This window comes from Streptomyces sp. NBC_00239 (genome assembly GCF_036194065.1).
Lineage (GTDB): Bacteria > Actinomycetota > Actinomycetes > Streptomycetales > Streptomycetaceae > Streptomyces.
Genome location: NZ_CP108095.1, coordinates 740,342 through 1,201,714, shown reverse-complemented (window position 1 = coordinate 1,201,714; position 461,373 = coordinate 740,342). Strand labels below are relative to the sequence as shown.

Here is a 461,373-nt window from a genome sequence, read left to right as displayed (position 1 = left end):
GGGCTGGGGCTCGCCCGCGCCCTGCGCGCCGCCGGACACCGGATCGACGTGATCGCGGTGACCTCGGCCCGCGACCTCGCCGTGGTCCGCGAGAGCGTCTCGCTCGGCGTCGTGCAGTACGTGCTGAAGCCCTTCGCCTTCCCGACCCTGCGCGACCGGCTCCAGCGGTACGCGGAGTACCGCACCGCCGCGGCCGGCGAGGCGGGCGGCCAGGACGACGTGGACCGGGCCCTCGCCGCCCTGCGCACCCCCCGGCCGGCCGCCCTGCCCAAGGGCCTGAGCGCCCCGACCCTCGACCGGGTGGCCGGGATCCTGCGCGGGGCGGCGGACGGGGGCGTCACCGCGGCCGCGGCCGCCGAGGCGGCCGGCATCTCGAGGATCACCGCCCGGCGCTACCTGGAGCACCTGGTGGACACCGACCGCGCCGTGCGCGCCCCGCGCTACGGCCAGGTGGGCCGCCCGGAGCTCTGCTACCGCTGGGTCGAAGGACCCTGAGGGACCGTCAGCCGGCCGCGGTGTCGAACGTGTAGAACTTCGTGTGGTCGAGCATGTCGGCCGGGGTCACGTCGTTCCACGGACGCATGGTGTCACCCAGATCGACGACGTTCGGCGTGCCGGCGGCGGGCAGGTAGCCGGACTGCGGGTGCAGCTTCTGCCAGTCCGCCCACAGCTTGTCGATGAAGGCGTGGTGCAGCCAGAACACCGGGTCGTTGGGGGAGACGCCGGTGGCCATCTGGCCGCCGACCCACACGTGCACCCGGTTGTGCAGGTTGACCCCGCGCCAGCCCTCCAGGTGGTTGCGGAAACCGGACGCGGAGGCGCTGTTCCACGGGGCGGTGTCGTACACGGACATGGCGAGGACGCCGTCCACCTCGGCGCGCGTCGGCAGCTGCGCGACCGAGGTGCCGAGCGCGCGCCGCAGGTAGGAGCGGCCGTCGACGCGGACGTTGATGTCCCACTTGCCCTGGGCGTACGCGAACGGGCCGTCGATCACCTGCCCGTCGCGGGCCCGGCCGGTACCGCCGAGGAAGTCCGGCGCCCACAGCGAGGAGCGGGAGGTGCGGTCGGCCGTCCAGTCCCAGTAGGGCAGCGCGACCGAGGCGTCCACGGCCTGGAGGGCCTGCTCGAATTCGAGCAGGAAGCGCCGGTGCCAGGGCAGGAAGGAGGGGGAGCGGTGGCCGACCCGGTCCGAGGAGTCGGTGTCGCTCATGATGAAGCCGTTGTGCGTGGTGACGAAGGTGTCGTACGCGCCGGTGCGCTTGAGTTCGAGCACGGCGTTGACGAAGCTGCGCTTCTCGTCCGCGGTCAGGGTGGCCTGGTTCTTGCGTATGGTCATCGGATCGGTCCCTGTGTTCAGACGGTCTGGAGCGGTACGAGAACCGCGCCCTGGAGCTCGGTGACGGCGGCGCGGGCCAGGGCCCGGGGCGTCTTGAAGGTCTCGTAGTGGTTGACCACGCTGATCCAGGTGCCGTCCGCGTTGCGCATGACGTGCAGCTCCCGGCCGTCGACCTGGACGGAGTAGCCCACTCCGTGGTGGCCCCCGTGCCCGGCGTGCGGGTCGGGCGCGCCCTGGATGCGACGGCCCTGGAACACCTCGTCGAAGGCGGCGGGCTGCGCGGCGGTGCCGTGGCCGGAGTGGTCGGCGGGGGCGCCGGCGGCGGGTGCGGGGGCCGGGGGCTGGGCCGCACCGGCGCGGGCGGCGGCCACGGTTCCGAGGGCGGCGAGGGTGCCGGCGCCGGCCAGCAGGGCGCGGCGGCGCGTGAGTTGAGACATGACGGTCCTTGTTCGGTCGAATGGTGCGACCGATGACTATCAGTGAGGTTCTGGCCACGAGAAACGGCGCGGGAGCGGCGGGCCGCGATCCGGACATCCGCCGATATGTTGCGTGGAAAACGACTTTGCTGATCTTGTCGCGCCCGCGGGGAGCCGGTGAGCGGAGGGTGGAATTCCTCCCGTCAAAATGGCAATCCACAGGAAAATCTCGCGTCTACGCGCGTCGAAGTGGCTCCCCTCACAGGGGAAACCTGGCGCGATGGGGTAGCCATGCCGCTCTGGCGGAAATGCCCGGAAAGTGAATGTATCTAGTGGTTCACTCGGATGATGGCACTGCACATGACACGCACACCGCGAACCGAAGACGCGACCGTCGACGTCTTCGCCTCCGTACTCAGCGAGCACGTCCTGCCCAAGTACCGGATGCCGGACGGGCACACGCCCGCCCCGGCCGTCTACTCGATGATCCACAACGAGCTGCTGCTCGACGGCAACGCGGCCCAGAACCTGGCCACGTTCTGCACCACCTGGTCCGAGGACGAGGTGCACCGGCTCATGAACGAGTGCATCGACAAGAACATGATCGACAAGGACGAGTACCCGCAGACCGCCGAGATCGAGTCGCGGTGCGTGAACATCCTGGCCGACCTGTGGCACGCCCCGCGCGCCGTCGGCGCGGAGGCCGCGGCGACCGGCTGCTCCACCACCGGCTCCAGCGAGGCCGCGATGCTGGGCGGCCTCGCCCTCAAGTGGCGCTGGCGCGAGGCCCGTCGGGCCGCCGGCCAGTCCGCCGACCGTCCGAACCTGCTCTGCGGCCCGGTCCAGGTCTGCTGGGAGAAGTTCGCCCGCTACTTCGACGTCGAACTGCGCCAGATCCCGCTCGAACCCGGCGCCACGGGACTGAGGGCCCATCAGATCGCCATGTACGCCGACGAGAACACCATCGGCGTCGTCGCCATCCTCGGCGTCACCTACACCTGCGACTACGAGCCCGTGGCGGAGATCGCCGAGGCCCTCGACCGGATCCAGGCCGAGCACGGCTGGGACATCCCCATCCACGTCGACGCGGCCAGCGGCGGACTCGTCGCACCCTTCCTGCACCCCGAGGTGGTCTGGGACTTCCGGCTCGACCGGGTCGTCTCCGTCAACACGTCCGGGCACAAGTACGGGCTGGCCCCGCTGGGCGTCGGCTGGGTGGTCTGGCGCAGCGCCGACCGGCTCCCCGAGGACCTCGTCTTCAAGGTCAGCTACCTCGGCGGCGACATGCCGACCTTCGCCCTGAACTTCTCCCGCCCGGGCGGCGAGATCATCGCCCAGTACTACCTGTTCCTGCGGCTCGGCCGGGAGGGCTACCGCCGCGTCCACCAGGCCTGCGCCGACACCGCCCGCCACCTGGCCGGACAGATCGCCGCCATGGGCCCCTTCACCCTGCTCTACGACGGACAGGGCGCCCTGCCCGCGGTCTCGTACACGCTCACCGACCCGGAGGGCGCGGGCTTCAGCCTGTACGACCTCTCCGACCAGCTGCGGATGCGGGGCTGGCAGGTGCCCTCGTACCCGCTGCCCGCCGACCGCGAGACGACCGTCATCCAGCGGATCCTGATCCGGCACGGCATCAGCCGCGACCAGACCGCCCTGCTGGCCGCCGACATGCGCCGCGCCCTGGCCCACCTCACGGCCGGGTCCCCCGCCGCGGCCGCGGAACGTACCGCCTTCCACCACTGACCGGCCGGGTACGGGCGAGGGCCGGGCCCGGCGCGACGCACCGGACCCGGCCCTGCGGGATGCAGCCTTGCGAACTCGGCCGCTGGGATTCAGCCGTGCGGGGCTCAGCCCTGGCAGACGCCCCGCTCGTAGTCGAAGGTGGCGGCGTGCTTCGAGTGCTGCCACTGCGGGGCGATCAGGTCGGCGTCCAGCCGCGCGGCCGCGGCCGGGCTCTCCACCACGTACCCGAAGTCCTGCAGCCACGCCGGGTAGAGGTTCTTCGAGCCGATGTAGAAGGCGGCGCCGTCCACCGAGATCAGCTTGTGGTGCTGCGCGTACGGGCTGCCGTCCGCCCAGGTGTCGGTGCCCGCGGCGGCCCGGAACGGGGCGAGCTGGAGGTTCGAGCACATCGCGGCGCGGGCGGTGTCCTGGCTGCCGGTGATCCGGGCGAGCCGGCCCCGGAGCGTGTCGCTGACCTCGGACAGGGACTTGATCTGCGAATAGCCGCCGGCGCTGCCCACCCCGCCGCGGTTGGCAGGGTCGCTGACGACGATGCGGACCTTCACGCCGGCGGCGAGTTTGGCGGCGAGCGTGTCGTACACCCGGATGTCGTAGCGCGGCAGCGGCGGGCAGCTGCCGTTGAGGTCCTGCTGGGAGATCTCGATGTGGTCGGTCGCGCTCGCCAGCAGCGCGCGCAGGGCGCTCTCCTCCGGGTTGACGGTGTCGTAGTCGCGGTCCCCGTTGGTCTTGTCGGGGAGCGCGACGATGCCGCACTTGGTGTCGGAGGCGCTCGGCAGCGAGGGGCGGAACTGCGAGGTGGTGTCGACGCTCTTGATGCCCACGCCGAGGCCGCCGACGGCGATCACCTCGGTGTCGCCGCCGGCCGGGGCCGGCAGGCCGGCCGTGTCCCGCTCCAGCGAGGGCATGCAGTCGGCCCCGCCGGAGGCCGCGAACCAGACGCTGGCGAAGTTGTTCTTGTTGCCGCAGGTCCAGCCCCACAGCGTGTCCAGGTACCGGCCGGCGGAGTTGGCGGCCGGCCCGGTCAGCGCCATGTCGACGTCCGCCACCGGGTGGGCGGTGTCGAGGTAGTCGGCCTTCCAGCTGTTGACGCCGCCGGTCACGGCGTACTGGTTGTCGACCACCAGCAGCTTGGAGTGGTTCCACGAGAGGGAGGTCTTCGACGTGGTCATGGTGGCCACGTTGACGGTGACGTTCCCGGCGGCGTCGCCCAGCTTCGCGAGGAGCTCGTCGCGGTACGCCGAGGGCACCACCTTCATGTGGTACAGCGGCGCCGCGCCGGCCAGGATCCGCACCTTGAGGTGGTTGCCCGAGGCGGCGGAGGCCTTGAGGCCGGCCACCAGGGCATCCTGGAACGCGCCGTCGGGGAACGGCGCGAGAGTCGATATGTCGACCGTACGCTTCGCCTTGGAGACGTTCTCGGTCAGTTTCGCGAGCAGCTTCCGGGTGCCGGGACGGTCCGCGCACGCGGGGTCGCCCCAGCAACCGGGGGTCTGGAGGAGCCAGCCGGACGGGTCGGCGGACGTGCCGTCGAGACGGTTGCCCGCGGTGCGCTGCCACACCGTCCCCTCGAGCCCGGGGGAGACCTGACGGAGGGCCTGCTCCACCGAGTCGAGGTGCGGGGCCGGGGCGCCGGGGTCGGCGGCGGTGGCCGGCGCGGCCGGCAGGAGGGTGAGCGCGAGGGCGGGCGCGAGCGCCGGGAGGAACGAGCGGCGGAGCCGGTGGCGGTGCAATGTGCTTCCTTGCCTGAGAGGTCGAACAGGTGGAACGGATGGAACGGCCGGTGCGGGTGCTGCGCGCACGCGTGCGGGCGCGCGCGGCCGGGCGGGCCCTCCGGTAGGGGTGCCCGACATGATCAACTCGCGGAAGTTACCAGCCCGTAGCCCCCGCCTCGTATACGGACGTACGCGAACTGGCCACGCGGCACTCAACTCGCCCGGTTTCTGCTACAACCGGCCGTCATGGAACCCACGAAGAAGTTCGAGATCACCTCCGCCAGCCGCCGGGACATGGGCCTGCTGCGGGCCTGGGCCGACGACGAGGGCTGGAACCCCGGGGACGGCGACGGCACCGCGTTCTCCGTCGCCGACCCGGCCGGCTTCCTCGTCGGACGGCTCGACGGGAAGCCCGTCGCCTGCATCTCGGCGGTCCGCTACGGCGCCGGCTTCGGCTTCATCGGCTTCTACATCGCCCGCCCCGAGGTACGCGGCCAGGGCTTCGGCATCCAGCTGTGGCGCGCCGCCATGACCCGGCTCGAAGGCCGGTTGATCGGCCTGGACGGGGTGGTCGAGCAGCAGGACAACTACCGGCGCTCCGGCTTCCGTCCGGCCTGGAACAACCACCGCTTCGAAGGCGCGGTCCCCGCGGAGGCGCCCCCGCTGGCCGACGGCCTGGCAATCGTCGACGCCGCCACCCTGCCCTTCGACCGGCTCGCCGCCTACGACCGCCGCTTCTTCCCCGAGCCCCGCGACGCCTTCCTCGCCGCCTGGTCGGGCCTGCCCGGACGTACGGCCGTCGCCGCGGTCCGCGACGGGCGGATCGAGGGCCTCGGCGTGATCCGGCCGGCCGCCGGACCCGCCCGCGTCGGCCCGCTCTACGCCCACGACCCCGGGACCGCCGCCGCCCTCCTGCACCGGCTCGCCGGCAGCGCGCCCGGACGCGCCGTGTCGCTGGACGCGCCCGACGCCAACCCGGCCGCCACCGCACTGCTGACCGGACTCGGCCTGCGGCCGGCCTTCGAGACCGCCCGGATGTACACCGGCGACGCACCGGAACTGGACCTGGCCGGACTGTACGGCGTCACCAGCCTCGAACTCGGCTGACCTGCACGGAGATTCGCCCCGCGGCAGGTCTCGACCCGGCCGGATATCGGCGTACGGTGGAAGACGAGACGGAGGTCACCATGAGTGCGCAGCCACCCGGCACACCCGCCCGCCCGTACGCCGATCCCTACCGGATCCAGGCCGACGAAGGACCCCAGACGATCGCGGAGCTACGCGCCGCACTCGCCCGGGTCTCACCGCTGGACCTGGCCGTCTTCAACGCCCGGCTGGACGCCGCCCGGCTCGCCGCGGTCCCCACCGTGCTCACCGAATACCGGCAGGTCCTGGCCCTGCGCACCAGCCCCGAGGTCGGCGCTGCGATCGCCGGCGCACTCGACGGCACCGAGAAGACGATGGGCATGGACGACTTCTTCGCCTCGCTCGACGCCGCGCACGACGGGTCCGCGTACGACGGATCCGGCCGCGAGGGCCGGCCCGACGAGGGGGGCCGTTGAGCGATTGGAACGTTCTGCTGCCCGAGCGGCTCAACCGCGAGGTCGCCGAACTCACCCCGGGTGAACGCAAATCCCTCTACATCGCGCTCAAGCAGCTTGCCGTCGACCCGCGGGTGGCCAGTTCCGCCGAGCCCGTCAGCGGCGCCGAGCTGCGCCGGGTCCTCACCGCGCCCGCGGCGGACACCGGCGGTGTGGTCACCGTCCTCTACCGCGTCATCCCCGACACCCGCACGGTCGCCGTCATCTGGATCGTCGCCGGACCCTGACGCCTTCGCGCCCGGCGGCGGATGCCGCCGGGCCCGTTCCCCCGCGGCCCCGGTGTCGTTGACCCGGGCATGATGGATGTGTTGCCCGAAGCGGCGGCGCCGGGCGTCGGGGACCGTGCCGCGCAGGCCGCGGAAGCCGCCTGTCACCTGCACGACGCCGTCGGCCCGGGGCGCTGGAGCAGGGAGGCGGCGGAGGACGCCCTGGAGGTCATCGAGACCACCGCGCAGGCCCTGGCCACCGCCCACCCGGACGCTCCCGGGGCCCTCGCCCCGGTGTACGCGGCCCTCGCCGGGCTCCGCCGCAGCCTCGGGCTGCCGCCGCCCGATCCGAGCCTGCCCGGCGCCGGACTGCCGCTGCCCGCACGGGTGCTCGGGAACCCGCGCCGGTCACGGCTGGTCGGCCCGGTGGCCGTACCCCGGCCGGCCCCGGAACCGTACGCCGCCGTCAACGCCTGACCGGCGGCCGGCAGCCGGCGGCGGTCCGCGACCCCGGCAAGGCAGCGGTCCGCCAGCCCGGCAGGACGCGGGATCGCCGCTGCGGGACGGCGGGAGTCGCCCCGGCAGGACGGCCGTAGGCGGCCCCACCGGTCCTGGACGCGTCCTCGACCGCGACCCGGCCGGGCCACCGTCCACCCGTGCGAAGCTGGGCCCGTACGGATCTTCGATCACCGGGCACCGACAACGAACGGGAGCCGTCCCACCATGCGTTACGTACCCCTCGGCAGCTCCGGGCTGCGTGTTTCCGCCGTAGGCCTCGGCTGCAACAACTTCGGCTGGCTCCTCGACGCCCGCGCCACCCAGGAGGTCGTCGACGCGGCGATCGACGCGGGCGTCACCTTCTTCGACGGCGCCGACATCTACGGCACCCCGCGCGGACGCTCCGAGGAACACCTCGGCCAGGCCCTCAAGGGCCGCCGCGACGAGGTCGTGCTCGCCACCAAGTTCGGCTACGACTCGGCCGACATGGGATACGGCCCGGCCGCGGGCGCGCTGGGCGGCCGCGCGTACATACGCCGCGCCGTCGAGGCCTCGCTGCGCCGACTGGACACCGACCGCATCGACCTCCTCCAGCTGCACAGCTACGACCCGGCCACCCCGCTGTCCGAGACCCTGGCGGCCCTGTCCGAGCTGGTCGCCGAGGGCAAGGTCCGCTACATCGGCCACTCCAACTTCACCGGCTGGCAGCTCGCCGAGGCCGCCCACACGGCCCGCGAGACCGGCTCGGTGCCCTTCGTCTCCTCGCAGAACGAGTGGTCGCTGCTGGACCGCGGCGCCGAGGCCGAAGTCCTGCCCGCCGCCCGCAACTACGGCGTCGGCGTGCTGCCCTACTACCCGCTCGCCAACGGCCTGCTGACCGGCAAGGTGCGCCGCGGCGCCCCGGTGCCGGCCACCTCGCGCCTCGCGGACGAGCAGGACTACATCGCGGAGCGCATCGACCGCGTCGAGGCGCTGGCCGGCGTCGCGGAGAAGAGCGGGCGCTCCATGCTCGAACTCGCCATCGGCTGGCTGACCGCACAGCCGGGCTGCTCCTCGGTGATCTCCGGCGCCACCTCGCCGGAGCAGGTCCGCGCCAACGCGGCCGTCGGGGACCTCGTCCTCGACGCGGAGCTGCTCGACGAGATCGAGGCGGCCTGCCCGCGCTGACCCGGCGTACGGGGTAACGGGGTACGGGCTCCGGTGCCGGGCGCGTCGCCACGGCGCCGGAGCCCGCGTCCCTCCGTGTCGGCCCCGGGGGTCAGCAGGCGAGGTTGGCGCCCGGGTCCACGCCGAGGACCTGGGTGTAGCGCCGGTAGCTGTCGATGCGGCTCTGCACCTGGGCGGGGTTGCCGCCGTTGCACTCCAGGGCGCCGTTGATGGAGCGGATCGTCTCGCCGAAGCCGGATCCGTTGGTCATGGCCGCGTGGGCGGTCATCGTGCCGGGTCCGTTCTGCGTGTTCCAGTACCAGAGCGCGGTCTTCCAGGCGACGGCCGCGTCCCGCTCCACGAGGTAGGGGTCGGCGAGCAGGTTGATGCCGAGGGCGTCGCCCGCCGCCTTGTAGTTGAAGTTCCAGCTGAGCTGGATGGGGCCGCGGCCGTAGTACGCCGACCGGCCGGCGGGGCAGCCGTAGGGCTGCGTCGCGTCGCAGTAGTGCGGGTAGTTGGCGGTGTTCTGCTCGACGACGTGCACCAGCCCGCCGGTCTCGTGCGCGACGTTGGCGAGGAAGGCGGCGGCTTCCCGGCGCTTGACGGTGTCGCTGCCGGTGCGGGCGAAACCGGGGTACGCGGACAGTGCGGCGGTCAGCCCGTTGTACGTGTAGAAGGAGCTGCGGTTCGGGAACATCTGCTGGAACTGGGCCTCGGTGACCACGAATCCGGACGGCTGCCCGGGGTCCGGGTCGGGCGTGGTGCCGCCGCAGCCGCCCTGGTCGGCCCAGACGCCCCACTGTCCGGTGGTGCCGGGGGTCTCGCCCTGGGTCCACCACTTCGCCTGCCAGTTGTGGCCGGCGTGCGAGACGGTCGCGCCGCCCGTGTAGACGGATCCGGTGGCCCACGGGCTCGCGCAGTTCGCCGCGGCCGCGGGGGAGGCGGGGAGGGCGAGGGCGAGCGCGCCCGCGGTGGCGGCGGTGGTCAACAGGGCCAGGGTGCGGCGGCGTAGCGCACGTATCACGGAACTGCTCCTTGGGTGGGGGGAGTTGCCGTCGGAGCCGACGGGCGTACCGCCACTGAACCCAAATGGTCTGGACCTGTCAAGGTCTAGACCAAGCATGTGTGCGGGCCGGCCGGGTGCGCGCACCCGGCCGGCCCGTCCCCTCCTCCGGTGGACTCGGTCAGAAGTCGAAGACCGTCCCGCTCCCGTTGTCCCGCGTGCACGGGTTCCCGAACGTGTGCGCGTAGCTGAACCGCAGGCCCTGCCACACCCCGTCGGCCGTCACCGTCACCGGGTCCCACTCGCGGGTACAGGGACCCGCTGCGCCGCCTTCCGTGACCGTGTCCAACCGGGCGCCGGTCGCCAGGAGTTCGGCGCAGGCGCCGGCCGGGTCGGGATGCGTGCCGGCGGCCGTGGGGGCGCAGGTGAGCGTCACCGCCCGCAACACCGCACCGCCGTCCTCCGGTGTCCCCTCGGACACGGTGAGGACCAGCGCGGAGGGTGCGTAGAGGCTCGCCGGTCCGGTGGGTGCGGCGCCCGCCGTGCCGCTGACCGCGGTGAGGGCGAGGGTGGTTGCCGCAATGCCGAGACTCCGTGCGATGAACCGCATGTCGAACACTCCCGAGGGTGGATTTCGGTTATCGGACGGCAGTCTTGCCCACCCGGAGGTGCGCCGCACGCGCCGCACGCCAATTCGCGTCACTCATGGTGACCCCATAGGTGCAGATCGTGGCACCGGGGAGGCTCTGACCTGTGCTGCGATCCGGAAGCGAATCGTCCGAAGAGCGCCCCGCCCGACGCGTCCGGCCCGATCCCGCCCGGCTCAACGGCCGTCCGTCCCCTGGTGGTTACCCGGTGGTACTGCAAGGATCGGCGGCACGCACCGGGCGAGGGAGAGGGCTGGCACGCATGGCCGAGCTGCACGATCTGACGGCACTGGAACAAGGCGACGCGATCCGCACGGGCACGCTGTCGCCCACGGAACTGGCCGAGCACTACCTGCACCGCATCGACCGGCACGACGCCACCCTCGGCGCGTTCGTGACCGTCACCCCCGAACTGGCCCTCGCGCAGGCCGCGCAGGCCGGCGAGGACGTCCTGGCGGCCCGCCGGGAAGGCCGCGAGACCGGCCCGCTGCACGGGGTGCCGGTCCCCGTGAAGGACCTCAACTTCGTGGCGGGGGTGCGCTGCACGCTCGGCTCCCAGGCGTACGCCGACCACGTCCCGGACCGCGACGACCACACCGTCACCCGGCTGCGCGCGGCCGGCACCGTGATGCTGGGCAAGACCAACACCCCCGAGTTCGGCCTGCCCTGCTACACCGAGAACAACCTCGCGCCGCCCGCACGCACGCCCTGGGACCTCGGCCGGTCGGCCGGCGGCTCCTCGGGCGGCGCGGCCGCCGCGGTCGCCGGCGGTCTCGCGCCGCTCGCCCACGCCTCCGACGGCGGCGGCTCGATCCGCATCCCCGCCTCGGTCTGCGGGCTGTTCGGGATCAAGCCGAGCCGCGGCCGGGTGGCCGCCGGGCCGGTGCTCCACGACGTCACCGGCCTGTCCACGCAGGGCCCGCTGGCCCGGACCGTCGCCGACGCCGCGGCGCTGCTGGACGTGCTGGCCGGACCCGCCGGCGCCGCCGGCCCGTACGGCGCCCCCTCACTGCCGCCGGGGGAGAGCTTCCTGGCGGCCGCCCGGCGCGCGCCGGGGCCGCTGCGGGTCGTGGCGCTCCCCGAGCCGCCGGTGCCCGGGATCGCGCTGCACCCCGAGTGCCGGGCCGCCTTCGACGGTGCCGTGGCGCTCCTGCGCGGACTCGGACACCAGGTGGACGAACTGGAACTGCCCGCCGACGAGCAGCTCCTCGACTCCTTCACCCGGGTCTGGGAGGTCATGGCCACCACCCTGCCCGTCGCCCCCGAGGACGAGAAGCTGCTGATGCCGCTCACCCGGCACCTGCGCGAGGAGGGCGGCAAGATCGGGGCCACCGCGTTCGCCGGCGCCCTGTACGCCTTCCGGGCCCTGGGCGAGATGATCTCCGACGCGCTGCTCGGCACGTACGACGTCATCCTGACCCCGACGCTGGCCCAGCTGCCGGCGCTGGTGGGCGGGCTGCGCAACGACGAGGACCCGGGAGCCGAGTTCGCGGGCCTGGCCGCCTTCACCCCCTACACCCCGCTCTACAACGCCACCGGCCAGCCGGCCGTCAGCGTGCCGCTGCACTGGACGGACGAGGGGCTGCCGGTCGGGATCATGCTGGGCGGCCGGTACGGCGACGACGCCACGCTGATCTCGCTGTCCGCCCAGCTGGAGGCGGCGCAGCCCTGGGCGGCCCGGCGGCCCGCGCTCTGGTGAGGGGGTCGGCCGGACCGGGGTGCCCGGCCGGGCGGGTGCGGCCCGTACGGCCGGAGCGCGCTGTCAGCCCGCGCGGCCGAGGTGCGGGGCGTAGAGATCGAGCAGCCGGGTCCTGGTCTGATGGAGGCGCTGGGCCAGGACCCGGCCCACCCAGTGCCCGAACGCCGAGCCGAAGGCGGGGTCCGCGTCCATCATCACCCGCACGCTCGTCGCGTCGAATTCGTAGGCCCGCACCGGGGTCATCGCCTCGGCGCTCAACTGCCAGACGTACGGCGGGAACAGCCAGGACCAGCCGACCAGTTCGCCGGGTCCCAGGCTCTCGATCACGGTGGGGCGGCTGCCGGCCACGGGTATCTCCAGGGTGACCGTCCCCGAGCGGACGATCCAGAAGGCTTCGGCGCGGGCGCCCTCGGAGAAGATGCGGTCGCCGTCCTGGAAGGCGACCTCGCGGGCGATCGCCATCAGGCGCCCGCGGTGGTCGGCGGACAGGACTGCGGCGATGCGGGTCGGGGACGGTGTGCTCACGGCGGCCTCCGCTCTCGTACCCCCCTGCCCTCAGTGTGGCCGAGGGGAGCCCGATGCGGCCATGCCCGGCCGGAACCTCTTGCGATCGGGCCTTCGGCGGGCTCGGGCCGGGCGGGGTCAGGACACGCCGCGGGTCCGGAACTGGACGCTGATCCGCGGCCCCACGGCGCGCGCCGATTTCGGTACGGCGTGCTCCCAGGTGCGCTGGCACGACCCGCCCATCACCACCAGGTCCCCGTGCCCCAGCGGCAGCCGCACGGTCGCGGCGCCGCCGCCGCGCGGGCGCAGGGCCAGGTCGCGGGGGTCGCCCACGGACAGGATCGCGACCATGGTGTCCTCGCGCGCGGAGCGGCCGTTGCGGTCTCCGTGCCAGGCCACGCTGTCGCGCCCGTCGCGGTAGAAGCAGAGGCCGGCGGTCGTGAACGGCTCGCCGAGCTCCCGGGCGTAGTGCCGCGACAGGTCGTCGCGGGCCCGCGCGAGCGCGGGGTGCGGCAGCGGGTCGCCGTCCCCGTAGAAGGCCAGCAGCCGGGGTACGTCGACCTCGCGCTCGTACATCCGCCGGCGCTCGGCCCGCCAGGGCACGCCGGCGGCCAGCTCCTCGTACAGCGCGTCGGCGCCGCTCAGCCAGCCGGGCAGCAGGTCGAACCAGGCTCCGTCGCCCAGCTCGGTGCGCCGCAGACCGGCCAGCGGGACGAGTCGGATCTCGTCGGCCTGGTCGAAGAGGGAGCCCTGGAGCGATGCGTGCATGGCCCCATTCTAACGAAGGATTCGAATGTGTGCTCGAATCGCGGAGTGGGCGGGGTGAGGGGGGAGGGGCGTGGAGTCGGGGGTGTGTGTGGGGGTGTTTCCTCAGGGGGATGCGGGATTTGCCTCAGAGGCAAGGGAGCTTGCCGGGTAGGCAAGGCTCTGGCTCAATCGGAGGCATGAACCCCGACGCCCCGTCGCAGCAGGAGCCGGAACCGGAGTCGCAGCCCGAGTCCGGCCCGGACGAGCTTCCCGCCGTGGCCCCGCAGCTGCGGGACCTGCGCCGGCGCACCGGCCTGACCCTGGAGGCCGCGGCCGCCCGGGCCCGGCTCTCCCCGGCGCACCTGTCGCGCCTGGAGACCGGTCGCCGCCAGCCGTCGCTGCCGATGCTCCTGGGCCTCGCCCGCGCCTACGGTACGACGGTATCCGAGCTGCTCGGCGAAACACCGCCGGCCGCGGATCCCATCGTACGGGCGGGCGGGACGGGCGCCCGGGAGGCGGACGGCTGGACGTACTGGCAGGCCGGCGGCTCCGGGCGCGGCATGCAGGCGCTGCGGGTCCACGTGCCGTACGGCCGCAGCCAGGGCGAGCTGGTCCGGGTCCATCCGGGCGAGGAGTGGCTCTACGTGCTGGCCGGCGGGCTGCGGCTGCACCTGGGTGACACCGAGTACCGGCTGGAGCCCGGGGACAGCGCCCACTTCGACTCGCTCACCCCGCACCGGATCGCCGCCGTGGCGGCCGGCGGGGCAGAGCTCCTCTTCGTCCACACCCTGTTGCAGAGCACGATCGCCGGGCTGTGCCTCGGCGGCGGCGCCCCGCGGCGCTGACACCGCTCCGCCACCGCACCCACATCGAGGGGATCCGCCATGCCCGAAGACCAGACGCAGACGCACGTGCAGGAACAGGAGCAGGCGCAAGCCCCGTCCCAAGCTCAGGCGCACGCCCCGAAGCGAGCGCAGGGGGCGCAGGCGCAGCCGCCGGGCGTGCGGGCGCGCATCGAGGCGAAGTTCCCGAGGGGGCTGGTGATCCGCCTGTTCGCGTACCTCTTCGCGGGCCACCTCTTCGCGTTCTTCCTCTACCTGCTCTTCGCCCTGGGCGGCGAGGGCCGGTGACGGCGCGGAGGCGGGCCGGTCACCGGCGGTCCGCTTCCCGCGGTGGGGTCACGCCGTGGTGGCGCGCAGCCTGCGGGTCACCTCGCCGAGACCGTCGGCGATCGCGGTCAGCTGCTCCGGCGTGAGCACGTCGATGAGCAGTTCGCGGACCGTGCCGACATGGCCCGGGGCGGCCCGCTCGAGCAGCTCCCGGCCCGCCTCGGTGAGGACCGCGTAGACGCCCCGTACGTCGGAGGGGCAGCTGCGGCGGCGCACCAGGCCCCCCTTCTCCAGCTGGCCGACCTGGTAGGTCAGGCCGCTCTTCGAGTTGATCAGCGCATCGGCGAGCTCGGTCATGCGCAGCTCCCCGTCGGGGACCGCGGAGAGCCGGACCAGGATCTCGTACTGGGCGTGCGAGAGGCCCGAGTCTTCGCGGAGCTGCTGGTCGAGGCGCCGGTTCAGCAGGGCCCCGGCCGCCAGGAACGCCTTCCAGGCCCGCATCTCGCTCTCGTCGAGCCATCTCGTGTCTCCCATGGGACCCACCCTACGGTAGTTGTTCAAATTCGAATCACGGCGTAGGGTCGGAATCGCCGGTTCGAATTTGAACCACACCTGTCGGATCGGGATCCCGTCCGGATGCCCGCCCGTCCTCGGCGCGCCCACACTGGGAGAGAGCACGATGACCACCGCGACCCCCGGGCGGATGCCCGCCCTCTACCTCAGCCACGGCGCGCCCCCGCTGGCCGACGACCCCCTGTGGCCCGGCCAGCTCGCCGCCTGGTCCGCCGGGCTGCCCGGGCCCCGGGCGATCCTGATGGTCTCCGCCCACTGGGAGGAGGCCCCGCTGGCCCTCGGAGCCACCGAGCCGGTCCCGCTCGTCTACGACTTCTGGGGCTTCCCCGAGCACTACTACCGAGTGCGGTACGAGGCCCCCGGCGCGCCGGAGCTCGCGGAGAGCGTGCGCAAGCTGCTGCGCGCACCCGGCACGCCCGTGCAGGACATCCCCGACCGCGGCCTCGACCACGGCGCGTACGTCCCGCTCGTCGAGATGTTCCCCGAAGCCGACATCCCGGTGCTCCAGGTGTCCATGCCCACCCTGGACCCGCGCCGGCTCATGGACATCGGGCGCAGGCTCGCGCCGCTGCGCGACGAGGGCGTGCTCATCGTCGGAAGCGGCTTCTTCACCCACAACCTGGCCGCGCTGCGCCACCCCGGGCCGGGCGTGCCCGGCTGGTCCACCGAGTTCGACGACTGGGGGCGCCGCGCCCTCGAAACCGGTGACGTCGACGCGCTGCTCGACTTCGAACACAAGGCGCCCGCAGGGCAGTTGGCCCACCCGCGCACCGAGCACTTCGCCCCGCTGTTCGTGACGCTCGGCGCCGCCCACGAGGAACTCGACTCCGGCCGCACGGCCGTCGACGGCTTCTGGATGGGGCTGTCCAAGCGCTCCCTCCAGTTCGGCTGACCGTCCGCCGCCGTCGCCCTGCCCGTACCCGTACCCGCGGAAGCGTCGGCACCAGCACCGGCACCGGCGCCCGTATCCGCATCCGCATCCGCACCCGCATCCCCGTCCCCGTGCGCGTCCGTATCCCCGCGCGCACCCGTACCGCCGCCGCCGTTCCCGGCGCGCGTCCGACACAGAGAGAGAACCGCCCCTCCATGAGCGCGACTTCCGCCACCACCCCCCGCACCGACGCCGTCCCCGACGCCGGCGGCGCCCCGCACCCGTCGACCCTGCACGGCTACGACCTCGGTCTGCTGCTGCTCCGCCTCGTGGTCGGTCTGACGGTGGCCGGGCACGGTGTCCAGAAGCTGTTCGGCTGGTTCGGCGGCGGCGGCATCGACGGCACCGGCGCCTTCTTCAGCTCCAGCGGCTACCCGGCCGGCGACGCGATGGCCGTCGTCGCCGGGCTCACCGAGACCCTCGGCGGCCTCGGCCTGGCCCTCGGCCTGCTCGCCCCGCTCGCCGCCGCGGCCGTCGCCGGCACCATGGTCAACGCGCTGGCCGTCGCCTGGAGCGGCAGCTTCTTCGTCGCCGCCGGCGGCGTCGAGTACGAGGTGCTGCTGGTGGCGGTCTCCGCCGCGCTGGCGCTGACCGGTCCCGGCCGGTACGCCCTCGACCGCTTCGTGCCCGTCGTGCGCAGCCACCGTCTCCAGTACGGCGCCGCGGCGCTCGGCCTCGCCGCGGTCCTCGCGGCGGCCACCCTGCTCGCGCGCTCGTAACCCGGTAGGCGCAGGCAGGACACGGGACCAGGGGTCCGACGGCAGCTCCGCTGCCGTCGGACCCCTGTGCGTTGCGGCCTCCGCACGGCCGCCGACACCTGATGCTTGAAGATGATTGATAATCGCCAGTTTCAAGCAACTTCTTTCAAACGGAACGGTCTTCGCGCTATGTTGCCGGGCGCATGCCAAACAACTCGCGTGTCGCGAGGGTGGCTTCCGCGCGCCCTCGGACCGCATGACGAGCTGCTGGAGCTGCCCATGAGACTCGGCCTGCTACGCCGTTCGCGCCCGGCCCCGGCCCGGGACGCGCACCCGCACCCGCATCGACCACGACCGCGCAGGAGCCGGGGGCGCGGGCGCGCCCTGGGCACCGTCCTCGCCACCGCACTCGCCGCGGCGGGTCTGGCCGCCATCGCCCCCGCCGGCCCCGCGGCCGCCGCCTCGGCGGGTTCGGTCACCGGATTCAGCCAGTCCGGCAACACCTTCACCGTCACGGCGTCCACCGGCGCCAAGGCCCGGGTGGTCGTGGCCCGTTCCGACATCTTCCGGATCTGGCTGTCGCCCGACGGTGCGTTCACCAACGACCCGGCCGGCTCGGACCTCGCCACCACGACCGACTTCGGCGCGGTCAGCCCCGCGTACTCCGACGCGGGAAGCTACTACCGGATCACCACCGGGGCGCTGTCCATCCGCGTGAACAAGTCCCCGCTGCAGTTCTCGGTGTACCGCGCCGACAACACCACGCCCGTGTGGCAGGAGACCCAGCCCACCAGCTGGACCGGCACGCAGACCACCCAGTACCTGGCGCGCGGCGCCGACGAGCAGTTCTACGGCACCGGGCTGCGGCTGGGCGAATGGGCCCTGCGCGGCAAGACCGTCCCGGTGGCCGTCGACAACAAATGGCGCGAGAACAACAACGCCAGCCCCGCGCCCTTCTACATGTCCACCAACGGCTACGGCGTGATGCGCAACACCTGGGCGCCCGGCTCGTACGGATTCAACGCGCCCGGCACCTTCACCCACGACGAGAAGCGCTTCGACGCCTGGTACTTCACCGGGAACTCCCTCAAGGAGGTGCTCGACGCCTACACCGATGTGAGCGGCAAGCCCTTCATGGCGCCGATGTGGGGCCTCGAACTCGGCAACGCCGACTGCTTCAACGCCTCCAACCCGGACTACCAGGGCGACCACAACCGGGCGCGCCACCAGACCACCCCGGACGTGGTCGGCTACGCCACCGACGCCCGCGCCGCCGACATGCCCTCCGGCTGGTTCCTGCCCAACGACGGCTACGGCTGCGGCTACACCGCACCCCTGAAGTCGACCGTGGACGCGCTGCGCGCCAAGGGCTTCCAGACCGGCCTGTGGACCTCGACCGGCCTGTCCGGCATCGGTGACGAGGTGGGCACGGCCGGCACCCGGGGCGTGAAGACCGACGTCGCCTGGATCGGCAGCGGCTACAAGTACGCCTTCGACGGGGTGAAGCAGGCCGTCGAAGGCATCGAGAAGAACTCCGACGCGCGGCGCTACGTGTGGACCGTCGACGGCTGGGCGGGAACCCAGCGCAACGCGGTCGTGTGGACCGGGGACACCCACGGCACCTGGGACGACATGCGCTGGCACGTGCCCGCCATCGCCGGGGCCGGCCTGTCCGGCTTCAACTACGCCTCCGGCGACGTCGACGGCATCTTCGGCGGCAGCCCCAAGACGTACGTGCGCGACCTGCAGTGGAAGGCGTTCACACCGGCCTTCATGACCATGTCCGGCTGGGGCGCCACCAACCCGGCGGCCGGCTACCAGGACAAGCAGCCCTGGCGGTTCGCCGAGCCCTACCTGTCCGTCAACCGCAAGTACCTCAAGCTCAAGATGCGGCTGATGCCCTACCTGTACACCATGAGCCGCATCGCCCACGAGAGCGGTGTCCCGAGCACCCGCGCCCTGGTCCTCGAATACCCCGAAGACCCGGTCGCCCGCGGCAATCTGACCAGCGGTCAGTTCATGGCGGGAGACTCCTTCCTGGTCGCGCCGGTCGTCTCCGACACCACCGTCCGCGACGGGATCTACCTCCCGGCCGGCACCTGGACCGACTACTGGACCGGCAAGACGTACGCCGGACCGGGCTGGCTCAACGGCTATGCGGCGCCGCTCGACACCCTGCCGCTGTTCGTCAAGGGCGGCTCCATCGTGCCGATGTGGCCGCAGATGAACCACACCGGCGAGAAGCCCGTGTCCACCCTCACCTACGACATCCACCCGCGCGGCAGCTCCTCCTTCACGCTGTACGAGGACGACGGCCTGACCCGGGCCCACCAGAACGGCGCCTACGCGCGCCAGCGCGTCGACGTCACCGCGCCGGCCACCGGAACCGGTGACGTCACGGTCTCCGTGGGAGCGGCCAACGGCAGCTACGCCGGCAAACCCGCGTCCCGCGGCTACGAGTTCAGCCTGCACGTCGCCGGCGCGCCCGGCACGGTCACCGCCGACGGCGCGGCGCTGCCCGCCCTCGCCTCGAAGACCGCCTACGACGCGGCCGCCACCGGCTGGTACTTCGACCCGGCCGACCGGGCGGGCATCCTGTGGGTCAAGACGGGCAGCAAGTCCGCCGCCTTCACGCTCACCGCGACCGGCATCCGGCTGCCCGCCGCCGACCCGATCCCCGCCGGTACCGCCATCCCGCAGGCCGGCTGGAGCCTCGCCTACGTCGACAGCCAGGAGACGGCCGCGGAGAACGGCGCCGCGACGAACGCCTTCGACGGGAACCCGGCCACCAAGTGGCACACCGCCTGGTCCTCGGGCCGGCCCGCCGCGCTGCCCCACGAGATCCAGATCGACCTCGGGGCCCGCTACGCCCTCGACGGGCTGGGCTACCTGCCCCGCCAGGACGGCGGCTCCAACGGGCGGATCGGCGGCTACGAGGTGTACGTCTCGGACACCACCGCGGCCTGGGGCTCCCCGGCCGCGACCGGTACCTTCGCCGACACCGCCGCCGGGAAGACCGTACCGCTCGCCGGGCGGACCGGCCGCTACCTGCGGCTGAAGGCCCTCACCGAGGCCGGCGGGCGCGGGCCGTGGACCAGCGCGGCCGAGATCACGGCTACGGGCCGGGCGGCGCCGCTGCCCGGAGACGCGACGCTCGTCAACGCCGCGTCCAGCAGCTGTATCGACCTGCCGTTCAGCGCCACCACCCCCGGCACCGAGCCGACCCTGTACTCCTGCCACGGCGGCCCCAACCAGCGCTGGACCCTCCAGCCGGACGGCAGGCTGACCGGGCTCGCGGGGGTCTGCCTCGACGGGACGGCCGCCACCATGGTGACCATCCAGCCCTGTGCCGGAACACCCGGCCAGACCTGGACGGCCGGGCCGCAGAGCACCCTGCGCAACGGCGACCGGTGTCTGGCGCCGGCGGGCTCCGCCACCGCCAACGGCACCAAGCTCACCCGGGCGGCCTGCGACAACAGTGCCGCCCAGCGCTGGACCTTCACCCCGTGACGGCCGGCGTCTGACCCGTGTCCCCTGCCAGGCTCCCGCCGCCCTCTTGTGCCATCGGCCCGGGGCGCGGGAGCCTGGCGTGCGCCGCCGTACCCGGCGTCCCGCACGGCGTTCCACCGCACGACCGCACTCCGGCCAGACCCCCACACCCGGTCGATGAAAGGTCAAGGTGCCACGGGAATGAGTGAGTTACGCACGCTCCGGATCCGCCGGCCGCTCTCGCTGCTGCTGCCCGCCGCCCTCCTCGCCGCCGGCCTCCAGCTCGGCGCCGGGCCCGCCTCGCAGGCGGCGCCCGCTCCGCCCGCCCTACCGGCCGTGTCCGCCGCCGCGGACTGGATCGTGGTACTGAAGGAACCCGGCGCCGGGCCGGCCGCCACGGCGTCCGCCGCCTCCGCACACGCCTCCGCAACCTCTTCCGCCGCCGCCGCCGCCGTCGCCGTCGGGCCGGCCGCGTCGGTGCGGGACACCGCCCGGACGCTGCTCGCGCGGGCGGACGGGGCCCGGCTCGGCCGCGTGTACCACTCCGCGCTGCGGGGATTCTCGGCGCGGATGACTGCGCCGCAGGCGGCCCGGCTCGCCGCCGACCCGAGGGTCGCCCTGGTCGAACGGGACCGCACGCTGGCCGTCGGAGCCGTCGGAGCCGTCGGAGCCGTCGGGCCCGCCGCCGCGGCGTCCGCCGCGGTCCTCGCACCGGCGGCGGGCGGCACGCAGCCCGGCGCGCCCTGGGGGCTGGACCGGATCGACCAACGCCGGCTGCCGCTGTCCACCACCTACTCGTACTCGACCACCGCGCCCGAGGTCCACGTGTACGTGATCGACACCGGGCTGCGGCTGACGCACGCGGAGTTCGGCGGGCGCGCGTCCGTCGGCACCGACACCGTCGGGGACGGGCAGAACGGCAACGACTGCAACGGGCACGGCACCCATGTCGCGGGCATCGCGGCAGGCCGGACCTTCGGAGTGTCCAAGGAGGCCCGACCCGTGGCCGTACGCGTCCTCAACTGCCAGGGATCCGCCAGCACTTCGGGGGTCATCGCGGGCATCGACTGGGTCACCGCGCACGCCGTGCGCCCGGCCGTCGCCACCATGGGCCTCGGCGGGGCCGCCAGCGCGGCCCTGGACGCGGCGGTCCGCAACTCGATCGACTCGGGGATCACCTACGCCGCTTCGGCCGGCAGCTCCGCACGCCCCGACGGAGCGTGCGGAATCTCGCCCGCACGGCTGCCCGAGATCATCAGCGTCGCCGCGAGCGACCGCACCGACCGCCGGGCCTCGTCCTCCAACTACGGGAACTGCGTCTCGCTGTTCGCGCCCGGGGTGGGCATCACTTCTGCATGGAAGGACGGCGACACCGCCACCGCGACGCTCAGCGGGACCTCGATGGCCACCGCCCACGCGGCCGGCGCCGCCGCCCTCCACCTCTCCCACCACCCCGTGGACACCCCGGCCCGGGTCAAACAGGCGCTCGTGGCGAACGCCACCACCGGGGTGCTGCAGGGCAGCCCGCCGGTCTCACCCGACCGGCTGCTCTACACCCGCTACCTGCCCTGAGGAGCGGATCCGCCGAAGCGGGTGACGGAATGTCAGAGACTGACCTTCCAGCGGATCTTCGCCTTCAGGGTGGAGGCGATCTGCGGGTCCCGCACGGACGGCGTGCGGTCCTCGACGGCCACCCCCAGCTTGTGGGTGCGGCCGTCGGCCAGCTTGCGGGACAGATCGGCCACCGCCACCTTGGTGCGGCCCTTCAGGGACGTCAGTTCCTTCCCGTCCAGGTACCAGCGGATGACGAACTGGCGGTTGCCGGCCAGCTTGGGCACGGAGATCTTCACCGTCTTGCCCGGGCGCAGCGTCCGGTTGGTCGGGGTGAGCGCCGTGACCGGGTTCGCGTGCCGGTGGAACCCGGCGATCATCGACTCGACGCCCGGCAGGTTGAACGGCTTGCCGAGGATCCGCATCAGGGAGTTGTCGGTGGGCCGGTACAGGCCCTTGACGAAGTAGCCGCCGCCCTCGTAGGCGCCGACCTTGCCGCCGTCGGGGGAGGTGGCGCCGAGCCAGCGGTGCCACTTGGCCCGCCGCGAGGCGAGGTCGGCGGCCGTCAGCGTGCTGATGTTGGAGTCGGCCGGCTCGGCGCCCGTGTACTGCTCGTAGCCGGGGTAGCCGGGGTAGAAGTACTCGTCGGCGAGCTTGCCCAGCGAGTGGCCGGTCTCGTGGATGGCGACCTGGCCGGACTTCTCGTTGCCCGCGGACGCGGTGGATATGCCCTCGTAGCCCAGCGTCTTGCTGGGCTCGTTGTAGCCGGCGCCGCCGTACTTGGTGCTGTTGGACAGCACCAGCACCAGGTCGGCCTCCGGGGCCTTCGCCACGTACCGGTCCACCTTGGCCTGGTCGACGCAGAGCAGCCGCTCGATGCCGTCGCACCAGAAGTACGAGCCGAGCGCGGTGTCGCGGACCGTGCCCGCCTCCGGGTCGCCGGACACGCCGGACTGGTTCGAGACCGCGTCGACCGTCCACACGTTGAACAGGTTGCGGTAGGTGGCGTACGGCTCGACCGCCGCCAGCTCCTCCCACTTGGCCTTGGCGTCGGCGCGGAACCGGCCCAGCTGGGCGGCGGTGTAGCCGTCGCCGACCACGACGATGTCCAGCCGGTCGGCGGTGCGGCCGTCGCCCGCCAGCCGGGCGACCTCGCCGTCCGCCGCCGCCTCGGCGGACGTCAGCGCGCCCGACGGCCGGGCCCGGCCGTCCGCCGGCACCTCGGTGTGGCCGGAGCCGGCGACCGTGCCGCTCTCCGGCCCCGGGATCTCCACCGTGACCCCGCCCCGCCCGGCCAGCGGGGGAGCGGCGACGGCGCCCCCGGGCGCGGTGGCCAGTACGGCGGCGACGGTCGTGGCCACACCGGCCACGACAACAGCTCTGCGCAATGCGGATCGCATGAAACCCTCTCCCCGACGGGACAGTTAACCAATGAAGTAAGTACGATGAACGAGTTGCTTAACTTAGAGGCGTGCACGGGCCGTACGCAATGACCCGACCCCCTGAAACCGGGCGGGCCGGAGCAGACAAGGGGGTCAGCCATGGATGAACCGGCCGAGATCGGACGCCGTGTGCAGCAGTTGCGCGCACAGAAAGGCCTGACGCAGCGCCAGCTCGCGGAACCCGCCTACACGCCCGCGTACATCTCGACCCTGGAGTCCGGCAAGGTCCGGCCCTCCGAGACCGCCCTGCGCTTCCTCGCGCAGCGGCTCGGCACGACCTACGAGGAACTGGCCACCGGCCGCCCCGCCCGCCTCGCCACCGAGCTGCGGCTCGGGCTCACCGATGCGCAGCGGCAGCTCGCGACCGGATCGGCCGACGAGGCCGCGGTCGCCTACCGGCGGCTGCTCACCGACGCAGAGCACCTGGACCTGGTCCCCGAACAGGCCGAAGCCCTCCTCGGACTCGGCGACTGCGCCCTGGAGACCGGCGAGCTCGACGACGCCCGGCGCCACTTCGAAACGGCCGAGCAGCTGCTCGGCGCGGAACCGCTGCCCCGGCGGGCCCGCGCGATCCGCGGCCGCGCCATCGCCCACCTGCTCGCCGGCGAGCTGCGCTACGCCTGCTACCTCCTCGAATCGACCATCGACGAACTCGCCACCGGCGGCATGGCCGACCCCGACGCCCTGCTGCTCCTGTACGCGGCGATCATCGGCCCGTACATCGACATGGGCGCGCACGCCCGGGCCGCGCACGCCGCCGAGCTCGCCCTCGCCCTCGCGCCGCAGGTCGCCGACCCCGCCCTCGTGGCGGGGATGCACCGGCAGGTGGCCCGTACTTTCCTCGCCGAGGGGCGGACCGCCGACGCCGACGCCTCGCTCGCCAAGGCGCAGGCCGTCTACCGGCAGCTGAGCCTGCACACCGACCTCGCGCACTGCCACTGGATGCGCGGCTACGTCCTCGCGCAGAACGGTGAACTCAACGGCGCCGAACGGGAATTGCGTACGGCCCGCACCATGCTGGCGGCCAGGCGGGCCGCGCTCTACACCGCCCAGGTGGAGGTGGAGCTCGCCGACGTGCTGCGCCGCCTGGGCCGTCGCGGCGAGGCCGCCGACCTGCTGGCGGCGCTGCTGGAGCTCGACGACCGGCACGGCGCCGTGCACGCGGCCGGCGCGCACCGGCTGCTCGGCATGATCGCCGAGGAGCAGGACGAGAGCGAACGCGCCGAGGAGCACTACGTCCAGGCCCTGGCGCTGCTGGAGCGCAGCGGCGCCAGCGGCGACCTGGCCGACCTGTGCCGGCTCCTCGGTGACCTGCTGCGCCGGACCGGACGCACCGAGGCGGCGCTGGACGTCTACCGGACCGGCCTCGGGCACCGCGCGACCCCGGGGACCACCACGCTGGGTCCCGCCCCGGGCGCGCCCCGGCTTCCGCTGCCCTGAGAGCCGCGGCGCCCCCCCTCCTCGACTTCCTGTACAGTTGTCCAGAAAGTGGAGGAGTCCTCATGCATGTCACCGCTCAGATCCTGACCGGCGCCGTCGCGGCGCTGCACGCCTACTTCCTGGTCCTGGAGATGTTCCTGTGGCAGCGGCCGCCGGGCCGCAAGCTGTCCGGATTCGACGCCGAAACCGCACGGACGACCGCCACGCTCGCCGCCAACCAGGGCCTGTACAACGGCTTCCTGGCCGCCGGGCTGGTCTGGTCCCTGATCACCGGGGACCTCGGCACCCAGGTGTTCTTCCTCGTCTGCGTGATCGTCGCCGGTGTCTACGGGGCCGCGACCGCCAACCGGCGCATCCTCGTCGCCCAGGCGCTCCCCGCGGCGCTCGCCCTGGGCGCGGCGCTGCTCGCCGCGTGAGCGCGGCAGGCGGCGGGGACCCGCGTACGGCCCGGACCAGGGCACGGCTGCGGGAGGCGCTGCTCGACGAGTGCGCCGGGCGGCCGCTCGCCGAGGTCAGCGTGTCGGCGGTGGTCCGCCGGGCCGGAGTCGGGCGGGCCACGTTCTACCTGCACTACGAGGACCTGACCGGGCTCGCCGTCGACGCGTGCGCGGACGTCGTGCACGAGGCGGTCGACGCCCTGCACGCCTGGCAGACGGGGGCGGGCGCGGTGGCGCCGGCACGGGCGCCGGGGGCGCTCGCCGAGTTCCTCGCCGCCACGGCCCGCCACGGGGACCTGCACCGGGCGCTGCTGTTCCCCGGCGGGTCCGGGCCGCTGGGCGACCGGCTGCACGAGGAACTGCGGGCACGGGCCCTCGCGGAGCGGGAGCGGGCAGGCGCCCCGCACTCCGAACTCATCGCCTCCGCCGTGGCGGGAGCCTTCACCGCCGTACTGGCCGACTGGCTCCACGGCCTGGTCCCGTCCGCCCCGGAACAACTGGCCGACCACATCTGGCGCCTCCTCCTCTCCCTCCACCGCTCGGCGGGCTGACCGGGCGGGACGCGCCCGGGCGCGTGGCCGACCGCCGCGCCCGGGGTGCCGCATGGGGCCCCTAGGGAGCGCCGTCAAAGTAGCGCCGGCCGCCCGGAGGGCGGGGCAGACCCCGCCGGCCGGGCGGGGCTTTGACGACACGACCTAGTGCTGTGGCCGGGACGGGTGGGGGTCGAGTCCAGGGGCGATCGTGAAGTGGCCGGGGGCGGTCTCCACCGAGTGCGACCGGACGAGCCCCGCCCGGTCGGCGGGCCAGCGGGTGCCCGCGGTCCACTGCACACCGACCAGCGGGACCCCGTCGAGCCGGGCCGGGCTCACGTCGGCGTCGCGGGCGTCGCCGTGGACCTCCTCGATCCGGTCGATCCCGGCGCACAACTGCTCGTTGAAGGCGCGGTGGCGCGCCAGGTCCCGGCCCGCGTCCGTGCCCGGCAGCTCCGGCTGCAGGAGGTCGTACGCCAGGTCGGCCTCCAGGAAATCCAGTTCGTCCGACATGTTGCGGGCCCGCAGCAGGTCGTGCGTGACGGCTTCCATCAGCCGCCCCTGTGACGCCCGTTGGGGCCGAACGGCCCGCAGCGTCGCGTCCAGCGCGCGGGCCCGCAGCAGCGCCACCGCCTTCGCGAGGCCGAGGGCGGCCTCGGCGACGTCCAGCGGGTCGGGGTCCTCTTCGCTCAGCGCCTCGACGAGTGCGCCGGCCGCCCGCGAGGCGTCGGCGCCGGGACCGCCGGGGAACCGGTCGGCCACGGCCCGCACGTCGCGTGCCAGCGCGACCGCGAACGTACGCGCGTCCTCCGCGGGCGCCGTGAGCCCGGGCATCCGCAGCTCGGACCGGAGCCGGTCGGTGTGCAGCGCCAGCAGCGTGGCGAGCCGGACCGCCGCGAGCTCGGCCCGCGGCTGCCGGCCCCGCTCCTGGATCTCGTACCAGACCGGCACCGCGCCGGTCCGGGGGCCGGCGTGCGCGTGCAGCGCGGAGGCGTGCGCAGGTGAGGGCCCGCCCCCGGACGCGGTCGCGGTCTCCGTCGCGGGGACCGGCTGTCGTACGCGAGGCGTCGGCACGGCGTGCGGGCGCAGGGCGAAATCGGCGTCGAAGCCGAAGACGTGCGGCAGGGCGCGCACCAGGCCGGGACACGTCTCCGGCCCGCCGAGCACGGCCAAGGCGGACTCCAGGTCGAGCACGGGATCGAGCGCGGCGACCAGCGTGCCGAGCAGGTCCCGGAAGACCTCCCTCAGCGGGTCCCCCGAGACGTCCGGCCCGGCCCCGCCGGAATGACCCGCGGGGCCCCGCCCGGCCGTAGGCGCGTCCAGTGCCGTCGCCGCCTCCCGCAACAGGAGCCGGACGTCGGGCGCGGGCACCCCCAGTTCGTACGCGATGCGCCCGGGGGACCAGCCCAGCATGGCGGCGGCGGTCACCCGGCGCTGCTCCTCGCCCAGCGGGGCGAGCCGGGCCAGGACCTCCCGGCCGGGCTCCCGGGCGGCCGGCCCGGCCCCGACCGCCAGGAGCGCCGGACCCGGCCGGCCGCCCGTGGCGCCGGCACCGTCCGCACCGCGCGGGTCCCCCGTACCGCCGGGCTCGTCCGGGCCGGGTATCGCGGGCCGGCGGTCCCATGCGGCCGTGGTGACGCGGTAGGTCCAGGTCGCGAGGTCGGGGACGCGGTCGGAGCAGTAGCGGGCCGCGGCCAGGGTGTCCTGGACGAGGTGTGCGGCGGTGTCCGGGGCGGCCCCCCGTACGAGGAGCACGGCGATCAGCCGCGCGGCGTGTTCCCGGCAGAACGCGGCGAGGACGCCGTCGATCGCCGCGGTCGGCGTGCCCGCCCCGACGCATCCGGACTCGGTCATCATCAACCCCCCTTGCAGGTGCGCCTCGTCGCGCGCCAGAGCCAGGGTGCCGGACCGTTTGCCGCCCGTGCAGCGGATTGCGAGAGTCCGCCGGAGCGGGGCAGCACGGAAGGCGGCCGTCCGACGGTCGTTCTCATGCCCACGCAATCATTCGCGCAAGACCAGTGAAATCGAGCAAGATTCCACCCTGCTGAAACATTCCTGTACCAGGATTAGCGATCCGATTGCGCGGAATGGCTTCTATCATTGCGTGCGTACGTCCGGGATTGCCCGGGATTCCACGCGCGGCGCCGCTCCCCGGAGCGGCCGCGCGGTGTCGAACGAAAGCGAAAGGTGGCCATCGTGGGACGGGTCGTCGTCATCAGCACCGGCGGGACCATAGCCAGCCGCTGGCAGGGCACGGGCTTCGCCGCCGACGCGCGCGGCCGGGAGGTCATGGCGACCGCATCGGTCCCCGAGGGCGTCACCGTCGAGATCGTCGATCTGTTCAGCGTGAACAGCCCCCGGCTGACCACCGCCCACCAGCTCACCCTGCTCCGCACGGTCCACGAGGTGCTCGCCGACCCCGACGTGACCGGCATCGTCGTCACCCACGGCACCGACACCCTGGAGGAGTCGGCCTTCCTGGTCGACCTCCACCACGACGACCCGCGCCCCGTCGTCTTCACCGGCGCCCAGCGCCCGCTCGACGCCCCGGACGGCGACGGCCCCGCCAACCTGTACGACGCCCTGCTGACCGCGTCGACCGCGCGCGGCCTCGGCGTCCTCGTCACCTTCGACGGGCGGGTGCACGCCGCCCGCGGCACCGTCAAGACGCAGACCCTCGCCACCGACGCGTTCGCCGACCCGTCCGGCGCGCCGCTGGGCAGCATCGGCTTCGGCCGGGTCTCCGTCCCCGTACGGCCCCGCCGACCGGCCGCCCTGGCCCTGCCGCCGGTGCCGGACCTGCTGCCGCGCGTCGACATGGTGATGCACCACAGCGACGGCGACCCGGTGCTGCTCAACGCGGCCGTGGCCGCCGGCGCCCAGGGCGTCGTCCTCGTGGCCACCGGCGCGGGCAACGCCACCCCCGAGATCGTCGCGGCCGTCGCCGACGCCACCGCCCGCGGTGTGCTCGTCGCCCTCACCACCAGGGTCGCGGCCGGACCGGTCTCCGAGATCTACACCGGCGGCGGCGCCGTCGACCTGGTCGCCGCGGGCGCGGTGCCCACGGGCACCCTGCGGGCCGGCCAGGCCCGGATCGCCGTCCTCAGCGCGCTGCTCACCGGCACCGACCCGCAGGAGCGGGACCGCGCCCTGCGCCACGCCCTCGACGAGCCCGCGACCGCCGACCCCGCCGTCGAACTCGCCCCCGCGTAGGCGGCACGGGCCGCCCGCCGGCGCCGCGGGTCCGTCACGCGGGTCCGGCGGGCGCTTCGAGGGCGGCCTTGAGGTTGCGCAGGGTGACGCGTATGTTCCGGCGCTGGAAGTCGGCGAAGGTGTGCCCCCTCGTCGCCACCCGGTCGAAGGCGTTCGCCAACGGGTCGGGCCACGAGCGCCGGTCGTCGGTCCACGTCTCCGTCACCCGGGTGCCCTCCGGGACGGGCTCGAACCGGTACTCCCAGGTGGCGATGGGGCCGGGCAGCCGCGGCCGGCGGAGGCCGATGGCGTGCACCCGGAACCGGAAGAGCCGGTCCTCGTCCGCCGCGGTCACCGTGCAGCGGGTGGTCCAGCGGAAGATCCCGCGCTTGTTGTGGCCGTCGAAGACCATGCCGACGTGCGCGGTGTCCCGGCCGGCGTCGCGCAGGGTCGCACCCAGGTTCTCCGGGCTCCAGCCGCCCATCAGGACGGGGTTGGAGACGTGCCGGTAGACGGTGGCGGGGTCGGTGCCGACGCAGATGCTGTCGGACACGGTGAACGTACGAGGCATGACACTCCGATCTGTCACGCCGCACGCTACCCGCGGAACGCGACCTGGGCTACCGTCCGGTAACACCAGGCCGCGTGGGGGTGTGGCGGTCCCGCGGCAGGCCGTCGGCGGGCCTGCGGCGCAAGCGTCAGCCGCTCTTCGGGGTGGTCGGCTTGTGGCCGGGGTACACGTGGCCGGGGCTCACGATCCGGGTGACCGCCTCGCCGAACAGCGTGCTCGGCTCCTGGCCCTTGTACAGGACGTCGGTGTTGAGGACGATGACCATGGTCGCCTGCGCCTCGGGCAGGTACACGGTCAGGGTCTCGTACCCGGGGAGCGAGCCGTTGTGGCCGATCCAGCCCTGGACGTCGAAGATCCCCAGCCCGTACCCGTCGCCGGGAATGTCCATCGGGAACGTCTTCAGGCGCTCGGCCTGCGTCTCGGGCGTCAGCAGGGTGCCGGTGGCGAGCGTGCGCGCCCAACTGCGCAGGTCTTGCAGGTCGGAGATCATCGCGCCGGCCGCCCAGGCCCACGAAGGGTTCCAGTCCGTCGCGTTGAGGATCGCTCCGGTGTCGGGATTCGCCGTGTAGCCCTGCGGGTGCGGCTCGGGGAACTCGGTCCCGGTCGGGAAGAGCGTGCGGCGCAGCCCGGCGGGCTCCAGGACGTCCTTGGCGATGACCTCGTGGAGCGGCCGGCCGGTGATCTTCTCGACCACCAGGCCGAGGAGGATCAGGTTGGTGTTGGAGTAGTCGAACTTCGCGCCCGGCTCGAAGAGTACGGGGTGCTTGAACGAGTACCCGAGCAACTGCCGGGGCGTGAACGGGCGGTCGGGGTGCTCGAAGAGCGCCTTGGCGAAGCCGTCGTCAAGGCTGTAGTTGAACAGTCCGCTGCGCATGCCCGCGAGTTGGCGCAGCGTGATGCGGTCGCCGCTCGGAACGCCGTCGACGTACTTGCCGATCGGGTCGTCCAGGCCGATCTTCTTCTGGTCGACCAGTTGGAGGAGGGCGGTGACCGTGAACGTCTTGGTCTCGCTGCCGATGCGCACCCGCATGCCGGGTGCCATGGACGCGCCGGTTTCCTTGTCCGCGACCCCGAAGGACTTCACGTAACTGCCTTTGCCCGGCGCCCACACCCCGACGCTCACGCCGGGCACCTTCGCGTCGCGCATGACCTGGCGGATCGCCGTGTCGAGTTGTGCCGCGACGGCCGGTGTGAGTGCGGTGAAGTCCGTATCGCCGTCCGGGGAAGGGGTGGCGGGTGCGGCGGGGGCTGGGGCGGGCGCTCCGTACGCGGAACCCGCGACGGGCGGGGCGATCAGAACACCGGCGGCCGCGACGGCCACGCAGGCCCGACGCAGTCGAATGCGGGTTGGCCTCACGGCACGGCCTCCTGTCGTACGGCGACCAAGGCGACCTCACCAGCCTAGGGGGTGTCGGGTGGATCTGCGCGGCGTCGCGACGTCACACCGCGGCTACGGCGCCGTCCACTCGTGGGGCTGTTCGACGTCCCAGGCCACCCAGTCCGGGTCGTCGAGGACGGCCTCCCCGTCCGGAAGCCCGGCGCGCCGGAGGAACTCCAGCAGGTCGCCGTCGCTGTAGGCGATCCCCAGCAGCTGCTCGTGCCCCTGCTCGTCGCGCACGGCGACCCGTCGGCCGCCCTGATCGGTGAGCCGGTGCACGCGAATCGGCGCAGAACCCATGCCCCCAGCCTGACCCCACCTGCCCGCCCCCGCACTCCCGGTTGCGCTGCCCGGGAACCCGCCCGGGCGCCGGGGGAGTTGGCCGCCGACGCCGACGCCGACGCCGACGCCGACGCCGACGCCGACGCCGACGCCGACGCCGACGCGCCTGAGCGGGCCCCGTCCCCCGGGGCTCGCTCAGGCGCGGTGTGCAGCCGGCCGGCTGCGCGGGTGTGTACGGATCAGGCGGTGGCGTCCGCCTTCTCCGGCGCGGCGGCGTCGACGGCCGAAGCCGAAGCCGAAGCCGGTGCCGTGGTCGCGCCGGTGGCGGTGCCGGGGGCCGGGTGCGCGGCGAGCGGGCGGGTCTGCCCCCGCAGGCCGAGCCAGCCGATCACCGCGACCAGGCCGAAGGCCACGGCCCCGATGGCGAAGGTGAGCGTGAAGCCCGATTCCGCCGGCAGGGCCGGGACGCCCGGCGGCAGGTGCTCGATGGTCTGGGACGCGAGGATCGTCGTGACGATGGCACTGCCGATCGCGCTGCCGGTGGAGCGGGAGATCGAGTTGATGCCGTTGGCGATGCCGCTCTGGTGGTGCGGGACGCTCGCCATGATCACGGCGGGCATGGCCGCGTAGCCGAAGCTGACGGCCGCGCCGACGATCAGGCCGGCGCCGATCACCGAGAAGGTGTGGCCGTGGTCCAGGGCCAGCCACCCGAAGCCCACGGCGCCGAGCGCCGCAGCCAGGCCCAGCGCGGTGCGCGGACCCCGGTGGCGGACGATCTGGCCTCCGATCGGCGAGGCGAGGAGCGAGACGATCGCGCCGGGCAGCAGGAACTGGACGGACGCGCGCAGGATCGACGCGTCGAAGCCGTACCCGGTGATCGCCTCGGGCATCTGGACCAGGTAGGAGACGCCGAGGAAGTTCGCGAACATGCCGAACCCGACGAGGACGCCGGCCAGGTTGGCCATGAGGACCGGCCGGTGGACGAACATGCGCATGTCGACCAGCGGCTCGCTGACCTTGCGCTCGACGAGGACCCAGACGGCGGTCATGACGGCGGCGCCGGCGAAGCTGCCCAGCGTACGACCGGAGGCCCAGCCCCACTCGTGGCCCTGGGAGATCGGCAGCAGGAGCAGCAGCAGGGCGATGCCGAGGGTCAAGGCGCCCAGGAAGTCGGTGCGGCCGCCCGTCTTGTGCCGGGTGGCGGGGACGAGCGCGACGACGGCGATCAGGGCGACGGCGGCGAAGCCGGTCGCCATCCAGAACGCGTTGCGGTAGTCGGCGCCCGAGCCGGAGGTGAGCAGGCCGGTGGCGACCAGCGCCAGGCCGCTGCCGAACGCGAGCGTGCCGCTGACCAGCGCCATCGCTCCCGGAAGCTTCTGCGGCCGGACCTCTTCGCGCAGCACGGACAGGGCCAGCGGGAAGATCGCGGTCGCGGCGCCCTGGAGCACCCGGCCCAGGATCAGCAGCGGCAGCGAGGTGGCGAGCGCCGCGACGACCGAACCCACGACCATGACGCCGAGGACGGCGACCAGGGTCGGCTTCTTGCCGTGCTGGTCGCCGAAGCGGCCGAGCAGCGGGGTGAAGACGGCCGCCGACAGCAGGGTGGCGGTGGTCACCCAGCTGACGTTGGCCGTCGTGGTGCCGAGGTCGTTGCGGATCAGGCCGAGGATCGGGACGGGCAGCGTCTGCATCATCGACACGACCATGGCGGCGAGGCTCAGGGCGAAGACGATGACCGTCTCGTTCCTGTGCCCGGCGGCCGGGGCGGCGGGGGACTGGGTGCTCATGGGTGGCGGGACCTTCTCGGTTGCTTCAGATCGCAGATGTTTTATGTCATCAAGTAACTCGACTGACGGTAGACGTCGATAGTTAAGGTGGTCAAGTAAACAATTGATAATGTCAATGTTCGTGGGTACGCTCCAGACATGAGCACCACCGCCGCGCACGCCGCCCCCACCAAGCTCCAGCTGCTGGAACTGCTCGCCGCGATCGGCACCGCCCAGTGGCGTGACTTCGCGGCCGCCGCCGCCCACTACGGGCTCACCTCGACCCAGGCCCGCGTGCTGGCCCAGCTCAACGGGCCGCTCCCGATGCGCGGGCTCGCCGCCCTGCTGGTGTGTGACGCGTCCAACGTCACCGGGATCGTGGACCGGCTCGAAGCCCGTGACCTGGTACGCCGCGAGGCGGACCCCGCCGACCGCCGCGTCAAGAACGTCGTCGCGACGGACGCCGGCCGCGAGATCATCCGCCGGGTGCGCGAGGAGATGCAGGCCACCCACAGCGCGCTCGACACCCTCGACGCGACCGAGAGTGCCACCCTCTACGGCCTGCTGGAACGCCTGCGCCCCACGATGGAACGCCAGGCCTGACCGGCGGTGCGCGAGGGGGAGGGGAGCCCGGCGATGACCGGCACGGACACGTACGCCGGCGGAGGCGCGCCGCACGGGCTGCGCGTGCTGCGGGCGGCCGATCGCGTCGCCGCGGTCTGGAAGAACGGCGGCGGCGTGACCCGCGAGATCGCCGCCCGGCCCGAGGGCGCGGGGATGAGCGACTTCGCGTGGCGGGTCAGCCTGGCCGAGGTGGCCGCCGACGGCCCGTTCTCGGCCTTCCCGGACATCGACCGCACCCTCACGCTCGCCGAGGGCGCCGGCATGGACCTCACGATCGGCGGCCTTCGGCACCTCGTCGACGAGCGCTACGCACCCCGCGACTTCCCCGGCGATCAGCCGACCGACTGCCGCCTGCTGGACGGGCCCGTCGTCAACTTCAACGTCATGTACCGGCGGGGGACGGCCCATGCCCGGACCGCCGTCGTGCGCGGCCGGCTGACGCTCGCCGCCGAACCCGGCGAGACCCTCCTGGTGGTCGCCCTCGGCGGCCCCGCCCGCCTCGCACCCCGACCCGCCGGTCCGGCCGTCACCCTGGCCCCGTACGACGCGGCCCTCACGACCGGCCCGGCCGCGTACCACCTCCACACCGAGGGGCGCGCGGCCGTCGTCACCCTGGGCGCTCCGGTCCCCTAGGGCAGTGCCACGGAAGGTCTGGTGCTGTGGCCACAGCACTAGGTGGCGGGCTTGCGGCCCCAGACGACGACGGTGTCGCCGAGGGCGGTGGTGTTCCACAGCCGTTCGGCGTCGCCGAGCCGCATGTTGATGCAGCCGGCCGAGCCGCCGCCGTTGAACAGGTCGCCCAGGACCCCGTGGAAGGCCTGCCCGCCCGAGAAGTACTGCGCGTAGGGCATCGGTGCGTCGTCGTACAGCTGCGAGGTCTCGTCGATGATCCGCTCGGTGATCTCGTGCCAGCCGTCCCGGGTCTCCTGCCCCCACCGGCCGGTCCGCACGGGCACGGCCTGGTAGATCGGCCGGCCGTCGCGCTGGACCCACAGCAGCTGGCGGGTGAGGTCCACGCAGACGACGCGGTGGCTGCGGGCCGGGCACTTGCCGTCCCGGTTGGGACTCCGGCGCTCCTCGATGACCAGGCTCGTGCGGTAGGTGGCCAGGCTCGCGTACCCGTCGGCCGGGGTGATCCGCTCGCGTTCCTGGAACGTGCGGATGGCGGCGCAGTCCTCGGCGGACTGGCGACCGTCGGCGGGCAGCTTCAGGTACTCCTCCAACTCCCACTGGTACGGGCCGGTGTCCGTGTTGCACGGCGCCGGCGCGGCGGCCGCCCGTGCGGGTCTGGCGGCCGCGGTGGCGGCCGGGGCCGGCAGCACGGCGACGACGGCGGCCGACAGCACCGCCGCCGCCACGGACAGGACGGGACCGCGGCCGCGGGGGCCGCCACGACGTCCGGCTGCGGGCTCGCAGCCGCCCTCCGGGCCGTGCTCGTACCTGTGCTGACGGGTCGTTCGGCCCATGTGTTCCGCCCTTCGGTGCGCGCTCGCGCGGGCCGGCCGCAGGCCGTCCCCGCTGCGGGGCGCCTCTGCACGGCGCCCCCTGTGTGGCATTCGAGCACGGCCCGCCGTGTTGGGTCCGAACTGGACGGCCATTCGGGCGCCGGGATGATGTGCTGCCCGGGTGTGGGTGACGAGACGACGATTCCTGGCCGCGGGCGCGGGCGCGACGGCGGCACTGACCGGGGCGACGGCCCTGACCGGATGCGGCACGGGTGACGGGCCGCGACCCGTCACCCCCGAAGAGGCCCAGCAGCTCGCGCTGGTACGGCTGTCGGCCTACGAGCACAGCCCGGCCGCCCTGCGGGTACGCATCCCCGGCCCGGCCGGAACCACCACCGTGGACGGGGTCCTCGACTACCGGACCCGCCGCGCCTCGGGAACGTACGCCGTGCCGGGCGGCGCCGGCAGCCCCGGCGCCCGCGGCGAGCTGGCCTGGGACGACCGCACGGTCTCCGTCAACCCGGCGGGCGGCAGCCCCCGCTGGTCCGGCCGCGCCTACACCCGCGCCCCCCTGGACAGGGCGCTGCTGCTCACCCTCCAACTGGGCCACGACCGGCCCGAGAACGCGCAACTGCTGGCGCAGAACGGCGCCGTGCGCCTGGGCCGCCGGCAGCTGGACGGAGTCGACTGCACCGTCTTCGGCGGCCCGCGGCCACCGCGCCGGGACCGGGCCGCCGCCCCCGCCTCACCGCTGTCGTACTGGGTCGACGCCGGGGGCGGGTTGCGCCGGGTGGAGGCCCGGCTGGACCCACAGGGGCCGCCGGTCACGGTGGACTTCCGGGGCCGCGCCCCCGCTGCGGGCGGCGGGGTGGCCGCCGGAGCCGGCCACCCCGCGCCGGCGGTCGGGCCTCAGCGGCCGGCCGGCAGCCGGTAGCGGGCGGGCTCGGCGGGCGGCATCGCCCGGGCCGCCCGGGCCGGCCGGGCCGGCGCGGTGGCCGCGGCGGGCATGCCCGGTTGCGGGGGCGGCGCGGTCACCAGACGGAAGGAGCGGCCGGGAGGGGCGGCCGCCACCGGAGCGCGCCCGGCGACCGGCGGCGCCGTCGCCTCGCAGTCCCCGCCGGGCGCACCCTCCGGGTCGGCCGGGGCGGCCTGCGGGCGGGGGTGTTCGCCGTTGCCGGTGAAGCAGTTTCCTGATGCCCGGCCCGGGGCGGACAGCACCAGATCGGCGCCGTTGCCCGTGACCCGGTTGCCTCGGACCCGGTTGCCCGAGACGGGGTAGCCGACGACGTCGGTGAGCAGGATCCCGGCCCGCCGGTTGCCGGCGACCAGGTTCCGCTCCAGGACGTTGCCCTGCCCGCCGCCGACGCCGATGCCGATCCCGAAACCGCCGTCGGCCTGCTCGGGGCTGTCCGCGTCGTTGTTGTCGGTGATCGTGTTGCCCGCGAACAGCGCCCGGTGCTGCGGTGCGAGGGATTCCAGGTCGTCCGAGTTCACGGCCGCGCCGACCCGGTTGCGGCGGGCCCGGTTGCCCAGGAAGTACAGCTCCTCGGAGGCGTTGGTGACCTCCAGGCCGACCGCGTTGTGCTCGACGGTGTTCTCCCGCACGACCGTCCGGCACGGCCGGCACTGGCCGACGTAGATGCCGGAGTCCGCGTGCCCGGACGCGTACGCGTGCTCGATGAGCCCGTCACGGGCGTCGAACGCGTAGATCCCGTACAGGGCGTTGTTGTGGGCGGTGACGTACGCGGCGCGGAAGCCCTTCAGGGGCGGGTGGCGGCGGGTGTCGAGGCGCTCGTACTCGGTGCCGCCGCCCGCGCCGGACTGCCGGGCGGTGTCGGTGACCCCGGTGAACAGCAGGCCGTTCGCCAGGTGGTTGCGCACGGTCAGGTTCTCCACCGCGGAACCGCCGCCGGTGACGGTGATCCCGTTGGCCCGCCGGAACTCCCCGTCGATGACGGTCCGGTTGCGGTCCGCGCCGCGCAGGACGACGCCGCCGGTGGCGACCCTCACGCTCTCCCGGTACACGCCCGGCCCGACGAGGACGAGATCGCCGGGGCGCGCCCGGTCCACGGCCTGCTGGATCGTCGGGAAGGCCGCCGGGACGCGCAGCACCGCGGGCGGGCCGGGCGGCGGGCGGCCGTCTCCCGCGTCGTCGGCGGGGCCGGCACAGGAGGCGAGCAGGAGGACCGCCGCGACGAGCGCGGGGCATCGAGGAATGCGCATGCGGCCAGGTGTATCGTCCCGACTGCCGAAAACGCCAAATCCCGTAAAAATTATGACTATTGGAGGCGGGGCCTTCGTGCCGCCCACGCCCACCCCCAGGCCGGAGCCGCTGCCCGCATCCGTGCCCGCGCCCACCCCCGGCAGCGCGCCCCCGCCCGCGCCCGCGCCGGCGTCTGCTCCCGGACCCGTGCCGGAGCCCGCGCCCACCCGTCGCGCGGCCGCGCGCGCCCTCGCCGGTACGGCCGTCGGCGCCGCGGCGGGTGTCGCGCTCACGGTCGGCGGCTGCGGGAGGCCGGCCCCGGAACCCTCGCCGGCGCGGCCGTCGCCGCCCCCGGCCCCCACCGCCGACGGCCGTCGCCAGCGCGGTGTCGCGGACCCGCAGCCCCGGCACGTCCTGCTCCTCGCGTACGACCTGGACCCGCGCCCACCCGGCGCCGCGGCCCGGGACCGGCTCGCCGCCGTGCTCCGGCAGTGGCGGACCCTCCTGGCCGGCAGCGGTGTCAACACCGGCCCGCACCTCACCGCGACGATCGCCTTCGGGACGAGCCTGCCGGGACGGGTCGGCGCGGCGCGGCCGGACCTGCTGCGCGAGCCGCCCGCCTTCCCCGGCGACCGGCTGCGGCCCGAGGCGGGCGGCGGCGACCTGCTGGTCCAGATCTGCGGCCCCGGCACCGGCGCGTGCACGCGCGTCGCCGCCCTCCTCGACCGGGCGGCCGGCCCGGTGCTGCGCGCCCGCTGGCGCCAGGCCGGCTTCCTGCCCGCCACCCCCGCGGGCGAGACGCCGCGCAACCTCCTCGGCTTCAAGGACGGCACCGCCAACCCCGGCCCCGCCGGGGCCGCGCGCTGGGTGTGGATCGGCAGCGGACCGCACACCGGCGGCACGTACCTGGTGGTGCGGCGGGTGCGCCTGCGCACGGCCGCCTTCGGGGACCTGCCGTACGGGCGCCAGGAGCGGATCATCGGACGGCGTCGGGCCGACGGCGCCCCGCTGCACGGCGGCCCCGAGCACACGGACGTCGACCTGTTCGCGAAGACCCCCGAGGGGCGGTACGTACTGCCCGCGGACGCGCACGCGAGGCTCGCGCACTCGCGGTTCGACGGGGGTGCGCGGATGCTGCGCCGCGGCTACTCGTACGACAACGGGGGCGCGGACCGGGGGCTGTTGTTCGTCGCCTTCATGAACGATCCGGGCCTGTTCACGCGCGTGCAGCGGCGCCTGGCCGCCGCGGACGCGCTGAATCCGTTCGTCGAGCACGTCGGATCCGGCGTCTACCTCGTCCCGCCGGCGCCGGAGGCGGGCGGAACCGGGGAAGGCCCCCTCCCGCGCGATGCGGAAGGGGGCCTCCTCGGCTGACCTGAACGGGTCAGACGGGTCGGACCGGTCGGACGGGTCGGACGGGTCGGACGGGTGAGCGGAGCGGGTCAGTCCCGGCCCCTGCCCTCACCTCCCTTGCCCTTTCCGCCCTTGCCCTTGCCTTTGCCCTTGCCCTTGTCGTGTTCGCCGCGCCTGTTGTCGAGGACGATCTCGATGCCGTGGCCGGCATTGTCCTCGGTCACCTCGTACGGTCCGGTGACCGGCCGGCGGGGGAGCCGGTAGCCCTCGGGCACGGCCGTCTCGCGCAGGTAGTACGAGCCGAGCGGCAGCCCCGTGAAGGAGCACAGCCCCCGGGCGCTGGTGGCGCAGGCGGCGCCCTGCCTGGTGTCCGGGGTGTCCCCGGAGACCTGCAGCCCGGTCCGCCCGTTGGTCTCCCGCCACAGCTCGAACACGGCGCCGCGCAGCGGACGGCCCGTCGTCGCGTCCTTCTTGTGGAGGGTGATCTCGCCGAGGACGGGGTCGTTGTCGGCGGTGATGCCGACTCCCCGGTCCGCGTTGGCCTCGGTGAGGACCAGCGGCCCGAAGACGGCCGGGTCGGGGAGCGTGTAGCCGTTGGGCGCGGCGGTCTCCTGCCAGTAGTACGTGCCGAGCGGCAGGTTGGTGGCGCTGCAGATGCCGTTGGCGCCGGTGGTGCAGGGCGCGCCGACCTTGGTGTCGTCGGCTTGCAGGCCGGGCCGGTTGTTGGTCTCGCGCCACAGTTGGAAGACGGCTCCGGCGAGCACGTAGCCGGTGGCGCGGTCGCGCTTGACGACCCGGACGGTGCCGAGGACGGGATGGTTGTCCGCGGTGATGCGGACCCCGCGTTCGGCGTTCTCGGCGGTCAGCACCAGCGGTCCGAAGACGGCCGGGCTGGGGAGTTCGTAGCCGTCCGGGGCTTCGGTCTCCTGCCAGTAATACGTGCCGAGCGGCAGATCGGCGGCCCTGCAGATGCCGTTGGCGCCGGTGGTGCAGGGGTCGCCGACCTTGGTGTCGTCGGCCTGGAGGCCGGGCCGGTCGTTCGTCTCGCGCCAGAGCTGGAAGACGGCTCCCGCGAGCGGCCGGTCGGTGTTGGCCTCCTGCTTGAGGATGCTGACGTCGCCGGTGGCCTGGCGGATGAAGTAGCCCGCGTCGTGCGTGTGGTCGTTGTCGCCCGCGCCGCCCGTGGTCAGGGTCTCCGTCTGGGTCGCCGGGTCGGGGTTGGAGTCCACCGAGCGGTTCGTGCCCTGTTCCTTCGCCGTCGGGAGCAGGTCCGCGGCGGCCGGCCTCTCGGGCAGGCCGCTGGTGTCGGCCGTGGTCGCGTCGAAGGTGATCTGGTAGTCCGTACGCGGGTCGACCTGGAAGTAGTACTCGCCGCGCCGGTTCGTCGTCGTGGTCTGGAGTACGGCGCCGGCCTTGTCCTTGAGGGTGACCGTCGCGCCCGGCAGCGGCTCCTCCGAGGCGCCCTGGATGCCGTCGCGGTCACGGTCGAACCAGACCCGGTTGCCGATCTGGACCGGCGCCTCGTCGCACAGCAGCTCCAGGTCGCCGAGGCCGTTGGCCTTGCCGAAGGAGCCCGTGCCGCCGTCGACCTGGTAGTCGTCCGAGCCGGCGCCCGTCGCGTTGTCGAACTTCCGCACGCCGCCCGAGAAGATGTTCAGAGGGTCGACGATCGTGGAGACGGTCTTGGTGAAGCGCGGTGCGAACGCCAGCCCGCCCTGGAGCGACTCCGCGAGCTGACCGAGCGTGGAGTCGGCGTAGTAGTACTCCTTGACCGTGTCCTGCTGTGGCGGAGCACTGCCCGGCACGAAGTGGTTCGGGCAGGCCGGGGACTCGCTGTCCCACACCCACCCGGCCGCCGTCTTGCAGACCCGCGTGATGTCGCCCATCGCGGGGAAGAGCGAGCGCTGCGCGGTATCCGTGCTGCCCTCGGGGGCCAGGGCCTCGTAGCCCGCCTGGTCGCCGAGCCGGTCCCGGAAGCCGAGGATCATGGATCCGTCGCGGTCGAAGACGATGTCGGACAGCAGCGGCTGCGGGAAGTTGGCCTGCCGGAACCAGGCGAACGGGTCCCAGGTCTTCAGCCAGTGCCGCCAGTGCGTGTCGCCCAGGGTCGCCGAGTACCCCATGCCGCGCTCGAACGCGAGGTCGTGCTCGATCACCTTCTCGAAGGCGGTGCCCGACAGCTTCAGCACGTACGCGCGCAGGTCCTCGTCCCTCTCCGAGGATTCCGCGCTACAGGTGCCGCCCACGTACACGGCGCCGTCGTGCATGCCGAGGCCGAACGGCCGCCAGTCCGCCGCCCCGCTCGGGCAGCCGGGGTCGGTGATCGGGATGACCTGCTTCGGCGTCGCGGCCGGCTTGCCGGGCCCCGCGCCGTCCGTGTCGTACACGTACAGGCTCTTGGCCTTCAGGCCCACCGCGTACAGCGTGCGCCCGTCGTCCGCCAGGTCGAGGTCGCCCAGGGCCTCCTTGCCGACCGCGTTGTTGATCTCCATCGTGTCGCGGGTGAGGTCCGTGGAGTGCGCGGCGTCGCCCGCGTCCGGGACCGTGGCGAACACGGAGGTCGTGTCGGTGGCACGGTCGACCACGTAGATGCCGCCGGCGCCGGCCGGCCCGTACGGCATCAGGCGCTTGGTCAGCGCGCCCACGAACAGCTGGTCCGTGTCGCGCCGGTGCGCCAGGCCGTACGTCGCGCCGATCGCCTCGTACGTCGTCTCGTTCGCGGGGGGCGGAGTGAGACCGGTCCGGTCGTACGGCCACGAGACCAGGGCCTTCGTCCCCACCTGGCCCGGCGCGCTCTGGGTGTAGCACGGGGTGGCGAGGTCGGGGTTGGCCTGGCAGTAGTCGGCGGGGTTGTGGACCGCCGTGAGCACCTGGGCGTCGGCAGTGGTGACGTCGACGAACTCGACCAGCGAGGACAGGGACGGCGCGGGGCCACCCGCCTGGGCCGGCCGCAGGAAGGACTTGGCGGCGGGGATCTTGGCCTCGACGCGGTAGCGGCCGCCGGCCAGACCCAGGGCGGCGGGGGTGAGGACGACCCGGCCGTCGGCGCCCGTGACGCCCTCGCCGGTCTTGCCCGAGGCATCGGTGAGCGTCACCGGGATGCCTTCCTCGCCGACTTCGAGGGCCTCGGTCCAGCTGCCGTCCGAATCGACGTCGCGCACGACCGTGACCGTGACCGTGCCTTCCGCCCGTGCCGCGGGGGCGGCGAACGCGGGCGGCAGGCCCGCCAGGGAGGGCAGCGCGAGCAGCGCCGCCAGACCCCCCAGCCATCTCGGACTCCCGCTGCCGGGAGTCAGGGGAACACTCATAGCCCTCGTTCCATGATCAGCTGACACGTCGTCCCAGCATCTCCACGGGACCGGTGTTCGCTCGATCTGACGTGCAGGAGGTGCCACCCTCTCGCGCTAAAGGAACAACCCGGATGCCGCGTCGCGGCGGCTCGCGGGCGGTACGGGCGGGAGGAGGCAGCCGAGGGGCGCGGGCGGGCAGCATCGCGGGCGGAGGGGTGCAGGGCGGGACGAGGGTGTCAGCGCGCGGAGCCGGCGTGTGCCGCGAGCGGCGAGCCGCGGGGCTCTCTCGGTGGACGGCAGCACTCCCCGACCAGGGCTCCCTGGGCGAGGATTGACGCTCCCCTGATGGCGTTGCCGGGGGCGGCGGGTGCGGCCGCGGCGGCCGGCGGGTCGGTGTCGCTGTTCCGCGCGACGGTGACGGGGTCCGGTCGCGGTGTTTTCCGAGCGTGGGGGGTCCGCTCCTGACGCGGCCTCGCCGCCCGCTCTCGTACTCGTACTTGCCGGCGGGCCGGTCGGCGTTCGGGCCGGATATTTCTGCGCGTCAGTAATCGGTGGCATGCGGGCCGTAATCGACGGTTGAATCTCCTACTGAATTCACGTCAACAACCCCACCCCCACTATCTCGATTCGATAACGGCATCCTTAAATAGGACTGGACCACTCGACGGCTACGCGCGTAACTGGCCTTCTCTGTATGGCAATTGACGGTTCATCAAATCAGACCGTCAGGTAACAGGATGGATTCTCGGACCCGCCTCCCGTTTGTCCGAATTCTCCACCGGAAGGGTCTGGCAGGCTTCCCGGCACCCAGTCTTCTGACCCAAGAATTGAGGTGTGTATGTCCAAGCATCGAAAGCTGAAACAGAGTCAGCGAAAGCCTCGCGGACGTTTCATAGGCATCACCGCCGCCATGGCCGTGGCGGCGGTGGTCTCGGCAGGCATCGCGTACGAGGCGGGGCGCGGTGACGCGCAGAGCACGCAGTCGGCCCAGGCGGGGGCGCAACCGGACACCGCCGTCATCGTCCCCGCCGCCGCACCGGCACGGGACGCGGAACCGGACCCGCTGGCCGCCAGGCCCGGCAACGAGCCGGCCCGCGGCATGGTCTACGACGGCCTGAAGGTCGCGCCCAAGGGCGACCGCTGCGCCGGCGTCTACAGCACCGCCACCGGCCACTGCACCCACGGCCCCGACGCCCCGCCCAAGGGCGTCGACATCAAGAAGGACACCCCGCCCGCGGTCAAGTCCGTGGCACCGGCGGCCGATCCGGCCAAGCCCGCCGCCGGCGACCCGGCCCCCGAGCGCAACGGCGGGCGTCCTCAGGACGCGCCCGCCGTCGACGCCCGGGCCGCCGGCAACGCCGCGGCCGCACCGGGGCCCGGCGCCTCCGCCACCCCCGGGGGGACCGGGAAGGCGGCAGGGAAGACGGCAGGGAAAGCCGCCGCGGCGGGCCCCGCCGGGCAGACCGTGCCCTGCGACGGGGACGGGAGCACCGGCAACCGGGTGCAGGTCGTCTACGTCCACCCGCCCGGCAAGGACCGCTACTCCGAGTACCTGGCCTCGTTCCGCAAGTGGGCCGCCGACGCCGACGTCATCTACTCGGTCAGCGCCGAAGAGACCGGCGGCGTACGGCACATCCGCTACGTGACCGCCGCCGACTGTACGCCCACGGTCCTCAACATCGAGCTCTCCGACTCCGCCCTCGCCGAGTTCAGCGCCACCAACCGCGCGCTCGCCGCCAAGGGGCTGGACCGGCGGGACCGCAAGTACATGATCTTCTCGGACGCGCAGGTCTACTGCGGCATCGGGACGTTCAGCGGCGACGAGCGGGCCGCGCAGAGCAACCTCAGCAACTTCGGCCCCTCTTACGGGCGTACCGACTCCGGCTGCTGGGGCGGACACACCGCCGCCCACGAACTGGGCCACAACCTGGGAGCGGTCAACAACAGCGCCCCCAACACGAGTCGCGGCGCGCACTGCACGGACGAGTGGGACGTCATGTGCTACTCGGACAGCCCCTACTACCCGCAGATGCGCAACGTCTGCACCAACCGGGCCGCCGAGAACGTCCTCGACTGCAACCACGACGACTACTTCCACACCAACCCGCGCCCGGGCAGCTACCTGGCCACGCACTGGAACATCGCGGACAACCAGTTCCTGATGCGCACCAAGGGCGGCGGCACGGACCCGGGCCCCGGGCCCAGTCCCAGCCCGACCCGCAAGCCCACCCCGACGCCCTCGCCGACCACCCCCGAGCCGGGCCGCGGACCGGCCGTGACGGTCGGTCAGATCCAGGCGGACTCCGTCGTCGTGAGCTGGCCGCAGGTCAACGGAGCCGCCTGGTACCAGGTGTTCCTGAACGGCCGTCAGCTGACCTGGGTGCAGGGCACCGTCCTGCGCATCTACCGCCTACAGCCCGGCACTTCGTACACCGTGTCGGTGTCGGTACGCGACACCGCGGGCCGTGACAGCGGGCCCGGCGAGGCCAAGCGGTTCACCACCAAGGGCGCCGGCGGCGGCACGACCACGCCGAGCCGCCCCTACGTCCTCGGGAACGGCAGCACCGGCATGAACGCCGAGCTGTGGGGCGGCCGTTCGGCCGACGGAACGGTCCTCGTGGGCTCCGCCGCCAACGGCTACAAGCAGCAGCAGTGGTACTTCGACGACGCGGGCGGCGGATTCGTCCGCATGCGGTCCGCGTCCTCGGGCAAGTGCCTCCAGCCCGGGGCGGCCCCGGCCGCCGGCATGTGGATCGCGCAGCAGCCCTGCGGCAGCGCCACGGCCCAGCGCTGGAAGGTGACCGTGCGGGGCGCGGCCGTGACGGTCACCGACCGCAGCGGCGACTACGCGCTGACCGTGAGCAACCGCCCGTACTACGGTGCCTGGCTGCTCGACCTCCAGCGGGCCGACGGGCGTGCGGCGCAGGTCTGGACGCTCCAGAAGACCGGCTGACCGGGGTCTCGCCCCCGGCAGTCACCCCGCCGGGCAGGCGGGCCGTCACGGGGGGCGGCCCGCCTGCCCGCCGTACCGCCGCGCGTGCCGCCGGTAGGTCACCCGCCTGCCGGTCGTACGGCTCGCGCGTACCTGATGCACCTCCTGCTCGTCCTGCCGCGCGTACGGCGGTACCGCGGTACCGCGTACCGCGCCGTACCGCCGTACCGCCGTACCGCCGTACCGCTCGTACGGCGCCGTACCGCTCGTGCCGCGCACCCGTCCCTCCGTCCCTTCGTCCCTCGGAGCACCGCCATGAACCGTAGGAACACCGCCCTGGCCCTGACCGTCCTGTCCGGCGCCGTGCTGCTCGCCGCACCCGGCACCGCGGGCGCCCACGGCGACACCCTCAAGGTGACCGTCACCGGACATCGGCAGGGGCACGTCACCACCGAGGTCGTCTGGGAGAACGACGGGGACCCGGTGACCGAGCGGGTCGCCGCCACGGTCAACGCGGTCAGTGGCGACGGCGCCCGGACGGCGGGCCCGTGGCGGCTCGTCCGCGTACCGGGCACCCCGTCCGGCTGGACCACCGCCGAGACGCTGCCGGCCGGACGGTGGCGGGTCACCGTCGAGGCGGGATTCCCCGGGCTGGGACGCGGCGAGCGCGTCCTGGACGTGACGGCGCCGGTGCCGGTGCCGGCGAGCGCGGCCGGGGAGTCTGGCGAGCCGGTTCGGGGTGCGAAGTCCGGTGGGCCGGGGCCGGGGGCGGGCGCGGGGCGGGGCGGCGCCGTCGCCAAGCCCGGCGTGTCGGGCGGTGCCGGGGCTTCGCCCGCGGCGGCCGCGACGGCGATCGCGGCCGGGGTCGCCGCGCGGCCGGCCACTCCCTCGCCCACGGCAACCGGATCTTCCGGGTCGGGGTCCGGAGCGGCCTGGTTCACCACGCTGGGTGTGGCGGGCGCCGCCGTCGTCGGTGCCGCGGGTGGGCTGCTCCTGCGCCGCTCCCGTACCCGCAAGCGGGGGTGACCGGCCCGGGGCGACCCCGCGCACCCTCAGCCCCTCCGGCGTTTGAGGAGCGGGTCCGGGCGGAGCCCGGTGCCCGGCGCCAGCCGGGTTGCAGTCTTGGGGCTCCGCCCCAAACCCCGCGCCTCAAACGCCGGCGAGGCTGGATGTGGCGCCACATTGTGTCGGCGCAGCCGGTTGCAGCCGGGGCCCGCCTCAAACGCCGGCGAGGCTGGATTTCCGCACGCAGCGCCGACAAGGCTGGACCTTGCCGCCGAGGCAGCCGACAAGGCTGCGGGTTGCCCGGAGGGCGTCGGCGCGGCTCCGGGATGGCGGCAAGGTTGCACGGTGGCCGGTACGGTCAGGAAGGGGGCCGGTTCCGTGGCGGGGCAGGAGGGCGGAGGGCGGTAGGGCCGGCGGCACTGGGGCGAGGCCGGGAGTGGAGGTGGCCGCATCCGGAGGCGCTGTTTCGTACGAAGGGGAGGCAGGGGCGGCCGCAGCGCCGCCCGGAGCGGAGCGAACCATGACCCAACCCGGCACCCCACCCGCCCGTGGCGACGCGCTGACGTGCCTGGTCACTGGCGCGACCGGGTACATCGGCGGCCGCCTCGTGCCCGAGCTGCTGGCCGCCGGGCACCGGGTCCGCTGCCTGGCCCGTTCACCCGAACGGCTGCGCGACCACCCCTGGGCCGGGCAGGCCGAGGTCGTACCGGGCGACGCCCGCGACCCGGCCGCCCTCGCCACCGCCCTGCACGGCGTCGACGTCGCCTACTACCTCGTGCACGCGCTCACCGGCGGCCCCGGCTTCGAGGAACGCGACCGCGAGACCGCCCGCCTCTTCGCCGAACAGGCCCGCCGGGCCGGCGTGCGCCGCATCGTCTACCTCGGCGGCCTCGTCCCGGCCGGCACGGACCCCCGCACCCTCTCCCCGCACCTGCGCTCCCGGGCGGAGGTCGGCGAGATCCTCCTCGCCGCGGACGTGCCCGCGACCGTGCTGCGCGCCGCCGTCGTCATCGGATCCGGCTCGGCCTCCTTCGAGATGCTGCGCTACCTCACCGAACGCCTGCCCGTCATGGTGACCCCCAGCTGGGTCGGCACCCGGATCCAGCCCATCGCCGTCCGCGACGTACTGCGCTACCTCGTGGGCAGCGCCCGGATGCCCGCCGACGTGAACCGGGCCTTCGACATCGGCGGGCCGGACGTGCTCACCTACGAGCAGATGATGCACCGGTACGCCGCCGTGGCCGGACTGCCGCACCGCTTCATCCTGCGCGTCCCCATGCTCACCCCGCGGCTGTCCAGCCACTGGATCGGCCTGGTCACCCCGGTGCCCAGGGCCCTCGCCCGCCCCCTCACGGAATCGCTGCGCCACGAGGTCGTCTGCGACGAGCACGACATCGCCCGGTACGTACCCGATCCGCCCGGCGCGCCCCTCGGCTTCGACCGGGCGCTCTCCCTCGCCCTCCAGCGGGTCCGGGAAGCCAAGGTGACCACCCGCTGGTCCTCCGCCGGCCTGCCGGGCGCGCCCAGCGACCCGCTGCCCACCGACCCGGACTGGGCGGGCGGCAGCCTGTACACCGACGAGCGCGAGCGCACCGCCGAGGCCTCACCGCAAGCCCTGTGGGAGGTCATCGAGGGCATCGGCGGGGAGCACGGCTGGTACTCCTTCCCGCTCGCCTGGGCGGCGCGGGGCAGCCTGGACCGGCTGATGGGCGGGGTCGGCATCCGCCGCGGCCGCCGCGACGCCGCCCGGCTGCGGGTCGGGGACTCCCTCGACTTCTGGCGCGTCGAGGAGATCGAACCGGGACGGCTGCTGCGCCTGCGCGCCGAGATGCGGCTGCCCGGCCTGGCCTGGCTGGAGATGTACGTCGAGCCCGTCCCGGCGGCCGACGGCGCCCCGGCGGCCGCCGGTCCGGCAGCGTCCGCCGCCCCCGCGCCGACCGGCCCCGCCGCCCCCGGCGGCCCCGTTCCCGCCGCCCCCGCCACCACGGCGCGCTACCGGCAGCGGGCGCTCTTTCACCCGCGGGGGCTGCTGGGGCACCTGTACTGGTGGAGCGTGTCGCCCTTCCACGCGGCCGTGTTCGGGAGCATGGCCCGCAACATCACGCTCAGCGCCACCCGGCTCCAGGAGAGCCGCGACGGATCCGAACCGGCCCCGCCGGCCGAAGGACAGGACGAGAGCAGCGCCCACCGAGCGTCCGAGCCCCGATCCTGAAACCCGACCCGTCCCGGAGCCGTCCCATGAACGTCGCGGTCGTCCTGTACACCTCCGACCTGCGCCTGCACGACCATCCGCCGCTGCGCGCCGCGCTGTCCGCCGCACGGCAGGTGGTGCCCCTCTTCGTCCGCGACCGGGCGATCACCGCCGCCGGCTTCGCCGCGCCCAACCGCACCGCCTTCCTCGCCGACTGCCTCGCCGACCTCGACCGGGCGCTGCGCGAGCGTGGCGGCCGGCTCGTCATCAGGTCCGGGGACCCGGTGGCAGAGGTGTGCGCGCTCGTCCAGGAGGCCGACGCCGACGAGGTGCACATGGCCGCCGGGGTGAGCGCTTACGCCCAGGCGCGCGAGGAGCGGCTGCGCAGCGCGCTGGAGAGCGAGGGGCGCCGGCTCTACGTCCACGACGCGGTGGTGACCGCGGCCGCGCCCGGCGCCGTACTGCCGACCAGCGGCGCCGACCACTTCGCGCTGTTCACCCCCTACCTGCGCCGCTGGTCCGCCCTGGCGCCCCGCCCGCAGGCGGCCGCGCCGCGCGCGCTGGAGGTGCCCGAGGGCCTCGGTTCGGAACCCCTGCCGGACCGCGGCGCGGTGTCCGGGGTGTCGCCCGGGCTGGCCCGCGGCGGCGAACGCGAGGGCCGCCGGCTCCTGACGGACTGGCTGCGCGACGGCGTCCACGCGTACCAGGACACCCACGACGACCTCGCCGCGGACGCCACCTCCCGGCTCTCCCCGCACCTGCACTTCGGGACCGTCTCGGCCGCCGAGGCCGTGCGGCGCGCCCGGGCCGCGGGCAGCCCGGGCGCCGAGGCCTTCGTACGGCAGCTGTGCTGGCGGGACTTCCACCACCAGCTGCTGGCCGCCCGGCCGGCCGCCGCCGGACACGACTACCGCGACCGGCACGACCGCTGGCGCACCGGGCGCGACGCGGAGGAGGACCTCGGGGCCTGGGCGGACGGGCGCACCGGGTACCCCGTGGTCGACGCGGCGATGCGCCAACTGCGCCACGAGGGGTGGATGCACAACCGCGGGCGCCTGCTGGCCGCGAGCTTCCTGACCAAGACCCTGTACGTGGACTGGCGGGCGGGCGCACGCCACTTCCTCGACCTGCTCGTCGACGGGGACGTCGCCAACAACCAGCTGAACTGGCAGTGGGTGGCCGGCACCGGCACCGACACCCGCCCGAACCGGGTGCTCAACCCCGTACGCCAGGCCCTTCGTTACGACCCGGACGGCCGCTACGTACACCGCTGGGTACCCGAACTGGCCGGACTCGCCGCCCCCTTGGTCCACGAGCCGTGGCGGCTGACCGCCGCGGAGCGGGCCCGCTACGCCTACCCGGAGCCGATCGTGGACCTCACGGAGGCCCTCCACCGGTTCCGGCAGGCACGCGGCACCGAGTGACGGCGTACGGGCCCGGGGAGCGGCCCGGGAGAGTGGCCCGGACGAGCGGCGCGGGAGAGCCGGGCGGGCGGCGCCGTCCGCCGTATCGTGGGCATGTGGAGCGCCCGGACCGCGAAGGCCCCGACAGCCCGGCCGCCGCGGCCCCGGCGGCCGCGCTGAGCACCGGCGCGGTCGCGCGGCGGCTCGGCGTCTCGCCCACCACGCTGCGGTCGTGGGAACGCCGTTACGCGATCGGCCCGGCCCGCCGCGAGGACGGCCGGCACCGGCGCTGGACCCCGCAGGACATCGCCCGGCTGGAGGCGATGTGCGCCCTGACCGCACAGGGCGTACCACCGGCCGAGGCGGCCCGGGTGGCGCTGGCCGGACCGCCGGCGGGCCGGGGCCGGGGCCCGGGCGCGGAGTCCGGGGAGAGCGTCGCCCCGCCCTTGCCTGCGTCCCGCCCGCCGGGCGGGCGGCACGCGCTGCCGCTGGGCGAGGTGCGCCAGGAGTGCCGCGGGCTGGCCCGGGCGGCCGTCCGGCTGGACGCCACCGCGGTGCAGGACCTGCTGGACGAGGCCGTGGACACGCACGGGCTCGTCACGGCCTGGGAGGAGGTGATCGTGCCGACGCTGCACGCGGTGGGCCGCAAGTGGGCCTCCGCGGGGGAGCGTTACGTGGAGGTCGAGCACCTGCTGTCCTGGCACGTGTCCGGCACCCTGCACCGGGCCCGTCCCGCCCCGGCGCGGCCGTCCGGCCCGGCCGGAGGATCCGCCCCGCCCGTGGTGCTGGCCTGCACTCCCGGGGAGCAGCACAGCCTGCCGATGGAGGCGCTGACCGCCGCCCTCGTCGAACGCGGCCTGCCGGTACGGATGTTCGGCGCGGCGCTGCCCTCCGCCGCGCTGCACGACGCGGTCCGGCGGACCGGCCCGCGGGCGGTGGTGCTGTGGGCGCAGAGCCGGACCACGGCCGACCGCGCCCTCGCCCGAGCGGTCGCGGGCATCGAATGGGGGCCGGCGGGGGCGCGCAGCCGACCGGTGCTGCTGCCGGCCGGGCCGGGGTGGGGACCGGGCGGCACGACAGCGGCGTACGGGCCCCGGCTGCACGGGCTGCGCTCGGGGCTGGCCGTCATCGAGGAGCTGATGCGGCGGGCTCCGCCGGAGCCAGGGCGTCGCGGAGCACCAGCAGGGCGCGGCGCATCCGGCTCTTGACCGTGCCCAGCGGCAGACCGGTGCGGGCGGCGATCTCGCTCTGGGAGAGATCGGCGTAGAAGGCGAGCCGCAGCACCTGCTGCTGGGCCGACGGCAGCCGGGCCAGCTCGCCCAGCAGTACCAGGCGGGACAAGGTCCGCTCGGGCCCCGGCAGGCCGGCCGGGGCCGGCGCCGTCACGGCGAGCCGGGCGGCCTCGGCCGCTGCCAGGCGCTGCTGCCGGGCGCGCGCGGCCAGCACGTCCGCGACCTTGTGGCGGGTGATCCCGGTCAGCCACGCGCCGAGCCCGCCGGGGCCGGGCCGGTACCGGTGGCGGTGGGACCAGGCGGCCAGGAACACCAGCTGCACCACGTCCTCGGCGTCGCGGTCGTCACCGAGCGCCCGCCGGGCGAGCGCCTGCACGAACGGCCCCCAGCGCCGGTACACCTCGGCCGTGCAGGCGGCCTCCCCGGCGACGAACCCGGCGGCGACACGCTCCTGCGGCAGGCCCCGGGCGTCGATCTGTTCCATGACCCGAGCGTCGCGACCACGGGGGAGAGGAACAACTTGCAGCGTTTCCGCACCGTTTTCGGCCGCAGCCGGGCAGCCGGGCAGCCGGGCAGCCGGGCAGCCGCGCAGCCGCGCAGCCGCGCAGCCGGACAAGGGGGGCGAGGCGGGACAGGCGGGACGGGCGGGACGGGCGGCGATGCAGGCGGCGTGGCCCGGGAGTGTTCAGTCGAGGCTTCGGCGGACGCGGCAGACGCGGCGGGCGCCCGCGCCGCCACCCGGCGGCGAAACATCTTGCGGACCTGCCGTGATGCCGCCATCGTGAGGCGGTGATGATCATACGAACGCGTCCGGTGGCGTCCGGGCCGTGCCGGTGAGCGCCCCTCGGGCGGTCGCCGCTCCCACCCCGGACCAGGGCCTCGGCACCCGCACGGTCCTGCTCCTCGCCATCGCCTGCGGCGTGGCCGTCGGCAACCTCTACTTCCCGCAGGCCCTCAGCCCGCTGATCGCCACCGGGTTCGACGTGGCACCCGGCACGGCCGCCCTGGTCGTCACCGCCGCCCAGTTCGGCTACGCCACCGGGATCTACCTGCTCGTACCCCTCGGCGACCGGATTCCGCACCGGCCGCTGATCGTCACCCTGCTGTGCCTCACCGCGGCCGGACTGCTCGCCGCGAGCGCCGCGCCCGCGCTGCCGCCGCTCCTCGCCGCCGGTGTCCTCATCGGCGTCACCACCGTCATCGCCCCCATCGCCGGCCCGATGGCCGCCGGCATGGTCTCCGAAGACCGCCGCGGCGCCGTCACCGGCACCCTCCTCAGCGGATCGATCGGCGGCATGCTGCTCTCCCGCGCGCTGGGCGGCAGCGCCGCCGGGTGGCTGGGCTGGCGGGCCCCCTACCTGGGCGCCGCGGCAGCCGCCCTGATCATGGCCGTGGTGCTGGCCCGCGCCCTGCCCCGGACCACCCCGCCCTCCCGCGAGCGCTACCGCGAACTCCTCGCCGCGCCCCTGCGCCTGCTGCGCACCGAACCCGAGCTGCGCCGGTCGTCCTTCTACCAGACGGCGGTCTTCGGCTCGTTCTGCGCGCTGTGGACCGGCGTCGCGCTGCTGCTGACCAGCCGTACGTACGGGCTCGGCGCGGCCGCCGTAGGGGTGCTCGCGCTGGTCAACGCCGGGACCATGCTGTGCACTCCGGCCACCGGCCGGCTCGTCGACCGGTACGGCCCCGACCGCGTCAACCTGGTCTGCATGCTCACGGTCCTCGCCGCCGCCGGCGTCCTGAGCCTCGGCACGCTGGGCGGCCCGGCCGGCCTGACCGCGCTGGCCGTGGGCTCGCTTCTGCTCGACGTGGCGATGCAGTCCGGCATGATCGCCAACCAGGTACGGATCTTCGCGCTGCGCCCCGAGGCCCGCAGCCGCTGCAACACGGCCTACATGGTCTGCGCGTTCCTCGGTGGCGCCGCGGGTTCCTGGTGCGGGGTGCAGGCGTACGGGGCCTTCGGCTGGCCCGGCGTGTGCGCACTGATCGCGACGCTCGGCGGCCTGGCACTGGCCCGGCACCTCGTGTTCACCGGACGGCGCCGCCCCGCCGCCGTCGGCAGCTGAGGCGGGCGGGCAGGGGGTGAGGCAGGGGGGACAGCCCCACCCCGGGCCGACCGGGCCGCCGGATGGGGAGCCGAAGGACCGTCAACAAAGCTGTGTACATGACGACTTACCAGCGTGCCGCTCTCGCCGCCGCCACCGTGGCCACCATCCTCGCCGGCACCACCGCGGCCACTGCGGCCTCGGCTGCCCCCGCCCCGCAGCTCCCCACCTCCGCCCCGCAGCTCGACTGGCAGCCGTGCGCCAAGCCGGGCGGGCCGGCCGCGCAGGAGTGCGCAGGCCTCCCCGTACCCCTCGACTACGCGCACCCCGACGGTCCGCAGATCCGCATCGCCGTGTCCCGGATCAAGGCCGACGCGACGGCCGGCTCCCGGGCCCGGCGCGGCACGCTCATCGTGATCCCCGGCGGCCCCGGCGGGTCGGGAGTGCAGCGGCTCACGCAGAAGGGCGCCCTCCTCGCCAAGGAAATGGACGGCGCCTACGACATCGTGGCGATGGACCCGCGCGGCGTCGGCGGCAGCACCACCGCCACCTGCGGACTCGCCCCCGAGGACCGGTACCTGACCACCCTGCGCTCCTGGCCGGGCCCGAACGGCGAGATCTCCGCGAACCTCGCCCGTTCCCGCCGCACCGCCGAGGCCTGCGCCCGCAACGGCGGCCCCGTCCTGCGCAGCCTCACCACCGCCAACCAGGTCCGCGACATGGACCGGTTCCGCGCGGCCCTCGGCGAGGAGAAGCTCTCGGCGTGGGGCGTCTCGTACGGCGCGTACGTGGGAGCCACGTACGCGCAGCGGTTCCCGGACCGCACCGACCGGTGGGTGCTCGACAGCAGCGGCGACCCCGACCCCCGCCGGGTGGCCCGCGGCTGGCTGGCGAACATGGCGCAGGGCGCCGACGACCGCTTCCCCGACTTCGCGGCCTGGGCGGCCCACCCCGACCGGGACCGGGACGGCCTGCGGCTCGCCGACCGGCCCGAGGAGGTCCGGCCGCTGATCCTCGCCCTCGCCGCCGAACTGGACCGCACGCCGAAGGAGTCCACGACCCCCGGCGTCCCCCTGACCGGCACCGGACTGCGCCAGAGCCTGCAGAACGCGCTGTACGGTGACGCCGCCTTCGGTGGTTTCGCCCGGCTCGTCGAGGCGGCCCGGAACCCGGCCGCTCCGGTGGCGCTGCCGCCCGAGCTCGCCCAGCCGATGCGCGACGAGGACGCGTCCCTCGCGGTCGCCGTCATCTGCAACGACGTGTCCTGGCCGAAGACCTCCCCGGCCGCCTTCCGGCGAGCGGTCGACGCCGACCGGGCCGCGCACCCGCTGACCGAGGGCATGCCGGTCAACGTCGTGCCCTGCACCTTCTGGAAGAACGAGCCCGCGGACAAGCCGGTCCGCATCACCTCGGACGGCCCGTCCAACATCCTGATGATCCAGAGCCGCCGCGACCCGGCGACCCCGCTCGTCGGAGCCCTGAAGATGCGCGCAGCCTTCGGCGACCGGGCCCGGATGGTCACGGTGGAGCAGGGCGGGCACGGCAGCTACCTCGGGAACGGCAACGCGTGCGGGAACCGTACGGTCACCGCGTTCCTCACCACCGGAAGCCGGCCGGAGCAGGACACCCACTGCACCGACTGACGGCCCGCACCCGCGCGGCCCGCCGGAATCAGGCGCAGGCGGGCTGCGGGGCCGCGGATCCGTCCGGGGACTCGCCCGGGGTCGGGGCAGGGGTCGAGGTCGAAGCCGGGGCAGAAGCCGAGGCGGGGGCCGAGGCCGAGGCCGCGGGCGCTTCCGGTGCCTCGGGCAGGGCGAAGAAGCGGAGGAAGAACTGGGCGAGCGGGCCGATCGCCACCGCGTAGACGAGCGTGGCGATGCCCACCGTGCCGCCCAGCAGGAACCCGGCCGCGAGGACGGTCAGCTCGATGCCGGTACGCACCAGCCGGACCGACCGGCCCGTCCTGCGGTGCAGGCCGGTCATCAGCCCGTCGCGGGGGCCCGGCCCGAACCGGGCGGAGATGTACAGACCGGTCGCGACACCGTTCAGGACCACGCCCGCGGCGAGCAGCAGCACCTGCGCGGTCAGGCCGTGGACGCGCGGCACCACGGCGAGCGTGGCGTCCATGGACAGCCCGACGGCGAAGACGTTCGAGACGGTGCCGAGCCCCGGGCGCTGCCGCAGCGGCACCCAGAGCAGCAGCACCAGCGCGCCGACCGCCACGGACACCGTGCCGATGCTCCAGCCGAGGCGCTCGGCCAGGCCCTGGTGGAAGACGTCCCACGGGTCGAGCCCGAGCCCCGCCTGGACCAGCAGGGCGGAGCTGGCGCCGTACAGGGCGAGACCCAGGTACAGCTGGACCAGACGGCGGGGAAGCCGGCGGCCGGTACCGCGGGCGGGGGTGGCGGCGGGGGCTGTGGGGCCGGTGGGGTGGGGCGAGCGGGAGGACACCGGGGGAGCCTTTCCAGAGATCCAATGGCTGATGTCCCCCACACTCCGGCACATCTGGAACCTGCAACCAGGGCCAATTTCACCTAAGTGGCCTTGTTTCAGTCGGCCCTCGTGGCCACGAAGGAGTCCAGTACCGCGTCGAAGTGGCTCCTTGCCTCCGGGAGGCGGCCGACGGGGGCGGACACCCACACGTCGTAGAGCCGCCCGTCCTCCTCCCAACAGACGTCGATGGTGTGGCGGGCGCCCTCGGCCCGGCTGAAACCGTCCCAGGTGAACTCCCACACGGCGGCCGGCAGCGCGTTGTGCGTGGTCGCCACCACCTCGGCGTCCCGGTAGCCGGGGTTGGTGCCGGGGCCGCTCCTGTCGGACTGCCGCATGACCGAGAGCGGCCCGCCGGGCACCGGCATCCGCACCCGGATCCCGATCCGCAGGGCCTGGTCGGCGGAGACGTAGAAGACCCGCTGGCCGTCGGTCGAGCGCAGGAAACCGTCGGGCACGGCCACCGCGAAGCCCGCCGGATCGGGTGTGAACCGGTATCCCGGCGGCACGGTACGGGCGGAACCGGCGGGGGAGCGCGGCACGGCGACGCCCGTGGAACCGGTGGATCCCGTGGTTCCGGCCGCCCCCGCGGTGCCCGGGGCGCCCGACGGCTTCGCCGATCCCGCGCCGGAGCGCGGCGTGCCGAGCGCGCCGGCCGTGGTCCCCTCCGAGGCGCCCGGTGCCGTCCTGTCCAGCAGGGCCGCCCCGGTCACGACGGCCCCGGCGGCGGCGCCCGCGACGAGCACCGCGAGCAGCCCGGTCCGCAGCCCGCGCCCGCCCCTCCGCGCCGTCGCCGTCGTCGTGGCCGTTGCGACGAGCGGCGCCGGCACCCGGTCCGCCGGGGAGCAGACGACCACCGCCCCACCCTCCGCCGCGACACCCGCCCCCGCCACCGCCGCCGGATCCGCCCCGGTGGACCGTACGGTCAGCGGCGCGGTGCCGGTCGGGGCGCCGGCCGTGCCGCCGGCCGGGACGCAGGCCGCCAGCAGCCGCGCGGCCTCCGCCGCCCCCAGCCGGCGCGCCGGATCGCGCTCCAGCAGACCCCGTACGACGGGAAGCAGCGGGCCCAGCCGGGCCGGCGGCCGGATCTCGTCGAACACGACCGCGTGCAGCACGCCGCCGATCGAATCGCGGTGGAACGGGGACTCGCCGGTCACCGCCGCGCACAGCAGCGCGCCGAGCGACCACAGGTCGGACGCGGGGCCCGCCTCGCCGCCCCGCATCCGCTCCGGCGCCGTGTACTCGGGCGAGCCGACGAACGCCCCGCTCTCGCTGATGGTCGTGGCCCCGGCCAGCCGGGCGATCCCGAAGTCGGTCAGCACCACCCGGCCGGTACCCGCCTCCATCAGCACGTTGGCGGGCTTCACATCGCGGTGCAGCACCCCGCCCGCGTGCGCCGCGCCCAGCGCGCCGAGCAGCGCCACTCCGAGCCGGGCGGCCTCGCCGGGCGGCAGCGGCCCGCCGCCGGCGAGCCGGTCCGCCAGCGAACCGCCCTCGACCAGCTCCATGACGATGTACGGATGGCCCTCGTGATCGACCACGTCGTGGACCACGACCACGTGCGGATGCCGCAGCTGCGCGACGACCCGCGCCTCCCGCAGGGCGCCGGTGGCCTTCGTGCCGTCGTCGACGTGGAGCTCCTTGACGGCGACCTTCCGGGCGAGGAGTTCGTCGGTGGCCTGCCAGACCGTGCCCATGCCGCCCCGGCCCAGCTGCCTCTCCAGGCGGTAACGCTCGCCGATCACCAGGCTGTTGCGCGGAACGCCCTGCGACACGCTGTTCTCTCCCCTCCACCGGATGCAGCCATGATGCCGCACGCGCGCGTACCGGCCGGTTTCGCGTCAGCCTGGCGCTCCGCCCGCCGCGGCGACCTCGTACGGCTCGTGAAGAATCTACGTATTCGTACGGCGTGTTGGTGCGGAATCATCGCTTCATCACGCCATTCACCCGACGCTGCCGGGAAGATCGCCGACGAGCCGCGGCGCGCAACTCGAACCGTGCGCGTCCGGATACCGGCAACGGCTTAGCCAGGTCCTTTGTCCGTCCCCGGCCCGCTGGTAGTCCTTCGGATCGGATCATCCGACCGATGAAGGACTGCCATGCCACCTCAACTCACGCGCCGCCGCGCCCTGATGGCCGGGGCGGGCGCCCTCGCCACCGCGTCTCTCGTCGGGGTGACCCGCGCCCTGGCCGTCGCCGACCCGGCCGCGGCGCCCGCCGTCGGAACCGTCGGGCAGGCTCCCGGCGACACCGCCGCCCGGGGTGCCGGCGAGGGCTTCGACGAGGTGTTCCGGGGTCGCCGGATCCAGGGCGAGCCGCCCGCCGCCGCACCGGCCTCCCGCGACGGCCACGACACGGGCCGCGCATCGGGCGACTCCCGTCCGTCCGACCACTCCGGTCACGGGTCCGGCGGCTGGACGGTCCGCATAGACGGCCGGGACCTGCACGTCATGGAGAACGCGGACGGCAGCTGGGTCAGCCTCGTCAACCACTACGAGACCTTCGCCAGCCCCCTGGAAGCGGCCCGCGCCGCGGTCATCGACCTCAAGGGCGCGCAGTTGCTGGTCGTCCCGGCGGGAGGCGCGCGGTGAACGTACGGAAGAACCAGGCGAGACTCTCCCGGGCCGAGAAGCGCCGGTTCGTGAACGCCCTGCTCACCCTCAAGCGGACCGGCGTCTACGACACCTTCGTCACGATGCACAACACGTTCCAGCGCAGCGACACCGACACCACCGACCGGGTGGCGCACCGCTCGCCGTCGTTCCTCCCGTGGCACCGGTACTTCCTGATCGAGTTCGAGCGGGCGCTCCAGTCGGTCGACCGCCGGGTGACCCTCCCGTACTGGGACTGGACCCGGGACCGTACGGCCGCCTCCTCGCTGTGGGCCCCCGACTTCCTCGGCGGCACCGGGCGCGACCTGGACGGCCAGGTCATGGACGGCCCCTTCGCGCAGAGCGCGGGGAACTGGGACCTCACCGTGCGGATCGACGAGAACACCTACCTGCGGCGGGCGCTCGGCAAGTCCGAGCGTGCCCCGGAGCTCCCGTCCCGGGACGACGTCGAAGCGGTGCTGGCGCTGGCCGAGTACGACGCGGAGCCGTACAACAGCACCTGTACCAGCGGATTCCGCAACCACCTCGAGGGCTGGCGCGGCGCCAACATCCACAACCGGGTGCACCTGTGGGTCGGCGGCCAGATGGCCACCGGCGTGTCGCCCAACGACCCCGCGTTCTGGCTGCACCACGCCTTCGTCGACAAGCTGTGGGCGCAGTGGCAGCGCCGCCACCCGCGCTCGGGCTACGTGCCGACGGCGGAGACGCCCAACATCGTCGAACTCCACGGCTTCATGCGCCCGTGGAACGACGTGAAGCCGGCCGACATGCTCGACCACCGGCGCCACTACCGCTTCGACACCGAATTCGGCTTCCCCTTCCCCTACGACGGGGCCGCGGGGCGGTAGCGGCCGAGGCCCGCGGTCCGGGTGCCGGGTGCCCAGTGGCCGGGCCGGCGCTGACACGCCGCCGGCCCGTGCCCCACCGCCCGGAGGGCGGGGACACGGGCCGGCGGCGTCAGCGCGTCGATCCGTCCGCGGCTGAGTGGCTGAGTGGCTCAGCGGCTCAGCGGCTCAGTGGCTCACTGCGCGGGCGCCGGCGGGATGACCTCGGCCGGGGCGTTGGTCGGCGCGAACCGCTGCGGGGCCACGGCGGTCGGCACCAGATCCTTGTGGATGACCTTCGCGACGGCCTGGATGGTGGCCACGCCGTACTCCATGGAGCTGTTGTCCTGCGTCAGCACGGACATGTAGTAGTCCTTGCCGCCGCCCTGGAACGCGCCGACGCTGTGGACGCGCCAGCCGTGCGTGGCGCGCGGCAGCCAGCCGTTCTTGACGTGGATCTTGACGGTGGACGGCGCGCCCGCCGGGGTGCCCCAGCGCTGCGAGGCGACGACCTGGTTCATGAGCTTCAGGGTGTAGGCGCGAGAGTTGTCGCTCAGCACCGTGTTCTTCGCGGTGAGGAGCGAGAGCAGCCGCTGCTCGTCCTGCACGGTGATCTGGGTGAGTCCCCAGTAGCCGTTGGCGCCGGGCACGGTGTGCGTCATGCCGGCCGCGGCGAGGAAGCCCTTGATCTTGGTCATGCCGAGCTGGCGCCACAGCGAGGTCGTCGCGTTGTTGTCCGACTTCGTGATCATCGCGGTGGCGAGGTCGACCTCGCGCTGCGTGAGGTAGCGGTTCGTCTTCTTCGCGTCCCACAGCAGGGCGGCGAGCACGGTCACCTTGACGACGCTCGCCGAGTCGTACGCCGACGTCGAGCGGAAGGTGCAGGTGGTCTTCGTGGTGCGGTCGTACAGGCCGATCGCGATGGCGCCCTTGCGACCCCGCATCGCCGCCGTGATGTCCTGCTTGAGCTTCGTGGCGAGCCCGGCCTTGGCGGACGTACAGGCGACCGTCGGCGTGGCGGCGGCCGCGGGAGAGGCTGCCGCGGCGAGCGGTACGAGCACCCCGACCGCCAGGCCTGCGGACAGCATGCGGGCGCGCCGGGATATTCGGTGAGTCATTGGAGGCTTCCCATCCCCTTGGTACGTGCGGGTACGCCCCCGCGCACCCGCACGTCATGACTCGTGGGGCCAGGGAATGGTTGCACTGAAAACGAAAAAATGTTCAGTCGGACATCAGTCTGAAGCTGTCGGCGCCGGGAGCGTCCGGACCGCGGGGAGTACGGGGAGCAGGGCGGGGCGCTTGGCCGTGCGGCCGGTGCCCGAGGAGCGGCCCAGGAGGCGCCGGCCCAGCCACGGGCCGAGGAACGCGCCGGCCCACCGCAGCTCGCCGGCCGCGGCGCGCACCCCGGTCGGGAACGGGGTCGCGGGCGGCGGCAGCGGCCGGGTCCAGGCGTCGCCGCTGCCGGGCAGGCCGAGGGCCTGGGCGACGGCCTCGGCGATGCGCTGGTGCCCGATCGGGCCGTCGTGCAGCCGGTCCGGGCTCCACAGTCGCGGGTCCGTGACCACCGGGTACCCGTGCGTGTCGGCGACCACGACCCGGTGGCGGCCGGCCGCCGCGCGGATCCGCTCGTTGAGGGCGGTGACCCGGGAGCCGAGCGGGCGGGCGAGGGCGGTGATGTACCCGGGGTCGGGGAAGGTGACCGTCGCCACCCGGACGCCCCGGTCCGTCAGTGCCGCGAACATCGCCTCCAGGTGACCGGCCACCTCGTCGGCGTCGAACCGCGGCCGCATCAGGTCGTTCATCCCCGCGACCACCGTCGCCAGGTCGGGGCGCAGGGCGAGGGCCGGGGCGAGCTGTTCGGCGCGGACCTGGCCGGCCAGCCGCCCGCGCACCGCCAGGTTCGCGTACGTCAGGCCCGGATGGTGTCCGGCGAGGTCTTCGGCGAGGCGGTCCGCCCAGCCCCGCAGGCCGGTGGCGTCGTCGCCGTCGCCGAGCCCCTCGGTCTGGCTGTCGCCGAGGGCCACGTAGCGCTGGAGGCGCGGTTCAGAGCTGGTCACGGGCGGGCTCTCGCTCCTTGAGGACGGCGATCGTACGGGTGCACCAGTCGCGGTTGCCCCGCTCGAAGGCGAGACCGCGCAGGCAGGTCAGATAGGGGCCGATGCGCGCGCCGTGGCGCAGGAACTCCTCTTCGGAGGCCGCACCCCGCATCGTCCGCAGCAGGTGCTCGAACAGGTCGGCCTTGGCCTGCGCGATGCCGGCGCGCTCGGCGAGCTGCGCGATCAGCGTGTCGGTGTCGATGTGGTCGGCGGCCTGGACCTTGACGGCCAGGTCGTCGCGCAGGAAGGAGGGTTTGGAGGTGGCGGCGGCGAACCGGTCCAGCTCGGCGAGGCCGGCCTCGGTGACGGTGAACACGCGCTTGTTGGGCCGGGTGTCCTGCACCACCTCGCGGCCCGCGATCAGGCCGTCCTGCTCCAGCCGGCCCAGTTCCGTGTACAGCTGCTGGGGCAGCGCGTGCCAGAAGTTCGCGACACCCACGCTGAAGGCCTTGGCGAGCTGGTAGCCGCTGAGCTCCTCGTCGAGCAGCGCCGCCAGCACCGCATGGCGCAGGGCCATCGCGTCTCCCTCCGGTCCGGGTGGTCCCGGTCTTGGGTGCGCCCTTGTCCCCGGGCGCGCCGCCCAGCATACTCAAAAATAGGACTAGTCACATTCATGACTGTGCAGGGGGAGACGCCATGACCACAGCGACCGCCGCGGACCGCTTCCGGGCCGCCGTCGAGAACCGCGACCTCACCGCGCTGGACGACCTGTTCACCGACGACATCCGCCTCTACAGCCCGGTGAAGTTCACGCCCTTCGAAGGCAAGCCGATGGTGCTGGGCCTCTTCGGAGTCCTGTTGCGGATCTTCGAGGACTTCCGCTACGTCGGGCACTACGACGGCGCCGCCGAGACCAGCGCCGACGGCAAAGAGGCGCCCTCGGAGGTGCTGCTCTTCCGCGCGGCGGTCAACGGCAGGCAGATCCACGGCATCGACCTGCTGCACTTCGACGACGACGGCCGGATCAAGGAGTTCACCGTGATGGTGCGCCCGCAGTCCGCCGTGCACGCCCTCGGCGAGGCGGTCCTGGAGGGCCTGGCCGCCGCGGGTCTTGTCCCGGCGCCGGGGCCGCACGGGTAGGGCATGATCGGGGGATGTCTGATCGCATCATTGCCGCCTGCGACGGGGCGGCCAAGGGGAACCCCGGTCCCGCCGGATGGGCGTGGGTCATCGCGGACGCCGAGGGCCGCCCCGAGCGCTGGGAGGCCGGCCCGCTGGGCCACGCCACCAACAACATCGGCGAACTCACCGCACTCCAGCGCCTGTTGGAGTCGGTGGCGGCCGGGACCGCCCTCGAAGTGCGGATGGACTCCCAGTACGCCATGAAGGCGGTCACCCAGTGGCTGCCGAACTGGAAGCGCAACGGCTGGAAGACGGCGGCCGGCAAGCCGGTCGCCAACCGGGAGCTCGTCGAGCGCATCGACGAGCTGCTGGCCGACCGCGACGTCGAGTTCCGGTACGTACCGGCCCACCGCGAGGACGGCGACCACCTCAACGCCATCGCCGACCAGGCAGCCAGCGACGCGGCCGTCAGCCAGCAGGCCGCCGGCACCGCGCACGGCACCGCCGGCATCCCGGTGCCCGACCCCGGCCGCAGCGCCCCGGCGCCGCGGAAGTCCGGCGCCCCCGCGCGCAAGGGCCCCGCGGCCGGCGCGGCCTCGGGCTCGGGTTCCGCTTCCGGGTCGGGCTCCGGTTCCGCTTCCGGATCGCGGACGATCAAGGCGAAGTTCCGCGGCACCTGCCCCTGCGGGAAGCCGTACGCGGTCGGCGAGCTGATCGCCAAGCTCGGCACCCGCTGGGGACACCCGGAGTGCCGCACCACCGCCCCCGGCGCCGCCCCCGCCTGAGTACGCGCGCCCGGCAAGCGCGCGGGGGAGGCGCGTGCGCGGGAAGGCGCCTGCACGGGGAGGCGCGTGCGTACGCGGACGCGCCCCCCGACCGTCCGTCAGGCCCCGGCCCCCGGCCCCGGCGTCGCCTGTCAGTGGCGTACGCCAGGATGAACGCATGATCGAGAACGACGGCACGGGCGAGTGGATCGCGGCCGAGTGGAACACGCAGGGATGGGGCGACCGGGGCTTCGCGGTCACCGCGGCGCTGCAGGGCCTGATCGGCGGCCAAGGGGTCTGGTACCACGACGCGCTGCGCGGCATCGAGCGCACCGGCCGCTACCTCGCGGGCACATGGGAGCCGGCCGCCGGCGAGGACGGGCCGCGGCCGGCCGGCGAGGGCTCCTGGACGGGGTTCATCGGAAGGACCGGCCTGCTCGCCCTGCGCGCCGCCGCCCCCTCGACCCGCCCGCCCCGCCGCGACGTACTGCTCAACCTGCTGGAGATGTGGGCGGAAAGCCCCTTCGCGGACCCCGCCTACCGGTTCCGCACCGGCGTCGTCGCGCAGCCCGAACTGCCCTGGGGCGTACGGGACGCGCGCGGCACGACCGTGGCCACGTACTGGCCGATCGACGGCACCCGCCGCTACCTGCAGGCATGGACGGGCGAGGAGCCCCCGCCGCGGCCGGGCGAGGAGGCCGTGCCGCGGCCGGGACACGAGGCGGCGCGCGTCGCCCCGGGCGTCTGGGGCACCCCGCACCAGCTGAGGCGGCTGGTGGCGCTGGTCCGCGAGCGCGGGCCGCTGCCCTGGGACCCGGCCGCCGTCGAGGACCTCGCCGGTGCCACCGGCATGAGCCGCGGAGCAGCCGCCCTCACCCTGTCCGGAAACCCCGGCACCGGCAGCTACGTCATCCCCTACCTCGACCCCGACGAGCGGGCGGCCCTCGGACTCAAGACGGCCGAGGTCGAGGACGCCCGCCGGGAACTCGGCCCGCTGCAGGGCCAGGACCGGCTCGCCCTGCTCGCGGACGTGCTCCCCGACGACCCGGCCGACCTGTGGGAACCCGGCGGGCTGCGCCGCGTCGCGGCCCGCACCGCCGACGCCTGGCACGCCCAGCGCGGTGGACGCGTACCGGCGCCCCGCGCGACCCACGAGGCGGCCCTGGCCCTGGAGGCCCCGTACCCGGCGGCCGACGTGTGCAGCCTGTTCCTCCAGCCGGCCTCGGCCCCGCTGCCCGGCTGCGCCGACCTGAACCTGTGGCCCCGCCCCACGCGTGACACCCGGCTCTTCACCGTCTGGGACGTGAAGACCGAACACGACGCCGAGCGGCTCCTCGACACCCTCGTCACCGCCGTCCCGTGGGCGTACGCGGACCTGCCCGCGGGCGACCCGGTGCGCGCAGGCGTCCCCGAGGCCCTACGGGTGCTGCGGGCGACGGTGCGGCGGCGGGATTCACCGGCCCGGCTGCTGTCCGGCGCGCTCGCCCACGGCCCGTACCGGTCCCGGGCCGACGCCCGCGGCGACTGGCTCGACGGCCCGGCGTGCGCGCGCATGACGGCCCGGATCGAGGCCGACGCACTGCCGCCCGGGCGGTACGAGTCCGACCCGCGCGCCTGCGTGCCGGAGCTGGTCCGCGAGGCGGCGGAGCGGCTCGGCCTCGCCGAGGACCCGGCGACGCTCTACCTGCAGCTGCTGGCCCTCGCGACCCCCTCGGACCGCAACGTCCGCCGCTGGAACGGCTGGCCGCCCGCCCGCCACCGGGCCGCGGTCGCGGCGCTGCTGGAGCGCGGCCTGGTCGTCGAGGACAAGCGGCCACGGGCCGGCCGCGGTGTCTTCCTGCCGGGGCCCTGGGCGCGGGCGGCCAAGCCGCTGCCGCCGATGGAGTGCTGGAAGGCCGAGCTGCACGGCGCCCGGCTGACCGCCGACGGCACCGAGGTCACCGGGATGCCGCTGCCGGTCGCCACCCTCCCCGAGCTGTTCGCGGCCGCCTGGCACCGCGTCGAGTCCAAGGACGCCCCCGCCTCCTGACGGCTCACCCGGCGCGCCTCGTCAGGCGGAGGCGCGCCGGACCAGGACGGTGGGCGTGATCACCGGGGTGGGGGGCGGGGCCGGGGCGTCGGTCGGGGCGTCGGTCGGGCGGAGGGTCCGCAGGAGCAGGCGGGCCATCAGGCGGCCCATGCCCTCGACGTCCTGGCGCACGGTCGTCAGCGGCGGATCGGCGGCCTCCGCCACGGCCTGGGCGTCGTCGAAACCCACCACCGCCACGTCGTCGGGGACGGTCCGGCCGCGCTCCCGGAGCACCCGCAGCGCACCCGTCGCCATCAGGTCGTTCGCGGCGAACACCGCGTCGAGTCGGGGGCGCCGGTCCAGCAGCTCCGCCATCGCGCGGGCCCCGCCCGCCGCGGTGAAATCGCCCTCTGCGACCAACTCGGGCTCATGGTCCGGCAGTTCGTCACGGTAGCCGGCGAGCCGGTCGACCGCCGAAGTCTGGTCGAGCGGGCCGGCGATGTGCGCGATCCGCTGCCGCCCCCGCTCCAGCAGGTGCCGCACGGCCTCCCGGGCGCCGCCCCGGTTGTCGGCGTCGACGTACGCGACGACGTCGTGCGGCCCGGTGCCGGTGCCGGTGCCTGTGCTGTTGCCCGCGCCTTCGCCGCTGCCGGCGTCGGTTGTCCAGCCGGGCCGGCCGCCGTAGACGGTGGGCAGGCCGATGCGGCGGGTGATCGCGGGCAGCGGGTCGTCGGTGTGCAGGGAGAAGGCGAGGGCGCCGTCGACATGGCCGCCGGCCAGGTAGCGCTCGATCCGTTCGTAGTCTCCCCGGTCCTCCACCAGCAGCAGCACCAACTGGGTGTCGTGCGCGGTGAGTTCCTTGCTGATGCCGCGTATCTGGCGGGAGAAGAACGGATCGGAGAAGATCCGCGTCTCAGGCTCGGCGATGATCACCGCGATGGCGTCGGTGCGTCGCGTGACGAGGGTGCGGGCGGCGTGGTTGGGGACGTAGCCGAGTTCGCGGATGGCGTCGCGGACCTTGTCCACGAGGGGGGCGCGGACGCCCTCGCCGCCGTTGACCACGCGGGAGGCGGTGGCCCGGGACACGCCTGCGCGTGCCGCGACGGCCTCCAGGGTCGGGCGGCTCCCGGTGAGCTGTTCGGGCACGGGCGCTCCTCACGCGAGTTCCGCGGACGGCCACTCGGCCCCCGTCAGCGTAACCCCCCGACAAACCGCCCCCCATCCCACCGCCACCCGGGCGCGCGCCCCGAGCCCCTCCGGTGCCGTGGGGTGCAACTCCCGGGCCTTGCCGGTGTCCTGGGGTGCAACTCCCGGGCCTTGCCGGTGTCCCGGGGTGCAATCCCCAGCCCCGCCGATGCCGTGGGCGCAACCTCCAGCCTTGCCGGTGCCCGGGGGCAACTTCCAGCCTTGCCGGTGCCCTGGGGCGCAACTTCCAGCCTCGCCGGCGTTTGAGGCGCGGGGTTTGGGGCGGAGCCCCAACGAGCAACCCGGCTGGCGCCGGGCACCGGGCTCCGCCCGGACCCGCTCCTCAAACGCCGGAGGGGCTGGGATTGCCCGCGAGGGCGTCGGCGGGGCTGGGCCGGAGGGGCTGGGATTGCCCGCGAGGGCGTCGGCGGGGCTGGGCCGGAGGGGCTGGGATTGCCCGCGAGGGCGTCGGCGGGGCTGGGCCGGAGGGGCTGGAGGGTGCGCGGGGTCAGTCGGCCGTCGGGGGGTTGCGGTATTCGAGGGTCAGGGTGGGTGGGGTGTCGCGGTTGGTGAAGACGTAGGCAGTCGCGGTCTGGGCGGCGGCGAAGCGCAGGCGGAACTGGGTGACGCCTGACCGGTTGAGCGCCGCGAGGCCCGCCGCCGACAGGTCGCCCGACGCGGCCGTGCCCGAGAAGAACGCCGGGATCTCTGCGGTGCCCGCCGCCGTGGCCGCCGCCGCCCAGTCGCCCGGTTCCGGCGCGCAGCCGCCGAAGCAGCCCGTCCGGGCGTCCACGAGCAGCCGGTTGCCGGCGGGCGAGGACCACGGGTCCCCGTACCCGCTGCTCCGGGCGACCGTCACGTAGGCGCGGGTGATCTCCTTGCCCGCCGGTACCCCGGACGTGTCGAAGGACAGCACGGTCCGGTTGAACCCGCCGTCGCTGCCGCGGCCGACGGCCAGCCCGTACGCGTCCTCCAAGGTGCCGACGGCCGCCCCGGAGCCGTCCGCCGCGGCCTTGACGTAGCCGTCCTCCGCGTCGCGGCTCGGCAGGACCAGCCGGCCCGTCCCGGGCGGCGGAGCGCCGCCGCCCAGCGCCCGTACCATCGCCATGACCGACTCGATCTGCCGGCCGCCGTGCCGGGCGTAGGCCGAGTCGCCGAGGTAACCCCACCAGTTCCAGCAGCCGTTGGGGTTGTCCAGCGTCGCCGTCGGTGCGGCCTGCGGGTAGAGCACGATCAGCCGGTTGGTGTCGGCGTACTCGTCGAGGTACGCCTGGTCGACGAAGCGGGTGCCGAACCCCTGGTACGCGTACCCCTGCTTGCAGCCGTGCAGGGCCACGACGAGCCGGCAGGCGCCGCCGCCCCCGGACGCGCAGCCCGACGGCACGTACAGGAAGCCCTTGTCGCCCATGGACACGGCCGCCGCCGAACCGCCGGGGACGTACGGGTTCTGGTCGAAGGAGATCAGCGAGCCGCCGGGGGTGCCGCTCGGGGCGCTGACCGGACCCAACAGGTGGCCCAGCAGGTCGCGTTCGGCGTCGATGCCGCAGTTGTTGATGTAGGGGCTCTGCGTGACGGTGCAGGCGTTCGGGCCGAGCGGGCTGATCCAGGCGTGCCCCGCGGCCGTGGTGTTGTCGTAGCGCACGCGCGCGCCGAAGCGGGTGTAGAAGCCGGCCAGCGCGTCCGCGACCGGGCGCCGCACCGTCGCGTCGCCGGATCCGCTGAAGACGTACACGGGATCGCCGGCGAGGTTGGCCACCGGGTCGACCAGGCCCTGCGCCGACCACTGCCGGGTCTGCTGCTCCAGCCGGTCGAGCCGGAGGTCCTGGACGGTGTCCATGCAGGCGTTGAGCGCGGTCCCCAGGCTGTTCTGCGCGCAGTCGTACGGGCCGGAGGCGAAGGCGGCCGAGCCGCCGAACACGCCCGAGTACGCGACGTGCAGCTGGGTGGCCATGTACCCGCCGGAGGAGATCCCGGCGCTGTACACGCCACTGATGTCGTACGGCCGCAGGGTGCCCGGCACCGGCGCGGGCGGTGCCTGAGCCGCTGCCGCGGCGCCGGTCGCGGGCAGCAGCACGGCCGAGCAGACCAGCAGCAGGGCGGCTGCCAGTCGGCGCAACGGGCCGGTGGTCGACGGTCTCATGGTTCCTCCGCGGGGGCTGAGAGGGGGCTCGGCGGTCGGGCGGTCACGTGTCACCGACACGGGAAGTTGCCGGGAGGCTAGGGCCGCGGCCGACCGCTGCCCATGGCGGCCGCAGCCACAATCACCGGCCGCCGGCATGGAGTCCGCCGCCACCCGGGTCTGGATTGAAGCAGTGAATCAGTGCTTCAATCCTTCCCATGCCCTACCGACGCCCCCCGGCCGTGCAGGCCCGCCTCGACGCCCGCCGCGACCACGTACTGGAAGCCGCCGTGCGCCTGCTCTCCCGCGAGGGGTACGCCGGCTGCTCGGTCGCCGCGATCGCCGCCGAAGCGGGCATCTCCACCGGCAGCGTCTACCAGACGTTCTCCGGCAAGTCCGAGCTGGCCGCCGCCCTCTTCCGCACCCTGGTGGCCCGGGAACTCGAAGCGGTGGCCGCCTCCGCGGAGCGCCCCGGCACCGCCGCCCAGCGGGTCGCCGCCGCCGTGGAGATCTTCGCCGGCCGCGCGCTCCAGGCGCCCCGACGCGCCTTCGCGCTGCTCGCCGAACCCGCGGACCCCGCCGTCGACACCGAACGCCTCGTCTTCCGGCGGGCGTTCCGCGACGTGTACGCCCGGCAGATCGCGGCGGGCGTCGCCGCCGGCGAACTGCCCCCGCAGTCCCCCGACCTGACCGCCGCCGCACTCGTCGGCGCGATCGCCGAGGCGCTCGTCGGACCGCTCGCCGACGGCGACGCGGCCCCCGCCGAAGTCATCCCCGGCCTGATCACCTTCACCCTGCGTGCCCTTGGAGGACACGATGCCGCAGACGCATGAGGTCACCAACCAGGTGCCCCCGCACCACGGTTACGACGTCGCCGCCGACCCCGCCCTGCTGGAGGCCGTCTCCCGCGAGGGCGCCGGCTGGGCGCTGCCCGAGCTCCACGAACTCGGCACCCTCGCGGGCTCCGAACAGGCCGCCGACTGGGGCCGCGTGGTCAACGAGAACCCGCCGGTGCTGCGCACCCACGACCGGTACGGCCACCGCATCGACGAGGTCGAGTTCCACCCGTACTGGCACGAACTCATGCGCACGGCCGTGTCCCACGGTCTGCACGCCGCGCCCTGGGCGGACGACCGCCCCGGCGCGCACGTCGCGCGCGCCGCGAAGTTCCTGGTCTGGGGTCAGGTCGAGGCCGGCCACTCCTGCCCGGTCTCCATGACGTACGCGGCCGTCCCGGCGCTGCGCGCCACCCCGGAGCTCGCCGCCCGGCTGGAGCCGCTCCTCGCCTCCCGCACCTACGACTTCGGCCTGCGCCGGCCCGACACCAAGCAGGGCCTGATCGCCGGCATGTCGATGACCGAGAAGCAGGGCGGCTCCGACGTACGCGCCAACACCACCACGGCGATCCCGGCCGCGGACGGCAGCTACCGGCTGACCGGCCACAAGTGGTTCACCTCCGCACCCATGTCGGACGTCTTCCTCACCCTGGCCCAGGCACCCGGCGGACTGTCCTGCTTCCTGCTGCCGCGCGTCCTGCCCGACGGCAGCCGCAACCGCCTGCACCTCCAGCGCCTCAAGGACAAGCTCGGCAACCGCTCCAACGCCTCCGCCGAGATCGAGTACGACGAGGCCTACGGCCTCCTGGTGGGGGAGGAGGGGCGCGGCGTCGCCACCATCATCGAGATGGTCAACATGACCCGTCTCGACTGCGTGCTCGGCGGGGCCTCCGGCCTGCGCCTCGGCGCCGTCCGCGCCGTCCACCACGCCACCCACCGGCACGCCTTCGGCAAGGCCCTCGTCGACCAGCCGCTGATGCGCAACGTGCTGGCCGACCTCGTACTCGAATCCGAGGCCGCCACGGCCGTCGCGCTGCGCCTGGCCGGAGCCACGGACCGGGTCGTCCGCGGCGACCAGGGCGAGGCGCTGCTGCGCCGGATCGGACTGGCGGTGACGAAGTACTGGGTGTGCAAGCGCGCCCCCGGGCACGCCGCCGAAGCGCTCGAATGCCTGGGCGGCAACGGCTACATCGAGGACTCCGGCATGCCCCGGCTGTACCGGGAGGCCCCGCTGTCCTCGATCTGGGAGGGCTCCGGCAACGTCGCCGCGCTCGACGCGCTGCGCGCCATGGCCAGGCAGCCGGAGACCGTCGAGGCGTTCTTCGCGGAGGCCGCGTCGGCGGCGGGCGCCGACCGGCACCTGGACGCGGCCGTGGCCGGGCTGCACAAGCAGCTCGCCGACCCCGCCGAGGCGGAGTACCGGGCGCGGCAGATCACCGAGACGATGGCCCTGGTGCTCCAGGGATCGCTGCTCCAGCGGCATGCGCCTGCGGCGGTCGCCGACGCGTTCTGCGCTTCGCGGCTCGGGGGTGAGCATGGCGGGGCGTACGGCACGCTGCCGGTGGGCGTGGACACCGAGGCAATCCTCGACCGCGCCCGCCCGTCCACCGAGCCCAGCCCCGCCGCCTGACCCCGCGCCCCAGGCCCCGCCGGCTGACCCCGCGCTCCCAGCCTTGCCGGCTGACCGTGGCGCCCCTTTGGCTTCGCTGATGCCCGGGGCAAAGCCGGCCTCGGCGGTGCCCGAGGGGCATCTCCGAGCCTCGGCGGCAACTCCCAGCCTCGCCGGCGTTTGAGGCGCGGGTCCGGGCGGAGCCCGGTGCCCGGCGGAGCCGGGTTGTGCGTTGGGGCTCCGCCCCAAACCCCGCGCCTCAAACGCCGGCGAGGCTGGGGAATGCCGCACGCAGCACCGGCGAGGGTGGACGTGCCGCACGCAGCGCCGGCGAGGGTGGGGTGTGGGGGGTGGGAGGGGCCTGGGGGTGCGGTGGGGGCGCCCCGTAGGCTGGCCCCTGCGTCGGGCGCGGCGCGGTGCGCCGACTCCGCGGCGCCGTGATGGCCCGCGCCGACGGCCCGTTCCCTGCGGAGCCCTCGCAGCCGTCGGCGGCTCCCGGAGGCCGCCACCCGAAAGGACCATGTGATGAGTGAGAAGGCCCGCAAGCTGTTCGACGCGCTCGACCTCAACCACGACGGCGCCCTCACCCGCGTCGAGGTGATCAGCGCCCTGCGCAGCAAGGGCCCGACCCTGGCCGCACAGGGGGACCTGCCGTTCTGGGGCCTGGGTGACGGCGACTCCTCCTCCGCGCTCTTCGACGCCGCCAACGCGGACGGCGACGACGTGCTGACCTTCGAGGAGTTCGAGCGGGAGGTCGACCGCCGCTTCGGCTGGTGACCGCCCGGCCGCCCCTTCGCGGCGGTCCGCGGCGGGACGGTGCGCGAACGAGCGGCCCTCGTCGACGCGTTCACCCCGTACCCGGCCGCCACCACCGCCGCCGCGACCGGGAAGCCGGCGGTGACGGGGAGGGCGCACAGGAGCGGGGGGACTGGCTCGCGGTCGCCCGGCACATGGCGCGGACGCCTGCTGCGACTCCCGTACGACGTCCGGTAAGCGCGCGGGGCTGAGGATCCGCTGCCGGGGCGAGCCGCCGGGGACGGAGGGAGGATGGAAGGTGTGGGCCGCCGCGCGCGGTCGGCCGGACATCGGGGGTCAGGGAAGGAAGACCGTCATGTTGGCAGGTAGCAAGGCGTTCAGCGGGTTCTCGGTCGACAGTGTCGAACGCGCGAAGGAGTTCTACGGGAAAACCCTCGGACTGAAGGTTTCCGAGGAGAACGGCATGCTGTTCCTGCACCTCGACGGGGGCGGGCAGGTCCTGATCTACCCCAAGGACAACCACGAGCCCGCGAGCTTCACCGTCCTGAACTTCCCCGTGGGCGACATCGGGGAATCCGTCGACGCCCTCGTGGCGAGCGGAGTGTCCCTGGAGCGCTATGAGGGCTTCGAGCACGACGAGAAGGGCATCGTCCGTGACACCGGGGACGGTCCGGAGATGGCCATCGCCTGGTTCAAGGACCCGGCGGGCAACGTGCTGTCCGTGATCGAGGGCATGTGACCGGCGACGCAGGGACCGGCTCGCGCCTCAGGCCCGGGGGCAGATGAAGGTGCGCACGGCGCCGTTGATCGCGATCGCCTCGGCCCGTGTGACCTCGTGGGAGCCGGTGCCGAACCGCTGCTGCGCCGCGCCGTCGGGGTCGTCGCCCGACAGTGACGCGCACTGGTTCCTGCCCCGGTCCAGCGCCTTCTCCTCGTCGGCGGCGAGTGACGGGTCGATGACCCTGAGTGCGGCCAGGTAGTTGGCCCGGTCGCTCCCCGAGGCCATGTCGGGCAGGCTGCCGCCGGAGCTCTGGCCGCCGGTGCCCTGGCCGCCGTTCGTGCCGCCCGTACCACCCGTGGTCGCGCCGTTCGGCGGGGCGCTGACGGATGGCTTCGGGTCCTCGGAAGACGTACCGGAAGAGCATCCCGTGATGCAGGCGAGCGCCGCGGCGAGGGCGAGGGCGGCGGCAGCGGTTCGTGTGGTCATGCCTGCATGCTGGCAGTCGGGCTCGGCCCGGGCGGGCGGAAGCCGGCAATCGGAAGTGTGCACTTTCAGCCGTTCTGTGAAGCCGGTCCGGGCGGGATGCCGAGGCGCGGCGGGTTGCGGATGTGGATCAAGTGCGTCGGCTATCGGACGGCTCTGCGGACTGGCCCTCCGGCGCCCGCCCCGCCTGGAACACTCTTGCGGACGCTTCGACGTCCAAGAGGCGAGCAAGAGCACTCAGGGGGACTCCGATGACGCAACCGCCCGACCCGCACCGGCCGCCACCGCCCTCGCAGCCGTCCCGGCCCGCGCAGCCCTGGTACGACGCACCGCGCGCGCCGGGCTCGGTGCCCTGGAACCCGTACGCCCAGGCCGCCCCGTCCGCCCCGCCCGCGCAGCCCGGCCCGCCCGCGCAGCCGCCGGGGTTTCCGGGGCCGGCGCCGGCCGTCCGGCCCGGCCCGCCACCGCCGCCACCGCCGCGCCGGCCGTGGTGGCGGCGGCCGGTGGCGGTGACCGGGGCGGCCGCGCTCGCGCTGTTACTGGTGGCCGCGGGCGGGTACGCGGTGTGGGACGCGGGATACTCCGGCAAACCGGCCAAACCGGCCAAACCGGTCGCCCAGCGCCCGAGCCGCACCCCCGGCCCCGCGCAGTCCGGCCCGTCGCCGCAGGGTTCCCCCGACGGCAAGGGCGGTTCGGGAGCCGGGCGCGGCAGCGGAGAGCCGGTCGATCTCGGTGCCGGCCGCAAGCCGGGCGAGGCGGCCGGCTGGATGTTCGTGAACGACATGGACCTGCCGGCCAAGCCCACCCTCCTCAACGACCTCTGGATCGTGGGCGACACCGTCGTGCAGGCCGGGTACAAGGAGGTGACCGCCTACCGGCTGGCCGGCGGCACGAAGGCGTGGACCCTGCCGCTGCCGCACCCGGTGTGCGACACGCCGGTCAACCCGACCCCGGACGGCAAAGTCGTCATCGCCTACCAGAGCGGCGAGGGCGAGTCGTACGGCAGCAAGTGCAACAACCTGCTGATGGTCGACCTGCGGACCGGAGCCAAGGGCTGGCACAGGCAACTGGTGCGCAAGGGCAGCATGGACGACACCACGATCGTGCACCTGGCCATCACGGGCGACACGGTCGCGGTCGCCCGGAACCTCTCCGCCGTGGCGTACCGCGTCGGCGACGGCAAGGAGTTGTTCACGATCCCGGCCGAACGCATGGGCGGCTGCTATCCCACCGACGTGGCCGGAGGACGCAGGCTCCTGGTCGTGGACACGTGTGCGCTGGGCGGTTCCCACCCCTACAACCAGGTCAGGGAACTCGACCCCGAGTCAGGCCGGATGAAGTGGCGTTACGCCCACAGGAAGCAGGACTGGGCGATCTACAAGGTGCTGGCCGCGGACCCGGTCGTGCTGCTCGTGCAGAACCGCTCGGAGCACGACGACTGGACCTACGTGGCGCTCCGCAACGACGGCAAGCCGCGCCCGTCGCCCGACATCCGCACGTACAAACTCCAGCCGTGCAACGACCGGGGCGACGCCGGCGAGGGCGTCCAGAACTGTCAGGGCTCGGTCACCGACGGCAGGTTCCTCTACATCGGCAGTGAGAACAAGCTGGCGGCCTTCAACCTCGCGACCGGGAAGTTCGCCTGGGGAGCGAAGGGGGGCCCGCGGCGCAACCTGGTGCCGCTGCGGACGGACGGCGCCGCCGTGATCGCGTACACGCCGCCCAGCGGCGGCGAGCCGGGGGCGACGGTACGGATCAAGCCAGGTGGGTCCGCGGCCGAGCGCCTGCTGGTGCACGCCTCGGCGGGCCGGGCGGCGGAGTTGTCGATGTTCGCGGGCCGGGTCGTCTATCACGACGGCCGCATCGTGGTCACCCCGAGCATGCTCTCCGGGAGCGACAAGAAGGAGGAGGCCCGGATGGTCTCCTACGGCCGGTAGCCGGTAGCCGGTAGCCGGTAGCCGGTAGCCGGTAGCGGTAGCGGTAGCGGTAGCGGTAGCGGTAGCCGGTAAGCCGGAGCCGCGAGGGCCGGCGGCGCGTCGCGCGCCGGCCCGGCGGGCGTCAGGAAGTGCGCTTGATCGTCCACGTGTTGGGGTTCAGGCTCGGCACGGCGGAGTAGCGGCAGCTGCTGTTGTAGTAGCTGCTGACGATCGTCCAGCCGGCCGGCGGGTAGGTGGAGGCGCAGGCGTTCACCTGGGTGCCGACCGGGTATCCGATGAGGTTCTTCATCTGCTTGGCGTTGGGCGAGAACGTGGGGCCGCAGCTCGCGGTGTTCCACCACGAGACGTCCACCCAGCCGGTCGGCGTCAGCGTGCTGGCGCACACGTTCTGCGTGTCGCCGGGCGCGGCGCCGGCCGGCGTGGTGGCGATCGCGAGGGCCGTGACGGCCATGGTGGCGAGGGCGGCAATGCGGGTGCGGATCACGGGGGTTCTCCTTGTGGTCGTGCGGGGGGCCACTGCCGACGGTCGTCGGGCCGGACGCTGTGCCGATGCGCTGTGCCGATCTGCGCCACCGCGTCGTGCCCTCACTATCTGGGGGCGTGAATGGCGCGGACAGTCACCTTTTGGGCATAGCTGTGGGGCGATTTGAGGCCGCCCGCACGCTGCACGCCCCGAGCGCCGACCGGAACGTGTCGCCGTCGCTGCGGAGTTGACCGGTTTGTGCGATCGCGGTTCGCCGGCCCCGCCGCTCGGGCATGGTCGGATGGCGGGCAGGTGCCCGCGGCCGGCCGTCGTGTCCGTGCGGGCCGGGTGACCGAGGAGGCGGGATGTGGCGGAGCGAGGAATTCGGGTCGTCGCACGACGGCAGGGCGGCGGCCGTGCTGGCCGACGGGAGCGAGCCCGGGCCGCGGTACTTCGACCAGGGGAGCGGAACGAACTTCCACAAGACCAGCGACTGGTGGGTGTACGACGGAACCCACGGCGCGCCGCTGGCCACTGACCTGCGGGCGGCCTGCGCGTGCGGGTGGCGCGGCTCGGCCCGTTACCCGCTGGACTGGACCCTGATCGCCGACGACGACCCGGAGGACTACGACACCTCCGGGCCCGAGACCGAGTGGGAACGCCACCTCGACGAAGTCGAGGCCCGGTCCGTCCCGTTGCCGGCCGGCTTCCAGGAGCTGCTCGACAGCGTCAAACGGCAGCTGGACAGCCTCGCCGTCGACGCGCCGCTGGCCGCGCTGAAGGCGGTGGCGGCCATGGAGCGCCACGCCAAGCGCGTCGCCCGGCAGGCCGCCTACGCGGTCGAGGCGGACGAGGTCCCGTGGGCCCGGGTCGGCACCGCCCTCGGCCTGACCGAGGAAGGCGCCCGCTCCCGCCTGACCCACTACGCCATCCGCCACTGAAGTCCCCCGCGGCGGGCAGGCCCGGCCCGGCTTCGCCCGCCGCCCGCGGAGCGACGGGCCGGCGTCAGGCCCGCGGATCCGGGCGGAGCCAGTGCGGCCGGGTGGTCCAGCCGAGGAAGCGCCGGCCGTCGCCCGCGTCCGCCGTACCGCCGGCCGCGGCCTGCCGCAGCCCGGCCAGGGCCGGCGCGAGCCGGGCCCTGACATGGCCGGGATGGCGGGCCGCCTCCGCCGGCAGGGCGTCGATCACCCGGGCCTGCGCCGCGGGATCGCACAGCGAGAGGTGGAAGACCATCTGCCGCCACGCGTACGCCGCGTCCTTGATCGTGGACAGCGGCCGCGGGTTCGCGTGCACCCGGACCGTCAGCCGGCACACCGTGGCGAAGCAGCGCAGCGCGAGGTCGTCCCAGCCCGGCTCCGGCCGGATGCCGACCCGGCCGACCAGGGTGGCCAGGTTGTGCGTGGTGAGGATCTGGGCCTGCTCGACGACCATGCCGTTGCCCGCCACCGACCACCCGCCGGACCCCTGCGGGTGTCCGCCCGCGCTTGCTCCCGCATCGTGGTCCGCGGCGGCCTCGGCGGCCCGCCGCGCGCACAGCTGCGCGAAACCGGGCGAGGTGGCCGTACGGGGCGGGCGCGCCGGGGAACCGTCCCGCCCGCTGCCCTCGCCCGCCTCGGCGGCCGCCAGTGCGCGCAGCGCCGGGTAGTCGATGCCGTAGTACCGCTCGTACAGCGTGCCGTCGAGCAGGTCCGCGGCGACCAGCGCCGCCGAGAGGAACTTCGAGGTGAACGCGCCCTCGAAGATGTCCGCCGCCAGCTCATCGACGAACGGCGCTCCGGTCTCGGCCTGCCGCGCCAGCACGCCGAGTTCCCGCACCAGCGGATTGGGCAGCAGGGTGCCCGGAAACGCCTGGACGGCGAGTTCGCCGAGCTCGCGCAGCGCGGTGAGCGCCGGGCCCCGGCCCTCCTCGTCGGCGCGGTACCCGGACACCGCCCGCACCCACGGCAGCTCCTCGATCCGTACCTGGCCCGCGAGTCGGAGCAGCAGCAGCGAGCGGCGGTTGCGGAAGGCACGGTAGTTCGCGGCGGCCAGCGTGCGCAGCGCCGCGTCCCGGTAGGCGTCGGCGCCCGCCGCGGCGACCAGCTGCGGCACCAGCTCGGCCAGGACCTCGGCCGACGGCACCACCCCGCGTTCGACGAGCGTGCCGATCGGGGCGCTGAGCGCGCCCGCCACGACCTGCCGGACCGCGGCCGGGACCGGTGCCCCCGCGGGCAGTCCGGTCCGCCGTGCCTCGTCCGCCGTCACGTCCGCGACCAGCGGCGCGACATCGGCCGTGCCCGTCGTCTGCTCCAGCCCGGACAGCCGGCGCAGCACCAGCTGGGCCAGCGCGTGGTGGGAGGGCCGGCGCGCCTGCGCCGCCTGCCGGCCGCGCAGGTCCGTGTGCCGGACGGAGCCCGGCAGGCCGCGCCGGCGCACCATCGACTCCACCGCGTGCCGCAGCAGCCCGAGCCGGCGCGGGTCCAGCGCCCGCCCGGCGACGGCCTCCTCCAGGGCGCCGCGCAGGATGCCCAGGTTCTCCTTCGGGCTGCGGTGCTTGGAGCAGTGCGGATGGGCGGCGGCGAGCTCCCGGTACCGGTCCAGCAGGACACCGCCGCGCGCGTGCCAGGCGCGGTCGGGGGCGGTGTCGCCCACCCGGCCGTCCACGGCGGTCTCCAGCCAGTGCGCGAGGAGTTCGTCGCCGAACGGCTGCCAGACGGCGAGTGCCTCGCGCTGCGTCTCGATCGCGGCGTTGGGGCGGCGGTGGGCCAGGGACGCGGCCGCTTCGCCGACCGTGCGCCGGTGCACGGCCGCCGCGGACGGCGCGGGCAGGGCGGCGGGCCGGGGGGTGAAGCGCAGCCGTCCGGCGAACGGCTCCAGTACGTCGACGAGTCGGACGGCTCCGGCCGTGTCGCCGGCCCGCACCAGCCACGCCACCGTCAGCAGCGCCGCCTCCTCGGGCAGCGCGACCTCGTAGCGCCCGCCGTCCAGCAGCTCGTAGAGCCGGCGCAGGCCGGGCTCGGTCAGGAAGTAGGCGAAGAGCGCGCGGCGTTCGGCGGGCACCCCGGCGAGGCGGGCGGCCTCCTGCTCGTACGGCAGCAGCGGGCCCTCGGCGCTCGCGGCGGAGGTGGCGAACCCGCCCCGCACGACCTCGGGGGTCACCCAGGCGGGCAGGTCGGCCACCGGGGTGCGGGAGCCGACGGAGATGCGGCCGTCGGCCATCCCGGCGAGCACGGCGCGCCAGCGGTCGACGCGGTCCGCGGCCCGGCGCCGGGTGACGGCGTCGCCGTGGGTGAGCGAGGTGAGCAAGGCCCGGGCCAGCATGCCCTGCGGGTATCCCGCGGACCCGCTGGAAACGGCGGGAAGCTGCTGATCAGCGTGATCGTTCATAAGCCGGCGTGGCAGGTCCTGCCCCTGCGCCCTCCGGGTCCGGAGCCCGGTGCTCTGCTGCTGAGCTACACGCCGTCGAAACGTGACACTAGGCGGCCCCGGAAAGCGCCGCAAAGGAGATTCCGCCCGCCAGGCCATAGCGAAGGACCCGGCGTACCACGCGGCCTCGGTCGAACGCGGGCCCACGGCGGCGTGAACGCCGGGCATCACCCGGGATGACCTTGGAAGATGCCGCGCAATCCGGGAGATGGACGCACAACCGCGACACAGAACACACTTTCGATCACAGAGGGTCTCGGTGGCCGAGACCCAGCGGCACAGGAGGAATGATCCGTGACGCACAAACCCGAGCGGCCCGGTGCTCCCGCTGTCCCCCGACAGCGGCCCCGGGCCGCGTCAGAACGACCCCCCGCAGACGCCACGGCACGCAGGAGACGCCTCGGCGGCCATGCCGCGATGGTCCTCATGGCGCTCGCCACCATCGCCTTCCTGGCGTACCAACTGCCCCCGTACCTGGGCTTCCACACCGACCGGCCGCGCATCCCGCTGCGCTTCCCCCTCCACTACGCGGTGCTCGCCGGACACGTGGGCTTCGGCACGGTGGCGATGGTGACCATGTGCCTGCAGATGTGGCCCTGGCTGCGCCGCGAACACCCCGTCGCCCACCGCCGGATCGGCCGCGTCTACCTCTTCGCCGGGGCGCTCCCGTCCGCCGCGCTGGCGCTGATCATGTTCCCGGTCACCTTCAAGTCCGGCAGCATCGGCGTGCTGATGTCGGCGGTGCTGTGGTCGGTGACCGGCGTCATGGGCTTCGTACGGGCCCGGCAGCGGCGCTGGCGAGACCACCGCCGCTACATGCTCTACAGCTTCGCGATCATGTGGGGCCAGGTGGTCTGGGGCTTCGTGATCGGCATGTCGTGGATCTGGTACTCGCCGTGGCTCGAAGAGGTGGACATCGGCTACGTGATCGAGGCGTCCCGTTGGGTCGGCTGGGTGGGCAACCTGGTCGTCGTCCAGTGGTGGCTGGACCGGACGCCGAAGCGCCCGGCCCGCACGACCCCCGCCGCCGGCAGGCCCGGCGTGACCCCTGCGCCTCCCGTCCCGGCGAAGGCGCGAACCTGACGGCACCGTCCCGGCCGCAGGCTACTGCGGGCCCAGCCGGCCGCTGAGCCAGGCCAGGGAGGGCGGGATCTCGCGCAGCCACGTGCGGAAGTTGTGGCCGCCGTGGTCCAGGGTGATCGACGAGACCCGCGCGGGATGCCGCACCCGCCGGACGAACTCTTGCGTCGCCCCGCGGTTCGGCTCGCCCTGCCGGGAGGTCGTGACGAGGAACGAGGAGCGCGGCTGCGGCCGGTGGTTCAGGTACCACAACAGATCGGACCGCTTCTCCTCGGCCTTGTTCCCGTGGAAGAGATCGCCGGAGTCCTTGTCGATGTCCGGCTTGTAGTTCGCCGACAGGCCGACCCCGGCCGCGTACGTCTCCGGGTGCTGCAACGCCATCTTCAGCGCGCAGTAGCCGCCGGTCGAGTCGCCGATGATGCCCCAGCTCCGGGGCGAGGCGCCGACCCGGTACGTGCTCGCCACCGCCCGGGTGACGTCCGTGCCGAAGAACGTCTCGCTCCGCGGGCCGCCGGGGACGTCGACGCACTGCGTGTTGGCCACCGAGACGGTGGGCCGCATCATCACCAGGATCATCGGGCGCATCTTCCGCTGCTTGACCTGCTCGAGCGCCGTCCGCGGGTACCGGAGCCCCTTGAACAGGTTCTCCGCCGCGCCCGGGTAGCCGGTCAGGACGACCGTGGCCGGGAACCGGCGCCGCTCGTTGCCCGGCCGGAAGTACTCCGGCGGCAGGTACACGTACGCCTGCGCGGCCGTCCGGGACCGCTCGCCGTGGACCGTCACCTCCTCGATCACCCCGGCCCTGAGCGGATTCCCACCACCGGGCACCTCGGGGGCCCGCCGCCCGAGCACCTCTACGGCGGACCCGCCCGGCGCCGCCACCTGCGGGCGCTTCGTGCCCGCGAGGTCCGCCCACGAGTCGTAGAGCAGGAAGCTCCGGTTGGCCGTCAGGCCGACCGACGCGAGCACCAGGACCTGAACGACTGCCAGCAGGCCGATCCGGCCCAGCACCGGCCGGCAGCCGCGCCGGGCCAGCCGCGGCCACAGCCACACCGTGACCGTGAACACCAGCGCCGTGCACAGCAGGGCGCACGCCAGCAGCGCGCCACTTGTCAGACCCATGTGTGAGCGATTCCTTCTGCACCATGCGAGTTCCCGGCCCGGACGTACCGGGCCAGAGCGCTGCCAACCGGAGCGCACCGGACTAGATGGCCATAAGAGCGGAAGCGTTCCCTCCGCGTGCTCGGGGCCCGGCCGTTGCTTTCCTGCCCGTGATCTTGCGTAGGCTCGGGGCGATCGGTCCGCGCGATGCGGGCCGTGCCCTTTCCCCTTGCCCTGAGGAGCCCCGTTGCGCCTGTCTCTCGACCGTCGACTCACCGTCGGTGCCGCCCTGTTCGCCGTGGTCGCGGCCGCCGCCCCGGCGACCGCCGCCCACGCCGCGCCCGCCACCCCGTCCGCCGCCCGGACCGCCGCACCCGTGTCGGCGGTCGCGCCCGACCTCGACGGCATCACGCAGGTGCTGCAGAACACCCTCGCGGCCGGAGCGCCGGGCGCGGTCGCCCGTTTCACCGGCCCCGACGGCGTCCGGACCCGCGCCGAGGGCGTCCAGGACCGGACCACGGGCGCGGCGATGGACCCGCGGTCCCGCTTCCGGATCGGCAGCGTCACCAAGACGTTCTCGACCGTCGTGCTGCTCCAGCTGGTGTCCGAGGGCAAGCTGGCCCTGGACGCGCCGGTCAACCAGTACCTGACCGGCCTGCTGCCCGACGACCGGATCACGGTCCGTCACCTGCTGACCCACCGCAGCGGCCTGTCGGACTACACGAACGCGATGTTCGACAAGACCGTCCCCGGCTTCGAGGCCGTGCGCAACAGGGTCTTCAGCTACCAGGAGCTCGTCGACCTGTCGCTGAAGGAGCCGCGCACCACCGAGCCGGGCGTCTCGTACAAGTACTCCAACACCAACTTCGTCGTCGTCGGCATGCTCATCGAGAAGCTGACCAAGCACGGCGTGGCCACCGAGTACAAGCGCCGCATCATCAAGCCCCTGGGCCTGACGAACACGTCGTACGTGCACCCCGACACGGCCATCAAGGGGCGCCACGCGCACGGCTACCTGCACCCCGACGAGGCCGGCGCGCCGCTGGTCGACTCCACCGAGCAGACGGTCTCCTGGGCGCAGTCCGCGGGCGCGATGATCTCGAACGAGAAGGACCTCAGCACCTTCATGTCCGCCCTGCTCGGCGGCCGGCTGCTGAAGTCGGACATGCTCGACGCCATGATCACCATGACGCCGACGGACGCCACCAACACCCGTTTCTACGGGCTGGGCCTGCGCCGCTACGACCTGTCGTGCGGCACCTCGGTGTACGGCCACACCGGCACCGTGCAGGGCTTCTACACGTACATCTTCACCACGCGTGACGGCAGCCGCAGCCTCGCGGCGATGGCCAACACCTCGAACCGCGGCCAGGCCAACACCGCTCTGGGCGGCACGCTGGAGCCGGCGTTCTGCGGCAAGAAGACGCCGGCGGCCACCGGGCTGCGCAGCGCCTCCAAGGCCCGCACCGCCACCGCGACCACGGCCCCGGCCGAGGTCGACCTGCCGGAGCGCCACGCCCGCTGAAACCGGCCGGTGACCGCACCGACCCGGTCACCGGCCGGCGCGCCGGTACCGGCGACCCGCTGACCCCGGGTCACCGGTACCGGCGCGTGGTGGTCCGGCCCCTGGCCGGGGCCGGACCACCGTTCCGGGAGCGCGGCGCGCTAGCTGAACACGTACAGCTTGGTGACGCGGGACCAGCCCAGACCGTCGATCTTGGAGAACAGGTTCTTGATGTTGTTCGGGTTGAGCTTGATGCACCCGTTGGAGTAGTAGTCGTTCGGGTTGCTGTTGGTCCACTTCTCGGACTCGATGCTGCCCTGGGTTCCGTTGGGCCGCATCTCGCTGTGGATGAACAGCTCGGTCCGCTTGGTGCCGTTGTGGCACTTGTGGTCGGAGATCTTGATGACGTAGCCGTTGATGATGCCGTCGAAGTTCTTCCGGTGGAACTCGATGTTGTAGGTGCCGTTCGGCAGCCAACCCCGGTTGAGTATGCAGGCGTTGGTGCTCTGGCCGGAGCCGGCCTTGTAGCTCGCGAGCACCTTGTCGGGTCCCGCGACGCTCTTCATCAGGTAGAGCTTCGAGTTGGTCACCGAGCTCTTGTCGAACTTGAGGTAGTACGCCGGGACAGCCGCGGGAGCGGCTGCCTGCCCGGCTGCCGGCTCGGCCTGCGCCGGTACGACGGCGGCGGACAGCAGACCGGCCGCGAGCGTCGTCGCGACGGCCACGGGCAGGACTCGGAGTCGATTGCGCACGACAGCACTCCTGGTGATCAGGTGAGGGTGACGGTGACGGCGTCCGGCGGGTGACCACCGGGCCGCCGCCGAGTCTTGCCGCGGGAGGCACCGGGCACAACGGCCGTCCGGTGTCCCGGACAGCACCGCCCCCGTCCGGGCCGGTCAGGCGGGTGTGAAGGCCTCCGCGCACCCTCTTGTCCGACGCTCCGGACGCGCCGGCCTGTCCCTCAACCTTCGTCAGTCTCACCGGTGTTGCCCCAGCGTGGGCGGTCCGTGCGCGAGATGTGAACGTGCGGTGACCGATGTTGCGCACGACGCGGCGGACTCGCTGTCGGCGAAGCCATGACGCAGCATCAACTCGCACTGGGAGGCGGCTACTTCTTCGATCCCCCGCCCGGAGGCGCCTGGCCGTCCTCCCTCGGCCGGCCGGCCCGCACACGTGAAGCCGACCGTGGCCGTGCCAGTGGCCGTGCCTGTGGCCGTGGCGGTAGCGGGCGCACCGGCGCCCGTGACTAAAAGTCGTACGGCTTCGCGGTGTTCCAGTGCGTGACGTCGGCCGAGGCCCACGTGAACTTCGTGGGGACGTCCTTGGCGTCGAAGGCGTCCTGCTCGGTGGCCGGGCCCGAGTCGCCGGTCTGGTCGCGCAGCGCCAGGCTCAGACCGCCTGCGGTCCGGTTCCCGGAGCCGTCGGCGAACAGGTTCACGGCCGCGTACACCGTGGCCCCCGGCCGGACGGTGATGCGGGCGCTGCCGCCCGGCGCGTCCTTCGCGGAGTGCGCCAGCACGGAGGTGGAGTCTCCCAGCATGACGGAGGGGTACGAGGTCACCCAGCACGGCTTGGAATCGGCGTTCTTCGCGCTGATGAGGAGGTGCTCGCCCGGCTGCTTCGGGAAGCGGTGCACCACGTGGTACGACATCTCGTCGCCCGTGCACGCGGTGGTGGCTTCGCTCCCGGCGGCGGAACCCTTGCCGGCATGCGCCTTGGCGGCGCGCGCTTCGGCGGTGGTGCCCGAGCCGCCGCCCGCGGCCTCGGCCGGCGCGTCCGCCTTCACCGCGTCCCGGGGCGCGTCCCCGCCCGTGCCGGGCCGGGCGTCGGCGGCCTTCCCGCTGTCGGCCTTCCCGGCCTTGCCGTTGCCGCTGTCCGAGCCGCCGCACGCGGTCAGGGCGAGCGCGAGACCGGCGGTGGTGGCGGCCAGGGCGACGGCGCGGAGGCGGTGGGCGGTGCGGGTGGTACGCATGTGGAACTCCCCGGGTGGGTGCTGCGGTGTGGTCGCATCGCGGCAGGTCTTCCGCGATGTGTCCACCCTGACGGGGTCGGCTGGCGTTGCGTTCACGCGCCGCTGACGTTCCGCTGACGTCCACCGGTCCGGACGTCCTCCCAGGTCGCAGGGGGTGGCCCCGCGGGCCGGGCGGGGCGCTCAGGCGCGGGCCGCGAGCCGCGCCACGGCCGCGTCGTACCGCACCCGGTACCCGGCGTCCGCCGACACGCGGACCAGCGCGCCCAGCGCGCGCGCCGCGCCGTCGTCGTAACCGGAGGACTCCGCCTCGTACGCCGCCTCCTCCAGGCACCGCACGCCCTCGGTCTCGTCGCCGAGCCCGAGCAGCGCCTCGCCGGCCGCGGCGAGCAGCAGTGCCCGGGGCGCCGACGGCGCGTCCGGGAGCCGGATCGAGCCCGCGGCCGTCGCGGTGTCGAGGGCCTCCTGCCACTGGCCGGAGTCGAGCCGGTGCCGGGACAGGTGGTACAGCGCGAGCCGCTCCGTCTGCGCCAGACCGGCCTGGCGCGCCAGCTTCGCCGCCCGCAGACAGCCCTGCGCCGCCTCGTCGAGGTCACCGAGCGCGGCCTGGGCGAGCGAGAGGTTGACGAGGGCGGTGGCTTCGCCGCCGCGGTCGCCGGCCCGCGCGGCGAGCGGCGGGGCGGCCTCCAGGTGCGGCAGCGCCTCGGCGGTGCGGCCCTCCTCGGTGAGGACCCAGCCGAGCAGGGCGAGTACCCGCGACTCGGCGTTGGGATCGCCGTCCGCGCGAGCCGCCGACAGGGCCGTGTACAGCAGCGGCGCCCAGCCGTCGAGGACCCGCCACACCATCAGCGGCCACAGCACCAGCACCAGCCGCCAGGTCCTGCTGTGCAGGGCGGCGACCTGCGCCGCGCCCGCCGCGAGGACCACGTCCTCGCGTTCGGCCGCGTACCAGGCCATGGCGGCCTCCCGGTCGGGGAACCGCCGTACCTCAGGCGGCGTACGGAAGTCCGTCGGCAGCGCGAAGCACGGCTCGCCGTCCTGTTCGGCGGCCTGGGCGGCCGCGAGGCCGGTGGCGATGTAGTGGTCGAGCACCCGCTCCAGCGCGTCGGGCCCGGCGTCGAGTCCGCGCGCGTACAGCCGCACGAGGTCGTGCAGGGTCCAGCGGCCCGGCGCGCTCGACGTCACCAGATGCGCGGCGGAAAGCTGTTCGAGGGCCGCCTCGGCCGTGGCAGGGTCGGTACCCGCCAGGGCCGCCGCCGTCCCCCGGTCGACGTGCGTGCCGGGATGCCGGCCCAGGTGCGCGAACTGGTGCGCGGCGTCCGGCGGCAGCAGCCGCACCGACAGCTGGAGGGCCGCGCGCACCCCGGTGTCCTCGGCGTCGAGCAGGCTGAGCCTGCGGGTGGCGTCCGACAGCTCGTCCGCCATCGCGGCGAGCGTCCACTGCGGCTGGTCGGCGAGCCGGGCGGCGGCCACCCGCAGCGCCAGCGGCAGCCCGTCGCACAGCCGCGCCAGGCGCCGGGCGGCCACCGGCTCGGCGTGCACCCGCCCGCTGCCCAGCACCGCGGCCAGTAGCTCCGTACTGTCGTCCGGCCCCAGGACGCCCAGCGGAACGGGCCGGGCGGCGTCCGAGGCGATCAGCCCGCGCAGCCGGTGCCGGCTGGTGACCACGGTGACGCAGCCGGTGCCGCCCGGCAGCAGCGGCCGCGCCTGCTGCGACGCCCGTACGTTGTCCAGGACGACCAGCAGCCGGCGCTCGGCGGTCAGCGACCGGTACAGGGCGGCCGCGCTGATCACAGACTCCGGCACCCGGCGCGGCGGCACGCCCAGGGCCAGCAGGAACTCCCGCAGCACGTCCATCAGCGGGGGCTCGCCCGTCTCGCTGAAACCGCGCAGGTCGACATGGAGGCGGCCGTCGGGGAACCGTGCCTCGGCGCGGTGCGCCCAGTGCACCACGAGGGCGCTCTTGCCGACGCCCGCGGGCCCGGTGACCAGGCACACGGGCGCCTCCCCGGTGGCGGCCACCGACAGCGCGGCCAGCTCGGCGTGCCGCCCGTGGAAGCCGCGGGGCGCCCGCGGCAGCAGATCCACCACGCCGCTGCCCGGGAAGGCAGCGGGGGCCGGGGCGGGTGTGCGCGCCGGGGCGGTCGGGGCAGCGCCGGCGGCCGGGTCCGCGGCCCCGCCCGCCGCCGGGGCGAACGCCGCGGGCGTCTCGGCGGCCCGGTCCTCCTCGTGGTCGCCCTGGCCCCGCAGCGCCAGCGCGTAGGCGTTGGCGAGCTCGCGTCCCGGATCGACGCCCAGCTCGTCGGCGAGCAGCCGCCGCGTGCGGTGGAACCAGTCGAGCGCCTCCGAGCGCCGCCCGGCCCGCCGCAGAGCGGTCACCAGCGCCGCCGACAGCGATTCGCGCAGCGGGTGGGCGCTCGCCTCGGCGCGCAGCACGGCCGCCGCCCGCGAGTGCTCGCCGAGGCGGCCGTACCCGGCGGCCAGCTGCTCGACCGCGGAGAGCCGGAGCTCCTCCAGGGCGTGCGCGGCGGCCTGCAGCGGCGGGCTGGGGTGGACGCCGGTCAGCGCCGGGCCCTGCCACAGCGCGAGGGCCTCCCGGTACATGGCCACCGTGTCGGCCGCCGAGCGCTGCTCCCGGGCGAGCGTGACCAGCTCCTCGAAGCGGTGCGCATCGAGGAGCGTCTCGGGCATCCGCAGGGTGTAGGCCGCGCCCTGGGTGGTCAGTTCCACGCCGTACATCTCGGCGTCGGCGGAATCCAGCAGGGTTCGCAGGCGCGACACGTGCCCCTGGATGACGCTGCGGGCGCGGGCCGGCGGCTCCTCGTCCCACAGGGAGGTGGTGAGCTGGTCGACGGAGACGGGATGGTTGGGCCGCAGCAACAGGGCGGCGAGCAGGCTGCGCCGCTTGGCCGGGCCGAGCAGAAGGTCCCCCGACTCGGTGGCCACGGCCACCGATCCGAGCAGCCGGAACTCCACCAACTTTGCACCTCCAGAAGCAAAGGTTGACAGCCTATCCCCACCTCCCGGCCCTCCTGCAGCGTGCCTCCGCCGGTGCCCGCGCATACCGGCCACGCCGCTCCGGATGCCCGTCGCACCCTCGCGACCCGGGCCCCGACCCCGGGCTTTGACCCCAGCCCTTGACCCGGCCTTGACCACGGACCTTGACCTCAAGGTCGGTTGAGGTTCTAGCGTCGTCGGCATGGACATGGAAGTCACCGCGTGGACCTCGCTGCACAGCGCCGTCAACGCGCAGGCGGACCGCCGCCCGTTCTCCCGGGCCACCCTCGGCCGGATCGCCGCCTTCGCCCGCCCGCACCGGCGCGGCCTGCTGCTGTTCCTGCTCCTCAGCGTCGTCACCGCACTCCTGGCGGTGGCCACGCCGGTGCTCGCCGCCCGGGTCGTCGACGCCATCGTCGACGGCCGGGACGGCTCCGACGTCACGCGGCTGGCCCTGCTGATCGCCGTGATCGCGGTCGCGGAGGCAGGACTGGGGCTGCTCGCGCGCAAACGCTCCGCGACCCTCGGCGAGGGCCTCATCCTGGACCTGCGGACCACGGTCTTCGACCACGTGCAGCGCATGCCGGTGGCGTTCTTCACCCGAACCCGCACCGGCGCGCTCGTCAGCCGCCTCAACAACGACGTGATCGGCGCCCAGCGCGCGTTCAGCAACACCCTGTCCGGAGTGGTCGGCAACACGGTGACCCTGCTGCTGACCCTCGCCGTCATGCTGAGCATCTCCTGGCAGATCACACTGCTGGCGCTCGTCCTGCTCCCGGTGTTCGTCCTGCCGGCCCGCCGGATGGGCGCCCGGATGGCACGGATGCAGCGGGAGGCGGCGCAGCTGAACGCGGCGATGGGCACCCAGATGACCGAACGCTTCTCGGCGCCCGGCGCGACCCTGGTGAAACTGTTCGGCCGGCCCGACGACGAGTCCGCGGAGTTCGCCGCCCGCGCCGCCCGGGTGCGCGACATCGGGATCCGTACCGCCATGGCCCAGTCGGTGTTCATCACCGCGCTCACCCTCGTCTCGGCGCTGGCGCTGGCCCTCGTCTACGGCCTCGGCGGCCACTACGCCCTGCGCGGCACCCTCGACGCCGGATCCGTGGTCGCCCTCTCGCTGCTGCTGACCCGGCTGTACGCCCCGCTCACCGCGCTGGCCGGGGCCCGGGTGGAGGTCATGAGCGCACTCGTCAGCTTCGAGCGGGTCTTCGAGATCCTCGACCTGAAACCGCTGATCGCGCAGCGGCCGGACGCCCGCCGGGTGCCGGACGGCCCGGTGTCCGTGGAGTTCGACTCGGTGTCCTTCGGCTACCCGTCCGCGGACAAGGTGTCCCTGGCCTCCCTGGAGGAGGTCGCGACGCTGGACGGCCGCGGCGGCACGCAGGTCCTGCACGGGGTGTCGTTCCGCGCCGAACCCGGACAGATGATCGCCCTGGTCGGGTCCTCCGGCGCCGGCAAGTCCACCATCGCCCAGCTCCTGCCCCGCCTCTACGACGCCGACGCCGGCGCGGTCCGCCTGGGTGGCATCGACGTACGCGACCTGACCGCCGACTCGATCCGCGAGACCCTCGGCATGGTCACCCAGGACGGGCACCTCTTCCACGAGTCGGTACGGTCCAACCTGCTGCTCGCCCGGCCGGAAGCCACCGAGGACGAGCTCTGGGCCGCACTGCGCCGGGCCCGGCTGGACGACCTGGTCGCCTCGCTCCCCGACGGCCTGGACACCGTGGTCGGCGAACGCGGCTACCGGCTGTCCGGCGGCGAACGGCAGCGGCTGACCATCGCCCGGCTGCTGCTGGCCCGGCAGCGCGTCGTCATCCTCGACGAGGCCACCGCGCACCTCGACTCCACCTCCGAGGCGGCCGTCCAGGAGGCCCTCGGCGAGGCGCTCGCCGGACGGACCGCGGTCGTGATCGCCCACCGCCTCTCGACCGTGCAGGCCGCCGACCAGATCCTGGTGGTCGAGGACGGCCGGATCGTGGAGCGGGGCACCCACCGGGAGCTGTTGGCGGCCGGCGGCCGGTACGAGGAGCTGTACCGCACCCAGTTCGACCCGGCCGGAGCGGGAGCGGGCGAGCCGCTGCCGTCCGGCGGATGATGCTCGAAGACCGCGGAACATAGTGAGGAGCAGATGATGGACATCAAGCTGGAACTGATCGGCGTCCCCGTGACCGACATCGACCGCGCGAAGGCCTTCTACGAGCAGGTGGGCTTCCACACGGACCACGACGTGACCGTCAGCGAGGAGATCCGCTTCGTCCAGCTCACCCCGCCCGGGTCGGCCTGCTCGATCGCGATGGGCAAGGGCATCACCGAGATGACCCCGGGCTCGCTGGACAACATGCAGGTCGTGGTGGCGGACATCGAGGCGGCGCACGCGGACCTGGTGAAGCGGGGCGTGGAGGTCACCGACATCGACGACCAGCCCTGGGGCTCCTTCGTCTACTTCGCGGACCCCGACGGCAACCGCTGGGCCGTCCAGCAGATCGTCCCGCGCAACGCGCCCCAGGGCTCGTAGCCCGGCACCCGCCTGACGGCCGCCCCGCCCGCCCCGGGTCACTCTCGCCGGAGCACTCCAGCCGCTTCCGGCAGACCGATGGTGTCCAGCCGCCACAGCCGTACGGTCCGGTCGTCGGAGGCGGAGGCCAGCGTCAGCCCGTCGGGGCTGAACGCGAGGTCGTTGATCGAGCCGGTGTGACCGGCCATGGGCGGGCCGACGGGGCGGCCGTCCGCGGTGTTCCACAGCCGGACCTCCTGCTGACGCGGTCCCGACGTCGTGGCGAGCATGCTCCCGTCCGGGCTGAAGCGAGCCACGGTCGGGTCCAGCGAGCTGTTCGCCCGCCAGGCCGGCCTCGTGCCGGCCAGCCGTTCGCCGATCCGTTCGCCGGTGGCCGTGCGCCACAGCTGGATGTCCGTGCCGTCGATGTCCATGACGGCAATGCGGCCGTCCGGACTCAACAGGGCGCGGTTCAGCCCGGACGGGTGTCGCGGGAGGGCGCTCAGCGCTTTCCCGTCGTCGGTGCGCAGGATCCGCATGCGTTCCTTGTTCTTCGTGAAGATGCCCACCACGGTGGCGTCGTCGCTGAAGGTGATGTCCCAGGGGAAGCCCTCCCCGTTGGCCGGCGCGCCGAGCGCGTGGCCGTCGGCAACCCGCCACAGCTGCACCCGGTCGTCGTACCGTCCGGTGACGACAAAGCGCCCGTCAGGGCTGAATTCGGCCGAGATCACGCCTTCAGCCTGCGGCCCGGCCAGCCGACTGACGCTGCGGCCGTCGAGCGGGTTGCGCAGCACGACGCCGTCGGCGGAGATGTGGGCGGTGATTGCCTCGATCGTGCCGTCCGTGCTCAGCCCGAGGTGGTAGGACGCTCCCGTGGTGGCGGTCGGCGGGCCCAGCGCGGTGCCGGCGCCGACGTCCCACCGCCGGACTTCGCGGGGCTCGGAGGACCCCGCCGACACCGTGGCCACCAGCGTGCGGCTGTCCGCTGTGAAGAGCATGTCGGAGACCCTGCCGGGCCAGTCCGGCTGTGTGATCCGATGGCCGTCGGCGAGGCTCCACACCTGTGTGCGTGACGTCGTGCGGGCCTCCAGGACGCTCAGGATGCTGCCGCTGTCCACGGTGGCCAGGCTCCGGCCGTCGGGGCTGAAGACCACGGACCGCACTCCGTGGCGGAAACCGCTCAGCGTGACGGCGGACGCGTCCGTCGGTCGGCCGGCGAACGGAGCGGCCAGCGCCACGGCCGTCAGCCCGGCACCGGCCAGCACCGCCACCCGGCCCCGACTCCCGGCCCAGGCGCGCCCCGCACCCGCGCTCGCGCCCGTGGCCACCGGACCGCCCAGGTCAGCCGAGCGTGCCACCAGATGCTCCTGAAGCCGCACATGGCGGAACTGGTACGCGGCTCCCGACTGCCGCAGCAACCCCCGGTTGCGGGCATCGCGCAGGAACGCCATGAACCGCACCGGCAGTCGGCCCCGCAGCACCAGGTACGCCAGGGTGATCAGGAACCGAGGGTACGCCCGGGTCAGCAGCACGCACAGCATGAAGACGAAGCCCAGCGAGGCCGACGCCGTCACCGCGAAGCCCAGCAGCATGCCGGGGTCGTCGTATCCGACGTACGCGTAGGTCAGTTCCCGCCACAGGGCGCGCCCGGCGGCCGCCGGGTCGTAGTGGCCGGGCCATCCGGGCCATCCGGTGAGGGCCTGGCCCGCGAGCCGTCCGGCCATCACGCCGAGGAAGGTCAGGGGGCAGGCCAGCAGGGCCACCAGGAGTCCCGCGCTCGCGGCACCGACGACCGACGACCTCAGGTCTTCCGCGAGGAACAGGTCAGGAGTCGCCTGGGCCGACGAACGGGGCGGGGAGTCCAGCCAGTTGTGCGCGGCCAGGGCGGTTCCGACCGCGGCCGCGAAGGCGGCGCAGCCCGCGATCGCCTCGGTGTACACGAGGTACATGCCGATCACCCGGTCGCCCGTGGCCAGCACCAGGGCGACGGTGACGAGGAGCGGTACCGCCAAGGCCGCGGTCAGCAGGGCGCCGGTCGCGAACCCGCTGCGCAGCCGCCGCAGGGAGCCGTCGAGTACGAACGACGGCCGCCCGGGCTGCCGTTCGGGGACCGCGAACCACACGACGACCACCAGCGCCGCGCCGATGCCTCCCAGCAGGCCGGCGGAGCCCAGCTCCGATATCAGGTCGGGGTCCGCGGACGGGCCGGATCCGATCGCCGTCATGGCCATCAGGAGCATGCCGACGACGATGGCGCAGGCCGGCACCGCCCACGCCGGGAGCAGCCGGCCCGACATCCGCCACCAGGCCAGGTCGCGTTCGCCGTGGCGGTGCAGGTAGTGGGCGAGGTAGGTCAGCCGGCGCCGGGCGGTTTCGGCGTCCCACGCGGGCTCGGTGGTGTTCGCGCCGCCCGCCGGATCGGCAGCGCCTCGCGGACCAGGACCCGGACCCGCTGCCGCACCCCCGACACTTCCCGATTCGACCACCGGCCGGTCCGGCGCGTAAGCGGCGTCGATCACCCGGTCGGAGAGGAAGTCCTCGATGGCGTGTCGGCAGTCGAACCGGGCGGTGTCGAGGAGTTCGGCCGGGTCGCCGCCCAGCCGCGCGTACACCATCCGCGCCAGCGAGATCATCAGCGGCGTCAGCAGGGCCTCGTGCAGCGGGCTGCCGGACTCCGTCCGCAGGTGGTGGGCGACCCGGTCCCAGGACGTGCCGTCCGGCCAGTCCACGTTCTCCAGGTAGGACACGGTGTCCTCGACCGCGACCGGCTGCACTTCGACCACCGGCGCGCGCCGCAGCACCGGAGCCCCGCCCGCTACCACGTCTTCGTACTCCGCGGACCGGCAGGTCACCACCACCGGCCGGTCCTGCCCGACGAATCGGTTGACGGCGCGCACTGCGCTGCGCCGCGCCGACTCGGGGATCTCGTCGAGACCGTCGAGCACCGGCAGCAGCAGGTCCTGTTTCAGCAGCCGGCCCGGGATCTCGCTCCGCCCCACGTAGTACGTGTCGGCCAGCGTGCGGACCACCCAGGCGTCCAGGGACTCGCGCACCGGATCCCAGGCGCCCGCGGACAGCAGGACCGGCACCGGAGCGTCGGGCTCCCTAGCCTTGAGCAGGCCGAGGGTCAGGAGCATGGCGAGCACCGTCTTGCCGGCGCCCGGCTCGCCGAGCACCACCAGGCGCCCGCTGGCGATGCGCCCGTACTCCTCGCCGAGGGCGGCAACCGCCGCATCGAAGCCGCCGTCGTCCAGTCGCCCGTCGAGCATGAGCCGCGCGATCCGCCCGGCCCCGCCGGACCGGAGCACCGCCTCCGGGCGGTCGGTGACGTCGCGTCCGGTGGCGGACCAGCTCAGCGGCAGCACGCGGGGGTCCCGGAGGCTGCGGGCCCTGGCCTCCTCCAGCCACTGCGCCTCGACGGTACGGGCCAAGTCAGCGGCTTCATCGGTTGGTTCGGGGGGCGGCGTGGGATCGGGGTACAGCAACCGCTCGACCAGCGGCAGGATGAGCGCCGCACCGCCGAGGAACCACGCCCCGATCGTGGCGAACTCGGAGCTGGGGCCGCTCCCGGCCGCCACCATCCACACCGCCGAGGCCGCCATGAGCGCGGCCAGCGACCACAGCACCCCTCGCGCAAAACCCTGTCCCCGCCGCACCGGCGCCCCCGCCCCGCATGTTCGGCCCGTCCCGCCGGCCACGCCGGCAGGAACCGGATTCTCTCCGACAGCCTGACCTGCCGAGGGTGGTGTTACCGACCTGATACCACGACGCCGGCCGAGAGGGAGGGCAGCCTGTGCCCCGGGGCAACCCCCAGCCTTGTCGGCGCTGCGTGCCGCAATTCCCAGCCTCGCCGGCGTTTGAGGCGCGGGGTTTGGGGCGGAGCCCCAAGCAACCCGGCTCCGCCGGGTACCGGGCTCCGCCCGGACCCGCGCCTCAAACGCCGGCGAGGCTGGAGATGGCCGCGCAAGGGGGTCGAGCCCGCCAGCCGGCGAGGCTGGAAGGTGTGCCTCAGGCAGCCGGCGAGGCCGGGTAGCGCCACCGAGGCAGGGAGTTGCCGCTCGGGCGGTCGCCGAGGCTGGGGATTGCCGCAGGCAGGGAGTTTGCCGCTCGGGCGGTCGGCGAGGCCGACGGGTGGGCCCCGTCAGCCGGTTGGGGGCGGGAGGGGTGCCGGGTCGGGCGGCGGGGGCGGGGTGGTGGAGACGCGTTCCAGGTCGGTGAGGAGGGCGTCCAGCCACAGGACCGCCGCGTAGTAGGCCCGCGGCGCCCCACCCGGCTCCGCCCCGAACCCGTCGAACGCGGGATCCCGCAACCGCACCGGCGCCGCCGGCGTGTCCCCGCCCGGGTCGAGGGCCGCCGACACCAGCAGCATCCGCCCCGCCACCCGGTCTCCGAGCCGGACCAGCTCGGCGGCCGCCTCCCACCCCAGCGGCGGCACCCGCACCGGCACCGTCGGCACCAGCAGCCGGTCCGACCCCCACAGCGTGTGGTGGCCGGCCATCAGGGTCGCCTGCCAGTCGGGCTGCAACGGCCCGTCCCGCCCGGCCCCGGCCGTCAGGTCGACCGGCACGAAACCCTTCGGTTCGCTCTGGAACTGCGCGAACGCCGACTCCGCCAGCGTCAGGGCGTGTTGCAACGACCGGTGGCCCGGCGCCGTCGGCAGCGGCCGGCGCTCCCCGCCGGCCGCCACCGACGCGGCCGTCGCCACCACGATCTCCGCCGCGCACCGCATCAGCACGGCCGCCGAGCGCCGCAACTCGTCATGGGCCCCCCGCGGCCACGCCAGCAACCCGCACACCGCGCCGATCGCACTGCCGATCAGCACGTCGAGCATCCGGAACTCGGCGAGCTGCCAGGTCGAGGGGGCCAGCTGCGCGAACACCACCGCCACCACCAGCGTGAGCATCGCCTGCGCCCACCCGACCCCCTTGACCGGCCCCACCGTGAACGCGGTCAGCATCAGGACCGGCAGCACGGCCGCGTACACGGCGCTGTCGGTGCCCACCACGGTCAGCAGCGCCGCCGCCACCAGCGCGCCCGCGAGCGTGCCGGCCAGTGTCCGCCGGACGGTGGCCCCGGTCTCGGCCACCGTCGTACGGGTCAGGGTCAGCGTCGCCAGCATCGCCCAGAAGCCGTGCGGCAGCGTGTCCAGTCCCGCGATGAGCCGGGCCGTGGCGAGCGCCAGGCTGATCCGTACGGCGTTCTGGAAGAACACCGACCGCCGCACGGCGTGTCCGGCCAGCCGGTGCCACCACAGCCGCGGCGCCCGCATCCGCGCGTACCAGAACCGCCCCGGCACCGCGTCCACCGGCGCCGCCCGCCCCCGTACGGAGATGTCCGCGGCCACCGCCGCCGCGAGCGCCGCGTCGGCGACCTCCGTGATCGCCGCGTACCGCCGCAGCACGGCCGGCTCCGCGGATACCGCGGGTCGCGCGGCGAGCTCGGTCCGGGCCACCGCCAGGGCGGCGCGCCCCGCGGTGCCGGCCCGCTCGCCGCGCAGCCGGGCCGCGGCTTCCGCCGCCGCCTGCTCCACGGCCCGCAGGACGTCCAGTCCGGCGCCCGCGCAGTCGCGGACCGCGGCCGGCGCGGGCGGCAGCATGACGAGCCGCCGGAGCAGGGCGCGGGTGGCGAGCCCGGCGTGGGCCAGCGCCCGGTCGTGCAGGCCGGGCCCGGCGGGCCGGTCGGCCTCGGGCACGTTCAGGGGCCGCAGCCCGGCGCTCGCCTCCTCCGCCGCCTGCCGCGTCCCGGCGTGCCGTGTGTACGGGGGGCGGGCCAGCTCGCCGGCGCAGCGCCGCACCGTGTCGAGGGCGCGGGCGGTGCGCTCCCGGTAGGGGAGGGGCGCCGGTGCGGGGAAGAGGAAGGCCTCGGCCAGGACGAGCAGGACGAGTCCGGTCGTGGTGCCGGCCAGCCGCTCGCCGAGCGTGCCCGGATCGTAGGGCGGGAACGACGGCAGGATGTACAGCAGTTGGAGTCCCGGCCCGGCACCCGCCGGGCGCGGCCCGCACACGGCGACGAAGGCCAGGACGAAGCCGACGACCAGCATGCCGAGCACCGCGCTCCAGGTCCGTACGGACAGGAAGGTGCCGATGACGACGAGCAGCCAGCAGACGGGCAGCAGCCGGACCACGACCGCGGCGCGCTGGCGGCCGGTGCCGGGAATCCGGGACAGCCCGGCCAGCGCCACCGCGGAGAACAGCGCGTACGTGCCGCCGGTGGGCATCCCGAAGCCGTACAGGAACAGGTAGAAGCCGGCCCCGGCGGCCACGGTGACCCGCACGGCCGGGCGGGCCGCGGCGACCAGTCCATCCGGGACGTTGACCACCCCACCAGCATCGCCCCGCCGCCCGCCCCCGGCACGTTCCGCGGCGGGGGCGGGCGGGGGTTCACTGCGGGTGGTCTGCCGGCGGCACGTCGCGGCGCACGAGCCGGTACGTGTACGGCTTGCCCGCGGGGCGGGTACGGGTGGTGCGCGCGCTCTGCTGGGCGGCGGCGATGAGGCGGGCGACCGGGGGGTTGCGGTCCTTGAGCCGGTTCAGGCGCTGGCGGGTGAGGCCGACGGCGTCGCCCGCCGCGGCGAGCCCCGCGCCCTTGCCGAGGGCCTGGAGGAACAGGCCGAGGGCGACGGGCGTGGCCGGAGGCTGCGGGCCGGTCAGGTCGTGGGCCTGCGCGAGGGCGTGCGCGGCCGCCATGGCGGCGGCGAAGGGCGCGTCCGCGGCCTGCCAGTCGGTGAGCATGCGTTCGGGGATGCCCGCGGCGAGGGCGCAGGCCGCGGGCGGGAGTCCCATGGCGGCGGCGCGGAGGGCCTCCGCGCGGCGCTGGGCGTGCTCGATCTTCAGGTCGCCGGTGGTGCCGAGTGCCTCGCCGAGTGCGGCTTGGGCGTCGGGGCCGGCGGCGAGGGCGTTCATCACGGTCTCCGCCCACCGCTGGTCGTGGCTCGTGTCGTCTCCGTACGGGATGTTCACACTCGGTGGCCTTCGTGCTCGGGGGGTGCGCGGCAGGCGAAGCGGCTTCGGGAGGTGGGGTGGGCGCGGGGCGTGGTGGGAGTGGGATGGCGGTGCGGGAAGAGCCCGGCGGCAGCGGGCGGGCTGCGGCCGGGCTGTTGTGGGCAGGCTACCGGGCGCCGGGCGCGCGGACCGGCAAAGGCAGGTGTCCTCGCCGGCGGGTGCCCGGCGGTGCCCGGCGGTGCCGGGCGGTGCCGGGCGGGGGAATCGTTCCCGGTGCGGTGCGGTGCGGTGCGGTGCGGTGCGGTGCGGTGCGGTGCGGTGCGGTGCGGTGCGGGGCGGTGCGGTGCGGTGCGGTGCGGTGTGCCGGGAGGGGTGGTCAGCCGGGTGGTCGGGCCTGCGGCCTCCGGTGGGGTCACAGCCACAGGGCGACCTCGGTGCCGAGGTTCCGCCGGAGGGCGAGCTGGGCGAAGTGGTGGCCGAGGGCTATGTCGGTGACGACCAGGCCGCTGTTGTACGCGAAGATCCGCTCCTTCGGGTGGTGGCGTCCCGCGGTGAGACCGGCGATGACGGCGGCGAACTCCGAGTCGACGGCGCGGAGTTTCCCGTCGGCGTCCGCCATGTCGGCCCCGGTGGCGGCCATCTGGGCCTCGCTGGTGGCGATCACCCGGTCGGCGCGGTCCAGCGTGGAGGGGGCGAGGCCGTGGCCGGCGAGGACGGTCAGGGCGCCCGTGCGCAGCCAGGTGGACTCCACGGCCGCGGGAGTGCGGGCGTCCGCGGTGGCGACGATGACGTCCGCGTCCGCGGCCGCCGCCCGCAGGTCGTTGACGGCCGTCACGTCCCGGTCGGGGAACCGGGCGCGGAGCTCGGAGCGGACGGCCGCGACGCCCTCGGGGTCGGTGCCGAAGACCATCAGGCGGTCCAGGCCGGGCAGTGTGGTGAGCAGGAACGGCAGGGTGAGCCGGCCCTGGGCGCCGGTGCCGACGACCAGCGCCGTTCGGGCGCCGGGCGCGGCGCACTCGCGGGCCAGCAGGGCGGAGACGGCGGGGGCGCTCAGGGCGCCGACGCGGGCGCCGTCCATCATCGCCACCGGCCGCCCGGTGACGTCGTCGTAGAGGGTGAGCGCGGTGTAGGGGTGCCGCGCGGCCGGGCCGGCGCCGGGGCCGTGCGCGTACGAGGAGGTGACGGCGACGACGTCGCGGGAGCCGTCCCGGCCGAGCACGGCGTAGGAGACCGGGTGGCCGCCGTCCGGCCCGGCGGCCGGCTTGACCGGGCTGTCGGAGCGGCCGGTGTGCAGTGCGCGGTAGGCGCCTTCCACCGTGTCCACGACATCGGCGAGGGGGATGTCGATCCCGGCGAGGTCGGAGGCGGACAGGATCCGCAGGTGCCCGTCGTCACCGGAGGCCGGTGCGCCGGCACCGAAGCCGGCGGCCACGGGGCGGGCGGGGGCGGCGGGGCCCGTGGGGGCCGCGGGACGGGTGGGCGCCGCGGGGGCTGCCGGGGCGGTGGGGGCGGCCGAGGTGTCGGTCATGGGGTTTCCTCCGGTGCGGGTGACGGGGTGTCCGGCTCGCGTGCGCTTCGAGGGCGCCCGACGGTAGCCGTGCCCGCGGGCTTCGGCCAGAGGGCCGAGGGCGCGCCCGGCGTGAAGTCCCGCGAAACGCTGGTGAGTTCGTCCGAAACTCGCTCGTACGGGTCCGGTGCCGGGCGTCGGAGCCGAGGTCGGCGTCCCCGCGCGCGGGCGGGCGCGCGTTGGCCGGGCGATCTCGAGCAGGCACGATGGCCGGGTGACGGGTGCGGGCCCCGGAGGGGTGGCCGTGCCCGCGGGAACCGTGAACACAAGGGGGAAACCATGATCAGTCTGTCCTCGGAGCCCATGACGTGGGTGGCGACCGGCGACAGCATCACCCAGGCGGTGCTGCACACCCACGGCGCGCGCGGCTGGGTCGAGCACGTCCACGAACGGGTCCGCTGGCAGCTGGACCGGCTCACCGACATCGTCGTCAACACCGGCGTGTCCGCGTGGTCGGCGGTCGACGTCCTCGCCGCGTACGACCACCTCGTGGGCCGGTTCGAGCCGGACGTCCTGTCCGTCTCCCTCGGCACGAACGACGCGCGGCGCGGCACGGCGGGCCTGCCGGAGTTCCACGACGCCATGCGGGCCATCATCGCGAAGGCGGGTGACGCCCGGATCGTCCTGCACACCCCGGTGCCGGTCAGCGTCACCGGCAGGGCGGCCCGCGCCGAACTCCCCGCGTACTGCCAGGCGGTACGGGAGATCGCGGCGGACACGGGCGCGCTGCTCGTCGACCACGAGGCCTTCTGGCTCGACCACTTCGGCGACGCCGACCCGATCGCGTGGCTCGACGACCCCGCGCACCCCAACGCCGTCGGCCACCTCCAGATGGCCAACCACACGCTGCGCACCCTGGGCCTGGGGGAGTTGTCGCCCCTGTAGGGCTTCCAAGAGCTGCGCAGGACCTCCAAAAGGCGTCGACCAAGGGACTGGTAGGAAACTTTCCTATTCGCTAGCATCCGTCGCGGCGGCTTGGCGCGGTGCCCGACTCCTGTGGGCATGACGCGCTCAGTGAGAGCTCTGACCCGGCCGCTGTGGCGCCGCCCCCTGCCCGTGCGCGACCGGGGGGCGGCGCCAGGTTCCGGTACCAGCTCTCGTCATCCCCCAAGGCCAGGAGTCCGGCGACATGCGCCTGAACCCCCCCAAGCCATCCTTCGCGCCCGTGCGGCGCGGCACCCTTCCACTCGTCCTGACCGCCGTACTGGTCCTCGTCTGCGGCCTGTTGCTCAGCCAGGCGGAGCGGGCCGGCGCGGCCGTCGACCCGCTCATCTCGCGCGGCAAGACCGCCACCTCGTCCTCCGTCGAAACGTCCGCCTTCGGCCCGCAGAACGCCTTCGACGGCGACCCGGCCACCCGCTGGGCCAGCGCCGAGGGCATCGACCCGCAGTGGATCCGCGTCGACCTCGGAGCCACCGCCACCGTCAGCCGGGTCAAGCTGACCTGGGAAGCCGCGTACGCCAAGGCGTACCGGATCGAGATGTCCGCCGACGGCACCACCTGGACCCGGCTCGCCACCGAGACCGCGGGCAACGGCGCCACCGACGACTGGACCGCGCTCACCGGCACGGGCCGCTACCTGCGCGTCTACGGCACCGCGCGCGGCACCTCGTACGGATACTCGCTCTTCGAGGCCGAGGTGTACGGCACCCTCGACGGCGGGACGCCCCCCACCGGGGCGTTCAGCGTGGTCGCCGCCGGTGACATCGCCGCACAGTGCACCGCCTCCGACAGCGGCTGCGCCCACCCCAAGACGGCCGCGCTCGCCCAGAGCCTCAACCCGAAGTTCTACCTGACGATGGGCGACAACCAGTACGACGACGCCCGCCTCTCCGACTACCGCGCCTACTACGACAAGAGCTGGGGCGCGTTCAAGGACAAGACGCGCCCGGTGCCGGGCAACCACGAGACCTACGACCCGGCCGGGTCGCTCGCCGGCTACAAGGCGTACTTCGGCGCGATCGCCTACCCGCAGGGCAAGAGCTACTACAGCTTCGACGAGGGCGGCTGGCACTTCATCGCCCTCGACTCCAACTCCTTCGACCAGACCGCCCAGATCGACTGGCTCAAGGCCGACCTCGCCAAGAACACCAAGTCCTGCATCGCCGCCTACTGGCACCACCCGCTCTACTCCTCCGGCGGCCACGGCAACGACCCGGTCAGCAAGCCGGTCTGGAAGATCCTGTACGGGGCCAAGGCCGACCTCGTCCTCGGCGGGCACGACCACCACTACGAGCGGTTCGCCCCGCAGAACGCGGACGGCAAGGCCGTCGCCGACGGCATCACCGAGATCGTCGGCGGCATGGGCGGCGCCGAGCCGTACCCCATCGAGAACGTCCAGCCCAACAGCGAGAAGCGGATCAGCGGCCAGTACGGCGTCCTGAAGCTCGACTTCACCGACAACGGCTACAGCTGGAGCTACCTCGGTACCGACGGCAAGGCCAAGGACACCAGCCCGAAGCGCACCTGTCACTGATGTACCTGGCGACCACAGGCCGCCGGGACGCGCCGGCCCGCCCCCGCACCGGCGGGGCGGGCCGGCGCATTCCCGCCGCCGTTCTGGCACTCGGCACCGTCAGCCTCGTCACCGACATCTCCTCCGAGATGGTCACCGCGGTGCTACCCCTCTACCTGGTCCTCGGACTGGGCCTATCGCCCCTCCAATTCGGCTTCCTGGACGGCCTGTTCAACGGCGCCACCGCGCTCGTACGGCTGCTCGGCGGGCACGCCGCCGACCGCGGCGGCCGGCACAAACGGGTCGCCGGCCTCGGCTACGCCCTCTCCGCCTGCTCCCGCCTCGGCCTGCTGCTCGCCGGCGGGGCCACCGCCGGGATCGGGACGGCCCTAGCCACCGACCGCGTCGGCAAGGCCATCCGAACCGCGCCGCGCGACGCCCTGATCACCCTGAGCAGCCCGCCCGAAGCCCTCGGCCGGTCCTTCGGCGTGCACCGGGCCATGGACACCACGGGCGCCCTGCTCGGCCCGCTCGCGGCGTTCGCGCTGCTGTGGGCGACGGCCGGCGCGTACGACGCGGTGTTCGTCGCGAGCTTCTGCACCGGCCTGCTGGGCGTCCTGCTCCTCGTCCTCTACGTGCCCGCACACCACGCGCAGGCCCCCGCCGCGCCCCCGGCGCCCCGGACCCGGACGGCCTTCGCTGCGCTGCGCGACCGCTCCTTCCGGCGCATCACGGCCGCCGCCGCGCTGCTCGGCGCCGCCACCATCGGCGACGCCTTCGTCTACCTCCTCCTCCAGCGCCGACTCGACCTGCCCGTCGGCTGGTTCCCGCTGCTGCCGCTCGGCGCGGCGGCCGGCTACCTGCTGCTCGCCGTCCCGGCCGGCCGGATCGCGGACCGGACCGGCCGCCGGAAACCCTTCCTCTACGGGCACCTGGCGCTGCTCGGCGTGTATGCCGTCCTGCTCGTCCCGACCGGCGGCGACACCCCCGGACTGCTGCTCCTCGTACCGGTCCTCGCGCTGCTCGGCGTCTTCTACGCCACCACCGACGGGGTGCTCATGGCCCTCGCCGGGCCGGTGCTGCCGGACGGGGGCAAGGCGGGTGGGCTGGCGGTGCTGCAGAGTGCGCAGGCGGTGGCGCGGATGCTCGCAGCGGTGGGCTTCGGTGCCGCGTGGACCCTGTGGGGGCCCACCCCCGCCCTCTGCGCCGCCGCCGCGGCCCTCATAGCCGCCCTGGCAGCGGCCCACGCCCTCCTGCCCCGCCCGGAGCAACCCCCCGGCCCTTCCCCCGAACCCCCCTCGGCCACCCCGCCCACCGAGCCGGGCCCCCCGACGGCCGGGGCGAAATCAGCCTCGTCGGCTGACGCGTGGCGCGTCGTTCAGCCCCTCCGGCGTTTGAGGATCGGGTCCGTGCGGAGCCGGGCGACCCCGCGCACCCTTCAGCCCCTCCGGCGTTTGAGGATCGGGTCCGTGCGGAGCCTGGCGACCCCGCGCACCCTTCAGCCCCTCCGGCGTTTGAGGATCGGGTCCGTGCGGAGCCTGGCAACCCCGCGCACCCTTCAGCCCCTCCGGCGCTTGAGGAGCGGGTCCGGGCAGAGCCCGGTGCCCGGCGGAGCCGGGTTGTCTTGGGGCTCCGCCCCAAACCCCGCGCCTCAAACGCCGGCGAGGCTGGAATTTGCCGCACGCAGCGCAGACAAGGCCCGGGGGTTGCGCCCAGGGCGTCGGCGGGGCTGGGGGTTGCGCCTCGGGGCGTGGCGAGGGTGGGCGGGTCGGCAGGGCCCGCTCGGTAGCGCGAAACACGAAAGGCGGACCGCATGAGTGCCAGGCTTCCCCAGACCACGACCCCGCTCGGCCCCCGAGCCCGCACCGCCGTCGTCGTGGCCGCGGTACTGCTGCTGCTGGGCGGAGCCACCGGGTACGCCCTGCACGCGGGCCACCGGTCGACCGGTCGACAGGCCGTCGCCGACGCCTCGTTCACCCTCGACCGCCCCGCCCTGTACTTCCGCGACGCCGCCACGGGACGCGTCGCCCGCCGGAACCTCCCCGCGCAGACCGGCACGGGCACCACCGGCACCCCCGACCCCGGCAAAGCCGGCACCCCCGCCCCCGGCACCGGCCAAGCCGCCCCCGGCAAGGCCGGCGGTCCGTCCTGCGACCGCTTCCACGCCGCTGCCGGCACCGCGCTCTGCCTGCGCGCCGTGCCCGGGGTGCTGCCCAAGACCCAGGCGATCGTCCTCGACCGGCGGTTGCGCGAGGTGCGCAGGGTCGTCGTCCCCGGCATCCCGACCAGGGCCCGGGTCTCCGCCTCCGGCCGGATGCTGTCCTGGACGGTGTTCGCCACCGGCGACTCGTACGCCACCACCGCCTTCTCCACCCGGACCGCCATCCTCGACATGCGCACCGGCTACCTCATCACCTCGATGGAGGAGATCCCGCTCACCCTCGGCGGCGCCCGCTATCACGCACCCGACGTCAACTACTGGGGCGTGTCCTTCGCCCGCGACGACAACCGCTTCTACGCGACCGTCTCCACCAAGGGCCGCACCCACCTCGTCCAGGGCGACATGCGGAACTGGTCGGCGCGCGCCCTGCGGCAGAACGTCGAATGCCCCTCTCTGTCACCGGACGACACCCGGCTCGCCTTCAAGAAGAAGGTGTCCGACGACCCGGCCGCGCCCTGGCGGCTGTACGTCCTGGACCTGTCGACCCTGCGGGAGACCCCGCTCGCCGAGACCCGCAGCGTCGACGACCAGGCGGCGTGGCTCGACGACCGTACGCTCGCCTACGCCCTGCCGGGCGCAGCCGGCCGGAAGAGCGACGTCTGGACCGTTCCCGCGGACGGCGGCGGCTCCCCGCGCATCGCCCTCCCCGGCGGCTCGTCCCCCGCGGCGCTCCGGTGACCGCGGCGCCGTCCGCCGGGCCGGGTGCCGGTGCCGGTACGGAACAATCGGCCCCGGATCCGGGGGAGTCGGCCCGGCTCCCGGCACCATCGGCACCACCCACGGAGACCAGATGCCACGCAAGCACATAGCCCTGCTGTCCGCCGCCGCGCTCCTCGGAGCCGGGGGCTGGTACGGCCTCGGCCAAGGCGTCGGCCACGGAGTCGGAGCCGGGTCCGGAGCCGGGTCCGGAGCCGGCTCCGCCGCGGCCGCCGCCGCGCCCGCGCGGCCCTTCGGCAGTCACACCTTCTCGTACGCTCCGGGCACGCTCCGGCCGACCGGCAACCGAGCCGCGCTCGACCGTTCGGTCCTCGCCTTCTACAAGAAGTGGAAGGCGAACTTCGTCAAGCAGAACTGCGGGCACGGCTGGTACGAGGTGTACGCCCCGGACGCCGACCACCCCTACGTCGCGGAAGCCCAGGGCTACGGCCTGGTCGTCACGGCGCTGATGGCGGGCGCGGACCCCGACGCGAAGAAGATCTTCGACGGGATCCTCGCGTACGTCCTCGCCCACCCCTCGGCCGGCAACTCCGCGCTGCACGCCGCCGAGCAGGACGAGAACTGCAAGAGCGTCAACGGCTCCGACTCCGCGACCGACGGCGACCTCGACATCGCGTACGGCCTGCTCCTCGCCCACCGGCAGTGGGGCAGCTCCGGGGCCCGCGACTACCGGGCGCTCGCGAAGAAGCGCATCAACGCCGTCAAGGCGAGCGAAGTGCACGGCGCCACCAGGCTGACCAAGCTCGGCGACTGGTCCTCCGGGCGCTACGACCGGATGTCCCGTACGTCCGACTGGATGCCCGGCCACTTCAAGGCGTTCCGCAAGGCCACCGGCGACCCCGCCTGGGACGCCGTCCTCAAGAACACCCACACCGCCATCGCCCGCCTGCAGTCCGGCTACGCGCCGCGCACCGGGCTGCTCCCCGACTTCGTCGTGAACACCACGACCTCGCCCCGGCCCGCCAAGGGCAAGGTCCTGGAGGACCCGCACGACGGCGCGTACCACTGGAACGCCTGCCGCGACCCCTGGCGCATCGGATCCGACGCCGTGATCAACGGGGACGCCAAGTCCCGGGCGGCGGCCCGCAGGATGAACGCCTGGGTCAAGGCCGAGACCGGCGGGAACCCCGGCAAGGTGCGCGCCGGCTACACGCTCGGCGGGACCGGGTACGGCGGCGCCGACGAGCCCGCGTTCTTCGCCCCGTTCGCAGTCGCCGCCATGACCGACCCGGGCAGTCAGGCGTGGCTGGACGCGCTGTGGAAGAAGATGCTCGCCACCAGCCCCGGCCGCACCGACTACTACGCGACCAGCGTGCAGCTCCAGTCGATGCTCGTCGTCACCCACAACCACTGGACGCCCTGAACCACCGCCGCCGGGCCGGCAGCCGTGTGCCGCCGTCGGGGGCGGTGGCACGTGACAGGGGTGGGCCGGGGCGGCCGAGGAGTCCGGCTGTGAGGTGCCGTGCCGTGCCGCACACCCGACGGGCATGCGGCACGGCACGGCTCAGCACCGGGTCAGCGACCCAGCAGGTTCAGCATGCGACGGCCCTCGGAGGACTCGCCGAAGGTGCGCCACAGCTTCGCGGAGCTGGTGGAGGCGTAGACGCCCGGGGCGCCCTGCTCCGCGCAGCCTTCACCGTAGGAGACGATGCCGATCTGGTACGTGCGGCCGGCGACCTTCCGGAAGAGCGGGCCGCCGCTGTCGCCCTGGCAGGAGTCCTTGCCCTCGACACCCGCGCAGATGTTGACGGACTTGTCGTACTCGCGGTTCGTCGCCTTGCACTCGGCGTGCGACACCAGCGGGACCTGCACCCCGCGCAGCCGGTCCGGGTAGTTGGTCACCTCGGTGTTCGTGTTGCCCCAGCCGATGACCGTGGCCTTGTGGCCGGGCCGGAGCAGGGCGTCGGTGCCGAGCGTCGGCAGCTTGACGGGGGCGATGTCGGTGACCGGCTTGGCCAGTTCCAGGACGGCCAGGTCGTACGCCTCCTCGCCCTTCGCGTAGCGGGGGTGAATGGTGATGCTGCGGACCGAGCGGAGCTGGCCCTGGTTCTTCTTGCTCAGCAGGGTCCTGCCGACGGTGACTTCGAGGCCCTTGGCCTTCTCGCCCGTCATGCAGTGCGCGGCGGTGAGGATGACGTTCCTGCTGATGAGGCTGCCGCCGCAGAACTGCCGCTGCACGGGGCTGCCCGAGCCCTTGCTCAGGATCGCGGCCATCCACGGGTACGCGTTGTCGGGCAGCTCGACGCCGCCGATGATGAGGGCGCCCGGCTTCTTCGGCTCCGGGTCGGAGGCGCCCTGCGCCACGGCCGAGGTGGCCGCCGAGGCGACGAGCGCCAGGGCGGCGCCCGCCGCCAGGCCTATGGATGCGAGTCGGCCGGCGCGACGGCCGGACGGGTTCGTGCTCATGGGGGGTGGTCTCCAATATGTCCGTTGAACGCCAAAGGTCCGTACCTCGTGGGTGATTGGCCTTCGGCACATGCCGAGATGCCAGAGTGAAAACGGGTGCCGGTGGTTCATCCCCGTTCCGGACTTTCCGAGGCCGGAACCGACCGGCTCGCACGGTGGGGCCTGTGCCGCGCAGAATGTGAGGGAGCAGCCGTGTGACCTCTGCGAAGGGGACCCGATGGCATCGCGGCGAGACGCGGAGGAGCCGTCGGCCGGGCCGATATGGTCCGAGCCGGGTTCCCTGCTGGGGCACGTCGCCGTCGCCGTCTTCGGCATCGACGGGGACGGCCGGCTGTGTTTCTGGGGCCCGGGGGCCCAGGAACTGTTCGGTCACTCCGCGCAGGACGTGCTGGGGCGGCCCGCCGGCATGCTCTTCCCCGAGCCGGAGGCATCCGTACGGCTGGCGGAACGGGCCCGAACCCTCGGCTACTGGCGGGTACGCATGCCCGGCCGGCACCGCGACGGCACCGTGTTCGACTGCGGCTTCCGGGTCTTCCCGGTGAGCGGCCCGGCCGACCCGACGGGCGGGACCGCTCCGACCGCTCCGCCCGCCCCGGCCGTCCCCACGGGCGGGACCGCCCCGAGCGCCCCGGCCGGCCCCCCGACCGGCCCGCCCCCCGACACCGGCCGCTCCGTGGTGATGGGCCTCGCCAGCCGCGGCGACGAGCTCGACCGCGTCAAGACGAACCTCGTCTTCCTCGACTCCCTCTTCGAAACCTGCCCGATCGGCCTGGTGATGATCGACGAGGAGCTCCGGTACGTCCACCTCAACCAGGCCCTCGCCGACATGGACGGCATCCCCCTGGCGGACCACATCGGCCGCCGGATGGACGAGATCATGCTGACCCGCGACGAAGGCGAGTACCTGCGCATGCTGCGCGGCGTCATCGAAGGCGGCCCGCCCGTGGTCGGCACCCTGGTCGGCCTGCGCACGCCCGGCCACCCCGACCGCGACCAGGTGCGTTCCGTCAGCTTCTTCCCGCTCAGCGGAGCCGGCGACACTCGGCGCGGCGCCGGCGGCCTGCTGCTCGACGTGACCGACCGCGAGCAGGCCATCCTGGAGGCCACCGCGGCCCGCCGCCGCCTGGAACTCCTGGACCAGGCGGCCGGCCGCATCGGCACCTCCCTCGACGTGAACGTCACCGCCCGCGAACTGGTCGACGCGGTGGTGCCGGACTTCTGTGACGGCGCCGTCGTGGAACTCGTCCAGTGGGCGGACGAATCGGCGGACTTCGACCCGCAGCTGCCCGTCGTCACCCGGCGCATCGCGGCCGGAACCACGCTCCCCCCGCCCGCCCCCGAGCTGGTCAGCGGCCTACAGGGCCCGGTGACGTACCCGCCGGGCTCCAGCATCCACGAGATGCTCCGCACCGGCCGCCCGCTGTGCTTCCCCGTCGACCGCGACTTCGTCACCCGTACCGTCGTGCACCAGGAGCGCGCCCAACTGCTCCTCGACAGCGGACTGGCCTGCATCCTCATCGCCCCGCTGGTGGCCCGCGGCCGGGTCCAGGGCATCACCATGTTCGGCCGCTCCGCCGCCCGCCCCGCCTTCGCCGAGCCCGACCTCCGCCTCGCCGGTGAACTCGCCTCGCGCGCCGCCCTGTGCCTGGACAACGCCCGCCTCTACAGCCACGTCCAGGACATCGCCCTCACCCTCCAGCGGGCCCTGCTGCCCAGCGCCCCCGCGACCAGCCCCCACCTGGAGATCGCCCACCGCTACCTGCCCGGCAGCCGGCTCACCGAGGTCGGCGGCGACTGGTACGACGTGATCGCCCTGCCCCACGACCGGATCGCCCTCGTCGTCGGCGACGTCATGGGCCACGGCGTCCCCGCGGCAGCCGCCATGGGCCGGCTCCGCATCACCGCAAAGACCCTCGCCCGGCACACCACGGCCCCCGAGGAACTGCTCGCCGAGCTCGACTGGTGCGCCCAGGAAGCGGGCATCGAACTGGCGACCTGCGCGTACCTCGTCTACGACCCGCGCACCGGCCGCGCCCGCCTCGGCAACGCGGGCCACCCGCCGCCACTGCTGCGGTACGCGGACGGATCCGTCGACACCCTGGGCGAGGTACTGGGGGTTCCCCTGGGGGTGGGCGGCGTGCCCTTCCGCTCGGCGGAGACCGCACTCCCCGACGGCGCCGTACTCGCCCTCTACACCGACGGCCTCATCGAGGTCCGGGGCCGGGACCTCGAAGCGGGTCTGGCCGCGCTGCGCCGGGCGCTCGCCGAGGAGCCCGGCCGCCCCGGCTCGCTGGACGAGGCCGCCGACCGGATCCTGGCCCGCCTGCTGCCGGACGCCCCTACCGACGACACGGTGCTGCTCCTGGCCCGCGTCCACCGGCCGTGACGGCGGCCGGGAGAGCCTCGGCCGACTGGCCCAGGATTCACACGAAGCGGTCATCTTCCTGAGCCCCGGACCGGGGACACCGGACCAATGTGCCGAACCTGTCCGCCGCGAACCGAGACGGCGGCCGGTGCGCGGCGGATCGGTTCCCTCATGCCGTAGGATCCCAAAATCTGTTCCCGCCGGGTCAGATTTCCGATGGCGGGCCGGAGGGCGCCCCGCAAGCCGCCCGCCCGCCGTCCCCGCCGCCCGCACACCGCCCCGGCGACCGCGCGGAACACGAAGAGCCGACGGTGGCGGGGCCGGGCAGATGGTGTTGAATTTCCTTCGGGGCCTTGGTGCCGGACGGCGCCAAGGCCCTCGACGTGTTTCCGTCTCCAGAGGTGAAAGTGACATCAGAGAACTCGCTCGGACGTCTCGATGACGACGACTACCCCGCCTTCACCATGGGGCGGGCGGCCGAGATGCTCGGCACCACACCGGGCTTCCTCCGCGCGATCGGCGAGGCCCGGCTGATCACACCGCTGCGCTCGGAGGGCGGCCACCGCCGCTACTCCCGCTACCAGCTGCGCATCGCCGCCCGGGCCCGCGAGCTCGTCGACGCCGGCACTCCGATCGAGGCGGCCTGCCGGATCGTGATCCTGGAGGACCAGCTCGCCGAGGCGCAGCGCATCAACGCTGAATACCGCCGGGCCGAAGCCGGCGGCAAGGGCTCCGGCACCGACGCCGACGGTGACGAGGCGGCCGGCGGCTGACGGCCCCATATATCTGTGCTCGTCGGCACAGAAATGAGGGCAGGGTGCGGTCAGTATTTCTCGCTCCGGGGATTACTCCTGGATAAGGGGCGTGTTTTTCTCCACAACCCCGCTCCACCTGGGCGTGCTAGTCTGATTTCAGTTGCAGTTGTGGTTCCCAAACTTCCTGTGCCTCCGCCGGTTCTCCATACGGCGGGAGCGCTTCGTTTACCGGACAGACTCCGGACGGGGTGATCATGCGGCGACTCGAGATCCGCACAGTGCGGATCTCTGGGCTGTGCCCCGAAGGAGAATTTGATATGGCTACTGGTACCGTGAAGTGGTTCAACGCTGAAAAGGGCTTCGGCTTCATCGAGCAGGACGGTGGCGGCCCCGACGTCTTCGCCCACTACTCGAACATCGCCTCCCAGGGCTTCCGTGAGCTCCAGGAAGGCCAGAAGGTGACCTTCGACATCGCGCAGGGCCAGAAGGGCCCGACCGCCGAGAACATCGTCACCGGCTGACACGAAGTCGCGTAACCACGTAGCTGGGGCCCGCACCTTGGGGTGCGGGCCCCAGCTCGTTGCGTTCACCCCGGGCCCCGCCCGTACGGGCCGCCCCGCGACCGATCGCGGCGCCGTCGGCCCGCGTACGCGGTGCCCGTGGCGGGAATCCTGCCCGCCGCCCCCTGTTTTCATCCTTTGCTTGCGCGGGTGATTCATCCGCCCGCCCTACTGTCATGGAACCGGCGTTCAATCAAACGCTTTTCAGGTTTCCGTGACGCTCTCATCGCGGTATTGCGGCCTATTTTCGGATAGCTGCCCCCTGCCGTATTTTCCGTTTGGCTCGCTCCTGCGAACCCCCGCGCGACTTGTCCGCTGCCGGGTTTCCTCGGCGCGCGCCCAGCCGTCGAGGAAGGTTCTCTCTCCATGAACCGTGTACGTACGAACACCCGCTCATCTTCTTCCCGCTCCCGCGGCTTCGGCGGGTCCGCCGGATCCGGCCGGTCCGGTGGGTCCGGTGGTTACGGCGGCGGATCCGGTGGGTCCGGCGGCTACGGCGGCGGGTCTGCCGGATCCGGCCGCTCCGCCCGCTTCGGCTCCTCCGGCCCCAGCCGCTCCGGCGGCGGTGGCCGCCGGCCCGCGGCGCTCCAGGGCGAATTCGCCCTGCCCGTCACGCTGACCCCCGCGCTGCCCGCCGTCGAGTCCTTCGCCGACCTCGACATGCCCGCGCAGCTGCTGGCCGCACTCGGTGTCGCGGGTGTGACCGCGCCGTTCCCGATCCAGGGCGCCACCCTGCCCAACACCCTCGCGGGCCGCGACGTACTCGGCCGCGGACGGACCGGCTCCGGCAAGACCCTCGCCTTCGGCCTGGCGCTGCTGGCCCGTACGGCCGGACAGCGCGCCGAGCCGAGGCAGCCGCTCGCGCTGATCCTCGTACCGACGCGCGAGCTCGCCCAGCAGGTCACCGACGCGCTCACCCCGTACGCCCGCGCCGTGAAGCTCCGGCTGGCCACGGTCGTCGGCGGCATGTCCATCGGGCGCCAGGCGAACGTGATGCGCGGAGGCGCCGAGGTCGTCGTGGCCACGCCCGGCCGGTTGAAGGACCTGATCGACCGGGGCGACTGCCGGCTGAACCAGGTCGCGATCACCGTCCTCGACGAGGCCGACCAGATGGCCGACATGGGCTTCATGCCGCAGGTCACCGCCCTGCTCGACCAGGTCCGCCCCGAGGGCCAGCGGATGCTGTTCTCGGCGACCCTGGACCGCAACGTGGACCGGCTGGTGCGCCGCTACCTGACCGACCCGGTCGTGCACTCCGTCGACCCGTCCGCCGGTGCGGTCACGACGATGGAGCACCACGTGCTGCACGTCCACGGCACCGACAAGCACGCCACCACGACCGAGATCGCCGCCCGCGACGGCCGCGTGATCATGTTCCTGGACACCAAGCACGCCGTGGACCGGCTGACCGAGGACCTGCTCAACAGCGGTGTCCGCGCCGCCGCCCTGCACGGCGGCAAGTCGCAGCCGCAGCGCAACCGGACCCTCTCGCAGTTCAAGACCGGGCACGTCAACGTGCTCGTGGCGACCAACGTCGCCGCCCGCGGCATCCACGTCGACAACCTCGACCTGGTGGTCAACGTCGATCCGCCGACCGACCCGAAGGACTACCTCCACCGCGGCGGCCGCACGGCCCGCGCCGGCGAGTCCGGCAGCGTCGTCACCCTCGTCACCCCGAACCAGCGCCGCGACATGACCCGCCTCATGCAGGCCGCCGGCATCACCCCGCTCACCACCCAGGTGCGCTCCGGCGAGGAAGCCCTGAGCCGTATCACCGGCGCCCAGGCCCCCTCCGGCATCCCCGTCACCATCACGGCGCCCGTGGCCGAGAAGGCCCCGCGCAGCGGCTCCTCCCGCCCCCGTCGCAGCCGCGGCGGCGGTGGCGGTGGCACCGGCGGCGCCGGCGGCCAGGGCGCGCGCCGCACCGGCCGCCGCGGCCCCGGGCTCGGCACCGCGGCGTAGGCTCGTCAGGGCGGCCGCGCGGACGCAAGCGCGCAACGGCGCAGGCGCGTCGAGCGCGTTCGGCTTCGCGGCCGCGACGGCTGGTCATCTCCGGACGAAGCGCCCGCGAAGCACCCTTGACGGGCGCTCGGGCCCGCCGGCACCCGGTGCGCCCGGGGCCGGCGCCCGCGACGGGCACCTGCTCGTGTGCGACACTGACGGCCAGTGCACGGGCCTGGTCACCCAGGTTCAGCCAAGCGCCGTCCGCGAAGGCCCCGCCGCCACGGACCGGCTCCGCCTACGAGACACCGCCGACCCCGGCACCCCGTTCACCTTGCCCGACACCTCGCCGGCCGAAGCAGAGCACGCGATGCGCCACTCGAACACCGGAGCCCTTCCCGCGGCCGGCGAACACGGCCGCGCGCCGGGTGTCCTTGTCCTCTCCCACTGAAACCGGCTCACCTCACCTTTATCGGTGCCCGTTCCCTTCTCCTTTGTGAGGTCTCATGCGCTGCATCATCGCCCGCTTCCCGTTCGAGCTCACCAAGGCCGGCGTGCTGGAATCGATGAAGGGGGTCAAGCCCGAGCCGATCACGGGCGAGTCCGTGATCATCGGCCGGCGCCAGTACCCGGTCAAGCAGGTCGGAGAGGTCGTCACCCGCCAGGACCGCCGCGACTTCAGCGCCAGCGAGGTCACCCGTGCCATGACGGCCCTCGGCTTCACGTGCCGGACCCTCGCCGAGACCTCGACGCAGCCCCTCACTCCGCTCCAGGAGGCGTCCGCGATGCTCGGCACCTCGGCGACCGCCTGACCGACCGCGCAGCGGGACACGGGAAGACCGGACACCGGCCGGCCGGCCGTTAGTCGGCAGGGAGGGCTCCACCCGCAGTGGCGGGTGGAGCCCTCCCTGCCGTCGTTCCGGCCCGCGGTGCGGGTCGAGCCCGCGTGCGCACATGCGTACGTGCGTACGGGCTCCCCGGCGCGGCCGGGAACAGCGCGGGGCTGGCGCGGGTTGTGCGGGACGCCACGACTGGGGGTGCCGGGAAGGCGGCTCCGGCCGTGGCGGCAGCGCACGACCGACAGCGAGGGGACCAGGATCATGGGTGTGGGGAACGGGGCCGGGAACGGCCGGCAGGGATCCGGCTGGAACGGGGAGGAGCTGGACCTCGACGCGTATCTGGGGCGCCTCGGGTACACCGGTGAGCGGGCGCCGACGCTCGCCGTGCTGCGCGCGCTGCACCGGGCGCACGTCACGTCGATCCCCTTCGAGAACGTGGCCGCGGTGCTCGGACTGCCGGTCCCGCTGGACGTCGGGTCCGTCCAGGACAAGCTGGTCGGATCGGCGCGCGGCGGCTACTGCTTCGAGCACGTGACCCTCTTCGCGGCGGCCCTGGAGAGACTCGGCTTCCGCTTCTCCGGCGTCACCGGGCGGGTGACGCTCGGCGCGGACAAGATCCTGCCCGCGACGCACGCCCTGGTGGTCGTACAGCCTTCCGACGACGACCGGCTGTGGCTGTGCGACGTGGGGTTCGGGGCGGGTCCGCTCGGGCCCGTCGAGCTGGCCGACGGCGCCACGGTGGAGAACGACGGCTGGCGGCACCGGCTGGAACGCCGCCCGGGGGTCCACGGGTTCGACGAGTGGTGGCTGTACCAGTGGGGGCCGGACGGCTGGGCCGACCGCCACACCTTCACCCTCAACCCGCAGTACCCGATCGACTACGTGGTCGGCAGCCACTTCGTGGCCACCCACGCGCGGTCGCCGTTCGTCAAGCGGCTGTTCGCGCAGCACTTCGCCGCCGACCGGCACCAGCGGATCGACGGCCTGACCTGGGCGACGACCCTGCCCGACGGCACCGTCACCCAGCGGCAGATCGCCCCGGCGGACCTGCGCGAGGTGCTGGGCAAGGAGTTCGGCATCGAGCTGGACGAGGATCAGGTGGCCGCCCTGGTGGCGGCCGCCGTGCGCAACACCGCGCAGGACGGCGAGAGTTCCTGACGCCGATGCCGGGGCCCCGCACACCTGCCACGAGGGGTCCCGGCACCCGTGCCACGGCTGCGGACGGCTCTCTCGCGAGGCGCTCTTGTAATGGACACGCCTAGTGATTCACCATGACGCGTGCTCACAGATGCCTCACAGCATCCACACGGAGCACCGGCACGTCCCGTACGCACCACCCGCATGTGCACCACGCATGTCCTTCCTGCACCAGCAGCACGAGGAGACCACGTGGCACGAGGCAACACACCGTTACGCACGGCGCTCGCCGTCCTGACGAGCGTCCTGCTCTTACCGCTGGGCGCCGGGGTCGCGGCCGCCGCCCCCGAGCCCCCGCCCGGCACCCCGCCGACCGCGGCCGAACTCAAGATCGAATCGAAGCTGCGCGCACAGCTCGACGACGGCAAGGCCGCCTTCTGGGTCTACCTCGACACCGCCGCCGACCTGAGCGCCGCCGCCGGCCGTACCACCCGGGCCGGCAAGGCCGAGGCCGTCTACAAGGCCAAGAAGGACCACGCCGCCCGCACCCAGGCGGGCCTCCTCGCGGCGCTCGACGGCGCCAAGGCCGAATACACCTCGTACTGGATCGTCAACGCCGTACGCGTCGTCGGCAGCGAGAAGCTCGCCGGCACCCTCGCCCAGCGCCCCGAGGTCGCCACCATCGAGGCGGACGAGAAGGTGAGCATCCCCAAGCCCCTGGAGGGCAAGCGGGAGGCCGCCACCGACGCCGTCGAATGGAACATCGACCGCATCAACGCCCCCAAGGTGTGGGAGCAGTTCGGGGTCCGCGGCGAGGGCATCGTCGTCGCGAACATCGACAGCGGCGTCGACCACACCCACCCGGCCGTCGCGGGCCAGTACCGCGGCAAGAAGGCCGACGGGTCGTACGACCACAACTACAACTGGTTCGACCCGGCCGGCATCTGCGCCGGCGCCGCCCCGTGCGACAACAACGACCACGGCACCCACACCATGGGCACGATGGTCGGCGACGACGGCGGCGCCAACAAGATCGGTGTGGCGCCCGGAGCCAAATGGATCGCCGCCAAGGGCTGCGAGACCAACTCCTGCTCCGAGGCCTCCCTGCTGGCGTCCGGCCAGTGGATCCTCGCGCCCACCGACCTCGCCGGCCAGAACCCGCGCCCCGACCTCGCCCCGCACGTCGTGAACAACTCGTGGGGCAGCTCGGCGCACGACGACTGGTACCAGGGCATCGTCGACGCCTGGCGCGCCGCCGGCATCTTCCCGGCCTTCTCCAACGGCAACTCCGGGCCCGGCTGCGCCACCAGCGGCTCCCCGGGCGACTACGCGAGCTCCTACAGCTCCGGCGCCTTCGACATCAACAACACGATCGCGTCGTTCTCCTCGCGCGGCGCCGGCCCGAACGGCACCGTCAAGCCGAACCTCGCCGCACCGGGCGTCAACGTGCGCTCCTCGGTCCCCGGCGGCTACGACTCCTTCTCCGGCACCTCCATGGCCTCGCCGCACACCGCGGCCACCGTCGCCCTGCTCTGGTCCGCCGCGCCCGCCCTCGAAGGCGACGTCGCACAGACCGAAGCCCTGCTCGACGGCACCGCCCTGGACACCGACAACGCCACCTGCGGCGGCAGCGCCGCCGACAACAACGTGTTCGGCGAAGGCCGCCTCGACGCGCTCGCCGCCGTCTCGGCCGCCCCGCGCGGCGCGATCGGAGCCCTGTCCGGCACCGTGAACTCCGGCGGAGCCCCCGTCGCCGGAGCCAAGGTGACCGCCGACGGCCCGATCGACCGTACGACGACCACGGCCGCGGACGGCAGTTACGCCTTCCCCGCGCTGTCCGTCGGTGAATACGCCCTGACGGCCGGCAAGTTCGGGTACGGCCAGGAGGCGGGCACCGCCACCGTCACCGAAGGGGCCACCGCCACCGGGGACTTCACCCTGACGCAGGCGCCCTCCGCCACCCTCACCGGCACCGTCACCTCCGGCTCCGGACCGGCCGCGGGCGCCACCGTCACCGTCGCCGACACCCCCGTCACCGCGACCGCCGACGCCCAGGGACGATTCCAGGTGACCCTGCCGCACGGCGCGTACGAGGTACGGGCGAGCCACCCGTCCCGCTGCGTCACCGCGGGCAGCTCCCGGGTCACCGTCGCCGCCGACACGAGCGTCGCCGTCACCCTGCCCGACCGCACCGACGGCTACGGCTACGCGTGCGCCGCCGGCAGCCGTGCGTACGCGGCCGGCGACCGGCAGCTCGCGCTGGCCGGCGACAACGCCACCGAACGCGTCGAACTGCCCTTCCCCGTCCCGCTGTACGGCAAGACGTACGGCGCCGCCTGGGTCGGCACCAACGGCACCGTCAGCTTCGGCGGCGCCCACACCGCCGACTTCAACGCCGACCTGCCCAGCGCCGCCACCCCGAACGCGGCCCTCTACCCGCTGTGGGACGACCTCGTCGTCGGCGCGGCCGGCACCGGCTCGGGCGTCTTCACGTCCGTCACCGGCACGGCCCCGCACCGCTCGTTCGTCATCGAGTGGCGGCAGGTCGCGCACTGGTCCGCGCAGAACGACAAGTTCTCGTTCTCCGCGGCCATCGGCGAGGACGGCCGGGTCGCCTACCACTACAAGGGCACCACCGGCACCGGACTGAAGGCCGGCTCCAGCGCCACCATCGGCGTCGAGAACGCCACCGGTACGGACGCCTTCCGCTACTCCTTCAACACCCCCGTCCTGACCGACGGCCTGTCCGTCGCCTTCCGCACCACCAAGAGCGGCGTGGTCAACGGGCGCGTCCTCGACGCCAACGACGGCAACGGCGTCGCCGGCGCCACCGTCACCGTCGGCAGCGGCGCCACCGCCGTGACCGCGACGACCGGAGCGGACGGCGGATACGTCGTCCAGAGCCCGGCCGGCGACCTCGCGGTGAGCCTGACCGCGCCCGCCTACCAGGGCGACCAGGGCACCGTGGCGGTGGCGGCGGACGACGTCACCACCGTCACCCGGTCCCTGAAGACCGGCAAGGTCACCGCGGCCAAGTCCGCCGTGGAGATCGTCATGCCGCCGCAGCAGCGGCGCACCCGCTCCCTGGAGCTGACCAACCCGGGCCTCGGCACGTCCTTCACGGTCGCCGAGGACGCGGCGTGGCTGACGGTCACCCCGGGCAGCGGCGACCTGGCCACCGGCGCGAAGGCCGCGCTGTCGCTCGCCGTCGACACGGCCGGGCTGCAGCCGGGCGCGGTGCTGACCGCCGACGTGAAGATCAGCTCGGCGAGCGGCCGGACCCCGGTCCTGACCGTGCCCGTCAAGCTGGTCGTCCCGCGGTACCAGGCGGCGGTCGACGCCGGCTCGGACTACTCCGGCGTGGACACCCTGGGCGACACGTGGTCCCCGGACCGCAAGTACACCCCGGGCTCGTACGGCTACCAGGGCACCTCGGCCGGCAAGTCCACCGGCCACGCCATCGCCGGCACCGAGGAGCAGCGCCTCTACCGCAACGCCCGCGAGGGCATGTACGAGTACCGCTTCGACAACGTACCCAACGGCACGTACACGGTGGAACTCGGCTTCGCCGAGCTGTCGTCCACCCGGCCGAACAAGCGGGTCTTCGACGTCCTCGCCGAGGGCGTCCAGGTCCTGCCCGCCCTCGACATCGCCCTTGAGGCCGGCACGTACACCGCGCTGTCGCGCACCTACACGGTCACCGTCACGGACGGCACGCTCAACGTCCGCTTCGTGGCCCGCAGCGGCTACGGCAAACCGCTCCTGAACGCGCTCCGCGTCACCGAGCGCCCCGACCGGAGCTGACGCGCGCCGGCCGCCCCCGCTCCGCGGCGGGGGCGGCCCGGCCGTCGCACGGGGGAGTGATGTGCCGGCTACGCGGCCCTATCCGCTGTCGAGGTGTCGGTGGACAGCGCCCAGATGACGAACACGGCGATCGCGATGGCGATCAGCGACCACAGCGGCTGGTACGGAAGCCACAGGAAGTGCGCCACCACCGACAGGGACGCGAAGGCGATGCCGGCCCAGCGGCCCCACTCGCTGCCCTTGAGGATGGCCAGACCGGTGATGAGGAGCAGCACCCCGAGCACGAGGTGGATCCAGCCCCACGTGGTCAGGTCGAACTCGAACGTGTAGTCGCCGATGCGCGTGTACACGTCGTCCTTGGCCAGGGCGATGATGCCTTCCAGGATCGTGAAGACGCCGCTGACGGCCAGCATCACGCCCGCGAAGACCGACCCGCCCTCCGCCCACGCGCTGCCCACGCCGCCGGTCTTCCCGGCCGGCCTCGCGCCGGTCCGCCCCGGAGTGCCCGGCGTGGGCGTACTGCCAGGAGTGCTCGTCATCGCGCCACCGTCCTCGTCTCTCGGGGTGCGCGCGTTCACCCGGGTGTACGCACGCCCAACCGGGTTCGAGCATGGACCGCCCACGTCCGGGGGGCGCGCCACGGACGGCCGAACGGGTGAACGGCCGCCGCGGAGCGCGGCCCGGGAGGGGTCAGGAGCCCTGGGTGCGGTCCTGCTCGGCGCGCTCCGCGTTCCGCTCCTTGATCCGCACGGCTTCCTTGCGGACCTCGGCCTGGGTGGCGCGTTCCTTCTGCAGCCACTCCGGAAGGTCCTTCTTGAGGGCCTCGATCTGCTCGGTGGTCAGCGGCTCGGTGATACCGCCGCGGGCCAGGCCGGCGATGGAGACGCCGAGCTTCGCCGCGACCACGGGCCGGGGGTGCGGGCCGGTGCGTCGCAGTTCCACCAGCCACTCGGGCGGATCGGCCTGCAGGGTGTTGAGCTCGCTGCGCGAGACGACACCCTCCTGGAACTCGGCAGGGGTGGCTTCGAGGTACACACCCAGCTTCTTCGCCGCGGTTGCGGGCTTCATCGTCTGGGCGGTCTGGTGCGACTTCATGGGTTCAAGAGTATCGAGCGTGTGCGCTACCTCTGACCACGACCGGTAATCTGGGCGGGTGACAGGCTCGGAAGCACCCTCTTCGTTCAGGCTCGCGTACGTCCCGGGAGTGACGCCCACCAAGTGGGTGCGTGTGTGGAACGAGCGACTCCCCGACGTCCCCCTGACCCTCGTCCCCGTAGCGGCGGCCGAGGCGCCCGGCATGCTCCGGGACGGCGGCGCGGACGCGGGGCTGCTGCGCCTGCCCGTCGACCGCACCGAACTCAGCGCGATCCCCCTCTACACCGAGACCACCGTGGTCGTGGTCCCCAAGGACCACCTGGTGGCCGCGGTGGAGGAGGTGTCCCTCGAAGAACTGGCCGACGAGATCCTGTTCCACCCGCTGGACGACACCCTGGACTGGGAGCAGCCGCCGGGCCGCCCCGCCTTCGAGCGCCCCGAGACGACCGCGGACGCGATCGAGCTGGTCGCGGCGGGCGTGGGACTGCTCGTCGTCCCGCAGTCGCTGGCCCGTCTGCACCACCGCAAGGACCTCACCTACCGCACGGTCACCGGCGCTCCCGAGTCGCGCGTCGCGCTGTCGTGGCCGGAGGAGGACGAAGCGCCCGACCTGGTGGAGGAATTCATCGGGATCGTCCGCGGCCGGACCGTCAACAGCTCGCGCGGCCGCCGGGGCCAGGCCGCGGCCGCCCCGGCGGAACGCAAGGCGGCCAAGGGCGCGGCGGGCGGCAAGGCCGGAGCGAAGCCGTCCGGGAAGACGGCCGGCCGGTCCACGGGCAAGCCGGGCGCCAGGAACCCGCGCGGCGGATCCGGCGGCCCCAAGGGCACCAAGGGCGTGAAGCGCGGCAAGCCCCGCGGCAGCCGATAGCCGATAGCCGAAAGCGGTGGCCGCCGACCGGTGGGGGACGGCCGCCGGACGGTGGCACCCGGGGCCCGCATCCGGTGATCCCCCTCGGTCAGGGGCGGCCCGACGGCTCCAGGGTGCGGTCCGCCCCGCGGGCGCCGATCGCGGCGGGCACGCTCCGCAGCCCCGCTTCCAGCTCGTCCAGCGCCTCGCGGGCCGAGACGATCCGCAGCCGGACCTCCGCCAGCACGTCGTCGGCCTCCGCCATCTTGCGCTGGGCCTCCGCCTCCTTCTCCTTCTCGCGGGCCTCGTCGAGCGAGGTGAGGACCACCCCGATGAGTACGTTGACCAGCACGAACGAGGCGAGCAGCACGTACGTGGCGTAGTAGAGGATCGTGAAGCGGGAGATCGCCAGGCCGGCGTGCACGGCGTCGCCGAAGCCGTCCAGGGTGGTCAGCAGGAACAGCGTCAGGGCCGCCCGCCCCACCGACCCGTAGTGCTGCGGGTCCGAGTCGGAGAAGCAGAGCCAGCCGACCATGGCGTACACGTACAGCACGAGCGCGCCGACGAACAGGAAGCTGACCGTGCCCGGCAGGCTGCGGCCCACGGCGATCAGCAGGACCCGCAACTGCGGCAGGAAGCGGGCGCTGCGCAGCACCCGGGCCAGCCTCAGCAGGCGCAGCACCGTCGCGTTGTCCTGGAAGAACGGCACGAAGGCGGAGGTCACGACCGCGAGGTCGAACAGGTTCCACGGGTCGCGGAAAAAAGCTTTCGGCCGATCGGCGTGGGCCCCGACGCGCAGCAGCATCTCCAGGGAGAACAGCACCAGGCAGCTCCGGTCGGCGGCCTGCAGGGCCTGCCGGTAGTCGCCGGCCAGCCCGCTGTACGTCTCCGCGCCCTGCAACGCGGCGTTGAAGAGGATCACCGCGAAGACGAGCACCGCGAACGCGGGATCCTCGGTGACGGCACGGCAGCGCACCGCCAGCTGCCTGCGGGCGCGGCCGGGCGGGGTGGGGTCCATCATCGGGGCTCCTTGATGTCGGGACCGGGGTTCGGGGCGCGGCGAAGACCCGGCAGCGGGTCAACTCCGGGACGGGACAGGGCGGATCGGGCGTCAGCCGTGGGGATCATGGCAGGGCGGCCGGCCGCCGCCCGACCCCGCTCACCCGCCCGAGGGACACGCGCCCGGTACGGCCATCCCATCGGGGGACGCCCGCATGCGCCGCGGCACGCCCCGGGCACCCCCCAGCCCCGCCGGCTGCCCGAGCCGTAACCTCCAGCCTGGCTGGGCGGCACCATCCAGCCTCGCCGGCGTTTGAGGAGCGGGTCCGGGCGGAGCCCGGTGCCCGGCGCCAGCCGGGTTGCAGTCTTGGGGCTCCGCCCCAAACCCCGCGCCTCAAACGCCGGCGAGGCTGGAGGTTGCGCCCCAGGGCGCCGGCGAGGCCGGGGGTTGTGCCCAGGGCGCCGGCGAGGCTGGTGTGGGAGACGGGAGGTCACGGCCCGGCAGGGTGACGCAGCGCCCCGTTTCGGCGCCTCGGTTAGGGTGATTCGATAGGAAAGGCGCCCTTCGGCGTTAGGTAGTTGCCTTGGACACGTACCGGTCGACGAGCGAGGTTCCGGAGCAGCCGACGGCCGCTGTCGGATACGCCGGTGTGCTCCGGGAGCTGCTGCCCATCGCGCTCTGGCGCGAGGATTCCGACGGGCACGTCGTGGAATGGTCGCTCGCCGCCCAGGACCTCCTCGGCTACCGCCCCGAGGAACTGATCGGCCGCCCCGCCTCCCCCGCCCTGGTCCCCGACGCCAACAAGGCGCTCGCCGACCAGCTGACCCGCCGGGTACAGGCGGGCGAGACCGTCGTCGGGACCCTGCCGGTGCGCCACCGCGACGGCCACCAGGTCACCATGGAGATGTGGATCGTCCCCGCGACCGACCCAAAGGGCCGGCCCGGCGCCCTCCTCATCGCCGTGGAGACCTCCGAGGTCCTGCACATGCGCGACTCGCTGGCCGCGCTCCAGAGCCTGTTCACCCAGTCGCCCATCGGCCTCGCCACCCTCGGCCCCGACCTGCGCTTCCTCCGCGTCAACGACGCCCTGGCCCGCATGAACGGGGTATCGGCGGCCGAACACATCGGCCGCCGCCTCACCGAGGTGGTGCCCGGCGTCAACGCCGCCGCCCTCGAAGCGACCATGCAACAGGCCCTCGACCGCGGCTCGGCCGTCGTCGACGCCCGCCGCACCGGCCGCACCCCCGCCGACCCCGACCACGACCGGACCTGGTCCTGCTCGTACGCCCCGCTGCTCGACGGCTCCGGCCGCCGGCTCGGCCTGATCGCCTCGATCATCGATATCACCGACGGGCAGCGGGCCCAGGTCGAGGCGGAACGGGCCCGCGCCCGGTTCGCGCTGCTCGCCGAGGCCGGCACCCGCATCGGCACCACCCTCGACCTGCGGCAGACCGCCGAGGAACTCGTCCAGGTGCTCGTACCGCAGCTCGCCGACTCCGCCGACGTCCAGATCCTGGAATCCGTACTGGAACCCGACGAGGCCGGCGCGTCCACCCAGGGCCTGCTGCGCAGGCTGGCCGCCGTCTTCCCCGACCCCACCGCGCCCACCGCGAAACTCGCGCCCGGCCAGACGTTCCAGATCCCGCCCGGCTCGGTCTACGAGCGGATCATCGCCGACGGGCGGCCCGTCAACCTCTACCAGTCCGACGTGCCGGCCCTCATCAAGGACCCGCGCGCGGACGCCCTGCGCAGCTACCTCGCCACCCACATCGGCTCGGCCCGCCTGATCCCGCTGGCCGCCCGCGGCAAGGTGCTCGGCGCGGTCGCCGTCACCCGGCTGCGCGAGCGCGAGCCCTTCGACGAACAGGACTGCGTCCTCCTCGACGAGGTGGTGGCGCGCGCCGCCCTCAACATCGACAACGCCCGCATGTACACCGGTCAGCGGGCCGCCGCCCTCACCCTCCAGCGCAGCCTGGCCAACCACGCCCTGCCCGAGGTCGAGGGCCTCGAACTCACCGGGCGCTACCTTCCCGCCAGCGACCACGACGTCGGCGGCGACTGGTACGACGTCATCGCCCTGCCCGGCGGGCGGACCGGGCTGGTCATAGGGGACGTCATGGGCCACGGCATCCACGCCGCCGCCGTCATGGGCCAGCTGCGCACCGCGGTCCGCACCCTCGCCCGCCACGACATCCCGCCCGCCCACATGCTCCGCTCGCTGGACGCGGTCGTCGCCGACCTCGGCGAGGACGAGATGGCCACCTGCGTGTACGCCGTCCACGACCCGGGGGCCGGCGGCTGCGTCATCGCCCGCGCCGGACACCCGCCGCCCGCCGTCGCCGACGCGGCCGGGCGGGTCACCTTCCTCGACGGCCCGCCCGGCACCCCGCTCGGCACCGGCGGCCAGGACTTCCGCACCGAGTGGGTGCCGCTGCCCGCGGGCAGCCTGCTGGTGCTCTACACCGACGGACTCATCGAGGCCCGCGACCGGGACCTCGACGAAGGCATGCGGCAGCTGGGCCTGGCCCTGCCGCCGCTCGGCAGACCGCTGGGCGCGCTCGCCGACGGCATCCTGGAACGGCTCCTGCCGTGCGCACCGCAGGACGACGTGGCCGTCCTGCTCGCCAGGACCCGCCCGCCCCGGCCCTGACCGCGGCCGTCGCCCCGCCCGCCGCGGCCCGGACGCTACGCTCGCCCGTCAGGGCCGCGACCCGCCCCGGCAGGCCCGTACACACGGACGTACCGCTCCGGGCCGGACGCCGTCACCAGGCCAGGTCCTCGAAGGCGTCCAGGTCCGGCATCGCGTCCTCGGCCGGCGGCTGCCCGTCCGGGGTCAGCGGCAGCTCGGCCCAGATGACCTTGCCGCGCTCCGTGTACCGGGTGCCCCACCGGTCCGCGAACTGCGCCACCAGGAACAGGCCGCGCCCGCCCTCGTCGGTGGTGGCCGCGTACCGCAGGTGCGGGGACGTACTGCTGCCGTCCGACACCTCGCAGATCAGACCGCGGTCGCGCATCAGCCGGACCCGGATCGGCTCCGCCCCGTAGCGGATCGCATTGGTGACGAGCTCGCTCAGCACCAGCTCGATGTTGAAGGCGATCCCGTCGAGGTCCCACGCGGCGAGCTGCGCCGTGCTGGCACCCCGGACCCGGGAGACGGCGGCCGGGTCGGCGGGCACTTCGAACTCGGCGATCCGGTCGGCCGGCAGCCGCCGGGTCTCCGCGACCAGCAGCGCGATGTCGTCCCCGGGCGCCGGCAGCAGCACCGCCGCCAGCACGTCCGCGCAGGTCTGCTCCGGAGTCCGGCCCGGCCGCTCCAGCGCCTCCCGCAGCAGATCCAGACCGGTGTCGAAGGGCCGGCCGCGGTCCTCCAGCAGCCCGTCCGTGAACATCACCAGCCGGCTGCCCGCAGGCAGCTCCAGCACCGTCGACTCGAACGGGATCCCGCCCACGCCCACCCCCAGCGGGAGTCCCGCCGGGAGCTCCGGGAACTCCACCCGTCCGTCCGGGGTCACCAGCGCCGGCCCCGGATGCCCGGCACTGGCGACCGCACAGCGCCCGGCCGCCGGGTCGTAGATCGCGTACAGGCAGGTGGCGCCCGTGATGCCGGTCCGGTCGCCGCCGCCCTCCGCCGTGTTCTCCTGGTCGATCCGGTCGATCAGCTCGTCCAAGTGCCCCAGCAGCTCCTCCGGCGGCAGGTCCAGGGTCGAGAAGTTGTGCACCGCGGTCCGCAGCCGGCCCATCGTCGCCGCCGCGTGCAGGCCGTGCCCCACCACGTCGCCGACGACCAGCGCCACCCGGGCCCCCGGCAGCGGGATCACGTCGAACCAGTCCCCGCCCACCCCCGGCTTCGCGGGCAGGTACCGGTACGCGACCTCCACCGCGCTCAGATCCGGCAGCACCCGCGGCAGCAGGCTGCGCTGCAGCGTCACCGCCATCGCGTGCTCGCGCGTGAACCGGCGCGCGTTGTCGATCGAGACCGCCGCCCGCGCCGCCAGCTCCTCCGCGAACGACAGGTCCTCCTCCCCGAACGGCTGCGCGGTGTCCGCCCGCCAGAAGTTCGCCATGCCCAGCACCACACCGCGGGCCTGCAGCGGCGCCGAGATCAGCGAGTGCAGGCCGTAGTGCAGCGCCTCGGCCGCCCCCACCGGGTCCTGCACCCGCCAGCCGGCCGCCGCCGTCAGATCCGCCTCCAGCACCGCGTGCCCGGCCTCCAGCGCCGCTGCCATCGGCGTGTCCGGGACGACGAACCGGATCAGGTCCCCGACCGGCTGCAGCGGATGCTCGGCGCGGGTGCCGGTCAGCGCCGCCCGCCGCATCTCCGTGTGCACACCGCCCGCCGGCTCCTCACCGCGCAGCACCGGCTCCAGCAGCTCCACCGAGACGAAGTCCGCGAAGCGCGGCACCGCCACCTCCGACAGCTCCTCGGCGGTGCGCCCCACGTCCAGCGTGGTGCCGATCCGCCCGCTCGCGTCGTACAGCAGCTCCAGCCGGCCGCGCGACACCTCCGCACGGCCCGCGAGCGCCGCGAGCTCGGTGGTGTCCCGCAGCGTCATGACGCTCCCCGAGGCCCGGCCGCGCGACGGCGTGGTGGGGCGCACGTTGACCGCGAGCAGCCGGTCGCCCGCCAGGTGCACCTCGTCCGTCGCCACCCGCCCGGAGGCCAGCAGTTCGGCGGTCCGCGGGTCCAGCCCCAGCTCCGTGACGTGCCGCTGCTCCGCGTCGGGAGGCAGGTCCAGCAGCCGCCGCGCCTCGTCGTTGGCCAGCAGCAGCCGCCGGTCCGCGCCGATGATCAGGACGCCCTCGCGGACCGCGTGCAGCACCGCCTCATGGTGCTCGTTCATCCGGGCCATGGTGGCGGCGTCCAGGCCGCGGGTCTGGCGCCTCAGCCGACGGCTGATCAGCGCCGCGCCGCCGGTGGCGAGCAGCAGGGCGCCGGCGGCCGCACCGAGCAGCAGCGGCAGCCGGCCCTCGACCGCGTCGCCGACGTTGCCGACCTCGATGCCGGTGCCGACCAGGCCGATCACCGCGCCGTTCGCGTCCCGTACCGGCACCACCGCGCGGACCGCGTCGCTCGGATCCCCGGTGAACACCTCGGTGAAGGAGTCGCCGGCCGCGGCCCGCGCGAGGTCGCCGGTGGCGCGCACGCCGATCAGCTCGGGCCGGGAATCGGTGTAGCGGACCCCGTCGGTCGTCATCACGGAGATGAAGTCGAGCCCGGAGGCGCGGCGGGCCGCCTCGGCCCGCGGTTGCAGGACGGCCGTCGGATCGGGCGAGCGCAGCGCCTGCGCGATGCCGGGGGCGTGCGCGAAGGCCTCCGCGGCGGCGAGCGACCGGTTGCGCGCGTCGCGCTCGCTGTCGCCGCGGGCCTGGAGTACGAGGGCCAGCGCGGCGGCCGCGACCAGCATGATCACGATGATCGCCTGGAGGGCGAACACCTGGCCGGCGACACTGCGCGCCCGGGGGCTCACGGCAGGCTCCGGGCCACGAGCAGGGCGACGTCGTCGGGGTCGCCGGGATGGCGCAGCGCGTGCAGCAGCCGGTCGCAGGTCTCCTCCAGCGGCCGCCGCGGATCGTCGAGCAGCGACAGCAGGACGTCCAGCCGCTCGTCGATGGGGTCGTTGCGGGTCTCGACCAGCCCGTCCGTGTACAGGACCAGCTGGTCGCCGGGGCCGAAGGCGATCTCGATGGCCTCGAACGGGACCCCGCCGACGCCCAGCGGCGCGCCCGTGGGCAGCTCGACCAGTTCGGTGCGCCCGTCGGCGCGCAGCACGGCGGGCGGCAGGTGCCCGGCGTTGGCCAGGCGGCAGCGGGCGTGGTGCGGGTCGTAGACCGCGTACAGGCAGGTGGCGATGTAGTGCTCCAGCCCGGAGGTGATCTTGTCGAGGTGCCGGAGCACCTCGGCCGGATCGAGGTCGAGGTCGGCGAAGGCGCAGGTCGCGGTGCGCAGCCGGCCCATGGTGGCGGCCGCGTCGATGCCGCTGCCCATCACGTCGCCCACCACCAGCGCGGTCTTGTCGCCGACCAGCGGGATCACGTCGTACCAGTCGCCGCCGACCTCGCTGGACGCCTGCGCCGGCTGGTAGCGGGAGGCCACCTCCAAGCCGACGGGCTGCGTGGGCGCGCCGGGCAGCAGGCTGCGCTGGAGCGTCACCACGTCGTTGCGGGCGCTCTGGTACCAGCGGGCGTTGTCGATGGCGACCGCGGCCCGCGCGGCCAGCTCGACGGCGAGCACCACGTCGTCCGCGTCGAAGGGCACCGGGTTGGCGTACCGCTTGAGGTCGAGGCCGCCCAGCACCTCGCCGCGCGCGATCAGCGGCACCGCGAGGTACGAGTGCACGCCCGCGCGGGCCAGCATCCGGGCGGCCTCCGCGCTGCGCGCGATCCGGGTCAGGTCCGCCGGGCCGACCTCCGCGACGAGCACCGGCTTCCCGGTGTCCACCGACCGGGTGACCAGCCGGTCGGCCCCGTACACGGCCATGTCGCCGACCGGGTCGGCGGCTGCCAGCGCCTCGGTGGGGGAGCGGGCCTGCACGGCCAGCGCCCGGAAGCGGCGGCGCCCGCCGTCGGCGGTTCCGGGGCTGCGGAAGGACAGCACCGAGTCCAGCACGTCCACCGCCGCGATGTCGGCCAGCTCAGGCACCGCGACCTCGGCGAGTTCCCGGGCGGTCTGGTCCACGTCCAAGGTGGTGCCGATCCGGGCCGAGGCCTCGGCGATCAGGGCCAGCCGGCGGCGGCTCCGGTCGGCCTCGGTGGCCGCCGTGTGGCGTTCGGTGACGTCGACGATGGAGGCGGCCACCCCGAGCACCCGCTGCCGGGGCCCTTCCAACCGGAAGAACGACACCGACCAGGCGTGTTCCACCTCCGGGTCGGCGGGGGTGCGCCCGATCGCGTACTGGTCGAGCAGCGGCACGCCGGTCTCCAGGACCTCGTGCAGCGCCGCCTCCAGGGCGTCGGTGTCCAGGGACGGCAGCGTGTCGTGGACGAGGCGCCCGATGTGATCGGCGGCCGGCAGCCCGTTGATGCGCTCCAGCGCCGGATTGACCAGCACGTACCGCAGCTCGGTGTCGAGGACGGCCAGGCCGATGGGGGACTGCGAGACCAGCCGCTCGGACAGCGCCAGATCTGTCTCGACGCGCTGGACCGCGGAGTGGTCGGCGGCGATCCCGAGCGCGTAGACGTCGCCGAACGTGTCCAGCAGCCGCATGTTCCGGAACTCCACCAGCCGGGTGCTGCCGTCCTTGTGGCGGACCGGGAACGCCCCCGACCAGCTGTCGCCGGTGCTCAGGACGTCCGCGAAGAGCCGGATCACCAGGTCCCGATGCTCCGGATGGGTCAGGAGCGGGGCCGCGAGCCGTCCCAGCGCCTCGGCGGCGCGGTACCCGAACAGGTCGTCGGCCTGGGGGCTCCAGAACACGATCCGGCCCTCGGCGTCCACGACGACGGCCGCGATGCCGAGTACGTCCAGCAGCCCCCACGGGGGCGTGGGCGCGCCCGTTCCGCCCTCCTCCGCCCGGAAGGATTCGGCTGTCACCCGTCACTCCCTCCGTCGCCGGAACGCCGCGCAGCGTGCCCTGGCAGGCGCCGCCCCGGCCGGACCGCCTCGTGCCTCCCTGTGCTCCTTCCATGCTGCCCCCGCCCCACCCCCCACCGCAGCCCGTGGGGACAGGGCGGGATCCGGCCATGGCCGGGCGGGCCGCCCTGGTGCCGGCGGGCGGCGGGGCGCTTCACTGCGGGCCCATGAGACGACAGAAGATCACCAGGCGGCGGATCGCGGGCGTGCTCGCCGGGCTGGCGCTCGTGGCGGGCGCGCTCACCGGGGCCGGCCCGGCCGCCGCGGCGACCGCCCCCGCGGCCACCGCCGGAGCCACCCCCGCGGACGAGGCCGGAGCCACCCCCGCGGCCACCGCCGGAGCCGATGCCGGGGCCGCCGCGCCGGCCGTCGCCGCCGACACCCCGCCCGCCGAGTTCGGCAGCGACTGGCACGACCCGCTGACCGCAGCGCCACCCGTCACCAGACCCGCCACCCGCTCCTGCGAACTCACCCTCGCGGCCGCGCAGTTCCGGGACTTCACCCCGTACCGCGGCAGCTACGCCCCGCCCCGGGACTGCGGCACGGCGTGGAGCAAGGTCGTGCTCCGCCTCGACGGCAACGTCAAGGGCCGCCAGTACGACCGCCTCGGCCACCTCTCCGTCGGCGGCGTCGAGATCCTGCGCACCTCCACCCCGCAGCCCTCGCCCGACGGCATCACGTGGTCGGTGGAGAAGGACGTCACCCGCTACCGCGAAACCCTCAGCCGCCCCCAGCCCGTCGAGATGCTCATCGGGAACGTCGTCAACGACACCTACACCGGGGTCATCGACGTCCGCGTCAGCCTCACCTTCTACACCGCGCAGGGCCGCACCAAGGCGGCGGCCACCCCCGACCGCGTGCTGCCGCTGGGCGCCGGGGCCCTCACCACCCCGCGCAACACCGAACGCGTCCTCGCCGAGGTGTACGCCACCGGCTCCGGCGGCGGCTGCGAGGAGTACTGGTACATGAGCACCCCCGACGCCGCCCCCTACTCCTGCAAGGCGACCGGCGGCCCCCACCGCGAGGTGCAGATCGCCGTGGACGGACGGCTCGCCGGCATCGCCGCGCCCTTCCCGACCGTCTGGACCGGCGGCTGGTCGAACCCGTTCCTCTGGTACGTGACCCCCGGCCCGCGCGCCTTCGACGTGGAGCCCGTCGTCTACGACCTCACCCCGTTCGCCGCGCTCCTCAACGACGGCCGCCCGCACCGCATCGAGGTCTCGGTCGCCGGAGTGCCCGCCGGACAGGCCGGCTGGAGCACCCCCGGCAGCCTGCTGCTGTGGCAGGACGCCGGCCGCGCCGTCGTCACCGGCGCCCTCACCCGCCACGAACAGAGCGATCCGGCCAACTCCTCCGTCTACACGGCAGGCACCGAACACCGCGTGGACACGAAGGCGGGCCACCGCCTCACCGTCGCCGGCTACCTCGACACCTCGCACGGGCGGGTCACCACCACCGTCACCCGTACGCTGGCCCACACCTCCCGGCACCGCTGGACCGACGGCGAGAACCTCGACGCCCTCACCGCCTCCTGGACCGACGACGAGAGCGCCACCGTTGGCCGCACCACCACCCGCACCCGCCGCACCTACACCATGGACGGCGAGACCACCCTCGGCGCCGACGCCCGGCTGCGGACCGTCCTCGCGCTCGGCGACCGCGCCGACACCGCCACCGAGCGCCCCGGGCACCGCACCGCGTGGACCCGGCGCGACCACCGGTACGCGGGCGACGCCACGTACACGACCGGGGTGCCGCGCGACCAGCGGCACGCCGTCGGCACCACCACCGAGCGGTACCGGGCGTACGGCCCGGCGGGATGCCACGACCGGACCGTGAGCACCGCCCAGGGCACGGTCACCGAGGACCGCCGCCGCTGCTGACGACGGGCCGCACGGCCCGTGACGGCACGCCTCCCGGCCTCGCCGACGCCCGGGCGGCACGTCCCGCCCGGCCGGCGAGGCCGGGAGCCGGTCAGGCGGGCTTCGGGGAGTCCATGCCCGGCCGGGCCCGGCGCCACTCGCCCCGCGTGAAGTCCGGGATCTGCTGCGGGACGCCCTGCGCCCTGATCGACGCGTGGCTCAGCGGCACCGGCGCCGACCAGGTCGCCCCGTCGTACACGTCGAAGTCCGGCACCAGACCCAGCCGCATGCACTGCACCAGCCGGTACAGCATCATGTAGTCCATGCCGCCGTGCCCGCCCGGCGGGTTCGCGTGCTCCTTCCAGAGCCAGTGGTCGTACTGCTTCGCGTACGCGCCGAAGTCCCCCCACTGCTCGTCCTCGTGGTCGGGCTCCAGGTAGATCCGCGCCGGATAGTCCTCGAACACCCCCCGCGTGCCGCCGAGGCTGTTGACCCTGCTGTACGGGTGCGGGGTCGACACGTCGTGCTCCAGCCGGATCACCCGGCCCTTCGCCGTCTGCACCACGCTGATCGTGCGGTCGCTGCCCACGTACGTCTCCTGCCGGCTGGGGTCCCCCGGCGGGGTGTGGGCGGCCCGGTACTCGGCGAGCCCCCGGGCGGGCGTCCCGAAACTGCTGATGGACACGGCCCGGTCGCCGCGGTTGAGGTCCAGGTAGCCGGCGACGGGACCGAGCCCGTGCGTCGGGTACACGTCACCGCGCAGCCGCGTGTGCCACTGCCGCCGCCACGGGCCCTCGTAGTACGTCGGCGAGAACATGAGGGCGCGCAGGTCGTGGTGGTAGGCGCCCGCCGCGTGCAGCAGCTCGCCGAACCTCCCCGCGCGCGCCATCCGCAGCACCCGCAGCTCGTTGCGCCCGTAGCAGCAGTTCTCCAGCTGCATGCAGTGCCGGCGGGTCCGCTCCGACAGGTCCACCAGCTGCCACAGCTCGTCGATCCGCATGGCGAGCGGACACTCGACCCCGACGTGCTTGCCGTTCAGCAGGGCCGCCCTGGCGATCGCGAAGTGGGACTCCCACGGGGTCGCCACGTACACGAGGTCGACGTCGCCGCGCGCGCACAGGTTCTCGTAGTCGTCCTCGCCGTTCGCGTACACGGCCGGCGCCGGCCGGCCCGCCTTCACCACCTTGCGGACGGCCTTCTCTGCCTTGCCGCGCACCGGGTCGCACACGGCGACGATCCGCACCCCGGGCAGGACCAGGAAGAGATCGGTCATGACGGCGCCGCGGTTGCCGAGGCCCACGACGGCGACCCGCACCCTGCCGCGCCGGGTGAAGGGCACCCCGGCCATCGTCGTGCGCCGCACCGCGGGCGCGGGGGCCGCTTCCCCGGCCCGGTCCGCCGCCGCGGCCGGAACGCTCCCCGGGGCTCCGAGCCCGAGCCCCGCGGTGCCCGCCGCCGCGGCCGTCGTCCGCAGCACGGCCCGCCGGCTCGGCCCGCTGTCCAAGGCTTCCTCGTTCATCGAACCTCCAGTCGCTGCCCGCACGGCCGGCCCGCATCGCACTCCGGGACCCGCCGCGGGTCCTGTGGACTACAAGGGCGTCCGCCGGCCGGCCGACGGCCCGCGGCACGCTCGCAACCGGGTGTGGTCCACCCGGCTGGAGCAGCCGATCCTCGCCTCATACGATGGCCAGCCATGAACACGAGTGAGGCCGGCAGACAGCTGGTCGACGGACGTTTCGAACTGATCGCGCCGCTGGGCAGTGGCGGCATGGGGACGGTGTGGCGGGCCCGCGACATCGCCCTGCACCGCGAAGTCGCCCTCAAGGAGGTCCGGCCGCCCGACCCGGCGGTCGCCGCGGCCCGGCCCGACCTCGCCGCCCAGCTGCGCGAACGCGCGGTCCGGGAGGCCCGGGCGCTGGCCCGGCTCTCCCACCCCCACGTGGTGACCATCCATCACATCGTCGACCCCGCCGACGGCTCGCACCCGTGGATCGTGATGGAACTCGTCAAGGGCGGGTCCCTCTACGACCGCCTGACCCAGGGGCCGCTCCCCGTCACCGAAGTGCGCCGGCTCGGCCTGGAAGTGCTCTCCGCGCTGCGCGCCGCCCACGCGCAGGGCGTGCAGCACCGCGACGTGAAACCGGCCAACGTGCTGCTGCGCGCCGACGGCAGCGCCGTCCTCACGGACTTCGGCATCGCGGCCCTGCGCGAGTCGACCAGCCTCACCGCCACCGGCGACCTCATCGGCTCGCCCGAGTACATCGCACCCGAACGCGTCCGCGGCGAAGAGGGCAACCCGGCCTCCGACCTCTGGTCGCTCGCGATGATGCTGTACGTGGCCGCCGAGGGCACCCACCCGCTGCGCCGGGCCACCAGCCTGGCCACCGTGGTCGCCGTGCTCGACGAGCCGATCCCGTACCCGGTCCGGTCCGGGGCGCTGGCACCCGTCCTGAGCCAGGTGCTGGTGCGGGACCCCGCCGCCCGGCCCGACGGCGAGCAGCTGGAACGGCTCCTGCGGGCCGCGGACCCGCACGCCGCGCCCTCCCCGGCCCCCGCCGCTCCGGGTCACTCGGGTGCGACCCCCGCCTACCCCGGTGCGTACGCGCCCGCCGCGCCGGTCATGCCCGCCGGCCCGCCGCCCGGGCCCGGCCACTTCGGCCCGCCGGCCACCGTCCACAGCCTCTCGGGGACCACCGTCCTCGGCTCCTCCGGGGCGCCCGCACGGCCGCGCCGACCCCGCAGCGCCGCACTGACCGGGCTGCTGGTCGCCGCCGCGCTCACGGCATCCGTCATCGGGCTGGTCAAGTGGCTCCCCGACGGATCGGGTTCGGACGGCCGGGCCAAGGGCGGCGAGACGACCGCCGGCTCGACGCCCTCCCACTCGGCCCGGCCGGCCGTCGGCGGCCCGGGCGCCGCGACCCGCACCCCGAGCCGCCCGGCGACCGCCGGCACCGGTCGGGAGGCGCCCGGCGGCACGCTGCTCGACCCCGCGGCCATCCGTACCGTGGTCGAGGCCTTCCGCAAGGAGAGCGGCAGCACCGCGTTCGTGGAGATGAACATCTACGAGGAGTACGTGCTCGCCTCGATCCCGACCAAGCCCGGCGCCACGACGTACGACGAGTGGCAGTACCGCGACGGCACCGCCCGCCGGACCGGACCGGGCAGGGAGATCGACACCGAGCACGCGCTGATCGACATGACCAAGGTGAACTGGGACGCCCTGCCCGCCCTGTTGGAGCGCGCCAAGAAGGAGCTCCGCGTGGACAAGCCCGTCTCGACGTACGTCATCGTCGAGCCGTGGGTGTTCGACGACACGCACTCCTCCTCGATGCGCCCCTACCTCAGCGACGCGTACGGGCGGGGCGGGTACGTGTACGCGGGGACCGACGGCAAGGTGCGGAAGGTGTACCGCTTCTGACGCTTCGTCGTGCGGGCTGCTACGTTCGATATCCCCTGGTATGAGCTGACAAAGGTGGTTGACTGTGACGCATCACGTACGCGGTGTCATCGCGCGCGCCAAGGGCGCGCCCGTGGAGCTGGCCACCATCCTGGTGCCGGACCCGGGCCCCGGTGAGGCGCTCGTGCGCGTGCAGGCCTGCGGGGTGTGCCACACCGACCTGCACTACCGCGAGGGCGGCATCAACGACGAGTTCCCGTTCCTCCTCGGGCACGAGGCGGCGGGCGTGGTCGAGGCCGTCGGCGACGACGTCACCTCGGTGGCGCCCGGCGACTTCGTCGTCCTCAACTGGCGTGCGGTGTGCGGCGACTGCCGGGCCTGCCGGCGCGGCCGCCCCTGGTACTGCTTCGCCACGCACAACGCGACCCAGCCGATGACGTTGGAGGACGGCACCCCGCTCGCCCCCGCCCTCGGCATCGGGGCCTTCGCCGAGAAGACGCTGGTCGCGGCCGGGCAGTGCACCAAGGTGGACCCGGCGGCCGCCCCCGCCGCCGCGGGCCTGCTCGGCTGCGGAGTGATGGCCGGGCTCGGCGCGGCCATCAACACCGGCGGGGTGGGACGCGGCGACTCGGTCGCCGTCATCGGCTGCGGCGGCGTGGGCAACGCGGCCGTCGCGGGCGCCCGGCTGGCCGGCGCGGCGAAGATCATCGCGGTGGACCTCGACGACCGCAAGCTCGAACTCGCCCGCGGCCTGGGCGCCACCCACACCGTCAACGGCCGCACCGAGGACGTGGTCAAGGCGGTCCAGGCGCTCACCGGCGGCTTCGGCGCGGACGTCGTCATCGACGCCGTCGGGCGCCCCGAGACCTACCAGCAGGCCTTCTACGCCCGCGACCTGGCGGGCACGGTCGTCCTGGTGGGCGTCCCCACGCCCGAGATGAAGCTGGAACTGCCGCTCCTCGACGTCTTCGGCCGCGGCGGCTCCCTGAAGTCCAGCTGGTACGGGGACTGCCTGCCCGAGCGGGACTTCCCCGTCCTGATCGACCTCTACCTCCAGGGACGCCTCGACCTGGACGCCTTCGTCTCCGAGACCATCCCGCTGGACGGGGTGGAGGCGGCCTTCGCCCGGATGGAGCGCGGCGAGGTGCTCCGCTCCGTCGTGGAGTTCTGAGCCGGCCGCCACTGCCCCTGTCCCTGCCCCTGCCGCCGGCAGCGGTCCGATCCCGCTGACCCCCCCGGACGGAGGCATTCCGGTCAGGACATAGGATCATCCGGACCAATCCGCCCGTGGGTCGACCGCCCACGGGCCTTTTCCTGCACGGGGGTACTTTTTTCATGCAGCTTCTCCACCGCGCCGCGGCCGTGGTGACGGCGGCCGCCGTCGCGCCGGCCCTGTTCCTGGCCACCCCGGCGGCGGCCGCGCAGGGCGCGCAGTACACGCAGGGCCCGCGGTCCCCGCAGAACGCGCCGGCAGCGAAGACGGCCGAACCGGACCCGGCCAAGGCCACGATCCGGCTCCAGGTCAAGGGACTGCCGACCGAGATCGCCGCCGACGGCGCCTGGCACCGCTTCAAGCTCGTCCTCGACAACCGCAAGGGCGCCGTCGACATCGAGAAGGTCAAGCGCTCCGCGCTGATCGCGTTCCACGAGAACCGCACGGCCACCGGCTTCGACATGCAGTACCGCGAGGGCGGGGCCTGGAAGCGCTGGGACGTCCGCAAGCTGCGCGGCTGGGCCACCGGCCCCATCGGTTACCAGAAGGTGGCCGCCGGCAGCGTCACCACCGTCCCGATGCGGATCCGCTTCAAGGCCGACGCCATCCTCGGCGGGGCCTTCCTGATCGTGCACGCCGGGACCGACAAGGAGCAGAAGGCCTACTCGATCGGATCGGGCCACCGCTTCCGGATCGTTCCGGCGGCCCCGCGTCCCTGACCGGCCGCCACCGCACCGGGTCCCGGGGAGGGGCGGCCCACGACGGCCGTCCCTCCCCGGCTCCGCGCCACGATGCTCAACCGGCCTCGGGCCGCCGGGCGTAGCAGAACAGGTGGTCCTCCGGGCCGGCGACCGCGCTCTCCGGGACGAAGGTGGAAGTGGAGCTGTGCAGCACCTCCAGGCCGTTCGCGGCCAGCCGCCGCAGGTACTCCTCCGTGGAGTAGCTGGACACCGACACCCGGCGGCCCATCCACTCCACCTCCTGGTCCTCCACGTCGGCGGGCACGGTGGCCATGACGAACAGCCCGCCCGGCGCCAGCCACGAGGCGAACGCGGCGAGCGCCGCGTCGATGTCCGCCCGCGACATCAGCAGCAGCGGGAAGAAGGCGCACACCGCGTCGAAACTCCCCGCCGGCGGCGCGAACTCCCGTACGTCGCACTGCTCGAAGCGGGCCCCCGGCACCTGTGAACGGGCCAGGTCGACCATCGTCGACGACACGTCGATGCCGGTCACCTCGCAGCCCGCGCGCACCAGCACCTCGGCCACCGGCCGCCCGGTGCCGCTCCCCACGTCCAGGACCCGCGCCCCCGGCGCCAGCCGCGCCGTCATCCACTCCAGGGCTTCCAACTGCCCCGGCAGCCCCGCGAAGGCCTCCTCGTAGGCGGCGCCGATCCCGTCGAACAGTTCGGCCGCCGTACCGGCACGCTCCGCGCCGCCCGTCCCGCTGCCGCCCGTCCCACCGGTGTCCGCGCCGCCGGTGTCCTCGGCGTCGTCCGTGTCGCTCATGTCCGTCCCTTTGGTCAGGTGGTGCCTGAGGAAGGTGTGTACGAGGGCCTGGTGGAAGGCGATCTGCTCGTGGTCCGCGGCGCCGCTGTGGCCGCCGCCCGTCTGCTCGTGGAAGTACACCCGGTGGCCCAGCTCGCGCAGCCGCGCCGCCGCCTTGCGCGCGTGCCCCGGATGCACCCGGTCGTCCCGCGTCGACGTGGTGAGCAGCACCGGCGGGTAGCGCGGTCCGGCCCGCAGCCGGTGGTACGGGGAGATGTCCGCCAGGTGCGGGCGGTCGGCCGGGTCGTCGGGGTCGCCGTACTCGGCCACCCAGCTCGCCCCGGCCAGCAGCCGGTGGAAGCGGAGCATGTCCAGCAGCGGCACGTTCGCGACGACCGCCCCGAACAGGTGCGGGTACCGGGTGAGCATCGCGCCCATCAGCAGCCCGCCGTTGCTGCCGCCCTCGATGCCCAGCCGGTCCGCGGTGGTCACGCCCCGCCGGACCAGGTCCTCGGCCACCGCGGCGAAGTCCTCGAAGGACCGGACCCGGTCGGCTCCCAGCGCGCTGCGGTGCCAGCGCGGCCCGTACTCGCCGCCGCCGCGGATGTTGGCCACCACGTACGTGCCGCCCCGCGCGAGCCAGGCCCGCCCGCGGAGCGCGCTGTAGTACGGCGTCAGCGAGGTCTCGAAACCGCCGTATCCGGTCAGCAGTGCCGGCCCGGGTCCGGTGCCGGAACCGTCGGACCCGGCCGGGCCGATCACGAAGTACGGGACGCGCGTGCCGTCCGCCGACACCGCGAACCGGCGGCGCACCGACAGCCCGGCCGTGTCGAACCGGGCCACGGCCCGCCCCACCACCTCGCTGCCCCGCCCGATCTCCCCGCGGTAGAGGGTGGCGGGCTGCAGGTAGCCGGTGACGTCGAGGAAGTACTCGTCGCCGGTGTCCGGGTCGGTGTCGACGACCGTCGCGGACGCGAGCGGCGGCAGGTCCGCGTGCGTCTCGCGGGCCCAGTCGCCGGCGGGGGCCGGGGTGAGGACCTCCAGCCGGGCGGCGACGTCGTCGAGGATCTCCAGGATCAGGTGGTTGCGGGTCCACGCGTACCCGACGAGCGCGGTGTGCGCGTCCGGTGCGAACAGCACCACGGCCTCGCGGCCGCCGGCCGTGAACGCGTCGTACCGGAACGCCAGCAGAGTGCCCTCGGGATGCCCCAGCCACGGGGACTTGGGGGTGACGAGCAGCCAGGAGCGGTGGACGCACACCTCCGCGTCCTGCGGCACGTCGATCGCGAGCAGCCGGCCGTCCGGCGCGATCTCGAACAGCTCGCTGTGCCAGAAGTCGCGCTGCCGCAGCACGAACTCGCGCTCGAAGCCCTCGGTGTGGTCGCGCCAGGCCACGGTCGACAGGTCCGACGCGGCCACCTCGTGCACGAGCTCCGCCTCGCCGAGCGCCGTACCCCTGCGCCAGCGGCGGACCGTGCGCGGGTACCCGGAGGCGGTGAGCGACCCCGGTCCGGTGTCGGTCCCCACGAACACGTGGTCCCGGTCGATCCAGGCGACCGAGGTCTTGGCCTCCGGCAGCCGGAAGCCGTCCGCGGGGAAGGAACGGGTCGCGAGGTCGAACTCGCGCACCACGACGGCGTCCGCGCCGTCCCGCGACAGCGTCAGCAGCGCGTGCCGGAACTCCGGGTACAGCACCTGGGCGCCCGCCCAGACCCACGGCTCGCCCTCCGCCTCGGCCAGCGCGTCGACGTCGAGCAGCACGTCCCATACGGGCTCGGCCGTGCGGTACTCCTCCAGCGTGGTGCGCCGCCACACCCCCCGCACGTGCTCCGCGTCCTGCCAGAAGCTGTAGAGGAACGGACCGAGCCGGCACGGGTAGACGATCCGGTCGCGGGCGTCGAGGACCTCCCGCAACTCGGCCTGCAGACGCGCGAAACCGGGATCCGAGGCCACCTGGTCCACGGTCTCCGCGGTGCGCTCCCGCACCCAGGCGAGGGCTGCTTCGCCGGTGACGTCTTCCAGCCACAGATAGGGATCTTCGTCGATCACCCCACGATTGTGCCGTCCCGCGCGGGGCGGCGCAGGCCTTCGCGCACGCGGCCGCCGCGTGTCAGGCGGACTTCCCGGCCGGGACCACCGCCACCGGGCACCGCGCGTGCAGCAGCGACGCGTTGGCGACCGAGCCCATCAGCAGGGACTCGGTGTGGCGGCGGGTCCGGTGCCGGCCGACCACGAGCAGCGCGGCGGTCTCCGACTGGGCGACCAGCTGGCCCGCCGCGTCCCCGGGCCCGACGACGCTGTCCACGGCCACCCGCGCGTACGCGCCGGTCGTGAACGGCTCCAGCCGCTCGTGCTGGGCCCGCTCGATCTCCCGGATGAACGGAGCGGGATCCTCCGGCGGGAAGCCGGTGACGGGAGCGCCGGCCATGGGCGCGCCGAACAGCGGCAGCGCCGCGACCGGATCGAGGGAGGCCGTCAGCGCGGTCAGGCGCAGCCCGTGCTCGGCGGCGTACCGGAACGCGAACTCCACCGTCTCGTCCGAGGTCTCGGCGGGGTTCAGGCCCAGCAGTACGCGTGCGTCCGGCGCGTCGGCCGCGACGTTCGCGGCGCGCGCGGCGTGCGGCACCACCACGACCGGGCAGACGGCCTGGGAGGTGCACGCGCGGCTGACCGAGCCGAGCAGCAGGCTCGCGAAACCGCCGCGGCCGCGCGACCCGAGGACCAGCGTCCGCGCCTGCTCCGCCTTCGCGTTGAGCGCGTCGGCCACCGCCCCCCGCAGGGCCTCGTACCGTACGGCCGGCAGTTCCCCGCGGCCCTCCAGCGAGTGCCGTACGAGCTCCGCGACCGGGTCGGCGGCGTCCTCGGCGGGCTCCCCGAGCACGGCGGTGCGGCGGGCCTGCCAGATCTGCGCGTGATCGGGCAGCACGTGCGCGACGACCACCTCGGCGTCGGCCGCGCGGCCCGCGGCGAGTGCCCAGTCCAGCGCCGCGAGGCTGTGCTCGGAGCCGTCCACGGCGACGACGATCGGACCCTGAGGAGTGCCTTCTGTGATCATCTGTCCAGGATTGCACCCGGGCCCGCGCGTCGCACGAGGGCGTGCCGTCGGCCACCGGGCCCCCGCCCGGAAGGCCGCCGCGCGGGCAAAGCCGCCTCCCGGGCGGACCTCCTCTGGCACGATGGGCCCATGACCGAATCGAACGCGAGCGACCCGAATGCGAGCGACCCGGACGGGACCGAGGCGGACGCGGCCGAGGCGAACGCGAGCGGATCGAGCGTGTCCGGACGGAGCGCGTCGGAGAAGCCGTGCGGCGACCCCGGCGGATCGTTCCTCTCGCTCTGGTCGAAGGACTCCATCCTGTCCGTCGGGTCAGTGGGCTCGGTGCTCTCCATCGGATCCGTCGGGTCGGTCCTGTCCGTCGGCTCGGTCGGCAGCGTGCTGTCGGCCGCCTCGATCGGCTCCTCGCTGTCCGCCGTCTCGGCCGGCTCCTGGCTGAGCGTGGGCTCCCTGCTGTCCGCGCAGTCCCGCTGGTCGGTGCTGTCCTGGCGCTCGCGCGGCGGATTCCTGGCGGCCGGCGCCGTCACCGCGAGCGTGGCCGTGAGCCTCCTGACCCGCGGCCGCGGCGCCCGCTCCTGAGCCCCGGGCCGACGCCGGCGTCCGCCGCGGCCGTTCACATGGCCGCGGTCACCGCCTCGTCGACGGCGTTCAGTGCGAGGGTCCACGGGAAGCCGTCCGGCAGGCCGGTGCCCGGCTCGGAGGGCCGGAAGCCCTCCTCGCCGTACAGCACGCGGACCCCGGCCGTGCGCAGCGTCGCGATGCTCCGCTCGAACTGCGGGTGCGCGACGTACGCCGTGTTCACGCACGGCATCGTCACCAGCGGGATGCCCTTGCCGATGCCCTCGGCGACCACGCCCACCACGTACCGGTCGGTGAGCCCGAGCGCCCACGCGTTCACGGTGTTGAAGGTGGCGGGGGCCAGTAGGACCGCGTCCGGCTCGGGCCACGGGCTCGGGTCCGCGGGGTGCCGGTACGCCCAGCGCACCGGGTGCCCGGTGAGGGCGGCCAGTCCGTCGAGGCTCTCGGCCAGCCACCCGGCAGCCGTCGGCGTCAGCCCGAGGCACACGTCCCAGCCGCGCGCCTGCGCGTCCTCGATCACCCGGGCCACGTCGAACACGGGCGGGGCGGCGGAGCAGAACAGGTAGAGCGTCCTCGTCATGCACCCATCCGATCACACCGGCTCCGGCCGGCGGTGAGGGGGGCCGCAATCAAGATCGTCCCGACTGCGGCAGAACCGTGCCCCGGGAGCGCGCGGCCCCTCAGCGCTCCAGTACCGCGGCCACCGACCGCGCCAGGTACGGGATCCGGTGCGCCGGGATGCCCGCGATGTTGATGCGGCCCGAGCCGGTGCCGTAGACCGCGTACTCGGTGCGCAGCCGGGCCATCTGCTCCGGGCCGAGCGGCAGCATGGAGAACATGCCCTTCTGGCGTGCCAGCACCCGCGCCGGCCCGTCGTGCCCCAGGTTGCCCAGATGGGCCGTCAGGTCGGTGCGGTTGGCGGTGATCCGGCCCCGCATGACCTCCAGCTCGGCCCGCCACGCGGTGCGCAGCCCGGCGTCCTCCAGGACGGTCGCGACCACCGCCGCCCCGTGCTCGGGCGGCATCGAGTACAGGGTCCGCGCCGCGTTCTGCAGCGCCGTCTCCACGTGCCGCAGCGCCCGCGCCGAGGAGCCGAGCACCACCGCGCAGCCCGTACGGTCGCTGTAGAGCCCGAAGTTCTTCGAACAGCTGATGGCGACGAGCACCTCGGGAAGACGGGCGGCCAGCATCCGGGTGGGCGCCAGATCGGCCTCCAGACCGTCGCCGAGGCCGTGGTACGCCAGGTCCACGAGCGGCACCCAGCCGGCCAGTTCGGCCAGCGCGGCCACGTCCTCCCAGGCCTGTGCCGACGGGTCGACCCCGGACGGGTTGTGGCAGCAGCCCTGGAGCAGGACCACGTCGTCGCGCTGCGCCGCGGACAGGTCGCGCAGCATGCCCTCCCGGTCGAAGTGCCCGGCCGCGTCGACCCAGCCGTACGTGCGCACCGTCAGCCCGGCGGCCTCCATGATCGGCCGGTGGTTGACGTACGCCGGGTCGCTGATCCACACGGTGGTGCCGGGGCGGGTGCGGCAGATCAGGTCGGCCAGCAGCCGCAGCGCGCCGGTGCCCGCGACGGTCTGGACGGCGGTGGCCCGCGCGGTGAGTTCGGCGGAGCCGAGCACGGTCGCGAGCATGGCGCGGTTGAAGGCGGTGTTCCCGGACAGGCCGCGGTACTCCTTCGACTCCGAGCGCTCCGCGAGCCGGGCCTCGGCCTCGCGGACGGCGCCCATCACCGGCGTCGTGCCGGTGTGGTCGCGGTAGACGCCGAGCACGAGGTTCAGGCGTTCGGGGCGCGGGTCGGCGCCGAACTCGGCGGCCAGCTCCCACAGCGGGTCGGCGGGCGGGGGCGGCAGCAGCTCAAGCATCGGTGGGGACCTCGGTTCGGGGGCGTCGGTTGGCCAGCGCGACGCCGGCGGTGATGAGGGGGACGCCGATCAGGACGGCGGCGGTCGGCGATTCGCCGAGCAGCGGGACGGCGAGCAGCACGACGAGGACCGGGCTGAGGCTGCCGACCACGGAGCTGCGCTCCGCGCCCACCCGCCGGATGGCGAAGGCGTACAGCAGGCCGGCGCACAGGCCGACGCCGAGCCCCTGCACCACCAGGAACAGCAGGACGTCGCCGCCGGCGGCGTGCGCGAAGCCGGTGGGCAGCACGCCGGTCAGGGCCAGCAGGCCGATGACGGCGAAGGAGGGCAGGCAGAGCAGGCCGATCGACCCCACGGGGTCGAGCTCGACCTCCCGCAGCCCGATCGTGTACAGCGCCCAGAGTCCGCTGGCGACGAGGAGCAGGCCGGAGCCCGCGAGCACCGAGCCGTCCACGGGTACGACGTACCGCCAGACGAGCGCGACGACGCCGGCCGCGATCAGGGCGAGCCCGGCCGCCTGCGTGCCCTTGGGCAGTCCGCGGCCGTTCGCGGCCATCAGGGCGGAGACGAACAGCGGGACCATGCCGGGCACCAGCGAGCCGACGAAGGCCGCGGAGGTGAGGGAGCCGCCCTGCATCGCGGCCAGGAAGAACGGCACTCCGGCGCCGCAGGCGACCTTGAGGGCGGCGGCCGGCCGGACCGCGGCGATCAGCCGACGGCGCCGCCACAGCGCGGGTGCCAGCACGAGCAGCGGTACGCCGTACCGGAGCAGGGCCGCGCCGGCGGGTTCGAGGGTCGAGGAGCTCAGTGCGCGGGCGCTCAGCGCGAACGCCGCCCAGATCGCGACGGTGAGCAGGAGCGCCACCATCCCCACTGCCTGCGGGGAGATCCCGCGGCCTGCCCCCCGGACCGCGGCCGCCCGCGCGTCCCCTCTGTCGGTGGTAGCGATCGTGACCAACGAGCATCCTCCCGTAGCGGAACCGGGCGATCTGCCCACCCCGCAACGCTAGGTCTTTTCCGAGGGCAGCCGATTGCTACTTCTGCCTCTCAGGCCTACCGTGAGGGCAGAATCTGCCAATAATCGGATGAGAAACGGCCGCTGCTGGCCGAACCGGGAAACGAGGGGCCGTGGACGCCGTCGACCTGCACATCATCCGGGAGCTGCAGACGGACGGCCGGCTCTCCAACCAGGACCTCGCCGACCGCGTCCAGCTCTCCCCGTCACCGTGCCTGCGCCGGGTGCGCCGGATGGAGGAGTCCGGGCTGATCCGCGGCTACACGGCGATGGTCGACCAGTCCGCCTTCGGGCTGCCGATCACCGTCTTCGTACGGGTCCGGCTGGAACGGCACACGGGCGAGGCGGTCCGGCTCTTCGAGGAGCACGTGGGCCTCATCGAGCACATCCAGGACTGCTACCTGATGGCGGGCAGCAGCGACTACCTGCTGCGGATCGTGATCGAGAGCCTCGAAGCGTACGAGGCCCTGGTCCGCACCCGCATCCACGCCATTCCCGGCATCGCCTCGATCGAGTCGAGCTTCGCCTTCGGCAGCGTCAAGCAGACCCGCACGTACCCGCGGCCCGCAACGCTGCGCACCTGAGTCCGACGGGCACCTCCGGCCTCGCCGGCGCTTGGCGGGGCCTCGGGCGGGGCCCGCTCCGGCCTCGCCGGTGGCCTGGGGCGCAACACCCGGACTCGCCGGTGCGCAGGGCGCAACCTCCAGCCCCGCCGGCGTTCGAGGCGCGGGGTTCGGCGCGGAGCCCCAACAGCAACCCGGCTCCGCCCGGACCCGCCGCGGGGGAGGGCGCGGGCCGTCAGAGGGGGCGTACGCCCTGAGGGAAGCGGAACAGCTCCTCGGGGTCGTAGGCCCGCTTGACCTGCCGGAGCCGCGCCAGGTTGGTCCCGTAATAGGCGTCGGCCCAGGTCGAGAGCGCGGGATCCGCGTAGTTCTGGTAGGCCGAGCCCCCCGCCCACACGCGCAGGTCCGTCCAGAGCCGGTCCAGCCAGCCCCGCTGCCGGTCCACCTCCGCGCGCGACGCACCGGCAGGCCAGTAGGCCAGGTACTGGGCGAGGAAGGCGCTGTCCCGGTGGACGAAGGCCGTGTCCGCGGCCGGCACCCGGTTCACGGCCCCGCCGCACACCCCGTCGAACTGCACCACTCCCCGTCCCCCGCGCACGGCCGTCGACGCGTACCGGGCCACCCCGGCGAGCACCGCGTCGAGCGCCGCGCCGGGCAGCCCGCCCGCCGGCCAGAAGTCGGAGCGCGCCGCGTAGTCGTCGCGGCCGAGCCGCCCCTGCGGGTCCCGGCCCGGCAGCTCGCCGGGCAGACGGCACTGGGCGGGGGACAGGTCCAGGCAGCCGGACATCGCGCGCATCGTCTCGCCGTAGCCGCGCACCACCGTGAAGCTGTCCCGCGGCGGCGCCCCGGCGAGGTCGGCCAGCCGCGTCAGCCGGTTCTCCAGCTCCCGGAGGCCGTCCAGGCACACCACCCGCACCACAGGCCCGGGCGGTGCGCCGGACTCGATCGTGAACTCGGCCTGGCTCCAGAACGGATCGGGCAGCTCGGCCTGCCAGCGCTGCCAGGCCCGCAGCAGCGCGCCCGCGTCCCGCCAGCGCCAGTGCAGCTCGACGAACGCGCAGTCCGACACCGGGCGGGTGCGGAAGCGGAACTCGGTGACGACGCCGAAACTGCCGCCGCCGGCGCCGCGCAGCGCCCAGAAGAGGTCCGGGTCCTGCTGCGCGTCGGTGTCGCGGATCCGCCCGTCGGCGGTGACGATGCGCAGGCCGGTGAGGTGGTCGCTGGTGGTTCCGTACGCGCGGCTGGTGACGCCGAGGCCGCCGCCGAGGGCGAGCCCCGCGATGCCCACGCTCGGGCACAGTCCGGCCGGTACGGCCGCGCCGCGCGCGGCGAGTCCCGCGTGCAGGTCACCGAGGCGGAGCCCGGCGCCGAGCTGCGCGGTGCCGGTCCCCGTGCCCGTGCCCGTGCTGACCACCAGTCGGTCGAGGGCGCCGACGTCGACGACCAGGCCGGTGCCGGTGGACCAGCCGGCGTAGCTGTGGCCGCCGCCGCGGGGGACGACGGGGATGCCGCTGCGGCGGGCGAACGCGACACAGGTGGCCACGTCCCGGTCGTGGGCGGGGTAGGCGACGGCGGCCGGCGCGACGGCGTCGTAGCGGGGCTGGTACAGGAGGCGGGCCACCGGGTAGTCGGGGTCGCCGGGCCGGACGAGCCGGCCGTCGAGCCCGGCGGCCAGCGCGGCGAAGTCGGCATCGAGCGTGGGGTTGCGGGTGGTGCCACCCGAGCGCGCGGGCCGCCGCCCGGCGCGCGCCGCCCCGGTGCCCGGGGGCCGGGCCGCCCCGGCCCGGGAGGCCGTGGCTGCCGCCTCCACCGCCCCGAGGGCGGCGGCCGCTCCGGCCGCGCCGGTGATCCCGGCCGTGGCGGCCATGCCGCGGAGCAGGGTCCGCCGTCCGATCGTCATGCCCCCACTACTCGCACCCGCCGCGCCCGCCGCCCCGCAACCCGGCCCCGGCCTCCCGCCCCACCGACCCGATCGGCGCAGCCGACCTACCTCCGACCGCCGTCCTCCGTCGCACCGGTAGGAGGTAGGAAGTAGGAGAGCGGCGCGGAATTCAATCCCCCCGTGCGGGGGAGACGGTTCCCCATCACGGGAGATCCGGGCGGGGCGGGCCGCGGCCACGCGCCGGCTCGCGACCCGGCCGGGCTGCCGCTGGGCGGGTGACCGCCGACGGGCCGGGCTGCCGCTGGGCGGGTGACCGCCGACGGGCCGGGCGACCGTCGACCGGGGCGGGTGGCCCGGGTCCGCGGGGCAGCGCCCACCGCCCTCCCGCGGCGGGCGCGCACCGATCGTGGCCCGAGCGAAGTCGGCCCGAATGGCCGGGATCGTACGGACGGTGACGCCGGTGGTCGGGGCGCGTGGCAGCATGGGCGGGCAACGCGCCGTACGAGGAGGGGAGTTCCATGACCGGTGTCCGCAAGAGCCTGGCCAAGGTGGAGGTCGCGCTGAGATGGGACCCCAGCGCCTCCGGCACGCCGGCCCACGACCTCGACATCGTCGCCGCGGTGTTCGGCGCCGACGACCCGCACGGCGCCCCTGTCTACGTCGTGTACTTCGGCAACCGAGCCCCGGACGGGACCATCACCCTCCATCGGGACAGCCGTACCGGACAGGGCTTCGGTTACGACGAGTTGATGACGCTCGAACTCGACCGGATGTCCGACCGGCTGACGCGCGTCGTGGTGGGGGTGGTGATCCAGGGCGGCGCGAAGACCTTCGGGCAGATATCCGGCACCGGTATCCGGATCCGTGAGGGTGCTACCGACCTGGTGCAGGACGACCTGGCCGCCGTCGCGGACGCGACCGAAGCCACGCTCGCCGTGTTCACCCGGGACGCGTCCGGTGGCTGGTCCCTGGACCCGGCGCTGCGCGGCTTCACCTCCGGCCCCGAGGAGTTCACCCGGGTCATGGGAGCCGCCTGACGCCCGGGCCGCGCAGATCCGGATGCCCGGCGGCTCGCCGGGCATCCGCGCCGCCCCGTCTACGCTGCTGAGGTACAGAACGGGCAAAGGGTGAGGGAGTGGTCATGGTGGACAGGGAGTCCGGCGAGCTCGGCGAGCCGGTGGTGAGCCGGGCGCTGACCGCCGAGGCGGCGGACGGGACCTCCGTCCGGCTCAGCCTCGAACTCTGGCCGCCCCGGCCCGACCCCGACCCCGCAGGGGACTGGATCTGCCCGTGCCGGATCGCCGGCCTGGGCGAGGGGGCGGTCTGGGAGATCCACGGCATCGACGGCCTCCAGGCCGTCCAGCTGGCCCTGAAGGTCCTCCAGGGCCAGCTGGACGCCGCGGCCGAGGAGCGGGGCCTCACCTTCGGATGGCTCGGGGCGGAAGGCCTCACGGCCGACGAGATCTTCGCCTGACCCCGGCACGGTCTCCCGGGCTGACGTCGGTACCGTCTCCCGGCCCTGCCCGGGGGGTCACCGCCGGGCAGGGCCTCCGGGGCCGCCTGCGGGCGGCGCCGGGACTGCCCGCCCGCGGCCGCCCCTGCGTGGTGATCCCGGTCAGTCGGCGAAGGTGCCGTGGCGGCCCGCGCCGGAGGTGAAGCGGGCTGCTCCGGCCTCGGTCTCGCCGGCGGACAGGGGGACCAGGCCGTGCCGGTACTCGGCGTGCAGGGCCGCCGCCTCGTCGAGGCCGTGCTGTTCGCGGACGGACAGCCGGTCGTGCCGCAGGCACAGCTGCGGGAACGCGGCGATCTCGCGGGCCAGCCGCTCCGCCGCCGGCCGGGCCTCGCCCGGCGGCACCAGCCGGTTGACGAGTCCGAATTCGTACGCCTCGGCAGCCGGTACGGGCCGGCCGGTCAGGATCATGTCCATGGCGCGGCTCTCTCCGATCAGCCGGGGCAGGCGCACGGTGCCGCCGTCGATCAGCGGCACGCCCCAGCGGCGGCAGAAGACTCCGAGGACCGCATCCTGCTCGGCGACCCGCAGGTCGCACCACAGGGCCAGCTCCAGGCCGCCCGCCACGGCATGCCCGGAAATCGCGGCGATGACCGGCTTGCCCAACTCCATGCGGGTGGGGCCCATCGGGCCGTCCCCGTCGGCCGCCACCCGGTTGCCGCGTTCGCCGCCCACCGCCTTGAGGTCGGCGCCCGCACAGAACGTCCCGCCCTCGCCCCACAGCACGGCGACGGCGGCCTCCGGGTCGGCGTCGAACTCCCGGAAGGCCGCGGCGAGTGCGGCGGCCGTCGGCCCGTCGACGGCATTGCGCGCTTCGGGCCGGTGCAGGACCACCGTGAACACCGGGCCGTCGCGTTCGATCCGTACCGCATCGCTCGTGTCCACCGCGTGCCCCTTCGCTCCTCGGATGCCTCGGAATTCCCGGGGCACAGCATGTCCCACGCGGACGCGGACCGACAGGGCGGCAATGTCCGGATTGGAGGTTTTCGTATCGCCATATCCGCTCATGGGATATTCGGTGCGGAGGTCGTGATGTGAGTCACGCGCCGGACGTCGCGGGGCGGAGGCGCGGCCCGTCGAACCGTTGTCCTGGCCGGAAGTTGGGCGCCGTGCCGGAAGTGGCCGGATGATCCTTTCGATTTGGATCATTGTTTTCCATTTCCTCATGCAATTCGTGTCTTGTTCTGTCCGGCTCTTTTCCTTTAGCGTCACCGTCAATCCGGGTGGAACGCCGAATCCTGCCGCTGCCCGGGGATCGAACCCACCCACGCGCGACACGGCAGGAGCGGGGGACCCAGGTAAGCCGCCGGACCGTACTGCGGGCCGGCTCGGGGTGAAGTCGCACGTGCCGTGCGACCGGGCAGCTCCGGCCCGAACCCGACAGCTCACCCCGTAGGCGTGGGAGAGGAATTCACCATGCCTGGACCGGGCAAGCACCGCCGTCCGAAGAACAACCCGCTCACCCGCGGCTTCGTCGCCGCCGGCACGGGCGGCGCCGCACTCGCGCTCCCGCTGCTCGCCGCACCCGTGGCCGACGCGGCCCCGGCCGCGGCGCCGAATGCGGCGGTGCGCGCGGTGCATTCCGTCACCACCGCAAAGGCGGCTCCCGCCAAGGCGCCCGCCGCCGCGCCCACCACCTATTCCGTGGTCGCCGGCGACTCCCTTTCCGGGATCGCCCGTTCCCACGGGGTCAGCGGCGGCTGGAAGAAGCTGTACGAGGACAACCGGAGCGTCATCGGCGGGGATCCGGCGCTGATCCGGCCGGGCCTCAAGCTCACCCTCGGCGCGCCCAACCCGGCGAAGGCGAAGGCGAAGACGAAGCCGGCCGCAGACCGGGCCGCCGCGCCCGCCCGCGCCGACCGCTCGGCCCGTACGAGCGTCGCCCCGCAGGCGGTGAACTACCCCAACAACCTGGACGGTTGGATCCGGGAGTCGCTCGCCGTCATGGCCCGCCACGGCATCCCCGGTACGTACAACGGCATCTACCGCAACGTCATGCGCGAGTCCTCCGGCAACCCCCTCGCCATCAACGGCTGGGACTCCAACGCCGCCGCGGGCATCCCGTCGAAGGGGCTGCTCCAGGTCATCGACCCGACGTTCCGGGCGTACCACGTGCCGGGCACCTCGACCGACTCCTACGACCCGGTCGCCAACATCACCGCGGCGTGCAACTACGCGGCGGCCCGCTACGGCTCGATCGACAACGTCTTCGGCGCCTACTGACCCGGACGCGGCCCCGGCCGGCCGCCACGGATCGCCTCCCGATCGCCTCGGGACCGTCAGGCCCGGACCCCGATGCGGGTCCGGGCCCAGCGGGGTGTCCGGTCCGCTCCGGCCGCCAGGGCCGGTACGCAGCCCAGCAGGGTGAGGTACGCCCACCACTGCCACGCCGCGCCGTCGTGCGCGTGGGCGACGGCCGCCGGGACGAGCGGCAGGACCGGGACGGGCGCGAGGTGCCACAGGATCCGCGCGCCGGGCAGCCTGCGGGCCAGGGCCTCGCCGACGAGGGCCGTGGGAGTGGCGAACAGCACGGCCTGGAGCAGCCCCAGGACGGCACTGAGCAGTGGGAGCCAGAGGAGCGTGTACAGCCAGTCGCCGCGCTCGACCGGCAGCCCCTCGGTGACCAGGGACAGCGCCACCAGGGCCACGCCGATGACCGCGTACTGGGCCGTCGTCGCGTACCCCGCGACGCGGAAGGTCCGCCCGCCCGTCGTCTGCCGCACCGCACACCCCCGCCGCTCGCACCGGCGCCCACGGCCGATCATGGAATTGAACACGTTCAAGGATTCCGCACGATACACCCCGCCCGGGCCGCGGCGGCCGGACGGGGGGTGCCGGGAGTGAGGGAGGTGACGGGGGGTGACGGGGGGGCGGGGGTGAGGCGGGACCCGGGACCGGGACCGAGACCCGGGGCGGCGGGCGCCCGGGCGGTCAGGCCTCGTGGCGCAGCGGGGTGAGCTGCTCGATGTCGTACCGGTTCCGCAGGTCCGCGATCGCCGCCTCGTCCACCGGGCCCGGGCCCGCCAGGATGGCGAACAGCTCCTCGAAGTAGCGCTCGTGGTCGGGCGGCGGCGAGGACTGGAAGAACATCCTGGCCGGGTCCCCCGACCGGTTGGCGAACGCGTGCGGGCAGCCGGGCGGCACCACGATCACCGTGCCGGGCCCGGCGTGCACCGGCTTGCGCCCGGTCGGGGACCTCCAGTGGTGCCAGTCGTCGGAGGTGCGCACCCGGGGTTCGAACGCCAGCACCTCCAACTCGCCTTCGAGGACGTAGAACAGCTCCTCGCTGTGCGCGTGCACGTGGGCGCCGACGTCGAAACCGGGAGGCACGACGACCTCGAAGCTCGACGCCACCCGCGAGTGCTCGCCGGTCACCTTGAAGGTGACCTCCTGGGCCGGGGTGGTCAGCGTCCGACCGTGTCCGGCGGGCACCAGCAGGCCGTCGGGGGAGCGGGCGAAGACGGTCACCAGGCCACCGGCAATCCCTCGGGGCCGCGGATCAGAGCCCCCGGCCGCCACCGCAGCTCCGGCTCCGGCACGGCGAGGCGCAGTCCCGGGAAGCGGTCCAGCAGCGCGTCGACCATCAGCTCCGACTCCAGCCGGGCGAGCAGCCCGCCCAGGCAGTAGTGGGGCCCGTACCCGAACGCCACGTGGGGGTTGGGGGTGCGGTCCAGGACGATCTCCTCCGGATCGGGGAAGACCTCCGGATCGCGGTTGGCCGCGAGGTACGAGACGTAGACCGCCTCGCCCGCCCGGACCAGGTGGCCCGCGACCGTCACGTCCTCCGTCGCGATGCGGGACAGGCCGACCGCGCTGCGGTGCGGGATGTACCGCAGGAGTTCGTCGATCGCGGTCGGCCGCAGCTCCGGCGAGGCCCGCAGCCGCTCGGCCAGCTCGGGCCGGCTGAGCAGGATGTACGCCATGTTGCCGGTGTTGTTGGTGACGGCCTCGCCGCCGATCTGGATCAGCAGTGCCAGGCCCACCGCCTCGGCGGCGGTCACCTCCTCCCGGCCGACGGCGGTGGCGAGGAGTCCGACGATGTCCTCGCCGTCGCTGCCGCGCCGCTGCTCCAGCAGCTCGGCGAAGTAGCCGGTCATCTCGTCCTTGGCCCGCTCGCTGCGGCCGGCGCCGGCCGAGGACGACAGGATCAGCATCGTCCATTCGTGCATCCGCGGCCGGTCCGCCTCGGGCACGCCCATCAGCTCGCAGACCACCGCGAGCGGGAAGGGCGCCAGCATCCGGGCGGTCAGGTCGGCGGGCGGCCCGTCCCGCAGCATCCCGTCGACCAGCTCGTCGAGCATCTCCTTCGCCCGGGCGCGCAGCCGCTCCACGCCCTTGGTGGTGAAGGCGGGGGCGACGGCCCGCCGCAGCCGGGTGTGGTCGGGCGGGTCCTCGAAGCCCACGGCTCCTTCGACCGGGATGAAGTGCGGGGCCAGTCGGGTGACGTTGTGCGAGACGACGGCCTTGCGGCTGAAGCGCCGGTCGTTGGTCACCATGCGGACGTCCTCGTGCCGTGACACCATCCAGGCCCAGCCGTCGCCGTTGGGCAGCTGGATCCGGGTCACCGGTCCTTCGCGCATCAGTTCGGCCAGCACCGGGTCGAAGTCGACGCCGGTGAGGTCCTGGGCGGGCCAGAACCGGACCGGCGGCTGCCCGTCCGAGCCGGTACCGGTCCCCTTGTCGGCGGTCTCAGTCGACATGCAGGCTCTCCCGCTCCACGACCTCGGCGAGTTCGCGGTCCTCTTCCGAGGCCCAGGAGCCGAGGGTGATCTCCGCCGTGATGCCCGGCCCGAAGCCGGCCAGCATCCCGCGCGACGCGTCGGCCGCGCCGCCCTCCTCGAACAGCCTGCGCAGCGCGTCGAGCACCACCGCGCTCGCGATGTTGCCGTACTCGGTGAGCGTGGCGCGGCTGAAGCGGAACGCTTCCGGAGGCACTCCGAGGAAGGTGCTCAAGTCGTCGAGGATGCGGGGCCCGCCCGCGTGGATGATGTAGAAGTCCAGTTCGGCGGCGTCCCAGCCGTGCTGATGGGCGAGTTGCTGGAGAGCCGGAGCCAGCGGCTCCATGGTGCCCGGCACTCTCCGGTCCAGCTTGAAGTGGAATCCCGTGGAGCGGACGTCGTACGCGATCCAGTCCTCGGTGTCCGGCACCAGGTACGAGCCGTTGCGCTGGAGCTCGATGCCGGTGCCGCCGCGGCCCCGGACGACGGCCGCGGCCACACCGTCGCCGAACAGGCCGTTCGAGAGCAGGTTGCCCACTTCCAGGTCGCCCGGCTGGTAGCACAGCGAGCAGAACTCGCAGGCCACGATCAGGGCGTTGGCACCCGGATAGGCGGTGCAGAAGTCGTGCGCGCGGTTCACCGCGGCGCCGCCTGCGGCACATCCCAGCTGGGCGATGGGGACCTGCCGACAGTCCATCCGGAACCCCATGCGGTTGATCATCCACGCGGTCAGCGACGGCATCATGAAGCCCGTGCACGACACGTAGACGATCACGTCGATGTCGGCCGCGCGGAGCCCGGCGTGATCGAGTGCTTCCTGCACCACGGCCGGCACGCGGGCCTTCGCCTCGGCCTCGTAGACCGCGTTGCGGTACTCGAAACCGGGGTGTCTGAGGGTCTCCTCGATGGGCCGCACGATGTGCCGCTTCTCGACTCCCGTGTTCCGGATGAGCCGCAGCGCCAGTTCGAGCTGCGGGTGGTCCGCGTGTACGGATCGGGCGAGATCGAGCGTCTGATCCATGGTGATCACATGCTCGGGTACGGACACCGCTGGTCTGCACAGAGTAGCCATCGCGTGGGGTCTCCTTTCGCGTCCCGACAAAGCCTCACGGACGGCGGGACATTGTGCGCGCTGAGCAAGTCCACACGTGACCAGGGCCAATCCGGTGATCCGGGGGCTTGCCCGGGCCAGTCGACTGGCGAAAGGGAAGAGATTCCTCCACCGCGCCCTGCGGGGGTGAATCACCGTGTGTCACGAGAAGCGTGTCACGAGAACCCTGGGAGATCAGTCATGACATCCGACCCCGAGACGGTGGCCGGGCCGCAGTCCGCGGCGCAGCCGGGCGGCTGTCCGGAAGCGGACGGCAGCGTCCACTTCTGGAGTCTGGAGGACCTGGAAGCCCTGGACTTCGACCCGTTCCTGCACGACCGGCTGCGCGAGACCCGCGCCGCCCGCATCCGCCTGCCGTACGGCAAGGACGCCGCCTGGCTCATGAGCCGGTACGAGGACGTCAAGCAGGTCACCTCCGACCCGCGCTTCAGCCGCGAGGAGCTGGTCGGCCGCACCGTCACCAGCTCGTCCCCGCACGCCATCGCCTCGCTGAAGGCCTCCCTGAACTACGCCGACCCGCCCAGGCTGAACGTGATGCGCCGGGTCGTGGCCCGGGCCTTCACCGGCAAGAGCATGCTGCGGCTGCGGCCCACCGCCCAGCGGACCTGCGACGGCCTGCTGGACGGGATGGAGCGGCAGGGCGCCCCCGCCGACCTGGTCGAGCACCTGCACGGTCCGTTCCCCCTCGCCGTCGTCAGCGACCTGCTCGGCGTGCCCGACGGGATGCGCCGGGACATGACCTCCTGGGCGGACATGATCATGGCGCCCGGCGCGGCGCCCGCCCGCAGCTCAGGAGCGAAGACCACCGTCCGTGACTGCGTCGTGGACCTCCTCGCGCTGCGCCGCGAGGAACCGCAGGACGACCTGGGCGGAGTACTGGCAGCCGCCACCGAAGCCGGCGAGATCACCGCCGACGAAGCCGTCTCGCTCGCCACCGCGATCCTCGTGAGCGGCGCCCACGCGGTCCGCAACAACAGCGCCAACATGGTCTTCGCGCTCCTCACCCACCCGGCCCAGCTCGAACGCTTGCGCGCGGAGCCGGACATGATCCCGCAGGCCGTCGACGAGCTGCTGCGCTTCATCCCGCACCGCAGCGGTGTGGGCCTGCCCCGGGTGGCCATGCAGGACGTCGAAATGGGCGGGGTGCTCATCCGGGCGGGGGAAGCGGTCTACGCCTCGTACCTGGCGGCCAACCGGGATCCGGCGATGTTCGCCGACCCCGACACCCTCGACTTCGACCGCGGCCCCATCGCCCACATGTCGTTCGGCAACGGGCCGCACCACTGCGTCGGCTCGATGCTGGCCAGGATGGAGTCCGAGATCATCCTGGAGACGCTCCTCGCCCGCTATCCGCGGCTCGCCCTCGCGGTGCCGGCGGAGAACCTCGAATGGCAGACCGGAGCGCTGATCAGGGGCCCCCGGACGCTGCCGGTGACGTGGTGAGCGGCCGCCACGCGATCCGGGTCGAGGGTGGCGACCCGGACCACATAGAACTGGCGGCGCTCACCGCCGCTCTGTTCGTGCTGGCGGGCCGCAGGCGCACGCTGCACACGCGTCCTGCGGCCCCGCCGCACCGGCCCAGCTGGACGCGCAGCCGTCCCGGTCCGCCCCACCCGGCCCACTCCTGGCAGGTCCGGACCCACCGTCTGTTCGACTGACCCCGCGTGCCGCCCGGCCGGAAGGGGAGGTCGGCCGGGGACACGCGGCGCCGGTTCGTCAGCGGAGCCGGTCCTCAGGCGGAGGGGCCCGGACGGTGAGACCGGTCCGGAGGCGGAAACCGGAGACCGGAAACCGGGGACGCGGGCGGCCGCTCGGCCCGCCCGGCCCGCTCAGGGGCAGTTCGCGACCGCGCTGCGGATCCGCTCACCCGCGGAAGCGTGCTGGATCTTGCACTCGTCGGTGCCGGGGCCGCCGTCCACCTGGCCCCAGCCGGGCCCGATGACCAGCAGCGTGTCCCTCCTGCCGCGGATCTTGTCGTCGCCCGGGCCGCCCTGGATGATGCCCGAGGACTCGGAGCCGACCGACTTCGGCTCGATGGTGTCGTTCTCGCTGCCGCCGATGACCCGGCCGCCGAGGTCGACGTTCCCGGTGCGGATCAGGTCGTCGCCGTCGTTGCCGAAGACCTGGCCGCCGCCCCGCTGGTACTGGCCCGGGGTGCCCATCACGCTGCCCGTGGTGATCGTGTCGTTCCCGTGGTCGCCGTGGACCGCGGCGCCGTGCTCCGCGGTGCCCGCGACCAGCGCGGTGATGATCGTGTCGTCGCCGAAACCACCGCGGACGACGGCGTTCCCGTTCCGCGGGAAGAGGTTGTTCACCTGGATGGTGTCGTCGCCGTCGCCGCCGAGCACCGAGGCGTCGACGACCAGGCCCTTGACGCGGATGTTGTCCTTGCCGGCCCCGCCCCAGACGACGGCGTTCTCGACGTCGCCCTCGCACACGATGGTGTCGGGGCCCGGGGTGCCCTGCACCATCCGTCCCGGCGGCGCCTCCACGCCGTTGACGGTGCACCAGTGGGCGGGCAGGTCCGCGGCGTGCGCGGGAGCGGCGCAGAACAGACCCGCCGCGACGATCGAAGTGGCCAGGACGTGGGTGGCTGCGCGGAGGGGCGCGGGTGGCATGGGGGCTCCCGGAGGGTTGGGGTGCGGAGCGCGGGAACGGCGCCGCACGGATGCGGTGCGCGGGTGCGGCGGCCCCGGGAGGTCCGTCCCGGGGCCGCCGACCGTCAGTTGTTGATGCAGACGTTGCCGGCGGTCGGGTTCAGCGCGCCGATGAGGTTCAACGAGTTGCCGCAGATGTTGATCGGAATGTGCACGGGGATCTGGACGACATTGCCGGACAGAATGCCCGGCGAGCCGATCGCGATGCCCTCGGCGTGCGCGTCGGCGACGGCGGTGCCGGTGGCGCCGATGACGCCGGCGGCGGCGAGGGCCAGGGCGGCGATGGTGGTACGGATGCGCATGTTCAACTCCCGAGTGGAGGGGATGGACAGCGACGATCAAACCCCGGCGGTGCGGCGGGGCCCGGGATTGATCCGGTTGAGGGCGGGGCATCCGCTCACGTGGTGGGCCGCAGCCGGGCCGCCGCGGGCTGCACGGGCGGTACGGGCACGGTGGCGGAGGCGGGCGCCGGGGCGGTGTCCGGGCGGTCGGCCAGGGCGCTGCCCGCGAGCCAGGCCGGCCAGTCGAGGTTCCAGTCGCCGTAGCCGTTGCCGAACGGCGCCATCGGCTCCCCGCCGCTGTTGACGACCTGCACCACGTCCCCCTCGCGGACCGTACGGAAGAACCAGGCGGCGTCCTCCGTGCTCATGCCGGTGCACCCGTGGCTGACGTTCTCCTCGCCCTGCGCCTCCACCGACCACGGTGCGGCGTGCACGTACTCCCCGCTCCACGTCACCCGGGTGGCCCAGAACACCGGCAGGTCGTAGAACTCGCGCGTGCCGCGCTTGATGCCGACGGTGTCGCCGCGCATCCGGACCCGCCGCTCCTTGCGCAGCACCACCTTGATGCCGCTGCGGGTGCGGAACCCCGGCTTGCCGGTGGTGACCGCGATGGTCCGCAGCAGGCGGCCGTTGCGGCGCACGGTCATCCGGTGCGCGGCCGAGTCGGTGATCGCCTCCACCCGGTCCGCGATGACCAGCCGCAGCGGGTCGGAGGGGCCGCCGTGCCGGCCGTCGTCGAACTCGATCCCGTCCAGGCCGCTGTGCACCCGGATCACCGTGTGCGCGGGCCAGTACGACCGCGGCCGGTAGTGCAGGGTCTGCGCGTCGACCCAGTGCCAGGAACCCTCCACCCGGGGCTCCGAGGTCACCCGCAGCGCCCGCTCCACCCGGGCCCGCGCGTCACGGTCGGCGGCCGGGACGGGCCGGCTGAGACCGGCGGTCACGACCTGCCCCGCGCCGTACGTGCCCGCCCGCGGGCCGAAGGTCACGGTGAGCCGGTCGGTGTCGGCGGCCGGCGCGGTGGTGAACGCCATCGTGGCGCCGACCTGCGTGCCGGCCGCGTTCTCGGCGCCGACGTGCACCGTGTACGTCTCGCCGGCGCGCAGCGGATCGGTGTTCAGCCAGCGTAGGCCGTCCGGGCTCAGCCCGCCGCCGAGATGGCGGCCGTGGCCGTCGCGTACGGTCACCTCGCCGAGCAGTCCCGGTTTGGCCAGGGCGATTTCGAGCGGGCCGGTGGCCGCCGTGGCCGGACCGGCGTCGCCGCCGGAGGGACGGCCGCCGGAGGGACGGCCGCCCGAGGGACGGCCGCCCGAGGGACGGCCGTCCGGGGGGCGGGCGGTCGGGCCGGACAGCGGCTCCGGCAGTACCCATCCGGCGCCGTGGACCGTCGCGAGGACCTTCTGTCGGCGCCAGGCGGGGCACAGGCCGCCCGCCGGGAACGAGCGGAACGCCCCCGCCGCGCAGGCTCCGTCCGCGGCGCCGTCGACGTCGAGCACCCGCCCGACCAGCAGGGTCACGGGGGCCCGGGAGCGCCGGTTCTCCTGCTCCTGCCGCGAGTCGCCGGCATCCGGCGCCCGGCCCGGCGCCGCGGCGACGACCAGCAAGGTCCCCGTCACCGCGGCCACCGTGCTCCACACCCTGGCCCGTCGTACCCGCGTCCTCGCCACACTGCCCTCCAGGATCTGCCACGGCCTCGTCAGCATCAGACCCGCACCGGACCGAAAGGATGATCATGAACTCGGTTCTGCGGCCGAACGGGGCACGGAAGACGACTCGGACGGAGCAGTGCGGGGGAGGGGGGCGCGGCACGGGGTCGTGGGTGGCGGGGTAGCGGGGTAGCGATGCGGCCGGGGCCGGGCGGCCGGGCAGTGGGGTGGCGGGGTGGTGGGGCGGCCGAGGCAGCGGGGTGGCCGGTCAGCGGTCAGCGGTCAGCGGTCAGCGGTCAGCGGTCAACGGGCGCAGGGCGCCAGGGCGCCAGGACGCCAGGGCGGCAGGGCGGCGGTCAACACGGGAGGCCGGGCGGTGCCGGTCGGCTCACTCGCCCGAGTGGAACTCGCGCCCCGGGGAGGGAAGTTCGGCGCCGGCCGGTACGGGTGGGGCCGCGCACGACCGAAGGGTGTGGGCAGTCCGCGCGAGCCAGAGGGGTCCTCATGTCCGCTGTCAGATCCGCCACCCGGTACCGGCCCGCACGCGCGCGCACCGGGGCCGCCCGGCGGGCGGCGCGCACCGCCACCGGGCCGCTCCTCCTCGTGCTGACGCTGGCACTGCCCGGGGCCGCGCGGGCGGCCGACGGGGACCCCGACCCGGCCTTCGGCGCGGCCGGCCGGGTGCTGACCGCACTGGCCGCCACCGAGGACGTCCAGGACATGGTGGTGCGGCCCGACGGCCGGATCCTCACGGCCGGGACCCGCTGGACGGGCGGCGCGGACGGGGGCGGCGACGGGGACTTCGCCGTGGTCCGGTACCGGGCCGACGGCACCCCCGACCCGGAGTTCGGCACCGGCGGGGTGGCCGTCACCGACCTCGGCGGGGACGACGTGGCGGACGGTGCGGCTCTCCAGAGCGACGGCAAGCTCCTCGTCGTGGGCCGCAGCGCTCGGCAGGGGCAGTCCTGTTGCCGGTTCGCGGTCGTACGCCTCCTCGCCGACGGCCGCCCCGACCCCGGCTTCGGGAACGGCGGCACGGTGCTGACCACGTTCGGCGGCGAAAGGGACATCGAGGGTGGGGCCGGTGACAGCGAAGGAGGGCACGGCGAGGGCGGGTCGGGAGACGGCACAGGAGGGAGTGGCGGAAGAGGAGGAACCGGCGGCGGAGCGAACGGCGACGGAGGGAGCCGCGGCGGGGGCGGATCCGCCGAGGCGCACGCGGTGGCGGTGCAGCCCGACGGCCTGATCGTCGTCGCCGGGCGCAGCGGCGGCCGGTTCGCGGTGGCCCGCTACCGGCCCGACGGCAGCCCGGACCCGGGCTTCGGCCGGGGCGGCCGGGTCGTCACCGACTTCCCGGGCGGCGGGGCGCGGGCCTACGACCTGGCGGTGCTGCCGGACGGGCGGATCCTCGTCGCCGGACAGACCGGCTTCACCGCGCCCGCCTTCGCCGCCGACTTCGCGCTGGCCCGCTACCTGCCGGACGGCACGCTCGACCGGGACTTCGGCACCGGCGGACGGGTCGTCACCGACGCCGGGGACGAGGACGGCGTGCGCGGTCTCGCCGTGCAGGCGGACGGGCGGATCGTCGCGGCCGGATACTCGGGAGCCGATTTCGCGCTGGCCCGCTACCTGCCCGACGGGGACCCCGACCCGGACTTCGGGGCGGACGGCCGGGTGGCGGCCGAGCCGGGCCGGCCGGTGCTGTCCGTGGCGCGGGCGTACGACGTGGCGGTCCAGGCCGACGGACGGATCGTGGCCGCCGGGCTCGGCGGCGGCGCCTTCGCGGTCGCCCGCTACCGGGCCGACGGCAGCCCCGACCCCGCCTTCGGTACGGGCGGCCGGGTGACCACGCGCTTCGGGGCGGGCCGGTACGCGGAGGCGCGCGCGGTCGCCGTACAGCCGGACGGCGCCGTCATCGCCGCCGGAATCGGCGACGGCGACCGAGCCCTCGCCCGCTACCGGAGCACACCCCCCTCACCCCCCACCCCGCCCCCGCCGAATACCCGCGCGACGGTCCCGTCCGGCGGTACCGCCACCTCGTCGCCCCGTACGTCCAGCGGGCCTGGCGGGTCCGCACGCTCCGGTACGCCCGGCGGTACCAGCGGGTCCGCCACGCGGGCGACCGGCGGGCCCGGCGCGGCCGGCGCGGCCGGCGCGCGGAGCGGGCCCAGCAGGCCTCCGACCTCCGGTACGCCCGGCGGCCCTGGCAACCCCGGCGGCTTCGGCGGACCCAGCGCGTCCGGTGGGTCCGGCGGGTCTCCGACCTCCGGTACGCCCGGCGGGTCTCCGACCTCCGGTACGCCCGGCGGCCCTGGCAACCCCGGCGGCTTCGGCTCCCTTGGGGGCTTCGGCGGACCCAGCGGACCCAGCGGGCCCGGCGGGGCTGGCAGGTTCCGCGGCCCCGCGACCGGCGGACCCGGCGCGGTGGGTGGGTCCAGTGGGCCTGGCGGGTCTCCGACCACCGGTACGCCCGGCGGCTCTGGTAATTCCGGCGGCCCCGGCGGTTTCAGCGGACCCGGTGAGGTCGGCAGGTTCCGCGGCCCCGCGTCCGGAGGGCCCAGGGCGGCGGTTGGGTCCAGTGGGTCCGGCGGGCCCACGCCTCACGCGCCCAGCGCGGGCGGAGAGCCCAGGCGGTCCGACGGACCTGGCAGTTCCGCTACGCCCGGGTTCGGTGGGCCTGGAGGGTCTGGCGCGTCCACGCCTCACGCGCCCACTGCGGGCGAAGCGTCCCGGCGGTCCGGTGAGCCTGGCAGTCCCGAGGCGCTGGTGTCGCGTGGGCCTGACGGGTCCAGCGGGGCCGATGTGGGGGGCCGGAACCCGGCGCCCTTGCCCGCCCGCGGGCCCGGCGGGCTGTCCCGGCATGCGGTGCCGGTTCCGCTGCCGGAAGCAGGTGAGTGGGCAGCGTCCGGCCTCGCCGGCGTTTGAGGCGCGGGGGTTGGGGCGGAGCCCCAAGCAACCCGGCTGACGCCGGGCACCGGGCCCTGCCCGGACCCGCTCCTCAAACGCCGGAGGGGCTGAAGGGGTTCAAGCACCGGAGGGGCTGAACATGCGGGTCACGGTCGGCCGGTGGGGTTAAACGGTTCCGATGGGGTCCTTAAGGGGGGCTCAAGAAGTGGGGTGGGGGGCAGTGGGTGGGGATTTTGTCGGGTTTGTGGGCGCTAGCGTGCTGTCCCGTCCTCCACCCCCGCACCGCAGAGGCAGGCACGTCATGGGCAGCAACACACACCGCCGCAGAGCGAGCGGCAAGGCGAAGGCGCTGGGCGCGGTCGCGCTCGCGGCGGCCGTCGGCGGCACCGCCCTCGCACTCACCGGCACCGCGCAGGCCGCCTCCGTCGGCGCGGCCTTCACCCGGGCGAGCACCTGGAGCACCGGGTACACCGGGCAGTACGTCATAACCAACCGCGGCGACAAGCCGCTCGCCGACTGGACCCTGGAGTTCGACCTGCCGGCCGGCACCGCGCTGGCCTCCCTCTGGAACGGCGAACAGACCGTCAAGGGGCAGCACGTCACGGTCCGTCCGGCCCGCTGGGACCGGCAGGGCCTCGCTCCCGGCGCCTCCCTGACCGTCGGCTTCGTCACCGCCGCCGACCGCTCCCCGGGGAGTCCCACCGGCTGTCTCATCAACAAGGAGCAGTGCTCCGCGGGCACCACGCCCACCCCCGGCGGCCGCCCCACCACCGCCCCGACCCCCACGGCGAAGCCGACCGTCAAGCCGACCGTGAAGCCCACCGTCAAGCCGACCGTGCAGCCCACGGCCAAGCCGACCGCCACCGCCACCCCGACCCGGCCCCCGGGTGGCGGCGCCGCGTCCGCCGGGTTCGCCCCGTACGTGGACACCTCGCTCTACCCGACGTACGACCTCCTCGACACCGTCGCCCAGACCGGGGTCAAGGAGTTCAACCTGGCCTTCATCACCTCCGGCGGCAGCTGCGCCCCGCTGTGGGGCGGTACCACCGCCCTGGGCGCCGACCGGGTCGCCTCGCAGATCGCCGCGCTGCGCGCCAAGGGCGGTGACGTGCGGGTCTCCTTCGGCGGCGCGGCCGGTTCCGAACTCGGCCTGGTCTGCCGGTCCGCCGCCGACCTCGCGGCCGCGTACGGCAAGGTCGTCGACGCGTACGGACTGACCAAGGCCGACTTCGACATCGAGGGCGCCGCGCTGCCGGACACGGCCGCCAACACCCGCCGCGCGCAGGCCATCGCGCTGCTGCAGAAGAAGCACCCCGGGCTCGACGTGTCGTTCACGCTGCCCGTGATGCCGGAGGGTCTGACCCAGCCCGGCATCGACCTGCTCGCCGACGCCCGGCGCAACGGGGTGGCGGTCTCCGCCGTCAACATCATGGCGATGGACTACGGCCCCGCCTACAGCGGGGACATGGGCGGTTACGCGATCCAGGCCGCGACCGCGACGCAGGCCCAGGTCAAGGGCGTGCTCGGGCTCTCCGACGCCGAGGCCTGGAAGACCGTCGCCGTCACCCCGATGATCGGCGTCAACGACGTCGCCAGTGAGGTCTTCACGGTCGAGGACGCCGGGCAACTCGCCGCGTTCGCCCGCGCGAAGGGCCTCGGATGGCTCGCCATGTGGTCCGGCGCGCGCGACCGGCAGTGCCCCGGCGGTGCGAAGAACCAGGCCGACGCCACCTGCTCCTCGATCCTCCAGCAGCCGCTGGCCTTCACCAAGGCCTTCAACAAGGCCTAGCGGCAGACGTACGACCGCGGCCGCGGGGCGCCCACCGCAGGGAGCGCCCCGCGGGCCGTGCGGGCCCGTGGCGGTCAGCTCGGGGCGGACTTGCCGTCCAGCGGGGCCCGGCCGAAGTGCTCCTCCAGGACCGACAGCCGCCGCCAGTACTCCTCCTCGTCGATCTCACCGGCGGCGAACCGCCGTCCCAGGACCGTCACCGGCCCGTTCTCGCCGTACCCGGGGCGGACCGGTCCCCACTGGCCCCACGGGCCGCGGCGGCCGCGCGGGCCGGTGCGGCGCAGCAGGGTGACGACGGCGACCGCGACGGCCGCCCAGACCAGCGGGAAGAGCAGGATCCACGGGCCGGGCCCGTCGTACGCGAGGGTGTTCATCTCGGTTCAGCTCCTCGGGAGTGCCGTTGCTGTGACACTCCGAGCCTGATCCGGACGGGCGCCCCGCGCGTCGTACCGCCGAAGGCACTCCGGGTACGCCCGGGGGAGTAGCCCGGTCCGTCCCACGGCACTCGGCCGGGCGGTCACTCGGCTGAGCGTCCGCCCCCGTATGCCGCGCCGTCCGCCGTGCGCCGTCCGCCGTCCGCCGTCCGCCGCCCGGCCGCCGCTCGGCCGGCGACCGACGGCGGTCAGTCGAGCCAGCCCGGCCGGACCAGTCCGGACTCGTAGGCCAGTACCACCAGCTGGGCCCGGTCGCGGGCGCCGAGCTTCACCATCGCCCGGCTGACGTGCGTCTTCGCGGTCAGCGGGCTGACCACCAGGCGGCGGGCGATCTCCTCGTTGGACAGACCGATCCCGACCAGGGCCATCACCTCGCGTTCCCGGTCGGTGAGCCGGTCCAGCTCCGCGGCGGCGCCCGGCGTGCGGGACCGCGCCGCGAACTCCGCGATCAGCCGCCGGGTCACCCCGGGGGACAGGAGCGCGTCGCCCGCGACCACGGCCCGTACCGCGCGCAGCAGTTCGGCGGGCTCGGTGTCCTTGACCAGGAAGCCGGAGGCCCCCGCCCGGATCGCCTCGAACACGTACTCGTCCAGCTCGAAGGTGGTCAGCACCACCACCTTGACCCCCGCCGCGGCGGGGTCCGCGGTCAGCGCGCGGGTCGCGGCCAGGCCGTCGAGGACCGGCATCCGGATGTCCATCAGCACCACGTCCGGCCGCAGCTCGCGCGCCCGCCGGACCGCTTCCGCCCCGTCGGCGGCCTCGCCGGTCACCTCGATGTCCGGCTGCGCGTCGAGCAGCGCCCGGAACCCGGCCCGTACGAGCGCCTGGTCGTCGGCGAGCAGTACGCGGATCACGGCCGGTCCTCCCCGTCCGTCGCGGCGCCGCGCAGCGGCAGCCGGGCCGTCACCAGGAAGCCGCCGTCCGGCCGCGGGCCGGCTTCGAGGGTGCCGCCGAGGGCCGCGGCCCGCTCGCGCATGCCGACCAGTCCGCCGGCGCTGCCGCCCGCGTCGGCTCCGGTGGCCGGCCCGTCGTCGGCGACGCTCAGTTCGAGTGCGCCGGGCGGCCAGGCCAGGGTGATCCGGGCGGTGCGCGAGCCCGAGTGGCGGACGATGTTCGTCAGCGCCTCCTGGACGATCCGGAACGCGGCGAGGTCCGCGCCGGGCGGCAGCGCCCGCCCGCCGGGCGCCCGGTCGACGGAGACGCTGAGGCCCGCCGCTGCCGCCTGCTCGACGAGTTCCGGCAGCCGGTCGAGACCGGGCGCGGGGGCCCGCGGGGCCTCGCCGGGGGCCCGGAGGGTGTCCAGGACCTGCCGGACCTCGCCCAGCGCCTCCCGGCTGGCCGCCTTGATGGTGGTGAGCGCGGTACGCGCCTGTTCGGGGTCGGTGTCGAGGAGGGCCAGCCCCACCCCCGCCTGCACGTTGATCACCGAAATGCTGTGGGCCAGGACGTCGTGGAGCTCGCGGGCGATCCGCAGCCGTTCCTCGGACGCCCGGCGGCGCGCCGCCGCCGCCCGCTCGGCCCGCTCCCGGGCCCGCTGCTCGCGGCCCACCCGCAGCACCTCGCAGGCGGCGAGCACCGCCAGCACCCAAGCGGTGACGCCGGCCTCCCAGCCCCACGGGGCGGGCCCGCCGCCCGCGGGCGGCAGCCAGCGGTACAGCCAGTGGCCGATCAGCAGGTGCCCCGCCCACAGCAGCCCCACCGCCGTCCAGGCGGCCCGCCGGTGCCCGGCGACCACCGCCGCCAGGCAGGCCACGGCCACGCTCAGGAACACCGGGCCGTACGGGTAGCCCGCCGCCAGATAGCCCAGCGCGACCGCGCAGACCCCGAAGACCACCGGCACCGGATGCCGGTGGCGCAGCACCAGCAGGGCCGGGCCGAGCAGCAGCAGCGCCCGCCCGGCCGCGTCCAGCGGCACCCGGCCGGACTGGGCGTGCTCCGCCCAGCCCGTACCGGCCTCGGCGATCACGGCCACCAGGAGCGCGGAGCGCCACGGCAGGCCCGCGCGCGGCGGCCGCTCCCACCGCTCCCAGTCCCGCCACCCGGGCGCCCCGCCCCGCGATCCGCGTCCCGGCCCGCGCTCCGACCCGCCGCGCGCCCCGCGCCCCGGTCCGCCCCGCGGTCCGCGCCGCGTGCTGCCCCCTGATGACGTGCCGGGCGGCCCGCCGTGCCGTACGTCCATACCGGCCACGCTAGTCCCGGTACCCGCCGTGGGGCGTCCGCCCGGCGGACCGGTCACCCGTACTCCCGGCGTAGTACGCACCCGGCCGCACATCACGATCGTGCACGGGTGTTCCGTAGCGGCACCCTCGCCTCCTACGGTCTGTCCAGCAAGGATCGGACCGGGAGGCAGCGTGACGCAGGACCTGAACATCGGAGAGCTCGTGACCGCGATGAAGGCGGTCGACGCAGCGGGCCGGCTCTTCGAGGAAGCCCTCGCCGTGTACGAGGGGCGCGGCCTCAAGCGCAACGGGGACGACTACAAGGTGGCGGGCGGCGCGGTCCAGACCCTCCAGGGCGCCGAGGAGATGGCCCGCGGGACCCGCAAGTTCCTCGCCGACCTCGCGCTGGTCACCGGGTACGCGACCGGCGGGTTCGAGGAGCGGGCCGCAGCGCGGCTGGCGATGGCGCGCACCGGGTTCATCGGGGTGTCCGGCGGCGGTGCGCGGATGGCCCGCCCGCTCCTCGACCCCACGGTGGAGGGGCTGCGCCTGCTGCTCGGCCTCGGCTTCTTCGATCCGGCGTTCGCGGCCGATGTCGAGGAGGTGCTCCAGGCGGAGAAGGCGACCTACCCCGACCCGTCCATGTTCCGCATCCCGGCCGGCCTGGAGCCGGAGAGCACCGGCTGACCGACCGCACGGACGGCCCGGGCAGGCCGGCAGCCAGGGCAGGCCGGGCGGCCAGGACAGGCCAGGAGCCGGGACAGCCCGGACATCTCGGATGTACGGGGCTGCCCGAGCCGCCGTCAGGCGCCTTCCGCCGGGCCGGGCGCGTCGGCGGGTCCGGGCGCGTCCGCCGGGCCGGTCACGTCCGCCCGGCCCGGCTCCCCGGCGGCGGCCTGCGGGGCCGCACCGTCCGGCCAGACCCCGATGTGGTCCTGCTCCAGCTCCAGCATCACCCGGTGCTCCATCCGCAGCGCCGCGGTGTACTCGGCGGGCAGCTGGAGCCGGCCGGCCCGGTCGAGCATCGCGTACTCGCGCGCCACCAGGGACTCCTGGCCCTGCTCGTCGACCTCGGTGCGCCGCAGCACCTCCGACGAGGTGCGGCCGTCGCGGATCGCGACGGTACGGCGGACCTCGTCGGCCACCGCCTGGTCGTGCGTGACGATCACGATCGTCGTGCCGAGTTCCTCGTTCGCCCGGCGGAAGGCCGCGAACACCTGCTCGCCGGTCGCCGAGTCGAGCTCGCCCGTCGGCTCGTCCGCCAGCAGCACCGACGGGGAGTTGGCGAGGGCCACGGCGATCGCGACCCGCTGCTGCTGCCCGCCGGACAGCTGGGTGGGGCGGCGGTCCGCGCACTCGGCGACGCCCAGCATCGACAGCAGCTCCTTGGCCCGTGCGGCCATCGCCGCCTTGCGGGAGCCGCCGTGCAACTGCATCGGCAGCGCCACGTTCTGGGCCGCCGTCAGATAGGGGAGCAGGTTGCGGGCCGTCTGCTGCCAGACGAAGCCGACCACGTCCCGCCGGTAGGCCAGCCGCGCCTTCGCGTCCATGGCGAGGAGGTCGCGGCCCGCGACCTTCGCGGCGCCGGCGGTGGGCACGTCCAGGCCCGCCAGGATGTTCATCAGCGTCGACTTGCCGCTGCCGGACGCACCGACGAGCGCCATCAGTTCGCCGTCCCGGACCAGCAGGTCCAGCCCCTGGAGGGCCTGGACCTCCACCCCGTCCGTGGTGAAGATGCGGACCAGCCGGTCGCAGGCGATCAGCGCGTCGTGACCGTACGCGGCCCGGTCCCGGTGCGCCGTCGCCCGCTGCTCCAGCTCGCTCAGGCTCGGTTGCACGGTCGTCGTGTCGGTCATGGCATGTCTCCCGCTCTGAGTTCGGTGATCGATCCGCGGCGGCCCGCCCACCAGGCCTGGCCGGTGGCCACCGCTCCCGCCAGCACCACCACGCCCACCGCGGGCAGCACCAGCGACCAGAAGTCGGTGTGCAACACGGCGTCGTCCACGGTGGCGAGCCCGGGCGCGGCGGCCAGCGCCAGCCGGGCGAGGTCGATGCCCGGCGCGAGCAGCTGGACCGTGATCCAGCCGACCAGCAGGCCCCCGCCGGCGGCCAGCAGGGCCTGGGGCAGCGCTTCCAGGCCGAGCAGCTGGCGGCCCTGACGCGTGGTCAGGCCCATCGTGCGGAGCCTGGCCAGCAGGGTGGCCCGCTCCCGTGAGGTCTGCAGCAGTGACAGCACCAGCGCGATCACCGCGTAGCCCGCGCCCGCCGCCACCGCGGCGGCGTAGATACGGGCGGCGCCCTTCTGCAGCGGCGAGTCGGTGAGCTTCGCACGGGCCTCTGTGCGCAGGTCCACGGCGAGGTCCGCGCCCCGCTCGCGCAGCGCCGTCCGCAGCGCCGGGCCGGTCACCGGGCCGGTGACCAGCAGGGTCGTCGGCGGCTGCGGCTTCAGCCGGGCCGCGTCCACCAGCAGGAACCCGGACCCGGACACCGCCGGGGTGTGGGCGCGCACCTGGGTGATCCGTACGGTGATGTCGCCGCCCTGCACGGACAGCCGGCGCGGAGCGCGGCCGAGGCGCTGCGCCACGTCGGGGGAGGCGATGGCGTCGACCACCTTGCCGGTGCCGCCGAGGGCCGGGGCGGGGAACGCCCCGACGCCGAGCCGTCCGGCCAGCCGTGCGTACGACTGGGGTTCCACCGCGACCACGGTCAGACCCTTGCCCTGGGTGACTCCGCCGGCGTACAGGCGGGCCATGCGGTCCACGCGTACCGGGGTCACCTCGCGCACGCCGGGCACCGCGCGCACGATGCGGTCCGTGCCCGCCGGCAGCGGCGCCACCTCGCCCCTGGAGGCGACCCGGGCGTCCGCGCCGGTGGTCAGCGTCGCGGCCCGGTCCCGGGTGTCAGATACGCCCGCCAGCACCGAACCGCCGAACGCGGCGGTGGTCAGGGCGACCAGCAGGGCGAGCACGGGCAGCGCTCCGGTGGCCGAGGAGCGGCCGGCCCGGGCCAGCGACAGGAAGGCGATCGCACCGCGCAGCCGGCCGGCCGGGCGGGCCACCCAGCGCAGCGGCAGCGGGTACAGCCGGACCAGGACCACCGCGGCGATCAGCCCGACGAGTACCGGCGCGGCGGTCACGAGCAGGTCGCCGGCGTCGGCGGTGCCGCGGCGGCGCAGCGCCACGACGGAGCCGACGGCCAGGACCAGCATGGTCAGTTCGGCGACCGTGCGGCGCCGGCTCGGCCGGGCCCTGACCAGGTCGGCCCGCCCGCCGCGGGTCTGCGGGGTGCGGTGGCGGACCACGGCGCGCAACGGCAGCACCGCGCAGCCGAGCAGCGCCGTGGCGGACGCTCCCAGGACGGCCGGCAGCAGCCGGGCCTCGGGCACCGCGAGGACGGCGAGCCACAGCCCGACGGCCGCGGCGGGCAGCGCGATCACGGCGGTCTCGCCGAGCAGCCGGCGTCCGATGCCGGCGAGGGAGCCGCCGCGCGAGCGCAGCAGGGCGAGTTCGGCGGCGCGGCGGGAGACGGCGAGGCCGCCCGCCATGGCCAGGACCACCGCGGCGACCGAGCCGATCCCGAAGGCGGCCACGGCCACCAGCTGGTCGATGGTCCGGCGCATGGCCACGTGGCGGGCGACGATGTCCTCCAGCCCGGTCTTCACGGTCGCCGTGTCACCGGCGACCCGGCGCAGCCGCAGCAGTTCGGGCCCGCCCTCGATGGAGGCGACGCGGGCGGTGAGGGCGTCCGTGTCCCGGGCGGTCAGCCGGCTCGTGTCGGGTGCGAAGTGCCAGTAGCGCTCCGGCTGGGCCGCCAGCTCGGGGCCGAGCAGCGCGGGCGCGGCGCCGGGCGCGAGCAGCAGCCCGGCCTCCCAGAACAGGGACGGCTTCTCTCCGCCCGGTATGGAGCCCATGCCCGGGGTGCGCAGCATCGTGTCGGCCGACCAGTAGGAGCCCTCGGGCTGCCGAGGCCGGACGATCCCGGTGATCCGTACGGTCATGTCGGCGCCGAAGCCGTCGCCGCCGAGGTGCACCACCGAGCCTGCCCTGAGCCGCATGGTGCGGGCGGTCTCCTCGGTGGCGGCCGCCTCCACCTCCTTGGTTCCGGTCGTCACCTCCTCGGAGGCGGCGGGCAGCCGGCCGGCGCTGACGGTGGCGTGCGCGGCGAGGCCGGACTGCGCGTACAGGGTGAAGCGGGGCGGCACGGCGTCCGGCCGCGGCAGCCAGCGGTCGCTGCCGATCAGGTCGCCGGTGCTGCGCACCCCGTACGCCGACTGCGCGCGGTCGGCGCGGACCGGGTCGGGCAGGGCGCCCAGGGCGGCCTGCGCCGTCTGCCCGAGGGCTTTGGGGCGCAGCATGGCCTCGCGGGTGAACGGCGGAATCTCCAGGCCGGGCTGCGGAGCGAGCAGTTCCAGCGTGCTGTCGGCGGGCGGGGCGGCGGCGATGTCCCGGCGCAGCCCGTCGGTCTCGTACGCGTCGACGGCCCGCGGCAGTCCGGCCGCGAGGAAGGCGGTGATCAGGACGAGCGTGCCGAAGGCGAGGGCGGCGCCGGGGGCCGAGCGCAGCCGGGTCCGCACCCAGGGCGCGACCGCGCGCGGTCGGCGCGCGCCGGATCCGGCGGCGGCTGCCGGTCCGGATTCCGGCTCGGGTGCGGAATCGGCGGCACGGCGTGCAGCAGGTCGGGCTGCCATCTCAGTTCTCCCCCTGGTGGCGGAGCGAGACCGCCGGATCGGTGCGGCGGACCGCGACGGCGGCGGTGATCAGCAGCGGCACGGCCGCGACCCCGGCGAGCAGCAGGGCCACCTGGCCCGCCGGGAGTTCGACGAGGACCCGGGGCACGGGTGCGGCGGCCTGCGAGGTCAGCACGACCAGCGGTACGACGGCCCGGGCCAGTGCCGCGCCCAGTGCGGCCCCCGCCAGCAGTCCGATCGCGATCAGGACGCCCTGCTCGGCGGCCACCATCCGGGCGAGGCCCTTGTGGGGCGCGCCCAGGGCGCGCAGCACCGCGATCTCGGAGGAACGTTCCCGCAGTGAGCCGGCCGCGCTCACCGCGAAGCCGACCGCGGCGAGCAGGGCGGCGGCGACCGCCACGGCCAGCAGCGCGGCGCGCGGTCCGGCGCCGAGCGGGTCGCCGAGCAGCTCGGCGGCGGTCTCGTCACGTACGAGGACCTGGCCGGGTTCGGTTCCGGTGCGCGCCCGCAGGGCGTCCGCGAGGGCGCCGGCCTTGCCGGGCGCCGTGCTCAGCCACCACTCGGTGGCGGGCAGGCCGGTGCCGCCGTCCGCGGCCAGGGCCGCGTTGACGGCCCGCAGGTCGAGCAGCAGGGCGCCGCCGTCGGTGGCCCCCGACGTGCCGGTGGCCGCCGCGTCCTGCGAGCCGGCCGGGGAGGTCGGCAGCTGCCGGACCGCCTCGACCACCTTCACGCGCAGCTCCCGCCCGGCCACCGTCACATCGAGGTCCGCGCCGGTCTTCGCCCCGGCCGCGCGCAGGAACGCGTCGGTGGCGACCGCCGGGACGCGCTCCGGTGCGCCGCGGCGCACCAGGTCCGTCCGCAGCGTGAACCGCGCGTCCTCGGTGGACCCGAGCCCGGTGTCGTACGTGACGTCCAGCGCGGCGGCGCCCGACGACGCGGCCGGGGTCAGCGGGTTCTCCGGGAGGTCGGACCCGTACGACAGGAGGCGGGTGCCGCCCTGCCAGGCGAGCCCGGAACGCACCGCCACCGGGCGCAGCGCCCCCGGCCCGGGGGCGGTGAGCAGCCGCTCCACGCGCAGCCGGTGCCGCGCGGCCGTGGCGGAGGTGGCCGGGCCGGTGAGGCGCAGGCCGGTCAGTTCGAGGGGGCCCGCGGGGGCGGCGCTCACGCCCTGGGCGGCTTGGTCGAGGCGGGCGGTGATGCGGTGCGGCCGGCCGTCGGCGGGCACCCGCCCGGCGTCGACCCGGTAGCCGAGGCCGTGGCGGTCCGTCAGCATCACGGCGATCTCGGCCGCGGGCACGTCGGCGGACCGGCCGGCCTTCCCCCGCGTGTCGGTGATCCGTACGTCGAGGGCGAGCCGCCGGGTCCCGGCGGGCAGCGGCAGCACCGGCCGGGACTGCTCAGGGGCGGGCGCGAGCGACTTCAGAACCCCGGTCGCGGGCTCGTCGGCGAGGTCGTCGCGCAGCAGCAGCCGCTCGTCCGCGTGCGCCGTGTCGAGCGCGAGCACGGTCGCGGACCGGCCGCCGGACAGGTCGGTGACCGCGCGGTGCGCGGGCGCGGCCGCCTTCACGCCCGGCGCGGTGGCGTACTCGCCGCCGCGGCCCGGTCCGGCGGGGCGGCTGTCGAGCACCCGCACCGAGGCGCCGGTACGGAAATCGGCCTGGTCGTGCTGCGAGCGGTCCCACGAAGCGCCCTGGCCGATGGCCAGCATGCCCATCGCCACCGCGAGGACCAGCAGCAGGACCGGTCCGGCCCCGCGCAGCGGCCGGCGGCTGAACTGCCAGCCGGCGAGGGCGGCCGTCAGTCCCCGGCCGCCCGCCGCCCGCCGCTCGGCGAGCCGGGCCGCGGGCGGCAGCAGACGCAGGGTCAGCACGGTGCCCGCGAGGAGGGCCAGCGCGGGCGCGGCGACCAGCACCGGGTCGATGCCCAGATCGCCCTCGCGGTCCCCGCTGACGGCCCCGCCGCCGGCGCTGCCGTTCTGCCGGTCGAGCTGCCAGTAGGCGATGCCCGCGATCAGCAGCAGTGCGATGTCGGCTCCGGCCCGTACCGGCGCGGGCAGCGCCGCACCGCGCACCCGCCGCAGCCGGATCGTCGCGCCCGCCGCGGCCAGCGCGGGGGAGACCACCGCGACGGCGCAGCAGGCCGCGACGCCCGCGGCGACCAGCCACACCGGCCAGGGCGGCAGTACGCCGAGCCGCAGCCCGGAGCCGTCGCCCAGTGAGCCGGGGGTGAAGGAGCGGGCCAGCGGCGCGGCGGCGAGCGGGGCGAGCACCGCGGCGGGTACCGCCAGCAGCATCGCCTCGATCGCGGCGAGTCCCGCGATCCGCCCGCGGGAGGCGCCGCGGGCACGCAACAGGCTGGTCTCGCCGGCGCGTTCGGTGCTGAGGAGCCGGGCCACCAGCAGGAGCGCGTAGCCGGCCAGCAGGACCAGCTGGACGGCGACCATGAGCAGGCTGGAGCGGGCCACGAGCAGGGCCCGTTCGGTGCGGTCCAGGATCTGCGGCAGCGCGGTGGCCACCGACGAGGTGCCCGCGAAGGCGGGGTCGTCGTGGAGGCGCACCGACCCGCCGGCGGCGGCGTCGCGCAGCTTCCCGATCCGCTCCGTGGTCAGCGTCGAGAAGTCGGCGGCGGCCACCCAGCCGGTGGTGCCCACGGGAGTGGCGGGCGCGGCGAGCACCGAGGCGTCGGCGAGCAGCGGGCCGTACGTCGTGAACACCACGTCGCGCACGCCGCGGCCGCCGAGCGGGTCCAGCTGCCAGTAGGCGTCGGTGGTGTCGGCCGGCTTGTAGATGCCGGTGACCAGCACGGTCAGCGGGGCGCCGGCCATCCGCTCGGTGAGCGCGATCCGGGCGCCGGGACGGACCTTCAGCAGTGCGGCGGCGGCCTCGGGCAGAGCGACGGGGACCGGCTGCCGGGCGTCCGTCGGGGCGGGGCCGGGCAGCGCGCCGGCCACCAGCCGGATCCGCGAGCGGTCCAGTGTGGCGAGGTGCGTGAGGTCGGGGTCGCCGGCCCGGTCGGCGGGCGCCTGCAACGACCTCGGCAGGGCGTACGGGCCCGAACGCTCCATCTTGCGCAGGGTGGTCGGCAGCCCGCCGAAGACCTCCCGGGTCCCGCGGACCACGGCCTGCTGCGCGGCGTCCCGCCGTTGCGGCGGCACGTCCGCGCTCACGGTGAGGGAGGCGGCGACCGCGGCCCGGCCGTTCAGCGTCTCGCGGAGCGCGGCGTCCCCGACCGATCCGGAGAACGCGGCGAGCGCCGCGAGCACACACGTCGTGAGCAGCACTGCGAGCAGCGCGGCAGCCAGCAGCAGCCGATGCGCACCAGCGCGCAGAAAAATAAACCCTGTCACCAGAAATTCGCCCCCGTGTACCGCCCACTCAATACGGCTTTCTACCAAGAAACCGCTGAGTGCGACAGACATTCCGATAACCGGAATTTCATTACCTCGCCCGGAAGGCGTTGCCCGTCGTGGATCTCCCTGCACATACTGGGCGCCGACCGAGGACGCACGGGGGGCAGTGATGACGGAGTACACCGGGGCACGCGCGGACACCGCGGTACTGGGCGGGGCGGACACCGGGCCGATGGTCACGGTGACGGACCTGCGCCGCTCCTACGGCACGGGCCCGGCCGCCGTGCACGCCCTGCGCGGGGTCTCGTTCGAGATCGGGCGCGGTGAACTGGTCGCGCTCAAGGGCCGGTCCGGATCCGGCAAGACCACCCTGCTCAACCTCGTCGGCGGCCTGGACGCGCCGGACGGCGGACGGGTCGTCATCGACGGCACCGACCTGACCGGGCTCGGCGAGAAGGGCCTGCTCGAACTGCGCCGCGACCGCGTCGGCTTCATCTTCCAGTCCTTCGGGCTGATCCCCATCCTCACCGCCGCCGAGAACGTCGGCGTGCCGCTGCGGCTGCGCAAGGCCGACCCGCACGAGCGCGAGGAGCGGGTCGCCCTGCTCCTCGCGCTGGTGGGCCTCGGCGACCACGCCGAGCAGCGGCCCGACGAGATGTCCGGCGGCCAGCAGCAGCGCGTGGCCATCGCGCGGGCCCTCGCCAACCGGCCGGCCCTGCTGATCGCGGACGAGCCGACCGGCCAACTGGACGCGCAGACCGGTCTCGCGGTGATGGAACTCCTGCGTTCGGTGGTGCGCAGCGAGGGCACCACCGCCCTCGTCGCCACGCACGACCCGCAGCTCCTGGGCCTGGCCGACCGGGTCCTGGAGCTGCGGGACGGCGAAATCGTGGAGCACTGACCGCCGTTGACCGGCCGGACGGGTCGGGTCAGCGAACTCGGACGGTGACCGACGCGCCGGGCGCCACGCGGGTGGTCGCGTACGTGTAGACCACGCCGTCGACCACCTTGGTGCGCGCGGTCCGCGGCACGCCGTTCACCGTCAGCGTCGCGAACCGGCCGGGGAAGCGGGCCTCCCAGGTGTACGGTGCGGTGCCCGCGGTGTGCGTGAGCCGGGACTTGGTGGCGCCGTCGTGGCGCAGCGAGAACCGCGAACCGCCGATCCGCAGGTCGTCGATGCCCAGCCAGTCCATCCCGGACGGCAGTCGCGACTGGGTGCTCAGGCGCCGGGCGGGGGCGTCGGGGGCGACGCCCAGCAGGCCCTCGACGGTCTGGCCGAGGAGGGTGAAGGAGACCTCGGGGTAGTCCCCGTTGGTGCCCTGCTTGGTGTTCACGTGCTGGATGTCCTTGTGGTCGTACACGTACGTCATCCACTTCCACGCGGTGTCGGCGCGGTTGTTCTTGAAGAAGGTGTCGGGGAGGTAGGTCGCGGCCTCGATGTTGGCCGGCCGGCCCGCCCCCGAGGCCTGCTCGTCGATGTAGTCGAGGTAGGCCTCGCGGCGCGCGCCGGGGGCGATGATCTGCTTCATCGGCATGAACCAGCTGTTCTCCAGGCCCCAGCCGGTCAGCGCCCGCCCGTCCGTCGTGTAGCCGCGGACCATGTCGGCGCCCGAACCGGAGCCGCTCCACGTGGAGTTGAAGTACGCCTTTAGGTCCCTGGCCTTGCGGGCGTACGTCGTCGCGAGGGTGCCGTCGCCCTTGGCGCGGGCCAGTGAGGCCATGGCCAGGTACGCCTGGTACTGCGAGGCGATCGCGTCGCCGGCCTCGGCGAGCGGCTCGCTGCTCTGCTCGTTGTAGCTGGCGGTGCCCTGGAAGATGCCGCGGCCGGTGCCCTCGGCGACCTGCACGGTCCCGTTGTCCTTGATGCCGTCGTGCAGCCGGACGAAGTCGTCGGTCGCGTGCCGGTAGAAGTCCCACAGCGCGGGATCGTCCAGGTACGCCCGGTCGCCGCTCCAGCGGTACGCCTCGGCGGCCTTCTGGACGAGCTCGAAGGTGGCGGGCACCTCGCGGACGAACAGGGACGGGTTGCGGTAGTCGATCGACAGGTAGGTGCGGGTGTCGAAGTTCAGCGCCCACGCCGGGTAGAACTTGTGCTCGGGAGTGGCGGACGCGGCGAACGAGCGGAGCATGGCCTTGTTCTCGGCGCCGAGGCCGAGCACGCCCGCGCCGGCGAGCTGGTGGGCCATGTCCCGGGAGTAGTAGCCGCTGCGGTTGGCGTACCCGGCCCAGTACGAGGGGCCGTAGGCGGCGCTGCCGCTGCCGCCCGTGTTGTTCTCGTCCACGTTGAGCGGGCCTACCGTGCCGGGGAGCTGGACCCAGCTGTTGGCCTTCCGCCGGGACCAGTCGAACATCTCGACGATCTTGGGGTCCGAGGAGCTGACCCGGGGGTCGGCGGGGGAGGCGGGCGAGACCATCAGGTCGTCGGCGTTGACCCAGCCGGTGCCCGACTCGAAGGCGATCTCCAGCCGGTCGCCGGCGGCCAGGGGTATCCGACCCAGCGTGTAGCGGCGGTAGTTGGAGGCGCTGGGCAGCGTCTGGGAGGCGACGACCGAGCCGTTCACGCGGGCGGTGAAGGCGCCGCCGGGGCCGCCCGTCGCGATCCACGCCGACAGGTCGTACGCCCCGGCGCCCGTGGTGGTGACCGTCTGCGCGACCTTCAGGCCCGGGCCCTCGTCCAGGTAGGCCAGCCGGCTCCCGCCGTGCGGGTAGTTGCCGGCGATCCCGGTACCGCCGGTGAACTCCCAGCCGGTGGCGCCCTGTTCGAAGCCGGGGTTGGCCAGGGGGAGCGGGGCGGGTGCGGCGGGTGCGGGGTGCGGCGCCGCGGACGCCGCCTGCGCGGCAGGGCCGGCCGCCGGGCTGGCGGCCGCGGACCCGCCGAGGACGAGCGGCGCCAGCGGGACGAGCAGGGCGATGGCGGACAGCAGTGAAACACGGGAACGCGTCATCGGGTTCTCCCGGATCGGGGATGGGCCGGCGGTTGGGGCGGCCGACCTGGCGCGCGGCACGCTAGCAACCGCTCCGTAAGGCTTGCAATGGATGCGTCAGAAATCCTTGCACTATCGAACTGAAAGTTTTCATCCGACTCTTGTAAGTCCTCGGAACCCGTGGGTAGAGTCCCGGCCAGTCAGCTTCCGCAACGGTGCGAGCAGGGGTGTCAGCCATGGACATGGATCGACGAAGAGCGCTGCAGATCGGCGGCGCGGCCGCCGCCGCGGCCGGCCTGGCCGGCCTGACGGGCTGCTCGGGCAGCGGCGCCGGCGGATCCTCCGGGGAGGCGGGAGCTCCGGACAAGGGTGCGATCACCGTCTGGTCCTGGCAGGGTCCGGCAGCCGAACTCAAGGCGCTGATACCGGAGTTCAACAAGAAGTACCCGGACATCCAGGTCAAGGTCGAAGACATCGGCAACCCGGCGATCTGGGACAAGATCACCGCCGGGATGGCGGCCGGCGGCCAGGGCCTCGCCGACGTCATGCACATCGGCGTCGACTACCTCCCCGGCTACGTGGAGCACTTCCCCGGCGCCCTCGCCGACCTCGGCAAGCTCGGCGCCCTCACGTACCGGGACGCCTTCGCCCCCGGGCTGTGGGGGACCGTCTCCCCCGACGGCAAGCGGGTCAACGCCCTGCCCTGGGAGGCCAATTCGGCCGGCTTCTACTACCGCTCCGACATCTTCGAGAAGGCCGGGGTGGACGCCGACGCGCTCCAGACCTGGGACGACGCCATCGAGGCCGGCAAGCGCATCAAGGCGAAGACCGGCACCTACCTGATCGGCATCGACAAGCCCGCCTCCCAGCCCGACGCCGCCAACTTCTTCCAGATGCTGCTCCAGCTCCAGGGCACCTTCTACTTCGACCTCGACGGTGCGATCACCCTCGACTCCCCGGAAGCCGTCCGGGCCATGACCCTCATCAAGACCATGAACGACGCGGGCCTGGTCAACGACCTCTCCGGCGGCTGGAACTCCCTGATGACCTCGCTCAAGAAGGGCACGGTGGCCGTCCATCCGCTGCCCACCTGGTTCGGCGGCGTCATCGAGGAGCAGGTGCCCGGCGACTCCGGCAAGTGGAAGGTCCGCCTTCCCCCGGCCGTGCGCCGCGGCGGCGCCACCTCCGCCACCGTCAACTCCACCCACCTCGCCGTCGCCGGCACCAGCAAGCACCGCGCCGCGGCCTGGTCCTTCGTCGAGTTCGTCCTGACCCGCCCCGCCTCCCAGGTCCGCATCTACCGGAGCAAGGGCATCGCCCCCGCCCTGATGAAGGCGTACGACGACGCGGTCTTCCACGAGGCCTCGCCGTTCTTCGGCGGGCAGAAGAAGGGCGAGATCTTCCTCGCCGCCCTCAAGGCGCCCTCTCCCGCCGTCAACTACACCTCGGACTACGCCCGCGCCCTCAAGCTCGTCACCGACGCCCAGTCCAAGGTGCTGCTCAAGGGCGCCGACCCGGCGACGGTCCTCAAGGACGCCGCCGCGCAGCTGGCCAGTCAGACCGGCCGCAAGGCCGCCCGATGACCACGGCACTCGCCGGCACCGGATCCCGGGACACGCCGGACGCACCCCGCGTCCGCGCGTCCCGGGCGCCCGCCCGCCCCCGACGCCGCCGGCGGCCCGCCCCGTACCTGTTCGTGCTGCCCGCCCTGCTGCTGTTCGCCGCGTTCAAGCTCTACCCCATCGTCTGGTCCTTCGTCCTGAGCCTGCACCGCACGGTCAACGGCGTGGACACCTACGCCGGCGCCGACAACTACCGGCGGCTGCTGGACGATCCGCTGCTGTGGACCGCCCTGCGCAACACCGCGGTCGTCCTCGTCGTGCAGGTCCCGGTGATGCTGGCCCTCGCCACCGCACTCGCCGTCGCCCTCAACTCGGCCGCGCTGCGCGCCCCTACGCTCTTCCGCCTCGGCTTCTTCCTGCCGATGGTCACCGGCCTGGTCGCCTACGGGATCGTCTTCTCCGTCCTGCTCAACAAGGACTTCGGCCTCGTCAACTGGCTGCTGGGACTGGTCGGAGTGGACCCGGTGTCCTGGCTGACCGACGGCCTGTGGGCGCGGATCTCCCTCGGCATCGCCCTGACCTGGCACTACACCGGCTACAACGCCGTGATCCTGCTCGCCCGCCTCCAGGCCGTCCCCGCCGAGCTGTACGACGCCGCCGCCGTGGACGGAGCCGGCGCCTGGGCGTCCTTCCGCCACGTCACCCTGCCCGGCCTGCGCCCGGCGCTGCTGCTCACCACCGTGCTGTCCACCATCGGCACCCTGCAGCTCTTCGACGAGCCGTACGTCCTCACCGGCGGCGGCCCGGACAACGCCACCCTCACCATCGGCGTGTACCTCTACCAGAACGCCTTCAAGTACTACGACTTCGGCTACGCCTCCGCGATCGCCTACTTCCTCGCCGTGCTCATCGCGATCCTCGGCATCATCCAGTTCCGCGTCCTGGGAGACCGGTCATGACCACCCGTACGCGCGGCAACGGCATCCTGCTGACCTCGGGACTGGCCATCGCGCTCGCCGCCGTCGCCATCCCCTTCTACTGGCTCGTCATCGCCTCCACGCACAGCTCGGCGGAGATCTTCGACAGCCCGCCCCCGCTGCTGCCCGGCGGCCGGCTCCTCGACAACCTCACCACCCTCCAGGAAACCGCCCAGTTCGGCCGGGTACTCCTCAACTCCCTTTACATCGCCACCATTTACACCGTGTGCGCGGGGGCGGTGTGCACCCTCGCCGGATACGGATTCGCCAAGTTCCGCTTCCGCGGCCGCGATGCCATGTTCGGCCTGCTGATGCTCGGCCTCGTCATCCCCGGCCAGGTCACCCTGGTCCCGCTGTTCAAGCTGATGGCCGAGCTGCAGTGGCTCGACACGTACCAGGCCGTGATCATGCCCAACCTGGCACTGCCGTTCGGCATCTTCCTGATGCGCCAGTCGATGTCGGCGATCCCCGACGAACTCCTCGACTCCGGCCGGATGGACGGCTGCGGCGAACTGCGGCTGTTCTGGAAGGTCGTCGTGCCCACCATGCGGCCCGCCCTCGCCGCGCTGGCCATCTTCCTCTTCCTCTACCAGTGGAACGACTTCGTCTGGCCGCTGATCGTCCTGCGCGACAGCGCCTCGTACACCATCCCGGTCGCCCTCTCCTCCCTGCAGGGCCTCGACGACACGGACTACGGCGCGATCCTCGCCGGCACCTCCGTCGCCGCCCTGCCGATGGCCATCGTGTTCATGGCGCTGCAGCGCCACTTCGTCTCCGGCCTGCTCGCCGGCGCCGTGAAGGAGTGACCGTGCAGAACCACACCGGCGGACCCACCGCCACCACCGCCGCCACGGGGACGGCCTCGACGGCATCCGCCACCATCGAGGAGGCCGTCACCACGGCCTGGCTCGCCCCGGCCGCCCACCGGCCGCTGCTCGACGACGTGTCCATCGCCGTACTCGACACCTCCCCGGACGGAGCCGGCCACCGGGACGAAACACGGGGCGCGGCCGCCGCGCCGACCTGGACGCTCGGCCCGGCGGCCGACGGGGTACGGATCCTGGAGGTGTACTCCGCCGGCGCGCCCGTCGAGGTCCGCTTCTCGGTGCCGCTCGGCGACGCCGCCGGCTACTGGCACCCGCAGGGCGGCTGGCAGCGCACCCTCCTCGCCGACTGGGAGGGCCGGGCCCACGTCTCGCTCGTCCACGGACACGCCGCCGGCTGCCTCTACGACCACGGCGGCGCCACCCTGCTCACCTTCGCCGCCGCCGACCCGGTTCCCGAGACCACCCTCCGCTTCGGCGTCTCGGAGGAGAACGACACCCACGTCGTGCACCTGCACCTGCCGGCCACCGACGGCGGCCCGCACCGCCTGCTGATCGTTCCGCGGGCCCCCTCCACGGCCGCCGCGCTCCGGGCGCTGCGCGCCTGGTTCACCGCCGCGCTGCCCCCCATGCCGGTGCCCGAAGCGGCCCGCACCCCCGCCTATTCCACCTGGTACGCCTTCAACCAGGACGTCACCGCGCAGGGCGTCGAGGCCCAGGCCGGGCCCGCAGCCGAACTCGGCTGCGGGGTGCTCCTCCTCGACGACGGCTGGCAGGAGCAGGGCAGCGGCCGCGGCTACGCGGGCGTCGGAGACTGGCGCCCCGACCCCGCCAAGTTCCCCGACTTCGCCGCGCACGTGGCCCGCGTACAGGCCCACGGCCTGCGGTACGTGGCCTGGGTGGCCCCGCTGCTGCTCGGCCACGGCGCCGACTGCCACGCCCGCTGGGCCCCGTACGCGCCCTCCCCGTCCACGGTGCCCGGCGCGCACGTCCTCGATCCGCGCCACCCCGAAGTGCGCGCCCACATCGTCGCGTTGTGCGTCGACCTGGTCCGCGACCACGGACTCGACGGGCTCAAAGTCGACTTCGTGGACCAGGCGATGGTGTACGCGGGCGACGGCGGCGCCGACGTCGGCCGGGCCATGACCGTACTCCTCGCCGACCTGCGCGACGCCCTGACCGCGATCCGCCCCGACCTGCTGCTGGAACTGCGCCAGCCGTACGCCGGCCCGGGGATGGCCCCCTTCGGGAACATGCTGCGGTCCTTCGACTGCCCGGCGGACGCCACCGCCAACCGGGTCCGCACCCTCGACACCGCCCTGCTCGCCACCGGCGGAGCGGTCCACTCCGACATGTTGCTGTGGTCGCCGCAGGCGCCCGCCGAGGCCGTGGCCCGGCAGCTGATCGGCGCCCTGCACGCCGTGCCGCAGATCTCCGTACGCCTGGACCGGATGCCCGCCGCGCACCGTGAGGTCGTCTCCTTCTGGCTGCGGCAGTGGCGCCGGCACCGCACGCTGCTCCTCGACGGCGAGACCGAGCCCGGCCGCCCGGACGAGCTGTACCCGCTGGTGCGCGCCACGGCGGACGGGGAGTGCCTGTTCAGCGTCCACGGCGACCGGGTGGTGCCGCTCGACGTGCCGGCGTACCGCGGCTTCCACCTGGTCAACGGCTCCGACCGGGACCGCGTGATGGTGGAGGTGCGGGGCGCGGGAGCCTGGGTGCGGGGAGTGGTCCACGGGCCCGACGGCCGTATCATGGAGGATCAGCTGAAGTTCCTGCCGGAGGGACCCCACTCGCTGGACGTCCCCCGCGGCGGTCTGGCGTCGCTCACGATCACGGAAGGACCGCGATGAAGGTCGGCATCACCGACGTCGCAGCCCGCGCGCAGGTCAGCGAGGCGACCGTCAGCCGGGTCATCAACCGGCGCCAGGGCGTGTCGAAGAGGACCCGCGAAGCCGTCGAGCAGGCCATGGCCGAGCTCGGCTACGAGCGCCAGACCCAAGGCCAACTGGTCGCGGTCGTCACCGAGTTCGTCTCCAACCCGTTCTTCGCGGACGTCGCCGAGCGGATCGAGTCGGCGCTCGCCCCGCACGGCCTGAAGACGGTGCTGTGCCCCGCCTTCCCCGGCGGCGTGCAGGAGCGGGACTTCCTCACCGCCCTCGTCGACAAGGGCATCGCGGCCGTCGTCTTCCTGTCCGCGTCCAACACGATCGAGGGCGCCGACACCGAGACGTACGAGCTGCTCCGCCAGCGCCGCGTGCCGTACGTCGGCATCAACGGCGAGTTCGCGGACGGCGTGCCGGTCCCGGTGTTCTCCACCGACGACCGGCTCGCCGCCGAACTCGCCGTCGACCACCTCCAGCGGCTGGGCCACCGGCGGATCGGCATGGTCTCCGGGCCGGCCGGGAACCAGCCCGCCGACCGGCGGGTGCGGGGATTCCTCGACGCGATGGCCAAGTGGGGCGTCGAGGGCGCCGAGCACTGGGTGATCCGACAGTCCTACACCGTGGAGGGCGGGCAGGCCGCGGTGGCGCCGCTCCTCGCCCTCGGGGCCACCGCCATCGTGGCGGCCAGCGACTACATGGCGCTCGGCGCGATCCGCGGGATCCGCCGACAGGGCCGGGCGGTGCCCGGGGACGTGTCGGTGGTGGGCTACGACGGTTCGGCCATCACCGAGTTCACGGACCCGCCGCTGACCACCGTGCGGCAGCCCGCCGACCGGCTGGCGCTGGAGGTCGGCCGCAGCGTGCTGGCGCTCGTCAGCAACCGCGAGGTGCCCAACGGCGAGCTGCTCTTCGACCCGGAGCTGGTCATCCGGGCCTCGTCGGGTCCGGCCCCGGCGCCGTAGCCACCGCAGCCACCCGCTCCTGATCAAACAGGACCGAACATCCCGGGCACCTCAGCCGTGGGTGGCGGCGGTGCCGTCGGCGCGCTGGGCCGGGTCCGCGGGCGCGACGACGAGCTCACCGACGGCGTCCGCGAGCACGGCGCGGGCCTGAGCGGGCAGCCCGTCGTCCGTCACGAAGGTGTCGACCCTGTCGAGGCCGGCGAAGCCGCTGAGCCCGACCACGCCCCACTTGCTGTGGTCGGCGACGACCACCACCCGGCGGGCCGAGGCCACCAGGGCCCGGTTGGTCTGCGCCTCCGCCAGGTTGGGGGTGGTCAGGCCGGCCCGCTCCGAGACCCCGTGCGCCCCGAGGAACAGCAGGTCCACGTGGAGCGACCCGATCACCAGGTCGGCGAGCGGGCCCACCAGGGCGGCCGACGGGGTGGGTGAGCCGCCGGTCAGCAGCAGGGTCGGCGCTTCGCTCCCCTGCTCGCGTCCCGCGGCCCGCACCAGGTCCGCCACCGGCAGCGAGTTCGTGACCAGCGTCAGGCGCGGTACGGCGAGCAGCCGGGCGGCGACCGCGTGCGCGGTGGTGCCGGCCGAGACCGCCACGACGCTGCCCGGCTCCACCAGGGCCGCCGCCGCGTCGGCGATGGCCGCCTTGGCGGCGCCCTCCAGATCCGACTTGGCTTCAAAACCGGGCTCTTCGCCGGTCGCCGCACCGGTGGCGACGGCCCCGCCGTACACCTTCTCCACCACGCCGCGGCGTGCCAGCGCGTCGAGGTCGCGGCGGACGGTCATGTCCGAGACGCCGAGCTGCTCGACGAGCTCCGCGACCCGGACCGCGCCCTCGCGGCGCACCGCCGCCAGGATCAGGGCCCGCCGCTGGTGGGCGAGTTGCGCCGCGTGCTCGGCCACTGGATCACTCCTGACATGGGATGGGAGTCGCAAGATAACACGATGACTTCTGTTGAATCTTATCGAGTTCTGTTTATTCTTGGTGGGTGAAGAAGACCATCACGAAACTCGCCGACGGTCGTGAACTGATCTACTACGACGCCGACGAGCGCGCCGTCCGCGACGACGCCCCCGACCTGCGCCCGCTCGATCCCGTGCACAGCAGCCCGGAGCTGCGCCGCGACCCCGCCACCGGCGACTGGATCACCATCGCCTCCCACCGGCAGACCCGCACCTACCACCCGCCGGCCGACGCCTGCCCCCTGTGCCCCTCCCGCGACGGCAGGCCGAGCGAGATCCCGGCCGCCGACTACGAGGTCGCCGTCTTCGAGAACCGCTTCCCCTCCCTGTCCGGCGACGTCGGCCGCTGCGAGGTGGTCTGCTTCACCCCCGAACACGACACCGGATTCGCCGGCCTCACCCCGCAACGCGCCCGCCTCGTCCTCGACGCCTGGACCGACCGCACCGCCCACCTCGCCACCCTGCCGGCCGTGGCCCAGGTGTACTGCTTCGAGAACCGCGGCGCCGAGATCGGCGTCACGCTCAGCCACCCGCACGGCCAGATCTACGGCTTCCCCTTCGCCACCCCGCGCACCGCCAAGATGACCGCCGCCGCGGCCGCACACCGCGACGCCACCGGACGCAACCTCTTCGAGGACCTGCTCGCCGAAGCGCGCGCCACCCCCGCACGGATCGTGACCGCCGGCGACCACTGGACCGCGTTCGTCCCGTACGCCGCGAGGTGGCCGTACGAGGTGCACCTCTACCCGCACCGCCGGGTCCCCGACCTGACCCACCTCACCGAAGCCGAACGCGCCGAGTTCCCCGGCATCTACCTCGACCTGCTGCGCCGGTTCGACCGCCTCTTCCCGGAACCCGGCAGCGCCGTCCAGACCGCGCCCACCCCGTACATCTCCGCCTGGCACCAGGCCCCCCGCACCGGCGGCGACGAACTCGCCCTGCACCTGGAGCTGTTCACGGTCCGCCGGACCGCCGACAAGCTGAAGTTCCTCGCCGGCACCGAGTCCGGCACCGAGGCCTTCATCAACGACGTGAGCCCCGAGACGGCCGCCCAGCGGCTGCGGGAGGCCGCCGCGTGACCGGCGAGGCCGAGGCCGGCGCCTTCCGGCAGGTGTTCGGTGACCCGCCGGCCGGTGTCTGGGCGGCCCCCGGACGGATCAACCTCATCGGCGAACACACCGACTACAACGACGGGTTCGCCCTCCCGATGGCGCTGCCGCACACCACCCGGGTGGCCGCCCGCCGCCGCGCGGACGGCCGGCTGCGCCTGCACAGCACCCGCGGCGACGGCCGGGTCACCGACCTCGCCGTGGCCGACCTGGCCTCCGGCACGGGCATGGACTGGGCGCGCTACCCGGCAGGCGTGGTCTGGGCGCTGCGCGAGGCCGGCCACCACGTCGGCGGCGCAGACCTCCACTTCGACAGCGACGTACCCGCCGGTGCCGGCCTGTCCTCGTCCGCCGCCCTCGAATGCGCCGTGGCCCTCGCCTACGACGAGCTGTACGGGCTGGGCCTGCCCGGCCCCGAACTGGCCCGGATCGCGCAGCGCGCGGAGAACGCCTTCGCGGGCGTGCCGTGCGGGATCATGGACCAGATGGCCTCCGTCTGCTGCACGGAAGGCGCCGCCCTGCACCTCGACAGCCGTACGCTCGCCCGGCGACAGGTGCCCTTCGACCCCGAGGGGCGGGGTCTGGCCCTCCTCGTCGTCGACACCCGCGTCACCCACGACCTCGGCGACGGCGCGTACGCGGCCCTGCGTGCCGGATGCGAGCAGGCCGCGGCGCTCCTCGGCCTGACCGCCCTCCGAGACCTCGCGGCGCACGAACTGGCCTCGGCGCTTGCGGAGCTGCCGCCCGAACTCGTACCGCTGGTGCGCCACGTGGTCACCGAGGACGAGCGGGTCGCCGAGGCCGTCGGCCACCTGGAGGCCGGGCGGGTCGGAGCCCTCGGCCCGGTCCTCACCGCGGGCCACGCCTCGCTCCGCGACGACTACCGGGTCTCGTGCCCGGAGGCGGACCTGGTGGTGGACACCGCGCTGGCGGCCGGGGCGCTGGGGGCGCGGATGACCGGCGGGGGGTTCGGGGGCTCGGTGATCGTCCTCGTACCGGCCGCTGCCGCGGATCCGGTCGCCGCCGCGGTCCACGCGGCCTTCGCCGCTGCCGGGCACCGCCAGCCCGGCGTCCTCCCCGCCGCCCCTGCCCCAGGCGCCCGCCGAATCGCCTGACCCCGGCGATGCCCCGCCCCCGGCCTTCGGCCGGCCGCAGGGAGGAGACCCCTGGCCTCGCCGGTGCCCTGGGGGCAACACCCAGCTTTGCCGGCTGACCGGGCCAGCCTTGTCGGCTGCCCGTGGCGACCCCTTCAGCTTCGCCGGGGCTCTGGGGGCAACGCCGGCCTCGCCGGCGTTTGAGGCGCGGGACCGGTCGGAGCCCGGTGACCCCGTCGCACCCTCCAGCCCCTCCGACGCGTGAGGCGTTTCCGGGCGGATCCTGGCTAATACTGCAGCCGCATCTGCATGACGGATGTGGTGTGGGGCTCGTTGGTGTACCTGTGTGCCGATGAGCTGACGGTTGAGCAGGTCGAGTCGCGGTACTCGTTCGGAGCCACCCGGGGATCCGAGGCGGCCCCGGCCGCGGGCCCTGACGACCTCCGGTTTCGGAGCCACCCGGGGATCCGAGGCGGCCCCGGCCGCGGGCCCTGACGACCTCCGGTTCGGCCCTCCCGGATACCGCACCGGCTCGCTCCGGTCGGGCGGCGAGCAGTGCGCGGCGGGTCGCCTGCGGGCGCCGCCTACGGCCGCAGCTGGGCCGCGAGTGCCTCGGCGACCTTCCTGAGCGACTCGCCGGCCAGGGCCGGGTCCGCCTTGGTGACGGGCCATCCCTGGGAGACGAAGAGCGCCAAGTCGCCCTTGCCCGCCACCGCCACCCGGGCGACGGCGACCGTGCCCCGGCCCGGGGTGACCTTGGTCTGGCCGATCCCGGGCCTGTCCTTGGAGAACGCCATCACCTCGGCGGTGCGGAGGGTGCCGAGGCGGGCGATCTGCGGCAGCGCCAGGTTCACCGCCACCCCGCCCTCGGACGCGGCCAAGAGGTCGATCTCCACCGGGGCGTCCGAAGCCGTGAAGTTGCAGACGACGGACGCGTGCGGCGGGACGGCGGGGTTGGAGGGGAGCCCAAACGGCGGCGTGGGCTGCCCGCTGGGCCAGGCCTCAGCCGGCCGGCCCGGGTCGACGGTCCCCTGAGCCGCGGGGTGGCCGCCGGACGCCGCCGGGGTGACGGTCCGTTCGGCACCGGCCGCCTTCAGCGCCGCCGCCGGGTCGAGGCCGAACGGGCAGGCCGACGTACCCGTCAGCTGCTTCGCCGTCGAGGCGACCCGGTCGTAGGACAGCCTCTCACCGCCTGAGGCGGCCCCGCCGGAACTCCCGGACGAGGAACAGGCGCTCCCGGCAAGGGCGATCCCGGCCGCGCCGGCCAGGGCGAGGATGCGGCGGTACTTGGCTGCTGTGCGATCAGCTGTCATCCGGTCAGCCTAATCCTGCAACCACATCTGCGTGATGGATGTGGTGTGGGGCTCGTTGGTGTATCTGTGTGCCGATGAGCTGACGGTTGAGCAGGTCGAGTCGTGGTTCGAGGGGGATAGCCGGGTTCCATGCCCGCATCGCGCATCGTTTTGGCAGGTCGGAGCCCCGCGATCGGGCCCCGCCGATCCCACTACAAACGCCGAGGCCAGATCCCCCAGCTGCGGTTGCAGTACTAACCCCGCGCACCCCTCAGCCCCTCCGGCGTTTGAGGCGCGGGTCCGGGCGGAGCCCGGTGCCCGGCGGAGCCGGGTTGGTCGTTGGGGCTCCGCCCCAAACCCCGCGCCTCAAACGCCGGCGAGGCTGGGAATTGCGCCCCTGGGCACCGGCAAGGCTGAGGTGGGCCCTGCCTGGGCCCACGCCTCAAACGCCGGCGAGGCTGGATTTGGCGCCTGCAACGCCGGCGAGGCTGGATGTCGCGCCCCCGCATCGGCCAGGCCGGAGGTTGCCGGTCACGGCGTCGCGCCCGTCGCGCCGGATGGCATGCTGGGTGGTGCCCGGGTCGGCCGACGGCCCGGTGTGGGCCTTGACGGCGGAGAGCGGGACCGAGGTGGCGCAGTGACCGTGCTGATCGTGGACGGTGCGAATGTCGTCGGGTCGGTCCCGGACGGCTGGTGGCGGGACCGCCACGGCGCCGCCGAGCGGCTGCGCGACCGGCTGGCGGAGCGCCGGGCCGACGAGGAGATCATCCTCGTGGTCGAGGGCGCGGCCCGCGGGGTCGAGTCCGTCCCCGGGGTGCGCGTGGAGGCCGCGCCGGGCGAGGGCGACGACCTGATCGTGGAACTGGCCGCCCGGTACGCGGACCGCGACTGCGTCGTGGTCACGGCGGACCGCGCCCTGCGCGACCGGGTCCGCGCCCACGGCGCCCGCTGCGCGGGCCCGCGCACCGTCCGCCCGGCGGACTGAAAGTCCGTCTACGGGCTGACCGTCCGCCCGGCGGGCCGACCGTCCGTCTACGCGGGACCGCCCGTCCACGGACTGGCCATCCGCCGGCGGCTGACCGCCGGCCGGGCCGCTCACCGGTACCGCGTGGCCGAGCTCGTGCGTCGCCACGGCCCGCCGCTTGTCGGGGCTCCCGAGCGCCGAACCCGCCTTCAGGTAACTCTTGTTGAGGTAGATGTAGTCGGTCTCCGCGACCCCGCCCCGGAAGTGGTGGTAGCCGCCGTGGCCGTCGGCCCGGTCGTAGTCCCGCCACTCCATGTCGTTGACCGTGCCCGCGGTGTCCGCGAGGATCCCGATCCGCGCACCCCGGTACTGCCACCGGCCGGTTGCCCATCTGCGGGCGTCGTCGTACGCCGTGCGCTCGGTCCAGCGGACCTCGCCCGAGTCCACCGAACTCCGTTGCCGGGTCTCGGCCTCACCGGACACGCAGGCCGCGGGCGCCACGGCCGGCAGGGTCAGGAAACCGACGGCTGCCGCCGCGGTCCCGGTGAGCAGGGGCAGCGCGATCCTCATGGCCGGGCAGCCTAAAGGCGGTTCGGGTCCGGTCGTCCCGCGCCCACGGCGGCATCCTCACCGGATCGAGTGGCCGGGCCCCGCCGCGCCCCCGTCTCCCGCGCGCCGCGCCCCGCATCATGGGGGCATGGACAGAATCGATCTCCACATCCTGCGCGAGCTGCAGAACGACGGCAGGCTGAGCAACCAGGAACTCGCGCAGCGCGTCGGCCTCAGCGCCTCCCCGTGCATGCGGCGGGTGCGGCAGCTCGAACTGGACGGGGTGATCCAGGGCTACCGGGCCGTCGTCGACCCCGAGGCCGTGGGCCGCGGCTTCGAGGTGCTGGTGTCGATCGAGGTCCGCCGCGACCGCGAGACGGTCGAGGCGTTCGAAGCGGCCCTCCAGGACATCCCCGATGTCATCGAGGCCTACCGGCTGTTCGGCAGCCCCGGCTGCCTCCTGCGCATCGCGGTCGCCGACCTCGCCGCGTACGAACGCCTGTGGATCGAGCGGCTGACGACCCTCACCGGGGTGACCGAGGTCAACTCGCAGATCATCATGAAGCGGATCAAGGAGCCGCGCGGCCTCCCCGTCGACCGCTGACCCGGCCCGCCGCCGGGTTTCCGGTTGACGTCCGCCACCGCCGGAGGGTTTCCTGCTGCGATGACTGATCTACGCATCGAGCAGGCCGACAGCGAGGCCGCGCTGCGGGACTGGCAGTTCGCGCACAACACGGTCATCCCCACCGCACCGCTGTCGCTCGACGACGTACGGGAGCGGGCCGGCCGCAACCGGCTCGACGTGATGTACCGGGACGGCGAACTCGTCGGCTGTGCCACGGTCCGGCCGCCCGCCGACGCATCCGCCGCGGCCACGGTCATCGCCCGGATCCTCCCCGTGCACCGCGGGCAGGGCCTCGGCAACGAGCTGTACGCGCACGCCCTCGCCCACGCCCGCGCGCTCGGCGCCACCGTCATCGAGACGTGCGTGCTCGCCTCCAACGAGGACGGCCTGCGCTTCGCCGCCGCCCGCGGATTCACCGAGGTCGAACGGTACGTACTGCCCGGCGACACCGTCCCGTTCGTCGACCTCCGGCTGGTGCTCTGAGGCCGCGGCACCCGCATGGGCCGCGCACCGCGGCCGCCGCGCCGGGCTGTCCGAGCGGTACGGCATCCTGGGGTGGTGCCCCCGATACCCTCGCAGTTTCCACCGGACGGCCCCGCAGGCCGGATGATCGTGTGCGGTGACGACGGACTGGCCCGCCGGCTCGCCGCGGAACTGCGGTACGTGTACGAGGAGCGGGTCACGCTCGTCATGCCCGCCGAAGGGATCCCGCGGCCACCGCAGGTCGGGCGGCCCGACCGCCCCGGAACCGGCATCGGCCGCGGTCTGCTGGGCCGCAACCCCATGACCCGGGCCCGCGCAGCCACCGCCGACCGGGCCGCCGTACCCGACCTGCGCATCATCGAGGCCGCCGAGCCCGACGACGCCGTACTGGCCGGCGCCGGAGTGGCCGACGCGGCCGCCCTCGCGCTCGTCTACGAGGACGACGAGACCAACCTGCGCGCCGCACTGCTCGCCCGCCGCCTCAACCCGCGGCTGCGCCTGGTCATCCGGCTCTACAACCGGAAACTGGGCCAGCACCTGGAATCCCTCCTCGACCAGGCGGCGATCGTCGCCGAACCCGGGCTCGACCTGCGCGACCTCGACTCCGTGACCACGGTGCTCTCCGACGCGGACACCGCGGCGCCCGCCCTCGCGGCCAGTGCCGTCGCCGGCACCAGCAAGGTCATCCAGGCCGAAGGGCTGCTGCTGCGCGCCGTGGAGCGCACCCCGGCCGAACCCGGCCGGGTCGCCGACCCGGGGCTGTGCACGCTGGCGTTGCTCTCCGCGACCGCCAACGACCCCGCCGGGTCGGAGGGTTCGGAGGCAAGTGCGGACGGCGGGCCGCAACTCCTGCCCGACGACCGGGCGGTGGCCGCCGCCGCAGGCCGTGGGATCGTCGCCCTGGAAGCGGTCACCCCGCTGGCGCCGGCTACCCCCGGTGGACCGCGGCTGAGCACGGCCCTGCTGCCGGTGGCCTCGCTGTTCTCACGCCGGCTGCGCTGGGCCCTGTGCGCGCTCACCGGCGCGGTCGCCGCCCTCGCCGTGGCGTCCTGGCTCACCACCGGCGACCACCCGCTGCACGCCGCCTACCTGATCCTCCTCGACACCTTCGCCATCAACGACCCCGCGATCGGCGACTCCACCCAGCGCAAGGTGCTCCAGCTGCTGGCCGGACTGCTCGGCCTGCTCCTGCTGCCGGTCCTGGTCGCGGCCGCGTTCGAAGCGCTCGGGGCCTTCCGCACGGCCACCGCGCAGCGGCGCCCGCCCCGCGGCCTGTCCGGCCACGTGGTGCTGCTCGGCCTCGGCAAGATCGGCACCCGGGTGCTGGCCCGGCTCAGCGAACTCGACATCCCCGTCGTGTGCGTGGAAAGCGACCCGGAGGCCCGCGGCCTCGCCCTCGCCCGCAACCTGCGGGTGCCGGTCGTCATGGGCGACGTCACCGAGGAAGGCGTCCTGGAGGCCGCCCGTGTACACCGCGCCCACTCGCTGCTCGCGCTGACCAGCTCCGACACCACCAACCTGGAGGCGGCCCTCTACGCCCGCGCCGGGAAGAGCGACATCCGGGCCGTCCTGCGGCTGTACGACGACGACTTCGCCACCGCCGTGTACCGCACGCTGCGCGCCGCGCACCCGGCGGCCCTCACCCGCAGCCGCAGCGTCACCTTCATGGCCGCGCCCGCCTTCGCCGGGGCCATGCTGGGGCGACAGATCCTCGGCGCCATCCCGGTGGAGCGGCGCGTGCTGCTCTTCGTCGGCTTCGAAGTGGCCGGCCACCCGATGCTGGAGGGGCGTACCGTCCGCGAGTGCTTCCACCCCGGCGCCTGGCGGGTGGTCGCCCTCGACCCCTCCGCGCCCGGCGAGCGGCGCGCCGACCTCGGCCGCGGCGAGGGGGCCGCCCGGAGCGCGGCCGAGCTGCGGTGGGTGCTGCGCCCCGATGACGTGCTCAAGCCGGATGACCGGGTCGTCATCGCGGCCACCCGGCGTGGGCTCGCCGAACTCCTCGGCCGCCGGCACGCCGCGGTCGGCGGCGCCGACACGGGACCCGCCGATCCGGCCCGCGACCACGGCGACGGCCGGCCCTGACCGGAGCGGCCCGGCCCCGCCGGCCGACCGTGGCGCACCCTGCAGCCCCGTCGACTGCCCGGGCGGCAGCCCCCTGCCTGGGCGGCCACTTCCAGCCTCGCCGGCGTTCGAGGCGCGGGTCCGGGCGGAGCCCGGTGCCCGGCTGAGCCGGGTTGCGCGTTGGGGCTCCGCCCCAAACCCCGCGCCTCAAACGCCGGCGAGGCTGGATGTTGCGCCCCGGGGCGCCGGCGAGGCTGGAGGTTGCTCCCCGGGGCGCCGGCGGGGCTGGAGGTTGCCCGGCAGGGCGTCGTGCTGCGTATGCCAGTGGGGCTGGGGATGGCTGCGCGAGGGGGTTGAGCCTGCCGGCCGGCGAGGCTGGAGGTTGCGCCCCGGGGCGCCGGCGGGGCTGCGCCCGCAGGGCACCGGCCAGGTGGGGCGTGGCGGGCGGGCCGGTAGCCTCGGGGGTTGTTGCCTTCGAACCCCGGGGAACCCCGTCATGCCGCTCACCGGTCCGCAGTCCGTCGACCGCGCCCTCGCCGTGCTCGACGCCGTGGCCGACGCACCCGGCCCGGTCAGCGCCAAGGCCCTGGCGCGCCGGGCCGGCTGTTCGCTGTCGACCGTGTACCACCTGCTCGCCCCGCTCACGGCGCGCGGCCACCTCGTCCGCACCCCGCAGGGGTACGCGCCCGGCCCGCGGATCGCCGGACTCCACCGCGGCTTCCAGCGGCACCTGCAACCCGCCCCCGGCATCGCCGAGCTGCTGCCCCGGCTCCGGCGGGCCACCGGCGCCGAGGCGTACTACACCGCCTACCGGGACGGCCGTATCACGGTCGTGGACACCACCGCGCCCGTGACGGACACCGCGAACCCCTTCACCCCCGGCCTGGAGGCCCGCGCCCACGCCACCGCCCACGGCAAGGCGCTGCTCGCCGCACTGCCCCGCCCGGTCCGCCGCCGCTACCTGGCCGACCACGGGATGGCCCGTTTCACCGACCGTACGATCACCAGCGCCGAGCTGCTGGAGGCGGAGCTGGGCCGGGTACGGGACCAGGGGTTCGCGGTCTCCGTGGGCGAGGCCGATCCCGCCTACACGTGCCTCGCCGTGGCCCTGCCCGAACCCCGCGGGGACGGTTCGGTGCACGCCCTGTCGGTGTCCCTGCCGACCGCCGACTTCCGGCACCGCCGCTCGGCCGTCCGCGCGGCTGTCACCGAGGCGGCCGCCGGCCTCCTGTGAGCGTCGCGCGGCGCCGCGTTTTCCGGCGGTGCCGGAATCGGGGCGTGCCGGACGTGCGCCGGCGCGGCGGGCCCGCCACCCTGAACCCCATGATCTTCATCGCCGTACGGTTCCAGGTCCGCCCCGAGCACAGCGACAACTGGCTCGCCCTCGTGGACGACTTCACCCGGGCCACCCGCAACGAGCCGGGCAACCTCTTCTACGACTGGTCGCGCAGCGTCGACGACCCCCACAGCTACACCCTGCTGGAGGCCTTCACGGACTCCGCGGCGGGCGAGGTCCACGTGGCGTCCGAGCACTTCAAGACCGCCATGGAGGCGATGGCCGGGGCCATCGCCACGACCCCCGAGATCATCCACGTGGAGGTGCCGGGCCAGGGCTGGAACGCCATGGCGGAGCTGTCCCCCCGCCCGTGAGGGGCCCCGGGGAGCCGGCACCACACCGCGTGGATGCCAGACTCCTGCCTCATGAGACCCACCGTTTCCGAACCGAGCCGTCAGCTGTCCGACCCGGGTGAGCTGCTGCTCGGCTACCTGGACTTCCTGCGCTCGGCCGTCACCGCCAAGATCGCGGGCATGTCCGAGGAGGACCTGCGGACCAGCCGGCTGCCGTCCGGCTGGACTCCGCTCGAACTCCTCAAGCACCTCGTCCACATGGAACGGCGCTGGCTGCGCTGGGGCTTCCTCGGCGAGCCCGTGCCGGAACCGTTCGGCGACGCGGACGCCACCGGGCGCTGGCACACGGGCCCGGACGACACGGCGACCGACCTGACCGCGGCCCTGCACGCCGGCGGCGAGCAGACCCGCGCCGTCTGCGCCGGCCTGGACCTGGCGACACCGGCCGCCACCGGAGGCCGCTTCCCCGCCGGCGCCGATGACGGCACCGGTGCCGAGCCGGCCCCGACGCTCGGGTGGATCCTCTTCCACGTGCTCCAGGAGTACGCGCGGCACGCCGGCCACCTCGACATCGCGCGCGAACTCACCGACGGCGTCGTCGGGAAGTGACCGCCGGGCCGGAGCCGGCCGGAGCCCACCGGCCCGCACTTGATCCACCCGGGAAGATCAATGGAGGATGCGGGGGAAGCCGACGCCGGTGCCCCGGGCCGACCGGGCCCGGGGCCGAGGGATGGGGGACCAGTGCGCATCGCGGAAGAGACCGTGTTCGACCCGGCCGAGATGTTCGAGCTCTACGACTCCGTGGAGTGGGTGGGCTACACCAGCGACGTCGACAAGCTGTGCCGCGGCCTGGCGAACTCGCACCTGGTCCTGACCGCCCGCGACGACTCGGGGGACCTGCTCGGGCTCGCCCGGACGGTCTCCGACGACGAGAGCATCTGCTACGTCCAGGACCTGCTGGTCAACCCGAAGTTCCACCGGCAGGGCGTGGGCCGGGCGCTCATGGAGCGCCTCAAGGAGCGGTACGTGCACTGCCGCTTCTTCCTGTTGTCCACGGACCACGAGTCGACCCCGGAGGGCAGGCAGAACGCCGCGTTCTACCGCAGCCTCGGCTTCCTCTCCTACGAGGAGAAGCAGATGGCGGCCTTCGGCCTGCCCCGGATCCGCACCGGCACGCCCCAGGCCGGCGCGGACGCCTGCGCGTGAGGTGACCGGCCGGCCGTGGCCGTGACGGCCGGGCCGTGACCACCGCCCGCTCCTGCCGGGCCGTGACCACTGCCCGCTCCTGCCGGGCCGTGACCACTGCCCGCCACTACCGGGCCGTGACCACCCGCCCGCCACTACCGGGCCGCGCCCTCCCGGGTCGAGACGGTGACGTGGTCGACCCGCATGGCGTGGCCCGGTTCGGTGGCCGGCCCCGGGGTCCCGCCGTCGGCCTGCGGGAGGCCCCCGCCGATGGCCACGTTGAGGATCAGGAACAGCCCGTGGTCCACCGCCCGCAGCCAGGTCGCGCGGTCCATCCGGTCGGCGCTCACCCGGTGGGAGAGGCGGCCGTCCCGGTACCAGCGGACCTCCTCCGCGCCGGGCGCGCGGTCGACTTCGACCGCGTACGTGTGGAAGCCCGTACGGCAGCCGGCGCACGGCTGAGGGCCCGAGGTCAGGCCCACCGGCTCCCGGCACGGACCGCCGTCGAGGACGCCGCAGTGCATCGAGCCGAAGACGGTGTCCCGGCCGTTGACGGACTCCATGACGTCGATCTCGCCGACGCCCGGCCAGCCCGTGTACCCGTCGCGCAGCGGTGCGCCCAGGGTCCAGAACGCCGGCCAGTAGCCCGCCGCCTTCGCCCCCGTCACGTCCGGCAGCGCGATCGACGCCTCGATCCGCAGCACGCCGCCGGGCGGCGGCGCGAAGTCGGAGCGCCTGGTCTCGATGCGTCCCGAACTCCACCTGCCGTTCTTGCGGGTGGGGACGATCTCCAGGGCTCCCTCGCCGTCGAGGCGGACGTTCTCCGTCGAGTCGGTCATGGTCTCGATCTCGCCGGTGCCCCACTGCGGCGCCGGGCAGCCCGGGTAGCAGGTGCCGACGTCGTGGATCCAGCGGGCCGCGGACGGGGGACGGCCCGCCGGGCCGTCGAAGTCGTCGCGCAACAGCCGGGTCCATCCGTCCGCCCCGGGTGTGGCGCCCGCACCGTCGGAACCGTCGGCGTCCCGCCCGCCGGGCGCGCCGCCGGTGCCCGCCGTGTCCGGGGCCGGCAGTCCGGCCGCCTCCGTCAGCAGCCGCTCCAGCCGCGGCGCCAGCACGACGGCCGCCGCGTTGGTGAGGTGGGCGTCGTCCCGGTAGAGCAGGATCCGGTCCACCACGGCCGGGCAGGTCGGGCCGTCGCCCGGGCACAGCACGGGGTTCACGCTGACGCTCCGCACGCCGGGCAGGGCCCCGGCGGCGATCCGCCGGGCCAGCGGATCCGGCTGCCGGGCGTCCGCCCGGTCGAACGCGCAGTCCTCGGGGGAGTCGGGGCTGCCCGACACGCACGCCGGGATGTCCGTACCGGGTACGGGCGTGTCCTCGATGTAGACGATCGGCGCCCCCAGCGCCCGCAGCGGCTTCAGCGTCTTCTCCCAGCCCGCGGCCAGCCGCCCGGGGTCGGCGGTGTAGCGGTTGAGCGAGGCGATCACGATGAGGCGGGGCTTCGGGCCCTGCCGCAGCCGCTCCAGGGCGTCCGCGCGCCAGGTGTCGCACTCCCGGTAGCCGCGGCCGAGCTGCGGGTTGTGCACCGCCAGTTGCGGCAGCGGGCAGCCCTGCTTGACGAGTTCCTGGAGCGCCCAGCCCCGGCGGGCCGCCAGCGCCAGCACCGGGGAGAACCACTGCCCGGCGTGTGAGTCGCCCAGCAGCACGATCCGGTCGGGACTGTCCACCGCCCCGAACAGGCAGGCCGGACTGCTGGTCACGGCCGGCGCGACCTCGCAGGGCCCGTCCGGCGGGAAGTCCTTGCGCGCCTGGAGCGGGGCCGGCACGACCGGGCCGGCCGGGAGCGCGGCGCCGGGCGTCCGGGCGAGCAGCGCGGGGCCCGTGGCGGCGCCCGGCGGCAGCCCCTTGACGTCCACGGGGGCCGCCGGGCCGAGCAGGTTGAGCGTCGTGGTCCCCGCCACCAGGGCGAGGACGATGGGCAGCACGATCGCCGAGATCCCCACCGACAGCCCGCGCCGCGGGAGTTCGGAGACGGTGCGGCTGCGGCGCAGCGGCTGCTCGATCCAGCGCAGGGTCGCCAGCGCCGGCAGCACGGCCGCCAGCGTCAGCGCGGTCTTCGCGGGCCAGCCGAGCGTGCCGAAGCGGGCCTCGGCGAGGACGAGCACCGGCCAGTGCCACAGGTACAGGTTGTAGGAGAGCCGGCCGATCGCGCGGGGTGCCCGGCCCGCCAGGAGCCGTCCGACGCCGTACGCGCCCTGCGCGTTCCGCTCGCCCCGGCCCGGTATCGCGGCGAGGATGACGGCGGCCGCGCCGAGGGTCGGCACGAGCGCCGCGCATCCCGGGTACGGGGTCGAGGCGTCGTATGCGAGCACGCACCAGGCGATCGCCGCGGCGCCGGACCAGCCGCACACCAGCCGCAGCGGCCGCGGCCCGCGCATCAGGTGCCACGGCAGCAGGGCGAGCAGCGCGCCGACGCCGAACTGCCAGACCCGCGACGGCGTTCCGAGGTACGCGAGGGATACGGACCGGTCCGTCCAGTACAGGGCCAGGGCGAACGACGCGAGGGCCACGGGGGCGGCGACGAGCGCCACGGCGGCGCGTACGGCCCGGCCGCGCCGGACCGCCCCGGCGGCGAAGAGCACGATCACCGCGAGCAGCGGGCCCCAGGCCAGGTAGAACTGCTCCTCGACGGCGAGGGACCAGAAGTGCAGGAGCGGGCTCTGGGCGTGCCCGGCCGCGAGGTAGTCGGTCTGCTGTCCGACGAAGCGCCAGTTGGCGAAGGACAGGGCGGCCGCGACGACGTCGTGCTCCAGGTCGGCGCGGCGCAGCGGTACGGTCAGCCAGGCGCCGGCCACCGCGACCACGGCGAGCACCACGGCGGCGGAGGGCAGCAGCCGCCGGGCCCGGCGGGAGAAGAAGTCGCCGAGCCGGATCCGGCCGGTGGTGATGGCCTCCCGCACCAGCAGGCCGGTGATCAGGTAGCCGGAGATGACGAAGAAGATGTCGACGCCGACGAATCCGCCCGTCGCTGCGGGGATCCCGGCGTGGAAGGCGAGGACGGCCAGCACCGCGACCGCGCGCAGGCCTTCGATGTCGGGACGGAAGACGGAGCGGTGCGGGCTGGGCCCGGACTCGCCGCCGGGGCGCGGTCCGCCGGAGCGGGATCTTCCGGCAGGGGCCGCGGACTCGGGGGCTGCGGACTCGGGGGCTGCGGACTCCGGGGGGCCGGGCGGCGGGGCGGCGGCCTTGCGGAGCCGGCGAGGGCCGGGTGCCACGGGGAACGGCATGGTGGTGACGCCTTTCAACTCAGCCAGGGGAGCATCGGGTTGACCCACCCGGATGCCACCAGGCCGGTGAGCAGGAGGACCGCGGAGGCGGCGAGGGTCTCGGGCCAGCGGCGGGGCCGCATGCCGGTACGGGGGAGCAGGGCGAGTCGTACCCGGGTGCTCGTGCGGGCGGCGGCCGGTCGCAGGCCCCGGTCCGGGGCGGGCGCGCGCTCCGCGACCGGGGTCCGTGTCCGGTGCGGGCGGAGTTCGGCCGCGAGGTCCCGGATCAGGGGGACGTTGATCTGGCACTGCACGAGGAGGTAGAGGAGCAGCCCCCAATTGGGCTCCCAGCCGTTGCGGGCCACGGCGAGCGCGAGGCCGGCGGCGGCCGCGCCGTTGGAGAGGAGCAGCCAGACCAGGGACACCGCCACCACCCGGCGGGCCATCCCGCCGCGGGCGGCCTGCTGCCGGGCGCCGGTGGGCACCCAGGCGGCGCTGCGGCCGCGCAGGGTGTGCAGGAACGCCGTCGCGGCGGCCACGCTGGTCAGGACGTTCGCGCGGATCACCTCGATCCGCCAGCGGGTCCGGCTGATCCGTGGCAGCAGGACGTGCCAGAGCCACAGCGGGGCGAGCAGCGGGAGCACGTGCCAGGGCCTGATGTGGTCCGGGTACCAGAACATCATCACCAGCGGGGGCAGGGGCGCCGCGAAGGTGTTCACCGCCGTGGTGAGGTAGCCGACGACGCCTTCGTAGAAGCACAGCCGCATCCGCCAGGGCGCCTTCATGCGCTGGAGCACGGGGGTGCCGAGGAGGTGCAGGTTGCCCATCGCCCACCGGTACTGCTGGTTGACGAAGGAGGTGACCTCGTCGGGCGAGGTGCCCTTGGCGACCAGGACCGGCAGGTAGAGGGTGTGGAACCCCTCGGCGTGGAGGGCCAGTCCGGTGTACAGGTCCTCGCTGTGGTCGAGCCGGGCGAAGCCGCCGGCGAGGTCGATGGCGCTGCGCCGGTACACGGCGTTGCTGCCGCAGCAGATGGCGGCGTTGCTGGCGTCCCGGGAGGGCTGGATCCAGCGGAAGAACCACTCCTGGGCCGAGCCGGCGGCGCGCTGGATCCACGCCATGCCCTCGTCGGTGTCGAAGCACTGCGGGCTCTGCACGATGCCGACGGCGGGGTCGGCGAGGTACGGGACGAGATGGCGCAGGAAGTCGGGGCGGGGCGCGAAGTCCGCGTCCAGGATGGCGATGTACTCGGCGCTGCTGAGGGTGAGCGCGTGGTTGAGGTTGCCGGCCTTCTTGAGGTGGCCGGGGTCGGGGCGCACGACGTACGTGTAGCCGTACGCGGCGGCCAGCGCGGCGACTTCGGGCCGGTCGGCGTCGTCGAGGACCCAGACGGTCAGCGCGTCGGGCCAGTCGACGGCCGCGACCGCGCGGTAGGCGTTGTCCAGGACGGGAAGCGGTTCGCCGCAGGTCGGCAGGTACAGGTCGACCGTGGGCAGTTCGGCGGGCCGCCAGGCGTGGAAGAGCACCTCGTGCGACTGCCGGGTCAGCCGGCGCTGGCGCAGGCTGTTGACGGAGGAGAGGGCCAGCGCCACGACGTTGATGGCGAGGACGGCGAGGAAGGCCCACAGGGCCGGGGTCCGCAGCGCGAAGGTGAACATGGTCGCCGCCGTGAACACGAAGGCGAGCGAGCTGCTGATGAGGACCCAGCGGCGCTGCGGGCCGAAGTACCAGTAGAGCTCTTCGTCGGAAGGAGGTTGCGGAAGATGATGAAAGGTCATAAAGCCCCCCACGGCTGTGCATCTGCCCTTTTCAGGTGGCCCACTGTAGCGGCACAGGTATAGACCATTTAGCCAAGTGGGGCCCAACGTCCCGATTGAGACACGGGATTGGCGTGACCTAATTGGTCCAGACCTCTATGTGTACAGCATGCGGGTGGCGCACCCGGCCCGTTTGTGAACCCGCAGGTCACAGGAGTATGAACAGTCCTTTAAGGCTGCACGGCGAGGTGTGCTTCCGGCGCGCGACCCGTCAGCGCGCGGGGGTGAGCGTGACGGGCGTGGGGCCGTCGGGCCGGATCGTGATGCTGTACGCGACCTTCGCGGGCCGGGAGCGGAACGCCACCGTGTGGGCCGGCAGCAGGTGTTCCAGGAGGACGGCCGACTCGCGCAGCGCGAACCGCAGGCCCAGGCAGGCGCGCGGCCCGATGCCGAAGGGCAGGAACCCGCCGGGGTGGGAGGGGCGGCCGCCCGGGGTGGTGAACCGCGCCGGGTCGAAACGCTCGGGATCCGGCCACAGCGCCGGGTCGCGGTGCACCAGGTACGGCGAGACGACGATGTCCGTGCCGGCGTCGACGGCGAAGCCGCCCAGGGTGTCGTCCTCGACGGCGTGCCGCGGCAGGATCCACGCGGACGGGTAGAGCCGCAGGGTCTCGTGGACCAGGGCCTGCACGGCCTCGGTGCGCCGCGCGGAGCCCTCGGGCCCGGCGGCCAGCGCCTGTTCGCGGGCCGCGGGCGCATGGTCGAGCAATAGGTAGAGCCAGGTCAGGGTGGTGGCGGTGGTCTCGTGGCCGGCCACCAGCAGCGTGACCAGCTCGTCGCGGATCAGCCGGTCGGTGTACTCGGCGCGTTCCGCGGAGGCGCCGATCAGGACGTGCAGCAGGCCCGGTCCGGCCGGGCCGGCGCCGCCGGTGCGGACCGCCTCGACGGCGTGCCGGGCGACCGCGTCGATCCGGGCGAGGTCGGCCGCGACGGCCGCCTGCGCGTCGACGGCGTCGGCGGGCAGCGTCGGCAGCGCGGCCACCACCCGTTCCACGGCCGTCAGTTCGCGTTCGGTGGCGTCGTCGAGGGCGTGTCCGGTGAGGGAGCGCCAGATGGTGTCGAGGGCGAAGCGCCGCATCTCCCGGCCGAGGTCGAAGACCTCTCCGGTACGGGCGTACGCGGCCCAGCGCGCGGCGGTGGTGCGGGCGGCCGCCGCGATGCGCTGCTCGTAGCGCCGCATCCCGACCCCGGTGAACTGGGACTGCAGCAGCCGCCGTTGCCGCTTCCACTCCTCCCCGGTCGCGGCGAGGACCCCGTCGCCGATCAGCAGCCGGGCGCGGTGCGAGCGCTTGACGTACCGGTCGGGGTGCAGGGCCAGCACGTGCTGGACGGCATGCGGGTCGGTGACCAGGACCGTGGGCCGCGGCCCGAGACGGAACGCGGCGATCCCGCCGAGCCGTTCGCGCGCCACGGCCATCAGCGCGGCCGGCTCCCCGTCCTCGGCCCGCCACCGCTCCACGACGGCGGGCTCCAGCTCGGGAACAGGCCGCCGGCCGCCGGTTCCGGGGGCGGCTTCGGTTGCCACGGTCTTCTCCTGGCTGTCATGTACGGACGGTGGGCGGGCGGGCCGGCCGGGCCGGTGGGCGCGGTGGCCGCAGCCGCGGTCCTCCGCCTTGCGATGCACCGCACCGGACGCCGCGACCCGGCAAACCTCCCCGGCCACCACACTAGGCAGCGCCCACCGGCGCCCCAAGGGCGCACACCGGCACACCCGGGCGCATCCGGCGCGCACCCCGGCGCGACGTGCGGCCGGCGGGCGGGCTGGGAGACTCGGTGTATGGAGCCAGCCACAGAGCCGCAGTCCGCCGGCGAGGCGTGGTCGCGGCACGCCTGGGGCGAGGTGTTCGCGATCCTGTCGGAGGCCGACCGGCAGCGGCCCCTCGACGCCGACGACCTGGAACGGCTCGCGCTCGCCGCACACCTGACCGGGAGGGGCCCCGAGAGCGAGGACCTGTGGACCCGCGCCCACCACGCGTGGCTGACCCGGGGCGAGGTGCCCCGGGCCGTCCGCTGCGCGTTCTGGCTGGGACTGGACCTGCTGCTGCGCGGCGAGCGGTCCCGCAGCGCCGGCTGGACGGCCCGGGCGCGGCGGCTGCTCGGCACCGGGCCGCCCGACTGCGTCGAAGAGGGGTACCTCCTCGCGCTGGGCGGGCTCCAGAGCTACCTGGTGGGGGACATGGCGGGCGCCGAGGCCGTGTCCGAGGAGGCGCTGGCCTGCGCGACCCGGTTCGGGGATCCGGACCTCATGAACTTCTCCCTGGTGTCCATCGGCGAGAGCCTGATCCGGCTCGGCCGGACGGCGGACGGCATCCGGCTCCTCGACGAGGCCATGGTCGCGGTCACGGCCGGCGAGGTGTCGCCCATCGTGTCCGGGCTGGCCTACTGCGCCGTGATCGCGGCCTGCCACGAGGCCTTCGACCTGCGGCGGGCCCGGGAGTGGACGGCCGAGCTGTCCCGCTGGTGCGCGGCGCAGCAGGAACTGGTCCCGTACCGGGGCGTCTGCCTCGCCCACCGCGTCGAGATCATGCGCCTGCACGGGGACTGGACGGACGCCCTCGAGGAGGCGGACCGGGCCTGCCGGTGGATGGCGGCGACACCGGCCGCGCAGTCCGCCGACGCCGTCCATTACCAGCGCGGCGAGCTGCACCGGATGCGCGGGGAGTACGAGGAGGCCGAGCGCGCCTACCGCGAGGCCAGCAGGCTCGGCCACCCCGCACAGCCCGGGGTCGCGCTGAAGCTGCTCGCGACCGGGGACGCGCCGGCCGCCGAACGCGCGATCCGCACCGCGCTCGACGCGGCCGGCGACCGCACTCTGCGCTGCCGGATCCTGCCGGCGTACGTGGAGATCATGCTGGCCGCGGACCGGCCCGAGGACGCCCGCACGGCCGCGGAGGAACTGGCGGCGGCCGCCGAGGCCCTGGACTCGGCCCTGCTGAACGCGCTGAGCGGACGGGCCATGGGCGCGGTCCTGCTGGCGACCGGTGACGCGCGCGGAGCCCAGGCGCTGCTCGGCCCCGCGGTGGCGGCCTTCCGGGACCTCGACGCGCCGTACGAAGCGGCCCGGACCCGCCTGCTCGTCGGCCTGGCGTGCCGGGAGACCGGCGACGAGGTCACCGCGCGGCTGGAGACCGAGGCCGCCGAGGCGACCTTCCGCGAGCTGGGCGCGGGCCCGGACCTGACGCGCGCCGAGGAACTCGTCCACACGGCCACGGCCCGGGCGGCGGGGCTGCTCACTCCCCGCGAGCTGGAGGTGCTGCGCCACGTGGCGGTGGGCAAGTCGAACCGGGACGTGGCGGACGCCCTCTTCCTCAGCGAGAAGACGGTCGCCCGTCACCTCGGCAACATCTTCACCAAACTCGGCGTCCCGTCGCGTACGGCGGCCACGGCGTACGCCCACCGGCACGGCCTCGTCTGACACCCGGGCGTGCCGCGGGCCCGCCGCGCCCCGGACCGCGCCGGCCCCGCGGACCACCCGCGCCCCGCCCCCGGACCCCCCGGGAAGAATGACCCATGCCCGGGAGTGGACGTTCTGCGGACGCGGTGCGCGGGGCCCGCCGCCTACCGTTTTCACCGTACGGACCCATTGGCGGGCCCGACCGCCGGGCCCGTCGGACGGAGAGGCAGGCGGCGTCATGACGAACCACACCTACGACGCCCTCGTGATCGGGGCGCGGTGCGCGGGCGCGCCGACCGCGATGCTCCTGGCCCGGCGCGGCTACCGGGTGCTCGCGGTCGACCGGGCGGAATTCCCCAGCGACACGGTCTCCACCCATCTGGTCCACCCGCCCGGCCTGGCGGCCCTGGACCGCTGGGGGCTCCTGGACCGGGTGGTGGCGAGCGGCTGCCCGCCCATCGACACGTACGCCTTCGACTTCGGGCCGTTCACCATCGAGGGATCGCCGGCCGGCGACGGGTTCCGGGCCGCGTACGCCCCGCGGCGTACGGTCCTGGACGCGATCCTCGTGGACGCGGCCCGGGAGGCCGGAGCGGAGGTCCGCGAGGGCTTCACCGTCGAGGAGCTGGTGATCGAGGGCGACAGCGTGACGGGCATCAGGGGCCACGGCCCCGGCGGCGACAGCGTGACGGAGTACGCCCGGGTCGTCGTCGGCGCCGACGGGATCCACTCCCTCGTCGCCCGGACCGCCGGCGCGCCCGAGTACGCGACGAAGCCCAAGCTCCAGTGCAGCTACTACGCCTACTGGACGGGGCTGCCCATGCACGGCCGCTTCGAGACGTACGTACGGCCCGACCGCGCGTTCGCCGCGTGGCCCACCAACGACGACCGGACGGTGGTCATCTGCGGCCTGCCGATGCGCGACTTCAAGGCCAACCGGGCCGACGTGGAAGGCGGTTACCTCGCCACCCTGGCCCTGGTGCCGGCGTTCGCCGAACGGATCGCCTCGGCCACGCGCGGGGAACGCCTCGTGGGCATGGCGGTCCCGGGCCACCTCCGCAGACCGTACGGGCCCGGCTGGGCCCTGGTCGGCGACGCCGGCTACCTGAAGGACTTCATCACCGCCCAGGGCATCCAGGACGCCTTCCGCGACGCGGAACTGTGCGCCCGGGCGCTCGACGAGACCTTCACCGGCCGGCGCACCTTCGACACGGCCATGAAGGAGTACCAGGAGACACGGGACGCGCAGGTCCTGCCGATGTACGAATTCACCGCCCAGCTCGCCGCGTTGGACCCGCCGCCACCGGAACTGGCCCGGCTGCTCGCCGCCGTCTCGCACAGCCGCCCGGCCATGGACGGCTTCGCCAGGATGACGGCGGGCGTCACGTCCCCGGCGGAGTTCTTCTCGGACGCGTATCTCGAACGCGTGCTGGTGTGACGGCACTTCGGCCACCGCGCGGCACCGGTCCACGGTGTCACACGGTGGTCGCCGGGGTCCGGGTCCGGTTGCCGATCAGCGACATCAGCCGTGCGTGCGAGTCGGCGTCGGCGGCGGCGACGAGGCCGCGGCCGGCGTCCCCGAGGGGCGCGCCGTCGATTCCGGTGACCACGCAGCCCGCCGCCCGGCACAGGGCTATGCCGGCGGCGAAGTGCACGCTGCCGGACAGGTCGCCGCCGTCGGTGACGTACGCGGCGCGCTTGCCGGCGGCCACCCACGCCAGGGCGAGGGTCGTGGACACGACGCGCGGCCGGAACCCTTCGGCGAAACCGGGGTGGGCCAGCAGTTCCACCGCGCGGAAGCCGGGGGCGCTGGGGAACGGCGGGTCGAGGTTGACGTCGACCAGCCGGGTGGCTGAGGTGGGCGCGAGGGGCTCGTCCGACCCGTCGTACCGCACCCGTGCGGTCGTGCCGTCGGTGAAGAAGACCTCGCCGCTGAACGGGTCGGCGACGGCCGCCGCGCCGCCCGGGATCGCCACGTTGACGGCCACCAGCATGTTGCCGACGCCGTAGTTGAGGGTGCCGCACAGCGGGTCGACCAGCCACTGGCGCACGGCGCCGGCGCGGCCCTGGTGCCCGCCTTCCTCGCCGAGCACCGCGTCGCCGGGCCGGGCGGTGCGGATGACGTCCAGGATCGCCCGCTCGGCCGCGAGGTCGGCCTCGGTGGCGAAGTCCCCGGCGCCCTTGTCGATGCGGGCGAGCCGCCGCCCGTACAGGGCGCGCACCACGTCCGCTCCGGCCTGCGCCGCGGCGATCGCCACCCCGGTGTCGTCCGGATCCCGGTCCTTTGAAGTGATCATGACGGACAGGGTAGCCGCGCCCCGGGCGGGGATCAGGTGGTGGTCCGGTGGGGGTCCGGGGTGGGGTCCGTGGCGGGTGCGGGACAGAGCCGGTACGAGGGCAGGCCGCGGCGGCGGACGAGGAACTCCGCCACGACGATGTTGGGCAGCCAGCACAGGAAGGGCAGGACGCCGTAGGCGGTGTCGTAGGCCTGTTCGCCGTCGAGGTCCCCGCCGGAGGCGAGGAGTTGGAGGGCGATGAGGACGCCGAGCCAGGTGCGGAGCGTGACCGCGGCGTAGGTGAGGGCGAAGCTGCGGATCATCCACGCGCGGTGGCTGTCGAGGTCGCCTTCGCGGACGGCGCGGTATCCCCGCCACGTGGTCCACGCCCACAGCAGGGCGAGGCTTCCGAAGCCGAAGAAGCCGTTGAAGGCGATGGAGCTGAAGAACGCCATGACGAAGGCGGCCGTGGACGCGACGGCGATGGCGGTGACGTACAGGCGTCCGACCCACCGGTGGGTGGCGAGGGACCTGCGGCGCAGCGCCGTGGAGAACTGGAACGGCCCCAGCAGCAGGGCCAGCGAGCCCGTCACGACGTGGACGTAGAAGACGATCTGGACGGCCAGGGGGCGGTCGGCGTACGTGGAGGACAGCCCGCCTCCCGAGCTGTCGATGGGCAGACGGCCCTGCGCGTAGGTGGCGAGGGTGACTCCGACGATCGCGAGCGACGACAGGAGGACGACGGTCCAGCTGACCCGGCCTCCGGCGGCCGGTTTCGGTGTGGTGCGGGGTGCGGGCGGGCGGACGAGTGTCTTGCTGCGCATGGGAGATCCCGACCTGTCGAGGAAGGCGGGCGTCGTCGTGGGAGCCGCGGCCCGCGATGTGGACGCTGTGAACTTATGACCGCGTGTGGACAGCGTCAACACCCCTGTGGGGTAAGGGAATCCGTCCCGGACGTACCCCGTGGGAGGGAGTTCCAGCCGCCGACTGCGGCTTGTGAGCGGCGTGTTCACGCCGTATACACGAGGGCATGACTCCAGAGACCACTGCCGACCGGGAGACCTACCACCACGGAAACCTCCGGGCGGCCCTGGTGGAGGCCGGAGTCGAACTGGCCCGTGAAGGCGGCCCGTCGGCCATCGTCCTGCGCGAGGCGGCCCGCCGGGTCGGCGTCTCGCCGAACGCCGCCTACCGCCACTTCGCCTCGCTCCCCGACCTGGTGGGGGAGGTGGCGCGGCAGGCCCGGGGCGTCCTCGCCGATGCCATGGACGCCGAATCGGGCCGGTGCGGGGCCACCGGGGCCGGCGGCGCCGATGCCGTGAACCGGCTGCACGCCGTGGGGGAGGCGTACATCCGCTACGCGCTGGCCAATCCGGGGTTGTTCGCGACGTCGTTCCCGGCCGGACAGAGCGGTGCGGGGGCCGGCGCGTCGGGTGCCGGTACGCCGACCGCCGCTGCTTCGGGTGCCGGCGGCCACGAAGCGGCCGGGGTGTCCGGCGCGCCCGGTTCGTCCCGTGCGGCCGCTTCGGCCGGGACCGGCGCCGCCGCGGCCCCCCGGCGGGGTCCGTTCCGGATCCTGGAGGAATCGCTCGCCGCGGTCGCCGCCGCCGGGTACCTCGCCGAGCCCGTCGAATCGGCGGCCCTCAACGCCTGGGCCGGCGTGCACGGCCTGTCCCTCCTCCTGCTCGGGCCGCGCGCCGATCTTTCCGAGGAGGAGCGAGAAGCGGCCATCGAGGACGGCGTCACGTTCGTCATCCGCGGCCTCACGAGCCCCGGGGCTCCCGGGAGTTCCGCCTCGCCGCGCGGCCGCGTGTGCTCGGGCGCGCGTTCCTGAGACCGTTCCCGGCCCGACTGTGCGGCGCTGACCAGGGATTTCGCGCGCCGCGCAGGTAAGCAGACCGCCCCGCCCCGCTCCGGAGGCGGGGCTTCCGTATGCCCTTCGGCCCGGATCGCGCCGGCCGGAACGGCGTGGTCCGTTAACGCGCCACGACCGGGCGGTGAACGGCGCCGGGCCCCGGTCCGCCGTCGCGGTATCGAAAAGAGCCAACCCAGACCCTTTTCAGCACCATGTGATGTGTGCCATGTTACATCGCACACTGATTGCCGTGCTCACGACAGCGCCGGGTTTGCGCCAATTCCCGTCGCCGTCGCGTGCCGTTACCCCACACCCGCCGTGTTCCCAACACGGCCCGCAGGCCGCTCGGAGGCCCATCCCCATGCGTAGTTCCCCCACGACCAAGGGCCGCGTCCGGCCCCTCATAGCAGCCCTGGCCTGTTGTCTGGGCGTGACGATGCTCGCCCCCGCCGGGCAGGCCTTCGCGCGCGAGGCGACGGCCCCCGCCCCCGCCCCGGCCCCGTTCCGGAACTCCGGCCTCGCTCCGCAGCCCTCGGCGGAGATGGCCGCCGCCGACGCCCTGAAGGCCGAGCACGCCGCCCGGCCGGACGCGGACCTTTCGCAGCGCGCCCCCCTCCGGTCCGCCGCCAAGGACGCGGCGCGCACCGAACACCGCAAGGACGCCAAGGGATCGTGGGCCGGCGCGTCCTTCGACGCGGCCGCCTGCAACGTCGCGGACTTCACCTCGAAGACCGGCAGCGCGCTCGTCCAGCAGATCAAGGCGTCCGAGATCGGCTGCATCAACTCGCTGTTCCTGCTGAAGGGCGCCGACGCGAAGGCCGCCTTCCGCGAGGCGCAGATGGTGTCGGTCGCCGACGCGATGCGCGCCAACTCCCTCAGCTACCCCGGTGACAACAGCACCTCGACCGGCCAGCTGGTGCTGTTCCTGCGCGCCGGCTACTTCGTCCAGTGGTACAACAAGCCCACCGTCGGTGAGTACGGCCCGGCGCTGAAGAGCTCGATCCGCGGCGCCCTGGACGCCTTCCACTCCGCGCCGCGCTCCCGCGACGTCACCGAGGCCAACGGTGCGACCCTGGCCGAGGCGGTCATCCTGGTCGACAGCGCGCAGGAGAACGCCCGCTACCTCGACGTCGTCAAGCGGCTGCTGACCGGCTACAACTCGTCCTACGACGCCTCGTGGTCGATGGTCGCCGCCGTCAACAACAGCTACACCATCCTGTTCCGCGGCCACCAGACCCCGGAGTTCCTCCCGGCCGTGCAGGCCGACCCGAGCCTCTTCACCGTGCTGCGCGACTTCGCCGTCGCCCACAAGGACCTGCTCGGCACCTCGAAGTCCTACCTCGCCGCCAACGCCGGCCGCGAGCTCGGCCGCTTCCTCCAGCACGCGGCGGTCAAGCCCACCGTCCGCCCGCTGGTCAAGCAGCTCCTCGACGGCGGCTCGATCACCGGCGCCAGCGGTCAGCTCTGGGTCCCGCTGGCCGAGATGACCACCGAGTACGACGCGGACAACTGCGCCTACTACAACACCTGCAACCTGCCGCAGCGGGTGAAGGACGCGGTGCTGACGGTCAAGCACACGTGCAGCCCCTCGCTGCGGATCGTCGCCCAGCAGATCGCGGCCGCCGACCTGACCGCCACGTGCACCAGCGTCGCCAACCAGGACGCCTTCTTCCACAACGTGATGAAGGACAGCGGCCCGGTCGCCAATGACAACAACACCACCCTCGAAATGGTGGTGTTCGACTCCAGCGCCGACTACAAGACGTACGCCGGCATCATCTTCGACATGAGCACCGACAACGGTGGCATGTACCTGGAGGGCAACCCGGCCGCGGCCGGGAACCTGCCGCGCTTCATCGCGTACGAGGCGGAGTGGGTCCGGCCGACGTTCCAGATCTGGAACCTCAACCACGAGTACACCCACTACCTCGACGGCCGCTACAACATGCTCGGCGACTTCAACGAGGGCATGAAGACCCCGACCGTGATGTGGGTCGAGGGCTCCGCCGAGTACGTCTCGTACCACTACCTCAACGTCGTCAACGACCGCGCCATCGCCGAGGCGGCCAAGAACACGTACAAGCTCAGCACGCTGTTCGACACCACCTACGACAACTCCGACGCCGACCGGGTCTACCGGTGGGGCTACCTCGCCGTGCGCTACATGATCCAGTCGCACCCGCAGGACGTCACCACCCTGCTCGGCCACTACCGCACGGGCAACTGGGCCGCCGCCCGCACCCTGCTCACCTCCACCATCGGCACCCGCTACGACGCCGACTTCGCCGCCTGGCTCGCCAAGTGCGCCGCCGGCGACTGCGGTGGCGGCACCAACCCGCCGACCAACAAGCCCCCGGTGGCCGGCTTCAACGCCGCGGTGAACGGCCTGACCGTCAACCTCACCGACACCTCCACCGACGCGGACGGCACCATCGCCTCCCGCGCCTGGGACTTCGGCGACGGCAGCACCTCGACCGCCGCCAACCCGTCCAAGACCTACAAGGCTGCCGGCACCTACACCGTCCGCCTGACCGTCACGGACAACAAGGGCGCCACCGCGACCGCCGGCAAGTCGGTCACCGTCGCCGCCACCGGCCCGGCCACCGAGTGCACCCACCCGGACGTCCGCGTCCTCGGTGACAACTGCTACCGCTCCAACGTCGCCGCCACCACCGGGAACTACGGCTACTTCTACCTGGACGTCCCGGCCGGCACCCCCGCCCTGAAGATCACCGTCGCGGGCGGCACCGGCAACGCCGACCTCTACTTCAACCCCACCACCTGGGCCACCACCAGCGCCTACACGCAGCGCTCGGTGAAGAGCGGCAACACCGAGTCCCTGACCGTCAAGAACCCGTCGGGCCGCGTCTTCATCAGCCTGCACGCGGTGGAGGGCTTCGCCAACGTCAAGATCACGACCAAGTTCGGCGTGCTGCTGGCGAAGTGCACGGACCCGAACCCCCAGGTCATGGGTGCGAACTGCTACCGCAGCAGCATCAAGGCCCCCACCGGGGACCACCGTTACTTCTACCTGAAGGTCCCGGCCGGCACCTCCGCCCTGAAGATCACCGTCTCGGGCGGCACCGGCAACGCGGACCTCTACTACAACCCGACCACGTGGGCGTCCAAGAGCGCGTACACGAAGCGCTCGGTCAAGAGCGGCAACGCCGAGACCCTCACCGTCAAGAACCCCAAGCCCGGCTACGTCTACCTCAGCCTGTACGCGAAGAAGGGCTTCGCCAAGGTCAAGGTCACGACCGAGTTCTGACCCCGCAGCAGCAGTCGGCCCGCCCTCTCGCAAGGGCGGGCCGACACCGCGTGCCCGGCCGGCGGCCGTCGCCGTACCGAGCCGTCTCGTCTCTTCCGGCCTAGCACTCCAGCCGTAGATCGTGATCTTCATGGTTGGGCGGTTGCTTGCCGTCGGTAGTGGCAGTCGCGGGCGCGGGCCTGGTGTCGGCGTCGCCAGTGTGACCAGCGGAGTCGGTGCGCGAGGTCGTGGGCCCGGCTGGTCAGGGTGGTGAACAGGCGTTGGATCTCGGTGCAGGTCGGTATGGACCGAGGCCGGCCTGTGGCGTCGGCTGCACCGGGCGGTGCTGGACGAACTCGGGAACGAACGGCTCGTTGGATCTCGAAGGATGTGAGGGCCGTCGGGAGCGGCCCGGAACTGAACTGGTGCAGCACACGTCTCCCGCACCATGATCTCAAGTGAGCGCCAAGAGCACGCGATCTCCACCAAGCTGGTCTCGCCGTCCGCAGTGAGTGCGGAACCGTCGAAGACCAACGACTACAACAGCTTCGCCGAGGCGTACGCGGCCGCAAACGAAACCAACCTGGTCAATGCCTACTACGAGCGGCCCGCGATGCTGGCCCTCGCTGGAGACGTGGCCGGCCGACGGATTCTCGACGCCGGCTGCGGCTCGGGGGCCCTGTTTGCCGCGCTGCGCGACCGTGGCGCCGTTGTGAGTGGCTTCGACACGAGTGCCGGGATGCTGGAGCTGGCTCGGCGGCGGCTCGGCGACGGTGCGGACCTGCAGGTGGCGGACCTGGGCAGCCCGCTTCCTTACGCTGATGACACATTCGACGATGTAACGGCGTCCCTGGTGCTGCACTATCTGGAGGACTGGGGGCCGGCGCTGGCCGAGCTGCGACGCGTACTCAGGCCCGGCGGTCGGCTGATCGCATCTGTCGACCATCCCTTTGCCATCAACCTCATACACCGCGAGGCCGGTCGCGAGGCCGAGCACAACTACTTCGACACCGCCAAATGGACCGTGGAGTGGACCATTGGCGGCCATACCGCCCTGGTGAGCAGGTGGAACAGGCCGCTGCACGCGATGATCGAGGCTTTCATCGGGGCCGGTTTCCGGATTACGGTCATCAGCGAGCCGGAGCCTGATCCCGCCGCCCGCGAGATGTTCCCCGAGGCCATCGCGGCCAAGCCGCGCTTCCTGTGCTTCCTGTTCTTCGTCCTGCAGGCCGACTAGTACTCCAGCCATAGGTCGTGATCTTGCTGGTCGGGGCCGGTGCGGAGACGGCTGCGGCCACCGTTGATCATCGTGAGTTGTGTCGACCAACGAAGATCAGGCGGTGGCCGCAGGTCACAGCGTAGTGCCTGCCCGGTGGCGGTCGATGTTCGACCAGCTGACGGGCCGTATCGCGGGCCGGTTCGCGCGGGTCGAACCACGCCGCCACGCAACGGCGTTGGTGGTGGGCCTGCTGGCGGACCTGCCAAGGAAGAACTGCTGGACGCTGGCCGAGCACGCGGGCGACTCCACCCCGGACGGCATGCAGCACCTGCTGCACCGCGCGAAGTGGGACGCCGACGCGGTCCGCGACGACGTACGCGCCTACGTGGTCGAGCACCTGGCCGATGACGAAGCCGTGCTGGTGGTCGACGAGACCGGCGACCTGAAGAAGGGCACCGCCACGGTCGGCGTCCAGCGCCAGTACACCGGCACGGCGGGCCGGATCGAGAACTCCCAGGTCGCCGTCTACCTCGTCTACTCCGCCGCCTGCGGGCATGCCGCGATCGACCGGGCCCTGTACATCCCGCGCTCGTGGACCGACGACCTCGACCGTTGCCGGACCGCCGGCATCCCCGAAGACCTCACCTTCACGACCAAGCCGGTACTGGCGGCTCGGATGATCACCCGGGCCCTGGATGCGGGAACGCCCGCCTGCTGGGTCGCCGGCGACGAGGTCTACGGCGACAACCCGCACCTGCGGGCCGCGCTGGAAGACCGCCGGACCGGCTACGTCCTGGCAGTCTCCAGCACCCACCAAGTCACCACGGTGGCAGGGAAGTTCCCGGCCAAGGCCATCGTGGCGAAGATCCCGAAACGGGCCTGGCAGCGGCGCTCGGCCGGAGCGGGCGCCAAGGGCGAGCGGTACTACGACTGGGCCCAGGCCGACATCCACGGCCCCGCCGACCGGCCGGGCACTGGTGGCTGCTGGTCCGCCGCAACCGGAGAAGCGGCGAACTCGCCTTCGCCCGCTGCTTCTCACCCCACTCCGTCCCGCTGTCCGACCTGGTGCGGGTGGCCGGACGGCGCTGGACGGTGGAGGAGACCTTCCAGGCCGGCAAGGGCCTGGCGGGGCTGGACGAGCACCAGGTCCGCCGCTGGACCTCCTGGCACCGCTGGGTCACCCTCGCGATGCTCGCCCACGCCTTCCTCGCCGTCACCGCAGCCGCCGAACGCCGCGACCACCCCGCCCCCGACGACCTGATCCCCTTGACCTGCAACGAGATCCAACGCCTGTTCACCACCCTGACCAGCCGGGCCCACGACCTCGCGCACCGACTCCGCGGGTCACACTGGCGACGCCGACACCAGGCCCGCGCCCGCGACTGCCACTACCGACGGCAAGCAGCCGCCCAGCCATGAAGATCACGATCTACGGCTGGAGTACTAGTCCGCCGGGATGTGGGCCAGCATGCGCTCCATGCCGCCCACCCAGTTCGCCCTGAGCGCCTCGATGGCGCCGGCCAGGTCCTCGTCCAGGAGCCTGCGGGCGATCTCGCAGTGCTCCTCGGACTCGCGGGCCACCGGCTGGTCCTCGGCTACCACCAGGTTCTCGTAGCGCCGCATCCCGGCCTTCACGCCGGTGAGCAGGTCCAGCAGGCGCTCGTTCGGGCAGCCGCTGAGCAGCAGGCCGTGCCATTCGTCGTCGCGCCGGTCGACCACCGCGTGCTCGGCCACCGCGTCGGGGAAGCCCTGGGCCATCGCCAGCAGCTGCGGGGCGATCGTGCGCAGGTGCGCGGGGTCGGACGACTCCAGCGCCAGCGCCTCCAAGGCCGCGACGATGGCGACCAGTTCGCGGAACTCCTTGCGGCTGACCGGTGCGAAGCGGAAGCCGCGGCCCTGACTGCTCTCCAGCACGCCCTCACCCGCCAGCGTGATCAGCGCCTCGCGCAGCGGCGTCCGGCTGACGCCCAACTCGGCTGCCAGGACAGCCTCGTTGACATCGCTGCCCGCGGGGAACTCGCCACGGGTGAGCCGTTCCATCAGCTCGTCGCGAATCTCCTCGCGCAGTGGACGGCGCTTGATGGCCATCGGGACCCCCTGATCTCTCGAACTCTCAGCATAGCCCTTGACCGTATGCAAAGTACTGCACTATGAATTCTGAATACAAAATGCGCTCGACCGGCAGGGGGAGCAGAGCATGGGCCTGACCAGGGTCCCCGGGCTGTTGTTCGGGGGCGACTACAACCCCGAGCAGTGGCCCGAGACGGTGTGGGACGAGGACGTCCGGCTGATGGCCGAGGCGGGCGTGAACATCGTGACCGTCGCCGTCTTCTCCTGGTCCCGCCTCGAACCCGCCCCGGGCGTCCACGACTTCGGCTGGCTCGACCGGATCCTCGACCTCCTGCACGCCCACGGGATCGCCGCCGACCTCGCGACGGCGACCGCGACACCGCCGCCCTGGCTCGTCCGCGCGCACCCCGACGTGCAGCCGGTCGACGCCGCCGGCACGCGCCTGGAGTTCGGGTCCCGCCAGGGCTACTGCCCCTCGTCCCCGGTCTTCCGGGACGGCTCCGTCCGGCTCGCCCGCGCCATGGCCGAGCGCTACCGCAACCACCCCGCGCTGGCCATGTGGCACATCGGCAACGAGTACGGCGACCACACCGTCGAATGCTTCTGCGAGGAGTCCGCACGGCACTTCCGCCGCTGGCTGGAAGACCGCTACGGCACCCTGGACGGTCTCAACTCCGCCTGGGGCACGTCCTGCTGGGGCCAGCACTACACCGCCTGGACGCAGATCAGCCCGCCCCGCAAGGCCCCAGGCCCGGTCAACCCCGCACAGGTCCTGGACTGGCGCCGCTTCTCCAGCGACGCGCTGCTCGCCTGCTTCGAGGCCGAGCGCGCGGTCCTCAAGGACGTCACCCCGGACGTCCCGGTCACCACCAACTTCATGAGCCTCCTGCACCACCTCGACTACTGGAAGTGGGCGGACGCCGAGGACTTCGTCAGCGACGACGCCTACCCCGACCCCGCCGACCCGGCCGCTCACGTGAAGGCCGCGCTCAGCTACGACCTGATGCGCTCCCTCAAACGGCAGCCGTGGCTCCTCCTGGAATCGGCGCCGGGCGCCGTCAGCTGGCGCGAGGTCAACGTCCCCAAGGAGCAGGGCGTCATGCGCCTGCACAGCCTGCAGGCCCTCGCCCACGGCTCCGACGGCGTCATGTTCTTCCAGTGGCGCCAGGCCAGGTACGGCCCGGAGAAGTTCCACTCGGCGATGCTCCCGCACGGCGGCACCGACACCCGCCAGTGGCGCGAGACGCTCGCCCTGGGCGCCGACGTGCGGCGGCTGGCCGAGGTCGCCGGGACCACCACGCGGGCGGAGGTGGCCCTCGTCATGGACTGGGACAGCTGGTGGGGGCTCGAAGCCCCCGAATCGCTGCCGTCCAACCGGCTCCGGCTGCACGCGCTCCTGATGTCCTGGTACGCCCCGCTGCACGCCCGCGGCATCGACGTCGACCTGGCACCTCCCGGCCGCGACCTGTCCTCGTACAAGGTCGTCATCGTCCCCAACCTCTACCTGTGCACGGCCGAACAGGCCGCCAACCTCGCCTCGTTCACCGGCCGGCTCGTCGTCGGCCCCTTCAGCGGGGTCGTGGACGCCGCCGACCAGGTCCACGACGGCGGTGCGCCCGGGCCGCTGCGCCCGCTGCTCGGCGTGCGCAGTGAGGAGCCCTGGCCGATCCCCGACGGCCGCACCCAGGAGCTCGTGGCGCACGACGGCACCCGGCTGGTCGCCCGCACCTGGAGCGAGTGGCTGGAGGTCGACGACGCGCAGGTGCTGGCGCGCTACCGCGGCGGCCCGCTGGACGGCCGCCCGGCCGTCACCCGGCGCGGTGCCGCGACCTATCTGAGCTGCGTCCCCGACGACCTGACGCCGGTCCTGGACGAGGTGCTCGGCGACGCCGGCATCACCGCACCGGTCCTGCCGGAAGGCGTCGAGGCCTGCCGCCGCGGCGACTTCCTGTTCCTGCTCAACCACGGGGCCGCCGAGGCCACCGTCCCCCTCCCCGCCGCGGGGACCGACCTGCTGACCGGTCGCCGCCTGCACGGCTCCGTGGCCCTTGCGCCGCGCGACGCCGTGGTCCTGAAGTACCGAGTGTCCTGAAGTACCGAGTGTCCTGAAGTACCGAGTGTCCTGAAGTACCGAGTGTCCTAAGTACCGAGTGTCCTGAAGCACCGAGTGGTCCTGAAGTACCGAGTCGTTCTGACGCAGCGCGTGGTTCTCAAGCACTGAGGAGTGCCGTGACCCATCCGTACATACCCAACGCGGGCCCCGAGGTCCGGGCCGCGATGCTCGCCGAGATCGGCGTACCGAGCGTCGCCGAGTTCTACGGCGACATCCCCGCCGACCTCCGGCTCGACCGCCCCCTCGACCTGCCCGCCCCCTTCGCCGACGAACAGGGCCTGGTCCGGCACCTGCGCGGCCTGCTCGCCCGGAACACCGACACCACCGAGGCGCTGAGCTTCCTCGGCCACGGCTGCTACCCGCACCACGTCCCGGCGGTGTGCGACGAGGTCAACGGGCGCGGCGAGTTCCTGACCGCCTACGCGGGCGAGCCGTACGAGGACCACGGCCGTTTCCAGGCGCTCTTCGAGTACGTCTCGATGATGGGCGAACTCCTGGAGATGGACGTCGTCAACGTGCCCACGTACGACGGCTTCCAGGCGGCCGGGACGGCGCTGAGGATGGCCGCGCGCTACACGGGCCGCGGCCGGGTGCTCGTCGGCGCCGCGATCGCCCCCGACAAACTCGACAAGATCCGCGACTACCTCGCACCCGACATCGAGGTGGTGACCGCGCCCGTGGCCGCCACGGGGGAGACGGGCGAGGTCCGCCTCGACGACACCTTCGCCGGACTGTACGTGGAGACGCCCAACGTCTACGGGGTCATCGAGACGCGGGGACGCGAACTGGCCGGACTGGCACACCGCGCCGGGGCCCTGTTCGTCGTGGGGACGGACCCGATCTCGCTCGGCGTGCTCGCACCGCCCGCCTCGTACGGGGTCGACCTCGTGTGCGGGGACATCCAGTCGCTCGGCATGCACCAGCAGTACGGCGGCGGCCAGGCCGGATTCATCGCGAGCCGCGACGAGGAACGGCTGGTCGCGGAGTTCCCGTCCCGCCTGTTCGGCATCGCCCCGACCGCCGTCGCGGGGGAGTACGGCTTCGGCGACGTCTTCTACGACCGGACCTCCTTCGCGCTGCGCGAGGAGGGCAAGGAATGGGTCGGGACGGCGGCCGCGCTGTGGGGCATCACCGCAGGGGTGTACCTCGCGCTGATGGGACCGCAGGGCATGCGGGAGATCGGCGAGACGATCCTCGCCCGGACCGCGTACGCGATGCGGGCCGTCGCGGCGGCCGGCGCCCGGGTCCGCCACCAGGAGTCCTTCCACTTCCGGGAGTTCGCCGTCGAGGTGCCGGACGCCGACGGGCTGCTCGCGGCCCTGCGGGAGCGGAACATCTACGGCGGCGTGCGGCTCGGGCGCCGGGAGGTCCTGATCTGCGTCACCGAACGGCACTCGATCGCCGACATCGACACCCTCGCGGCGGCCGTCAAGGACGCCCTCTCGGCCTCCGGAGGCGCCCGGTGAGCTCGCACGGAGAACCGTTCGCGGACCTGCCGGTCGCGCCCAAGCCCGCCCTGCGCCGCTTCCACCAGGCCCGCTGGGACGAGGAGATCATCTTCGAGCTGTCCCGGCCCGGCCGGCGCGGCATCGGCGTCCCCGCCCCGGACGCGCCGCCCGTCGCGCTCCCCGCCGGCATCGGCCGCGGCACCCCGCCGGCACTGCCCGAGCTGTCGCAGAACCAGGTGGTCCGGCACTACCTGCGGCTCTCGCAGGAGACCCTGGGCGCCGACCTCAACATCGACGTCGGCCAGGGCACCTGCACGATGAAGTACAGCCCCAAGGTCAACGACACCTTCGTCCGGGACCCGAAGATCGCCGAGCTGCACCCCCTACAACCCGAGGACTCCGTCCAGGGCGTACTGGAGATCTACTGGCGGCTGGAGCAGATCCTCAAGGAGATCTCCGGGATGGCCCGCGTCTCGCTCCAGCCCGGCGCGGGCTCGGCGGCGATCTACGCCAACCTCGCGATGATCCGCGCCTACCACGCCTCCCGCGGCGAAGCCGGGCAGCGCGACCAGGTCATCACCACGATGTTCTCGCACCCCTCCAACGGGGCCTGCGCGAAGGTCGCCGGGTACGAGGTCATCACCCTGATGCCGGACGCCGACGGCTGCCCCGACATCGAGGCGCTCCGCGCGGCCGTCGGCCCGCGCACCGCGGCCCTGATGATCACCAACCCCGAGGACACCGGCATCTTCAACCCGCGGATCAGGGAGTTCGTCGATCTGGTCCACGAGGCGGGCGCACTGGCCTGCTACGACCAGGCCAACGCGAACGGCATCCTCGGCATCACCCGCGCCCGCGACGCCGGTTTCGACCTGTGCCACTTCAACCTGCACAAGACCTTCTCGACCCCGCACGCGTGCGGCGGTCCGGCGGCCGGCGCGTGCGGGGTCTCCGAGGCGCTGGTCCCCTTCCTGCCCGGCCCGGTGGTCGACCGCGACGGAGAGACGTACACGCTCCGCTCCCCGGCCCGCTCGGTCGGCAAGATCCGGCCGTTCCTGGGGGTCACGCCCAACGTCGTGCGCGCCTACGCCTGGGTGATGGCGCTCGGCGCGGACGGCCTGCGCGAGGTCGCGGAGACCGCCGTCCTCAACAACAACTACCTGATGCACAAGGTGCTGCGGATCCCCGGCGCCTCCGTCCCGTGGGCGGACAAGCGGCGCGTGGAACAGGTCCGCTACTCCTGGCAGGAGCTCGCCGAGGAGACCGGGGTGCACTCGGAGGAGATCGGCGTGCGCGCCGCCGACTTCGGCGTCCACTACTGGACCAGCCACCACCCCTACGTGGTCCCCGAGCCGTTCACCCTGGAGCCGACCGAGTCCTACTCCCGCGAGGACCTCGACGAATACGCCGCGATCCTCGCCCAGGTCGCCCGGGAGGCCCGCGAGGACCCCGAGTTCGTCAGGAACGCCCCCTACCACCAGACCATCCACAGGATCGACACGACGTCCCTGGACGACCCGGACCAGTGGTCCCCCACCTGGCGCGCCTACTGCCGGAAGCACCGCCGGTGATCGTCGGCCTGATCGTGAACCCCGTCGCGGGCCTCGGCGGCGCGGTCGCGCTCAAGGGCAGCGACGGCCCGGACATCCAGGCCAGGGCCCTCGCCCTGGGCGCGGTGCCCCGGGCGGCGGCCCGCGCGGCCGGCGCCCTCAGGACGCTCCGCACCCGGCGCCCCGACGTCCGCATCCGTACGGTCGCGGGCCCCATGGGCGAGGACAGCGCCCGCGCCGCCGGGGTGCCGTACGAGATCGCGCACCGCCCGCCGGGCCGGGGGACGGGCACGACCGGCGGGGCGGACACCCGGGCCGCGGTGGCCGCGCTGCGCGGAGTGGACCTGCTGCTGTTCGCCGGCGGGGACGGCACGGCACGCGACGTGCTGGACGCAGGGCCGCGCGGGGCGGTCCTCGGGGTGCCGGCCGGGGTGAAGGTGTACTCCGGGTGCTTCGGGGTCAGCCCGTTCGCGTCGGGGACGGCGGCCGCCGCGTTCGACGGGGCGACGGTCGACGCGGAGGTGGTCGACCTGGACGAGGAGGCGTACCGGTCCGGCCGGGTCGGCGCCCGGCTGTACGGCACCCTCCGGGTACCCGCGGCCCGGGCGCGGCTCAGCGGCCGCAAGACCGGGTCGGTGGCGGCGCCCGGCTCGGCGGAGTCGATCGCGCGCGCGGTGGTGGCGTCCATGCGGCCGGGCGCCGCGTACGCGCTGGGGCCGGGCGGGACCACACTCGCCGTGGGCCGTGAACTCGGCCTGGAACTGACGCCGTTGGGGGTCGATGTCGTCCGGGACGGGGTCCTGCTCGCCTCGGACGTCACCGAGCACGACCTGCTCACCATTGCCATGTCACAGGTCACGCATGGCGTGTTGTCCGTACTCGGCGGCCAGGGCTTCCTGATCGGCCGCGGCAACCAGCAGTTCAGCCCCCGCGTCCTGGACCGGCTCGCCGGGATCGTCGTCCTCGCCACCGAGCAGAAACTCGCCGCACTCGGCGGCCGCCCCCTGCTCGTGGACAGCGGGGACCCCGCCACCGACGCCGCGTTCAGCGGACCCGCCCGGGTCGTCACCGGCCACCGCGCCTCCGTCGTCTACCGCATCCAGTCAGCGAGCGAGGACTCATGAACACCCTGCAGAACAAGGTCGCCATCGTCACCGGCGGCGCTTCCGGAATCGGCCGCGCCACCGCCCGGCTGTTCGCAGCCGAGGGCGCCGCCGTGGTCATCGCCGACCTGGCGGACGCGACCGGGACCGTGCGCGAGATCGAGGCCGACGGCGGCCGGGCCGTCGCGGTCCGGGCCGACGTGTCGTCCGAAGCGGACTGCGAGCGGATCGTGAACACCGCCGTCGAGACGTTCGGCGCCCTGCACGTCCTGTTCAACAACGCCGGGATCATCCGCCGCCAGACCGCGCTGGAGATCTCCGCCGACGACTGGGACCGGGTGATGGCCGTCAACGTCCGCTCGGTCTACCTGATGTGCCGCTTCGCGATCCCCCTGATGAAGGAGGGCGGCTCCATCATCAACACCGGCTCCGGCTGGGGCATGAAGGGCGGCGGCAACGCCCTGTCCTACTGCGCCTCCAAGGCGGCCGTCGTCAACATGACGCGCGCCCTGGCCATCGACCACGCCGCCGCCGGCATCCGCGTCAACTCGGTCAACCCCGGCGACACCATGACGCCGATGCTCCGCGACGAGGCGCGCCAGCTCCGGGAGGACTGGGCCACCTTCGAGAAGGACGCCGCGGACCGGCCGCTGGGCCGCGCGGGCGCGCCCGAGGAGATCGCCAACGCGGTGCTGTTCCTCGCCGGGGAGGCGAGCAGCTACGTCACCGGCTCCGCGCTCGTCGTCGACGGCGGCGGCCTCGCCTGAACCCGCCCGCCCCTGAGCCCGACTCCGACCCTGAGCCCGACCGCGACCGCGACCGCGACCGCGACCGCGACCGCGACCGCGACCCTGAGCCCGACCTCGACCCCGACCCCGACCCTGAGCCCGACCGACCCGTCCCCACCCCGACCTCACCCTCATCCGTCGGAAAGACATCTCCGGAGGCACCCCATGCCCGTCAAGAGAAGAACCGTCCTGGTCGCCGTCGCGGCCGCGCTGTCCCTGTCGGCGTGCAGCGGCTCGGGCGGCGCCGGACTCGCCGGCGGGGGCAACGACGGCAAGGACGGCAAGGTCGTCCTGCGCTGGTCGACCTGGGGCTCGGCCGAGGACATGGCCGTCTTCAAGGCCTTCACCGACGGGTTCGCCAAGAAGTACCCGGACATCACGCTCAAGCTCGAACCGGTCGCCTCCTACGAGGACTACCACCCCAAGCTGATCACCCAGCTCACCTCGAAGACCGCACCCGACGTCTTCTACGTCGGTGACGACCACATCGGCAAGCTCGTCGCCGACGGCGTGCTCGCGCCGCTCGACGAGCAGCTCGCCGGACCGTCGAGCAAGAGCCGGCCCGCGGACTTCTTCGAGGGCATCTACGGCGGCGCGAAGAAGGCCGGAGTCACCTACGGCGTCCCCAACGACACCAACCCCGAGGTCCTCTGGTTCGACAAGAAGGCCCTGGCCGCCGCCGGGATCACCGAGGACCCCGCCGCGCTCAACGAGTCCGGCCGCTGGACCATGGCCGCCTACCTGGAGATGAACGCCAAGCTGAAGGCCGCCGGCAGGTACGGCTCCATCTTCTGGAACTGGTACGGCGCGAACTACAGCATGGTCAACGGCTTCGGCGGCAAGGTCTGGCAGAACGGCGACTTCGTCGCGCCGTCCGACCCGAAGGCCCGCGCGGCGCTCAAGACCCTCGCCGACGGCTACCGGGACAAGACCTTCGCCTCCGCCGACCTGCTGCCCGAAGGCAACAGCGCCGCCACCCAGTTCATCAAGCACAAGGCGGGCTTCTACGCAGGCGGCCGCTGGGTCATCGAGAGCATCAAGAAGGGCGGCGACCTCGACAACTACGACATCGTGCCCTTCCCCTCGGAGTCCGGGCAGCCGATCCGGGGCGCGGTCGCCGCCTCGTACCTGACCATCAACAAGGACACCCCGCACCTGAAGGAGGCCTTCACCTTCCTGAGCGAGTTCGTCAGCAAGGAGGGCCAGCAGCTGCGGCTGAAGGGCGGCAGCGCGGTGCCGTCCATCAAGGGTGCCGAGGGCCTGGTGACCGACGGCAACTACCCGGCGCACGCCCGCACCTTCATCGACGTACGCGACAAGGGCTTCGCGAACTACCCCGACGAGGTCGCGGTCCCCGGCCTGACCAAGGCCGTCAACGACCACCTCATGAAGATCTGGGAGGGCAAGCTCGGCTTCGACGAGGGCATGACCGAGCTCCAGAGCCTGGTCGACGGGATGACGGGCCCGCGCGGGTGAGCGTCGTCACCGAGGCGCCGGACCGCCGGCGCTCCCGACCCGCCCCCGGCGCGCCCGCCCGGAGCGTTCCCGAACCGCTCTGGCGGCGGCGGGACCGCCGGTGGGCCCTGGTCTTCCTCGCCCCTCAGATGCTCGGCCTGCTGGTGTTCCTCGTCGGGCCGCTCGGCTTCGCGATCGTGCTGTCCTTCATGAAGTGGGACGGGCTCGGCGACGCGACCTGGGTGGGGCTGGACAACTTCAGGGCCCAGCTGACCGACCCGTACTTCGGGCGCGCGGTCTGGAACACCGTCAAGATCGGCCTGATCACCGTGCCGGGCGGCCTCGTCGTGGCGCTGCTGCTGGCGCTCGCCCTGCACGGCGTACGGGGCCGCACGGCCTACCGGGTGATCTACTTCCTGCCGGTCGTGACCAGCTCGGTCGCCGTGTCGGTCATCTGGCAGATGATCCTCGGCAGCGGCACCGACGGCATCCTCAACGGGACCGTCCACGACCTTTTCGGGATCACTCTCCCGAACTGGCTGGAGGATCCGACCTGGGTCGTCCCCGCCATCGCCGCCGTGACGGTGTGGTCCTCGCTCGGCCTCAACGTGGTGATCTTCCTCGCCGGGCTGGCCACCATCCCCACCAGCCTGCTGGAAGCGGCGAAGATCGACGGCGCCGGGCCGTGGCAGACCCTGCGGTCGGTCATCCTGCCGATGCTCTCGCCGACCGTCTTCTTCACCGTGGTGGTCTCGGTGATCAGCTCGTTCCAGGCGTTCGACCTGATCTACGTCCTGGTCAACCCCGACCACAACGAGGGCGCCCAGACCATCGTCTACAAGGTCTACCAACAGGGTTTCCGCGAGTTCCACTTCGGCCTGTCGAGCGCCGCCGCCCTGATCCTCCTGCTGCTGACGCTGATCGTCACGGCGGTCCAGTTCAAGGCGCAGAAACGCTTCGTCCACTACGAGTCGTGAGGCCGGGCATGAACCACCGCAAACAGATCCTCCTGCACGCCGCCCTCGCCCTCGGCGGGCTGCTCATGCTCTTCCCGTTCATCTGGATGATGCTGGCCTCCTTCAAGGGCGTCCACCAGATGATCAACGAGCCGCTGGCGTGGCTGCCCGGCCCGTGGCGCCCGCAGAACTACCCCGACGTCCTGGGCGAGGTGGCGCTCGGGCGGGCCTACTGGAACAGCATGTACATCGCGGCCGTCACCGTCGCGGCCACCCTGTTCACCGGCGCGATGGCGGCGTACGCCTTCGCCCGGATCCCGTTCCGCGGCTCCGGTCCGCTGTTCGGCCTGCTGCTGGCGACGCAGATGGTTCCGGCGCAGGTCACGATCGTGCCGCTGTACATCATGCTGGCCAGGTTCCAGCTCATCGACTCCCACCTGGCGCTGATCCTGCCGGCCGTCGCCAACCCGTTCGCGGTGTTCCTGCTGCGCCAGTTCATCCGGGCCGTCCCGGTCGAACTGGAGGACGCGGCGCGGATCGACGGGGCGGGCCGGTGGACCATCTTCTGGCGGATCATCCTTCCCAACATCCGGCCCGGCCTGTGGACGCTCGGCATCATCGTCTTCCTGGCCAGCTGGAACAGCTACTTCTTCCCGCTCGTGTTCCTGAACACCCCGGACCTCTTCACCGTCCCGCTGCTGCTGGACTCCTTCAGCTCCCAGCGCGGCGGCGTCGACTACGGGCTGACCGCCGCCCTGTCCGCGATGACCGTGGTGCCGATGCTCATCGCCTTCCTCGTCGGACAGCGCAAGATCCTCAACAGCATGGCCTCGTCGGGCCTGGGAGGACGCTGATGCCCGGCCCCGGCCCCGACCCCGGCCCCGACCCCGGCCCCGGCCACGACCTCGGCCCCGACCTCCCACTCGACCTCGACCTCGAACTCGACCTCGTGGAGCGGCCGTTCACCGAGCGCGGCTCCCGGCTGCTCGTCACGGCCGGCCCGGACGGCCTCCGGGTCGCTCGGGCGCAGTACGAGACCCCGCTCGACGCGACCACCGAACTGACCGCGCTCGTCGTACGCGACCGTGACGGACGCCCCGCCCCCGTCGTCTCGGCGACACCCACCGGGGTGGAGTTCGCGAACGGCGCCACGCTGATGTTCGCCGACACCGCCACCCTCGTCATCGCAGGACGTGACGGTCGGGCCCGCTGGCGGCTGCCGGACGGCACGGAACGCACCCTCGCCCTCACCGGGTGCCACGTCCTGACCGGCCCGCCCGGGCACTGGTCGGCGCCGGCCGTGCGCGCCGCGGCGCGGGCCCGGTGGGACCAGTGGTTCGCCCGCATGCCGGCCGTACGCCCCGACCTCGCGGAGCGGGCCCGGATGGCCTGGTGGACGCTGGCCGTCAACCTGCTGCCGATCGGCGGCCGCGAAGGCCTCGTCCCGTCGAAATACGGGTACGTCGGCGTCTGGAACTGGGACGCCCTCTTCCACGCGGTGGGACTGCGGCACGCCTGGCCCGCGCTCGCCCGCGACCAGATCCTGCTGCTGCTCGACCACCAACTGCCCGACGGCCGGCTCCCCGACGTCGTCCACGACCACGGCGTCCTCGCCGAGACGACCGACCTCCCGCGCTCGGACCTCGCCCGGCTGGGCGAACACGTCGGCCGGGCCAACGGAGCCGCCCCCTCCTCCGGCGTGGTCCCGGTCACCAAACCGCCGCTGGCCGCTTGGGCCGTGTGGAAGGTCCACGAGGCCGACCCGGACGTCCCCTTCCTCGCCGCCGTCTACCCGAAGCTCGTCCGCGCGCACACCTGGTGGTTCTCCCACTCCGACCCGGACGGCGACGGCCTCCCCGAATACCTGCACCCCTACTCCTCCGGCCTCGACGACAGCCCCGTATGGGACCACGGCCCCCGGGCCGAGCCCCCCGACCTCAACTCCTACCTCGTGCTCCAGGCCGACCGGCTCGCGGACATCGCGGACGCGATCGGCCTGCCGTCGGAGGCCGAAGACTGGCGGGCCCGCGCGGCCGGACACGCCGCGCTGCTGGTCGCCGAACGCTGGAACGGCACCCGCTTCACCACCCTGGCGGCCGGCGAGGAGGTACCCGTACGGACCGTCCTGGACCTGATGCCGCTGCTCACCGGACGCCTGCCCGCCGACGTGGCCGCCACGCTCGAACGGACCCTGCGCTCCGCCGCCTTCTGGGGGGAACACCCCGTCCCGACCGTGGCGTTCGACGATCCCGCCTTCGCCCCGGACGCCATGTGGCGCGGACCGGTCTGGCTCAACGTCAACCACCTCCTCGTCGAAGGCCTGCGCCGGTCCGGATTCGCCGCCACCGCGGAGGAACTCCGGCAGCGGACCCTGGCGATGGTCCGCGACGCCGGCGGCCTCTACGAGTACTGGAACCCGCTCACCGGAGCCCGCGCGGCGGGCGCGACCTCCGGCTTCGGCTGGTCCGCGGCCCTGTTCATCGACCTGGCGTGCGGGGAGTAGCCCCGGCGCACCCGCCGGAGCCACCCCCGAGGGCCGGCCTACGGGTGACGGCTACGGCTCACGACCCACCGCCTACCGACCGATCCACCGCCTACCGATCCACCGCCTACCGATCCACCGCCTACCGTCCCACCGCCTACCGGTCCATCGACAGCCGGACCAGTTCGGCGAACGTGCCGCCGTCCACCCGGGACAGCTGCTCGTACGTGCCCTCCTCGATGACCCTGCCGTGGTCGAGGACGACGATCCGGTCGGCGAGGCGGCAGTTCTCCATGCGGTGCGTGACGATCACGGTGATCCGGTCCTCCTTCATGTCCCGCAGGCCGGAGAAGACCATGTGCTCGCCACGCGGGTCCATCGCGGACGTCGGCTCGTCCATCACCAGCAGCGCCGGGCGCCGGTGGAAGGCGCGCCCGCAGGCCAGCCGCTGCCACTGGCCGCCCGAGGGCTCGTGGCCGCCCCACAGCGAACGGGCCAGCAGGGTGTCCAGACCGTTCGGGAACCCCTCGACGGTCTCGGCCATCCCCACCGCGCGCAGCGCGTCCCACACCGCGTCCTCGCCGCGCGGGTCGGCCTGGCCCAGGGTGACGTTCTCGCGCGCGGAGAACGGCCACCAGCCGTAGGACTGGGTGACCAGCCCGACGTGGCTCCAGGCCGACCGCTGGTCCGACGCCGAGGTCGGCACGCCGTCCCAGGCCACCGTTCCCGAGGTCGGGGCCGTCAGCGAGGTGAGGAGCCGGATGAACGTGGACTTGCCCGCGCCGTTCTCGCCGACGAGGGCGACCACTTCGCCCCGGTTGAGCGTCAGGTCGACCGGCCCCAGGGCCGGCGCCTCCTTCCCCGGGTACGTGTACGTGGCACCCTCGAAGCGGATCTTCCCCGGCGCCTCCATCCGCTGCGCGCCGCGGGGGCCGGACTGCTCGGCGGCCTGCGCGATGAAGGCGGTGTAGTCGCCGAGGTAGAGGGCGTGCTGGAACATCGCGGCCCCGTACACGACCAGTTGGGACAGGGCCGCGGTCGAGGTCCGCATGGCGACGATCGCGGTGCCGGCGGCGCCGATGGCCATGTAGCCGCCGAGGACCAGCGCGCCCAGACAGGCCCAGGTCAGGACGAGGAAGAGGCCGGAGACGACCGCGGCGGTCAGGTAGACGGCCAGGTAGCGGGGGGCGGAGCCGACCATCTTCGCGTCGATCCGCGCGCAGACGGCGGCGTACCAGTGGTGGGCGTACGGGCGCATGCCGTTCCCGCGCAGCTCGTCCGCGAGCTTCGGGGTGGTCAGGTGCCAGCGCATCATGTTGCGGATGTTTCGAGAGGCGATCGTCTCGTTGTGGAGGCGGTAGTCGAGGCGGGCGGCGAGGACGGAGCCCAGGCCGCGGGGGACCACCGACAGCAGCAGGAGCGGCAGCAGCACCGGATGCACCACCGACAGCACGGAGGCCACCGCGACCATGTCGATCAGGCCGCCGGTGAAGCCGAGGGCGTCCTGCAGGAGCATGCCGGAACGGGCGGAGCCGGTCTCGGCGGCCTCGGAACGCTCGGTGAAGTCGGGGGCGTCGTAGGCGGCCAGCTCGACGTCCATGTGGGCGTCGACCATGGCCAGGTCCGCGATCGTCGCCATGCCGGGGTTCAGGCGGCGGGCGGCGCTCCCCGACGCGATGGACGCCAGCGCGCCCAGTGCCGTCATCGCCGCCGCGGCCGCCAGCGGCCAGGCGGCGCCGGAGATCCGCTGCTCGACGGTGCCGCCCGCCAGCAGCGGGCCCATGGCACGGGACACGGCCGTCAGCGCGCCGGCCGTACAGATCCCGCCGACGAGCTGGGCGGACACCAGCCAGACGAACGCGGTCCGGTTCACCGCCCAGGCCAGCCTCGCCGTCTGGACGAGGGCGGCCGGCACCCGCCGGGCCATCTGCCGGAGGGACAACTGCTCCATCGTCGCGTTGTGCTGCCCCCGGGTGTACGTGAACTCCGGCGGCGCGGGAAGCGCGGCGGTTCGCGGTTTCTCGGCCTGCTGCTGGGACATGGTGCCCTCCTTCAACTCGGCGTGCGGGAAACCCGGTTCGACCTGGCCGGAGGCGTGGCGAGGAGGCCCGCCCCGCGGTGCGGGGGAGGGGCTCGGGGCTGCCGGAGGGGAACGGGAGGAGTGAGTACACCGCAGGCGGGAGGACGGAGCAGCCGGATCTGGCCGACCTGCGGGGGCGGACGGAGCCGAGCTGGTGGCTGATCGTTTCGCGCCCCGCGCCCGCGCCGGGCCGCGCGGAGGTGGGAGGTTGGCCGGAACCGGTCGGTGGGCGGGTCGCGACGGCGGAAACCGGTTGCGGGCCGCCCGGTGGGCGGACCGGTGGGCCGTTGACGGGCCGTCGGGGGACCTGTGGACGGGCCGTCGGCCGGTCCGGTGGGCGGCACTTCGCGGGCTTCGGGGGCGCGGCGGGGTGCGGCGGTCGACAATGGGGGGCCGGACGGGTCCCGTGGGGGCCGCGGCGGACAAGAGGGGCCCATCGTGCTCGAACCGGTGCAGGAGAACCCGTACCCCGACACCCACGTCCTCGGCGAGGGACCCGAACCGCACGCGCAGCTGAAGCCGGTCCTGGACCTGCTCGGGCGGTGGCGCGGTCGCGGGCAGGGCGAGTACCCCACCCTGGAGGAGGGCTTCCGCTACGAGCAGGAGATCAGCTTCAGCCACGACGGCCGGCCGTTCCTGCGGTACGAGTCCCGGGCCTGGCTGGTCGACGCGTCCGGGACGGCGCTGCGCCCGTCCGGGCGGGAGAGCGGCTGGTGGCGGGTGCTGCCGGACGCCTCCCTCGAGGTGGTCCTCGCGCACCCGACGGGCATCGTGGAGACGTACACCGGGCGCGTGACGGACGCCGGGATCGAGCTGGCGACGGACCACGTGGCGCTCACTCCCCGGGCCAAGGAGGTCACCGGCATGCGCCGCCGGTACACCCTCGGCGACGGGACCCTGTCGATCACGCAGGAGATGGCGGCGATGGGCGAGGGGTACCACCACCACCTCGCCGCCGAACTCCGCCCGGTCCGCCCCTGACCGGCGGTTGCGGCGGTCGGTGACCGCCGTGGCCCAGGGCGGGGGACGCCGTCGCGTTCCCGTCCTGGGCCCCACCCCGCCCCACCCGGCGCGGCCCCCGGTCAGGCGTCCACGGGCTGCCGGGCCGGAGCGTCCGCGCCGTCGTGTCGTACGCGGCCGGACCGTAGCCGGTCCCCGCGCGCGACCGGCATCGCGCGGACGGTCAGGGTTTCCCCAAATGCCGTCATTTGAATGGCCGTTGGCGGATGCGGAGAGAAGAATGGGCCCGGTCCGCCGGATCCCTCGTGCGGCTGGTACCACCCTGCTACCGTGGCCGGATGGCCAGTGAGCGCAAGCAGACACAGGTGCGGCTGGAGCCGGATGTGCTCGCCGCCGGGAAGGACGCCGCGGCCGCCCGCGGCCTCGACTTCAACCGCTATGTGGAACGGCTCATCGCCGAGGACACCAGTGGCGCGCGGGCCGCGGGAATGGCCGCGGCGCAACGGCTCATCGACGCGCACGGCGGCTTCCTCGACGGACTGGAGGCCGAACTCGGCGGCGACCGGGCCCTGCCCGGCCTGCCCGCCGGGGCGTCCCCGTCCTCCGAGCCGAAGCGGGGTGCCGCGTGAGCATGTCGCTGCACATCGACCTGTCGTGGATCCTGGAGGCCGCCGAACGCGCCGGCGCGCAGGACCCCGCCCCCGACGACCTCGGCGTCCCCATGGCGGCCGTCGCCCGGCACCGCGCCGAGCTCCTCGACCTGCCCGTCTACGACGGCCCGTACGCCCGCGCCGCGGCCCTGGTCCACACCCTCGGGCGCTGCCGCTGGCTGGAGTCCTCCAACCTCACCGTCGCCTGCGCCGTGGCCGTCATGTACCTGAACGCCGGCGGCATTCCCGCGACCCCGACCCGCGAACAGCTCGCCGACCTCGCCCACGAGCTGTACGACCCGCAGTGCAGCGCGGCCCGGATAGCCGATCAGCTCCGGACCTGGCGCCCGTAAGGCGGATGCACGGTCTTCACTGCCGGTCAGCGGGGGTGCCCGGGCCGGCCGGCCGGTCCGTGTCGTCGGGCCCGGGGCGGGTACCCGGGGCCCATGGGCGCTACCGTGGCCCCCATGAGTGCCGATCCTGGAGCCGTCGCAGCGGCCTGTGCCGAATGCAGCCGCCTGCGCCAGGCCGCGGTGGAACCACATGCGCGCCGCGGTGCCCCCGGCCCGCTGAAGGCGCTGGCGCGTCACCTGGCCAACCGTCACCTCGACCTCGTACCGGGATGGGCCCCGGGCTGCGCCCGCTGCGACGAGCTCGGCGCGACGCTGCGGGAGGCGGCCGAGCAGGGCCTGCTCGGGGCCGGGGCGGCGCAGGCCGCCGCCGAACACCGGGCCCTGCACCTGCTGGCCGCCCCGGCCGCGGAATCCGGCTGAGCGCCCCGGCCGCGGAGACCGGATGACCGGCCCGGCCGCGGAATCCGGCCGACCGGCCCGCCGCCTGGACCGGCCGACCGGCCCCGGACGGTCCTCGCCCCCGGCAGTCCCGAAGGTCCGCCGGGGGCGAGGGGCTTCCGCGGGCGACCCGTTACGGGGTGGCCGCCGCCACGGTGAAGTGGCAGACCGGCGCGGTCGGCGACGGGGCCGACGACCCGTCGACCGTGCGGACGTACCAGCCGTACTTGTCGCCCCGGTTCAGCTTCGGCAGCGGGATCGAGACCGTGCCGCTCCCGGTCACCTTGCCGCTCGCCGAGCCCGGGCCGCCCAGGTGGACCGGCTGGGTGGAGTCGGAGTTGTTCCAGAGGGAGAACTCCGCCCAGACCTCGCGCGAGGGATCCGGGTGGGACACGTACGCCGTCAGGCTCGGGGTGTCGGAGTCGACGGCCCCGAAGTCGCCGGCGGAGTAGCTGCCGACGTGGCAGCCCGCCCCCTTCGTCAGGGTCGCCGGGCTGGTGACCGTACGGGTCGGGGCGGTGAGCGAGCCGGCCTCCGAGGCCGCCTGGGCGGCGGTCATCGGGTAGTCGTACACCTCGACGGACTGGAGGGAGCCCTTCCAGAAGCCGTTGGAACGCCCGGAGACCTTGTCCCGGCCGACGGTGAGGGGCCCGGTGGCCCGCCACGGGGACGCGTGGGTCGCGGTCGCGGCGACCGCGCCGTCCACGTACAGGGTGACGGCGGTGCTCTCCGCGTCGTACGTGCCCGTCAGGTGGGTCCAGCGGCCGGGCACGGCAGCCGTGCGGGAGATGGCCTGGTCCATGTTCCAGCCGTTGTCGTCGGTCTTCGGCAGGCCGAACCGCCAGGTGTTGTCGGGCTTGTTGTACCAGAGCATCATGCCGCTGACCGCGGACCCGTCCTGGGCCACCGCCACCGAGGTGCCGGCGCTCGGGTCGACCTTGGCCCAGGCGGAGACGGTGAAGCTGCGGGAGGTGTCCACGGCGGGACCGCCGGCGACGATCTCGCCGGTGGCCCCGTCCAGCACGGCCGCGCCGCCGTGTTCGGTGCTCCAGCCGACACCGCCCTTGACGGTGCCCGAGTGGCCCGAGGCGTTCCGCAACGGCCAGTCGAGGCGGGGGCCGCCGTTCACCGAGCCGAGCAGCGGGGCGTGGTCGGAGGTCGCGTTCGGCACGCAGCCCGGCTGGACCCCGTCGATGTGGAGGCAGCCGGGCTGGGCGGCCTTGGAGTAGTCGGCGGTGTCCGCCAGCTCGGGCCGGGAGTCGCAGGATCCGAACCCGGTGGTGGCGAAGAGGTAGTCGATCTTGGACGTTTCGGTCTTCGCCAGCGTGAGGGAGCGGTCCGGGTTGGTGGCCCACGTGTTGGTGACCTTGGTGATGCCGTTCGGGACGTCACCGACGCGGTCGTAGGCCCGCTGGTCGCACTCGGCCAGGGCCGTGTAGAGCGGCTGGAGCAGGTCCTGCTGCCGGGTGTTGAAGTCGCCGCCGACGACCACGGAGCGGAAGTCGTCCGCCTGGCCGACGACTGCGTCGATCTGCGCCCGGTAGGCCGCCAGGCCCGCCGCGTCGGCGGTGCCGTAGTTGGTGAGGTGCGTGGTGCACAGGCGGGTCTGCCACCCGGCCACCCCGGCGCACAGGACGCGGCCGTTCGCCTGCTTGCCCTGCGGGGCGGGCAGCGTGGTCTGGCGGGACCACTCGACGGAGCCCTTCACGAGGACCGCGATGCCTACGTCGCCCGTCAGGCCGTTTCGGCAGACGGAACTGTTGTCGCTGCCGCGCGGGGTGGCCGCCGACACGGCGTTCCAGGTGCCGGTCCCCGCCTTGTTGAGCTCGCCCAGGATCTGCCGGAGCTGGCTGTCGTCCGTCCCCGCGCAGACCTCCTGGAGCAGTGCGGCGTCGAGCTTCTCCCGGAGGATGACACCGGCGATGTCCACCGCCTTCTTCAGGGTCCCCCCGGCGGTCAGCGTGTTGCGGTCCGGACAGTACCCGGACTCCCACGGCCCGCTACCGCCGGCCTCGCCGCACACGTTCCACGTCATGACGCGCAGCGGCTCGGAGGAGGCGTACGCGCTGTTGGTCGGGTCCCCGGGGGTGGTCTCCAGGGCGGCGGCCGGTCCGGCCGGCCCGGCGCCGAGGAGGACGGCCGCGACGAGCACGCCCATGGCCCGGCGCCACGGATTCGATCTCTTGGTGTTCACCACGGGAGGATAGGCGCACCGGACCCCGCACCGGACCATGAGCCCAGGTCAGGGGTGCCTCGCGGGCTCGCAGGGGCCGCGGTCCGCGGCTCGGGGGCGGCCCGCCGCGGGATCCCGCGGCGTTCGCGCTAGTGTGCGGCGGTGAGCTTTCATCTCGTCATAGGTTTCGGGCCCGCGGGGGCGGCCACCGCCCGGCTGCTCGCCCGGCAAGGACATTCCGTACGGGTCGTGACCAGGTCGGGCCGCAGCCCGGAACCCGGCATCGAGCACATCGCGCTGGACGCGGCGGACGGCGAACGGCTGACCGAAGCCGCCCGCGGCGCCGCCGCGATCTTCGCCTGCGCCGCGCCGCCCTACCACCACTGGGCGCGTGAACTGCCGTCGCTGAGCTCGTCGTTGTGTGCCGCCGCCGAAGCGACCGGCGCCGTCCTGGTGATGCTGGGAAACCTCTACGGCTACGGGCCGGTCGACGGGCCCATGACCGAGGAGCTGCCGCTCGCGGCCACCGGGACCAAGGGCCGGGTCCGCGCCGCGCTGTGGGAGCAGGCGCGGACCCTGCACGAGCAGGGCCGCATCAAGGCGGTCGACGTGCGCGCCTCGGACTTCTTCGGCCCCGGAGTCACCGACGGCGGCCACCTCGCCGCACGGCTCGTGCCGCAGGTGCTGCGCGGCAAGGCGGTCTCGACGCTCGGGGACCCGGACGCCCCGCACAGCTGGACGTACCTGCCCGACGTGGCCCGGGCCCTGGCCGCGGTGGCGGCCGAGGAGGAGGCCTGGGGGCGGGCCTGGCACGTCCCCACGGAGCCGGCGCGGTCCGTCCGGGAGATGGTCGGCCTCCTCGCCGACCGGGCCGGCACGGGTCCCGTCGCGGTGCGCAGGCTTCCGTCGGCCGCGCTGGGCGTGGCGTCGCTCTTCTCGCCGCTGATCCGCGAACTGAAGGAAGTCCGCTACCAGTTCGACCGCCCGTTCGTGATCGATTCGAGCGCGTACGAGGCCCGGTTCGCGGCCCGGGCCACTCCCGTCGAGGAGCAGGTCGAGGCGACGGTGGCGTGGTGGCGTGAGCGGTTGGCGACGACGGCCGGCTGACGGGGCTGACGGCTGACACCTGATGGCTGACACCTGACGGCTGACACCTGGCGGCTGCCCTGACGCCTGGCGGCCGGCGGATCGAGCGGGTACGCGGCGAGGGCTCGGGGTGGGTGCGGCGGACGCCGGTGGCGCGGTGTCGCCCAGGGCGTGCGTTCCGGGTGGTCAGGCCCTGCCGGCGAGCGGCCAGGATTCGATGTCGCGGTAGTGGATCGGCCCCGGGCCGCGGCCGATGTTGCTGCCGACCAGGTGCAGGCGTTCGGCGTGCCAGGGGCGGCCGGCGAACGCGGCGAGTCCGGCGGCGGTCCTCACCACCGGGGCGATGTCGTTCCGGCGGGCGCGGGCGAGCGTCAGGTGGGGGCGCAGCGGCCGGTCCTCGAAGGGGATTCCGCACTGCTTGACCACGGCGCGCACCTCGGAGGCGAGCAGGTGCAGCCCGTCGAGGTCACCTTCGATCCCGCTCCACAGCACCCGCTCGTCGAAGTGCCCTCCGCCGGACAGGGCCAGGGGGACGGGGGGCCGGCCCGCGGCGAGTTCCGCGAGCGGCGGCCGCAGGAGGGGGACGGCCGACACCGGGAGCTCACCGAGGAAGGCCAGGGTGATGTGCCAGTCCTCGATGCGGTTCCACCGCATGTCCGGGAACGCCGTGTAGGCGGGGCCGAGCGCCCGCGCCAGTTCGTCCTTCGCGTCGTCGGGCGGGGCGAGCGCGATGAACACGCGAACGGTCGCGGCCGGAATCTGTTCGTTCACGAAGGACTTCGTACCTTATTTCGCACGCTTGAGTCATCTTCTGTTCCCCAGCTCCTCCTCTCCCCCCGCCTCGTCGAGTGCGCAGGCGGGGGCGGGTGCCGGTACGTGCCCCCCCCGGGACGGGCTCCGGAAGCTCCGGGAGAGGATGGAGGGGCGGTCGGGTCGGTCGCCTCGGGCGGGCGAGAGCGAGGGGTGCGGGGCGTGGCGGACTTCAGGCTGCGGGATCACGAGAGTTACGAGGCGATGCTCGCCGGGATGGGCTTGGAGCCCTTGGGGACGTGGTGGCTGCCGGGGATCCGGAAGGCCGCCACGGCGCGGCGGCTCCTCGCGGCGGCGACGGACGCCGAACCCGCGGCCGCTCCCGCGGAAGCCGCGCGGCTCGTGCTCGGCGGCGGCCGTGAGTTCCTGCTCGCCTTCGGCGGTCCGCACGCCCCGCGCGGCAGCCTGCGCGAGTCGTGGCGCCGGGTCCGGATCCGCGCAACCGACCCGGTCGCCGCGCTCGCCGCCCTCCTCACCGCCCCGGACCCCGACCCGAGATGCCTGCTCCTGGCGTCACCCGACGGCGACACGATGGCCGGGACGACCCCCGGCCGTGGAGCCGCGCGGGTCACGGGCGCGGACTCCGCCCCCGCCGGCACGCTGACGGTCGCGCCGGACGGCGATACGACGGCCGGAACCGCTCCCGGCCGTGGACCGGTGCCGGTCACCGGCGCGGACCACGCCTCGCCCGGCTCGCGGTCGGCCGTCGCGGACGGTGGCAGCGTGGCCGGGGCGGTCGCCGGTGGTTCGCGGCTGCTGGTGCTGGGCGGGGTCGGTGCGCGGATCGACCGGGCGGCCGAGGACGCGGCGCGGGAGAGCGTCGAGGAGGGCGCGGCGGCCTGGGCCCGGCTCCTCGACGCGGCGGCCGACCCGGGCCGGGCCGTGCTCGGCGCCTGGGCCGAGAACCTCGCCCCGCACCCCGGCCTCCCGCAGGACGTACGGCGGGACCTGCTGCTGCGCTTCCCGGAGCTGACGGGGCAGCTGCCGCCCGCCGAATTCGTGGCGGCGGTCCTGGCCCTGCCGGACTCCGAGGCCAGGCTCCGGGCCGTCGAATGGAAGCCGGGCCTCACCCCCGCCCAGTGGACCCGGCTGATCCGCGCTGCCGACACCGAACGGGAGCGGTGGCTCCTCACGCACATCGCCGCCGGCCGCCGGATCATGCTGGCGGAGGAGGACTGCGCACTGCTGGCCGGCGATCCGTCCCCGCGGGTCCGCGCCGAGGCCGTCGGCCTGTCCGGCCTGCCCGAACGCCACGCCGTCGCCCTGGCCGAGGACCCCGACCCGGACGTCCGTGCCGGAGCATGCCGGGTGGCATGGCCCGTGCTGCCGGCGGCGCGCCGCGAGGCCCTGCTCGCCGACGAGGCGCCCCGGGTACGCACCGAAGCGCTGCTGCGGCACCACGAGGACCGGCCGCTGTCCCGGGAGGCCTTCGCACGCGAAGCGCTGCCGGAGCGCGTCATCGAGACCTGCCGGTTGGCCCCCGACCTCGTCCGGCACCTCCTCGCCACCGGTGACGCCCGTCGGCGCGCCGCGCTGGCCGGCAACCCCCGCCTCGACCCCGCCACCGTGGCCCGGCTCGGCGAGGACTCGGACGACGGCGTCCGCCGCGCGGTGTCGGTCCGCGCCGACCTCACCGAGGAGCAGCGCAGTGCGGTCCGGGCGGACATCGACCCGTCCGTCATGTCGCACACCCTGCCGTGGGTCGAGGACCTCCACGAGGACCCGGACGCAATGCGCCGCCTCGCCGCCTCCTCCCACCTCCTGGTGCGCCGCAGCGTGGCCCGGGCCCGGCGGCTCCCGCCGGACGTGGTGCACCGGCTGGCCCGGGACCCGGACCACGTCGTGCAGCTGTTCCTCGCCGAGTCCTGCGAGGACGCCCCCGCCGACATGCTGCTGAGGGTGTGGACCTGGTGGACGGGCAGTCTGTCGTCCCCCGGGCGGCCCCGTACGCACCCCAACTTCCCGCGCGAGGGCCTCCTGCGGTACGCGGAGGACCTGCACGGCCGGATGCGGCGCCTCGCCCTCGACGACCCGCAGGCGCCCGCGGAACTCGTCGCCCGGTTCGCCCGGGACCGCGACCCGGAGGTGCGCTACCGGGCGGCCGAGGACCCGCGCCTGCCGGTCGCCGACGCGGCCCGCCTGGCCGAGGACCCGGACGACTCGGTCCGCGCCGTCGTCCTGCGCAACCGGCACTTGCCCGCGAGCGTGCTGGCGGCGCGGCTGTGCGATCCGGAGTCGGCCGTGGAAGCCGTACGGAACCCGGGGATCCCGCCGTACGTCCTGCGCGCCATGGCCGCGGCGTGCCGCGCGCTGCCCGCCTGAGCCCGGCCCTGAGACCGGGGCCGGGCGGGCGCGTGGGCGGGGAGGCGGGCAGTCGGCGCCGGGCCGGGGGCCCGCAGGGGGTGTCAGCCCGTCGTGACCGGGAGCCGGTCGTTGCCCCGGGCCAGCCAGCGGGGCCGGTAGGTCGGCGTCCCGGCGAGTGCCAGGGCCGGGAAGCGGGTGAGCACCCGCGGCAGCGCGATCTGCGCCTCCAGCCGGGCCAGCGGCGCCCCCACGCAGATGTGCACGCCTCCCGCGAAGCTCAGCGGCCTGACGTCGACGCGGTCGGGGTCGAAGACGTGCGGCCGCGCGTAGCGGCGCGGATCGCGGTTGCCCGCGGCGAGGATCACCAGCACCTTGGTACCGGCTTCCACCTTGTGTCCCATCAGGTCGACGTCCGCCGCCGCCCAGCGCGTGGTGGCCTGCACCGGCGGTTCGAACCGCAGCGCCTCCTCCACGTAGCCGGCCGCCAACTCCGGCTCCAGGCGCAGCCGGTCGCCGAGTTCGGGGCGCCGCAGCGACTGGAGCAGGCCGTGCCCGAGCAGGTGGGTGGTGGTGTCGAAGCCCGCCGTGAGCAGCAGCACCAGGTTGCCGATCAGCTCTTCCTCGTTGAACCGGTCGGAGTCCTCCGCGTGGATCCGTACGAGGGTGCCGATCACGTCGTCGCCCGGGTTGCGGCGCCGCTCGGCGATGATCGGGGCGAAGTAGGCGGAGAGCTGGTCGGTGGCGGTGTTCGCGGGCGCCAGTCCCTCGTCGTCGGTGATGCCCTCCAGGGCGATCATGACGTCGGCCGCGACCTCCCGGAACCACACCTGGTCCTTCTCGGGGACGCCGAGCATGTCGCTGATGACCGCGACCGGCAGCCGGAAGGCGAACTCGTGCATGAAGTCGACGGGTTCGCCGCCGGAGCCCAAGTCGGCGAACCGCTCCAGCAGTTCGTCGACCATCCGCCCCACCGTCCCGCGCAGCGCCTCGATCCGGCGCGCGGTGAACGCCTCGCCGACCATGCGCCGCATCGGGATGTGCCCGGGCGGGTTGGTGTACAGCATGGAGTTGGCGAAGCTGCGCAGCGAGGAGTGCCGCCGCCAGCCGGGGAAGGTACGGTCGTACGCCGCCGCGTCCTGGACCCGCAGCCGGGGCTCGCGCAGGACCTTGAGGCACTCCTCGTAGCCGACCGCGACCAGCATGCCGGGCCGGACCTCGACCAGGTTCCCGTGCCGCCGGATCTCCTCGTAGAACGGGTAGGGGTTCTGAGACCCCTCGGGCGACACCATCGCCGCGAGTGCCTCGTCCGGTGTCATGTCCAGGGCTTGCACGGGGATCGAATCCTCCTGATGAGGGCGGCCCGCTCCGCCGGCCGGCCCGTGGGCGGCGGCGGAGCGGTCGCCGTGATACGGGCCGTCAGGCGACGGCGGCGGCCATCTCGACGATCGACAGGGCGCCGGCGCCGTGCCGGGCCACGATGCGCAGCCCCGCCTGCTCGGCGAGCTCCGCGAGCTCGGCCAGGCCCCGCTCCTTGCCGCCGTAGTAGGCGAGCATCCTCAAGTCCATTCCGGCGGGCGGGGTTTCGCCGTCGCGGCCCAGGTTCTCCACGACGAAGACGGTGCCCTCCGGGCCGGCCGCCTCCGCGCAGCGCCGCATGATCGCGACGGCTTCGGCGTCGCTCCAGTCGTGGATGATCAGGGAGAGCAGGTAGCCCTTGCCGCCCGTGGGCAGCGGGTCGAAGAAGCTGCCGGGGACGACCCGGCCGCGGTCGGTCAGCCCCGCCTCCGCCAGCGCCCGCCGGGCGGTGGCGGCGGGCTCCGCCGTGTCGACGAGGGTGCCGCGCAGCTCCGGGAAGGCCTGCAGCAGGGCCACGAGCAGCGTGCCGTTGCCGCCGCCCACGTCGACCAGTTCGCCCAGCGCGCCCCAGTTGTACCCGGAGCTGATCGCCTGGGCGCGCTCGGGGGCGCTGGAGCTCATCCAGCTGTCGAACGACGAGCCGCGCTCGGGGTGTTGGGCGAGGTCGTCCCAGAATCCCAGCCCGAACTGCACCGGGTAGGCGGCCTCACCCGTGCGGATGGTGTGCAGGAGCTGGACGTAGCACAGCTCGGCGCGGCCGACCGTACCCTCGATGTCGATCTTGGCGCGCATGCCGTCGGGGTGGTCGTCGCGCAGCGGTTCGCCGAGCGTGGTGAGCTCGTAGCCGTCCGCGCCGTCACTGCGCAGCACGCCCCGCGCCGCGAGGTAGCGCAGCAGCCGCGCCAGCGCGTCCGGGTCGGTCTTCGACGCGCGGGCGATGTCGGGAGCGGTCCGCACTCCGGCCACGATGTGGTCGGCGATCCGCAGGGTGGCCGCCACCCGCAACGCCATCGGAGTGGCCAGACCGGCCATCGCCCACAGTGCGGCGCCCGTCCCTTCCTCACCTGACACAGTCTTCTCCCTCGCTCATGTGCACAGTCGGTCGGTCCATGCTCCTTCCGCGTCCGCTCGAACACATCTTCCGAATTGCCCAACCGGGTACGGGAGGTGTGTCGTCGGCGTACGGCGAAGGGAGCCGGGCCGGCACCGCGCGAGAACGGGCCCCATGGCTCAGTTCAGGTGCGGGACGGGGATGTTGACTGCCGCATGAGGGGTGAAGGTGCCAAAGTGGGGACGTAGAGTGGGAGATCCTGAGCGGCACCTCGAACGGCGGGGGCGGGCCGCCGCGACGCGGGCCGTCACCGGGCCGGCGCACAGCGGGCCCGCCCGCGGCCGGCGTCGGCCGTCGGCGCGAGCAAAGGAGACCTGGCGCACCATGACCTCGACCGACAGCATCCCAGCCGAGGTGCAGCCCCCGACACCGAACCCGCGTGCCAAGGCGCTGCGCAGGCTCACCGGCATCACCACGTTCGTCTCGGTCGGCGCTTCGGCGCTCCTCGGCGTGCAGGGCAACACCGAAGCCGCCGTCGCCATGGCTCTCGTGGCCGCCGCCGCGATCGGCGCCGGCGACTACCACGCCACCATCAGCCCCGGGCGGTAACCGCTCCGGGCTCAGCCCTCCTCGACCGTGATGGCCTGGACCGGGCACCCGCGGGCGGACTGCTTCACGAGCGGGTCGCCCCCGCCGTCCTCCCGGCCGGGCCGGACGATGCCCACCCCGTCGTCGTCCTGGTCGAACACCGAAGGAGCCGTCAGCGCGCACATCCCGGCGCCGATACACACATCGCCGTCGATGCTGACTCGAATACCCACAGACTCGCCTCTCTCGCATGCTCTCCACGCACGAGGTCCCGTGCAGGCGCCATGGTCGGACAGGCGGCTGGAGGCGCGATCCAGAGAACCCTCCATTCACCCGTTCGGCCTAAGGGTCGAGCAAGGCGGCGCATGTCGCCACCGACGCCGGCCCGGGGGCGGGGAGCCGATCCGAGCCGATCCCTACGGGGCACCACCCGGCCGGGGGTGGGGTTTGCCCCACCTTTGATCCACCTGGTTCCGCCATCGTGGGGCCCGCCCCGTGATCCGTAGGTTCGTTCGTGCCGGACTTCGGCCCGGCGGCCACCCACACAGCACGGAACACGAAGGCGGGGCACCCCATGGGCCTGCGGAGGAACGCACGGCGGCGCGACGAGGAGCGGAGCGCGGCACGGGCGCAGGAGGCGTACGAGGTGCACGGGTCGCACGTGTCGAACGGGTCGCGAGGGCCGGCCGGGGCGCTCGGGGCGATCGGAGTGCCCGGGACGCCCGGGGCGCTGGAGGCGGCGGTCGAACTGCGCGGCGTGCGCCGCCATTACGGGCGCGGCTCCGGCACCGTGCACGCGCTCCGGGGGATCGACCTGACCCTCCCGCGCGGCACCTTCACCGCCGTGATGGGCCCTTCCGGCTCCGGCAAGTCCACCTTCCTGCAGTGCGCGGCCGGACTGGACCGCCCCACGGCCGGCTCCGTACGCCTCGGCGGCACCGAGATCACCGGCATGGGCGAGAACCAGCTGACCGAACTGCGCAGGACCCGGCTCGGGTTCGTGTTCCAGGCCTTCAACCTGCTGCCCTCGCTCACCGTCGAGCAGAACGTGCTGCTGCCGCTGCGGCTGGCCGGCGGCCGCCAGGACCACCGCCGGGCCGGCGTCCTCCTCGACCAGGTCGGCCTGGGCGGCAAGGGCGGCCGCCGGCCCGCCGAACTGTCCGGCGGCCAGCAGCAGCGGGTCGCCATCGCCCGCGCCCTGGTCACCGACCCGGACGTGGTCTTCGCCGACGAGCCCACCGGCGCGCTGGACACCACCACCGCCGCGGAGGTGCTCGCCCTGCTGCGCCGGGCGGTGGACGCGCTCGGCGCGACCGTCGTCATGGTCACCCACGACCCGTCCGCGGCCGCCCACGCGGACCAGGTCCTGTTCCTCGCGGACGGCGCCCTCGCGGACCGCCTGCCCCGCAGCACCGCTGCGACCGTGGCCGCCCGCATGGCCGCGCTGACCGCCCGGCCGCACCTGGGGGCCGCGGCATGAACCGCCACGCGCCCGGCGACACGGACGACCGCACGGACCGGGCCGGAAGCGAGCCGCCGGGCGGGGGTGAGGGACCCCGTAGGGGTACCCGTACGGGCCCCCTTCCAGCACCCGGAACCGCAAGGCGCTCGGGCCGCCGCCGCCCCAACGGGCTCGCGCGGGCCGCCGTCCGTTTCCGGCCCGCCGCCTTCGTCGGGACCTTCGTCGCGCTCCTGATGGCCGTCACCGTCGTCTCCGCCTGCGGCATCCTCCTGGAGACCGGAATCCGCGCGACCGTCCCGCCCACCCGGTACGCCGACGTGCCCGTGGTCGTCGCCGCCGACCAGGAGGTCCACCTGCGGGTCGGCCGCGGCGAGGAGGCCCACACCGACTCCCGGCCGGTCCCGGACCGGGCCCGGGTCGACGCCGCCCTGCTCGGCCGGCTGGCGCCCCTCGGCCGGGCCGTCCCCGACGTCACCTTCCCCGTGCGCACCTCCGCGGGCGTCCAGCAGGCGGCCGGCTGGGGCTCGGCCGCCTTCACCGGCGCCAGCCTGACCTCCGGCCGCACGCCCCACCCGGGCGAGGTCGTCCTCGGGCGCCCGACCGGGGACGCGGCGGGTCCGAACGGGTCGACCGGCTCGACCAAGCCGGACGGCTCGACCAAACCGAACGGGTCCGCCGGCTCCGCCGGGTCGAACGGGGCCGCCCGTGCGACCGGTCAGGCCGGGACCGCCGGGACCGTCCGCCCGACCGCGCAAGTCACTCTCGAAACCCCCGCCGGTACCCGCGAGTTCCGTGTCGCCGGGTACGCCGACCGGCCCGGCCTGTGGTTCGCCGACTCGCAGGCGGCCGCCCTCGCCGGACACCCGAAGGCCCTCGACGCCATCGCGCTGTTCCCGCGCCCCGGCACCGACGCGCAGGCGCTCGCCGACCGGGCCCGCGCCGCCCTCGACGGCACCGGCGCCCGCGTGCTGACCGGCGACGCCCGCGTCCTCGACAGCCGGCTCGCCGCCGCCAAGGAGGTCCTCACGGGCATCGGCGGCTCCTTCGGCGGAGTCGCCACCATGGTCGCCGTGTTCACCGCCGCCGGCACCGTCGCCCTCGGCGTCGGCCAGCGGTCCCGCGAGTTCGCGCTGCTGCGTGCGGTCGGCGCCACCCCGCGGCAGATCCGCCGTACCGTCGCCACCGAGGCCCTGCTCGTCGCACCCGCCGCGGGCCTGCTCGGCTGCCTGCCCGGCACGGCGCTGGCCGCCTGGTGGGTGGGCCGCCTCAAGGACAAGGGAGCCGTCCCCGAGCAGGTCCAGCTCGCCGTCGGCTGGATCCCGCTCGTCTCGGCCGTGGCCCTCGGCCTCCTGACCGCCCTGCTCGCCGGCTGGGCCGCCGCCCGCCGGCCGGCGCGGATCCGGCCCGGTCTGGCCCTCGCCGCCGCTGCCGTGGAACGGGTCCGGCCGGGCTGGATCCGCACCCCCCTCGGCCTGGCCGCCCTCGGCGGCGGGATCGCCTGCTCCGGCCTGGCCGCCGCCTCGTCCGGTGAGGACTCCGCGAACGCCGCGCTCGGCGTGGTCATGCTGTTCATGCTCGCCGTCGCCCTGCTCGGCCCGCTGATCGCCCGGCTGTGCGCCTTCCTCTTCGGGCTGCCGCTGCGCGCGGCCGGCCCGGCCGCCGGTCTCGCCGCCGCCAACTCCCTGACGAACGCCCGGAGACTGGCCTCCGCGATCACCCCCATCGTGCTCGCCGTGGCCTTCTCCTCCACCCTCGTCTTCCTGCACACCAGCGAGGACCGGGCGACCCGGGACCAGCAGCAGGCCGGCCTGCTCGCCGACCACGTCGTCACCGCCCCCACCCGCACCGAGGTGCCCGGAGCCACGGCCGTCGTCCCCGTCACCCGCACCGGACTCCTCGTACAGGTCGGATCGGGACCCGATCGCCGGCACGATCCCGTCGGCGCCCAGGCGTTCGGCGGGCCGCCGTCCGCCCTCGCCCACGTCCTGGACCTCGATGTCCGGCAGGGCTCCCTCGCCGCGGTCCGCCCGGGCACCGTCGCCATCGACCGGGCGCTCGCGGACACGGCGGGCGTGGGGACGGGGGACCGGCTGCGGATCCGGCTCCCGGACGGCACCGCGGCGACCCCGACCGTCACCGCCGTCTACGGCCGCGGCCTCGGCTTCGGGCAGGTCACCCTGCCGGTGAGCGACCTGCAGGGGCACGCCACCTCCCTGTTCCCGACCGAACTGCTGGTCAAGGGCGGCCCGTTGCCCGACCCCGCGATCGGCCCGGCCACCGACCGGGCCGGCTGGAGCACCGCCCAGAGCACCGAACGCAAGGTCAACGCCTGGGTGAACACCACCATGGCGGCCGTACTCGGGGGCTTCGCCGCCGTGGCCGCGGCCAACACGCTGGCCATGACCGTCCTGGACCGGCGCCGCGAACTCGGCATGCTCCGCCTCATCGGCTCCACCCGCCGCCAGGTGCTCGGCATGCTCCGCTGGGAGGCCCTGCTGGTCACCGTCTCGGGCATCGCCCTCGGCTCCGCCATCGCACTGGCGACGCTCTACCCCCTCACCCGGGCGGTCACGGAGGCGCCCCCGCACATCCCGCCGCTCGTGTACGGATCCATGGCCGCGGCCGTCCTCGCCCTCGGCCTCGCCGCGACCGCCCTCCCCGCCCGCCGGGTCCTGCGCACCGGCTGACACCGGCGGCGCGGGGGAGGGGCACCTGGGCCCCGGCGGCCCGGTTCCGGCGGGCGCGCCGGCGGGTGCGGCACGGGGGGCTTGCCGCACCCGCCCGTCACGCCCGGGGGCCCGCCGGGGCGGGGCCGGGGGCTCAGCCGATGTGGAACGGGTCGCCGTAGACCTTCCAGTCCAGCGGGGGGTTGAGGTTGAGGTTGCCCTTGCGGAGGAAGACGCGCTGCGCGGTGTCGACGCGGCTGGTGTCGCTGTGCGCCTCCTCCTGCTTCATGGCCCAGACCCGGGCGTCGAGGAAGGCGTTGAGGTAGGCGGTCTCGTTGCCGCCCTGGGCCGGCGGCTTCGCCTTGGCGAGGGCCTTCTTGCGGATGTTGCGGAAGCTCGTCGGGTCCGTGCCGTCACCGTGCATCACGATGGCGTCGTAGTACATGAACTGCCCCAGGACGCCGATGCCGTCCGTCTTGCCCTGCGAGACGGACGGGTTGAAGTAGACGCGGTCGCGCTCGTCGTTCTGGGCCTGCTGGAAGGCCGGGTCCGCGGCGGCGGTCTTCCAGTCCCGGGTGAAGTTCGGGTCGAGCCCGGAATGCGAATCGGAACCGTTCACCCGGCGCAGGGCCGGCAGGTACTTGGCCAGGACGTTCCCGGGCTTGCGCGCGGTGTAGAGCTCGACCAGGTCCAGCATGTCGCCGGTACCGGAACAGAAACCGATGATGCCCGCCGTGTACCCGCGTTCGTCGTCGATGTCCTCGATGTACTTGTACTGGGCCTTCCAGTTGAGCGTGGAGTTCTCGGCGCTGGAGACGAGCTGCATGGCTATCTCCTTCTTCGCCGGGTCGTCCAGGCCCGCCGCCGCCCGTGCCTGCGCGGCGACGGCCGCAGGGGGAGCGGCCTGCGAGCCGGAGTCGTCCGCGGCGTAGGCGGCGACCGGCACGGTCAGCAGGGCCGCGCCGAGCAGGGTCTGCACGGCGATGCGGGTCCGCCGGCCGGTGGTGTTGCGGTGGCGCGTGGGCACGTTGCCTCCAGAGGGAGTGGAAAGCCCGAACTTGTTAGGAAACTTTCCTACCAGCTGTCCAGGAGCCCCGTACACCCCTCCGGCGTCGCGAAATCGAGATCGCCGGCCAAAAAGCGGAACGACGAGGGGCGGGCACCCGGTCCACCGGATGCCCGCCCCTGCCTCGTGCCGCCCCTCCTGCTCTCCCTTCCCCCGGCCTCCCCGCTCTTCCTGCCGCCGCGCGGCTACCAGGTGCCCGCGGGCGCGGTCCAGCTCTTGAGGACGTTCGTCCACGTGTACTTGCCGTTCCGGTCGGCGAAGAACGTGAACGTCGCGTACGAGCCGTTGCCGTAGTCGTAGACCGTGGACATGTCGGCCTTGCCGTCGCCGTTCACGTCACCGCTCACCGGCCAGGCCGCGTTGACGTCCCAGGCCCCGTACCCGCTGTCGACCGTCATCTCCGGCGTGCCCAGGGCGCCGTCCGCGCCGCCGGGGAACTGGAAGACGCCCATCCGGCCGTTGGCGTAGCGGTACTGGGCCGTCAGGTCCGCGCGCCCGTCGCCGTTCGTGTCGCCCGCCGTCAACTTGACCGGGTCGAGCTGCCAGGAGCCGGCGGGAGCCGACCAGCCGGACGTGGCGAAGCCCGGGTGGGTGCCGTCCGGCCGGGCGATGCCCGAGAAGACGCGCACCGCGCCGTCGCCGTACACGTACAGGGCGATGATGTCGGTCCGGCCGTCGCCGTTGACGTCACCGACCGCGTACTTGGCGTTCTCGTAGTACCACCAGCCGGGATGCGTCTCCTCGAAGCCCTTCACGGGCGCGTCGAAGCCGGTCGCATCGCGGAACTTCGCCGTGTGGTTCGCCATCCGGCCGTCCGCGTACCCGTAGATCGCGATCAGCTCGGCGCGCCGGTCGCCGTCCGTGTCGCCCGCGAACAGGGTCGTGCGGTACCAGTCCCAGCCCGAGGCCTGCGACCAGCCGTCGGGTCCCGCCGCCAGCGAACCGTCCGGCTGGCCCAGCCAGTTCATGAGCTTCACCGAGTTGTCCCCGTAGAGGTACAAGGCGCCGATGTCGGTACGGCCGTCGCCGTTGAAGTCGCCCGCCGCGTACTTGGCGCTGGTCACGCACCAGTGGCCGGCCGGGCCGCGGAACGCCTCGGAGGGCGAGGCCAGGCCGCCGTTCGGGGTGCCCAGGTGGGTCCACCAGCCGAAGCCGCAGCTGCCGTAGTCGACGATCGTGGCGAGGTCGGAGCGGCCGTCGCCGTTGTAGTCGCCGGCCAGCGAGACGCGTGCGGTGCCCTGGCCGGTACCGTACGCACGGTCCTGGAGCTCGCCGTTGGTGGCGTTCCAGCGGATGTAGCCGCCCTGGAAGTCCGAGCGGGCGCCGTTGGTCTGCGCGTACTCGTCCGACACGGGGAAGCCGAGGTAGCTGTTCTCCCAGCGCATGTTCGCCCACAGACCGCGTATGCCGCCGCGCACCACGTGCGCCCCGGTCTCCGGGCTCCAGTAGATCGACGCGGTGCCCCCGTCCGGGGTGCGGAAGTGCACGTACTTTCCGTACAGGACCGGTGTGGCCTGGGGCGCGTTCATCGGGTGCCCGAAGCCGGTCCCGCCCACCGTCAGGTACTTGGCCAGGATCGGCCCGCAGACCGGCTGCGAGCCGGTCTCGGCGCTGCTGAAGGTCTGGCAGGTGTTCCAGTCCGTGGTGGAGCTGTCCCGCAGCACCTTCGCCGGCCCGAAGCGCACGCCGTCCGCGTCGGGAGCCCTGCCCTCCCAGGTGGTGATCCGCCCGTCGAAGCCCATGCTCCACAGGTCCGCGAAGCCGTCGCCGTCACTGTCGCCGTCGCTGGAGACCCGGTGGTGCCGGGCATCGGTCAGCTCGGTCTGGATGGCACCCGCCGCCCGGCTGCCGTACGCGGCGAACACCGGCTTCCCGTCGCCGTCGCGCTGCGAGAGGTACGGGAACAGCCGCCCGTCCCGGCGGTCCCGGGCCCACAGGTCCGGCAGCCCGTCCTTGGGCCCGGAGACGCTGCCGGTGTCACCGGGCGCCGCCAGGTCCATGTCCCACCAGCCGCCCCTGCCGATCAGCCGCGGGGCCGACAGGGCGTTGGTGCCGTTGGCGCCCTTGAACAGCCACAGGTTGGCGTCACGGCCGGTGCCGTCGTCCTCGACGGTGATCAGGTCGTAGCGCGGCGTCGACGGGGACTGGGTGCCGTCCACGTCGCCGATCGCGAGGACCTGCCGGACCCGCGACCAGTCGGCGGCGTACTCGCTGCCGCAGGTCTGGTCGACGGTGTTGAACGGGTTGACGCAGCCGGCCGTCGGGCGGGTGGTGCTCAGCCGCTGGCCGCCCGCCGGAGTGAAGTACTGGTTGTCGTTGGCCGCGGGGCCCGCGTTGTTGGCGGTGTTGAGGTAGTAGTACAGCGAGTCGTCACCGGGCCGGTGCGCCCACAGGTCGTCGGCGTAACTGCCGTTGCCGCCGCGGTGCGTGAGATCCACACCGGACCAACTGCCGCCCGGCGCGCCGGCCGCGTCGCCGGCGGGCGCGCCGCCCGCGGCGGGGTCGCGGTTCTTCGAGTAGAGCCGCAGGCCGCCGACGGCGTCCGGGACCAGGAGGTCCACGTAGCCGTCTTTGGTGATGTCGCCGAGTACGGTCTTGGCGGCCGGGTCGTCGGGGGCGTAGAAGGCGTAGTCGTACTCGGGCGAGCGGTTGCCCGCCCGGTCCACCGACCGCACGCGCAGCACGTTGGTGCCCCAAGCGGTGACCGGCAGCGTCAGCGCCGCCTGCCCCTCCCCGTTGACGTTCACGCTCTGCGCGCCGGTCGCGGGCAGCGGCCCGTTCAGGGACCACTCGAAGCGCAGCAGGCCGGACCCGTTCCCCGGGTCCGTCCCGTGCAGCGTGAACGCGCCCTGCTCACCCGCGGTCTTCTGCGCCGCCGCGGGGCTGCCGGTGGGAGGGAAGTCCGTCGAGGTCACCGTCGGCGTGTCCGGGGCGGTGAGGTCGACGGAGAAGCTGCAACCGCGGCTCCAGGGGCCGCTGGTGAACCCGTCACCGCCGCGCACGTACCAGTCGTACTGGTGGCCGTCGACGAGGCCGCCCGCCATGGCGTCGATCTGACTGCCGTTCGGCACGGCCGGGTTGGGGATCCACCCCCACTCGCGCAGCGTGCCGCCGGCGGTCATGTCCCACAGGTTGAAGTCCGCGCCGAGGTTGTCGCCGTCCGGGTCGGTGACGATGGCGTGCAGGCCGATGCCGCCGGTGGCGGCGTTGGTCGCGCCGATCCAGCCGCAGTCCCCGCGCGTCGGATTCTGCGGGGCGGGCGATACGTACAGGTTGCGCGGGGCGTCCGGGACGCTGTTGTACTCGACGTACAGGAACGGCAGCGAGTGCGGGTACGGGCTGGACTTGCGCGTGTAGCGCTTGAAGCCGTTGGAGGTCGAACTGGTCTCGTCCGCCCCGTACAGGCCGAAGGTCAGGTGCGCACGCCAGCCTTCGTCGCGGATCAGCTGGGTGATGTCCCAGCCGGTCTGGTTGGTGCCGCCGGTGCAGCCCGCACCGCCCGCGCTGTTGGACGAGGCCCGGCCGAGGTACTTCAGATTGGCGGGCTGCGCGGTCCACTTGGTGCCGCCGTCGATCATGCCCGTCCAATACAGGTCCACGGCATGCGTGTTGGCGCAGGTGTTGTCCGCAGCGTACGACTGGACCGCGTTGAACGACGCGAAGTTGACGGTCTTGCCGGCCGGGTTGAACGACTCGACCTGTGCGAAGGAGTGCTCTCGCCCCCGGCAGGTGGTGGCCCAGCGCTGGTTGCCCACCCCCATGTCGTACTTGTTGGCGTAGTCGTCGTAGTGCGTCGCGGTGGGGCAGCCCTCCTGCACCCACGTCCAGTGCTGGGTGCCCTTCCACACCTGCTTCCAGCCCGGGTCGATGTACACCGGGTAGACCGTGTCCGGGCCGGTCAGCAGACGGGTGTCGGCCGCGACCGCCAGCGACCCGGCGGAGGGCACCGCCGAGACGCGCGCCGTACGGGCCGTGTCACCCGGGCCGGCGATGTCCGAGGCGGTCTTCACGGCCCCGGGCGGCGGGGCGTCCTGCCCGGCCGCGCCGCGCGCCGCGCCGGTGTCGCGCGGGCCCTCGGCCGCGCCCTTCGGGGCGGTCGCCGCGGACCTGCGCGCGGAGTCCCACATCACGGACGGGGGCGAGGTGAACACCTCCCGGCCGGCGCCGTCGGTGGCGGCGAGCGCGCCGTCCGCGCGCCGCCGCACCCCGACGCCCTTCGTCCTCATGCCCATGCGGTACGAGGCGACGGCCGGGTTCTTCGCCGCCTGCGCCGACTTGACCACCAGCACCTGGGTGAAGCCGCCGTCGGCCGTCGCGGTCACCGCGAGGTCGACGCCCGCCAGCACCTCCCGGTACGTGGCGGTCGCTCCGCTCACCGAGGGCGCGGGCAGCGCCGTCGGCCAGGTCAGTTCGAGCTGTTTGCCGCCCTGCCCGGTCAGCCGCGCCATGGGGGAGCGGCCGCCGCCGGAGAGGGACAGCCCCGACAGTGCCGCCCGAGGCCGCCACCCGCCGTCGGCGGCCCGTACGAGCGTGGGGTCGAGCGGGACCCAGGCACCGCTCTGCCGTACCCGGACCGGGGCTGTGGTGCGGGTCAGCGCGTACGATCCGTCCGGCTTGGCCACGACCGTGTCGGTCTCCGTCGTGAGCGCCGGGACCGGCACCGGCCGGCCGGTGCGCCGGGCCTTCGCGGAGGCGGCGGCCTGGGCGGAAGGCGCCGAAGGGGCCTTCGAGGCGCGGACGCCCGGGCCGGCGGCCTGGCGGGCCGGCGCCTTGAGACCCGCCGCCTTCGAGGGACCGCCGGTGACCTTCGCGGGCCCGTTTCCGTACGAAGTCCCCTTGGGCGATCGGCTCTTGACGGAGCCGGAGCCGGAGCCGGAGCCGCGCCCGGAGTCCGAACCGGATCCGGGCTTCTCGGCGCCGCCCGGAGCCCCGGTGGCGCTCTGGGCCCTGCCGGCCGCGGCCGGCAGGGCGGTCGGCAGGGCCAGGGCGAGGGACAGGACGGCCGCGGCGGCCCACCGGAAGGTCCGGGGCCGGCGGTGGCGCCCGTGGATCGCTCTCATACGCGTCGCTCCAGCAGGAAGAAGGCGGGGCGCGGCAGGGACGTGCTCGTGCCCCCCGGCGCCGAAACGACTGGAGTGTCACACGGAGCAGGAGCGTCCGTCCCGACCCCGCGAGCCGCCCGCGGGGCGCGCGCGAGCGGGTCCCCGGCGGGATTCGAGCACACCTCCAGCTGCCGTCGACCGGATCGCCGTATCTCTTTGAGGGACCTTCGATTCCCTTTTCTGTCTGCCCAGTTGGCGGCCGGTGACCGGGCCTCTCGCGAGCATGTGCGGGCCCGTCGACGACCCGGCCGGGGCGGGCCCGCCGCTGTCGACCCTGGGGGTTCTGTTGCGCGCCACACGATCGTTGACGTTCCGTACGGGCGGGTCGGGCCCGCGCCCGCGCCCGCCGCGCCCGCCGATCGTGAGGGCTCTGGCCGCTGCCGTGACCTCCCTGGTGCTCTTGGCCCCGGCGGCGGCCGCCGCGGATCCGGGCGGCCCCCTCGATCCGAGGGGCGCCGCCCTCTGGTCGCCGCGCGCCCTGGCCGATCTCCCCTCGGTGCACGGCCGCCCGGCGCCCAAGGCCCGGCCCGTGGCACCGGCGGGCGACCGGGCCCCGCGCTGGCGGCCCGGCCGGACCCGGTGGCCCGCGGCCGCCACCACCGAAACCCGCCTCGCACCCCCCGCGGCGGGCGCGCGCACACCCCGGTCCGTCCCGCTGTCGGTGTCCACGGTCCCGGGCGCCAAGCCGGCCCCCGGCACGGCCGGCACGGGCAACGGACCAGCCGGCGGCGCCACGCCGGCCACCGGCCGCTTCGCGCCGCCCACCGGGGGCGCGTCCAAGGCCGGGCCGGCCGGGACCGGGTCCACGGCCGGGAACGGGCCCGAAGCCGGGGACGTCTCGAAGGCCGGGTCGGGCGCGGCAGCGAGCGGCGCGCGGGTCGGCATCGCCGTGGCCGACCGGGCGGCGGCCCTGCGGGCCGGTGTGGAGGGGCTGCTGGTCTCCGTCACCCCGCGCGACGCGGACGCGGCCGGCCGGATCCGCGTCAGCCTCGACTACACCACGATCCGGGACGCGTACGGCGGCGGCTGGGCCACCCGCATGCAACTGGTGGCCCTGCCCGCCTGTGCGCTGACCACCCCGCAGTTGGCCCGCTGCCGTACCCGGACGCCCGTCCGGGGCGCCCGCAACCTCCTGAGGTCCGGCCGGCTCACCGCCGAGGTGATCCTCGCTGCCCCGGGCCGGGCCCCCGCGGCGCTGAACACGGCTCCGGGCAGGACCCCGGCCTCCCCGGCCGCATCAGCCTCCGCTTCCGTCTCCGCCTCCGCGACGGTCCTCGCCGCCACCGCCGCGCCCGCCGGTTCCGCCGGCGACTTCACGGCCACCTCGCTCTCCCCGACCGGATCCTGGTCGGCGGGAGGCAACTCCGGCAGCTTCCACTGGTCGTACCCCGTCACCCTGCCCCCGGCCCTCGGCGGCACCGCGCCCTCGGTGACCCTCACCTACGACTCCGCGACGATCGACGGCCGCACCGTCAGCCGCAACGCCCAGGCCTCGTGGATCGGAGACGGCTGGGACTACAGCCCCGGGTACGTCGAGCGCGCCTACCCGGACTGCAAGGGGGACGGCAAGGACGGCACGGGGGAGGCCTGCTGGAGTGGGAAGCAGGTGGTGACCATGTCGCTCAACGGCGTCCACACCACCCTGCTCCAGGACGACGCGACCAAGCAGTGGCACACCTCGGACGGCTCCCGGAACCGCGTCGAGCTCGCGAAGCTCCCGGCCGGGGTCGCCAACGGCGACGACGACGGCGAGTACTGGAAGATCACCACCACCGACGGCACCCAGTACTACTTCGGTGCACAGCTCAAGCCGGGCACCTCCACGGGTACCGGGTCCGGATCCACCTGGACCCGTCCGGTCTTCGCCAACAACGCCGGCGAACCATGCCACCGGACCGACTTCGCACAGGCCTGGTGCCAACAGGCCTGGCGCTGGAACCTCGACTACGTCGTCGACACCCGCGGCAGCCTGACCACGTACGCGTACGCCCAGGAGTCCAACCACTACGCCCGCAACCCGGACACCGCCCACCCCGACGGCACTCTGACCCCGTACATCCGCGGTGGCACGCTCACCGAGATCGGCTACGGCTCCCGCCTCGCCGACACCGGGGGCCCCACGGCCCGCGTGCTGTTCACCTCCGCCGAGCGCTGCGACCCGGCGGTCAACGCCCAGGCCGACTGCTCCAAGCCGCCCACCAAGGCGACAGCGGCGGCGTGGCCCGACGTCCCCTTCGACCAGAACTGTGACGCCGGCACACCCGTCAAGGACTGCAAGAACTACTCACCGACCTTCTGGTCGACCAAGCGGCTCGCGAAGATCACCACCCAGGTCGTCAGCGGCGGCACCCCCGCCACCGTCGACGAGTTCACCCTCACGCACCAGTTCCCCAGCCCGCAGGACGGCACGACAGCGTCCCTCTGGCTGGCCTCCGTCGCCCGCAAGGCCTTTGACGGAGCGGCCTCCCTCGACCAGCCGTCCACGGACTTCGCCGGGCAGTTCCTTCCCAACCGCGTGGACACCGCCGCCGACAACCGTCCGCCGCTCAACCGCCGCCGCATGACGGCCATCACCACCGAGTCAGGCCTTCGCATCGCCGTGGACTACGCGGCCCCCGACTGCGCAGCCGGCCAGTTCCCCGCGCCCGACGCCAACACCCGACGCTGCCAGCCGGTGTTCTGGAACCCCGACGCGGGGACCTCCATGGATCCCACCCTCGACTGGTTCCACAAGTACGTGGTCGCCGGCATCTCCGAGGTGGATGCCACCTCCGCCGGAGCCGGCCCGTCCCCGACCCGCACCACCCGCTACGAGTACGTCGGCGGCGCCGCCTGGCACCGCGACGACAGTGAGCTGACGCAGGCGAAGTCCCGTACCTGGAACGAGTTCCGCGGCTACGGCGAAGTGATCGAGCGCAGGGGCAACACGCAGGCCAATCCGGTCGACAAGACCACCCAGACCTCCACCGTCTACCTGCGCGGCATGGACGGGGACTACAAGGCCGACGGAACCCGACGTGCGGTCGCCGTCCCGGGCGGCTCCGTCCCGGACGCCGACCCGCTCGCGGGTTTCGGCCGGGAGAGCCGTACCTACAGCGGTGACGGCGGCACTCTGACCTCCGTAACTGTGAGCGAGCCGTGGACCGGCCCGGTGGCTGCCCGGCACGCGCGCGGCGGAGGGCTTCCCGACCTGACCGCCCAGCTCGCCCGAACGGCCAAGGCGACGACGAGATCCCTGCTGTCGAACGGGAGTTGGCGCACGACCTCGCAATCGACCACCTTCGACGCGGCCTCGGGCCGGCCCCTGACGGTGCTCGACACCGCCCAAGGCCTGCCGGACTACTGCACCAGGACCGCGTACGCCTCCCACCCGGGCGCCAACATCCTGGACCTGCCCACGGAGACGGTGTCCGTGGTCGGCGACTGCTCGACGGCACCCGGGGCGGCGACGACGTACTCGCACACGCGCACCCTCTACGACGGCCTGCCCTTCGGCCAGGTCGGCACGGTGGGCACCGCCACCACCCGGCAGGTCGTGGACGCCTACGACGGGTCCGCGCCGTCGCACACCCTCGACACCGTCACCGAATTCGACGCCCACGGCCGTCCCGTGAAGGAGGTCGACCCCCTGGGCAATGCCACCACCACGGCCTACACGCCGGCCACCGGCAGCCCTCCCGTCAAGGTCGCGGTCACCGGACCGATGGGCGCCGGCTGGACCACGACCGTCGAGTACGCCACCGCGCGCAACCTGCCGGTGAAGACCACCGACGCCAACAACCGGGTCACGGAGGTCGCATACGACCCGGCGGGCCGCGTCACCCGCGTCTGGCGGCCGGGACGCAACCGGGCCACACAGACCCCGAACGCCGAATTCTCCTACGCGCTCAACAAGAGCGCCCCGAGCGTCGTCACCACCAGGACCCTCCGCGACGACGGCGCCTACCAGACCGACTACAAGATCCTGAACGCTTTCCTGGAGGTCCGGCAGACCCAGGCCGCCCCCGTGGACGAATCCCCGGGCCGCATCCTCACCGACACCTTCTACGACTCGTTGGGCCGGGTCGTGAAGACCAACGAGGCCTACTGGGACAAGAGCGCCGGGCCTTCCGGCAGCCGGTTCCTCGCCAACGACACCGAAATCCCCGCCCAGAAGGGCGTGTTCTACGACGGCCAGGGCCGCAAGACCGCCGAAACCACGTCAGCGCACGCCGTGGAGCTGTGGCGGACCTCGACGATCTACGGCGGATCCGACCGGGTCACCACCGTCCCCCCGGACGGCGGTACCGCCACCACCGTCGTCTCCGACGCCCGCGGCAGGACCGCCGAGCTGCGCCAGTACAAGAAGCACTCCGACGCGGGCGGCGACGACCCGGGCACCTTCACCGCGACCTCGTACGCCTACGACCCGCGCGGCCAGCTGAGCACCGTCAAGGACGCGGTCCGCAACACCTGGACGTACGAGTACGACCTGCTCGGCCGCCGCACCGCGGAGGTCGACCCGGACCGGGGCCGGAGCGAGACCCACTACGACGCCGCCGGCCGGGTGGCCTGGACGAAGGACGCCCGGGGCCAGGTCCTGCACAGCACCTACGACAAGATGTCCCGCAAGACCGCGAGCTACAAGGACTCCGTCACCGACGACAACCTCCTGGCCACCTGGTCGTACGACCGCCTCGCCCGCGGCCAGGCGGACGGCTCCACCCGGTACACAGGCGGCAGGAACGGAGCGGCGTACACGTCGCAGATCACCGCTCTCGACACGTCCTACCGCCCGCTGGGCACCAAGATCACCGTCCCGGCCGCCGAGGGCAAACTGGCCGGCACGTACACCACGGCCACCGCCTACACGCCGGTGACCGGGAAACCCGTCTCCAAGACGCTCCCCGCGATCGGCGGCCTGCCCGCCGAGACCGTCACCACCGGCCTCAGCGACAACGGCCTGCCCGTCACCCTGTGGAGCGAGGAGGCGAACTACGTCAACCGCACCACCTACGACCCCTTCGGCCGGGTGCGTCGGGCCGTCTACGGCGACGTCCCCCGGCAGGTCGCCTACACGCCCCGGTACGACGAGGCCACCGGCCGCCTCACCGGCACCTTCCTCGACCGGCAGAGCGCACCCGGAGACACCCAGGTCACCGGCTCGGTCGACGCCACCTCGTACACCTACCGGCCCTCCGGCAGCGTCACCTCCATCAGCACGCGACGCGACGACGGGCCCGCCGGCTTCACCACCGACACCCAGTGCTTCACCTACGACCACCTCCAGCGCATGACGGAAGCCTGGACCGACAAGGGCACCGCCGCCCCGGACCCGGCCCGGCCGGCCGGCAGCGTCGGGGGCTGCGCCACCGCCGCCCCGAGCGCGGCGAGCATCGGCGGCCCGGCCCCGTACTGGCAGTCATACACCTTCGACGTGACCGGCAACCGCACGAAGCTCGTCGACCACGGCGCCACCGGCGCCACGGACGTCACCACCGCCTACACGTCACCGGCTCCGGGCACGAGCCGTCCGCACTCCGTCACCTCGACCACGGCGACCGGCCCGTCAGGCACCTCCTCCGGCACCTACGACCACGACGCGGCCGGCCGCACCACGGCCCGCCCCGTGCCGGGCGGCTCACAGACCCTGGCCTGGGACCCGGAGGGCCGGCTCGCAGCCAACAGCACCACCATCGGCGGTGCCGTCGCGTCCACCAGCACCTACCTGTACGACGCGGACGGCAGCCGCCTCCTGCGCAGGGACCCCGACAAGGTCACCCTCTACCTCGGCACCGACGAACTCACCTTCACCCGCGCCGGGCAGAAAGTCGCCGGCACCCGCTACTACAAGGGCCCGGACGGCGCCCCCACCATCATCCGGACCGTCGACGCGAGCGGTGCGAACAAGCTCGTCTACCAGGCGAGCGACCACCACGGCACCGGCACCACGACCCTGGACGCGGCCACCCTCGCCGTCGGCCGCCGCGACCTGAAGCCGTACGGGGAGGACCGGGGGACGCGTCCCGCGAGCTGGCCCGACGACAAGGGGTTCCTCGGCAAGCCCCAGGACGCCACCGGCCTGACCCACATCGGGGCGCGCGAGTACGACCCGGCCCTCGGGCGCTTCATCAGCGTCGACCCGCTCATGGACCTCGCCGACCCCCAGCAGATGCACGGCTACGCGTACGCTCACAACGCGCCGGTCAGCAGCAGCGACCCCACGGGCCTCATCGACCCCGACTGCTGGCGCGGACTGTGCGGACCGCCGCCGCCGAAGTACTGCGGCAATGTCCAGGTCTGCAACGACGGCCCCGGGGGCCAGACCACCACGCCGCCCACGGCGCCGACGGCTCCGCCCGTCGCACCCGGCGCGGACGAGTACCAGGACGCGCGGAAGGCCGGCTGGGGCAAGATCCCCAAGGGCGGCAAGCGCGTGTCGATCGGCAACGGCGTACCCGGAACCGACTACGGCATCATCATGATCCGGTTCTTCATCCACGACGACGTCGCTCCGCTCGCCCAACTGCGCGGTGACGACCGTGGGTTCACCACCGACCCGGAGGCGGGGTCCCGCATGGTCGTGTTCGTCAACACCGCGACCGGAGAGGCGACGTTCACCGTCTCCGAATCCATATCCGCCAACGGGAAGATGGTCAACGCGGTCGAGGGCACCTTCTCCCTGCTGACCGGCGGCGGGACGGACCGGTACGACGGGCACATCGACGCGCGTCCGATCGTGGTCGGGCCCACCAAGGACCGCCACGGTGAATGGAAGAACTACATCGATCCGTCCATCGAGAAGAACGGGGACGCCCTCAAGATTTCCGTGGACGTGGCAGGCATCAACAGCCGGTGGCCGTGCTGCGCCGCCGACGCCCGCGTGAGCGTGGAACTGCGCGGCGACAACAGCGTCGTCACGCGAAGCGGCGATCCGTACCCCGACATGGAAGTCGTGCAGTACCGTCCGGGCACCCTGCCGAACGTGCTGGCCACCGACTACATGGCCTCCAGCAGCGGCATGGACTCGATGCCGAAGTGGCCGGGCCACGGCAGCAGCCTCTGGGTCAACGGCCAACGCTACTGAACCACCTGTGCCACCGGTGCCCCCGGCCGCGACACCGCGGCCGGGGGCACCGATCCGTGAAGTGGCGGGCGCAGCCCACCGTTTCGCCGTGGTCTGCATCACATTGCTTGACCTCAAGCGCGCTTGATGTTCGAAGCTAAGGCCATGACTTCCTCACTGCGCATCGCACTCATCGTCGGCAGCACCCGCGAAGGCCGCTTCGGTCCCAAGGTCGCCCGCTGGTTCGAGACCTTCGCGGCCGCCCGGGCCGACATCGAGCTCGACGTCATCGACCTGGCCGACGCCGACCTTCCCGCTCACTGGACCCACGAACTCGCCCCGCAGACCCGGGCGTTCGTGCAGCGCCTCGGCGATGCGGACGCCTACGTCGTACTCACCCCCGAATACAACCACTCCTTCCCGGCCTCGCTGAAGCAGGCCATCGACATCGCCGGACGCGTCTGGACGCGCAAGCCCGTCGGGTTCGTCTCGTACGGCGGCCTCTCCGGCGGCCTGCGCGCCGTGGAGCAACTGCGCCTCGTCTTCGCCGAGCTGCGCGCCGCGACGATCCGCGAGACGGTCAGCTTCCACCAGTTCCCCTTCGACGAGGCCGGCGAGCCCCTCGACACCGGTGGCGCCGAGAAGGCGGCCACGACGATGCTCGACGACCTCGTCTGGTGGGGCAACGCCCTCCTGACGGCCCGCCGCAACGACGAGGACTGGACCGAGACCGCGTGACACCGGCCGTACTGGGTCGTCGAGTTCACCCCACGGGCGCCTGGTGGAGCGGCGGGACCGGCGGCGGGCCGCGCGTGGGACGCCCGTGGGACACCCGCGCGGGTCTCATCCGGGGGCGGGTCCGCCGGCTGCCCTCACCTCGTCCAGGAGTTCCCGTACGAGCCCGGAGACCTGGCCCGTCTCGATGAGGAAGCCGTCGTGACCGTACGGCGAGGCGATCACCCGGACCTTGTCCGCCGAGGGGATCCCGGCGGCCAGCTCCTCCTGCTGCGGCAGCGGGTACAGGCGGTCGGAGTCGACGCCCGCCACCAGGGTGCGTGCGGTGACCCGGCGCAGGGCGGCGCGCGTGCCGCCCCGCCCCCGGCCGATGTCGTGGGAGTTCATCGCCTCCGCCAGGACGACGTAACTCGCCGCGTCGAAACGGCGGGCCAGTTTCGCGCCCTGGTGGTCGAGATACGACTCGACCTGGTAGCGGCCGCCGGACCGCGGGTCCTCGCCGTCCTGCGGGCGGCGGCCGAACCGTACGCCGAACTCCTCCGCTCCCCGGTAGGTGATGTGCGCGATGCGCCGGGCGACGCCGAGACCGGCGTGCGGGCCCTGCCCCGGCGGCGCGTCGTGGTAGTCGCCGCCCCGCCAGTGCGGGTCGGTTCGGATCGCGTGGACCTGCGTGCCGGCCCAGCCGATCTGCTCGGCGCTCGCCGCCGCCGGGCAGGCGAGCAGCAGCAGCCCCGCCACCCGCCGCGGATGGCCCACCGCCCACTCCAGCGCCCGCATGCCGCCCATGGAGCCGCCGAGCACCAGCGCCCAGCGCTCGATGCCGAGGGCGTCGGCGAGTCCGGTCTCGGCGCGCACCTGGTCCCGCTGGGTGAGGCGGGGGAAGCCGCCGGCCCAGGGGCGCCCGTCGGGGCGCGGCGAGGCCGGACCGGTGCTGCCCTGGCAGCCGCCCAGCACGTTCGGCGCCACCACGAACCAGTGGTCGGTGTCGAGCGGGCGACCCGGCCCGACCAGGGCGTCCCACCAGCCGGGCGTGGGGTGACCGGGCTCGACCCCGCCGGCGACGTGGCTGTCGCCGGTGAGGGCGTGCAGGACGAGGACCGCGTTGGAACGGTCGGGTGCGAGCCGCCCCCACGTCTCGAACGCCAGCCTGACGCCCGGGAGTTCCCCGCCCGCCTCCAGCGGCAGCGGCCGGGCGAGGCGGTGCCACCGGCGGCGCCCGGGCGGGTCGCCCTCCCGCCAGGCGCCGGTGGCGGGCGGGGGACCGGCGGGGGCGTTCGCCCCGCCGGCGTTCAGGACGCCTCCTTCGCGGCGCGGAAGCCGGCCTCCAGGTCCGCCTTGAGGTCGGCGAGGTTCTCGATGCCGACCGAAAGGCGCACCAGCCCCGGTGAGGTGCCGGTGGCGGCCAGTTCCGCCGCGTCGAGCTGCCCGTGTGTGGTGGAGGCGGGGTGGATGACGAGGCTGCGGACATCGCCGATGTTGGCGAGGTGGCTGAAGAGTTCGACGCCGTCCACGAACCGCCGGCCCGCCTCGGCGCCGCCCCGCAGCTCGAAGGCGAGCACGGCCCCGGCCCCGTACGGCAGGTAGCGGCGGGCGGCCTCGTACCAGCGGTTGGAGGGCAGCCCGGGGTAGTGGACGGCCGCCACCTCGTCGCGCTGCTCCAGCCACTCCGCGAGTGCCAGCGCGTTGGACGAGTGGCGCTCCATGCGCAGGCTCAGCGTCTCCACGCCCTGCAGGAGCAGGAAGGCGGAGTGCGGGGCGATGGCCGGGCCGAGGTCGCGCAGCAGCTGGACGCGCAGCTTCACGGCGTACGCGCCCGGCCCGAGGGCCGGCCAGTAGCGCAGGCCGTGGTAGCTGGGGTCGGGCTCGCTGAAGTCGGGGAACCGCTCGGGGTGCGCGCCGAAGTCGAAGGTGCCGGCGTCGACGACGACGCCGCCGATGGTGGTGCCGTGGCCGCCGAGGAACTTCGTCGCGGAGTGCACGACGACGTCGGCGCCGTGCTCGATGGGGCGCAGCAGGTACGGGGTGGGCACGGTGTTGTCGACGACGAGGGGGAGCCCGGCGTCGTGGGCGGCATCGGCGACGGCGCGGACGTCGAGGACGTTGCCGCGCGGGTTTCCGAGGGTTTCCGCGAACAGGGCCTTGGTGGTGGGCCGGACGGCTGCCCGCCAGGCGTCGAGATCGTCCGGGTCCTCGACGAACGACACCTCGATCCCGAAGCGCGGCAGGGTGTGCCGGAACAGGTTGTACGTGCCGCCGTAGAGGGACGCGCTGGACACGATGTGGTCGCCGGAGCGGGCCACGTTCAGCAGTGCCAGGGTCTCGGCCGCCTGCCCGGAGGCCAGGGCCACGGCGGCGACTCCCCCTTCCAGGGCGGCGATCCGCTGCTCGAAGACGTCCTGGGTGGGGTTGTGGATGCGGGTGTAGATGTTCCCCGGCTCGGCGAGCGAGAAGAGGTCGGCCGCGTGCCGGGTGTCGCGGAAGACGAACGACGTGGTCTGGTAGATCGGGACCGCCCGCGCGCCGGTGGCCGGGTCCGGCGCGGCGCCGGCGTGCAGCTGCTTGGTCTCGAACGACCAGGCGGAGGTGTCGGATCCGGCGGCGGACGTGTCGGGTCCGCCGGCGGTGGCATCGTCGATCGGCTGGCTCATGCTGCTCCTTCGGTACGTGCGATGTCCGGAAGGCAGGGCAGGGCAGGTCGGGACGGATCAGGGCGAGACAACCACAACTGCCGGGCGAACACCCCGGATTCGACGGCATTGCCGAGGGCTGCGGCCGGGGCTGGCCGAGTACCGTCGCCCCCTGTCCGAGTACGTACACGACTCTGAGGACCCCGACGAGCGGTGGCCGCCGGGCAGCACGACGGCGCGGCCCCGGGGAGGGGCCGCGCCGTGGGCGTCCGGTCAGGTTAGGCCGGTCAGCGGGTGGCGAGGAGCTGGAGCGTGTCGATCACGCGGTTCGAGAAGCCCCACTCGTTGTCGTACCAGGCGACCACCTTGATGTGGCGGCCCTCGACGCGGGTGAGCTCCGAGTCGAAGATCGACGAGGCCGGGTTGCCCGTGATGTCGGACGACACGAGCGGGTCCTCGGAGTACTCCAGCACGCCGGCCAGCGGGCCCTCGGCGGCGGCGCGGTAGGCAGCCAGCACGTCCTCGCGGGTCACGTCGCGGGAGACGGTCGTGTTGAGCTCGACGATCGAGCCGACCGGAACGGGCACGCGGATCGAGTCGCCCGACAGCTTGCCCTCGAGGTTCGGCAGCACGAGGCCGATCGCCTTGGCGGCGCCCGTCGTGGTCGGCACGATGTTGACGCCGGCGGCGCGGGCGCGGCGCGGGTCGCGGTGCGGGCCGTCCTGCAGGTTCTGCTCCTGCGTGTACGCGTGCACCGTCGTCATGAAACCGTGCTCGATGCCGGCGAGGTCGTCGAGCACCGAGGCCAGCGGAGCGAGGGCGTTGGTCGTGCACGAGGCGTTCGAGACGATCGTGTGCACGGCCGGGTCGTACGCGTCGGTGTTGACCCCGTAGGCCAGCGTGACGTCGGCGCCGTCCGCGGGGGCGCTCACGAGGACCTTCTTCGCACCGGCGTCGAGGTGGGCGCGGGCGGCCTTCGCCGAGGTGAAGCGGCCGGTCGCCTCCAGGACGATGTCGACACCGAGCTCGGCCCACGGCAGCTGCGCGGGCTCCCGCTCGGCGAGCACCGCGATCCGGCGGCCGTCGACGACCAGGGTGTTCCCGTCCACGCTCACCGGGCGGCCCAGCCGGCCCGACGTCGTGTCGAAGGCGAGCAGCCGGGCGAGGGCGGTGGGCTCGGTGAGGTCGTTGATGGCGACCACCTCGAGGTCGCTGTCGCGCTCCAGCAGCGCGCGCAGCACGTTGCGTCCGATGCGGCCGAATCCGTTGATGGCGATGCGAGTCATGAGGCGTGTCCTTTCGGGTTCGCCCCCAGATTCGCCTGCCGCGCCCGCCCGTGACAGCGGCGAGATTGCCACGGTCCGCAAGGATCGCGCCAAACCTCGTGATCACCTCCGGCCCGGGCCGGCGCGGGGCGGCCGAGGAGGAGGCATGAGGAGGCATGAGGAGCAGGAGGAGACACGAGGAGCGGGCGGCTATTCCCCCTGCGTGAACGTGCGCCGGTACTCGCTCGGCGTGGTGCCGAGGATCCGCTGGAAGTGCATCCGCAGGTTCGCACCGGTGCCCAGCCCGACATCGGCGGCGATCTGCTCGACGCTCCGCTCGGAACGTTCCAGCAGCTCACGGGCCACGTCGATGCGGGCCCGCATCACCCACTGCATCGGCGTGTAGCCGGTGTCCTCGGCGAAACGCCGCGAGAAGGTGCGCGCCGACACCGCCGCGTGCCGGGCGAGCACCTCCAGGGTCAGGGGCTCGCCGAGCCGGCGCAGCGCCCATTCGCGGGTGGCGGCGAACCGCTCGCCGAGCGGCTCGGGCACGCTGCGCGGCACGTACTGGGCCTGGCCGCCACTGCGGTACGGGGCCGCGACCAGGCGCCGGGCGGTGTGGTTCGAGGCGGCCACCCCGAGGTCGCCGCGCAGGATGTGCAGGCACAGGTCGATGCCCGAGGCGGCCCCGGCCGAGGTCAGCACGCTGCCCTCGTCGACGAACAGGACGTTCTCGTCGACCCGGACGAGCGGCCATTTCGCCGCCAGCGCCCGGGCGTAGTGCCAGTGCGTCGTCGCGCGCCTGCCGTCGAGCAGGCCGGTGGCGGCGAGCGCGAAGGCGCCGGTCGAGATGGCGGCGAGCCGCGCGCCCCGCCGGTGGGCGGCGATCAGCGCGTCGACGACGGCCTGCGGCGGGTCCTCGCGGTCCGGGAACCGGTAGCCCGGGACGAAGACGATGTCGGCCCACTCCAGCGCGTCCAGGCCGTGCTCGACGTAGTACGACAGGCCGTCGCCGCCCGCCACGAGCCCGGGAGCCGCCCCGCACACCCGCACCTCGTACGGCATGCTCGCCCGGGTCGTGAACACCTGCGCGGGAATGCCGACGTCGAGGGGTTTCGCGCCTTCGAGCACGAGGACGGCGACGTGGTGGAGGGGTGAGGCGGGCACGGTTCGAGGGTACGCGGGCGGAGGAGTCGCCCGCGTACGTGCGCGCGGGGGTCGGCGGCCCCGGAGCACCTCGCCCGAGGGCCCGCACGTTCGGCACGTCTCGGGGAACCACGCGCGCCCGCCGTTCGTATGCTCGGGTACGGGCGCGCGATACGCGGCGCTCGGGGACGCGATGCTGCGGAAGTACCGGACGGGGAGCCCTGCATGACCACACCACAGGACCTGCTGATCGTCGCCATGGACACGGAGACCGGTCACCCCGTCGAACACGTCGAGCACGGTGACCTGTCGCTCGCGCTCGCGGGCGCCGAGGTGATCGACCTCCTCGCCGCCGGGGCCGTCGGGCTCGACGGCGACCTGATCGTGCCGGGCCCCAAGCCCGCCCCGGCGGACCGCCTGCTGGCCGAGGCGGCCGCCGCCCTCGTCCCGCAGGCGCCCCACGAGTCGGTGTCCGACTGGCTCTGGCGTCGCGGCCGCGGCCTGTCCGCCGCCTACCAGGCCGCGCTGGAGGCCGACGGGCAGCTCGTACGGCAGCGCCGGCGCGGACTCTCCTTCAAGGCCGGTCAGCTCGAGCCGGCCGACTCGCCCGCCCGCCGCCGGGCCGCGGCCCGCCTGACGTCGGACGAACCTGTGCTCGCCGCCCTCGCCGAAGCCGTCGGCGTCCGCGGCGACCGGACCGGCGAATCCCCGGACGTGGCCGACGACGCCGTGGCGACCGTACTGGCCGCCGTCAACGAGGCCGTGGTGGAACTGGGATCCGTCCGGCAGCGGCGTGCCATCGACGAGGCGGCCTTCGACAACATCTGGCGGGGCGGCGTCTGACGGCGCGGGGCGAGAACAGCCGCGCCGGCGGGGCCGGATCGGCAGGGTCAGCAGCTGGTGAGGACGACCAGCTGCCGGGTCGCGCGGGTCATCGCGACGTAGCGGTCCACGGCTCCTTCGACGCCCTCGCCGAACGACTCCGGGTCGACCAGCACGACCAGGTCGAATTCGAGTCCCTTCGACAGCTCCGGCGTCAGCGACCGGACGCGGGGCGTCGGCCGGAAGGACGGATCGCCGATGACGCAGGCGATCCCGTCGTCGTGCGCCGCGAGCCAGGCTTCCAGGATCGCGTCCCGTTCCGCGGTGGAACCGTGGACGACGGGGACGTTGCCGCTGCGGATGGAGGTCGGCACGTTGGCGTCCGGCAGCACGGCCCGGATGACCGGCTCCGCCTCCGTCATGATCTCCTCCGGCGTACGGTAGTTGACGGTCAGCGAGGCCAGGTTGATCCGGTCCAGCCCGACCCGCTCCAGCCGCTCCTGCCACGACTCCGTGAACCCGTGCCTGGCCTGGGCGCGGTCTCCGACGATGGTGAAGCTCCGCGACGGGCACCGCAGCAGCAGCATCTGCCATTCCGCGTCCGTCAGTTCCTGCGCCTCGTCCACGACGACGTGCGCGAACGGGCCTGCGAGCAGGTCCGGTTCGACGCCCGGACGCCCGGCGTCCGCGGCCAGGGTGTCCCGCAGGTCCTGCCCGCGCAGCATCGTCACGGCGCCCTCACCGTCGCTGTCGGCCTCCAGCAGGGCGTCGACGACCGAGGACATGCGCTCGCGCTCGGCGGCGACGGCGGCCCGGTGCCGGCGGTCGCGACGCGCCGCCTCCGGGTCGCCGAGCCGCTGCCGTGCCGCGTCCAGGATCGGCAGGTCGGACACCGTCCACGCCTGCGCGTCCGGGCGCTGGAGCCGTGCCACCTCGTCGCGGTCGAGCCAGGGCGCGCACATCCGCAGGAACGCCGGCACCGACCACAGGTCCGCGACGAGGTCGGCCGCCTCGAGCAGCGGCCACGCGCTGTTGAAGGCCGAGAGCAGCTCCCGGTCCTGCCGCAGCGACTTGCGCAGCTGGTCCTCGGGGGCTTCGCCGTCGTGCTTGTCCACCAGGATGGTGAGCAGCTCCTCCCAGACCTGGTCGCGCGCGTCGTTGTGCGGGGTGCCGGGCTCCGCTGCCTCGAAGGCCGCGGCCCAGTCGTCGGCGGTCAGCCGGATGTCGGACCAGTGGGTGGTGACCGTCATCCCCTTCGCGGGCGGCTCCTCGTAGAACCTGACGGCCGTCTCGACCGCCTTCACCAGCTCCGCCGACGACTTCAGGCGGGCGATATCCGGGTCGGCCTCGACCGCCGCCGCGGCTCCCTCGGCGACGAGGTTGCGCAGGGTGCAGGTCTGTACGCCCTCCTCGCCGAGGCTGGGCAGGACGTCGGCCACGTAGCCCAGGTAGGGCTCGTGCGGACCGACGAACAGGACGCCGCCGCGGCGGTGCCCGAGGCGAGGGTCGGAGTAGAGGAGGTAGGCGGAGCGGTGCAGGGCGACGACGGTCTTGCCGGTACCCGGCCCGCCGTCGACGACGAGAGCGCCACGGGACCCCGCGCGGATGATGGCGTCCTGGTCGGCCTGGATGGTGCCGAGCACGTCACGCATCCGGCTGGACCGGTTGCTGCCGAGGCTGGCGATGAAGGCGGACTGGTCGTCGAGCGCGGCGTGCCCGGCGAAACCGTCCGCGGTGAACACCTCGTCCCAGTAGTCGCCGACCCGGCCGCCGGTCCAGCGGTACCGGCGGCGGCTCGCCAGGCCCATCGGGTTGGCGTGCGTCGCCCCGAAGAACGGCTCGGCCGCGGGAGAGCGCCAGTCCAGCAGCAGCCGGCGCCCCGTGCTGTCGGTGAGGCCGAGCCGTCCGACGTACACGCGCTCGGAGCTGTCCGCGCCGACCATGTGGCCCAGGCACAGGTCCAGGCCGAACCGGCGCAGTGCGCGCAGCCGGGACGTCAGCCGGTGGATCTCCATGTCCCGGTCCATCGCCTGCCGTCCTATGCCGCCGGGCGCCCTGCGCTCGGCGTCGAGACGGTCGGACACCTCGGCGATCGACTGCGCGAGGCACTCCGAGATGGCCGCGAAGTGCTGCTCGTCGTCGGCGATCAGGGCCGGGTCGGCCTTGGGGGCCAGGCGCTCGGGGAGGTCGAACGCGCTGGTGGTCAGGGGATTCACGGCTTTGGCTCCGATCTGAGGCGGCCGATTGCGACCATCGCGTGCAGCAGGGTTGTCGTGTTCCGGGTCGTGCTGGGCCGACCCGGTCCGGGGTGGGGCCGACCGGGCCGCGGCCCGGCTCGGTCCTCCCGATTCAGTTCACGCGGATCCCCGATTCCTGCCGGATCCGGCCCGCATTCCGGCCTAGGCCGATGATTCTGCGTCACCACGGGGGCCTTGCCGCAAGCCCCCCAGTGCGGTATAAATTAAGCATGGCAAGGAGTGAGTTTTCCCCTTGCCTTTTTTCGTTCCCGAAAGAGGGACGCTCCCAGCAATCGCCCCACAGGATCCGTTGTCGGCGTCCGGTGACGGGCCGGGTTTCCCGTACGGGTTCAGGGGGTTGCGCGCCGGACGTGCAGGTGGCCGTCGAGGGGGAAGGCGGGGGGCAGCGCCGGCAGAATCCGCTCGAAGCCGTACCCGCACTTCTCCGCCACGCGGCAGGACGCCGGGTTGTCGACCTGGTGGAGGAGGTCGAGGCGTTCCAGGCCGCCGGACCGGAAGGCGTCGAACGACCAGGCGCCGAGGGCGTCGAGGGCGCGGGGGGCCACGCCCCGGCCGCGGGCACCCGCCGACGTCCAGTAGCCGACCTCGGCGGACGGCTTGCCGGGCGCGACCTCCTTGAGCACCACGCTGCCCACCAGCCGCGCCGGCGCCGTGTCGGCGGCCGCCTCCAGGACGGCGAAGCAGAACCGTCCGCCCGTGGCCCAGCCCTGTTCCTGGGCCCGGACCCAGCGCAGCCCCTCGTCCTCGCCGTCGATAGGTGCGGCGGCCCAACGGCGCAGGCCGGGATCCCGGTACGCCTCGACCAGTGCGGCGACGTCGTCCGGGTGCCAGGGGCGCAGCAGGAGGGCGGGAGCGGTCGCCGTCGCGGCGGCGTCGAGGGTGACGGGGGCGATGGGAATGACGGGGGCCGGGGGACGCGCGGGGGAGTCGGCGTTCATCGCATGATCATAAACAGCGGGGCGCCGGTTCAGGTGTCGAGAAGGCGCCATGCGCCGAGGGCGAGTCCGGCCCGCATCAGGCCCGTGGGGGTGGTGAGTTCGATGCCCAGGGTCTTCGTGATCTGTTCGAGCCGGCGGGCGACGCTGCTGTGGTGGAGGTGGAGGAGGTCGGCGGCCCGGCGGAGCGATCCGGTGGCGCAGAAGACCTCCAGCGTCTCCAGGTCCTCCGCACTGGCGGCCACCCGGGCGACCGCGGCCACGTCCGCGTTCGCGCGCGAGGCGTCCTGCGGTATCTCGGCGAGAAGGGCCAGCGCGCCCAAGTCCTCGTAACGGACGACGGCTTCGCGGGGGCCGGTGAAGCGCAGGGCGGTGCGGGCCTCCTGCCAGGACCGGGCCAGGTTCCCGGCGGACCCCGGGCCTGGCCCAGGGCCCGAGCCCGAGCCCGAGCCGGAACCCGGGCCGGATCCGGCGGCAGGTCGAGGGGCGGGGCCGGCGGCGATGCCCGCGCGTACGCCGGGCGGGAAGCGGGACGCGTCGATGGTGGTGGCCAGGATGACGCCCACGTCGGCCAGTGGCGCCGCCTTCACCGTCCGGCCCGCGCAGACCAGGCCGCCGATCCGGTCGAGCGGGAGCCGTGACCGTACCGCGGCGACGCGGACCGGCTGGTCGGCGGCGAAGCCCAGGAGCCGCAACGCCCGCGCTCTGGCCGCCTCGTCGCCGTCGGCGCTGACGACCAGTTCGACGAGGGCGGGGTCGGCCATGGTGGTGCGGGCCGGGCCGTACCGTTCCGCCACGGCCGCCGCGGCGATGGCGAGCCGGTCCAGGAGCACCTCGTCGAGCGGACCCGGCGGGGTGCCGCGCTCCAGCCACACCGTGCCGATCTCCTCCTCGTCGAGGGTGATCGGCGCCGTGCTGGACGCGGGCGCCGGCGGGGCCGACGCCTGCCTGCCGTCGGGCGCGACGCGGATCACCTGGCCCGTGCCGTGCAGCCGGATCCCGGCCACGCACTCGGCGAGGCCCGCGGAGGACCGGGCGAGCGCCGGCAGGTCCACCCGGCGGCGCATCAACGTGTCGTAGAACGCGACGACGCGTATCGCGCCTTCGACGTGCGAATCAAGGTGCGACAGCCGTTCGGCCAGGGCCTCCATGGCGCCAAGGATAGGCGCCGGCCGGTGCGCCGAACGGCGCGCGATCGGGGCGCGACGCCCGACGGACGGCGGACGATTCCGGGCGACGGCGACTGTGAGGATGACCGGCATGGATCCCGAACTGGAAGCATTCATCCCGTTGGTCCCGCGGATCGAGCTCGCCGACCCCGCCACCGACCGCAAGAACTACGCCGCGCGGGCCGCCGCTGCGCCCCTGCCCGACACCTCCGGCATGGAGATAGCGGACCGCACCGTGCCCGGTGACCTCGGCAGCCCCGGCGCCGGCAACCCGGACGTCCCGGTGCGGATCTACCGGCCGCACGGGCCGCACCGGCCGCAGGGCGCCGTCGTCTGGCTGCACGGCGGCTCCTGGGTCATGGGCGACCTGGACACCGAACACCCGTGGGCCGCCCGGGTCGCGGCCGCCTCCGGCGCGGTCGTGGTGTCGGTGGGCTACCGGGTGGCCCCCGAACACCCCTTCCCGGCCGCCCTCGACGACGCCTACGCGGCGCTGACCTGGACGGCCGCACACGCCGCCGAACTCGGCGTCGACCCGGCGCGCATCGCGGTCGGAGGCCACAGTTCCGGCGCCTCGATCGCGGCCGCCGTGGCGCTGCGGGCCCGGGACGAGCAGGGCCCGCCGATCCGCTTCCAACTGCTCAACCAGCCCGCACTCGACGACCGGCCGCAGACGTGGTCGACGGCGCCGCTCGCCAACACGATCGGCGGGGGCCGCGCGCACATGCTCGCCTCGTGGCGGCACTGGCTGGGCTCCGCGCCCGCGACACCGTACGCCGCCCCGGCGCGGGCCGCCGACCTGGCGGGGCTGCCGCCCGCCTACCTGGCCACCGCCGAGTTCTGCCCGTACCGCGACGTCGACATCACGTACGCGCTGCGCATGCTGCAGGCGGGCGTACCCGTCGAACTGCACCAGTGGGCCGGCACCTTCCACGGATCGCAGGCGATCCTCTCCGCCGACGTGTCCCAGCGGCAGATGACCGAACTCGGCGAAGCCCTGCGCCGCGCGCTGGCCGAGTAGGCGGCGGGCGTGGCAGCAGCCGCGCACGGTGCAGTACGGGGCGGCGATTGCCGTCGCCCCGACCCAACCCCGACGAAAGGACGCACGTCGTGAAGACACGAAGGATCCGACTGGTGTGGTGCGCGAGCGCGGCCGCGCTGAGCGTCGGCGCGGGCACGGTGGCAGCAGCCCCCGTCTCCGGCCCCGCCAGCGCACCTGTTCCCGTCCCCGCCGCCGCTTCCGCCCTCGACCCCGCGGGGCTGAAGGCCGCCATGGACGACGTGCACCGCGCGGGTGTGCCCGGGGTGTACGCGGAGGTGCGCGACGCCGGCCGGACGTGGCGCGGCGCCTCCGGGGTCGCCGACCTCGGGACCGGCCGGCCCGTCAGCCCCGGGCTGCGGCACCGCGTCGGCAGCATCACCAAGACCTTCACCGCCGCCGCCGTCATGCAGCAGGTCGAACAGGGGCGGATCCGTCTCGACGCGCCGATCGGCGACCACCTGCCGCACCTGGTGCCGGGCGAGCGCGGCCGGAAGATCACGGTCCGGATGCTGCTCAACCACACCAGCGGCATCCCGGACTACATCCCGTACGCGTTCCCGTCCCTCCAGGGACTGCCCTCCGGGCCGGACGCCTCGGGCAGGAGCCTGGACGACAACCGGTACCGGCGGTTCAGCCCGGTCGAGCTGATCGAACTGGGCCTCGCGGCGCCTCCGGCCGCCGAGCCCGGCGCCCCCGTCGGGGTGTACTCCAACACCAACACCCTGCTCCTCGGCGAACTCCTGGCGCGGGTGACCGGTACCACCGCCGAGGACTACATCACCCGCAACGTCATCGAGCGGGCCGGCCTGCGCCACACCGGATTCCCGACCGGTCCCCGCATCAAGGGCCCGCACTCCCGGATGTACGAGGGGCTGTACGGCCTGATCGATCCGCCGCGCGACTACAGCGTCTACGACATGTCCTGGACGGGCGTGGGCGCCGCCCTCGTGTCGACCATGGAGGACCTCAACCGCTTCTACGACAGGCTGCTCGCCGGCGGCATCGTCAACGAGTCGTCGCTGGCGGAGATGCAGCGCACGGTCCCCGTCCGCGCCCTGGACGGCTCGATGATCGAGTACGGCCTCGGCCTGCACAAGGTCGTCATCCCGGGGTGCGGAACCTTCTGGGGCCACGACGGCACGGTCTGGGGAGCCGGAACGCTCTCCCTGACCCGGGCCGACGGCGAACGCCGGCTGTCCGTCGCGGTCAACCTCCAGCGGTGGAACAAGCCGGACGCCTCGGGGCGGCCGCAGCGCCATCCCATCGACGACGCCCTGCTGACGTTCCGGCGCGAGGCCCTGTGCGGCGACGCGCCCCCCGCACCGGCCCCGACCGGCTGACGGGCGGGCAGGACCTGCTCTGACCTGACCGGCGCGCGGCGACGCGCGCCGGTCCGCTCGGCGAAGCGGGCCGGCGCGCGCCGGAGGGTCCGGGCCGGGGTCAGCGCTGGAAGGACACGTCGTAATAGGTGTCCGTCGGTGCACCGGTGACGGTGAAGCAGCGGATCTGCACGCCCGTGCTCGGCGTCCAGAAGTCCACCTTGCAGTACGTGGAGTCGTGGCCGTAGGCCGTCACCTGCACGTTGCCCCGGCCGAGCGGCATGTTGGCGGGGTGGAAGCGGTAGACGCCCCGGCTGACCCGGGCGATCCGGTTCACGACCCCCGAGGAGTTGTACGCGTACGAGGGGGCCGGGTTGTAGCCGGCGGTGGTCGGCTGGTTGGCCCACGCGTACGCGGCGGGCGTGGTGCGCAGCAGCCCGGTCGCGCGCGTGTACGTGAGCGTGAACCGGTGGTCCTTGTTGCCGCCCGCCGCGTTGGTGCAGCGGACGTTGATCAGCTGGGCGGTACCGGAGGCGTACCAGTTCCCGACCTTGCAGCGGGCCGCCATGTCACCGTAGGCAGTCACCTGGACGTGTCCGGCGTCGGAGCCGATCGAGGGCAGCCGAACCGTGTAACTTCCGGTGCCGGAGCGGGTGATGGTGTTGGCCGCGCCGGAGGAGTTGAACTGGTAGGAGGCCGCGGGGGTGTACGAGGGGCTGGTGGGCTGGTTGGCCCACACGTACCCGAACCGGGAGCCGCCGAGTGCGGCGGTGTTCTCGTAGCTCGCCGTGAAGACGGTGTTCACGCGGACGCCGGTGCGGGTGAAACAGCTGACGCGTACGTCGAGCCGACTGCCCGAGGGCGTCCAGTAGTTGACGCCGCAGGTGTGCGTGGTGGCGCCGTAGGCGGTCACGTGCACGGTCCCGCCGACGCGGCCGAGGTTGGGCATCCGGACCGTGTACTGGCCGGTTCCGGTGCGTACGACCGTGTTGGTCGCGCCGGTGGAGTTGTGACTGTAGGACGCGGACGGTGTGTACGGCGTGTTGAGCGTGTGGGCCGGGGAGTTGGCCCACACGTAGGCGCGCCCGAAGCTGGGCGCCGCGTGGGCGGCGGTGGAGGTCAGGGCCACCGTGCCGCCGGCGAGCGCCAGGGTGGTGGTCACGGCCAGCGCGCGGACGCGCCAGCGCTTGAGCAGGCTCGATACGTTCACGTACGTCTTCCCCCTCGTGGACGCCGCCGTGCGATCACCGTCACGGCCGACGATCGGAAACCTACACATCCGGCCACTGGCCGACTATGGACTCTTCGGGGTTGGGGGCGGAGTGCGGAGGCAGTCGGCGGCGCTCGTCACATCCGGAGCGCCTCCTCGGTCCCGACCTGCGCCCCGCGCCGCCCGCGACGCGGCGCCGGACACCGTGCGCGGTGTGTCGGCTGCGTCGAGGAGTCCGGCCGCAGCTGCCTCCCTCCTACGGCTCGGCCGCCCGGCGCAGAACGTCATCCTGCTGTGAGCGCACGGTGCAGGATGTCGTATCGTCCGTCTGGCGTGCCGAGTGGGATTCGTCTGGAGGAGACGTCATGGATGATGTGGACCGGAAGCTGCTCGACCTGCTGCAGGCGGACGCCACGCAGGCGTACGCGGCGCTGGGGAAGGCCGTCGGGCTCTCCGCCGGCGCGGCCCACGAGCGGGTGCGCAAGCTCCGCGACGCGGGCGTGATCCGGCGAACGACGGTCGATGTGGACCCGGCCGCGGTCGGCGGCGGGGTACTGGCCTTCGTGATGGTCGACTCGTCCGCGTGGATGGGCGACTCCGGTGAGCGGTTCGCCGCGATTCCCGAGCTGCAGGAGGCGCACATCATCGCGGGCAGCGCGTCGGTGCTGGTGAAGGTCAGGACCGAGACGACCGAGCAACTCCAGGACGTGCTGAGGAGGTTGTACGAGATCGAAGGCGTGAGCGGCACTCAGGCGACCGTGGCCCTGGAGACGTTCTTCGAACGGCCGGTCTCGACGCGGCCGCGCGCGTAGCGGATCGGCCCGCGTCGGCTCTTTGGCATGATGAGGTGATGATCGTTTCGATACCTCCCGTGGTTCCCGCCGGCAGCATGAGCGGCAGCGAGCAGCCGGTCTTCCGTCTTGAGAGCGGATTCGACCTGCGGCCCTGGGCGTACGGCGACGCCGAGGTGCTGGTGGAGTCCTGCCGCGATCCGGAGGTCCGGCAGTGGAACCGGCCCGGAACCCTGTCGCTGGAGGGCGCGCGCGAGAAGATCGCGAGCTGGCGGCAGCGGTGGGAAGCGGAGCAGGCGGCGATCTGGGCGATCTGCCGGTCGGACGGCGGCGGTCCGGTGGGCCTGATCGGGCTCGCGGACATGGACTTGCGGGGCGGCAGCGCCGAGTTCCTGTACTGGCTGCTGCCGGCGGGACGCGGGTGTGGAGCCGTGACGGACGCGACGGTCCGGGTGAGCCGGTGGGCCTTGGACGAACTGGGTCTGCACAGGCTCCGGATCACGCACTCCGTCGCCAATCCCGCCTCCTGCCGCGTGGCCGCGAAGGCCGGATTCGCGCTGGAAGGGACGATGCGCAGCGCTCTGCTGCACGCGGACGGATGGCACGACGAGCACCTCCACGCCCGCGTCCAAGGCGACCGGTGAGGGCCCGGCGGCCGGTGGTCGGCATCAGCGCTTGACGATGGGGCCGACGACCTGCGGTGGGCAGGCCGCGGCCCGGCCCGGTAAGGAGACGGCCGGGGCTCCCCGCCGTCCCCGCCGTCAATCCGTCGGGCAGCCGGGCGGTGTCGTCGCGCAGACGGGCGCGGCGGGGTCCTCGGGGCGGGGCCAGTGGCGGCCCTCCAGGGCTTCGGCGCTGCGGTTGAGGCGCACCAGTACGTCCTCCAGTGCGCGGATCTCGTCCGGGGACCAATCGGCCACCACGCGGGCCAGGCACGAGCGGTTGATCTCACGGTCGTCGGTGAGGCGGCGCCGGCCCTCGGCGGTGATCCGCAGCTTGCGGGCCATGCCGCCGTCCGGGTCCGCGACGCGTTCGGCCAGGCCGCAGCGGAGCAGGGCGGCGGTCTGCCGGTTGACGGTCGAGGCGTCGAGGCAGAAGGCCTCCGCCAGCTGTCCGATGGACATCGGGCCCTGGCTGTCGATCCGGCTGAGCAGCAGGTAGGCGGACCGGTCGAGGCGGTCGGGTTCGCGCTCCCGGCGGGCCAGCACCTGGTGCCGCGAGAGCAGCATCAGCTCCCGTTCCAGTCTTTCCAGCACTCTGCCTCGCCTCCCTGCTCGCTCCGGCGGCCCATTATCCCCGGCTCCGGGGCGCCCCGGAGCCGTAGGGGACGGCCGTTCCGCTTCCCCCGCCCGGCAATATGCATGATACATATCGTGTGTAGTATGCACTTCCCGCTGTCGGAACAGGCCGTGCCCATCGGCCGCCCCGGCCTCGGCCACGGGCAGGACCACGCCCGAGCCCCGGCCTGACCAGGAGGACCCGCATGACCATCACCACGTCCCCCACCTCCCGCGCGGCCGAGCTCCTGTCCCGGCCCATCGCGCTGAACGGCCTGACCGTCCCCAACCGCATCGCCATGGCGCCGATGACGCGCATGTTCTCCCCGGGCGGCGTGCCGGGCGAGGACGTGCGGTCGTACTACGGCAGCCGGGCCGCCGCGGGCGTGGGCCTGATCGTCACCGAGGGCACGTACGTCGGCCACGAGTCGGCCGGGCAGAGCGACCGGGTGCCCCGCTTCCACGGTGAGGAGCAGCTGGCCGGGTGGGAGAAGGTCGCCGCGGCGGTCCACGAGGCGGGCGGCACGATCGTCCCGCAGCTGTGGCACATCGGCATGGTCCGCAAGCAGGGCGAGGCGCCCTACGCCGACGCCCCCGCGGTCGGCCCCTCCGGCATCCGCGTCGACGGCACCGAGGGCGCCGGCAAGGCCATGACCCGCGGCGACCTGGACGACGTCATCGGCGCGTTCGCGGACGCCGCGGCCGCGGCCGAGCGCATCGGCTTCGACGGCGTCGAACTGCACGGCGCCCACGGCTACCTCATCGACCAGTTCCTGTGGGAGCGGACCAACCGCCGCACCGACGCGTACGGCGGCGACGCGGTGGCCCGTACCACCTTCGCGGCCGAGATCGTGGCCGCGGTCCGCGAGCGGGTCTCGGCGGAGTTCCCGGTGATCTTCCGCTACTCGCAGTGGAAGCAGGACGGCTACGACGCCAAGCTCGCCCGGACCCCGGAGGAGCTGGCGGCGATCCTGGACCCGCTCGCCGCGGCCGGCGTCGACGCGTTCCACGCCTCCACCCGCCGCTACTGGCTCCCGGAGTTCGAGGGCTCGGACCTGAACCTCGCGGGCTGGACCAAGAAGCTCACCGGCAAGCCGACCATCACCGTCGGCTCGGTCGGCCTCGACGGCGACTTCATCCGCGCGTTCGCGGGCGAGGGTGCCGCGCTCGGCGACATCGACAACCTCCTGGACCGCCTGGAGCGCGACGAGTTCGACATGGTCGCGGTGGGCCGCGCGCTGCTCCAGGACCCGCAGTGGGCGGCGAAGGTCCTCGGCGGCCGGTTCGACGAGCTGAAGCCGTACGACGCGGCGGCCCTGAAGTCGCTGAGCTGGTGACGCGCGCCCGCGCGGTGCCGTGCCCTCCGGGGGCGGGGCGCCGCGCGGGCCCAAGTCCCCCCGCCGGGGCGCCCCGACGGCCTCGCGCGCGAAACGGCCCCCCCTTGATCATCTACGAACACGCGGGTGCAGAATGACCCGTATGTCGATAACGAATACCCCGAAAACGGCAACGATCGACGACGCGGGGCTGGTCGGCCGCACCCTGGCCCGCGCCTTTGACGACGACCCGATGATGCGGTGGTTCTTCCCCGACGACGCCTCGCGCGAGGCGGGGCTGGGTCGCTACTTCACGACGATCTTCACCCGGCAGTACGTCCACCACGCGGTGTGCGAACGCACCGCGTCGGCGGCCGCGTTCTGGGTGCCGCCGGAGGCGCAGGCCAAGGCCGTGCCCGACGCGGAGACCATTCGGGAACTCCTCGACATCCTCGGGGACCGGGCACCGCTCTTCAAGGACGCCGTCGAGACCGCCGCGCAGCACGCGCCGCAGGAACCCCACTGGTACCTGGCGCTGGTCGGCGCCGACCCCGCCGCCCAGGGCCAGGGCCACGGCGCCGCCCTGCTGCGCTCGGGGCTGGCCAAGGCCGACGCGGCCGGCCTGCCCGCCTGCCTGGAGTCCTCCAAGCCGTCCAACCTGCCGTTCTACGAGCACTTCGGCTTCACCGTGCGCGAGGAGTTCCAGCTGCCCGGGGGCGGTCCGGTGCTCTGGTCGATGCGCCGCGAACCGCGCCACCCGGCCTAGCCGCACCCTTCCGCAGCCCGGCCGGTTCGACGGCTCGGACGCCGGGGCCGGTTCGCCGACACCTCCTGTCGGCGGACCGGCCGTTGCCGACACCGCCGCCCGGCTGCTGAGGGGGCACGGGCGTTCCCCCAGGTCAGCGGCGCCTGTTGGGGCTTTCGCCGAGGGCCGCCGGCGTCCTTGGTCGGGAAAGCGCATTGCCTGGGGCGGGGTTGGCGGATTCGACTTCCAAGGTCATGACGGCGGGAGGTTGCTCCTGAAACAGACGGAAGCGAGTGGCATCCATGCTCGACGGCTGCACGCCCTGGCCCGAGGAATTCGTCGACCGCTACTGGGCCGCCGGGCACTGGCGCGGCAACACGCTCGACAACCTGCTGCGCGGCTGGGCCCTGGCGTACGGACCCCGGACCGCGCTCGTGCACGGTGGCAGCCGCATCACGTACGCGGCCCTGAACCGGCGGGTGGACCGCACGGCCGCCGGATTCCGGCTGCGCGGCCTGCGGCCGGGGCAACGGGTCCTCGTCCAGCTGCCGAACGTCCCCGAGTTCGTCATCACCGTGTTCGCGCTCATGCGCATCGGTGTGGTCCCCGTACTGTGTCCGCTCCCGCAGCGCGCCTCCGACGTGGCGCACCTCGTGCGGGTCACCCAGGCCGTCGGCTACGTCGGCCCCTCGACCCACGACGGCTTCGACCACACGGCGATGGCAGCGGACATCGCCGCCCAAGGCCCCTTCCTGCGGCGGGTGTTCACCTACGAGGCGCCGGGCACCTCGTCCCCGTTCGGCGGCGGGCTCACCACCGACCCGGCGGGCTGCCACTACAGCCCCCTGGGATCCATCGACGCCCCGCCCGAGCGGGCGCTGACGCTGAGCGCCGACGACGTGGCGTTGCTCCTGCTCTCCGGCGACGACGGCGCGGAGCCCCGGATCGTTCCGCGCACCCACAACGACTACGCCTACCAGGCGCGGGCCGCCGCCGAGTCGGTGGCGCTCACCGAGAACGACGTCCTTCTCGCCGCGCTGCCCGCCGCGTCCCACCTCGCCTTCGGCTGCCCGGGCATCATCGGCGCGCTCTCCGTCGGCGGCGCCGTCGTCCTGGCCGAAGCCTCGGACCCGGCCGCATGCCTCGCGGCCATCGGACGGGAGCGGGTCACGGTCACCTCGGTGACCCCCGCCGTCGCCCGGCTGTGGCTCGACGCCCTTGCCGAGGCCCGGGCCGACCTGAGCAGCCTGCGGCTCGTGCAGGCCGGCGGCGCGCCCCCGGACCGGGCGACCGCCGGACGGATCGCCGCCGCCGGGGGCTGCCGCGTGCAGCAGGTGTTCGGCACGGCCGAGGGGCCGCTCGTGCTGACCCGGCCCGGCGATCCCGACGCGACGGTGCCCGCCACGCACGGCCGTCCGCTCTCGCCCGACGACGACATCCGGATCGTCGACGCCGAAGGGAACGACGTGCCCGACGGGGAGCCCGGCGAACTCCTCGGCCGCGGCCCCTACACCGTGCGCGGCTACTACCGGGAGCCCGAGCTCGACGCGCGCTCCTTCACCGCCGACGGCTACTTCCGCACCGGCACCCTCGCGCGGCGCACCCCCGACGGCGACCTGGTGGTGACCGGCCGAGGAGACCGCACCCCGGGGCCCGCGGCCGGGCCGCGCACGCGACCCTGACCCGACCGTGCGCCGCGCCGTCCCGGGAGCGTCAGGCCCGGCCCACCGCGCCGTCGGAGGGCCGGCCGCCGTCGTCCGCCAGGAGCTCGGCGACGATCTCCGTACCGAGCGCGTACGCCGGCACGCCCGAGGTGATCAGCGCGGTTTCGGCGACCCCGATGAGGTCGGCGACCGCCGCGCCGGCGTGGAGCGCACCCCGGGCGTGCAGGCGCGCGGGATGGTCCCGTCCCAGGGACAGGAGCTGTCCGAAGTGGACGAGCTGCTGCACCCGCGCACCCAGCGGATTGTCGGTCAGGACGATGTGGCGCAGGGCCGCGAGCGTTTCCTCGGTGGGGAGCCGGCCGAACTCCCGGGCCAGGCACAGCCGTTCCTCGACACCGCCGGGGACGGCCCCGAGCGTGGCGCGGTAGCGGTCCCGTACGGCCTCGGTGCGCGGCGCGAGCGCGTCGTTCGTCATGACGCCACCCGCGCGATCGAGGCGCGTACGGCGGCCAGGGCGCCGTCCGGGAAGTCCACCGCGCCACCGATCGCCGCGGCCGCGATCTCCGCCTCGGCGCTCTCCTCGATCGCGACCACCAGATGGGCGGTGGCGGCCGAGTCCGGCCCGAACACGAGCAGTCCGTGGTTGGCGAGCAGGACGGCAGCCGTCGACGGGCGCCGTTCCAGTACGTCGACGGTGCCGCGCACCGACACGTCCGACCCGCGCGGCCCCCACGGCACCACGGGGATCTCCTCGGCCTGCCCGAAGCGCAGCATCGGCTCGGTCCGGCACGGCAGCGGCCGGTGCGCCACGGCGAACGCGGTCGCCGACGGCGAGTGCGTGTGGATCACCGCGCCCACCTGCGGGCGGACCCGGTAGACGGCGCTGTGCATGGCGATGATCTCGGCGCTGACGGACGACAGTTCCCCGTCGAGGACCTGCCCGTCGAGGCTGACGGTCGCCAGCTGCTCGGGCCGCAGCCCGCGCACGAAACCGGGTGTCAGCAGGAAGCGGTCTCCGTCGAGCCTGGCGCTCAGGTTGGCGTGTCCGGAGTGGGCCATCACTCCCGCCGCGAACAGCATCTCGGCTGCCGCCACGAGCTGTTCGGCCCGCTCCGCCACTCCACGTACGTCTGTCATTCGGGGTCTCCGCACTGTGCTGCCAGCGGCCCGCTGATGCGCCGCTGTCCTCGTACGGCCACTGTTCAACTTGAACTAGGGTTCAAGTCAAATACCGGGCCCGGACGGCCCCTACGAGAGCGAGGAGGTGTGCGGCGCGTGCTCATGACGATCGGCCGGCTCGCCGAGATCACGGGGGTGCCCGCGTCGGCCATCCGCTACTGGGAACGCCACGGCCTGCTGCCGGCGCCGCAACGGCAGAGCGGTCAGCGGCGCTATCCGCAGGAGGCCGCCCAGCGGATCGTGGTGCTGCGCAAGTGCCAGCAGGCCGGGCTGACCTTGGCGGAGATCCGCGAGTTCCAGCAGGACCGGGCCCGCCGGCAGGCGATGATCCGGAGCAAGGTCGCCGAGATCGAGCAGCGCATGGTCGACCTCGAACACGCCCACCAGCTCCTGACCCACGCCCTCCAGTGCGGCGAGCACGACATCGTCCGATGCCCCAAGTTCCAGGAGCAGATGGCGACATGGCGCACGCCGGCCGCGCCGCCCGCGGGCCCGCCCGGAGAGCCGCATACGGTGGATCGCCGCCCGTGAGGCGCCCCTCCCGGGTCCGCCCGCGAACCGGCGGGGCGGACCAGGGAGGCGACCCGTCCGTCGGCGTCAGCCGGCGGTCAGGGTGCGGTCGAGGAGCGCCAGCAGGCGGTCCCAATGGCGTTGCAACGCTTCGGCGTTGAACGCGTCCGTGTCGGCCATGGTGAAGCCGTGGACGGTCCCCGGGTAGATCTCCGAGGTGTGCTCGACACCGGCCGCGTCCAGGATCCGGCCGAGCTCGGCGGCCGCCTCCGGCTCGAAGTCGCTTTCGGCGAGGCCCAGATGGACCTGTGCGGTCACCTTGGGTGCGAGCAGGTGCGGGCTGTCGGGCGCGTCGGTGACCAGGGCGCCGGGGTGGAACCCGGCGACCGCGGCCACCTCGCCGGGGTGGGCCGCCGCGGTACGGATCGCCAGGGCGGCGCCCATGCAGTAGCCGGCCACGGCCACCGGCCCGGCGCTGACCTCGGGCTGGGCGGTGAGGAAACCGAGGTAGGCGTCGGCGTCGCGCAGGGCGCGCTCGGTGGTGTGCGCCTCGTAGAAGGGCATCAGCCGGCCGAAGACCTCGGGCCGCGACTCGTGGGTGATGTGCTCGGGGAGGTCGACCACCGGTGCCGGGCCGTGCCGGTAGTAGAGGTTGGGGACGAGCACGTAGTAGCCGTGTCCGGCCAGTTCGCGGGCCATCCGCTCCAGCACGGGCCGCAGGCCGATGGCGTCCATGTACAGCAGCACCCCCGGGTGCCGTCCGGCACGGTCGGGGTAGGCGGCGAAGGCGTCGGCCTGGCCGTCCGCGGTGGGTATCTGCAGCGTCTCGGTGGGCAAGATCTACCTTCCTCAGGCTGATGCCGTGGTCCGGCGACGTTCATCGCCGACACCACGATCCTGCCTCAACGCAACTGCCGTACCACAGGAATTGGCGGCGGCCGGGGGGCGAACCGGCCGTGAAACGCCGGTGGCACCACCGCCCCGGGGTGTCGGGCGAGTGGTGCCGTCCTGAGGCGAGGAGGGGTGGGGCGCACCTGTGCGGCGGGTGCGCCCCGGTGCATCAGAACTCGGGAAACACGTCAGCAGGCGATGGTGACCTCGTGGACGACCGGATTGGCGGTCCACGGGTAGGAGGCCACGGCGAAGGTGCCGCGAATGGTCGAGCCGCAGGGAACGGTGCTGGTCGCACCGGGCACCTTGATGGTCGTAGCGGTGAAGATGACCCGGCCGTTGGTCGTCACGGGCGCGCCGCTGCCGAGGATCTCGGAGGTCACCGAGGTCATCAGGTCCTTGGGCGCGGGCGCCGGGCTGCCGGGGGAGGGCGGGCCGGCGAGGGAGACCTTGCCGTAGATCTGGACGGTGTTGCCGGTGACGTCGGCACACACCCGAGTGGCCAGGCCGGCCTGGAGGCCCAGGTTGCCGCAGGAGGTCACCGTCTCGGTGGCGCCCTGGGGAGCGGTGGCGGCACCGGCGGGGGCAACCGCTAAGACGGTCAGGCCGGCGACGGTGGCAGTGAGAAGGGCAAGACGGTTCATGAGATGGCTCCTTGTCATGGCGGACCGGCTCGGGCTTTTCCCGAGCGGCCTATGCCATGTGATATTTCACGTGTCATTAGAACACACGGTGGTCAGTTCCTTAACGGCTCGCTGACTCCGTACGACCTTCTGGGTACACGGATCTGACGTCCGGTCACCTCTGGCCCGCCGCTCGCGCCACCGGAATGTGAGGCGACGCACCGCCACCTCGCGTTCCGCCGCGGCCTCGCGTCGGACAGGGTGGATCCAGACGTGAACGAGGGAGCCGCCGAGACCATGACCACCCGATCCGAGCCCGTGATGCGGGCGCAGACGCGGACGCAGACGCGTACCGGCCGGCCGGCCGATCCCGGCCTGGGCGCGGTCATGGACGAGCGCCGGCAGCTGACCAACCTGGCCTACCGGCTTCTCGGTTCCCTCGCCGAGGCCGAGGACGCGGTGCAGGAGGCCTACCTCCGCTGGTACGCCATGTCGCGGGAGCAGCAGGAGGCCATCGAGTCTCCCGGCGCCTGGCTGACGAAGGTCGCCGGCCGCATCTGCCTCGACGTGCTCGGTTCGGCGCGGGCGCGGCGCGAGAGCTACGTCGGCGAGTGGATCCCGGAACCCCTGCCCGACCGTACGGAATGGCTGAACGGGCGCTCGGTCGACGACGGCGCCCCCGCCGACCCGGCCGACCGGGTCACCCTCGACGAGTCGGTCGACATGGCCTTGCTCGTGGTCCTCGAAACGATGACCCCGGCCGAACGGGTCGCCTTCATCCTGCACGACGTGTTCCGCTACCCCTTCGCCGAGGTGGCCGCGATCGTCGGCCGCACCCCCGCGGCCTGCCGGCAACTGGCGTCGTCGGCCCGCCGCCGCGTCGGCGCGGCACGGACTCCCGCCGGCCCGGCCGTCCAGCAAGCCGGTGTCATCAGGGACTTCAAGCAGGCGTGGGAGGCCAAGGACATCGCCGCCCTCGTCGGCCTGCTCGACCCCGACGCCACGATGGTCGCCGACGGCGGCGGCAAGGTCGGTGCGGTGCTGCGCCCGGTCGAGGGCGGCGAGCAGATCGCCCGCTACATCATCGAGATCGGTACGAGGGCGCCCGGCATGACACTGCTGGAGCGTTCGGTCAACGGCCGGCCCGGCCTGGTGGCCCAGCACGGCGGAGTCACCGTCACGGTGGCCGCATTCGGTCTCGCGGGCGACCGGATCACGCACATCTGGGCCGTGCGCAACCCCGAGAAGCTCCGCCCTTGGAGCGCGTAGCGCAGCCCCGGAGCGGGGACCGCTGCGGTACGGGGCGACCCGTCAGGGCTTGAGGAGGGCGGCGGCCTCCCGGGCGGCGTCGACGACCCCCGCGCGGACGGCCTGCCGGTTGTCGTCCGCGCGGGCGTAGGAGAGCGAGACCACCATGTTGCTGCGGCGGAAGACGACCTGCGCGGTGATGTGCTTTCCGGGCTCGGGCGGCTGGAAGCGGAGGAACGCCTCGTCGCCGATGCCGAGCAGGTCCTCCTGGGTGCTCCGCTCCCAGCCCAGTTCGCCGCCGGTGCGGTCCTCGCGCAAGTCCTTGCGGGCCAGTTCGACATTGAGCCGGCTGGCGAAGAGATGGACGCTCGCCCGGTACTTGCCCTTCTCGCGCGGGGCGGCCCAGGTGCAGGACGACACGTCCTCGCGTCCGCCGTACGCCGTGGGCACGAGCCGGTGGATCGTCTCCGGGGTGACGAGTCCGCAGAAGTGCGGATCGGCGCGGAACTCGCCTTCCTGCGCGCGGTCCCACCACCGCCACGCGCCGAAGGCGGCAAGAACCATGACGATCAGCGCGATCGCCGCTATGAGGGCGCCGCGCGAGGGCTGAGGTGCGGGAGTGGTCACCGCCGCAGCATAGGTGCACTCGTTCGCGTCGCGACGGCGGCGTCTTCGGGCCGACCGCGTACGGCGATTTTGCGTCAAGCGTCACGCCGTGCGCCGGCCGGTGCGGCTGGGGGAGCGGAGGGCGTGGCCTGCCTCGGGGGAGGGTGGGAGCGGGAACTCACCGGGGGTGTGGGAATCGTGAGTGGACTACGTGAAGACGTTCGCGAGCGGAAGGGCTAATTTCGGACTTTTATTGATCGAATATTTTTTCTACGGTCTGTCCTTGCAGGCGACTGCCGCAGCCGCGGCGCCGCCCAGTGGAACCATCGAGGGAGAGGATGCAGTGCGCATACTCCGAAAGACCCTGCTGACCGCATCGGCGGTCCTGCTGGCCGCGACCGGAGCGGGGACGGCCCAGGCGGCCGCTCCGCACGAGGCCGCTCGCGCCGCCACGCCGCCGCCGGTGGCGGGAGCGACCAGCGCCTTCAACGCCGTGGACAACAGCACTGACGCGGGCGCTGCTTCGACGGCCTACTGGACCCCCGAGCGCATGCGGAAGGCCATTCCGCTCGACTCGGTGCCGTCCGCCGCCCGTCCCGGCGCGGCCTCCCTGGACGCCGAAGTGGTCGGCCGCCCCTTCTCCGTCCCGCCGCTCCAGGCGGCGCCCGCCAAGGCCGCCGGCCCGGCCGCCGTCCCCTACGCGACGGTCAACGCGTCCGCCGCGGCCGGCAAGGTGTTCTTCAAGGACCCCAAGGACGGTCGCAACTACGTCTGTTCGGCGAGCGCGCTGAACAGCAGCTCCCGGCAGCTCGTCGTCACCGCCGGTCACTGCGTCCACGGGGGACGCGGTGGCAAGTGGATGACGAACTGGGTGTACGCCCCGAAGTACTCCAACGGCCGTGCGCCCTACGGTGTCTTCGCCGCGAAGCAGTTCCGCACGTTCAACTCGTGGATCACCAGCAGCAGTTTCGCGCGTGACGTCGCGATGGTCACCACCTGGCCGCTCAACGGCCGCAAGCTCGGCAACGTCACCGGCAGCCACGGCATCAGCGTGAACTACGACCGCACCCAGGCGGTCTACGTGCTCGGCTACCCGAGCAACCGCTACCAGGGCGAAGTCCAGATGTACTGCAACGGCGGGACCTCCGCCGAGCGCGGCTCCAAGCGCCTCCAGATCCGGTGCCGCTTCGGCCCCGGCTCCAGCGGCGGCCCCTGGCTGCGCAAGTACAACACCCGCACCGGTCTCGGCTACGTCAACACCGTGATGAGCACCTGGAACCCGAGCACGGGCTGGAACCAGGCGCCGTACTTCGACGAGTACGTCACCAAGCTGTACAAGGCGCAGGGCCCGGTCACCTGACCTGACGCCCCACCGTCCGCGCCCGACCGTGCGCGCCCGCGCCGCCGTTGCACGTCTCCACGTGCAGCGGCGGCGCCACGGTGAGCGGTTCAGCCGAAGTCGGGGAGCCCGGCCCCGCCCACCCCGGCGCGTCCCGACAGGTCAGCTGCCGGGCGGCGCGTCGACGACGTTGCCGTCCTCGTCGACCATGTGGGTGCGCCAGTACACGTCCCACTTGTCGTCGACGTGCTGCGGCACCTTGCCCTCCGGGTAGCGCGTGTAGCCCTTCGGGGGCTCCTCACCGTCGGCGACACACGCCGAACCCGTGCCGCCCACCGTCATGACCGGGTACTCACCGCCCCTGCAGATGTCCTCCTCGAGGCCGAGGGAGCACCCGGTGAGCGCCACCACCGCGGCCGCGCTCGCGAGAGCGGCCGCGGCGAGCCGCACCCTGCCGGGTCGGGAAGCTGCGGCGGGCCTGGAAGGGGTGGCGGGTCGGCTGGTCCTGCGGGACATGCGCACGGTCGTCTCCTCGTCCGGTTCTGCGGTCTGCCCCCACTCTGCCCCCACTCGACCCGCGAACCCTGAGTACCCGTACTCGGATCCGCCCGGCGCGGATGCTCACCGTTGTGCGCGTCGGCCGTCGAAGCGGCGGGCGGAAGGCTTCGACGTGCCGGTCGGCCTACCATGAGAAATGGCCCCGCGAAAGAATCTTGGTCCCGGTTCCGGAACCGTGTCGAGAACCCCCGCACGGCTCCGACGTCCCCTGTGAAAGCCGCCCGCCGCGGGCGGCCGATCCGGCCCCACAGAAGGAGCGGACTCATGAAGTACCTGGTCATGGTGCAGGGCGCGCAGGCGGACTACCACGCGATGCAGGGCAACGGTTCCGAGCACTCGCCCGCCTGGGGCAAGGCGGACGTAGAGGCCATGTTCGCCTTCATGAACGCGATCAACGACGACCTCGCCGAGAGCGGCGAGCTGGTCGACGCACAGGGACTGACCGAGCCGAACCGGACCCGGCTGGTCTCCCTGGACACGGACGGCAAGGCCGTCATCACCGACGGGCCCTACGGCGAGACCAAGGAGCTGCTCGCCGGCTACTGGGTGCTGGACTGCGCGAGCCTGGAACGGGTCACCGAGATCGCCGAGCGCGTCGCCCGGTGTCCGCAGCCCGCCGGGGCGCCGGAGTACCCGGTGGTGATCCGCCCCATCGACGAGGGCGGCGAGGAAGTCCGCGGGGGCTGAAGCACCCGTGAGAGGCCACGGCAGGCTCATGGAGCCGGTGGAGAGGCCGGAGAACGGCCCATGAGGCCGACGGTCACGACCGAGGACCTGCTGCGCGCGCACGCGCCGCAGGTCCTCGGCGCGCTGGTCAGGCGATACGGGCACTTCGACGCCGCCGAGGACGCCGTACAGGAGGCACTGCTCGCGGCGGTCGTGCAGTGGCCGCGGACCGGGGTCCCGGACAATCCGCGCGGCTGGCTGATCAAGGTCGCCTCGCGGCGCTTGACGGACGCCCTGCGCGGCGACGAGGCGCGCCGGCGGCGCGAGGAGCGGGCGGTGGCACTCGTCCCGCGCTGGGGAAACCTCCCGGGCCCGTCAGGGGCCGGTGGAGCCTTCACGGCTCCGCCGCCGGACACCGACCGGGGCCCGCGCGAGGACGACACGCTCCTGCTGCTGTTCCTCTGCTGCCATCCGGACCTGACACCGCCCGCCCAGATCGCGCTCACGCTGCGCGCGGTCGGCGGGCTCACGACCGCCGAGATCGCCCGCGCCTGCCTGGTCCCGGAGGCGACGATGGCGCAGCGCATCAGCAGGGCCAAGCAGAAGGTGCGGGGCGTGCGCTTCGGACGTCCCGACAACTGGGAGGAGCGCCTCCCCGCCGTACTGCACACCCTCTATCTGATCTTCAACGAGGGCTACTCGGCCACCTCGGGCGCCGCCCTGCAACGACGCGACCTGGCCACCGAGGCCATCAGGCTGACCCGCAGGGTCCACCGGCTGCTGCCCGGCGACCGCGAGGTGGCCGGCCTGCTCGCCCTGATGCTGCTCACCGACGCCCGCCGCGACGCGCGCACGGGCCCCGACGGCGCTCTCGTCCCGCTCGACGAACAGGACCGCGGCCGCTGGGACACGGCCGCCGTCGAGGAGGGCGTCGCGCTGGTGACCCGCGCACTGTCCGGCGGCCGCCCCGGCCCCTACCAGCTGCGCGCCGCGATCGCCGCCGTGCACGACGAGGCGCCGTCGGCCGAGGCCACGGACTGGCCGGAGATCCTGGGCCTGTACGACGTTCTCGTACGGCTGGTCCCCGGCCCCGTCGAACGCCTCAACCGGGCCGTCGCCGTCGCCATGGTCCACGGATCGCGCGCGGGACTGGCCGAACTGGACCGGCTGGAAGGGCAGTTGACGGGGCATCGGATGGACGCGGTGCGCGGCCACCTCCTGGAACGCACCGGCGAGACGGAGGCGGCCCGAGCCGCCTACGAAGCGGCGGCCGCCCGGACCCTGAGCCTGCCCGAACAGCAGTACCTCCGCGCCCGCGCGGCCCGCCTGAAACCCTGAGCGCGCCGTCGTCGCTGCGGCTGCCGCAGTGCGGCTCAGGCATGCTGCTGGTTGATGTTGACCATCCAGGTGATGCCGAACTTGTCGGTGCACATGCCGAACACATCACCCCACATCTGCTTCTCCAGGGGGACGGACACCGTGCCGCCGCCGGACAACTTGTCCCAGTAGCCGCGCAGTTCGTCGGCGTCCTCGCCGCTCAGGCTCACCGAGATGTTGTTCCCGGGCCGGTGGTCCATCCCGGGCGGAGTGTCCGCGCCCATCAGCGTGAACCCGCTGGGGGTCTCCAGCATGCCGTGCATGATCTTGTCGGCGTACCCGGGAGGCGCCTCGGCACCGAAGCCGGCGTACGTGTGGACGGCCAGGCTGCCGCCGAAGACTTCTTTGTAGAACTCCATGGCTTCCTGCGCGTCACCGGTGAAGCTGATGTACGGGTTGAGGCGAGAGCCCATATCCGATCCTTTCGTGATGAATGGTCGCTTCGGGCAGCCTACGGCGGGCAGGGGCAAATCCGGCCGACCCGATGGGCCGCGCGGCAGGGACGTGGGGCGGCGAGGTGCCGGCCGGCGGCGCCCTCCCGCGATGTGGTCTGCCGTCAGCTCGCCGGCGCCGGGGTCAGGAGCACGAAGTCGGCCTTCGACGGGTCGAGGCAGACCGCGAGTCGGCCGACGCCCTCGGCGTCCTCCGGGCCCATCTGGACGCTGCCGCCGTTCCCGGTGACCCGGGCGACCGCGGCGTCGCAGTCGGTGACGTGGAAGACCGGGTGCCAGTACGGCTTTCCGCCCGTCAGGTCGAGGTCCTCCTCGGACATCTCCATCAGGCCGCCGTGCATGCGCTCTTCGGGGAGTCCGGCGGGGGTGATGAGGGAGTACGTGCCCGCGCCTCCCGGCAGTTCCATGTCGCTGAACCACCAGCCGAGGACATGGCCGTAGAAGTCCTTCGCGGCCGCGGCATCGGTCGTGTAGAGCTCGGTCCAGGACAGCGAGCCCGGCTCGTCCACCAGGGCGAAGCCCTGGTCCTTGCCCGGCTGCCACACCGCGAACTGGCCCCCGAGCGGGTCGCTGAACTGGGCCATCCGGCCCCACTCGCCGTAGTCCCGCGGAGCCACCCGCACCGTGCCGCCCCGGGACTCGACGGCCTCCGCCGTGGCGCCCGCGTCGGTGACGCGGTAGTAGATCATCCAGGCCGACCGGGCGCCCTGCTCGGTGAGCTTGCCCAGCCCGGCGACGATCTTGCCGTCCTTGCGGAACATGCCGCCGTCCATGTCCTCGCCCTCGCCCATGGACTCGTAGTCCCACCCGAGCACCGCGCCGTAGAAGGCCGCGGCGGCCGCGACGTCGGGAGCGCCGAGGTCGAGCCAGCACGGGGATCCGGGGGCGAAATCAGTGGTGATCATGGCCATGGCCTTTCGCGCATCGGGTATGCATCCAGCCTGGCACCGGCCCCCGGATTGGGCATATCGGGCTAAGCGGCGGTGCGCCACCGGGGCATTGCCGGGCGGCGTCGCCATAGTCGTCCCTGGCAGCCGTCTGGTTGCTGCCCGTGCCGTACGTCGCGGCCGGGCGGATGTCTGCGCAGAGGAGCCGGCTCATGCTGAAGCCCACCAGGACCGTCCTCGGACTCGTCGCCGGGAGTCTGGTCCTCGGCCTGACCGGGGTGGGGGCCGCCGTCGCGGATGCGGGCCCGAAGCCCCACACGCCGTCGCACGACAGCACGGCGCGCGACGCCCACGACGGCAAGGGGCGGCCGTCGGACTCCGACAGCTACGACAAGGACCGGCACGCCCGCGGCGTGGTCGTGTCGCGCGGCGCGCTGACCGTGCGCAGCAAGCCCACCACCCACTCGCGCTCGCTGGGCTCCGTCCACCCGCACGAGAAGCTCGCCATCGAGTGCAAGCAGCGCGGCGAGCGCGTCGGCGGCAACAACCTCTGGTACCTGCTCGCGAAGGACAAGGGCGAGAACGGCGACCAGGGCGGGGACTGGGACCAGGACGAGAACGGCGGGGACTGGGACAAGGGCGAGAACGGCGGGGGCTGGGACAAGGGCGAGAACGGCGAGCAGGGCGGGGACTGGGACCAGGACGAGAACGGCGGGGACTGGGACAAGGGCGAGGACGGCAGTGACGGAGTGAACGGCCGGGACGACACGGACGAATCAGACAGTGAGGACAGGGTTGCGATCCGCAAGGAGCGCTCCGAGCGCTGGGTCGCCGCCCGCTACGTCAAGAACCTCACCCCGGTGAAGTACTGCCGCCGCTGACCTGGCCCGCAGTCCCTCCGGCGTGATCGTGCGCCCGGTTCCGTGGCCCGTCCGCTGCCGCAATCCGTCGGCCGCGCACGGGCCACGGCCGCGCCCGCGGCCGCGTGACGTCCGAGCCCGGATGCCCGAACGGGGGATCCGGACGCTCGTAGTGCGGCGGCGGAGACCTCACGGAGAGGCCTGCGCGCCGGGCTCGGTGGTGTCCGCGGCCACGCGGAAGCCGATGTTGCCCGTGGAACTGTCGGGCGTGTTGGAGCTGCGGGCCGCGACGCGGTAGCGGTTGCAGTACGAGTCGTGGCAGAGGTAGGAGCCGCCACGCATGACGCGGCTGGTTCCGGGCGTGAACCAGTCGCCGCACCATTCCCATACGTTGCCGACGGTGTTGTAGAGGCCGAAGCCGTTGGGACGGAAGGACTTCGCCGGGGCCGTGCCCTCGTAGCCGTCCTCCGCCGTGTTCAGGGTGGGGAAGTCGCCCCGCCAGATGTTGCACATGTGCCGGCCGCCCGGGGCGAGCTCGTCGCCCCACGGGTAGCGGCGCTGCTCGAGCCCGCCGCGGGCCGCGTACTCCCATTCGGCCTCGGTGGGCAGACGGGTGCCGGACCAGGCGCAGTAGGCCTGGGCGTCGTTCCACGAGACGTGGACGACGGGGTGGTTCTGGCGTGTGGCGATGGATGACCCGGCGCCTTCGGGGCGGCGCCAGCTCGCGCCGGTGACGGCACGCCACCAGGGAACGGCCGCGACGGTCGAGGACACGGCCGCGACCTCCTCGGACAGGAAACCGCCGAAGACGAAGGAGAAGCCGAAGTGTTCGGCTTCGGTGACGTGACCGGTGGCTTTGACGAAGGCGGCGAACTGGGCGTTGGTCACGGTCGTCGGGGCGATCCGGAACGGGCCGACCTCCGCCTCGCGCACCGGGCCTTCGCCGTCGGCCGGAAAGGCGTCCGGGGCGTCGGTGCCCATGAGGAAGCGCCCGCCCGGCAGGCCGATCAGCCGCCGGGCGGCCCGCTCGGGGTCGGCGACACGGTGCCGCGGCGCCGTGGAGAGCGCGAGCGCGACAGTGGCGGCGTCACCGTGTCCGGGGGTGCAGCAGGAGGGCATGGAGGCTCCGTCGGTGTGAAAGGGGGGCGGGTGCTCCCCGGGCGGCACCGGGGGAGCACCCGCCGGATGTCGCTATGCGGTGCGGTCCGCGGCCAGCGTCGCCGCCAGGGCGGGGATGCCCAGGGTCTGCTCGTCCTGCGGGGTGGCCTGGTAGAGCTTGTTCGTCAACTGGTACGGGTCGCCGGCGAGGTCGTAGTACTCGCGGAACTTCACCCGGCCCGTGCCCGACACGTTGCCGTTGCCGTCGGTGGTGAGTTCGTAGTACTCCGTGTACTGCTTGTCCTTGGCGACGTACGACGCCCAGGTCGGCGGGCCGCCCGCGTTCGCGCCCTGCTCCCACCACTCGACCAGCAGGTGGTCCCGGCTGTACGAGGAGAGCAGGGACCTGCCGTCCACCGAGTGGGTGGGCGTGATGCCGGCCGCGTCGAGGACCGTGGGGGCGATGTCGATGTTGGCGGTGATGCGGTGGTCGGTGGTGCCCGCGCCCAGGCCGCCGGCCGGCCAGGAGAGGTAGAACGGCACCTCGTGCGCCGGGCGGTAGGGCACGGACTTCTTGGTCCAGCCGTGGTCGGCCCAGCCGAAGCCGTTGTCGGCGATGTAGATGACCAGGGTGTTGTCGAGCTGCCCGAGCGCCTGGAGCTTGGCCTTGAACGCCTGGACGGTGTCGTCCACGGTCAGCAGGGTGCGCAGCTGTTCCTCACGGATCTGCTTCCCGTCGGCCAGTGCACCGGTCGCGTTGCGGATGTAGGCCGGTTTGTCGCTGCGGTCGTGCTCCGGGACGGAGGGCCTGCCGTTCCAGTCGGGGACGGCCGTGCCGGCGTACTTCGCCTCGGGCGTGCGCGGGCCGTGGGAGGCATAGGGGGTCACGTACGCGAACCAGGGCCGGGAGTCGGCCGCCGCCTTGTCGAGGAAGCCCAGGGCGCGGTTCTTGATGATGTTGGTGGTGTAGCCGTTGATCGTCTGGACCGTGCCGTTGACGTTCCACTGCGCGTCGACGTAGCCCGGCTGGAGCAGCGCGAAGTCCTCGAAGTGCGGCGGATTGTCTGCCAGCGTCCAGGAGTTGAGCCACTTGCCGAACAGGCCGGTGCGGTAGCCGGCCTGCTTCAGGTAGCGGGGCAGCGTGGTGCTCTGGTCGAGTTGGTAGGAGGCCTTGTTGTTGCGGACGCCGTGGTTGTGGGCGTAGCGGCCGGTGAGGACCGACGAGCGGGAGGGCGAGCACAAGGGAGTGGTGACGTGCCCGTTGGTGAACTTCACGCCCTGGTCGGCCAGCCAGGCCGTGGTCTTCGGCAGTGCCCATTCGGTGTGCTTGGGCTGGTCGTCGGTGACGATGAGCAGGATGTTGGGACGGGTCGCGGCGGCGGCCGGACTGCCGGCCGCCACCTGGGCGATCGCGGGAACCGCCGCGGCGGCCGCGGCGGCCGCCGTACCGGCGAGGAATCCGCGGCGGCTCACCCGCGGTCTGCTGTTGTCGCTCATGGGATGTCTTCTCCTGGTTCCGGTTCCGCAGCTCGTACGGGTACGGCAGAGCACCTGCCGTGAACGGGTGGAAGAGGGACGGCAATCAGGCGTCGACCGGCCGGACCCTCGGGGCGGGCCGGTGCGGGCGCCGGGTGGGGGATCCCGTGCGGAGGGGCGTGATTACCGTCGCGTCCGGGCGAACGGACACAGCGCGCTCGCCAGCCTGCCCAGATCGAGGTGGCGGCGCACAGTGAGAAGGCTTCCTGCTGCCATGCCCCTGAGGTTAGGGGCGGGGGAGGGGCCGGTCCATGTACGGCATGTGAAATGCGCAACTCCACTTGGCCGGCCGCCGGTTGGGCGAGGCGGTCCGCGAGGGAGCGGTGGCCCGGACCCCTGCCCCGTGGGTCAGGAGGCCGCGCGGGACGCGTAGGCGCGGATGTCGGCGTCAGGGTCGGTGGTGGCCGCGGCGAGGGCGGTGCGGGCTTCGGGGACGGAGCGGTGGGAGAGGAGGGAGAGGACGGCGGCCTTGCGGACATCCGCGTTCGGATCGGCCAGGGTCCTGGCGAGCGCGGGGACCGCCTCGGCGGACGGGGCGGAGCGGAGGGCGGTGGCGGCGCCGGCCCGTACCTGCCACGCGGGGTCGGCGAGCGCCGCCCTGGCCCGCGCGGCGTACGCGGGCGGGCATCCGGTGGTGGCCAGCGCACCCAGGGCGGCGGCCCGGACCAGCGGGTCGGGGTCGGCGATCAGCGGGTCGAGTGGTGCCGGCGCCGGGGCGTGCACGGCCGCGAGGCCGCGGGCCACCGCGGTCCGGACCTCGCGGGCCGGGTCGGCGGCCGCCGCCGCCAGTTCCGGCACCGCGTCCACGGAGACCAGGCCGCGTACGGCGGTGGCGCGGACGTCGATGTCGCGGTCGGCCAGCGCGGCGGCGTACACCCCGGCGTCGCCCAGCCGCAGCGTCCGGAGCACGTCGAGCGCGGCGGCGCGCACGGCCGGGTCGTCCACGCCCAGGGCCGCCCGCAGCCCGTCCCCCAGCTCCGCTCCGGCGGGCAGCACCTCGGCGAGCTCGCGCAGCGTGGCCGCGGCAGCGGCCCGGACCCGGGGTGCGGTGTCCCGCAGGCACGCGGCGAGCGCGGGGCCGGCGCCGGCCGGCAGGGTCTCGCCGAGGGCGGCGACGGCGGCGGCCCGCACCCCGGGATCGTCGTCCGCCAGGTAGGGACGGAGCGCGTCCAGGTCGGGGGACTCCTCGGCGAGGGTGAGCAGGCGGAGAAGGGCGGGGTGAGGCGCGGAGGGATCCGGAGTCCCGGCCGGCGTGGGCGTCGCCGGTGCGGTGGCGGGTGCGGCCGGGCGGGCGGCAGGCGCGGCGTCCCGGGGGCCGGCCGTGGCCACCGGTACCAGTGCGACCTCGCCCAGCAGGCGCTCCGGTCCCGGCGCCGGGGCGAACTCCGGCACCGGGACCGCGTACGGCTCGACGGGTCGCGCGGTGAACTCCATCGCTCCGGACGCGGATTTGCGCAGGTCGAGGTGGTGGAGCCAGTCGGCGTCAGCGCGCTCCGGGTGGTCCAGCCGCTCGTGGTACAGGCCCCACCGGGACTCGGTGCGGGCGAGCGAAGCCCGGGCGGCCATCTCCGCGCAGTCCCGGATGAAGCTCACCTCCGCGCACCGCATCAGCTCGTGCGGGGTCCGCGCCCCCATCCCGGCGATCTCCCCGGACATCCGCGTGAACGCCTCCACCGCCAGGGACAGCTTCGCCCCCGACTTCGGCGGCGCCACGTAGTCGTTGACGAACCGCCGCAGCTTGTACTCCACCTGCGGCTGCGGCGGCCCGTCCGGGTTGCGCAGCGGCCGGTAGACGAGCTCGTGGGCGGCGGCGAGCTGCTCCCGGGGCAGCTCGCCCCGGTACGCCCGGTACCGGGCCGCGTCCTCGCCGGCCAGGTCCCCGTAGACGAACGCGCCGATCATGTAGTTGTGCGGTACGCAGGCCAGGTCGCCGGCCGCGTACAGCCGGGGCACGGTGGTGCGGGCCTGCGCGTCCACCCGTACCCCGGAGGCGGAGTGGCCGCCGCACAGCCCGATCTCCGAGATGTGCATTTCGATGTCGTGGGTGCGGTAGTCGTGGCCCCGCCCCTGGTGGAACGTGCCGCGGGTGGGCCGCTCCGTCGTGTGCAGGATCGATTCGACGGCGGCGACGGTCTCCTCGGGCAGGTGGCTGACCTTGAGGTACACCGGGCCCCGGTCGGAGGCCAGTTCGGCCGCGAACTCGGCCATCATCTGCCCCGACCAGTAGTCCGACTCCACGAACCGCTCGCCGTGCCGGTTCACCTGGTACCCGCCGAACGGGTTCACGACGTACGCGCAGGCCGGCCCGTTGTAGTCCTTGATCAGCGGGTTGATCTGGAAGCACTCGATCCCGGTGAGCGCCGCCCCGGCGTGGTAGGCCATGGCGTAGCCGTCGCCCGCGTTCGTCGGGTTCTCGTACGTCCCGTACAGGTACCCGGAGGCGGGCAGCCCGAGCCGGCCGCACGCCCCCGTCGCAAGGACCACTGCACCCGCCCTCACCGTGACGAACTCCCCGGTGCGGGTGTTGAATCCGGCCGCCCCGATCGCCCGGCCGTCGTCCGGGTGGGTGAGCACCCGGACCGGCATGACCCGGTTCTCGATGCGGATCCGCTCGCGCATCTCGCGGCGCCGCAGCTGCCGGTAGAGGACCTTCTTGACGTCCTTGCCCTCCGGCATCGGCAGCACGTACGAGCCCGACCGGTGGACCTGGCGAACCGCGTACTCGCCGTGCTCGTCCTTCTCGAACTTCACCCCGTACGACTCCAGGCGCTGCACCATCGCGAAACCGCGGGTCGCCGTCTGCCGGACCGTGGACTGGTCGACGATCCCGTCGTTGGCGCGGGTGATCTCGGCCACGTAGTCGTCGGGTTCGGCCCGGCCCGGGATGATCGCGTTGTTGACCCCGTCCATGCCCATGGCCAGCGCGCCGGAGTGCCGTACGTGCGCCTTCTCCAGCAGCAGCACCTGCGCACCGCGCTCGGCCGCGGTCAGCGCGGCCATGGTGCCGGCGGTCCCGCCGCCGATGACGAGGACGTCACAGGACAGTTCGGTCGCGTCGGCGACGGCGGGAACGGTCAGGGGAGTGTCCACCGGGGTCTCCACAGGAGGTGCCTTTCAGAGGGATTCGAGGATGTGGCGGCGCAGCTCGGCGGTGCCGGGGGCGTGCTGTGCGTCGCGCTCGCGCGGGTGCGGTACGTCCAGCACCTCGCCGGTGCCCAGCAGCACGACCCGGTCTCCGAGGTGGAGCGCCTCGTCCACGTCGTGGGTGACGAAGACGACGGTCGCGCCCGTGCCGCGCAGGATGTCCACCAGGAGGTCCTGCATCTCGGCGCGGGTGTGCGCGTCGAGCGCGCCGAACGGTTCGTCCATCAGGACCGCGCGGGGCCGGCCGGCCAGGGCCCGGGCCAGTTGGACGCGCTGCCGCTGGCCGCCGGACAGTTGGTGCGGGAGCTTGTGGGCGTGGCCGGCCAGACCGACGCGGTCCAGCCAGTCGGCCGCGGACCGCCGCCGCTCGGCCCGGGGGACCCGGCGTATCGCCAGGGGAAGTTCCACGTTGGCGCGCACGGTGCGCCAGGGCAGCAGGGCGTCCTCCTGGAAGACCAGCGCGCGGTCGGCGGCGGGCCGGGCGATCGTCTCGCCGTCCTGAGTGACCTGGCCGTCCAGTGGGGGCAGCAGCCCGGCGATGGTGCGCAGCAGGGTGGACTTCCCGCAGCCGGACGGACCGACCACGGCCAGGAGTTCGCCCGGTGCGACGTGCAGGGTGACGGTGCCCGGCAGGGCGGCGCCGTCCGTGTGGCCGAGCCGTACGTCCTCCAGGGCGAGTGCGGCCCCGGTCGTCGGGGGCGCGGCGGGCAGGGTCGCGGTGGTCACGGGACCGGCTCCTTCCGGGCAACGGTGGTCAGGGGCGCAGCGTGCGTGGCCGCGGGCGTGGCGCCGCCGTGGGCCGAGGTGCGACGGCCGCCGCGGAGCGCCGTCGGACGCCGTGCCCCGACGGCTCCCCGCCCGGCCGGGCGCGGAAGCCAGGCGGTGGCGCGGCGGCCCAGGAGTTCCACCGCGGTCGAGGTGAGCCATCCGAGGGCTCCGATGGTGGCCATGCCGACGAAGACCCCCGGGTAGTCGACGATCGTGTAGTCCTGCCAGGTGCGGTAACCCACTCCGTACTCGCCGGAGATCATCTCCGCGGAGATCACGCAGATCCACGAGACGCCGATGCCGACCGAGAGGCCGCCGAAGATGCCCGGCAGGGCGCCCGGCAGCACCACGGAGAACAGCACCCGCAAGCGGCCGCCTCCCATGGTCAGCACCGCCTCCTCCCAGACCGGGGTGAGTGCCCGGACCGCGTGCCGGGTCGACACCACCACCGGGAAGAAGGCGGCGGTGAAGGTGATGAACACGATGCCCTGCTCGTTCGTCGGCAGGAGCAGGATGGCCACCGGGACCAGGGCGATGGCCGGCACCGGCCGCACCACCTCCACCAGCGGGCCCAGCAGGTCGGCCGCCCACCGGGACCGGGCGATCGCCGTGCCGGCCGCCACCCCGAGCACCGCGGCGAGCAGGAAGCCCACCACGATCCGGCGGAGGCTGTGGCCCAGGTCCTGCCGGTACGGGCCGGTGCCGACGCGGTCGGCGAAGGCGGGGGCCACCTCGCCCACCGTCGGGAACTGCTCGAACCGCAGCCACAGGTTGACGTCCATGGAGGTCAGCAGCTGCCAGAGCCCGAGGGCCGCGCCCAGCGAGGCGGCGCGCAGCAGCCGGCGGCCCGTGGTCATGACGCGAGACCCACGGCGTCCGCGTAGCGGATGATCCGTGCCCCGGCATGAGCGCCGACGTACCGCTGCGCACTCGCCGGGGTGACGAACGCGCGCAGCTCGGCGCCGTCCGCCACCCACACCGCTCTGTCGGCGAACCAGAGGGTGCCGGTCAGCGCATCGGGGACGTACGCGGCCCGTACGTCGGCGCCCTTGGCGGCCTTCAGCAGCTCCTTGGGGCTGTCGAAGGTGCGGGTGGTGCTCTGGCCCTTCAGCCACAGTTCGGGCTTGACCGCACCCGCCTTCGGGTAGGCCGGGGCCCGCACGGCCCGCTTCAGAGGTGCCGGGTCTACGAAGGCGTCCACGTCGACGTCGCCCAGCAGCGCGGCCGACTTGAGCACCGGAACGTCCTCCTTCAGCGCGGCGATGAGCTCCGGTCGGAGCTCCGGGTCGAAGGTGGCGATGCCGTTGGCGCCGTTGTAGAGGTAGACCACTTCGGCCGGCAGCCCCGTCTCCTCGGCCACCGACTCGGCGGCGGCGACCGGCTGCTCGCGGAGGTAGTCGGTGGCCCGCCGCTGCGCCTTGAGGAAGTCGTCGAGGACCCCGGCCCGTTCCTCGGCGAACTTCTCCCTGACCGTGACGCCGTGGAAGGTCGGCAGGTTCAGTTCCGCCCCGTCGTAGAGGGCCGTGGCGCGCCCTTCGAAGGCCAGCTGGCCGGGCCAGGCGACGAACTGGGAGAGCGCGTCCACACTGCCCGCCGCCAGGGCCGAAGCACCCACACTGGGCTGCTGGTTGAGCTTGTGGATGTCCTTGCCGGCGTCGACTCCCGCTCGTTGGAGGGCCCGGACCAGGGTGCCGTCGGCGGCCGAGCCGACGCTGGTGGACACCCGCTTGCCGCGCAGGTCGGCCAGCGACCGGATCGCCGAACCGGGGGCCGTCACCACGGTGTTCAGCCCGCCGCGCAGGTTGTAGCCGGTGATCGAGACCAGCCGGGTCGGCTGCTTGAGCTGCTTGCCGCGGACCGCGTTGATCAGCAGCGGGAAATCGCCCATCGAGCCGATGTCGACCTTCCCGGCGGTCATCTGGGCGGTGATCGGGGCGCCGGTCGCGTAGTCCTGCCACTCGACCTCGTAGGTGGTGCCGTCCTTCTTCCCGCGGGCCTTGAGCTCCTCCTCGAAGTAGCCGAGGGAGCGCAGCAGGGTGCCGGCGGTCACGGTGTTGATGGTCTTCGACTGGTAGCCGACGGTCACCGTGACCGTCTTGGGGGAGGACCCGCCGTCGGCGCCTGCCGAGGTGCCGCAGGCGGCGGTCAGCGTGAGCAGCACGGCGAGCGGGAGGAGCGGGCGAAGACGGAGTCTGTGGCTGTTCATGGGAGTTCGGCCTTTCACCGGAGCAGGTAGGGCATGTTGACGGTGACCGCGCCGGTGGGGCAGCGGGCCGCGCACGGGCCGCAGTACCAGCACTCGTCCACGTGCATGTACGCCTTGCCGTTGTCCTCGCGGATCGCGAGGGAGTCGAGCGGACACATGTCGACGCAGAGCGTGCACCCGTCGATGCACTTGGATTCGTCGATGGTCACGGGCACGTCGGCGCGCTGCGGAACAAGGGGCATGGTGGTCTCCAAGGGCCCGAGAGGGCGGGGAACACGAGGGGGGGAGGGCAGGGAAGGGCTCAGGAGCCCGGGGACTCAGGGGCCCGGGGACTCAGGGACCCCGGGACTCAGAGGGAGCGGTGCAGCACACCGCTCATCGTGATGCGGTCGCCTCGGAACCGGATGAATTCCAGGTCCACCGGCCGGCCGTCGGGCAGCCGGGTCAGCCGTTCCAGCATCAGTACGGCGGCCCCGCGGGGGGCCTCGAGCACGGCGGCGGAGTGCGCGTCGGCGTTGACGGCCTCCAGCGTGATCTCGGCATGGCCCAGAGGGCCACCGGTCAGTGACTCCAGGAGCCGGAACAGGTCCGTGTTCTCCAGGTCGCAGCCGAGAAGTTCGCCGCCCACGTCCATGGGCAGGTAGGACAGGTCGAGGGACAGGGGCAGACCGCCCAGGCGGCGCAGCCGCTCGATACAGAGCACATCGGTGTGCTCGGGCAGGCCGAGCCGGTGGGCGACCGGGCCCGGGGCGGTGACGGGTCCGACGGTACGGACCTCGTTCGTCACCCGGCCGTGCTCGTGCAGCGTTTCCGCCAGGCCCTGGAGGCGGTTCAGGCCGTGCGGGTACTTCTCGCACACCACCACGGTGCCGACGCCGGGCTGCCGGTCGATGAGCTGCTCGCCGCGCAGCAGGTCCAGTGCCTGCCGGACGGTGTTGCGGCTGGTCCGGTAGTCGGCGGCGATGGCGTTCTCCAGAGGGAGGACGCCGCCGGGGAAGCCGCCGGCCAGGATCTGGTGGCGCAGCAGGTCGGCGAGCTGCCGGGCCTGGTCCGCACGCAGCCGTCGGCGGCGCGCGGCGGCGACCGGTCGGGCGGCGGGGGCGGGTTCGGCTGGCATGGAAGGGAACGTACCGGCAGAGCGGTCCCGGTGGTGTTGCCACAGTATTGCGCCACCCACACGTCCCCGTTCACCGCTCTGACCTGCGGCTTCGCGGGTTGAGTGGCGAGATCCGCCACTGCGGCGCCCACATGCTGGACGACGAGGCGGCCATGAACGGCCCCCAGTCCCCAGCCCCCCGGCCCCCCGCCCCCGGCCCCCGGCCCGCGTGCCGGACGGTGCTCAGCTCACCGTGACGTGGGCCAGGGCCCAGGAGGTGTGGTCGAAGGACGTGCGGTTGTTGGCGTCCTCGACCACGAGCCGCAGGACACGCACCCCGCGGACGTCCAGGTCGACGCGGACCGGGCCGGTGGCCGCGGTGAGCGTGGGCGTGGTCAGCAGCAGGCGGTCGTCGCCGTAGACCTTGGCGCGGGTGGCACCCGCGCTGCTCTGCTTGGCGGAGAAGTCGTCGATGCCGACCAGAGAAGTGAACCGGACGGCGGCGCCGCCGAGGTGGTAGGCGATGTCGCTGGGCGCGTGGACCCCCAGGCCCTTGGGGTACGTCGTACCGCCGAAGGAGATCGGCGGGCCGTCGCCGGCGGCGTTCTTGCCGTTGGAGGCGTCGCGCTCCGCCGGTCCCCAGCCGTTGGCGGCGCTGATCCAGGTGAGGTCGGAGAGGTACGAGTCGCGGACGGGAGCGGCCGGCGGGGTCGGGAGGGTGGCCGTCGCCGGGTAGCGGACCGGCCCGGACGGCGTCTCGGCGGCGCCTTCCGCGGTCAGGGCCCACGTGGTGGCCGGGGCGGTGTGCGCGGGCGGGGTCACCTGCCAGGAGGTGGTGAGGCGACCGCCGGCGGCGAGCTGGTCCGCCGTGGCCGGGGAGGCGGGGGCCACGGTCCAGCCGGTGGGGGCGCGCAGGGCGAGCGAGGCGTTGGTCCAGGCCCGCGCGGAGCCGTTGTCCAGCGTGGCGGTCACGGTGAACGCCTCACCGGGGACGGCGAGCCCGGGCAGCGTGAGCCGCGTGCCGAACGGTGTGCGGGGATAGGCGTCCTGCCAGGAGGAGCGCATCAGCGCCACGAGTTCGCCGGCCTTGGACGCGTGCTTGTCGACGACGTTGCGCGTCTCGCCGGGATCGGTGGCCAAGTCGTACAGCTCCACCTGCCACTTGTCGTCGGGGAGGCCGTGGTCCCGCTCGGGGGCGAAGCGGACGGCCTTCCAGTTGTCCCGGCGGACCGCCTCGGCCAGCCACGTGGCGCGCTTGTTGTCCTGCGCGTTGGCCCGGCTGGTGACGCCCCACTCGTCGCGGAACCAGTACAGGTGTCCGTGGCGCGCCGAGTCGGCGCTGCCTGCGAGCAGCGGAGCGGCGGACAGGCCGTCCACATCGGTGGGGGAGGGGGCGCCGCCGAGCTCGGCCAGGGTGGGAAGCACGTCGGTGAGCGGCGTCGGGCGGTCGCTGGTGCCCTGCCTGACGCGGCCGGGGCCCCAGGCGATCAGCGGGACCCGTACCCCGCCCTCGTAGAGGTTGCGCTTGTAGCCGCGCAGCGGGCCGTTCGCGTCGAACAGGTCGGGGTTGACCCCTCCCTCCTCGTGGGGGCCGTTGTCGCTGGTGACGAGGACGACGGTGTCCTGCTCCAGCCCGCGGGCGCGGAGCCTGTCGACCACCTTGCCGACCAGTGCGTCGAAGTAGCTCACCTGGGCCGCGTGGCCCTTGTTCGCGGCCGTCCAGCCGGTGCCGGCGTACGCGCTGGTGTCGGGGACGTCGCTGGGTGCGTGCGGCACGTTCGGGGTGAGCAGCAGCAGGAACGGTTCGTCGGCGTGGGCGTCAATGAACTCCAGGGCGTGCTGCTCCAGCAGGTCCGGGGCGTAGACGGCCTTCGCGCCGCCGGCGTTGGCCGGGATGGGCTCCTTGGCGTCGTTGTGCCACAGGTACTCGGGGTAGTACTCGTGGGCGTGGCCGTGGGTGATGTAGCCGTGGAACTCCTCGAACCCACGGGCGGCCGGATGGCTGTCCTGACCGGCCGTCTCCGGTCCGAAGCCCCACTTGCCGATCACTGCGGTCCGGTAGCCGCGGGCCCGGAGCACCTGGGCGAAGGTGGTGTCGGCGGCGGTGAGTGAACCCTGGCCTCCGGACGAGGGGTTGGCGCGCACCGTGGCGTGGCCGGTGTGCAGTCCGGTCAGCAGGGAGCAACGGGAGGGTGCGCACACGGCGGCGGTGGAGTACGCGTCGGTGAAGCGCAGTCCCTCGGCGGCGAGCCGGTCCAGGCGGGGCGTGGTGATCAGCTTCTGTCCGTAGGCGCCGAGTTCACCGTAGCCGAGGTCGTCGGCGAGGACGACGACGAAGTTCGGCGGCCGGCCGACCTGGCCGTCCCCCGCCTCCGGGACCGCCACCGCGGCCGCCGCCCGCTCCGACCCGGTGACGGTGGCGGTGGCGGTGGTCAGACCGAGCACGGCGGTCGAACCGGCCAGGAAGGTACGGCGGCTGGACATGGGTGTCTGCTCCTTTGGAGGCGGCTGCGGGGGTTCAGCCGATCATCGGCAGGCGAACCGCACCCGGACCATGCACAGGGCATGAAGAACATGTGACGGCGCTCATGAGCGCGCGCCGGCCTGTGCCGCGGACGCCGTGCTGCGCCGGTACCTGCCATGCTGGGCAGGGTCGATTCGATCCTCACACCTCGGAGGTTTTGATGCGTGCAGGTGTCGTCGTGGCCGCGCAGCCCGGTGTGGAGGAACTCGCGGTGCGGGCCGAGGAGTTGGGCTTGGACAGCTTCTGGGTCAATGACACCCCGATGGTCCACGGCGACCCCTTCGTCGCCTTGAGCCTGTGCGCGAAGGCCACCAGCCGCATCAGGCTCGGCATCGGCGTGACCTCACCGGCGCTGCGCTCGGCCCCGGCCGCCGCGAGCGGGCTCGCCAGCCTCAACGCCCTGGCACCGGGCCGGATCATCTGCGGAGTCGGCACCGGAAACACCGCCCGGCGCGCCCTGGGCATGCGGCCGACCACGGCGGCCCGGCTCGAGGACTTCACCGTCGCACTGCAGGACCTGTGCGCGGGGCGTTCGTCCGAGTACCGCGAAGGTGACCGGGTCCGCGACATCCGGTTCCTGCACGCCGGGGCGCACGTGAACACCGCCGACCCGATCGAGTTCGTCGTGGCCGCGCTGCTCGGGCCCAAGGCCGCCGCCGTCGCCGGCCGCCTCGGCACCGGCCTCATCTCCTTCGGCCTGCTGGACCCCACCGCCTGGCGCGCGCTGCACGACACCCGCCGACGCGCCGCCCAGGACACGCCCCGCGATCCCGACTCCCGCACGGACTCCTACGTGGTCACCGCGCTCCACCTCCTCGACGGGAACGAGGACCCCCACGGCGACGCGGCCCGGGACGCGACGGGCCACCTCGTCCTGTCGCTGCTGGCCTTCGCCGCCGACACGGCCGCCGACACACCCGCCGTCGCCGAGCAACTCGGTCCCGAGGAACGCGAGGCGGTGCGGCGGCTCCTCGACCGGCGCGGCACCACCGCCACCGCCCCGGACCGGCACACCAAGCTCTACCCCAACTACCTCGGACGCATCGCACCGCAGGACCGGGACCTGGTGCTGCCCTCGCTGATGAACGCCCTGGCCCTGGTCGGCACCCGCGACGACCTCCTCGCACGCATCACCACCCTGGAACGGGCCGGCGTCGACGAACTCCTCATCCAGCCGGTGGTCGACCCGCCCACCGAGATGGCCCTGCTCGCGAAACTCCTCACCTGAGCCGGCCCGCCGGCCGCAGGCGGGCGTTGACGGCGTGGGCGGGCAGGTGCCGTTCGGCGTGGAGCAGGATCGCGGCGCCGGTGAGGACCAGGAAGGCCAGGACCGCCCACAGGTGCCACGGCCCGGCGTCGAGCAGGAAGCCGAGCAGTACGGGCGCGAGGGTTCGGCAGAGCGACCAGGACAGCTGGTAGACGGACAGGTACCGGCCGCGGAGGTGGTCGGGGGCGGCCTGGACCGACAGGCCCTGCGAGGGTGCGGAGTGGATGAGCTCGCCGGCGGTGTACAGCACCGCGGCGGCCAGTACGGCGGCGACGGCGCCGGCGCCGCCGTCGAGGTGCGGCAGGGTCGCGAACGCGGCGAAGGAGAGAGCGAAGACCAGTGCGCCGAACGCCGCCGTACGGGTGCGCCTGCCGCGCAGGGTCAGGCGGGTGGCGGGCACCCCGAGGGCCGCGACCAGCACCGTGTTCACCGCGAACACCGCCCCGGCCAGGGCGTCGGGCACGCCGACGTCGCGGGTGAGGAAGACCGGCAGGGCGATGGCCTGGGTGGTGTAACCGAAGGCGATCAGGAAGTTGGCGGCCGTGACGAGGAGGTAGGGCCGGTCGGCGAGCACCTGCCGGTACCCGCCCCGCGTCCCCACCGGCTGCCCGGCAGTGCCGGCGCGGACCGCCGGGATCCGCGCCACCAGCAGCGCGGCGCTCGCGAAGAGCACGGCGAGTGCGACGGCGGCGCTGACGAAACCGTCGCTGCCGTTCACCGCCAGCAGGCCCGCCGCCGCCAGGCTGCCCACCCCCATGCCGGCATTGCGCAGGCTGCGGTCCCACGCCAACAGCCGGTCGCGTTCCGCGCCTTGGGAGAGCTCGCCGATGAGCGCGTGCTGGCTCGGCGAGGAGGCCCACATCCCCACCGCGACCACCAAGGCGATCAGCAGGAAGCCGGGGTAGGAGCCGACGAACGGGTACGCGGCGAAACCGGCCGCCCGGATCGCGAGCACGCCGATGAGGACCCGCCGGCCGCCGAACCGGTCGATGAGGGCGCCCGCGGCCGGCATGAAGACCAGCGCGCAGAGCCCGGCGACCGTCAGGCCCGCGCCGATCGACGTCAGCGACAGGCCGGTCAGCGCGTGCACGAACAGCAGGGTGAGGGGCACGTAGATGCCGTCGCCGACGGAACCGACCAGACTCGCGCCGATGAGCCGCCGGCGGATGCGGACGCCCGGCTTGCCGGTGCCCGTACCGGTACCCGTGCCCGTACCGATGCCTGGAAGGGCGCCTGGATCGGGGCCGGTGCCGGGGTCCGGCCCGGTGCCCCTGTCGCCGCCCGTGCCGGGTTCAGCGGAGGTCGAGCGCACCGCGGCCCCGCTTCAGCTCGGCGAACGCACCCATGCCGGCCAGCGTCCGGGTGGCCTGGAACAGCCGGATCGCATCCTCGCCCCGCGGGACGGAGGTGAGGACGGGTCCGAAGAAGCCGGCGCCGTCGACGGTGACGACGGGCGTCCCGACCTCCTCGCCGACCGCGTCCTGTCCGCCTTGGTGGCTGGCGCGCAGGGCGGCATCGAACGCGTCGGTGTGCGCGGCCCCGGCCAGGGACGCGGGCAGCCCCACTTCCTCCAGGGCCCCGGCTATGACGGCGTCGTGGTCCTTGTTCCGCTCCACGTGCAGGCGGCTGCCGAGCGCGGTGTAGAGGTCGCGCAGGACCGCGTTGCCGTGGCGGGCCTCGGCGGCCGCGCACACCCGGGCGGGTCCCCAGGCGCGGTCGTTGAACTCCCGGTACCAGGGCTCCAGTTCGCGGTGCTCGTTGAGTACGGACAGGCTCATGACGCGAAAGCGCAGGTCGATCGGCTGGAGCCGCTCGACTTCGAGCAGCCAGCGGGAGGTGACCCAGACGAAGGGGCAGGTGGGGTCGAAGTAGCAGACGACCGGCAACGGGGCCTGGTCCCGGGCCTGGAGGGCAAGGATATCTTCCATGGAAGACATATATCATCCGCGGAAGATATAGTGGAAGCCATGCAGGCCGACGCGATCACCGCCATCGTTGAACAGTGGAAGCACGAGCGCCCTGACCTGGACGCGACACCGATGCTCGTCATCGGCCGGCTCTTCCGGCTCACGGACGCGCTCGACCAGCGACTGCGCCCGCCCTTCGGCGACGCGGGCCTCGGCAGCGGCGACTTCGACGTACTCGCGGCGCTCCGGCGGGCGGGCGATCCGTACGCGCTGTCCGCGGGCGAGCTCAGCCGTACCGTCCTCGTCACCACCGGCGCGATCACCAAGCGCGTCGACCGGCTCGAAGCCCGTGGCCTGGTCGGCCGGTCCGTCACCGAGGCCGATTCGCGCGGACGCCTCATCACCCTCACCGCCGAGGGCGTCGCCCTGACCGACCGGCTCATCGCCGTGCACCTCGACAACCAGGCCCGGCTGCTCGCCGGGCTCAGCGAGGACGAGCGGGCGCAGCTGGCCGGTCTGCTCGGTCGCCTCGCGTCCACACTGGCCGCGGACGGCGGGTGAGCCGTCCGGCAGCCGGTCGGCGGTCCTTCGCGGCCGTCGGCCTACGGTTCCGGGATGAAGGGCAGATAGTCCTGGAGGCCGGAAGGGATCACCGTGTAACTGGCCTCGGGGAGTTCGTTCCACACGCCGTGCAGGTCTCCCAGCGGCTCGGAGACCACGATGCGGGATTCGTCGGAGATCTCGCGGAGGTAGTCGAGGTCCGGGTGGAGGCGGCGGACGGCCCCGGGCCGGGTGCTGTAGAAGAGCGACCGCGACGCGCCTCCGCTGGAGTAGCGGAAGGCCCACAGCCGTACGCCGTCGCTGACCGCCACCGTCATCTGGAGCGGTTCCGGAACGCCGTGCTCCTTGCCGAGCCGCTCCACGAGCCCCGTCATCCTGGCCACGGCGCCCGGTACGTCCTGGTCCAGCCCGAAGGTGACCGCCAGGTAGAACATCACCTCGGAGTCGGTGGACCCTTCGATGTACGGGAAGAGGGCCGGGTCCACGGCCAGGCAGAGGTCCCGCTGGAGCCGGTTGAAGTCCGCGATGGCCCCGTTGTGCATCCACAGCCACCGGCCGTGCCGGAACGGGTGGCAGTTGGTCTGCTGCACGGCCGAGCCCGTCGAGGCGCGCACGTGCGCGAAGAACAGCGGCGAGCGTACGTGCGCGGCCAGCTCGCGCAGGTTGCGGTTGTTCCAGGCCGGCGCGATGTCCCGGAAGATCGCCGGGGTGCCGTCCCCGTCCCCGCTGTACCAGCCGATGCCGAAGCCGTCGCCGTTGGTCGTTTCGACGCCCATCCGGGCATGGAGGCTCTGGTTGATGAGTGAATGCTCGGGACGGTAGAGCAGGGCGTCGAGCAGCAGGGGCGATCCCGAGTAGGCGAGCCAGCGACACATGCGCACCATCTCCTTGCGGCTTGATCCGAGCCTAACCCCGTGATCGTCGCGCTTCGCGCGGGCCGCGGCCGTGCACGCCGCGCGGGGGCGGCCGAGGTCGTCGGACGGACGGCCGCGGCCGAGGCGCGTAAGGGCCCGCGCAGATCCCGGACGAACCGTGTGAACGGCGTCCGGGATCTGCGCGGGCTGGTGTCTGCGCGGGGTGCGTCGGCAGGCTGCGCCGGTCGGGCTCAGGCCGCGTGGGCGGCTACGCCGACCTGCCGGCCGGCGGCGGCGGGTCTTCGTGTCTCACCGGCAAGTGCCTCTCACCAGTAATGGCGCCGCCCTCCGACCGCGTGACCGACGGAGCCGAGGATCCACAAGACTGCGCCGATGACGAGAAGGATGATTCCGATGGTCCAGAGGATCGAAATTCCGAGGGCCCAGCCGAGGATCAGCAGGATGATTCCGAGTGCGATCATGTCTTTTTCTCCGTTCTCGTACCGCGCGTCTGCCCCGATTCGGCGCGGGAATGCGCGGGAATCGTCGGCCTGCGCGGGCCCTGTCCCGGGCGTGCTGCCGTCGGCACCCGTTCCCCCGGCTGCCTCCGCGCGGTCAGGCGGTGGTGCCCGTACGGACCGGGGACGCCCGGGCGAGCGCCTCGGCGAGCTGGTCGCGGGTCATGGTGGAGCGGCCGGGGAGTTTCGCCGCGGAGGCCTTCGCGTAGAGCTCGGCCTTGGTCGGCGTCCGGAGGTCGTCCTTCGCGCGGGAACCGGGACGCCGGCGTGCCGTTCCGCGCTGTGGTTACGCGCGGAACAACGGGGCAGGCGCGGCTGTGGAGGGGCGGCCGGTACGGCGCGCGGCGCCGGGAGCCGGTCGGACCCGCCGGAATTCTGTCCTCGTCACTACGAGCGGAACGGAGGCCACGACATGGCCGGCAAGGGCGGTATGGACAAGGCAAAGGGCAAGGCCAAGGAAGCCGTCGGCAAGGCCACCGACGACCATCGGCTGACCGCCGAAGGCAAGATGGACCAGGCCAAGGGCAACGCCAAGCAGGCGATGGCGGAGATCGACGAATCGCTGAAGCGGCGCAAGGCCTGACCCCGCGACGCTCCCGCGGTTCCCGCCCGATCCCGCGGAGCCGGCGCGCCGGGCCGTGCCAGTACGGCGCGGCCCGGCGCGGCGCGCCCGCGTCGGCGTCCACATCGGCTTCCGCCCCGCGCACCCGACGGCTTCTGCTTTCACACTCGGCTTCTGCTCCACAAGGGAGAACAGAATGAACGCCGGATCAGGCCCTTCCACCGCACAACTCGCCGACGAGGCGCGGGCCGCTCTCCAGGAGGTGACCGATCCCTCCGCCCGGGCGACCGTGCTCTGCGCGCTCGCGGCCATCACCGAGCTCCAGGCCCTTTCGCGCTGCACGCAAGGCATCGAGGCCCGGCTGAAACAGCTCAACCGGTACCTCGGTGCCATGGCCAACAAGCCTTAGCGGCCCCCTTCCGCACCCGCCCGGAGAGCCGCGGGCCGGCCGGTCCGGGAAGGCCGTGGCCGCGCAGCGGCCCGTACCCGGTCCCGGAAGACGTGGCGCCGTGAGGAATCACGGGGGCCCGGCCGGGTAGGCGCCGGGCGGCACGTGTGAGGAGGTCCGATGGACGTACTGACCGTGGGGGTGGAGGAGGAATACCACCTCGTCGACCGGGAGAGCCGGGCGCCGGTGAACCGAGGCCCGCAGGTCATCGCCGCGATCGCGGACGAGCTCGGCGAGCAGGTGCAGCGCGAGTTCTACAACGCGCAGGTCGAGGTCTGCACGCGGCCGACCGCGGACCGCGAGGACCTGCGGAGGCAGCTGCTCCGGCTACGGCGGACGGTGACGGAGGCGGCGGACCGGGCCGGCTGCCTGACGGCCGCTTCCGGCACCCCCGTGATCCCTCCCTCCGATCCCCTGACGGTCACCGACACCGACCGGTACCGCCGGATGGCCTGCCGGTACGCCGCGCTGGTCGGCCCGCACGGCCTCGTCTGCGGCTGCCATGTGCACGTCGGCGCGCTGGAGCGGGGCCGGGCCCTGGCGCTCGCGAACCACATCCGACCGTGGCTGCCCGTGATCCAGTCGATCACCGCCAACTCGCCGTTCGTGTGCGGCCGGGACACCGGCCGCGCGAGCTGGCGCTCGGTCTCCTTCGCCTGCTGGCCCACCGTCGGACCGCCACCGCTGCTCGACGACGAGCGCCAGTACCTCGCGTACGTGGACGGGCTGGTCGGCGCCGGAATCCTGCTCGACCGGCGGATGCTGTACTGGCACGCCCGGCCCTCCGAGCACGTGCCGACCCTGGAGATCCGGGTCTCCGACGTCAACGCCGACCTCGACACCGTCGTGCTGACCGCCGTACTCGTACGAGGCCTCGCCGGAGCCCTGCTCGCCGAGGCGGACGCGGGCGCGCCGCCGCCGCGGCCTTCGACGGCCAGGCTGCTCAGAGCGCACGAGCTGGCCGCGACGTACGGGCTCGACGGGCCCGGCCTCGACCCGGTGAGCGGGCGCGAACGGCACGCGGCCCATCTCGTCGAACGGCTTCTGGAACGGGCGGCGCCCGGGCTGGCGGCGGCCGGGGACCGGGACGCCGCGCACACCCTGTGGGACGAGCTGCGCCGACGGGGCACCGGCGCGCGTCGCCAGCGTGCGGTCCACGCGGCCACGGGCAGTCTGGCCGCCGTCGTCGACAGCCTGATCGTGGCCCCGGCGGCGCGGCCGTTGTCCGTCTGAGCGGGGCAGGGCGGGGTAGGCGCCGATGAGGGGGCAAGGTCGGGTCCGGGACCGGATCAGGGACAGGGCCAGACAAGCAGGTGCCAAGGACGAGCGGGGCCAGGAAGGGATGAGCCATGAACGACCAAGGCGGAGCCGGAGGCGTACCACTGCACGGCCACGGCCACGGCCACGATGAGGGCCACGGCGACGACGCCGAGCGTCGCGCCCCACACGTCAGGCCGCGCGCCTCCCGTGCGGCCGGTGAACCCGGAGGTACGCGAGCCGCGGACACGGACGAAGCCAGCCGTCTCGACCGGCCGGTCGAACGTCCGGCGGAGCGGTCGGCCGAATCCGATGAGCAGGGCGAACAGGCGACCCGGTGGAAGGGACCGGCCGAATACAAGGCGAACGAATGAGCACGGGCAGGACGGGCGCGGGCCGCACGGGAGCGGTCCGGCGCGCAGCAGACAGGCACTGTCACCGCACGACGGGAACCTCCATGACGCACATGCACCTGAACGCACCCATGGCATCGACCCCCGGGACCCCTGATCCTCCGCATACGCCGCGGCCGGTCCCGACGCCCGTTCCCCGGCCCGATCCCGTACCCGGGCCGGAGCCGGTGCCCCGGCCCGCGCCGCCCCGCACGCCGCGGCCGCCGGACGAGTTCCGACGGCCCGCAGCGGACATGGGCACCCCTCCCAACGACCCCGTACCGCCCAGTCCCACTCCGCCGCCCGGTCCGGGGCCCGGCCCCCAGCCCGGACCGGTACCGGGGCCGGTGCCCGCTCCGGGACCCGACCCGGTGCCGCCGGCGCCCCCGCAGCCCGAACCCGATCCTCAGCCCTCACCGCCGCCGGGACCGGATCCGCACCCGCAGCCGGGGCCGCTGCCCGGGCCCGTACCGGCCCCCGAGCCGGTGACCTGAGCGAGCGGGGCGAGCAGGGCAAGCACGCCGAGCACGGCATCGCCGAGTGCCCTTGACCTCAAGCGCACTTGAGTTCCTACGGTCGATCTCGAACCGCTCAACGGCCAATCCGTTCATCGCTTGTCCGTTTGTCCGCTCGTCGACCGACCGAAAGGGACCGGCCATGTCCTCGGCTTTCTCGTACACCCACAGCGACACGGAACTCGTCCAGCAGCCCATCGGGTACTGGAGCTGGGCCGCGTGCAAGGCCACCGTCGACCGCACCCGCGCCGCGCTCGCCGACATCGGGACCACCCAGCCGCAGTGGTGGGTGCTCGCCCAGGCAGCCCGCGCCGACACGCCCAAGCCGCGGGCCGAGGTGTCGCGCATCCTCCGGAACTACCTCGACACCGGGCGTGAGGCGCTGGAGGAGGAGATCGACACGACCGTCGCCCGGGGCTGGATCACCGAGGACGAGACCGGCCTCCTGCACCTCACCGCGGAGGGCACGCGCTTCTACGAGAAGGCCGCCGCGGTCCAGACGGACCTGTGGGCGGAACGGCACGAGGGGATCTCGGACGAGGAGTACCTGACCACCGTCAAGGTCCTCCAGCGCTTCATCCACAACACGGGCGGCAAGGCCTGGCACCACTGACGGGCGCTCGTGGTGCCGGGCGGCGCGGGCGGATCTACGGTGGACGGGTGCGCTACCGCTTCGCAGCCGTGGCCCTGACCCTGACGGCCGCGGTCTGCGTGTACGTGCCGCCCAGCGGCGTGCCGGAGGCAGCAGCACCGAGGTCCCTGGCGGTGGCCGGGGACCCGGTGGTGGAACTCGCCGCCCGCGTGTCGGCCGTCCCGGCCGCGAAACTGGGGGCCAGCCACCGGCCCGGCTGTCCCGTGCCGCCCGGGCTGCTCAGACTGGTCCGGATGAACCACTGGGGCTTCGACGGCAAGATCCACCAGGGGGAGCTGATCGCCCACCGCGACGCGGTCGACCCCCTGATCCACGTCTTCGGGAAGGCCTTCGAGGCCCGGTTCCCGATCCGCCGGATGCGCGTCACGGCCGAGTACGACGGCAGCGACCACAGGTCCATGGCCGACGACAACACGTCCGCCTTCAACTGCCGCCCGGTCACGGGCGACGAGCGCCGCGTCTCCCGGCACTCCTGGGGCGACGCGGTGGACATCAACCCCGTCGAGAACCCGTACGTCGACAGCAACGGCACGTGCCACCCTCCGCACGGGCGGGCCCACCTCGACCGCGACCGGGGCGCCCCCGGAATGATCCGCCCCGGCGACGCCGTGACCAGGGCCTTCGAGGAGGTCGGCTGGCAGTGGGGCGCCCGCTGGTCCGATCCGGACTACCAGCACTTCTCCGCGAACGGCGACTGACGGCCGCCGGCTCCGACGGTGCCTCGAGCGCTGGTTGCCCCAGCGCCCCAGAGCGGTGGATCCCGCGGACGATTGCGGGTAGGCGCGCGTCGTGAGCTACGTGAGCGCAGGCAAGGGGTACACCCGCGACAGCCGGTACATCACCACACGGATCACCGCCGACGGGAGTGACGACCACCGCGTGGAGCCGGGACGCTACCGCCTGGTGGTCAGCCGGGCCTGTCCGTGGGCGAGCCGGGCGGTGATCGTACGGCGCCTCCTCGGGCTGGAGGAGGCCCTGCCGATGGCCGTCGCGGGGCCCGTGCACGACGAACGCAGCTGGACCTTCGACCTCGACCCCGGCGGACGCGACCCGGTGCTCGGGATCGAGCGGCTCCGGGACGCCTACCTCGCGCGCGACCCCGGCTACGACCGGGGGATCACGGTGCCGGCGATCGTGGACGTCGCGAGCGGGCAGGTCGTGACCAACGACTTCCCGCGGATCACACTGGACATGTCACTGGAATGGACGCGGTACCACCGCCCCGGGGCGCCCGCGCTGTACCCGACCGCCTTGCGGCCGCAGATCGACGCCGTGAACGACAGGGTCTACCGGGACGTCAACAACGCCGTCTACGAGGCCGGATTCGCCGGCAGCCAGGAGGCGTACGAGGACGCGTACGCGCGGCTGTTCGCCGCCCTCGACTGGCTCTCCGCCCGCCTCGAACGGTCCCGCTACCTGGTCGGCGACACCCTCACCGAGGCGGACGTACGCCTGTTCACCACGCTCGTACGCTTCGACGCCGTCTACCACGGCCACTTCAAGTGCAACCGGCAGAAGCTCACCGAGATGCCGGTGCTCTGGGCGTACGCGCGGGACCTCTTCCAGACGCCCGGCTTCGGCGACACCGTCGACTTCGCGCACGTCAAACGGCACTACTACGTCGTGCACGACGACATCAACCCCACCGGGATCGTGCCGGACGGCCCCGACCCGACCGGCTGGCTCGCGCCGCACGGCCGGGCCGCCCTGGGCGGCCGCCCCTTCGGCGCCGACGGCACCCCGCCCGGGCCGGTCGGCCGCGGCGAAGCGGTTCCTCCCGGCCACAACCCGCTGTCCTGAGCTCGCGCTTGCGGAACCCGCGGTACGGCCGCGGGGCGCGCGGCGCGCCGGGGGTCAGCCGGGGTCGAGGACGAGATCGGCGCGGTCGCGGCCGCGGGCGACGAGGCGGGCGTTGGGCTCGTCCGACCGGGCCACCCAGGCGCGTGCGTACGCCGGGTCCTTGCCGTGGCGCACGTGTCGTTCGACGAGCCGGCCCACGCGCAGGCCCTCGTCCGGCGCGAGGTACCAGGCCTCGTCCAGGAGCGGCCGTACCGGCGCCCACTCCGCCGCGTCGTGCAGCAGGTAGTTCCCTTCGGTGATCACCAGCGGTACCGACGGGGCGACGGGAATGCTGCCGGCGATCGGCTCCTCCAGGGACCGGTCGAAGGCGGGCGCGTACACCGTGGTCCCGGGCCGTTCGTTCGCTCCGTCCGGCCGCGCCGGGCCTCGCGGTGCTGCCGGTCCGTCCGGCCCGCCCGTTGCGCGCAGCCGGCGCAGCAGTGCTGCGTACCCGGCCGCGTCGAAGGTGTCCGGGGCTCCCTTGCGGTCGGCGCGTCCCAGCCGGGACAGCTCTGCTTGGGCGAGGTGGAAGCCGTCCATCGGGACCACCACGGCCCGCTCCGGCCCGAGCGCGTCGGCGATCCGCGCGGCCAGTGTCGACTTTCCGGCCCCGGGCGGCCCGGCGATGCCGAGGATCTGCCGGGGGCCGCGGGCGGCCAGCGCGCCCGCTCTCATGATCAGTTCCGTCGCCTGCACGTGCGTATCCTGCCCGAGGCCGCTTCCCGTCGGGTAGGGAGCCGTCGGCGGCGTTCCGCCGCTCTCAGCGCCCGCGCGTGCGGTAGGCGCGCATCGCCAACGGCATGAAGACCGCCGCGATGCCCGCCGCCCACAGCAGGGACCACATGATCGGCCCGCTCACCGGGTTGCCGAGCAGCAGGCCGCGGAAGGCGTCCGACAGGTGGGTCACCGGGTTGACCTCGACCCACGCCTGGAGCCAGCCGGGCATGGTGCTGACCTCCGCGAACGCGCTGCTGGTGAAGGTGATCGGGAAGATCACCGTGAAGGCGTAGACCTGCACCTTCTCGGCGTCCCCGGCCACCATGCCTATGAGCACCGCCGTCCACGACACGGCGGCCGCGAACACCAGGAGCAGGAGCGCCGCCGCCGCGAAGCCCGCCGGGCCGCCGGTGACCTCGAAGCCCAGCAGCATGCCCAGCGCGACCATCAGGATCATGGCCCACAGCTGCTTGGCCAGGTCCGCGGCGATGCGTCCGAAGAGCGGCGCCGAACGGGCGATGGGCAGGCTCCGCAGGCGGTCGAACACGCCCTTCGTGAGGTCGGTGTTCAACGACATGGCGGTGTACATGCTCATGAAGAGCGTGTTCTGCACGATGATCCCGGCGAGCGCGTACTGCAGGTACTCGCGGGGCGAGCCCGCCATCTGCCCGCCGAAGACGTAGGTGAACAGGAACACGAACATGATCGGCGTGATGCTGTAGTCGACCAGTTCCAAGGGGTTGTGCTTCACCGAGACCAGGCTGCGCCACGCCATGGTCGCGGTCTGCCGCAGGGCCGCCAGGGGGCGCACCCGGCCGCCGTGGCTCATGCTGCCGGTGACCGTCGTGGCCGTCATGACGGGCTCCCCGCGTTCACGTGCTGGTCGTCGGCTGCCGCGCCGGTCCCGGCGCCGCTCTCCCGCCCCCTGGGCGCGTCCCCGTCCGCGCCTCCGTCCCCGTCGGTGGTCGGGGCGGCGGGCTCCGCACGGTGGCCGGTCAGCACCATGAACACCTCGTCGAGGGACGAGCGCCGCAGCGTGAGTTCGCCGACCTCGATGCCCACCTGGTCCAGCCTGCGCACGATGCTCGGCATGAGCGCCGCGTCGTTGACGGGAGCGATGATCCCCTCGCCCTCGATCTTGGCCTGGGGCCCCGCTTCCTCGGCGACCAGTGCGTGCGCCGCCGCGAGATCGGCCGTGCGGGTCGGCCGCAGCTCCAGTACCTGGCCCCCGACCTGCGACTTCAGCTGGTCCGGCGTGCCGTCGGCGATCACCGTGCCCTTGTCGATCACCACGATGTTGTCGGCGAGCCGGTCCGCCTCGTCCAGGTACTGCGTGGTCAGCAGGGTGGTCATGCCTTCCGAGACCAGGGCGCGCAGCATGTCCCACACCTCGCCGCGACTGTGCGGGTCGAGGCCGGTGGTCGGCTCGTCGAGGAAGAGGACCTGGGGGCGGCCGACCAGGCTGGCCGCGAGGTCCAGGCGCCGCCTCATGCCTCCCGAGTACGCCTTGGCGGCGCGGCCCGCCGCGTCGGTCAGGTGGAAGCGGTCGAGGAGTTCGGCCGCCCGGGCCCGTGCTTCCGCACGCGGCAGGCCGAGCAGCCTGCCGATCATCAGCAGGTTCTCCGTGCCGGTCAGGTTCTCGTCGACGGCCGCGTACTGACCCGTGAGCCCGATCAGCGACCTGACCAGCCCCGACTCGCGTACGACGTCGTAACCGCCGACCTCCGCCCGCCCTTCGTCCGGCCGCAGGAGCGTGGCGAAGATGCGCACCGCGGTCGTCTTGCCGGCGCCGTTGGGACCCAGCAGGCCGCAGACGGTGCCCGCCGGGACCTGGAGATCCACCCCGGCCAGCGCGCGGGTCTCCTTGTACCGCTTTGCCAGACCCTCGGCCTGGATCGCGTGCGCCATGAGATCGCCTCGATTCCACGCGGGAAGCGCAGTGAGTCCTCGGTCCTCGTCCGTCGGCCATTTCAGCGTTATGGCCTTTTCAACTGTGCCCCACGCCACTGACAGTCCGCCTGCCGGCGAGGACCGTGCCGCAGGCGGCACCGCCCGGAGCGACGGAACGTGACGGGGGAGCCCCGGTCCGGCGTCACCGCGGACGGAAATGGGGTGGCGCGCCCCGATCCGCGCAAGCGATCATGCGACGCATGATCGAGCACCCCGAGCGGTGGACCCAGGCGACCGTGTACGCCGACATGTGGGCCGACCCGGACGAAGACCCCCGCAACAACGAGGACACTCCCGAGGGGGAGCTCGCGACGCTGCAGGACTTCCTGACGAACTACCGCAAGACCCTGCGGATGAAATGTGACGGCCTGGACCCGGAGCAACTGGCCCGCCGGTCGGTTCCCCCGTCGACGATGTCGCTGCTCGGCCTGATCCGGCACCTGGCCGAGGTGGAACGGGACTGGCGCAACTGGATCGTCGAGGGCGACCCGCTCCCGAAGCTGTACGGCAAGCGCGACGCGGACTTCCACGGAGCCGTCGCCGAGCAGAGCGTGGTCGACTCCGCGTACGCCGACCTGGAACGCGAACAGGCCGAGACCGACGCCGCACTGGCCGAGCACCCCGACCTGGCCGAGCGCGTGGGCAAGGACGGCATCGCCATCCGCGAGCTCATGGTCCACCGCGTCGAGGAATACGCCCGCCACTGCGGCCACGCGGACCTGCTGCGCGAGTGCGTCGACGGCCGGGTCGGCCAATGACGCCCCACGCCCGGCGCCCGCGCGCGACGCCGGCCGCCTGACCCCGGGCCGCGCCACGCCCCTGCCCGCGCAACGTGTGCGGGCCGGGGCGCAGGATCGGTCACGCGGAGGCGGCAGCCACAGCACCGGTCACGCGGCGGCGGCAGCCACGCAGAACTCGTTGCCCTCCGGGTCCGCCATCACCACGTGGTGCCCGTCGAACTCGTCGAGGACGCGCCCGCCCGCCCGCACCAGCCGCTCGGCCTCGGCCCTGATCCGTGCCCACCGTTCGTCGGCGCTGCCGTGCCCCGGCACGCGGATGTCGATGTGGAGCCGGTTCTTCGCCGTCTTCGGCTCCGGGACCTTGAGGATGCACAACCGCGGTCCGACACCGTCGGGATCGCAAAGCCATGCGCCGTCGTCCTCGGTGTCGTCCTCCGGCAGATCGAACTGCGCGAGCCACTCCTCGCGCGTGGCGAAGGGAGCGGGCGGCGGCTCGTCGACGTATCCGAGGGCCGTCTTCCAGAAGACGGCGAGGGTCTGTGCGTCCGCACCATCGAGCGTGAGATCGATCCTGGCTGCCATGGACGGACCGTACCGCCCGCCTCTGACAGACGGGTTCGCGTGCTGCCGTGTCGGTGAGACGTGTACGGGGTGCGTGTCGGTGCGTGCATGGCGCCGTACCCCGTCGCCTGCCCGCTGCACTCGCCGTGCCGGATCCGGTGCGTGGATCTACGGTGGTCCCATGAGTGATCTTGAGCGGAACAAGGCCACGGCCGAGGCGTTCTACGACCTGATGTTCAACCAGTGCCGGCCCGCCGAGGCGATCGAGAAGTACGCCGGCGACACCTACATCCAGCACAATCCGCACGTCGCCGACGGCAAGCAGGCGTTCATCGACTACTTCGAGCGCATGGCCGCCGAGTACCCGGGCAAGCGCGTCGAGTTCAAGCGGGCCGTGGCCGACGGCGAGCACGTCGTCCTGCACTGCCACCAGACCTGGCCCGACGAGGAGTACGCGGGTATCGACATCTTCCGCTTCGACGGCCGCGGCAAGATCGTCGAGCACTGGGACGTCCTTCAGGTCATCCCGCCCACGTCGCAGAACGACAACACCATGTTCTGACCGAACCGGGGGGCGCCCGGGCCCGGCCGTGGGCTCCCGACCCGTCCGGCCTCAGGTCGCCGCCCCGCCTCCGCGTACCTCCAACGCGGTGCGCCAGCCCGGGGGTTCGGCGATCGGCTCGGGGGTGGCGCGGCGGCCGCCCGTCGCGAAGAAGGCGGACAGGGGCAGCGTGGCCGCGCCCACCGTGACCGCGTCCGGGCCGAGTGAGCCGAGGCCGATGGTCACCCGGTCGGCCGGGTGCCGCAGGGAGTACCGCGTCGCGTGTTCGCGCACCGACGGGAGGAGGTGGGGGCCCAGCATCAGGCCCGCCCAGCCGCCGATCAGGATCCGCTCCGGCCGGAACAGGTTGATCAGGTCCGAGAGCCCCGCACCCAGGTACTCCGCGGTCTCCTCCAGGACCGCCAGAGCGACCTCGTCCCCGCGCTCGGCTGCCGCCAGCAGCCCCGAAAGGGCCTCCTCCTCGTCCACCGGCTCCAGCGGGCCCGGCGCGTGCATCGACTGCGTTGCCTCCGCCGACGCACTCGACCGCGCCGACGCCTTCGACCGCGCCGAGTCCCCAGCCCCGGCCGAGCCCGTGCCGCCCGCCGGGCCCCCGGCCCCCACGCCCCCCGCCCCACCCCGTTCCGCCCACCGTGCCAGCAGGGATTCCGCCCCCGTGTACGCCTCCAGGCAGCCCAGCGCGCCGCACCGGCAGCGGCGGCCGCGTACGGAGACGGTGAGGTGGCCCCACTCCAGGGGGGTGCCCTCGGTCGCGCCGCCGTCCGGGGAGCCGTCGGTGACCAGGCTCGCGCCGACGCCCGACCCGAAGAGCACGACGACCGCCTCTCGGGCACCGCGGCCCGCGCCGAACCACATCTCCGCCTGGCCGAGCGTGCGGGCGCCGTTGTCGATGATGTACGGGACCTCCTCGGGCAGCGCCTTGGTCGCACGGAGCAGCTGCTCCAGCGGGACCGCGTCCCAGCCGATGGTCTGGCCGTGCACGACGGCTCCGCCCGGTGCCTCGCGGTCCACGATGCCCGGTACGCCGACGCCCACGCCGAGCAGCCGTTCCGTCCCCACCCCCGCCTCGGCGAGGACCGCGGCGATGCCGTCCTTGACGTGGTCGACGATCGGGCCGACGTCGTAGCAGCCGCGCGGCAGCAACGGCAGCTCGGTGCGGGCGAGTTCGGTGAGGGTCAGGTCGAACAGCTCGACCCTGACCCGGGTTTCGCCCACGTCCACGCCGATCATGTGGGCGCTGCCCGGCGCGACGCGCAGCAGGGTGCGGGGCCGGCCGCCGTCCGAGTCGACGACGCCGGCCTCCTCCAGGAGCCCGTCCGCGACGAGCTCGCCGACGACGTTGCTGACGGATCCGGAGCTCAGCCCGGTGGCGGGTCCCAGTTCCTGGCGGCTCAACGGACCGCCGAAATACAGCTGTTGGAGCACGGCGCTCCGGTTGCCCCGTCGCAGGTCCCGCACCGTTCGTCCGCTACGCCCCGTGGTCATCCGGTCCCTTCCGTCGTGACTTCGTCCGCAACATACCCCTGCGGGACCTCTTGACGCGACCCTTTCGCGAGGCTTAACTCACGTCCTAAATTAAGGCCCGGACGGAGCGCTTCGCGTCGGCCTTCCCCCTCTGACCCCGCCGAAAGGGACCGAGCCGCCATGCGCAGAATCAGAGCCGCCTCCGCCGCCGTCACCGCTTCCCTCCTCGCCGCCGCCACCGCCTGTGGCGGCGGAAACGCGAACGGCGGGGGCGGCTCCAACACCGCCCCCAGGGAGCTCACGTACTGGGCCTCCAACCAGGGCCCCGACATCCCGGCCGACCAGGCCACGCTCGCACCGGAGTTGAAGAAGTTCGAGCAGCGGACCGGCATCAAGGTCAAACTGGAGGTCGTTCCCTGGTCGGACCTGCTCAACCGGATCCTCGCGGCCACCGCCTCCGGGCAGGGCCCGGACGTACTCAACATCGGCAACACCTGGTCCGCTTCGCTCCAGGCCACCGGCGCCCTGCTCCCCTGGGACGCGAAGAACTTCGCGGCCATCGGCGGGAAGGACCGCTTCGTCGAATCCGCGATCGGCTCGGCCGGCGCCGCCGGCAAGGACCCGGCCGCCGTCCCCCTGTACTCGATGTCGTACGCGCTCTACTACAACAAGAAGATGTTCAAGGATGCCGGCGTCGCCAAGCCCCCGGCCACCTGGGACGAGATGGTGACCATCGGCCGGAGGCTGTCCAGGGGCGGAAAGTGGGCGCTGGGCGCGGAGGGCGCGAACCCCTCCAACAACATCCACCAGGCCTTCGTCTTCTCCCACCAGCACGGCGCCGCGTTCTTCGACGCCGCCGGCAAGCCCACGTTCGACACCCCCGCCAACGTGGCGGCCGTCAAGCAGTACGTCGACCTGATGGCCAAGGACAAGATCATCGCGCCCGGCAACGCCGAGTACGACAAGAACCAGTCCCTCCAGGACTTCGCCAACGGCAAGACCGCCATGGTCCTTTGGCAGAGCGCGGCGAGCAGTTTCAAGGCGCACGGGATGAAGGAGGGCGACTGGGGCGTGGCGCCCGTACCGGTCCCCGCGGGCGGCACCCCCGGCGCCGGCCGCAACGTCAACTCGATGGTCGCCGGCATCAACCTGGCCGTCTTCAAGAACACCGACAACCTCGACGGCGCCCTGAAGTTCGTGGAGTTCATGACCGGCGACGAGGAGCAGAAGCTCCTCAACGCGACGTACGGCTCCATCCCCCCGGTCAAGGCCGCCCAGAGCGATCCGGCCTTCGCCGGAGAGGACTCGACCGTGCTCCGGACCACCCTCGCCACCAGCGCCGCCCCGCTCCCGCAGGTTCCCGAGGAGTCGCAGTTCGAGACGGCGGTCGGCACCGCCGTCAAGGAACTCTTCGCCGACGCCGCGGCCGGAAAGCCGGTGACCACCGAATCGGTCCGGGCCAAGCTCACCAAGGCCCAGCAGCAGATGTCGAGTTGAGCCCTCCAGTGACCAACGTACCCCCGGCACCTTCCTCACTCACCCCGGCGCCGCCCGGCGGGACGGCCGGGCCGGGCCGCCGGGGCGCCGGCCGCGCGCGCCCGCCCGGCCGCCGACGCCGCATCGCCCTGCCCTACCTGCTGCTCCTGCCCGCGCTCCTGCTCGAACTGCTCGTCCACCTGGTCCCCATGGTCATGGGCATCGTGGCGAGCTTCAGCGAGCTGACCCAGTTCCACATCCGAGACTGGACGGGGGCGCCCTGGGCGGGCTTCGACAACTACGAGCTCGCCGTCGACCTCAACCGCCCCGTCGGTGAAGCACTCCTCACGTCCTTCCTCACCACCTGCCGGTTCACACTGCTCTCGGTCGGGCTGTGCTGGCTGATCGGCACGGCCGCCGCCGTGTTCATGCAGGAGGCCTTCCGCGGCCGCGGCTTCCTGCGGGCGCTCTTCCTGGTCCCGTACGCGCTCCCCGTGTACGCGGCGGTCATCACCTGGTCGTTCATGTTCCAGCGGGACAACGGCCTGGTGAACCACGTCGTCCACGACCAACTCGGCCTGGGCGGCGCCGATCACACCTTCTGGCTGCTCGGCGACAACAGCTTCTGGGCGCTGCTGACCGTATCGGTGTGGAAGGGCTGGCCGTTCGCCTTCCTCATCGTGACGGCGGCCCTCCAGAACATCCCCAAGGAGCTGTACGAGGCGGCCGCCCTGGACGGGGCCGGTACGTGGCAGCAGATCCGCCGGATCACCCTGCCGTCGGTCGGCCCGGTCAACCAGGTCCTGGTGCTCGTCCTGTTCCTGTGGACGTTCAACGACTTCAACACGCCGTTCGTGCTGTTCGGCAAGTCGGCGCCGGAAGCCGCCGACCTCATCTCCATCCACATCTACCAGTCCAGCTTCGTCACCTGGAACTTCGGCGCCGGATCGGCCATGTCCGTCCTCCTGCTGCTGTTCCTGCTGCTGGTCACCGCCGGGTACCTGCTCGTCACCCGCGGACGGAGGCACGACGATGCCCGCTAGCACCCACCCCGGCACCCACCCCGGCCCCAGCTCCCGCCCCCGACGCCGACCCAGTCCCCGTCCCCGCAGCGCCCTCGACCCGCCCGCGTCGTTCCGCGTGGTCCGGGCCGTCTTCCTGACGTTGCTCGCCGTGTTCGTCCTGGTGCCGGTCCACGTGATGGCCACCAGCTCCCTCAAGCCGCTGAAGGACGTCGCCGGCGAGTTCCGGTGGATCCCCAGCGGGCTCACCGTCCGCCCCTACATCGACATCTGGCACACGATCCCGCTCGCCGACTACTTCGTGAACTCCCTGATCGTGGCCGGAGCCGCCACCGTCTGCTCCGTCGTCATCGCCGTGTTCGCGGCGTACGCCGTCAGCCGCCACCGGTTCCGCGGCAAGCGCCTGTTCACCGTGACGGTGCTGTCCACCCAGATGTTCCCCGGGATCCTCTTCCTCCTGCCGCTGTTCCTGATCTTCGTGAACATCGGCAACACCACCGGCATCGCCCTCTACGGCTCGCGCGGCGGCCTGATCCTCACCTACCTGACCTTCTCCCTCCCCTTCTCCATCTGGATGCTCATCGGGTACTTCGACTCGGTGCCCCGCGACCTCGACGAAGCCGCCATGGTCGACGGCTGCGGCCCCCTCGGCGCCCTGTTCCGGGTCGTGATCCCGGCAGCGGTGCCCGGCATCGTCGCCGTCGCCGTGTACGCCTTCATGACCGCCTGGGGCGAGGTGCTGTTCGCGTCGGTCATGACGAACGACGCCACCCGCACCCTCGCCGTCGGACTGCAGGGCTACTCCACGCAGAACGACGTCTACTGGAACCAGATCATGGCCGCATCGCTCGTCGTCAGCATCCCCGTCGTCGCCGGTTTCCTGCTGCTGCAGAAGTACCTGGTGGCCGGACTCACGGCAGGAGCCGTCAAATGACCCTCTCGGAAAGCCTCCCCCCGACCGACGCGGCCGGCGCGGACCCGACCGTGCCCCGGGCGGCCGACGCGCACGCCGCCGCCGCGGCCCTCGACGCCACCGAGGCCGCCGCCCTGGACCTCGCAGCCCTGCCCGCCGACTTCGCCTGGGGCACCGCCACCTCCGCCTACCAGATCGAGGGCGCCGCCGACGAGGACGGCCGCGGCCCCTCCATCTGGGACACCTTCACCCGCGTCCCCGGCGCCATCGACGGCGGCCACAACGGCGACACCGCCTGCGACCACTACCACCGCTGGCCCGAGGACATCGCCCTGATGCGGCACCTCGGCACCAACGCCTACCGCTTCTCCATCTCCTGGCCCCGCGTGCTCCCGGCCGGCGACGGCCCGCTCAACGCCAAGGGCATCGACTTCTACGACCGCCTCACCGACGGCCTCCTCGCCGCCGGCATCGAGCCCTCCGTCACCCTCTACCACTGGGACCTGCCCCAGGCCCTCCAGGACCGCGGCGGCTGGCCCGAGCGCGACACCGCCGAGCACTTCGCCGCTTACGCGGCCGTCGTCGCCGAGCGCCTCGGTGACCGCGTCACCCAGTGGGCCACCCTGAACGAGCCGCTCTGCTCGGCCTGGATCGGGCACCTGGAGGGCAGGATGGCGCCCGGCAGCACCGACCTCACCGCCGCCGTCCGCGCCTCGTACCACCTGCTCCTGGGCCACGGTCTGGCCGCCCGGGCCGTCCGCGCGGCCGCCCCCGGCGCCCGGATCGGCATCGTCAACAACCTCTCCACCGTCGCACCCGCCACCGACGGCGACGCCGACCGGGCCGCCGCCCGCCGCATGGACGGCCACGTCAACCGCTGGTGGCTCGACCCCGTCCACGGCCGCGGCTTCCCCGCCGACATGCGCGAGGTCTACGGCGTGGACCTGCCCGAACGGCCCGGCGACAGCACGGCCATCGCCGCCCCCCTCGACTGGACCGGCCTCAACTACTACTTCCCCCAGGTGGTCACCGCCGACCCGGCCGGCCCCGCGCCGTACGCCCGCCAGATCGACCGCCCCACCGCGCCTCGGACCGGCATGGGCTGGGAGGTCGACGCCGACGGCCTGGAAGCGCTGATCGTGCGCCTCCACGAGGAGTACGGCGCCCGGCGCATCCACATCACCGAGAACGGCTCCTCCTACCCCGACACCGTCGCCCCCGACGGCACCGTCCACGACCCCGAGCGCACCGCTTACCTCACCTCCCACCTCGCCGCCTGCACCCGCGCGGCCCGCCGCGGAGCACCGGTGGCCGGCTACTACGCCTGGTCGCTGCTGGACAACTTCGAATGGGCGTACGGCTACGACAAGCGCTTCGGTCTCGTCCACGTCGACTACGCCACCCAGCGCCGCACCGTGAAGTCCAGCGGCCGCCGCTACGCCAGGATCATCGCCGCGCACCGCACCCCCTGACGGCGGAACCGCGCGCCGCCCTGCGGGTGGGGAGGGGCGGCGCGCGGACCACGGCGGGGCCGTCGGGCATGGACCCGGACGGACCCGCCGGGGTGCCGGGGGACCGGCGTGTCCGTCAGGGGAACGAGACGACGGTGGAGGGGACGGTCGACGTTCCCGAGGTCGGGGCGCCGATGCCGTTGATCACGTGCTCGTACTGGCCGTTGCCGCCGAGTGACACCACCAGGAGGTCGTGGAACCTGACCCCGGCCTTCACCGGGGCCTGGAAGCCGTGTTCCTGACGAATCGTCGGGTCGACGTTGTAGTAGCAGTAGCTGCCCAGACCCCAGCCCTCGTGGGTGTTCACCGAGTCGGCCACCTTGTAGGCCGCGTAGCCCTTGACGGAACCGTTCTGGATCGCGGCCTGGTTGGGCGCGTCGTACGCCTTCTCGTTCTGGTAGAAGATCGTGCGGCCCCGCTCGCCGTTCCACTCCACGTCGTACTTGTTGAAGTGCTCGACGAACAGCCCGGTGGCCAGGACGTCGTCCCCGTTGACCCGGAAGCCGTAGTCGGAGCGGTTGGTCTCCCAGCCCACCCCGTCACCGTGGTCGGCCCGCCAGATCCAGGTGTGGTCGACGATCGTGTCGTGGCTGTTGATCAGCATGCCCAGCGTCGCCTTGCCCGCGCCCGCGCCGCCGACGCGGACGAACACGTCCTGGACGGTCGTCGGGTTCGCCGCGTGGTCGGTGGCCGCGCCGGCCGGGCCGACCTCCAGCAGGGTGGGGGAGTTGACGGCGCCCGCGTCGACGAGGAAGCCGGCCAGCCGCACCCCGTCGACGTCGGCGACCTTCATCGCCGTCACGCCGTTGTCCGGGACGATCGTGGCGAGGCCGAGGCCCAGCACCACGGTGTCCGGGCGGTTGACCTGGATGGTCTGGTCGACGTGGTACACGCCCGGCGTGAAGAGCAGGTGCAGGCCCTGCGCCAGCGCCGCGTTGATCGTCGCCGCGCTCGCGCCCGGCTTGACCACGTAGAACCGGTCGAGGGGGAGCGAGGTGCCCTGCGGTGTCCCGTTGCCCCAGGAGGTGCCGCGGGCGTTGGTGCGCTTCGCCGGCACGAACACCTTGTAGGCGGAGCCGTCCAGGTACAGGAACGGCTTCTCCCGCGAGACGGGGGTCGTCTCCAGGGTGGTGTAGGGCGGGTTCGGGTACGACTGCGCCGGCGCGCCCTGCGTCCCGGAGAACACCTGGTTCCACACCGCGTTGGACCAGCCGCCGATCGAGCTGTCACGCGTGTACCACTGCTGCTGCGAGTAGTTGCCGATCTGTCCGTCGATCCTGGAGTCGGCGATGTAGCCGCCGGACGCCCAACCGAAGCCGTTGGGCGCCAGGTTCAGGCCGCCCTTGACGTGCATCCGGCGGAAGGGCGCGGCCTGCGATACGGCCCAGCGGTTGGTGCCGTTGACCGGGTTGACGGCCAGGTTCTCGGCCGAACGCCAGAAGTTCTGGGTGGCGTTGCCGCCGAACCAGCCCGCGTCGACGGTGATGTCACCGTTGATGGTGGTGTCGTCGGGGCTCATGCCGAGACCGGAGATCGACGTGTAGAAGCCGATCTGCGCGTTGAGGCCGTTGTACGTACCCGGCTTGAAGAGGAACTGGTAGCGCCCGGAGCCGAATTGGGCCGACTCCTGCTGGCGGAAGACCTCGTCCAGCCTGGCCTGGATGTTCGGCGTCGACGGATCGAAGACGATGACGTTCGGGCCGAGGTCTCCGCCACCCGGGATGACCGGGCCGGTGCCGGTGCCGTAGACCTGGAACTCCCAGAGCGAGTAGCCCCATCCGGTGGCCCGTTCGGTGCCGTACACGCGGACGTAGCGGGCCGTGCCGGTGAGGGCGTGCGTCTGGACGCCGCCGGTGCTCGCGGTGGCAGAGTGGCCGGTGGTCCAGTGGGTCCCGTCGGTCGACAGCTCGACGCGGTAGGTCCTTGCGTACGCGGTCTCCCAGCGCAGCACCACCTGGCTCAGCTGGGCCGGGGCGCCGAGGTCGACCTGTATCCACTGCGGGTCGGCGAACTGGCTCGACCAGCGGGTGCCGTTGTCGCCGTCGACGGCCGCGCCGGCCGGTGTGCCGGCGTTCTCCGTGCTGGAGGCGGTCGCGGGCTTGCCCTGCGAGAGCAGCACGGGCGCGGCGTGGGCCGCGGTGCCCGGCAGCAGCACGAGAAGGGCCGCGACCAGCGCGGCGGCGAGCGCCGCGACGCCCGGTCGTGGCGGTCGGTCGGAAAGGAGGGACATGCGGGGTGCTCCTCACGTCGTGGATCCGGGGGGATCGAAGCGTGAGTGAACTGCCCGCCCGGAAGGGCGTCAAGAGGTTCGGCCTTCATGAGTTGAAGGCCGATCGAGGTGTCAACACGGCGCCAGGCCTGTGAACTTGGGGTTTCTTCAATCCTTGTGAAAAGTATTGACGAAAAAAATCGGCAGGACTGTACTGATGCTCCTGCCACCTCCGGCCCGGCGGGCAGCCGCCGAGACGGACGCGCGCCGGGGTTCGAGAAGTGTCACTGATCCGTGCGCGGTCGCCCTTGTGCGTTCGCTACTCGTCGCCAAGGGCGCAGGAGCAGCCCGGCGACCGCGACCAGGCCGAGGGCCAGAATGCCGGCGGCACTGACGAGGAGCGTGCGGGTGGGACCGAGCACGGCCACGGCCGGACCGCCGAGGACGGTGCCGAGCGGCACGGGCAGGATGCGCACGGCGGAGACCGCGGCGAGCACCTGCGGAAGGAGGGCGGGCGAGGTGGAGCGCTGGAAGAGCGTGGTGGACATCGAGGAGTACGGCGGCCACAGCAGGCCGACCGCGGCGAAGCAGGCCATCGCCACGGGGGTCGGCGCGCCCAGCCCCAGCGGGAGCAGGGCCGCGCCCGAGAGGGCGACGATGCAGGCGGCGGCCGGGGCCAGTGGCAGGCGCCGCAGGTAACCGGTGAGCAGCGCCCCGGCGACCGCGCCCGCGCCGAAGAGGCTGTAGAAGGTCGCCAGCACGCCGACCGGTGCCGCCAGGTCGTCCGCCACGTGCAGGGGCAGCGCCACGTACACGGGGCCGAAGAAGAGGAAGAACCCGGCGCTGAGCAGCAGCAGGCCGGCGAGGCGGCGGTCGCGACGGATCACGCCGAAGCCGCTGGATTTCGCGGCGTGCCCGTCGGCGCCGTCGACGGAGTCCGGGCCGGCTTCCGCCGGCGCGCCCCGGTGGAGGGTGGCGGCCAGGAAGGCGAAGGTCGCGGCGTCGACGGCCAGCACGGTCGCCGCGCCGCCCCAGATGACCAGGGGCGCCGCCAGGAGCGGACCGGTCACGGTGGACAGCGAACCGATGGTGGAGAGCACGGCGTTGCCGGCGAGGTGGTGGCGTTCGGACAGCTGTCGGGCGATCAGGGTGTAGCAGCCGGCCTGGCCCCAGGAGTGCAGCACCGAGGACGCGCCGAGCAGTGCGACGTACAGCCAGACGGAGAGCACCCCGGTGGCGTGGGCGATCGGGATCGCCCCGAGTGCGAAGGCGCGCAGCAGCGCGTCCCAGGTGGCGAGGCGGGCCGGGCCGACTCCGCGCAGGAGGCGGTCGAGCAGCAGGGTGCCGGCCGCGCCGGGCAGCGTGTAGGCGGCCGCGGCGAGCGCCACCCACAGGCCGCGGTCGGCGGCGGGCGCCAGGTCGACTGCCAGCCAGCCGACCGCGACCACGGCCATCCCGTCGCCCAGCGAAGAGACGGCGTACCCCGGCAGGAGGCGCCGCAGCACCGGATGGGCGACCACCGGCCAGTAGGGGGAGGCCCGCACTGCGCGCGTCATCGATGTCTTCATGTGAACCCCCTGCGTGCCGACGGACTCGGACCTGGATCCTTGCCCAGGGATCCGGGACGTCCGTTCTTTTCTGCGCACGGCGTACGGGGGCGGGCCTTACGAGGCGGGATCGGTCCGGCGAGGGTGTTCCGGCGGCACGGGCGCGGGGCTGGCGAGCGGTTGTGCGCGGGGTGGCGGGGTGGGGCGCGGGAGGGGTGGTTGTCACGGTGCCTGCAATTGTGAAGCCGATTTTGACCGTGGCATATGCCATAAGCGCGCCACATTGCGTGACATTCAGCGGTTCGGAAGCGCTATCGGCGCATTATCCGACTGAAATCTTTCGCATCTGATCGAATGGTCGTTTGCTTTCTGGCATGCCAGCGAGGCGCGGCCGCGACGGGGGTTCTGGGCATCGATGGCCGCAGATTTGCTTGCGTAGCGTGATGTGATGGTCACGAAGTAGTGTTCGCGTCCTCGGGGCCGTGTCCCCGGGAAAGGCAAGGACCCTGGCGGGCGCCAAACCGTAGCCAGGGTCCTGTCGACCTGTATGACCACGTCCATGCACCGGCCTGATCATTCCTTGAAAGGGGATTTCTCATGCCTTCTGGCCGTAATCACCATCGGCGTCGCACCAATACGCCGCCGATGTCAGGTGCCGAAGCTATCATGCCGCCCGCGACCAGCAGCGAAACCAGTTTCCGCGATGACTTCACGGTCACGGCTCGCGGAAGCCTTTTCGCGGCCGTCGCCGTCGTGCCTTTCGTCTTGATCTCCGTGCCGCCGGAGACGGCCGGCGGGACGGTGTGGGGCGCGGCCCTGAGCCTGGTGGGGGCCGCCGCGTACGGCAGCGCCATGTCCTACCGGCGCATTCGTCACCACTGACCCGGCAGCATCCGGCCCGCCCGGCCGCGAGCCGTCCCCGCACCCACCGTGGGGCCGCTCCCGGCACCGGGCAGCCGGATGTCCGACTTTGTACGACTGCGGCCCGCGCGCTACGAGGGCCGCAGCCTGGTCACCGATGACCTGCGCCCGTCGACGGACTACAGCACCCTGCCGAAAGGCCCCCCAACATGCGCGCCGTCCCACGCCGATGCGACACATGCAAGCGGACCCTCCCCCTGCCCCGCCCCGGCCAGCCCGCACCGTACTGCCGTCCCTGCGCGGCGAAGAAGCCCAAGTCGGGTGCCTCGCGCCGGACTTCACCGCCGGGCCGGCCCGCGCACGCCGATCCGAAGGCGCTGCTCATCTACGCCGCCCAGGAACTGCAGCGGGCCGCCTCCGGCCTGATGGACGCCGCCCACGCCGACGTGCGCCCGGCGGACCTCCTCGAACTCAAGCAGGGCATCGCCCCGCTCTTCAGGGACGTCGAGGCCGCGATCGTGCACGCCGGGCGCCGCCGCGGCGACGACTGGCAGGTCCTGGGCGCGCCGCTGGAGGTCAGCGGCGAACGCCTGCGCAAGCGCTGGAACCCCGCCTCCCTCGACGAACGCCTGACCGCCATAACGGAGGCGAGGGAAGCGGCCCGGACCCGCCCCGCGGACTCCGACACCGCCGCCACGCCCCTCACTCCCGCACAGCAGCTCGCGGCGGCGCTGACGGTCCTCCACCGGGCCACCGGCCGCTCGATCGCCAGCATCGCCACCGATGTCGGAGTCCACCCCTCCCACCTGTCCCGGGTCTTCAAGGGCAAGAGCCGGCCGTCCTGGCACGTCGTCGAGCAGCTGGCCGCGGCCTGCGGCGGCCACGCGGCCGAACTCCGGGACCTGTGGGACGCCGCCGTCCACCCGGCCACGCCCGCCCCCGCACTGCCCGCCCCCGGACACGAAGCACAGGAGGCCTTCCACACCGCCCTGCGCGCCCTCTACCTCGCCGACGGCCTGCGCTCCCCGGACAAGGTCTGCCTCGCGATCGACGGCGCGCTGACGGTCGAGGAGATCCGAGACGTCCTCGCCGGCCGGGTGTGGCCCGAGTGGACGATCGCCTCCCGCCTCATCCTCGCCCTCGGCGGCCGACCCAGCGACCTCAACGCCCTCCACCTCGCGGCCGAACTCCCCGCCCCGGGCCCCCGCTTGCAGGCCAGCTCGTTCGGCTGACCGCGGCCGGACGAGGCCGCACCCGCGCACCCCGCAGGCGTGACGGCGGCTCGGCTGCCGTCACCCGCCGGTGCCGGCAGCCAGCTCCCGATCGGGAGCGGCGGCAAGGAAGTTGACGTGGATCGCGACGGCCGCAGACTGGTCCCATGACCGCATCCGATACCAAGGCCGACCTCCACTTCTATCTGCAGTCGGCCCGCGACGCCCTGCTGTGGAAGCTCGAAGGGCTCTCGGAGTACGACGTCCGCCGGCCGCTGACGCCGACCGGCACGAACCTCCTGGGCCTGGTGAAACACGCGGCCGGTGTGGAGCTGGGCTACTTCGGCGACACCTTCGGGCGGCCGTCCGGCGAGTCGCTGCCCTGGCTCGATGCCGGGGCCGAGGACAACGCGGACATGTGGGCCACCGCCGACGAGTCGCGCGAGTCCATCGTGGACCTGTACCGCCGGGCGTGGGCGCACGCGGACGCGACGATCGACGCGCTGGCGCTCGACACGACCGGCAGGGTGCCGTGGTGGCCCGACGGCAAGGACGAGGTGACGTTGCACCACGCCGTGGTACGGGTGATCGCCGACACGCACCGGCACGCCGGACACGCCGACATCCTCCGGGAACTCCTGGACGGGGCCGTCGGGATGAGCAAGGGCAACGACAGCATCCCGCCCTTGGACTCCGCGCGGTGGGAGAGCCACCGGAGCCGGCTGGAGCGTGCGGCCAGGGAAGCCGACCGGGACGCGTGACGTCACGCCGGACGAGCGGGACCGAGCCGGAGTGAGCCGGAGCCGGCCGCACCGCATCCGGCTCGGCCCGGCGGGTTCCGGAGGGCGACCCGCCGTCGGCACTACCGTGAGCGCGTGAACTCAGCGTCGGCCGCTCTGCTCCCGGTCAACGCGACCCTCGGATGGCTGTTGGCCGTACTGCTCGCCGGTGCCGTCGTGGTGGTCGCCGCATTCCGCCTGTCACCCGACCAGGACACCCGCAGGGCCCGGGAAGTCCTCCTCGCGGGGATGCGGGCCGCCGTGCAGCTCCTAGCGGTCGCCGCCGTCATCGGATGGGTCGCCGACTCGCCCGTGGGACTTCCCGCTTTCCTGCTCATGATGTCCGCGGTCGCCATGCGCACGGCAGGCCGCAGGATCACCACCGACGGGACCTGGTGGTGGGCGGCGGTACCCATCGCCGGGGGAGTGGCGCCGACCGTCGGGCTGCTGCTGGCCACAGGTCTCGTCCCGCCCCGCGGCATCGTGCTCATTCCCGTGACGGGGATCCTGATCGGCGGCGCGCTCACCGCGACCGTCCTCTGCGGCCGGCAGTGCCTGGCGGTGCTGCACCTGCGCCACGGCGAGGTAGAGGCGGCGCTCGCGCTCGGCATGCCCGACCGTGACGCGAGGCTCGAGATCGCCCGCCCGACAGCATCCGAGGCGCTGGTTCCCGGCCTCGACCAGACCCGCACCGTCGGACTGGTCACCCTGCCGGGGGCGTTCGTCGGCATGCTGCTCGGCGGCGCCGACCCCATGACGGCCGGCGCGGTCCAACTGTTCGTCCTCATCGCCCTGATGGCCGTCCAAGCCGTCGCGGTGGTCCTCACCCTGGAACTGATCGCGCGAGCACGTCTCACCGCCCCCGCAGCCCACGACCGGGAGCCGGTGCCGCGCCCGGCGTGGTCACGGTGGTTCGGGCGCCTCAGGTGGAGCCGTCCTGCGGCGCGCGCCCCGAAGCCTCGTCGCTGATCCCCGGGGCGGGGTCCGTCTGTGCGCCGCGCTTGAGGCGGAGATCCAGTCATCCACTGGCCGTCCTCCAATGGCACTTGACCTTCCGTAGTCTGATTTGGTTAGCCTTACCTAAGTGATGCATGGGGAGCTGGGGAAGAGGAGGGGGAGCAGTGTACGAACCGCTGGAGTCCGACGGTCAGGGGCAGGGTCACCGTCGACGTGGCCGACGACGCGCCGTGTTCCGTCAACAACACCGTCACGGTCACCCAGGGCGGAGGCGCGACGGTCTCGGACAGCGACCCGACGACGATCACCGGAGGCGACTGCGACGGCGGCAACGGAGGCGGTGGCGGCTCGATCCTGCCGATCAACCTGAACGGCCTCATCACCGCGTTCAACAACATCAGCATCAACAACAACATCAACAGCCCGCACGGCAGCAACACCAGCAACCAGGCCTTCGGGTTGAACGCGCCCTGACCCCGTGCCGAACGAGATGGCCTCTGAATGCCCGTGCCCGGAACGGCGCGGGCATCGAGGACGCTGCTACGTCGACGGGAGCACTGTGCCGGTGAGGCCGCTTGCGGTGATGCGGCCGGCGTCGATGAGGTGGACGGTGTCGGTGTAGCGGGCGATCAGGTGGGTTTCGTGGGAGACCACCACCAGGGTGGTCCGGTGCCGTTCGCGCAGCGTCGTGAGGAGGTCCATGACGCCCGCCGCCGTGTCGGCGTCGAGCGCCGAGGTGACCTCGTCGCAGAGCAGGACGTCCGGGCCGGCGGCGAGGGCGCGGGCGATGGAGACGCGTTGGCGCTGGCCGCCGGAGAGTTCGCCCGGGTAGCGGTCGGCGAAGTCGGCGGGGAGTTCGACCTGCCCGAGGAGGTCGGTGATCCGGTCGCGGATCGCGCTCTTGGACAGGTCGGTGTGCAGGCTCAGGGGCCGGGCCAGTTGGTGGCCCACGGTCCGCCGGGGGTTGAGGGCGGCGAGCGGGTTCTGCGGGACGAGCTGGATGCGGCGCTGCTGAGCGCGGGTCCGGCGCCGTGCGTGCGCGGCGAGGGGCGCGCCGTCGAGGGTGAGTTCCCCGCCGTCCGGGCGGTGCAGGCCGGCCAGGACGCGGAGCAGGGTGGTCTTGCCGGATCCGGACGGCCCGACGATGGCCGCGGCCGATCCCGGCGCGGCGGTGAAGTCCACACCGTTCAGTGCGGGGCGGCGCCGCCGGCCGTCGCGGAAGAACACGTCGATGCCGTGCGCGGCGACCCCTTCGCCCGAGGAGGCACCCGAGGAGGCACCCGGGGCGGTGGCGTGGGAGCCCTTCGAGGCGGGGCCGGAGCCGGCGGCCGCGGCAGGCGCTGTGGCGGAGGCGGGCGGGGTCGGTGCGGTGCGGGCGGCAGGGATCATCTGCCCGGGCGCGGTCAGCCGTACGGTGTGGTCGGCGCAGGCGTCCACGAGCTCGGGGTCGTGGGTGGCGATGACGACGGCGAGGTTCCGATTCCTGGCCAACTCGCGCAGCAGTCGGGCGATTTCGTCGCGCAGGGTCGCGTCGAGACCGGCGGTCGGCTCGTCGAGGAGGAGGACCTCCGGGGTCCGGGCCAGGGCGCGGGCGAGAGCGACGCGTCGCTGCTGCCCTCCCGACAGGGCGGTGGGCCTGCGGTCGGCGATACCCGCGCCGGTGGGCAGGCGGCATTCGGCCAGCAGGGCGAGGACGGCTTCGTCGCGGGTGTCGGTGGCGAGTTCGCGGACGAGCCGGCGGACCGTCATCCGCGGGTTGAGGGCGGAGCCGGGGTCCTGGCCGACGTACGCGACTCCGGTGCGGCGCAGTCGGCGCAGCGCGTCCGGGGCGAGCCGGTGGGGGGCGTGGCCGAGGACGTCGAGGGTGCCTTCGGAGATCACGGCGCCCGGCGGGAGGTGGCCGACGAGGGCGCGCAGCAGGGTGGTCTTGCCGGAGCCGGACGCGCCGGTGAGGGCGGTGACGCGGCCCGCGTGGATCGTGAGGGAGGTTTCGGTGAGGAGGGCGGGGCCGCCCGGTATCCCTATCCGGAGGCCGCTGACGGTCACGACCGGTGGGGGCGCGGCCGTGGTGCGGGGGGCGGCCGGCGTGTGGTGGTGCTGGGTGAGGTCGCTCACGAGCGGGTCGCCGCCTTCGGTGAGGTGTCGGGGGCCAGGGCCGTGGTGGCGAAGTTGACGGTGATGGCGATGAGGGCGATGGCCAGGCTCGGGGCGAGGACGGCCCAGGGGTTGAGGAGGATGCCGGGGGCGTTCTCGCGGACCATCAGGGACCAGTCGGAGGCGGGTGGTTGGGGGCCGATCTGGAGGAATCCGGCCATGGAGATGACGTAGACCGCTTCGACGAACCGGAGTCCGAACAGGGTCAGGACGGTGGAGCGGAGGTTGGGGAGGATCTCGCGCAGGGCGATGTAGGCCGTGGACTCGCCGCGGGTGACGGCCGCCTCGACGTATCCGGCGGCGGCGAGGGGCGATGCGGCGGCGGCCACGATCCGTACCGCGTAGGGGATGCCGAGGGCGATGGCCGCGAGGGTGACGGCCCCGCGCCCGCCGCTGGGCCAGGCGAGAGCGATCAGCATGATGCCGAGCAGGGAGGGCAGGAGGATCGCGACGTCGGCGCAGCGTTCGACCAGGCGGCCGAATGCGGGGCGCAGGACGGCGACGCAGCCGATCAGGGTGGCGCTGAGGGTGACCACGACGGCCACGAGCAGCGCGCTGCCGATGAGGAGGGTGCCGCCGTGCAGGAGGCGGCTGAGGACGTCCCGCCCGAGTTGGTCCCCGCCCAGCGCCGCGCCGCCGCCGGGAGTCGCGTACGGGGCGGTGACGGGGGTGTCGAGGGTGTGCGGCGCGAACAGCGGGCCGGTGAGGGCCAGCAGGAGGGGTAGCGCGGCGAGTGCGATCAGTACGGTGTTCCGCGCCTTGTGGGTGGCGCGGCGCTCGGCCTGGGGGAGGGCGGTGGTGCTCATGCGCGGTCTCCCAGGGTGGCGTTGCGGATGAGGTCGGCGGTGAGCAGGACGAGGCTGATGACGGCCCCGGCGCAGACGACGACTCCGGCGATGAGCGGTGTGTCGCGGTTGGCGACGGCGCCGGCCAGGAGGCTGCCGATTCCCGGGTAGTTGAAGAGGGTTTCCACCACGATGGCGCCGCCCAGGAGCATGCCGGTGGAGGTGGCGACGCCGGTGGCGATGGCCGGTATCGCGCCGGGCAGCTGGTGCCGCAGGAGGACGTGGGCGAGCGGCAGCCCGTCCAGGTGGGCCGCCTCGACGTGGGGTGTGGCGGCCTGGTCCGCGAGCGCGCCGCGGACGATCCGGGTGTTCCAGCCGGTCTGCGGAATGACCAGGGCCAGCACCGGCATGACCAGCATGGTCCAGCTGACCGGCCTGCCGTCGCCGCCGGTGACGGTGACCGCGGGCAGCCAGCCCGTCCAGAGGGAGAGGGTCGTCAACAGCACCACGGAGACGACGAATTCGGGTACCGCGAACGCCGCGGTGGCGCTGTGCCCGATGACGCGGTCGGTCGGACGGCCGGGCCGGGCGGCGGCCCAGCAGCCCAGCACCAGCGCCAGTACGACGGTGAGGACGAAGGCGCTCAGGCCCAGCACGAGGGTGTTGGGCAGCGGGTCCGCCAGCAGGTCGGTGACCTTCTGGCCGCGGGCGGAGGTGCCCAGGTCTCCGGTGGGCAGTGCGGTCATCCAGTCGAAGAACCGCTCCCACAGGGGCCGGTCGAGCCCCAGCAGATGCCTGCGGGTGTCGAGGTCGGCGGCGCTCTCGCCGCGCTCGGAGCTGGCGCTCGCCGCGTCTCCGGGCAGCACCTCGACGGCCGCGAACACCACGGCGAGCAGCGCGACCAGCATCAGTGCCCGGCGGGCCGCCGCGCCCGCGACCCGCAGGGCGAGGTGGGCGGCCCGGCGCGGGCCGGTGCCCGCCCCCACTGCGGGGGCGGGCACCGGTCCGGTCTCGGCCGTACGGCTCAACGCAGCCACACGCCTTCGAGCTGGACGCGGCCGTAGCCGGCGAGCTTGGGCAGGTTCTGCACCTTGGCGGCGGCGAGGTCGATGCCGTCGGCCATGCCCCACAGCAGGTAGCCGGACCGCTCGTGTTCGATCTGCTGGAGCTCCTTGAGGGCGGCGGCGCGCTGGGCGGGGTCGCCGGCGCCGATGGCCTTGCGGTAGGCGGCGTCGAAGCCGGGGTCGGCCCAGCCGGCCTCGTTCAGACCGGCCGCGGTGCCCATGGTCTTCGAGGCGAAGAAGACGACCGAGTCGTTGGTGCCCCAGTAGGTGGTGTAGAAATCGCCGGTCTTCCAGGTCTTCTCCCAGAAGGCGCCGGACTCCTGCTTGACGACCTCGACCTTGATGCCGGCCTCGCGGGCCTGGTTGGCGAAGAGCGTGGCGGACTCGGCGAGGCCGGGGATGTCCTCGGTGGTCACCAGGGAGTAGGTCTTGGACAGGTCGAACTTCGCCTCGGCGAGGAGCTTCTTGGCCTTCTCCAGGTCCCGCTTGCGCTGCGGGATGTCCTTGGCGTACGCGGGGTCGCCGGTGCCCATGACGTCGTTGGCGACGGCTCCGTAGCCGGACAGCACCTGCTTGACCATGGCGTCGCGGTCGACGACCAGGCGCATCGCCTCGCGGACGCGCGGGTCGGCGAAGGGGCTGCCCTTGGCGGCGCGCATGACGATGGGCATGGCCATGTCGTCGGGGCGGCGCACGACCTGGATGTCCTTGCGGGCCTCGGCGGTACGGGCGGCGACCGCGCCGACGTTGGAGGCGACGTCGATCTGCCCGGCGAGCAGGGCGTTGGCCATGGCCTGGGGGGTCTCGAACATGGTGACCTCGACGGCGTCGAGGTGCACGGCGCCGCCGTACCACTTGTCGTTGCGGACGAGGCGGGCGTTGCCGTTGCGGTACCAGTCGAGCTTGAAGGGGCCGGTGCCCGGGGCCTTGTCGAGCGCCTTGTCGGAGGTGCCCTTCTTCATGACGAAGGTGGTGAGCCGCGTCAGGAGCGGGAAGTCCGCGTTGGCGTAGTCGGAGACGATGACGACGGTGTCGGCGCCCTCGGCGGTGATGCTCTCGGGGCCCTTGACACCGGGCAGGCGGGCGGCGCCGGACGGGGTGCCGCGCAGGCGGCGCAGGGACCACACCACGTCTTCTGCGGTCACCGGGGTGCCGTCGTGGAAGACGGCACCCTTGGTGATCTTGAACTTCCAGGTCTTGAGGTCGGCCGAGGACTCCCACGAAGTGGCCAGACGGGGAACGGTGTTGGCCTTCGCGCCCGGCATCGTGAGGGTGTCGAAGGCGAGCGCGATGACGAGGTAGTCGCTCTCGTTGGCCTGGGAGCCGTGGGGGTCGCGGGTGATGGCGCCGGCGCGGCCGAGCGCGCCGATGCGCAGGGTTCCGCCGGCCTTGGGCTTGCCGTCACCCTGCGGGGCCTTGTCCGTCGCGCTGTCGCCGCTTCCCGAGGAGCAGGCGGCGAGCAGGGCCGCCGTGCCCATCGCTCCGCCGGCCCACAACACCTGGCGCCTGTTGAAGTTCACGTACGTCCTCGTTCCGCTGAAGCTACGGGGGTGGCAGGGGTGTCGGGCACGCGTCCGGATCTCTCCGTCGAACCGGTCGGGCCGAACCTGCCAAAGTGCTTAGGTTTGCCTATCCTAATGACAACCATTTCCGCAAGTCCCGTGCAAGTGTGGGTCGTACGTCCGAATCTCGCCACGTCACGTCTTATTGCTAAGGTTTGCCTTACCTGATTTCGGTGTTACGGTTCGGGACGTTCGCCTGTCCCCGCATCCCCCGACGGGAACCTCAACAACCCGTCGAATCCTGCCGGTTACGAAACTCCCGGACGTCCGGCCGCCGGAGACCGTACCGCAGAAGCGGGATTCCCCTGCCATCCGACGAAACGGACCACTCCGCCATGAGCACGGCAGCCGCACCTGTCCGCAAGCTCGACCCCCACACCGTGGGTGAACTCCGCCTGGCCGCGGAGAAGATCCTCGCCGAGTTCGGCACGTCCGCCACAAGCCCCCAGCTCCTGGCCCGCGTTGCCGAAACCGCCGCCGGCCTGAGCGACGAACTGCGCGCGCACTGCCGGCCGGTCGACACCGAGGACGGCCTGTACATCCTGCGCGGCATCGAAGTGGACGACGCCGCCATCGGGACCACGCCCTCCAGCTGGGCCACGGCCGGCGACAGCGGAGCGGTCCACGACATCGCCCTGCTCCTGCTCTCCACCGTGATGGGCAACCCCATCGCCTGGGAAGGCCAGCAGGACGGGCGTTTCGTACACAACATCGTCCCCTCGCCCGGCCACGAGACCGCACAGACCGGCGCCAGCAGCACGGTGCTTCTCAGCCCGCACACCGAGGACGCCTTCCACCCGGGCCGCGCCCACCTGTTGATCCTCGGCTGCATGCGCAACCACGACGACATCGCCACCACGGCGGCCAGCATCCGCAAGACCCGCCTCGCCGACGAGGACATCGACCTCCTCGTCCGGCCGGTCCTGCCGATCCTCCCCGACGACGCCTACGAAGAGGCCCAGGGCTTCGCCGAACAGGCCCCGCCCGCGGTTCCGGCGCTCTTCGCGACCGAAGACGGCATGACCCTGCGCTACGACCCCGCGTACACCCCCGTCGACCAGGCCGACGACGCCTACCGGGCCGCCTACGGTCGACTTTCGGCCGAACTGGCCCGCGTCTCCGTCGCCGTCAGCCTCACCCCGGGTGACGTCCTCGTCGTCGACAACGACCTCGTGGTCCACGGCCGCGTCCCCTTCCAAGCCCGCTACGACGGCACCGACCGCTGGCTCAAGCGCGCCTCCGTGCGCGTCCCGGGCCGCCGTACCCGCCCCGAGGCCGAAGCCGGCGAACACGGCTACGGCCAGGGCGCCCTCGAAGCGCACGCCAACTGACCGGCCTCGACGGCACGCGAACCGACCACCGCCGCTCCCGCACCGGAGGAACACCACCATGACCGAGACCGCGTCCGCCCACATATCCGGCGACGACAAGCACCTGCGCATCCTGTCCACCAGCGACCTCGCCGGGATCGACATCTCCCTGGCCGACGTGGTGGCCACGGTGGAGGGCGCCTACCGCACCCTCCAGGCCGGCCAGTCCGACAACCCCCGGAAACTGACCGTCAAGCCGCAGGACGGACACTCGGTCTCCTACGCGATGCTCGGCCGCGACGGCTCCCGCGAAGTCGTCGCCATCAAGACCTCCTACAAGCACGGCCTCGACAAGGGCCGCGAGGAGCAGCACTACTACACCGCTCTGACGATCTACGACGACGTCACCGGCCTGCCGGTCGCGATGATGGACTGCTCCCGCATCGGCTCCCTGCGCACCCCGGCCGTCTCCGCCCTGCTCGCCCGGGAACTGGCCGCCCCCGGAGCCCGAACGGCGCTCGTCATCGGCACCGGAACCCAGGGCCGGCTCGCGCTGCCGTTCCTCCTCACCACCCTCCCGGACCTCGACCGCCTCCTGCTGTCCGGCACCCACCCGGAGGGCATCGCCGCGGTCCGCGAGCAACTGCGCACCCACTTCCCCGACCGGGACGTGGAGATCGTCACCGACCTGCGGGCCGCCGCCGCGGACGCCGACGTCATCGTCGCCACCGCCGGCGGGCACACCGAGGCCGCCGTGGAAGCCTCCTGGCTGAAGCCCGGCGCGCTGTCGATCCTCGTCGGCCACGGCCTCGCGCCGTCCACCCTCCACGAGGCGGACCGGGTCATCGCCACGAGCGAGGCCCAAATGAACGTCACCGGCACCGACATGGCGGACGCCGAGGGCAAACTCCCCTCCGTCGACGCCGAGTTCCCGCCCGTCATCGCAGGTGCCGCCGCCGGCCGCACCGGCGCCGAGGAGCGGATCTTCGCATACAACAGCGGCCTCGTCGTCACCGACATCGCCCTCGGCCACCGCTTCGCCCAACTCGCCCTCGCGCAGGGCCTGGGCACCGAGGTCGCGCTGTGGCAGTGAACGGTCCCACCCTGCCCACCCTGCCGGTGCTGGCCGACCCCGCCGCCGAGCGGGTCCTGTCCAGTGGCCTGCTCCCCGAACTGGCCTACGCCTTCGGCGGCCCGTTCCACTTCCTGCTGCCCGACGCCTTCGACACCAACCTGAGGGCGATGCAGGACGCGGTGGCCACCGCCGGGGTCGACGGCTTCGTGTACTTCGCGAAGAAGGCCAACAAGGCCGCCGTCTTCGTCGAACGCGCGGCCGCCGGCGGCGCCGGTGTGGACGTGGCCTCCGTCGCCGAACTGCGCGAGGCCCTCGGCCACGGCGTGCGCGGCGAACACCTCGTCGTCACCGGCCCCGCCAAGGACCCGGCGCTGCTGCACCTGGCCGTCCTGCACGGCGCCCTGATCGCGGTCGACGCCCTCGACGAGCTCGACGCCGTCGTCACCACCGCCTCGACCGGCCGCGTCCGCCCCGCCCGCATCCTGCTGCGCGTCCTGCCCGCGGCCCAGCCCCACAGCCGCTTCGGACTCACCGGCGCCGAGCTGACCACGGCCCTGGACCGGTGCGTGGAGGCCGGGGACGCCGTACGCATGGAAGGGTTCTCCTTCCACCTGTCCGGCTACGCCCTCCAGCCGCGCGCCGACCTCGCCGCCCACCTGGTCGAACTGTGCCTCAAGGCCCGCGTCCAGGGCCTCGAAGCGAGCCGCATCAGCATCGGCGGGGGCCTGCCCGTCAGCTACAGCGACGCCGACAGCTGGCGCGCCTTCCTCGCCGAACAGCACAGCGGCCACTACCACGCGGGCAAGAAGTTCCACCCCGGCGACTTCTACCCCTACCACTCCCCGGTGGCCGGAGCCGAAGCCCTCGCCGCGCTCCTCGCCACCCGGCCCGCGAGCCGCGAACACCCCGTCGCGGACCTCCTCAAGGACGCCGGCGTCACCCTCCTCCTGGAGCCCGGCCGGGCCCTGCTCGACCAGGCCGGCGCCACGGTCTTCCGCATCCAGGGCGTCAAGGACCGCGACGGCTACCGGATCCTCACCGTCGACGGCACGAGCCTGAGCCTGTCCGAGCAGTGGTTCAACAGCGAGTACCTGCCCGACCCCGTCCTCCTTCCCCAGGACCCGGACCGCGCGGCGGGCACCTTCCCGGCGAGCGTCGGTGCGGCCACCTGCCTCGAGTCGGACATGCTCACCTGGCGCAAGGTCCCCCTGCGCCACCAACCCCGTACCGGAGACCTGCTGGTCTACCCGAACACGGCCGGCTACCAGATGGACTCCAACGAATCCCCCTTCCACGACCTGGCCCTGCCGCCCAAGGTCGTCATCGACCGGACCGACCGGCCGCGCCCCCGCTGGCGCCTGGACCGCCACTTCACCTGACGCCCGGCGCGCCCCTCACCGGCCTGCCGCCTCCCACGACCCTTCTGCCTTCTGGAGTTACCGATGCCCGGAGCCCTTCAGCGCCCCGCCGTGGTCTCCCGCGTATCCGATCTCATCGGCTACACCCCCCTGCTCGAACTCGCCGCCACCGAAACCGGCAGCCGCCTCCTGCTCAAGCTGGAGATGTTCAACCCCACCGGTACGGCGAAGATCCGCATGGCCCGCGCCATGATCGACGCCGCCGAGACCGCCGGCGAACTGCGCGAAGGCGGCCGGATCATCGAGTCGACCTCGGGCAACACAGGCCTCGGTCTCGCCGTCATCGCCGCCGAACGCGGCTACACCTTCACCGCCGTCGTCGACAACCACGCCTGCACCGACAAACTCCGCGGCATGAAGGCCCTCGGCACCGAACTCGTCTACGTAGTCGACGACGGCACCGAGGAGCTCGCCACCGCCGCCCGCGAGGAACTCGCCGAGGACATGGCGCGCGGCCAGGACAACACCGTCTTCACCGAGCAGCACAACAACCCCGCCAACGGAGTCGGCTACTTCCCCGTCGCCCACGAACTCCACGAGGCCCTCGAAGGGAAGATCGACGTCCTCATCGGCGCCGTCGGCACCGGCGGCGCGCTCTGCGGCACCAGCCGGGAGCTGACCAAGCTGATGTCCGGCTTCACCGTCATCGGCGTCGAGCCCAAGGGCTCCATCGCCTTCGGCGGCCCCGCCCACGACTACTACCAGTCCGGCACCGGCACCCCCGAAGGCGCCGAGATCGGCGCGCTCGTCGACTTCGACCTCATCGACGAAGGCGTCAAGGTCGGCGACGTCGAAGCGTTCGCCACCTGCCGCGCCGTCGCCCGTACGGGCCTCCTCATCGGCGGGTCCGCCGGCGGTGTCGTCTACGAGGCGCTGACCCGCCTGGCCTCCCTGCCCCCCGGTACGACTATGGTCGCCCTCATCAACGACGGCGGCGAAAAGTACATGGACACCGTCTTCAACGACGACTGGATGCAGGCCCGCGATCTCCTCAACGCCGAGGCCGAACGCGAAATCGACGAGTTGCTCACCAAACTCCGCGGGAACCGATAAACCCATGCTGACCACCCTCCTCCGCGACAGCCGCGCCCTCGGCGTGCTCGCCGTGCCGCTGATCCTCACCCAGCTCGCCCAAGTGGCCCTGACCACCACCGACACGGTGATGATGGGCCTCCTCGGCACCACCGAGCTGGCCGCCGGCGGCCTGGCCATCGTCATCTTCAACCAGCTGCGCACCATGGGCGTCGGCCTGGTCACCTCCGTCGGCAACCAGATCGCCGCCGCGGCCGCCCGAGCGGAACTGGCCGACGGAGCCGGCGGCAACGGCGCGGACCACGACGGAGCGGGCGCGGACGGGGGGAACGGGGACGGAACACGCGCCGGCCGAATACGCGGCGGCGCGTCCGCAGCAGGGCGGCAGGCCCACGACGAGGTCCGGGGCATCGTCCGCGCCAGCCTGGCGGTGGCCACCCTCGCCGGCATCGCCGGAGCCGTCCTGATGGTCCTCATCGGCCAGGCCCTGGCCTGGCTCGGCCAGGACGCCGACGTCGTCGACCTCACCCGGACCATGCTCTACGCGCTCGCCCCCGGCCTGCTGCCCTGCCTCTGGTTCCAGGCGATCCGTCAGTTCACCGTCGGCATGCGCCGCCCCCAGGCACTCCTCCAGATCACGATCGCCTCCGTCGCGATCAACGCGGGCCTCAACTGGGTCCTCATCCACGGCACCTTCGGCCTGCCCCGCCTCGGACTCACCGGCGTCGGCATCGCCACCTCCAGCGTCTACCTGCTCTCCTTCCTCGCCCTGTACGCGTCCGCGCGGAAGGACAAGGAGCTGGCCCCGCTCCTCAGCCTGGACATCACCAAGGCCGACCCGGCCACCGTCAAGCGCCTCGTCGGCCTCGGCATCCCGATCGCCGCCACCTACGGATCCGAGGCCGGCTTCTTCTCCCTCACCGCCCTCATGGCGGGTTCCTTCGGCCCCGACGCGCTCGCCGCCCACACCGCCGTCAACCAGCTCGTCTACATCGTCTTCCAGGTCGCCGTCGGCCTCTCCCACGCCGCGTCGATCAACGTCAGCCGCGAGCTCGCTCTCGGCAAGTACGAAGACGCCCGCCGCCTCAAGAACACCGCCCTGACCTGCGCCGCCGCCGTCATGGCCGTCGTCGGACTGCTCTACCTCACCCTCCCCAAGCTGGTCCTCGCGCCGTTCCTCGACTCCGGATCAGACCAGGCCCTCACCATCGCCACCCAGCTCCTGATCGTCACCGCCTTCCTCCAGTTCTTCGACTGTGCACAGAACATCGGCGTCGGACTCCTGCGCGGCCTCGACGACACCAAGAGCGGATTCCGCATCACCCTCATCGGCTACTGGGCCGTCGGCCTGCCCGCGTCCTGGCTGCTCGCCTACGCGCTCGGCCTCGACACCCTCGGCATCTGGCTCGGCCTCCTCACCGGCCTCGCCACCACCGCCGTCCTCCTCCTGCGCCGCTACACCCGGGCGCTCTCCGCCCGCGCGGCGCAGCCGGCGGCAGCGGCCGCCTGAACCCGCCCGCAGCCGGCCTCCGGAGCGTCGCCCACCGCGGCTCTCCGGAGCCCGCCCCGGCCGCCCCCCTCCCATTGGCCTCCCGGTCTCACCAGGTGACGGGGAGGGCCACGGGGCCCCGGATGAGTACGTCCTTCTGCCAGGCCACTTCGCCGGGATCGACGGCCAGGCGCAGGCCCGGGAGGCGGGAGACGAGGGTGCCGAGGAGCAGTTCGGCCTCCATGCGGGCCAGCATGGGCGCCAGGCAGTGGTGGGGGCCGTAGCCGAAGGCGAGATGGGGCGGGCCCGCTCGGTCGATGTCGATCCGGTGCGGCTCGGGGTAGTGCCGCTCATCCCAGTTGGCTGCCACGTAGGACACGTACACGGCCTCGCCGCGGCGGATCACGCTGCCTCCCACCTCGACGTCCTCGGTGGCGACGCGGGCCTGACCCACGCCGTGCTTGTGGGGGATCCAACGCAGCAGTTCCTCCACGGCCGCCGGGACGGAGTCCGGGTCGGACCGCAGCCGGTGCATCAGGGTGTCGTCGGTGAGCAGGAGGTAGACCATGTTGGAGGTGTGGTTGCGCACCGCGTGCCAGCCGTTGATCCCCATCAGCGTGGCCAGGGCGAGGAGTTCCTCCTCCTCGATCCTGCCGTTGTGGACCGCGGCTCCCAGGTCGCTGACGAGGTCGCGCCGCGGCCGGTCCCGGCGTTCGCGGGCCAGTTCGCGGAAGAAGGCGCGGACTTCGTCCTTGGCCCGCCGCGCCCGCTCGACCCCCGCCTCGTCCTTCGCCCGGGTCAGGATGCTGTCCGCCCACCCGGACAGGAGCGGCCGGTCGGCGTCCGGGATCCCCAGCAGGTCCCCGATGACGTGCAGGGGGAAGGGGGAGGTGACGTGCCGGACGAGGTCGGCGGGCGACCCGGCCGCCGTCATCGCGTCGATGCGCTCGTCCAGTACGGCCTGGGCGCGCGGGCGCAGGGCCGCCGTGCCGAAACGGTTGAACGCCGCGGAGACCACGGAGCGGACGCGGGTGTGGTCGGGCGGGTCGACGAAGCTGACCGCGCGGTCCAGCGGAACGAGGTACCTGTTCATGCTGGGCAGCGGGCGGCCGACGATGTCACGGCTGAACCGGGGATCGGAGGTGACGAACCGGACGATGTCGTGCCGGGCCGCCAGCCAGCACTCGCCGGGGGTGCCGTGCGCCAGCCGGATCCGTACGACCGGCCCGGCCCGCAACGCCTCGCGCAGGAACGGGTCGAAATCCAGCGCGGCCAGGTCCGACACCTCGTACAGGGGCGCGCCCCCGTCCCCCGTCACCGGCCCTCCGCCGGCCGGTCGTGGCGCAGCGGGGTGAGCTGCTCGATGTCGTAGCGGCGGCGCAGTGCGGCGATGGCCTCGTGGTCGGCGGGCCCGTCGGCGGGGGCGGCGGACAGGATCTCCAGCAGCTCCTCGAAGTACCGCTCGTGGTCCGGGGGAGGGGACGACTGGAAGAACATCCGAGCCGGGACGTCGGTGGGGTTGGCGAAGGCGTGCGGGCAGCCGGGCGGGACCAGGATGACCGTGCCGGGCGTGGCGCGGACCACGCGCTCCCCCTTCGGTGACCGCCAGCCCCGCCAGCCGTCCGGGGTGCGGACGCGCGGCTCGAAGGCGAGCACGTCGAGTTCGCCGTCGAGGACGTAGAACAGCTCCTCGCTGCGCGCGTGGACGTGCGCGCCGACGTCGAAGCCCGGGGGCACGAGCACCTCGAAGCTCGACGCGGTACGGGACTGCACGCCGGTCACCTTGAACGTCACCTGCTGGGCGGCGGTGCGCAGCGTACGGCCTCCACCCGGCGGCACGACCAGGCCGCTGTCCGGCGCCACCGAGGTCAGGGGACATGCGGTCATCGGGTCTCCTTCCACTGCCGTCACGGCGTACGGCTCCAGCGGCCCGGCGTCATCTCGGCCGTGATGCCCGGGCCGAATCCGGCCGGAAGGCCGCGCGCCCGCTCGGCGGCGCCGCCCTCGTCGAACAGGCGGCGCAGCGCGTCCAGTACGACGGCGCTCGCCATGCAGTCCTACCCCACCGGCACGCGCGTGCCTCCGCTGACCTCGACGCGTCCATAACGATCACTGTCGGTCGAGGTCACCCGTGAGGGCGCGGGCGTCCGCATGTGCGGCTCGGGGAGCCGGCGTGGCGGGGGTCGGCCCGTGCGGGAGGTCACTCGTCGGGTTCGGCCGCGAGGATGGCGAGCAGGCCGGGGAAGCGGCGCTCGATGTCGGCGCGGCGCAGGCCGGCCATCCGGCTGTTGCCCCGGTCGACCTGCCGGATCAGACCGGCTTCGCGCAGGGCGCGGAAGTGGTGCGTGACGGTCGCCTTGGAGACGGGCAGCCCGAAGGAGCTGCACGTCCGCGCCGTGCCGTCGGGTGCGGCGGCCAGTTCGCGCACCACGCGGCGGCGCAGGGGATCGGCGAGTGCGGAGAGGACCGGGCCGAGCTCGATCTCCTCGACGTCCGGGTGTCCTTCTTCGTCGGGCACGGGAACAACCTCTCCCAGGTCTCGTGAGGTACGGATTGCATCGTACCTTCCCGTTCGATAGCGTCCGGTAGGTACGAGATTGATGGTACCTACCAGGGGGAACCCGCATGACCCAGCCGTTCACGCTCGTCGGCACCGCCCGCCCCGTTCCCGAACGCGCCGAGGAACTCAAGGAGTTGCTGCTCTCGTTCGTCGAGCCGACCCGGCAGGAGCCCGGCTGCCTCGCGTACCACTTCCACGAGGATCGCGACGACCCCGGCGTCTTCGTGTTCTACGAGGCCTGGCGCTCCGAGGCCGATCTCGACGCCCACCTCGCCCTCCCGCACATGCGGGCCTTCTGGGAGCGGCGCATGGACTACCTGGAAACCGACCTCGACATCCGCTTCCTCACCATGCACAGCCCGTACCCCTCGGCCGTCGAGTAGCGCGGGGGACCGGCAGGGGGGCGCCCTCAAGGCCCCGCGCCCACGACCGACGCCGGCCCGGTGCGGGCCGGCGTCGGCGTCGGGTCACGTGGCAAGCCCCGGGACCCGAGCTGATCACGTGATCAACGGGTCACCTTGCGGAAGGGGCGGGTCAGGAGGACTGCTCCGTCAGGATCGCCGGGTCCGAGAAGCCGGCCGCGCCCGTCTCGACCTTGCCCGCGAAGCGCCGCTCGAAGTCCGGCGTCGCGGACGCGGTCACCGTCACGTCGTACCAGCGCCGCGTGTTCCGCAGCGGGACGCTGTACGTGACGGTCGCGCCCTTCGCGACCGTGAGGCGCTTGGGTCCGCCGCCGTACGCGTTGGTGACCGTGAGGGTCGCGGTCGACGCGCCGGCGTTGGTGAGCGTGAGGTCGAGGTTGCCGGTGGCCGCGTTGTGGCGGGCGGTGACCTCGGGGCCGGCGGTGGTGCCGGGGTTGCGGAAGCCGCGCAGGAAGCCGTTGGGGCCGTGCACGGTCAGGTCCGTGACCCCGGCCGAGTAGCGGGTGTTCCAGGTGTCCGCGATCGACTTGCCGGCCTCGGTGGTGTACGTCCACGGGGCGTCGGTGCGGTTGCCGGAGGTCACGTAGAACTGCGCGCCCAGGTCCGGGCCGCCGCTGAACGTCAGCCGGAACTTGCCCTCCGCGACGAGCGCCGCGCCGTCCACGTACGGGGCGTACTTCAGCGCACGGGTGGGGCGCAGGCCCTTCTCCTGGCGCGGCATGGAGCCTACGGCCGGGGCGGGAGCCACGAAGTCGGGGTGGCGCTCACGGTCCTGCGGCTCCCACGCGCCGGTGTCGGGCAGCTCGACCGCGCCCGTGTCCTTGCGCGCGAAGTCGAAGGCGGAGGTCAGGTCACCGCAGACGGCGCGGCGCCAGGGCGAGATGTTGGGCTCCGTCACGCCGAAGCGCTGCTCCATGAAGCGGATGACGGAGGTGTGGTCGAGGGTCTCCGAGCACGAGTAGCCACCGGTGCTCCACGGGGAGACGACGAGCATCGGCACGCGCGGGCCCAGACCGTACGGGCCGGCGACGTAACCGGGCTTGCCGGGGAAGACGTCCAGCGCGGTGGGCGTGGTCGACAGGCCCTCGTTGGCGTTGGCGGGGGCGTACGGCGGGACGACGTGGTCGAAGAAGCCGTCGTTCTCGTCGTACGTGATGAACAGCGCGGTACGGGCCCACACGTCCGGGTTGGAGGTGAGGGCGTCCAGGACCTGCGAGATGTACCAGGCGCCGTAGTTCGAGGGCCAGTTGGAGTGCTCGCTGAACGCCTCGGGGGACGCGATCCAGGAGACCTGGGGGAGGGTGCCCGCGGTGACGTCGGCGCGCAGCCGGTCGAAGTAGCCTTCGCCCGCCTTGGCGTCGGTGCCGGTGCGGGCCTTGTCGTAGAGCGGGTTGCCGGGCTGGGCGTTGCGGTACTTGTTGAAGTACAGCAGGGAGTTGTCGCCGTAGTTGCCGCGGTAGGCGTCGTTGATCCAGCCCCACGAGCCGGCCGCGTCGAGGCCGTCGCCTATGTCCTGGTAGACCTTCCAGGAGATGCCCGCCGCTTCAAGGCGCTCGGGATAGGTGGTCCAGTCGTAGCCGGCCTCGGCGTTGTTGAGGACCGGGCCGCCGCCCTTGCCGTCGTTGCCGGTGTGGCCCGACCAGAGGTAGTACCGGTTGGGGTCGGTGGAGCCGATGAACGAGCAGTGGTACGCGTCGCAGATGGTGAACGCGTCGGCGAGCGCGTAGTGGAACGGGATGTCGTCGCGCGTCAGGTACGCCATCGTGGTGGGCGTCTTGGCCGGCACCCAGTTGTCGTACTTGCCCTTGTTGAACGCGCTCTGGCCGCCCGCCCAGTCGTGGTTGAGGCCCTGGAGGAACTCCATGCCGAGGTCCTCGGACGGCGGCCGGAAGGGCAGCGTCTCCTTGACGCCGTCGGACTGGTGGAAGACGGACTTGCCGCTGGGCAGCGTCACCGGGCGGGGGTCGCCGAAGCCGCGGACGCCGCGCAGGGCGCCGAAGTAGTGGTCGAAGGACCGGTTCTCCTGCATGAGCACCACGATGTGCTCGACGTCGGCGATGGTGCCGGTGGTCCCCTGGGCGGGGATGGAGGCGGCGCGCGCGATGCTCTCGTTGAGCATGGTCAGCGCGGCGGCGCCGCCGGTGAGCTGCAGGAAGCGGCGGCGATTGAGTTCTGCCATGGTGAAGACGACCTCTGCGGGTTGAGGGGTGTTGTGCGTACCCAGGACAGCGGGCTCGGGGTACCGAAGGGGGAGCCTGGTGTGACGGCAGGGGATACACCAGGCGAACGGCAGCCGGATTCCGTCGGAGTTCGGCCAACTCCGCCGCCGGTGACCGCCGCTCGCCCCTCGTCCTCTCCCGCTGCTCGCCCCTCGTCTTCGCCTGCTCCTCGTCCCCCGTCCCTCGTCTTCGCCCTCGCTCTGGTCGCCCCCTTGGCCTTCTCCTCGGCCTTCGTCTTCGCTTTCGCTTTCGGGTCAGGCGTCCTGCGGGTCGTCCTCCTGCTGGTCCTGTGCGCGCTTGGTCACCACCGCGGCGGCCGCGGCGGCGCTCACGGCGAACGCCGACGCGAGCATCCACCGCTGGTCGAAGGTGTGGCCGGTGGCGTGGTCGAGGGAGTAGCGGCCGGCGCCGGCCAGGCCGATCGCGGCTGCGGTGAACCCGAGGAAGGCCGGGTACTCGAATCCGCCGCTCTGGGCGAAGAACCCGGCGGGGGCGTGGACGGCCACCGCGCCCGCCATGGCCCCCGCGGCCGCGGCGCCGGCGGCGGGGGTGGCGAGGCCCAGTACGAGCAGCGCCCCGCCCCCGGTCTCCCCGAGCCCCGCGGCGAGGGCGCTGCGCCGGCCGGGCGTGAAGCCCATCTGCTCCATCGCGGCCGCCGTCTTGTCCAGGCCGCCACCGCCGAACCACCCGAACAGCTTCTGCGTACCGTGCGCCATGAGCACCGCCCCGGTACCGGCCCGAAGGGCGAGCAGAGCGAGGTCGCGTCGATTGATGCAGCTCATGGTGGTCTCCCGGGATGCGGCAGGGCGTGGGCAGGGTGTGCCGGTCGCATCCGTATCCCGCCGGGCCGCCGGCGACCCCGTACCGGCCCCCACCTCCCCCGAACGGGCGCCATCGAGTGGCGGAGCGGGTGCCCGTGTGCCGCCCGGGGCGTCACCGGGAATCGGCTGGAACTCCGACGGCGGGCAGCCGAAGCGGACGGCGCCGGCGCCCGGCGGTCCGCCCGCGGTCACCGCCCCCGCCGCGCCACCGTCCTGCGTGAAGATCGAACAGCCTGCCGCGGGAGGGGACGGCCAGGCGGCCGGCCGCGTGCCGAAAAAAGTCCGCGGCGCGCGGCAACCTCCCGGCGGGTCGCACGTCGTGGGGGGTGAGGGGCACGGTTCCGTGCCCCTCACCCGACCCTGGAGAACCACGTGAAGAACCTCAGGCACGTTTACGGTGCGGCTCTCGCGGCCGGAGTGCTCGCCTCCCTCGCCGCAGCCCCGGCCACGGCCGCCTCCGCCGCTCCGGCGCCCGCCGTCGTGTCGGCGACCCCGGCTCCCGCGCCGGCCGCCAGCGTCCGGCCGAGCGCCGAGCCGACCGGCCCGTCCGAACCGGCCCCCGCGGTGCAGCCCTCCACCGCACCGTCGGCGGCGCCGTCCGCCGCTCCCGGCGTGGAGACCCCGGGCGACGCGACCCCGGAGAGCTCCGCCGCCCCCGCGCCCGCCCCCGCCGACGGCTCCGCGCCGGAGCTCGCGCATACTGGCTCGACCGCGACCACCGCCGCCCTCGGCGCCGGGGCCGCCGCGCTGATCGCCGCCGGCGCCGGATCCCTGTACGCCGTACGGCGGCGCGGCGCGCACCGCTGACGTGCTCCGCTCTAGGAATCCTGTGCTCCACCTCGCCCTACCGCACTTCGCGCCGCCGAGCGCGCCCGCACCGCACGGCCTCCGCCGTGCGGTGCGGGTCCTGCTGCCCGGGCTGCTGCGCCGCGAACGCCTCGTCGCCCCGCGGAACCCGGATACGGCCGTACCCGGGCAGCCGTACGCCGACGGCGGGGCCGGCCGTTTCTCGGACGGCCCTGCCACGGACGGCCGTTTCCCGGACGAGCGGCCCCCGGTGGAATGGCCCCCGGCCGACCGGCCCCCGACCGTCAGCGAGCTCTACCACGCGCACCGGCTGCGCATGGTGCGTCTGGCCGTGCTGCTGGTCGACGACCTGGCCACCGCCGAGGACGTCGTCCAGGACGCCTTCACCGCTCTCTACCGGCGCCACGGCGAGCACCCCCGCGAGGTCGACAACGCCCTGGCCTACCTGCGCATGGCCGTGGTCAACACGTCCCGTTCCGTGCTGCGGCGCCGCCGTACGGCTCGCGCCTGGATCCCGCCGGCCCCGGTGGACGTGCCCTCCGCCGCCGATCACGTCGTCCTCGACGAGGCCCACCGCGAGGTGCTCGCCGCCCTCGCACGGCTGACACCGCGCCGCCGCCAGGTGCTGGTCCTCCGGTACTGGGCCGACCTGAGCGAGGCCGAGATCGCCACGACCCTCGGCATCAGCCGGGGCGCGGTGAAATCCAACGCGAGCCGCGCCCTGGACGCGCTGGAAAAGCTTCTGGAGGGCCGGGTATGACCCACGATCACGACCACGACCACGACGACGTGCGCGGATACGGGTCCGGCCACGGCTCCGGCTACGGGCATGGGTCCGGGCCGGGTGCCGTTCCGCCGCGGCCCGTGGAGCGGCGGTTGCGCGAGGCGTTCGAGGCACGCGCCGAGGGCGTCACCGTCCGGGACCTGCGCCCCGCGGACCCGCCCGGCCCGCACCTCAGGCGGCTGCCCCTGGAGCGGCTGCGCCGGATGGGCCTTCCGCTGGCCGGACTGGCCACCGCCGCCGCCCTCGCGGCCGGCTACCTCGCGCTGGCCCCGCAGTCTCCGGCGCCCCGGCCGGTGCCTCCGGCCGCCCCGCCGGAGATCACCACCCCCGCCCCGGACCCGGGCCGGCCCCGGCAGGGGCTCTCGCCCACGCCGGAGCCGGAGCGGTCCGCGTCGGTGCGCCCGGGACCGTCCGCGGTTCCGCCCGGGTCCGTGCGCACGGGCCCGGGCGCGGTCGAGCGCCCCGGGCCGGGGCCGGGGCCGTCGTCAGGACCGTCCGGCTCACCGCGGCCGGGAGTCTCCTCGGAACCCCCGCCGTCCGCACCACCGTCATCGGCCCAGCCGACCCCGCGCTCCTGAGGGGCCCGCGCGGGCACCCCGCCCTTCGGGCCGGACCGGCGGGGCGCCCGTGCCCCGTCTCCGTACCGAAGGCGTGTCAGTGGTGGCCGGTCCGGCCCAGGGTCTCCTCGGGGGTCGCGCCGGGGCGGGTCCACTGCGGCACGGGCCGGCTGGTGGGGCCCCAGGTGGCGACGCCGTCGGCGTCCGTGCGCCAGTACCAGCACGCCTGGCGGCCCTCGGCGGGGTAGCCGTCCCGGACGTCGCCGATCACGGGCCAGCCCTCGGGGTTGTCCTCCCATCCCTCGCCGCGGCCGTAGGGCGTCATGTCGAGCAGGCCGAAGGTCCCGTTGGCCGACTCGTTGCCGCGGCCCGTCGTGGCGTAGGTGAGGAACACGCGGTCGCCGTCGCGCAGGAAGCACGTGATGTGGCCCATCTCCCCGCCGACCGGCGCCGCCACGTCCCTCACCGAGTACCAGGGCTGGGTGTACCCCATGAACGAGACGAAGTCGGCCACCTCGTCCCACCGGCCGGTGGTCACGACGGCGAACGAGACGCCCCGGGCATGGAGGTACACGGCGTCCCGCACGTGCCAGGCCACGGTGGTGCAGCCCTCGCACTGGCCCTGGTGCGGTGCCCCGTCGTGCCACATGTGCTTGTAGACGACGAGTTCGTCGCGGCCCTGGAACAGGTCGAGGAACGGGACCGGCCCGTCCGGCCCGGTGACTTCCGTCTTGCCGTCGAACTCGACCATCGGCAGCCGCCGCCGGGCCGCGGCGATCGCGTCGCCCTCACGGGTGTGCGCCTTCTCGCGGACCAGCAGTTCCGCGCGCGCCGCCTGCCAGGTGGCCAGGTCGACGACGGGCGGTTTGCCGGGGAGATCGCTGCTCGGCCCGGCGGGGGTGGTCGTCATGGGGTCCTCCCGTGGAATGTCGTGCTGGGCAGCGTCGCACGATGTCCCACGACGCTCACCGCAGATGAGCAACCCGGCCGGAAATCATCGCCGCGGGGGCCGCGGGAGAGGCCGCGCGCGGACCGCACCGGCCCGGCGGCTTCACGGCCGGGCCCGGCACGGAGGGCCGGGGCGTTCACGCCGGATTCACCTTCCCCGCCCATCCTCGGTGCCATGGCCCTCAGTAGACGAGCACTGCTGGCACAGGCAACCGTGGCGGCCACCGCCGCCACCCCCTCCGTCACGGCCGCGGCCGCGGAACCGGATCCGGACACCACCACGACGACCCTGAGCGGCACGATCCCGCCCGGCGCACCGGACTTCGTGTACGTCCCGCTGGACGTCCCGCCGGGCATACGCGAGTTACGCGTCTCCTACCGCTACGACAAGCCGCCCACCCCGCCGGGCACCCCGGGCAACGCCCTCGACATCGGCCTGTTCGACCAGCGCGGCACCGCGCTCGGCGGCCGCGGTTTCCGCGGCTGGTCCGGCGGCGCCCGCAGCGAGTTCTTCCTCCGGACCGACGACGCCACCCCCGGCTATCTGCCCGGCCCGCTGGAGCCCGGCCGCTGGTACATCGCGCTCGGCCCGTACGGCGTGGCCCCGCAGGGCCTGCCGTACGAGATCACCGCCACCTTCGCGTTCGGTGATGCGGCGCCCGTCGTCCCGGCGGCCTACCCGCCCGAGCGCGTGGCGGGCCGCGGCCGCGCCTGGTACCGCGGTGACTGCCACGTCCACTCCGTCCACTCCGACGGCCGCCGCACGCCCGCCGAGATCGCGGGGCTCGCCCGGGCCGCGGGCCTGGACTTCATCAACAGCTCCGAGCACAACACCCACAGCGCCCACACCGCCTGGTCCGGCGCCGCCGCGACCGGTCTGCTCGTCCTCACCGGGGAGGAGGTCACCACCCGCACCGGCCACGTCCTGGCCGTGGGCACCGACCCGGGCACGTTCGTCGACTGGCGCTACCGCGCGCGCGACGGCCGCTTCGAGCGCTTCGCCCGCGCCGTCCGGCGGGCCGGCGGGCTCGTCGTACCGGCCCACCCGCACGCCACCTGCGTGGGCTGCGCCTGGAAGTTCGGCTTCGGGGAGGCCGACGCCGTGGAGATATGGAACGGCGCCTGGACCCCCGACGACGAGGTGTCCCTGGCGTCCTGGGACGCCACCCTGCGCGGCTCCCACGGCGAACAGTGGCTGCCGGCGCTCGCACACAGCGACTACCACCGCGACCCGGACCGGATCGGCGGGCCGCAGACCGTGGTCCTGGCCGACGACCTGTCGCGCACGGCGATCCTGGCGGGCCTGCGCGCCGGACGTGCGTACGCCGCCGAGTCCTGCGCCGTCTCCGTCGACTTCAGCGCCGTCACCCCGCGCGGCGGCCACGCCGGCATTGGGGAGCGGCTGCGGTGCGCCGATCCCGGCACCGAGGTCCTCGTCCGGCTGTCGGTGACCGGAGCGGAGGGCTGTGACCTGCGGCTGGTCACCGACCAGGGCCTGGCCTTCACCGCGCCACAGGCGACGTCCCTGGAGTGGCGTACGACGCCGCAGCGGGCCGCGTACGTCCGCGCGGAGGTCCGCCACCCCTCCCCGACCCCGCCGCTGCCGGGCCCGCCGGCCGCCTTCACCAACCCGATCTGGCTGGCCGCCTGACGGAAGACCGGCTGCACGCGAACCCGGTGCCCGCGACGGCCCCGGCCAGTGCCATCACCGCGGTCGGCCGCAGGTGCCGGGCCAGCCGCGCCCCGAGCGGCCCGCTGAGCGCCACCAGCAGCGCCGGGGCGAGGAATACGGTGCCCGCCACGAGGGGGGAGAGGCCGCGGACGCCCTGGAGGTAGAGCGTGGCGAGGAAGACGGTGACGCCGTATCCCATGTTCGAGAGCGAGCCCATCCCGGTCACCACGACGTACGGGACGTTGCGGAACAGCCGCAGGTCGATCAGCGGGTGCCGGGCAAGTCGTTCCCGCACCAGGAACAGGCCGCCGGCCACCACGGCCGGTGCGAGGAAGCCCATGGTGCGGGGGCTGTCCCAGCCCCAGGCGTCGCCGCGCTCCACGGCCACGGTGAGCGCGGCCGGTGAGCAGACGACCAGGGCGCAGCCCGGAAGGTCGAGCGCGCGCGGCGCCGACGTGTCGCGCGAGTCCGGTACGCAGGCGAGGGCCGTGAGCAGGGAGAGCAGTCCCAGCGGCACCATCAGCCAGAAGATCCAGCGCCAGCCGGGCCCCTCGGTGAACCCGCCGCCCACGAACGGCCCGAGCGCGGGAGCATGTGGGCGGACAGGGTCCACTGCGCGGCCGACACCGTCACGCCGAACTCCGCCGCGATGCCGGGAACGGCGAGGTTGAGGGCGAAGAGTCGAGCTGGATGCAGAACAGCGCGACGGCGACCGCGATGAAGGCCCCTTTCCGCGTCGCGGCCGAAGACTCAGCGCGCATGGGGGCGGTCCTCTCAGCCGACGCCGTCAGGACACGGCCGATGGCCGCGCCCTCGTCCCAGTGTGGAGCCGCCTCCTGGGGCCCGCAGCCGGTGGCGGGCCGGCGGCAGAGCGTTCACGCTCATTTCATTGCAACGAATCAGGGCGAGGTTGTTGCATTAGATTCAAAACCATTGCAACGATTTCATGCTATCTACCTGCGGGAATGTCGATCCAGTGCACCAATGTTGTTGCTCGATCCGTGAATGCAACGTAGCGTTTCCGTCATAAGAAACGATGGCGAAGGGGTGGGGTCATGGAGACAGCACAGAACCGGCAGCAGGCAGCGACCGGCGCCGTCACCGCCTTCGCCCGATTCGCGCTCTGCGGCGGGGGAGTGGGGATCGCCTCCAGCTTCGCCGTGGCGGCCCTCGCCTCCTGGATTCCCTGGGTCCTGGCCAACGCCCTGATCACCGTGGTCTCCACGCTCCTCGCCACCGAGCTGCACGCCCGCTTCACCTTCGGCGCCGGCGGCCGCGCGACCTGGCGCCAGCACACCCAGTCGGCCGGATCCGCGGCGGCCGCGTACGCCGTGACCTGCGGGGCGATGCTCCTCCTCCAGCAACTGGCCGCGGAGCCCGGCGCGGTGCTCCAGCAGGTCGTCTACCTGTCCGCCTCCGCGCTCGCCGGTGTCGCCCGGTTCGCGGTGCTGCGCCTCGTCGTTTTCGCCCGCGGCCGCACCCAGGCCGAGGCCCCCGAGGCCACTGCCGCCGCCACCGTCCCCGCCGCCACCGACCTCGCCGCCGCCCCCGCCCGCCCGGCCCCCGCCCCGGCCCCCGCCGTCCCCGCGACCGTGGCCCGCGCCGCCGCCCCGCTCACCCCCGCCGGGCTGTGCCGCGCCGCCTGACCCGTGACCGACGGCACGGCCGGTTCTTCCCGGCCACGCCCCCGTCTTCGGCGGGAGAGCCGGTCCCGCGGACTAAACTGAAGGGTTGTTTGGCGCCGGACCGGAACAACCCGGGCATTCCCGGGCTCCGCCGGCGACCCCGGACGTTGCCGGGAACGAGACGCGAGGGCCGATGGCAGTCACACCAGAGCACGGTGAACTCACTCTGCTCGACAGCGGGGCAGCAGCCCCCGACAGCGGGGCGGCACCCGACGCTGAAACGCCCGAAGACTCCGGAAAATCCGCCCTGTTCGCCGCGGGCCCTGCCGCCCCGCCCCGCACCCTCGTCGACATCCTCGACGCCTCCGTACGGGAACACCCCGACGAGCCCGCCCTGGACGACGGCACCGCCCAACTGACCTACCGGGCACTGGCCGCCGAGGTCGAACGCAGGCGGCGCGCCCTCGCGGCCGCCGGAGTGGGACGCGGCGACCGCGTCGGCGTCCGCGTGCCCTCCGGCACCAACGAGCTGTACGTGGCCATCCTCGCGGTACTCGCCGCCGGCGCCGCCTACGTCCCGGTCGACGCCGAGGACCCGGACGAACGGGCCGAACTGGTCTTCGGCGAAGCCGGCGTACGAGCGGTCCTCGGCGCCGGACAGCGCATCGAGGTCACCGGACCCGCCGCCGGCGCCGCAGCGGCCGCCGCCCGCCCCGGCCCCGAGCACGACGCGTGGATCATCTTCACCTCCGGCTCCACCGGCAAGCCCAAGGGCGTCGCCGTCAGCCACCGCAGCGCCGCCGCCTTCGTCGACGCCGAAGCCGCGCTGTTCCTCGCCGAAGAGCCGATCGGCCCCGGCGACCGGGTCATGGCCGGACTGTCCGTCGCCTTCGACGCATCCTGCGAGGAGATGTGGCTGGCCTGGCGCTACGGCGCCTGCCTCGTCCCCGTCCCCCGCTCCCAGGTCCGCAGCGGCGCCGACCTCGGCCCCTGGCTGGTGGAACAGGAGATCACCGTGGTGTCCACGGTGCCGACCCTGGCCGCACTCTGGGAGCCCGAGACCCTCAACGAAGTCCGCCTGCTGATCTTCGGCGGCGAGGCCTGCCCGCCCGAACTCACCCAGCGCCTGGTAACCGAGGGCCGCGAGGTCTGGAACACGTACGGCCCCACCGAGGCCACCGTCGTCGCCTGCGCCTCCCTGCTCACCGGCGAGGAACCGATCCGCATCGGCCTCCCGCTGAACGGCTGGGAACTCGCCGTCGTCGACGAGTCCGGCGAGCCCGTCCCCATGGGCGGCAGCGGCCAGCTCGTCATCGGCGGCGTCGGCCTGGCACGCTACCTCGACCCCGAGAAGGACGCCGAGAAGTACGCCCCGCTGGACTCCCTCGGCTGGCAGCGCGCCTACCGCAGCGGCGACCTCGTCCGCGCCGAACCGGAAGGACTGGTCTTCCTCGGCCGCGGCGACGAACAGATCAAACTCGGCGGCCGCCGGATCGAACTCGGCGAGGTCGACGCCGCCCTCCAGGCCCTGCCCTGCGTCGCCGGCGCGGCCGCCGCCGTGCGCACCGCACGCAGCGGCAACCAGCTGCTCGTCGGCTACCTCGTCACCCAGGAGGGCTGGGACCACGCGGCAGCCGTCGCACGCCTGCGCACCGAACTGCCCGCGGCCCTCGTGCCGCTGCTCGCCCAGGTCGACGAACTGCCCACCCGCACCTCCGGCAAGGTCGACCGCAACGCCCTGCCCTGGCCGCTGCCCGAACAGGACACCGGCGGCCCCGCCGAGCAGCTCTACGGGACCGAGGCCTGGCTCGCCGAACAGTGGACCGAGACCCTCGGAGTCTCCGTCACCGGCGCCGCCGACGACTTCTTCGCCATCGGCGGCAACAGCCTCGCCGCCGCCCAGCTCACCACCCGGCTGCGCGCCCGCTACCCGAGCGCGGCCGTCCTCGACATCTACCAGCAGCCCACCCTGCGCAAGCTGGCCCGGCGGCTGGAGAAATCGGCGCAGGGCGACGGCGAGGCCCGCACCGTCACGCCGGTCCCGCTCCGCTCCCAGGCGATCCAGTCGCTGCTCCTGATCCCGCTGTTCACCCTGGTCGGCCTGCGCTGGACGGTCGCGCTGCTCGCCCTGGGCAACGTACTGCACCGGATCGGGGCCTACCCGTGGGCGCCGACCGCCTCGTGGTGGCTCGTCGCCGCGGGCGCGGCACTGCTCTTCAGCCCGCCGGGCCGCCTCGCGATCGCCGCGGGCGGCGCCCGCCTGCTGCTGCGCGGCGTGAAGGCCGGCCACTACCCGCGCGGCGGCAGCGTCCACCTCAGGCTGTGGACGGCCGAGCGGCTGGCCGAGTACGTCGGCGCGACCTCGCTGACCGGCTCCTGGCTGGAGCGCTACGCCCGGGCCCTCGGCGCCAAGATCGGCCCCGACGTGGACCTGCACTCCCTCCCGCCGGTCACCGGCATGCTCAAACTGGGCCGCGGCTGCGCCGTGGAGTCCGAGGTGGACCTCTCCGGACACTGGCTGGACGGGGACCGCCTGGAGATCGGCCCGGTCAAGGTCGGCGCGGGCGCCGTCGTCGGCACCCGCAGCATCCTCTTCCCCGGCGCCCGGGTCGGCAAGGGCGCCGAGGTGGCCCCCGGCTCCGCCGTCGTCGGACAGATCCCGACCGGCCAGCGCTGGGCCGGAGCGCCCGCAGGCAAACTCGGCAAGGCCAAGCGGAACTGGCCCAAGGAACGCCCGCCGCGCGGGCTCGCCTGGCGGACCATGTACGGGGCGACCGGCTTCTGCCTCACGGCCCTGCCCGTGGTCGCCACCGTGCCCGCCCTGCTCGTGGTGAGCCGGTTCGTGCCCGCCGACGCCGGGCTGGTCCCCGCCCTGCGCGGAGCGCTGCTCGCCGTGGTGCCCGGGGCGCTCGCGTACGGATTCGCGTACGCGCTGCTCCTGCTGGTCTCCGTACGCCTGCTCAGCCTCGGGCTGCGCACCGGCACCCACCCGACGCACAGCCGGATCGGCTGGCAGGCCTGGACGGTCACCCAGCTCATGGACCTGTCGCGCGAGACGCTCTTCCCCCTGTACGCCGGGCTGATCACCCCGGTGTGGCTGCGGCTGCTCGGCATGAAGATCGGCCGGGGTGCCGAGGTGTCCACGGTGCTCGCGCTGCCGAGCCTCACCACCGTCGGCGAAGGCGCCTTCCTCGCCGACGACACCCTCACCGCCCCCTACGAACTGGGCGGCGGCTGGATGCGGATCGGCGAGTCCGAGATCGGCCGCCGGGCGTTCCTCGGCAACTCCGGCATGACCGCGCCCGGCCGCACCGTCCCCGACGACGGCCTGGTCGGCGTGCTGTCCGCCACCCCGAAGAAGGCCAAGAAGGGCAGCTCCTACCTGGGCCTGCCGCCCGTCAAGCTGCCGAGGTCCGCCGCCGACGCCGACCAGAGCCGGACGTACGACCCGCCCGCGCGGCTGCTGTGGGCGCGCGGCCTGGTGGAGCTGTGCCGGCTCGTCCCGGTGTTCTCCTCGGCGGCGCTCGCCGTCCTGACCGTGGCGGCGTTCTGCGCGCTGATGACGGCCACCGGCCTGGGGAACTGGGGCACCGCCCTGCTGTCGGGAGCGGTCCTGCTCGCCGCCGGCCTGGCCGCGTGCCTGGTCTCGATCGCCGCGAAGTGGCTGCTGGTGGGCCGCCACCGGACGGGCGAGCACCCGCTGTGGAGCGGCTTCGTGTGGCGCAACGAACTGGCCGACACCTTCGTCGAGGTACTGGCCGTGCCGTGGCTGGCCGGATCGGTGCCCGGCACGCCCGCGCTGGCCCTGTGGCTGCGCGGACTCGGCGCCCGCGTCGGCCGCGGAGTGTGGTGCGAAAGCTACTGGCTGCCCGAAACGGACCTGGTGGTTCTGGGTGACGCGGTCAGCGTGAACCGGGGATGCGTGTTGCAGACACACCTCTTCCACGACCGGATCTTGAGGACGGATACTGTGGTCCTCCATGCGGGCGCCACCCTGGGCCCGGGCGGAATCGTCCTGCCCGGGAGCACGGTCGGGGCCCGCAGCACCCTGGGTCCCGCCTCCCTCGTGATGGCCGGGGAATCCGTGCCCGCCGACTCCCGGTGGCTGGGCAATCCGATCGAGGCGTGGCGGTCCTGACAGGGCCAGAACGGAAGCGGCAGTGAACGGCCAGCAGACACCGGCAGCGGACCCGTACTTCCCGGCCAACGGAGACTCCCGTTACCGCGTGCACCGGTACGAACTCGCCCTGGAATACCGTCCCGGCCCCAACCGGCTGGCCGGGACGGCCCGGCTCAGTGCCATAGCGGGACGGGCGCCGCTCTCCGAGTTCCACCTGAACCTGGCCGAGTTCAAGGTCGGCCGGGTCCTGGTCAACGGCCGCGCCCCGCAGTACACGCACCGCGGCGGCAAGCTCCGCCTGCGTCCCGCCAAACCGCTGCCGGCCGGCGCCGCCTTCACCGTGGAGGTCCACTGGGCGGGGAACCCCAAGCCGGTGCGCAGCCCCTGGGGCGGCCTCGGCTGGGAGGAGCTGACCGACGGCGCGCTGGTCGCCAGCCAGCCCGTCGGCGCCCCGTCGTGGTACCCGTGCAACGACCGCCCCGCCGACAAGGCCTCGTACCAGATCTCCGTCAACATCCCGTCCGCCTACACGGTCGTGGCCGGCGGCCGACTGCTCACCCGGACCACGAAGGCCAGCACGACGACCTGGGTGTACGAGCAGTCCGCGCCGACCTCCAGCTACCTCGTCGGCCTGGCCATCGGCATGTACCAGACGGTGCTCCTCGGCGACCCCGGGCTCAGCGGGGTCCCGCAGACCGCCCACGTCCCGGCGCACCTGCTGGCGGAGTTCTCCCGCGACTTCGCCCGGCAGCCCGCCATGATGCGGCTCTTCGAGGAGCTCTTCGGGCCGTACCCCTTCGGCGAGTACACGGTGGTCGTCGCCGACGAGGAGCTCGACGTCCCGGTGGAAGCCCAGGGCCTCTCCCTGTTCGGCGTCAACCACGTGGACGGCGTACGCGGTTCCGAGCGGCTCGTCGCCCACGAGCTGGCCCACCAATGGTTCGGCAACAGCGTGACCATCGCCGACTGGCGGCACATCTGGCTGAACGAGGGCTTCGCGAAGTACGCGGAATGGCTCTGGTCCGAGCGCTCCGGCGGCCGCACCGCGCACGAGCACGCCGCCGCCGCACACCGGCTGCTGGCCGCGCTCCCGCAGGACCTGCACCTGGCCGACCCGGGCCGCAAGCTGATGTTCGACGACCGGCTCTACCAGCGGGGCGGGCTCGTGCTGCACGCGATCCGCTGCGCCCTGGGCGACGCGGCGTTCTTCCCCATGCTGCGCGAGTGGGCCACCGTGCACCGGCACGGCGTGGTCACCACGAGTGCCTTCGCCGGGCACGTCGCCCGCCACGCGACCGGCCCGGTGGACGACCTCTTCGCGGCCTGGCTGCACGCCCCGCAGCTCCCGCCGCTGCCACAGCCGCACCCGGGCGCCGCGCCCGCGAAGGACACCTCCAAGGGCCGGGCCGGCGCACGCGCGAAGCGCGCCTGGTTCTGAGACCGGGGCGCCGGACGCGGCGGACGGCCGCCGCCCCCGGCGCGGCGGCTCAGGCCGTGAGCGGGGCGGGGGCGGGAGTGCCGTAGAAGGTGACCGGCAGCCAGCCGCGCTGCTGGGCGAGCTGGCTGAGCGCGTTGGCGATCTCCAGCGGCGCGACGCCGTGGGCGGGCGCGGCGTCCACCATCGCGACGCTGAACGTGATGGTCAGCTCCCCGCTGTAGTCGGGGAGGGAAACCCTGCCCTTGAACTCGGTCCCCGACGGGAACGCGGGCGCGGCCTGAGCCGCCTGGGCCTGGTCCACCGCCTGCGCCTCGGCGTCGGCCGCCTGCGCCGACCCGGCGCTGCTCAGTGCCGCGCCGGCCGCCGCGGTTCCCGAATACCCTAGTAGCGAGCGCCGTGAAATGCCTGACATGGTTTCCCCTCCGTGGTGATGCGTCGGTGTTCCCGTGCACGCACGTGGACGCGCTCGGGCATGTGATCGTATGAACCGATTCGCTCCGATGGGGCTGAATACGGTCTTCCGCAAGCATTCCTCCAGGGACTCCTCCAGGCGGTCCTCCAGGAGGGGCCGCGTCCGGCGCATCGATCAGGAATCAAGAAGCACCCCTGCCCGGCCCCTCACTAACGTGAAGGACATGGCAACCATCGACACCGTCACCCTCGAAGTGGCCGACACCACGGCCGCCCACCGCTTCTACACCGAGGCCTTCGGCCCGGACACGCCGCTGCGGCTGCGCGCCTCGCACGCACCCACGGACGGCTTCCGCGGATTCATCCTCGCGCTCACCGTCTCCCAGCCCGCCGACGTCGACCGGCTCGCCTCCGCGGCCCTCGCCGCCGGCGCCACCTCCCTCAAGCCCGTCACGAAGTCCTTCTGGGGCTACGGTGCCGTGATCCAGGCCCCCGACGGGACCATCTGGAAGATCGCGACGTCCGCGAAGAAGAACACCGGCCCCGCCACCGGGACCATCGACGAGTTCGTCATCCTGCTCGGCGTCGACGACATGGCCGCCACCAAGCGCTTCTACACGGCCCGCGGCCTCACGGTCTCGAAGAGCTTCAGCCGCATGTACGCCGAGTTCGACGCCGGGTCCGGCCCAGTCAAGCTCGCCCTGTACCGGCGCCGCGCCCTGGCCAAGGACGTCGGCGTCCCGCCCGAGGGCACGGGATCCCACCGCCTGCTCATCGGCGGCGGCGCCACCCCCTGCACCGACCCGGACGGCTTCGCCTGGGAGCCCGTCTCGCAGACCGTCGCCCCCTGACGCGGCGGCCCGGCGCAGCGCCCCCCGGTGCTGCGGGCCCTCGCGCGGCGCCCTCAGGAGGGCGTCCAGCTGAACTTGCCGCCTCCGACCCACCGGACCACGTCCAGGTCGTCCAGGTCGTGGATCGGGATCCCCATCTCCGCGGCGATCAACAGCACGTCGGTCATCGACGTGGCCCTGCCGACGAACTCGCCGTCGACCTCCACGATGCGGAACGGCGGATGGCCGGGTTGGACACCCAGGACGGTGATGCGCGCCGGCGAGATGTGTGGTGCAGAGCCTTCGGTCATGCGCAGACGTTTCCACGCCACCCCCGCCGACACCTTCGCCGACACGGCCCGAGCGGCCGATCGGGCGGCTGTCGACCTCGTGCTGTGACCGGTACGGTTCACCGGGTTGCGACGCTCTCCCCGCTCCCGCCGGGAGGTGCCCCCGGGCACGGCACCTCGTCGCGTTGTCGGACCGCGCGAGTACGTCCGGTACGAGCTGCGGCGTCTCCGCCTTGCGATGCACCGCACCGGAGGCCGCACCCCGGCGGGCCCTTCCGGCAGCAGTACTAGACGTGCCGTACCGAGCCGGGTACCGGGGAGCCCGCGGAGAGTTCCAGGCCGGGGCCGGTGAAGGCGGAGCGGAAGCGGGAGTCGTGGGAGACCGCGACCACCGCGCCCGGGAAGGCGGCCAGGGCCTCCTCCAACTCCTCCACCAGCGCGGGGGACACGTGGTTGGTCGGTTCGTCCAGTACGAGCAGCCCGGCGGGGCGGGTCACCAGGCGGGCCAGTTCCAGCCGCCGGCGCTGGCCGACCGAGAGCGCGGCAACCGGCACGTGCAGGTCCTCAGCGCGGAACAGGCCGAGGCCGAGGAGCTGGTCGGCGTACTCCTCAGGGTCGCCGGGGCGTCCGGCCGCGAAGCCGTGCAGCAGCGGGTGCCGGCCCGGGTCGAAGGCGACTTCCTGCGGGAGGTAGCCCACCGACGTCCCGCACCGCACCGTGCCCCGGTCCGGCGCGAGGTCGCCGGCGAGCACCCGCAGCAGGGTGGACTTGCCGGCCCCGTTCGGGCCGGAGACCAGCAGCCGCGCGCCCGGGCCGATCGCCAGCTCCGGCACGTTCAGCCGGCCGTCGACCCGGACCGCGGCGAGTTCCGCCACGTACGGGGTGTCCTCCGGCAGGGCGCTACCGTCCTCGTCGATGCGCGCGGTGAACCGGAGCGGCTCGGGCGGCGCCGCGACCGGCTCCCGCAGCAGCCGGTCCAGGTGCCGTCGCGCGGCCCGGACCTGCCCGGAGAGCTTGGCCTCGTGCGAGCGCCGGTGCTTGCCGAAGCCCTCGCGCGGGTCCTTGCCGGTGCCGGCCAGCCGGCTTCCGGCGGCGTCGACGAGCCGCCGGGTACGGGCGAGTTCGTCGAGGTACTCCCGGTGGCGCTGCTCGAGTCCCCGACGGGCCGCGGCCCGGGCGGCCCGGTAGCCCGCCCAGCCGTCCCCGTACCGCGTGACGGTCCGCAGGTCGCGGTCGACCTCCAGCACGGTAGTCGCCACGGCCTCCACGAACGCCCGGTCGTGCGTGATGACGACCAGCGTGCCCCGGTGCGCGCGCAGCCGCTCCGCCAGCCACGCCACGGCCGGTCCGTCGAGGTGGTTGGTCGGTTCGTCCAGCAGCAGCAGTTCCGGGGACGCGCCGAGTACGCAGGCCAGGGCGAGCCGGGACTGCTCGCCGCCGGACAGCGAGCCGAGGGTCCGCTCGCGGCCGATGTGCCCGATGCCGAGCCCGTGCAGGGCCGCGTCGGTGCGGGCGTCGGCGCAATAGCCGTCGCGGGCCTCGTACGCGCCGAGCAGGTCGCCGTACGCGTCGAGCTCGGCGGGCCCGGCGTCGGAGAGTGCGGCCTCGGCGGCCCGGATGCGGGCCTCCAGGGTCCGCAGCTCGTGCAGCGCGGAGTCGACGGCGTCCCGTACGGTGCGGTCCGGCCCGAGGCCGAGGGTCTGCGCGAGGTGGCCGGTGCCGCCGGGGAAGCTGCGGGTGATCCGGCCGTGGTCGGGTGCCTCGGCCCCCGCGATCAGCCGCATGAGGGTCGACTTGCCGGAGCCGTTCTCGCCGATGACGGCGGCCTTCTCGCCGGGGCGCAGCGTGAAGGAGACCTGGTCGAGCACGGTGCGGTCGCCGTAGGTCTTGGAGACGTCGGCGAGGGCGAGCTGCGAGACCGGGGCGGCCGGGTCGGCGGTGGCGGGGGCGGCGGTGGGACGGGCGGTGGGATGGGTGGTGCGCATGGGAATCCTCTACGGGCGTGGTACCTGCTTCCTGGCGGCGGGCAGCGCGAGCCGGCGACGCGGTGGCCGGGGTCCGGATCGCGCAGCTCGGTCAGAGGAAGAAGTAGTGCACGCACATGCGACCAGCCTACTGCGATCCGAACCGTCTCGTCTTGCGGATTTTCGGCGTCGCGGCGTCGCGGAGGGTGCGGCATGATACCCCGTCAGTGACGCCGTAAACGTTGGTGTGGACCAGCCCACACTGTCCGCCCGCGCCTCTTGGTTACCCCGGGTCACCCGCTGTAACTCGGGGGAGGGTGGACGGTCGGGCCGTTCGGAATCGGCCATTCCAAGTTACTGAGCGGTTCGATTCGGCCTCCCGCAACGTGAATTTGAGCCAAAGACTGGCGCTAAGTCGCCCAATACTCTGCCAAATCAGTGAGTGAGGGGACAGGAGCGGTCAATTCCACTTTGACTGGCCACTTTTCGATCTCCGAGACTGCGCCTCCGACCACCCGCACGCATCGGGAACTGCGTGCGGGGCCTAGCAGGGGGATCCAAAAGCAGAATGATGAAGAGTCACTCGAACTCCGCTCGTGTGCGGAGGGCTGTCTCGCGCGGGCTCGTGACCGCTACCGCTTTGGCTTCTGTCAGTGGTATGGCTGTGCCGTTGGTGGCTGTTGCGGCTCCGGCTGGGGCGGTGGCCGCGGCTTCAGGTATCGGGACTGATGACAGGCAGCGGGTGGATGCGGCTGCTGTGGTGCGTCTGGATCCGAGCCCGGACGTGCTGCTGTTGAGCGATCACGACTTCATCCATGCGTTGTGGCAGAAGGCCCGGGATGGCGGGGAGGCTTTCGAGGCCGTGCGGCTGGCCGCCGAGGCTGCGATGTCGAGTGAGCTGGCCGCTGACCACGTCCAGTTCATCGTCACGGGCATCCACGAGGCGTATGCGGTCGACAAGCAGCGTGAGAAGGACAAGGCGGATGCCGCCCGTGCGGCGCGCCTCGCGAAGTCGCAGGCGTTGATCACGATCGGTATTCCGAGCAGCCCTGAGCTGCTTGATCTCAGTGACGACAACTTCATCCGCGCCGTGATGCGGCACACCGCTTCGGGTCCTGAGGTCCGCGCGGCCGCTGCGAAGGCTCTGGCCGGTGACCCGGCGGCTTGGTTGGAGTTCATCGTCAATGGTGCCCGTGAGGCGCATCAGCGTGATGTGGCTGCGGAGATCAAGGAGTTGGAGGAGAGGAACCGGGCGGAGGCCGAGCGTCGTAAGGAGCTGGCTGCGCGCAGTAATACGGCTGCGTTGTTCCGGATCACGCCGTCCGAGGCGATGCTGGCTCTGAGTGATGACAACTTCATTCGTGAGCTGTTGCGTGCGGTGCCGGCTGATCTGAAGGAGAGCGAGCTGTATGCGGCGGGTCAGCGTGCGGTTCTGAGCCCGGATCCGGCGGTGTGGAAGGCGTACATCCACACGGGTGCGGAGGAGGCGTACAAGAAGGACGACGAGGCGCGTCGTAAGAAGATCGCTGACGCGAACCGGCGGCTTGCGCTGCAGATTCAGGCGGCTGCGGAGCAGACTGGTGTGCATCCGAACCTGGTGGCGTTGGCGAAGCAGGCGCTGGCGGGCAGTGACGAGGCGGTCGCGGGGTTCCTCAAGGAGGACAGTCAGTACCGTGCCCGGCGGCAGACGCTGGCGCCGGTGAGCGGCAAGGCGGGCTTCGTGGTCCGCCAGTCGAGCGTCGACGGCGGCGAAACCTTCCTCGCCCCGGTCTCTGCGAGCTCGAAGCAGAGTGACCGTGAGGACGGCACCTGGGTCATCGTGCCCGCGCTGGGCGGGCAGCCCGGCTGCTGGTCCTTCGAGTCCGCCCGCAAGCCCGGCCACTACCTGGCCCAGAAGGACCTGCGGGTCAAGCTGACGGCCAGTGACAACAGTGCGCAGTTCCGCAAGGACGCCTCCTGGTGCGCGAAGAAGGGCCTGTCCGGTACCGGTATCTCGTTCGAGTCGGCGGGGCAGCCCGGTCGTTTCCTGCGGCAGCACTGGGGCGACATGTACGCGGGCAACAAGGCCGGCGGCGCGAACCGTTTCGACACGGCGACGGAGTTCGTCCAGGACGCCACGTGGAAGATCGCCACTCCGCTGGCGCGCTGACCTGCGCCGCAGAGCCCTTCCCCTCTCAGACCTGACAGAACGGAAATCACCTCATGTCCCGGACCATTCGATCCGTCCTGGCTGTCGGCGCGGGTGCCGCGGCGATCGCTGCCAGTGTGACGTTCGCTGTCGCGGGCGAGCCCGCTCAGCGCGCCGAGCCGGTGGCTGCCGCGGCCCCGGCGGCTGTGCAGCTCCAGGCCCAGCACAGTGGCCAGTGCCTGACCGTTCCCTCGGGCAGTCTGCGTAATGGTGTCAACGCCGTGCAGTCGGCGTGCGCCGAGGGTGCGGAGAACCAGCAGTTCGATCTGAAGGCCACCGGCGCGGGCACCCTCGAGGTGCAGTTCAAGCATGCCGGCAAGTGCCTTGATGTGGAGGGCGCCGGCATCAAGACCGGCACCGTCGTGCAGCAGTGGTGGTGTGTGGGCCAGCAGCAGCAGCGCTGGCGTCTGATCATGGTCGACATCGCCAAGGAGCTGTACGAGCTGCGGCCCGCGCACCTGATCGGCAAGCCCGGCCGCTGCCTGGAGATCAAGTCCAGCGCCAAGGACGACGGCGCGATCGCGCAGCTGTATGCGTGCAACGGCACGAGCGCCCAGCAGTGGCGTATCAAGCCGGTTTCGGCCGCCTGAGCATCCTGAACACGCGAGAGGAAACGGATCCCATCATGTCCCGGATCATCAAGGCCGTTCTGGCGGTAGGCGCCACCGTTGCGGTGCTGGCCGGTACCGCGACCGCCGTTCAGGCTGACGACGCCGACGACGCGGCCCGCGCCGCGGCCGCCGCCCGTGCCGCCGCGGCCGCCCGTGCCGCCGCGGCTGCGCGTGCTGCCTCGGGTGACCCCGCGGAGGCTGCGGCGGAGGCTGCCATCACCGCGCAGGCCGCGGCGATGGAGGCGCGCAACCGTGCTGCCATGCCGCAGACGGTTCTTACGATCACGGCTGCGAACAGCGGCAAGTGCCTGGACCTCGAAGGCTCCAAGACCACTGACGGTGTGCCGGTTCAGCAGTACACCTGCACGGGTACCAACGCGCAGAAGTGGAAGGCCGTCGCCAAGGGCGGCGGCAGCTTCGAGCTGCGGTCCGCGGTCAGCGACAAGTGCATCGAGGTCGAGAACAGCGGTATCAAGCCGGGTGCGGTCATCCAGAGCTGGAAGTGCTCGGGCGGCGGCAACATGCGCTGGGAACTCCAGCTCGTCGACCCGGTCGAGAAGCTGTACGAGCTGCAGCCCAAGCACGTCGACGAGATGTGCCTGGACATCCCCAGCTCCAAGACCGACGACGGCGTCAACACCCAGCTGTGGACCTGCAACCGGTCCACCGCCCAGCTGTGGAAGGTCCAGCAGGCCAAGTGAGCCTGCCCGGCGGAGCGCGTAAAACGCACCCCGCCGAACGTCGAGGAGGGGCAGGGCCGGCCGTACGGCGCCCTGCCCCTCCACGGCTTCAGCACGTTTTCGACAACAGTTATTCGGTTTCAAAGGGGGGGTCTGAGTTGAGTCTTCAGTGTTGGGGTGCACGGGCGTTGACCGCCGGCGTGCTGGCCGGCGGAATCGCGGTCGCGGGCCTGGCCCCGGCCTGGGCGGATGCCCGCACGGCCGCTCCCTCGTCCGTGACGGCCGCCTCGTCCCTCGCTCCGGCCGACCAGCCGGGGCAGACGCTGTCGCCCGAGTTGGCCGAGGCGATCGCCGAGGCGCGCAAGCGGGTCACGCTGACGGCGAAGACGCACCCGGCCGCCGAGGTACGCACGTCGGCGTGGAACGCGCTGCGCAGCTCCCGCGGCGACGAGGCGCTCTTCGAGTGGCTCGCGCCCGGCGGCGGCTTCGACTACGCGAGGCAGCGAGCGCGCGAGACCCGCGCCCGCAACCGGGCGTTCTGCGAACGGGTGGCCGCGACGCACACGACGGGGTTCTCCCCGGAGGTGCGCGCTGCGGCGGCACGGGCGTTGAAGGGGAGCGCCGCCGAGCAGGCGGCTTTCGTGAAGACCGGGTACGCCGACGCGCAGCGGCGCGACCGTACGGCGCGCGAGGCGGGGGAGCAGCAGCGGCTGGAGGTCGCCGCCAAGGACCGCGAGTTCGTACGCGCGCTCGGTGAGCAGGACCCGGGCGAGCAGGTTCGGGTCGCGGCGCAGTGGGCCGTGCGGCCCGGTGCCGCGGAGCCGGACGTGGCGGAGTTCTTCGGCTACGGCTGGGCCACCGGCGCGGCACTGGACCTGGAGGCGTACCGGGTGCGTGTCGCCGACGCGGAAACGATGCGGCACCACGCGCTGACGCGTCTGATCCGCGAGGCCACGGCCGCCGAGGCGGCCGTCAAGGGCGCGGCCGACGCCGCGAAGGCCCGCGCCGAGGCGGAGCGCGCCTGGCAGGCGGTGTCGGAGCACGCCGGCGCGGCGCAGCGCGCCTGGCTGGCCGAACAGGCCGCCGCCACCGCGCAGGCGCAGAACTGGCGGGCTATCGCCGCGCTGTCCCGCGAGTCCGCCGAGCAGCTCTGGAAGGTCATCTCGGGCACCGCCGAGGGCAACCAGGACGCCTGGGCCGGGGAACAGGCCGGCGCCGAGGAAGCTGCGGCGTTCTGGCAGGCCATGTACGACCGCGCCCGGGAGGGCGAGGACCGTACCCGGGTCTGATCCCAGGTGGTCCGGCCGGCCCGTGACCGGGGCCGGCCGAACGGCATTTCGGCGGCGTGGGCAGGGCCTGCGCCCCATTCGACCACCCCGCCCGCTGACCTGGGCGGGGGTTTCTCGATCCATTCGTCTAGGGGGTTTCCCGTGTGGGGAAGGATCCGGCCCAGGGCCGGAGGGCTACGCGTGGGCGTGGCCGCGAACGTACGCAAGGCAGTGTCCGCGGCGGTGGTGGTGGCGGTGCTGGGCACCGCCACCGGCGAGGCCGCCGCCGCGACCGCCGCAGGTGACCAGAAGGCGTCGCTGACGCAGACCGTGGCGTCGCTGGACCGGCTGGCCGCGGCGCTGAAGCCGGCGCCCGGCGCCGCGCCTCCCGCCGCGCAGTCCGAGCTCGACCGCATCAGCGACGAGCGGGACCGGCAACTGGTGGAGGACTTCGCCGAGTTCGACGAGGAAGAAGAGGTCCGGGAAGCCGCCAAGAAGGCACTGGCGAGCGCCGACCCGAACGCGATCCGGGAGTTCCTGGAACGCGGCGAGGCCGAGGCCCGGCAGCGGGCGAAGGACAAGCGCGCCGGCGCCGACGTTGCCAACCGCGCGCAGATCGAGAAGCTCCGCGGGACGGGTGGCCCGTTCTTCAACGCGGAGGTCGAGCGGGTCCTGAAGGGCACGGCGCAGGACCGCGCCGACTTCCTCGCCTTCGGCGCCGACATCGCCAAGCAGCGCGACGAGGCGGACAAGCAGAACGCCGCCAAGCGCGCCGAAGAGAACCGCAAGCGCGTCGAGATGCTGGCGTCGGCCGGCGGTCCCGCGGTGAAGCGGGCCGCGCAGGCCGCCCTCGACTCCAAGGACGCCGCGGTCATCGCGTTGTTCCTGGAGAAGGGCTACCAGGTCGCGGCGCAGCAGGACGCCGACGACCGGGCCGCTTACGAGAAGGAGCAGAAGGAGGCCCAGGAAGCCGCGGAGAAGCTCCGCGAGCTGGCCCGCAAGGCGGCCGTCGCCGCCGAGGCCCGCACCAAGCTCATCGCCGCGCACGGCGACGCCGTCAAGGCGCTGAAGAAGGCCTCGAACGCGATGTCGTCGGCGGCTTCGGCCTCGCGTGAGGCCGACCGGATGCTGTCCGCGGACCGGGCGGGCAAGCGTCTGTCGGACTACGCCCAGGTCAAGGCAGAGGTCGCCCGTCAGGTCGGTTACGCCGAGGACGCCGCGAAGGCGGCCGGGGTCGCCGCCGCGCAGGCGAAGGTCCAGGCCGGTGTGCTGGTGGAGACCGGGCTGGAGCACGGGACCCAGTGGTCCGAGGTCGCCGCGGGCATCGCGGCCGCCGCGGACGCGGCGGTGAAGGCCACGCAGACCGCGCAGCACGCGGTGGACGCGACGGCCGCCGACGCGGCCGGACTGAACGCCAAGAACCAGGCCGAGCTGCACGAGGCGCAGGCCAAGAAGTGGCGTGCGAACGCCGAGGAGCACGCGAAGGCCGCGGCCCGTCTGGCGGAGGCCGCCGACAAGCAGGCGAAGATCGCCGCGACCGCTGCCGCCCGTGCGAAGGACGCGCGTCTTGCGGCCGAGCAGGCGGAGCGGGAGGCGTGGGAGCACGCCCGCAAGACCCGCGAGGCCCGCATCGAGGCGCAGCGCCAGGCGCAGATAGCCGCCGAGCAGCGCAAGATCGCCGAGCGTGAGCGGGACCTCGCAGCCGCCGCCCGGGCCCGCGCCGAGCGTGAGCGCGACATCGCCGCCGCGGCCCGTGCGCGCGCCGAGGCCGAGGCCCGGACCGCGTCCGCCGCCCGCGCGCAGGCCCAGGCCGCCGCCGCGACCGCCGCCTCGGCCCGCGCCAGCGCCCAGGCCCAGGACGGCATCGCCGCCGAGGCCGACCGCCGGGCGCAGACCGAGGAGGGCAACGCCCGCGAGGCCCGCAACGCCGCGTACGCGGCCGAGCAGCGGCACCAGGCGCAGGAGGCCCGTGCCAAGGCGACCGAGGCGATCGCCGCCTCCGGCCGCGGCACGATCGATGCGGGCGTGGCCCGGGCCGCGGCCGACGCGGCGCGCGCCGACGCCGACACCGCGGGTGTGGCGGCGGGTCAGGCTCGTGGCGCCGCCAACACCGCCAGCGGTGCGGCCGTACGCGCCCGGTCCGCGGCGACGGAAGCCGCCGGTGCCGCTGCCCGTGCGCGAGCCGCGGCGGCCGAGGCCACCGCGCACGCCGCCCGTGCGAACGCTGCCGCCAACAAGGCCGAGGCCGCTGCCGCCGCCGCCAACGCGGCGGCGAACAAGGCGGAGGCGGAGGCGGCGCTCACGCACGCGGCCGCCCAGCGCGCCATCCAGAAGGCCGCGGAGGCCACCGCCCAGGAGGCCCGTGCCGGCATCGCCGCGCACGAAGCCGCCCGGCTCGCCGGGCTCGCCGCCCGGGAGGCGAACAACTCGCTCCAGGCCGCGAACCGCACCAAGGAAGAGGCACAGGGCGCCGTCCGCGAGGCGGCCATGGCGCGGGTGCAGGCCGGCATCGCCGTCGCCGCGTCCGCCGCGGCCCGCAGCACGGCAGCCGGCATCGCCGAGCCCGCCAACACGGCCATCGTGCTGACCGCGCCGTTCGCCGGCAAGGACGTCGACGCGGACTTCGCTGCCGCGGTTGCCGCCGCCGCGCAGGACATGGGCGCGGAGCAGGTCGCCTCGGCCGAGGCGAAAGCCGCGGAGGCCGTGAAGGCCGCCGAAGCCGCGGAGGCCGCGGCCAAGCGGGCCAACGCCCAGGTCGCCCCGGCGTTCAAGGCCGCCGCGGACGCGGCGCGTTCGTCGGCGGACGCCGCGCGTTCGGCCGCGGCCGCGATGAAGTCGGCGGCGGAGGCCGCCGAGGAGGGTGCCAAGGCCCGCGCGGCCGCGGCCCGTGCCCAGCAGGCCGACGCGCAGGCCCAGGTCGACGCGCAGCTGGCCCGTCAGGCCGCCAACCAGGCCTACGCGGACGCGACCGCGGCCCGTAACGCCGCCAATCAGGCGGAGGCGGAAGCGTCCCGCGCCCGCGGAGCCGCCGCGGAGGCCGACAACCACGCGGTCGCCGCGAACAGCGCCGCCACCCTCGCCGAGAACGAGGCCAGCGTCGCCCAGGGCGCAGCCGCCCAGGCCGAGAAGGACGCCGCGGACGCGAACAAGTTCGCCGAGTCGGCGGAGGGCCACGCGAAGTCCGCGGAGGCTGCGGCGAAGAACGCCAACACGTACGCCCGCGAGGCGGACGAGGCGGCGAAGAAGGCCGAGGAGTACCAGCGCGAGCAGGAACGCAAGGCCCGCGAGGCGGCGGCGAAGGAGGCCGAGACCAAGGGCAACGCCCCGAAGCTGACCGAGGACGTGCTCGATGCGCTGAAGAGCGCGGGCATTTCGCCGGAGGAGTACGAGAAGGCCCGCCAGCTCGCGGAGAAGGACATCGTCGACTTCCTCATCGAGAACGGCGGTCAGATCATTGTCGACCTCCTCTTTGAGGACATCAAGAAGTGCTTCACCGAAGGCAACTTCGAAAGCTGCTTCTGGGCTGTGGTCGGCAGCCTGCCGTGGGGCAAGGCGCTCAAGGTCATCAAGGAGACGCCCGCGATCGCCAAGGCCATCGCTCGCATCGTCGGCGGCCTCGACGACTTCCTCGACAAGTCAGCCGCTGCGAAGAAGCTGATTGCGAAGAGCGAGGAGATCCTCGAAAAGATCCGCAAGACGCCCGGGTGCGAGGTGGGTGCGAAGCCCAAGAACAGCTTCGCGCCGGGCACCCCGGTTCTCATGGCCGACGGCACGCGCAAGCCGATCCAGGACGTGCGGGTCGGCGAACAGGTTCTGGCCACCGACCCGGAGACCGGCCGGACCACGGGCCGCGCCGTCATCGACCTGATCGTCGGCGAGGGCGAGAAGAGCCTGCGCGAGCTCACCATCGACACCGATGGTGCCGCCGGTGATGCCACGGGCGTCATCACGGCCACGGGCGGGCACCGGTTCTGGGTTGCCGATCGGCACGCCTGGGTGGACGCCGCCGACCTCAGGGCCGGCGACCGGTTGCGCACCCCGGAGGGTGAGCTCAAGGAGCTCGTCGGCACGCGCGCGTGGACCGAGCCGATGCGGGTGTACAACCTGACGGTCGGCGAGATCCACACCTACTACGTGCTCGCGGGCACGTCGCCGGTACTGGTCCACAACGAGTTCGCGTGCCCGATCGGAGTCCAGGACACCTGGCACCCGGCGAGCTTCGACACCCCCGAGGCCACGTTCAAGTACCACTTCGACAAGCACGGTCTGACGCTCGGGAAGACTCCCCAGCAGTACCAGGCCGACGCCAAGGCGTGGCTCGAATCGAACCCGGCCCGCAGTAGGGTGAATCAGGCGCGCGTCCAGATCGCGGACGGCTCCTGGGGTGTCAAGTTCACGGACCCGAACGGTGGCCCGGGGGGCATCATCGCGAACGGAAAGGTCGTCACCTTCTGGTACGACAACGACCACTAGAGCGGATGGGCAGATCATTGCTGAGCTTCATGGACGCTTACACGTTGTGGAGATCGCTGCCGTTCCCGCGAAGCGGACCCCTTGAGGAATCGATCACGATTCGCAGTGATCTGGCCCTCGCGGACGAATATGTGACGACAGTGATCCGCTTCGTCGAGCGCGGCATCTTCAAGCCGGCGGTTCCGGATGTTCTCGCGTTCCTTGAAGAGGTCCTGGAACGCATCGAGAGGCTGAGCGACAACGGCGGTCCGGAAACCCAGGAGATCGCTCGCTCCCAGCACGCGTACGCAGCGCTGATGCACGTGGTGTACAGCAAGTTCCTGGAGGCAGGGGCGGAGCAGGAGGGCTGACGGCACGTCATTCGCCGTGACATCCGTCAGACCCGAAACGGCGGGCACTCACACGAGTGCCCGCCGTTTCGTTTGCGTGGGGACCGGTCGCGAGGCGGTGGTGTGCTCGGGGTGCCGGGTCAGCCGCGCTGGGCCCGGTCGTACACCTTCTTCGCCGTGTCCCGCCAGATCTCCCCGTACATCTTGGTCGGGGTCAGGGAGTCCAGCGCGCTGTTGACCGAGATCAGGACGCCCTTGCCGGTGGCGGCGTCGAAGTCGGCCAGCCACGGGCCGCCGCTGGAGCCGCCGCTCATGTCGCAGGGGATGAACTGCGTGCCGTGCTCCTTCTTCGCGGTGCCGACGCAGTGCAGGAGCTCCTCGCCCCGCTGCGGGCGGGTGGCGGGGTAGCCGAAGGCGGAGACGGCGGCGCCGACGGGCCGGTGGAAGGCGATGGCCTGGCTTCCGACGACGTCGGTGAGCTTCTTCCCGTTCCGGCCGGCGTCGACGGTCAGCGCGGACATGTCGTTGGTGGAGTCCGTCTGCCAGGTGCGCGGGGTCGCGGCGGAGCGGACCGCGAACGCCCCGTACGGAACCTTGCCCTTGCCGTAGGCGGGGACGAACACCATCGAGGTGTTGGTGTTGAAGGGGGAGGAGCCCCGGCGCACACAGTGCGCCGCGGTCATCACGGTCGAACGGTTGGCGCTCCGCACGGCGGTGGCCGTGCACCAGGTGTCGGCGCCGCTCGCGTTGACGAAGAAGAGCCGCCCCACGCTCTTGAGGACGGTGCCCCGCCACGGCTTGGACTTCGGCCCGGTCGGGCCGAGGTCCACGGTCCTCCCGACGGCCTTCATCCGGGCGGGAGTCCAGTACGCGAGGGCTTCGCGGCGTTCCTTCGCGGTGTACTTCAGGACGGAGACCGGGTCGGCCGCGGCGGCACCGGCCCGGTCCGCCACCGGCACCGCCGCCGTCACGGCCGCCGCCGTCAGGGCCGTCGCCGGGACCGGGGCGGCGAGGGCGAGGACCGTACCGGCCACGGCGAGCCCCGTGGCGCGGCCGCGCAGGCGCCGGATCACGGACGTGGAGGTCTCGGGCATGTGGAGTGTCTCCTCAACAGGTGCACGGGGAAAGGGGAACGGGGCCGTCGGCCCCCCACGGTGAGAGGGGCGGACCCGCCCGTTCGGTTGGCACCGTTGACGAACTGTGACGATCACGGTGACCACCCGGGCCCGTCGCGCGGGCCGGGGATCAGGACGGTGTGAGTCCCGGGCCGGTGCGGCGGGCCAGGGGGTTGGCGCCTATCGAGTTGTGCACGCTGAAGCTCACCGCGTCGGAGCGGTACCGGTCGTCGGACCACTCGACGGGGCGGCCGGTCTGCGTGGTCGTGACCCGCCGCACCCGCAGCAGCGGGCTCGTGCGCCGTACGCCGAGGAGTTCGGCGTCGAGCGCGCCCGCTGCGACCGCGTCGATGAGGTGCTCGCCGTACGCGAAGACCAGTCCGTCGTCCTCGTACAGCCGCCGGGTGACGGACGGGCAGTCGGCGGGGATACGTGCCACGGAGGGCGCCACCCAGTCCGCGTACACGGTCCGTTCCAGCAGGACGTTCTCGCCGTCCAGGCCGCGCACGCGCAGGACGTGCAGGACGGGCACGCCCTCGGCCAGCTGGAGCCGGGTCGCGTCCTCGGACGAGGCGGGCAGGTACTCCGAGGAGACGACGGAGCCGGTGGCCTCGCGGCCCATCGCCTCGGCCCACTGGGCGAAGCTGCGCAGCTCGGCGAAACTCTGGCTGCGGCGGCCGGCCAGGACCACGTGGCGTGCGCCCTGGCGGGAGCCGATCATGCCGTCCGCGGTCAGGGTCGCCACGGCCTGCCGGACGGTGCCGCGGGAGACGCCGTACCGGGCCGCGAGCTGTGTCTCCGACGGGAGCTGCGCGCCGACCGGGAACTCCTCACGGGCGATCGCCCGCCTCAACTCGTCGGCGACCTGCTCGTGCCGCGGTGCCATGCTGCTGCCCCCTCCACCAGTTGCCGTGCACACAGTGTGCACCATGCACGCAGCTGTCGGCAGGGCTGTGGAGCCGCCGTCGGGCGACTGTCCGGATTGTGGTGAGCTGCGCGAAGAGTGCGGCTGGAACCCTTCGTTTCCTGGCTGATTGGCTATCTGGAGTGTTCATCGGGCACCGGCCCGACTTCGGCCGCCGTTCACCGGAAGGCCATCAGGGCCGGGCCTACTGGCGTCAACTTGTTCGGACAAGTTGATCGAAGCCACAGCTCGCCCGTTCCCTCGCGGGCGTCCCCTCAGGAGAGAACGTGACCGTGTCCCCTCGGCGGACCGCAGTCCTCGTCGGCAGCATCGCAGCCGCCACCCTCGCCCTCACCGCTTGCGGTGCCGCCGACACCGGCGCGGCCGGCACCGGGAAGAACGGCGGGGCCGGCAAGAACGCCGCCCAGGCCGTCTCGGCCGCCGACCTCGGCGGCATGGACGCCCTGGTCGCCGCCGCGAAGAAGGAGGGCGGACTCAACGCGATCGCCCTGCCCCGCGACTGGGCCAACTACGGCGCCCTGCTCGACGGCTTCGAGAAGAAGTACGGCATCAAGGTCACCGTCGAGAACCCCGACGGCAGCAGCCAGGACGAGATCAACGCCGTCACCTCCCGCAAGGGCCAGGGCCGCGCCCCCGACGTCCTCGACCTCGGCAGCTCCTTCGCGATCAGCGCCGCGCAGCAGGGCCTGCTCGCCCCGTACAAGGTCGCCTCGTACGACAAGCTGCCCGTCGGGCAGAAGGACCCGCAGGCACGCTGGTACAACGACTACGGCGGCTACGTCTCCATCGGCTGCGACGCCAAGCGCGTCAAGCACTGCCCGCAGACCTTCGCGGACCTGCTCAAGCCCGAGTACAAGGGGAAGGTAGCCCTCAACGGCAATCCGACCAAGTCCGGTTCGGCGTACGCCGGCGTCTTCGCCGCCGCGCTCGCCAAGGGCGGCTCCTACGACAGCATCCAGCCCGGCCTGGACTTCTTCGCCGAACTGAAGAAGGCCGGCAACTACACGCCCGTCGAGTCCTCGCCCGCGACGATCGAGAAGGGCGAGACCCCGATCTCGATCGACTGGGACTACCTGAACGCCGGCTATGCGCAGGAGTTCGCCAAGAAGGGCCTCGAATTCAAGGTCGTCGTCCCCGCCGACGGCAAGTTCGCCCAGTTCTACTCGCAGGCGATCAACAAGAACGCCCCGCACCCGGCCGCCGCCCGCCTGTGGCAGGAGTACGTGTACAGCGCCGAGGGCCAGAACCACTACCTCGCGGGCTACGCGCGCCCCGCGCTGATGGGCGCGATGCGCCAGGACGGCACCCTGAACAAGGAGGCCGCCGACAAGCTGCCCGCCGTCTCCGGCAACCCGACCTTCCCGACCGAGCAGCAGCAGGCCGAGGCGAAGAAGACGCTGGCCCAGGGCTGGGGCAAGGCCGTCTCCGGGTGAACGACGTACACACCGCACGCCGCGCAGACGCCTCCGCGGCCCTGCCGGACCCCGCCGCGACCGGGTCCGCCCCGGTCGCGGCGGGGGCCGCCGCCCGGCCCCGCCGGGCCGGACGGGCCGGGCGGGGCCGCGCCCTGGGCCTCCTGCCCCTGCTGCCGCTCTTCCTCTTCGTCGGCGTGGCCTTCGGCCTGCCGGCCGTCGCGATGCTCAACGGCGCCTTCACCGTCAAGGACCCCGCCACCGGAGCCACCGCCTACACCACCGCCAACCTGACCGCCTCCCTCCAGGGCGCCTACCTGACCGCCCTGATCGGAAGCGTCAAGCTGTCCGCGGTCTCCGCCGTCCTCGCCGCCGTACTCGGACTGCTGATCGCCCAGGCTGTCGTCGCGTCCCCGTTCCGCGCCCTGCGCGAAGCCGTCCTGACCGCCTCCGGCGTCCTCGCCAACTTCGGCGGCGTCCCCCTCGCCTTCGCCTTCGTCGCCACCCTCGGCAACGCGGGCGTGCTCACCACGCGATTCGGCCTCGCCGAGCGCGGCTGGAGCCTGTACAGCTTCTGGGGACTGACCCTCACCTACCTGTACTTCCTCATCCCGCTCATGGTGCTCACCATCACCCCTGCCCTGGACGGCCTGCGCACCCAGTGGCGCGAAGCCGCCCAGAACAACGGCGCCACCACCGTCCAGTACTGGCGCCACGTCGCCCTGCCGGTCCTCGCGCCCTCCCTCCTCGGCGGACTCGTCCTCCTCTTCGGCAGCGCCTTCGCCGCCTACGCCACCGCCGCCGCCATGGTCGGCAGCTCCGTTCCCCTGGTCACGCTCCAGATCGCCGACGCCATCTCGGGGAACGTGCTCGTCGGCCAGGAGAACGTGGCCCTCGCCCTCAGCCTCGACATGGTCGTCGTGGCGGGCCTGGTCATGGCCGTGTACCTGCCCCTGCAACGACGGAGCGCCCGATGGCTCGACTGACCGAAGCCGCCCCCGCCGCCGCGCCCGAAGCCGTACCCGCTCCCGTACGGACTCCGGCCCGCGCGGCCGCCGCCCCGGCCCGCCGGTTCCCCTGGCGCGGCCTGACCCTCGCCCTCGCCGGCCTCTACTTCCTCGTCCCGCTCGCCGCCTCGGTGATCTTCACCGTCGACGTGCCCGCCCAGGGCATCACCTTCGAGGCGTACGGGAAGATCCTCTCCGCGGACGGCTTCGCGACCAGCCTGCTGCTCTCCCTCGGCCTCGCCGCCGCCACCATCGCCCTCGTGCTGCTCCTGATGGTGCCCGCCATGGTCGCGCTGCGGCTCGGCGCGCCCCGGCTGCGCCCCGTCGTCGAAACCGTCTGCTCCCTGCCGCTGGTCGTCCCCCCGATCGCCTTCGTCGCCGGCATCGGCACCGTCCTGCGATGGGGCCCCGACCACCTGGCCGCCACACCGTTCTTCCAGACCTTCGTGGCCGTCCAGAACCCCGACTTCCCCGTGGTCCTCGTTCTCGCCTACACCGTGATGGCACTGCCCTTCGTGTACCGCGCGCTGGACGCCGGACTGCGCGCCGTCGACGTACGCACCCTCGTCGAAGCCGCCCGCAGCTGCGGAGCCGGACCCGTCCGCGCGCTGCTCCTGGCCGTCCTGCCCAACCTGCGCCGCGCCCTGATGAACGCGGCCTTCCTCACCCTCGCCCTGGTCCTGGGCGAGTTCACCGTCGCCCAACTGCTGGGATTCGGCCCCTTCGCCGTGTGGATCGTCGGCATCAGCGGCTCCCAGGCCCAGCTGTCCGTCGCCGTGTCCGTCCTCAGCCTGGTCCTCACCTGGATCCTGCTGCTCGCCCTGGCCTCCCTCGGCGGCCGTGACACCACCGCGTCCCCCACCGCACGCCAGCGCACCACCCTCCGGAAGTGACCGAGCCGATGCCCAAGACCCTCCACACGCCCGCGCCCACGGCCGCCGGCACCCAGGCCGCCACCGTGGAACTGCGCGCCCTGCGCCGCTCCTTCGGCACCACCACCGCCCTCGACGGCCTCGACCTGACCGTCCGTCCCGGCGAACTCCTCGCCCTCCTGGGCCCCTCCGGCTGCGGCAAGACCACCGCCCTGCGCGTGCTCGCCGGCTTCGAACACCCCGACTCCGGCCAGGTCCTCGTCGACGGCCAGGACATCACCGCCGTCCCGGCCCACCGCCGCGACGCCGGCATGGTCTTCCAGTCGTACAGCCTCTTCCCGCACCTCACCGCGGCCGACAACGTCGCCTTCGGCATGCGCATCCGCAAGGTGCGGCCCGCCGAGCGCCGCGCCCGGGCCGCCGAACTCCTGGACCTCGTCGGCCTGCCCGACCAGGGCGGCCGCTACCCCCACCAGCTCTCCGGCGGCCAGCAGCAGCGCGTCGCGCTCGCCCGAGCCCTGGCCCTGCGCCCGCGCGTCCTCCTCCTCGACGAGCCGCTGTCCGCGCTCGACGCCAAGGTCCGCACGAACCTGCGCGAGGAGATCCGCCGCCTCCAGCTCGAACTCGGCATCACCACCCTCTTCGTCACCCACGACCAGGAGGAGGCGCTCTCCATGGCCGACCGGGTCGCGGTCATGCGCGGTGGCCGACTGGAGCAGATCGCCGCCCCCGCCGAGCTGTACGAGCGCCCCGCCACCGCCTTCGTCGCCGAGTTCGTCGGCACCACCAGCCGCGTCCCCGGCCGCATCGCCGCCGACGGGCGCACGGTGGAGGTCCTCGGCCACCACCTGCCCGTCCAGGGCGAGCCCGCCGCCGGCGAGGGCGGCCGCGTCGACGTGCTGCTGCGGCCCGAGTCCGTACGCGTCGACGCCGATCCGTACGGCGCGTCCCACGTCACCGCGACCGCCTTCCTGGGCGCCACCACCCGGCTGACCGTCCGGCTCGCCGACGGCACCACCGTCAAGGCGGACCTGCCCACCCCGGCCGCCGCGGCCCTGCCCCCGGGAGCGGCCGTGTCCCTCGCGCTGCCCCACGGCCCGGTGCTGACCGCCCCGCGCCCCGCCTGACCCGGCCCCGCCCGGCAACCGTTCCACCAGCAGAAAGAGAACCCCGTGACCGCCCCCGTGACCGCTCCCGCCTCCGCCGCCGCGCCCGACCCGGTCCTGCCCAGAGCCGTCCTCTTCGACATGGACGGCACGCTCGTGGACACCGAGGGCCTGTGGTGGGACGCGGTCGGGGAGGTCGCGGCCGGACTCCCGTACACCGTCACCGACCGGGACCTGCCCGACGTGCTGGGCAGGCCCGTCGAACACACCGCCGCACACCTGCACACCGCGTCCGGCACCGGCCGTCCCGCGGCCGACGTCGCCGAAGAGCTCCACCAGGCCTTCGCCGCCCGTGTGTCGGCCCGCATCGAACCCCGGCCCGGCGCCCTCGCGCTCCTCGACGACCTGCACGCCCGGGGCATCCCGATCGCCCTGGTCTCGGCCTCGCCGCGGTCCGTCGTCGACCTCGTCGTACGGGCCCTGGGGGCCGGCCGGTTCACCGTCACCTTCGCGGCGGAGGACACCGAGCGCACCAAACCCGCCCCGGACCCGTACCGCGAGGCCGCCCGCGCGCTCGGCCTGCCGCCCGCCGCCTGCGTGGCCGTCGAAGACACCATGACCGGTGTCACCTCCGCCGAGGCCGCCGGCTGCCCGGTGCTCGCCGTGCCCTCCCTCGCGCCCATCGCCCACGCCCCGGGCCGGCTCGTACGCGCCTCCCTGACGGGCGTCACCCCGGCCCTGCTCGCCACACTCCAGCCCCGGCCGCACTTCCTCGTACGGGAGTTCCGGGCCCGCCCGGCCGTACCGGGACAGCCGTACCGCTGCGCGCTGGGCGGGCTGCTGCGGGGGGTCGCGGACGCCGACGCGGTGCGGTGGCGGATCAGCGAGGGGCCGGCGTGGGCGCGGATCACGCCCGGCGGTGAACTGACCGGCGTCCCGACGGGCGTGGGCGTGTCGGCAGCGGACCCGGCGGGCTCGGGGACCCGTATCACCGTGACCGCGGACGAGATGGCGACCGTGACGGTGCACATCCCCACGGTGGCCACGGCGGCTTCGGCAGCAGCCGAAGAGGTCGCAGGGGCGGCCGAGCTGCGGGTCATGACGTGGAACCTCTGGCTGGGCGGCGACCGCGTCGACGGCGCCCGCGACAAGCAGCTCATCACCCTGCTGGAGTCGGACGCCGACATCGTCGGCCTGCAGGAGACCGGCGCCCACGCCGCCCGGGAACTCGCCGACGCGCTCGGCTGGGACCACCACCAGGCCGGGCCGAACCTCGCCGTCCTCACCCGCCACACCATCACCGGGACCCTCGGAGACCCGGCCCCCGGCTTCTACGGCGGCATGGGTGCCCGCGTCCGGCTGCCCCACGGCCAGGAGGTCGCGGTCTGGAACGCCCACCTCAACCACACCCCGTACGGCCCGTACGACGCGCACTTCGCCGGGCTGCCGGCCGCCACCCTCCTCACCCGCGAGCACGAAGCGCACCGGGTCGCCGAGATCGAGGCCGTCCTCACCGACATGGCCGACGACCTGGCGCAGCGAGACACCACGCCCGTGCTGCTGCTCGGCGACTTCAACGCCCCCTCGCACCTGGACTGGACGGACGCCGCCGCGCCGCTGCACGCCGGCTACGGGCCGGTCGCCTGGCCCGTCTCGCGGGCCGTCGAGGCCGCCGGATTGCGCGACTCGTTCCGCGAGGCCCACCCGGACCCGGTGACCGAACCCGGCCCCACCTGGTCGCCCGTCCACCCGTTCCACGAGGACGGCAGCGGCCGCCCGGAGCCCCAGGACCGCATCGACCACGTCCTCTGCGCGGGCCGCGCCCTCACCGTCACCGGCTCGACCACGGTGACCGCCGGATCCCCCCGACCCTGGCCGGACGTCCGCCACAACGGCTGGCCCTCGGACCACGCCGCCGTCCTCACCACGTTCCGCCTCGCCCTGACCGGCACGCCGTAACGGCGCCGCCCCCGGGCCCTTGCCCCTGTCGAAAATTCCGTGCCGGGCCGTCTGCGGAGATGCAGACTCGCTGCATGGCGGACATACAAGCGTTCAGGGACGAGATCGCCCGCAGGGCTGCCGGTGGGCCCGACGGGCCGACGGCCGGTGAGCTGGCGGCGCGGCTGGGAGTGCGTACGGCGGTGCTGCTGGAGGGGCTGAGCGACCTCGCGGCGGTCGAGGCGCTCGCCGCTCGCCGTGGCCGCGACCTCGCCGCCGAGGGGGTGTGCGTGGTGTCGATGGGCGGGGCGATGAACGTCGCCCGCTACGCCGGTCTCCTCGGGCCGCCCGGTCTCGGCCTGCGCCTGGTGGGGCTGTGCGACGCGCGGGAACAGCCGTTCTTCGACCGCGGCCTGGCGCGGGCGGGGGCCTCGCACCGGGACGTGTTCGTGTGCGGGGCGGACCTGGAGGACGAGTTCATCCGCGCGCTGGGCACGGACCGGGTCGAGGAGGTCGTCAGTGCCGAGGGCGACCTCCGGGCCTGGCAGACCTTCCTGCGCCAGCCCGCCCAGCACGGCCGCCCCCGGCAGCAGCAGCTGCGCCGCTTCCTCGGCACGAAGAAGGGCCGCAAGATCCGCTACGGCCACCTCCTCGTCGAGGCCCTCGACGACGCACGGGTGCCGGCGCCCCTGGAGGACCTCTTCGCGAGCCTGTGATCCGGCCCGCGGGATCACGCTCCCGGCGGCTGCCGCTCCTCCTCGGCGGGCCGGGCGGCGACCGCGTCCGTCCCGTGGGCCCGCAGCACGTCCCCCACGCTGTCCGCCACCCGGGCTCCACCTCGGGCAAGTGTCGGCGACCACCGGCGTGATGACGATCCACCGCTGGAATACCAGCGCGATCCCTGCGTGGTCTGCCGGTCGGAGAACGGCGATGCCCAGGGGACGCCGGCCCGCGGGGAGGCGGTGGGTGGTGCCGGTGTCCAGGTCGAAAGGTCAGGGCCGGGTGACGGTTTCCGTGAACACCTCGTCGGGGTCACCCGGCAGGTCCGACGTGCCCGCCAGGTACCCCACGCCGAAGCCGATCGCGGCGAAGAAGAGCCCGACGCACGCGAAGACCGTGCAGAACGCCAGCCCGAGAACCGTCCCGATCCGCAGCCCGGGAGCGACCGGACCGAGGGCCACCGCCTGCTGCGGACGGTGGGCGAGGTAGCGGACCGGGACGAAGTCGCCGACCACGCGCGGCACGCCCGAGGTGTCCTCGAAGCGGATGTCCTGCCCGTCCTGGGTCCGGAAGCCGAGGATCACGTGGCGGGCGGTGCGGCGCCTGTGCTCGGTGTCCCGGTGCTGCGTCACGTACGTGTCCAGGCAGCGGGCCTCCGCGGTCAGCCCGCGCGCCAGAGTCCGGCTGCGCAGCACCGTCCGGCGCACCAGGACGACCGCCATGGTCACCCCGATGGCCGCGAACAGCAGCCCGATCATCCCGAAGACGACACCGAACGCGCCCCCGATTCCTTCCACGTCCAGCATCGTTGTCTTCCCCCCGAACCGGCCGCCCCGGCCGGGCGCCTGTGGAGAGAAGGATGCAGTACCCACGTGCCCGGTTCCGCCCCGGGGTCGCCCGCCCGGGCGAGCGACCCCCGTCGAGCGGCCCCGGGCCGTGCCGTCAGCCCAGCTTCTTGAGCTGGGCCTCCATGAGGGCGGTCGGGAGCTCGGTCTTGCCGGAGAAGTTGATCGCGTGCAGGGTCACCAGGGTGTTGCCCTTGCGGATGACCACCAGCTTGGTCTGCGCGGACTCGCCGTCGAGCTTCCGGGACACGGTCGCCGCCACGGCCTCGTCGCCGCCCGTGACCGTGGCCGGGGCGAGCCCGGTGACCTCGTTCTTCTCGCCCTTGGCGGTCACGGTGAAGCCGCCCGCGCAGGCCTGGCCGGCGTTCTTGAGCTGCGCGACGGCCTGCTCGGCGCCATCGCCCTCGTACGAGGCGATGAGCACCGAGGTGGCCGTGACGGACAGCAGGTCGCCCGGCTTCGTGGGCTCGCCCGCCGCGACCCGGGCGGCCGACGCGGCCGCCGTACCGACGGGGAGCAGCATCATCGCGTCGCCGATGGGCTTGCACTCGGCCTTGTCGGTCACGATGTCGGAGCTCTTGATCACTTCCTTCGACTTCGTGATCTGGTGCTTGGGGACGTCGCCCTGCGCCAGCACGAGCTTCTCCAGCTCGGCCGATGTCAGCGCCTTCGCCGCCGGGGCGGACGAGCCGTCCTTGGACGGGCTCTTGGCCCCGTCCTTCGCGGCGGGCTCGTCCGAGCCGCAGGCGGTGGCCACCAGGGCCAGGCACACGGCGGACGCGGTCATGACAGAACGGCGGACGAGGGTCGTACGCATGGGCTGGATCTCCCCTAGGACTCACAAGACGGCAGCCCGGGCGCGCGACGATGGGAAGGCGCTCACGGAGAACTGCGGTGATCAACAATCTACGGTCGTCACGGGGTCGGTCCTGCGCGAAAAGACCTTGGTGGGGAGATCGTGATTGCGGTGAGACCCGAGGGCGCCCCAATCGCAACACGGCCCCGTACAACCACAGAAGCCCCACAGCCACCAGTCACCAACCGGCCACCTGCGCTCCACATCGGAGCAGGCTGACGGCGGTGTCGCCGTCGTGGCCGCCGTCGTGGACGTGTCGTGGTCGTGGCCGTGGCCGTGGCCGTGGTCGCCGTTTCCGTCGAATTCCCGTGTCCCGGCGCCGGGACACCTCGCCCCACCGCCTACGTCCCGACCACCGAGGCCGCCGGCCGTGCTGCGCCTGTTTACCCCACCCGCCCCGGGCCCATGCCCTGCCGCTGCCGCTGCCGTACTTGTCTGGACATCACGCGCTATCGATACGTTAACTGCCTTCAGGGGGCTCCCTTCTGCTGCCCTCGCAGGGCGAGTGGAGGGCGGCCCGACACAGCCGCGAACCCCCTCGCCGACACCGCACCCGTCATCTGGGGGATGATCCCATTGCGTCCGTTAGGCGTTTCCGTCGCTCACGAAAGCCTCATGCCGGCCCGGCAGCGCGGCTCCGCCGATACGCCCGGCTTCGATACGCCCGGCTTCGATGCGTCCGGCTTCGAGCGGACCGGCGTCGAGCAGAGCGGCTTCGAGCACACCGGCCTGGAGCAGGTCGAGGTGGCGCTGGACGCGGCGGATGCCCGGGCTCTGCAACGCCGTGCCACCGAGCTCGGCGTGACCGTCAACACCCTGGTCCAGGGCGCCTGGGCGGTACTGCTCGCCGGGCTCACGGGCCGGGACGACGTGGTCTTCGGAGCCACCGTCTCCGGACGCCCGCCCGCCGTCGCCGGTGTCGAGTCGATGGTCGGCCTGTTCATCAACACCCTGCCGGTACGCGTACGGTGCGCCCCTGGCACCTCGTTCGCGCAGGTCCTGACCACGCTCCAGGAGCGGCAGGCCGCCCTGTTCGACCACCACCACTACAGCCTGTCCGCGATCCAGCAGGCCACCGGCCTCAAGGAACTCTTCGACACGCTCGTGGTGTTCGAGTCCTACCCGGTGGACGAGGACGAGGCCGCCGACGCGGCCACGGCGGCCGGGATCGCCATCACGGGCCTGCGCCCGTTCACCGGCACCCACTACACGCTCAGCCTGATGGCGGCTCTCGCCCCGCACCTGAGCCTGTCGCTCCAGTACCGGCCGTCCGCGCTCGACCGGGCCACGGTCGACCACATCGCCGCGTGCCTGCCCGACGTCCTGCGCCTGGTCCTGACCGCCGCCCACGAGCCGCTGGCCCGCGTCGACGTCCTGCCCCCGGCGGACCGCGACCACTTCCTCCGAGGCATCGGAGCCACCCAGGCAGAGGCTCAGACGCACACGCACACGCGGGCGCAGGCTCATGCTCATGCTCATGTCGAGGCTCACGCGCCTGCCCGGCCTCAGGCACAGGCCCCGACGGCGACGCTCCCCGAGCTCTTCGAGCGGCAGGCGGCGGCGACACCGGACGCGACCGCCCTCGTCTGCGACGGCGAAGCCCTCTCGTACGCGGAGCTCGACGCGCGCGCCGACCGCCTCGCCCGGGAACTGGCCGCCCACGGCGCCGGCCCGGAGACCGTGGTGGCCCTCGCGCTGCCGCGCTCGCCCGACCTGGTCGTCGCCCTGCTCGCGGTCCTCAAGGCGGGCGCCGCCTACCTGCCGATCGACCCCAAGTACCCGAGCGCACGCCTGGACTTCATCCTCGGCGACGCCGCCCCGGCCCTGATCCTCACCGACAGGGCGACGGCCGGCGTGCTGCCCGAAGCCACCGTCCCGGTCCTGTACCTGGGCGACCCCGACGCGCCCCGCGGGCCGGGCGCCGGCCCGGCCCCGGTCACCCCCGGCCGGCCGCCCGCGCCCGCCGGCGGCCGCCCGGACCCCCGCGCGCTGGCGTACGTGATGTACACCTCCGGCTCCACCGGCACCCCCAAGGGCGTCCTGCTCGACCACGCCACCCTCACCCACGGCATCCACCACCTCGCGCACCAGACCGGCATCCGAGCCGGTTCGCCCGTGCTGGCCTCCACCTCCATCAACTTCGACGTGTCCGTCTTCGAGACCTTCACCACCCTGTGCCACGGCGGCACCCTGGACCTCGCCCAGGACGTGCTCGAACTCGCCGAACGCGGCACCTGGAACGGCAGCCTCATCAGCACCGTGCCGTCCGCGTTCACCGAGCTCCTCGACCAGATCGCCCCCACCACCAGCGTCGACACCCTCGTCTTCGCGGGAGAGCACCTCCCTTCGACCCTCGTCCGGCGCGCGCGGAAGGCGTTCCCCGGCGTCCGGATCGTCAACGCCTACGGCCAGACGGAGTCCTTCTACGCCACCGCCTTCACCGCCGACGGCACCCGGAGCGGTGGGGGCAGCGCGCCCATCGGCACCCCGCTGCCCGGCATGCGCGCCTACGTGCTCGGTCCCTGGCTGAAGCCCGTTCCCGCCGGTGTCGTCGGCGAGTTGTACGTCGCGGGCCGCCTCGCCCGCGGCTATCTCGGCCGGTCGGCGCTGACCGCCGAACGCTTCGTCGCCGACCCCTACGGGCCGCCCGGCTCCCGGATGTACCGCACCGGCGACCTCGCCCGCCGCAACGGCGACGGGCAACTGGAGTACGCGGGACGCACCGACACCCAGATCAAGATCCGCGGCTTCCGCGTCGAACCCGGCGAGGTCGAGGCCGCCCTCGCCGCCCATCCCGCCGTGACCCGGGCCGCGGCCGTCGTGCGGGACGCGCCCACCGGGAAACAACTCGTGGCCTACACCACGGGGGAAGCCGTCGACGCCGGAGCGCTGCGCGCCTTCGTGGCGGCGCGGCTGCCCGACTTCATGGTCCCCTCGGCCTTCGTGGCCCTGGACCGGCTCCCGCTCACCCCCAACGGCAAGCTCGACCGCGCCGCGCTGCCCGCCCCGGACCCCACCACCGGCACCGGCGCGTACCGGGCCCCGCGCACGGCGCAGGAGGAGACCCTGTGCGCCCTGTTCGCGGAGGTGCTGGGCGCGGAACGGGTCGGCGTCGACGACGACTTCTTCGCCCTCGGCGGCCACTCCCTGCTGATCGTGCGGCTGCTCGCCCGCGTCGCCGCCGAACTCGGTGCCCGCATCGCCGTGCAGGACTTCCTCACCGCCCCGCGGCCCGCCGACCTCGCCGCCCTGCTCGCGGCCGGCGCGACGGGCCGCGCGTCCGGCGCGCCCTCGGTCGTGCCGCCGTCGGAGGCGCGGCTCGCGCCCGGCCTGCGGTTTCCGGACGCCGGCGGCTTCGCCGCACCCCCGCGCCACGTCCTGCTCACCGGCGCCACCGGATTCGTGGGAGCCTTCCTGCTCCGGGAACTCCTCGCGCAGACCGACGCCCAGGTGCACTGCCTGGTACGGGCCGACACGGAGCGGGCCGGGCGTGCCCGCCTGCACGCGGTATTGGACTCGTACGGCATCGACCTGGGCGTCGCCGCCGAGCGCGTGCGCCTCGTGCCCGGCGACCTCGCCCGCGAAGGCCTCGGCATCGACGCGGCGCACTGGCGCGGGCTGCGGGACGAGGTGGACACGATCGTCCACTCGGGCGCGTACGTGCACCACGTGTCGGCGTACGAGCGCCTGAAGGCGGCCAACGTCGAAGGCACGCGCACCCTGCTGCGGCTCGCGGCCGAGGGCCGGCCCAAGCGCTTCCACCACGTCTCCACGCTGGGCATCTTCGGCAGCGCGGCGACACCGAGGCTCCTCACCGAGGACTCCCCGGTCGAGGACGCGCGGCACGGCGCCGCCGACGGCTACCTCGCGAGCAAGTGGGTGGCCGACCTGATGGTCAAGGACGCCGTCGCCCGCGGTGCGTCCGCGCGGGTCTACCGGCTAGGCCGGATCTGGGCGGAGTCGGAGCGGGGCGCCATCAACCCGGACGACATGTTCTGCCGGCTGCTCCTCAGCTGCGCCGCCCTCGGCTGCTACCCGGAGGGCGACGCGCTGCGGGTCGACCTGCTGCCCGCCGACGTCGCGGCCCGCGCGCTGGTGGCCCTCGCCCTGGCGGGGGAGGGCCCGGAACCGGCCGCCGTGCACCACCTCCAGCACCCCCGGCAGACCGGTGTGGGCGCGTTCCTGCGGGTCTTCGACGCGTGGCGCGGGACGCGGTCGGAACCGGTCGGGCTCGACGTGTGGCTGCGCCGCCTCAGGCGGGCGAGCGAAGAGGGGCGCGACCTGCCGTTCCTGCCGTACCTGGACATGTTCCAGCAGCACGTCGAGGCCTCGGAGCACGCGCCGCGAGCCGCGGACGCGGCGGACGCCTCGGATGCCGGGGATGCCGGGGATGTCGAGGGCCTCCCGGCCGACACCTACCGCAACGACCGGACCGTGCGCGCCCTGGAACGGCTCGGCGTGGCCCTGCCCGATGTCGACGAGCGGATGATCCGGGACTTCTGGCAGCACCTGGAAGCAGTCGGAGAGCTCGACTGACACCCGGCCCGGCCCCGGCCGGACCGCCTCAGGTCCGGTCGCGGGTCTCGTCGATCACCGGGAGGGCGGGGACGCGGCGGCGGCGCAGGACGCTGCGGTAGACGCCGAGTCCGAGCAGTCCGGCGAGCATCATGATCACGCCCGCCACATCGAGGTTGACGTTGTCCACGTGCCAGTCGCTCGCGAAGGTGAGCACGGCCCCCACCACGATCAGGGCGATGCAACCGCTTATGCCGGCCATGAGTGTTGCCTCCTCGTCGGATGCGTCGTCTCTGGCCGCGCGGCTACCCCGGATGCCCCGGGCGAAACGGTTCGGCCCGGCGGAACCGGTTCGCGGACAAGGGCGTTGGGCCGCGCGGGAAGGCCGGACGCCGCCCCCGCCGCGACCGTGCGGAGCCAACGGGCCCCGCGCTAGCGGGCGTTGTCAGACCCGTGGCCGGCGTCCTCGGGTCCGGGGCCCTCGGGTCCGGCGTCTTCGGCTCCGTCGTCTTCGGGTCCGGCGTACGGCGCCTCGCCGTCCGTGCGTGGCGGAGCCGTAAGCGGCGCGGCGAGGTAGGCGAGGAGCCCGGTGATCTCGCGCCCGGACTCCGCGGGGTGGCGGAAGCGTGCCCCGGGCGCGATCTCGTAGCGGTTGCGCCGGCCGTCGCGCATCCGGGTGAGGTAGCCGTCCGCCTGCAGGTCCGTGACGATCGCCTGGACCGTGCGCTCCGTGAGGTCGCAGACCGCCGCGATGTCGCGCAGCCGGACACCCGGGTCGCGCGCGATCGCGATCAGGACCCGGGCGTGGTTCGTCAGGAACGTCCAGTTGCTCCGGCGCGATCCGGTGTGCTCAGTTTCCACGGCGCCATTCTTGAGTGCTGACTCGCGAAAGACAAATCCAGAACTGCTTTTCCGGTATCCCTTGACGTGTGTCCGTCATCCAGGCAGGGTGCAGGGCATGCGGAACCACTACTCCGCATGTCCACAGCGATCGCGCAACGCGCCGCAAGCATCCGTGCCCAAGGAGCGAAGACGATGTTTTCCACCGCCCCGACCGAGACGACCGACCAGGCCACGATCCCGGCCGCGACCTACGCGGAGACCGGAGCGGACACCGGAGCGGAGACCGAGGCCGGTCTCCCCGCGCGGGAGGTCGCACTCCCGACCCGCACCGCCGACACGCCCGCGCTGAGCGGGCTGCCGGACGTGCGCTGCCCCCGGGAACTGGCCCCCCGCGACGCCCGGCAGCTGACCCGGCTGTTCTTCGAACGGCTCCACAGCCTCGAAGAGGGCACCCGCGAGTACCAGTACGTACGCAACACACTGATCGAAATGAACATCTCGCTGGTGAACTTCGCCGCCCGCGGGTTCCGCAACCGCCCCGGCGGCCCGGAGAACGAGGACATCGTTCAGGTCGGCATCATCGGTCTGATCAAGGCGATCAACCGGTACGACCCGGACCGCAACACCCAGTTCACGACGCTCGCCCTGCCCTACATCACCGGCGAGATCAAACGCCACTTCCGGGACACCGCCTGGGCCGTACGGGTGCCCCGCCGCCTGCAGGAACTGCGCGTGGAACTGGCGAAGGCCACCGAGGAACTCACCGCCCTCCTCGACCACGCCCCCACCCACGCGGAACTGGCCGCGCGCCTGGACATCACCGAGGACGAGGTCCGCCAGGGCCTGGTGGCGGCCAACGGGTACTCGGCCCAGTCCCTCGACACCCCGCACGGCTCCGCCGGCGACGGCGCCCAGGCCGCAGCGGCCACCGATTCGGCGCACAGCCTCGCCGAGACCCTCGGTGACACCGACCCCGCCCTGGAAGCCGTCGAGGACTGGCACGCGCTGGCGCCGCTCCTGGCCGGCCTGGACGAACGCTCCAGCCGCGTCCTGCGGCTCCGCTTCGGCCAGGAGATGACCCAGGCGGAGATCGGCGCCGAGCTGGGCCTCTCCCAGATGCACGTCTCCCGCATCCTCTCCCGCACCCTGCGCGACCTGCGCGCACAGCTGCTGTCCGACGAGTGACGGGCCCACGGCCGCCCGGCCGGTGCATGGCTCGGGCCTCCGCGGGCAGGCGCGCAGCATGAGACGCGCAGGCGAGGGAGGGTCCATGGGGGCGTCCACAGGCAGGGGCCGGCAGCACCGCGGCACCCGTGACGTGGTGGCCGTGGCCGGCCGGTGCGGGCTGGCCACGCGCGGGGTGCTGTACGTGCTGGTGGGTGCGCTGGCGCTGCAGATCGCGTTCGGGGACACCGGAGAGGCCGCCGACCGTGCGGGCGCGCTCGACACGCTCGCCGACAGTGCGTCGGGACGGCTGCTCGTGTGGGCCGTCGGCATCGGTCTGGTGGCGATGGCGCTGTGGCGGCTGTCGGAAGCCGTCTTCGGCGCCGCCGGAGCCGACGGCCGCAAGCTCACCAAGCGCGCCGGGTCCGCCGCCCGCGCCGTCTTCTACGGCGTGATCGCCTTCTCGACGCTGTCCTTCGCCGCGGGGCACGGCGCCAACCGCTCCAGCGACGAGCAGTCGCGGGACGTGACGGCGAAGCTCCTGGACGTGCCGGCGGGCCAATGGCTCGTGGCCGCCGCGGGCATCGGCATCGCCATCGGCGGCATCGCGATCATGGTGGGCGCGGCCCGGCTCTCCTTCCGCGAGGACATGGACACCGGGCATCTGCCCGAGCGCGTTCGCCGGGGCGTGGACGTGCTGGGCGTCGTGGGCGGGATCGCGCGCGGCGCCGTGTTCACGACCGCCGGCGGATTCCTCGTCTACGCGTCCGTGTCGTACGACCCGGACAAGGCCAAGGGCGTGGACGACACGCTCCGCACCTTCGCGCAGACCTCCGCCGGACCCTGGCTGCTGGTCGCCGTCGCGATCGGACTGCTGCTGTTCGGCCTGTTCTCGTGGGCCCAGGCGGCCTGGCGGCGCGTGTGAGCACGAAACAGCACGAATAAGCACGAGAGACACGCACGAACAAGCACGAGAGACACGAAAGAGAACGAGAGAGGAGAGGAGTCGACACATGTCGAACGTGTCACGGCTGCCGGGCACGGCGGAGCACCACTGGATGTGGCAGGAGCGCGCCGCGTGTCGCAATCTCGGCACGGACAGGTTCTTCCACCCGGCGGGGGAGCGCGCCGAGGACCGCTCGGTCCGCGACGAGGCGGCCAAGCAGGTCTGCGCACTGTGTCCGGTACGGACCGAGTGCCTGCGACACGCACTGCGCGTGCAGGAGCCCTACGGGGTGTGGGGCGGCCTGACCCAGGAGGAGCGGCGCGCCCTGTCGATGCGCGCGGCGGGCTGAGCCGACCGCACCCAGCGCCGAGCGCCCAGCGCCGCGCACCGGCCGCCGGTCCGCCGCCCGCGTGCCGCGGTCCCCGGGCGGGTGAGGAGGCTCACCGGCGGGCCCGGTCCCGGCGGCCCGGCTTGGTTGCTAGATTGTCCGGCGGCCCGGTCCCGAGGCCCCGGACGAGATGCGCCGTACCCGGTTACGCACGACGACGCGCCAGGCACCGTCCCACCGGCAGTGCCGAAGCGCTGTCCGGCCCCGGGCAGTGTTCCCTCGTCGCACAGATGGGCTGCACACATGACCGTGCCCCTCACCAGCACCCTCTACCGGACCACCGCGCACGCCGACGGCGGCCGTACCGGATCGGTCGTCACCGACGACGGCCGGCTCGACGTCCGGCTGGCGCCGCCGCGCAAGAAGGTGCCGGGCACCACCAACCCCGAGCAGCTGTTCGCGGCGGGATTCGCCGCCTGCTTCACATCGGCGCTGGCCGAGGTCGCCGCCGAGTTCGGGGCGGACGCCGCAGCCGCGCGCGTCGCCTGCGAGGTCCGGCTCGGCACCACGGACACCCCCGCCGGCTACGGCCTCGCGGTCGGTCTCACCGTTTCCCTCCCGGGGTGGCGCCCGGCGGACCTGCTGCCCCTGCTCCACCGGGCGGACGAGGTCTGCCCCTACTCGCAGGCGGTACGGGGAAACATCGAGCTGTCCCTGTCGGCCGTGGAAGACACCGCAGCCGATGACTGAGCCGGCCGTCGGCCCGGAGAGCGCCCCGGTGGCGGGCGGGCCGGGCATTCCGGTGCCCGACCGGGGCGCTTGGCTGCGGCGCGGGATCAGCCGGAACGGCGGACCCCTGGTCGAGGACCGCGAGGTGGTGTGGCTCCAGGCCGGACCGTACTTCGCCGACAGCCGGGGCTTCGCCGGCGTCACGTCCTTCGACGGTTCCCGGGTGCGCTTCCACCACCTCACGGGAGAGCCCGGCGAGGACACGGGCACCTTCCGCCGCGAGGGCGCGAACCTCGTCGAGTGGGGCACCAACACCGACGGCAGCACGTTCCTGGAGGTCTGGACCCCGCTGCCCGTCGACGACGACGCCACCGGCTCCTGGTCCGGTACGGACCACCACGTGGTGCGGGTCGGCCGGCACCTGGTCCACGTGGATTCCCGGGCGGGCACGTACTGGCGGATGTGACCGGCGCGGCGCTTCCGAGCACCTCCCGCTAGCCGCTACCCCGAGCCCGCCCGCGGCTGCTCCCGGGCCGGTCCCGCGCGCTGGGCTTGCGCCGGTCCGTGCGTCCGCGCGCCCCCGCGCGGGGGATGGCCGTGGCCGGATCCGACCCCGACGATGAGCGGTCACGATCGGATGGTCGTACGAGCGTTTCGGACGTCATGGGGGAACGATGGGCAGACGCTGGCTGATCACGGGCTGCTCCTCCGGTCTCGGGCACGCGCTGGCCGCCGCGGCGGCCGGCGCGGGGCACGAACTGGTGGTCACCGCCCGGAAGACCGCCGACCTGGAGGAGCTGGCCGCCGCGTGGCCCGGCCGGATCGTCCCCGTCCCGCTGGAGCTGCGGGACGCGGGCTCCTGTGAGGAGGCCGTCCGGACGGCCGTCGACCGCCTCGGCGGCGTCGACATCCTCGTGAACAACGCCGCGGTCGGACTGTTCGGTGCGGTCGAGGAGGTCTCCGACGCCGAGCTGCGCGACCAGCTGGAGACCTTGGTCGTGGGCCCGTGGCGGCTGACCCGGCTGGTCCTGCCGCTGATGCGGGCCCAGGGACACGGCCACGTCGTCAACGTGTCCTCCGTCGCCGGCCGGATGGCCTTCCCGGGCCTGGCCGCGTACATCGCCGGGAAGCACGCCCTCGAAGGGATGAGCCAGGCCCTCGCCGCCGAGGCCGCCCCGCACAACATCCGCGTCACCGTCCTCGAACCGGGCATGTTCGCCACGCGCTACGGCACCTCCATGGCCGAAGCCCGCCACCGGGTCCCGGCGTACGACGTCACCAACCGCGAGATGCTCGAAGGCGCACGCGGCCTGGCGGACCACCCGGAGACCGGCCGCCCCGAGGACTTCGCGGCTCGGGTCCTCGACATCGTCGACGCCGGCCCGTCGGCGCCCGTGCGGATCCCGGTCGGCGACGACGCCTACGGCTACCTCGACGTGGCCGAAGAGGCGTCCCGCGCCGAACTCGCCGCCGCCCGGACCCTCGTACAGGGCCCGCCGCCCGTCGCCTGACGGCCCCGGCACCAGGCCCTCCGGACCGACGCCGGCGGCCCGACGCCGTGGCCGCGCGGGCGTTGCCTCAGCGGTGGATCCGGTTCGGCCAGTCCGCGGGGACGCGGCCGGCCGGACCGGGGGCGGGCTGGTCGGCCGGGTGGTCGGTCGGCGGGGCCAGCGCGGGTCCGGCGTCGTACGCGGCGTCGGTGGCGTAGTTCCAGAACCACTCCTCGCCCGGCTCGAAGCTCTGCACCAGCGGATGTCCGGTGGACTTCCAGTGCGCGGTGGCGTGCTGGGCCGGCGAGGAGTCGCAGCAGCCGACGTGGCCGCACTGGGCGCAGCGCCGCAGGTGGAACCACCAGCCGCCCACCGCGTCGCACTCCCCGCAGCCGGCGCCGCTGGGCGGGGCGCTCGGGTCGATCCCGTCGATCTCGGTCATCAGGTCTCCTCGGCGGCGTCGGTCTTCGTCTCGGTTACAGGTTCGGGTTCGGGTTCGGCCTGTGCTCCGGGCTCCGCGCCGCCATCGGCGCCGGTGTCGGGCGCGGTCAGCGGCAGCAGCACCTGGAACCGGGTGTCGCCCGGGACGGACTCGACGAGCAGGCTCCCGTGATGCTTGTCGACGACGATCCGCCAGGAGATGTCGAGGCCGAGACCGGTGCCCTCACCGACCGGTTTGGTGGTGAAGAACGGGTCGAAGATGCGGTTGCGGATGGCCTCGGGCACGCCGGGGCCGGTGTCGCGGAACTCCACGAGCAGCCGGTCGCCCTCCCGGGCCGTACGGACCGTCAGGGTGCCGTCGCCGCCGGTGCTCCCGATGGCGGCCACCGCGTTGTCGATGAGGTTGGTCCACACCTGGTTGAGCTCCGCCGGGTAGGCGGGCACGTCCGGGAGGGAGCGGTCGTAGTCCTTGACCACCCGCACGCCGGGGCCGATCTTGCCGGACAGCATCAGCAGCGTGCTGTCGAGCAGTCCGTGGATGTCGACGTCGCGGTGAGGGGCCCGGTCGAGCTGCGCGTACTGCTTGGCCGCGTCCACCAGGTGCGAGATGCGGGCCGTGGCGTCGCCGATCTCGTCCATCAGCAGCTCGGTCTCGACCGTGTAGTTGAGCCAGCCGACGGCCCCCGGCAGGACGTCCTCGGCGACGGTCGCCGCGACCTGCTCCAGCCAGTCCGTGTCCAGACCCGCCTGGACGAAGGTGGGCGCGATCCGCCAGCCCTCCGGGATGCCGTGGTCCTCCAGCCAGTCGGCCAGCGCGTCCTCCCGGTCCGATGCCTCCAGAGGGCTCAACACCGGGGCCTTGGCGACGCGTTCGGCGGTGCGCTCCTGGATCTCGATCAGTTCGCCGAGGGCCTCCCGCGAGTAGGGGCCCTTCGCGATGTGCGCCAACTTGTGCCGCATCTTGCCGACCCGCTCGCGCAGCGCCTCGGTGGCGCGCACGGCGGCGGCCGCCGGGTTGTTGAGCTCGTGGGTGAGACCGGCGGACAACGAGCCGAGCGCCAGCAGGCGTTCACGCTGTCCGACGGCCCGCTGGGTGTTCTGGGAGCCGAAGAAGAGCCCCTCCAGCAGGTGCGCCGCCATAGGGAACCACTCCCGCATGACGTCCGCGAACGACTGCGCCGGCAGGACGAAGAACCGGGTGGGCTCGGTCACCCGCATGGAGTTGACGTACGTCTGCGGCACCCGGTCACCCAGGTACGCCTGCATGGCGCCCGCGTACACGCCGCGCTGCGAGGTGCGGCTGACCTCCACGTCGTCGCCGCCGACCCGGCGGTACAGCACGACGGTCCCCTCGATCATCACGTAGAAGCAGGTGGCCGGTTCGCCCTCGGTGTAGACCGGACCGGGGTCGAAGCGCTGCTCCCGCCCCTCGGCGCACAGTCGCCCGAGCTGCTCCGGGGAGAGCTTCTCGAAGAGGAACAGCGAGCCGATCTCCTGCGGGTCGCAGGGCGTGACCTGCGCGTTCACGACTGCTCCAGGTAGCGGTGGACGAGCATCACGGCCATGGCCCCCTCGCCTACGGCGGACGCGACGCGCTTGGCGGACTGGGCGCGCGCGTCGCCCGCCACGAACACGCCGGGAACGCTGGTTTCCAAATGGTAGGGCGGCCGGTCCAGCTCCCATGCGGCCGGCGGCCGGCCGTCCGGTGTGAGGTCCGGTCCGGCCAGGATGAAGCCGTGTTCGTCGCGCAGCACGGTCCCCTCCAGCCAGTCGGTGAGCGGGGCGGCACCGATGAAGACGAACACCCACTGGGCGTCCACGACTTCGGTGGCGCCGGCCGATCCGTCCGATCCGGCCGAGGCGTCCCGGAGGGTCAGCTGCTCCAGGTGGTCCGTGCCGTGGGCCGCCTCCAGCACCGTCCCGAGCCGCACGGTGATGTTCGGCGTCTCCTCGATCTGCTGGATCAGGTAGTACGACATCGACGTGGTGAGGGACGCCCCGCGCACCAGCAGCGTCACCGACTTCGCGCCCCGCGCCAGGTACACCGCCGCCTGCCCGGCGGAGTTCGCGCCGCCGACGACGTACACGTCCTGGCCCTCGCAGGACGACGCCTCGGTGAGGGAGGAGCCGTAGTACACGCCGCGCCCGGTCAGGTCCGCGCAGCCCGGCGCCCGCAGCTGCCGGTACGACACGCCCGTCGCCAGGATGACGCTGTGCGCGGCGACCGCGGACCCGTCGGAGAACCGCACGACCCGTGCCGGACCGCCGACCTCCAGTCCCGTGACCTCCCGGGCGGTGAGGATCTCCGCGCCGAACCGGCCGGCCTGGCGGCGGGCGCGGTCGATGAGCTGCGCGCCGGACACGCCGTCCGGGAAGCCGAGGTAGTTCTCGATGCGGGAGCTCTGGCCGGCCTGCCCACCGGTCGCGGACCGCTCGACCAGTACGGTCCGCAGCCCCTCGGAGGCCCCGTACACCGCGGCGCCGAGGCCGGCCGGTCCGCCGCCGATGACGACGAGGTCGTAGAACTCGGCGGTGGGCGTGGTCGCGAGCCCCACGCGGGCGGCCAGCTCGGGCGCCTCCGGCTCGATCAGCACGGTGCAGTCCGGTGTGATCACCACCGGCAGCCGGCGGCCGTCGGTCCCCGCGGCCTCCAGCAGTCGCCGTCCCTCGGGCTCGTCGGAGGAGTACCAGCGGTACGGCACCTGGTTGCGGGCCAGGAATTCGCGGACCCGCGAGGAGCCGGCCGACCAGCGGTGCCCCACCACTTTGGTGGCGGGCACCGGCCGGTAGTCGCCGGTCCGCCAGACCGCGAGGAGATCGTCCAGGACCGGGTACAGCTTCTCCTCCGGCGGGTCCCACGGCTTGAGCAGGTAGTGGTCGAGGTCGACGACGTTGATCGCGTCGATGGCCGCGTCGGTGTCGGCGTACGCGGTCAGCAGGACGCGCCGCGCCCCCGGGTACACGCCGAGGGCCTGCTCCAGGAACTCGATGCCGTTCATCCGGGGCATGCGGTAGTCGGCGAGGATCACGGCGACCAGGTCGCCGCGCAGCTTCAGCTCGTGCAGTGCCTCCAGCGCGGACTCGCCCGATTCGGCGCGCACGATCCGGTACTCGCCGCCGTAGTGGCGCCGCAGGTCGCGGGCGATGGCCCGGGAGACTCCCGGGTCGTCGTCCACCGTCAGGATGACGGTCCGCGTCGCGTCGGTGGCCTGTGCCATGCTTCTCCGCCCTGCGTGCTCCGGACGGCCGGCACGTCGAGCTGCCCGCGCCGGCTCCCGCCCATCGTATGTTCGATCCCGCCGCCCCGCCCCGGGACGTGGCGCCCTGCGATGCCACGTGGCGGAACGCGGCGGAGCGTGCGCTCGGGGTGACGCGGCGGGCTGCTGGGTCGGGGTACGTGATCAGGCCACCGTTCCGTCACCTGATCGGCTCAGCACGCCCTAGAGTGTCCGCGTGACCGAGCACGACTTCGAACTCATCGCCGGCCGGTACCGGCTGGTCGAACGCATCGGCCAGGGCGGCATGGGCCGCGTCTGGCGGGGCGTCGACCAGCAGCTCTTCGACCGCGAGGTCGCCATCAAGGAGATCCTCTTCCCGCCGGGGCTCGACGACGGCGACCGCGCCACGCTGGTCGGGCGCTTCACCGGCGAGGCCCGCGCGGCGGTCACTCTCAGCCATCCCGGCATCATCACCATCCACGACGTCGTGGAGCACCGTGGTGCCCCCGTGATCGTCATGGAGTTCATCCGGGGCGAGTCCCTCGCCGCGGCCATCCACCGGCAGGGCCGGCTGCCCGTGCGGAGGGTGGCGGAGATCGGCTCCGCGATGCTCGACGCGCTCGCGGAGGCGCACGACGCGCGGATCGTCCACCGCGACATCAAGCCGGACAACGTGCTCCTGACCAAGGACCGCGTCGTCCTCACCGACTTCGGCATCGCCCATCTCGCCGACGCCACGACCAAGCTCAGTCACAGCGGGATCGTCATCGGCACCCCGCAGTACATGCCGCCGGAGCAGCTGGAGGGCAAGCGCCCGACGCCCGCCAACGACCTGTGGGCGCTCGGCGCCACCCTCTACCACGCCGTCGAGGGGCACCCGCCGTTCGAGGCCGAGGGGCTCCACGCCCTCGCCGTGGCCGTCTTCACCCGCCCCCACCGGCCGCCGGTCCACGCCGGCCCGCTGGCGCCGCTGCTGGACGCGCTCCTCACCAAGGACCCGGCCCGACGGGTCGGCGCCGCCGAGGCCGCCGAGCTGCTGGCGGCCGCGATGCGGGACTCCCGCGCCGGGACGGACCGAGCTACGACCGCCGACGGGCTGCGGCCCGGGACGGACGGAGCCGCGACCGCCGACGGGCTGCGGCCCGGGACGGATGGAGCCGCGACCGCCGACGGGCTGCCGCCCGTACCGCCCGTACCGTCCGTGCCGCCCCCGCCGTCCGTGCCGCCCCCGCCGTCCGTGCCGACGCCGACGGTCCCGGACTCCGTGGCCACCCCCGGCGCCGCCCACCGCCAACCCGTTCCGGACCGGCCGACCGCGCCACCCGCCCCCGTACCCGTGCCCACCCCCGTGCCCGACCCCGTCCCCACGGCCGAGGACCTGGTCTCGCTCGGCCGGACTCGCCAGGAGGGGAGCGCCGAAGGGGGATCCGGGCGTCGGCGCGCCCTCACCCGGCGCTCCGCCGTCCTCGGCGTCGCCGTGGCCACGCTCGCGGCCGGCTCCCTCCTGACGTGGACCCTCACCCGTGACGAAGAGCCCGGCGGCCGGGCGGCCGGCGGTGGTTCGGCGGCTTCCGCCGTCACCGTGGTGATCGGGGTGGACGCGCCGCTCAGCGGCGACCTGTCCGCGATGGGCCTCGGCATCAAGAACTCCGCCGAGCTGGCGGCCCAGACCGCCAACCGGACCCGGCACGTACCGGGCGTGAAGTTCGAGATCGAGCCCCTGGACGACGAGGCCGCTCCCGCGAAGGGCGGGCCGAACGCCGCTCGGTTCATCGCCGACGAGCGGGTCCTGGGCATCGTCGGGCCCCTCACCTCCGGCGTCGCCCGGACCATGGCGGCGCCTCTGGGACAGGCGGGCCTGGTCAACGTGTCACCGGCCAACACCGACCCGGTGCTGACGCTCGGGCCGAACTGGGCCGACGGCGCCAAGTCCCGCCCGTACCGCACCTACTTCCGCACCGTCGCCACGGACGTCGACCAGGGACCGTTCGCCGCCCGGTACCTCCACGAGCAGGCCGGGAAGACGAAGCTCTACGTCGTCGACGACGCCAGCGCCTACGGGACCGGTCTCGCCGCCGGGTTCAAGGCCGAGTTCACGAAGCTCGGCGGGTCCGTCGTCGGCACGGAGCAGGTCGATCCCGCGGAGAGCGCCTTCGCGGGCCTCGCCGCGAGGGTCCGCGGCTCCGGAGCCGACGCCGTGTACTTCGGCGGGTACTACACCACCGCCGGGCCGCTCTCCCGGCAGCTCAAGCAAGCGGGCGTGAACGTGCCGCTGATGGGCGGCGACGGCATCTTCGACCAGCAGTTCCTCACGGCCGGCCCGAAGGTCGAGGGCGACCTCGCCACCAACATCGGTATGCCCGCCGAAAGCCTGCCGGGGGGCGCGGACTTCCTCGCGCGGTACCGGGAGGCGGGGTACCGGGACGCGGCCGGCGCGTACGGCCCCTACGCGTACGACGCGGCCTGGGCCGTCATCGAGGCGGTGAAGGCGCTCGCGGCGGCCCACGGCGGTACCCTTCCGCCGGCCGCCCGGGCGAAGATGCCGCAGGCCGTGGCGGGGCTGGCGTTCGACGGCGTCACCGGGCGCGTGGCCTTCGACGAGTACGGCGACACCGTCAACCGGCGGCTGACGGTGTACGCGGTGCGGGACGGCAGCTGGACGGCCGCGCAGAGCTGACGCGGGATCAGTTGATGCCGGGTGTCACCGGTTTGGGGCCGGGGTACACGTGCTCGGGGGTCACGACACGGGTGACGGCCTGGCCGAGGATCGCGCTCGGCTCCTTGCCTTCCGTGAGGACGTCGGTGTTGAGGAGGATGACCATGGTCGCCTTCGCCTCGGGCAGGTACACGACCAGGCTTTCGTACCCGGGGTTCGAACCGTCGTGCCCGATCCAGCCGTTGACGTCGAAGATGCCCAGGCCGTAGCTCGCCCCGGGGATGCCGATCGGCAGCATCTTCACGCGCTCGGCCTGGGTCGCGGGCGTGAGCAGCGTCCCCTCGGCCAGGATCCCGGCCCAGCGGCGCAGGTCCCGGAGGTCGGAGATGATGGCCCCGGCGGCCCAGCCCCAGGACGGATTGAGGTCGGTCGCGTCCTCGATGCTGCCGGACGTGGTCTGGGCGGTGTAGCCGTGCGCGTGCGGCGCGGGGAACTCCTCCCCGGTCGGGAAGATCGTGTGGCGCAGCCCGGCCGGTTCGAGGACCTCGTCCCGCATGACGTCCTGGAACGGCCGGCCGGTGACCTTCTCGATCGCCAGGCCGATCAGGATCAGGTTGGTGTTGGAGTAGTCGAACTTCGCGCCCGGCTCGAACTGCACCGGGTGGGTGTAGGCGTAGTCGAGCAACTGCTGTGGCGTGAACGGGCTGGTGGGGAGCGTGTCGAGCTTCTTGTTGAAGGCGTCGTCGTTGGCATAGTTGAACAACCCGCTGCGCATGCCCGCCAGTTGGCGAAGAGTGATGCGGTCACCGTTCGGAACGCCCGACACGTAGGTGCCGATGGTGTCGTCCAGGTTCATCTTCTTCTGGTCGACGAGCCGCAGCAGGGCCGTCACGGTGAACGTCTTGGTCTCGCTGCCGATGCGCATGTAGAGATCGGGGGTCATGGGCGCGCCGGTCTGCTTGTCGGCCACGCCGAACGCCTTCACGTAACTCCCCTTGCCCGGGGCCCACAGTCCCACGATGACACCCGGCACGTTCGCCTTGCGCATGGTCTCGCGTACGGCGTCGTCCAGCCGGGCCGCGACGGCCGGGGTCAACTCGGGGAACGCCGAGTCGTCGGCGGACGGGGAGGGCGCGGGGGACGGGGCGGCGAGCACGCTCTGCGCCGCCGGGGCCGCGGCGAACGCCGGACCCGCCACGGCAGGCACGGCCAACACGCTCGCTGCCGCCGCGAGCGCACAGGCCCGGCGCAAGGACATCCGGCTGGGTTTCATGGACTGCCCTCCTGCCTCGTGCCGTCCCGCAGCCCTGCCTGCCGTCCTGCCGCACAGGGGGCCTGGGGGTCAGGAGGGGCCAGGGCGACGCCACCATCGTAGGTCCGCACCCCGCCATCCGCGCGGCGAGCGAAGGGGCGCACCCGCTCCGCCGCCGACCGCTCCCCGGAGCGGCTCATGACGCCGCGTCGGCCCGGTCCCTCTCCGCTCACGCATGACCCATCGTCAGGAGCGCCCGCGTAAGGCCCCGTTCCCGGGGTAGGCGCGCAGACATGACATGGCGGCGGTGGTACGAGCGGCAGCGGAAGCGGCGACACGACGAGCAACCGGCGGAACGGGGCGTACCCGCCCCGGGGAGGGCCGTACCCGCCTCAGGGAGGCACGGGGACCCCGAACGCCCGGTCGTACCCGATTCCGGGAGGCACGAGGGCCCGGCGGACCCGGCGGTACCCGCTTCCGGTAGGGGCGGGGACCCGGAACGCCCGGCCGTACCCGATTCCGGGAGGCGCAGGGGACCGGCTCATCCGGCCGTCCGGGCGCTGGCCATGGTGGCCGCCTTCATCGGGACCGTCCTGTTCAGCATGGTCCTGACCCGGCTCACCATGGAACCGTCCGCCGCCTCGGCGGCCCTCGTGCACAGCAACGTCCACCCCGGCCGTTCGATCAGCGCCTACCTGCACGGCACGTCGACCATCGACGCGGTGCGCCAGCTCGGCGGCAACCTGCTGCTGGGCCTGCCGTTCGGGGTGCTCCTGCCCGTCCTGCTGCCCCCGGCCCGCGGGCTGCTGCGGGTCGCCGCCGTGACGGTCTGCCTGATGACCCTGGTGGAGCTCACCCAGGGCGCCCTCGTCACCGGACGCGTCTTCGACATCGACGACGTCATCCTGAACACGGCCGGAGCGCTCCTCGGGTACTTGCTGATCGGCCTGCGCCTGGGGCGGGCCGTACACCCCCGCCGCACCCACTGGTGGCACCGCCGGACCCACCGCCCCACCTGACCCCGTGCTGGCCCGTGGAGCCGGTCTTCCCGCACCCGACGCCCCGCGCCTCCTGCCCCTGACGGCCTGCGCCCGCCGGCCGTCGTCGAGCGACTGCGGGTCCGAGCGCCGTGATCGGGGTGGCACCCTGGCCGTATGGCGGAACTCAACGGAGAGCCGGTCGGGCTCGGCCAGCTCCAGAACCTGGCGCTGACCAACTACGGCCACTTCACGACCATGCGCGTCGACGACGGGCGGGTGCGCGGTCTGGCCCTGCACATGGAGCGGCTTCGGAGGGACTGCCGGACGCTCTTCGGCGTCGACCTCGACCCGCGGCGGGTGCGCGAGCTCGCCCGTCGCGCCGTGCCCGGAACGGGATCCACCACGGTCCGCGTCACGGTCTTCGACCCCGGCCTCGACCTCGGGCACCCGGCGACGGCGAAGGACCCGCACGTCCTGGTGACGTCGAGGCCGGCCGGGGAGCTCCCGCTCCCACCGCTGCGGGTACGTTCGGTGACGTACGCGCGTGACGTACCGGAAGTGAAGAGCGTCGGTCTCTTCGCGAGCCTGCACCACCGGCGCCAGGCCCAGCTCGGCGGCTTCGACGACGCGCTCTTCGTCGACGCGGCCGGCGGCATCTCGGAGGGCGGCACCTGGAACATCGGCTTCTTCGACGGCAGCCAGGTCGTCTGGCCGGACGCCGACAGTCTCGCCGGCGTCACGAGGGAACTGCTGAAGGACGCACATGGCCACGTGACGAGGCCGGTGCGGCTGAGCGAGCTGGCGACCGTGCGGGCGGCCTTCGCCACCAACGCGGCCATCGGCGTCCGCGCCGTCAGCCGCATCGACGGCGTCGACCTGCCGGAGTCCCACGAGATCATCGACACCCTGCGCACCGCGTACGCGGGGATCGGCGGCGACGTGTTGTAGCCCGCGCCGCCAGCGCCCGGCCCTGCCGCGCCGCCGCCCCGCACCCGACCGAAACCCGCCACTTCCGGGTGGCGGGACGCACCGTTGTCTTCTCACCGGCGCGGGGTCTGCGCCATGCTGGGCGGATGAGTGACACTCCTTGCCAGCCGTGTGCCGGCTCCGGGTTGACGGAGCACACCGAGCACTCGGTGGAGACGGACGAGAAGGGTCATCAGCGGCCCGTCGTCCGGCAGTGGACGGGTTCGTGCAACAACTGCCACGGGTCTGGGAAGGCCGGCTAGGAGGAGCGCATGCGCACCATCTATGTGTGTCTCGGGTGTGCCAACTTGTATCTGCCGCCGGAGGCGATGACCTATCCGTCGCTCGGCGTGGCGGCGAGCCCGGTGCACTGCTCGCTGCCGTCGTGCCGACGGGCGGTCGAGGAATCGCTCCAGGTGATGGGCGTCTCGGAGGACGTGGCGGCCCGGATGGCCCGGCGCGCCGCCGGGCTGGAGGGTCCGGTACGGATGGGCCGGCCCGGTCGGCTCGCGCGCGGCCGCCGGTCGGCCGCGGGCCCGGGCGCGACACGGGACAAGCTGCGCTGACCGCTGACCGCTGACCGCTGACCGCTGACCGCTGACCGCTGACCTGGGCCTTCTGACGGCGAACGGCGAACGCCCCCGCCACCGACAGGTGGCGGGGGTTCCGTGCTGCCCGAGGCCGCCGTCCGCTATCGGCCGGCGTACGGGAGCAGGGCCATCTCGCGGGCGTTCTTGATCGCCAGGGCGAGTTGACGCTGCTGCTGCGCCGTGACGCGGGTGACCCGCCGGCCGCGGATCTTGCCGCGGTCGGAGACGAACTTCCGCAGCAGATCGGTGTCTTTGTAGTCGATGTACGTGACGCCCGCCGTGTCCAGCGGGTTGGGACGGGACCTCAGCGGCGTGCCGGGGGAGGGACGGCGGGGCATGGGGGCTCCTCGGGGTAGGGGACTCGGGGGTGCGGGTGAGTCAGGGGCGGATGGGTCGTACGGGTTCTACGGGGCGCCCGGGTCGTCCAAGTAGCCCGGTTCGTCCAAGTCCTACGGGTCGTACGGGTCAGGACACGGGGTCGAGCAGCGGGGCGAAGGCGGCGGGGAGCTCCTTCCACGCCTCCCGCCCGGCCGTGTACTCCGCCTCGGTCAACAGGCATGACTCCAGGAGCTGTTCGATCCCGTCGCGGTCGAGGCCGGGAGAGGTGAAGACCAGGTGCTGGCAGCAGTCGCCGTGCTCGGGGTCCCAGTCGAGGGCCGCCGCGGCCCGGCGCATGGCGGGGACCAGCTCCCAGGCGGCGTCGGGGAGCGAGGCCAGCCAGGGTCCCGCGTTCTCCACGCACAGCGCGCCACCGGCGGCGTCCCAGGCGAGGAGGGTGTCGGGGCGGTCGGCGAGCCAGAACCGGCCGCGGCTGCGGGCCGCGGCGCAGGTCAGGTCTTCCAGGGCCTGGTAGAGCCGCTCGGGGTGGAACGGCCGGCGGCGCTGCCAGACCAGCGTGGCGACGCCGGCCTCGTCGGCGTCCTGGGGGAGCAGCGCGCATGCGGGATGCTGGGCGGCGGCGGCCGTCTCCACGTCGAAGCCGGCGAAGGCCAGGCGCGTGAGTTCGCTGGAACCGGTCGGGACTTGACGGGCCGTCGGGTGGAGTTGGGCGAGGAGGGCGCGGTCCTCGTCGTCGGCCTCCTCGCTGTCGGCGACGGCGAGGACCGGCGCGTATTCGAGCTGCCGGGCCCACGTGTCGCCGACGGTCCGCCGGTCGGTGGCTGCCGCGGCGAGTCCGGCTTCGGCGAGGTCGTCTCCGTTGCCGAGGCAGGGCAGCGCGAGGGCCGGGTCAACGGCCGTGATGACATTGGTGAGTTCGAGATTGTCACCGGAGTGGGCGGCGACGACTTCGGCCATCGCCCGGGGCTCGACCGAGTCCCAGAGTTCGACCACGGCCAGGCGGGTGAGCCCGCCGGCCGCCAGCCGTTCCAGCTCCGGGACGAGGTCCTCGCGCAGGGCGCAGCAGGCGCAGTCGTTGACGAGCGGAGTCTCGTCGGCGGATATCGCGCCCCCGGAATCGCGCAGCGTGCGCAGCACGGCGCCGCCGGCGGCCGCGGACAGGTCGTGGTGCAGGGCGATGCTGCCCGGCACCGCGCGCAGCAGGTGCTCGACGGTCTCCTTGCGGGCGTCGCGGTGCATGCCGCCGACGATCACGACGGGGAGGGTCACCTGCGACCTCCGTAGCGGCGCTCGAAGCGCTCGACGCGGCCGGCGGTGTCCAGGACGCGGGCGGTGCCGGTGTAGAAGGGGTGGCTCGCGGAGGAGATCTCGACGTCGATGACCGGGTAGGTGTTGCCGTCCTCCCACTCGACGGTCTTGTCGCCGGTGGCGGTCGAGCGGGTCAGGAAGGCGAAGTCGGCGGCCTTGTCGCGGAAGACGACCGGCCCGTAGGCGGGGTGGATTCCAGGCTTCATGGGGTGGGGCGGCTTTCTCTGGGGGTGTTCTCGGGGGGACGGCGCGCGCAGCGCCGGCCGGGGGTCAGCGCTCTTCGCGGAAGTCCACGTGGCGCCGCACCACCGGGTCGAACTTCCGCAGCACCATGCGGTCGGGGTCGTTCCGCCGGTTCTTGCGGGTGACGTACGTGTAGCCGGTGCCGGCGGTGGAGCGGAGCTTGATGATCGGGCGTACTTCGTTACGTGCCATGGCCTCGGCCTTCGATGACGGGAAGCGTGTTCAACGGCTGTACGGGTGTCCTGCACGGCGGGGCCGGGCCGGACGGTGACCGGCAGGGGAGTGCGCGTTCGGGCGGCTCCGCCGGATCAGTCCTCGGCGTGCAGCAGGCCCCGCTCGTACGCCCTCACCAGTCGCTGCGGAACCCGGTGCACGACCCCGTCCACCGTGACCGCGACGAGCTGCGGGGTCGTGGCCTTCCACTGGGCCCGGCGGTGGCGGGTGTTGCTGCGGGACATCTTCCGCTTGGGGACGGCCATCGGAATCTCCTGGGGTGTCGGTGCGTTCGGCGTGAGCCTACATGAAAACGACCATCATTTTCAATAGTGAGGGGATGGTGGGGCTCGGCGGCCTTCTGCGGGGCCGGCCTTCCGTGGGGTTGGTCGCCCCCGGGCCGGCTGCCCGAGAGGGCGGCCGCCTGCCGGTACGGCCCAAGCGCCCCGCCGGATCCGTGCGGCGGGGCGCTTGGGCCCGGGCGGAGCGTCGGCCGGGCGGGCTACCAGGAGGACTTGGTGACGCCCGGGAGGAAGCCGGCGTGGGCCTGCTGCCTGGCGCGCACGCGGGAGAGTCCGAACTTCCGCAAGTAGCCGCGCGGGCGGCCGTCCACCGCGTCGCGATTGCGCACGCGCGTGGCGCTGGCGTCGCGCGGCTGGCCGCGCAGCTCCGTCAGCGCGCCGCGCCGCTCGGCCTCGGTGGACGAGGGGCGGCGGGTGACCTCCTTCAGCTCGGCCCGCCGTGCGGAGTACCGCGCGACGACCTCCTTGCGCTTCTCGTTCCGCGCGATCTTGCTCTTCTTCGCCATCAGACCTTCACTCCCCGCGCCCGGATCCGCGCCACGGCGGCCTCGATGCCGATGGCGTCGACCGTCTTGATCGCCCTGGCGCTCAACGTCAGGCGGACGTGGCGCCCCTCGCCGGCGAGCCAGTAGCGCTTGCGCTGGATGTTCGGGTCGAAGCGCCGCGACGTGCGCCGGTGGGAGTGGGAGATCGAGTTGCCGAACCCCGGCTCGGCGCCGGTCAGTTGACAGCGGGCTGCGGACATGGCGATTCCTGCCTTTCTCTGCTGCTCCATATCGATAATGGAAACCATTTCCATATACTAGCCCCACGGATGCCACGGTGGCGCTGCGCGACATCCACCGGGCCGGGCTCGTCCACCGGGACCTCAAGCCCGGCAACATCCTGCTGGCTGACGACGGCCCGCGGGTCATCGACTTCGGCATCTCCCGCGCCGCCGACTCGGACGCCCTCACGCGGACGGGTGTGGTCATCGGGACCCCGCCGTTCACGGCGCCCGAACAGTTCCGTACGCCGAAGGAGACCGGCCGGGCCGCCGACGTGTTCGCGCTCGGTTCGGTGCTCGCCTACGCGGCGACGGGCCGCAGCCCGTTCGAGGCCGAGTCCGGGTACGCGATCGCCTGGAACGTCGTACACGAGCCGCCGCCACCGGGCCGGACGTCCTGTGCGAGGGAGAGGCGGGCGTCCTGCGGTTCGACGGCGCCACCGGCAAGGTCGGATCCCTGGCGGCCGGAGGCAGCGGCGACGGCCACGAACTCATGGGGGTCGCGCCCGCCACCGGCCTCGCGTACCTCATGCGGCGGGACACGCCGACAGGGGGCGAGGAGCGTCCTTCGGGCACGCTGCTCGCCGTGGACACGAGTACCGGGAAGTTCCGCTGGCAGCGGCGCCGCACGGACGCCACCTTCAGCGGGGCTTCCGTGATGGGGGGACACCCTGTTCACGGCGACCGGTGACACGGGCAGCGGGCTGCGCGCGCGGCACGCACGGTCCGGAGACACCTTGTGGACCCGGCAGTTCACCGCATACGACACCCTTCGGGTGGTCCCCGAGTCGAACGCGTTGCTCGTCGAGGGCTACGTGGGCGGCGACGACTCCGTACTGGGACCGGGACGCGAAATCTGGCGCAGTGCCCGGCGCAGGGACCCGCAGAAGACCGTGGCCTGCGACCCCGGCTTCTGGAACACGCTGATCGTGCAGGACGGCACGGTGTACAGCACCTCGTCGAGGGGCACGGTCTTCGCGCTCGCACCACCCCGGTAGACCGCCGGCCGCCGCGATCCGCGCGGTGGCACCGGCGCACGGCCTACGGTCCGCCGAGGTGGTGCGCTATGCCGTCGGAAGCGCGGCTGCGGGGATCTCGAAGACGAACACGATCCCGTCGGTCTCGTTGCCCTGCTCGCCGACGCGGGTGAAACCGAAGCCCGCGATGGTGGCCAGGGAGGCGGCGTTGTCGGACCTTATGCGGGCCCGCACGGTGCTGACGCCGGGCTCGGAGGCGGCCCTGACGAGGAGTGCCCTCAGCATGCTGCGGGCGTACCCCCGGCGGCGGTGGCCGGGCACGACCGTGAAGCCGACCTCGACCATGCCCGACTCGTCCGGCGGACCGTGGAACCCGGCGTCGCCGACGACCGTCCCGTCCGGCTCCGACACCGCTGCCCGCGTGAGCCAGGGCGCGGCGGACGGGTCCGCGGCGAGCTGCTTGGCGCGGTAGTCGAAGATCCAGCGGGCCCGGTCGCTGACGAAGTGCTCGTCGAGGGCGACCCCGGCCTCGGCGCTGCCGCCGGCGAGGTCGCCGTCGGCAAGCGCCCGCAGGGCCTTCGCGTTGAGCTCGACGAAGCGGATGCGTCGGGGGGCGCAGAGAGTTTCGTTGTTCATCGCGGAGATGTTCGCCCAGCCCAGCCGCCCTGTCCACCGCTTTACGGCCTCGGCGGACGTGCCGGCCGACCGCGGCCTGGGTACGCGCTAGGCCCGCCACCGCACCGCTTCGCCGCCCACGAGGGACATCGGCCGCGCACCGCAGACGTCTTCAGTCCGCTGTGCAGACGGGGTCGCCGGACTGGCCCCGCAGATACGCCGTGCGTTCCGCCGGGGTGAGGTCGCGATCGACGGACTGGCAGATCTTCTTGATGGCCGCGGCGGGTGACGGGACGGCCACGTTCCACAGCCGGGCGGTCATGTCCATGCTGCCGGAGGCGATGGTGCGGCCGTTGGGGCTGAACACCACCGACCACACCTCATCGGAGTGTCCGATCAGCGTGGTGAGGGTCTTGCCCGAGCCGGTGTCCCAGAGCCGTACGGTCCCCTCGCTGCCACTGGTGGCCACCGTGCGGCCGTCGGGGCCGAACGTCACCGAGTCGACCTCGCTGTTGTGCCCGATCAGCGTGCCGCGGGTCTTGCCGGTCGTCGCGTCCCAGAGCCGCACGGTGCGGTCGTAACTGCCGGTGACCACGGTGTGTCCGTCCGGGCCGAAGGCCACCGAGGTCACCCGGTCGGTGTGCCCGGAGAGGGTTCTGAGGGCCTTGCCCGTTGCCACGTCCCACAGTCTCGCGGTGCGGTCGCCGCTGCCGGTGACCAGGGTGCGGCCGTCGGCGCTGATCGCCAGAGAGGTCAGGAAGGTGGTGTGCTCGCCCATCACGGTGGTGACCTTCCTGGTCGCGATGTTCCACAGTGCTGCGACCCCGTCGGAGTTGGCGGTCGCGAGGCTGTTCCCGTCGGGGGTGAACGCCACCGCGTTCACCTTGTCCGTGGGCACGTTCAACGTGGTGCGGACCGTGCCGCCGGCCACGTCCCACAGCTGCACGGCGCTGCCCCAGCCGCCGGTTGCGAGGGTCTTTCCGTCGGGACTGAAAGCCAACGCCAGCACAGTGCTGTCGAGCTTCAGCGTCCTGCGGGGTTTGCCGCCGGCCACGTCCCACAGCTTGATCGTCCCCTCGGCGCCGCCGGTGGCCAGAGTGCGGCTGTCGGGACTGAAGGCAACGGCCAGCACCGCGCCGGTGTGTCCCGTCAGAACGGTGCGGTCAGCCACGTCCCACAGCCGCGCGGTGCTGTCGTGACTGCCGGACGCTAGGGTGCGTCCGTCGGGGCTGAACGCCACCGATGTCACCTCGTTCGTGTGGCCGAGGAGAGTGGCGCGGACCGCTCCGGTCGTCACATCCCACACCTGCACGCTGTGCTCGGGACTGCCGGTGGCGAGCATCGTTCCGTCAGGGCTGAGCGCCATGGAGTTGACCCTCGCGTAGAACGTGCTGCGTGCCTTTCCGCTGGCCACGTCCCACAGCCCCAGCGACCCGTCGCCGTTCTCGGTGACGAGGGTGCGACCGTCGGGGCTGAACAGCACCGCCCCTACGCTGCCTTCCTGCTCGGGCAGTTTCCTGAGGCTGCTTCCGGAATCGGTGTCCCACAGGCGCGCGGTCGTGTCGTCGCCGCCGGTGGCGAGGGTCTGGCCGTCGGGGCTGAACGCCACCGTGCGGACGATGTCGGTGTGCTCGCGCAGGATGGCGCGGGACTTTCGCGTGGTCGTGTCCCACAGCCGCACGGTCGTGTCGTTGCTGCCGGTGGCCAGGGTGAGTCCGTCGGCGCTGAAGGCCACCGAATTCACCTGTTTGGTATGCCCGGTGAGCGTGGCGAGGGGCTTTCGGCCGGGCACGTCCCACAACCGGACGGGCCCCTCGTTGCTGCCGGTGGCGAGGATGCGGCCGTTAGGACTGAATGTCAGGGAGACCACGGCGAGATCCCCGTGGTCCAGTGTGGCGCGGGACTTTCCAGTGGTCGTGTCCCACAGCCGTACGGTGGCGTCGGAGCTCCCGCTGGCGAGAGTGCGTCCGTCGGGGCTGAACGCCACCGCGTACACGTTGTAGGCGTGGCCCGACAGGCGTCGGTGACGCGGAAGCATGGCGGCGTTGTTCACGCTTTCCACGGCTTCGGACGTGTGGCTGGTGCGATACGCCTGGACGGCCAGGAGCGAGGCGAGTTCGGGGTTCGAGGCAATGAGATTGCCGGATTGGGCGGCGAGTTGGCGGGACTGGGCCGCCTGACGTTCCGTGACCGCGGCCCGCCACTGCCAGAAGGCGCCGCCCGCCGCGACGAGGGCGAGGGCGAGCAGGGTGGCCAGGATCGTGTTGAGCCGTCTGCTGCGCCGAATGGCGGCCCGTTGGCGGTCTCGGCTGGCGGTGAGGAAGGCCGAGATGTCGCCCGGGAGGCGGTGTTTCTGCGACAGCTCGAGACCTTCTGCCAGGGCCGTGCCCCCGAGCAGGTCGCCCTGGTCGGCCTTGTCCGCCCACCGGACCTGCCGTTCCCTCGTCGCGTCCAGCCATTCGTGGAAACGTCGGTCTTGCCGCACCCAGTCGCGCAGCGTGCCCCAGTCGCGGATGAGTGCGTCATGGATCAGTTCGGCCACCGGCTCGCCGGGAGGTCCGTCGGGGGCCCGAGGGTCGCGGAGTGTCTGGGTGGTGATGATCCGGTGGCGCGTGAGCACGGCGAGGACGCCGTCGATGTCATTGCCGGCAGCCCCGTCGGGGTCCGCTGCCAGTTCGCGCAGTTCACCGAGCGGGACCTGCGCGCGGATGGGCGGAATACGGCGGCTGGGGTCGGCGGGGTGCACCAGCGAGGTCAGGATGCGGCGGGCGACCGGTCGTTGACCGGCGGAGAGTTCGTCAAGGGCGCTGTCGCACCAGGTGGTCAGGCTGCCGCTGACCGCTCCGATCTGCCGGTAGGCCTCGTGGGTGAGGTACCCGTCCTCTCGGCGGAGCCACAACTGGCTGAGGGTGAGCTCCAGCAGCGGGAGCACGGTCACGGACGCCTGCCGGGTGGGCTCCTCCTCCGGAGTGGAGGCAAGGACGTCGGTGACGATCTGCTCCGGCAGCCCCGGCTGGAATCGGAGGCCCACGTCACGGGCGGGGAGGGTGATGATGTCCTCCAGGTCCCGGTGGCTCAAGGTACCGGGCACGTTGAGGAGTCCCGGTGTTGCCCTTTCCAGCAGACCGGGGGCGAAGGCAGCCAGCTGGGGGTAGAAGTCGTCGCGCATGACCAGGATCACGCTGAGCCCGGTGTGGGAGTCGACCGCTTCGACGATCTGGTCCGTGAGGACCGTATGGTCGGCCCGCCGGCCGTCGACCGTCCGGTCGCCGTCGGCCGCCTGGGTGAAGAGCTCCTCGAACTGGTCGATGACCAGCAGGATGCGCTGGTGCTCGGATCCGCCCGCGAGCTGCCGGGAAACGGCCGCGCCGATCCCCTCCGCGCCGGCCCCGGCCAGCCCCGCACGCTCGATCTCCACCGCCAGGTCCTGTCGCGGCCGCGCGAGCACGGTCAGCCAGCTGTCACTGCCCGGTACCTTGCCCTCTGCCAGTGCGCGCAGTACCCCGGCCTGGATCAGCGACGACTTGCCCGATCCCGATGGCCCCAGGAGCAACGTCAGCCGCTGCTGGCGGGCCAGGTTGGTCACGACCTGCCGGACCGCGTCCTCCCGGCCCCGGAACCACCGGGCGTGCTCCTCGGTGAACGGCTCCAGGCCCCGGTACGGGCAGACGCCATGCTCCGTCAGCTCCGGCAGCACCTCTCGCAGCACCTGCGTCGGTGTGACGTACGCGACGCCCTGGCCCCGCTCGAACTGGTCGGGCGCGGCGATCTCGGTCACGATGCCGACGACCCGGGAGGTCATCTCGTCGAGAACGGGACCTCCGCTGAAGCCGGTGGTGAGGTCGTTCGCGGCGGTCAGCTGCAGGAGGGTACTCCGGCCCTGGGCGCCCGGCAGCAGATCGCCCGCGACACCGAAACCGAAGTGCCCCTCCGGCGGGGCCTGTGCGGGGAACCCGAAGGAGACCACCTGGTGGCCTCTGCACCCCTCCGCGGAACCGAGCGGCAGCGTCCGCGCACCGGCCGGCGCCCGGACGAGCCGGATGAATGCCACGTCCTCCCTCTCGACGGCACGCCACAGATCGACCGGGACGTGCCCCTCCAGGCGTTCAGCGCCCTCGACGTGGGGGAAATCCAGCAGAATAGTGCCACCAGGGCCGCTCCCTGCCGCCTCGACGACGTGCGCACACGTGACCACCACATTGTCTGCGACGAGGAAGCCCGCCCCGGTCACGGTGCCGTCCGGGGCGACGATCCGGGTCACCGCCGCGAGTAGATCCCACGAGGGACCGCCGCTGCCGTCCTTCCCCGTACCGGTCACCACGATCAACTCCCAGTCGGCTCTGTACGCCGGTGAACGGCGCTGTCACCGGTCCAGGACACGGTCACCCGCAAGTGGCAACCGGCCTGGCTCTTGGTGATCACCGCCCCGGCTTCGAATGCGAGGTCGATCCCGAACTCGATGGTGATCTGATCGGGGCAGGCCTTGCGCAACTGATCGAGGGCGGTGCGCGCGGCCGACGTGACCGGCTCCAGTGCGGCCTCCAGCGTCACCGGCAACTCGCGCACGGCATCGCCCATGCGGCCGGCCTTCACCGGGCCGTCCCACACGGCACCCGGTTGTTCGACCAGAATCGAGCCACCACCGGCCAGCGGAATCCGAGTCACTGGTGTCACCATGCCTCGTCCGCCTCTCGCGCCGACCCGCCACCGGGACGCCACCAGGCTTCACCGCACTGCCCCGCCCTGCATCCCGGGGCGGGCCGTACGCGTGAGACGGTGGGCCGGTCAGGCGGGGTTGCGGGCGAGGTGGACGGCGTCGGGGACGCCGCGGGCGACCGGCACCTCCTGCGTGTGTACGTCCTCGAACCCGGCTCGGCGCAGGGCGTCCTCGAAGGCGGGGGAGGGCTGCGCCGACCAGATGGCGAGGATCCCGCCGGGCGTCAGGCGGGTACGGCAGGCCGCGAGACCGGCCGGGGAGTACAGGCTGTCGTTGTCCTCGGTCACGGTCCAGTCGGGGCCGTTGTCGATGTCGAGGCAGAGCGCGTCGTACCGCTCGTCGGCCGTGTGCAGATGGACGTTGAGGTCGGTGTGCAGGACGGCGACCCGCGGATCGGCCAGGGCCGCCTCCGAGAATTCGCGCAGCGGCCCGGCGCGGTGCCAGTCGATGATGCCGCCCTCGCGTTCGGCGACGACGATCCGGGACCAGCGCGGCTGCGCGGCGGCATGGGCGAGGGAGAAGCCCACACCGAGCCCGCCGATCAGGACCGACGGCGCGGCGGCCGTCGTCCGGGCGAGGGCGGCGTCGATCAGGAGGCGTTCGGAACGCCCGTCGGAAGTGTCCATCAGGAAACAGCCGTTGACGATGATCTCGTACGTCCCCCCGCGGCGGCGCAGCACGACTTCTCCGTGCGGTCCGGTACGGCGGTCGAGGGTCAGCGGCGTTTCGGGTGCGGCGGCTTGGCGCGGCATGGGTGGTCCTTGTCCCTTCCTGTGATTGGACGATCACTCGTCTCTCCCCAACGACGTCGACTGCCCCCGGGTTCCACCCCGCCTCGGCCCGGCCACCCGTCGTCACCGTCGGGCGGGGGCGAAGCGGCCGCAGCGGGAGTGGTTCACGCCGGTGCCGCGGAAAACCTCTGGTTCGGGTGGGGCGGACGGGGTGCGGGTGCGGGGGACGGGACCGTCATCGTCCGGCTCGGGGCCCGCAGCCGGCTGTTGCTGGAAGTGGCCGAGGGACCGGACGGCTTCGGCCTGGTCTCCGTACGGAGCGCCACCGCGACCGCTCAGGGCGGTGACGGCTCCGCGCTGCCGGTCCTGCCCGATGCCGCGACCTGGGTGCTGCCCGACCTGGAACTGCTCCGAGCCGCGCAGATCGAGCCCGGACAACTGCATCCGCTCGTCGCCGCCGCGCTCGTACCGGACCGTGCACCGGGCCGACCGGCCCGACGGCCGGACCGGGCGGGGCAGCCGCACGTGGTGGAGTGCCGGGGAGACCGGCACCGGATCGGTCTGGTCGACGGCGTCCTCGCGGCCCTGGACCACGATCCGGTCGAGATCCGCCGCGAGGAGCTGCTGGCGGAGCTGACCGGCACCCCGCTCCCCTGCCTCCAGGCCATCGACACGGCCCACCGCGAGCCGGAGTGTCTCGACGGCATCCGCGAACGCCTGCGTCACGGAGACACCTCCGGCGCGCTGGACGTCGTGGAGGGGCTGTTGGGGCCCGCCGCCCTCCTGCGCAGCGGCGCTCTGCGGGACGCGCTGGAGGCGGCCGCGCAACAGCGCATCGCCTACGGGCTGTTCCGCGCCGGGCTCGACGCGGGTCCGCCCGGACCCGGATCCAACGGTGCGGACCGCGGCCGGGTCCGCTCTCGCCACGGCCGCCGGGGTCGCGACTCCGGTCGTGACCGTGACGGCCACCGGAGTGCGCGCCCGCGCCACGCGGTCATCAGCTGACCACCCCAGGGGCTCGCCGCTCGCGTACCCCTGCCTCCCCACTCCCGCACCGCAGCACCCTCCCCTCGCCATCGCCGCAACCTCCTCGAGGAGGATCCGCACTACGTCCCCGACCGGCCGCCGGCGTGGGCCCGCGTGGTGGAGATCGGCTGACGCCGGCCCGGGCGGTCCGCAGCGACGGCGGCGGTGTCGTCGCGGCGGCACTCTGGCACGATCCGGCCCCGCCTGCGAGGCTGAACCCGCGCCGGGTGAGCCCGTGGTCTGCCGTTCGGCCCGCGTTCACACGACGACGTGTCCGGCGCTCACCGGCGTTCGGTGGCGGCCGGGACGCTCGTGTCTCCCGCCACTCCTCTCAGGACGGACACCCGTGTTCGAAGCATGCGCCCCCCGGGGGCGTCGTCGCCTCGCCCTCCGCCGCGCCGCCGTCGCCGGCTCCACGCTGGCCGCCGCCGCGGCACTGCTCGTGCCGGCCGCCCACGCGGCCCCCGCCGACGACATCCGGATCAACGAGGTGGTGACGACCGGCAGCGTCGACGACTCGATCGAGCTGTACAACAAGGGCGCGGCCACGGTCGACATCTCGGGCTGGATCCTCAAGGACGACAACGCGAGCTCCAAGTTCACGGTCCCGGCCGGCACGACGCTCGCCCCGGGCGCGGTCCGCGCGTTCGACGTGGACGCGGCGTTCGGCCTCGGCTCCAGCGACAAGGCCCGCCTCTACCTGCCGAACGGCAGCACCCTGGTCGACAGCCACACCTGGACCAGCCACTCCGCCCCCTCCTGGTCACGCTGTCCGGACGGCACCGGCGCCTTCGGCAAGGCGGCCCTCACGCTCGGCGCGCCCAACAACTGCGGATCCGGGGGCGGGACGAACCCCGTGGCCTGGCCCGGCGGCAGCTCGGTGGCGACGGCCGACGGCACCGACGTCTTCGGCGAGGACCTCAGCGGCCTGTACCAGGAAGGCGCCGTCCTGTGGGGCGCCCAGAACACCGGCAAGCTGTGGCGGCTGGTCCGCGACGGCTCCGGCGGCTGGCGTCCGGACACGGCGAACGGCTGGACCTCCGGCAAGACCCTGCGCTACCCCGGCGGCTCGGGCAGCCCCGACAGCGAGGCCGTGACCCTCACCGAAGCGGGCGCCGCGGGTGGCGCGTACGTCGCGACCGAGCGCAACGGCGACGCCTCCGGGACGAGCCGCCTGTCGGTCCTGCGCTACGACGTCGCCACCGGCACCGGCGGCAGCCTGACCGCCGCCAAGGAGTGGAACCTGACCGCCGGACTGCCCGCGGTGGGGTCCAACCTCGGCTTCGAGGCGATCACCCGGATCCCGGACGCCGCCCTCGTCGCGGCGGGCTTCAAGGACGAGTCGACCGGCGCCGCGTACGACCCCGGCCGGTACGGCGCGCACACCGGCGGGGTCTTCTTCCTCGGGCTGGAGGGCACCGGCACGGTCTACGGGTTCGTGCTCCAGGACAGCGGCGCCGCCACCCGGGTCGCCACGATCGGCAGCGGCATGGCGGGCGTGATGGAGCTGCAGTGGGAGCCGCAGGCCGCGCGGCTGTGGGTGCTCTGCGACGACACGTGCGGGGGCCAGCACCGCACCATGAAGATCGGCACCGCCGGCACCTTCGGCATCGCCGCCGTCCTCAACCGTCCGACCGGCATGGCCGACCTCAACAACGAGGGCTTCGCTCTCGCCGGGGCGGACGAATGCGTCGCCGGCACCAAGCCCGTGTACTGGGCCGACGACAGCAACACCGGCGGCCACGCCCTCCGCAGGGGCACCATCGCCTGCTGAGCCCTCCCACCGATCCGGGTGCCCTCCCGCACCGATCCGGGTGCCCGGCCGATGACGGGCCGGGCACCCGGCCCGTCGATGTCCAGGGCACGCCGCGGTGGCGGTCCAGGGCACGCCGCAGTGGCCGGGAGGCGGACAACGGCAGCCTCGTTCCGGCCTCCGCCTCCCGTACGCGGCGCCTTTCCGTTCAGCCCGCCCCCAAACCCCCGGGGCGCCGGCCGGGCCCCCGAGCCGAGCCCGGCCCGCCCGACCGCTCGCCGCGGTCCGCCCCGCCCGCCACGGTGCGTGCGCCGCCCCGGCGCGGGTAGGCGCCACGGAGCAGCACGACCGAGCGAGGCGAGCAGCCATGACGAACGCAGACATCTGGGGCTACCGGGCCGAGTCCGGCTACGAGACGGGCACCGACCTGATCGGATACAAGGTCGAGGCGACCGACGGGAGCATCGGCAAGGTCGACGAACACACCGACGAAGCGGGCGCCGGCTACCTCGTCGTCGACACCGGCGTATGGATCTTCGGCAAGCACGTCCTGCTCCCGGCCAGCACCATCGGGAGCGTCGACCGCGAGAACGAAACCGTCCACGTCAACCGTACGAAGGACCAGATCAAGGACGCGCCCGAGTTCGAGCGCGAAACGCAGCCCCGGGACTCCGGCTACCTGGAGCAGTTCGCCAAGTACTACGGCATGCCGCACATGTGAATCCCGGGGGGTCCGGGGGGCCGTGGTCAGGAGGGGCCGGTAGGAGGGGCCGGTTTCACCCGGTCGGGTCAGGGGAGGCCGAACGGCTGCCGCGTATGGCCCAGCACAGGGGCTCCGGACAGGCCGTGAGGGGGATGAGCTGTCTAACGTCGCTCCCGGACACATCGGGTTCGCGAAGCGTCTGGAGAGGTCATGCCCCATCGACGCCGCCGGCTGGCGGGCGCCTGCATCGGTACGGTCGTGGCCGGCCTGATCGCCACCGGGGGTTCCCTCGCCCCGCCGCCGCAAGAGACCACCGGCAGGACGGCCACCGGCAGCACGGCGGCCGGCACCACCGGCGCCGGGAGCACCGGTGTCGGGACCCGGACCGCGGTGGGTGCCTACCTGCACTACGGCTCGCCCGGAGTCGCCCGGATGCGGGACCTCTCGCACTGGCTCGGAGGCGCCGAGCTGCGGGCCGGGCACACCTACCTGCCCGGCGACACCTGGACGAACATCGAGGGGGCACCCGCCTCCCTGAGCAGCTGGGCACGGTGGCGCACGGCGCGAGCCGATCGGCTGTTCGTCCTGAACGTGCCCATGCTGGCGCGGAACGAGGCCGGCGTCCCCGACCACCAGGTCGCCGAGCTGCTGCGTGCCGGCGCGGAAGGCGCGTACGACCACCACTTCCGGCGGCTGGCCCGGCGGCTGGTCGCCCTCGGGGTGCCGGACACGGTGATCGTGCTCGGCTGGGAGATGAACGGCTTCCAGTACACCCACCGGTGCAAGCCCGACCCCGAGAGCTGGAAGGAGTACTGGCGGCGCATCGTGACCGCCATGCGCACGGTCCGGGGGCAGCGGTTCCGGTTCGACTTCGCGCCCAACCGCGGCATTGACGCGATCGCCTGGACCAGGTGCTACCCCGGTGACGACGTGGTCGACATCGTCGGCATGGACTCCTACGACCAGCCGCCCGGACACAGCTTCCACGAGCAGGTCACCCAGCGGTACGGGCTCCGGCAGCACGTCGACTTCGCGAGGGCGCACGGCAAGCGGATCTCGTACCCCGAGTGGGGGCTGTTCCGCAACGGCGACAACCCCGCGTACATGCGGGACATGCTGGAATGGATCGCCGAGCACAAGCCGCTGTACCACAGCATCACCGACTACTGCCCGCACGGCGTGTGGCAGTGCACCGAGAACCCGCGCTCCGCACGGGTGTTCCGTGACTTCCTGTCCACCCGGCCTAGATCTCGGGAAGTGACGGGTCGGGCGTCCAGGGAGTGGGCGCGGTGATGGCCCACCGCTCGTGGTCGCGCCAGGCCCCGTCGATGTAGAGATAGGCGGGCGACAGACCTTCGTAACGGAAGCCCAGGCGCCGGACCAGGCCCAGGGACGCCTTGTTCGCAGGCTGGACGTTCGCCTCCAGCCGGTGGAGCCGCAGGTCGTCGAAGGCGTGCCGCAGGGTGGCGGCGAGCCCTTCGGCCATGTAACCCCGCCCCGCGGACGGGGCGAAGGCCGCGTAGCCGAGGGATGCGCCCTGGTAGCGGCCCCTGATGATCGAGTTGATGTTGATCGTGCCGGCCGCCGCACCGGTCTCCCGGACACGTATCAGGAAGCCCCGGTTGGTGCCGTCCGCGAAGCGGCCCATCCAGTCCTGGAAGGCGTCCGCGGTCGCCGGCAACTGCATCCACGGCAAATGGAGTGCGGTGCTGGCCCTGACCAGCGAGCAGAACTCGTCCTGGTCGGCGAGGGTGAGCGGGCAGAGTTCGACGCGTGAGGGCGTGGAGGACATGGGCCCCATAGTAGGACGCTCTGATCAGGGCCGAGGCCCCGTACCCGGCCGGTGGGGCACGGGTACGGGGCCTCGGAGCCGGCTGCCGCGGAGGGCCGGCCGGCGAGCGGGTGTCAGTACCGCTCGATCCTGTTGTTGTTGATGTCGTCCAGCACGCCGATGATCCTGCTGTACCGCTGCGCGTTGGCGGGGTTCGACGGCAGGAGCAGGGTGTCCTGCGCGTAGATCACGGCGTCGCGCACGGTGTGCAGGCCGAGCAGTTGCGTCGTCCTCGACGAGATGGCCGTGCCGGCGTTGATGCGCCGGCCCGCGAGGTTGAAGTAGACGCCGATGAGCTGCTTGCCCAGGATGCTCTTCGGCGCGTTGCTGTCGGTGAACGCCCCGGCGACCTCGGCGGGCGACAGGGCCCCGTTCCCGTCGGTGTCGTACCGCTGGTCGGTCGCCTGGATGCGGGCCAGGAACTCGGCGGTCCACAGCGCCTCGTGGGTCCTCCAGAAGCCCTGGGACAACGGGTCGCGGGTGGGTGGCACGACCGTGATGGTGGTGGTGGCCGAGTCCGTGACCGGTGCGAACGTGCACGCCCCGGCGGCGTTCCGGTAGCTCACGGACACGGTGTCGGTGTACGTGGTGCCCGCCAGTGCGAGGAGCGTCGGCCGCGCAGTGAAGACGATCTGCCCGCCGGACGAGGCCGGCAGGCTGCCCGCGTTCCAGACGAGGGTCCGGGTGCCGTCGTTGTTGAGCGTCACCGAACTCGGCTTGGGGCCGGAGCCCAGGTCGAGCGCCGGGCTGTAGTACACGCCGGCCGGCAGCGTGTCGGTGAGGGTGACCCCGGAGGCACCGCCGCTGCCGGTGTTCGCGTAGGTGAGGGTGTACGTGATGGCCTGGCCCGCGTTGACGGTGCCGGTGGCCGTCTTGTCCACGGTCAGGACCGGGGCGTGCACGGTGGTGGTGGCCCGCGCCGTGTTGTCGTCGGTGTACGGGTCGGGCACGCCGTCGGTGTCGGTGCCGGTGACCGTGACGCGGTTGGTGAGGACCGTGCCGTCGGCCGTGGTGCACGGCACCAGGTAGCTGAAGGCCGGCGTGACGGCGACGGAGGCGCCGTTCGGCAGGTCGGCCGGCGAGCGCTGCTCGGTGCTGCCGTCGGGCAGGGTGTCGTCGACGTGGATGTGGGTGGCGGTGCCGGGTCCGAGGTTGGTCACGGTGGTCGTGTAGTGCACGGTGTCGCCGCCGGCCGCGTCGGCGCGGTCGGCGGACTTGGCGATCGCCAGGTCGGCCTTCTGCGACTTGGCGAGCATCTCCTGCTCCGTCAGCTCCGAAGGCACGTCCGGCCGTGCGCCGTCGGCGAAGAACGCGGCGTTGAGACGCGGGTCGTACTGGATGTTGGCCCAGTCGTCGTGCCCGTCCAGGGACTCGCTGGGCTTGACGTCCTTGCAGTCATTGACGGACGTGATGCGGTTGATGTCCGCGGGGGCGCTGGTTTCCGTGGTGCTGCCGTTCCCGTTCCAGTCGATCGGGCCGTTCGTGGCGGGTGCGACCCGGACCTTGCCGCCCACCCCGTAGATCGTGCTGCGGGCGGGGTTGGCGGGCGTCCCGTACACGCCGTTGTTCTCGTTGAGGCCGGCCTCGTTGAGCACCGTGGCCGGTGTGGTCCCGAGGGCCGTGCCCTTGGCCGTGCTGCTGTAGTCGAGGGGTCGGGAGGGGTCGTCGTCCGCGAACTGGAGCGTGTAGTTCATCACGCTGAGGTAGTTGGGCTTGCAGTTGGTGGCGTCGTCGCCGCCGTGACCCAGGCCGAGCGTGTGCCCGAGCTCGTGCATGAAGGTGGCGGCTTCGGCGTTCCTCCGTCCCCCGGCGTTGGCGATCGCCCCGGTGCCCCAGGTGCCGAGCGTCACGATGAAGTCGTTGCCGCCCCGGGGCGCGGTGGCGGTCCACTCCGAACTGCCGGACGATTTGGGCGCCTCGGAGAAACTGTTCCCGAAGATCATGTAGCGGAATGACGCGCGCTTGGCGCCGAGGATGTTCGCGCAGTTCGGGCTGGAACGGTCGGCTGCCGCGCCGAAGAACCCGTCACAAGGAGCGGTCGGATTACCGCTCTTGAGGTCGTTGAAGTCGTCCAGCGCGCCGGGGCCGTTGGTGCGCCACAGGAAGGACGCCACGGTCGTGACGGCTTCGCCTTCCATGGCGTGGAGGCTCACGCCCCGGAATTTGGTCTTGCTCGCATCCGACGGATCGGGATACGAGTCGACCGGCGCCTCGGCGAACGCCTTCACGACGTCGGCGAGAGCCCCGGCCTGCGGCTTGGTCGCGGTCATGTAGTCCGCTTCGACGAACAGGTCCTTGCGGTACGGGACGGCACCGTACGGCGCGTCCCCCAGCGGCAGGTCGACGTTTCCGTCACCGTCGAAGTCGTAGCCCCGGCCGGCGACCTCCCACGTGTTCATGAGGCCGTCGCCGTCGCTGTCCGCGCTGTTCGCCAGGTTGATGCAGGACGGTGTGGTGATGGAGAAGTACCCCCGGGCCGTGTCCTCCCCGGTGCCCTCGCTCTCCCCGGCGAGGGTCGGTACTTCCGCTCCCTGTTGGCGGGTCAGACCACCACCGGTGAACGTGCAGGTGGTCAGATCGAATTTCAGGTCCAGGGAATTGCCGGAGCCGACCCACCTGATGGGGTCGTCGGCACTCAGGTCGTCCTGGTCCCACAGCTCCATGTGGATGTCGACGGGGTTGTGACTGGTGTCCACGGTCGCCGTCCGGACCCAATTGGTCCTGAAGTCGCCGCCGTGGGCACAGCAGTAGTCGTCCTTTCCGTCGAACAGCCCCTGATGGTCGATTTCGAATTTCGGATAGTAGTCGTTTCCGCACGCCTCACCGGCTCCCTCGTCACACGAGAGCTCGACAACCCGGTACAGGCGTACGGTGATTTCCTCGGTGGCGGCGTGGGCGGAAGTGGTGCCGGCAGCCACCCCCACCAGCATGAGCAGCAGTGCGGCCAGCAAGCGGGCGCACAGACCAACCTTCGACATTCGATGGTCCTCCTCAAGGCCTCACGGCCAGAGCGATAGAGGAGCGGATGTTTTGCCGATGCTTTCACCGACCATCCGGGGCGGAAAGGCCAACACGCTTTGACCGTCGGGACGGCTTTCGGCCGGGGCGCATTCGGGTCGAAATCCCGAGGATCATCGGATCGTTGGCTGATGTGGCGAGGCGGCCGCGGTCGGCGGCCGGGGTCCGGCGGGGACGGCGGTGGCGGAAGGATCCTGTTGATCCACGGCTGGTTGTCGGGGAGAGTCCGGCTCATGGAATTCTTCTGCTATCACCGCGACCGCCCGGGATCGATGTCTCTGCGCATGGAGCTGCTGGAACGGCACTGGTCGTACATGGACCGGTACGAGGAAGAGCTGATCGCCCGGGGCCCGACCTTCGTCTCCGGCGGCGAAGCACCCAGCGGCAGCGTGCACATCGTCGACCTGCCCGATGCCGCCGCCGCGCGCGCGTTCGCGTTCGACGAGCCCGGCTACCAGGCCGGCGTGTACCGGGACGTGCTCCTGCACCGGTGGCGCAACCTGCTCGGGCGGACCATGTGGGACTTCCCCGGCGGCCGGACCGACGGCGACCGGTGGCTGGTCCTCGGCCTCGGCACGGGGAAGGCGGCAGACCTCGAAGTGCCGCCCGGCCGGGACGACCTGATCGCGTACGGGCCGCTGCTGTCCGACGACGGCGCCACCTGGCTGGGTACGGCCGCGCTGGTCCGGGCCCCGGACCCCGACACTGCGCGCGCCGCCCTGACCCCGGACGCGTACGCCGAAGTCGAGCTGCACGCGTGGGAGTTCGGCGGACGCAGGTGAGCCCGGGCCGATCCCGCGGATCCGGTGCCGGTCCTGCACCGGTCCGGTGAGGGCAGGGGGATCCGGGCGTCGGGGCTCTGTCGGGTTCATTGACAGACGATGGCCGGAGCCGGACTCTGAGAGCGCTCTCAGGATCCCCCCACCCAAGGAGGAGAGCCGTGCTCCGCTTATCGAAAGTGGTTGCTTCCGGCATCTCGGGGCTGGTGATCGCGGCCGGCCTGACACTGCTCGGTCCGTCGCCCTCCGCCGAGGCCGTACCCGCGACCATCCCGCTCACGATCAAGAACAGCTCGGGGCGCGCCGAGCCGGTCTACATCTACAACCTGGGCACGCTGCTCACGACGGGCCAACAGGGCTGGGCCGACGCCAACGGCACCTTCCACCCCTGGCCCGCGGGCGGCAATCCCCCCACCCCCGCGCCCGACGCCTCGATCACGGGTCCCGCCAACGGACAGAGCAAGACGATCCGGATGCCCAAGTTCTCCGGACGCGTCTACTTCTCCATCGGCCAGAAGATCGTCTTCAAGCTGACCACGGGCGGCCTGGTGCAGCCCGCCGTGCAGAACCCCTCCGACCCCAACCGCAACATCCTGTTCAACTGGTCCGAGTACACGCTCAACGACGCCGGCCTGTGGATCAACAGCACCCAGGTCGACATGTTCTCGGCTCCCTACGCGGTGGGTGTGAAGGCGGCCAACGGTACGGTCGCCACCACCGGACGGCTCAAGCCGGGCGGCTACAACGCCGTCTTCGGCCAGCTGCGTTCGGCGGGATGGGGCGGGTTGATCCAGAACCGCCCCGACGGCACGCCGCTGCGCGCGCTCTCGCCCGGCCACGGCATCGAGGCGGGCGGCATCCCGGCCGGCGTCATGGACGACTACATCAACCGGGTCTGGAGCACGTACGGCTCCGGCACGCTCACCGTGACGCCGTTCGCGAACCAGCCGAACACCAAGTACTTCGGCCGCGTCTCGGGCAACGTCATGAACTTCACCAACAGCTCGGGAGCGGTCGTCACCAGCTTCCAGAAACCGGACTCCGACAGCGTCTTCGGCTGCTACAAGCTCCTGGACGCGCCCAACGACCTCGTGCGCGGTCCGATCTCCCGCACGCTGTGCGCGGGGTACAACCGGTCGACGCTCCTGACCAACCCCCACCAGCCCGACCCGAACGGCGCCGGCTTCTACCGCGATGCCGTCACCAACCACTACTCCCGCATCATCCACGGGCAGATGGCCGACGGTAAGGCCTACGGCTTCGCCTTCGACGACGTGGGCGCCCACGAGTCGCTGGTCCACGACGGCAACCCGCAAGAGGCCTTCATGACCCTCGAGCCGTTCAACTAGACCCCTCCTCCGGGTCGTCGCGCCCGGTCACGCCTGGCCCGCGTCCGTACACTGGCGGGCATGGCATGCCGCATCAGCGAACTGGTCATCGACTGCGCAGACCCCGAACGGCTGGCCGTCTTCTGGAGCGGGGTACTCGGCTACGTCGAACTCGGCCGGGAGGACGACGGAAGCATCGAGATCGGGCCGCCCGACGCCGGCTTCGGCGGCCCTCAGCCCACCCTCGTCCTCAGCCCCGGCGGCGCCCCCCGGGCCGGGAAGCTCCGCCTGCACATCGACGTCAACCCCACCGACCGCGATCAGGACGCCGAGCTGGCGCGTCTGCTCGACCTCGGCGCCAGGCCCGCCGACGTCGGCCAGAACGGCACGGAGGGCTGGCACGTCCTGGCCGACCCGGAAGGCAACGAGTTCTGCCTCCTGCGGAGGCGTCTCCAGCCGCTGTGACCCGGTGCCTCCCGCCCCGACCGCCGGGCCCGCGCACACCCCCGTTGGAGTGCGCGGGCCCGGCGCCCCGGGGGAGGGAGCGGCCGCGGCCCGGGCGGCCAGGGGTTGTGGAACGCGACCTCCGGGTTGGCGGTCGCTTTTCGGCCGGTGGCCCGCCATCGCTGTACCGGTGTGCCATCGGCCGCCGTACACGGGTGGTCACCTCCCGTCCGCGGGGTAAGACGGACGGACAGCCGACCGAGCCTCTGGAGCATGTCCCCGGCGCGCCGCCTCCGGTGTGATGGGGACATGGAAAACAAAGTCACCTTCTCCCTGGTCCTGCTCTCCGCCCTGGCCGCGGGGCTCGTCGCAGGAGTCTTCTACGCGTTCTCCACCGGCGTGATGCGCGCCCTCGGGGCACTGCCCCCGAAGGACGGGATCGCGGCGATGCAGCAGATCAACCTCGCCGTGATCAACCCGCTGTTCCTCGGTGCCTTCATGGGCGCGGCGGCCCTCGCCCTCGCGTCCGGCGTCCACTCGGTCACGCACTGGAGACAGCCGGGGTCGGGCTGGCTGCTTGCCGGGGCACTGGCGTACCTCATCGGTTCCTTCCTCTGGACCGTCGCCTTCCACATCCCCCGCAACGACGCCCTCGCCGCCCTGGATCCGTCCGCGCCGGGCAGCGTTCAGCCGTGGCTGGACTACGTGCGGGTCTGGACGGCGGGCAACCACGTCCGCGCCGCGGCCGCGCTGGTCTCCTCGGCCTGCTTCATCATGGCCTTGGCCACGCGCCGGGCGGTCTGAGCCTGTTAGTTTCGCGTCATGCGCGTACTGGTGATTGGCGGTTCGGGGTATGTGGCCGGTCTGATGACACCGGCTCTGGCGGAGCGGCACGAGGTGCGCGTACTGGACCCGCGACCTCCCGAGGGCCCCTGCGAGCACGTGCCGGGAACTGCCGACGATCCGGCGGCACTGGCCCGTGCCATGGACGGCGTCGACGTGGTCGTCCACGCCGCGATCGCCCCCGTCGGCGACGACGGATTCGCCTACGCGGCGCGGGCGTTCGACGTCAACGTGTCCTCGGTGCACCTGGCGCTGCTGGCCGCGCACCAGGCCGGGGTCCGGCACGTCGTGTTCCTCAGCAGCCTGTCCGTCTACCGGGACTTCGTCGACCGCCCCCTGGACGAGTCCGTACCGGCCGACGCCACCGATCTCTACGGGCTCACGAAACGCCTGGCGGAGCAGGTGTGCGAGGCCGCGACCCGCGAATGGGACCTTTCGGTGACCGTGCTCCGGCTGGCCTGGCCCACCACGGACGAGGCCTGGCCGCTGTGGGCACTGCCCGGCGCCTCGACCTCGGTACACCGGGCGGCCGACGGCACACCGCTGCCCGCGCTCGCGGCGGGCGACCTCGCGCGGGCCGTACTCGCCGCGCTGGAGCACCGCGCCGGCTACGACCTCTTCCACATCACCGGTGACGACTCCGGCCGGTGCTGGAACCAGGCCAAGGCCCGCGACCGCCTCGGCTGGAAGCCCGTACGACACTGAACCCACGCCGGTCGCGACCGCCGGGGCGTACGGCCCAAGCTCTGAACTCGCTCAAGTCGGGTTCCGCCGACGGCCCGCGGCGGGCATCGTCCCCCCAACACGCACGTGACCGCACGCGTGACCGACACCTCTGGGGGCACACATGCCGGACTTCCTGATCATGGCCGGGGTCCTCGCGATCGGCTTGCTCGGCGCCGCGACGGGCGGCCAGAAGCGGAAGGGCGGGGGCGGCTTCTGGAGCGGCGGCAGTGGCGGTGGCAGCAGCTTCTGGGGCGGCGACGACTCGTCCTCGTGCGGCGGCGGAGGAGGATCGTGCGGGGGCGGCGGAGGCTGCGGCGGCGGTGGCGGCGGCGACTGACCGAGACCGCGACGCCGGCCGGCCCGGCCGGGGCGCCCCGGGCCCGCTCTCGGCCACACCGCCCTCCGCTGCCCCCCGCTGCTACAAGGAGAGCGATTCGGCCGGCCGCTCCCGGTGCGTCCGATCCGCGACGGCCAGCGTGCACTGGCCGTCCTCGCAGCTCCGCTGCAACCGGCCCCGCGAGACGGTCTGGATCAGCCCGATGGTCCAGCACATCGGGCAGCCGCGCAGAGCCAGTACGCCGACCGGCAGGAGGAGCAGGCTGACCGGTCCGGTGAGCGGAAGGAGCGCCACCGAGCCGATCAGGCCGCCGAAGCCGACCAGGCCCCGGACGAGGTGGCGGGGCAAGGACGCACTCGCGAAGTCAGGGCCGTCGGCCTTGGTCGTTGTCATGGCTGCCTCCAAACGCAGGTTCGGGTGTGACACGGAGGGACTGCTGAACCGCCGTACGGGCGCGGTGCAGACGCGATTTCATGGCGGCGGTACTGAGGCCGAGCGCGTCGGCGACCATGCGTCCGCTGTGGCCCTGGATGTCCCGCATGATCAGTACGCGGCGCTGCTCGGCCGGCAGAGCGGCGATGGCGGCCGCCACCGCCCCCGCCTCGATGCGCTCCAGCACCACGTCCTCGGCCGAGCGCTCGGCGGTATCCGGCAGCGGCGCGTGGACCCGCGACGTCCGTGCGCGCCGCAGGCACTCGTTGCGGACGATGCGGAACATCCACGACGCGAGCGCGCCGGACGCCCGTAGCATCCCGATCTTGCGATAGAGGATGATCAGGGCTTCCTGGGCCGCGTCCTCGGCATCCTCCGGAGTGGCGCAGAGCGAGCGGGCGAACCGCCGCACGTTCGGGTGCGAGCCCGACACCAGCGCGGTGATCGAATCGACGTCGCCCCGCTGGGCGGCGACCACCAGCTGTTCACCCGGCCACGACGACTCAGCCACGGGCGTGCTTTCGCTTGCGCAGGACGACGTAGCTGCACGTGCAGAGCAACACGGCTCCGGCGGCGATGGCGATGACTATGAGCACGAGGACCTCCTGAATCCCGTCCCGACGTTCGTCGGCACATGTATAGGAGATCCGGACCCGCCGAAAGGATTCGCCCCGCGCCCACAAAAGTTGACCGACTTGCGCGGGGCCGTTGCCGGGCGCGCCGTCAGTCCACCCGACGGGCCAGTACCTGTCCCGGCCAGGACCCGGACAGGAACGGCTCGGTGGGGGTGAAACCGTTGCGCTCGTAGAAGGCGACCAGCTCGCCCCCGCCGCCTGCCCAGCAGTCCACTCGCAGGAGTGCGACGCCGGCCTTTCGGGTTTCCTCGGCGGCGTGGGCCAGAAGGGCCGCGCCGATCCCGAGGCCGGCGTACCGCCGGTGGGACACCAGCAGGCGGACGTACCGTTCGGGTTCCCCGGCGGGGGCGATGGGCATCTGCGGGCTGGGCCCGGAGTCCAGCACCAGGGCTCCGACGGGTGTGCCGTCCCACTCCGCCACGTACGGGGTGTTCTCGGTCGTGTACCGCTCCACCCGTGTCACCCCGCCGGGCTTCTGCGAGTACGGAGTCGTGCCCCATTGCTCGGTGTTGCCGCGAGCGTTCATCCAGGCCACCGCGGAGTCGAGCATGTCGAGAATGGCCGGTGCGTCGGCCGGGCCGCCTGGTCTGATCCGTATGTCGTGCGTGCTGTCGTTCACGGCGGCAGCATAAGCAGGGCCCGACGCATCGCACTTCGCCCCTTCTTCAACGAGCGCCGCCGCGCCCTCGCACGGCGGGCGGTCGACGCGCCCTGGCCGGCGCGGCCCCGCGCCCGTCAGGCCGTGTTCCTCATCCCGTGTTCCTCATCCCGTGTTCCTCTGACCGTGGTCCTCAGACCGTGTTCATCAGGATGATGGCCGCGAGGTCGAGGAGGATCACGGCGATCACGATCCCCACCGCCACCCAGGCCCTGCGCGATTCGTCCATGCGTAGGAGCCACCTCCCGGCTCGGGCGCGCTGCCGCGCGCGGGCCCGACGGCCTCACGCGAGGCTCGCCGGCCCTCCCGCCATGATGACGCGCTTGCCCGCGGGCCACATCTCGACGCCCGCGGGCCGCCGTCATCGGCGCGTCAGGTCATCAGCAGGAGGCGCGTGCTCGGGACCAGCTTCCGGTTCACGCTGGTGCTCTGCACGAAGATCGTGAAGTCGTCGTTGTGGTCCGGCTTGACCCGGACCTCGGTGTCCGGCAGGCCGAGCAGTGCCCGGGCCTCCGGGCCCGAGTACACCCGGTCCGTCTTCTTCTCCAGCACCGCGATCTGCTTCCGCGCCTGGATCTTCTCCGACTTGCTCAGCTGATAAAACGCGCAACCGGTGCGGTACGTGTGCCCGCATTCGACGATCCAGTCCCGGATCGCCGCTTCGCGGGCGACGGGAAGCAGCTGGTATTCCGAAGAATTCACCGGGGTGAGACCGGCCGCCTTGATGGTGTCCTTGTTGATCGCGTCCGCGCCCGTGGAGAACACCGCGCGCGATCCCCGGATTCCCTTGGTGCGGCCCACCATGAATTTCTCGGTGGCCTCACGGATGACCTGCCCGGCCTCTTCCAGACCCTGCGTGCTCGTGGCGTCCCAAATGGCGATGTTGTCCTTCGGGAAACCGCACTGCATGGCTTCGCGCTTGCCCATCTGGTCCGGCACGAGGACGGCCAGGGTCCAGTTGTCGTCCTGAGTGTCGATCATCGTCGAGACGGCCTGCACCAGTTCGGCCGGGTTCCTGGCGGGGGCGCCCGGGCAGCGGTGACTCGCGTTCTCCTGCCCGTCGGTCAGCACGAACGTCAGGAAGCTGTGGTCGCCGTACAGTTGAGCCGTCTGCGCCAGCTCCCGCTGCGACTTCAGCGTGGCCGCGAGCAGGGCCGTCATGCCGCCGACCCGGTACATCTGCCGGAGGGACGGCATGCGCAGCACGTCCTTGTCGTAGATGACGCATTCCACCTTGTCGGCGAAGACGTACACCGTGACGCGCGTTTCCTGGTCCAATTCCTGCGAACGCCGAGCCAGATATGCGATCTGCTGATCGGCGACGTCGACGACCTTACGGCTCAGGTGCGACATCGACGAACTGGCATCCAGCACAAGAGCAACGTGATTGATGTAGTTCTGGTTTCCGGACATGGCCGCTCCCCGTCGTTCCGACTTGATACTCCTACCTTCGCACCCACCACTGACAATCGATCCTGGCCGCAGGACCGGCCGGTCCCGGCAATCGCGGAGGAGGCTGACAACGCCTCAGGATCCGGCCGCTCCTGCCTCCGATCCGGCTCCTGCTCCGGCTCCTGCTCCGGCCCGGGCGAGGGCGAAAACCCCGGCCGCTACCAGGGCGACGCCCAGCAGTTGGGGAGCCAGCCACCAGCCCGCCCGTACGTGTTCCTCGTACAGCAGCACGCCCAGCAGCAAGCTGACGCCCGCGTCGCCGAGGGTGAGCGCGGGCTGGGAGGCGACCAGCGGGCCGCCCTGCATCGCGTGCTCGAGCAGGAGCAGCGCACAGACGCCCGTCGCGCCGAACGCGTACGTCTGCCAGGTCGTCAGGAAGGCGCCGAGCCCGCCCTCGTCGAGGATGTGCATCGAGGACTTCATCAGGCCGGCGGTTAGCGCGTAGCAGATCGCGGTCGCCGCGCCCAGGCACCCGGCCCGGGCCCGGCCGGGGGGCCGCCGCAGCCCCGCCAGCGCCAGGGCCGCCACGGCCGCGGCGCACAGGACGAGTGCGGGAACCCAGCGGTCCACGGGCACGTGCGTACGGTTGCCCGCGGGCGAGGCCGCCACCAGCGCCAGGCCGAGCCCGGCCACCACCGACGCCACCGCCGCCCACGAGGCCGCGCCCAGTCGCTGCCGCACCAGCAGCGACGCGATCAACAGCGCCAGGGGCAGTTCCAGGACGAACAGCGGCTGCACGAGGGACAGCGGGCCGGTCGCCAGCGCCACCGCCTGCCCCACCCCGGCCGCGATCACCGCCAGGATGCCCGCGACCCACACCGGCCGGCGCATCAGGTCCAGGATCAGACCCGGACGGAATCCCGAGGACTGCGGGACCGTCAGGGCGGCACGCTGCTGCAGCACCGTGGCCAGCGCGTTGCTGAGCGCGGCGAACAGCGCGCACACGACCGGCAGCACCATGCCCATGCCCCGATCCTCGCCCGGTGCCCACCCGATCCGCGCCCCGGCGCGCGCGACACGCCTCGCAGGTGACGCTGCCTACGCTGCGGGGATGATCAATCCGACGGAACTCGTGATATTCGACTGCGACGGCGTGCTCGTCGACAGTGAGCGCATCTTCGTGCGCCTCCAGGTCGCGCTCGGCGCGGAGCTCGGCTGGCCGCTCACGCACGGCGAGGCGATCGATCGCTTCGTCGGCCGCTCCAGACGGTCGATCACCGAGCAGATCGCCGCGCGGCTCGGTGACGAGACCGCCGGCATCTGGTGGGACCGGCTCGTCCACGGGCACCGGGAAGCGGTCGAAGCGGAGCTCGCTCCGGTCGAAGGGATCTTCGAAGCGCTGGAAGGCCTGGCGGCGATGGCGCTGCCGATCTGTGTGGCGTCCAACGGTCGTCACGAGAAGGTGCGTCAGTCGCTGCGCCGCACCGGCCTGTACGAGCGTTTCGCCGGCCGGGTCTTCAGCGCCACGGACGTCGCACGGGGCAAGCCGGCCCCCGACCTCTTCCTCCACGCCGCCGAGCGGATGGGCGTGGATCCGGCGGCGTGCGCGGTGATCGAGGACAGTCGGTCCGGCGTGGCTGCGGCCCGCTCCGCCGGCATGCGGGCCTTCGGCTACGCCGGCGGCCTGACGCCCGCCGAGTGGCTGGCCGGGCCCGGGACGGTCGTCTTCGACGACATGAGGGAACTGCCCGTACTGCTCGTGCGGTAGGCCGGGACGGCATCCCCGCATCCCCGCATCGCGGCGTCACGGCCCCTCGGGACCACAGCAGGCGCGGCGGCCCGAATCCGTTCACCAAAGGACTTGCATCGGCCATACCTCATCCTGCAATACTCATGATCAGCAAGATGTTGTTCAGGGACGCGCAGCACGACCGAAGGAGTACGGACATGGCCACCGGCCGCCCCGAGCTGTACGAAGTGCTCGACGACAGGTTCCGCACGGAGAAGTGCGCCGCGGGCGATCTGCAACTGGAGACCATCCACGTGGGTTCCCGCTGGGCGGAGGGGCCGCTGTACATACCGGCCTGGCGCCAGCTGATCTGGAGTGACATCCCGAACGACCGGATGCTGCGCTGGGACGAGACGACCGGCGCGGTCAGCGTCTTCCGCTCGCCCGCCGGGCACCCCAACGGCAACACCATGGACCGTCAAGGCCGTCTGATCACCTGTGAGCAGGGAAACCGCCGGGTCACCCGCACCGAACACGACGGCTCGATCACCGTGCTCGCCGACCGCTACCAGGGCAAGCGCCTCAACAGCCCGAACGACTCGACCGTCAAGTCCGACGGCTCGATCTGGTTCTCGGACCCGGACTTCGGGCTCGGCAGCGACTACGAGGGCGTACGCGGCGAGCCCGAGATCGGATCCACCAACGTCTACCGGATCGACCCCGACACCGCCGAGGTCCGGCTCGTGGCCGACGGCTTCAGCGGGCCCAACGGCCTGGTCTTCTCCGCCGACGAGCGCGAGCTCTACGTCTCCGACAGCCGGGCCAACCGCATCCGGGTCTTCGCCGTACACGAGGACGGCACCCTCTCGGACGGCAAGGTGTTCGCCGAAGGGAGCGGGGAGAGCCGCTTCGACAACATCCGCTTCGACGACCGCGGTCACCTCTGGGCCGCCGCCATGAACGGCGGCGTGCACTGCTACGCCTCCGACGGGACCCTGCTCGGCCGCATCCTGGTGCCCAACATGGTCTCCAACATCCGCTTCGGCGGACCGCGCGCCAACCGCCTCTTCATCACCGCGAACGACACGCTCTACTCGCTGGTCATGGGCGTCAAGGCGGCCCCGGTACCGGCCTGACCACCACGGACGCGGGGGCCGGGCCGGCGGTGCCGGACGGGTGGGTGCCGGACCGATGGTCCGGCGCGGGGTGCGGTCAGGGGCAGCTGATGCGGGTGTCGCCCGGGTCGGTGGTGCAGGTGTCGGAGTTCATGCCGCCGTTGGCGGTGTCGTTGGCGCTGATGCCGTCGGTGGTGGTCAGGCGGTCACTGCCGTAGTAGCCGGTGAGGGTGTCGTTGCCCGGGCCGCCGGTCAGCGTGTCGTCGCCGAAGCCGCCGTCGATGTTGTCGTTGCCGGGCCCGCCGTGGACGGTGTCGTTGCCGTAGCTCGCGCGGACGGTGTCGTTGCCGCTGAGGGCGCAGATGACGTCGTTGCCGAAGCCGCCGTTCAGGGTGTCCGCGCCGCTGCTGCCGATGATCGTGCAGCCGCGGGAGTTGTTCACCGAAGTCGACGCGCCGGCGCTGTTGTCGGCGGGGTTCGGGTCCTGCGGTGTGGCGGTGACGGACGCGCTGTTCGTCAGGGTGCCGGTGGCGCGTGGTTCGGCCGTCACCGTCACCGTGGCGCTCGTGCCCCGCGCGAGGCTGCCGAGGGAGCAGGACGCCCCCGTGGCCGTGGTCGTGCAGGTGCCCTGCGACGGGACCGCCGACAGGAGGGTGCCGCCCGCTCCCGAGAGGGTGTCGGTGAGGGTGACGCCCGTAGCGGTCGCGGTGGACGTCGCGGCGTTGGAGACCCGCACGGTGTACGACGCCTGGTCGCCGATGCTCACGGTCGTGGTGCCGGTGTTCGTCACCGACAGGTCCGCCGCCGGCGGGGGCGGCGGCGGGGTGCCGGCGCCGCCTTCGTAGCGGGCGATGCCGAAGGCGCCGAGCCCGGCCAGGCCCGCGGCCACGATCTTCCCGTCGGGCTGCGTCAGCAGGCCCCGGATCTCCTCGCCGCCCAGCATGCCGGTGTACACCCGGCCGTCACCGCCGCCGAAGCCGGTGTCCAGGCTGCCGCTCGGCAGGTACCGGGCGAGGGCGAAGTCGGAGGCCTCCTGGCTGTCCGGGTCGTCGGCCGTCCCGCCTACGAGGATCCTGCCGTCCTGCTGGAGCGTCATGTCGTACGCCACGGCCGTGCTGAGGGGCCACACGGTGGTGACCCGTCCTCCGGTGCCGAAGGCGGGGTCGGGGGCGCCGCCGGAGGTGAACCGGGCGAGGGCGAAACCGGTGTCGGTCGACCCGGCGGCGACCACCGCGCCGTCGGACTGGACCGCCACGGCCCGCCCGAAGTCCGTGCCGCCGAAGTTCGCGGTCGCCATGCCGTCGCCGCTGAAGGACGTGTCGAGGCTGCCGTCGGACAGGTAGCGGGCCACCCCGAAGTCGAAGGCGGTGTTGCCCACGTAGCCGACGGCGACGAACCTGCCGTCCGGCTGGAGCGCCAGGCCGGTGGCCTGGCCGCCCGCGTCGCCGGGGAAGGCGGGCGGGAAGCCCGCCACCACCGTGCCGTCCCCGCCGAAGGACGCGTCGGGACTGCCGTCCGGGTTGAGGCGGGCCAGCGCGAAGCCCGCCCCTCCGCTGAGGCCCACCGCGAGGATCCTGCCGTCCGGCTGGACGGCCAGGTCGGCGGCGCCCGAGGCCCCGCCGAACGCCTCGACGCGCGCCAGCCCGCCCGAGCCGAAGCCCTGGTCGAGGGTGCCGTCGGGGAGGTAGCGGGCGACGGAGAAGAAGCAGCAGCCGCCGCCTTCGTCCACCACCTCGGTACGGCCGGCGACCACGATCTTCCCGTCGGAGGGCTGTACGGCCACCGCCTCGGCCTCGTCGTCGCCCCCGAAGTCACTGGTCACCCGGCCGTCGCCGCCGCCGAATCCGGTGTCGAGGCTGCCGTCGGCGTGGTACCGGATCAGCGCGATGTCGAACGGTACGCCCGGTCCCGTGACCCGGCCGGCCACGACCAGCTTGCCGTCGTTCTGCCGGGCGACATCGAGCCCCTCGGCGTAGTCCCACGGCCCGGGGTCGTCGGGGAAGTACGTCTGGACCTTGCCGCTGCCACCGGCGAAGGCGGGGTCCGGGTCGCCCGGGGCCGCCAGCGCGGTGCCGGGCAGTGCCAGGACGAGCGCCAGGGCGCCGGCGGTCGCGGCAGCCAGGACCGTGGCGGCCCTCCCGCCGCCTCGTACGCGGCGGCGCCGCTCCGGTGGTCTGGGGTGCGAGCGGATCATGGGCGTACGTACCTCCGATGCGCGACGGGCAACGAGCAGGCAGTAGCTTCGGGCCGGACCCGCGCCGGGCCGCCGCGGCACGGGCCGCGATGCGCCCTCCGAGGGCGCGGATCCACCCCGGTGGGCGAACTGCGGGCGGTCGCAGGGCCGCGGACGGGGCCCATGTCCGCGGCCCGGGATCCGTCGCCCGCGGCGGGACCTCGTCCGCGGTCCGGGACCGCTGCCCGCGGCCGCGGGACGGTGGCCGGTGGAGCTCCCTCGTGCTTGAGGCGCCGGATGCCGGGGACGGCCCCGCGCAACCGAACGTGAAGCCATGAGCGCGTAGCCCGGACGGTGCTCTTCCGCGTGGTCAGCCGACGGTAGGGGTGCCGGGTTCCGGGCGGAGGGTGTCCTCGACCGCGTCGGCGAGGCAGGTGACGCGGTCGTGGTTGTGCAGGCCGCGCGTGACGTAGGCGAGCGAGTAGCCGTGCGCGGGGGAGTACCAGGCGCAGCTGCCTCCGATGCCTCCCATGCCCGTGTCGCCGTTCTCGTCGATCTTGAATCCGAGGGACCAGCGGACGTGATCGCGCAGGAAGGCGTCCGTGCCGGTGGCGGCGGGGGTGAAGAGGTGGGACCGGAGTTCCGGGCCGAGGAGTCGCGCGATGTGGCCGTCGGGCCGGCCGAGGTCGTCGTAGAGGCGCGCGAGCGAGGCGGCGTCGGTGATGAGTCCGGTCGCGCCGAACGGGGTCTGGTGCCACGTCGGGCTGCGCAGGGTCTCGGTGTCGAGGAGGGCGGCGGGGCGCAGCAGGGCGGCGCGGCCGAGCTCGTGTCCGAGGTAGGGGTCGGTCCACGTGGTGCCCATGGGCTCGGGTTCGGCGACCAGGGGGAGTTCGTGCGGGTGGACGCCGAACCTGAGGCGTGCGCCGAGGAGGCCGGACAGGGTCTCCGTGTACGCGCGGACCGAGGGGGCGCCGGCCGCGGCGAGGAGGCCGTCGACGAGATGGCCGTACGTGGAGGCGTGTTCGACGATGTCCCGGCCCGGCGCGGTCAGGGGTTCCATGGCTTCGAGGTCGTGCACGAGCGCGGCGTGGTCGCGGGGGTCGAGGCCGGCAGCGGCGGGCGAGAACGTGTGCTTGCCCGAACGATGGCTGAGGATCATGCGCAGGGTCGTGGCGTGGTCCGGCGCGTCGCGATAGGCCGGCCAGTGTGCGGTGACCGGGTCGTCGAGACCGAGGTGGCCGTCGGCGACGGCCCCCAGCGCGGCGAGCGCGACCAGCGGCTTCCCGGTGGAGAAGACCTGGACGAGGGTGTCCGCGGTCCAGGGGGCCGTTCGTCCGAGGTCGGCGCTGCCGCCGTGCACCACGAGGCTGGGCTCCCCGTGGCGCCATATCGCCAAGGAGCCGCCGGGCTCGCGTTGCGTGGCGACGAGCTCCCGGAAGAGTGCGACGACCGGCTCCCAGTCCCGGTTGGCGTGTTCGATACGGACGGCAGTGGGCATGGGGGTGTCCCGCATCTGTGAAGGGGGCGCGCGGCTCCGGGCGGAGCCCCTCTGGCCAGCGATCTTGACATGATCTCCGGGCCCGCGCCCGGCCTTTTCTCCCGGCCTTCCCGTTCCCGGCTGCCGCAGCCTCGCGGAATACCCCTGGGGGGTATATGGTTTTCGGTGTGGGGCTCCGGCAGCGGGGTCACACTGGACGGGAATGGGGATGACGGTCATGGATCACAGCGCACACCACACCGGCACCGCGCACGACCACGCAGGGCACGGGTCGCACGAAGGCGGTGCGGCGCACCAGGCGAACGAAGGCCCTGAGGTGCGTGAGGCGCACGAAGGACACCACGGCCACGCCGTCCACCGGATGGGCCCCGTGACCTGGGGGTCCGCCGCGAAGGCGACGCTGCACTGCCTGACCGGGTGCGCGATCGGCGAGATCCTCGGCATGGCCATCGGCACCGCGCTGCTGTGGGGCAACGTCCAGACGATGGTCCTGGCGGTCACCCTGGCCTTCGTCTTCGGCTATTCGTTCACCCTGTTCGCGGTCCGCAAGGCCGGCCTGGACTGGAAGGGCGCGATCAAGGTGGCGCTGGCCGCGGACACGGTCTCGATCGCGGTGATGGAGCTCGTGGACAACGGCATCATCGCCCTGGTCCCCGGTGCGATGGACGCCCATCTGTCCGACGCGCTGTTCTGGTCCGCACTGCTGGGCGGCTTCGCCGTCGCCTTCGTGATCACCATGCCGGTCAACAAGTGGATGATCGGCCGCGGCAAGGGCCACGCCGTCGTCCACGCCTATCACTGACCGTGCAGGGCGGAAGGGGAAGCCGCCCGGACGCGCCGCCCGGACGCACCGCGTGGACGTCCGGGCGGCCGTATCCGGACAAGCTGGGTGGCCGTTCGGTGAACCGCGTGCAGCGGAGGGCAGGTCAGCGGGGTCGGACGCGCAGGTCGCGGCCGGCCCCGCCCGCGTTCGCGCCGCGCCGGGCGGCGGCGGAACCCCTGCTGAGCTGGTCGAACGGCCATTTGATATCCGGTATCTGAACGCTCTGTCCGTAAAGCGGCCCTGGATATGCGGTGCGCCTTCGGCTCGGCCAGTCTGAGCTCGTCAGGACGCGGTATCGAAACCAAGTCCCGCGTTCCACCTTTGAATCGAAAGTGAGTTTTGTCGTGCGTCACCGCATCGCAGCCGTCTCCGCCACCGCACTCCTCTGCCTGACCGGCGCCACCGGCGTGGCCGCGGCCCAGCCCGCCAGCCTGTACGCACCGTCGGCCATGGTGTTCACCGTCGCGCAGGGCGATGACGCGGCCACGTCCACGGTCGTCCGGGCCACGACCCTCAGCTGCGCGCCGACCGCCCTGGGCACCCACCCCGACCCCGCCGCCGCCTGCGCCGCGCTGAACTCCACCGGCGGAGCGTTCGACCTGCTGGTGGCCTCCCCGAACCCGGACCGGGCGTGTCCGATGCACTACGACCCGGTCACCGTCACCGCCGACGGCGTGTGGCAGGGCTCCCGCGTGTCCTGGAAGTACACCTTCTCCAACGGCTGCGTCATGTCCGCGACCCTCAACGGCAGCGCCGTCTTCGCGTTCTGAGCCCACCGCGGCCCGCCCGCCGAAGCCCGCGCGCCGAGCCCGCCCACCGCAGCCCGCGCGCCGAGCCCGTACGCCGGGGCCGGGCCGCAGCGCCGGCCGGGAGGCGGTGCCACCCCGACCGGCAGACGATGGATCCGTACGGACGCGCAGTCCGTACGGTCCACCCGAGTGCCCCGAGCCCTGACGCGACCGCACCACGCAGGGGGCGACGAGGCCACGGCGGCGGGTACAGGTGCCAGATGAACGAGCGCATGCCGGTCGACGAACTGATCAGCGGGGCCGCGCAGGCTGCCGGCGGATGGCTCGGCGCCCTGCCGGTCGCGCTGATCGCCACCAGCGCGGACGGAACGGTCGTGCGCTGGAACCAGGTCGCGCAGGAACTGCTCGGCTACGCCCCGCCGCAGATCCTGGGCCGCAACATCGCCGACCTCCTCCATCCCGGAGCCGACCGCAGTCTGGGCCGCTCCCTCTGGGAGGCCGCGGCCACCGGGCGGGGCGTGATGGGCACGGTGACCGCCTGGCACCGCGACGGGCATCCCCTCGAAGTGGAGATCTGGGCCTCCCCGGTGTCCGACCGGCAGCACGGCACGGCGACCGTCCTGGTCTTCGCCGCCGACGCCCACGCGGCACGGCGCATCCGGGGGTCCTCGGCGGTGTGGGACGGCCTGTTCGCCCGCTCGCCCGTCGGCATCGCGATCCTCGACACGCAACTGCGGTTCCTCCAGGTCAACGCCGCTCTCGAAGCCATGAACGGGCTGCCGGAGTCGGCGCACGTGGGACGCCGCCTGGCCGAGATCCTCCCGGAGGTGAACGCCCACGAGATGGAGGAGGCCATGCTGCAGGTGCTGGCGACCGGACGGCCGGTCCTGGACCGCCGCCGGGTCGGCAGGACACCTGCCGCGCCCGACCGCGACCGGGTGTGGTCGTGCTCCTACGTACGGGTGGAGGACCCCGCCCGCATGCCGATCGGCGTCATCGCCTCCCTCGTCGACATCACCGAGCAGCAGCGCGACCAGGTCGAAGCCGAAGCGGCGCGGCGCCGCGTCGCGATGCTCAGCGAGGCCAGCATCCGCGTCGGCTCCAGCCTCGACCTGGAACGCACCGCGCAGGAACTGGCCGACCTCTCCGTGCCGCGCCTCGCCGATGCCGTCACCGTCGACGTCCTGGACGTGCTCGCGCAGGGCGACGAGCCGGGTAGCGGCCTGGCCGGCGGGGTCTCCCTGCGGCGCCTGGGCAAGGCCCCGCTGTCGGGATCCGCCGTGACCGACGTCCTCGCCCCGCTCGGCCGGACGCTCACCTTCCCCGCGAACGCCCCGTACACGCAGACCCTCGCGGACCGGCAGCCCTTCGTGGTCGCCCGGCTCGACGGGCAGAGCGTCGCCGCTGCCGCCCGGCACACCTCCAAGCCGGCCGAGCTGGTCGCCGTGGGGGTGCACTCGTTCGTGATGGCCCCCCTCGTGGCCCGGGAAACGGCGCTCGGCGTCGCCACCTTCTACCGCACCCGCCCGGCAGAACCCTTCGGCTCCGAAGACGTCACCCTCGCCGGCGAGCTCGCCGCCCGCGCCGCGCTCAGCATCGACAACGCCCGGCTCTACCACCGGGAGCACGAAACCGCCGTCATCCTCCAGCGCAGCATGCTCCCGCAGCACATCACCCCGCCGCCCGGCATCGAGGTCAGCCACCGCTACCTCCCCGCGAGCGACGTCAACGAGGTCGGCGGCGACTGGTACGACGTCCTGCCCCTGGCCGGCGGCAAGGCGGGCCTGCTCATCGGCGACGTCATGGGGCACGGCATCGGCGCGGCCGCGGTCATGGGCCGGCTGTCCGCCTCCGTCCGGGCGCTCGCGCGCCTGGACCTCCCGCCCGTACGCCTGCTGAACCAGCTGGAGGCCGCCCTCGACGACCTGGCCGAGCCGATGCTCGCCACCTTCCTGTACATCGTCTGCGACCCGGCCGCCGGACACTGCACCGTCACCCGGGCCGGACACCCGCCGCCCGCACACGTCCTCCCCGACGGCCGGGTCAGGCTCCTGGACACCCCGCCCGGCGTACCCCTGGGCGTCGGCGGCGTCCCCTTCACCCCGACCGAGTTCACGGTGCCTCCCGGCAGCCTCCTCGTGCTCTACACCGACGGCCTGATCGAAGCCCGCGACCGCGACCTCGACGCGCGGCTGGCCGAGCTGACGCACCTGCTCGCCGATCCGCAGCGGCAGCTGGACCACCTCTGCGACTCGCTGATCACCCACCTCGTCCCGGCGGCGGCCGACGACGACGTGGCGCTCCTGGTCGCCCGCATCGGCGGCTGAGCCGGGGAACTCGGTCGTGCACGCTCGTACTCGTGGCGCCATGGCCGACGTCACGTACCCGACCCCTTTTGTGCGAAAAGCGGCTCGGCTACCGTCGTTTTGCCCGATAGGTGCCGACCTCCAGGCCGCGGTACGACCGCCTGGCCCTCACTCTGGACTGCCATGCTGAGTCACCGAACCTTCTCCGCCGTGTTCGCCGCCGCCGTCGTGGCCGCGCTGGTCGGCTGTTCCACCGGGGCCGACGCGGCGAGTGGCGGCGGCGGTGCCAAGCCCGCCGCAGCCGTCTCCGCCACGGGGAAGACGGCCCCGGCCGTCGCCTCCCCGCCGGCTCCGCCCCACGCCGCTTCGTCCGCGAGCGTGAGCACCGGCTCGAGCGCGAGCACGAGCGCGAGTACGGGCGCGGCCCCGGCCGTCGCGAGCCATCGGCCCGCTGTGCTCGCCATCCCCGAGATCGGCCTGAAGGACCTGCGCGTCGTCCCGTACGAGGGCATCACCGACGACCGGGCCGGCACGCGCATCCAGGACCAGGGCTTCGCCGCCAGCCCGTACGGCGGCCAGGGCGCGGTGGGCCCCGGCGAGATCGGCAACTACCTCGTCACGGCGCACCGGCTCTCCGCGGGCGGGCCGCTGCGCGACCTTCCCTCCCTCGACGCCGGCGACTCCGTCTTCGTCACGGCGGACGGCGTCGTGTACGAGTACCGGATCACCGAAACCAGGAAGACCTCGTTCCGGTCGGAGCGCTCGCTGAGCGAGCAGCGGGCCGCGGTCCCGGGCAAGCCGGGGGTGAAACCCACCCGGGCGATGATCACGATCTCCACCTGCGCGACCCCCGAGGACAACGCGGCGGGCAACTTCTGGCGCGACGACCGCGGCAACCCCGAGCACCGCATCGACAAGGTGGGCGCCCTCGTCTCCACCCGCCCGGCCGCCGACGCGGCGAACGCCCCCTCCGGATCGTGACATGGATCACCCAGAGTGACCGCGTCACGGAAGGATTACGGCCGCTGGGCCCGTACGGCTATGTCGTGACATGGGTGCCGGGGCGGGCATTCCCCTTGCCCCCGAAATGACCGTCTCGGCAGCTGAGACGCCGAAGCGGAATCCCCTGATGGCGCCGCTTTCTGACGGATGATCAGCCGTCTCGGGTGCTCGCGTCCGCCACCGCCCTGCATGTCGACGCGTCCATTTCAAGCCGGGCCCAGCGCGGCGCGCGGCCCGCAGACTGCCGTGACTTGCCAGCTCGTTGAGGCGGTTCTAAGAATGGCGGCCCCGTCGGGCTCCAGCCGCTGGGGCGCCGATGCTTCGCGAACACCGAACGAGGTCACGCATGCAGAAGCACCGCAAGAACCCGCACTACAAGAAGATAGCCATCGGCGCCGTCACCCTCGGTGTCGTGGGCATACCCACCGCCATGGCGGGCCTGGGTACCCAGGAAGCGGGCGCTGCCCCTGTCGCCGCCCAGGCGGCCGCCTCCGCGACGCCCGCCCCCACCGCCGCCGAGCGCGTCGTGATCCTCGTCAACAAGGAGCGCGCCAAGGTCGGTTGCAGGGCGGTGAAGGTCAACAAGAAGCTGACGACGGCCGCCCGTAACCACAGCAAGGACATGGCCGCCCACCGCACGATGTCGCACACCGGATCCGACGGTTCCGATCCGGGTCAGCGCATCACCCGCGCCGGCTACCGCTGGCGCACCTACGGCGAGAACGTCGCCTACGGCTACACCACGTCGTCGAAGGTGATGGCCGGCTGGATGCACAGCCCGGGCCACAAGCGGAACATCCTGAACTGCGCGTTCAAGGAGATCGGCGTCGCCCGCGCCCAGCCGGGCAACTACTGGACCCAGGTCTTCGCCACGCGCCTCTGACCGGGCGCCGGGCCGGCCGGCAGCTCGACGGCGGCCCGCGCGGATCGGCTCAGGCGCCGCCGGAAGCGCGACGGACCGCGTCGAGCGTGCGGGTCACGTCCTCGTCGGTCGTCGACCAGTTGCTCACCGAGATGCGCATGACGCGTCGCCCGTGCCAGGTGGATCCGCTGATCCACGCCGTGCCGTCGTCGAGCAGCGCTGCCAGGACCCGTTCCGTCCGCGCGTCGTCGCCGAATTCTGCGCAGACCTGTGTGAACACCACGTCGTTGAGGACGGTCGCGCCGTCGATCCCGGCGATGCCGGCGGCGAACGCGGAGGCGTGGCGGCACAGCCGCTCGACGAGGTCGGCCACACCTGACCGGCCGAGCGACCTGAGCGCGGCCCATACGGTGAACGCCCGGCCGCGCCGCGAGAGTTCGGGGACCTTGTCGGAGGGGTCGCCGTGCTCGTGCAGGATGAGGTAATCACCGTGCAGGCCCATCGCCGCCCGGCCCGCGGACCGGTCGCGCACGATGGCGAGGCCGCAGTCGTAGGGGACGTTCAGGGTCTTGTGGGCGTCCGTCGCCCAGGAGTCGGCGCCGGCGCAGCCCGCCGTGAGGTGCGCGTACGCCGGGGAGGCGGCCGCCCACAGCCCGAACGCGCCGTCGACGTGCACCCACGCGTCCGCCTCACGGGCGGCGCGGATCGCCTCGGCGAAGGGATCGAAGGCGCCGGAGTGGATGTCTCCGGCCTGGAGGACCACGATCGTGGGACCCGGCCCGCCGGCCGCCAGCGCGTGCCGCAGGGCCTCGGGCTCGATGCGTCCTTGACCGTCCGCCTTGACCAGTTCGGGCTCGCCGAGCCCCAGGTAGCGCAGCGCCAGGTCGATGGACATGTGGCGGTCCTGCCCGGCGACGACGCGTAGGGGCGGCCCGCCCGCCAGGCCGTCGCGGGCGACGTTCCAGCCGGCCCGCCGCAGCACCGCGTCGCGCCCGGCGGCGAGGCAGGTGAAGTTCGCCATGGTCGCGCCCGTCGTGAAGCCCACGGCGCTGTCGCCCGGCAGGCCGAGCAGATCGAGCAGCCACGCGCCGGCGACCTCTTCCACCGCCGCGTACGCGGGCGAGGCCGCGCGCAGCACGCAGTTCTGGTCCCAGGCGCTGACCAGCCAGTCCGCGGCCAGCGCGGCGGGCTCGGTGCCGCCGATCACGAAACCGTAGAAGCGGCCGCCGGGAAACGCGGTCAGTCCGGGCTCACACGCCGTGGCGAGCAGGTCGACGACGTCGGCGGGCTCGCTGGGACCGTCGGGCAGCTCGACACCGAGCGCGCGCACGATCTCCTCGACCGAAGCGCGGGCGGGAACCCGGCGGTCGGACAGGCTCTCCAGCCAGTGGACGGCATGGCCGTAAGCCTGCCGGAGCGCTCTCTCGCGCGCGTCCATACTTCGGACTATGCGGGAGCCCCCGCCACCCCGCAACCCGCGACGCCCACGACTTCGCGCGGGCCGCGGCGGTCACGTCATTGATCAATCGAGCATGGGGGCGCCCCTCGGTGATCGCATGCGGACCGTTCGTACGTGGTCCGCCCTCAGGGGGCTTCATCCTGGTTTGCCAGACCCGCCGTTGATCGGGCGGCTAGCGTGGGAACGGGCCGCACCGCCTGCGCGGTCCCACGAGGAGGATCCGTGTCATCGCCCTGTGACCCCGCCTGCGCTCCCGCCGGCGACGTGGGTGCCGCGCTCATGCTGACCGACTCCCGGCTCAAGGCCGTCTACGACGGCACGCCCGACAATGACGCCGAACAGCAGCTGCTGACCGCCCAGTTCGCCGCCTCCTTGAGTCCCGGGGAGGCGCAGGACCTGCTGGACGGCGCGTGCACGCTCATCTACATGTTCATGCAGTGGCTGCGCATGGCGTACGAGAGCCACGACAAGGACGTCATCGAGTACGTCGTCCCCAGTCTGGTGGCCACGATGCGCATGATGCCCAGGAGCATTCGCCCCGAGGCCATCCCCACCATGGCAGGCCTGGTCATCGCCGCCGGTACCGACCTGAGCCCCAACCTCTGGCGCAAGCAGTACGGGGACTGGACCGAGGGCGAGATGAACCCCCTGGAAGCCACCGCCTTCCTGCTCGCGGAGCACATCAACCGGCTCACCGACGACCGCGCGTTCGCCACCCGCCTGATCACCGAGGCCCTGTCCAGCGCGGAACAGGACTGACGGCGCGCTGATCAGCGCAACCGGGCGGCCTCCGCCAGGGCGATGAGGACGCGCCGGGTCTTGCTCTCGGACTGCTCGGAGAGCGTCACTCCGCGGTCCCGCACGGCTTCCGTCAGCTTCCGCTGTTTGCGTTCGGCCCGCGCCGTGAATTCGTCGGCGTCCTCCCCGTCCTTGGGTTTCACCCGGACCGAGACCTCCAGGAACTCCAGACCGGCGGCCGACCACGCCTCCAGGTTCACGTCGAGGCCGTCGAGCGGGACGTCGTCGGCCTTGGTCGAGACGACCGGCCCCAGCGCGACCAGCTCGTCCGGCCCGTCCAGCCGGAGGGGAGGCGCGCACGCGTGCACGAACTGGTCCTGCACCGCGTCGATCGGCTCGCCGGGATCGGCCCCGGGCGCCACCGCTCCCAGCAGGGCCCCCGGCCGGTGAGCGTGCACCAGAGAGGCGGCCGCGACCCGCCCGGCCGCCGACCAGTCCTCCTCGATCCGGTAGGTGAACGGCTCCTCCTCGAAGGGGGCGGAGAACCGTCCGACCAGTTGCTCCCGCTCGCAGGGACGCAGCTTGACGGTCAGGTCGTCCGGACCGCCACCGGTCCTGAACCGTACGATCACCCCGCCCTCCAGGAGCGGCAACCGCCCCTGGGCGACGCCGTCGCGGACCTCCGCGAACCAGATACGGCGTGTCCGCAGGGCGCCGTTCGACCCGCGGAGGGCCGACAGCGCCGCCGCCACACCGCCTTCCACGTTGACCTTGATCTCGACCGGCAACAGGTCCATCGCGTCGCTCCCTCGCCCTTCCGAGTCGTGCCCCGACCCTGCGGCCACCTTCCGCGCCTCCGCCCGCCACCACGCGCGGCCCCGACATCGGACACGCGCTTTTCACCCGTCCGCCCGGCCGGACGGGGGAGCGCGGACGGGCCGTGCGGCATGGCGCCCACCGCCGCGAGCCGCGCGGCGGGCGAGGTGTGGCCCACCCGGCGCCGGAGTGGTCCGTGAGCGGTCCCCGCCCCCGAGCGACCCCGAGGCCGGCCTCTGCCGCCCCGGACGAGGACGTTCCGGGCGTACTGCGGCCGCGATCGGCCATCGGCTCCGCCCGCCGTTTGCGTCACGTTCACCGAGATTTCCGCTGTGCGGAGTGAACCCTTTTCGTCCCTCATCGCTCCAATGAGCCACTGTTACGCATGTTTTGAGAAGCTGTGGGGCTGTTCAAGCCAGTTTCCATGCAGAAAGGACTAATGCTGCGATGTCCCGATTAGGTTCTGTGCATCCGGGTCGCAAATGCGGCTCAACGGACAATGGAGGCTCAGTCATGCGACGAACCATCACCAAGGCCGGCGGTCTTACGGCGGCCGCGATGTTCACCCTTGCGTTGGCCCAGCCCGCCCAGGCGGCGCAGCTCGGGAGTGGCGCGGAAGTGCGCCCGGCGGCGTCGGCGGCCTACTTCGAGTTCACCGACGGCACGGACACCTTCGTCTTCAAGCTGACCGACGCGGCGAAGATACAGCAGGCCAGGAACATGCTCAGCGGTGTCGACACCGAGAACGTCGGCGTCATGGGGACGATCATCAAGACGCCCGCCGCGTACAACAAGCCGTGGAAGTTCCAGCTCGACCCGAATTCGGTGCGGTTCTTCGGCATGGCCATGGAGGTGTGCGACGCGAGCATCGACTACGTCGACGACCACCTGGCCGAGGTCGGCGGTGCGCTCCTGCCCCGGTCGGTCTGGTGTCCCTGGCAGTCGAAGCTGACGCGCGAGGTCACCAAGCCGTAAGGCGACCGGAAGCGTCACCTTGAGAGTCGAAATTCGGCCATATCAAGGAGTGTTGTTTCAGCCGTCATTGGCGTAGCGTGACGGCACCCCCTGGGAGGAGCCGGCGCCCTCCCGTCCGCTCTCCCGCGCGCCGGACACAGGTACCCCGCCCCCCGCCCCCGCGGGGCGGGGTACCGCCGTTTCCACCGGAGCCGGAGCCGGAGCCGGAGCCGAGCCGAACCGGCAGGGCCCGCAGCTCGCGAACTCGCGGGAGGGGCACGGGAAGTGGCCGCGGCGGCCATCCCGCCCACCGGGACTCGATGCGTGTGGTTCACCCAAGGGACACCTGGGCAACCTCGTCGCATCATCGGGGCGCATCGTCGAGCCCATACGTTCCGTGGCGCCCACGTACCCGCAAGCGAAAGGTTTCGCATGCCCAGTCGCAAGACCACCACGGTGGCTCTCGTCGGCGTCCTCGCTTCGGCCGCCCTCGCGGCCACCGCCCTGACCGCCCTGGCGCCCAGCGCCTCGGCGGCGGGCATCACGTTCTCGCCGACCGCCGACACCTACGTCGACAACCAGTTCGCCAGCACGAACTACGGCACCTCGCAGCAGCTCGGCGTGGACAACAGCCCCGTCAAGCAGATGTTCCTGAAGTTCGACGTCACGGGCCTCACGCAGCCAGTGACGAGAGCGACGCTCCGGATGCACGTCGACGACATATCGGGGGCGGAGAGCAGCACCGGCGGCACGTTCCGCGCGATGTCCAACACCTCGTGGTCCGAGACGTCCGTCACGTACGGAAACCGTCCCTCCATCGACGGCGCCGTCCTCGGCACCCTCGGCTCGGTCTCCCGCAACACCTGGTACGAGGTCGACGTGACCTCGTACGTCAAGGCCAACGGCACCTTCGGCATCGGCGTGACCTCGTCGAGCAGCAACGGGGCGGACTACGACGCGCGCGAGAGCGGCGCCACCGCACCGCAGTTGGTGGTCGAGACGGGCAGCGGCCCGACGCCGACCCCGTCGGGCTCCACCACCCCGCCGAGCGGCGACCCCGTGCTCGTCGGCGCGGGTGACATCGCCACCTCGGGCTCCGGCGACACCGCGACCGCGAACCTCCTCGACAACATCTCCGGCACGGTGTTCACCGTCGGCGACAACGCCTACCCGAACGGCACCGCGTCGGACTTCTCCACGTACTACGAGCCGACCTGGGGCCGCCACAAGGCGCGCACCCGGCCGGCGCCGGGCAACCACGACTACCTGACCTCGGGCGCCTCCGCGTACTACAACTACTTCGGCGCCAACGCGGGGACGGCCGGCAAGGGTTACTACTCGTACGACCTCGGCAACTGGCACGTCGTCTCGCTGAACTCCGAGACCGGCATGTCGGCGGGCTCTGCCCAGGAGCAGTGGCTGCGCGCCGACCTCGCCGCCAGCACCAAGCCGTGCACGGTGGCCTACTGGCACAAGCCGCGGTGGACGTCGAGCTCCAGCCACGGCCCCGACCCGGCGACGGGGCCGCTCGTGCAGGCCCTGTACGACAACAACGCCGAGGTCATCCTGACCGGCCACAACCACCAGTACGAGCGGTTCGCCCCGCAGAACCCGAGCGGCCAGCTCGACACGTCGCGCGGCCTGCGGCAGTTCGTCGCCGGCATGGGCGGCGCGAGCCTCTACGGCTTCGGCACCATCCAGCCCAACAGCGAGGCCCGCAACAACAACACGTTCGGCGTCCTCAAGCTGACGCTGCACGCCAACAGCTACGACTGGCAGTTCGTCCCCGAGGCGGGCAAGACGTACAACGACAGCGGCACCGGCACCTGCCACTGATCCCGTCCGCTCCGCTCGCCGCTCCGGCTCTGCCTGCTGCCTGCTGCCTTCCACCGCTCCGGGCCCCTGCCCGACCGGGCCGGATGCCGCCCGCGCCACCGCTCCGGCGGCGCGCGGGCGGCATCCGGCCCCCCGCCGCCGTCATCCCCTTTCATCCCCCCTCGTCCCCATCCGGAGGTCGCAACCCCGTGTATCTCTCCACGATCGGCAGGAAGGAGCTGCCCGCCGACCCGACCGACTCGCCGGGGACCGGCCGGCGCGGCAGGTGGACCCTGGTCGGGGGCAACGTCCTCGCGCTCGGCTCCGTCAGCCTGATCACCGACGTCTCCGCGGAGATGGTCAGCGCCGTCCTGCCCCTGTACCTCGTCCTCGGCCTGCAGCTCAGCCCGGCGGCCTACGGAGTCCTCGACGGGCTCAACACCGGGGCCACCGCCCTGCTCAGGCTCGCCGGCGGATACGTGGCCGACCGGACCAGCCGGCGCAAGGCGGTCGCCGGCGCCGGCTACGGCCTCTCCGCCCTGGCCAAGCTCGGCCTGGTGGCGGTCGGCAACTCCGCGTCGTCGATCGGGCTGGTGCTGACCGCCGACCGGGCGGGCAAGGGGCTGCGCACCGCCCCGCGCGACGCGCTCATCACCCTGTCCGCGCCCGGCGACGCGCTCGGCCGGGCATTCGGCGTGCACCGCGCCATGGACAGCATCGGGGCCTTCGCCGGCCCCCTGGTGGCGCTGGCCGTGCTGACGGCCGCCGGCCAGTCGTTCGACGCGGTCTTCGTCACCAGCTTCTGCATCGCGGCCCTGGGCGTGCTGGTCCTCGTCCTCTTCGTACGGGACCACCGGGAGTCCCGGCCCCCGACGGGCACCGTCTCACCGCGGGCCGTCGGTCGGCTGCTGCGTACCGGGCCCGTCCGGCGGCTGGTGGCCGCCGCCTGCGTGCTGGGACTCGCCACCATCGGCGACGGCTTCGTGTACCTGCTGCTCCAGCGGCGCGAGTCGCTCTCCATCGGCTGGTTCCCGCTGCTCGCCGTCGGCACCAGCCTCTCCTACCTGCTCCTCGCCGCCCCGCTGGGCGCTCTCGCGGACCGCGTCGGCAGGCTGCCCGTGATGCTGGGCGGCTACGGCGTGCTGGCGCTGGTCTACCTGCTGCTGCACGGCCCGCTCGACGGCCCCCTGCTCATGGTCCTGGTCGTCGGCCTGAACGGGGTCTTCTACGCCGCCACCGAGGGCGTGCTGATGGCACTCGCCGCCCCCGTCCTGCCGGAACGACTGCGGACGACCGGCATCGCCGTCATCCAGAGCGGTCAGGCGCTGGCCTACCTGGGCTCGTCCGTGCTGTTCGGGCTGGCGTGGCAGGCGTGGGGCGAGGCGGCGGCGAGCCGGGGCGCGGCCCTGTGCGTGGTCGTCGGCGCGGTGGCGACGGCGTACCTGCTGGCGCCCGGGGCCGCCCGGACCGCGACCCCCACGGCAGGACCCGCCGTGCCCACGACCCGGGAACCGGAAGCGAAACGGAACCCGGACGAAAGGACTGGTACGTCAGAATGAACGCCCCCACCCAGCGAGTCAGGATCATGGTGACCGTGCTCGCCGCCGTCCTGCTCGCGGCCGTGGCGACCACCACCGTCGTCCTGGCCCGCCGGCACGCCGCCGACGCCGGGGCCGCCCCCGGCCACGGCCCCGGTCCGGTCGCCGCGGCCTCCCCGGACGGCGGGCGTGCGCCCGGTCCCCGGCTCCAGGTGCTGAGCAACGGCCTGCTGTCCACGGTGTCCCTCGCCGACCCGGCGGGCCCGCGGACCGTCACCTCGCAGCGCTGCGACCGCGCGTACACCGCGGGCGGCACCACCGCCTGCCTCACCCCCACCGGGGCACTGAGCGGCCCCCGGCTCCTGGTCCTCGACGCCACCCAGCGGGTCCGGCGCACGGTCAGCCTGACCGGCCTGCCGAACCGGACCCGGGTCTCCCCGGACGGCCGGATGGTCGCCTGGACGCTGTTCGTGGGCGGGGACTCGTACGCGGGCGGCGGCTTCTCGACCCGCACCGGAATCCTCGACACGCGTACGGGCCGGATCACCCGCTCCCTGGAGGAGTTCGCGGTGTACCGGCAGGGGCGCCGCCACCGGGCGGCGGACATCAACGTCTGGGGCGTCACCTTCGCCGCCGACGGCAACCGCTTCTACGCGACGGTCTCCAGCGCGGGCACCCGCTCGCTGGTGGAGGGCGACCTCGCGGCCCGGACCCTGCGCAGCCTGGCGGACAACGTGGAGTGCCCGTCGCTGTCCCCGGACGGCACCCGGGTCGCCTTCAAACAGGCCGTCGACGCCGACCCGGCCAAGGGCTGGCGGCTGACCGTCCTCGACCTCGCCACCCTGCGGCGCACCGAGTCGGCCGAGACCCGGACGGTGGACGACCAGGCGGCCTGGATCGACGACAGCACCCTCGCGTACGGGCTCCAGCGCGGGGACGGCACGAACGACGTGTGGACGGTGCCGGCGGACGGCAGCGGCACGCCGCGCGTGCTCGTCTCCGGCGCCAACTCGCCCGCGGTGATGCCGGCGACGCGCTGACGCGGGGCCGGCCGCAGCCGGTGGGACGCCGCGCGGCCGCGCGGCGTCCCGGGGGAGGGGGAGCCGGTCACGACCCCGTGCGCGACAGGTGGGCGGGTGGTGCGGTCGGCCCGCGGTGCTTGAGGTTGACGGCTGCGGCCCTGGCGACCGCCACGGGGTTGAGGAACCGAAGCGGACCGAACAGGCGGTTGGCGAACCGGTGCATGTGCCGCGCCACCGCATCGTCGCGCGCCGCCGCCGAGAACATCAGTCGCTCCACGGGGTTGAACGGACGGCCCGTGGCGAAGTCGGCGGCCAGGTACTGGTGGCCTTGCAGCCGGCGGCGGTGCCTACGCGCGTACAGGGCGAGCGATTTGTCGAGGTCGCCCCGGCCGGCCGCGGCCGCGGCGACGGCCTCGGTCAGCCATTGCGCGGACTGCAGGGCCCACCCGCATCCCACGCCCCACAGGGGATCGCCGGTCAGGGCGGCGTCGCCGATGAGCGCGACGCCCGGTGCGGCCGGCTTGCGGCTGTGCAGCGGGTAGTCGACGAATCCGGTGATCTTCGAGATGCGCTCGGCGGCGTCGATCGGCGGCGCCTCGGGCAGGGCGCGGACGAACGCGAGGAAGCTGCCCTCCAGGTCCTCCCGGAAGGCCGGGAGCCGCTTCTTGTCCGGCACCACCGCGATGACCGTCACGCCGTCGTCGTTGGGGAACGTGTACGCCATGTCGGGCTCGAGGAACCAGGTGTGACTGATCCCGCCGTGGAGCGGGAGGTCGCGGAAGTGCGCGAGATAGGCGAACCGCGCGTTCTCGTACTGCCGGGCGGCGACCCCGGCGTGCTTGGCCACGGCCGAGTCCTTGCCGTCGGCGCCGACCACCAGGCGGGCCCGGATCTCGCGCTCGCCCTGCGGTGTCGACGCGCGGACCCCCACGGTCCGCCCGGCATCCCGGACCAGCCCGGTCACCTGGTGCCCGAGGAGCAGATCGACGCCGGGGGTCTGTTCGGCACGGGATCTGAGCAACGGGTCGAGGGTGCTGCGCCTGACGTTCCACGAGTAGGGCAGTCCGGGCCCGTCCGGCGCCTCCTTCGGCTCGATCCATCCCCATCGGGTGTACCAGCGGGCCCCGCTGCGGACGGCTCCGGCCTTTTCGAGGGCGGGGAGGAGGCCGAGTTCGTCCAGCACCGGGTCGGCGCTGAACTGGATGGAATGGGTGCAGAGCGCCTTGTACGCTTCGGGATCCGAGCGGCGTTCGAGCAGCGCGACGCGGACACCGCGTCGAGCGAGCAGGATCGCCGCGGCGCTGCCGGCGAGGCCGCCCCCGCTGATGACGACGTCGTAGTCGTATCCCGCGCTCTCAGGCTTGGTCATGCGCTGATCGCCCCCTTCGGTGTGTGGTGCCGTGCGTGGGTGGGAAAGCCGAGAAGCCACTCCTGTCAGGAGCATGACTGGTTGTCAAGGGTCTGCCCGGCCGGTGTGCAGGCGTGATCCTTGCGGTCCGGCCCAGCGAGACTCAGGCACCGCTCAAGACGCACCTGTTGCTCTCTGGTGAGAGGCGATTCCACCGTGTAGCGTCACTCCCAGCTGTCGTGGTTCGCAGTACCTGCCCGCGCCCTGGCGTGGGCGTTTTGCTGTGCAGTGCCGGACCAGGGCGATCACCTCCGGGTCCGCACGGTGCGGATCCCGGCAACGGACTGGGAGGCAACATCATGGCCAGCGGAACCGTGAAGTGGTTCAACGCCGAAAAGGGCTTCGGCTTCATCGCGCAGGACGGCGGCGGCCCCGACGTCTTCGCGCACTACTCGAACATCAACTCGACCGGCTACCGGGAGCTCCAGGAAGGCCAGGCCGTGACGTTCGACATCACGCAGGGCCAGAAGGGCCCGCAGGCCGAGAACATCACTGCGGCCTGACCTCCGTAGTCCGTCACCGCCCCGGAGCCCCACCGCTCCGGGGCGGTGCGCGTTCCGGAGGAGTCGTGTTCCGGAGATGCGCGTTCCGGGCGGTGCGCGCAGGGAGGCCGCCGCGCCCACCCGGCCGCTCCCGGCGGTCACCGCCCCGGCGGATCGGGGGTTATCCCCCCACTTGGGACGGAGGGCGCCCCCATCGCGGCCCGCTCCCGGACCGGGCCATGATCGTTTCTCCCAGTGGAACACCGCACGAGGAGTACTCAGCATGGCCCCGCACGACAAGCCGGCGATCGGCCGACGGACGCTTCTCACCGCGACGGCAGGCCTCACGGCAGGCCTCGCGGCCACGATCCTCCCGGAGTCGGCCGCCTCCGCCGCACCTGCCCCCACCCCCCGTCCCGCCGCGACCGGCATGCCCGCCGCCGCGACGCACCGCCGCCGGGCCGAAGCGCTGCGCGCGCTGGAGCGCGCCGCCCACCCGCTGCGGTCGACCGAACCCGGCGGCCGCACCGCCGACCTGCGGGCGCTGGCGGCCATGATCGGCGACGCGAAGGTGGTCGGACTGGGAGAGGCCACCCACGGCTCGCACGAGTTCTTCGCGATGAAGGAGCGCGTCTTCCGGCACCTCGTCGAGGGAGAGGGCTTCACCACCTTCGCCCTGGAGATGAGCTGGACCGCGGGCCTGCGCATCGACGAATACCTCCAGGGCGGCGCCGGCGACGCCCGCCGGATCGCCCAGGAGACGCTGATCGGATCCCCCTGGGAGCGCGAGGAGTTCGTCAGCCTCATCGCCTGGATGCGGCGCCACAACGACCGCCACCCCGGCCGCAAGGTCCACTTCATGGGCAACGACGTCGGCGCGCCCAGGCTCGGCGACGACATCTTCGACCGGGTCGTGTCGTACGTCCGCGCGAGCCGTCCCCAGGACCTCGCGCGCCTCGAATCGCTGTACGCGGGCCTGCGCCCCCTCGACGACGCCTTCGGCTACCTCCGCAGGCCCCTCGCGGAACGCCGCGGCAACGCCACCACCGCCCAGCGGGCATACGACCTGGTCGCCGCGCACAAGGGCGGCGACGAGTCCGGCGCGTGGGCCGAACAGCACGCCCGCAACATCGCCCAGACCTTCGCCTTCCTCGCCCTCGACCTGTCCGATCCCGAGTCGGTCTCCGCCGCCGAACACCTCCGCGACCGTGTCATGGCCGACAACACCGCCTGGTGGCACCACCGCACCGGCGACAAGGTGCTGCTCTCGGCGCACAACGGCCACGTGGGATACCTGGCCACCGACCCGTTCATGTACCCCACGACGCAGGGCGCCTTCCTGCGCAACGCCCTCGGCCGGGGCTACGCGGCGATCGGCTTCACCTTCAACCGTGGGTCCTTCCTCACGGCGACCGCCCTCGGCGGGGCGTGGGGCGAGGTCACCGTCCCCGCGGCCACCCCGGACATGCAGGAGCACACCCTCGACCGGGTCCGCGACCGCGACTACTACCTCGACCTGCGGACCCTGCCCGCAGCCGGCCGCAACTGGCTGAACACCCCGCGCCCGGTCTACGAGGCCGGCTCGGTCTTCAAGAAGGACCCGCTCCCCACCCTCGCCATCGGCCGGGCCTACGACATCCTCATCCACCTGAACCGGGTCCACGCGGCCACGAAACTCTGACCCCCGCGCACCTGACGCCGCGTCATTGCGTGTCCTGGTGGCGGACGAGGGCGAGGCGGTGGTTGTACTGGATCACGTCGTACGTCTCGCTTCCGGTGACGACGGTTTCGGCGCGCGTGGGGGTGGCGCGGAAGAAGTCGTCGGTCTGCTGCGGGGGCGCGGTGGAGACGTACGCCTGACCTTGGGGGAGGGTGTAGAAGCCCAGCGGCTTCTGGGTGGACGGCGTCAGGCCGCCCGGGTACTCGTCGGGCCGGGGGTAGGCGGTCGAGTAGACGGGGACGGCCGCGGATCCCGGCTTCGGGCGGATGATGCGGGCGCCCGGTGCCGGCTCGGTGTTGAGTCCCTGCGGGTCGTGGAACCAAGCCTTCCGGCCGGCGTACCAGATGGCGGTCCACTCCCCGTCCTGGTCCGCGACGACGAACTGCTGGCCGGTGACGACGCTGCTGCCCCAGTCGCTGATCCCGTCGCTGCCCGGTGCGCCGCCGGAGTGGAGGGCGGGGTCGGGGAACAGCGGTGCGTCGTGCCGCGGCGCGGTGCGCACGAAGAGGAAGTTCGAGGGCTGGGTCCGCGGCGCGCACTCGACCGCGGCTCCGCCACCGGCCGCCGCGGACCGGCCCGCGGCGCCGCCGGCCGTGGGCCGGCCGGCACCGGCGGCGAGTTTGGTGCCGCACACCTGGACGGTCTGGACGTTGCGGTCGAAGGCGGGGGCGATGGTGACCGCCTCGCCGGGCCGGACCGTGTCGCGGCGGTGCCACCGGTCCTTGCCGTCAGGCTTCTCCTGCTTCTCCTGCTTTTCCGGCTTCTCCGGTGCGGAGAGCAGGGCCATGAACCGGTTCCAGTCCCAGTACGGGCCGGGGTCCCAGTGGGCTCCGGGTACGGACGTGGCGCTGGCGGTGAGGACGTTCTCGTGGCCGATGACGTGCTGCCGGTCCAGCGGTACCTCGAACCTCTGCGCGAGGTACCGGACCAGCTCGGCGGTCGCCTGGTAGGTGGCCGGGGTGAACCACGTGGCGCCCCGCGCGGCGAAGCCCTCGTGCTCGATGCCGACGGAGTGCATGTTGACCCAGTAGTTGCCGGCGTGGAAGGCGATGTCCTTGTCGGCGACCATCTGCGTGGTCTGGCTGCCGTCGGACTTCATGACGTAGTGGGCCGACACACCGCTGGCGGGGTCCTGGAAGGTGCTGACGCCCGCCTGGTAGCTGCCCTCGATGTCGTGGATGACGATCGTGTTGATCTTGATCTTGTTTCCGGGCCGGGAGGCAACCTGGTAGTTCGTGGCCGCTGCCGGCACGAACCGGCAGGCGAGCGTCTTCGGGCACTCGGCCTGCGCGGCGCGCGGAATGCCGCGGCGCAGCCGGAGCATCGACAGCTGGCCCTTCTCCGGTGCGACCGCGGGGTCGGCCGGCAGTACGACGCGCCGGCCGTCCTTGCGGGTGCGCACCAGCCCGGTGCGGATCGACCGGTAGACGGCGTCGGCGTACGCGGCCGCCCCTGCCCGGTCGCCGGCCTGGCTGTAGCGGGCGACCGCCGCGTACCAGCGGCCGGGGTCCTCCGGTCGTGTCCCCGTCGCCTCCTTCTGATAGGAGGCCAGGAGGGCCGCGCCGGCCCGGACGTTGTCCCTCTCGTCCGTACGCACCCTGTCGGGCCGGACGTGGATCAGCTCGGCCGCGGCGTTGAGGGTGTGCTCGGAGGGGTCCGCGGTGCCCGTCGAGTCGACGGGGCCCTCACCGGCGCGGTGGGGGTAGGCCCGGCCCGCCGTGGTGTCGGTGAGGTGCATCGGGCCGTAGCCGCCCAACGTGCTGGGCCGCCCCCCGTTCCCCTCCCACCAGGAGGCCTGGTGGCTGACGCCGAGCAGCACCGCCTCCGGCACCTGGAACTCGTCGGCGGCGTCGGCCACGACCTGCTGGAAGTCCGTCGCCCCGGCCGGCGACGCCGCCTGCGCCGGCCCGGCCGCGCCGGCCAGCAGGATGGCGACGCCGGCGTGCACGCCGGCCAGAGAGCGAACACATCTGAACTTGACCACGGATCAGGTCTCCCTCGGTGGCTGCGCGGAACTGTCTCCACGGCCACCTTGACCCGGGCCGCCCCGGCCGGCACCCCGCTGTAGGCCCCTTGGCCCACCGCCCCGCCCGTTCAGTCCACGAGCACGCCGGGATTGAGGATCCCCCGCGGGTCGAGCGCCCCCTTCGCGGCCCGCAGCGCGAGGGCGAACGGCTCGGGGCGCTGGCGGTCGTAGCCCGGCCGGTGGTCCCGGCCCACGGCGTGGTGGTGGGTGATGGTGGCCCGGTGGCGGTGCAGGACCTCGACGGCAACGGCCTTGAGGTCGTCCCAGAGGGCGTCCTCGGCTCCGGGGCGGCCGGCGGCGAGGACGGTGAAGTAGGGCGCCGCGCCGTCCGGATACACGTGGGTGAGCCGGCAGTTGACGGTCGCGGGATGGCCGGTGGCCTTGCGCGCGGCCTCGCCGACCTCGGTGCGCACCGCGTCGATCAGGCCGGGGATCCGGTCCCAGGTGGCCGCCGTCTCGAAGGTCTCGGCGACGGCGCCCATCCTGGCGAGGCCGTCGCGGAGGTAGGGCATCCGCAGGAACGCAGAGCGCCAGGCGTTCACGGCCGCGTCGCCCGCCGGTCCCGGGCCCGGGTGGTGCCGGCTGCCCGGGTCCTCGCCCCGGTCGCCGGTCCCGGCCGTACCGCCCCCGGTGCCGTTCCCCGTACCCCCGGTCCCGTCGTACCGGCCGCCGTGCGAGCGGGCCAGGTCCACGGCCCGTTCGAGCAGTGCGGTCACCGGTGCGTGCGCGGACTCGAACCCCAGGACCAGCACGGCGCGCCCGTCGTGCGCCGCGCCCGCCAGCGCGGCCTCACCGGCGTCCAGCAGACGGCAGTTGGCGGGGGACAGGTCCGACTGGGCCAGGGCGCGCACCGCCCGGAGCGCAGCGTGGAAGTCGGCGAAGGCGACCGCGGCGGACGCCTTGTGGCGGGGGCGTTCCTGCAGGCGTACCCAGGCCTCCGTGATGACTCCGAGCGCTCCTTCGGATCCCAGGAAGAGGCGGTCGGGGGAGGGGCCCGCGCCGGAGGCGGGAAGCCGCCAGGAGCCGCTCGTGCCGGCCGGGGTGACGACGCGCATCGACTGGACGAAGTCGTCGATGTGCGTGCGGCCGGTGGCGTAGTGACCGCCCGCCCGGGTGGCGAGCCAGCCTCCCAGGGTCGAGAACTCGAAGCTCTGCGGGAAGTGCCGCAAGGTGAGGCCGTGCGGCCGCAGCTGGCCCTCCAGGCTCGGCCCGAGCGTGCCGGCCTGGATCCGTGCCGCCCGGCCCTCGGTGTCGACCTCCAGGACGCGGCCCATGGCGGTCAGGTCGAGGGACAGCACCGCCCGGTGGGCGTCGCCGCGGTACTCGACTCCACCGGTGACCGAGGAACCCCCGCCGTACGGGACGACGGCGATCTGCCGGTCCCCGGCCCACTCCAGCAGGTCGGCCACGCCCTGCTCGTCCACCGGACGGGCGACGAGGTCGGGGACGCGGCCGGGGCGCCCGCGCAGCGCCCGTACGACGTCGCGGTACGCCTTCCCCATGGCGTGGGCGGCGCGGTCCGCCGGGTCCGCGGTCACGAGGGCGGCGAGGCTCCGCGGCGGTTCGACGGCGGGCCTCCCGATGCCCAGGTCGCGGACGCGCGGCACGGGCAGCGGGCGGCCGAGGGTGCCGGGGAGCAGGGCGCCCAGCGCGGTGCACTCCGCGTCGTCGGGATGCGCGTCCGTCCAGCCCCAGCCCCACCAGGAGCGGGTGCGGGACGTCGGCTGTGCGGTGGTGCCGGCCATGGGTGCTCCGGAGGTCGAGGTAATTTACCTTGCGGTAAATTACCTACTGATAATATCGCCGCATGGCAACCCCTCCTTCGAAAGCCGGCACCAAGGGCGTCCCCCGGCACCACCGCCGACAGCAGATGTTGGACGCCGCCACGGAGGAGTTCGGCACCCGCGGCTACGCGGCCGCGTCCCTCCCCGCGATCGCCGCGCGCGTCGGCGTCACCAAGACGCTGCTGCACCAGTACTTCGGCACCAAAGAGGACCTCTACATCGCCTGCCTCGTCCCCGTCGGAGACCGGCTCCTCGACACGATCCGCACCGCGATGGGCACGGACGGGACCACCCCCCAGACCCCGCTGCGTGTACTCGACAACATCTTCACGGCGCTGGAGGGGCGGCGGGAGGCGTGGTTCGTGCTGTACGACACCTCCCTGCCGGCCGACGGCGAGGCCGCGCGCCGGGCCGCGGAGTACTGGTCGGCCATCGACCGGCTCGCCGCCGGCGGCACTGCCGAACTCCTGCGCACGACCGGCTCCACCGACCCGCTGGACGCCGACGCGCTCACGTACGTCTGGCGGGACCTCGTCGCCACGCTCGTCCGCTGGTGGGTGAAGCATCCGGAGCAGACGCCGGCCGCCATGACGCGGCGCTGCGCCCGCCTGTTCGCGGCCGCCGCCAACCTCGCCGACGACGCCCTCGCCTCCGACGCCCTCACCGACGACGGCCGGACCGGCTGACGCGGGGCGCCCCACCGCCCCGCCGTCTCTCGGGCGCGGCCCGGCAGGCGCCGTGACTCGACGGCGTGGACGCGGGGCTCGGACGGCGCGGGTGCCGGCCGGAGACACCCGCAGGTTCGGCACCCCCTAGAGGGCGGTGGCCGCCAGGGTCGCCGGGGCGGCGTGCGCCGACGTTGCTTCCACGGGCGAGCGGCCCAGGAGTGCGAACGCCGAGTCCAGGCAGGCAGCGGCCTGCGCCGGGTCGGGGTCGACCTTGCGCATGATCTGGATCCCCTGGACCAGGTTCTGGAGCAGCCGGGCGCCGTCGCGCGGCGTGATCGCGGGGGACAGCTCCCCGTCCCGCGCGGCCCGCTCCAGTTGCGCGGTGAACGCCTCCTCGGCGCTCGCCATGCTGCGCCGGGCCAGTTCACCGACCTCCGCGTCGTGCGGCAGCAGTTCGGCGATGCTGTTGACGCTGAAGCACCCGGCGTTGCCGCAGGCCGCGTCGGCGGCGAGGAGCCGGTCGAGGACGGCGCGGAGCCGGGGGAGGACCGGTCCCTCCTCGTCGAGCGCCGTGGTGAGCAGACCGGTCTGGTGCTCCAGGTAGCGGCCGAGGGCCCGCACGAACAGCTGGTGCTTGTCGCCGAAGGCCGCGTAGATCGAGCCCCGCCCCAGCCCCAGCTCCTCCACCAGGTCGCTCATGGCGGTGGCCTCGTAGCCCTTGCGCCAGAACAGGAGCATCGCGCGGTTCAGCACCGCTTCCTCGTCGAACGTGCGTGGTCTCGCCATGCACCCCACGGTAGCGAACCCGGGGGCCGGAAGCAGCACGTATTTGACTGCTCGTTCCAGAACGGGCTAAGTTATGGAACGAGCGGTCCGGAATTGCCGATGGCAGGGCCACCGCCCACGGCCCCGCCCGTCATCAGGACGGCCCGGCAGCAACCCGATCAAGGAGTTCACCGTGAAGGCAGCAGTCATCCACCAGTACGGCCAGGTCGCCGACGTGGTGCAGGTCACCGACATCCCCGTCCCCGCGGTCGGACCCCAGGACGTGCTGATCGAGGTCCGCGCCGCGGGCGTCAACCCGGTGGACCACCTGATCGTCAAGGGCTTCATGGCCGCCGGCGAGCTGCCCGGCCCCCTCGCCATCGGCAGCGAGGTCGCCGGCGTGGTCAGCGCGGTCGGCGACGAGGTGACCGGGTTCTCCGTCGGCGACGAGGTCTTCTCCCGGGTCGACCCGCGCGTCGGCGGGGGCTTCGCCGAGTACGTGGCGGTGAACCGCGCCCTGGTCGCCGCCAAGCCGTCGAACCTGTCCTTCGAGGAGGCGGCCTCCCTGCCGCTGGTCGCCCTGACGGCCTGGCAGGCCCTGACCGAGCAGTCCGACGTACGGGCCGGCAGCCGGGTGCTGATCCACGGCGGCGCCGGCGGCGTCGGCTCCGCGGCCGTCCAGATCGCCAAGCAGCTCGGCGCCGAGGTCGTGGCCACCGCGAGCACCGGCAGCACGGAACTCGTCCGGGAGCTCGGCGCCGACCAGGTGATCGACTACCGGAACGAGAAGTTCGACGAAGTCCTCTCCGGCATCGACGTCGTCCTCGACACGATCGGCGGGGACACCCAGGAGCGCTCCCTGCGCGTACTCAAGCCCGGCGGCAGCCTGGTGTCGATCGTCCCCGTCCCGGACGCCGACGCGATGAAGGCGCAGTGGAACGTCGACGTCCGCAGCTTCCTCATGCGCCCGCACGGCGAGCAGCTGGCCCGGCTGGCCGACCTCGCCGAGTCCGGCCGGCTCCGGCCGATCGTCGAGACGGTCTTCCCGCTCGACGAGACCCCGGCGGCCCTGCTGAAGGTCGAACGCGGCGGCGCCCGCGGCAAGACCGTCATCGGCGTCCGGTCCTGAACGCACCCGCCCCGCGCGGCCGGGCGGCCACCTTCCCGCCGCCCGGCCGCGAAGCCCTCAGGAGGCGCCCCGCTCCAGCACGCCCCGTACGAACGCGGCCTGACCGGCGTGCTGGAGATCGTCGGACAGCACGCTGACCAGGCGCACGCCCAGGGTGACCGGCGGATCCCAGCGCTCGTCGACCACCCGGTCCAGGTCGGTGGCGGCGAGCCCCCGCACGAAGCGCAGGGTCTGTTCGTGGACCGCGTCGAAGTACCCCAGCAGCAGCTCGCCGGAGTCGACCCGGACCGTGCCGACCTGGCGGGCGCTGTGCCCGTACCCGGTCGCCGCGGCGGGCAGCGGCAGGGCGAACCGGTCCGCCCAGCCCCCGGCCCGCCACACCTGTTCCAGCTCCCCGGCGTCCGCCACGTGGTCGTCCTGGATCCGCGCGAGGTGCCAGACCAGCCAGGTGATCGAGTTCGCCGCCGGGTCGACGCGCGCGTTGAGCCGCTCCGCCGCGAGCCCGTCCACGGCCTCGTGCACGACCTCCCGAACGCGTCCGAACCCGTCGGCGATGATGTCCGTAGCCTTCATGCACCCACCATGCGGCGCCCCGCGCCTCCGCGCACGACGTCACGTGGGCGGTTCGGCGTCCGGGGCTTCGTCGTCTCGGCGCCCACGCCGTCCGAACCCGCGCCGGGCGCCGGTCCCCAGGGTGCTTGGTCCCAGAGGACGCCGGGACTGCCGCCGAGAAGCTTGGCGTCGGGGTCGGGCACCAGGGCGCGGGCGGCCCGGATGATCTCCGGGAGTGGCCGCGGCGAGGTGTCCGCCAACCCGACTGCGGGTGTGGGCGGCGGCTGCGCTCTCGCGCAGAGTCACCCCGCGTGCCCACCGCGCGGCATCCGGCCTTTGTCGGACACCTCGGGGCAGAATGCGCCTGCGGGCTGACGAGTCATGTTTCGGTACAGGCGTTGTCGGAGTCGCATCTCGCTGGAGGTGTGACCGGGCGGCCGGATCGGCGGGCCCCGTCTCGGGGCGCGAGGACGTGTGCTGGTCCGGATCTCGGTCCGGATGGTTCCCCAGGCGCACCCTGATGTTCCCTTCCTGTCGCACGCCGCCACGGCTCCAACGACGACGGGAGATTCTTGTGAGCGCCTATCCGGCGATCGCCGATCACGGGATGGTGGGTGACCTCCAGACAGCCGCGCTGGTGTCCTCTGACGGGACGATCGACTGGTGGTGCACGCCCCGGTTCGATTCCCCCAGCGTGTTCGCCTCGCTCCTCGACAGCGAACGCGGAGGGTACTGCCGGCTGTCCGCGCACCTCCCCGGCGGGCAGGAGCCGGTGGTCCGCCAGCTCTACCTTTCCGACACCGCCGTCCTGGTCACCCGCTTCATGGCGCCGGGCGGCGTCGGCGAGGTCGCCGACTTCATGACCCCCCTGACCACCGGGACCCCGACGGACCGGCACCGCCTGGTGAGGGTGGTGAGGGTGGTGCGGGGCAGCATGGACTTCCGCCTGACCTGCCGGCCCCGGTTCGACTACGGCCGCGCCTCGCACACCCTGGAGCGGACCGGTGAGGCGGCCGCGGTTTTCCACGGCCCCGGCACCGACCTGCACCTGCAGGTCACCGGCCCCTTCGTGCTCCACCCCGATGACGACGACCTCACTGCCCGCTGCACCCTCACCGCCGGGCAGACCGCCGCCGTGGTCCTGACCTCCGATGCGAGCGGCGCCGCCGCCCCGGCGGAGCTGGTACCCGACGACGTCCGGGCGGAGCTGGAGGCGTGCCGGAGGTTCTGGCACGGGTGGTTGCGCTCCTCCACCTACCGCGGCCGGTGGCGCGACATCGTCAACCGCTCTGCGATCACCCTCAAGCTGCTCACCTACGCCCCCACCGGCGCTCCGATCGCCGCCGCGACCATGGGTCTGCCCGAGCAGATCGGCGGCGAACGCAACTGGGACTACCGCTACACGTGGGTCCGTGACTCCTCGCTGGCGGTCAGGGCGCTGTCCGATATCGGGTTCACCGAGGAGGCCGCGGCCTTCCGCCTGTGGCTGCGCGATCGCCTGGAGGCCGGCGGCACCGCCTCGGGCGAGCCCCTTCAGATCATGTACCGCATCGACGGGGAGCCCCACCTGACCGAGGAAGTCCTGGACCACTTGGAGGGCTACGAGGGCTCGGCCCCGGTACGGGCGGGCAACGCGGCCGCCGACCAGATCCAGCTCGACATCTACGGCGAGGCCGCCGACGCCCTGGCCCAGGCCGGCGAGATGGGCGGAATCCGCGGCTGGAAGACGTTCGCCGACGTGCTGGACTGGCTCGCCGACCACTGGGACCGGCCCGACGAGGGCATCTGGGAGACCCGCGGGGGGCAGCAGGAATTCACCTACAGCCGCCTCATGACCTGGGTCGCCTTCGACCGCGGCATCAAACTTGCCACCCTCCACTCCCGGCCCGCCGACACCGCCCGCTGGGCGCAGGCGCGCGACGCCGTGTTCCGGCAGATCGTCGAACGCGGCTGGAACGAGGAGCGGCAGGCCTTCGTCCAGCACTACGCCACGGACGTCCTGGACGCCTCCCTGCTGCTGATGCCCCGTGTCGGATTCCTCTCCCCCACGGACCCGGCCTGGCTCAGCACCCTCGACGCCATGGAGCAGGAACTCGTCAGCGACAGCCTCGTCTACCGGTACAACCCCGAAGCCTCCCCGGACGGACTGCGCGGCTCCGAGGGCACCTTCAACCTCTGCAGTTTCCTCTACGTCGAGGCACTGGCCCGCTCGGGCCGCCTCCACCAGGCCCGCTACGCCTTCGACAAGATGCTGACCTACGCCAACCACGTCGGCCTGTTCGCCGAGGAGATCGGCCCGTCCGGCGAACAGATCGGCAACTTCCCCCAAGCGTTCACACACCTCGCGCTGGTGGCCGCGGCCATCGCCCTCGACGAGCAACTCGACAAGGCGGAACGCGGCGGCACCGATGGCTGACCCCACCCCGGCCACACCTGCCGCCCTGCGGCGGGTCATCGCCCCGCTCGCCCTCGCCCAGTTCATCTGCAGCTTCGCCGGCTCCAACATGAACGTGATGATCAACGACATCAGCGAGGACCTCGACACGACCGTGCAGGGCGTCCAGGTCGCCATCACC

At 73.4% G+C, this 461,373-nt stretch carries 381 protein-coding genes, 1 tRNA gene, 8 pseudogenes and 2 riboswitches (2 of these 392 only partly in view); of the genes and pseudogenes, 215 read left to right on the top strand and 175 right to left on the bottom strand.

Annotated elements, in window-relative coordinates; translation table 11 throughout:
- A protein-coding gene (locus OG764_RS05300) for a response regulator (RefSeq protein ID WP_328967211.1) crosses the window boundary here: on the top strand, positions 1-495 show its 3' portion. Its footprint begins 243 nt before the window's first position; only the last 495 of its 738 coding nucleotides appear in the window; its start codon lies off the left edge, out of view; it ends in the stop codon at positions 493-495.
- A gap of 7 nt (positions 496-502) precedes the next feature.
- On the opposite strand, the gene melC2 (OG764_RS05295) is transcribed toward OG764_RS05300, so the two are convergent.
- Positions 503-1,336, bottom strand: coding sequence for a tyrosinase MelC2 (gene melC2 / locus OG764_RS05295; protein ID WP_328967210.1), 834 nt, complete (start codon positions 1,334-1,336; stop codon positions 503-505).
- Between the two features lie 17 nt (positions 1,337-1,353).
- Positions 1,354-1,773 carry an apotyrosinase chaperone MelC1 gene (gene melC1, locus OG764_RS05290; protein ID WP_328967209.1) on the bottom strand — a complete coding sequence of 140 codons (420 nt, stop codon included), beginning with the start codon at positions 1,771-1,773 and terminating at the stop codon, positions 1,354-1,356.
- 327 nt (positions 1,774-2,100) lie between these two features.
- On the opposite strand from melC1 (OG764_RS05290), the gene OG764_RS05285 reads away from it, so the two are divergent.
- Positions 2,101-3,498 (top strand): glutamate decarboxylase, encoded by a 1,398-nt coding sequence (locus OG764_RS05285; RefSeq protein ID WP_443055852.1) that lies wholly within the window; start codon positions 2,101-2,103, stop codon positions 3,496-3,498.
- Positions 3,499-3,602: 104 nt separating this feature from the next.
- Here the strand turns inward: OG764_RS05285 and OG764_RS05280 are convergent, their stop codons facing one another.
- On the bottom strand, positions 3,603-5,228 hold the full coding sequence (locus tag OG764_RS05280; protein ID WP_328967207.1) for a phospholipase: 1,626 nt from the start codon (positions 5,226-5,228) through the stop codon (positions 3,603-3,605).
- Between the two features lie 228 nt (positions 5,229-5,456).
- Between OG764_RS05280 and OG764_RS05275 the strand changes: the two genes are divergently transcribed.
- From OG764_RS05275 to OG764_RS05255, 5 genes are all read left to right on the top strand, one after another.
- Positions 5,457-6,317 carry a GNAT family N-acetyltransferase gene (locus OG764_RS05275; protein ID WP_328967206.1) on the top strand — a complete coding sequence of 287 codons (861 nt, stop codon included), beginning with the start codon at positions 5,457-5,459 and terminating at the stop codon, positions 6,315-6,317.
- 80 nt (positions 6,318-6,397) lie between these two features.
- The gene (locus OG764_RS05270) at positions 6,398-6,772 is read left to right on the top strand and encodes a hypothetical protein (RefSeq protein WP_328967205.1); all 375 of its coding nucleotides are present in this window, start codon (positions 6,398-6,400) and stop codon (positions 6,770-6,772) included.
- The gene (locus tag OG764_RS05265; RefSeq protein WP_328967204.1) at positions 6,769-7,038 is read left to right on the top strand and encodes a hypothetical protein; all 270 of its coding nucleotides are present in this window, start codon (positions 6,769-6,771) and stop codon (positions 7,036-7,038) included. Before OG764_RS05270 ends, OG764_RS05265 begins: the two co-directional genes overlap by 4 nt.
- Before the next feature lie 69 nt (positions 7,039-7,107).
- The gene (locus OG764_RS05260; RefSeq protein WP_328967203.1) at positions 7,108-7,494 is read left to right on the top strand and encodes a hypothetical protein; all 387 of its coding nucleotides are present in this window, start codon (positions 7,108-7,110) and stop codon (positions 7,492-7,494) included.
- Between the two features lie 246 nt (positions 7,495-7,740).
- Complete coding sequence (locus OG764_RS05255; RefSeq protein ID WP_328967202.1) at positions 7,741-8,682, top strand: aldo/keto reductase; 942 nt, start codon at positions 7,741-7,743, stop codon at positions 8,680-8,682.
- 91 nt (positions 8,683-8,773) lie between these two features.
- On the opposite strand, the gene OG764_RS05250 is transcribed toward OG764_RS05255, so the two are convergent.
- Together OG764_RS05250 and OG764_RS05245 are read right to left on the bottom strand one after the other, a co-directional pair.
- Complete coding sequence (locus tag OG764_RS05250) at positions 8,774-9,685, bottom strand: glycoside hydrolase family 19 protein (protein WP_443055851.1); 912 nt, start codon at positions 9,683-9,685, stop codon at positions 8,774-8,776.
- Positions 9,686-9,845: 160 nt separating this feature from the next.
- A complete protein-coding gene (locus OG764_RS05245; RefSeq protein ID WP_328967201.1) occupies positions 9,846-10,274 on the bottom strand; it encodes an SSI family serine proteinase inhibitor in 429 nt (142 codons plus the stop codon).
- Positions 10,275-10,573: 299 nt separating this feature from the next.
- On the opposite strand from OG764_RS05245, the gene OG764_RS05240 reads away from it, so the two are divergent.
- Positions 10,574-12,010, top strand: coding sequence for an amidase (locus OG764_RS05240; protein WP_328967200.1), 1,437 nt, complete (start codon positions 10,574-10,576; stop codon positions 12,008-12,010).
- Positions 12,011-12,073: 63 nt separating this feature from the next.
- Here the strand turns inward: OG764_RS05240 and OG764_RS05235 are convergent, their stop codons facing one another.
- Entirely contained in the window at positions 12,074-12,535 is a 462-nt protein-coding gene (locus tag OG764_RS05235) for a Crp/Fnr family transcriptional regulator (protein WP_328967199.1), read from the bottom strand.
- Between the two features lie 117 nt (positions 12,536-12,652).
- Positions 12,653-13,282, bottom strand: a complete 630-nt coding sequence (locus OG764_RS05230; RefSeq protein WP_328967198.1) for an alpha-ketoglutarate-dependent dioxygenase AlkB family protein — start codon at positions 13,280-13,282, stop codon at positions 12,653-12,655.
- Positions 13,283-13,458: 176 nt separating this feature from the next.
- On the opposite strand from OG764_RS05230, the gene OG764_RS05225 reads away from it, so the two are divergent.
- Together OG764_RS05225 and OG764_RS05220 are read left to right on the top strand one after the other, a co-directional pair.
- Complete coding sequence (locus tag OG764_RS05225; RefSeq protein ID WP_328967197.1) at positions 13,459-14,106, top strand: helix-turn-helix domain-containing protein; 648 nt, start codon at positions 13,459-13,461, stop codon at positions 14,104-14,106.
- A gap of 156 nt (positions 14,107-14,262) precedes the next feature.
- Positions 14,263-14,391, top strand: a complete 129-nt coding sequence (locus OG764_RS05220; protein ID WP_328972884.1) for a DUF6126 family protein — start codon at positions 14,263-14,265, stop codon at positions 14,389-14,391.
- A 48-nt stretch (positions 14,392-14,439) separates the two neighbouring features.
- Here OG764_RS05220 and OG764_RS05215 read toward each other — a convergent pair whose 3' ends face one another.
- A complete protein-coding gene (locus tag OG764_RS05215) occupies positions 14,440-14,904 on the bottom strand; it encodes a MarR family winged helix-turn-helix transcriptional regulator (protein ID WP_328967196.1) in 465 nt (154 codons plus the stop codon).
- 145 nt (positions 14,905-15,049) lie between these two features.
- Here OG764_RS05215 and OG764_RS05210 point away from each other — a divergent pair, with 145 nt between their 5' ends.
- From OG764_RS05210 to OG764_RS05195, 4 genes are all read left to right on the top strand, one after another.
- A complete protein-coding gene (locus OG764_RS05210) occupies positions 15,050-15,835 on the top strand; it encodes a dioxygenase family protein (protein ID WP_328967195.1) in 786 nt (261 codons plus the stop codon).
- 194 nt (positions 15,836-16,029) lie between these two features.
- The gene (locus OG764_RS05205) at positions 16,030-16,593 is read left to right on the top strand and encodes a DoxX family protein (RefSeq protein ID WP_328967194.1); all 564 of its coding nucleotides are present in this window, start codon (positions 16,030-16,032) and stop codon (positions 16,591-16,593) included.
- 258 nt (positions 16,594-16,851) lie between these two features.
- The gene (locus OG764_RS05200) at positions 16,852-20,082 is read left to right on the top strand and encodes a TIM-barrel domain-containing protein (RefSeq protein ID WP_328967193.1); all 3,231 of its coding nucleotides are present in this window, start codon (positions 16,852-16,854) and stop codon (positions 20,080-20,082) included.
- A 180-nt stretch (positions 20,083-20,262) separates the two neighbouring features.
- On the top strand, positions 20,263-21,633 hold the full coding sequence (locus OG764_RS05195; RefSeq protein ID WP_328967192.1) for a S8 family peptidase: 1,371 nt from the start codon (positions 20,263-20,265) through the stop codon (positions 21,631-21,633).
- A gap of 32 nt (positions 21,634-21,665) precedes the next feature.
- Here the strand turns inward: OG764_RS05195 and OG764_RS05190 are convergent, their stop codons facing one another.
- A complete protein-coding gene (locus tag OG764_RS05190; RefSeq protein WP_328967191.1) occupies positions 21,666-23,012 on the bottom strand; it encodes a M64 family metallopeptidase in 1,347 nt (448 codons plus the stop codon).
- 141 nt (positions 23,013-23,153) lie between these two features.
- Here OG764_RS05190 and OG764_RS05185 point away from each other — a divergent pair, with 141 nt between their 5' ends.
- The 3 genes from OG764_RS05185 (at position 23,154) to OG764_RS05175 (ending at position 25,482) form a co-directional block, all read left to right on the top strand.
- Entirely contained in the window at positions 23,154-24,494 is a 1,341-nt protein-coding gene (locus OG764_RS05185) for a helix-turn-helix domain-containing protein (RefSeq protein WP_328967190.1), read from the top strand.
- A gap of 62 nt (positions 24,495-24,556) precedes the next feature.
- Positions 24,557-24,910, top strand: coding sequence for a DUF1304 domain-containing protein (locus OG764_RS05180; RefSeq protein WP_328967189.1), 354 nt, complete (start codon positions 24,557-24,559; stop codon positions 24,908-24,910).
- Entirely contained in the window at positions 24,907-25,482 is a 576-nt protein-coding gene (locus tag OG764_RS05175) for a TetR/AcrR family transcriptional regulator (RefSeq protein WP_328967188.1), read from the top strand. The genes OG764_RS05180 and OG764_RS05175 overlap by 4 nt, the downstream gene beginning before the upstream one ends.
- A gap of 144 nt (positions 25,483-25,626) precedes the next feature.
- Here OG764_RS05175 and OG764_RS05170 read toward each other — a convergent pair whose 3' ends face one another.
- Entirely contained in the window at positions 25,627-27,315 is a 1,689-nt protein-coding gene (locus tag OG764_RS05170) for a hypothetical protein (protein ID WP_328967187.1), read from the bottom strand.
- A 342-nt stretch (positions 27,316-27,657) separates the two neighbouring features.
- On the opposite strand from OG764_RS05170, the gene OG764_RS05165 reads away from it, so the two are divergent.
- On the top strand, positions 27,658-28,674 hold the full coding sequence (locus OG764_RS05165; protein ID WP_328967186.1) for an asparaginase: 1,017 nt from the start codon (positions 27,658-27,660) through the stop codon (positions 28,672-28,674).
- Between the two features lie 34 nt (positions 28,675-28,708).
- Here the strand turns inward: OG764_RS05165 and OG764_RS05160 are convergent, their stop codons facing one another.
- From OG764_RS05160 to OG764_RS05145, 4 genes are all read right to left on the bottom strand, one after another.
- Complete coding sequence (locus OG764_RS05160; protein WP_328967185.1) at positions 28,709-29,224, bottom strand: SRPBCC family protein; 516 nt, start codon at positions 29,222-29,224, stop codon at positions 28,709-28,711.
- Positions 29,225-29,351: 127 nt separating this feature from the next.
- Positions 29,352-30,581, bottom strand: a complete 1,230-nt coding sequence (locus OG764_RS05155) for a serine hydrolase domain-containing protein (protein WP_328967184.1) — start codon at positions 30,579-30,581, stop codon at positions 29,352-29,354.
- A gap of 93 nt (positions 30,582-30,674) precedes the next feature.
- Entirely contained in the window at positions 30,675-30,902 is a 228-nt protein-coding gene (locus tag OG764_RS05150) for a hypothetical protein (RefSeq protein WP_328967183.1), read from the bottom strand.
- A gap of 221 nt (positions 30,903-31,123) precedes the next feature.
- Positions 31,124-32,671: an MFS transporter gene (locus tag OG764_RS05145; protein ID WP_328967182.1), complete on the bottom strand. Its 1,548-nt coding sequence runs from the start codon at positions 32,669-32,671 to the stop codon at positions 31,124-31,126.
- Between the two features lie 138 nt (positions 32,672-32,809).
- On the opposite strand from OG764_RS05145, the gene OG764_RS05140 reads away from it, so the two are divergent.
- Positions 32,810-33,253 (top strand): MarR family winged helix-turn-helix transcriptional regulator, encoded by a 444-nt coding sequence (locus OG764_RS05140; RefSeq protein ID WP_328967181.1) that lies wholly within the window; start codon positions 32,810-32,812, stop codon positions 33,251-33,253.
- A 33-nt stretch (positions 33,254-33,286) separates the two neighbouring features.
- Positions 33,287-33,907: a HutD/Ves family protein gene (locus OG764_RS05135; RefSeq protein WP_328967180.1), complete on the top strand. Its 621-nt coding sequence runs from the start codon at positions 33,287-33,289 to the stop codon at positions 33,905-33,907.
- 38 nt (positions 33,908-33,945) lie between these two features.
- On the opposite strand, the gene OG764_RS05130 is transcribed toward OG764_RS05135, so the two are convergent.
- Positions 33,946-34,740, bottom strand: coding sequence for a L,D-transpeptidase (locus OG764_RS05130; RefSeq protein WP_328967179.1), 795 nt, complete (start codon positions 34,738-34,740; stop codon positions 33,946-33,948).
- Between the two features lie 166 nt (positions 34,741-34,906).
- On the opposite strand from OG764_RS05130, the gene OG764_RS05125 reads away from it, so the two are divergent.
- Entirely contained in the window at positions 34,907-35,653 is a 747-nt protein-coding gene (locus OG764_RS05125; protein ID WP_328967178.1) for a hypothetical protein, read from the top strand.
- Here OG764_RS05125 and OG764_RS05120 read toward each other — a convergent pair.
- Positions 35,629-36,942 carry a right-handed parallel beta-helix repeat-containing protein gene (locus tag OG764_RS05120; RefSeq protein ID WP_328967177.1) on the bottom strand — a complete coding sequence of 438 codons (1,314 nt, stop codon included), beginning with the start codon at positions 36,940-36,942 and terminating at the stop codon, positions 35,629-35,631. The genes OG764_RS05125 and OG764_RS05120 overlap by 25 nt on opposite strands.
- 52 nt (positions 36,943-36,994) lie before the next feature.
- Here OG764_RS05120 and OG764_RS05115 point away from each other — a divergent pair, with 52 nt between their 5' ends.
- Positions 36,995-38,296: a Dyp-type peroxidase gene (locus OG764_RS05115; protein ID WP_328967176.1), complete on the top strand. Its 1,302-nt coding sequence runs from the start codon at positions 36,995-36,997 to the stop codon at positions 38,294-38,296.
- A 68-nt stretch (positions 38,297-38,364) separates the two neighbouring features.
- Here the strand turns inward: OG764_RS05115 and OG764_RS05110 are convergent, their stop codons facing one another.
- Positions 38,365-41,583: a SpaA isopeptide-forming pilin-related protein gene (locus tag OG764_RS05110; protein WP_328967175.1), complete on the bottom strand. Its 3,219-nt coding sequence runs from the start codon at positions 41,581-41,583 to the stop codon at positions 38,365-38,367.
- An 820-nt stretch (positions 41,584-42,403) separates the two neighbouring features.
- Here OG764_RS05110 and OG764_RS05105 point away from each other — a divergent pair.
- On the top strand, positions 42,404-44,518 hold the full coding sequence (locus tag OG764_RS05105; RefSeq protein WP_328967174.1) for an RICIN domain-containing protein: 2,115 nt from the start codon (positions 42,404-42,406) through the stop codon (positions 44,516-44,518).
- A 45-nt stretch (positions 44,519-44,563) separates the two neighbouring features.
- On the opposite strand, the gene OG764_RS05100 is transcribed toward OG764_RS05105, so the two are convergent.
- A complete protein-coding gene (locus OG764_RS05100) occupies positions 44,564-44,776 on the bottom strand; it encodes a hypothetical protein (RefSeq protein ID WP_328967173.1) in 213 nt (70 codons plus the stop codon).
- A 36-nt stretch (positions 44,777-44,812) separates the two neighbouring features.
- On the opposite strand from OG764_RS05100, the gene OG764_RS05095 reads away from it, so the two are divergent.
- The 4 genes from OG764_RS05095 to OG764_RS05080 all read left to right on the top strand — a co-directional run bounded on the left by OG764_RS05095 (position 44,813) and on the right by OG764_RS05080 (position 50,304).
- On the top strand, positions 44,813-45,523 hold the full coding sequence (locus OG764_RS05095) for a hypothetical protein (protein WP_328967172.1): 711 nt from the start codon (positions 44,813-44,815) through the stop codon (positions 45,521-45,523).
- A 499-nt stretch (positions 45,524-46,022) separates the two neighbouring features.
- Positions 46,023-47,714, top strand: coding sequence for an SDR family oxidoreductase (locus OG764_RS05090; protein ID WP_328967171.1), 1,692 nt, complete (start codon positions 46,023-46,025; stop codon positions 47,712-47,714).
- Positions 47,715-47,740: 26 nt separating this feature from the next.
- Positions 47,741-49,117, top strand: a complete 1,377-nt coding sequence (locus OG764_RS05085) for a cryptochrome/photolyase family protein (protein WP_328967170.1) — start codon at positions 47,741-47,743, stop codon at positions 49,115-49,117.
- 95 nt (positions 49,118-49,212) lie between these two features.
- Complete coding sequence (locus tag OG764_RS05080) at positions 49,213-50,304, top strand: MerR family transcriptional regulator (protein WP_328967169.1); 1,092 nt, start codon at positions 49,213-49,215, stop codon at positions 50,302-50,304.
- On the opposite strand, the gene OG764_RS05075 is transcribed toward OG764_RS05080, so the two are convergent.
- Positions 50,222-50,812 (bottom strand): RNA polymerase sigma factor, encoded by a 591-nt coding sequence (locus tag OG764_RS05075; RefSeq protein ID WP_328967168.1) that lies wholly within the window; start codon positions 50,810-50,812, stop codon positions 50,222-50,224. The genes OG764_RS05080 and OG764_RS05075 overlap by 83 nt on opposite strands.
- Positions 50,813-51,161: 349 nt before the next feature.
- On the opposite strand from OG764_RS05075, the gene OG764_RS05070 reads away from it, so the two are divergent.
- The gene (locus tag OG764_RS05070; protein WP_328967167.1) at positions 51,162-52,391 is read left to right on the top strand and encodes an MFS transporter; all 1,230 of its coding nucleotides are present in this window, start codon (positions 51,162-51,164) and stop codon (positions 52,389-52,391) included.
- Between the two features lie 98 nt (positions 52,392-52,489).
- Entirely contained in the window at positions 52,490-54,013 is a 1,524-nt protein-coding gene (locus OG764_RS05065) for an alpha/beta hydrolase (protein WP_328967166.1), read from the top strand.
- A 28-nt stretch (positions 54,014-54,041) separates the two neighbouring features.
- Here the strand turns inward: OG764_RS05065 and yczE are convergent, their stop codons facing one another.
- Together yczE and OG764_RS05055 are read right to left on the bottom strand one after the other, a co-directional pair.
- Positions 54,042-54,821, bottom strand: a complete 780-nt coding sequence (gene yczE / locus OG764_RS05060; protein ID WP_443055850.1) for a membrane protein YczE — start codon at positions 54,819-54,821, stop codon at positions 54,042-54,044.
- A gap of 98 nt (positions 54,822-54,919) precedes the next feature.
- The gene (locus OG764_RS05055; protein WP_328967165.1) at positions 54,920-56,635 is read right to left on the bottom strand and encodes a serine/threonine-protein kinase; all 1,716 of its coding nucleotides are present in this window, start codon (positions 56,633-56,635) and stop codon (positions 54,920-54,922) included.
- A gap of 324 nt (positions 56,636-56,959) precedes the next feature.
- On the opposite strand from OG764_RS05055, the gene melC1 (OG764_RS05050) reads away from it, so the two are divergent.
- Entirely contained in the window at positions 56,960-57,451 is a 492-nt protein-coding gene (melC1, locus tag OG764_RS05050; protein WP_328967164.1) for an apotyrosinase chaperone MelC1, read from the top strand.
- On the top strand, positions 57,448-58,320 hold the full coding sequence (melC2, locus tag OG764_RS05045) for a tyrosinase MelC2 (RefSeq protein ID WP_328967163.1): 873 nt from the start codon (positions 57,448-57,450) through the stop codon (positions 58,318-58,320). Before melC1 (OG764_RS05050) ends, melC2 (OG764_RS05045) begins: the two co-directional genes overlap by 4 nt.
- 173 nt (positions 58,321-58,493) lie before the next feature.
- Here the strand turns inward: melC2 (OG764_RS05045) and OG764_RS05040 are convergent, their stop codons facing one another.
- The 3 genes from OG764_RS05040 to OG764_RS05030 form a co-directional block, all read right to left on the bottom strand.
- Positions 58,494-59,414 (bottom strand): serine hydrolase, encoded by a 921-nt coding sequence (locus OG764_RS05040; protein WP_443055849.1) that lies wholly within the window; start codon positions 59,412-59,414, stop codon positions 58,494-58,496.
- Positions 59,415-59,528: 114 nt separating this feature from the next.
- Positions 59,529-60,353 carry an SGNH/GDSL hydrolase family protein gene (locus OG764_RS05035; RefSeq protein ID WP_328967162.1) on the bottom strand — a complete coding sequence of 275 codons (825 nt, stop codon included), beginning with the start codon at positions 60,351-60,353 and terminating at the stop codon, positions 59,529-59,531.
- Positions 60,340-60,909 (bottom strand): PadR family transcriptional regulator, encoded by a 570-nt coding sequence (locus OG764_RS05030; RefSeq protein WP_328967161.1) that lies wholly within the window; start codon positions 60,907-60,909, stop codon positions 60,340-60,342. Before OG764_RS05030 ends, OG764_RS05035 begins: the two co-directional genes overlap by 14 nt.
- A gap of 119 nt (positions 60,910-61,028) precedes the next feature.
- Here OG764_RS05030 and OG764_RS05025 point away from each other — a divergent pair, with 119 nt between their 5' ends.
- From OG764_RS05025 to OG764_RS05015, 3 genes are all read left to right on the top strand, one after another.
- Positions 61,029-61,472 (top strand): nuclear transport factor 2 family protein, encoded by a 444-nt coding sequence (locus tag OG764_RS05025; protein ID WP_328967160.1) that lies wholly within the window; start codon positions 61,029-61,031, stop codon positions 61,470-61,472.
- A gap of 14 nt (positions 61,473-61,486) precedes the next feature.
- Positions 61,487-62,239 (top strand): ribonuclease H family protein, encoded by a 753-nt coding sequence (locus OG764_RS05020; RefSeq protein ID WP_328967159.1) that lies wholly within the window; start codon positions 61,487-61,489, stop codon positions 62,237-62,239.
- Positions 62,240-62,396: 157 nt separating this feature from the next.
- A complete protein-coding gene (locus OG764_RS05015) occupies positions 62,397-64,247 on the top strand; it encodes a hypothetical protein (protein WP_328967158.1) in 1,851 nt (616 codons plus the stop codon).
- A gap of 21 nt (positions 64,248-64,268) precedes the next feature.
- Here the strand turns inward: OG764_RS05015 and OG764_RS05010 are convergent, their stop codons facing one another.
- Both OG764_RS05010 and OG764_RS05005 read right to left on the bottom strand, forming a co-directional pair.
- Positions 64,269-65,372: a LacI family DNA-binding transcriptional regulator gene (locus OG764_RS05010; RefSeq protein WP_328967157.1), complete on the bottom strand. Its 1,104-nt coding sequence runs from the start codon at positions 65,370-65,372 to the stop codon at positions 64,269-64,271.
- A 547-nt stretch (positions 65,373-65,919) separates the two neighbouring features.
- Positions 65,920-67,551, bottom strand: a complete 1,632-nt coding sequence (locus tag OG764_RS05005; protein WP_328967156.1) for an extracellular catalytic domain type 2 short-chain-length polyhydroxyalkanoate depolymerase — start codon at positions 67,549-67,551, stop codon at positions 65,920-65,922.
- Positions 67,552-67,748: 197 nt separating this feature from the next.
- Between OG764_RS05005 and OG764_RS05000 the strand changes: the two genes are divergently transcribed.
- The 4 genes from OG764_RS05000 to OG764_RS04985 all read left to right on the top strand — a co-directional run bounded on the left by OG764_RS05000 (position 67,749) and on the right by OG764_RS04985 (position 71,470).
- Positions 67,749-68,363 (top strand): TetR/AcrR family transcriptional regulator, encoded by a 615-nt coding sequence (locus OG764_RS05000; protein ID WP_328967155.1) that lies wholly within the window; start codon positions 67,749-67,751, stop codon positions 68,361-68,363.
- Positions 68,347-69,996, top strand: coding sequence for an acyl-CoA dehydrogenase family protein (locus OG764_RS04995; protein WP_328967154.1), 1,650 nt, complete (start codon positions 68,347-68,349; stop codon positions 69,994-69,996). Before OG764_RS05000 ends, OG764_RS04995 begins: the two co-directional genes overlap by 17 nt.
- A gap of 504 nt (positions 69,997-70,500) precedes the next feature.
- Positions 70,501-70,752, top strand: coding sequence for an EF-hand domain-containing protein (locus tag OG764_RS04990; protein ID WP_328967153.1), 252 nt, complete (start codon positions 70,501-70,503; stop codon positions 70,750-70,752).
- Between the two features lie 334 nt (positions 70,753-71,086).
- On the top strand, positions 71,087-71,470 hold the full coding sequence (locus OG764_RS04985; protein WP_328967152.1) for a VOC family protein: 384 nt from the start codon (positions 71,087-71,089) through the stop codon (positions 71,468-71,470).
- A 27-nt stretch (positions 71,471-71,497) separates the two neighbouring features.
- Here the strand turns inward: OG764_RS04985 and OG764_RS04980 are convergent, their stop codons facing one another.
- Positions 71,498-71,938, bottom strand: coding sequence for a hypothetical protein (locus OG764_RS04980; RefSeq protein ID WP_328967151.1), 441 nt, complete (start codon positions 71,936-71,938; stop codon positions 71,498-71,500).
- 248 nt (positions 71,939-72,186) lie between these two features.
- Between OG764_RS04980 and OG764_RS04975 the strand changes: the two genes are divergently transcribed.
- A complete protein-coding gene (locus OG764_RS04975; protein ID WP_328967150.1) occupies positions 72,187-73,872 on the top strand; it encodes an outer membrane protein assembly factor BamB family protein in 1,686 nt (561 codons plus the stop codon).
- Between the two features lie 121 nt (positions 73,873-73,993).
- Here the strand turns inward: OG764_RS04975 and OG764_RS04970 are convergent, their stop codons facing one another.
- A complete protein-coding gene (locus OG764_RS04970; protein ID WP_328967149.1) occupies positions 73,994-74,356 on the bottom strand; it encodes a hypothetical protein in 363 nt (120 codons plus the stop codon).
- Between the two features lie 344 nt (positions 74,357-74,700).
- Between OG764_RS04970 and OG764_RS04965 the strand changes: the two genes are divergently transcribed.
- Complete coding sequence (locus OG764_RS04965; protein WP_328967148.1) at positions 74,701-75,276, top strand: hypothetical protein; 576 nt, start codon at positions 74,701-74,703, stop codon at positions 75,274-75,276.
- A gap of 64 nt (positions 75,277-75,340) precedes the next feature.
- On the opposite strand, the gene OG764_RS04960 is transcribed toward OG764_RS04965, so the two are convergent.
- Both OG764_RS04960 and OG764_RS04955 read right to left on the bottom strand, forming a co-directional pair.
- Positions 75,341-77,701 (bottom strand): hypothetical protein, encoded by a 2,361-nt coding sequence (locus tag OG764_RS04960; protein WP_328967147.1) that lies wholly within the window; start codon positions 77,699-77,701, stop codon positions 75,341-75,343.
- Positions 77,702-77,704: 3 nt separating this feature from the next.
- Positions 77,705-77,776, bottom strand: a tRNA-Arg gene (locus tag OG764_RS04955).
- 390 nt (positions 77,777-78,166) lie between these two features.
- Between OG764_RS04955 and OG764_RS04950 the strand changes: the two genes are divergently transcribed.
- A complete protein-coding gene (locus tag OG764_RS04950; protein WP_328967146.1) occupies positions 78,167-78,823 on the top strand; it encodes a DUF2306 domain-containing protein in 657 nt (218 codons plus the stop codon).
- Positions 78,824-78,844: 21 nt separating this feature from the next.
- Here OG764_RS04950 and OG764_RS04945 read toward each other — a convergent pair whose 3' ends face one another.
- The gene (locus OG764_RS04945; protein WP_328967145.1) at positions 78,845-79,942 is read right to left on the bottom strand and encodes an alpha/beta hydrolase; all 1,098 of its coding nucleotides are present in this window, start codon (positions 79,940-79,942) and stop codon (positions 78,845-78,847) included.
- A 226-nt stretch (positions 79,943-80,168) separates the two neighbouring features.
- Here OG764_RS04945 and OG764_RS04940 point away from each other — a divergent pair, with 226 nt between their 5' ends.
- Positions 80,169-81,446: a serine hydrolase domain-containing protein gene (locus tag OG764_RS04940; RefSeq protein ID WP_328967144.1), complete on the top strand. Its 1,278-nt coding sequence runs from the start codon at positions 80,169-80,171 to the stop codon at positions 81,444-81,446.
- Positions 81,447-81,586: 140 nt separating this feature from the next.
- On the opposite strand, the gene OG764_RS04935 is transcribed toward OG764_RS04940, so the two are convergent.
- The 3 genes from OG764_RS04935 to OG764_RS04925 all read right to left on the bottom strand — a co-directional run bounded on the left by OG764_RS04935 (position 81,587) and on the right by OG764_RS04925 (position 86,370).
- A complete protein-coding gene (locus tag OG764_RS04935; protein WP_328967143.1) occupies positions 81,587-82,177 on the bottom strand; it encodes a L,D-transpeptidase family protein in 591 nt (196 codons plus the stop codon).
- Positions 82,178-82,671: 494 nt separating this feature from the next.
- Positions 82,672-83,397 (bottom strand): DUF4232 domain-containing protein, encoded by a 726-nt coding sequence (locus tag OG764_RS04930; RefSeq protein ID WP_328967142.1) that lies wholly within the window; start codon positions 83,395-83,397, stop codon positions 82,672-82,674.
- A gap of 180 nt (positions 83,398-83,577) precedes the next feature.
- On the bottom strand, positions 83,578-86,370 hold the full coding sequence (locus OG764_RS04925; protein WP_328972881.1) for an AfsR/SARP family transcriptional regulator: 2,793 nt from the start codon (positions 86,368-86,370) through the stop codon (positions 83,578-83,580).
- Between the two features lie 223 nt (positions 86,371-86,593).
- On the opposite strand from OG764_RS04925, the gene OG764_RS04920 reads away from it, so the two are divergent.
- Complete coding sequence (locus tag OG764_RS04920; protein ID WP_328967141.1) at positions 86,594-88,492, top strand: ABC transporter ATP-binding protein; 1,899 nt, start codon at positions 86,594-86,596, stop codon at positions 88,490-88,492.
- A 36-nt stretch (positions 88,493-88,528) separates the two neighbouring features.
- Positions 88,529-88,912 carry a VOC family protein gene (locus OG764_RS04915; protein WP_328967140.1) on the top strand — a complete coding sequence of 128 codons (384 nt, stop codon included), beginning with the start codon at positions 88,529-88,531 and terminating at the stop codon, positions 88,910-88,912.
- 38 nt (positions 88,913-88,950) lie between these two features.
- On the opposite strand, the gene OG764_RS04910 is transcribed toward OG764_RS04915, so the two are convergent.
- The 4 genes from OG764_RS04910 to OG764_RS04895 form a co-directional block, all read right to left on the bottom strand.
- Positions 88,951-92,517 carry an NACHT and WD40 repeat domain-containing protein gene (locus OG764_RS04910; protein ID WP_328967139.1) on the bottom strand — a complete coding sequence of 1,189 codons (3,567 nt, stop codon included), beginning with the start codon at positions 92,515-92,517 and terminating at the stop codon, positions 88,951-88,953.
- Positions 92,518-93,032: 515 nt separating this feature from the next.
- A complete protein-coding gene (locus OG764_RS04905; RefSeq protein WP_328967138.1) occupies positions 93,033-95,210 on the bottom strand; it encodes an FUSC family protein in 2,178 nt (725 codons plus the stop codon).
- A 61-nt stretch (positions 95,211-95,271) separates the two neighbouring features.
- Positions 95,272-95,850, bottom strand: a complete 579-nt coding sequence (locus OG764_RS04900; protein WP_328967137.1) for a hypothetical protein — start codon at positions 95,848-95,850, stop codon at positions 95,272-95,274.
- 394 nt (positions 95,851-96,244) lie between these two features.
- Positions 96,245-97,360, bottom strand: coding sequence for an ornithine cyclodeaminase family protein (locus OG764_RS04895; protein ID WP_328967136.1), 1,116 nt, complete (start codon positions 97,358-97,360; stop codon positions 96,245-96,247).
- A gap of 318 nt (positions 97,361-97,678) precedes the next feature.
- On the opposite strand from OG764_RS04895, the gene OG764_RS04890 reads away from it, so the two are divergent.
- The 5 genes and pseudogenes from OG764_RS04890 to OG764_RS04870 all read left to right on the top strand — a co-directional run bounded on the left by OG764_RS04890 (position 97,679) and on the right by OG764_RS04870 (position 104,155).
- Positions 97,679-98,284, top strand: coding sequence for an SGNH/GDSL hydrolase family protein (locus OG764_RS04890; RefSeq protein WP_328967135.1), 606 nt, complete (start codon positions 97,679-97,681; stop codon positions 98,282-98,284).
- A gap of 244 nt (positions 98,285-98,528) precedes the next feature.
- A complete protein-coding gene (locus OG764_RS04885) occupies positions 98,529-99,875 on the top strand; it encodes a discoidin domain-containing protein (protein WP_328967134.1) in 1,347 nt (448 codons plus the stop codon).
- Positions 99,875-101,143 (top strand): annotated as a pseudogene (locus tag OG764_RS04880) (MFS transporter); the annotation flags it as partial. The gene OG764_RS04885 and the pseudogene OG764_RS04880, both read left to right, overlap by 1 nt.
- Before the next feature lie 524 nt (positions 101,144-101,667).
- Complete coding sequence (locus OG764_RS04875; RefSeq protein ID WP_328967133.1) at positions 101,668-102,753, top strand: TolB family protein; 1,086 nt, start codon at positions 101,668-101,670, stop codon at positions 102,751-102,753.
- Between the two features lie 112 nt (positions 102,754-102,865).
- Positions 102,866-104,155, top strand: coding sequence for a glycosyl hydrolase family 8 (locus OG764_RS04870; protein WP_328967132.1), 1,290 nt, complete (start codon positions 102,866-102,868; stop codon positions 104,153-104,155).
- Positions 104,156-104,307: 152 nt separating this feature from the next.
- Here the strand turns inward: OG764_RS04870 and OG764_RS04865 are convergent, their stop codons facing one another.
- Positions 104,308-105,198 carry a S1 family peptidase gene (locus OG764_RS04865; protein WP_328967131.1) on the bottom strand — a complete coding sequence of 297 codons (891 nt, stop codon included), beginning with the start codon at positions 105,196-105,198 and terminating at the stop codon, positions 104,308-104,310.
- A gap of 217 nt (positions 105,199-105,415) precedes the next feature.
- On the opposite strand from OG764_RS04865, the gene OG764_RS04860 reads away from it, so the two are divergent.
- From OG764_RS04860 to OG764_RS04825, 8 genes are all read left to right on the top strand, one after another.
- Positions 105,416-107,584, top strand: a complete 2,169-nt coding sequence (locus tag OG764_RS04860; RefSeq protein WP_328967130.1) for a SpoIIE family protein phosphatase — start codon at positions 105,416-105,418, stop codon at positions 107,582-107,584.
- Between the two features lie 386 nt (positions 107,585-107,970).
- Positions 107,971-108,336, top strand: coding sequence for a helix-turn-helix domain-containing protein (locus tag OG764_RS04855; protein ID WP_328967129.1), 366 nt, complete (start codon positions 107,971-107,973; stop codon positions 108,334-108,336).
- Between the two features lie 299 nt (positions 108,337-108,635).
- On the top strand, positions 108,636-108,839 hold the full coding sequence (locus OG764_RS04850) for a cold-shock protein (RefSeq protein WP_328967128.1): 204 nt from the start codon (positions 108,636-108,638) through the stop codon (positions 108,837-108,839).
- A gap of 405 nt (positions 108,840-109,244) precedes the next feature.
- Positions 109,245-110,840: a DEAD/DEAH box helicase gene (locus tag OG764_RS04845; RefSeq protein WP_328967127.1), complete on the top strand. Its 1,596-nt coding sequence runs from the start codon at positions 109,245-109,247 to the stop codon at positions 110,838-110,840.
- Between the two features lie 184 nt (positions 110,841-111,024).
- Complete coding sequence (locus OG764_RS04840; protein WP_328967126.1) at positions 111,025-111,270, top strand: hypothetical protein; 246 nt, start codon at positions 111,025-111,027, stop codon at positions 111,268-111,270.
- Positions 111,271-111,325: 55 nt separating this feature from the next.
- Complete coding sequence (locus OG764_RS04835) at positions 111,326-111,631, top strand: SCO5918 family protein (protein WP_328967125.1); 306 nt, start codon at positions 111,326-111,328, stop codon at positions 111,629-111,631.
- 288 nt (positions 111,632-111,919) lie between these two features.
- Positions 111,920-112,816 (top strand): arylamine N-acetyltransferase family protein, encoded by an 897-nt coding sequence (locus OG764_RS04830; RefSeq protein WP_328967124.1) that lies wholly within the window; start codon positions 111,920-111,922, stop codon positions 112,814-112,816.
- A 231-nt stretch (positions 112,817-113,047) separates the two neighbouring features.
- Entirely contained in the window at positions 113,048-116,599 is a 3,552-nt protein-coding gene (locus OG764_RS04825; protein WP_328967123.1) for a S8 family serine peptidase, read from the top strand.
- Positions 116,600-116,667: 68 nt separating this feature from the next.
- Here OG764_RS04825 and OG764_RS04820 read toward each other — a convergent pair whose 3' ends face one another.
- Positions 116,668-117,138 (bottom strand): DUF7144 family membrane protein, encoded by a 471-nt coding sequence (locus OG764_RS04820; RefSeq protein ID WP_328967122.1) that lies wholly within the window; start codon positions 117,136-117,138, stop codon positions 116,668-116,670.
- Positions 117,139-117,289: 151 nt separating this feature from the next.
- Positions 117,290-117,694 (bottom strand): DUF5997 family protein, encoded by a 405-nt coding sequence (locus OG764_RS04815; RefSeq protein WP_328967121.1) that lies wholly within the window; start codon positions 117,692-117,694, stop codon positions 117,290-117,292.
- A gap of 58 nt (positions 117,695-117,752) precedes the next feature.
- Here OG764_RS04815 and OG764_RS04810 point away from each other — a divergent pair, with 58 nt between their 5' ends.
- Positions 117,753-118,562: a LysR family transcriptional regulator substrate-binding protein gene (locus OG764_RS04810; protein WP_328967120.1), complete on the top strand. Its 810-nt coding sequence runs from the start codon at positions 117,753-117,755 to the stop codon at positions 118,560-118,562.
- Between the two features lie 88 nt (positions 118,563-118,650).
- Here OG764_RS04810 and OG764_RS04805 read toward each other — a convergent pair whose 3' ends face one another.
- Positions 118,651-119,562: an ion transporter gene (locus OG764_RS04805; RefSeq protein WP_328967119.1), complete on the bottom strand. Its 912-nt coding sequence runs from the start codon at positions 119,560-119,562 to the stop codon at positions 118,651-118,653.
- A 562-nt stretch (positions 119,563-120,124) separates the two neighbouring features.
- On the opposite strand from OG764_RS04805, the gene OG764_RS04800 reads away from it, so the two are divergent.
- Positions 120,125-122,191, top strand: a complete 2,067-nt coding sequence (locus tag OG764_RS04800) for a SpoIIE family protein phosphatase (protein ID WP_328967118.1) — start codon at positions 120,125-120,127, stop codon at positions 122,189-122,191.
- A 112-nt stretch (positions 122,192-122,303) separates the two neighbouring features.
- Here OG764_RS04800 and OG764_RS41690 read toward each other — a convergent pair whose 3' ends face one another.
- The 3 genes and pseudogenes from OG764_RS41690 to OG764_RS04790 all read right to left on the bottom strand — a co-directional run bounded on the left by OG764_RS41690 (position 122,304) and on the right by OG764_RS04790 (position 127,072).
- Complete coding sequence (locus OG764_RS41690) at positions 122,304-123,767, bottom strand: ATP-binding SpoIIE family protein phosphatase (protein ID WP_443056184.1); 1,464 nt, start codon at positions 123,765-123,767, stop codon at positions 122,304-122,306.
- A gap of 801 nt (positions 123,768-124,568) precedes the next feature.
- Positions 124,569-124,844, bottom strand: a pseudogene (locus OG764_RS41685) (histidine kinase); the annotation flags it as partial.
- A 161-nt stretch (positions 124,845-125,005) separates the two neighbouring features.
- Positions 125,006-127,072, bottom strand: coding sequence for a SpoIIE family protein phosphatase (locus OG764_RS04790; RefSeq protein WP_328967117.1), 2,067 nt, complete (start codon positions 127,070-127,072; stop codon positions 125,006-125,008).
- Between the two features lie 221 nt (positions 127,073-127,293).
- On the opposite strand from OG764_RS04790, the gene OG764_RS04785 reads away from it, so the two are divergent.
- Positions 127,294-128,994, top strand: coding sequence for a peptide-N4-asparagine amidase (locus OG764_RS04785; RefSeq protein WP_443056183.1), 1,701 nt, complete (start codon positions 127,294-127,296; stop codon positions 128,992-128,994).
- A gap of 91 nt (positions 128,995-129,085) precedes the next feature.
- On the opposite strand, the gene OG764_RS04780 is transcribed toward OG764_RS04785, so the two are convergent.
- Positions 129,086-130,492, bottom strand: coding sequence for a Gfo/Idh/MocA family protein (locus tag OG764_RS04780; RefSeq protein ID WP_328967116.1), 1,407 nt, complete (start codon positions 130,490-130,492; stop codon positions 129,086-129,088).
- 174 nt (positions 130,493-130,666) lie between these two features.
- Between OG764_RS04780 and OG764_RS04775 the strand changes: the two genes are divergently transcribed.
- From OG764_RS04775 to OG764_RS04765, 3 genes are all read left to right on the top strand, one after another.
- Positions 130,667-132,391: a serine/threonine-protein kinase gene (locus OG764_RS04775; protein WP_328967115.1), complete on the top strand. Its 1,725-nt coding sequence runs from the start codon at positions 130,667-130,669 to the stop codon at positions 132,389-132,391.
- A 64-nt stretch (positions 132,392-132,455) separates the two neighbouring features.
- Entirely contained in the window at positions 132,456-133,541 is a 1,086-nt protein-coding gene (locus tag OG764_RS04770; RefSeq protein ID WP_328967114.1) for an S-(hydroxymethyl)mycothiol dehydrogenase, read from the top strand.
- A 164-nt stretch (positions 133,542-133,705) separates the two neighbouring features.
- Complete coding sequence (locus tag OG764_RS04765; RefSeq protein ID WP_328967113.1) at positions 133,706-134,302, top strand: hypothetical protein; 597 nt, start codon at positions 133,706-133,708, stop codon at positions 134,300-134,302.
- A gap of 76 nt (positions 134,303-134,378) precedes the next feature.
- Here OG764_RS04765 and OG764_RS04760 read toward each other — a convergent pair whose 3' ends face one another.
- The 3 genes and pseudogenes from OG764_RS04760 to OG764_RS04750 all read right to left on the bottom strand — a co-directional run bounded on the left by OG764_RS04760 (position 134,379) and on the right by OG764_RS04750 (position 138,123).
- On the bottom strand, positions 134,379-134,912 hold the full coding sequence (locus OG764_RS04760; RefSeq protein WP_328972879.1) for a class I SAM-dependent methyltransferase: 534 nt from the start codon (positions 134,910-134,912) through the stop codon (positions 134,379-134,381).
- A 189-nt stretch (positions 134,913-135,101) separates the two neighbouring features.
- Positions 135,102-137,117 (bottom strand): annotated as a pseudogene (locus OG764_RS04755) (prolyl oligopeptidase family serine peptidase); the annotation flags it as partial.
- A gap of 61 nt (positions 137,118-137,178) precedes the next feature.
- Positions 137,179-138,123: a universal stress protein gene (locus tag OG764_RS04750; RefSeq protein ID WP_328967112.1), complete on the bottom strand. Its 945-nt coding sequence runs from the start codon at positions 138,121-138,123 to the stop codon at positions 137,179-137,181.
- Positions 138,124-138,252: 129 nt separating this feature from the next.
- Between OG764_RS04750 and OG764_RS41680 the strand changes: the two genes are divergently transcribed.
- The gene (locus OG764_RS41680; protein ID WP_443055848.1) at positions 138,253-138,702 is read left to right on the top strand and encodes a hypothetical protein; all 450 of its coding nucleotides are present in this window, start codon (positions 138,253-138,255) and stop codon (positions 138,700-138,702) included.
- A 34-nt stretch (positions 138,703-138,736) separates the two neighbouring features.
- On the opposite strand, the gene OG764_RS04740 is transcribed toward OG764_RS41680, so the two are convergent.
- From OG764_RS04740 to OG764_RS04730, 3 genes are all read right to left on the bottom strand, one after another.
- Positions 138,737-139,282 carry a flavoprotein gene (locus tag OG764_RS04740; RefSeq protein ID WP_328967111.1) on the bottom strand — a complete coding sequence of 182 codons (546 nt, stop codon included), beginning with the start codon at positions 139,280-139,282 and terminating at the stop codon, positions 138,737-138,739.
- Between the two features lie 100 nt (positions 139,283-139,382).
- Entirely contained in the window at positions 139,383-140,567 is a 1,185-nt protein-coding gene (locus OG764_RS04735; RefSeq protein WP_328967110.1) for an amino acid aminotransferase, read from the bottom strand.
- Positions 140,560-141,525, bottom strand: a complete 966-nt coding sequence (locus tag OG764_RS04730; RefSeq protein ID WP_328967109.1) for a DMT family transporter — start codon at positions 141,523-141,525, stop codon at positions 140,560-140,562. Before OG764_RS04730 ends, OG764_RS04735 begins: the two co-directional genes overlap by 8 nt.
- A 170-nt stretch (positions 141,526-141,695) precedes the next feature.
- Here OG764_RS04730 and OG764_RS04725 point away from each other — a divergent pair, with 170 nt between their 5' ends.
- A complete protein-coding gene (locus OG764_RS04725) occupies positions 141,696-142,166 on the top strand; it encodes an Lrp/AsnC family transcriptional regulator (protein ID WP_328967108.1) in 471 nt (156 codons plus the stop codon).
- Between the two features lie 214 nt (positions 142,167-142,380).
- On the opposite strand, the gene OG764_RS04720 is transcribed toward OG764_RS04725, so the two are convergent.
- A complete protein-coding gene (locus OG764_RS04720) occupies positions 142,381-144,045 on the bottom strand; it encodes an FAD-binding oxidoreductase (protein WP_328967107.1) in 1,665 nt (554 codons plus the stop codon).
- A 500-nt stretch (positions 144,046-144,545) separates the two neighbouring features.
- On the opposite strand from OG764_RS04720, the gene OG764_RS04715 reads away from it, so the two are divergent.
- Positions 144,546-145,064: a TerD family protein gene (locus tag OG764_RS04715; protein WP_328967106.1), complete on the top strand. Its 519-nt coding sequence runs from the start codon at positions 144,546-144,548 to the stop codon at positions 145,062-145,064.
- 104 nt (positions 145,065-145,168) lie between these two features.
- On the top strand, positions 145,169-145,501 hold the full coding sequence (locus OG764_RS04710) for a DUF6968 family protein (RefSeq protein WP_328967105.1): 333 nt from the start codon (positions 145,169-145,171) through the stop codon (positions 145,499-145,501).
- Positions 145,502-145,642: 141 nt separating this feature from the next.
- Here OG764_RS04710 and OG764_RS04705 read toward each other — a convergent pair whose 3' ends face one another.
- Entirely contained in the window at positions 145,643-146,422 is a 780-nt protein-coding gene (locus OG764_RS04705) for a crotonase/enoyl-CoA hydratase family protein (protein WP_328967104.1), read from the bottom strand.
- A 367-nt stretch (positions 146,423-146,789) separates the two neighbouring features.
- Positions 146,790-146,951: riboswitch (cyclic di-AMP (ydaO/yuaA leader) on the top strand.
- A gap of 2 nt (positions 146,952-146,953) precedes the next feature.
- Here OG764_RS04705 and OG764_RS04700 point away from each other — a divergent pair.
- Complete coding sequence (locus OG764_RS04700) at positions 146,954-147,760, top strand: LysM peptidoglycan-binding domain-containing protein (RefSeq protein WP_328967103.1); 807 nt, start codon at positions 146,954-146,956, stop codon at positions 147,758-147,760.
- Between the two features lie 56 nt (positions 147,761-147,816).
- On the opposite strand, the gene OG764_RS04695 is transcribed toward OG764_RS04700, so the two are convergent.
- The 4 genes from OG764_RS04695 to OG764_RS04680 form a co-directional block, all read right to left on the bottom strand.
- Positions 147,817-148,260 carry a hypothetical protein gene (locus tag OG764_RS04695; protein ID WP_328967102.1) on the bottom strand — a complete coding sequence of 148 codons (444 nt, stop codon included), beginning with the start codon at positions 148,258-148,260 and terminating at the stop codon, positions 147,817-147,819.
- A 208-nt stretch (positions 148,261-148,468) separates the two neighbouring features.
- Complete coding sequence (locus OG764_RS04690; RefSeq protein ID WP_328967101.1) at positions 148,469-149,005, bottom strand: cupin domain-containing protein; 537 nt, start codon at positions 149,003-149,005, stop codon at positions 148,469-148,471.
- On the bottom strand, positions 149,002-150,237 hold the full coding sequence (locus OG764_RS04685; RefSeq protein ID WP_328967100.1) for a cytochrome P450: 1,236 nt from the start codon (positions 150,235-150,237) through the stop codon (positions 149,002-149,004). Before OG764_RS04685 ends, OG764_RS04690 begins: the two co-directional genes overlap by 4 nt.
- On the bottom strand, positions 150,227-151,327 hold the full coding sequence (locus OG764_RS04680) for a type III polyketide synthase (protein WP_328967099.1): 1,101 nt from the start codon (positions 151,325-151,327) through the stop codon (positions 150,227-150,229). Before OG764_RS04680 ends, OG764_RS04685 begins: the two co-directional genes overlap by 11 nt.
- A 219-nt stretch (positions 151,328-151,546) precedes the next feature.
- Here OG764_RS04680 and OG764_RS04675 point away from each other — a divergent pair, with 219 nt between their 5' ends.
- Positions 151,547-152,809, top strand: coding sequence for a cytochrome P450 (locus tag OG764_RS04675; protein WP_328967098.1), 1,263 nt, complete (start codon positions 151,547-151,549; stop codon positions 152,807-152,809).
- The gene (locus OG764_RS04670) at positions 152,806-153,024 is read left to right on the top strand and encodes an acyl-CoA carboxylase subunit epsilon (protein ID WP_328967097.1); all 219 of its coding nucleotides are present in this window, start codon (positions 152,806-152,808) and stop codon (positions 153,022-153,024) included. Before OG764_RS04675 ends, OG764_RS04670 begins: the two co-directional genes overlap by 4 nt.
- 171 nt (positions 153,025-153,195) lie before the next feature.
- Here the strand turns inward: OG764_RS04670 and OG764_RS04665 are convergent, their stop codons facing one another.
- The 3 genes from OG764_RS04665 to OG764_RS04655 all read right to left on the bottom strand — a co-directional run bounded on the left by OG764_RS04665 (position 153,196) and on the right by OG764_RS04655 (position 155,920).
- Positions 153,196-153,984 carry a hypothetical protein gene (locus OG764_RS04665; RefSeq protein ID WP_328967096.1) on the bottom strand — a complete coding sequence of 263 codons (789 nt, stop codon included), beginning with the start codon at positions 153,982-153,984 and terminating at the stop codon, positions 153,196-153,198.
- Positions 153,985-154,088: 104 nt separating this feature from the next.
- Positions 154,089-154,325, bottom strand: a complete 237-nt coding sequence (locus OG764_RS04660) for a chaplin (protein ID WP_328967095.1) — start codon at positions 154,323-154,325, stop codon at positions 154,089-154,091.
- A gap of 95 nt (positions 154,326-154,420) precedes the next feature.
- Positions 154,421-155,920 carry a L,D-transpeptidase gene (locus tag OG764_RS04655; RefSeq protein ID WP_328967094.1) on the bottom strand — a complete coding sequence of 500 codons (1,500 nt, stop codon included), beginning with the start codon at positions 155,918-155,920 and terminating at the stop codon, positions 154,421-154,423.
- Between the two features lie 534 nt (positions 155,921-156,454).
- Here OG764_RS04655 and OG764_RS04650 point away from each other — a divergent pair.
- Together OG764_RS04650 and OG764_RS04645 are read left to right on the top strand one after the other, a co-directional pair.
- Positions 156,455-158,875: a delta-60 repeat domain-containing protein gene (locus OG764_RS04650; protein WP_328967093.1), complete on the top strand. Its 2,421-nt coding sequence runs from the start codon at positions 156,455-156,457 to the stop codon at positions 158,873-158,875.
- Between the two features lie 283 nt (positions 158,876-159,158).
- Complete coding sequence (locus OG764_RS04645; RefSeq protein WP_328967092.1) at positions 159,159-160,646, top strand: cellulose binding domain-containing protein; 1,488 nt, start codon at positions 159,159-159,161, stop codon at positions 160,644-160,646.
- A gap of 74 nt (positions 160,647-160,720) precedes the next feature.
- Here the strand turns inward: OG764_RS04645 and OG764_RS04640 are convergent, their stop codons facing one another.
- From OG764_RS04640 to OG764_RS04630, 3 genes are all read right to left on the bottom strand, one after another.
- Entirely contained in the window at positions 160,721-161,020 is a 300-nt protein-coding gene (locus OG764_RS04640; RefSeq protein ID WP_328967091.1) for an SHOCT domain-containing protein, read from the bottom strand.
- Between the two features lie 248 nt (positions 161,021-161,268).
- The gene (locus OG764_RS04635; RefSeq protein ID WP_328967090.1) at positions 161,269-161,934 is read right to left on the bottom strand and encodes a response regulator transcription factor; all 666 of its coding nucleotides are present in this window, start codon (positions 161,932-161,934) and stop codon (positions 161,269-161,271) included.
- Positions 161,931-163,259 (bottom strand): sensor histidine kinase, encoded by a 1,329-nt coding sequence (locus tag OG764_RS04630; protein WP_328967089.1) that lies wholly within the window; start codon positions 163,257-163,259, stop codon positions 161,931-161,933. Before OG764_RS04630 ends, OG764_RS04635 begins: the two co-directional genes overlap by 4 nt.
- Before the next feature lie 172 nt (positions 163,260-163,431).
- Here OG764_RS04630 and OG764_RS04625 point away from each other — a divergent pair, with 172 nt between their 5' ends.
- Positions 163,432-163,926, top strand: coding sequence for a hypothetical protein (locus OG764_RS04625; protein WP_328967088.1), 495 nt, complete (start codon positions 163,432-163,434; stop codon positions 163,924-163,926).
- A gap of 116 nt (positions 163,927-164,042) precedes the next feature.
- Here the strand turns inward: OG764_RS04625 and OG764_RS04620 are convergent, their stop codons facing one another.
- Genes OG764_RS04620 through OG764_RS04610 form a run of 3 tightly spaced genes read right to left on the bottom strand, consistent with a single transcriptional unit; the run spans position 164,043 to position 171,272 of the window.
- The gene (locus OG764_RS04620; RefSeq protein WP_328967087.1) at positions 164,043-165,095 is read right to left on the bottom strand and encodes an ABC transporter ATP-binding protein; all 1,053 of its coding nucleotides are present in this window, start codon (positions 165,093-165,095) and stop codon (positions 164,043-164,045) included.
- Positions 165,092-167,926, bottom strand: a complete 2,835-nt coding sequence (locus tag OG764_RS04615; RefSeq protein WP_328967086.1) for an ABC transporter permease — start codon at positions 167,924-167,926, stop codon at positions 165,092-165,094. Before OG764_RS04615 ends, OG764_RS04620 begins: the two co-directional genes overlap by 4 nt.
- A 1-nt stretch (position 167,927) precedes the next feature.
- Positions 167,928-171,272: an FtsX-like permease family protein gene (locus OG764_RS04610; protein ID WP_328967085.1), complete on the bottom strand. Its 3,345-nt coding sequence runs from the start codon at positions 171,270-171,272 to the stop codon at positions 167,928-167,930.
- 172 nt (positions 171,273-171,444) lie between these two features.
- Here OG764_RS04610 and OG764_RS04605 point away from each other — a divergent pair, with 172 nt between their 5' ends.
- Complete coding sequence (locus tag OG764_RS04605; RefSeq protein WP_328967084.1) at positions 171,445-172,176, top strand: ABC transporter ATP-binding protein; 732 nt, start codon at positions 171,445-171,447, stop codon at positions 172,174-172,176.
- A gap of 28 nt (positions 172,177-172,204) precedes the next feature.
- On the opposite strand, the gene OG764_RS04600 is transcribed toward OG764_RS04605, so the two are convergent.
- A complete protein-coding gene (locus OG764_RS04600) occupies positions 172,205-174,220 on the bottom strand; it encodes a hypothetical protein (RefSeq protein ID WP_328967083.1) in 2,016 nt (671 codons plus the stop codon).
- A 221-nt stretch (positions 174,221-174,441) separates the two neighbouring features.
- Here OG764_RS04600 and OG764_RS04595 point away from each other — a divergent pair, with 221 nt between their 5' ends.
- From OG764_RS04595 to OG764_RS04575, 5 genes are read left to right on the top strand one after another with little or no spacing between them, the layout of a single operon-like run.
- Entirely contained in the window at positions 174,442-175,782 is a 1,341-nt protein-coding gene (locus tag OG764_RS04595; protein WP_328967082.1) for an ABC transporter substrate-binding protein, read from the top strand.
- Positions 175,779-176,720, top strand: a complete 942-nt coding sequence (locus tag OG764_RS04590) for a carbohydrate ABC transporter permease (RefSeq protein WP_328967081.1) — start codon at positions 175,779-175,781, stop codon at positions 176,718-176,720. The genes OG764_RS04595 and OG764_RS04590 overlap by 4 nt, the downstream gene beginning before the upstream one ends.
- Positions 176,717-177,544: a carbohydrate ABC transporter permease gene (locus OG764_RS04585; RefSeq protein ID WP_328967080.1), complete on the top strand. Its 828-nt coding sequence runs from the start codon at positions 176,717-176,719 to the stop codon at positions 177,542-177,544. Before OG764_RS04590 ends, OG764_RS04585 begins: the two co-directional genes overlap by 4 nt.
- Positions 177,545-177,546: 2 nt before the next feature.
- Positions 177,547-179,415: a glycoside hydrolase family 36 protein gene (locus OG764_RS04580; RefSeq protein WP_328967079.1), complete on the top strand. Its 1,869-nt coding sequence runs from the start codon at positions 177,547-177,549 to the stop codon at positions 179,413-179,415.
- Entirely contained in the window at positions 179,412-180,410 is a 999-nt protein-coding gene (locus tag OG764_RS04575) for a LacI family DNA-binding transcriptional regulator (RefSeq protein ID WP_328967078.1), read from the top strand. The genes OG764_RS04580 and OG764_RS04575 overlap by 4 nt, the downstream gene beginning before the upstream one ends.
- A gap of 51 nt (positions 180,411-180,461) precedes the next feature.
- On the opposite strand, the gene OG764_RS04570 is transcribed toward OG764_RS04575, so the two are convergent.
- Positions 180,462-181,307, bottom strand: coding sequence for a DeoR/GlpR family DNA-binding transcription regulator (locus tag OG764_RS04570; RefSeq protein WP_328967077.1), 846 nt, complete (start codon positions 181,305-181,307; stop codon positions 180,462-180,464).
- A gap of 86 nt (positions 181,308-181,393) precedes the next feature.
- Between OG764_RS04570 and galT the strand changes: the two genes are divergently transcribed.
- Positions 181,394-182,446: a galactose-1-phosphate uridylyltransferase gene (gene galT, locus OG764_RS04565; protein ID WP_328967076.1), complete on the top strand. Its 1,053-nt coding sequence runs from the start codon at positions 181,394-181,396 to the stop codon at positions 182,444-182,446.
- Positions 182,443-183,591, top strand: a complete 1,149-nt coding sequence (galK, locus tag OG764_RS04560) for a galactokinase (RefSeq protein ID WP_328967075.1) — start codon at positions 182,443-182,445, stop codon at positions 183,589-183,591. Before galT ends, galK begins: the two co-directional genes overlap by 4 nt.
- A 563-nt stretch (positions 183,592-184,154) precedes the next feature.
- Here the strand turns inward: galK and OG764_RS04555 are convergent.
- A complete protein-coding gene (locus tag OG764_RS04555; protein ID WP_328967074.1) occupies positions 184,155-184,883 on the bottom strand; it encodes a hypothetical protein in 729 nt (242 codons plus the stop codon).
- 616 nt (positions 184,884-185,499) lie between these two features.
- Between OG764_RS04555 and OG764_RS04550 the strand changes: the two genes are divergently transcribed.
- The 8 genes from OG764_RS04550 to OG764_RS04515 all read left to right on the top strand — a co-directional run bounded on the left by OG764_RS04550 (position 185,500) and on the right by OG764_RS04515 (position 192,379).
- Complete coding sequence (locus OG764_RS04550; RefSeq protein ID WP_328967073.1) at positions 185,500-185,847, top strand: NTP pyrophosphohydrolase; 348 nt, start codon at positions 185,500-185,502, stop codon at positions 185,845-185,847.
- Between the two features lie 676 nt (positions 185,848-186,523).
- On the top strand, positions 186,524-186,979 hold the full coding sequence (locus tag OG764_RS04545; RefSeq protein ID WP_328967072.1) for an Lrp/AsnC family transcriptional regulator: 456 nt from the start codon (positions 186,524-186,526) through the stop codon (positions 186,977-186,979).
- 60 nt (positions 186,980-187,039) lie between these two features.
- The gene (locus tag OG764_RS04540) at positions 187,040-187,483 is read left to right on the top strand and encodes a GNAT family N-acetyltransferase (protein WP_328967071.1); all 444 of its coding nucleotides are present in this window, start codon (positions 187,040-187,042) and stop codon (positions 187,481-187,483) included.
- A 123-nt stretch (positions 187,484-187,606) separates the two neighbouring features.
- The gene (locus tag OG764_RS04535; RefSeq protein ID WP_328972877.1) at positions 187,607-189,565 is read left to right on the top strand and encodes a potassium channel family protein; all 1,959 of its coding nucleotides are present in this window, start codon (positions 187,607-187,609) and stop codon (positions 189,563-189,565) included.
- A 475-nt stretch (positions 189,566-190,040) separates the two neighbouring features.
- Entirely contained in the window at positions 190,041-190,778 is a 738-nt protein-coding gene (locus OG764_RS04530) for an IclR family transcriptional regulator (RefSeq protein ID WP_328967070.1), read from the top strand.
- Between the two features lie 89 nt (positions 190,779-190,867).
- Complete coding sequence (locus tag OG764_RS04525; protein ID WP_328967069.1) at positions 190,868-191,194, top strand: putative quinol monooxygenase; 327 nt, start codon at positions 190,868-190,870, stop codon at positions 191,192-191,194.
- Positions 191,195-191,245: 51 nt separating this feature from the next.
- Positions 191,246-191,782 (top strand): DinB family protein, encoded by a 537-nt coding sequence (locus OG764_RS04520; protein ID WP_328967068.1) that lies wholly within the window; start codon positions 191,246-191,248, stop codon positions 191,780-191,782.
- Between the two features lie 132 nt (positions 191,783-191,914).
- Positions 191,915-192,379: a GNAT family N-acetyltransferase gene (locus OG764_RS04515; protein ID WP_328967067.1), complete on the top strand. Its 465-nt coding sequence runs from the start codon at positions 191,915-191,917 to the stop codon at positions 192,377-192,379.
- Between the two features lie 134 nt (positions 192,380-192,513).
- Here the strand turns inward: OG764_RS04515 and OG764_RS04510 are convergent, their stop codons facing one another.
- The 3 genes from OG764_RS04510 to OG764_RS04500 form a co-directional block, all read right to left on the bottom strand.
- Entirely contained in the window at positions 192,514-195,645 is a 3,132-nt protein-coding gene (locus tag OG764_RS04510) for an SGNH hydrolase domain-containing protein (protein WP_328967066.1), read from the bottom strand.
- A 14-nt stretch (positions 195,646-195,659) separates the two neighbouring features.
- Positions 195,660-197,402 (bottom strand): glycosyltransferase family 2 protein, encoded by a 1,743-nt coding sequence (locus OG764_RS04505; RefSeq protein ID WP_328967065.1) that lies wholly within the window; start codon positions 197,400-197,402, stop codon positions 195,660-195,662.
- 250 nt (positions 197,403-197,652) lie between these two features.
- On the bottom strand, positions 197,653-198,966 hold the full coding sequence (locus OG764_RS04500) for a cytochrome P450 (RefSeq protein ID WP_328967064.1): 1,314 nt from the start codon (positions 198,964-198,966) through the stop codon (positions 197,653-197,655).
- 252 nt (positions 198,967-199,218) lie between these two features.
- On the opposite strand from OG764_RS04500, the gene OG764_RS04495 reads away from it, so the two are divergent.
- Complete coding sequence (locus OG764_RS04495; protein ID WP_328967063.1) at positions 199,219-200,856, top strand: LuxR C-terminal-related transcriptional regulator; 1,638 nt, start codon at positions 199,219-199,221, stop codon at positions 200,854-200,856.
- A 217-nt stretch (positions 200,857-201,073) separates the two neighbouring features.
- A complete protein-coding gene (locus tag OG764_RS04490) occupies positions 201,074-202,273 on the top strand; it encodes an NAD(P)/FAD-dependent oxidoreductase (RefSeq protein WP_328967062.1) in 1,200 nt (399 codons plus the stop codon).
- Positions 202,274-202,310: 37 nt separating this feature from the next.
- Here the strand turns inward: OG764_RS04490 and OG764_RS04485 are convergent, their stop codons facing one another.
- Both OG764_RS04485 and OG764_RS04480 read right to left on the bottom strand, forming a co-directional pair.
- Positions 202,311-203,132 (bottom strand): inositol monophosphatase family protein, encoded by an 822-nt coding sequence (locus tag OG764_RS04485; protein ID WP_328967061.1) that lies wholly within the window; start codon positions 203,130-203,132, stop codon positions 202,311-202,313.
- A gap of 32 nt (positions 203,133-203,164) precedes the next feature.
- Positions 203,165-203,935, bottom strand: a complete 771-nt coding sequence (locus OG764_RS04480) for a DUF2306 domain-containing protein (RefSeq protein WP_328967060.1) — start codon at positions 203,933-203,935, stop codon at positions 203,165-203,167.
- A 206-nt stretch (positions 203,936-204,141) separates the two neighbouring features.
- Between OG764_RS04480 and OG764_RS04475 the strand changes: the two genes are divergently transcribed.
- A complete protein-coding gene (locus OG764_RS04475; RefSeq protein ID WP_328967059.1) occupies positions 204,142-204,945 on the top strand; it encodes a TetR/AcrR family transcriptional regulator in 804 nt (267 codons plus the stop codon).
- A gap of 457 nt (positions 204,946-205,402) precedes the next feature.
- The gene (locus tag OG764_RS04470; RefSeq protein ID WP_328972876.1) at positions 205,403-208,234 is read left to right on the top strand and encodes a collagenase; all 2,832 of its coding nucleotides are present in this window, start codon (positions 205,403-205,405) and stop codon (positions 208,232-208,234) included.
- A 128-nt stretch (positions 208,235-208,362) separates the two neighbouring features.
- On the opposite strand, the pseudogene OG764_RS04465 reads toward OG764_RS04470, so the two are convergent.
- Positions 208,363-208,512: pseudogene (locus OG764_RS04465) on the bottom strand (IS701 family transposase); the annotation flags it as partial.
- A gap of 149 nt (positions 208,513-208,661) precedes the next feature.
- On the opposite strand from OG764_RS04465, the gene OG764_RS04460 reads away from it, so the two are divergent.
- Together OG764_RS04460 and OG764_RS04455 are read left to right on the top strand one after the other, a co-directional pair.
- A complete protein-coding gene (locus tag OG764_RS04460) occupies positions 208,662-209,450 on the top strand; it encodes a class I SAM-dependent methyltransferase (protein ID WP_328967058.1) in 789 nt (262 codons plus the stop codon).
- Between the two features lie 145 nt (positions 209,451-209,595).
- Positions 209,596-210,851, top strand: a pseudogene (locus OG764_RS04455) (IS701 family transposase).
- A 24-nt stretch (positions 210,852-210,875) separates the two neighbouring features.
- On the opposite strand, the gene OG764_RS04450 reads toward OG764_RS04455, so the two are convergent.
- Complete coding sequence (locus tag OG764_RS04450; protein ID WP_328967057.1) at positions 210,876-211,520, bottom strand: GntR family transcriptional regulator; 645 nt, start codon at positions 211,518-211,520, stop codon at positions 210,876-210,878.
- 109 nt (positions 211,521-211,629) lie between these two features.
- Here OG764_RS04450 and OG764_RS04445 point away from each other — a divergent pair, with 109 nt between their 5' ends.
- The 9 genes from OG764_RS04445 to OG764_RS04405 all read left to right on the top strand — a co-directional run bounded on the left by OG764_RS04445 (position 211,630) and on the right by OG764_RS04405 (position 223,418).
- Positions 211,630-213,594: a beta-galactosidase gene (locus tag OG764_RS04445; protein ID WP_328967056.1), complete on the top strand. Its 1,965-nt coding sequence runs from the start codon at positions 211,630-211,632 to the stop codon at positions 213,592-213,594.
- Between the two features lie 137 nt (positions 213,595-213,731).
- Complete coding sequence (gcvPA, locus tag OG764_RS04440; protein WP_328967055.1) at positions 213,732-215,081, top strand: aminomethyl-transferring glycine dehydrogenase subunit GcvPA; 1,350 nt, start codon at positions 213,732-213,734, stop codon at positions 215,079-215,081.
- The gene (gene gcvPB, locus OG764_RS04435; protein WP_328967054.1) at positions 215,078-216,634 is read left to right on the top strand and encodes an aminomethyl-transferring glycine dehydrogenase subunit GcvPB; all 1,557 of its coding nucleotides are present in this window, start codon (positions 215,078-215,080) and stop codon (positions 216,632-216,634) included. Before gcvPA ends, gcvPB begins: the two co-directional genes overlap by 4 nt.
- Positions 216,631-217,737: an ATP-NAD kinase family protein gene (locus OG764_RS04430; RefSeq protein WP_328967053.1), complete on the top strand. Its 1,107-nt coding sequence runs from the start codon at positions 216,631-216,633 to the stop codon at positions 217,735-217,737. Before gcvPB ends, OG764_RS04430 begins: the two co-directional genes overlap by 4 nt.
- Positions 217,734-218,483, top strand: a complete 750-nt coding sequence (locus OG764_RS04425) for an SDR family NAD(P)-dependent oxidoreductase (RefSeq protein ID WP_328967052.1) — start codon at positions 217,734-217,736, stop codon at positions 218,481-218,483. The genes OG764_RS04430 and OG764_RS04425 overlap by 4 nt, the downstream gene beginning before the upstream one ends.
- A gap of 186 nt (positions 218,484-218,669) precedes the next feature.
- Positions 218,670-219,980: an ABC transporter substrate-binding protein gene (locus OG764_RS04420; protein ID WP_328967051.1), complete on the top strand. Its 1,311-nt coding sequence runs from the start codon at positions 218,670-218,672 to the stop codon at positions 219,978-219,980.
- Positions 219,977-220,936: a carbohydrate ABC transporter permease gene (locus OG764_RS04415; protein ID WP_328967050.1), complete on the top strand. Its 960-nt coding sequence runs from the start codon at positions 219,977-219,979 to the stop codon at positions 220,934-220,936. Before OG764_RS04420 ends, OG764_RS04415 begins: the two co-directional genes overlap by 4 nt.
- 8 nt (positions 220,937-220,944) lie before the next feature.
- Positions 220,945-221,769 carry a carbohydrate ABC transporter permease gene (locus tag OG764_RS04410; protein ID WP_328967049.1) on the top strand — a complete coding sequence of 275 codons (825 nt, stop codon included), beginning with the start codon at positions 220,945-220,947 and terminating at the stop codon, positions 221,767-221,769.
- Positions 221,769-223,418: an amylo-alpha-1,6-glucosidase gene (locus OG764_RS04405; RefSeq protein ID WP_328967048.1), complete on the top strand. Its 1,650-nt coding sequence runs from the start codon at positions 221,769-221,771 to the stop codon at positions 223,416-223,418. Before OG764_RS04410 ends, OG764_RS04405 begins: the two co-directional genes overlap by 1 nt.
- A 136-nt stretch (positions 223,419-223,554) precedes the next feature.
- On the opposite strand, the gene OG764_RS04400 is transcribed toward OG764_RS04405, so the two are convergent.
- Positions 223,555-225,438 carry an ABC transporter ATP-binding protein gene (locus OG764_RS04400; protein WP_328967047.1) on the bottom strand — a complete coding sequence of 628 codons (1,884 nt, stop codon included), beginning with the start codon at positions 225,436-225,438 and terminating at the stop codon, positions 223,555-223,557.
- 477 nt (positions 225,439-225,915) lie between these two features.
- Between OG764_RS04400 and OG764_RS04395 the strand changes: the two genes are divergently transcribed.
- From OG764_RS04395 to OG764_RS04380, 4 genes are all read left to right on the top strand, one after another.
- On the top strand, positions 225,916-226,458 hold the full coding sequence (locus tag OG764_RS04395) for an FABP family protein (protein ID WP_328967046.1): 543 nt from the start codon (positions 225,916-225,918) through the stop codon (positions 226,456-226,458).
- Between the two features lie 317 nt (positions 226,459-226,775).
- Complete coding sequence (locus OG764_RS04390) at positions 226,776-227,066, top strand: hypothetical protein (protein ID WP_328967045.1); 291 nt, start codon at positions 226,776-226,778, stop codon at positions 227,064-227,066.
- 2 nt (positions 227,067-227,068) lie between these two features.
- Positions 227,069-227,440 (top strand): fic family toxin-antitoxin system, toxin component, encoded by a 372-nt coding sequence (locus OG764_RS04385; RefSeq protein ID WP_328967044.1) that lies wholly within the window; start codon positions 227,069-227,071, stop codon positions 227,438-227,440.
- A gap of 114 nt (positions 227,441-227,554) precedes the next feature.
- Positions 227,555-227,860, top strand: coding sequence for a hypothetical protein (locus OG764_RS04380; RefSeq protein WP_328967043.1), 306 nt, complete (start codon positions 227,555-227,557; stop codon positions 227,858-227,860).
- A 151-nt stretch (positions 227,861-228,011) separates the two neighbouring features.
- Here the strand turns inward: OG764_RS04380 and OG764_RS04375 are convergent, their stop codons facing one another.
- Positions 228,012-230,072, bottom strand: a complete 2,061-nt coding sequence (locus OG764_RS04375; protein WP_328967042.1) for a LamG-like jellyroll fold domain-containing protein — start codon at positions 230,070-230,072, stop codon at positions 228,012-228,014.
- Positions 230,073-230,213: 141 nt separating this feature from the next.
- Between OG764_RS04375 and OG764_RS04370 the strand changes: the two genes are divergently transcribed.
- Entirely contained in the window at positions 230,214-231,158 is a 945-nt protein-coding gene (locus OG764_RS04370; protein ID WP_328967041.1) for an NAD-dependent epimerase/dehydratase family protein, read from the top strand.
- A 165-nt stretch (positions 231,159-231,323) separates the two neighbouring features.
- On the opposite strand, the gene thpR is transcribed toward OG764_RS04370, so the two are convergent.
- Complete coding sequence (gene thpR / locus OG764_RS04365; protein ID WP_328967040.1) at positions 231,324-231,908, bottom strand: RNA 2',3'-cyclic phosphodiesterase; 585 nt, start codon at positions 231,906-231,908, stop codon at positions 231,324-231,326.
- Between the two features lie 201 nt (positions 231,909-232,109).
- Here thpR and OG764_RS04360 point away from each other — a divergent pair, with 201 nt between their 5' ends.
- Positions 232,110-234,269: a PE-PGRS family protein gene (locus OG764_RS04360; RefSeq protein ID WP_328967039.1), complete on the top strand. Its 2,160-nt coding sequence runs from the start codon at positions 232,110-232,112 to the stop codon at positions 234,267-234,269.
- A gap of 83 nt (positions 234,270-234,352) precedes the next feature.
- Here OG764_RS04360 and OG764_RS04355 read toward each other — a convergent pair whose 3' ends face one another.
- Both OG764_RS04355 and OG764_RS04350 read right to left on the bottom strand, forming a co-directional pair.
- Positions 234,353-235,582: a cytochrome P450 gene (locus tag OG764_RS04355; RefSeq protein WP_328967038.1), complete on the bottom strand. Its 1,230-nt coding sequence runs from the start codon at positions 235,580-235,582 to the stop codon at positions 234,353-234,355.
- A gap of 85 nt (positions 235,583-235,667) precedes the next feature.
- Entirely contained in the window at positions 235,668-236,678 is a 1,011-nt protein-coding gene (locus OG764_RS04350) for a methyltransferase (RefSeq protein ID WP_328967037.1), read from the bottom strand.
- Positions 236,679-237,042: 364 nt separating this feature from the next.
- Here OG764_RS04350 and OG764_RS04345 point away from each other — a divergent pair, with 364 nt between their 5' ends.
- Positions 237,043-237,267: a hypothetical protein gene (locus OG764_RS04345; RefSeq protein ID WP_328967036.1), complete on the top strand. Its 225-nt coding sequence runs from the start codon at positions 237,043-237,045 to the stop codon at positions 237,265-237,267.
- An 11-nt stretch (positions 237,268-237,278) separates the two neighbouring features.
- Here the strand turns inward: OG764_RS04345 and OG764_RS04340 are convergent, their stop codons facing one another.
- Positions 237,279-237,473 (bottom strand): ferredoxin, encoded by a 195-nt coding sequence (locus tag OG764_RS04340; RefSeq protein WP_328972875.1) that lies wholly within the window; start codon positions 237,471-237,473, stop codon positions 237,279-237,281.
- 347 nt (positions 237,474-237,820) lie between these two features.
- Between OG764_RS04340 and OG764_RS04335 the strand changes: the two genes are divergently transcribed.
- On the top strand, positions 237,821-238,726 hold the full coding sequence (locus tag OG764_RS04335; protein ID WP_328967035.1) for an ABC transporter ATP-binding protein: 906 nt from the start codon (positions 237,821-237,823) through the stop codon (positions 238,724-238,726).
- On the top strand, positions 238,723-241,395 hold the full coding sequence (locus OG764_RS04330; RefSeq protein WP_328967034.1) for an FtsX-like permease family protein: 2,673 nt from the start codon (positions 238,723-238,725) through the stop codon (positions 241,393-241,395). Before OG764_RS04335 ends, OG764_RS04330 begins: the two co-directional genes overlap by 4 nt.
- A gap of 133 nt (positions 241,396-241,528) precedes the next feature.
- Here OG764_RS04330 and OG764_RS04325 read toward each other — a convergent pair whose 3' ends face one another.
- Together OG764_RS04325 and OG764_RS04320 are read right to left on the bottom strand one after the other, a co-directional pair.
- Entirely contained in the window at positions 241,529-242,401 is an 873-nt protein-coding gene (locus OG764_RS04325) for a chitosanase (protein WP_328967033.1), read from the bottom strand.
- 224 nt (positions 242,402-242,625) lie between these two features.
- A complete protein-coding gene (locus OG764_RS04320; protein ID WP_328967032.1) occupies positions 242,626-247,500 on the bottom strand; it encodes an FG-GAP-like repeat-containing protein in 4,875 nt (1,624 codons plus the stop codon).
- Positions 247,501-247,924: 424 nt separating this feature from the next.
- Here OG764_RS04320 and OG764_RS04315 point away from each other — a divergent pair, with 424 nt between their 5' ends.
- The gene (locus tag OG764_RS04315; RefSeq protein WP_328967031.1) at positions 247,925-254,608 is read left to right on the top strand and encodes an RHS repeat-associated core domain-containing protein; all 6,684 of its coding nucleotides are present in this window, start codon (positions 247,925-247,927) and stop codon (positions 254,606-254,608) included.
- 144 nt (positions 254,609-254,752) lie between these two features.
- Positions 254,753-255,325 carry an NADPH-dependent FMN reductase gene (locus tag OG764_RS04310; RefSeq protein WP_328967030.1) on the top strand — a complete coding sequence of 191 codons (573 nt, stop codon included), beginning with the start codon at positions 254,753-254,755 and terminating at the stop codon, positions 255,323-255,325.
- Positions 255,326-255,430: 105 nt separating this feature from the next.
- Here OG764_RS04310 and metX read toward each other — a convergent pair whose 3' ends face one another.
- From metX to OG764_RS04290, 4 genes are all read right to left on the bottom strand, one after another.
- Positions 255,431-256,615, bottom strand: coding sequence for a homoserine O-acetyltransferase MetX (gene metX, locus OG764_RS04305; RefSeq protein WP_328972874.1), 1,185 nt, complete (start codon positions 256,613-256,615; stop codon positions 255,431-255,433).
- On the bottom strand, positions 256,612-257,970 hold the full coding sequence (locus OG764_RS04300; protein ID WP_328967029.1) for a bifunctional o-acetylhomoserine/o-acetylserine sulfhydrylase: 1,359 nt from the start codon (positions 257,968-257,970) through the stop codon (positions 256,612-256,614). Before OG764_RS04300 ends, metX begins: the two co-directional genes overlap by 4 nt.
- A gap of 266 nt (positions 257,971-258,236) precedes the next feature.
- Positions 258,237-259,235, bottom strand: coding sequence for a type I glyceraldehyde-3-phosphate dehydrogenase (gene gap, locus OG764_RS04295; protein ID WP_328967028.1), 999 nt, complete (start codon positions 259,233-259,235; stop codon positions 258,237-258,239).
- Positions 259,236-259,424: 189 nt separating this feature from the next.
- Entirely contained in the window at positions 259,425-260,381 is a 957-nt protein-coding gene (locus OG764_RS04290) for a GlxA family transcriptional regulator (protein ID WP_328967027.1), read from the bottom strand.
- A gap of 204 nt (positions 260,382-260,585) precedes the next feature.
- Here OG764_RS04290 and OG764_RS04285 point away from each other — a divergent pair, with 204 nt between their 5' ends.
- Positions 260,586-261,203, top strand: a complete 618-nt coding sequence (locus OG764_RS04285) for a GOLPH3/VPS74 family protein (protein WP_328967026.1) — start codon at positions 260,586-260,588, stop codon at positions 261,201-261,203.
- Between the two features lie 47 nt (positions 261,204-261,250).
- Here OG764_RS04285 and helR read toward each other — a convergent pair whose 3' ends face one another.
- From helR to OG764_RS04270, 3 genes are all read right to left on the bottom strand, one after another.
- The gene (gene helR / locus OG764_RS04280) at positions 261,251-263,398 is read right to left on the bottom strand and encodes an RNA polymerase recycling motor ATPase HelR (protein ID WP_328967025.1); all 2,148 of its coding nucleotides are present in this window, start codon (positions 263,396-263,398) and stop codon (positions 261,251-261,253) included.
- A 371-nt stretch (positions 263,399-263,769) separates the two neighbouring features.
- Positions 263,770-264,378 carry a GNAT family N-acetyltransferase gene (locus tag OG764_RS04275; RefSeq protein WP_328967024.1) on the bottom strand — a complete coding sequence of 203 codons (609 nt, stop codon included), beginning with the start codon at positions 264,376-264,378 and terminating at the stop codon, positions 263,770-263,772.
- Between the two features lie 29 nt (positions 264,379-264,407).
- Positions 264,408-265,526 carry a helix-turn-helix domain-containing protein gene (locus OG764_RS04270; RefSeq protein WP_328967023.1) on the bottom strand — a complete coding sequence of 373 codons (1,119 nt, stop codon included), beginning with the start codon at positions 265,524-265,526 and terminating at the stop codon, positions 264,408-264,410.
- Positions 265,527-265,635: 109 nt separating this feature from the next.
- On the opposite strand from OG764_RS04270, the gene OG764_RS04265 reads away from it, so the two are divergent.
- The gene (locus OG764_RS04265; protein ID WP_328967022.1) at positions 265,636-266,565 is read left to right on the top strand and encodes an alpha/beta hydrolase; all 930 of its coding nucleotides are present in this window, start codon (positions 265,636-265,638) and stop codon (positions 266,563-266,565) included.
- A 251-nt stretch (positions 266,566-266,816) separates the two neighbouring features.
- Positions 266,817-267,926, top strand: coding sequence for a serine hydrolase domain-containing protein (locus OG764_RS04260; protein ID WP_328972873.1), 1,110 nt, complete (start codon positions 266,817-266,819; stop codon positions 267,924-267,926).
- Positions 267,927-268,026: 100 nt separating this feature from the next.
- On the opposite strand, the gene OG764_RS04255 is transcribed toward OG764_RS04260, so the two are convergent.
- Positions 268,027-269,115, bottom strand: coding sequence for a hypothetical protein (locus tag OG764_RS04255; RefSeq protein ID WP_328967021.1), 1,089 nt, complete (start codon positions 269,113-269,115; stop codon positions 268,027-268,029).
- A gap of 365 nt (positions 269,116-269,480) precedes the next feature.
- Here OG764_RS04255 and OG764_RS04250 point away from each other — a divergent pair, with 365 nt between their 5' ends.
- Both OG764_RS04250 and OG764_RS04245 read left to right on the top strand, forming a co-directional pair.
- Positions 269,481-269,927 (top strand): Lrp/AsnC family transcriptional regulator, encoded by a 447-nt coding sequence (locus tag OG764_RS04250; protein WP_328967020.1) that lies wholly within the window; start codon positions 269,481-269,483, stop codon positions 269,925-269,927.
- A 38-nt stretch (positions 269,928-269,965) separates the two neighbouring features.
- A complete protein-coding gene (locus tag OG764_RS04245) occupies positions 269,966-270,550 on the top strand; it encodes a GNAT family N-acetyltransferase (protein WP_328967019.1) in 585 nt (194 codons plus the stop codon).
- Positions 270,551-270,667: 117 nt separating this feature from the next.
- Here the strand turns inward: OG764_RS04245 and OG764_RS04240 are convergent, their stop codons facing one another.
- The gene (locus OG764_RS04240; RefSeq protein WP_328972872.1) at positions 270,668-271,135 is read right to left on the bottom strand and encodes a MarR family winged helix-turn-helix transcriptional regulator; all 468 of its coding nucleotides are present in this window, start codon (positions 271,133-271,135) and stop codon (positions 270,668-270,670) included.
- Positions 271,136-271,389: 254 nt separating this feature from the next.
- Here OG764_RS04240 and OG764_RS04235 point away from each other — a divergent pair, with 254 nt between their 5' ends.
- From OG764_RS04235 to OG764_RS04225, 3 genes are all read left to right on the top strand, one after another.
- Positions 271,390-272,520 carry an NADH:flavin oxidoreductase gene (locus OG764_RS04235; protein ID WP_328967018.1) on the top strand — a complete coding sequence of 377 codons (1,131 nt, stop codon included), beginning with the start codon at positions 271,390-271,392 and terminating at the stop codon, positions 272,518-272,520.
- A gap of 133 nt (positions 272,521-272,653) precedes the next feature.
- Positions 272,654-273,265 (top strand): GNAT family N-acetyltransferase, encoded by a 612-nt coding sequence (locus OG764_RS04230; RefSeq protein ID WP_328967017.1) that lies wholly within the window; start codon positions 272,654-272,656, stop codon positions 273,263-273,265.
- 281 nt (positions 273,266-273,546) lie between these two features.
- Positions 273,547-274,926 (top strand): AMP-binding protein, encoded by a 1,380-nt coding sequence (locus OG764_RS04225; RefSeq protein WP_328972871.1) that lies wholly within the window; start codon positions 273,547-273,549, stop codon positions 274,924-274,926.
- Between the two features lie 31 nt (positions 274,927-274,957).
- Here OG764_RS04225 and OG764_RS04220 read toward each other — a convergent pair whose 3' ends face one another.
- Positions 274,958-275,383 (bottom strand): carboxymuconolactone decarboxylase family protein, encoded by a 426-nt coding sequence (locus tag OG764_RS04220; protein ID WP_328967016.1) that lies wholly within the window; start codon positions 275,381-275,383, stop codon positions 274,958-274,960.
- Entirely contained in the window at positions 275,380-276,045 is a 666-nt protein-coding gene (locus OG764_RS04215) for a class II aldolase/adducin family protein (RefSeq protein ID WP_328967015.1), read from the bottom strand. Before OG764_RS04215 ends, OG764_RS04220 begins: the two co-directional genes overlap by 4 nt.
- A gap of 144 nt (positions 276,046-276,189) precedes the next feature.
- Between OG764_RS04215 and OG764_RS04210 the strand changes: the two genes are divergently transcribed.
- On the top strand, positions 276,190-276,618 hold the full coding sequence (locus tag OG764_RS04210; RefSeq protein ID WP_328972870.1) for a MerR family transcriptional regulator: 429 nt from the start codon (positions 276,190-276,192) through the stop codon (positions 276,616-276,618).
- 66 nt (positions 276,619-276,684) lie between these two features.
- Here OG764_RS04210 and OG764_RS04205 read toward each other — a convergent pair whose 3' ends face one another.
- The gene (locus OG764_RS04205) at positions 276,685-277,434 is read right to left on the bottom strand and encodes a dienelactone hydrolase family protein (protein ID WP_328967014.1); all 750 of its coding nucleotides are present in this window, start codon (positions 277,432-277,434) and stop codon (positions 276,685-276,687) included.
- A 242-nt stretch (positions 277,435-277,676) separates the two neighbouring features.
- Positions 277,677-278,132, bottom strand: coding sequence for a hypothetical protein (locus OG764_RS04200; protein WP_328967013.1), 456 nt, complete (start codon positions 278,130-278,132; stop codon positions 277,677-277,679).
- 300 nt (positions 278,133-278,432) lie between these two features.
- On the opposite strand from OG764_RS04200, the gene sigJ reads away from it, so the two are divergent.
- Positions 278,433-279,380: an RNA polymerase sigma factor SigJ gene (gene sigJ, locus OG764_RS04195; protein ID WP_328972869.1), complete on the top strand. Its 948-nt coding sequence runs from the start codon at positions 278,433-278,435 to the stop codon at positions 279,378-279,380.
- Positions 279,381-279,422: 42 nt separating this feature from the next.
- Here sigJ and OG764_RS04190 read toward each other — a convergent pair whose 3' ends face one another.
- On the bottom strand, positions 279,423-279,986 hold the full coding sequence (locus OG764_RS04190; protein WP_328967012.1) for a hypothetical protein: 564 nt from the start codon (positions 279,984-279,986) through the stop codon (positions 279,423-279,425).
- Positions 279,987-280,308: 322 nt separating this feature from the next.
- On the opposite strand from OG764_RS04190, the gene OG764_RS04185 reads away from it, so the two are divergent.
- A complete protein-coding gene (locus tag OG764_RS04185) occupies positions 280,309-281,325 on the top strand; it encodes a trypsin-like serine peptidase (protein WP_328967011.1) in 1,017 nt (338 codons plus the stop codon).
- Positions 281,326-281,466: 141 nt separating this feature from the next.
- On the opposite strand, the gene OG764_RS04180 is transcribed toward OG764_RS04185, so the two are convergent.
- The gene (locus OG764_RS04180) at positions 281,467-281,820 is read right to left on the bottom strand and encodes an SCO0607 family lipoprotein (protein WP_328967010.1); all 354 of its coding nucleotides are present in this window, start codon (positions 281,818-281,820) and stop codon (positions 281,467-281,469) included.
- A 306-nt stretch (positions 281,821-282,126) separates the two neighbouring features.
- Between OG764_RS04180 and OG764_RS04175 the strand changes: the two genes are divergently transcribed.
- A complete protein-coding gene (locus OG764_RS04175) occupies positions 282,127-282,549 on the top strand; it encodes a YciI family protein (RefSeq protein WP_328967009.1) in 423 nt (140 codons plus the stop codon).
- Between the two features lie 60 nt (positions 282,550-282,609).
- Positions 282,610-283,866 (top strand): RNA polymerase sigma factor, encoded by a 1,257-nt coding sequence (locus tag OG764_RS04170; RefSeq protein WP_328967008.1) that lies wholly within the window; start codon positions 282,610-282,612, stop codon positions 283,864-283,866.
- A gap of 35 nt (positions 283,867-283,901) precedes the next feature.
- Here OG764_RS04170 and OG764_RS04165 read toward each other — a convergent pair whose 3' ends face one another.
- The gene (locus tag OG764_RS04165) at positions 283,902-284,318 is read right to left on the bottom strand and encodes a VOC family protein (protein ID WP_328967007.1); all 417 of its coding nucleotides are present in this window, start codon (positions 284,316-284,318) and stop codon (positions 283,902-283,904) included.
- A 143-nt stretch (positions 284,319-284,461) separates the two neighbouring features.
- The gene (locus tag OG764_RS04160) at positions 284,462-285,262 is read right to left on the bottom strand and encodes a VOC family protein (RefSeq protein WP_328967006.1); all 801 of its coding nucleotides are present in this window, start codon (positions 285,260-285,262) and stop codon (positions 284,462-284,464) included.
- Between the two features lie 194 nt (positions 285,263-285,456).
- Here OG764_RS04160 and OG764_RS04155 point away from each other — a divergent pair, with 194 nt between their 5' ends.
- Complete coding sequence (locus OG764_RS04155) at positions 285,457-286,125, top strand: hypothetical protein (protein ID WP_328967005.1); 669 nt, start codon at positions 285,457-285,459, stop codon at positions 286,123-286,125.
- A gap of 168 nt (positions 286,126-286,293) precedes the next feature.
- Here the strand turns inward: OG764_RS04155 and OG764_RS04150 are convergent, their stop codons facing one another.
- The 9 genes from OG764_RS04150 to OG764_RS04110 all read right to left on the bottom strand — a co-directional run bounded on the left by OG764_RS04150 (position 286,294) and on the right by OG764_RS04110 (position 298,436).
- On the bottom strand, positions 286,294-287,223 hold the full coding sequence (locus OG764_RS04150; protein ID WP_328967004.1) for a formylglycine-generating enzyme family protein: 930 nt from the start codon (positions 287,221-287,223) through the stop codon (positions 286,294-286,296).
- 72 nt (positions 287,224-287,295) lie between these two features.
- Entirely contained in the window at positions 287,296-288,699 is a 1,404-nt protein-coding gene (locus OG764_RS04145; RefSeq protein WP_328967003.1) for a sulfatase family protein, read from the bottom strand.
- A gap of 387 nt (positions 288,700-289,086) precedes the next feature.
- The gene (locus tag OG764_RS04140) at positions 289,087-291,816 is read right to left on the bottom strand and encodes a fumarate reductase/succinate dehydrogenase flavoprotein subunit (RefSeq protein ID WP_443056180.1); all 2,730 of its coding nucleotides are present in this window, start codon (positions 291,814-291,816) and stop codon (positions 289,087-289,089) included.
- A gap of 36 nt (positions 291,817-291,852) precedes the next feature.
- A complete protein-coding gene (locus tag OG764_RS04135) occupies positions 291,853-292,608 on the bottom strand; it encodes an ABC transporter ATP-binding protein (RefSeq protein WP_328967001.1) in 756 nt (251 codons plus the stop codon).
- The gene (locus OG764_RS04130; RefSeq protein WP_328967000.1) at positions 292,605-293,507 is read right to left on the bottom strand and encodes an ABC transporter permease; all 903 of its coding nucleotides are present in this window, start codon (positions 293,505-293,507) and stop codon (positions 292,605-292,607) included. Before OG764_RS04130 ends, OG764_RS04135 begins: the two co-directional genes overlap by 4 nt.
- Positions 293,504-294,856 (bottom strand): ABC transporter substrate-binding protein, encoded by a 1,353-nt coding sequence (locus tag OG764_RS04125; protein ID WP_328966999.1) that lies wholly within the window; start codon positions 294,854-294,856, stop codon positions 293,504-293,506. Before OG764_RS04125 ends, OG764_RS04130 begins: the two co-directional genes overlap by 4 nt.
- Before the next feature lie 14 nt (positions 294,857-294,870).
- On the bottom strand, positions 294,871-295,098 hold the full coding sequence (locus OG764_RS04120) for a 4Fe-4S dicluster domain-containing protein (protein WP_125741086.1): 228 nt from the start codon (positions 295,096-295,098) through the stop codon (positions 294,871-294,873).
- Positions 295,099-295,205: 107 nt separating this feature from the next.
- On the bottom strand, positions 295,206-295,973 hold the full coding sequence (locus OG764_RS04115; protein ID WP_328966998.1) for a GntR family transcriptional regulator: 768 nt from the start codon (positions 295,971-295,973) through the stop codon (positions 295,206-295,208).
- Between the two features lie 222 nt (positions 295,974-296,195).
- The gene (locus OG764_RS04110; RefSeq protein WP_328966997.1) at positions 296,196-298,436 is read right to left on the bottom strand and encodes a sulfatase-like hydrolase/transferase; all 2,241 of its coding nucleotides are present in this window, start codon (positions 298,434-298,436) and stop codon (positions 296,196-296,198) included.
- 200 nt (positions 298,437-298,636) lie between these two features.
- Here OG764_RS04110 and OG764_RS04105 point away from each other — a divergent pair, with 200 nt between their 5' ends.
- Complete coding sequence (locus tag OG764_RS04105; RefSeq protein WP_328966996.1) at positions 298,637-299,704, top strand: LLM class flavin-dependent oxidoreductase; 1,068 nt, start codon at positions 298,637-298,639, stop codon at positions 299,702-299,704.
- On the opposite strand, the gene OG764_RS04100 is transcribed toward OG764_RS04105, so the two are convergent.
- Positions 299,697-301,055: an MFS transporter gene (locus tag OG764_RS04100; protein WP_328966995.1), complete on the bottom strand. Its 1,359-nt coding sequence runs from the start codon at positions 301,053-301,055 to the stop codon at positions 299,697-299,699. The genes OG764_RS04105 and OG764_RS04100 overlap by 8 nt on opposite strands.
- Positions 301,036-301,671, bottom strand: coding sequence for a mycothiol-dependent nitroreductase Rv2466c family protein (locus OG764_RS04095; RefSeq protein WP_328966994.1), 636 nt, complete (start codon positions 301,669-301,671; stop codon positions 301,036-301,038). Before OG764_RS04095 ends, OG764_RS04100 begins: the two co-directional genes overlap by 20 nt.
- Before the next feature lie 39 nt (positions 301,672-301,710).
- Between OG764_RS04095 and OG764_RS04090 the strand changes: the two genes are divergently transcribed.
- The gene (locus tag OG764_RS04090) at positions 301,711-302,211 is read left to right on the top strand and encodes a MarR family winged helix-turn-helix transcriptional regulator (protein ID WP_328966993.1); all 501 of its coding nucleotides are present in this window, start codon (positions 301,711-301,713) and stop codon (positions 302,209-302,211) included.
- A gap of 41 nt (positions 302,212-302,252) precedes the next feature.
- Here OG764_RS04090 and OG764_RS04085 read toward each other — a convergent pair whose 3' ends face one another.
- Positions 302,253-303,086, bottom strand: a complete 834-nt coding sequence (locus OG764_RS04085) for a class II glutamine amidotransferase (protein WP_328966992.1) — start codon at positions 303,084-303,086, stop codon at positions 302,253-302,255.
- A gap of 305 nt (positions 303,087-303,391) precedes the next feature.
- Positions 303,392-303,547, bottom strand: a complete 156-nt coding sequence (locus tag OG764_RS04080; RefSeq protein WP_328966991.1) for a DUF6131 family protein — start codon at positions 303,545-303,547, stop codon at positions 303,392-303,394.
- Positions 303,548-303,995: 448 nt separating this feature from the next.
- Between OG764_RS04080 and OG764_RS04075 the strand changes: the two genes are divergently transcribed.
- The 6 genes from OG764_RS04075 (at position 303,996) to OG764_RS04050 (ending at position 309,209) form a co-directional block, all read left to right on the top strand.
- Positions 303,996-304,166 carry a CsbD family protein gene (locus OG764_RS04075; RefSeq protein WP_328966990.1) on the top strand — a complete coding sequence of 57 codons (171 nt, stop codon included), beginning with the start codon at positions 303,996-303,998 and terminating at the stop codon, positions 304,164-304,166.
- A 175-nt stretch (positions 304,167-304,341) separates the two neighbouring features.
- The gene (locus OG764_RS04070) at positions 304,342-304,554 is read left to right on the top strand and encodes a hypothetical protein (protein ID WP_328966989.1); all 213 of its coding nucleotides are present in this window, start codon (positions 304,342-304,344) and stop codon (positions 304,552-304,554) included.
- A gap of 159 nt (positions 304,555-304,713) precedes the next feature.
- Positions 304,714-305,826 (top strand): carboxylate-amine ligase, encoded by a 1,113-nt coding sequence (locus OG764_RS04065; protein WP_328966988.1) that lies wholly within the window; start codon positions 304,714-304,716, stop codon positions 305,824-305,826.
- Positions 305,827-306,899: 1,073 nt separating this feature from the next.
- Positions 306,900-307,370, top strand: a complete 471-nt coding sequence (locus OG764_RS04060) for a MarR family winged helix-turn-helix transcriptional regulator (protein ID WP_328966987.1) — start codon at positions 306,900-306,902, stop codon at positions 307,368-307,370.
- Positions 307,371-307,417: 47 nt separating this feature from the next.
- Positions 307,418-308,107, top strand: a complete 690-nt coding sequence (locus OG764_RS04055) for a M15 family metallopeptidase (RefSeq protein ID WP_328966986.1) — start codon at positions 307,418-307,420, stop codon at positions 308,105-308,107.
- A gap of 91 nt (positions 308,108-308,198) precedes the next feature.
- A complete protein-coding gene (locus OG764_RS04050) occupies positions 308,199-309,209 on the top strand; it encodes a glutathione S-transferase family protein (RefSeq protein WP_443055847.1) in 1,011 nt (336 codons plus the stop codon).
- A 54-nt stretch (positions 309,210-309,263) separates the two neighbouring features.
- On the opposite strand, the gene OG764_RS04045 is transcribed toward OG764_RS04050, so the two are convergent.
- The 3 genes from OG764_RS04045 to OG764_RS04035 form a co-directional block, all read right to left on the bottom strand.
- Positions 309,264-309,923, bottom strand: coding sequence for a nucleoside/nucleotide kinase family protein (locus OG764_RS04045; protein ID WP_443056179.1), 660 nt, complete (start codon positions 309,921-309,923; stop codon positions 309,264-309,266).
- An 85-nt stretch (positions 309,924-310,008) separates the two neighbouring features.
- Positions 310,009-310,821 (bottom strand): ABC transporter permease, encoded by an 813-nt coding sequence (locus OG764_RS04040; RefSeq protein ID WP_328966984.1) that lies wholly within the window; start codon positions 310,819-310,821, stop codon positions 310,009-310,011.
- Positions 310,818-311,873 carry an ATP-binding cassette domain-containing protein gene (locus OG764_RS04035; protein ID WP_328966983.1) on the bottom strand — a complete coding sequence of 352 codons (1,056 nt, stop codon included), beginning with the start codon at positions 311,871-311,873 and terminating at the stop codon, positions 310,818-310,820. Before OG764_RS04035 ends, OG764_RS04040 begins: the two co-directional genes overlap by 4 nt.
- A 242-nt stretch (positions 311,874-312,115) precedes the next feature.
- On the opposite strand from OG764_RS04035, the gene OG764_RS04030 reads away from it, so the two are divergent.
- A complete protein-coding gene (locus tag OG764_RS04030) occupies positions 312,116-312,673 on the top strand; it encodes a DinB family protein (RefSeq protein ID WP_443055846.1) in 558 nt (185 codons plus the stop codon).
- A gap of 129 nt (positions 312,674-312,802) precedes the next feature.
- On the opposite strand, the gene OG764_RS04025 is transcribed toward OG764_RS04030, so the two are convergent.
- The gene (locus tag OG764_RS04025; protein ID WP_328966981.1) at positions 312,803-313,237 is read right to left on the bottom strand and encodes a VOC family protein; all 435 of its coding nucleotides are present in this window, start codon (positions 313,235-313,237) and stop codon (positions 312,803-312,805) included.
- 160 nt (positions 313,238-313,397) lie between these two features.
- On the opposite strand from OG764_RS04025, the gene OG764_RS04020 reads away from it, so the two are divergent.
- Positions 313,398-313,778 (top strand): nuclear transport factor 2 family protein, encoded by a 381-nt coding sequence (locus OG764_RS04020; RefSeq protein WP_328966980.1) that lies wholly within the window; start codon positions 313,398-313,400, stop codon positions 313,776-313,778.
- A 51-nt stretch (positions 313,779-313,829) separates the two neighbouring features.
- On the opposite strand, the gene OG764_RS04015 is transcribed toward OG764_RS04020, so the two are convergent.
- Positions 313,830-315,263, bottom strand: coding sequence for an ROK family transcriptional regulator (locus tag OG764_RS04015; protein WP_328966979.1), 1,434 nt, complete (start codon positions 315,261-315,263; stop codon positions 313,830-313,832).
- Between the two features lie 159 nt (positions 315,264-315,422).
- Between OG764_RS04015 and OG764_RS04010 the strand changes: the two genes are divergently transcribed.
- From OG764_RS04010 to OG764_RS03995, 4 genes are read left to right on the top strand one after another with little or no spacing between them, the layout of a single operon-like run.
- Positions 315,423-316,739, top strand: a complete 1,317-nt coding sequence (locus OG764_RS04010; RefSeq protein WP_328966978.1) for an ABC transporter substrate-binding protein — start codon at positions 315,423-315,425, stop codon at positions 316,737-316,739.
- Positions 316,740-316,747: 8 nt separating this feature from the next.
- Entirely contained in the window at positions 316,748-317,761 is a 1,014-nt protein-coding gene (locus tag OG764_RS04005) for a carbohydrate ABC transporter permease (protein ID WP_443055845.1), read from the top strand.
- Positions 317,751-318,674 carry a carbohydrate ABC transporter permease gene (locus OG764_RS04000; RefSeq protein WP_328966977.1) on the top strand — a complete coding sequence of 308 codons (924 nt, stop codon included), beginning with the start codon at positions 317,751-317,753 and terminating at the stop codon, positions 318,672-318,674. The genes OG764_RS04005 and OG764_RS04000 overlap by 11 nt, the downstream gene beginning before the upstream one ends.
- Entirely contained in the window at positions 318,671-320,125 is a 1,455-nt protein-coding gene (locus OG764_RS03995) for a GH1 family beta-glucosidase (RefSeq protein ID WP_328966976.1), read from the top strand. Before OG764_RS04000 ends, OG764_RS03995 begins: the two co-directional genes overlap by 4 nt.
- A gap of 115 nt (positions 320,126-320,240) precedes the next feature.
- On the opposite strand, the gene OG764_RS03990 is transcribed toward OG764_RS03995, so the two are convergent.
- Positions 320,241-322,394: a discoidin domain-containing protein gene (locus OG764_RS03990; RefSeq protein WP_328966975.1), complete on the bottom strand. Its 2,154-nt coding sequence runs from the start codon at positions 322,392-322,394 to the stop codon at positions 320,241-320,243.
- A 263-nt stretch (positions 322,395-322,657) separates the two neighbouring features.
- On the bottom strand, positions 322,658-323,929 hold the full coding sequence (locus tag OG764_RS03985) for an MFS transporter (protein ID WP_328966974.1): 1,272 nt from the start codon (positions 323,927-323,929) through the stop codon (positions 322,658-322,660).
- 588 nt (positions 323,930-324,517) lie between these two features.
- Between OG764_RS03985 and OG764_RS03980 the strand changes: the two genes are divergently transcribed.
- The 5 genes from OG764_RS03980 to OG764_RS03960 all read left to right on the top strand — a co-directional run bounded on the left by OG764_RS03980 (position 324,518) and on the right by OG764_RS03960 (position 328,202).
- Positions 324,518-324,802 (top strand): hypothetical protein, encoded by a 285-nt coding sequence (locus OG764_RS03980; RefSeq protein ID WP_328966973.1) that lies wholly within the window; start codon positions 324,518-324,520, stop codon positions 324,800-324,802.
- 188 nt (positions 324,803-324,990) lie between these two features.
- Positions 324,991-326,013 carry a helix-turn-helix domain-containing protein gene (locus OG764_RS03975; protein WP_328966972.1) on the top strand — a complete coding sequence of 341 codons (1,023 nt, stop codon included), beginning with the start codon at positions 324,991-324,993 and terminating at the stop codon, positions 326,011-326,013.
- Between the two features lie 146 nt (positions 326,014-326,159).
- The gene (locus tag OG764_RS03970) at positions 326,160-326,753 is read left to right on the top strand and encodes a DinB family protein (RefSeq protein WP_328966971.1); all 594 of its coding nucleotides are present in this window, start codon (positions 326,160-326,162) and stop codon (positions 326,751-326,753) included.
- Between the two features lie 114 nt (positions 326,754-326,867).
- A complete protein-coding gene (locus OG764_RS03965; protein ID WP_328966970.1) occupies positions 326,868-327,740 on the top strand; it encodes an ABC transporter permease in 873 nt (290 codons plus the stop codon).
- A 201-nt stretch (positions 327,741-327,941) separates the two neighbouring features.
- On the top strand, positions 327,942-328,202 hold the full coding sequence (locus tag OG764_RS03960) for a hypothetical protein (protein WP_328966969.1): 261 nt from the start codon (positions 327,942-327,944) through the stop codon (positions 328,200-328,202).
- Between the two features lie 66 nt (positions 328,203-328,268).
- Here the strand turns inward: OG764_RS03960 and OG764_RS03955 are convergent, their stop codons facing one another.
- Genes OG764_RS03955 through OG764_RS03940 form a run of 4 tightly spaced genes read right to left on the bottom strand, consistent with a single transcriptional unit; the run spans position 328,269 to position 333,251 of the window.
- Complete coding sequence (locus tag OG764_RS03955) at positions 328,269-329,843, bottom strand: ABC transporter ATP-binding protein (RefSeq protein WP_328966968.1); 1,575 nt, start codon at positions 329,841-329,843, stop codon at positions 328,269-328,271.
- A complete protein-coding gene (locus tag OG764_RS03950) occupies positions 329,840-330,688 on the bottom strand; it encodes an ABC transporter permease (protein WP_328966967.1) in 849 nt (282 codons plus the stop codon). Before OG764_RS03950 ends, OG764_RS03955 begins: the two co-directional genes overlap by 4 nt.
- Positions 330,685-331,704: an ABC transporter permease gene (locus tag OG764_RS03945; protein ID WP_328966966.1), complete on the bottom strand. Its 1,020-nt coding sequence runs from the start codon at positions 331,702-331,704 to the stop codon at positions 330,685-330,687. The genes OG764_RS03950 and OG764_RS03945 overlap by 4 nt, the downstream gene beginning before the upstream one ends.
- Positions 331,692-333,251: an ABC transporter substrate-binding protein gene (locus tag OG764_RS03940; protein ID WP_328966965.1), complete on the bottom strand. Its 1,560-nt coding sequence runs from the start codon at positions 333,249-333,251 to the stop codon at positions 331,692-331,694. The genes OG764_RS03945 and OG764_RS03940 overlap by 13 nt, the downstream gene beginning before the upstream one ends.
- 377 nt (positions 333,252-333,628) lie before the next feature.
- On the opposite strand from OG764_RS03940, the gene OG764_RS03935 reads away from it, so the two are divergent.
- From OG764_RS03935 to OG764_RS03915, 5 genes are all read left to right on the top strand, one after another.
- Entirely contained in the window at positions 333,629-334,624 is a 996-nt protein-coding gene (locus OG764_RS03935; RefSeq protein WP_328966964.1) for a TauD/TfdA family dioxygenase, read from the top strand.
- 58 nt (positions 334,625-334,682) lie between these two features.
- Positions 334,683-335,696, top strand: a complete 1,014-nt coding sequence (locus OG764_RS03930; protein WP_328966963.1) for an ornithine cyclodeaminase family protein — start codon at positions 334,683-334,685, stop codon at positions 335,694-335,696.
- The gene (locus OG764_RS03925; protein ID WP_328966962.1) at positions 335,687-337,057 is read left to right on the top strand and encodes a Y4yA family PLP-dependent enzyme; all 1,371 of its coding nucleotides are present in this window, start codon (positions 335,687-335,689) and stop codon (positions 337,055-337,057) included. Before OG764_RS03930 ends, OG764_RS03925 begins: the two co-directional genes overlap by 10 nt.
- Before the next feature lie 63 nt (positions 337,058-337,120).
- Positions 337,121-338,149, top strand: a complete 1,029-nt coding sequence (locus OG764_RS03920) for a cysteine synthase family protein (protein ID WP_328966961.1) — start codon at positions 337,121-337,123, stop codon at positions 338,147-338,149.
- Between the two features lie 4 nt (positions 338,150-338,153).
- Entirely contained in the window at positions 338,154-339,638 is a 1,485-nt protein-coding gene (locus tag OG764_RS03915; RefSeq protein ID WP_328966960.1) for an MATE family efflux transporter, read from the top strand.
- A gap of 88 nt (positions 339,639-339,726) precedes the next feature.
- Here the strand turns inward: OG764_RS03915 and OG764_RS03910 are convergent, their stop codons facing one another.
- From OG764_RS03910 to OG764_RS03895, 4 genes and pseudogenes are all read right to left on the bottom strand, one after another.
- On the bottom strand, positions 339,727-340,935 hold the full coding sequence (locus tag OG764_RS03910; RefSeq protein WP_328966959.1) for a cytochrome P450: 1,209 nt from the start codon (positions 340,933-340,935) through the stop codon (positions 339,727-339,729).
- Complete coding sequence (locus OG764_RS03905; protein ID WP_328966958.1) at positions 340,932-341,504, bottom strand: cupin domain-containing protein; 573 nt, start codon at positions 341,502-341,504, stop codon at positions 340,932-340,934. The genes OG764_RS03910 and OG764_RS03905 overlap by 4 nt, the downstream gene beginning before the upstream one ends.
- Positions 341,505-341,524: 20 nt before the next feature.
- Positions 341,525-341,668: pseudogene (locus tag OG764_RS03900) on the bottom strand (type III polyketide synthase); the annotation flags it as partial.
- 149 nt (positions 341,669-341,817) lie between these two features.
- Entirely contained in the window at positions 341,818-342,135 is a 318-nt protein-coding gene (locus OG764_RS03895) for an ArsR/SmtB family transcription factor (RefSeq protein WP_328966957.1), read from the bottom strand.
- 107 nt (positions 342,136-342,242) lie between these two features.
- Between OG764_RS03895 and OG764_RS03890 the strand changes: the two genes are divergently transcribed.
- Positions 342,243-342,560, top strand: a complete 318-nt coding sequence (locus OG764_RS03890; protein WP_328966956.1) for a putative quinol monooxygenase — start codon at positions 342,243-342,245, stop codon at positions 342,558-342,560.
- A 151-nt stretch (positions 342,561-342,711) separates the two neighbouring features.
- On the opposite strand, the gene OG764_RS03885 is transcribed toward OG764_RS03890, so the two are convergent.
- Positions 342,712-344,778: a phosphocholine-specific phospholipase C gene (locus tag OG764_RS03885; RefSeq protein ID WP_328966955.1), complete on the bottom strand. Its 2,067-nt coding sequence runs from the start codon at positions 344,776-344,778 to the stop codon at positions 342,712-342,714.
- Positions 344,779-345,072: 294 nt separating this feature from the next.
- On the bottom strand, positions 345,073-345,600 hold the full coding sequence (locus OG764_RS03880; RefSeq protein ID WP_328966954.1) for a DoxX family membrane protein: 528 nt from the start codon (positions 345,598-345,600) through the stop codon (positions 345,073-345,075).
- A 411-nt stretch (positions 345,601-346,011) separates the two neighbouring features.
- On the opposite strand from OG764_RS03880, the gene OG764_RS03875 reads away from it, so the two are divergent.
- Genes OG764_RS03875 through OG764_RS03865 form a run of 3 tightly spaced genes read left to right on the top strand, consistent with a single transcriptional unit; the run spans position 346,012 to position 347,808 of the window.
- Positions 346,012-346,446, top strand: coding sequence for an LPXTG cell wall anchor domain-containing protein (locus tag OG764_RS03875; protein ID WP_328966953.1), 435 nt, complete (start codon positions 346,012-346,014; stop codon positions 346,444-346,446).
- Between the two features lie 22 nt (positions 346,447-346,468).
- Positions 346,469-347,206 (top strand): RNA polymerase sigma factor, encoded by a 738-nt coding sequence (locus OG764_RS03870; protein ID WP_328966952.1) that lies wholly within the window; start codon positions 346,469-346,471, stop codon positions 347,204-347,206.
- Complete coding sequence (locus tag OG764_RS03865; protein WP_328966951.1) at positions 347,203-347,808, top strand: hypothetical protein; 606 nt, start codon at positions 347,203-347,205, stop codon at positions 347,806-347,808. Before OG764_RS03870 ends, OG764_RS03865 begins: the two co-directional genes overlap by 4 nt.
- Positions 347,809-347,884: 76 nt before the next feature.
- Here the strand turns inward: OG764_RS03865 and OG764_RS03860 are convergent, their stop codons facing one another.
- The gene (locus OG764_RS03860; RefSeq protein WP_328966950.1) at positions 347,885-348,697 is read right to left on the bottom strand and encodes a DUF899 domain-containing protein; all 813 of its coding nucleotides are present in this window, start codon (positions 348,695-348,697) and stop codon (positions 347,885-347,887) included.
- Between the two features lie 213 nt (positions 348,698-348,910).
- Here OG764_RS03860 and OG764_RS03855 point away from each other — a divergent pair, with 213 nt between their 5' ends.
- Positions 348,911-350,386, top strand: coding sequence for a CehA/McbA family metallohydrolase (locus tag OG764_RS03855; RefSeq protein ID WP_328966949.1), 1,476 nt, complete (start codon positions 348,911-348,913; stop codon positions 350,384-350,386).
- On the opposite strand, the gene OG764_RS03850 is transcribed toward OG764_RS03855, so the two are convergent.
- Positions 350,358-351,020, bottom strand: a complete 663-nt coding sequence (locus OG764_RS03850; RefSeq protein ID WP_328966948.1) for an MFS transporter — start codon at positions 351,018-351,020, stop codon at positions 350,358-350,360. The genes OG764_RS03855 and OG764_RS03850 overlap by 29 nt on opposite strands.
- 442 nt (positions 351,021-351,462) lie before the next feature.
- Here OG764_RS03850 and OG764_RS03845 point away from each other — a divergent pair, with 442 nt between their 5' ends.
- The 3 genes from OG764_RS03845 (at position 351,463) to OG764_RS03835 (ending at position 357,590) form a co-directional block, all read left to right on the top strand.
- Positions 351,463-352,053 carry a hypothetical protein gene (locus OG764_RS03845; RefSeq protein WP_328966947.1) on the top strand — a complete coding sequence of 197 codons (591 nt, stop codon included), beginning with the start codon at positions 351,463-351,465 and terminating at the stop codon, positions 352,051-352,053.
- A gap of 172 nt (positions 352,054-352,225) precedes the next feature.
- Positions 352,226-356,170: a Pls/PosA family non-ribosomal peptide synthetase gene (locus tag OG764_RS03840; protein WP_328966946.1), complete on the top strand. Its 3,945-nt coding sequence runs from the start codon at positions 352,226-352,228 to the stop codon at positions 356,168-356,170.
- A 22-nt stretch (positions 356,171-356,192) separates the two neighbouring features.
- The gene (locus OG764_RS03835) at positions 356,193-357,590 is read left to right on the top strand and encodes a M1 family metallopeptidase (protein ID WP_328966945.1); all 1,398 of its coding nucleotides are present in this window, start codon (positions 356,193-356,195) and stop codon (positions 357,588-357,590) included.
- A gap of 49 nt (positions 357,591-357,639) precedes the next feature.
- Here OG764_RS03835 and OG764_RS03830 read toward each other — a convergent pair whose 3' ends face one another.
- On the bottom strand, positions 357,640-358,002 hold the full coding sequence (locus OG764_RS03830; protein WP_328966944.1) for a hypothetical protein: 363 nt from the start codon (positions 358,000-358,002) through the stop codon (positions 357,640-357,642).
- 223 nt (positions 358,003-358,225) lie between these two features.
- On the opposite strand from OG764_RS03830, the gene OG764_RS03825 reads away from it, so the two are divergent.
- Positions 358,226-358,852 carry a glyoxalase gene (locus tag OG764_RS03825; RefSeq protein ID WP_328966943.1) on the top strand — a complete coding sequence of 209 codons (627 nt, stop codon included), beginning with the start codon at positions 358,226-358,228 and terminating at the stop codon, positions 358,850-358,852.
- Between the two features lie 53 nt (positions 358,853-358,905).
- Here the strand turns inward: OG764_RS03825 and OG764_RS03820 are convergent, their stop codons facing one another.
- On the bottom strand, positions 358,906-359,142 hold the full coding sequence (locus OG764_RS03820) for a hypothetical protein (protein WP_328966942.1): 237 nt from the start codon (positions 359,140-359,142) through the stop codon (positions 358,906-358,908).
- A gap of 266 nt (positions 359,143-359,408) precedes the next feature.
- Positions 359,409-361,106, bottom strand: a complete 1,698-nt coding sequence (locus tag OG764_RS03815; RefSeq protein ID WP_328966941.1) for an ABC-F family ATP-binding cassette domain-containing protein — start codon at positions 361,104-361,106, stop codon at positions 359,409-359,411.
- 637 nt (positions 361,107-361,743) lie between these two features.
- On the opposite strand from OG764_RS03815, the gene OG764_RS03810 reads away from it, so the two are divergent.
- From OG764_RS03810 to OG764_RS03785, 6 genes are all read left to right on the top strand, one after another.
- Positions 361,744-363,234 (top strand): AbfB domain-containing protein, encoded by a 1,491-nt coding sequence (locus OG764_RS03810; RefSeq protein WP_328966940.1) that lies wholly within the window; start codon positions 361,744-361,746, stop codon positions 363,232-363,234.
- A 53-nt stretch (positions 363,235-363,287) separates the two neighbouring features.
- Positions 363,288-363,863: an RICIN domain-containing protein gene (locus OG764_RS03805; RefSeq protein ID WP_328966939.1), complete on the top strand. Its 576-nt coding sequence runs from the start codon at positions 363,288-363,290 to the stop codon at positions 363,861-363,863.
- Positions 363,864-363,898: 35 nt separating this feature from the next.
- Complete coding sequence (locus tag OG764_RS03800) at positions 363,899-364,585, top strand: RICIN domain-containing protein (RefSeq protein WP_328966581.1); 687 nt, start codon at positions 363,899-363,901, stop codon at positions 364,583-364,585.
- Between the two features lie 167 nt (positions 364,586-364,752).
- The gene (locus OG764_RS03795) at positions 364,753-365,853 is read left to right on the top strand and encodes a hypothetical protein (RefSeq protein ID WP_328966938.1); all 1,101 of its coding nucleotides are present in this window, start codon (positions 364,753-364,755) and stop codon (positions 365,851-365,853) included.
- Positions 365,854-366,039: 186 nt separating this feature from the next.
- The gene (locus tag OG764_RS03790) at positions 366,040-370,305 is read left to right on the top strand and encodes a polymorphic toxin-type HINT domain-containing protein (RefSeq protein ID WP_328966937.1); all 4,266 of its coding nucleotides are present in this window, start codon (positions 366,040-366,042) and stop codon (positions 370,303-370,305) included.
- 29 nt (positions 370,306-370,334) lie between these two features.
- On the top strand, positions 370,335-370,655 hold the full coding sequence (locus OG764_RS03785; protein ID WP_328966936.1) for a hypothetical protein: 321 nt from the start codon (positions 370,335-370,337) through the stop codon (positions 370,653-370,655).
- A 119-nt stretch (positions 370,656-370,774) separates the two neighbouring features.
- Here the strand turns inward: OG764_RS03785 and OG764_RS03780 are convergent, their stop codons facing one another.
- A complete protein-coding gene (locus tag OG764_RS03780) occupies positions 370,775-371,728 on the bottom strand; it encodes a trypsin-like serine peptidase (protein ID WP_328966935.1) in 954 nt (317 codons plus the stop codon).
- A gap of 151 nt (positions 371,729-371,879) precedes the next feature.
- The gene (locus OG764_RS03775; RefSeq protein ID WP_328966934.1) at positions 371,880-372,635 is read right to left on the bottom strand and encodes a GntR family transcriptional regulator; all 756 of its coding nucleotides are present in this window, start codon (positions 372,633-372,635) and stop codon (positions 371,880-371,882) included.
- Positions 372,636-372,940: 305 nt separating this feature from the next.
- On the opposite strand from OG764_RS03775, the gene OG764_RS03770 reads away from it, so the two are divergent.
- The 6 genes from OG764_RS03770 to OG764_RS03745 all read left to right on the top strand — a co-directional run bounded on the left by OG764_RS03770 (position 372,941) and on the right by OG764_RS03745 (position 379,725).
- The gene (locus OG764_RS03770; protein ID WP_328966933.1) at positions 372,941-374,107 is read left to right on the top strand and encodes an ABC transporter substrate-binding protein; all 1,167 of its coding nucleotides are present in this window, start codon (positions 372,941-372,943) and stop codon (positions 374,105-374,107) included.
- A 41-nt stretch (positions 374,108-374,148) separates the two neighbouring features.
- Complete coding sequence (locus tag OG764_RS03765; RefSeq protein WP_443056178.1) at positions 374,149-375,072, top strand: ABC transporter permease; 924 nt, start codon at positions 374,149-374,151, stop codon at positions 375,070-375,072.
- Entirely contained in the window at positions 375,060-375,986 is a 927-nt protein-coding gene (locus tag OG764_RS03760) for an ABC transporter permease (RefSeq protein WP_328966932.1), read from the top strand. Before OG764_RS03765 ends, OG764_RS03760 begins: the two co-directional genes overlap by 13 nt.
- 8 nt (positions 375,987-375,994) lie before the next feature.
- A complete protein-coding gene (locus tag OG764_RS03755; RefSeq protein ID WP_328972865.1) occupies positions 375,995-377,092 on the top strand; it encodes an ABC transporter ATP-binding protein in 1,098 nt (365 codons plus the stop codon).
- Between the two features lie 45 nt (positions 377,093-377,137).
- Positions 377,138-379,030, top strand: coding sequence for an HAD-IA family hydrolase (locus tag OG764_RS03750; protein ID WP_328966931.1), 1,893 nt, complete (start codon positions 377,138-377,140; stop codon positions 379,028-379,030).
- Positions 379,031-379,104: 74 nt separating this feature from the next.
- The gene (locus OG764_RS03745) at positions 379,105-379,725 is read left to right on the top strand and encodes a TOPRIM nucleotidyl transferase/hydrolase domain-containing protein (protein ID WP_328966930.1); all 621 of its coding nucleotides are present in this window, start codon (positions 379,105-379,107) and stop codon (positions 379,723-379,725) included.
- A gap of 276 nt (positions 379,726-380,001) precedes the next feature.
- Here OG764_RS03745 and OG764_RS03740 read toward each other — a convergent pair whose 3' ends face one another.
- Both OG764_RS03740 and OG764_RS03735 read right to left on the bottom strand, forming a co-directional pair.
- On the bottom strand, positions 380,002-380,526 hold the full coding sequence (locus OG764_RS03740) for a DUF3592 domain-containing protein (protein ID WP_328966929.1): 525 nt from the start codon (positions 380,524-380,526) through the stop codon (positions 380,002-380,004).
- Positions 380,527-380,671: 145 nt separating this feature from the next.
- Complete coding sequence (locus OG764_RS03735) at positions 380,672-381,391, bottom strand: sensor domain-containing protein (protein WP_328966928.1); 720 nt, start codon at positions 381,389-381,391, stop codon at positions 380,672-380,674.
- Between the two features lie 654 nt (positions 381,392-382,045).
- On the opposite strand from OG764_RS03735, the gene OG764_RS03730 reads away from it, so the two are divergent.
- Positions 382,046-385,966: a non-ribosomal peptide synthetase gene (locus tag OG764_RS03730; protein ID WP_328966927.1), complete on the top strand. Its 3,921-nt coding sequence runs from the start codon at positions 382,046-382,048 to the stop codon at positions 385,964-385,966.
- A gap of 28 nt (positions 385,967-385,994) precedes the next feature.
- Here OG764_RS03730 and OG764_RS03725 read toward each other — a convergent pair whose 3' ends face one another.
- Together OG764_RS03725 and OG764_RS03720 are read right to left on the bottom strand one after the other, a co-directional pair.
- Positions 385,995-386,207 (bottom strand): hypothetical protein, encoded by a 213-nt coding sequence (locus OG764_RS03725; RefSeq protein ID WP_328966926.1) that lies wholly within the window; start codon positions 386,205-386,207, stop codon positions 385,995-385,997.
- A 170-nt stretch (positions 386,208-386,377) separates the two neighbouring features.
- The gene (locus OG764_RS03720; protein ID WP_328966925.1) at positions 386,378-386,806 is read right to left on the bottom strand and encodes a helix-turn-helix transcriptional regulator; all 429 of its coding nucleotides are present in this window, start codon (positions 386,804-386,806) and stop codon (positions 386,378-386,380) included.
- Between the two features lie 174 nt (positions 386,807-386,980).
- Here OG764_RS03720 and OG764_RS03715 point away from each other — a divergent pair, with 174 nt between their 5' ends.
- The 6 genes from OG764_RS03715 to OG764_RS03690 all read left to right on the top strand — a co-directional run bounded on the left by OG764_RS03715 (position 386,981) and on the right by OG764_RS03690 (position 391,466).
- The gene (locus tag OG764_RS03715; RefSeq protein ID WP_328966924.1) at positions 386,981-387,973 is read left to right on the top strand and encodes a SigB/SigF/SigG family RNA polymerase sigma factor; all 993 of its coding nucleotides are present in this window, start codon (positions 386,981-386,983) and stop codon (positions 387,971-387,973) included.
- A gap of 85 nt (positions 387,974-388,058) precedes the next feature.
- The gene (locus OG764_RS03710) at positions 388,059-388,877 is read left to right on the top strand and encodes a DUF1206 domain-containing protein (protein ID WP_328966923.1); all 819 of its coding nucleotides are present in this window, start codon (positions 388,059-388,061) and stop codon (positions 388,875-388,877) included.
- An 88-nt stretch (positions 388,878-388,965) separates the two neighbouring features.
- On the top strand, positions 388,966-389,247 hold the full coding sequence (locus tag OG764_RS03705) for a WhiB family transcriptional regulator (protein ID WP_328966922.1): 282 nt from the start codon (positions 388,966-388,968) through the stop codon (positions 389,245-389,247).
- A 140-nt stretch (positions 389,248-389,387) separates the two neighbouring features.
- Positions 389,388-389,450: riboswitch (guanidine-III (ykkC-III) riboswitch) on the top strand.
- 79 nt (positions 389,451-389,529) lie between these two features.
- On the top strand, positions 389,530-389,976 hold the full coding sequence (locus tag OG764_RS03700) for an Ohr family peroxiredoxin (RefSeq protein ID WP_328966921.1): 447 nt from the start codon (positions 389,530-389,532) through the stop codon (positions 389,974-389,976).
- Positions 389,969-390,421: a hypothetical protein gene (locus tag OG764_RS03695; RefSeq protein WP_328966920.1), complete on the top strand. Its 453-nt coding sequence runs from the start codon at positions 389,969-389,971 to the stop codon at positions 390,419-390,421. The genes OG764_RS03700 and OG764_RS03695 overlap by 8 nt, the downstream gene beginning before the upstream one ends.
- 208 nt (positions 390,422-390,629) lie before the next feature.
- Positions 390,630-391,466, top strand: coding sequence for an SDR family NAD(P)-dependent oxidoreductase (locus OG764_RS03690; RefSeq protein ID WP_328966919.1), 837 nt, complete (start codon positions 390,630-390,632; stop codon positions 391,464-391,466).
- A 67-nt stretch (positions 391,467-391,533) separates the two neighbouring features.
- Here OG764_RS03690 and OG764_RS03685 read toward each other — a convergent pair whose 3' ends face one another.
- The 3 genes from OG764_RS03685 to OG764_RS03675 are packed head-to-tail and all read right to left on the bottom strand — an operon-like array spanning position 391,534 to position 395,104.
- A complete protein-coding gene (locus tag OG764_RS03685; protein WP_328966918.1) occupies positions 391,534-391,887 on the bottom strand; it encodes a UBP-type zinc finger domain-containing protein in 354 nt (117 codons plus the stop codon).
- On the bottom strand, positions 391,887-393,413 hold the full coding sequence (locus OG764_RS03680; protein WP_328966917.1) for an ATP-binding protein: 1,527 nt from the start codon (positions 393,411-393,413) through the stop codon (positions 391,887-391,889). Before OG764_RS03680 ends, OG764_RS03685 begins: the two co-directional genes overlap by 1 nt.
- Positions 393,410-395,104 (bottom strand): FAD-dependent oxidoreductase, encoded by a 1,695-nt coding sequence (locus OG764_RS03675; RefSeq protein WP_328966916.1) that lies wholly within the window; start codon positions 395,102-395,104, stop codon positions 393,410-393,412. The genes OG764_RS03680 and OG764_RS03675 overlap by 4 nt, the downstream gene beginning before the upstream one ends.
- 235 nt (positions 395,105-395,339) lie before the next feature.
- Between OG764_RS03675 and OG764_RS03670 the strand changes: the two genes are divergently transcribed.
- The gene (locus OG764_RS03670; protein WP_328966915.1) at positions 395,340-397,781 is read left to right on the top strand and encodes a bifunctional serine/threonine-protein kinase/ABC transporter substrate-binding protein; all 2,442 of its coding nucleotides are present in this window, start codon (positions 395,340-395,342) and stop codon (positions 397,779-397,781) included.
- Between the two features lie 7 nt (positions 397,782-397,788).
- Here OG764_RS03670 and OG764_RS03665 read toward each other — a convergent pair whose 3' ends face one another.
- Positions 397,789-399,033: a serine hydrolase domain-containing protein gene (locus OG764_RS03665; RefSeq protein ID WP_328966914.1), complete on the bottom strand. Its 1,245-nt coding sequence runs from the start codon at positions 399,031-399,033 to the stop codon at positions 397,789-397,791.
- A 545-nt stretch (positions 399,034-399,578) separates the two neighbouring features.
- On the opposite strand from OG764_RS03665, the gene OG764_RS03660 reads away from it, so the two are divergent.
- The 3 genes from OG764_RS03660 (at position 399,579) to OG764_RS03650 (ending at position 401,524) form a co-directional block, all read left to right on the top strand.
- On the top strand, positions 399,579-400,031 hold the full coding sequence (locus OG764_RS03660; RefSeq protein WP_328966913.1) for a VanZ family protein: 453 nt from the start codon (positions 399,579-399,581) through the stop codon (positions 400,029-400,031).
- Positions 400,032-400,166: 135 nt separating this feature from the next.
- Positions 400,167-400,940 (top strand): aminotransferase class IV family protein, encoded by a 774-nt coding sequence (locus OG764_RS03655; protein ID WP_328966912.1) that lies wholly within the window; start codon positions 400,167-400,169, stop codon positions 400,938-400,940.
- A gap of 290 nt (positions 400,941-401,230) precedes the next feature.
- Complete coding sequence (locus OG764_RS03650) at positions 401,231-401,524, top strand: hypothetical protein (RefSeq protein WP_328966911.1); 294 nt, start codon at positions 401,231-401,233, stop codon at positions 401,522-401,524.
- A gap of 125 nt (positions 401,525-401,649) precedes the next feature.
- Here OG764_RS03650 and rpsR read toward each other — a convergent pair whose 3' ends face one another.
- The 7 genes from rpsR to rpmB all read right to left on the bottom strand — a co-directional run bounded on the left by rpsR (position 401,650) and on the right by rpmB (position 404,698).
- Positions 401,650-401,886, bottom strand: coding sequence for a 30S ribosomal protein S18 (gene rpsR / locus OG764_RS03645; protein ID WP_328966910.1), 237 nt, complete (start codon positions 401,884-401,886; stop codon positions 401,650-401,652).
- A gap of 127 nt (positions 401,887-402,013) precedes the next feature.
- Positions 402,014-403,126, bottom strand: coding sequence for a CobW family GTP-binding protein (locus OG764_RS03640; RefSeq protein WP_328972864.1), 1,113 nt, complete (start codon positions 403,124-403,126; stop codon positions 402,014-402,016).
- 26 nt (positions 403,127-403,152) lie between these two features.
- Positions 403,153-403,401, bottom strand: coding sequence for a type B 50S ribosomal protein L31 (locus OG764_RS03635; RefSeq protein WP_328966909.1), 249 nt, complete (start codon positions 403,399-403,401; stop codon positions 403,153-403,155).
- A 64-nt stretch (positions 403,402-403,465) separates the two neighbouring features.
- Positions 403,466-403,630 carry a 50S ribosomal protein L33 gene (gene rpmG, locus OG764_RS03630; protein ID WP_007267663.1) on the bottom strand — a complete coding sequence of 55 codons (165 nt, stop codon included), beginning with the start codon at positions 403,628-403,630 and terminating at the stop codon, positions 403,466-403,468.
- Positions 403,631-403,746: 116 nt separating this feature from the next.
- Positions 403,747-403,917 (bottom strand): 50S ribosomal protein L32, encoded by a 171-nt coding sequence (gene rpmF / locus OG764_RS03625; RefSeq protein ID WP_328966908.1) that lies wholly within the window; start codon positions 403,915-403,917, stop codon positions 403,747-403,749.
- Between the two features lie 236 nt (positions 403,918-404,153).
- Positions 404,154-404,459 carry a 30S ribosomal protein S14 gene (rpsN, locus tag OG764_RS03620; RefSeq protein ID WP_328966907.1) on the bottom strand — a complete coding sequence of 102 codons (306 nt, stop codon included), beginning with the start codon at positions 404,457-404,459 and terminating at the stop codon, positions 404,154-404,156.
- Positions 404,459-404,698: a 50S ribosomal protein L28 gene (gene rpmB, locus OG764_RS03615; protein ID WP_328972863.1), complete on the bottom strand. Its 240-nt coding sequence runs from the start codon at positions 404,696-404,698 to the stop codon at positions 404,459-404,461. The genes rpsN and rpmB overlap by 1 nt, the downstream gene beginning before the upstream one ends.
- A gap of 80 nt (positions 404,699-404,778) precedes the next feature.
- Between rpmB and OG764_RS03610 the strand changes: the two are divergent.
- Positions 404,779-405,099 (top strand): annotated as a pseudogene (locus OG764_RS03610) (protein kinase domain-containing protein); the annotation flags it as partial.
- On the opposite strand, the gene OG764_RS03605 reads toward OG764_RS03610, so the two are convergent.
- Entirely contained in the window at positions 405,021-405,206 is a 186-nt protein-coding gene (locus OG764_RS03605) for a hypothetical protein (protein WP_328973300.1), read from the bottom strand. The pseudogene OG764_RS03610 and the gene OG764_RS03605 overlap by 79 nt on opposite strands.
- A gap of 250 nt (positions 405,207-405,456) precedes the next feature.
- Here OG764_RS03605 and OG764_RS03600 point away from each other — a divergent pair, with 250 nt between their 5' ends.
- Entirely contained in the window at positions 405,457-405,717 is a 261-nt protein-coding gene (locus OG764_RS03600; protein ID WP_328966906.1) for a hypothetical protein, read from the top strand.
- Between the two features lie 66 nt (positions 405,718-405,783).
- On the opposite strand, the gene OG764_RS03595 is transcribed toward OG764_RS03600, so the two are convergent.
- From OG764_RS03595 to OG764_RS03580, 4 genes are all read right to left on the bottom strand, one after another.
- Entirely contained in the window at positions 405,784-406,332 is a 549-nt protein-coding gene (locus tag OG764_RS03595) for a GNAT family N-acetyltransferase (RefSeq protein ID WP_328966905.1), read from the bottom strand.
- A 151-nt stretch (positions 406,333-406,483) separates the two neighbouring features.
- Positions 406,484-410,632: an nSTAND1 domain-containing NTPase gene (locus OG764_RS03590; RefSeq protein ID WP_328966904.1), complete on the bottom strand. Its 4,149-nt coding sequence runs from the start codon at positions 410,630-410,632 to the stop codon at positions 406,484-406,486.
- Between the two features lie 2 nt (positions 410,633-410,634).
- Positions 410,635-410,988 (bottom strand): CU044_2847 family protein, encoded by a 354-nt coding sequence (locus OG764_RS03585; protein ID WP_328966903.1) that lies wholly within the window; start codon positions 410,986-410,988, stop codon positions 410,635-410,637.
- Positions 410,989-411,096: 108 nt separating this feature from the next.
- A complete protein-coding gene (locus tag OG764_RS03580) occupies positions 411,097-411,780 on the bottom strand; it encodes a spermidine synthase (RefSeq protein ID WP_328966902.1) in 684 nt (227 codons plus the stop codon).
- Between the two features lie 186 nt (positions 411,781-411,966).
- Between OG764_RS03580 and OG764_RS03575 the strand changes: the two are divergent.
- The 4 genes and pseudogenes from OG764_RS03575 to OG764_RS03560 all read left to right on the top strand — a co-directional run.
- Positions 411,967-412,764, top strand: a pseudogene (locus OG764_RS03575) (hypothetical protein); the annotation flags it as partial.
- 367 nt (positions 412,765-413,131) lie between these two features.
- Entirely contained in the window at positions 413,132-414,559 is a 1,428-nt protein-coding gene (locus OG764_RS03570) for a lamin tail domain-containing protein (protein ID WP_328966901.1), read from the top strand.
- Between the two features lie 346 nt (positions 414,560-414,905).
- Complete coding sequence (locus OG764_RS03565) at positions 414,906-415,259, top strand: PRC-barrel domain-containing protein (protein WP_328966900.1); 354 nt, start codon at positions 414,906-414,908, stop codon at positions 415,257-415,259.
- 192 nt (positions 415,260-415,451) lie between these two features.
- Positions 415,452-416,534 carry a glycoside hydrolase family 26 protein gene (locus OG764_RS03560; protein WP_328966899.1) on the top strand — a complete coding sequence of 361 codons (1,083 nt, stop codon included), beginning with the start codon at positions 415,452-415,454 and terminating at the stop codon, positions 416,532-416,534.
- Here the strand turns inward: OG764_RS03560 and OG764_RS03555 are convergent.
- Complete coding sequence (locus OG764_RS03555) at positions 416,485-417,033, bottom strand: GNAT family N-acetyltransferase (RefSeq protein ID WP_328966898.1); 549 nt, start codon at positions 417,031-417,033, stop codon at positions 416,485-416,487. The two genes, OG764_RS03560 and OG764_RS03555, sit on opposite strands and share 50 nt — an antisense overlap.
- Before the next feature lie 113 nt (positions 417,034-417,146).
- Positions 417,147-420,050 (bottom strand): DUF11 domain-containing protein, encoded by a 2,904-nt coding sequence (locus OG764_RS03550; protein WP_328966897.1) that lies wholly within the window; start codon positions 420,048-420,050, stop codon positions 417,147-417,149.
- A gap of 273 nt (positions 420,051-420,323) precedes the next feature.
- Here OG764_RS03550 and OG764_RS03545 point away from each other — a divergent pair, with 273 nt between their 5' ends.
- From OG764_RS03545 to OG764_RS03520, 6 genes are all read left to right on the top strand, one after another.
- A complete protein-coding gene (locus OG764_RS03545) occupies positions 420,324-420,872 on the top strand; it encodes a YciI family protein (protein ID WP_328966896.1) in 549 nt (182 codons plus the stop codon).
- A gap of 158 nt (positions 420,873-421,030) precedes the next feature.
- Positions 421,031-422,218 (top strand): glycoside hydrolase family 64 protein, encoded by a 1,188-nt coding sequence (locus OG764_RS03540; RefSeq protein ID WP_328966895.1) that lies wholly within the window; start codon positions 421,031-421,033, stop codon positions 422,216-422,218.
- A gap of 60 nt (positions 422,219-422,278) precedes the next feature.
- A complete protein-coding gene (locus tag OG764_RS03535) occupies positions 422,279-422,662 on the top strand; it encodes a VOC family protein (RefSeq protein ID WP_328966894.1) in 384 nt (127 codons plus the stop codon).
- 288 nt (positions 422,663-422,950) lie between these two features.
- On the top strand, positions 422,951-423,445 hold the full coding sequence (locus OG764_RS03530; RefSeq protein ID WP_328966893.1) for an anthrone oxygenase family protein: 495 nt from the start codon (positions 422,951-422,953) through the stop codon (positions 423,443-423,445).
- A gap of 18 nt (positions 423,446-423,463) precedes the next feature.
- Entirely contained in the window at positions 423,464-424,189 is a 726-nt protein-coding gene (locus OG764_RS03525) for an NAD-dependent epimerase/dehydratase family protein (RefSeq protein ID WP_328966892.1), read from the top strand.
- A gap of 142 nt (positions 424,190-424,331) precedes the next feature.
- On the top strand, positions 424,332-424,547 hold the full coding sequence (locus OG764_RS03520; protein ID WP_328966891.1) for a hypothetical protein: 216 nt from the start codon (positions 424,332-424,334) through the stop codon (positions 424,545-424,547).
- An 81-nt stretch (positions 424,548-424,628) separates the two neighbouring features.
- Here OG764_RS03520 and OG764_RS03515 read toward each other — a convergent pair whose 3' ends face one another.
- The 5 genes from OG764_RS03515 to OG764_RS03495 form a co-directional block, all read right to left on the bottom strand.
- Positions 424,629-424,940: a hypothetical protein gene (locus OG764_RS03515; protein WP_328966890.1), complete on the bottom strand. Its 312-nt coding sequence runs from the start codon at positions 424,938-424,940 to the stop codon at positions 424,629-424,631.
- A complete protein-coding gene (locus OG764_RS03510) occupies positions 424,912-425,490 on the bottom strand; it encodes an RNA polymerase sigma factor (RefSeq protein ID WP_328966889.1) in 579 nt (192 codons plus the stop codon). Before OG764_RS03510 ends, OG764_RS03515 begins: the two co-directional genes overlap by 29 nt.
- Positions 425,491-425,702: 212 nt before the next feature.
- Entirely contained in the window at positions 425,703-426,233 is a 531-nt protein-coding gene (locus tag OG764_RS03505; protein ID WP_328966888.1) for a GNAT family N-acetyltransferase, read from the bottom strand.
- Between the two features lie 411 nt (positions 426,234-426,644).
- A complete protein-coding gene (locus tag OG764_RS03500) occupies positions 426,645-427,685 on the bottom strand; it encodes a vWA domain-containing protein (RefSeq protein WP_328966887.1) in 1,041 nt (346 codons plus the stop codon).
- A gap of 114 nt (positions 427,686-427,799) precedes the next feature.
- Positions 427,800-428,690, bottom strand: coding sequence for a DMT family transporter (locus OG764_RS03495; protein ID WP_328966886.1), 891 nt, complete (start codon positions 428,688-428,690; stop codon positions 427,800-427,802).
- An 85-nt stretch (positions 428,691-428,775) separates the two neighbouring features.
- Between OG764_RS03495 and OG764_RS03490 the strand changes: the two genes are divergently transcribed.
- Both OG764_RS03490 and OG764_RS03485 read left to right on the top strand, forming a co-directional pair.
- Entirely contained in the window at positions 428,776-429,432 is a 657-nt protein-coding gene (locus OG764_RS03490; RefSeq protein ID WP_328966885.1) for an HAD family hydrolase, read from the top strand.
- Positions 429,433-429,611: 179 nt separating this feature from the next.
- Positions 429,612-430,529 (top strand): SMP-30/gluconolactonase/LRE family protein, encoded by a 918-nt coding sequence (locus OG764_RS03485; protein ID WP_328966884.1) that lies wholly within the window; start codon positions 429,612-429,614, stop codon positions 430,527-430,529.
- A gap of 76 nt (positions 430,530-430,605) precedes the next feature.
- On the opposite strand, the gene OG764_RS03480 is transcribed toward OG764_RS03485, so the two are convergent.
- Both OG764_RS03480 and OG764_RS03475 read right to left on the bottom strand, forming a co-directional pair.
- Positions 430,606-432,702: a calcium-binding protein gene (locus OG764_RS03480; protein ID WP_328966883.1), complete on the bottom strand. Its 2,097-nt coding sequence runs from the start codon at positions 432,700-432,702 to the stop codon at positions 430,606-430,608.
- A gap of 349 nt (positions 432,703-433,051) precedes the next feature.
- Complete coding sequence (locus OG764_RS03475; protein ID WP_328966882.1) at positions 433,052-434,179, bottom strand: serine hydrolase domain-containing protein; 1,128 nt, start codon at positions 434,177-434,179, stop codon at positions 433,052-433,054.
- A 217-nt stretch (positions 434,180-434,396) separates the two neighbouring features.
- Here OG764_RS03475 and OG764_RS03470 point away from each other — a divergent pair, with 217 nt between their 5' ends.
- The 5 genes from OG764_RS03470 to OG764_RS03450 all read left to right on the top strand — a co-directional run bounded on the left by OG764_RS03470 (position 434,397) and on the right by OG764_RS03450 (position 439,942).
- A complete protein-coding gene (locus OG764_RS03470; RefSeq protein ID WP_328966881.1) occupies positions 434,397-434,981 on the top strand; it encodes a DUF4396 domain-containing protein in 585 nt (194 codons plus the stop codon).
- Positions 434,982-435,346: 365 nt separating this feature from the next.
- Entirely contained in the window at positions 435,347-435,772 is a 426-nt protein-coding gene (locus OG764_RS03465) for a subtilase-type protease inhibitor (protein ID WP_328966880.1), read from the top strand.
- 239 nt (positions 435,773-436,011) lie between these two features.
- Positions 436,012-438,078 (top strand): SpoIIE family protein phosphatase, encoded by a 2,067-nt coding sequence (locus tag OG764_RS03460; protein ID WP_328966879.1) that lies wholly within the window; start codon positions 436,012-436,014, stop codon positions 438,076-438,078.
- Between the two features lie 162 nt (positions 438,079-438,240).
- Positions 438,241-439,038 carry a class E sortase gene (locus tag OG764_RS03455; RefSeq protein ID WP_328966878.1) on the top strand — a complete coding sequence of 266 codons (798 nt, stop codon included), beginning with the start codon at positions 438,241-438,243 and terminating at the stop codon, positions 439,036-439,038.
- A gap of 367 nt (positions 439,039-439,405) precedes the next feature.
- Positions 439,406-439,942 carry a CAP domain-containing protein gene (locus OG764_RS03450; protein WP_328966877.1) on the top strand — a complete coding sequence of 179 codons (537 nt, stop codon included), beginning with the start codon at positions 439,406-439,408 and terminating at the stop codon, positions 439,940-439,942.
- A gap of 49 nt (positions 439,943-439,991) precedes the next feature.
- Here the strand turns inward: OG764_RS03450 and OG764_RS03445 are convergent, their stop codons facing one another.
- Positions 439,992-441,359, bottom strand: coding sequence for a pyridoxal phosphate-dependent decarboxylase family protein (locus tag OG764_RS03445; protein ID WP_328966876.1), 1,368 nt, complete (start codon positions 441,357-441,359; stop codon positions 439,992-439,994).
- Positions 441,360-441,602: 243 nt separating this feature from the next.
- Here OG764_RS03445 and OG764_RS03440 point away from each other — a divergent pair, with 243 nt between their 5' ends.
- The gene (locus OG764_RS03440; RefSeq protein WP_328966875.1) at positions 441,603-442,139 is read left to right on the top strand and encodes a hypothetical protein; all 537 of its coding nucleotides are present in this window, start codon (positions 441,603-441,605) and stop codon (positions 442,137-442,139) included.
- 11 nt (positions 442,140-442,150) lie between these two features.
- On the opposite strand, the gene OG764_RS03435 is transcribed toward OG764_RS03440, so the two are convergent.
- Positions 442,151-442,915 carry a hypothetical protein gene (locus OG764_RS03435; RefSeq protein ID WP_328966874.1) on the bottom strand — a complete coding sequence of 255 codons (765 nt, stop codon included), beginning with the start codon at positions 442,913-442,915 and terminating at the stop codon, positions 442,151-442,153.
- Positions 442,916-443,447: 532 nt separating this feature from the next.
- Between OG764_RS03435 and OG764_RS03430 the strand changes: the two genes are divergently transcribed.
- The 4 genes from OG764_RS03430 (at position 443,448) to OG764_RS03415 (ending at position 448,281) form a co-directional block, all read left to right on the top strand.
- A complete protein-coding gene (locus OG764_RS03430; protein ID WP_328966873.1) occupies positions 443,448-443,909 on the top strand; it encodes a BP74-related protein in 462 nt (153 codons plus the stop codon).
- A 411-nt stretch (positions 443,910-444,320) separates the two neighbouring features.
- The gene (locus tag OG764_RS03425; RefSeq protein WP_328966872.1) at positions 444,321-445,724 is read left to right on the top strand and encodes a CBM96 family carbohydrate-binding protein; all 1,404 of its coding nucleotides are present in this window, start codon (positions 444,321-444,323) and stop codon (positions 445,722-445,724) included.
- Between the two features lie 188 nt (positions 445,725-445,912).
- Positions 445,913-447,262 carry an MFS transporter gene (locus OG764_RS03420; RefSeq protein ID WP_328966871.1) on the top strand — a complete coding sequence of 450 codons (1,350 nt, stop codon included), beginning with the start codon at positions 445,913-445,915 and terminating at the stop codon, positions 447,260-447,262.
- A complete protein-coding gene (locus OG764_RS03415; protein WP_328966870.1) occupies positions 447,259-448,281 on the top strand; it encodes a hypothetical protein in 1,023 nt (340 codons plus the stop codon). Before OG764_RS03420 ends, OG764_RS03415 begins: the two co-directional genes overlap by 4 nt.
- 67 nt (positions 448,282-448,348) lie before the next feature.
- Here the strand turns inward: OG764_RS03415 and OG764_RS03410 are convergent, their stop codons facing one another.
- Positions 448,349-449,632: an NAD(P)/FAD-dependent oxidoreductase gene (locus OG764_RS03410; protein ID WP_328966869.1), complete on the bottom strand. Its 1,284-nt coding sequence runs from the start codon at positions 449,630-449,632 to the stop codon at positions 448,349-448,351.
- A 338-nt stretch (positions 449,633-449,970) separates the two neighbouring features.
- On the opposite strand from OG764_RS03410, the gene OG764_RS03405 reads away from it, so the two are divergent.
- Both OG764_RS03405 and OG764_RS03400 read left to right on the top strand, forming a co-directional pair.
- Positions 449,971-450,174: a cold-shock protein gene (locus tag OG764_RS03405; RefSeq protein WP_053683670.1), complete on the top strand. Its 204-nt coding sequence runs from the start codon at positions 449,971-449,973 to the stop codon at positions 450,172-450,174.
- A 262-nt stretch (positions 450,175-450,436) separates the two neighbouring features.
- A complete protein-coding gene (locus OG764_RS03400; RefSeq protein ID WP_328966868.1) occupies positions 450,437-451,834 on the top strand; it encodes an erythromycin esterase family protein in 1,398 nt (465 codons plus the stop codon).
- Between the two features lie 22 nt (positions 451,835-451,856).
- Here OG764_RS03400 and OG764_RS03395 read toward each other — a convergent pair whose 3' ends face one another.
- Both OG764_RS03395 and OG764_RS03390 read right to left on the bottom strand, forming a co-directional pair.
- Positions 451,857-453,857 (bottom strand): N-acetylmuramoyl-L-alanine amidase, encoded by a 2,001-nt coding sequence (locus tag OG764_RS03395; protein WP_328966867.1) that lies wholly within the window; start codon positions 453,855-453,857, stop codon positions 451,857-451,859.
- 110 nt (positions 453,858-453,967) lie between these two features.
- Positions 453,968-455,644: an FAD-binding oxidoreductase gene (locus OG764_RS03390; RefSeq protein WP_328966866.1), complete on the bottom strand. Its 1,677-nt coding sequence runs from the start codon at positions 455,642-455,644 to the stop codon at positions 453,968-453,970.
- Between the two features lie 62 nt (positions 455,645-455,706).
- Between OG764_RS03390 and OG764_RS03385 the strand changes: the two genes are divergently transcribed.
- Complete coding sequence (locus tag OG764_RS03385; protein ID WP_328966865.1) at positions 455,707-456,369, top strand: TetR/AcrR family transcriptional regulator; 663 nt, start codon at positions 455,707-455,709, stop codon at positions 456,367-456,369.
- Between the two features lie 126 nt (positions 456,370-456,495).
- Here OG764_RS03385 and OG764_RS03380 read toward each other — a convergent pair whose 3' ends face one another.
- Complete coding sequence (locus tag OG764_RS03380; RefSeq protein WP_328966864.1) at positions 456,496-457,137, bottom strand: TetR/AcrR family transcriptional regulator; 642 nt, start codon at positions 457,135-457,137, stop codon at positions 456,496-456,498.
- A 172-nt stretch (positions 457,138-457,309) separates the two neighbouring features.
- On the opposite strand from OG764_RS03380, the gene OG764_RS03375 reads away from it, so the two are divergent.
- Positions 457,310-458,245, top strand: coding sequence for an NADP-dependent oxidoreductase (locus OG764_RS03375; RefSeq protein WP_328966863.1), 936 nt, complete (start codon positions 457,310-457,312; stop codon positions 458,243-458,245).
- Positions 458,246-458,302: 57 nt separating this feature from the next.
- Here the strand turns inward: OG764_RS03375 and OG764_RS03370 are convergent, their stop codons facing one another.
- Positions 458,303-458,818, bottom strand: a complete 516-nt coding sequence (locus OG764_RS03370; protein WP_328966862.1) for a mycothiol transferase — start codon at positions 458,816-458,818, stop codon at positions 458,303-458,305.
- A gap of 553 nt (positions 458,819-459,371) precedes the next feature.
- On the opposite strand from OG764_RS03370, the gene OG764_RS03365 reads away from it, so the two are divergent.
- Together OG764_RS03365 and OG764_RS03360 are read left to right on the top strand one after the other, a co-directional pair.
- Complete coding sequence (locus OG764_RS03365; RefSeq protein WP_443055844.1) at positions 459,372-461,213, top strand: glycoside hydrolase family 15 protein; 1,842 nt, start codon at positions 459,372-459,374, stop codon at positions 461,211-461,213.
- On the top strand, positions 461,206-461,373 hold the 5' end (the start) of the coding sequence (locus OG764_RS03360) for an MFS transporter (protein WP_328966860.1). The gene runs 1,251 nt beyond the window's last position; only the first 168 of its 1,419 coding nucleotides appear in the window; it begins with the start codon at positions 461,206-461,208; its stop codon lies beyond the right edge, outside the window. Before OG764_RS03365 ends, OG764_RS03360 begins: the two co-directional genes overlap by 8 nt.

What these genes read in the sequence shown, in the direction of transcription:
- melC2 (WP_328967210.1), bottom strand. Translation starts at nt 1,336, where the DNA reads ATGACCATACGCAAGAACCAGGCCACCCTGACCGCGGACGAGAAGCGC.
- melC1 (WP_328967209.1), bottom strand. Translation starts at nt 1,773, where the DNA reads ATGTCTCAACTCACGCGCCGCCGCGCCCTGCTGGCCGGCGCCGGCACC.
- OG764_RS05285 (WP_443055852.1), top strand. Translation starts at nt 2,101, where the DNA reads ATGGCACTGCACATGACACGCACACCGCGAACCGAAGACGCGACCGTC.
- OG764_RS05275 (WP_328967206.1), top strand. Translation starts at nt 5,457, where the DNA reads ATGGAACCCACGAAGAAGTTCGAGATCACCTCCGCCAGCCGCCGGGAC.
- OG764_RS05270 (WP_328967205.1), top strand. Translation starts at nt 6,398, where the DNA reads ATGAGTGCGCAGCCACCCGGCACACCCGCCCGCCCGTACGCCGATCCC.
- OG764_RS05260 (WP_328967203.1), top strand. Translation starts at nt 7,108, where the DNA reads ATGATGGATGTGTTGCCCGAAGCGGCGGCGCCGGGCGTCGGGGACCGT.
- OG764_RS05255 (WP_328967202.1), top strand. Translation starts at nt 7,741, where the DNA reads ATGCGTTACGTACCCCTCGGCAGCTCCGGGCTGCGTGTTTCCGCCGTA.
- OG764_RS05245 (WP_328967201.1), bottom strand. Translation starts at nt 10,274, where the DNA reads ATGCGGTTCATCGCACGGAGTCTCGGCATTGCGGCAACCACCCTCGCC.
- OG764_RS05240 (WP_328967200.1), top strand. Translation starts at nt 10,574, where the DNA reads ATGGCCGAGCTGCACGATCTGACGGCACTGGAACAAGGCGACGCGATC.
- OG764_RS05230 (WP_328967198.1), bottom strand. Translation starts at nt 13,282, where the DNA reads ATGCACGCATCGCTCCAGGGCTCCCTCTTCGACCAGGCCGACGAGATC.
- OG764_RS05225 (WP_328967197.1), top strand. Translation starts at nt 13,459, where the DNA reads ATGAACCCCGACGCCCCGTCGCAGCAGGAGCCGGAACCGGAGTCGCAG.
- OG764_RS05215 (WP_328967196.1), bottom strand. Translation starts at nt 14,904, where the DNA reads ATGGGAGACACGAGATGGCTCGACGAGAGCGAGATGCGGGCCTGGAAG.
- OG764_RS05210 (WP_328967195.1), top strand. Translation starts at nt 15,050, where the DNA reads ATGACCACCGCGACCCCCGGGCGGATGCCCGCCCTCTACCTCAGCCAC.
- OG764_RS05205 (WP_328967194.1), top strand. Translation starts at nt 16,030, where the DNA reads ATGAGCGCGACTTCCGCCACCACCCCCCGCACCGACGCCGTCCCCGAC.
- OG764_RS05200 (WP_328967193.1), top strand. Translation starts at nt 16,852, where the DNA reads ATGAGACTCGGCCTGCTACGCCGTTCGCGCCCGGCCCCGGCCCGGGAC.
- OG764_RS05195 (WP_328967192.1), top strand. Translation starts at nt 20,263, where the DNA reads ATGAGTGAGTTACGCACGCTCCGGATCCGCCGGCCGCTCTCGCTGCTG.
- OG764_RS05190 (WP_328967191.1), bottom strand. Translation starts at nt 23,012, where the DNA reads ATGCGATCCGCATTGCGCAGAGCTGTTGTCGTGGCCGGTGTGGCCACG.
- OG764_RS05185 (WP_328967190.1), top strand. Translation starts at nt 23,154, where the DNA reads ATGGATGAACCGGCCGAGATCGGACGCCGTGTGCAGCAGTTGCGCGCA.
- OG764_RS05180 (WP_328967189.1), top strand. Translation starts at nt 24,557, where the DNA reads ATGCATGTCACCGCTCAGATCCTGACCGGCGCCGTCGCGGCGCTGCAC.
- OG764_RS05170 (WP_328967187.1), bottom strand. Translation starts at nt 27,315, where the DNA reads ATGACCGAGTCCGGATGCGTCGGGGCGGGCACGCCGACCGCGGCGATC.
- OG764_RS05160 (WP_328967185.1), bottom strand. Translation starts at nt 29,224, where the DNA reads ATGCCTCGTACGTTCACCGTGTCCGACAGCATCTGCGTCGGCACCGAC.
- OG764_RS05150 (WP_328967183.1), bottom strand. Translation starts at nt 30,902, where the DNA reads ATGGGTTCTGCGCCGATTCGCGTGCACCGGCTCACCGATCAGGGCGGC.
- OG764_RS05145 (WP_328967182.1), bottom strand. Translation starts at nt 32,671, where the DNA reads ATGAGCACCCAGTCCCCCGCCGCCCCGGCCGCCGGGCACAGGAACGAG.
- OG764_RS05140 (WP_328967181.1), top strand. Translation starts at nt 32,810, where the DNA reads ATGAGCACCACCGCCGCGCACGCCGCCCCCACCAAGCTCCAGCTGCTG.
- OG764_RS05135 (WP_328967180.1), top strand. Translation starts at nt 33,287, where the DNA reads ATGACCGGCACGGACACGTACGCCGGCGGAGGCGCGCCGCACGGGCTG.
- OG764_RS05130 (WP_328967179.1), bottom strand. Translation starts at nt 34,740, where the DNA reads ATGGGCCGAACGACCCGTCAGCACAGGTACGAGCACGGCCCGGAGGGC.
- OG764_RS05120 (WP_328967177.1), bottom strand. Translation starts at nt 36,942, where the DNA reads ATGCGCATTCCTCGATGCCCCGCGCTCGTCGCGGCGGTCCTCCTGCTC.
- OG764_RS05115 (WP_328967176.1), top strand. Translation starts at nt 36,995, where the DNA reads ATGACTATTGGAGGCGGGGCCTTCGTGCCGCCCACGCCCACCCCCAGG.
- OG764_RS05110 (WP_328967175.1), bottom strand. Translation starts at nt 41,583, where the DNA reads ATGAGTGTTCCCCTGACTCCCGGCAGCGGGAGTCCGAGATGGCTGGGG.
- OG764_RS05105 (WP_328967174.1), top strand. Translation starts at nt 42,404, where the DNA reads ATGTCCAAGCATCGAAAGCTGAAACAGAGTCAGCGAAAGCCTCGCGGA.
- OG764_RS05095 (WP_328967172.1), top strand. Translation starts at nt 44,813, where the DNA reads ATGAACCGTAGGAACACCGCCCTGGCCCTGACCGTCCTGTCCGGCGCC.
- OG764_RS05090 (WP_328967171.1), top strand. Translation starts at nt 46,023, where the DNA reads ATGACCCAACCCGGCACCCCACCCGCCCGTGGCGACGCGCTGACGTGC.
- OG764_RS05085 (WP_328967170.1), top strand. Translation starts at nt 47,741, where the DNA reads ATGAACGTCGCGGTCGTCCTGTACACCTCCGACCTGCGCCTGCACGAC.
- OG764_RS05075 (WP_328967168.1), bottom strand. Translation starts at nt 50,812, where the DNA reads ATGGAACAGATCGACGCCCGGGGCCTGCCGCAGGAGCGTGTCGCCGCC.
- OG764_RS05065 (WP_328967166.1), top strand. Translation starts at nt 52,490, where the DNA reads ATGACGACTTACCAGCGTGCCGCTCTCGCCGCCGCCACCGTGGCCACC.
- melC1 (WP_328967164.1), top strand. Translation starts at nt 56,960, where the DNA reads ATGCCACCTCAACTCACGCGCCGCCGCGCCCTGATGGCCGGGGCGGGC.
- OG764_RS05040 (WP_443055849.1), bottom strand. Translation starts at nt 59,414, where the DNA reads ATGACTCACCGAATATCCCGGCGCGCCCGCATGCTGTCCGCAGGCCTG.
- OG764_RS05030 (WP_328967161.1), bottom strand. Translation starts at nt 60,909, where the DNA reads ATGGCCCTGCGCCATGCGGTGCTGGCGGCGCTGCTCGACGAGGAGCTC.
- OG764_RS05025 (WP_328967160.1), top strand. Translation starts at nt 61,029, where the DNA reads ATGACCACAGCGACCGCCGCGGACCGCTTCCGGGCCGCCGTCGAGAAC.
- OG764_RS05020 (WP_328967159.1), top strand. Translation starts at nt 61,487, where the DNA reads ATGTCTGATCGCATCATTGCCGCCTGCGACGGGGCGGCCAAGGGGAAC.
- OG764_RS05015 (WP_328967158.1), top strand. Translation starts at nt 62,397, where the DNA reads ATGATCGAGAACGACGGCACGGGCGAGTGGATCGCGGCCGAGTGGAAC.
- OG764_RS05005 (WP_328967156.1), bottom strand. Translation starts at nt 67,551, where the DNA reads ATGAGACCGTCGACCACCGGCCCGTTGCGCCGACTGGCAGCCGCCCTG.
- OG764_RS05000 (WP_328967155.1), top strand. Translation starts at nt 67,749, where the DNA reads ATGCCCTACCGACGCCCCCCGGCCGTGCAGGCCCGCCTCGACGCCCGC.
- OG764_RS04995 (WP_328967154.1), top strand. Translation starts at nt 68,347, where the DNA reads ATGCCGCAGACGCATGAGGTCACCAACCAGGTGCCCCCGCACCACGGT.
- OG764_RS04990 (WP_328967153.1), top strand. Translation starts at nt 70,501, where the DNA reads ATGAGTGAGAAGGCCCGCAAGCTGTTCGACGCGCTCGACCTCAACCAC.
- OG764_RS04985 (WP_328967152.1), top strand. Translation starts at nt 71,087, where the DNA reads ATGTTGGCAGGTAGCAAGGCGTTCAGCGGGTTCTCGGTCGACAGTGTC.
- OG764_RS04980 (WP_328967151.1), bottom strand. Translation starts at nt 71,938, where the DNA reads ATGACCACACGAACCGCTGCCGCCGCCCTCGCCCTCGCCGCGGCGCTC.
- OG764_RS04975 (WP_328967150.1), top strand. Translation starts at nt 72,187, where the DNA reads ATGACGCAACCGCCCGACCCGCACCGGCCGCCACCGCCCTCGCAGCCG.
- OG764_RS04965 (WP_328967148.1), top strand. Translation starts at nt 74,701, where the DNA reads ATGTGGCGGAGCGAGGAATTCGGGTCGTCGCACGACGGCAGGGCGGCG.
- OG764_RS04960 (WP_328967147.1), bottom strand. Translation starts at nt 77,701, where the DNA reads ATGAACGATCACGCTGATCAGCAGCTTCCCGCCGTTTCCAGCGGGTCC.
- OG764_RS04950 (WP_328967146.1), top strand. Translation starts at nt 78,167, where the DNA reads ATGGCGCTCGCCACCATCGCCTTCCTGGCGTACCAACTGCCCCCGTAC.
- OG764_RS04945 (WP_328967145.1), bottom strand. Translation starts at nt 79,942, where the DNA reads ATGGGTCTGACAAGTGGCGCGCTGCTGGCGTGCGCCCTGCTGTGCACG.
- OG764_RS04930 (WP_328967142.1), bottom strand. Translation starts at nt 83,397, where the DNA reads ATGCGTACCACCCGCACCGCCCACCGCCTCCGCGCCGTCGCCCTGGCC.
- OG764_RS04920 (WP_328967141.1), top strand. Translation starts at nt 86,594, where the DNA reads ATGGACATGGAAGTCACCGCGTGGACCTCGCTGCACAGCGCCGTCAAC.
- OG764_RS04915 (WP_328967140.1), top strand. Translation starts at nt 88,529, where the DNA reads ATGGACATCAAGCTGGAACTGATCGGCGTCCCCGTGACCGACATCGAC.
- OG764_RS04895 (WP_328967136.1), bottom strand. Translation starts at nt 97,360, where the DNA reads ATGACCGACACCTCGGCCGCCCCCACCGCCCCGGCAGCCCCCGCGGCG.
- OG764_RS04890 (WP_328967135.1), top strand. Translation starts at nt 97,679, where the DNA reads ATGATCAGTCTGTCCTCGGAGCCCATGACGTGGGTGGCGACCGGCGAC.
- OG764_RS04885 (WP_328967134.1), top strand. Translation starts at nt 98,529, where the DNA reads ATGCGCCTGAACCCCCCCAAGCCATCCTTCGCGCCCGTGCGGCGCGGC.
- OG764_RS04875 (WP_328967133.1), top strand. Translation starts at nt 101,668, where the DNA reads ATGAGTGCCAGGCTTCCCCAGACCACGACCCCGCTCGGCCCCCGAGCC.
- OG764_RS04870 (WP_328967132.1), top strand. Translation starts at nt 102,866, where the DNA reads ATGCCACGCAAGCACATAGCCCTGCTGTCCGCCGCCGCGCTCCTCGGA.
- OG764_RS04865 (WP_328967131.1), bottom strand. Translation starts at nt 105,198, where the DNA reads ATGAGCACGAACCCGTCCGGCCGTCGCGCCGGCCGACTCGCATCCATA.
- OG764_RS04860 (WP_328967130.1), top strand. Translation starts at nt 105,416, where the DNA reads ATGGCATCGCGGCGAGACGCGGAGGAGCCGTCGGCCGGGCCGATATGG.
- OG764_RS04850 (WP_328967128.1), top strand. Translation starts at nt 108,636, where the DNA reads ATGGCTACTGGTACCGTGAAGTGGTTCAACGCTGAAAAGGGCTTCGGC.
- OG764_RS04845 (WP_328967127.1), top strand. Translation starts at nt 109,245, where the DNA reads ATGAACCGTGTACGTACGAACACCCGCTCATCTTCTTCCCGCTCCCGC.
- OG764_RS04835 (WP_328967125.1), top strand. Translation starts at nt 111,326, where the DNA reads ATGCGCTGCATCATCGCCCGCTTCCCGTTCGAGCTCACCAAGGCCGGC.
- OG764_RS04830 (WP_328967124.1), top strand. Translation starts at nt 111,920, where the DNA reads ATGGGTGTGGGGAACGGGGCCGGGAACGGCCGGCAGGGATCCGGCTGG.
- OG764_RS04820 (WP_328967122.1), bottom strand. Translation starts at nt 117,138, where the DNA reads ATGACGAGCACTCCTGGCAGTACGCCCACGCCGGGCACTCCGGGGCGG.
- OG764_RS04815 (WP_328967121.1), bottom strand. Translation starts at nt 117,694, where the DNA reads ATGAAGTCGCACCAGACCGCCCAGACGATGAAGCCCGCAACCGCGGCG.
- OG764_RS04805 (WP_328967119.1), bottom strand. Translation starts at nt 119,562, where the DNA reads ATGATGGACCCCACCCCGCCCGGCCGCGCCCGCAGGCAGCTGGCGGTG.
- OG764_RS41690 (WP_443056184.1), bottom strand. Translation starts at nt 123,767, where the DNA reads ATGGCAGCGGCGCTGGAGGCCGGGCACGCGGTGCTGGAGGCGGATCTG.
- OG764_RS04780 (WP_328967116.1), bottom strand. Translation starts at nt 130,492, where the DNA reads ATGAACGAGGAAGCCTTGGACAGCGGGCCGAGCCGGCGGGCCGTGCTG.
- OG764_RS04775 (WP_328967115.1), top strand. Translation starts at nt 130,667, where the DNA reads ATGAACACGAGTGAGGCCGGCAGACAGCTGGTCGACGGACGTTTCGAA.
- OG764_RS04765 (WP_328967113.1), top strand. Translation starts at nt 133,706, where the DNA reads ATGCAGCTTCTCCACCGCGCCGCGGCCGTGGTGACGGCGGCCGCCGTC.
- OG764_RS04760 (WP_328972879.1), bottom strand. Translation starts at nt 134,912, where the DNA reads ATGACGGCGCGGCTGGCGCCGGGGGCGCGGGTCCTGGACGTGGGGAGC.
- OG764_RS04750 (WP_328967112.1), bottom strand. Translation starts at nt 138,123, where the DNA reads ATGATCACAGAAGGCACTCCTCAGGGTCCGATCGTCGTCGCCGTGGAC.
- OG764_RS41680 (WP_443055848.1), top strand. Translation starts at nt 138,253, where the DNA reads ATGACCGAATCGAACGCGAGCGACCCGAATGCGAGCGACCCGGACGGG.
- OG764_RS04740 (WP_328967111.1), bottom strand. Translation starts at nt 139,282, where the DNA reads ATGACGAGGACGCTCTACCTGTTCTGCTCCGCCGCCCCGCCCGTGTTC.
- OG764_RS04735 (WP_328967110.1), bottom strand. Translation starts at nt 140,567, where the DNA reads ATGCTTGAGCTGCTGCCGCCCCCGCCCGCCGACCCGCTGTGGGAGCTG.
- OG764_RS04720 (WP_328967107.1), bottom strand. Translation starts at nt 144,045, where the DNA reads ATGACGATCGGACGGCGGACCCTGCTCCGCGGCATGGCCGCCACGGCC.
- OG764_RS04715 (WP_328967106.1), top strand. Translation starts at nt 144,546, where the DNA reads ATGACCGGTGTCCGCAAGAGCCTGGCCAAGGTGGAGGTCGCGCTGAGA.
- OG764_RS04710 (WP_328967105.1), top strand. Translation starts at nt 145,169, where the DNA reads ATGGTGGACAGGGAGTCCGGCGAGCTCGGCGAGCCGGTGGTGAGCCGG.
- OG764_RS04700 (WP_328967103.1), top strand. Translation starts at nt 146,954, where the DNA reads ATGCCTGGACCGGGCAAGCACCGCCGTCCGAAGAACAACCCGCTCACC.
- OG764_RS04685 (WP_328967100.1), bottom strand. Translation starts at nt 150,237, where the DNA reads ATGTCGACTGAGACCGCCGACAAGGGGACCGGTACCGGCTCGGACGGG.
- OG764_RS04680 (WP_328967099.1), bottom strand. Translation starts at nt 151,327, where the DNA reads ATGGCTACTCTGTGCAGACCAGCGGTGTCCGTACCCGAGCATGTGATC.
- OG764_RS04675 (WP_328967098.1), top strand. Translation starts at nt 151,547, where the DNA reads ATGACATCCGACCCCGAGACGGTGGCCGGGCCGCAGTCCGCGGCGCAG.
- OG764_RS04665 (WP_328967096.1), bottom strand. Translation starts at nt 153,984, where the DNA reads ATGCCACCCGCGCCCCTCCGCGCAGCCACCCACGTCCTGGCCACTTCG.
- OG764_RS04660 (WP_328967095.1), bottom strand. Translation starts at nt 154,325, where the DNA reads ATGCGCATCCGTACCACCATCGCCGCCCTGGCCCTCGCCGCCGCCGGC.
- OG764_RS04650 (WP_328967093.1), top strand. Translation starts at nt 156,455, where the DNA reads ATGTCCGCTGTCAGATCCGCCACCCGGTACCGGCCCGCACGCGCGCGC.
- OG764_RS04645 (WP_328967092.1), top strand. Translation starts at nt 159,159, where the DNA reads ATGGGCAGCAACACACACCGCCGCAGAGCGAGCGGCAAGGCGAAGGCG.
- OG764_RS04640 (WP_328967091.1), bottom strand. Translation starts at nt 161,020, where the DNA reads ATGAACACCCTCGCGTACGACGGGCCCGGCCCGTGGATCCTGCTCTTC.
- OG764_RS04630 (WP_328967089.1), bottom strand. Translation starts at nt 163,259, where the DNA reads ATGGACGTACGGCACGGCGGGCCGCCCGGCACGTCATCAGGGGGCAGC.
- OG764_RS04620 (WP_328967087.1), bottom strand. Translation starts at nt 165,095, where the DNA reads ATGACCGACACGACGACCGTGCAACCGAGCCTGAGCGAGCTGGAGCAG.
- OG764_RS04615 (WP_328967086.1), bottom strand. Translation starts at nt 167,926, where the DNA reads ATGGCAGCCCGACCTGCTGCACGCCGTGCCGCCGATTCCGCACCCGAG.
- OG764_RS04605 (WP_328967084.1), top strand. Translation starts at nt 171,445, where the DNA reads ATGACGGAGTACACCGGGGCACGCGCGGACACCGCGGTACTGGGCGGG.
- OG764_RS04600 (WP_328967083.1), bottom strand. Translation starts at nt 174,220, where the DNA reads ATGACGCGTTCCCGTGTTTCACTGCTGTCCGCCATCGCCCTGCTCGTC.
- OG764_RS04595 (WP_328967082.1), top strand. Translation starts at nt 174,442, where the DNA reads ATGGATCGACGAAGAGCGCTGCAGATCGGCGGCGCGGCCGCCGCCGCG.
- OG764_RS04590 (WP_328967081.1), top strand. Translation starts at nt 175,779, where the DNA reads ATGACCACGGCACTCGCCGGCACCGGATCCCGGGACACGCCGGACGCA.
- OG764_RS04585 (WP_328967080.1), top strand. Translation starts at nt 176,717, where the DNA reads ATGACCACCCGTACGCGCGGCAACGGCATCCTGCTGACCTCGGGACTG.
- OG764_RS04575 (WP_328967078.1), top strand. Translation starts at nt 179,412, where the DNA reads ATGAAGGTCGGCATCACCGACGTCGCAGCCCGCGCGCAGGTCAGCGAG.
- OG764_RS04555 (WP_328967074.1), bottom strand. Translation starts at nt 184,883, where the DNA reads ATGACAGCTGATCGCACAGCAGCCAAGTACCGCCGCATCCTCGCCCTG.
- OG764_RS04545 (WP_328967072.1), top strand. Translation starts at nt 186,524, where the DNA reads ATGGACAGAATCGATCTCCACATCCTGCGCGAGCTGCAGAACGACGGC.
- OG764_RS04540 (WP_328967071.1), top strand. Translation starts at nt 187,040, where the DNA reads ATGACTGATCTACGCATCGAGCAGGCCGACAGCGAGGCCGCGCTGCGG.
- OG764_RS04535 (WP_328972877.1), top strand. Translation starts at nt 187,607, where the DNA reads ATGATCGTGTGCGGTGACGACGGACTGGCCCGCCGGCTCGCCGCGGAA.
- OG764_RS04530 (WP_328967070.1), top strand. Translation starts at nt 190,041, where the DNA reads ATGCCGCTCACCGGTCCGCAGTCCGTCGACCGCGCCCTCGCCGTGCTC.
- OG764_RS04525 (WP_328967069.1), top strand. Translation starts at nt 190,868, where the DNA reads ATGATCTTCATCGCCGTACGGTTCCAGGTCCGCCCCGAGCACAGCGAC.
- OG764_RS04520 (WP_328967068.1), top strand. Translation starts at nt 191,246, where the DNA reads ATGAGACCCACCGTTTCCGAACCGAGCCGTCAGCTGTCCGACCCGGGT.
- OG764_RS04510 (WP_328967066.1), bottom strand. Translation starts at nt 195,645, where the DNA reads ATGCCGTTCCCCGTGGCACCCGGCCCTCGCCGGCTCCGCAAGGCCGCC.
- OG764_RS04505 (WP_328967065.1), bottom strand. Translation starts at nt 197,402, where the DNA reads ATGACCTTTCATCATCTTCCGCAACCTCCTTCCGACGAAGAGCTCTAC.
- OG764_RS04495 (WP_328967063.1), top strand. Translation starts at nt 199,219, where the DNA reads ATGGAGCCAGCCACAGAGCCGCAGTCCGCCGGCGAGGCGTGGTCGCGG.
- OG764_RS04490 (WP_328967062.1), top strand. Translation starts at nt 201,074, where the DNA reads ATGACGAACCACACCTACGACGCCCTCGTGATCGGGGCGCGGTGCGCG.
- OG764_RS04485 (WP_328967061.1), bottom strand. Translation starts at nt 203,132, where the DNA reads ATGATCACTTCAAAGGACCGGGATCCGGACGACACCGGGGTGGCGATC.
- OG764_RS04480 (WP_328967060.1), bottom strand. Translation starts at nt 203,935, where the DNA reads ATGCGCAGCAAGACACTCGTCCGCCCGCCCGCACCCCGCACCACACCG.
- OG764_RS04475 (WP_328967059.1), top strand. Translation starts at nt 204,142, where the DNA reads ATGACTCCAGAGACCACTGCCGACCGGGAGACCTACCACCACGGAAAC.
- OG764_RS04470 (WP_328972876.1), top strand. Translation starts at nt 205,403, where the DNA reads ATGCTCGCCCCCGCCGGGCAGGCCTTCGCGCGCGAGGCGACGGCCCCC.
- OG764_RS04460 (WP_328967058.1), top strand. Translation starts at nt 208,662, where the DNA reads ATGATCTCAAGTGAGCGCCAAGAGCACGCGATCTCCACCAAGCTGGTC.
- OG764_RS04450 (WP_328967057.1), bottom strand. Translation starts at nt 211,520, where the DNA reads ATGGCCATCAAGCGCCGTCCACTGCGCGAGGAGATTCGCGACGAGCTG.
- OG764_RS04445 (WP_328967056.1), top strand. Translation starts at nt 211,630, where the DNA reads ATGGGCCTGACCAGGGTCCCCGGGCTGTTGTTCGGGGGCGACTACAAC.
- OG764_RS04425 (WP_328967052.1), top strand. Translation starts at nt 217,734, where the DNA reads ATGAACACCCTGCAGAACAAGGTCGCCATCGTCACCGGCGGCGCTTCC.
- OG764_RS04420 (WP_328967051.1), top strand. Translation starts at nt 218,670, where the DNA reads ATGCCCGTCAAGAGAAGAACCGTCCTGGTCGCCGTCGCGGCCGCGCTG.
- OG764_RS04410 (WP_328967049.1), top strand. Translation starts at nt 220,945, where the DNA reads ATGAACCACCGCAAACAGATCCTCCTGCACGCCGCCCTCGCCCTCGGC.
- OG764_RS04405 (WP_328967048.1), top strand. Translation starts at nt 221,769, where the DNA reads ATGCCCGGCCCCGGCCCCGACCCCGGCCCCGACCCCGGCCCCGGCCAC.
- OG764_RS04400 (WP_328967047.1), bottom strand. Translation starts at nt 225,438, where the DNA reads ATGTCCCAGCAGCAGGCCGAGAAACCGCGAACCGCCGCGCTTCCCGCG.
- OG764_RS04390 (WP_328967045.1), top strand. Translation starts at nt 226,776, where the DNA reads ATGGCCAGTGAGCGCAAGCAGACACAGGTGCGGCTGGAGCCGGATGTG.
- OG764_RS04385 (WP_328967044.1), top strand. Translation starts at nt 227,069, where the DNA reads ATGTCGCTGCACATCGACCTGTCGTGGATCCTGGAGGCCGCCGAACGC.
- OG764_RS04380 (WP_328967043.1), top strand. Translation starts at nt 227,555, where the DNA reads ATGAGTGCCGATCCTGGAGCCGTCGCAGCGGCCTGTGCCGAATGCAGC.
- OG764_RS04345 (WP_328967036.1), top strand. Translation starts at nt 237,043, where the DNA reads ATGACCTCGACCGACAGCATCCCAGCCGAGGTGCAGCCCCCGACACCG.
- OG764_RS04335 (WP_328967035.1), top strand. Translation starts at nt 237,821, where the DNA reads ATGGGCCTGCGGAGGAACGCACGGCGGCGCGACGAGGAGCGGAGCGCG.
- OG764_RS04330 (WP_328967034.1), top strand. Translation starts at nt 238,723, where the DNA reads ATGAACCGCCACGCGCCCGGCGACACGGACGACCGCACGGACCGGGCC.
- OG764_RS04320 (WP_328967032.1), bottom strand. Translation starts at nt 247,500, where the DNA reads ATGAGAGCGATCCACGGGCGCCACCGCCGGCCCCGGACCTTCCGGTGG.
- OG764_RS04310 (WP_328967030.1), top strand. Translation starts at nt 254,753, where the DNA reads ATGACTTCCTCACTGCGCATCGCACTCATCGTCGGCAGCACCCGCGAA.
- OG764_RS04300 (WP_328967029.1), bottom strand. Translation starts at nt 257,970, where the DNA reads ATGAGCCAGCCGATCGACGATGCCACCGCCGGCGGACCCGACACGTCC.
- gap (WP_328967028.1), bottom strand. Translation starts at nt 259,235, where the DNA reads ATGACTCGCATCGCCATCAACGGATTCGGCCGCATCGGACGCAACGTG.
- OG764_RS04285 (WP_328967026.1), top strand. Translation starts at nt 260,586, where the DNA reads ATGACCACACCACAGGACCTGCTGATCGTCGCCATGGACACGGAGACC.
- OG764_RS04275 (WP_328967024.1), bottom strand. Translation starts at nt 264,378, where the DNA reads ATGAACGCCGACTCCCCCGCGCGTCCCCCGGCCCCCGTCATTCCCATC.
- OG764_RS04270 (WP_328967023.1), bottom strand. Translation starts at nt 265,526, where the DNA reads ATGGAGGCCCTGGCCGAACGGCTGTCGCACCTTGATTCGCACGTCGAA.
- OG764_RS04265 (WP_328967022.1), top strand. Translation starts at nt 265,636, where the DNA reads ATGGATCCCGAACTGGAAGCATTCATCCCGTTGGTCCCGCGGATCGAG.
- OG764_RS04260 (WP_328972873.1), top strand. Translation starts at nt 266,817, where the DNA reads ATGGACGACGTGCACCGCGCGGGTGTGCCCGGGGTGTACGCGGAGGTG.
- OG764_RS04250 (WP_328967020.1), top strand. Translation starts at nt 269,481, where the DNA reads ATGGATGATGTGGACCGGAAGCTGCTCGACCTGCTGCAGGCGGACGCC.
- OG764_RS04245 (WP_328967019.1), top strand. Translation starts at nt 269,966, where the DNA reads ATGATCGTTTCGATACCTCCCGTGGTTCCCGCCGGCAGCATGAGCGGC.
- OG764_RS04240 (WP_328972872.1), bottom strand. Translation starts at nt 271,135, where the DNA reads ATGCTGCTCTCGCGGCACCAGGTGCTGGCCCGCCGGGAGCGCGAACCC.
- OG764_RS04235 (WP_328967018.1), top strand. Translation starts at nt 271,390, where the DNA reads ATGACCATCACCACGTCCCCCACCTCCCGCGCGGCCGAGCTCCTGTCC.
- OG764_RS04230 (WP_328967017.1), top strand. Translation starts at nt 272,654, where the DNA reads ATGACCCGTATGTCGATAACGAATACCCCGAAAACGGCAACGATCGAC.
- OG764_RS04225 (WP_328972871.1), top strand. Translation starts at nt 273,547, where the DNA reads ATGCTCGACGGCTGCACGCCCTGGCCCGAGGAATTCGTCGACCGCTAC.
- OG764_RS04220 (WP_328967016.1), bottom strand. Translation starts at nt 275,383, where the DNA reads ATGACGAACGACGCGCTCGCGCCGCGCACCGAGGCCGTACGGGACCGC.
- OG764_RS04215 (WP_328967015.1), bottom strand. Translation starts at nt 276,045, where the DNA reads ATGACAGACGTACGTGGAGTGGCGGAGCGGGCCGAACAGCTCGTGGCG.
- OG764_RS04210 (WP_328972870.1), top strand. Translation starts at nt 276,190, where the DNA reads ATGACGATCGGCCGGCTCGCCGAGATCACGGGGGTGCCCGCGTCGGCC.
- OG764_RS04200 (WP_328967013.1), bottom strand. Translation starts at nt 278,132, where the DNA reads ATGAACCGTCTTGCCCTTCTCACTGCCACCGTCGCCGGCCTGACCGTC.
- sigJ (WP_328972869.1), top strand. Translation starts at nt 278,433, where the DNA reads ATGCGGGCGCAGACGCGGACGCAGACGCGTACCGGCCGGCCGGCCGAT.
- OG764_RS04180 (WP_328967010.1), bottom strand. Translation starts at nt 281,820, where the DNA reads ATGTCCCGCAGGACCAGCCGACCCGCCACCCCTTCCAGGCCCGCCGCA.
- OG764_RS04175 (WP_328967009.1), top strand. Translation starts at nt 282,127, where the DNA reads ATGAAGTACCTGGTCATGGTGCAGGGCGCGCAGGCGGACTACCACGCG.
- OG764_RS04170 (WP_328967008.1), top strand. Translation starts at nt 282,610, where the DNA reads ATGAGGCCGACGGTCACGACCGAGGACCTGCTGCGCGCGCACGCGCCG.
- OG764_RS04165 (WP_328967007.1), bottom strand. Translation starts at nt 284,318, where the DNA reads ATGGGCTCTCGCCTCAACCCGTACATCAGCTTCACCGGTGACGCGCAG.
- OG764_RS04160 (WP_328967006.1), bottom strand. Translation starts at nt 285,262, where the DNA reads ATGATCACCACTGATTTCGCCCCCGGATCCCCGTGCTGGCTCGACCTC.
- OG764_RS04155 (WP_328967005.1), top strand. Translation starts at nt 285,457, where the DNA reads ATGCTGAAGCCCACCAGGACCGTCCTCGGACTCGTCGCCGGGAGTCTG.
- OG764_RS04150 (WP_328967004.1), bottom strand. Translation starts at nt 287,223, where the DNA reads ATGCCCTCCTGCTGCACCCCCGGACACGGTGACGCCGCCACTGTCGCG.
- OG764_RS04145 (WP_328967003.1), bottom strand. Translation starts at nt 288,699, where the DNA reads ATGAGCGACAACAGCAGACCGCGGGTGAGCCGCCGCGGATTCCTCGCC.
- OG764_RS04130 (WP_328967000.1), bottom strand. Translation starts at nt 293,507, where the DNA reads ATGACCACGGGCCGCCGGCTGCTGCGCGCCGCCTCGCTGGGCGCGGCC.
- OG764_RS04125 (WP_328966999.1), bottom strand. Translation starts at nt 294,856, where the DNA reads ATGAACAGCCACAGACTCCGTCTTCGCCCGCTCCTCCCGCTCGCCGTG.
- OG764_RS04120 (WP_125741086.1), bottom strand. Translation starts at nt 295,098, where the DNA reads ATGCCCCTTGTTCCGCAGCGCGCCGACGTGCCCGTGACCATCGACGAA.
- OG764_RS04115 (WP_328966998.1), bottom strand. Translation starts at nt 295,973, where the DNA reads ATGCCAGCCGAACCCGCCCCCGCCGCCCGACCGGTCGCCGCCGCGCGC.
- OG764_RS04110 (WP_328966997.1), bottom strand. Translation starts at nt 298,436, where the DNA reads ATGTCCAGCCGCCGTACCTTCCTGGCCGGTTCGACCGCCGTGCTCGGT.
- OG764_RS04105 (WP_328966996.1), top strand. Translation starts at nt 298,637, where the DNA reads ATGCGTGCAGGTGTCGTCGTGGCCGCGCAGCCCGGTGTGGAGGAACTC.
- OG764_RS04095 (WP_328966994.1), bottom strand. Translation starts at nt 301,671, where the DNA reads ATGGAAGATATCCTTGCCCTCCAGGCCCGGGACCAGGCCCCGTTGCCG.
- OG764_RS04090 (WP_328966993.1), top strand. Translation starts at nt 301,711, where the DNA reads ATGCAGGCCGACGCGATCACCGCCATCGTTGAACAGTGGAAGCACGAG.
- OG764_RS04085 (WP_328966992.1), bottom strand. Translation starts at nt 303,086, where the DNA reads ATGTGTCGCTGGCTCGCCTACTCGGGATCGCCCCTGCTGCTCGACGCC.
- OG764_RS04080 (WP_328966991.1), bottom strand. Translation starts at nt 303,547, where the DNA reads ATGATCGCACTCGGAATCATCCTGCTGATCCTCGGCTGGGCCCTCGGA.
- OG764_RS04075 (WP_328966990.1), top strand. Translation starts at nt 303,996, where the DNA reads ATGGCCGGCAAGGGCGGTATGGACAAGGCAAAGGGCAAGGCCAAGGAA.
- OG764_RS04070 (WP_328966989.1), top strand. Translation starts at nt 304,342, where the DNA reads ATGAACGCCGGATCAGGCCCTTCCACCGCACAACTCGCCGACGAGGCG.
- OG764_RS04065 (WP_328966988.1), top strand. Translation starts at nt 304,714, where the DNA reads ATGGACGTACTGACCGTGGGGGTGGAGGAGGAATACCACCTCGTCGAC.
- OG764_RS04060 (WP_328966987.1), top strand. Translation starts at nt 306,900, where the DNA reads ATGTCCTCGGCTTTCTCGTACACCCACAGCGACACGGAACTCGTCCAG.
- OG764_RS04045 (WP_443056179.1), bottom strand. Translation starts at nt 309,923, where the DNA reads ATGAGAGCGGGCGCGCTGGCCGCCCGCGGCCCCCGGCAGATCCTCGGC.
- OG764_RS04040 (WP_328966984.1), bottom strand. Translation starts at nt 310,821, where the DNA reads ATGACGGCCACGACGGTCACCGGCAGCATGAGCCACGGCGGCCGGGTG.
- OG764_RS04035 (WP_328966983.1), bottom strand. Translation starts at nt 311,873, where the DNA reads ATGGCGCACGCGATCCAGGCCGAGGGTCTGGCAAAGCGGTACAAGGAG.
- OG764_RS04030 (WP_443055846.1), top strand. Translation starts at nt 312,116, where the DNA reads ATGATCGAGCACCCCGAGCGGTGGACCCAGGCGACCGTGTACGCCGAC.
- OG764_RS04025 (WP_328966981.1), bottom strand. Translation starts at nt 313,237, where the DNA reads ATGGCAGCCAGGATCGATCTCACGCTCGATGGTGCGGACGCACAGACC.
- OG764_RS04020 (WP_328966980.1), top strand. Translation starts at nt 313,398, where the DNA reads ATGAGTGATCTTGAGCGGAACAAGGCCACGGCCGAGGCGTTCTACGAC.
- OG764_RS04015 (WP_328966979.1), bottom strand. Translation starts at nt 315,263, where the DNA reads ATGACCACGGGGCGTAGCGGACGAACGGTGCGGGACCTGCGACGGGGC.
- OG764_RS04010 (WP_328966978.1), top strand. Translation starts at nt 315,423, where the DNA reads ATGCGCAGAATCAGAGCCGCCTCCGCCGCCGTCACCGCTTCCCTCCTC.
- OG764_RS04000 (WP_328966977.1), top strand. Translation starts at nt 317,751, where the DNA reads ATGCCCGCTAGCACCCACCCCGGCACCCACCCCGGCCCCAGCTCCCGC.
- OG764_RS03995 (WP_328966976.1), top strand. Translation starts at nt 318,671, where the DNA reads ATGACCCTCTCGGAAAGCCTCCCCCCGACCGACGCGGCCGGCGCGGAC.
- OG764_RS03990 (WP_328966975.1), bottom strand. Translation starts at nt 322,394, where the DNA reads ATGTCCCTCCTTTCCGACCGACCGCCACGACCGGGCGTCGCGGCGCTC.
- OG764_RS03985 (WP_328966974.1), bottom strand. Translation starts at nt 323,929, where the DNA reads ATGACGCGCGCAGTGCGGGCCTCCCCCTACTGGCCGGTGGTCGCCCAT.
- OG764_RS03980 (WP_328966973.1), top strand. Translation starts at nt 324,518, where the DNA reads ATGCCTTCTGGCCGTAATCACCATCGGCGTCGCACCAATACGCCGCCG.
- OG764_RS03975 (WP_328966972.1), top strand. Translation starts at nt 324,991, where the DNA reads ATGCGCGCCGTCCCACGCCGATGCGACACATGCAAGCGGACCCTCCCC.
- OG764_RS03970 (WP_328966971.1), top strand. Translation starts at nt 326,160, where the DNA reads ATGACCGCATCCGATACCAAGGCCGACCTCCACTTCTATCTGCAGTCG.
- OG764_RS03950 (WP_328966967.1), bottom strand. Translation starts at nt 330,688, where the DNA reads ATGAGCACCACCGCCCTCCCCCAGGCCGAGCGCCGCGCCACCCACAAG.
- OG764_RS03935 (WP_328966964.1), top strand. Translation starts at nt 333,629, where the DNA reads ATGAGCACGGCAGCCGCACCTGTCCGCAAGCTCGACCCCCACACCGTG.
- OG764_RS03930 (WP_328966963.1), top strand. Translation starts at nt 334,683, where the DNA reads ATGACCGAGACCGCGTCCGCCCACATATCCGGCGACGACAAGCACCTG.
- OG764_RS03920 (WP_328966961.1), top strand. Translation starts at nt 337,121, where the DNA reads ATGCCCGGAGCCCTTCAGCGCCCCGCCGTGGTCTCCCGCGTATCCGAT.
- OG764_RS03915 (WP_328966960.1), top strand. Translation starts at nt 338,154, where the DNA reads ATGCTGACCACCCTCCTCCGCGACAGCCGCGCCCTCGGCGTGCTCGCC.
- OG764_RS03905 (WP_328966958.1), bottom strand. Translation starts at nt 341,504, where the DNA reads ATGACCGCATGTCCCCTGACCTCGGTGGCGCCGGACAGCGGCCTGGTC.
- OG764_RS03890 (WP_328966956.1), top strand. Translation starts at nt 342,243, where the DNA reads ATGACCCAGCCGTTCACGCTCGTCGGCACCGCCCGCCCCGTTCCCGAA.
- OG764_RS03885 (WP_328966955.1), bottom strand. Translation starts at nt 344,778, where the DNA reads ATGGCAGAACTCAATCGCCGCCGCTTCCTGCAGCTCACCGGCGGCGCC.
- OG764_RS03880 (WP_328966954.1), bottom strand. Translation starts at nt 345,600, where the DNA reads ATGAGCTGCATCAATCGACGCGACCTCGCTCTGCTCGCCCTTCGGGCC.
- OG764_RS03865 (WP_328966951.1), top strand. Translation starts at nt 347,203, where the DNA reads ATGACCCACGATCACGACCACGACCACGACGACGTGCGCGGATACGGG.
- OG764_RS03860 (WP_328966950.1), bottom strand. Translation starts at nt 348,697, where the DNA reads ATGACGACCACCCCCGCCGGGCCGAGCAGCGATCTCCCCGGCAAACCG.
- OG764_RS03855 (WP_328966949.1), top strand. Translation starts at nt 348,911, where the DNA reads ATGGCCCTCAGTAGACGAGCACTGCTGGCACAGGCAACCGTGGCGGCC.
- OG764_RS03845 (WP_328966947.1), top strand. Translation starts at nt 351,463, where the DNA reads ATGGAGACAGCACAGAACCGGCAGCAGGCAGCGACCGGCGCCGTCACC.
- OG764_RS03840 (WP_328966946.1), top strand. Translation starts at nt 352,226, where the DNA reads ATGGCAGTCACACCAGAGCACGGTGAACTCACTCTGCTCGACAGCGGG.
- OG764_RS03830 (WP_328966944.1), bottom strand. Translation starts at nt 358,002, where the DNA reads ATGTCAGGCATTTCACGGCGCTCGCTACTAGGGTATTCGGGAACCGCG.
- OG764_RS03825 (WP_328966943.1), top strand. Translation starts at nt 358,226, where the DNA reads ATGGCAACCATCGACACCGTCACCCTCGAAGTGGCCGACACCACGGCC.
- OG764_RS03820 (WP_328966942.1), bottom strand. Translation starts at nt 359,142, where the DNA reads ATGACCGAAGGCTCTGCACCACACATCTCGCCGGCGCGCATCACCGTC.
- OG764_RS03815 (WP_328966941.1), bottom strand. Translation starts at nt 361,106, where the DNA reads ATGCGCACCACCCATCCCACCGCCCGTCCCACCGCCGCCCCCGCCACC.
- OG764_RS03810 (WP_328966940.1), top strand. Translation starts at nt 361,744, where the DNA reads ATGGCTGTGCCGTTGGTGGCTGTTGCGGCTCCGGCTGGGGCGGTGGCC.
- OG764_RS03805 (WP_328966939.1), top strand. Translation starts at nt 363,288, where the DNA reads ATGTCCCGGACCATTCGATCCGTCCTGGCTGTCGGCGCGGGTGCCGCG.
- OG764_RS03800 (WP_328966581.1), top strand. Translation starts at nt 363,899, where the DNA reads ATGTCCCGGATCATCAAGGCCGTTCTGGCGGTAGGCGCCACCGTTGCG.
- OG764_RS03785 (WP_328966936.1), top strand. Translation starts at nt 370,335, where the DNA reads ATGGACGCTTACACGTTGTGGAGATCGCTGCCGTTCCCGCGAAGCGGA.
- OG764_RS03780 (WP_328966935.1), bottom strand. Translation starts at nt 371,728, where the DNA reads ATGCCCGAGACCTCCACGTCCGTGATCCGGCGCCTGCGCGGCCGCGCC.
- OG764_RS03775 (WP_328966934.1), bottom strand. Translation starts at nt 372,635, where the DNA reads ATGGCACCGCGGCACGAGCAGGTCGCCGACGAGTTGAGGCGGGCGATC.
- OG764_RS03760 (WP_328966932.1), top strand. Translation starts at nt 375,060, where the DNA reads ATGGCTCGACTGACCGAAGCCGCCCCCGCCGCCGCGCCCGAAGCCGTA.
- OG764_RS03755 (WP_328972865.1), top strand. Translation starts at nt 375,995, where the DNA reads ATGCCCAAGACCCTCCACACGCCCGCGCCCACGGCCGCCGGCACCCAG.
- OG764_RS03745 (WP_328966930.1), top strand. Translation starts at nt 379,105, where the DNA reads ATGGCGGACATACAAGCGTTCAGGGACGAGATCGCCCGCAGGGCTGCC.
- OG764_RS03735 (WP_328966928.1), bottom strand. Translation starts at nt 381,391, where the DNA reads ATGCGTACGACCCTCGTCCGCCGTTCTGTCATGACCGCGTCCGCCGTG.
- OG764_RS03730 (WP_328966927.1), top strand. Translation starts at nt 382,046, where the DNA reads ATGCCGGCCCGGCAGCGCGGCTCCGCCGATACGCCCGGCTTCGATACG.
- OG764_RS03725 (WP_328966926.1), bottom strand. Translation starts at nt 386,207, where the DNA reads ATGGCCGGCATAAGCGGTTGCATCGCCCTGATCGTGGTGGGGGCCGTG.
- OG764_RS03715 (WP_328966924.1), top strand. Translation starts at nt 386,981, where the DNA reads ATGTTTTCCACCGCCCCGACCGAGACGACCGACCAGGCCACGATCCCG.
- OG764_RS03710 (WP_328966923.1), top strand. Translation starts at nt 388,059, where the DNA reads ATGGGGGCGTCCACAGGCAGGGGCCGGCAGCACCGCGGCACCCGTGAC.
- OG764_RS03705 (WP_328966922.1), top strand. Translation starts at nt 388,966, where the DNA reads ATGTCGAACGTGTCACGGCTGCCGGGCACGGCGGAGCACCACTGGATG.
- OG764_RS03700 (WP_328966921.1), top strand. Translation starts at nt 389,530, where the DNA reads ATGACCGTGCCCCTCACCAGCACCCTCTACCGGACCACCGCGCACGCC.
- OG764_RS03695 (WP_328966920.1), top strand. Translation starts at nt 389,969, where the DNA reads ATGACTGAGCCGGCCGTCGGCCCGGAGAGCGCCCCGGTGGCGGGCGGG.
- OG764_RS03690 (WP_328966919.1), top strand. Translation starts at nt 390,630, where the DNA reads ATGGGCAGACGCTGGCTGATCACGGGCTGCTCCTCCGGTCTCGGGCAC.
- OG764_RS03685 (WP_328966918.1), bottom strand. Translation starts at nt 391,887, where the DNA reads ATGACCGAGATCGACGGGATCGACCCGAGCGCCCCGCCCAGCGGCGCC.
- OG764_RS03675 (WP_328966916.1), bottom strand. Translation starts at nt 395,104, where the DNA reads ATGGCACAGGCCACCGACGCGACGCGGACCGTCATCCTGACGGTGGAC.
- OG764_RS03665 (WP_328966914.1), bottom strand. Translation starts at nt 399,033, where the DNA reads ATGAAACCCAGCCGGATGTCCTTGCGCCGGGCCTGTGCGCTCGCGGCG.
- OG764_RS03660 (WP_328966913.1), top strand. Translation starts at nt 399,579, where the DNA reads ATGGTGGCCGCCTTCATCGGGACCGTCCTGTTCAGCATGGTCCTGACC.
- OG764_RS03655 (WP_328966912.1), top strand. Translation starts at nt 400,167, where the DNA reads ATGGCGGAACTCAACGGAGAGCCGGTCGGGCTCGGCCAGCTCCAGAAC.
- OG764_RS03650 (WP_328966911.1), top strand. Translation starts at nt 401,231, where the DNA reads ATGCGCACCATCTATGTGTGTCTCGGGTGTGCCAACTTGTATCTGCCG.
- rpsR (WP_328966910.1), bottom strand. Translation starts at nt 401,886, where the DNA reads ATGCCCCGCCGTCCCTCCCCCGGCACGCCGCTGAGGTCCCGTCCCAAC.
- OG764_RS03640 (WP_328972864.1), bottom strand. Translation starts at nt 403,126, where the DNA reads ATGCACCGCGACGCCCGCAAGGAGACCGTCGAGCACCTGCTGCGCGCG.
- OG764_RS03635 (WP_328966909.1), bottom strand. Translation starts at nt 403,401, where the DNA reads ATGAAGCCTGGAATCCACCCCGCCTACGGGCCGGTCGTCTTCCGCGAC.
- rpmG (WP_007267663.1), bottom strand. Translation starts at nt 403,630, where the DNA reads ATGGCACGTAACGAAGTACGCCCGATCATCAAGCTCCGCTCCACCGCC.
- rpmF (WP_328966908.1), bottom strand. Translation starts at nt 403,917, where the DNA reads ATGGCCGTCCCCAAGCGGAAGATGTCCCGCAGCAACACCCGCCACCGC.
- rpsN (WP_328966907.1), bottom strand. Translation starts at nt 404,459, where the DNA reads ATGGCGAAGAAGAGCAAGATCGCGCGGAACGAGAAGCGCAAGGAGGTC.
- rpmB (WP_328972863.1), bottom strand. Translation starts at nt 404,698, where the DNA reads ATGTCCGCAGCCCGCTGTCAACTGACCGGCGCCGAGCCGGGGTTCGGC.
- OG764_RS03595 (WP_328966905.1), bottom strand. Translation starts at nt 406,332, where the DNA reads ATGAACAACGAAACTCTCTGCGCCCCCCGACGCATCCGCTTCGTCGAG.
- OG764_RS03585 (WP_328966903.1), bottom strand. Translation starts at nt 410,988, where the DNA reads ATGGTGACACCAGTGACTCGGATTCCGCTGGCCGGTGGTGGCTCGATT.
- OG764_RS03580 (WP_328966902.1), bottom strand. Translation starts at nt 411,780, where the DNA reads ATGCCGCGCCAAGCCGCCGCACCCGAAACGCCGCTGACCCTCGACCGC.
- OG764_RS03565 (WP_328966900.1), top strand. Translation starts at nt 414,906, where the DNA reads ATGACGAACGCAGACATCTGGGGCTACCGGGCCGAGTCCGGCTACGAG.
- OG764_RS03560 (WP_328966899.1), top strand. Translation starts at nt 415,452, where the DNA reads ATGCCCCATCGACGCCGCCGGCTGGCGGGCGCCTGCATCGGTACGGTC.
- OG764_RS03555 (WP_328966898.1), bottom strand. Translation starts at nt 417,033, where the DNA reads ATGTCCTCCACGCCCTCACGCGTCGAACTCTGCCCGCTCACCCTCGCC.
- OG764_RS03550 (WP_328966897.1), bottom strand. Translation starts at nt 420,050, where the DNA reads ATGTCGAAGGTTGGTCTGTGCGCCCGCTTGCTGGCCGCACTGCTGCTC.
- OG764_RS03545 (WP_328966896.1), top strand. Translation starts at nt 420,324, where the DNA reads ATGGAATTCTTCTGCTATCACCGCGACCGCCCGGGATCGATGTCTCTG.
- OG764_RS03535 (WP_328966894.1), top strand. Translation starts at nt 422,279, where the DNA reads ATGGCATGCCGCATCAGCGAACTGGTCATCGACTGCGCAGACCCCGAA.
- OG764_RS03530 (WP_328966893.1), top strand. Translation starts at nt 422,951, where the DNA reads ATGGAAAACAAAGTCACCTTCTCCCTGGTCCTGCTCTCCGCCCTGGCC.
- OG764_RS03525 (WP_328966892.1), top strand. Translation starts at nt 423,464, where the DNA reads ATGCGCGTACTGGTGATTGGCGGTTCGGGGTATGTGGCCGGTCTGATG.
- OG764_RS03520 (WP_328966891.1), top strand. Translation starts at nt 424,332, where the DNA reads ATGCCGGACTTCCTGATCATGGCCGGGGTCCTCGCGATCGGCTTGCTC.
- OG764_RS03515 (WP_328966890.1), bottom strand. Translation starts at nt 424,940, where the DNA reads ATGACAACGACCAAGGCCGACGGCCCTGACTTCGCGAGTGCGTCCTTG.
- OG764_RS03500 (WP_328966887.1), bottom strand. Translation starts at nt 427,685, where the DNA reads ATGTCCGGAAACCAGAACTACATCAATCACGTTGCTCTTGTGCTGGAT.
- OG764_RS03495 (WP_328966886.1), bottom strand. Translation starts at nt 428,690, where the DNA reads ATGGGCATGGTGCTGCCGGTCGTGTGCGCGCTGTTCGCCGCGCTCAGC.
- OG764_RS03490 (WP_328966885.1), top strand. Translation starts at nt 428,776, where the DNA reads ATGATCAATCCGACGGAACTCGTGATATTCGACTGCGACGGCGTGCTC.
- OG764_RS03485 (WP_328966884.1), top strand. Translation starts at nt 429,612, where the DNA reads ATGGCCACCGGCCGCCCCGAGCTGTACGAAGTGCTCGACGACAGGTTC.
- OG764_RS03480 (WP_328966883.1), bottom strand. Translation starts at nt 432,702, where the DNA reads ATGATCCGCTCGCACCCCAGACCACCGGAGCGGCGCCGCCGCGTACGA.
- OG764_RS03475 (WP_328966882.1), bottom strand. Translation starts at nt 434,179, where the DNA reads ATGCCCACTGCCGTCCGTATCGAACACGCCAACCGGGACTGGGAGCCG.
- OG764_RS03470 (WP_328966881.1), top strand. Translation starts at nt 434,397, where the DNA reads ATGGATCACAGCGCACACCACACCGGCACCGCGCACGACCACGCAGGG.
- OG764_RS03460 (WP_328966879.1), top strand. Translation starts at nt 436,012, where the DNA reads ATGAACGAGCGCATGCCGGTCGACGAACTGATCAGCGGGGCCGCGCAG.
- OG764_RS03455 (WP_328966878.1), top strand. Translation starts at nt 438,241, where the DNA reads ATGCTGAGTCACCGAACCTTCTCCGCCGTGTTCGCCGCCGCCGTCGTG.
- OG764_RS03450 (WP_328966877.1), top strand. Translation starts at nt 439,406, where the DNA reads ATGCAGAAGCACCGCAAGAACCCGCACTACAAGAAGATAGCCATCGGC.
- OG764_RS03445 (WP_328966876.1), bottom strand. Translation starts at nt 441,359, where the DNA reads ATGGACGCGCGCGAGAGAGCGCTCCGGCAGGCTTACGGCCATGCCGTC.
- OG764_RS03435 (WP_328966874.1), bottom strand. Translation starts at nt 442,915, where the DNA reads ATGGACCTGTTGCCGGTCGAGATCAAGGTCAACGTGGAAGGCGGTGTG.
- OG764_RS03430 (WP_328966873.1), top strand. Translation starts at nt 443,448, where the DNA reads ATGCGACGAACCATCACCAAGGCCGGCGGTCTTACGGCGGCCGCGATG.
- OG764_RS03425 (WP_328966872.1), top strand. Translation starts at nt 444,321, where the DNA reads ATGCCCAGTCGCAAGACCACCACGGTGGCTCTCGTCGGCGTCCTCGCT.
- OG764_RS03415 (WP_328966870.1), top strand. Translation starts at nt 447,259, where the DNA reads ATGAACGCCCCCACCCAGCGAGTCAGGATCATGGTGACCGTGCTCGCC.
- OG764_RS03410 (WP_328966869.1), bottom strand. Translation starts at nt 449,632, where the DNA reads ATGACCAAGCCTGAGAGCGCGGGATACGACTACGACGTCGTCATCAGC.
- OG764_RS03405 (WP_053683670.1), top strand. Translation starts at nt 449,971, where the DNA reads ATGGCCAGCGGAACCGTGAAGTGGTTCAACGCCGAAAAGGGCTTCGGC.
- OG764_RS03400 (WP_328966868.1), top strand. Translation starts at nt 450,437, where the DNA reads ATGGCCCCGCACGACAAGCCGGCGATCGGCCGACGGACGCTTCTCACC.
- OG764_RS03390 (WP_328966866.1), bottom strand. Translation starts at nt 455,644, where the DNA reads ATGGCCGGCACCACCGCACAGCCGACGTCCCGCACCCGCTCCTGGTGG.
- OG764_RS03385 (WP_328966865.1), top strand. Translation starts at nt 455,707, where the DNA reads ATGGCAACCCCTCCTTCGAAAGCCGGCACCAAGGGCGTCCCCCGGCAC.
- OG764_RS03380 (WP_328966864.1), bottom strand. Translation starts at nt 457,137, where the DNA reads ATGGCGAGACCACGCACGTTCGACGAGGAAGCGGTGCTGAACCGCGCG.
- OG764_RS03370 (WP_328966862.1), bottom strand. Translation starts at nt 458,818, where the DNA reads ATGAAGGCTACGGACATCATCGCCGACGGGTTCGGACGCGTTCGGGAG.